The sequence below is a fragment of the Burkholderia gladioli genome (assembly GCF_000959725.1).
In the GTDB taxonomy this organism is placed as follows: Bacteria; Pseudomonadota; Gammaproteobacteria; order Burkholderiales; family Burkholderiaceae; genus Burkholderia; species Burkholderia gladioli.
In genome coordinates this window covers 1,128,543-1,576,505 of sequence record NZ_CP009323.1, presented here as the reverse complement: position 1 = coordinate 1,576,505, position 447,963 = coordinate 1,128,543, and the positions used below count along the sequence as shown (strand labels likewise).

424 protein-coding genes, 2 tRNA genes and 4 pseudogenes (1 of these 430 cut by a window edge) are annotated in these 447,963 nt (G+C 68.0%); 241 read left to right on the top strand and 189 right to left on the bottom strand.

Translation table 11 applies throughout. The annotated features are described in order from the left end of the window. Positions 1 to 225: 225 nt before the first annotated feature. Positions 226 to 456 carry a DUF3717 domain-containing protein gene (locus BM43_RS23995; protein WP_013696146.1) on the bottom strand — a complete coding sequence of 77 codons (231 nt, stop codon included), beginning with the start codon at positions 454 to 456 and terminating at the stop codon, positions 226 to 228. 110 nt (positions 457 to 566) lie between these two features. On the opposite strand from BM43_RS23995, the gene BM43_RS23990 reads away from it, so the two are divergent. Together BM43_RS23990 and BM43_RS23985 are read left to right on the top strand one after the other, a co-directional pair. Next, the gene (locus tag BM43_RS23990) at positions 567 to 1,259 is read left to right on the top strand and encodes a response regulator transcription factor (protein WP_012734156.1); all 693 of its coding nucleotides are present in this window, start codon (positions 567 to 569) and stop codon (positions 1,257 to 1,259) included. Positions 1,260 to 1,420: 161 nt separating this feature from the next. After that, positions 1,421 to 2,980, top strand: coding sequence for a sensor histidine kinase (locus BM43_RS23985; RefSeq protein WP_036048709.1), 1,560 nt, complete (start codon positions 1,421 to 1,423; stop codon positions 2,978 to 2,980). A 63-nt stretch (positions 2,981 to 3,043) separates the two neighbouring features. Here BM43_RS23985 and BM43_RS23980 read toward each other — a convergent pair whose 3' ends face one another. The 7 genes from BM43_RS23980 to mnmC all read right to left on the bottom strand — a co-directional run bounded on the left by BM43_RS23980 (position 3,044) and on the right by mnmC (position 12,304). Then, the gene (locus BM43_RS23980) at positions 3,044 to 3,619 is read right to left on the bottom strand and encodes an SET domain-containing protein (protein ID WP_013696144.1); all 576 of its coding nucleotides are present in this window, start codon (positions 3,617 to 3,619) and stop codon (positions 3,044 to 3,046) included. A gap of 305 nt (positions 3,620 to 3,924) precedes the next feature. Beyond that, a complete protein-coding gene (locus BM43_RS23975) occupies positions 3,925 to 5,037 on the bottom strand; it encodes an NADH:flavin oxidoreductase/NADH oxidase (RefSeq protein ID WP_036048711.1) in 1,113 nt (370 codons plus the stop codon). Between the two features lie 215 nt (positions 5,038 to 5,252). Further along, a complete protein-coding gene (locus tag BM43_RS23970) occupies positions 5,253 to 5,963 on the bottom strand; it encodes a glutamine amidotransferase (RefSeq protein WP_036048713.1) in 711 nt (236 codons plus the stop codon). A gap of 40 nt (positions 5,964 to 6,003) precedes the next feature. Further along, positions 6,004 to 6,645, bottom strand: coding sequence for a MarR family winged helix-turn-helix transcriptional regulator (locus tag BM43_RS23965; RefSeq protein WP_013696141.1), 642 nt, complete (start codon positions 6,643 to 6,645; stop codon positions 6,004 to 6,006). A 511-nt stretch (positions 6,646 to 7,156) separates the two neighbouring features. Next, positions 7,157 to 8,272 carry a YbdK family carboxylate-amine ligase gene (locus BM43_RS23960; RefSeq protein WP_017917940.1) on the bottom strand — a complete coding sequence of 372 codons (1,116 nt, stop codon included), beginning with the start codon at positions 8,270 to 8,272 and terminating at the stop codon, positions 7,157 to 7,159. A 67-nt stretch (positions 8,273 to 8,339) separates the two neighbouring features. Beyond that, positions 8,340 to 9,554: a cation:proton antiporter gene (locus BM43_RS23955; RefSeq protein ID WP_013696139.1), complete on the bottom strand. Its 1,215-nt coding sequence runs from the start codon at positions 9,552 to 9,554 to the stop codon at positions 8,340 to 8,342. 773 nt (positions 9,555 to 10,327) lie between these two features. Further along, entirely contained in the window at positions 10,328 to 12,304 is a 1,977-nt protein-coding gene (mnmC, locus tag BM43_RS23950; RefSeq protein WP_036048715.1) for a bifunctional tRNA (5-methylaminomethyl-2-thiouridine)(34)-methyltransferase MnmC2/FAD-dependent 5-carboxymethylaminomethyl-2-thiouridine(34) oxidoreductase MnmC1, read from the bottom strand. Positions 12,305 to 12,719: 415 nt separating this feature from the next. Between mnmC and BM43_RS23945 the strand changes: the two genes are divergently transcribed. Beyond that, entirely contained in the window at positions 12,720 to 12,998 is a 279-nt protein-coding gene (locus BM43_RS23945; protein ID WP_006401505.1) for an HU family DNA-binding protein, read from the top strand. A gap of 156 nt (positions 12,999 to 13,154) precedes the next feature. Here the strand turns inward: BM43_RS23945 and BM43_RS23940 are convergent, their stop codons facing one another. Continuing rightward, positions 13,155 to 14,447, bottom strand: a complete 1,293-nt coding sequence (locus tag BM43_RS23940; RefSeq protein WP_036048717.1) for a GTP-binding protein — start codon at positions 14,445 to 14,447, stop codon at positions 13,155 to 13,157. A gap of 310 nt (positions 14,448 to 14,757) precedes the next feature. Then, on the bottom strand, positions 14,758 to 15,213 hold the full coding sequence (locus tag BM43_RS23935; protein WP_013696135.1) for a lytic transglycosylase domain-containing protein: 456 nt from the start codon (positions 15,211 to 15,213) through the stop codon (positions 14,758 to 14,760). 390 nt (positions 15,214 to 15,603) lie between these two features. Here BM43_RS23935 and gspD point away from each other — a divergent pair, with 390 nt between their 5' ends. The 3 genes from gspD to gspF are packed head-to-tail and all read left to right on the top strand — an operon-like array spanning position 15,604 to position 20,667. Beyond that, positions 15,604 to 17,967: a type II secretion system secretin GspD gene (gene gspD / locus BM43_RS23930; RefSeq protein WP_036048718.1), complete on the top strand. Its 2,364-nt coding sequence runs from the start codon at positions 15,604 to 15,606 to the stop codon at positions 17,965 to 17,967. Continuing rightward, positions 17,964 to 19,445: a type II secretion system ATPase GspE gene (gene gspE / locus BM43_RS23925; RefSeq protein WP_013696133.1), complete on the top strand. Its 1,482-nt coding sequence runs from the start codon at positions 17,964 to 17,966 to the stop codon at positions 19,443 to 19,445. The genes gspD and gspE overlap by 4 nt, the downstream gene beginning before the upstream one ends. A 4-nt stretch (positions 19,446 to 19,449) precedes the next feature. After that, positions 19,450 to 20,667, top strand: a complete 1,218-nt coding sequence (gene gspF, locus BM43_RS23920) for a type II secretion system inner membrane protein GspF (protein WP_013696132.1) — start codon at positions 19,450 to 19,452, stop codon at positions 20,665 to 20,667. A gap of 81 nt (positions 20,668 to 20,748) precedes the next feature. Here the strand turns inward: gspF and BM43_RS23915 are convergent, their stop codons facing one another. Next, a complete protein-coding gene (locus tag BM43_RS23915) occupies positions 20,749 to 21,159 on the bottom strand; it encodes a general secretion pathway protein GspC (protein ID WP_013696131.1) in 411 nt (136 codons plus the stop codon). A gap of 149 nt (positions 21,160 to 21,308) precedes the next feature. Between BM43_RS23915 and gspG the strand changes: the two genes are divergently transcribed. Genes gspG through gspN form a run of 8 tightly spaced genes read left to right on the top strand, consistent with a single transcriptional unit; the run spans position 21,309 to position 27,301 of the window. Next, the gene (gene gspG / locus BM43_RS23910; protein ID WP_013696130.1) at positions 21,309 to 21,761 is read left to right on the top strand and encodes a type II secretion system major pseudopilin GspG; all 453 of its coding nucleotides are present in this window, start codon (positions 21,309 to 21,311) and stop codon (positions 21,759 to 21,761) included. A 57-nt stretch (positions 21,762 to 21,818) separates the two neighbouring features. Continuing rightward, the gene (locus BM43_RS23905; RefSeq protein ID WP_013696129.1) at positions 21,819 to 22,310 is read left to right on the top strand and encodes a GspH/FimT family pseudopilin; all 492 of its coding nucleotides are present in this window, start codon (positions 21,819 to 21,821) and stop codon (positions 22,308 to 22,310) included. Between the two features lie 2 nt (positions 22,311 to 22,312). Then, complete coding sequence (gene gspI / locus BM43_RS23900) at positions 22,313 to 22,735, top strand: type II secretion system minor pseudopilin GspI (protein WP_013696128.1); 423 nt, start codon at positions 22,313 to 22,315, stop codon at positions 22,733 to 22,735. Continuing rightward, positions 22,713 to 23,408, top strand: coding sequence for a PulJ/GspJ family protein (locus tag BM43_RS23895; RefSeq protein ID WP_036048720.1), 696 nt, complete (start codon positions 22,713 to 22,715; stop codon positions 23,406 to 23,408). The genes gspI and BM43_RS23895 overlap by 23 nt, the downstream gene beginning before the upstream one ends. Beyond that, entirely contained in the window at positions 23,405 to 24,562 is a 1,158-nt protein-coding gene (gspK, locus tag BM43_RS23890) for a type II secretion system minor pseudopilin GspK (RefSeq protein ID WP_036048722.1), read from the top strand. Before BM43_RS23895 ends, gspK begins: the two co-directional genes overlap by 4 nt. 24 nt (positions 24,563 to 24,586) lie before the next feature. Beyond that, positions 24,587 to 25,978 carry a type II secretion system protein GspL gene (gene gspL / locus BM43_RS23885; RefSeq protein WP_036048724.1) on the top strand — a complete coding sequence of 464 codons (1,392 nt, stop codon included), beginning with the start codon at positions 24,587 to 24,589 and terminating at the stop codon, positions 25,976 to 25,978. Then, complete coding sequence (gspM, locus tag BM43_RS23880; protein ID WP_013696124.1) at positions 25,975 to 26,484, top strand: type II secretion system protein GspM; 510 nt, start codon at positions 25,975 to 25,977, stop codon at positions 26,482 to 26,484. Before gspL ends, gspM begins: the two co-directional genes overlap by 4 nt. Before the next feature lie 46 nt (positions 26,485 to 26,530). Continuing rightward, positions 26,531 to 27,301, top strand: coding sequence for a type II secretion system protein N (gene gspN, locus BM43_RS23875; protein ID WP_036048726.1), 771 nt, complete (start codon positions 26,531 to 26,533; stop codon positions 27,299 to 27,301). Positions 27,302 to 27,389: 88 nt separating this feature from the next. Here gspN and BM43_RS23870 read toward each other — a convergent pair whose 3' ends face one another. The 3 genes from BM43_RS23870 to BM43_RS23860 form a co-directional block, all read right to left on the bottom strand. After that, on the bottom strand, positions 27,390 to 28,925 hold the full coding sequence (locus BM43_RS23870) for an efflux transporter outer membrane subunit (protein WP_036048727.1): 1,536 nt from the start codon (positions 28,923 to 28,925) through the stop codon (positions 27,390 to 27,392). A gap of 176 nt (positions 28,926 to 29,101) precedes the next feature. Next, positions 29,102 to 29,323, bottom strand: coding sequence for a hypothetical protein (locus BM43_RS23865; protein WP_226284807.1), 222 nt, complete (start codon positions 29,321 to 29,323; stop codon positions 29,102 to 29,104). A 247-nt stretch (positions 29,324 to 29,570) separates the two neighbouring features. Then, complete coding sequence (locus BM43_RS23860) at positions 29,571 to 29,822, bottom strand: hypothetical protein (protein ID WP_013696120.1); 252 nt, start codon at positions 29,820 to 29,822, stop codon at positions 29,571 to 29,573. A gap of 160 nt (positions 29,823 to 29,982) precedes the next feature. On the opposite strand from BM43_RS23860, the gene BM43_RS23855 reads away from it, so the two are divergent. Next, positions 29,983 to 30,444, top strand: coding sequence for a MarR family winged helix-turn-helix transcriptional regulator (locus tag BM43_RS23855; RefSeq protein ID WP_013696119.1), 462 nt, complete (start codon positions 29,983 to 29,985; stop codon positions 30,442 to 30,444). A 167-nt stretch (positions 30,445 to 30,611) separates the two neighbouring features. Here the strand turns inward: BM43_RS23855 and BM43_RS23850 are convergent, their stop codons facing one another. Continuing rightward, a complete protein-coding gene (locus BM43_RS23850) occupies positions 30,612 to 31,556 on the bottom strand; it encodes a LysR family transcriptional regulator (RefSeq protein ID WP_036048730.1) in 945 nt (314 codons plus the stop codon). A gap of 140 nt (positions 31,557 to 31,696) precedes the next feature. On the opposite strand from BM43_RS23850, the gene BM43_RS23845 reads away from it, so the two are divergent. From BM43_RS23845 to BM43_RS23790, 12 genes are all read left to right on the top strand, one after another. Beyond that, entirely contained in the window at positions 31,697 to 32,212 is a 516-nt protein-coding gene (locus BM43_RS23845) for a CidA/LrgA family protein (protein ID WP_036052918.1), read from the top strand. A 10-nt stretch (positions 32,213 to 32,222) separates the two neighbouring features. Next, positions 32,223 to 32,942 (top strand): LrgB family protein, encoded by a 720-nt coding sequence (locus BM43_RS23840; RefSeq protein ID WP_036048732.1) that lies wholly within the window; start codon positions 32,223 to 32,225, stop codon positions 32,940 to 32,942. A 324-nt stretch (positions 32,943 to 33,266) separates the two neighbouring features. Then, the gene (fliL, locus tag BM43_RS23835) at positions 33,267 to 33,761 is read left to right on the top strand and encodes a flagellar basal body-associated protein FliL (protein WP_036035189.1); all 495 of its coding nucleotides are present in this window, start codon (positions 33,267 to 33,269) and stop codon (positions 33,759 to 33,761) included. 17 nt (positions 33,762 to 33,778) lie between these two features. Continuing rightward, a complete protein-coding gene (gene fliM / locus BM43_RS23830) occupies positions 33,779 to 34,777 on the top strand; it encodes a flagellar motor switch protein FliM (RefSeq protein ID WP_025097292.1) in 999 nt (332 codons plus the stop codon). Continuing rightward, positions 34,770 to 35,207, top strand: a complete 438-nt coding sequence (gene fliN / locus BM43_RS23825; RefSeq protein ID WP_025097291.1) for a flagellar motor switch protein FliN — start codon at positions 34,770 to 34,772, stop codon at positions 35,205 to 35,207. The genes fliM and fliN overlap by 8 nt, the downstream gene beginning before the upstream one ends. Next, positions 35,204 to 35,812: a flagellar biosynthetic protein FliO gene (gene fliO, locus BM43_RS23820; protein ID WP_036035183.1), complete on the top strand. Its 609-nt coding sequence runs from the start codon at positions 35,204 to 35,206 to the stop codon at positions 35,810 to 35,812. Before fliN ends, fliO begins: the two co-directional genes overlap by 4 nt. A gap of 2 nt (positions 35,813 to 35,814) precedes the next feature. Continuing rightward, positions 35,815 to 36,654 (top strand): flagellar type III secretion system pore protein FliP, encoded by an 840-nt coding sequence (gene fliP / locus BM43_RS23815; protein ID WP_088555425.1) that lies wholly within the window; start codon positions 35,815 to 35,817, stop codon positions 36,652 to 36,654. Between the two features lie 10 nt (positions 36,655 to 36,664). Beyond that, entirely contained in the window at positions 36,665 to 36,937 is a 273-nt protein-coding gene (fliQ, locus tag BM43_RS23810; RefSeq protein WP_013696110.1) for a flagellar biosynthesis protein FliQ, read from the top strand. 55 nt (positions 36,938 to 36,992) lie between these two features. Then, positions 36,993 to 37,772 (top strand): flagellar biosynthetic protein FliR, encoded by a 780-nt coding sequence (gene fliR, locus BM43_RS23805; protein ID WP_036048734.1) that lies wholly within the window; start codon positions 36,993 to 36,995, stop codon positions 37,770 to 37,772. Between the two features lie 391 nt (positions 37,773 to 38,163). Continuing rightward, the gene (locus BM43_RS23800; RefSeq protein ID WP_088555424.1) at positions 38,164 to 40,176 is read left to right on the top strand and encodes a site-specific DNA-methyltransferase; all 2,013 of its coding nucleotides are present in this window, start codon (positions 38,164 to 38,166) and stop codon (positions 40,174 to 40,176) included. 44 nt (positions 40,177 to 40,220) lie between these two features. Then, on the top strand, positions 40,221 to 43,265 hold the full coding sequence (locus BM43_RS23795; protein WP_013696107.1) for a type III restriction-modification system endonuclease: 3,045 nt from the start codon (positions 40,221 to 40,223) through the stop codon (positions 43,263 to 43,265). Positions 43,266 to 43,467: 202 nt separating this feature from the next. After that, the gene (locus tag BM43_RS23790; RefSeq protein ID WP_036048735.1) at positions 43,468 to 44,571 is read left to right on the top strand and encodes a hypothetical protein; all 1,104 of its coding nucleotides are present in this window, start codon (positions 43,468 to 43,470) and stop codon (positions 44,569 to 44,571) included. A gap of 398 nt (positions 44,572 to 44,969) precedes the next feature. Here the strand turns inward: BM43_RS23790 and BM43_RS23785 are convergent, their stop codons facing one another. Then, positions 44,970 to 45,761 carry an anti-sigma factor gene (locus tag BM43_RS23785; RefSeq protein ID WP_036048737.1) on the bottom strand — a complete coding sequence of 264 codons (792 nt, stop codon included), beginning with the start codon at positions 45,759 to 45,761 and terminating at the stop codon, positions 44,970 to 44,972. Continuing rightward, a complete protein-coding gene (locus tag BM43_RS23780; protein WP_036052922.1) occupies positions 45,758 to 46,273 on the bottom strand; it encodes a sigma-70 family RNA polymerase sigma factor in 516 nt (171 codons plus the stop codon). Before BM43_RS23780 ends, BM43_RS23785 begins: the two co-directional genes overlap by 4 nt. A 192-nt stretch (positions 46,274 to 46,465) precedes the next feature. On the opposite strand from BM43_RS23780, the gene BM43_RS23775 reads away from it, so the two are divergent. Together BM43_RS23775 and BM43_RS23770 are read left to right on the top strand one after the other, a co-directional pair. Further along, entirely contained in the window at positions 46,466 to 47,554 is a 1,089-nt protein-coding gene (locus tag BM43_RS23775; RefSeq protein WP_036048738.1) for a catalase family peroxidase, read from the top strand. After that, entirely contained in the window at positions 47,551 to 48,081 is a 531-nt protein-coding gene (locus tag BM43_RS23770; protein WP_013696103.1) for a cytochrome b, read from the top strand. Before BM43_RS23775 ends, BM43_RS23770 begins: the two co-directional genes overlap by 4 nt. Positions 48,082 to 48,133: 52 nt before the next feature. Here the strand turns inward: BM43_RS23770 and BM43_RS23765 are convergent, their stop codons facing one another. Further along, on the bottom strand, positions 48,134 to 48,409 hold the full coding sequence (locus BM43_RS23765; protein ID WP_013696102.1) for a hypothetical protein: 276 nt from the start codon (positions 48,407 to 48,409) through the stop codon (positions 48,134 to 48,136). Positions 48,410 to 48,559: 150 nt separating this feature from the next. Next, positions 48,560 to 51,955 (bottom strand): ATP-binding protein, encoded by a 3,396-nt coding sequence (locus BM43_RS23760; RefSeq protein WP_036048740.1) that lies wholly within the window; start codon positions 51,953 to 51,955, stop codon positions 48,560 to 48,562. A gap of 151 nt (positions 51,956 to 52,106) precedes the next feature. Between BM43_RS23760 and BM43_RS23755 the strand changes: the two genes are divergently transcribed. The 3 genes from BM43_RS23755 (at position 52,107) to BM43_RS39350 (ending at position 54,777) form a co-directional block, all read left to right on the top strand. Then, positions 52,107 to 52,763, top strand: a complete 657-nt coding sequence (locus BM43_RS23755) for a response regulator (RefSeq protein WP_036048742.1) — start codon at positions 52,107 to 52,109, stop codon at positions 52,761 to 52,763. Between the two features lie 172 nt (positions 52,764 to 52,935). Further along, on the top strand, positions 52,936 to 53,598 hold the full coding sequence (locus BM43_RS23750) for a response regulator (RefSeq protein ID WP_029949405.1): 663 nt from the start codon (positions 52,936 to 52,938) through the stop codon (positions 53,596 to 53,598). A 361-nt stretch (positions 53,599 to 53,959) separates the two neighbouring features. Next, positions 53,960 to 54,777, top strand: a protein-coding gene (locus BM43_RS39350) for an IS5 family transposase (protein WP_088555423.1) whose coding sequence is annotated in 2 segments (ribosomal slippage) — positions 53,960 to 54,308 and positions 54,308 to 54,777 — 819 coding nt in all. Because the reading frame shifts where the segments join, the coding sequence is not laid out codon by codon here. Here the strand turns inward: BM43_RS39350 and BM43_RS39345 are convergent. The 5 genes from BM43_RS39345 to BM43_RS39325 all read right to left on the bottom strand — a co-directional run bounded on the left by BM43_RS39345 (position 54,716) and on the right by BM43_RS39325 (position 58,832). Next, positions 54,716 to 56,164, bottom strand: a complete 1,449-nt coding sequence (locus BM43_RS39345) for a T6SS phospholipase effector Tle1-like catalytic domain-containing protein (RefSeq protein ID WP_080752203.1) — start codon at positions 56,162 to 56,164, stop codon at positions 54,716 to 54,718. The genes BM43_RS39350 and BM43_RS39345 overlap by 62 nt on opposite strands. 19 nt (positions 56,165 to 56,183) lie before the next feature. Further along, entirely contained in the window at positions 56,184 to 56,663 is a 480-nt protein-coding gene (locus BM43_RS39340) for a DUF3304 domain-containing protein (RefSeq protein ID WP_080742317.1), read from the bottom strand. A gap of 436 nt (positions 56,664 to 57,099) precedes the next feature. Continuing rightward, complete coding sequence (locus BM43_RS39335; protein ID WP_080742316.1) at positions 57,100 to 57,585, bottom strand: DUF3304 domain-containing protein; 486 nt, start codon at positions 57,583 to 57,585, stop codon at positions 57,100 to 57,102. Further along, positions 57,582 to 58,067, bottom strand: a complete 486-nt coding sequence (locus BM43_RS39330; protein ID WP_080742315.1) for a DUF3304 domain-containing protein — start codon at positions 58,065 to 58,067, stop codon at positions 57,582 to 57,584. Before BM43_RS39330 ends, BM43_RS39335 begins: the two co-directional genes overlap by 4 nt. A 285-nt stretch (positions 58,068 to 58,352) precedes the next feature. Continuing rightward, positions 58,353 to 58,832, bottom strand: coding sequence for a DUF3304 domain-containing protein (locus BM43_RS39325; RefSeq protein ID WP_230676242.1), 480 nt, complete (start codon positions 58,830 to 58,832; stop codon positions 58,353 to 58,355). 434 nt (positions 58,833 to 59,266) lie between these two features. Between BM43_RS39325 and BM43_RS23740 the strand changes: the two genes are divergently transcribed. Further along, positions 59,267 to 61,054 (top strand): DUF262 domain-containing protein, encoded by a 1,788-nt coding sequence (locus tag BM43_RS23740; RefSeq protein ID WP_036048746.1) that lies wholly within the window; start codon positions 59,267 to 59,269, stop codon positions 61,052 to 61,054. Between the two features lie 250 nt (positions 61,055 to 61,304). Here BM43_RS23740 and gyrB read toward each other — a convergent pair whose 3' ends face one another. From gyrB to dnaA, 3 genes are all read right to left on the bottom strand, one after another. Next, positions 61,305 to 63,782 (bottom strand): DNA topoisomerase (ATP-hydrolyzing) subunit B, encoded by a 2,478-nt coding sequence (gene gyrB / locus BM43_RS23735; RefSeq protein ID WP_036048748.1) that lies wholly within the window; start codon positions 63,780 to 63,782, stop codon positions 61,305 to 61,307. Between the two features lie 225 nt (positions 63,783 to 64,007). Then, positions 64,008 to 65,114, bottom strand: coding sequence for a DNA polymerase III subunit beta (gene dnaN / locus BM43_RS23730; protein ID WP_013696089.1), 1,107 nt, complete (start codon positions 65,112 to 65,114; stop codon positions 64,008 to 64,010). 194 nt (positions 65,115 to 65,308) lie between these two features. Next, on the bottom strand, positions 65,309 to 66,892 hold the full coding sequence (dnaA, locus tag BM43_RS23725) for a chromosomal replication initiator protein DnaA (RefSeq protein WP_013696088.1): 1,584 nt from the start codon (positions 66,890 to 66,892) through the stop codon (positions 65,309 to 65,311). Positions 66,893 to 67,322: 430 nt separating this feature from the next. Between dnaA and rpmH the strand changes: the two genes are divergently transcribed. The 4 genes from rpmH (at position 67,323) to yidC (ending at position 69,956) form a co-directional block, all read left to right on the top strand. Continuing rightward, positions 67,323 to 67,457, top strand: a complete 135-nt coding sequence (gene rpmH / locus BM43_RS23720) for a 50S ribosomal protein L34 (RefSeq protein ID WP_004198824.1) — start codon at positions 67,323 to 67,325, stop codon at positions 67,455 to 67,457. Between the two features lie 16 nt (positions 67,458 to 67,473). Then, positions 67,474 to 67,941, top strand: a complete 468-nt coding sequence (gene rnpA, locus BM43_RS23715; protein ID WP_036048750.1) for a ribonuclease P protein component — start codon at positions 67,474 to 67,476, stop codon at positions 67,939 to 67,941. A 78-nt stretch (positions 67,942 to 68,019) separates the two neighbouring features. Then, a complete protein-coding gene (yidD, locus tag BM43_RS39310; RefSeq protein WP_013699794.1) occupies positions 68,020 to 68,286 on the top strand; it encodes a membrane protein insertion efficiency factor YidD in 267 nt (88 codons plus the stop codon). A gap of 8 nt (positions 68,287 to 68,294) precedes the next feature. Next, positions 68,295 to 69,956 (top strand): membrane protein insertase YidC, encoded by a 1,662-nt coding sequence (gene yidC / locus BM43_RS23710; RefSeq protein WP_013699793.1) that lies wholly within the window; start codon positions 68,295 to 68,297, stop codon positions 69,954 to 69,956. A 98-nt stretch (positions 69,957 to 70,054) separates the two neighbouring features. On the opposite strand, the gene BM43_RS23705 is transcribed toward yidC, so the two are convergent. Together BM43_RS23705 and BM43_RS23700 are read right to left on the bottom strand one after the other, a co-directional pair. Further along, a complete protein-coding gene (locus BM43_RS23705; protein WP_036048752.1) occupies positions 70,055 to 70,477 on the bottom strand; it encodes a transcriptional regulator in 423 nt (140 codons plus the stop codon). A 332-nt stretch (positions 70,478 to 70,809) separates the two neighbouring features. After that, positions 70,810 to 71,229: a transcriptional regulator gene (locus tag BM43_RS23700; RefSeq protein ID WP_036048754.1), complete on the bottom strand. Its 420-nt coding sequence runs from the start codon at positions 71,227 to 71,229 to the stop codon at positions 70,810 to 70,812. 340 nt (positions 71,230 to 71,569) lie between these two features. Here BM43_RS23700 and mnmE point away from each other — a divergent pair, with 340 nt between their 5' ends. The 12 genes from mnmE to BM43_RS23640 all read left to right on the top strand — a co-directional run bounded on the left by mnmE (position 71,570) and on the right by BM43_RS23640 (position 83,584). Beyond that, the gene (gene mnmE / locus BM43_RS23695) at positions 71,570 to 72,976 is read left to right on the top strand and encodes a tRNA uridine-5-carboxymethylaminomethyl(34) synthesis GTPase MnmE (RefSeq protein ID WP_036048756.1); all 1,407 of its coding nucleotides are present in this window, start codon (positions 71,570 to 71,572) and stop codon (positions 72,974 to 72,976) included. A gap of 217 nt (positions 72,977 to 73,193) precedes the next feature. Further along, positions 73,194 to 74,870 (top strand): RNA-binding domain-containing protein, encoded by a 1,677-nt coding sequence (locus BM43_RS23690; protein WP_036048758.1) that lies wholly within the window; start codon positions 73,194 to 73,196, stop codon positions 74,868 to 74,870. A gap of 164 nt (positions 74,871 to 75,034) precedes the next feature. After that, positions 75,035 to 75,304: a DUF3761 domain-containing protein gene (locus tag BM43_RS23685; RefSeq protein WP_036039201.1), complete on the top strand. Its 270-nt coding sequence runs from the start codon at positions 75,035 to 75,037 to the stop codon at positions 75,302 to 75,304. A 216-nt stretch (positions 75,305 to 75,520) separates the two neighbouring features. Next, entirely contained in the window at positions 75,521 to 76,135 is a 615-nt protein-coding gene (locus tag BM43_RS23680) for a sigma-70 family RNA polymerase sigma factor (protein ID WP_036039198.1), read from the top strand. After that, complete coding sequence (locus BM43_RS23675; protein ID WP_036048760.1) at positions 76,132 to 76,866, top strand: anti-sigma factor; 735 nt, start codon at positions 76,132 to 76,134, stop codon at positions 76,864 to 76,866. Before BM43_RS23680 ends, BM43_RS23675 begins: the two co-directional genes overlap by 4 nt. Positions 76,867 to 77,061: 195 nt before the next feature. Continuing rightward, a complete protein-coding gene (locus BM43_RS23670) occupies positions 77,062 to 77,880 on the top strand; it encodes a DUF1295 domain-containing protein (RefSeq protein ID WP_036048762.1) in 819 nt (272 codons plus the stop codon). Next, positions 77,877 to 78,977 carry an SAM-dependent methyltransferase gene (locus BM43_RS23665; protein ID WP_036048763.1) on the top strand — a complete coding sequence of 367 codons (1,101 nt, stop codon included), beginning with the start codon at positions 77,877 to 77,879 and terminating at the stop codon, positions 78,975 to 78,977. The genes BM43_RS23670 and BM43_RS23665 overlap by 4 nt, the downstream gene beginning before the upstream one ends. Next, the gene (locus BM43_RS23660) at positions 78,974 to 79,591 is read left to right on the top strand and encodes a lipocalin family protein (protein WP_013699784.1); all 618 of its coding nucleotides are present in this window, start codon (positions 78,974 to 78,976) and stop codon (positions 79,589 to 79,591) included. The genes BM43_RS23665 and BM43_RS23660 overlap by 4 nt, the downstream gene beginning before the upstream one ends. A gap of 97 nt (positions 79,592 to 79,688) precedes the next feature. Beyond that, on the top strand, positions 79,689 to 80,987 hold the full coding sequence (locus BM43_RS23655) for an NAD(P)/FAD-dependent oxidoreductase (protein ID WP_017918374.1): 1,299 nt from the start codon (positions 79,689 to 79,691) through the stop codon (positions 80,985 to 80,987). Next, a complete protein-coding gene (locus BM43_RS23650; protein WP_036048766.1) occupies positions 80,984 to 81,847 on the top strand; it encodes a DUF1365 domain-containing protein in 864 nt (287 codons plus the stop codon). Before BM43_RS23655 ends, BM43_RS23650 begins: the two co-directional genes overlap by 4 nt. Then, on the top strand, positions 81,844 to 83,058 hold the full coding sequence (locus BM43_RS23645) for an SAM-dependent methyltransferase (protein ID WP_036048768.1): 1,215 nt from the start codon (positions 81,844 to 81,846) through the stop codon (positions 83,056 to 83,058). The genes BM43_RS23650 and BM43_RS23645 overlap by 4 nt, the downstream gene beginning before the upstream one ends. Continuing rightward, positions 83,051 to 83,584 (top strand): chalcone isomerase family protein, encoded by a 534-nt coding sequence (locus BM43_RS23640; RefSeq protein ID WP_036052924.1) that lies wholly within the window; start codon positions 83,051 to 83,053, stop codon positions 83,582 to 83,584. Before BM43_RS23645 ends, BM43_RS23640 begins: the two co-directional genes overlap by 8 nt. A gap of 52 nt (positions 83,585 to 83,636) precedes the next feature. On the opposite strand, the gene BM43_RS23635 is transcribed toward BM43_RS23640, so the two are convergent. The 3 genes from BM43_RS23635 to BM43_RS23625 form a co-directional block, all read right to left on the bottom strand. Then, on the bottom strand, positions 83,637 to 84,455 hold the full coding sequence (locus tag BM43_RS23635) for an FkbM family methyltransferase (RefSeq protein WP_036048770.1): 819 nt from the start codon (positions 84,453 to 84,455) through the stop codon (positions 83,637 to 83,639). Between the two features lie 112 nt (positions 84,456 to 84,567). Next, a complete protein-coding gene (locus BM43_RS23630) occupies positions 84,568 to 85,875 on the bottom strand; it encodes an ATP-binding protein (RefSeq protein ID WP_036048772.1) in 1,308 nt (435 codons plus the stop codon). Then, on the bottom strand, positions 85,876 to 86,598 hold the full coding sequence (locus BM43_RS23625) for a response regulator (protein WP_036048774.1): 723 nt from the start codon (positions 86,596 to 86,598) through the stop codon (positions 85,876 to 85,878). 271 nt (positions 86,599 to 86,869) lie between these two features. Here BM43_RS23625 and BM43_RS23620 point away from each other — a divergent pair, with 271 nt between their 5' ends. The 4 genes from BM43_RS23620 (at position 86,870) to BM43_RS23605 (ending at position 89,260) form a co-directional block, all read left to right on the top strand. Continuing rightward, positions 86,870 to 87,616, top strand: a complete 747-nt coding sequence (locus BM43_RS23620) for a MipA/OmpV family protein (RefSeq protein WP_036048776.1) — start codon at positions 86,870 to 86,872, stop codon at positions 87,614 to 87,616. 160 nt (positions 87,617 to 87,776) lie between these two features. Continuing rightward, the gene (locus tag BM43_RS23615) at positions 87,777 to 88,463 is read left to right on the top strand and encodes a hypothetical protein (RefSeq protein ID WP_036048778.1); all 687 of its coding nucleotides are present in this window, start codon (positions 87,777 to 87,779) and stop codon (positions 88,461 to 88,463) included. Further along, entirely contained in the window at positions 88,460 to 88,864 is a 405-nt protein-coding gene (locus BM43_RS23610) for a DUF5615 family PIN-like protein (RefSeq protein WP_036048780.1), read from the top strand. The genes BM43_RS23615 and BM43_RS23610 overlap by 4 nt, the downstream gene beginning before the upstream one ends. Before the next feature lie 108 nt (positions 88,865 to 88,972). Further along, positions 88,973 to 89,260 (top strand): hypothetical protein, encoded by a 288-nt coding sequence (locus BM43_RS23605; RefSeq protein WP_036048782.1) that lies wholly within the window; start codon positions 88,973 to 88,975, stop codon positions 89,258 to 89,260. Positions 89,261 to 89,272: 12 nt separating this feature from the next. On the opposite strand, the gene BM43_RS23600 is transcribed toward BM43_RS23605, so the two are convergent. Next, a complete protein-coding gene (locus BM43_RS23600; protein WP_036048783.1) occupies positions 89,273 to 90,208 on the bottom strand; it encodes a LysR family transcriptional regulator in 936 nt (311 codons plus the stop codon). Positions 90,209 to 90,418: 210 nt separating this feature from the next. Between BM43_RS23600 and BM43_RS23595 the strand changes: the two genes are divergently transcribed. Next, the gene (locus BM43_RS23595) at positions 90,419 to 91,366 is read left to right on the top strand and encodes a cupin domain-containing protein (RefSeq protein WP_013699775.1); all 948 of its coding nucleotides are present in this window, start codon (positions 90,419 to 90,421) and stop codon (positions 91,364 to 91,366) included. A 111-nt stretch (positions 91,367 to 91,477) separates the two neighbouring features. Here BM43_RS23595 and BM43_RS23590 read toward each other — a convergent pair whose 3' ends face one another. Then, entirely contained in the window at positions 91,478 to 91,657 is a 180-nt protein-coding gene (locus tag BM43_RS23590; RefSeq protein ID WP_036048785.1) for a hypothetical protein, read from the bottom strand. 225 nt (positions 91,658 to 91,882) lie between these two features. Here BM43_RS23590 and BM43_RS23585 point away from each other — a divergent pair, with 225 nt between their 5' ends. Further along, positions 91,883 to 92,437 (top strand): YaeQ family protein, encoded by a 555-nt coding sequence (locus BM43_RS23585; protein ID WP_013699773.1) that lies wholly within the window; start codon positions 91,883 to 91,885, stop codon positions 92,435 to 92,437. Positions 92,438 to 92,514: 77 nt separating this feature from the next. Here BM43_RS23585 and BM43_RS23580 read toward each other — a convergent pair whose 3' ends face one another. After that, complete coding sequence (locus BM43_RS23580; protein ID WP_036048786.1) at positions 92,515 to 92,931, bottom strand: VOC family protein; 417 nt, start codon at positions 92,929 to 92,931, stop codon at positions 92,515 to 92,517. A 495-nt stretch (positions 92,932 to 93,426) separates the two neighbouring features. Here BM43_RS23580 and ada point away from each other — a divergent pair, with 495 nt between their 5' ends. The 4 genes from ada to BM43_RS40745 all read left to right on the top strand — a co-directional run bounded on the left by ada (position 93,427) and on the right by BM43_RS40745 (position 98,057). Next, positions 93,427 to 94,515 carry a bifunctional DNA-binding transcriptional regulator/O6-methylguanine-DNA methyltransferase Ada gene (gene ada, locus BM43_RS23575; RefSeq protein ID WP_162184494.1) on the top strand — a complete coding sequence of 363 codons (1,089 nt, stop codon included), beginning with the start codon at positions 93,427 to 93,429 and terminating at the stop codon, positions 94,513 to 94,515. After that, the gene (locus BM43_RS23570; RefSeq protein ID WP_036048787.1) at positions 94,512 to 95,477 is read left to right on the top strand and encodes a DNA-3-methyladenine glycosylase family protein; all 966 of its coding nucleotides are present in this window, start codon (positions 94,512 to 94,514) and stop codon (positions 95,475 to 95,477) included. Before ada ends, BM43_RS23570 begins: the two co-directional genes overlap by 4 nt. Positions 95,478 to 95,661: 184 nt before the next feature. Beyond that, entirely contained in the window at positions 95,662 to 97,275 is a 1,614-nt protein-coding gene (gene gshA / locus BM43_RS23565) for a glutamate--cysteine ligase (RefSeq protein ID WP_036048788.1), read from the top strand. 302 nt (positions 97,276 to 97,577) lie between these two features. Further along, positions 97,578 to 98,057, top strand: a complete 480-nt coding sequence (locus tag BM43_RS40745; RefSeq protein ID WP_144417693.1) for a hypothetical protein — start codon at positions 97,578 to 97,580, stop codon at positions 98,055 to 98,057. A gap of 130 nt (positions 98,058 to 98,187) precedes the next feature. On the opposite strand, the pseudogene BM43_RS23560 reads toward BM43_RS40745, so the two are convergent. The 8 genes and pseudogenes from BM43_RS23560 to BM43_RS23530 all read right to left on the bottom strand — a co-directional run. Next, positions 98,188 to 98,805, bottom strand: a pseudogene (locus BM43_RS23560) (type VI immunity family protein); the annotation flags it as partial. Between the two features lie 129 nt (positions 98,806 to 98,934). Beyond that, positions 98,935 to 99,099 (bottom strand): hypothetical protein, encoded by a 165-nt coding sequence (locus BM43_RS41390; RefSeq protein ID WP_155296540.1) that lies wholly within the window; start codon positions 99,097 to 99,099, stop codon positions 98,935 to 98,937. Positions 99,100 to 99,205: 106 nt separating this feature from the next. Next, positions 99,206 to 99,508: a hypothetical protein gene (locus tag BM43_RS23555; protein ID WP_144417692.1), complete on the bottom strand. Its 303-nt coding sequence runs from the start codon at positions 99,506 to 99,508 to the stop codon at positions 99,206 to 99,208. A gap of 376 nt (positions 99,509 to 99,884) precedes the next feature. Beyond that, on the bottom strand, positions 99,885 to 102,983 hold the full coding sequence (locus BM43_RS23550) for an HsdR family type I site-specific deoxyribonuclease (RefSeq protein ID WP_036048790.1): 3,099 nt from the start codon (positions 102,981 to 102,983) through the stop codon (positions 99,885 to 99,887). Next, the gene (locus tag BM43_RS23545; protein ID WP_036048791.1) at positions 102,980 to 104,197 is read right to left on the bottom strand and encodes an AAA family ATPase; all 1,218 of its coding nucleotides are present in this window, start codon (positions 104,195 to 104,197) and stop codon (positions 102,980 to 102,982) included. Before BM43_RS23545 ends, BM43_RS23550 begins: the two co-directional genes overlap by 4 nt. Position 104,198: 1 nt before the next feature. Continuing rightward, a complete protein-coding gene (locus tag BM43_RS37855) occupies positions 104,199 to 105,446 on the bottom strand; it encodes a restriction endonuclease subunit S (RefSeq protein WP_036048792.1) in 1,248 nt (415 codons plus the stop codon). Next, positions 105,443 to 106,999 (bottom strand): type I restriction-modification system subunit M, encoded by a 1,557-nt coding sequence (locus BM43_RS23535; protein WP_036048793.1) that lies wholly within the window; start codon positions 106,997 to 106,999, stop codon positions 105,443 to 105,445. The genes BM43_RS37855 and BM43_RS23535 overlap by 4 nt, the downstream gene beginning before the upstream one ends. A gap of 535 nt (positions 107,000 to 107,534) precedes the next feature. After that, positions 107,535 to 107,610 (bottom strand) — tRNA-Lys (locus tag BM43_RS23530). 190 nt (positions 107,611 to 107,800) lie between these two features. On the opposite strand from BM43_RS23530, the gene BM43_RS23525 reads away from it, so the two are divergent. Together BM43_RS23525 and BM43_RS23520 are read left to right on the top strand one after the other, a co-directional pair. Continuing rightward, positions 107,801 to 108,205 carry a PaaI family thioesterase gene (locus BM43_RS23525; RefSeq protein ID WP_013699758.1) on the top strand — a complete coding sequence of 135 codons (405 nt, stop codon included), beginning with the start codon at positions 107,801 to 107,803 and terminating at the stop codon, positions 108,203 to 108,205. 54 nt (positions 108,206 to 108,259) lie between these two features. Then, on the top strand, positions 108,260 to 109,138 hold the full coding sequence (locus BM43_RS23520; protein WP_036048794.1) for a patatin-like phospholipase family protein: 879 nt from the start codon (positions 108,260 to 108,262) through the stop codon (positions 109,136 to 109,138). A 72-nt stretch (positions 109,139 to 109,210) separates the two neighbouring features. Here BM43_RS23520 and BM43_RS23515 read toward each other — a convergent pair whose 3' ends face one another. Further along, positions 109,211 to 110,230: a D-2-hydroxyacid dehydrogenase family protein gene (locus BM43_RS23515; RefSeq protein WP_013699756.1), complete on the bottom strand. Its 1,020-nt coding sequence runs from the start codon at positions 110,228 to 110,230 to the stop codon at positions 109,211 to 109,213. Between the two features lie 398 nt (positions 110,231 to 110,628). On the opposite strand from BM43_RS23515, the gene BM43_RS23510 reads away from it, so the two are divergent. Further along, positions 110,629 to 111,681, top strand: a complete 1,053-nt coding sequence (locus tag BM43_RS23510) for a LysR family transcriptional regulator (RefSeq protein WP_025097238.1) — start codon at positions 110,629 to 110,631, stop codon at positions 111,679 to 111,681. Between the two features lie 124 nt (positions 111,682 to 111,805). Here BM43_RS23510 and BM43_RS23505 read toward each other — a convergent pair whose 3' ends face one another. The 3 genes from BM43_RS23505 to dprA all read right to left on the bottom strand — a co-directional run bounded on the left by BM43_RS23505 (position 111,806) and on the right by dprA (position 116,427). Next, entirely contained in the window at positions 111,806 to 114,454 is a 2,649-nt protein-coding gene (locus tag BM43_RS23505) for a DNA topoisomerase III (protein ID WP_036048796.1), read from the bottom strand. A 210-nt stretch (positions 114,455 to 114,664) separates the two neighbouring features. Further along, on the bottom strand, positions 114,665 to 115,045 hold the full coding sequence (locus BM43_RS23500; protein ID WP_013699753.1) for a thioredoxin family protein: 381 nt from the start codon (positions 115,043 to 115,045) through the stop codon (positions 114,665 to 114,667). Next, the gene (gene dprA, locus BM43_RS23495; protein ID WP_036052929.1) at positions 115,045 to 116,427 is read right to left on the bottom strand and encodes a DNA-processing protein DprA; all 1,383 of its coding nucleotides are present in this window, start codon (positions 116,425 to 116,427) and stop codon (positions 115,045 to 115,047) included. The genes BM43_RS23500 and dprA overlap by 1 nt, the downstream gene beginning before the upstream one ends. Positions 116,428 to 116,645: 218 nt before the next feature. Here dprA and def point away from each other — a divergent pair, with 218 nt between their 5' ends. From def to BM43_RS23415, 16 genes are all read left to right on the top strand, one after another. Beyond that, positions 116,646 to 117,149 carry a peptide deformylase gene (gene def, locus BM43_RS23490; protein ID WP_013699751.1) on the top strand — a complete coding sequence of 168 codons (504 nt, stop codon included), beginning with the start codon at positions 116,646 to 116,648 and terminating at the stop codon, positions 117,147 to 117,149. Between the two features lie 23 nt (positions 117,150 to 117,172). Continuing rightward, positions 117,173 to 118,156 carry a methionyl-tRNA formyltransferase gene (gene fmt, locus BM43_RS23485; protein ID WP_036048798.1) on the top strand — a complete coding sequence of 328 codons (984 nt, stop codon included), beginning with the start codon at positions 117,173 to 117,175 and terminating at the stop codon, positions 118,154 to 118,156. Positions 118,157 to 118,351: 195 nt separating this feature from the next. Further along, positions 118,352 to 118,999 (top strand): LysE family translocator, encoded by a 648-nt coding sequence (locus BM43_RS23480; RefSeq protein ID WP_036048800.1) that lies wholly within the window; start codon positions 118,352 to 118,354, stop codon positions 118,997 to 118,999. A 153-nt stretch (positions 119,000 to 119,152) separates the two neighbouring features. Then, on the top strand, positions 119,153 to 120,010 hold the full coding sequence (htpX, locus tag BM43_RS23475; protein WP_013699748.1) for a zinc metalloprotease HtpX: 858 nt from the start codon (positions 119,153 to 119,155) through the stop codon (positions 120,008 to 120,010). 295 nt (positions 120,011 to 120,305) lie between these two features. Beyond that, on the top strand, positions 120,306 to 120,581 hold the full coding sequence (locus tag BM43_RS23470; RefSeq protein WP_036048802.1) for a CopG family ribbon-helix-helix protein: 276 nt from the start codon (positions 120,306 to 120,308) through the stop codon (positions 120,579 to 120,581). Between the two features lie 41 nt (positions 120,582 to 120,622). Continuing rightward, the gene (locus BM43_RS23465; RefSeq protein WP_105850985.1) at positions 120,623 to 120,904 is read left to right on the top strand and encodes a type II toxin-antitoxin system RelE/ParE family toxin; all 282 of its coding nucleotides are present in this window, start codon (positions 120,623 to 120,625) and stop codon (positions 120,902 to 120,904) included. 307 nt (positions 120,905 to 121,211) lie between these two features. Next, positions 121,212 to 121,955: a MipA/OmpV family protein gene (locus BM43_RS23460; protein WP_036039224.1), complete on the top strand. Its 744-nt coding sequence runs from the start codon at positions 121,212 to 121,214 to the stop codon at positions 121,953 to 121,955. A gap of 165 nt (positions 121,956 to 122,120) precedes the next feature. Continuing rightward, the gene (rsmB, locus tag BM43_RS23455) at positions 122,121 to 123,551 is read left to right on the top strand and encodes a 16S rRNA (cytosine(967)-C(5))-methyltransferase RsmB (protein WP_036048804.1); all 1,431 of its coding nucleotides are present in this window, start codon (positions 122,121 to 122,123) and stop codon (positions 123,549 to 123,551) included. Further along, positions 123,548 to 124,138: a DUF4390 domain-containing protein gene (locus BM43_RS23450; RefSeq protein ID WP_013699743.1), complete on the top strand. Its 591-nt coding sequence runs from the start codon at positions 123,548 to 123,550 to the stop codon at positions 124,136 to 124,138. Before rsmB ends, BM43_RS23450 begins: the two co-directional genes overlap by 4 nt. Further along, on the top strand, positions 124,128 to 126,536 hold the full coding sequence (esaS, locus tag BM43_RS23445) for a sensor histidine kinase EsaS (RefSeq protein WP_036048806.1): 2,409 nt from the start codon (positions 124,128 to 124,130) through the stop codon (positions 126,534 to 126,536). The genes BM43_RS23450 and esaS overlap by 11 nt, the downstream gene beginning before the upstream one ends. Continuing rightward, positions 126,537 to 127,226 (top strand): response regulator transcription factor EsaR, encoded by a 690-nt coding sequence (gene esaR, locus BM43_RS23440; RefSeq protein ID WP_013699741.1) that lies wholly within the window; start codon positions 126,537 to 126,539, stop codon positions 127,224 to 127,226. Between the two features lie 70 nt (positions 127,227 to 127,296). Further along, a tRNA-Phe gene (locus BM43_RS23435) sits at positions 127,297 to 127,372 on the top strand. 348 nt (positions 127,373 to 127,720) lie between these two features. Further along, on the top strand, positions 127,721 to 128,455 hold the full coding sequence (queC, locus tag BM43_RS23430; RefSeq protein ID WP_013699740.1) for a 7-cyano-7-deazaguanine synthase QueC: 735 nt from the start codon (positions 127,721 to 127,723) through the stop codon (positions 128,453 to 128,455). 168 nt (positions 128,456 to 128,623) lie between these two features. Further along, entirely contained in the window at positions 128,624 to 129,256 is a 633-nt protein-coding gene (gene queE, locus BM43_RS23425) for a 7-carboxy-7-deazaguanine synthase (RefSeq protein ID WP_013699739.1), read from the top strand. Between the two features lie 19 nt (positions 129,257 to 129,275). Continuing rightward, positions 129,276 to 129,728 carry a 6-carboxytetrahydropterin synthase QueD gene (gene queD / locus BM43_RS23420; RefSeq protein WP_013699738.1) on the top strand — a complete coding sequence of 151 codons (453 nt, stop codon included), beginning with the start codon at positions 129,276 to 129,278 and terminating at the stop codon, positions 129,726 to 129,728. A 445-nt stretch (positions 129,729 to 130,173) separates the two neighbouring features. Then, positions 130,174 to 130,986, top strand: a complete 813-nt coding sequence (locus BM43_RS23415; protein WP_042286304.1) for a tetratricopeptide repeat protein — start codon at positions 130,174 to 130,176, stop codon at positions 130,984 to 130,986. Positions 130,987 to 131,041: 55 nt separating this feature from the next. Here the strand turns inward: BM43_RS23415 and rodA are convergent, their stop codons facing one another. The 5 genes and pseudogenes from rodA to BM43_RS23395 form a co-directional block, all read right to left on the bottom strand. Continuing rightward, positions 131,042 to 132,148: a rod shape-determining protein RodA gene (gene rodA, locus BM43_RS39305; RefSeq protein WP_236717797.1), complete on the bottom strand. Its 1,107-nt coding sequence runs from the start codon at positions 132,146 to 132,148 to the stop codon at positions 131,042 to 131,044. A gap of 53 nt (positions 132,149 to 132,201) precedes the next feature. Further along, positions 132,202 to 134,497: pseudogene (gene mrdA / locus BM43_RS23410) on the bottom strand (penicillin-binding protein 2). Positions 134,498 to 134,630: 133 nt separating this feature from the next. After that, positions 134,631 to 135,143: a rod shape-determining protein MreD gene (gene mreD / locus BM43_RS23405; protein ID WP_036048812.1), complete on the bottom strand. Its 513-nt coding sequence runs from the start codon at positions 135,141 to 135,143 to the stop codon at positions 134,631 to 134,633. Next, the gene (gene mreC, locus BM43_RS23400; RefSeq protein WP_036048814.1) at positions 135,140 to 136,240 is read right to left on the bottom strand and encodes a rod shape-determining protein MreC; all 1,101 of its coding nucleotides are present in this window, start codon (positions 136,238 to 136,240) and stop codon (positions 135,140 to 135,142) included. The genes mreD and mreC overlap by 4 nt, the downstream gene beginning before the upstream one ends. A 178-nt stretch (positions 136,241 to 136,418) precedes the next feature. Then, the gene (locus tag BM43_RS23395) at positions 136,419 to 137,462 is read right to left on the bottom strand and encodes a rod shape-determining protein (protein ID WP_004189550.1); all 1,044 of its coding nucleotides are present in this window, start codon (positions 137,460 to 137,462) and stop codon (positions 136,419 to 136,421) included. A 391-nt stretch (positions 137,463 to 137,853) separates the two neighbouring features. Here BM43_RS23395 and gatC point away from each other — a divergent pair, with 391 nt between their 5' ends. The 5 genes from gatC (at position 137,854) to BM43_RS23370 (ending at position 143,126) form a co-directional block, all read left to right on the top strand. After that, positions 137,854 to 138,153 carry an Asp-tRNA(Asn)/Glu-tRNA(Gln) amidotransferase subunit GatC gene (gatC, locus tag BM43_RS23390; RefSeq protein WP_013699732.1) on the top strand — a complete coding sequence of 100 codons (300 nt, stop codon included), beginning with the start codon at positions 137,854 to 137,856 and terminating at the stop codon, positions 138,151 to 138,153. 70 nt (positions 138,154 to 138,223) lie between these two features. Continuing rightward, a complete protein-coding gene (gatA, locus tag BM43_RS23385) occupies positions 138,224 to 139,714 on the top strand; it encodes an Asp-tRNA(Asn)/Glu-tRNA(Gln) amidotransferase subunit GatA (protein ID WP_036048818.1) in 1,491 nt (496 codons plus the stop codon). 3 nt (positions 139,715 to 139,717) lie between these two features. Beyond that, the gene (gene gatB / locus BM43_RS23380) at positions 139,718 to 141,193 is read left to right on the top strand and encodes an Asp-tRNA(Asn)/Glu-tRNA(Gln) amidotransferase subunit GatB (RefSeq protein WP_036048820.1); all 1,476 of its coding nucleotides are present in this window, start codon (positions 139,718 to 139,720) and stop codon (positions 141,191 to 141,193) included. Positions 141,194 to 141,446: 253 nt separating this feature from the next. Continuing rightward, positions 141,447 to 142,286, top strand: coding sequence for a PPK2 family polyphosphate kinase (locus BM43_RS23375; RefSeq protein WP_036048822.1), 840 nt, complete (start codon positions 141,447 to 141,449; stop codon positions 142,284 to 142,286). A gap of 66 nt (positions 142,287 to 142,352) precedes the next feature. Continuing rightward, on the top strand, positions 142,353 to 143,126 hold the full coding sequence (locus BM43_RS23370) for an exodeoxyribonuclease III (RefSeq protein WP_013699728.1): 774 nt from the start codon (positions 142,353 to 142,355) through the stop codon (positions 143,124 to 143,126). A 120-nt stretch (positions 143,127 to 143,246) separates the two neighbouring features. Here BM43_RS23370 and BM43_RS23365 read toward each other — a convergent pair whose 3' ends face one another. Then, positions 143,247 to 144,305 (bottom strand): NAD(P)-dependent alcohol dehydrogenase, encoded by a 1,059-nt coding sequence (locus BM43_RS23365; RefSeq protein WP_036048824.1) that lies wholly within the window; start codon positions 144,303 to 144,305, stop codon positions 143,247 to 143,249. A gap of 241 nt (positions 144,306 to 144,546) precedes the next feature. Here BM43_RS23365 and BM43_RS23360 point away from each other — a divergent pair, with 241 nt between their 5' ends. After that, a complete protein-coding gene (locus BM43_RS23360) occupies positions 144,547 to 145,497 on the top strand; it encodes an AraC family transcriptional regulator (protein WP_036039116.1) in 951 nt (316 codons plus the stop codon). 72 nt (positions 145,498 to 145,569) lie between these two features. Here BM43_RS23360 and BM43_RS23355 read toward each other — a convergent pair whose 3' ends face one another. The 7 genes from BM43_RS23355 to argB form a co-directional block, all read right to left on the bottom strand. Further along, a complete protein-coding gene (locus BM43_RS23355) occupies positions 145,570 to 146,535 on the bottom strand; it encodes a M48 family metallopeptidase (protein ID WP_036048826.1) in 966 nt (321 codons plus the stop codon). Then, positions 146,525 to 147,841 carry an AmpG family muropeptide MFS transporter gene (locus tag BM43_RS23350; RefSeq protein ID WP_017920011.1) on the bottom strand — a complete coding sequence of 439 codons (1,317 nt, stop codon included), beginning with the start codon at positions 147,839 to 147,841 and terminating at the stop codon, positions 146,525 to 146,527. Before BM43_RS23350 ends, BM43_RS23355 begins: the two co-directional genes overlap by 11 nt. 9 nt (positions 147,842 to 147,850) lie before the next feature. Next, on the bottom strand, positions 147,851 to 148,465 hold the full coding sequence (metW, locus tag BM43_RS23345; RefSeq protein ID WP_013699723.1) for a methionine biosynthesis protein MetW: 615 nt from the start codon (positions 148,463 to 148,465) through the stop codon (positions 147,851 to 147,853). Continuing rightward, positions 148,462 to 149,607, bottom strand: coding sequence for a homoserine O-succinyltransferase MetX (gene metX / locus BM43_RS23340; protein ID WP_013699722.1), 1,146 nt, complete (start codon positions 149,605 to 149,607; stop codon positions 148,462 to 148,464). The genes metW and metX overlap by 4 nt, the downstream gene beginning before the upstream one ends. 281 nt (positions 149,608 to 149,888) lie before the next feature. After that, positions 149,889 to 150,638: a nucleoid occlusion factor SlmA gene (gene slmA / locus BM43_RS23335; RefSeq protein WP_036048829.1), complete on the bottom strand. Its 750-nt coding sequence runs from the start codon at positions 150,636 to 150,638 to the stop codon at positions 149,889 to 149,891. Continuing rightward, entirely contained in the window at positions 150,605 to 151,360 is a 756-nt protein-coding gene (locus tag BM43_RS23330; protein WP_036048831.1) for a pyrimidine 5'-nucleotidase, read from the bottom strand. The genes slmA and BM43_RS23330 overlap by 34 nt, the downstream gene beginning before the upstream one ends. Positions 151,361 to 151,464: 104 nt before the next feature. Then, positions 151,465 to 152,364, bottom strand: a complete 900-nt coding sequence (argB, locus tag BM43_RS23325) for an acetylglutamate kinase (RefSeq protein ID WP_013699719.1) — start codon at positions 152,362 to 152,364, stop codon at positions 151,465 to 151,467. Positions 152,365 to 152,612: 248 nt separating this feature from the next. Here argB and BM43_RS39300 point away from each other — a divergent pair, with 248 nt between their 5' ends. The 3 genes from BM43_RS39300 to BM43_RS23315 all read left to right on the top strand — a co-directional run bounded on the left by BM43_RS39300 (position 152,613) and on the right by BM43_RS23315 (position 154,881). Further along, on the top strand, positions 152,613 to 152,984 hold the full coding sequence (locus BM43_RS39300) for a cysteine-rich CWC family protein (RefSeq protein ID WP_080742278.1): 372 nt from the start codon (positions 152,613 to 152,615) through the stop codon (positions 152,982 to 152,984). Positions 152,985 to 152,986: 2 nt separating this feature from the next. Continuing rightward, positions 152,987 to 154,273: an ATP-binding protein gene (locus BM43_RS23320; protein ID WP_036052934.1), complete on the top strand. Its 1,287-nt coding sequence runs from the start codon at positions 152,987 to 152,989 to the stop codon at positions 154,271 to 154,273. A 65-nt stretch (positions 154,274 to 154,338) separates the two neighbouring features. After that, the gene (locus BM43_RS23315; RefSeq protein WP_013699716.1) at positions 154,339 to 154,881 is read left to right on the top strand and encodes a response regulator transcription factor; all 543 of its coding nucleotides are present in this window, start codon (positions 154,339 to 154,341) and stop codon (positions 154,879 to 154,881) included. A gap of 95 nt (positions 154,882 to 154,976) precedes the next feature. Here the strand turns inward: BM43_RS23315 and hslU are convergent, their stop codons facing one another. The 8 genes from hslU to dapF all read right to left on the bottom strand — a co-directional run bounded on the left by hslU (position 154,977) and on the right by dapF (position 163,398). Then, entirely contained in the window at positions 154,977 to 156,320 is a 1,344-nt protein-coding gene (gene hslU, locus BM43_RS23310; RefSeq protein WP_036048833.1) for an ATP-dependent protease ATPase subunit HslU, read from the bottom strand. A gap of 10 nt (positions 156,321 to 156,330) precedes the next feature. Then, complete coding sequence (gene hslV, locus BM43_RS23305) at positions 156,331 to 156,867, bottom strand: ATP-dependent protease subunit HslV (protein WP_013699714.1); 537 nt, start codon at positions 156,865 to 156,867, stop codon at positions 156,331 to 156,333. Between the two features lie 301 nt (positions 156,868 to 157,168). Further along, entirely contained in the window at positions 157,169 to 157,585 is a 417-nt protein-coding gene (gene dksA / locus BM43_RS23300; RefSeq protein ID WP_013699713.1) for an RNA polymerase-binding protein DksA, read from the bottom strand. 666 nt (positions 157,586 to 158,251) lie between these two features. Beyond that, the gene (locus BM43_RS23295) at positions 158,252 to 159,334 is read right to left on the bottom strand and encodes a CobW family GTP-binding protein (RefSeq protein ID WP_036048835.1); all 1,083 of its coding nucleotides are present in this window, start codon (positions 159,332 to 159,334) and stop codon (positions 158,252 to 158,254) included. Positions 159,335 to 159,497: 163 nt separating this feature from the next. Continuing rightward, positions 159,498 to 160,751, bottom strand: a complete 1,254-nt coding sequence (locus tag BM43_RS23290; RefSeq protein WP_036048837.1) for a class I SAM-dependent rRNA methyltransferase — start codon at positions 160,749 to 160,751, stop codon at positions 159,498 to 159,500. A 59-nt stretch (positions 160,752 to 160,810) separates the two neighbouring features. Next, positions 160,811 to 161,731: a tyrosine recombinase XerC gene (xerC, locus tag BM43_RS23285; RefSeq protein ID WP_036048839.1), complete on the bottom strand. Its 921-nt coding sequence runs from the start codon at positions 161,729 to 161,731 to the stop codon at positions 160,811 to 160,813. 11 nt (positions 161,732 to 161,742) lie between these two features. Further along, positions 161,743 to 162,486 (bottom strand): DUF484 family protein, encoded by a 744-nt coding sequence (locus BM43_RS23280; RefSeq protein WP_036048841.1) that lies wholly within the window; start codon positions 162,484 to 162,486, stop codon positions 161,743 to 161,745. A gap of 45 nt (positions 162,487 to 162,531) precedes the next feature. Beyond that, positions 162,532 to 163,398 carry a diaminopimelate epimerase gene (gene dapF / locus BM43_RS23275; RefSeq protein ID WP_036048843.1) on the bottom strand — a complete coding sequence of 289 codons (867 nt, stop codon included), beginning with the start codon at positions 163,396 to 163,398 and terminating at the stop codon, positions 162,532 to 162,534. 371 nt (positions 163,399 to 163,769) lie between these two features. On the opposite strand from dapF, the gene BM43_RS23270 reads away from it, so the two are divergent. Both BM43_RS23270 and BM43_RS23265 read left to right on the top strand, forming a co-directional pair. Beyond that, positions 163,770 to 164,048: a type II toxin-antitoxin system RelE/ParE family toxin gene (locus BM43_RS23270; protein WP_013699707.1), complete on the top strand. Its 279-nt coding sequence runs from the start codon at positions 163,770 to 163,772 to the stop codon at positions 164,046 to 164,048. A 17-nt stretch (positions 164,049 to 164,065) separates the two neighbouring features. Next, entirely contained in the window at positions 164,066 to 164,362 is a 297-nt protein-coding gene (locus tag BM43_RS23265) for a HigA family addiction module antitoxin (protein WP_013699706.1), read from the top strand. Between the two features lie 128 nt (positions 164,363 to 164,490). Here BM43_RS23265 and BM43_RS23260 read toward each other — a convergent pair whose 3' ends face one another. After that, positions 164,491 to 165,375 (bottom strand): lipid A biosynthesis lauroyl acyltransferase, encoded by an 885-nt coding sequence (locus tag BM43_RS23260; protein WP_013699705.1) that lies wholly within the window; start codon positions 165,373 to 165,375, stop codon positions 164,491 to 164,493. Positions 165,376 to 165,654: 279 nt separating this feature from the next. Between BM43_RS23260 and metK the strand changes: the two genes are divergently transcribed. Further along, positions 165,655 to 166,839 (top strand): methionine adenosyltransferase, encoded by a 1,185-nt coding sequence (metK, locus tag BM43_RS23255; RefSeq protein ID WP_013699704.1) that lies wholly within the window; start codon positions 165,655 to 165,657, stop codon positions 166,837 to 166,839. A 213-nt stretch (positions 166,840 to 167,052) separates the two neighbouring features. Here metK and BM43_RS23250 read toward each other — a convergent pair whose 3' ends face one another. Beyond that, a complete protein-coding gene (locus tag BM43_RS23250) occupies positions 167,053 to 167,409 on the bottom strand; it encodes a hypothetical protein (protein ID WP_013699703.1) in 357 nt (118 codons plus the stop codon). 325 nt (positions 167,410 to 167,734) lie between these two features. On the opposite strand from BM43_RS23250, the gene BM43_RS23245 reads away from it, so the two are divergent. After that, positions 167,735 to 168,574 (top strand): phytanoyl-CoA dioxygenase family protein, encoded by an 840-nt coding sequence (locus BM43_RS23245; RefSeq protein ID WP_230676244.1) that lies wholly within the window; start codon positions 167,735 to 167,737, stop codon positions 168,572 to 168,574. A gap of 102 nt (positions 168,575 to 168,676) precedes the next feature. On the opposite strand, the gene BM43_RS23240 is transcribed toward BM43_RS23245, so the two are convergent. After that, the gene (locus tag BM43_RS23240; RefSeq protein ID WP_036048847.1) at positions 168,677 to 168,883 is read right to left on the bottom strand and encodes a DUF3185 family protein; all 207 of its coding nucleotides are present in this window, start codon (positions 168,881 to 168,883) and stop codon (positions 168,677 to 168,679) included. A 197-nt stretch (positions 168,884 to 169,080) separates the two neighbouring features. Between BM43_RS23240 and mgrA the strand changes: the two genes are divergently transcribed. Next, complete coding sequence (gene mgrA / locus BM43_RS23235; protein ID WP_013699700.1) at positions 169,081 to 170,124, top strand: L-glyceraldehyde 3-phosphate reductase; 1,044 nt, start codon at positions 169,081 to 169,083, stop codon at positions 170,122 to 170,124. A 91-nt stretch (positions 170,125 to 170,215) separates the two neighbouring features. Here mgrA and BM43_RS23230 read toward each other — a convergent pair whose 3' ends face one another. The 3 genes from BM43_RS23230 to BM43_RS23220 all read right to left on the bottom strand — a co-directional run bounded on the left by BM43_RS23230 (position 170,216) and on the right by BM43_RS23220 (position 173,117). Beyond that, positions 170,216 to 170,401: a hypothetical protein gene (locus tag BM43_RS23230; RefSeq protein WP_013699699.1), complete on the bottom strand. Its 186-nt coding sequence runs from the start codon at positions 170,399 to 170,401 to the stop codon at positions 170,216 to 170,218. A gap of 143 nt (positions 170,402 to 170,544) precedes the next feature. Next, entirely contained in the window at positions 170,545 to 171,474 is a 930-nt protein-coding gene (locus BM43_RS23225) for a DMT family transporter (RefSeq protein WP_036048849.1), read from the bottom strand. A 377-nt stretch (positions 171,475 to 171,851) separates the two neighbouring features. After that, the gene (locus BM43_RS23220; RefSeq protein WP_036048851.1) at positions 171,852 to 173,117 is read right to left on the bottom strand and encodes an MFS transporter; all 1,266 of its coding nucleotides are present in this window, start codon (positions 173,115 to 173,117) and stop codon (positions 171,852 to 171,854) included. 422 nt (positions 173,118 to 173,539) lie between these two features. Between BM43_RS23220 and BM43_RS23215 the strand changes: the two genes are divergently transcribed. Both BM43_RS23215 and BM43_RS23210 read left to right on the top strand, forming a co-directional pair. Then, the gene (locus BM43_RS23215; protein ID WP_017920817.1) at positions 173,540 to 173,752 is read left to right on the top strand and encodes a hypothetical protein; all 213 of its coding nucleotides are present in this window, start codon (positions 173,540 to 173,542) and stop codon (positions 173,750 to 173,752) included. 40 nt (positions 173,753 to 173,792) lie between these two features. Then, entirely contained in the window at positions 173,793 to 174,824 is a 1,032-nt protein-coding gene (locus BM43_RS23210) for a serine/threonine protein kinase (protein WP_036048853.1), read from the top strand. A gap of 70 nt (positions 174,825 to 174,894) precedes the next feature. On the opposite strand, the gene BM43_RS23205 is transcribed toward BM43_RS23210, so the two are convergent. Beyond that, the gene (locus BM43_RS23205) at positions 174,895 to 176,313 is read right to left on the bottom strand and encodes a coniferyl aldehyde dehydrogenase (protein ID WP_013699694.1); all 1,419 of its coding nucleotides are present in this window, start codon (positions 176,311 to 176,313) and stop codon (positions 174,895 to 174,897) included. A gap of 36 nt (positions 176,314 to 176,349) precedes the next feature. Then, positions 176,350 to 178,023, bottom strand: a complete 1,674-nt coding sequence (locus BM43_RS23200; protein WP_036052936.1) for an isovaleryl-CoA dehydrogenase — start codon at positions 178,021 to 178,023, stop codon at positions 176,350 to 176,352. Positions 178,024 to 178,243: 220 nt separating this feature from the next. On the opposite strand from BM43_RS23200, the gene BM43_RS23195 reads away from it, so the two are divergent. Beyond that, positions 178,244 to 179,935 carry a GMC family oxidoreductase gene (locus BM43_RS23195; RefSeq protein ID WP_036048855.1) on the top strand — a complete coding sequence of 564 codons (1,692 nt, stop codon included), beginning with the start codon at positions 178,244 to 178,246 and terminating at the stop codon, positions 179,933 to 179,935. A 33-nt stretch (positions 179,936 to 179,968) separates the two neighbouring features. Here the strand turns inward: BM43_RS23195 and BM43_RS23190 are convergent, their stop codons facing one another. From BM43_RS23190 to fliF, 6 genes are read right to left on the bottom strand one after another with little or no spacing between them, the layout of a single operon-like run. Then, positions 179,969 to 181,357 (bottom strand): flagellar hook-length control protein FliK, encoded by a 1,389-nt coding sequence (locus tag BM43_RS23190; RefSeq protein ID WP_036048857.1) that lies wholly within the window; start codon positions 181,355 to 181,357, stop codon positions 179,969 to 179,971. A gap of 18 nt (positions 181,358 to 181,375) precedes the next feature. After that, on the bottom strand, positions 181,376 to 181,837 hold the full coding sequence (gene fliJ / locus BM43_RS23185) for a flagellar export protein FliJ (RefSeq protein ID WP_013699690.1): 462 nt from the start codon (positions 181,835 to 181,837) through the stop codon (positions 181,376 to 181,378). 2 nt (positions 181,838 to 181,839) lie between these two features. Beyond that, positions 181,840 to 183,270, bottom strand: a complete 1,431-nt coding sequence (fliI, locus tag BM43_RS23180) for a flagellar protein export ATPase FliI (RefSeq protein WP_013699689.1) — start codon at positions 183,268 to 183,270, stop codon at positions 181,840 to 181,842. A 4-nt stretch (positions 183,271 to 183,274) separates the two neighbouring features. Continuing rightward, a complete protein-coding gene (gene fliH / locus BM43_RS23175; protein WP_013699688.1) occupies positions 183,275 to 183,958 on the bottom strand; it encodes a flagellar assembly protein FliH in 684 nt (227 codons plus the stop codon). Continuing rightward, positions 183,951 to 184,946, bottom strand: a complete 996-nt coding sequence (gene fliG / locus BM43_RS23170; protein ID WP_013699687.1) for a flagellar motor switch protein FliG — start codon at positions 184,944 to 184,946, stop codon at positions 183,951 to 183,953. The genes fliH and fliG overlap by 8 nt, the downstream gene beginning before the upstream one ends. Further along, positions 184,936 to 186,735: a flagellar basal-body MS-ring/collar protein FliF gene (fliF, locus tag BM43_RS23165; protein WP_036048859.1), complete on the bottom strand. Its 1,800-nt coding sequence runs from the start codon at positions 186,733 to 186,735 to the stop codon at positions 184,936 to 184,938. Before fliF ends, fliG begins: the two co-directional genes overlap by 11 nt. A gap of 289 nt (positions 186,736 to 187,024) precedes the next feature. On the opposite strand from fliF, the gene fliE reads away from it, so the two are divergent. The 5 genes from fliE (at position 187,025) to BM43_RS23140 (ending at position 190,154) form a co-directional block, all read left to right on the top strand. Continuing rightward, a complete protein-coding gene (fliE, locus tag BM43_RS23160; RefSeq protein WP_013699685.1) occupies positions 187,025 to 187,363 on the top strand; it encodes a flagellar hook-basal body complex protein FliE in 339 nt (112 codons plus the stop codon). 144 nt (positions 187,364 to 187,507) lie between these two features. Next, complete coding sequence (gene fliS / locus BM43_RS23155; RefSeq protein ID WP_013699684.1) at positions 187,508 to 187,945, top strand: flagellar export chaperone FliS; 438 nt, start codon at positions 187,508 to 187,510, stop codon at positions 187,943 to 187,945. After that, complete coding sequence (locus BM43_RS23150; protein WP_013699683.1) at positions 187,942 to 188,274, top strand: flagellar protein FliT; 333 nt, start codon at positions 187,942 to 187,944, stop codon at positions 188,272 to 188,274. Before fliS ends, BM43_RS23150 begins: the two co-directional genes overlap by 4 nt. A 72-nt stretch (positions 188,275 to 188,346) precedes the next feature. Beyond that, positions 188,347 to 189,798 (top strand): flagellar hook-length control protein FliK, encoded by a 1,452-nt coding sequence (fliK, locus tag BM43_RS23145; RefSeq protein WP_036048861.1) that lies wholly within the window; start codon positions 188,347 to 188,349, stop codon positions 189,796 to 189,798. Continuing rightward, positions 189,795 to 190,154, top strand: coding sequence for an EscU/YscU/HrcU family type III secretion system export apparatus switch protein (locus tag BM43_RS23140; RefSeq protein ID WP_036048863.1), 360 nt, complete (start codon positions 189,795 to 189,797; stop codon positions 190,152 to 190,154). Before fliK ends, BM43_RS23140 begins: the two co-directional genes overlap by 4 nt. A 123-nt stretch (positions 190,155 to 190,277) precedes the next feature. Here the strand turns inward: BM43_RS23140 and BM43_RS23135 are convergent, their stop codons facing one another. After that, positions 190,278 to 191,939 carry a rhomboid family intramembrane serine protease gene (locus BM43_RS23135; protein ID WP_036052938.1) on the bottom strand — a complete coding sequence of 554 codons (1,662 nt, stop codon included), beginning with the start codon at positions 191,937 to 191,939 and terminating at the stop codon, positions 190,278 to 190,280. Positions 191,940 to 192,404: 465 nt separating this feature from the next. Here BM43_RS23135 and BM43_RS23130 point away from each other — a divergent pair, with 465 nt between their 5' ends. Beyond that, entirely contained in the window at positions 192,405 to 193,142 is a 738-nt protein-coding gene (locus tag BM43_RS23130; RefSeq protein ID WP_025100300.1) for a PepSY-associated TM helix domain-containing protein, read from the top strand. A 138-nt stretch (positions 193,143 to 193,280) separates the two neighbouring features. On the opposite strand, the gene bcaP is transcribed toward BM43_RS23130, so the two are convergent. The 6 genes from bcaP to BM43_RS23100 all read right to left on the bottom strand — a co-directional run bounded on the left by bcaP (position 193,281) and on the right by BM43_RS23100 (position 199,194). Next, entirely contained in the window at positions 193,281 to 194,684 is a 1,404-nt protein-coding gene (bcaP, locus tag BM43_RS23125; RefSeq protein ID WP_013699678.1) for a branched-chain amino acid transporter BcaP, read from the bottom strand. A 236-nt stretch (positions 194,685 to 194,920) separates the two neighbouring features. Beyond that, positions 194,921 to 195,574, bottom strand: coding sequence for a response regulator transcription factor RqpR (gene rqpR, locus BM43_RS23120; protein WP_045577489.1), 654 nt, complete (start codon positions 195,572 to 195,574; stop codon positions 194,921 to 194,923). Positions 195,575 to 195,583: 9 nt separating this feature from the next. Beyond that, entirely contained in the window at positions 195,584 to 196,444 is an 861-nt protein-coding gene (locus tag BM43_RS23115; RefSeq protein WP_036048865.1) for a sensor histidine kinase, read from the bottom strand. A gap of 394 nt (positions 196,445 to 196,838) precedes the next feature. Further along, the gene (locus tag BM43_RS23110; RefSeq protein WP_013699675.1) at positions 196,839 to 197,609 is read right to left on the bottom strand and encodes a ferredoxin--NADP reductase; all 771 of its coding nucleotides are present in this window, start codon (positions 197,607 to 197,609) and stop codon (positions 196,839 to 196,841) included. Positions 197,610 to 197,844: 235 nt separating this feature from the next. Next, the gene (locus BM43_RS23105) at positions 197,845 to 198,651 is read right to left on the bottom strand and encodes an endonuclease/exonuclease/phosphatase family protein (protein ID WP_013699674.1); all 807 of its coding nucleotides are present in this window, start codon (positions 198,649 to 198,651) and stop codon (positions 197,845 to 197,847) included. A 3-nt stretch (positions 198,652 to 198,654) separates the two neighbouring features. Further along, a complete protein-coding gene (locus BM43_RS23100) occupies positions 198,655 to 199,194 on the bottom strand; it encodes a hypothetical protein (RefSeq protein ID WP_042287174.1) in 540 nt (179 codons plus the stop codon). A 509-nt stretch (positions 199,195 to 199,703) separates the two neighbouring features. Between BM43_RS23100 and BM43_RS23095 the strand changes: the two genes are divergently transcribed. The 9 genes from BM43_RS23095 (at position 199,704) to BM43_RS23055 (ending at position 210,047) form a co-directional block, all read left to right on the top strand. Then, on the top strand, positions 199,704 to 200,684 hold the full coding sequence (locus BM43_RS23095) for an AAA family ATPase (protein WP_036048867.1): 981 nt from the start codon (positions 199,704 to 199,706) through the stop codon (positions 200,682 to 200,684). A gap of 351 nt (positions 200,685 to 201,035) precedes the next feature. Continuing rightward, entirely contained in the window at positions 201,036 to 201,347 is a 312-nt protein-coding gene (locus tag BM43_RS23090) for a high-potential iron-sulfur protein (RefSeq protein ID WP_036048869.1), read from the top strand. Positions 201,348 to 201,482: 135 nt separating this feature from the next. Further along, positions 201,483 to 202,835 carry an MFS transporter gene (locus BM43_RS23085; protein WP_370449046.1) on the top strand — a complete coding sequence of 451 codons (1,353 nt, stop codon included), beginning with the start codon at positions 201,483 to 201,485 and terminating at the stop codon, positions 202,833 to 202,835. Positions 202,836 to 203,238: 403 nt separating this feature from the next. Beyond that, the gene (locus BM43_RS23080) at positions 203,239 to 204,855 is read left to right on the top strand and encodes an ABC transporter substrate-binding protein (protein WP_036048873.1); all 1,617 of its coding nucleotides are present in this window, start codon (positions 203,239 to 203,241) and stop codon (positions 204,853 to 204,855) included. 113 nt (positions 204,856 to 204,968) lie between these two features. Further along, positions 204,969 to 205,979 carry an ABC transporter permease subunit gene (locus BM43_RS23075; RefSeq protein WP_013699668.1) on the top strand — a complete coding sequence of 337 codons (1,011 nt, stop codon included), beginning with the start codon at positions 204,969 to 204,971 and terminating at the stop codon, positions 205,977 to 205,979. Positions 205,980 to 205,983: 4 nt separating this feature from the next. Beyond that, positions 205,984 to 206,895 carry an ABC transporter permease subunit gene (locus BM43_RS23070; protein WP_025101342.1) on the top strand — a complete coding sequence of 304 codons (912 nt, stop codon included), beginning with the start codon at positions 205,984 to 205,986 and terminating at the stop codon, positions 206,893 to 206,895. A gap of 2 nt (positions 206,896 to 206,897) precedes the next feature. Next, positions 206,898 to 207,893, top strand: coding sequence for an ABC transporter ATP-binding protein (locus BM43_RS23065; protein ID WP_036034753.1), 996 nt, complete (start codon positions 206,898 to 206,900; stop codon positions 207,891 to 207,893). Next, a complete protein-coding gene (locus tag BM43_RS23060) occupies positions 207,890 to 208,906 on the top strand; it encodes a peptide ABC transporter ATP-binding protein (RefSeq protein ID WP_036048875.1) in 1,017 nt (338 codons plus the stop codon). The genes BM43_RS23065 and BM43_RS23060 overlap by 4 nt, the downstream gene beginning before the upstream one ends. Further along, entirely contained in the window at positions 208,899 to 210,047 is a 1,149-nt protein-coding gene (locus BM43_RS23055; RefSeq protein WP_036048877.1) for a TraB/GumN family protein, read from the top strand. The genes BM43_RS23060 and BM43_RS23055 overlap by 8 nt, the downstream gene beginning before the upstream one ends. Before the next feature lie 526 nt (positions 210,048 to 210,573). Here BM43_RS23055 and pxpA read toward each other — a convergent pair. Genes pxpA through pxpB form a run of 3 tightly spaced genes read right to left on the bottom strand, consistent with a single transcriptional unit; the run spans position 210,574 to position 213,100 of the window. Continuing rightward, positions 210,574 to 211,326 carry a 5-oxoprolinase subunit PxpA gene (gene pxpA, locus BM43_RS23050; protein ID WP_036048879.1) on the bottom strand — a complete coding sequence of 251 codons (753 nt, stop codon included), beginning with the start codon at positions 211,324 to 211,326 and terminating at the stop codon, positions 210,574 to 210,576. A 32-nt stretch (positions 211,327 to 211,358) separates the two neighbouring features. Further along, positions 211,359 to 212,447, bottom strand: coding sequence for a 5-oxoprolinase subunit C family protein (locus tag BM43_RS23045; RefSeq protein ID WP_036048881.1), 1,089 nt, complete (start codon positions 212,445 to 212,447; stop codon positions 211,359 to 211,361). Continuing rightward, positions 212,444 to 213,100, bottom strand: coding sequence for a 5-oxoprolinase subunit PxpB (gene pxpB / locus BM43_RS23040; protein ID WP_036048883.1), 657 nt, complete (start codon positions 213,098 to 213,100; stop codon positions 212,444 to 212,446). Before pxpB ends, BM43_RS23045 begins: the two co-directional genes overlap by 4 nt. Before the next feature lie 133 nt (positions 213,101 to 213,233). On the opposite strand from pxpB, the gene BM43_RS23035 reads away from it, so the two are divergent. Beyond that, entirely contained in the window at positions 213,234 to 213,770 is a 537-nt protein-coding gene (locus BM43_RS23035) for a winged helix DNA-binding protein (protein ID WP_013699660.1), read from the top strand. Positions 213,771 to 213,803: 33 nt separating this feature from the next. Here the strand turns inward: BM43_RS23035 and BM43_RS23030 are convergent, their stop codons facing one another. Next, positions 213,804 to 214,406, bottom strand: a complete 603-nt coding sequence (locus tag BM43_RS23030; RefSeq protein WP_036052940.1) for a 5-formyltetrahydrofolate cyclo-ligase — start codon at positions 214,404 to 214,406, stop codon at positions 213,804 to 213,806. Between the two features lie 20 nt (positions 214,407 to 214,426). On the opposite strand from BM43_RS23030, the gene BM43_RS23025 reads away from it, so the two are divergent. From BM43_RS23025 to BM43_RS23005, 5 genes are all read left to right on the top strand, one after another. Further along, positions 214,427 to 216,379, top strand: coding sequence for a lytic transglycosylase domain-containing protein (locus BM43_RS23025; protein ID WP_036048885.1), 1,953 nt, complete (start codon positions 214,427 to 214,429; stop codon positions 216,377 to 216,379). A 172-nt stretch (positions 216,380 to 216,551) separates the two neighbouring features. Beyond that, positions 216,552 to 217,511 (top strand): complex I NDUFA9 subunit family protein, encoded by a 960-nt coding sequence (locus BM43_RS23020; protein ID WP_036048887.1) that lies wholly within the window; start codon positions 216,552 to 216,554, stop codon positions 217,509 to 217,511. A gap of 58 nt (positions 217,512 to 217,569) precedes the next feature. Then, positions 217,570 to 218,202 carry a glutathione S-transferase family protein gene (locus BM43_RS23015; protein ID WP_036052941.1) on the top strand — a complete coding sequence of 211 codons (633 nt, stop codon included), beginning with the start codon at positions 217,570 to 217,572 and terminating at the stop codon, positions 218,200 to 218,202. Positions 218,203 to 218,267: 65 nt separating this feature from the next. Next, on the top strand, positions 218,268 to 219,521 hold the full coding sequence (locus BM43_RS23010) for a multifunctional CCA addition/repair protein (protein WP_025101352.1): 1,254 nt from the start codon (positions 218,268 to 218,270) through the stop codon (positions 219,519 to 219,521). Next, entirely contained in the window at positions 219,518 to 219,991 is a 474-nt protein-coding gene (locus BM43_RS23005) for a GNAT family N-acetyltransferase (RefSeq protein ID WP_036048888.1), read from the top strand. Before BM43_RS23010 ends, BM43_RS23005 begins: the two co-directional genes overlap by 4 nt. Positions 219,992 to 220,081: 90 nt before the next feature. Here the strand turns inward: BM43_RS23005 and BM43_RS23000 are convergent, their stop codons facing one another. The 3 genes from BM43_RS23000 to flgA form a co-directional block, all read right to left on the bottom strand. Further along, positions 220,082 to 220,522, bottom strand: a complete 441-nt coding sequence (locus BM43_RS23000; RefSeq protein WP_013699655.1) for a flagella synthesis protein FlgN — start codon at positions 220,520 to 220,522, stop codon at positions 220,082 to 220,084. 67 nt (positions 220,523 to 220,589) lie between these two features. Beyond that, positions 220,590 to 220,916 (bottom strand): flagellar biosynthesis anti-sigma factor FlgM, encoded by a 327-nt coding sequence (gene flgM / locus BM43_RS22995; RefSeq protein ID WP_013699654.1) that lies wholly within the window; start codon positions 220,914 to 220,916, stop codon positions 220,590 to 220,592. A gap of 136 nt (positions 220,917 to 221,052) precedes the next feature. After that, entirely contained in the window at positions 221,053 to 222,678 is a 1,626-nt protein-coding gene (flgA, locus tag BM43_RS37640; RefSeq protein ID WP_052710576.1) for a flagellar basal body P-ring formation chaperone FlgA, read from the bottom strand. A gap of 216 nt (positions 222,679 to 222,894) precedes the next feature. On the opposite strand from flgA, the gene flgB reads away from it, so the two are divergent. The 13 genes from flgB to BM43_RS22925 all read left to right on the top strand — a co-directional run bounded on the left by flgB (position 222,895) and on the right by BM43_RS22925 (position 236,442). Then, a complete protein-coding gene (gene flgB, locus BM43_RS22985) occupies positions 222,895 to 223,383 on the top strand; it encodes a flagellar basal body rod protein FlgB (protein ID WP_013699652.1) in 489 nt (162 codons plus the stop codon). 97 nt (positions 223,384 to 223,480) lie between these two features. Further along, positions 223,481 to 223,906, top strand: a complete 426-nt coding sequence (gene flgC / locus BM43_RS22980) for a flagellar basal body rod protein FlgC (RefSeq protein WP_036048889.1) — start codon at positions 223,481 to 223,483, stop codon at positions 223,904 to 223,906. Between the two features lie 88 nt (positions 223,907 to 223,994). Beyond that, positions 223,995 to 224,774 carry a flagellar hook assembly protein FlgD gene (locus tag BM43_RS22975; RefSeq protein WP_036048890.1) on the top strand — a complete coding sequence of 260 codons (780 nt, stop codon included), beginning with the start codon at positions 223,995 to 223,997 and terminating at the stop codon, positions 224,772 to 224,774. A 34-nt stretch (positions 224,775 to 224,808) separates the two neighbouring features. Next, on the top strand, positions 224,809 to 226,053 hold the full coding sequence (flgE, locus tag BM43_RS22970; protein WP_036048892.1) for a flagellar hook protein FlgE: 1,245 nt from the start codon (positions 224,809 to 224,811) through the stop codon (positions 226,051 to 226,053). A gap of 30 nt (positions 226,054 to 226,083) precedes the next feature. Beyond that, on the top strand, positions 226,084 to 226,836 hold the full coding sequence (flgF, locus tag BM43_RS22965; protein ID WP_013699648.1) for a flagellar basal-body rod protein FlgF: 753 nt from the start codon (positions 226,084 to 226,086) through the stop codon (positions 226,834 to 226,836). Between the two features lie 26 nt (positions 226,837 to 226,862). Next, positions 226,863 to 227,651, top strand: coding sequence for a flagellar basal-body rod protein FlgG (gene flgG / locus BM43_RS22960; RefSeq protein WP_036048894.1), 789 nt, complete (start codon positions 226,863 to 226,865; stop codon positions 227,649 to 227,651). Positions 227,652 to 227,668: 17 nt separating this feature from the next. Further along, the gene (gene flgH / locus BM43_RS22955) at positions 227,669 to 228,367 is read left to right on the top strand and encodes a flagellar basal body L-ring protein FlgH (protein WP_036048896.1); all 699 of its coding nucleotides are present in this window, start codon (positions 227,669 to 227,671) and stop codon (positions 228,365 to 228,367) included. Between the two features lie 5 nt (positions 228,368 to 228,372). After that, positions 228,373 to 229,554, top strand: a complete 1,182-nt coding sequence (locus BM43_RS22950; protein WP_036048898.1) for a flagellar basal body P-ring protein FlgI — start codon at positions 228,373 to 228,375, stop codon at positions 229,552 to 229,554. Next, positions 229,554 to 230,531, top strand: coding sequence for a flagellar assembly peptidoglycan hydrolase FlgJ (flgJ, locus tag BM43_RS22945; RefSeq protein WP_036048900.1), 978 nt, complete (start codon positions 229,554 to 229,556; stop codon positions 230,529 to 230,531). Before BM43_RS22950 ends, flgJ begins: the two co-directional genes overlap by 1 nt. A gap of 254 nt (positions 230,532 to 230,785) precedes the next feature. Further along, positions 230,786 to 231,541, top strand: coding sequence for a flagellar brake protein (locus BM43_RS22940; protein ID WP_036048902.1), 756 nt, complete (start codon positions 230,786 to 230,788; stop codon positions 231,539 to 231,541). A 122-nt stretch (positions 231,542 to 231,663) separates the two neighbouring features. Beyond that, on the top strand, positions 231,664 to 233,649 hold the full coding sequence (flgK, locus tag BM43_RS22935; RefSeq protein WP_036048904.1) for a flagellar hook-associated protein FlgK: 1,986 nt from the start codon (positions 231,664 to 231,666) through the stop codon (positions 233,647 to 233,649). Between the two features lie 14 nt (positions 233,650 to 233,663). Further along, on the top strand, positions 233,664 to 234,893 hold the full coding sequence (gene flgL, locus BM43_RS22930; RefSeq protein ID WP_013699641.1) for a flagellar hook-associated protein FlgL: 1,230 nt from the start codon (positions 233,664 to 233,666) through the stop codon (positions 234,891 to 234,893). Between the two features lie 244 nt (positions 234,894 to 235,137). Next, positions 235,138 to 236,442, top strand: coding sequence for a solute carrier family 23 protein (locus tag BM43_RS22925; protein ID WP_036048906.1), 1,305 nt, complete (start codon positions 235,138 to 235,140; stop codon positions 236,440 to 236,442). Positions 236,443 to 236,470: 28 nt separating this feature from the next. On the opposite strand, the gene BM43_RS22920 is transcribed toward BM43_RS22925, so the two are convergent. Further along, a complete protein-coding gene (locus BM43_RS22920; protein ID WP_036048908.1) occupies positions 236,471 to 237,355 on the bottom strand; it encodes a transcriptional regulator GcvA in 885 nt (294 codons plus the stop codon). 106 nt (positions 237,356 to 237,461) lie between these two features. Between BM43_RS22920 and BM43_RS22915 the strand changes: the two genes are divergently transcribed. From BM43_RS22915 to gor, 5 genes are all read left to right on the top strand, one after another. Next, positions 237,462 to 238,052 carry a chromate transporter gene (locus BM43_RS22915; RefSeq protein ID WP_013699638.1) on the top strand — a complete coding sequence of 197 codons (591 nt, stop codon included), beginning with the start codon at positions 237,462 to 237,464 and terminating at the stop codon, positions 238,050 to 238,052. Continuing rightward, the gene (locus tag BM43_RS22910) at positions 238,049 to 238,576 is read left to right on the top strand and encodes a chromate transporter (protein WP_013699637.1); all 528 of its coding nucleotides are present in this window, start codon (positions 238,049 to 238,051) and stop codon (positions 238,574 to 238,576) included. The genes BM43_RS22915 and BM43_RS22910 overlap by 4 nt, the downstream gene beginning before the upstream one ends. 230 nt (positions 238,577 to 238,806) lie before the next feature. Then, the gene (locus tag BM43_RS22905; RefSeq protein ID WP_036048910.1) at positions 238,807 to 239,172 is read left to right on the top strand and encodes a glyoxalase superfamily protein; all 366 of its coding nucleotides are present in this window, start codon (positions 238,807 to 238,809) and stop codon (positions 239,170 to 239,172) included. 295 nt (positions 239,173 to 239,467) lie between these two features. Further along, entirely contained in the window at positions 239,468 to 240,598 is a 1,131-nt protein-coding gene (locus tag BM43_RS22900; protein ID WP_025099419.1) for a porin, read from the top strand. A 234-nt stretch (positions 240,599 to 240,832) separates the two neighbouring features. After that, positions 240,833 to 242,194, top strand: coding sequence for a glutathione-disulfide reductase (gene gor, locus BM43_RS22895; protein ID WP_036048912.1), 1,362 nt, complete (start codon positions 240,833 to 240,835; stop codon positions 242,192 to 242,194). A gap of 119 nt (positions 242,195 to 242,313) precedes the next feature. On the opposite strand, the gene BM43_RS22890 is transcribed toward gor, so the two are convergent. After that, on the bottom strand, positions 242,314 to 242,670 hold the full coding sequence (locus BM43_RS22890; protein ID WP_036048915.1) for a DUF4148 domain-containing protein: 357 nt from the start codon (positions 242,668 to 242,670) through the stop codon (positions 242,314 to 242,316). Further along, positions 242,667 to 242,975 carry a DUF4148 domain-containing protein gene (locus BM43_RS22885; protein ID WP_036048917.1) on the bottom strand — a complete coding sequence of 103 codons (309 nt, stop codon included), beginning with the start codon at positions 242,973 to 242,975 and terminating at the stop codon, positions 242,667 to 242,669. Before BM43_RS22885 ends, BM43_RS22890 begins: the two co-directional genes overlap by 4 nt. Before the next feature lie 285 nt (positions 242,976 to 243,260). Between BM43_RS22885 and BM43_RS22880 the strand changes: the two genes are divergently transcribed. From BM43_RS22880 to BM43_RS22865, 4 genes are all read left to right on the top strand, one after another. Further along, on the top strand, positions 243,261 to 243,506 hold the full coding sequence (locus tag BM43_RS22880; RefSeq protein WP_126242784.1) for a hypothetical protein: 246 nt from the start codon (positions 243,261 to 243,263) through the stop codon (positions 243,504 to 243,506). A 262-nt stretch (positions 243,507 to 243,768) separates the two neighbouring features. Beyond that, entirely contained in the window at positions 243,769 to 244,446 is a 678-nt protein-coding gene (locus tag BM43_RS22875) for a response regulator transcription factor (RefSeq protein ID WP_036052943.1), read from the top strand. A 100-nt stretch (positions 244,447 to 244,546) separates the two neighbouring features. Continuing rightward, positions 244,547 to 245,860, top strand: coding sequence for a sensor histidine kinase (locus tag BM43_RS22870; protein ID WP_042284926.1), 1,314 nt, complete (start codon positions 244,547 to 244,549; stop codon positions 245,858 to 245,860). A gap of 43 nt (positions 245,861 to 245,903) precedes the next feature. Then, positions 245,904 to 246,593 carry a response regulator transcription factor gene (locus BM43_RS22865; protein ID WP_025099412.1) on the top strand — a complete coding sequence of 230 codons (690 nt, stop codon included), beginning with the start codon at positions 245,904 to 245,906 and terminating at the stop codon, positions 246,591 to 246,593. Positions 246,594 to 246,692: 99 nt separating this feature from the next. On the opposite strand, the gene BM43_RS41760 is transcribed toward BM43_RS22865, so the two are convergent. Continuing rightward, a complete protein-coding gene (locus BM43_RS41760; RefSeq protein ID WP_013699628.1) occupies positions 246,693 to 246,848 on the bottom strand; it encodes a hypothetical protein in 156 nt (51 codons plus the stop codon). A gap of 93 nt (positions 246,849 to 246,941) precedes the next feature. After that, the gene (locus BM43_RS22860) at positions 246,942 to 247,235 is read right to left on the bottom strand and encodes a DUF4148 domain-containing protein (RefSeq protein WP_036034827.1); all 294 of its coding nucleotides are present in this window, start codon (positions 247,233 to 247,235) and stop codon (positions 246,942 to 246,944) included. A gap of 330 nt (positions 247,236 to 247,565) precedes the next feature. Here BM43_RS22860 and BM43_RS22855 point away from each other — a divergent pair, with 330 nt between their 5' ends. After that, positions 247,566 to 248,741: a porin gene (locus tag BM43_RS22855; RefSeq protein WP_036034830.1), complete on the top strand. Its 1,176-nt coding sequence runs from the start codon at positions 247,566 to 247,568 to the stop codon at positions 248,739 to 248,741. 238 nt (positions 248,742 to 248,979) lie between these two features. Here BM43_RS22855 and BM43_RS22850 read toward each other — a convergent pair whose 3' ends face one another. Further along, positions 248,980 to 249,744, bottom strand: a complete 765-nt coding sequence (locus BM43_RS22850) for an SDR family NAD(P)-dependent oxidoreductase (protein ID WP_088555506.1) — start codon at positions 249,742 to 249,744, stop codon at positions 248,980 to 248,982. 182 nt (positions 249,745 to 249,926) lie between these two features. Here BM43_RS22850 and BM43_RS22845 point away from each other — a divergent pair, with 182 nt between their 5' ends. Continuing rightward, entirely contained in the window at positions 249,927 to 250,844 is a 918-nt protein-coding gene (locus BM43_RS22845) for an AraC family transcriptional regulator (RefSeq protein WP_036048919.1), read from the top strand. 109 nt (positions 250,845 to 250,953) lie between these two features. On the opposite strand, the gene BM43_RS22840 is transcribed toward BM43_RS22845, so the two are convergent. From BM43_RS22840 to BM43_RS22815, 6 genes are all read right to left on the bottom strand, one after another. After that, on the bottom strand, positions 250,954 to 252,495 hold the full coding sequence (locus BM43_RS22840) for an efflux transporter outer membrane subunit (RefSeq protein ID WP_036048921.1): 1,542 nt from the start codon (positions 252,493 to 252,495) through the stop codon (positions 250,954 to 250,956). Beyond that, the gene (locus BM43_RS22835) at positions 252,488 to 253,693 is read right to left on the bottom strand and encodes an efflux RND transporter periplasmic adaptor subunit (protein ID WP_036048922.1); all 1,206 of its coding nucleotides are present in this window, start codon (positions 253,691 to 253,693) and stop codon (positions 252,488 to 252,490) included. Before BM43_RS22835 ends, BM43_RS22840 begins: the two co-directional genes overlap by 8 nt. Continuing rightward, positions 253,683 to 256,937, bottom strand: coding sequence for an efflux RND transporter permease subunit (locus tag BM43_RS22830; protein ID WP_036048924.1), 3,255 nt, complete (start codon positions 256,935 to 256,937; stop codon positions 253,683 to 253,685). Before BM43_RS22830 ends, BM43_RS22835 begins: the two co-directional genes overlap by 11 nt. Before the next feature lie 308 nt (positions 256,938 to 257,245). Next, complete coding sequence (locus tag BM43_RS22825) at positions 257,246 to 257,920, bottom strand: response regulator transcription factor (protein WP_013699620.1); 675 nt, start codon at positions 257,918 to 257,920, stop codon at positions 257,246 to 257,248. Between the two features lie 9 nt (positions 257,921 to 257,929). After that, positions 257,930 to 258,853, bottom strand: a complete 924-nt coding sequence (locus tag BM43_RS22820; protein WP_036048926.1) for a LysR family transcriptional regulator — start codon at positions 258,851 to 258,853, stop codon at positions 257,930 to 257,932. Between the two features lie 117 nt (positions 258,854 to 258,970). Next, positions 258,971 to 259,345, bottom strand: a complete 375-nt coding sequence (locus tag BM43_RS22815) for a hypothetical protein (RefSeq protein ID WP_013699618.1) — start codon at positions 259,343 to 259,345, stop codon at positions 258,971 to 258,973. A 342-nt stretch (positions 259,346 to 259,687) separates the two neighbouring features. On the opposite strand from BM43_RS22815, the gene argG reads away from it, so the two are divergent. Together argG and BM43_RS22805 are read left to right on the top strand one after the other, a co-directional pair. Further along, positions 259,688 to 261,031 carry an argininosuccinate synthase gene (gene argG, locus BM43_RS22810; RefSeq protein WP_017921466.1) on the top strand — a complete coding sequence of 448 codons (1,344 nt, stop codon included), beginning with the start codon at positions 259,688 to 259,690 and terminating at the stop codon, positions 261,029 to 261,031. Positions 261,032 to 261,230: 199 nt separating this feature from the next. After that, entirely contained in the window at positions 261,231 to 261,773 is a 543-nt protein-coding gene (locus BM43_RS22805; RefSeq protein WP_036048928.1) for a hypothetical protein, read from the top strand. Positions 261,774 to 261,874: 101 nt separating this feature from the next. Here the strand turns inward: BM43_RS22805 and BM43_RS22800 are convergent, their stop codons facing one another. Further along, positions 261,875 to 262,261 carry a lysozyme inhibitor LprI family protein gene (locus BM43_RS22800; protein WP_042284897.1) on the bottom strand — a complete coding sequence of 129 codons (387 nt, stop codon included), beginning with the start codon at positions 262,259 to 262,261 and terminating at the stop codon, positions 261,875 to 261,877. Positions 262,262 to 262,386: 125 nt separating this feature from the next. Here BM43_RS22800 and BM43_RS22795 point away from each other — a divergent pair, with 125 nt between their 5' ends. The 5 genes from BM43_RS22795 (at position 262,387) to BM43_RS22775 (ending at position 266,012) form a co-directional block, all read left to right on the top strand. Further along, the gene (locus BM43_RS22795; protein ID WP_036048930.1) at positions 262,387 to 262,887 is read left to right on the top strand and encodes a winged helix-turn-helix transcriptional regulator; all 501 of its coding nucleotides are present in this window, start codon (positions 262,387 to 262,389) and stop codon (positions 262,885 to 262,887) included. A gap of 330 nt (positions 262,888 to 263,217) precedes the next feature. Next, positions 263,218 to 264,405 carry a thiolase family protein gene (locus tag BM43_RS22790; RefSeq protein ID WP_025099398.1) on the top strand — a complete coding sequence of 396 codons (1,188 nt, stop codon included), beginning with the start codon at positions 263,218 to 263,220 and terminating at the stop codon, positions 264,403 to 264,405. A 157-nt stretch (positions 264,406 to 264,562) separates the two neighbouring features. Further along, a complete protein-coding gene (locus BM43_RS22785; RefSeq protein WP_013699612.1) occupies positions 264,563 to 264,997 on the top strand; it encodes a MarR family winged helix-turn-helix transcriptional regulator in 435 nt (144 codons plus the stop codon). Between the two features lie 150 nt (positions 264,998 to 265,147). Beyond that, a complete protein-coding gene (locus tag BM43_RS22780) occupies positions 265,148 to 265,588 on the top strand; it encodes a tautomerase family protein (RefSeq protein WP_036048932.1) in 441 nt (146 codons plus the stop codon). Positions 265,589 to 265,640: 52 nt separating this feature from the next. Beyond that, positions 265,641 to 266,012 carry a DUF779 domain-containing protein gene (locus BM43_RS22775; RefSeq protein WP_036048934.1) on the top strand — a complete coding sequence of 124 codons (372 nt, stop codon included), beginning with the start codon at positions 265,641 to 265,643 and terminating at the stop codon, positions 266,010 to 266,012. A gap of 33 nt (positions 266,013 to 266,045) precedes the next feature. Here the strand turns inward: BM43_RS22775 and BM43_RS22770 are convergent, their stop codons facing one another. Together BM43_RS22770 and BM43_RS22765 are read right to left on the bottom strand one after the other, a co-directional pair. Continuing rightward, complete coding sequence (locus BM43_RS22770; protein WP_063769145.1) at positions 266,046 to 267,143, bottom strand: threonine aldolase family protein; 1,098 nt, start codon at positions 267,141 to 267,143, stop codon at positions 266,046 to 266,048. A gap of 81 nt (positions 267,144 to 267,224) precedes the next feature. Continuing rightward, complete coding sequence (locus BM43_RS22765) at positions 267,225 to 268,058, bottom strand: AraC family transcriptional regulator (protein ID WP_025099394.1); 834 nt, start codon at positions 268,056 to 268,058, stop codon at positions 267,225 to 267,227. 239 nt (positions 268,059 to 268,297) lie between these two features. Between BM43_RS22765 and BM43_RS22760 the strand changes: the two genes are divergently transcribed. The 3 genes from BM43_RS22760 (at position 268,298) to BM43_RS22750 (ending at position 271,664) form a co-directional block, all read left to right on the top strand. Next, complete coding sequence (locus BM43_RS22760; protein WP_036048936.1) at positions 268,298 to 269,842, top strand: Rieske 2Fe-2S domain-containing protein; 1,545 nt, start codon at positions 268,298 to 268,300, stop codon at positions 269,840 to 269,842. Positions 269,843 to 269,903: 61 nt separating this feature from the next. Continuing rightward, positions 269,904 to 270,926 carry a PDR/VanB family oxidoreductase gene (locus BM43_RS22755; protein WP_042284901.1) on the top strand — a complete coding sequence of 341 codons (1,023 nt, stop codon included), beginning with the start codon at positions 269,904 to 269,906 and terminating at the stop codon, positions 270,924 to 270,926. A 57-nt stretch (positions 270,927 to 270,983) separates the two neighbouring features. Next, the gene (locus tag BM43_RS22750) at positions 270,984 to 271,664 is read left to right on the top strand and encodes a GntR family transcriptional regulator (protein WP_036048938.1); all 681 of its coding nucleotides are present in this window, start codon (positions 270,984 to 270,986) and stop codon (positions 271,662 to 271,664) included. Between the two features lie 31 nt (positions 271,665 to 271,695). On the opposite strand, the gene BM43_RS22745 is transcribed toward BM43_RS22750, so the two are convergent. Further along, positions 271,696 to 272,592: a LysR substrate-binding domain-containing protein gene (locus BM43_RS22745; protein WP_036048939.1), complete on the bottom strand. Its 897-nt coding sequence runs from the start codon at positions 272,590 to 272,592 to the stop codon at positions 271,696 to 271,698. A gap of 142 nt (positions 272,593 to 272,734) precedes the next feature. Here BM43_RS22745 and BM43_RS22740 point away from each other — a divergent pair, with 142 nt between their 5' ends. Together BM43_RS22740 and BM43_RS22735 are read left to right on the top strand one after the other, a co-directional pair. Further along, complete coding sequence (locus BM43_RS22740) at positions 272,735 to 273,577, top strand: class II aldolase/adducin family protein (RefSeq protein ID WP_025099389.1); 843 nt, start codon at positions 272,735 to 272,737, stop codon at positions 273,575 to 273,577. Between the two features lie 124 nt (positions 273,578 to 273,701). Further along, positions 273,702 to 275,009 (top strand): MFS transporter, encoded by a 1,308-nt coding sequence (locus BM43_RS22735; RefSeq protein WP_036048940.1) that lies wholly within the window; start codon positions 273,702 to 273,704, stop codon positions 275,007 to 275,009. 31 nt (positions 275,010 to 275,040) lie between these two features. On the opposite strand, the gene BM43_RS22730 is transcribed toward BM43_RS22735, so the two are convergent. Both BM43_RS22730 and BM43_RS22725 read right to left on the bottom strand, forming a co-directional pair. After that, positions 275,041 to 275,703 (bottom strand): GntR family transcriptional regulator, encoded by a 663-nt coding sequence (locus tag BM43_RS22730; protein WP_029950650.1) that lies wholly within the window; start codon positions 275,701 to 275,703, stop codon positions 275,041 to 275,043. A gap of 112 nt (positions 275,704 to 275,815) precedes the next feature. Beyond that, the gene (locus BM43_RS22725; RefSeq protein ID WP_036048941.1) at positions 275,816 to 276,370 is read right to left on the bottom strand and encodes a hypothetical protein; all 555 of its coding nucleotides are present in this window, start codon (positions 276,368 to 276,370) and stop codon (positions 275,816 to 275,818) included. Between the two features lie 280 nt (positions 276,371 to 276,650). Between BM43_RS22725 and BM43_RS22720 the strand changes: the two genes are divergently transcribed. From BM43_RS22720 to BM43_RS22700, 5 genes are all read left to right on the top strand, one after another. Then, positions 276,651 to 277,025, top strand: coding sequence for a c-type cytochrome (locus BM43_RS22720; RefSeq protein ID WP_080742070.1), 375 nt, complete (start codon positions 276,651 to 276,653; stop codon positions 277,023 to 277,025). A 171-nt stretch (positions 277,026 to 277,196) separates the two neighbouring features. Then, positions 277,197 to 277,595, top strand: a complete 399-nt coding sequence (locus BM43_RS22715) for a VOC family protein (RefSeq protein WP_025099385.1) — start codon at positions 277,197 to 277,199, stop codon at positions 277,593 to 277,595. Between the two features lie 118 nt (positions 277,596 to 277,713). Continuing rightward, on the top strand, positions 277,714 to 278,325 hold the full coding sequence (locus BM43_RS22710; RefSeq protein WP_036048942.1) for a twin-arginine translocation signal domain-containing protein: 612 nt from the start codon (positions 277,714 to 277,716) through the stop codon (positions 278,323 to 278,325). A gap of 17 nt (positions 278,326 to 278,342) precedes the next feature. After that, a complete protein-coding gene (locus BM43_RS22705) occupies positions 278,343 to 279,929 on the top strand; it encodes a GMC family oxidoreductase (RefSeq protein WP_036048943.1) in 1,587 nt (528 codons plus the stop codon). Between the two features lie 33 nt (positions 279,930 to 279,962). Continuing rightward, positions 279,963 to 280,298, top strand: coding sequence for a ribbon-helix-helix domain-containing protein (locus BM43_RS22700; protein ID WP_013699603.1), 336 nt, complete (start codon positions 279,963 to 279,965; stop codon positions 280,296 to 280,298). A gap of 63 nt (positions 280,299 to 280,361) precedes the next feature. Here BM43_RS22700 and BM43_RS22695 read toward each other — a convergent pair whose 3' ends face one another. The 5 genes from BM43_RS22695 to BM43_RS22675 form a co-directional block, all read right to left on the bottom strand. Beyond that, a complete protein-coding gene (locus tag BM43_RS22695) occupies positions 280,362 to 280,847 on the bottom strand; it encodes a GNAT family N-acetyltransferase (protein ID WP_042284906.1) in 486 nt (161 codons plus the stop codon). Between the two features lie 91 nt (positions 280,848 to 280,938). Further along, complete coding sequence (locus BM43_RS22690) at positions 280,939 to 282,075, bottom strand: amidohydrolase family protein (RefSeq protein ID WP_036048945.1); 1,137 nt, start codon at positions 282,073 to 282,075, stop codon at positions 280,939 to 280,941. A gap of 10 nt (positions 282,076 to 282,085) precedes the next feature. After that, positions 282,086 to 283,396, bottom strand: a complete 1,311-nt coding sequence (locus tag BM43_RS22685; protein ID WP_036048946.1) for an MFS transporter — start codon at positions 283,394 to 283,396, stop codon at positions 282,086 to 282,088. 82 nt (positions 283,397 to 283,478) lie between these two features. Beyond that, on the bottom strand, positions 283,479 to 284,750 hold the full coding sequence (locus tag BM43_RS22680) for a CaiB/BaiF CoA transferase family protein (RefSeq protein WP_036048947.1): 1,272 nt from the start codon (positions 284,748 to 284,750) through the stop codon (positions 283,479 to 283,481). Continuing rightward, positions 284,747 to 285,733 carry a hydroxymethylglutaryl-CoA lyase gene (locus BM43_RS22675; protein WP_036048948.1) on the bottom strand — a complete coding sequence of 329 codons (987 nt, stop codon included), beginning with the start codon at positions 285,731 to 285,733 and terminating at the stop codon, positions 284,747 to 284,749. The genes BM43_RS22680 and BM43_RS22675 overlap by 4 nt, the downstream gene beginning before the upstream one ends. 185 nt (positions 285,734 to 285,918) lie before the next feature. On the opposite strand from BM43_RS22675, the gene BM43_RS22670 reads away from it, so the two are divergent. Both BM43_RS22670 and BM43_RS22665 read left to right on the top strand, forming a co-directional pair. Next, on the top strand, positions 285,919 to 286,698 hold the full coding sequence (locus tag BM43_RS22670) for an IclR family transcriptional regulator (RefSeq protein ID WP_036048949.1): 780 nt from the start codon (positions 285,919 to 285,921) through the stop codon (positions 286,696 to 286,698). Further along, entirely contained in the window at positions 286,695 to 287,336 is a 642-nt protein-coding gene (locus tag BM43_RS22665) for a GNAT family N-acetyltransferase (RefSeq protein ID WP_133167851.1), read from the top strand. Before BM43_RS22670 ends, BM43_RS22665 begins: the two co-directional genes overlap by 4 nt. A gap of 88 nt (positions 287,337 to 287,424) precedes the next feature. Here BM43_RS22665 and BM43_RS22660 read toward each other — a convergent pair whose 3' ends face one another. The 7 genes from BM43_RS22660 to BM43_RS22630 all read right to left on the bottom strand — a co-directional run bounded on the left by BM43_RS22660 (position 287,425) and on the right by BM43_RS22630 (position 295,132). Further along, positions 287,425 to 288,261 (bottom strand): alpha/beta fold hydrolase, encoded by an 837-nt coding sequence (locus tag BM43_RS22660; protein ID WP_017919115.1) that lies wholly within the window; start codon positions 288,259 to 288,261, stop codon positions 287,425 to 287,427. Between the two features lie 387 nt (positions 288,262 to 288,648). Beyond that, entirely contained in the window at positions 288,649 to 289,071 is a 423-nt protein-coding gene (locus tag BM43_RS40735) for a hypothetical protein (RefSeq protein WP_144417691.1), read from the bottom strand. Between the two features lie 431 nt (positions 289,072 to 289,502). Next, positions 289,503 to 291,320 (bottom strand): glutamine--fructose-6-phosphate transaminase (isomerizing), encoded by a 1,818-nt coding sequence (gene glmS / locus BM43_RS22650; RefSeq protein ID WP_036048951.1) that lies wholly within the window; start codon positions 291,318 to 291,320, stop codon positions 289,503 to 289,505. Positions 291,321 to 291,421: 101 nt separating this feature from the next. After that, a complete protein-coding gene (gene glmU / locus BM43_RS22645; RefSeq protein ID WP_036048952.1) occupies positions 291,422 to 292,783 on the bottom strand; it encodes a bifunctional UDP-N-acetylglucosamine diphosphorylase/glucosamine-1-phosphate N-acetyltransferase GlmU in 1,362 nt (453 codons plus the stop codon). Between the two features lie 133 nt (positions 292,784 to 292,916). Then, on the bottom strand, positions 292,917 to 293,906 hold the full coding sequence (gene ttcA / locus BM43_RS22640) for a tRNA 2-thiocytidine(32) synthetase TtcA (RefSeq protein ID WP_036048953.1): 990 nt from the start codon (positions 293,904 to 293,906) through the stop codon (positions 292,917 to 292,919). Next, positions 293,903 to 294,307 (bottom strand): dihydroneopterin aldolase, encoded by a 405-nt coding sequence (locus BM43_RS22635; protein WP_013699587.1) that lies wholly within the window; start codon positions 294,305 to 294,307, stop codon positions 293,903 to 293,905. The genes ttcA and BM43_RS22635 overlap by 4 nt, the downstream gene beginning before the upstream one ends. Positions 294,308 to 294,367: 60 nt before the next feature. Next, the gene (locus BM43_RS22630) at positions 294,368 to 295,132 is read right to left on the bottom strand and encodes an SDR family NAD(P)-dependent oxidoreductase (protein WP_013699586.1); all 765 of its coding nucleotides are present in this window, start codon (positions 295,130 to 295,132) and stop codon (positions 294,368 to 294,370) included. 13 nt (positions 295,133 to 295,145) lie between these two features. On the opposite strand from BM43_RS22630, the gene BM43_RS22625 reads away from it, so the two are divergent. Beyond that, a complete protein-coding gene (locus BM43_RS22625; protein WP_036048954.1) occupies positions 295,146 to 296,351 on the top strand; it encodes a class I SAM-dependent methyltransferase in 1,206 nt (401 codons plus the stop codon). Positions 296,352 to 296,365: 14 nt separating this feature from the next. Further along, positions 296,366 to 296,560 (top strand): DUF2905 domain-containing protein, encoded by a 195-nt coding sequence (locus tag BM43_RS22620; RefSeq protein WP_013699584.1) that lies wholly within the window; start codon positions 296,366 to 296,368, stop codon positions 296,558 to 296,560. 63 nt (positions 296,561 to 296,623) lie between these two features. On the opposite strand, the gene BM43_RS22615 is transcribed toward BM43_RS22620, so the two are convergent. The 6 genes from BM43_RS22615 to BM43_RS22590 all read right to left on the bottom strand — a co-directional run bounded on the left by BM43_RS22615 (position 296,624) and on the right by BM43_RS22590 (position 303,837). Beyond that, positions 296,624 to 296,845 carry a hypothetical protein gene (locus tag BM43_RS22615; RefSeq protein WP_013699583.1) on the bottom strand — a complete coding sequence of 74 codons (222 nt, stop codon included), beginning with the start codon at positions 296,843 to 296,845 and terminating at the stop codon, positions 296,624 to 296,626. A gap of 345 nt (positions 296,846 to 297,190) precedes the next feature. Then, positions 297,191 to 298,102, bottom strand: a complete 912-nt coding sequence (locus tag BM43_RS22610) for a carbohydrate kinase family protein (protein ID WP_036048955.1) — start codon at positions 298,100 to 298,102, stop codon at positions 297,191 to 297,193. Continuing rightward, positions 298,099 to 299,385 carry an AGE family epimerase/isomerase gene (locus BM43_RS22605; protein ID WP_036048956.1) on the bottom strand — a complete coding sequence of 429 codons (1,287 nt, stop codon included), beginning with the start codon at positions 299,383 to 299,385 and terminating at the stop codon, positions 298,099 to 298,101. The genes BM43_RS22610 and BM43_RS22605 overlap by 4 nt, the downstream gene beginning before the upstream one ends. After that, positions 299,382 to 300,401, bottom strand: coding sequence for a LacI family DNA-binding transcriptional regulator (locus BM43_RS22600; protein ID WP_013699580.1), 1,020 nt, complete (start codon positions 300,399 to 300,401; stop codon positions 299,382 to 299,384). The genes BM43_RS22605 and BM43_RS22600 overlap by 4 nt, the downstream gene beginning before the upstream one ends. A 320-nt stretch (positions 300,402 to 300,721) precedes the next feature. Further along, the gene (locus BM43_RS22595) at positions 300,722 to 302,584 is read right to left on the bottom strand and encodes an EAL domain-containing protein (protein ID WP_017920908.1); all 1,863 of its coding nucleotides are present in this window, start codon (positions 302,582 to 302,584) and stop codon (positions 300,722 to 300,724) included. 227 nt (positions 302,585 to 302,811) lie between these two features. After that, a complete protein-coding gene (locus BM43_RS22590) occupies positions 302,812 to 303,837 on the bottom strand; it encodes a bile acid:sodium symporter family protein (protein ID WP_017920907.1) in 1,026 nt (341 codons plus the stop codon). 477 nt (positions 303,838 to 304,314) lie between these two features. Between BM43_RS22590 and BM43_RS22585 the strand changes: the two genes are divergently transcribed. The 3 genes from BM43_RS22585 to BM43_RS22575 all read left to right on the top strand — a co-directional run bounded on the left by BM43_RS22585 (position 304,315) and on the right by BM43_RS22575 (position 307,518). Beyond that, positions 304,315 to 304,821: a hypothetical protein gene (locus BM43_RS22585; RefSeq protein ID WP_042284912.1), complete on the top strand. Its 507-nt coding sequence runs from the start codon at positions 304,315 to 304,317 to the stop codon at positions 304,819 to 304,821. A 474-nt stretch (positions 304,822 to 305,295) separates the two neighbouring features. Beyond that, the gene (locus BM43_RS22580; RefSeq protein WP_036048958.1) at positions 305,296 to 306,372 is read left to right on the top strand and encodes a porin; all 1,077 of its coding nucleotides are present in this window, start codon (positions 305,296 to 305,298) and stop codon (positions 306,370 to 306,372) included. Positions 306,373 to 306,561: 189 nt separating this feature from the next. Beyond that, entirely contained in the window at positions 306,562 to 307,518 is a 957-nt protein-coding gene (locus BM43_RS22575; RefSeq protein WP_025098668.1) for a LysR family transcriptional regulator, read from the top strand. Positions 307,519 to 307,627: 109 nt separating this feature from the next. Here the strand turns inward: BM43_RS22575 and BM43_RS22570 are convergent, their stop codons facing one another. Next, positions 307,628 to 308,587 (bottom strand): NAD(P)H-dependent flavin oxidoreductase, encoded by a 960-nt coding sequence (locus BM43_RS22570; RefSeq protein WP_017920707.1) that lies wholly within the window; start codon positions 308,585 to 308,587, stop codon positions 307,628 to 307,630. Between the two features lie 275 nt (positions 308,588 to 308,862). Here BM43_RS22570 and BM43_RS22565 point away from each other — a divergent pair, with 275 nt between their 5' ends. After that, positions 308,863 to 309,762 (top strand): alpha/beta fold hydrolase, encoded by a 900-nt coding sequence (locus BM43_RS22565; RefSeq protein WP_013699573.1) that lies wholly within the window; start codon positions 308,863 to 308,865, stop codon positions 309,760 to 309,762. 289 nt (positions 309,763 to 310,051) lie between these two features. On the opposite strand, the gene BM43_RS22560 is transcribed toward BM43_RS22565, so the two are convergent. Further along, positions 310,052 to 310,951 (bottom strand): SDR family oxidoreductase, encoded by a 900-nt coding sequence (locus BM43_RS22560; RefSeq protein WP_036048959.1) that lies wholly within the window; start codon positions 310,949 to 310,951, stop codon positions 310,052 to 310,054. A gap of 53 nt (positions 310,952 to 311,004) precedes the next feature. Next, complete coding sequence (locus BM43_RS22555) at positions 311,005 to 311,745, bottom strand: SDR family oxidoreductase (protein WP_036048961.1); 741 nt, start codon at positions 311,743 to 311,745, stop codon at positions 311,005 to 311,007. Positions 311,746 to 311,905: 160 nt separating this feature from the next. Between BM43_RS22555 and BM43_RS22550 the strand changes: the two genes are divergently transcribed. Beyond that, positions 311,906 to 312,838 (top strand): LysR family transcriptional regulator, encoded by a 933-nt coding sequence (locus BM43_RS22550; protein ID WP_036048962.1) that lies wholly within the window; start codon positions 311,906 to 311,908, stop codon positions 312,836 to 312,838. Between the two features lie 118 nt (positions 312,839 to 312,956). Here the strand turns inward: BM43_RS22550 and BM43_RS22545 are convergent, their stop codons facing one another. The 4 genes from BM43_RS22545 to BM43_RS22530 form a co-directional block, all read right to left on the bottom strand. Then, the gene (locus BM43_RS22545; protein ID WP_036048963.1) at positions 312,957 to 313,181 is read right to left on the bottom strand and encodes a DUF1289 domain-containing protein; all 225 of its coding nucleotides are present in this window, start codon (positions 313,179 to 313,181) and stop codon (positions 312,957 to 312,959) included. Then, positions 313,178 to 313,684 (bottom strand): YbaK/EbsC family protein, encoded by a 507-nt coding sequence (locus tag BM43_RS22540; protein WP_036037702.1) that lies wholly within the window; start codon positions 313,682 to 313,684, stop codon positions 313,178 to 313,180. Before BM43_RS22540 ends, BM43_RS22545 begins: the two co-directional genes overlap by 4 nt. Before the next feature lie 37 nt (positions 313,685 to 313,721). Then, the gene (locus tag BM43_RS22535; RefSeq protein ID WP_036048964.1) at positions 313,722 to 314,648 is read right to left on the bottom strand and encodes a hydroxymethylglutaryl-CoA lyase; all 927 of its coding nucleotides are present in this window, start codon (positions 314,646 to 314,648) and stop codon (positions 313,722 to 313,724) included. Positions 314,649 to 314,748: 100 nt separating this feature from the next. After that, the gene (locus tag BM43_RS22530) at positions 314,749 to 315,705 is read right to left on the bottom strand and encodes a 2-hydroxyacid dehydrogenase (RefSeq protein ID WP_036048966.1); all 957 of its coding nucleotides are present in this window, start codon (positions 315,703 to 315,705) and stop codon (positions 314,749 to 314,751) included. Positions 315,706 to 315,986: 281 nt separating this feature from the next. On the opposite strand from BM43_RS22530, the gene BM43_RS22520 reads away from it, so the two are divergent. Then, a complete protein-coding gene (locus tag BM43_RS22520; protein WP_036048968.1) occupies positions 315,987 to 316,625 on the top strand; it encodes an RBBP9/YdeN family alpha/beta hydrolase in 639 nt (212 codons plus the stop codon). A 61-nt stretch (positions 316,626 to 316,686) separates the two neighbouring features. Here the strand turns inward: BM43_RS22520 and BM43_RS37850 are convergent, their stop codons facing one another. Both BM43_RS37850 and dapA read right to left on the bottom strand, forming a co-directional pair. Next, complete coding sequence (locus BM43_RS37850; protein WP_063769146.1) at positions 316,687 to 317,076, bottom strand: hypothetical protein; 390 nt, start codon at positions 317,074 to 317,076, stop codon at positions 316,687 to 316,689. A 101-nt stretch (positions 317,077 to 317,177) separates the two neighbouring features. Continuing rightward, complete coding sequence (dapA, locus tag BM43_RS22510) at positions 317,178 to 318,068, bottom strand: 4-hydroxy-tetrahydrodipicolinate synthase (protein ID WP_036048969.1); 891 nt, start codon at positions 318,066 to 318,068, stop codon at positions 317,178 to 317,180. A 462-nt stretch (positions 318,069 to 318,530) separates the two neighbouring features. On the opposite strand from dapA, the gene BM43_RS22505 reads away from it, so the two are divergent. Next, on the top strand, positions 318,531 to 319,550 hold the full coding sequence (locus BM43_RS22505; protein WP_036037706.1) for a sulfate ABC transporter substrate-binding protein: 1,020 nt from the start codon (positions 318,531 to 318,533) through the stop codon (positions 319,548 to 319,550). Between the two features lie 84 nt (positions 319,551 to 319,634). Here the strand turns inward: BM43_RS22505 and arsH are convergent, their stop codons facing one another. Genes arsH through BM43_RS22485 form a run of 4 tightly spaced genes read right to left on the bottom strand, consistent with a single transcriptional unit; the run spans position 319,635 to position 322,214 of the window. Further along, positions 319,635 to 320,360 carry an arsenical resistance protein ArsH gene (gene arsH / locus BM43_RS22500; protein WP_036048971.1) on the bottom strand — a complete coding sequence of 242 codons (726 nt, stop codon included), beginning with the start codon at positions 320,358 to 320,360 and terminating at the stop codon, positions 319,635 to 319,637. After that, the gene (arsC, locus tag BM43_RS22495) at positions 320,344 to 320,775 is read right to left on the bottom strand and encodes an arsenate reductase (glutaredoxin) (protein ID WP_036048973.1); all 432 of its coding nucleotides are present in this window, start codon (positions 320,773 to 320,775) and stop codon (positions 320,344 to 320,346) included. Before arsC ends, arsH begins: the two co-directional genes overlap by 17 nt. 18 nt (positions 320,776 to 320,793) lie before the next feature. After that, complete coding sequence (gene arsB / locus BM43_RS22490) at positions 320,794 to 321,861, bottom strand: ACR3 family arsenite efflux transporter (RefSeq protein WP_036048974.1); 1,068 nt, start codon at positions 321,859 to 321,861, stop codon at positions 320,794 to 320,796. Positions 321,862 to 321,872: 11 nt separating this feature from the next. Then, complete coding sequence (locus BM43_RS22485) at positions 321,873 to 322,214, bottom strand: ArsR/SmtB family transcription factor (protein WP_036037712.1); 342 nt, start codon at positions 322,212 to 322,214, stop codon at positions 321,873 to 321,875. A gap of 219 nt (positions 322,215 to 322,433) precedes the next feature. Here BM43_RS22485 and BM43_RS22480 point away from each other — a divergent pair, with 219 nt between their 5' ends. Further along, positions 322,434 to 326,012, top strand: a complete 3,579-nt coding sequence (locus tag BM43_RS22480) for an indolepyruvate ferredoxin oxidoreductase family protein (RefSeq protein ID WP_036048976.1) — start codon at positions 322,434 to 322,436, stop codon at positions 326,010 to 326,012. A 73-nt stretch (positions 326,013 to 326,085) separates the two neighbouring features. On the opposite strand, the gene BM43_RS22475 is transcribed toward BM43_RS22480, so the two are convergent. After that, a complete protein-coding gene (locus tag BM43_RS22475; protein ID WP_013699556.1) occupies positions 326,086 to 327,759 on the bottom strand; it encodes a Na+/H+ antiporter in 1,674 nt (557 codons plus the stop codon). A gap of 283 nt (positions 327,760 to 328,042) precedes the next feature. Between BM43_RS22475 and BM43_RS22470 the strand changes: the two genes are divergently transcribed. Then, the gene (locus tag BM43_RS22470; protein WP_370449036.1) at positions 328,043 to 329,344 is read left to right on the top strand and encodes a sensor domain-containing phosphodiesterase; all 1,302 of its coding nucleotides are present in this window, start codon (positions 328,043 to 328,045) and stop codon (positions 329,342 to 329,344) included. Positions 329,345 to 329,408: 64 nt separating this feature from the next. Then, on the top strand, positions 329,409 to 330,125 hold the full coding sequence (locus BM43_RS22465) for a copper homeostasis protein CutC (RefSeq protein WP_036048978.1): 717 nt from the start codon (positions 329,409 to 329,411) through the stop codon (positions 330,123 to 330,125). 88 nt (positions 330,126 to 330,213) lie between these two features. Here the strand turns inward: BM43_RS22465 and bioB are convergent, their stop codons facing one another. The 10 genes from bioB to aceK all read right to left on the bottom strand — a co-directional run bounded on the left by bioB (position 330,214) and on the right by aceK (position 341,665). Continuing rightward, entirely contained in the window at positions 330,214 to 331,305 is a 1,092-nt protein-coding gene (gene bioB, locus BM43_RS22460; protein WP_036048980.1) for a biotin synthase BioB, read from the bottom strand. A 40-nt stretch (positions 331,306 to 331,345) separates the two neighbouring features. Further along, positions 331,346 to 332,089 carry a dethiobiotin synthase gene (gene bioD, locus BM43_RS22455; RefSeq protein WP_036048982.1) on the bottom strand — a complete coding sequence of 248 codons (744 nt, stop codon included), beginning with the start codon at positions 332,087 to 332,089 and terminating at the stop codon, positions 331,346 to 331,348. Further along, positions 332,086 to 333,294 (bottom strand): 8-amino-7-oxononanoate synthase, encoded by a 1,209-nt coding sequence (gene bioF / locus BM43_RS22450; RefSeq protein WP_036048984.1) that lies wholly within the window; start codon positions 333,292 to 333,294, stop codon positions 332,086 to 332,088. The genes bioD and bioF overlap by 4 nt, the downstream gene beginning before the upstream one ends. Next, on the bottom strand, positions 333,291 to 334,634 hold the full coding sequence (bioA, locus tag BM43_RS22445) for an adenosylmethionine--8-amino-7-oxononanoate transaminase (protein ID WP_036048985.1): 1,344 nt from the start codon (positions 334,632 to 334,634) through the stop codon (positions 333,291 to 333,293). Before bioA ends, bioF begins: the two co-directional genes overlap by 4 nt. A gap of 570 nt (positions 334,635 to 335,204) precedes the next feature. Continuing rightward, a complete protein-coding gene (locus tag BM43_RS22440) occupies positions 335,205 to 336,497 on the bottom strand; it encodes a dienelactone hydrolase family protein (RefSeq protein WP_036048987.1) in 1,293 nt (430 codons plus the stop codon). A 106-nt stretch (positions 336,498 to 336,603) separates the two neighbouring features. Beyond that, the gene (locus BM43_RS22435) at positions 336,604 to 337,068 is read right to left on the bottom strand and encodes a YchJ family protein (protein WP_042284918.1); all 465 of its coding nucleotides are present in this window, start codon (positions 337,066 to 337,068) and stop codon (positions 336,604 to 336,606) included. 5 nt (positions 337,069 to 337,073) lie between these two features. After that, positions 337,074 to 337,751: an SDR family oxidoreductase gene (locus BM43_RS22430; RefSeq protein ID WP_013699539.1), complete on the bottom strand. Its 678-nt coding sequence runs from the start codon at positions 337,749 to 337,751 to the stop codon at positions 337,074 to 337,076. 81 nt (positions 337,752 to 337,832) lie between these two features. Continuing rightward, positions 337,833 to 339,026 (bottom strand): acetyl-CoA C-acetyltransferase, encoded by a 1,194-nt coding sequence (locus BM43_RS22425; protein ID WP_036048989.1) that lies wholly within the window; start codon positions 339,024 to 339,026, stop codon positions 337,833 to 337,835. Next, positions 339,013 to 339,786: a carbonate dehydratase gene (gene can / locus BM43_RS22420; protein WP_036048991.1), complete on the bottom strand. Its 774-nt coding sequence runs from the start codon at positions 339,784 to 339,786 to the stop codon at positions 339,013 to 339,015. The genes BM43_RS22425 and can overlap by 14 nt, the downstream gene beginning before the upstream one ends. Before the next feature lie 79 nt (positions 339,787 to 339,865). After that, positions 339,866 to 341,665 (bottom strand): bifunctional isocitrate dehydrogenase kinase/phosphatase, encoded by a 1,800-nt coding sequence (gene aceK / locus BM43_RS22415; RefSeq protein WP_036048993.1) that lies wholly within the window; start codon positions 341,663 to 341,665, stop codon positions 339,866 to 339,868. Between the two features lie 360 nt (positions 341,666 to 342,025). Between aceK and BM43_RS22410 the strand changes: the two genes are divergently transcribed. Then, positions 342,026 to 343,108 carry an MBL fold metallo-hydrolase gene (locus tag BM43_RS22410; protein WP_013699535.1) on the top strand — a complete coding sequence of 361 codons (1,083 nt, stop codon included), beginning with the start codon at positions 342,026 to 342,028 and terminating at the stop codon, positions 343,106 to 343,108. Positions 343,109 to 343,221: 113 nt separating this feature from the next. On the opposite strand, the gene BM43_RS22405 is transcribed toward BM43_RS22410, so the two are convergent. The 5 genes from BM43_RS22405 to argS form a co-directional block, all read right to left on the bottom strand. Next, positions 343,222 to 344,823, bottom strand: a complete 1,602-nt coding sequence (locus tag BM43_RS22405; protein WP_036048995.1) for an ABC transporter substrate-binding protein — start codon at positions 344,821 to 344,823, stop codon at positions 343,222 to 343,224. 294 nt (positions 344,824 to 345,117) lie between these two features. After that, positions 345,118 to 345,903 (bottom strand): SDR family oxidoreductase, encoded by a 786-nt coding sequence (locus tag BM43_RS22400; RefSeq protein ID WP_013699533.1) that lies wholly within the window; start codon positions 345,901 to 345,903, stop codon positions 345,118 to 345,120. A 22-nt stretch (positions 345,904 to 345,925) separates the two neighbouring features. Next, complete coding sequence (locus BM43_RS22395) at positions 345,926 to 346,567, bottom strand: thiol:disulfide interchange protein DsbA/DsbL (protein WP_013699532.1); 642 nt, start codon at positions 346,565 to 346,567, stop codon at positions 345,926 to 345,928. Positions 346,568 to 346,613: 46 nt separating this feature from the next. Then, positions 346,614 to 347,432, bottom strand: coding sequence for an SPOR domain-containing protein (locus tag BM43_RS22390; protein WP_036048998.1), 819 nt, complete (start codon positions 347,430 to 347,432; stop codon positions 346,614 to 346,616). A 92-nt stretch (positions 347,433 to 347,524) separates the two neighbouring features. Beyond that, positions 347,525 to 349,309 carry an arginine--tRNA ligase gene (gene argS, locus BM43_RS22385; RefSeq protein WP_013699530.1) on the bottom strand — a complete coding sequence of 595 codons (1,785 nt, stop codon included), beginning with the start codon at positions 349,307 to 349,309 and terminating at the stop codon, positions 347,525 to 347,527. A gap of 197 nt (positions 349,310 to 349,506) precedes the next feature. On the opposite strand from argS, the gene BM43_RS22380 reads away from it, so the two are divergent. Next, positions 349,507 to 349,830 carry a DUF1840 domain-containing protein gene (locus BM43_RS22380; protein WP_013699529.1) on the top strand — a complete coding sequence of 108 codons (324 nt, stop codon included), beginning with the start codon at positions 349,507 to 349,509 and terminating at the stop codon, positions 349,828 to 349,830. A 133-nt stretch (positions 349,831 to 349,963) separates the two neighbouring features. Here BM43_RS22380 and metH read toward each other — a convergent pair whose 3' ends face one another. The 5 genes from metH to BM43_RS22355 all read right to left on the bottom strand — a co-directional run bounded on the left by metH (position 349,964) and on the right by BM43_RS22355 (position 356,989). Then, positions 349,964 to 352,681: a methionine synthase gene (gene metH / locus BM43_RS22375; protein WP_013699528.1), complete on the bottom strand. Its 2,718-nt coding sequence runs from the start codon at positions 352,679 to 352,681 to the stop codon at positions 349,964 to 349,966. Between the two features lie 62 nt (positions 352,682 to 352,743). Beyond that, complete coding sequence (locus BM43_RS22370; protein WP_025101450.1) at positions 352,744 to 353,808, bottom strand: homocysteine S-methyltransferase family protein; 1,065 nt, start codon at positions 353,806 to 353,808, stop codon at positions 352,744 to 352,746. A gap of 219 nt (positions 353,809 to 354,027) precedes the next feature. Further along, the gene (locus tag BM43_RS22365) at positions 354,028 to 354,285 is read right to left on the bottom strand and encodes a BTH_I0359 family protein (protein ID WP_013699526.1); all 258 of its coding nucleotides are present in this window, start codon (positions 354,283 to 354,285) and stop codon (positions 354,028 to 354,030) included. 259 nt (positions 354,286 to 354,544) lie between these two features. Then, positions 354,545 to 355,852: a DUF3108 domain-containing protein gene (locus tag BM43_RS22360; RefSeq protein WP_036049001.1), complete on the bottom strand. Its 1,308-nt coding sequence runs from the start codon at positions 355,850 to 355,852 to the stop codon at positions 354,545 to 354,547. A 306-nt stretch (positions 355,853 to 356,158) separates the two neighbouring features. Continuing rightward, complete coding sequence (locus BM43_RS22355) at positions 356,159 to 356,989, bottom strand: IclR family transcriptional regulator (RefSeq protein ID WP_013699524.1); 831 nt, start codon at positions 356,987 to 356,989, stop codon at positions 356,159 to 356,161. Positions 356,990 to 357,161: 172 nt separating this feature from the next. Between BM43_RS22355 and BM43_RS22350 the strand changes: the two genes are divergently transcribed. From BM43_RS22350 to tssF, 14 genes are all read left to right on the top strand, one after another. Next, positions 357,162 to 358,154: a fumarylacetoacetate hydrolase family protein gene (locus tag BM43_RS22350; protein ID WP_036049003.1), complete on the top strand. Its 993-nt coding sequence runs from the start codon at positions 357,162 to 357,164 to the stop codon at positions 358,152 to 358,154. A 67-nt stretch (positions 358,155 to 358,221) separates the two neighbouring features. Then, the gene (locus BM43_RS22345; RefSeq protein WP_036049005.1) at positions 358,222 to 359,085 is read left to right on the top strand and encodes an enoyl-CoA hydratase/isomerase family protein; all 864 of its coding nucleotides are present in this window, start codon (positions 358,222 to 358,224) and stop codon (positions 359,083 to 359,085) included. Positions 359,086 to 359,284: 199 nt separating this feature from the next. Further along, positions 359,285 to 360,088 (top strand): PhaM family polyhydroxyalkanoate granule multifunctional regulatory protein, encoded by an 804-nt coding sequence (locus tag BM43_RS22340; protein ID WP_036049007.1) that lies wholly within the window; start codon positions 359,285 to 359,287, stop codon positions 360,086 to 360,088. A gap of 30 nt (positions 360,089 to 360,118) precedes the next feature. Further along, positions 360,119 to 361,465, top strand: a complete 1,347-nt coding sequence (locus tag BM43_RS22335) for a patatin-like phospholipase family protein (RefSeq protein ID WP_045577488.1) — start codon at positions 360,119 to 360,121, stop codon at positions 361,463 to 361,465. Positions 361,466 to 361,868: 403 nt separating this feature from the next. Beyond that, entirely contained in the window at positions 361,869 to 362,735 is an 867-nt protein-coding gene (locus tag BM43_RS22330; RefSeq protein ID WP_042287062.1) for a ferritin family protein, read from the top strand. 187 nt (positions 362,736 to 362,922) lie between these two features. After that, positions 362,923 to 363,399 carry a D-glycero-beta-D-manno-heptose 1-phosphate adenylyltransferase gene (rfaE2, locus tag BM43_RS22325; RefSeq protein ID WP_036049010.1) on the top strand — a complete coding sequence of 159 codons (477 nt, stop codon included), beginning with the start codon at positions 362,923 to 362,925 and terminating at the stop codon, positions 363,397 to 363,399. Between the two features lie 214 nt (positions 363,400 to 363,613). Continuing rightward, a complete protein-coding gene (locus tag BM43_RS22320; protein WP_036049011.1) occupies positions 363,614 to 366,085 on the top strand; it encodes a type VI secretion system Vgr family protein in 2,472 nt (823 codons plus the stop codon). Positions 366,086 to 366,096: 11 nt separating this feature from the next. Continuing rightward, a complete protein-coding gene (locus BM43_RS22315; RefSeq protein ID WP_226284840.1) occupies positions 366,097 to 366,849 on the top strand; it encodes a DUF4123 domain-containing protein in 753 nt (250 codons plus the stop codon). A 39-nt stretch (positions 366,850 to 366,888) separates the two neighbouring features. After that, the gene (locus tag BM43_RS22310) at positions 366,889 to 369,456 is read left to right on the top strand and encodes a T6SS effector BTH_I2691 family protein (RefSeq protein ID WP_036049012.1); all 2,568 of its coding nucleotides are present in this window, start codon (positions 366,889 to 366,891) and stop codon (positions 369,454 to 369,456) included. Positions 369,457 to 369,459: 3 nt separating this feature from the next. Further along, the gene (locus BM43_RS22305; RefSeq protein WP_036049013.1) at positions 369,460 to 370,545 is read left to right on the top strand and encodes a DUF6708 domain-containing protein; all 1,086 of its coding nucleotides are present in this window, start codon (positions 369,460 to 369,462) and stop codon (positions 370,543 to 370,545) included. Positions 370,546 to 370,554: 9 nt separating this feature from the next. After that, entirely contained in the window at positions 370,555 to 371,046 is a 492-nt protein-coding gene (locus BM43_RS40725; RefSeq protein ID WP_144417690.1) for a hypothetical protein, read from the top strand. Positions 371,047 to 371,115: 69 nt separating this feature from the next. After that, positions 371,116 to 371,376, top strand: a complete 261-nt coding sequence (locus BM43_RS22300; RefSeq protein WP_013699513.1) for a PAAR domain-containing protein — start codon at positions 371,116 to 371,118, stop codon at positions 371,374 to 371,376. Next, complete coding sequence (locus BM43_RS22295) at positions 371,369 to 372,526, top strand: AcrVA2 family anti-CRISPR protein (RefSeq protein ID WP_036049014.1); 1,158 nt, start codon at positions 371,369 to 371,371, stop codon at positions 372,524 to 372,526. The genes BM43_RS22300 and BM43_RS22295 overlap by 8 nt, the downstream gene beginning before the upstream one ends. Positions 372,527 to 372,530: 4 nt before the next feature. Next, positions 372,531 to 374,408, top strand: coding sequence for a type VI secretion system baseplate subunit TssF (tssF, locus tag BM43_RS22290; RefSeq protein WP_036049015.1), 1,878 nt, complete (start codon positions 372,531 to 372,533; stop codon positions 374,406 to 374,408). Positions 374,409 to 374,668: 260 nt separating this feature from the next. Here the strand turns inward: tssF and BM43_RS37845 are convergent, their stop codons facing one another. The 5 genes from BM43_RS37845 to BM43_RS22265 form a co-directional block, all read right to left on the bottom strand. Beyond that, entirely contained in the window at positions 374,669 to 375,169 is a 501-nt protein-coding gene (locus BM43_RS37845; protein WP_063769174.1) for a hypothetical protein, read from the bottom strand. 69 nt (positions 375,170 to 375,238) lie between these two features. After that, positions 375,239 to 376,042 (bottom strand): type III pantothenate kinase, encoded by an 804-nt coding sequence (locus tag BM43_RS22280; RefSeq protein WP_036036491.1) that lies wholly within the window; start codon positions 376,040 to 376,042, stop codon positions 375,239 to 375,241. After that, positions 376,039 to 376,953 (bottom strand): biotin--[acetyl-CoA-carboxylase] ligase, encoded by a 915-nt coding sequence (locus tag BM43_RS22275; protein ID WP_036049016.1) that lies wholly within the window; start codon positions 376,951 to 376,953, stop codon positions 376,039 to 376,041. The genes BM43_RS22280 and BM43_RS22275 overlap by 4 nt, the downstream gene beginning before the upstream one ends. Positions 376,954 to 377,278: 325 nt before the next feature. Next, a complete protein-coding gene (locus BM43_RS22270; RefSeq protein WP_370449034.1) occupies positions 377,279 to 378,151 on the bottom strand; it encodes a tetratricopeptide repeat protein in 873 nt (290 codons plus the stop codon). Between the two features lie 14 nt (positions 378,152 to 378,165). Then, the gene (locus tag BM43_RS22265; protein WP_036049019.1) at positions 378,166 to 380,253 is read right to left on the bottom strand and encodes a bifunctional 2',3'-cyclic-nucleotide 2'-phosphodiesterase/3'-nucleotidase; all 2,088 of its coding nucleotides are present in this window, start codon (positions 380,251 to 380,253) and stop codon (positions 378,166 to 378,168) included. Between the two features lie 302 nt (positions 380,254 to 380,555). Here BM43_RS22265 and BM43_RS22260 point away from each other — a divergent pair, with 302 nt between their 5' ends. The 10 genes from BM43_RS22260 (at position 380,556) to BM43_RS22215 (ending at position 390,040) form a co-directional block, all read left to right on the top strand. Continuing rightward, complete coding sequence (locus tag BM43_RS22260; RefSeq protein WP_036049021.1) at positions 380,556 to 381,743, top strand: MlaE family ABC transporter permease; 1,188 nt, start codon at positions 380,556 to 380,558, stop codon at positions 381,741 to 381,743. Between the two features lie 56 nt (positions 381,744 to 381,799). Further along, positions 381,800 to 382,663: an ABC transporter ATP-binding protein gene (locus BM43_RS22255; RefSeq protein WP_042287074.1), complete on the top strand. Its 864-nt coding sequence runs from the start codon at positions 381,800 to 381,802 to the stop codon at positions 382,661 to 382,663. Positions 382,664 to 382,678: 15 nt separating this feature from the next. Next, positions 382,679 to 383,626: an MlaD family protein gene (locus tag BM43_RS22250; RefSeq protein ID WP_036049024.1), complete on the top strand. Its 948-nt coding sequence runs from the start codon at positions 382,679 to 382,681 to the stop codon at positions 383,624 to 383,626. Between the two features lie 163 nt (positions 383,627 to 383,789). Further along, positions 383,790 to 384,419 (top strand): ABC-type transport auxiliary lipoprotein family protein, encoded by a 630-nt coding sequence (locus tag BM43_RS22245; RefSeq protein WP_036052971.1) that lies wholly within the window; start codon positions 383,790 to 383,792, stop codon positions 384,417 to 384,419. A 40-nt stretch (positions 384,420 to 384,459) separates the two neighbouring features. Continuing rightward, positions 384,460 to 385,674: a VanZ family protein gene (locus tag BM43_RS22240; RefSeq protein ID WP_036049027.1), complete on the top strand. Its 1,215-nt coding sequence runs from the start codon at positions 384,460 to 384,462 to the stop codon at positions 385,672 to 385,674. Positions 385,675 to 385,923: 249 nt separating this feature from the next. Beyond that, positions 385,924 to 386,244 (top strand): (2Fe-2S) ferredoxin domain-containing protein, encoded by a 321-nt coding sequence (locus BM43_RS22235; RefSeq protein ID WP_036049030.1) that lies wholly within the window; start codon positions 385,924 to 385,926, stop codon positions 386,242 to 386,244. Positions 386,245 to 386,281: 37 nt separating this feature from the next. After that, the gene (locus BM43_RS22230) at positions 386,282 to 386,914 is read left to right on the top strand and encodes an alpha/beta hydrolase (RefSeq protein ID WP_013699499.1); all 633 of its coding nucleotides are present in this window, start codon (positions 386,282 to 386,284) and stop codon (positions 386,912 to 386,914) included. 437 nt (positions 386,915 to 387,351) lie between these two features. Then, positions 387,352 to 388,656 (top strand): D-alanyl-D-alanine carboxypeptidase family protein, encoded by a 1,305-nt coding sequence (locus tag BM43_RS22225; RefSeq protein WP_036036479.1) that lies wholly within the window; start codon positions 387,352 to 387,354, stop codon positions 388,654 to 388,656. Between the two features lie 96 nt (positions 388,657 to 388,752). Then, complete coding sequence (locus BM43_RS22220; RefSeq protein WP_036049033.1) at positions 388,753 to 389,667, top strand: D-amino acid aminotransferase; 915 nt, start codon at positions 388,753 to 388,755, stop codon at positions 389,665 to 389,667. A 61-nt stretch (positions 389,668 to 389,728) separates the two neighbouring features. Next, complete coding sequence (locus BM43_RS22215; RefSeq protein WP_013699496.1) at positions 389,729 to 390,040, top strand: HP0495 family protein; 312 nt, start codon at positions 389,729 to 389,731, stop codon at positions 390,038 to 390,040. A gap of 33 nt (positions 390,041 to 390,073) precedes the next feature. Here the strand turns inward: BM43_RS22215 and BM43_RS22210 are convergent, their stop codons facing one another. Beyond that, positions 390,074 to 391,150 (bottom strand): transcriptional regulator GcvA, encoded by a 1,077-nt coding sequence (locus tag BM43_RS22210; RefSeq protein ID WP_036049035.1) that lies wholly within the window; start codon positions 391,148 to 391,150, stop codon positions 390,074 to 390,076. Between the two features lie 101 nt (positions 391,151 to 391,251). On the opposite strand from BM43_RS22210, the gene BM43_RS22205 reads away from it, so the two are divergent. From BM43_RS22205 to lipA, 3 genes are all read left to right on the top strand, one after another. Continuing rightward, positions 391,252 to 391,581 (top strand): DUF2917 domain-containing protein, encoded by a 330-nt coding sequence (locus tag BM43_RS22205; protein ID WP_036049037.1) that lies wholly within the window; start codon positions 391,252 to 391,254, stop codon positions 391,579 to 391,581. A 64-nt stretch (positions 391,582 to 391,645) separates the two neighbouring features. Next, positions 391,646 to 392,398 (top strand): lipoyl(octanoyl) transferase LipB, encoded by a 753-nt coding sequence (gene lipB, locus BM43_RS22200; protein ID WP_036049039.1) that lies wholly within the window; start codon positions 391,646 to 391,648, stop codon positions 392,396 to 392,398. Next, complete coding sequence (lipA, locus tag BM43_RS22195) at positions 392,391 to 393,383, top strand: lipoyl synthase (RefSeq protein ID WP_013699492.1); 993 nt, start codon at positions 392,391 to 392,393, stop codon at positions 393,381 to 393,383. The genes lipB and lipA overlap by 8 nt, the downstream gene beginning before the upstream one ends. 60 nt (positions 393,384 to 393,443) lie before the next feature. Here lipA and BM43_RS40720 read toward each other — a convergent pair whose 3' ends face one another. Further along, the gene (locus BM43_RS40720; RefSeq protein WP_144417689.1) at positions 393,444 to 393,701 is read right to left on the bottom strand and encodes a hypothetical protein; all 258 of its coding nucleotides are present in this window, start codon (positions 393,699 to 393,701) and stop codon (positions 393,444 to 393,446) included. Between BM43_RS40720 and tauA the strand changes: the two genes are divergently transcribed. The 3 genes from tauA to BM43_RS22180 are packed head-to-tail and all read left to right on the top strand — an operon-like array spanning position 393,700 to position 396,537. Continuing rightward, positions 393,700 to 394,725 (top strand): taurine ABC transporter substrate-binding protein, encoded by a 1,026-nt coding sequence (tauA, locus tag BM43_RS22190; RefSeq protein WP_036049041.1) that lies wholly within the window; start codon positions 393,700 to 393,702, stop codon positions 394,723 to 394,725. The genes BM43_RS40720 and tauA overlap by 2 nt on opposite strands. Before the next feature lie 22 nt (positions 394,726 to 394,747). Next, positions 394,748 to 395,551: a taurine ABC transporter ATP-binding protein gene (locus BM43_RS22185; protein WP_036049043.1), complete on the top strand. Its 804-nt coding sequence runs from the start codon at positions 394,748 to 394,750 to the stop codon at positions 395,549 to 395,551. After that, on the top strand, positions 395,548 to 396,537 hold the full coding sequence (locus BM43_RS22180; RefSeq protein WP_036049046.1) for an ABC transporter permease subunit: 990 nt from the start codon (positions 395,548 to 395,550) through the stop codon (positions 396,535 to 396,537). The genes BM43_RS22185 and BM43_RS22180 overlap by 4 nt, the downstream gene beginning before the upstream one ends. Positions 396,538 to 396,544: 7 nt before the next feature. On the opposite strand, the gene BM43_RS39295 is transcribed toward BM43_RS22180, so the two are convergent. The 3 genes from BM43_RS39295 to BM43_RS22165 all read right to left on the bottom strand — a co-directional run bounded on the left by BM43_RS39295 (position 396,545) and on the right by BM43_RS22165 (position 400,241). After that, positions 396,545 to 396,892 carry a helix-turn-helix domain-containing protein gene (locus BM43_RS39295; RefSeq protein WP_036049049.1) on the bottom strand — a complete coding sequence of 116 codons (348 nt, stop codon included), beginning with the start codon at positions 396,890 to 396,892 and terminating at the stop codon, positions 396,545 to 396,547. 163 nt (positions 396,893 to 397,055) lie between these two features. Continuing rightward, positions 397,056 to 399,032: a gamma-glutamyltransferase family protein gene (locus tag BM43_RS22170; protein ID WP_036049051.1), complete on the bottom strand. Its 1,977-nt coding sequence runs from the start codon at positions 399,030 to 399,032 to the stop codon at positions 397,056 to 397,058. Between the two features lie 303 nt (positions 399,033 to 399,335). Next, on the bottom strand, positions 399,336 to 400,241 hold the full coding sequence (locus BM43_RS22165; protein WP_017922003.1) for a LysR family transcriptional regulator: 906 nt from the start codon (positions 400,239 to 400,241) through the stop codon (positions 399,336 to 399,338). 150 nt (positions 400,242 to 400,391) lie between these two features. Here BM43_RS22165 and BM43_RS22160 point away from each other — a divergent pair, with 150 nt between their 5' ends. The 3 genes from BM43_RS22160 to BM43_RS22150 are packed head-to-tail and all read left to right on the top strand — an operon-like array spanning position 400,392 to position 404,930. Continuing rightward, positions 400,392 to 402,530: a 3-hydroxyacyl-CoA dehydrogenase NAD-binding domain-containing protein gene (locus BM43_RS22160; protein WP_036049054.1), complete on the top strand. Its 2,139-nt coding sequence runs from the start codon at positions 400,392 to 400,394 to the stop codon at positions 402,528 to 402,530. A gap of 50 nt (positions 402,531 to 402,580) precedes the next feature. Beyond that, positions 402,581 to 403,789 carry an acyl-CoA dehydrogenase family protein gene (locus BM43_RS22155; RefSeq protein WP_036049057.1) on the top strand — a complete coding sequence of 403 codons (1,209 nt, stop codon included), beginning with the start codon at positions 402,581 to 402,583 and terminating at the stop codon, positions 403,787 to 403,789. 16 nt (positions 403,790 to 403,805) lie between these two features. After that, a complete protein-coding gene (locus BM43_RS22150; protein ID WP_042285104.1) occupies positions 403,806 to 404,930 on the top strand; it encodes an acyl-CoA dehydrogenase family protein in 1,125 nt (374 codons plus the stop codon). 82 nt (positions 404,931 to 405,012) lie between these two features. Here the strand turns inward: BM43_RS22150 and BM43_RS40715 are convergent, their stop codons facing one another. Then, the gene (locus tag BM43_RS40715; protein WP_124083955.1) at positions 405,013 to 405,201 is read right to left on the bottom strand and encodes a hypothetical protein; all 189 of its coding nucleotides are present in this window, start codon (positions 405,199 to 405,201) and stop codon (positions 405,013 to 405,015) included. Positions 405,202 to 405,370: 169 nt separating this feature from the next. Here BM43_RS40715 and BM43_RS22145 point away from each other — a divergent pair, with 169 nt between their 5' ends. From BM43_RS22145 to BM43_RS22135, 3 genes are read left to right on the top strand one after another with little or no spacing between them, the layout of a single operon-like run. Then, positions 405,371 to 406,657 (top strand): dicarboxylate/amino acid:cation symporter, encoded by a 1,287-nt coding sequence (locus BM43_RS22145; RefSeq protein WP_036036300.1) that lies wholly within the window; start codon positions 405,371 to 405,373, stop codon positions 406,655 to 406,657. A 3-nt stretch (positions 406,658 to 406,660) separates the two neighbouring features. After that, the gene (locus BM43_RS22140; protein WP_036049063.1) at positions 406,661 to 408,700 is read left to right on the top strand and encodes a sensor histidine kinase; all 2,040 of its coding nucleotides are present in this window, start codon (positions 406,661 to 406,663) and stop codon (positions 408,698 to 408,700) included. A gap of 56 nt (positions 408,701 to 408,756) precedes the next feature. Then, positions 408,757 to 410,121: a sigma-54-dependent transcriptional regulator gene (locus tag BM43_RS22135; protein WP_036049065.1), complete on the top strand. Its 1,365-nt coding sequence runs from the start codon at positions 408,757 to 408,759 to the stop codon at positions 410,119 to 410,121. A gap of 120 nt (positions 410,122 to 410,241) precedes the next feature. On the opposite strand, the gene BM43_RS22130 is transcribed toward BM43_RS22135, so the two are convergent. Beyond that, complete coding sequence (locus tag BM43_RS22130) at positions 410,242 to 410,778, bottom strand: TlpA disulfide reductase family protein (RefSeq protein WP_025097055.1); 537 nt, start codon at positions 410,776 to 410,778, stop codon at positions 410,242 to 410,244. 256 nt (positions 410,779 to 411,034) lie between these two features. Between BM43_RS22130 and BM43_RS22125 the strand changes: the two genes are divergently transcribed. Beyond that, a complete protein-coding gene (locus BM43_RS22125) occupies positions 411,035 to 411,652 on the top strand; it encodes a hypothetical protein (RefSeq protein WP_042285101.1) in 618 nt (205 codons plus the stop codon). A 345-nt stretch (positions 411,653 to 411,997) separates the two neighbouring features. On the opposite strand, the pseudogene BM43_RS22120 reads toward BM43_RS22125, so the two are convergent. Both BM43_RS22120 and BM43_RS22115 read right to left on the bottom strand, forming a co-directional pair. Continuing rightward, a pseudogene (locus BM43_RS22120) lies at positions 411,998 to 412,873 on the bottom strand (YifB family Mg chelatase-like AAA ATPase); the annotation flags it as partial. 255 nt (positions 412,874 to 413,128) lie between these two features. Beyond that, complete coding sequence (locus tag BM43_RS22115; RefSeq protein WP_036049069.1) at positions 413,129 to 413,908, bottom strand: hypothetical protein; 780 nt, start codon at positions 413,906 to 413,908, stop codon at positions 413,129 to 413,131. 431 nt (positions 413,909 to 414,339) lie between these two features. Between BM43_RS22115 and BM43_RS22110 the strand changes: the two genes are divergently transcribed. The 7 genes from BM43_RS22110 (at position 414,340) to BM43_RS22070 (ending at position 418,799) form a co-directional block, all read left to right on the top strand. After that, positions 414,340 to 414,900, top strand: coding sequence for a recombinase family protein (locus BM43_RS22110; protein WP_036049072.1), 561 nt, complete (start codon positions 414,340 to 414,342; stop codon positions 414,898 to 414,900). 401 nt (positions 414,901 to 415,301) lie between these two features. Further along, entirely contained in the window at positions 415,302 to 415,670 is a 369-nt protein-coding gene (locus BM43_RS22100) for a hypothetical protein (RefSeq protein ID WP_059443139.1), read from the top strand. A 9-nt stretch (positions 415,671 to 415,679) separates the two neighbouring features. Then, the gene (locus BM43_RS22095) at positions 415,680 to 415,877 is read left to right on the top strand and encodes a hypothetical protein (RefSeq protein WP_036049079.1); all 198 of its coding nucleotides are present in this window, start codon (positions 415,680 to 415,682) and stop codon (positions 415,875 to 415,877) included. A 502-nt stretch (positions 415,878 to 416,379) separates the two neighbouring features. Further along, complete coding sequence (locus BM43_RS22085; protein ID WP_036049085.1) at positions 416,380 to 416,811, top strand: hypothetical protein; 432 nt, start codon at positions 416,380 to 416,382, stop codon at positions 416,809 to 416,811. A 298-nt stretch (positions 416,812 to 417,109) separates the two neighbouring features. Then, complete coding sequence (locus BM43_RS22080; protein WP_036049086.1) at positions 417,110 to 417,322, top strand: hypothetical protein; 213 nt, start codon at positions 417,110 to 417,112, stop codon at positions 417,320 to 417,322. A 240-nt stretch (positions 417,323 to 417,562) separates the two neighbouring features. Next, a complete protein-coding gene (locus BM43_RS22075; RefSeq protein WP_036049090.1) occupies positions 417,563 to 417,871 on the top strand; it encodes a hypothetical protein in 309 nt (102 codons plus the stop codon). A 28-nt stretch (positions 417,872 to 417,899) separates the two neighbouring features. Continuing rightward, the gene (locus BM43_RS22070) at positions 417,900 to 418,799 is read left to right on the top strand and encodes a hypothetical protein (protein ID WP_036049092.1); all 900 of its coding nucleotides are present in this window, start codon (positions 417,900 to 417,902) and stop codon (positions 418,797 to 418,799) included. Here BM43_RS22070 and BM43_RS39290 read toward each other — a convergent pair. The 3 genes and pseudogenes from BM43_RS39290 to BM43_RS22055 form a co-directional block, all read right to left on the bottom strand. Next, positions 418,792 to 420,321, bottom strand: coding sequence for a recombinase family protein (locus BM43_RS39290; RefSeq protein WP_042285097.1), 1,530 nt, complete (start codon positions 420,319 to 420,321; stop codon positions 418,792 to 418,794). The two genes, BM43_RS22070 and BM43_RS39290, sit on opposite strands and share 8 nt — an antisense overlap. Next, a pseudogene (locus BM43_RS22060) lies at positions 420,287 to 421,249 on the bottom strand (magnesium chelatase domain-containing protein); the annotation flags it as partial. The gene BM43_RS39290 and the pseudogene BM43_RS22060, both read right to left, overlap by 35 nt. A gap of 129 nt (positions 421,250 to 421,378) precedes the next feature. Further along, positions 421,379 to 421,636, bottom strand: coding sequence for an accessory factor UbiK family protein (locus tag BM43_RS22055; RefSeq protein WP_013699477.1), 258 nt, complete (start codon positions 421,634 to 421,636; stop codon positions 421,379 to 421,381). Between the two features lie 348 nt (positions 421,637 to 421,984). Between BM43_RS22055 and BM43_RS22050 the strand changes: the two genes are divergently transcribed. From BM43_RS22050 to ptsP, 7 genes are all read left to right on the top strand, one after another. Beyond that, on the top strand, positions 421,985 to 422,323 hold the full coding sequence (locus tag BM43_RS22050) for a P-II family nitrogen regulator (protein WP_042285094.1): 339 nt from the start codon (positions 421,985 to 421,987) through the stop codon (positions 422,321 to 422,323). 36 nt (positions 422,324 to 422,359) lie between these two features. After that, positions 422,360 to 423,856, top strand: coding sequence for an ammonium transporter (locus tag BM43_RS22045; protein ID WP_172535117.1), 1,497 nt, complete (start codon positions 422,360 to 422,362; stop codon positions 423,854 to 423,856). A gap of 334 nt (positions 423,857 to 424,190) precedes the next feature. Next, positions 424,191 to 425,480 (top strand): glutamate--cysteine ligase, encoded by a 1,290-nt coding sequence (gene gshA / locus BM43_RS22040; protein WP_013699475.1) that lies wholly within the window; start codon positions 424,191 to 424,193, stop codon positions 425,478 to 425,480. A 62-nt stretch (positions 425,481 to 425,542) separates the two neighbouring features. Continuing rightward, the gene (gene gshB / locus BM43_RS22035) at positions 425,543 to 426,499 is read left to right on the top strand and encodes a glutathione synthase (RefSeq protein ID WP_013699474.1); all 957 of its coding nucleotides are present in this window, start codon (positions 425,543 to 425,545) and stop codon (positions 426,497 to 426,499) included. Positions 426,500 to 426,673: 174 nt separating this feature from the next. Next, positions 426,674 to 427,144 (top strand): PTS sugar transporter subunit IIA, encoded by a 471-nt coding sequence (locus BM43_RS22030; RefSeq protein WP_013699473.1) that lies wholly within the window; start codon positions 426,674 to 426,676, stop codon positions 427,142 to 427,144. 81 nt (positions 427,145 to 427,225) lie between these two features. After that, positions 427,226 to 427,495, top strand: a complete 270-nt coding sequence (locus tag BM43_RS22025; RefSeq protein ID WP_013699472.1) for an HPr family phosphocarrier protein — start codon at positions 427,226 to 427,228, stop codon at positions 427,493 to 427,495. Positions 427,496 to 427,701: 206 nt separating this feature from the next. Further along, positions 427,702 to 429,474, top strand: a complete 1,773-nt coding sequence (ptsP, locus tag BM43_RS22020) for a phosphoenolpyruvate--protein phosphotransferase (protein ID WP_036049094.1) — start codon at positions 427,702 to 427,704, stop codon at positions 429,472 to 429,474. 98 nt (positions 429,475 to 429,572) lie between these two features. Here the strand turns inward: ptsP and BM43_RS22015 are convergent, their stop codons facing one another. From BM43_RS22015 to gpmA, 3 genes are all read right to left on the bottom strand, one after another. Beyond that, positions 429,573 to 430,325, bottom strand: coding sequence for a HesA/MoeB/ThiF family protein (locus tag BM43_RS22015; protein ID WP_013699470.1), 753 nt, complete (start codon positions 430,323 to 430,325; stop codon positions 429,573 to 429,575). Positions 430,326 to 430,469: 144 nt separating this feature from the next. Continuing rightward, positions 430,470 to 432,032: a S41 family peptidase gene (locus BM43_RS22010; RefSeq protein WP_013699469.1), complete on the bottom strand. Its 1,563-nt coding sequence runs from the start codon at positions 432,030 to 432,032 to the stop codon at positions 430,470 to 430,472. 412 nt (positions 432,033 to 432,444) lie between these two features. Continuing rightward, positions 432,445 to 433,191, bottom strand: coding sequence for a 2,3-diphosphoglycerate-dependent phosphoglycerate mutase (gene gpmA / locus BM43_RS22005; RefSeq protein ID WP_013699468.1), 747 nt, complete (start codon positions 433,189 to 433,191; stop codon positions 432,445 to 432,447). Between the two features lie 135 nt (positions 433,192 to 433,326). On the opposite strand from gpmA, the gene BM43_RS22000 reads away from it, so the two are divergent. The 5 genes from BM43_RS22000 (at position 433,327) to BM43_RS21980 (ending at position 436,398) form a co-directional block, all read left to right on the top strand. Then, positions 433,327 to 433,749 carry a rhodanese-like domain-containing protein gene (locus BM43_RS22000; protein ID WP_025097047.1) on the top strand — a complete coding sequence of 141 codons (423 nt, stop codon included), beginning with the start codon at positions 433,327 to 433,329 and terminating at the stop codon, positions 433,747 to 433,749. After that, entirely contained in the window at positions 433,746 to 434,006 is a 261-nt protein-coding gene (grxC, locus tag BM43_RS21995) for a glutaredoxin 3 (RefSeq protein WP_013699466.1), read from the top strand. The genes BM43_RS22000 and grxC overlap by 4 nt, the downstream gene beginning before the upstream one ends. A gap of 121 nt (positions 434,007 to 434,127) precedes the next feature. Continuing rightward, positions 434,128 to 434,610, top strand: coding sequence for a protein-export chaperone SecB (gene secB / locus BM43_RS21990; protein WP_013699465.1), 483 nt, complete (start codon positions 434,128 to 434,130; stop codon positions 434,608 to 434,610). 28 nt (positions 434,611 to 434,638) lie between these two features. After that, complete coding sequence (locus BM43_RS21985) at positions 434,639 to 435,637, top strand: NAD(P)H-dependent glycerol-3-phosphate dehydrogenase (protein ID WP_036049096.1); 999 nt, start codon at positions 434,639 to 434,641, stop codon at positions 435,635 to 435,637. A 239-nt stretch (positions 435,638 to 435,876) separates the two neighbouring features. Beyond that, positions 435,877 to 436,398 carry an O-acetyl-ADP-ribose deacetylase gene (locus tag BM43_RS21980; protein ID WP_017919473.1) on the top strand — a complete coding sequence of 174 codons (522 nt, stop codon included), beginning with the start codon at positions 435,877 to 435,879 and terminating at the stop codon, positions 436,396 to 436,398. A 46-nt stretch (positions 436,399 to 436,444) separates the two neighbouring features. Here BM43_RS21980 and trmL read toward each other — a convergent pair whose 3' ends face one another. Then, positions 436,445 to 436,915 (bottom strand): tRNA (uridine(34)/cytosine(34)/5-carboxymethylaminomethyluridine(34)-2'-O)-methyltransferase TrmL, encoded by a 471-nt coding sequence (gene trmL / locus BM43_RS21975; protein ID WP_025097044.1) that lies wholly within the window; start codon positions 436,913 to 436,915, stop codon positions 436,445 to 436,447. A gap of 188 nt (positions 436,916 to 437,103) precedes the next feature. Then, positions 437,104 to 437,886: a ComF family protein gene (locus tag BM43_RS21970; protein ID WP_036049098.1), complete on the bottom strand. Its 783-nt coding sequence runs from the start codon at positions 437,884 to 437,886 to the stop codon at positions 437,104 to 437,106. Between the two features lie 82 nt (positions 437,887 to 437,968). On the opposite strand from BM43_RS21970, the gene BM43_RS21965 reads away from it, so the two are divergent. The 8 genes from BM43_RS21965 (at position 437,969) to BM43_RS21930 (ending at position 444,962) form a co-directional block, all read left to right on the top strand. After that, positions 437,969 to 438,931: a methyltransferase domain-containing protein gene (locus tag BM43_RS21965; RefSeq protein ID WP_036036271.1), complete on the top strand. Its 963-nt coding sequence runs from the start codon at positions 437,969 to 437,971 to the stop codon at positions 438,929 to 438,931. A gap of 236 nt (positions 438,932 to 439,167) precedes the next feature. Beyond that, positions 439,168 to 439,644 carry a DUF2244 domain-containing protein gene (locus BM43_RS21960; protein ID WP_013699459.1) on the top strand — a complete coding sequence of 159 codons (477 nt, stop codon included), beginning with the start codon at positions 439,168 to 439,170 and terminating at the stop codon, positions 439,642 to 439,644. Positions 439,645 to 439,687: 43 nt separating this feature from the next. Then, complete coding sequence (gene coxB, locus BM43_RS21955) at positions 439,688 to 441,289, top strand: cytochrome c oxidase subunit II (protein WP_036049100.1); 1,602 nt, start codon at positions 439,688 to 439,690, stop codon at positions 441,287 to 441,289. 55 nt (positions 441,290 to 441,344) lie between these two features. Next, complete coding sequence (ctaD, locus tag BM43_RS21950; protein ID WP_013699457.1) at positions 441,345 to 442,952, top strand: cytochrome c oxidase subunit I; 1,608 nt, start codon at positions 441,345 to 441,347, stop codon at positions 442,950 to 442,952. A 69-nt stretch (positions 442,953 to 443,021) separates the two neighbouring features. Beyond that, positions 443,022 to 443,165, top strand: a complete 144-nt coding sequence (locus BM43_RS21945) for a cytochrome oxidase small assembly protein (protein ID WP_013699456.1) — start codon at positions 443,022 to 443,024, stop codon at positions 443,163 to 443,165. A gap of 37 nt (positions 443,166 to 443,202) precedes the next feature. Next, positions 443,203 to 443,787 carry a cytochrome c oxidase assembly protein gene (locus BM43_RS21940; protein ID WP_013699455.1) on the top strand — a complete coding sequence of 195 codons (585 nt, stop codon included), beginning with the start codon at positions 443,203 to 443,205 and terminating at the stop codon, positions 443,785 to 443,787. A gap of 29 nt (positions 443,788 to 443,816) precedes the next feature. Beyond that, positions 443,817 to 444,005 (top strand): DUF2970 domain-containing protein, encoded by a 189-nt coding sequence (locus tag BM43_RS21935; RefSeq protein WP_036049102.1) that lies wholly within the window; start codon positions 443,817 to 443,819, stop codon positions 444,003 to 444,005. 96 nt (positions 444,006 to 444,101) lie between these two features. Beyond that, positions 444,102 to 444,962, top strand: a complete 861-nt coding sequence (locus tag BM43_RS21930; protein WP_013699453.1) for a cytochrome c oxidase subunit 3 — start codon at positions 444,102 to 444,104, stop codon at positions 444,960 to 444,962. Positions 444,963 to 445,041: 79 nt separating this feature from the next. On the opposite strand, the gene BM43_RS21925 is transcribed toward BM43_RS21930, so the two are convergent. Next, positions 445,042 to 445,251, bottom strand: a complete 210-nt coding sequence (locus BM43_RS21925; RefSeq protein ID WP_013699452.1) for a twin transmembrane helix small protein — start codon at positions 445,249 to 445,251, stop codon at positions 445,042 to 445,044. Positions 445,252 to 445,338: 87 nt separating this feature from the next. On the opposite strand from BM43_RS21925, the gene BM43_RS21920 reads away from it, so the two are divergent. The 4 genes in view from BM43_RS21920 to cyoE are tightly spaced (at most 37 nt apart) and all read left to right on the top strand, a layout consistent with a single transcriptional unit that may run on beyond the window. Continuing rightward, a complete protein-coding gene (locus BM43_RS21920) occupies positions 445,339 to 446,067 on the top strand; it encodes an SURF1 family protein (protein ID WP_036036264.1) in 729 nt (242 codons plus the stop codon). Between the two features lie 35 nt (positions 446,068 to 446,102). After that, entirely contained in the window at positions 446,103 to 446,762 is a 660-nt protein-coding gene (locus tag BM43_RS21915) for an SCO family protein (protein WP_045577487.1), read from the top strand. A gap of 37 nt (positions 446,763 to 446,799) precedes the next feature. Then, the gene (locus BM43_RS21910; RefSeq protein WP_036049104.1) at positions 446,800 to 447,909 is read left to right on the top strand and encodes a COX15/CtaA family protein; all 1,110 of its coding nucleotides are present in this window, start codon (positions 446,800 to 446,802) and stop codon (positions 447,907 to 447,909) included. A gap of 12 nt (positions 447,910 to 447,921) precedes the next feature. After that, positions 447,922 to 447,963: the start of a heme o synthase gene (cyoE, locus tag BM43_RS21905; protein ID WP_013699448.1), read on the top strand. 861 nt of this gene lie beyond the right edge of the window; the window shows 42 of its 903 coding nt (coding positions 1–42); it begins with the start codon at positions 447,922 to 447,924; its stop codon lies beyond the right edge, outside the window.

The following is a 447,963-nucleotide window of genomic DNA, read 5'->3' as shown; positions in this document are numbered from 1 at the left end:
CCGACAAACCGCCGACGAAGTGCCGACGTAGGACCAACGCTCGCCTGACGAAACCGCCATCGCCGCAGGCCGCGCGAATCACGGCTGTCAGCGCGCGCCACGCCGCTGCCGCCGATTCTTCATGGCTTCGCCACAAAAGCACCGCGTAAAACAAAACGCGCGTCAACGGTTCACCGTCAACGCGCGTTCCTTTGAGAACGGAAAGCTGTGAAAAGGTGCGAGCCTTCAGCTTTCCAAGCCGTTCATAAGGCGCACGTAAGACTCCCAGGCACGACGCGCAATGGGGTCCAAACCTTCCAGTTTCAGTGCGCTTTGCCGCTGTACAATCAGCAACGCATACGGCTTGGAAAGCGCGCTCGCTTCTTCGCACAGTCTGAGTTCGTCGCCGCTGGACGGCGAACGGGCGCGCCAGAAATTGATCGCGGCTTCGAGTTCGTGGATCGAGATGTCGGACATATAGTTGGAATTTCGTTCGCTAGCCGCCTTGCCTGTCGTCGGCCACGCGACATGCTGTTGGAAACGGCGTCGTGCTGTCCCAGCCAACCCATTGTACTTGAGCGAATCTCATGCGACTCCTCCTCATCGAAGACGACCGCCCCATCGCACGCGGCATCCAGAGCAGCCTCGAACAAGCCGGCTTCACCGTCGACATGGTTCATGACGGCATTTTCGCCGAGCAGGCGCTCGCGCAGAATCGCCATGAACTGGTGATCCTCGACCTGGGCCTGCCCGGCATCGACGGCATGACCCTGCTGTCGCGCTTCCGTCAGACCAATCGCCATACGCCGGTGATCGTGCTGACCGCGCGCGACGAACTGAACGACCGCGTGCAGGGCCTCAATTCCGGCGCCGACGACTACATGCTCAAGCCCTTCGAACCGGCCGAGCTGGAAGCGCGGATCCGCGCCGTGATGCGCCGCAGCGGCCCGCATAGCGACATGCCGCGTCCGGAAGTCTCGCTCGGCGGCGTGCGCCTGTCGGGCGTCGATCGCCGCATCTTCAACGACGACAAGCCGCTCGAGCTGTCGCCGCGCGAATTCGCGGTGCTCGAGATGCTGCTGCTGCGCCACGGCCGCGTGGTCAGCAAGGCCCAGTTGCAGGATCACCTGACCCACTTCGGTGGCGATCTCGGCGATACCGCGATCGAAGTCTATGTGCACCGCGTGCGCAAGAAGCTCGAGCAATGCCGTGTCGAGATCGTCACGGTGCGCGGCTTCGGCTACCTGCTGCAGGAAATCCGCCAGCCGGCCAGCGTCTGAGGCCGCGCGCGCCGCGTGTCCGCCGGCCCTTCGCGGGCCGGTGGTGATGACACGGCAGCGCCGCCCCGACGCCAACGCGGCAGGCCTCGCGCCATGCCGCGTTTTCGTATCCCCGCCGCGCCCGGTTCATGCCGGGCGCTGCTTTTTGGATGGTTGACGCGATGTCCACTGAACCGGCCGCTTCCAGCCTGCGCCGCTCGCTGCTGCGCCGCCTCGCCGCCCCGCTGTCGATGCTCGCGCTGATGAGCGGACTGATCGCCTACTGGCTGGCCTGGCAGTACACGCAGCACGTGATCGACCGTTCGCTGGCCGATCTCGCCACCGCGATCTCCAAGCAGATCCAGATCGCCGGGCCCGACGCGCCGTTCACGGTGCCACCGCTGGCGCAGGCGATGTTCTCCGATCCCGCCGAGCAGCTGATCTACCGCATCAGCGACGGCGAGCACGAGCTGGCCGGCGACCCGCGGCTGCCGCTGCAGGGCACCAGCGTGCGCCGCATGCATTACGCCTATGTGTTCGAGTCCGACTACGAGGGGCAGGCCGTGCGCGTCGCGCAGGTGCGCGTGGAGCAGGCCGACAGCGGCAATCCGATGATCGTCGAGGTGGCCCAGCCGGTACGGCACCGCTACCAGATCGCCGCCGAATTCCTGGTGGCGATCATGATGCCGCTGCTGCTGCTGCTGCTGGCCGGCTGGGGCATCGTCTGGCGCGTGGTGAACCAGCAGCTCGGGCCGCTCACGCATCTGGCCGATTCGCTGAACCGGCAGACTCATACCTCGCTGGAGCCGGTCGACGAGACCGAGGTGCCGCTCGAGATCCGGCCCCTCACCAGCGCCATGAACGCGCTGCTCGGGCGCCTGAAGACCGCGCTCGACGCGCAGCGCAAGTTCATCGCCGATGCCGCGCACCAGTTGCGCACGCCGCTGACCGCGGTGAAGCTGCATGCCGAGCAGGCCGCCGTGGCGCGCGACCCCCAGCAGACCCTGAGCGCCGTGCACGAGCTGCGCGCCGCCGCCGATCGCGCGGTGCGGCTCTCGAATCAGTTGCTGTCGCTGGCGCGCGCCGAGCCGGGCGAGCAGGCGGCTCGCTTCGTGGAGGTCGACCTGGCGGCGCTGGCCTTCGAGACCGGCGCCGAATGGGTGCCGCGCGCGCTGGCCTGCCATGTCGACCTGGGCTTCCAGACCGACGACGAACACGCCGCCGGCAGCGGCCGCGCCGCCTCGGTCGGCGACGACGACAGCGAGGAGTTGCCGCCCGACGAGTTCGACCTGGCCAGCGTGCCGCCGCTGGTGGTGCGCGGCAACCCGGTGCTGCTGCGCGAGGTGATCGCGAACCTGCTCGACAACGCGCTGAAATACGTGCCGCTGGCGCGTCCGGAAGGCGCGCGCATCACGCTGAACGTCTCGCAGGTGACGCTCGGCAACGGTCGCGCCGCCGCCGAGATCGTGGTCGAAGACAATGGTTCGGGGGTGCCGGCCGGGCAGCAGGCCGACCTGTTCAAGCGCTTCTTCCGCGGCGACGCGCAGAGCGGCAATGGGGTGGAGACCGGCGCGGGGCTGGGTTTGGCGATCGTGCACGACATCATCGCGATGCACGACGGCGCGGTGTCCTATGCCGATGCGCCCGAGGGCGGTTCGCGCTTCATCGTGCGGATCCCGCTGGCCGCGAAGCCGGCCGATTCTGCGCCGAAGGCCGCCGAATCGGCGACGCAACACGCCTGAGCGTGTCGGCGCCCGGGCCGAGCCTGCATGACGGTGCCACCCGGGCGCCGCCATGCGCCGGCCTCACTTCTTCTTTTTGGTGCCTTTTTCGGCGCCCTTTTCCTTGCGCGAAGCCTTGTCGGCCTTGCCCGCCTTCTCGCCCTTCTCCGACCTGGCGTCCTTCTTCGCCTTCTTCTTTTTCTTCTTGTCCTCGTCGTTGACGGCCAGCAGCGTGCCGCGGCAGCTCGCGGTGCCGCAATGGCAGGCGTATTCGCGCTTGAGCTCCTTGGTCAGCTTGGCGTCGATCACCAGGCCGTAGTCGTAGAAAAGCTCCTCGCCGGCCGCGATATCGCGCAGTGCCTGGATATGCACCCGCCCGGCGGTTTCCTCGGCCTCGCAGTTCGGCTCGCAGGAATGGTTGATCCAGCGCGCGCTGTTGCCGTCGACCTTGCCGTCGATCACGCCGCCCTCTTCGAGCGCGAAATAGAAGGTGTGGTTGGGCTCGTTCGGATCGTGCGGATGGCGGCGCAGCGCCTCCTTCCAGGAGATCCGCTCGCCCTTGTACTCGACCACGCGCTCGCCCGCGCTGATCGGCGCGACCGCGAATACGCCCTTGCCGTGAACGCCGGAACGGCGCACCACGATCCTGCGTGAACTCATCGATGAATCCTTGTGAAGACGATGGAATGGCACGATACCGGCCGCCGGCGTGGCGCCGTCCGCCCGCCGCGCGCGAAAGCGCCAGCACGCGGGAGCATGCCCCGGCGACCAGCCGCCGTGAACGAGCCAACCGAATGCTACACGCTCGGCCTTGCTTCGTTCAACCAATCGGGCGAGGCGACGTGGGTTGGCGACGACGCGGGCGCGTCGTGCCGATCATGATGCAGCATCAAAAACATGGCGGCGCAGACGCGCGGGATCGCTTCCCTCGCATGCCGGCACCGCCTGCGCCGCCGCGGCCGCGCTCAGCGCTGGCCGAACGAGATGTCGCCGAACAGGTTCTTCTGGTCGCGCGGCTGCGAGCGCCAGTATTGCGGCGGCGCCGTCACCGTCGCGCCGAGCTCGGCGGCCGCATGCCACGGCCAGCGCGGATCGTAGAGCATCGCGCGAGCCAGCGCGACCGCGTCGGCATCGCCCTCGGCGACGATCTTCTCGGCTTGCGCCGGCTCGGTGATCAGGCCGACCGCGAAGGTGGTCAGCTCCACCGCGTGCCGCACCGCGCGCGCGAACGGCACCTGGTAGCCGGCCGACAACGGGATCTTCTGCAGCGGCGAGACGCCGCCCGAGGACACGTCGATCCAGTCGCAGCCGCGCGCCTTGAGCGCCTTCGCGAAGGCGATCGTCTCGTCCAGCGTCCAGCCGCCCTCGACCCAGTCGGTGGCCGAGACGCGCACGCCCACCGGCCGATCCGCGGGGAACGCGGCGCGCACGATCTCGAAGATCTCGAGCGGGAAGCGCATGCGGTTCTCGAGCGAGCCGCCGTATTCGTCGCCGCGCTGGTTGGCCAGCGGCGAGAGGAACTGGTGCAGCAGGTAGCCGTGCGCGGCATGCACTTCCAGCGCATCGATGCCGAGCCGCGCGGCGCGCCGGGCGGTGGCCTCGAAGGCGCGGCGCAGGCGATTCAGGCCGGCCGTGTCGAGCGCCAGCGGCGCCGTCTCGCCTTCCTTGTGCGGCACCGCCGAGGGCGCATGCGGCAGCCAGCCGCCGTCGGCTACTTCGATCAGCGAGCCGCCTTCCCAGGGCGCGCGGCTCGAGGCCTTGCGCCCGGCGTGACCGATCTGCATCGCCACGCGGATCGGCGAATGCTTGCGGATCGCCGCCAGCAGCGGCACGTAGGCGGCCTCGGTGGCGTCGTCCCACAAGCCGAGATCGCCCGGCGTGATGCGGCCGTCGAGCTCGACCGCGACGGCCTCGGTGCAGAGCATCGCGGCGCCCGACAGGGCGAGCTGGCCGAGATGGATGGTGTGCCAGGCGGTCGGCTCGCCGCGCTCGGCCGAGTACTGGCACATCGGCGACACGACGATACGGTTCGGCAGCGTGACATCACGCAGTTGGAGGGGAGAAAACAGGGCGCTCATCGGGTATGACTCGCTACAGGGGGACGGGAGCGGACGAGGTTAGCACGCGTGCCGCGCGGCTGCTGGCGCGTGCCCGGGCCGCGTCCGGCGGCACCGCCAAGGCGGGCGAAGGTGCCGGATGACGATGTGGATGCAAGTATCGGAGCCGCCAAGCAAAACGGCACGCCATGCGTGCCGTTTCGAGATCCACTGCCGGTTCCGGTTACCCGTGCCGCTCAGAGCCCCACCGAGGCGAGCCATTCGCCGAACATGCGCGCCGCGGCCGGTTCCAGCGCCGGCCCGTGCTGGGCCGTGGCCGCGCGCAATTGCCGGGCATCCACCCCGGGTGCCGAGCCGATCTCGCTGGCATGGCCGATCAGCCAGGCCTCGAAGCTCTCGGTGGCGACTTCCGGATGGCATTGCAGGCCCAGCACATGCTGGCCCCACGAGAACGCCTGGTGCGCGCAATCGGGCGTGGAGGCGAGATGGATCGCGCCGGGCGGCAGGTCGAAGGTATCGCCATGCCAGTGCAGCATCGAGGTCTCGCTGCCGGCCAGGTGCCGCAGCGGCGACGCGAGGCCCGCGTCGGTCAGCGTCAGCGGCGTCCAGCCGATTTCCTTGACCTTGCCCGGATAGACGCGCGCACCGAGCGCGCGAGCGATCAGCTGCGCGCCCAGGCAGATCCCGAGCGTCGGCAGGCCCGCTTCGATGCGCTTGCGGATCAACTCGATCAGCGGCGCCGTGGTCGGATAGAGATCATCGTCATAGGCGCTGATCGGGCCGCCCAGCACCACCAGCAGGGATGGGCCGCAGGCATCGAGCACCTCGACGCGCGAGGTGCCGACATCGACATACCGCACCCGCCTGCCCCGCTGGCCGAGCACGCGCTCGAAGCTGCCGAGGTCCTCGAAGTGCACGTGGCGGATTGCTACGACTTCTGCATTCATTCAACCGAACTCCGTCTGGCACGCCACGCGCGGCGCGTCATCACAACTGCGCGAACACCTTCCAGGTCTTCTTCTGCGTCAGCGCATCGGCTTCCTCGTGCACCGAGCAGTCGAGGCGCAGGTCGCTGTCGGCCATCGTCAGGTCGAGCAGCGAGCAGCGATACGACGGCTTCTTGGCAGCCTTGCCGGGCTGGAAGTGCTTGCAGGTGACGCACATGCGGTGCTGGGGCGCCTGGCCCGCCACCTGCAGTTCACGCAGCACCTTCAGCAGCGAGCGGTACAGGGCGCCCTGCTCGTCGCTGGCCAGCACGCCTACCGCCTTCGACAGGAACTCCGGCCACTGCAGCGCCTTCTTGGCCGCGGTGCGGCCGCGAGCGCTCAGGCGCACCGCCAGCGCGCGACCGTCGTCGAGCGCGCGGCGCTTTTCGACGAGACCCTTGCTTTCGAGCGTGCTGACCGCGTCGCTGGTGGTCGCCGCGGTGAGCTGGGTTTCACGGGCGATCTCACCGAGCCGCATCGGGCCCTTGCGTTGCAGCAGCAACACCAGGATTTCGCCCTGCGTCGGCGTGAGGCCAGCGCCTTCCGCCCAATCCCATGCCTCGCTCCGCATGGCCGTACTCAATCGCAACAGGCTGTGGGTCACACGACCCGCTGCCTCGTTCCCGTAAACGCCTTCGCTCATAGTCTTTTCGCTGTTGCCGGCCTCGGTTCCATCCGACGGCCTTTGTGGGGAGATCCGTGTCCGGTCCTGCGATCGAGCTGCAGTGCCCGGAACGGCGCAACCGATGCCCGTTCACCGTGGCTGGATTCGCCACGAACCGGCGCGCGAACGCGGCACTATCCGGTGCCGTCGATCGCAAAGCCGACATTCTAAGCGAGAGCGGAAAATCGCACAGCTAAGTTATCCAAATAAGTCTGTGGATAAAGCGAGGATAAGTGAATCAGCGCGCTGTGGTTTCGTGAATCAATCTCATATGAAATCGCCGCGACGCTTTCATTCGACAAACAACGCGCCGCCTCGGGCCTTGCGCGGGGCGCCCGGCGGCGGTCGCAGAGCCTTGACTTTGCTGGGAAAGTCCCGGTTATCCACAAGCTCGCCAGGCGAATTGTTTGCGACTACTACCTTTGTTCGGTCAGGACGGACAGTCGGTATCGCTTTGCGCCAGTACAGCCGATGGCGGAAATAGTCTTTTTCATTCGCGCCAGCGCAAGCACTGTTGTCGCACCGTCTCGTTGAGCGATTTTTCCTGCTTGAAAACGGTGCGCAGCCAGGAAGCGTCGTTCACGCGCGCCTTGGCCAGCGCGCCCACCTCGTCGAGCGCGGCGCGCGAGCCGAGCGCGGCCGCGTGCGGGGCGAGCTTGTCGAGCGTATCGAGAATGTCCTCGGCGATGGTGCGCCGCTCGCCCGTCTGCGGGTTCACGCAGGTGCCGTCCAGGCCGAAGCGGCAGGCCTCGAAGCGGTTGAAGGTATAGACCAGGTAATCGTCCTCGGACAGCGTGAGCGGCTTGTCGAGCAGCAGGTAGCGCGCCAGCGTCTGGATGTAGCAGGCGATCGCCGCCGCGCGGTCGACCGACAGCGGCGTATCCATCACGCGCACCTCGATCGTGCCGAAGCCGGGCTTGGGACGGATGTCCCAGTAGAAGTCCTTCATGCTGTTGACCACGCCCGTGTTGACCATCTTCGAGAAGTACTCCTCGAAGCCGTCCCAGGTCAGCGTATAGGGCGCGCGGCCCGACATCGGGAAGGCGAACACCGAATTGAGGCGGGCCGAATGAAAGCCGGTGTCCACATTCTGGACATAGGGCGAGGACGCCGACAGCGCGATGAAGTGCGGGATGTAGCGCGACATCGAATGCAGCAGGAACAGCGCGCTGTCCGCGTCGGGGCAGCCGATATGCACGTGCTGGCCGAACACCGTGAACTGCTTGGCCAGGTAGCCGTACAGCTCGGACAGGTACTGGAAGCGCGGCGCGTCGTAGATCTGCCGCTCGCTCCATTGCTGGAAGGTGTGGGTGCCGCCGCCGCACAGCCCGACGTTGAGATGGTCGGCCGCCTTGACCAGCACGTCGCGGATCGCATGCAGCTCGCTCAGGGCCTGCTCGTGCGAATGGCAGATGCCGGTCGACAGCTCGATCATGCTCTCGGTGATTTCGGGCGTGATGTTGCCCGGGTGCGGCTCGTTCTCGACCAGGCGCATCAGGTCGGAAGCCGCTTTGGTCAGATCGTAGTTGTGGGTGTTGACGATCTGGATTTCGAGTTCGACGCCGAAGGTGAACGGCTCGGAATTGTTGAAGGTTTCGAGTGCCATGGCGAATTCCGGATAACGGGTTGGGCACGGCCGCCGCCGTCTCGACGCTGGGCGGCGGCCGCGCCGGTCAGCTTTCGTCGCGTCGTTCGCCGACAGCCGACAGGCTGCGGTAGACGAACAGCGGACCGACCAGCTGCAGCAGAACGATCGAGCACATCACGACCGCGCGCAGGTGCGGGTCGAAATTCGGATAGGCCTGGTAGGTGTCGTCGACCAGCAGGTAGGCGAGCGCCGACATCGGCATCAGCGACAGCCCGAGCGCGACGCCCTGCTTGACGTTGATGCCGCTCTTCTTCGCGAAGGCGACCACCCCCACCAGCTTGGCGACCAGCCGCGTGAGGATCAGCACCACCGCCACCAGCCCGCCGGTGGCCAGGTCGTGCCAGGTGAACGAGGTCAGCGTCAGCACGAACAGGATCACGGTCAGCAGCCAGCCGGCGGTGCCGAAATGCTCGGGCCAGAGCTGCGGGCGCACCTCGAGGTTCTTCACGATGATGCCGGCCAGCAGCAGGGTCAGCACGGTCGAGAGCTTGAGCGCCTGGGCGACGGCGATGGCCAGCACCACCAGGCCGAACAGGGCGACGAAGGAATGCTCGTCGCGCATCGCCGGCGCGATGTGGCGGAACAGGTAGCGGCAGGCGCGCGCCAGCAGGTAGGCCAGGATCAGCGAACCGGCGATCAGGTAGATCGGCTGGAGGATGGTGGCGAACACGTTGCCGTATTCCTCCTGGTGCAGCCAGCTGGTCAGCAGCTTGGTGAGCACCACCGAATAGACGCTGTTGAGTGCCGTCAGCGTGAGCAGCCGTTGCGAGACCTGTCCTTCCGCGCGCAGCTCGGTCTTGAGCTGGATCGCCATCGCGGGCGAGGTGGCCACCGCGATGGCGGCCAGCACGATCGACACCATCGCCGGCACGCCGAGCACCAGCAGCACGGTCAGCACCAGGGCGAAGGTCAGCGTCGCCTCGGCCACGCTGGTGGCGATCAGCCAGGGGTTGCGGCGGATCCAGCGCAGGTCGAGCCGGTTGCCGAGCTCGAACAGCAGCAGGCCGAGCGCGACGTTGATCAACAGTCGCGCGCTGTCGCTGCTGCTCGCGTCGATCGCGCCGAAGCCGGCCGAGCCGGCGATCAGGCCGATCACCGCGTAACCGGTCACGCGCGGCAGGCGCCAGGCCCGGTAGCAGAGCTCGCCGCACAGGCCGGCGGCAAACAGCGCAATCCCGGCCCAGAACACCGCGTCGGGAACAAGCGGCCAATTCGGTAGAAACGAGAACGCCGACTTCATCGTGGTGACTTCTCCTATTCGAAGGCAACCGGCAGCGACGCGGGGTCGAGCATGTCGAACGAGTGGGCGCGCTGGCGGCTGATTGCCCCGTGATCGGTGTGTTCGCTGGTCTGGGCGTCAGGACACGGGGCTGCCCGATTCGCGGCGGGTGGACTTGCCGCTCGGGACATGGCCGATCTGATCGTCGGCCTGGGGTGTGAAGGAAACAGCGCGATCTCTCATCCTCAGATTCCGATCCGCAATAACTGTTCCGTGGGTGCCGCGCCGGTGGCATGCCGGTGCGGCGCGAAGGTGTCCGATTGTGCCACATCTATTTCGATCCGGATCGGATTTGTCCGGTGCCTGGCTGCCCGGCTGATGGCTCGGGGTTATATCCAAAGGTTTACCTGTATGTATACGTAGTAGAAGTTAACAAAGGCATGCCTTTTCTGTGGATAACTCCGGTAAACCTCACAGATTCATGGGCTTGGGAAAATCATAAGCACTCGCACAGTCTGTGCGTGCGCACAGGGATTCACAGAACAACTTTTGCTGTGCTGTGCGGCGAGGCCAAGTTACCCCGTTTACGTCCACTGTGCTTGCACAGACAACTCGCAGGCAATTCGCGCGCTTATCCACAGATTCGGGTGGATAACCTGCCATGGCCACTGTGTTGCCGTGAAAAAAATACTGTGGCTCGCGGCGAGCGAGCGCGGGCCTGCCTCGGCCGGCGCCGCTCGGAAAAGCATTGGATGTAATGGAAATGACGGGCGGACGAACGCCGCCTGGAGGAATCAGCCGACGCGGCCCTGGCGTAGCGCGCGCAGCAGGAAGCGCGCGGGATCGATCGCCTCGGCCAGTTCGCGCTCGATCGGCCAGGGTTCGCCCTCCAGTTGCGAGGCGATCAGCTCGGCGGCCAGCCAGGCCCAGACGAAGCCGCGCGAACCAAATCCGAAGGCGCCGTAGAGACCCGCCGCGCGCGGCAGGTCACGTGGCTGGGCGCCCGACAAGGCGCGAGCATGGGCGGCCGCGGCGGCTTCGTCGCCCAGCGCGCCCGCCAGCGGCAGGCGATCGCTGGCCACGCAGCGGAACGCGACTCGGCCTTTCAGCGAGGCAGGATCGGCGAGCATGTTGGAATCGACCTGGGCGTGAGGCAGCAGCGCGGCGAGCCGGACGAGGTTCTCTCGATGACCGGCTTCGCGCGGGATCGGATCGAGGTCGTCGGGCTCGTAGGTCGCGCCGGTCAGCGCGCTGCCGTCGGCGAACGGGATCAGGTAGCCGTCGCCGATCACGGGCAGCGCGACCTTGGGTGCGCTGCCTGCCGGCAGCATGCTCAGTTGGCCGCGCACCTGCTGTACCGGCGCATGTCGCAAGCCGGCCAGGCGCGGCGCGTCGGCCGCGTTCGCGACGATCGCCACCGCGGCCGAGGCCAGTGTCGCGCCGTTCGCGTCGAGCGCGAGCCAGCCGCCGCCCTCGCGCGGCACGAGGCGCGCGACCTCCACGTTCGCCAGCCGCGTGAGCCGCTCGCCCGCCGTCGCGCAGGCGGCCGCGGCCAGTTTCGTCGGATCGAGCGAGCCGCCTTGCGGGAAGAACCATCCACCTTGCGCGGTTTCGCTACCCAGTTGTTCGCCGGCCTGCTCGCGCGAGAGCAGCGAGGCCAGTTCATCGGGCATGCCCAGCGCATCGGCGGCGGCTTGCATGCGCACGAATTCCGGTTCGTCGCAGGCGAGTTGCAGCAGGCCTTCGCGACTACGCGAGAACGCATGTCCGGCCGCTTCGAACGCGCGCCATCGCGACAGCGCGTATTGATAACCGGCACGCGAGAGCCGCGCGCCGAAGTTGTCGTCGATCGCGACCAGCGGATGGAACACGCCGGCGCGATTGCCCGAGGCTTCGCTCGCGAGTTCGGCATGTCGATCGATCAGCGTGACTCGCCAGCCGCGCGCGGCGAGACGCTCGACCAACGCGCAACCTGCCAGGCCCGCGCCGATCACGATCGCGTCGCGCGTATCGGCGTCGAAGGCGCGTGGCGGTTCGTGTCGACGCAGCTTCCAGCGCGGCGCGAATTCGCCGACCAGCATCGCGCGCTTGCCCGCGAATCCCTCCACCTTGCGATACGAAAAGCCCGCGTTTTCCAGGGCTCGTTTCACATCGCCGGCGCTCGTGTAGGTGGCGAAGCTGGCGTGTTCGTCGGCCAGTTTCGCGAGCGCGCGGAACACCTCGACGGACCAGAGTTCGGCGTTGCGCGAGGGCGCGAAACCATCGAGATAAAACGCATCGGCACGCAGCACCAGCGAGGGCAGCATCTCGCGCGCATCGCCGAAGGCGAGCGTCAGTACCACCCGCCCTGCATCGAGTTCGACGCGATGCAGCCCCGGCGTGAGCATCGGCCAGGCATCGGCGAGTTCGTCGACGAGGCTCGCATCGATGGTTGTGCCCGCAACGATATGGCGAGCGGCCTTGCGCAGGTCCTCGCGCGAGAACGGATGTTTCTCGACCGAGACGAAATGTAGCCGCTCGCTGCGCGAAGGATCCGCGCGCCAGGCGGCCCAGGTCGCGAGGAAGTTGCAGCCGGTGCCGAAGCCGGTCTCGACGATGGTGAAGTGGCGACGCCCGCGCCAGCGTTCGGGCAGGCGGTTGCCGCGCAGGAACACGTGCTCGGCCTGGGCGAGCGCGCCGGCCGCGCTATGGTAGATATCGCCGTAGGCGGGGGAAACGAGCGTGCCGTCTTCGCGGAAGACGAGCGTGGCGGGAGCGAGTCGGTCGGTCATGCGAAACAATCGAAAGGGCCGGCGAAGGGCCCGGGCAAATGCGCTGCAACACCTGGCCGGAGCCGCCAAAGCCGCGCCCAGCCTGGCGTTGGCAAAAACCAACGTCGGCTCCGAAGGCTCGCTTGCGGCGCTTGACAACGCTGGTCGCCACGCGGCAAAAATGCGGGCAACGGCCTGAAGATCCGGCAAAATCCGGATGAAAATCTTTGAAACCCTTGTCGTTATTGGGTTTGCGCTGCGCTATCATAGCAAGCGCCGTACTGCGGAAGCGCCTCAGGGCTCACCCGCGGGTACCAGGCGCGGCGCGGTCCGGATGCGCCTGGTCGTCGCCGCGAACTGCGATGCTACGGCCTGCGCACGTATAATCGGCGCGTCCGCGCTGTTCGTGTCAACTTAACCTGAGAAAGGAACCTTAATGAACAAACAGGAACTGATCGACGCCGTCGCCGCACAGACGGGCGCCAGCAAGGCTCAAACCGGCGAAACGCTGGACACGCTCCTCGAGGTGATCAAGAAGGCCGTGTCGAAAGGCGACGCGGTTCAGTTGATCGGCTTCGGCAGCTTCGGCTCGGGTAAGCGTGCAGCACGTACCGGCCGCAACCCGAAGACGGGCGAAACCATCAAGATTCCGGCAGCCAAGACCGTCAAGTTCACGGCTGGCAAGGCATTCAAGGATGCAGTGAACAAGCGCTGAGTCCAGCGTTTGTGAACGGAAAAACCCGCCTCGCGGCGGGTTTTTTTTCGTCCCGAGGAAGCCTCGCGGGCGCTGGAATGACGTGTTTGCGCGACGCTTTTCCCCGATTTGACCAAGCTTGACCATCGACCGAGGCGGGCCTCGAAAGGGCCCGTTTCAGTGGCGATGGACGATTTCCTCGTCGTCGTGATCGTCGTGCTCGTCGAGGTCCCAGGACGGAAACGGATCGGGCAGCGCGCGCCAGGCTTCCATGCCGGCCGCGTATTCGGCATCGTCGAGCAGGCAGGCGTCGAATTTCGCGCGCCATTGCGCGGCGTCCAGGCCGATGCCGATCAGCACCAGTTCCTGGCGGCGGTCGCCGATACTGTCGTCGTCGGGCGCGCCATGCCAATCGGCGGCGATCTCCTCGAGCAGCGCCGGATCGTCATCGGGCCATTCGGCGCGGTCCTGCGCGGCCCACCAGAGCCCGGCCGGCCCGTGCCGGCAGACGCCGCCCGCCTGCGAGAGCGAGCCGCCGATATCGTTGCGCGTGGCCAGCCAGAAGAAGCCCTTGCTGCGCAGCACGCCCTGCCATTCGTCGTGCAGCAGGGTCCAGAAACGTTGCGGATGAAACGGTCGGCGCGCGCGATAGACGAAGTTGCCGATGCCGAACTCGCCGGCCGCGTGCGTGTGCCCGCAATCCTCGCCGCAATCTTCCCCGTGTTCGTGATCGTGCCGATGCTCGAGCGAGGCGAGCCAGCCCGGCGCGTTGGCGGCGGCCTCGAAATCGAACAGGCCGGTGTCGATCACCTCGCGCAGCGGCACCGCGCCGAAGCGGCTCACCAGTTGCCGCGCGCGCGGGTTGAGGCTGGCCAGGATCGTCAGCAGGCGCGCGAGTTCGTCCGCCGCGACGAGGTCAGCCTTGTTGATCACCAGCACGTCGCAGAACTCGATCTGCTCGATCAGCAGCTCGACCAACTGGCGATCGTCGTCGCCCTCGGCCAGGCCGCGGTCGGCCAGGCCCTCGTCGGAGCCGTAGTCGCGCAGGAAATTGAAGGCGTCGACCACGGTGACCATGGTGTCGAGCCGCGCGATATCGCCGAGCGTCTCGCCCTCGTCGTCGACGAAGCCGAAGGTTTCGGCGATCGGCATCGGCTCGGCCACGCCGGTCGATTCGACCAGGATCGCGTCGAAGCGCTGCTCGGCCGCGAGCCGGCGGATCTCGACCAGCAGGTCGTCGCGCAGCGTGCAGCAGATGCAGCCGTTGGACATCTCGACCAGCCGCTCTTCGACGTGCGAGAGGGTGGCGCGATCCTCGACCAGCGCGGCGTCGATATTGACCTCGGCCAGGTCGTTGACGATCACGGCCACGCGCAGGCCCTCGCGATTGGCGAGGACGTGGTTCAGCAGCGTGGTCTTGCCGGCGCCGAGAAAGCCGGACAGCACGGTGACGGGCAGGGGCTGGTTCATGGCGGTGCGTACCCTGGAAAGTGGCGGAAGCGGCGGCCGGCGCGGCGAAACGAGGCTCGCGCGCACGGCGGCGTGAAAGCCGCATTGTGCATCAAACGCGGCTGGGCCCGCCCGCGCCGGGCTGGGGCGTCGGCCGCGAGGCCTCAAACGTCGGCTCGCCATATCTAGATAGCAGGCGGCGGGAGCCTGGCCGGGAAGCCGCGGCAGGAAGTAGACGGGATTCGGTAAAACCGCGGCTGGGCCCGCTAAACAGGCAGGGATGCGCAAACCGCCGATCGGCGAGCCGGGCGCAAGCGCGCCTCGGCGTGTTTCAGCGCGGCTCGTTCTCGGCCGGCAGCAGGCGCCACTTGGACAGGATCGCCGCGATCTGGTGCGCGTACTTGTCCCGCAGCGGCGGTGTTTCGGAGTGGTAAGCGCCGATCGCCGCCCAGGTATTGCCGTACTTGTTCATCTTCTGGCGCAGGTGCCAGGCGGCGATATAGACGTTCTTGCACGGCTGCATCAGGGTGTCCTTGGTGATGCCGTACTGGGCCAGCCGCGACAGATGGATCGAGTTGATCTGCATGATCCCGTAATCGGTCGAACCGTTCGCATTACGGTTGATCGCATCGGGTGTGTTGTGGGATTCCTGCCACGCGATGGCACGCAGGATCAGGGGATTGACCTTCTGGTACTTGGCCGCCTCGTCATAGCAGTCGGCCCGCGCGGGGGCACTGAAACCCGCGGCGGCAAGCGACACGACAATAAGAAAACACCTAATTTGCATTAGGAAGCCTTCCGAATGGCAGCAAATACGGGAGTTCGGGGTGGGAAAACCCCCAACACGGAAATTGCGCGCCGCTAGCGCGCCGCCCGTATCATACCGGGGCCTCGCCGCCTTGTGCCACCGTCCGATGCGCGTGGTTCCCCGCTTCGGTCGCCCGGTTTTCCTTGGTTTTCATTCCGAAATCTTGCGAAATCTTGCGAACGAAATGGCGCCGCGATCGGGCCTGGCGGCTTTGTTGAAAAAAGTGAGAACGCTCTCGGTCCGATGTGATATTTCGGACACGAAAAGCTGCTAATGTCCGTTTTTTGCTAAGTGCAATCACGCTCTATCGTCGGATACGGCCTTACCCGGCATCGATTACCCACCCTCATGACAACCACTCGTTTTGCTATGCGGCGCGCTGCAAAAGCGCTCGTCGTCGCCGGAATCGTCGCCTCGCAGATCGGCCTCGCGCAGGCCCAGGTGACGCTCAATTTCGTCAATGCCGACATCGACCAGGTCGCCAAGGCCATCGGTGCGGCGACGGGCAAGACCATCATTGTCGATCCGCGCGTGAAGGGCCAGCTCAACCTGGTATCCGAGAAGTCGGTGCCCGAGGACCAGGCGCTCAAGACCCTGCAATCGGCGCTGCGCATGCAGGGTTTCTCGCTGCTGCAGGACCACGGCGTCCTGAAGGTGGTGCCCGAGGCCGACGCCAAGCTGCAGGGCGTGCCCACCTACGTGGGCAACACCCCGCGCGCCACCGGTGACCAGATCGTCACCCAGGTGTTCGAGCTGCACAACGAATCGGCCAACAACCTGCTGCCGGTGCTGCGTCCGCTGATCTCGCCGAACAACACCGTCACCGCCTACCCGGCCAACAACACGCTGGTGGTCACCGACTACGCCGACAACGTGCGTCGCATCGCGCAGATCATCGCCGGCGTCGACAACGCGGCCGGCACCCAGGTGGTGGTGGTGCCGCTCAAGAACGCCAACGCGATCGACATCGCCAGCCAGCTCGGCAAGCTGCTCGACCCGGGCTCGATAGGCAATACCGACGCGACGCTGAAGGTCAACGTATCGGCCGACCCGCGCACCAACTCGATCCTGCTGCGCGCCTCGAACGCCTCGCGCCTGGCCTCGGCGCGGCGCCTGCTGGCGCAGCTCGACGCGCCCAGCGCGGTGCCCGGCAACATGCACGTGGTGCGGCTGCGCAACGCCGACGCGGTGAAGCTGGCCAAGACGCTGCGCGGCATGCTCGGCAAGGGCGACAGCGGCGGCTCGGCTTCCTCGAACGACGCGAACTCGTTCAACCAGGGCGGCGGCTCCGGCGGCGGCAGCAACTTCTCGACCGGCACGGCCGGCACCGCGCCCCTGCCTTCCGGCTCGTCCTCGCTGTCCTCCTCGTCGGGCTCGGGCTCGAGCACCGGTTACGGCAGCGGCAGCGGCGGCAAGAGCGACGATTTCTCCAGCAACAAGAACGGCAACGACGACAACCAGCCCGGCGGCATGATCCAGGCCGATTCGGCCACCAACTCGCTGATCATCACCGCCTCGGACCCGGTCTACCGCAACCTGCGCGCCGTGATCGACCAGCTCGACGAGCGTCGCGCGCAGGTCTATATCGAGGCGCTGATCGTCGAGCTGAACTCGAGCACCTCGGCCAACCTGGGCATTCAGTGGCAGGTGGCGAACAACGCGCTGTACGCGGGCAGTTCGCTGGGCAGCGGCATCAACGGCGTCGGCAACACCATCACGAACCTGACCGCGACAGCGGCCACCACCTCGCTGCCGAATGGCGTCAATTCCGCGGCGGCCGCGGCCGCTACGCTGTCGCCGGGCCTGAACATCGGCTGGCTCAAGAACATGTTCGGCATCACGGGCCTGGGCGCCCTGCTGCAGGCATTCTCGGGCTCGAACGACGCCAACATCCTGTCCACGCCGAACCTGGTCACGCTCGACAACGAGGAAGCGCGGATCGTGGTCGGCCAGAACGTGCCGATCGCCACCGGTTCCTACGCGAACCTCACCAGCGGCAGCAACAGCAACGCCTTCAACACCTTCGATCGCCAGGACGTCGGCCTGACCCTGCACGTCAAGCCGCAGATCACCGAAGGCGGCATCCTGAAGCTGCAGATCTACACCGAGGATTCCTCGGTGGTGCCGAGCGCGACGAGCAGCGGCAGCAGTTCGAGCCAGGTCGGCGTGCCGACCTTCAACAAGCGCTCGATCCAGTCGACCGTGCTGTGCGACAACGGCGAGATCATCGTGCTCGGCGGCCTGATGCAGGACAATTACCAGGTCGGCAACAACAAGGTGCCGCTGCTCGGCGACATCCCCTGGATCGGCCAGCTGTTCCGCTCGGAAGCCAAGCAACGCTCGAAGACCAACCTGATGGTGTTCCTGCGCCCGGTGATCCTCAGCGACGAGGCCACCACCCAGGCCGTCACCGCGAATCGCTACGACTACATCCAGGGCGTGCAGGGCGCGTACAAGTCCGACAACAACCTGATCCGCGACAAGGACGACCCGGTCACGCCGCCGATGCCGCTCGGCCCGAGCCAGGGCGGGGCACCGGCCGCGAACCTGTTCGACCTGGATCGCATGACGCGCACCCCCGGTTATCCGGCCGCGCCCGGCCGCGCACCGACCAACGTGCCGGCTCCCGCGGTGGCCACGCCGACGGTGAACCCCGCGCCGATGCCCGCGCCCGCCGTCACCACGCCGGTGCCGACGCCTGGCCTGACCAGCCAGCCCGGAGCGCAGCCGTGAACGAGCCCGTGCGCGATGCAGCGACCAGCGAGGGGCCGTCGGCGATCGCTGCTCGCCTGCTGCCCTACGGCTTCGCCAAGGCCGGCCAGATCCTGGTCGCGCAGCAGGACGGCGAGGCGATCGAGGTCTGGATCAGCGATCGCACCACCGACGCCGCGCTGGCCGAGGTGGCACGCAACTTCGGCGCGTTGAGCGCTCGCCGGCTGCCGGCCGACGAGCTCGCGCAGGCCATCAACACCGCCTATGCGCGCCAGGACGGCAGCGCGGCGCAGGTGGTCGGCGAGGTGGAAGGCGAGGTCGACCTGTCGCGGCTGATGCAGGACATCCCGGAAGTCGAGGACCTGCTGGAATCGGAGGACGACGCGCCGATCATCCGCATGATCAACGCCCTGCTCACCCAGGCCGCGCGCGAGCAGGCTTCCGACATCCACATCGAGCCCTTCGAGAACGCCTCGGTGGTGCGCTTTCGCGTCGACGGCACGCTGCGCGACGTGGTGCGGCCCAAGAAGGCCCTGCACGGCGCGCTGATCTCGCGGATCAAGATCATGGCGCAGCTCGACATCGCCGAGAAACGCCTGCCGCAGGATGGCCGCATCACGCTGCGCGTGGGCGGCCGCCCGGTGGACGTGCGGGTCTCGACGCTGCCCACCGGCCACGGCGAGCGCGCGGTGCTGCGTCTGCTGGAAAAGGATGCGCAGCGCCTGAACCTCGAGGCGCTCGGCATGGGCCGCGACACGCTGGTGCAGTTTGACAAGCTGATCGGCCGCCCGCACGGCATCGTGCTGGTCACCGGCCCGACCGGCTCGGGCAAGACCACCACGCTCTACGCGGCGATGTCGCGGCTGGAGACGGCCACCACCAACATCATGACGGTCGAGGATCCGATCGAATACGACCTGTCCGGCATCGGCCAGACGCAGGTGAACGAGCGGATCGGCATGAGCTTCGCGCGCGCGCTGCGCTCGATCCTGCGCCAGGATCCGGACGTGATCATGATCGGTGAAATCCGCGATCTGGAAACCGCGCAGATCGCCGTGCAGGCCTCGCTGACGGGCCACCTGGTGCTGGCCACCCTGCACACCAACGACGCCGCCTCGGCCGTCACGCGCCTGACCGACATGGGCGTGGAGCCCTACCTGCTGGCTTCCTCGCTGCTCGGCGTGCTGGCGCAGCGGCTGGTGCGCCAGCTCTGCCCGCATTGCAAGGAACCGCGCGAGGAGGAAGGCCGCGTGATCTATCACCCGGTGGGCTGCGAGAAGTGCGGCCATTCGGGCTACACGGGCCGGCGCGGTGTCTATGAACTGCTGGTGATCGACGACGCGATCCGCTCGCTGGTCCACCGCAACGCGCCCGATTCGGAAATCCTCGCCTCGGGCCGCTCGAACGGCATGCGCACGCTGCGCGACGACGCCGAGCGCTGGCTCGCGCAGGGCAACACCTCGCTAGAGGAAGTGCTGCGCGTGACGGGAGGCGCGTAGCGCGATGCCGGCATTCCGTTTCGAAGCGATCGATTCCGGCGGCCGCCCCCAGAAGGGCGTGATCGAGGCCGACAGCGCGCGCGCCGCGCGCGGCCAGTTGCGCGGCCAGGGTCTCACGCCGCTGGTGGTCGAGCCGGCCGCGAGCCGCTCGCGCGGCCAGCGCAAGCAGCGCCTGTCGATCGGCCGCAAGCTCTCGCAGCGCGAGCAGGCTATCCTCACGCGCCAGCTCGCCAGCCTCTTGACCGCCGGGCTGCCGCTCGGCGAATCGCTGGCGGTGCTCACCGAGCAGGCCGAGCGCGACTACATTCGCGAGCTGATGGCGGCGATCCGCGCCGAGGTGCTGGGCGGCCATTCGCTGGCCAGCGCGCTGGCCGAGCATCCGCGCGACTTCCCCGAGATCTACCGCGCCCTGGTATCGGCCGGCGAGCACACCGGCAAGCTCGGCATCGTGCTGTCGCGCCTGGCCGACTACATCGAGCAGCGCAACGCGCTCAAGCAGAAGATCGTGCTCGCCTTCACCTATCCGGGCATCGTCACGCTGATCGCGTTCGGCATCGTCACCTTCCTGCTCAGCTACGTGGTGCCGCAGGTGGTGAACGTGTTCGCCAGCACCAAGCAGCAACTGCCCTTCCTGACCATCGTGATGATGGCGCTGTCGGACTTCGTGCGGCACTGGTGGTGGGCGATGCTGATCGGCGTGGTGGTGCTGGCCTGGATCGTCAAGACCACGCTCTCGCGCGCCGGCCCGCGGCTGGCCTTCGATCGCTGGCTGCTGGGCGCGCCGCTGGCCGGCAAGCTGGTGCGCGGCTACAACACGGTGCGCTTCGCCAGCACGCTGGCGATCCTGACCGCGGCCGGCGTGCCGATCCTGCGCGCGCTGCAGGCGGCCGGCGAGACGCTCTCGAACCGCGCCATGAGCGGCAATATCGACGACGCGATCGTGCGCGTGCGCGAGGGCACCTCGCTGTCGCGCGCGCTCAACCACGTGAAGACCTTCCCGCCGGTGCTGGTGCACCTGATCCGCTCGGGCGAGGCCACCGGCGACGTCACCACCATGCTCGACCGCGCCGCCGAGGGTGAGGCGCGCGAACTCGAGCGCCGCACCATGTTCATGACCAGCCTGCTCGAGCCGCTCCTGATCCTGGCGATGGGCGGTATCGTGCTGGTGATCGTGCTGGCCGTGATGCTGCCGATCATCGAGCTGAACAACATGGTGCAGTAAGGGATGCAAGGCGAAACGGGCCGCGATCGCGACCCGTTGCCGGAATGAACGTCGGCGATGAGCGTTATGGGAAGGAACGGCTCAGCGCACGTAGATGGCGGGGCCGGGCGTGTTGGCCGGCAGGAAGATCTCGGCATGCGCGCCGTTGCGGTCGATCACGATCGAGCGGGCGCGGACCTCGGCGAGCTTGGTGCCCTGGGAGATGTCGCCGCCCAGCGTGATGGTGCGGGCCGGATCGCCGCCGATGCCGACGATCGCGGCGGCGCCCTGGCGCAGCGCGAGGATGCCGAACAGGTGGATGTCCTCCACGGGGTTGTGCGTGAGCTGCCCGCCGAACAGCGCGGCAGCGTCCTCCGTGCGCAAGGGAGCGCGCGCGGCGGCGGCGGGTAGCGGGGCCTGATGCGCCGAGAGCGTGATGGCCCAGTAGGTGGCCGTCGCGCACAAGGCCGCGAAGAGGGCGAGGGATAGGATCCGGATCGAGAGCGCGTTCATGCGGGCTATTGTACGGATGAATATGAAATTTGCGTTGAGTGAAAGCCCGCAGCGGAGGCCGCCTTACAATGCGGCTTCGCTGCGCGGGCGACGTGCCCCGCGGGCGCCATTCAATGTTGACTACTGTTTTTGAAAGAGAGGTTTCACTCATGCAAACGTGGATCAATCGCCGCTCGCCGGCAGGCCGTCGCCAACGCGGCTTCACGCTGATCGAAATCATGGTCGTGATCGCGATCCTCGGCATCCTGGCCGCGCTGATCGTGCCGAAGATCATGAGCCGCCCGGACGAGGCACGGCGCGTGGCCGCCAAGCAGGATATCGGCACCATCATGCAGGCGCTCAAGCTCTACCGCCTCGACAACGGCCGCTATCCGACCCAGGAGCAGGGCCTGCAATCGCTGATCGCCAAGCCCACCACCGATCCGGTGCCGAACAACTGGAAGGACGGCGGCTACCTCGAGCGCCTGCCCAACGATCCCTGGGGCAACCCGTACAAGTACCTGAACCCGGGCGTGCACGGCGAGATCGACGTGTTCAGCTACGGCGCCGACGCCAAGGAAGGCGGCGAGAACAACGACGCCGACATCGGTTCCTGGCAGTAAGCCCGGCGCATCGGATCGCACCGCCCGTCCCTTCCCTCTTGGTCAGTTTCGTTTGACATGCGAACCACCGGCACGACCTCGCTGCGTTTCCCGCCCCGGCGGATGCGTGGCTTCACGTTGCTCGAGATGCTCGTCGTGCTCGTGATCGCGGGGATCCTCGTGTCGGCGGCCACGCTGACCATGCATCGCAATCCGCGCACCGACCTGCGCGAGGAAGCCCAGCGCGTGGCGCTGCTGCTCGAGAGCGCCGGCGACGAGGCGCAGGTGCGCGCGCGGCCGATCGCCTGGCAGCCCACCGACAACGGCTTCCGTTTCGACGTGCGCGGCGAGGACGGCTGGCGCCCGCTGCGCGACGACCTGTTCCGGCCGCGCAACTGGGACGGCGGTGTGACCGGCGCGACCATCGACTATCCCGGCTCCGACACCGAAGTGCATCGCATCGTGTTCGGCACCGAGCCGGTCGACACCCCGGTGCGCATCACGCTCTATTCCGCGGTCGGCAGCGCGACGATCGTCGGCACCGGCAACGGCCGCTACGAGGTGCGCTGACCATGTCCACCCCGTTCCGTCCATCGCGCGGGGCCCCGCCTTCGCCGCGGCGCCGCGCGCGCGGCTTCACCATGATCGAGGTGCTGGTCGCGCTGGCGATCATCGCGGTCGCGCTGGCCGCCTCGATCCGCGCGGTCGGCACGCTGGCCAGCAATTCCGGCGCGCTCAACGATCGCCTGCTGGCGAGCTGGAGCGCCGACAACGCGCTCGGCCAGCTGCGCCTCGCGCACGCCTGGCCCGAGGTCGGCGAGGAGGAGTTCGACTGCTCGCAGGGCAACCTCGCGCTGACCTGCACGCAGAAGGTGAAAACCACGCCGAACCCGGTGTTCCGTCGCGTCGAGATCTCGGTACGCAAGACAGGCGAGGCCAGCGTGCTCGCGCAGATGGTCACGGTGGTCGCCAATGAAACCAATCGCTCGCTCTGAGCGCCGCCGCCCGGGCGGCCCGCGCGCGTCACGCGATTCGCGCGGCTTCACGCTGATCGAGATGCTGATCGCGATCACCATCCTGGCCGTGCTCGCGCTGCTGTCCTGGCGCGGGCTCGACCAGGTGATCCGCGGGCGCAATCACGTCGAGGCGGTGATGGAGGACGAGCGCACCTTCGCGCAGATGTTCGACCAGATGCGCATCGACGCGCGCCGCGCCGTCAGCGACGACGAGGCCGGCCAGCCGCCGGTGCGCGTGGTCGGCAACACGCTGCAGATCGTGCGCCGCTTCGATACGCCGGGCGGCGCGCCGCGCATCCAGATCGTGCGCTACCTGATCAGCTCCGGGCGCGTGGTGCGTTACGCCTCGCCGCCGGTCTCCGACGCGCGCGTGCTGCGCAGCATGCTGGCCGACGGCGGCGTGGACGGCTGGAGCTCGGTGCCGCTGATGCGCGGCGTGGGCGCGATCACGGCGCGCGTCTACGTGCCGAAGGTCGGCTGGACCATCAACATGCCGACCGCCGACGACGCGCTCGCCAAGAACAACGACGCGCTCAAGCAGCCGATCGTCGGCAACGGGCCGCCCGAGCGCTCGGTCACGGGGCTCGAGGTCGGCATCGGCGCGACCTCGCTGCGCGTGCCGATCAAGCGCGTGTTCCTGGTCGGAGAATGACGATGCGCGCGCCCTTTTCCGTCTCCCCTTGCCTGTCTCGCGTCCGCCGGCGCCGCGTCGCGCGGGCGCCGGCCTCGCGCGCGCATTCGCGCGGCGTGGCGATCATCAGCGCGCTGCTGGTGGTGGCGCTCACCGCGATCCTGGTGTCGGGCATGCTGTGGCGCCAGGAGGTGCAGATCCGCCGCATCGAGAACCAGCGCCTCCTGATGCAGGCGCAATGGGTGGCGCGCGGCGCGCTCGACTGGACCCGCATGATCCTGCGCTCCGAGGGCGACACGGCCCCCGGCGTGACCTATCTCGGCGGCATCTGGGCGGTGCCGATCGCCAAGACCAGGCTGTCCGACTTCCTCGGCAAGATCGGCGTGACCGATGTCTCGGGCGACGACGACACCTACCTGTCCGGCGATATCGAGGATGCCCAATCGCGCTTCAACCTGCGCAACCTGGTGTCCTCGCCGGCGCCGGGCGTGCTGCAGATCAATGCCTCCTCGGTCGCCGTCTTCAAGCGCCTGCTGGTGTCGCTGTCGATCGACTCGACCCTGGCGGTGCGCGTCGCCAAACAGATCCGCGCCGGCCTGCGCTATTCGGCGACGCGCTTCCAGAACGCCAACCCGCCCGGCACCGGCAACGCGCCGGTGGTCGCGCCGCAGGGCGACAGCACGCTGAACTCCGGCAATCCCGACCCGGGCTTCGACAACGGCGACAGCACCGACGCCGGCGCGGGCGCCTCGCCGCTGATCCCGACCAGCGTCGACTCGCTGCTCGACGTCAACGGCGTGACGCCCGAGATCGTCGAGAAGCTGCGGCCCTTCGTGACGGTGCTGCCGTCCACCACGCCGGTCAACCTCAATACCGCGCGCGCCGAGGTGATCGCCGCGCTGCTGCCGGGGCTCTCGGTGTCCTCCGCGCAGACGCTGGTGGCGCGCCGCGAGAACGTGTTCTTCCGCAACGTCGGCGATGCGCAGCTCGCGCTGCAGGCCACCGGTGTGCCGAACACGCTGCTGGACCCGACCCAGATCGACGTGACGTCCAGTTATTTCATCGTTCACGGTCATATTGAGCACGGGCGCGCGGAAATCGACCGCACCTCGCTCGTGTATCGTGACCCCACCACGCACACCACGCGCGTGGTCCGGGTTTCCGATCAGCTATAACAACGCCATCCGGGAGAGGAGCTCTTGAGCACGTTGATTGTTGTTTTGCCGCCGCGCGAACCGGCCGTGCCGCTGGCCGAGTGGCAATGGCCCGAACTGTCGTTCGCGCTCGTCGACAAGAGCGGCCACACCCAGCGCGCCGGACGCAGCTCGCTGGCCACTCTGCCGCAAGCCGCCTCCACGGTGCTGGTGGTGGCCGCGCGCGACCTGCTGCTGCTGGCCGCCGCGGTGCCCGCCGTGAAGGGGCCGAAGCTGCGCCAGGCGCTGCCGAACATCGTCGAGGATTACGTGATCCAGGACGCGCAGGCCTGCCATATCGCCGTCGACCCGGTCGCGCTGCCCGACGGCCGGCGCGTGCTGGCGGTGATCGATCGCGAGTGGTTCCGCTTCGCCATCGAGGCCTTCACCACCGCCGGCCATCGCGCGATCCGCGCGGTGCCGGCGATGCGTTGCCTGCCGCAGCCGGCCGGCGCCACGCTCGCGCCCGCCGCCGAGGCGGCGCTGGCCGGCGAGGACGGCGCGGGCCTCAGCGAGGCCGCCGTGATCTCGCCCGAGGACACGCCGGAAGTGAGCGATGGCGAGGCGCCGCGCGCACCGATCGTCGCCGCCATCATGGCGCGCATCGAATCGATGCCGGTGGACGAGGCGCTGTCGATCGCGACCGCGCCGCGCGTGGAACTGGCGATCGCCCGCGGCGCGCTCGGCGAGGGCCTCACCGCGCCGGCCGCCTCGGCCGGCTCGACGCTGGCCGCGCTGACCGCGGGCGGCCCGTTCGAGCTGTACCAGCTCGGCGCGCCCGGTGCCGAGCCGCAACTCGCCTCGATCACGCCGCCCGCCGAGCCCGACGCGATTCCCGGCACCACGCCGCTGCCCTTCGACATGTTCGCCCGCCGCGCGCTCGAGACGCGCTTCAACCTCTGCCAGTTCGATTTCGAGATCGTGCCCTGGCGCTTCGACCGTGCCACGCTCACGCGCCTGAAGCTGCCGGCCGCGCTGGCGGTGATCACCCTGCTGGTGGCGGTGGTCGGCATCAACATTCACTGGTGGCGCCTGGCGCGCGAGCGCGACGCGATTTCGGCGCAGATTACCGAGACGCTGCTGACGGCCTTCCCCAAGACCACCACGGTGCTCGATCCGCCCGCCCAGATGACGCGCCAGATCGACCAACTGCGGGTGGCCGCCGGCGAGCTCTCGCCCAACGACTTCCTCGCGCTGGCCAGCGGCGTGGCCCGCTCGCTCGGGCCGCTGCCGGCCAACGGCATCGCCTCGCTCGACTATCACGACCGCCGGCTCGACGTCGGCTTCAAGCCCGCCATCAAGGTCGATCCCGACTTCGGCGCGCGCCTGGCGCGTAACGGCCTGTCGGGCGAGATCGACAGCAGCACGGGCAAATGGACCATCCGGAGCGGATCATGAAGGCGGAACTGACCGAAACCCTCACCCAGTTCTGGGACGAGCGCAATTCGCGCGAGAAGCTGCTGCTGGGCTGGGGCGGCGCCCTGCTGGTGGCGGTGGTGCTGTATTCGGTGCTGTGGTCGCCGGCCGCCGAGAACAGCGAGAAGATCGCCACCGCGCTGCCGGGCATGCGCCTGCAGCTCGCGCAGATGACCGAGCAGGCCAACGAGGCGCGCTCGCTGGCCGCCGCCGCGCAGGGCGTGGCGCCCACCGGCATCGCGCTGCGCGACGCGCTGACCAGCTCGCTGTCCGATCACGGCTTCGCGGCCGCGCAGGTGCAGGTGGTCGGCAACGGCGTGCAGATCCAGCTCAAGAACGCCGCCTTCCCGGCCTGGACGCAATGGGTGGACGACGTGCGCAAGCAGTTCAAGGTGCAGGTGGCCGAGGCGCACGCCACCGCGCTGAAGGAAGACGGTCAGGTCGACCTGACCGTGGTCATGCAACCCTCGAGCGCGAACAACAAATGAGCTTCAGCATGAAGATGGCTGCCGTCACGGCGGAGGCCGCACGCCGATGACGGTCTGGATGAGAGTTCGCGCGGCGCTGCCGTGGCTGGTGGTCGGCGCGCTGGCGAGCCTGGTGATGATCGTCGCGCTGCTGCCGGCGGCCTGGGTCACGCCGCAGTTCTCGCGCGCCACCGGCGGCCACGTCAACCTGGTCGATCCCGACGGCTCGCTCTGGCACGGCTCGGCCACCCTGCTGCTGGCGCCGGGCAGCGACCGCAGCGCCTCCACCCTGCTGCCGGGCCGCATCGAATGGCGTACCGCGTTCTGGCCGCTGTTCACCGGCCGCGTGCAGATGCGGATGCGCCAGACCCAGGCCATGCCGGACGCGATCACCATCAACGCCAGCCTGCGCGGCGCCACCGTCTCGGCGGGCGCGATGGCCGTGCCGGCCTCGCTGCTGGTGGGGCTCGGCACGCCGTTCAACACGCTCGACCTGCAGGGCGACGTGCGGATCGGCTGGAGCGACTGGCGGCTGTTCGGCCAGGACGTGTTCGGCCAGCTCACCATGACCATCAACGACGTCAGCTCGCGGATCTCGATCGTCAAGCCGCTCGGCTCCTATCGCGCGGTCTGGCAGGCGCAGGGCGCGAATTCGACGCTCGACCTGTCGACGCTCAAGGGGCCGCTGTTCCTGGAGGGGCACGGCACGTTCGCCGGCCATGCTTCGTCGTTCACCGGCACCGCCCGCGCCGACGACGCGCAACGCGAGAACCTGGCCGGCCTGTTGAACCTGCTCGGCCATCCGATCGGCCCGGGCACGGTGTCGCTGACCTTCTGACCGTCGATCGACGGGATCGCCCCGAATGCAAAAGCGCCGACGGTGTGATGCCGTCGGCGCTTTTTTCGTGTTGCCGCCGGTCCTTGCCTCAGCGCTGCGCGACCGGCGTGCCCGCGGCGGCCGAGGCGGCCGACGGCGAGGAGGCCGCGACGGGCGCTTCCACCGAGCCCGTCTCGCGGTCCATCTGCGAGACGTCCCAGCCGCCGCCCAGCGCCTTCACCAGGTTCACCGACGACACCATGCGATTGCCGTTCAGCACCACCAGTTGCTGCTCCGCGTTGAAGGCGGTGGTCTGCGCGGTCAGCACGCTCACGTAGTCGACGGTGCCGGCCTTGTACTGGTTGGTGACGATGTCGAGCGCGCGCTGGGCCGAATCGACAGCCTGCCGCTGCACCACGATTTCCTGCTCGAGGATGCGCAGCGAGGCGAGGTTGTCCTCCACGTCCTGGAACGCGCTGAGCACGGCCGCGCGGTACTCGGCCACGTTCTGGTCGTAGGTCGCGCGCGCGGCTTCGGTCTGCGCCGAGCGCAGCCCGGCATCGAACAGCGTGGCCGCTAGTTGCGGGCCGACGGTCCAGACCCGCGAGGGCAGCGAGAACAGTTGCGACCAGGCCGAGCTCTGCACGCCGCCGCTGGCCGACAGCGTGAGGGTCGGGAAGAAGGCGGCGATCGCCACGCCGATCTGCTCGTTGGCGGCGGCCGCGCGGCGCTCGGCGGCGGCCACGTCGGGGCGCCGCTCGAGGATCGCCGAGGGCACCACGGCCGGCGTGCGCGGCGGCTCGGCGGTGAGCGGCATCGGCGCCAGCGAGAAGCTCGAGGCCGGCACGCCGATCAGGGTGGCGATCGCGTGCTCGTACTGCGCGCGCGCGATGCCGTTGTTGATCGCCGAGGCCTGCGCCGATTGCAGCTGCGTCTGCGCCTGGATCACGTCCGAGCGCGCGGCCACGCCCTGCGCGTACTGGTTCTGGGTCAGCGTCAGCGAGCGCTGGAACGAGGCCACCGTGTCGTCGAGCAGCTTCTGCGCGGCGTCGGTCTCGCGCAGCTGGAAGTAGGTTTGCGCCAGGGTGCCCTGGGCGGACAGGCGCGCATTGGCGAGATCCGCGGCGGCGGCCTGCTCGCCGGCCTTCTGCGAGCTGACGCTGCGGCTCACCTTGCCCCACAGGTCGAGTTCCCAGGAGGCGTCGAGCCCGGCGTTGTAGGAAGTGCTGTTGGTGCGGCCGGTCTTGAAGCCCTGGACGGTGCCGCCCGGGCTGCCCGAGCGCGTGCCGCCGGCGCTCACGCCGACGGTCGGGAAGTACGCGGCGCGCGCCTCGGCCACCAGCGCGCGGGCCTGGCGATAGGCCGCCGCGAACTGCGCGACCGTCTGGTTCGCCGTGTTCAGCTTGCTCATCAGGTCGTCGAGCTGCGGATCCTGGTAGATGCCCCACCAGGGGCCGCGATCGCTGCGATCGTCGGGCTGCGCGACCTTCCAGCCTTCCGGCGCTTCCTTGTAGGAGGCCGGCACCGATACCTCGGGACGATGGTAGTCGGGACCGACCGCGCATCCGGCGACGAGCACCGCGACGGCCGTTGCCACCGCGACGCGCAGCGCGTGATGCGCACGCAAGGGAAGAACTGGCTGCATGACTGGATTCCTGTCTGGGCACGCCCGCATGCGGGGCGACGAACGATGCGGCCGACGGCGCGGCTGCGCGCGGCCTGGCCGAAATGGTAACTGACGAACGCGGGAAACACGATCGGATCAGCCGTAAGGTTAAGACGTGGCGGCGAGCCGATGTGTTACCGGCGCGGGTTGGCTGGTTACCGGCGATTACGGCGCCGAAAGCTGGCGAGCCGAACCAGCATCGCCGCAATCGCAAGGCTGGCGACCAGCATGGCGCCGATCAGGATGCCGCCTTCCCCGTGGATACCGAGCCTTGCCATGGCATCGAACAGCAGTTCGAAGGCGCGCCAGCCGGCGCCGCTCTGGAACCAGTCGTCCAGCGGCGAATTCGCCACGCCGAGGTAGATCGGGATCGTCAAGACGAGCGCCAGGAGCAGTTGGTGGAGGGCTTTCACTGGACGATGAGCCGGCCGGGATACTTCATTGCGGTTCCCGGGATTCGAGGACAGGCCACTCTATGCGTCTCTCACATCCCGAAAAACGATCTGGATCAGGAACGACGGGGAACCAGCCTGGAAGCAGGCGGGAAGATTCGGCATCACGAATGGACGCCTGAAGCGGATGAGGATGATGAGGGAAGCTCGGCGCCGTAGCGGGCCGGCAGCCTCAATGCGTGCAATGCGGCGGGTGCAGACGAAGCGCGAGCCGCCACGAGGACGGCTCGTCGGAGGTGGCGGCGGCATCCTTGGCGCGCTGGCGCCGCTGGTCGATCCAGGCGAAACCGAGTGCCGCCAGCGAGCCGCCCGGCAGAACCAGCATCGCCACCATCAACGCAAGCTTCCAGCCGCGCGGGGAGCGGGCCAAGAGGGGACGGGCGTAGCGGCGCAGGGCGCCGGCGATCTGGATCAGGTACGGCATGACGAACTTCCTCGGAGTAGCGGATCAGGCAAGGGTGGGCATGGTGCTCGCGGATGTCTGAATCGGGATTGATTGCCTGAAATAATATTGACCAAGCAAGCAATTTTCAAGATACTGGGCGCGGTTTTCTCCTGGAAACAACAGATTTCCCTTCCGCGCGATGGCTCCCCTCTACGACCCCGCCAACATCGAGCTCGAGACCAGCGTCGGCCATTACCTGTCGCGGGCGCGGCAGGCCTTCGTCGAGCGCATGGACCAGGCGCTGGCCCCGCTCGGGCTGACCGCGCAGCAGATCGGCGTGATGCTGCTGCTGGCGCGCGGCGAGGCCGGCACGCCGCTGGAGCTGTCGCGGCGGCTGTCCTACGACAGCGGATCGATGACGCGCATGCTCGACCGGCTGGAGAAGAAAGGCCTGCTGGAGCGGCGCCGCAGCGCCTCGGATCGGCGCGTGATCGAGCTCGGGCTGACCGGGCCGGGCCGCGCGGCGGCCGACGCGCTGCCGGGGTTGATGGCGGGCGAACTCAATGCGCAGTTGGCCGGTTTCTCGGCCGACGAGCTGCAGACCATGACGGCGCTGCTGCAGCGCTTCATCGCCAACGCGCCGCTGCCCGCCGGCACCTGAGACGCGAACGTCGCGCGCGTCGCCCGGTACTTCACGCCTTCCCGTGCCCCCTGAAAGGGGGCATTTCCGTTTCGGCACCCGGCGGATCGGATTCGCGCAAACCCTCGATATGCCTGTCGCGGCAGCAATCGACCCGACATCGACGCGATACCGATCGGTATCTCCCCTCAGCGCGACCCGCCCTCGCTCGGCCAGGCGCGCAGGCTGTCGAAGGCCAGGTCGTCGTCGGTATCGACCGGGCCTACCTCACGCGCCACCTCCAGCCAGGCCCGTGCCGCATGCGAGAGGTAGCCGCGCCGCTTCCAGGCCGCCGCGATCGACCAGTCGATCTCGGGCTCGACGATCGGCCGGCAACTGAAGCGCGCCGGATCGAGCCGGCGGCAATACGGCGCCGGCAGCAGCGCGATGCCCACTCCGGCATGGACCAGCGCGGCCATGAAGTCCCAGTGGCCGCTGCGGCTCACGATCGAGGGCGTGAAGCCGGCCTGCGCGCAGGCGTCGAGCACGGCCTGGTGCAGCGCCAGCGCCTCGGCGTAGAACACGAAGGGTTCCTCGGCCAGGTCGGCGAGCGGCACCGTGTCCTCCTGGTCCCAGCGCGAGCCGCGCCGCGCCACCAGCCAAAGCGGCGCGCGCACCATCCGCAGCACCTCGAACACGGCCGGATCGACCGGCTCCAGCACCCCGCCCAGCTCCAGCTCGCCCGAGGCGAGCGCGGCCTCGATCATTCGCGCGCCCTGCTCGAACAGCTTCAGCTCGATGTTCGGATAACGCTGCCGGAACGCGGCGATGGCCGGCGTGAAGGCGGCGCCGCCCAGCGGCGGGATGCCGATCGTGAGCTCGCCGCGACCGAGCTCGGCCAGGTCGTCGAGCTCGGCCTGCAGCTGGGCCTGCGCGGCCAGCACGTCCTGGCCGCGCTGGAACACGATCCGGCCCGCGTCGGTCAGCACCATCTGGCGGCTGTCGCGCAGCAGCAGCGGCGTGCCGATCTCGTCCTCGAGCGCCTTGACCATCTTGCTGATGGTCGGCTGGGTCACGAACATCTGTTCGGCGGCCGCCGTGAAGCTCTGCTGGCGGACCACCTCGACGAAATAACGCAGCGCGCGCAGCTCCATGCGGCCTCCGATATGAGCCAGGGATTCCCGGGATGATGAATTCCGATCGGGAATGGTTTCGATGGAAACAAGTCATTTTATTTATGACAAGGCCGATCCTATACTCGGCTCGTCCTGTCGATCAAGTCGTGCCGCGCATCATGTCCGAGCTCCCGTTGGCCCCGCCTTCCACCCCCTCCCCCGACACCGCGCAGCCCGTGGCGGCGGGCCTGCCGCCGGCGCTGGCGCGTGCCGCGCGCGTGGTGCTGCAGGCCACCGCCCTGGCGGCCTTGTGGACGATTGCCGACCAGTTGGTGCGCATCTGCCGGCTGCCGGTGCCGGCCGGCATCGTCGGGCTCGCCGTGCTGCTGGTCCTGCTGATGACGGGCCGGGTCCGCCCGGCCGCGGTGAGGGACGGCGCGAACTGGCTGCTCACCGACATGCTGCTGTTCTTCATCCCGGCCACCGTCGCCGCGGTCCAGTACGGCGGACTGTTTCGCGCCGAGGGCTGGCGGCTGGCCCTGGTGGTGGTGCTCGGCACGATGCTGGTGATGGGCGCGGTGGCGCTGGCGGTCGAGCGGGCGGCCCGCTTCGAGCGGCGCCTGGCGCTTTCGCGTGCCATGCGAGCCGGCTCGCGAGAGCGCAAGCCGATCATCCCGATCCGCGGCCAGGCCTGAGGACAGCGCCATGAACCTCGACCTCGCCCAGCTTTCGCCCGCGGCCAGCGGCGCGCTGTCCGCGCTCTGCCTGGCCGCCACCATCGCCCTTTACCTGGCGGCGAAACGCCTCTACGCGAAGCGCCCCAGCTTGCTGTTCTCGCCGCTGGTGATGGTGCCGGCGCTGCTGGTGGCGGCCATCGCGCTGAGCGGCATCCCCTATGCCGTCTACTTCCACGACACGCGCTGGCTGATGTGGCTGCTGGGCCCGGCCACCATCGCCTTCGCGGTGCCGATCCACGAATACCGGCACCTGATCCGCCGCCACTGGCTGTCGCTGTCGGTGGGCGTGACGGTCGGCATCGTGGCCGCCGTGGGCGGCTCGCTGCTGCTGGCCAGGCTGCTGCACCTGTCGCCCGAGCTGCAGCGCAGCCTCGCGGTGCGCTCGATCTCGACGCCCTTCGCGCTGGCCGTCTCGGACCGCCTGCATGCGCCGCGCGACCTCACCGCGCTGTTCGTGATCGCCACCGGCCTGTGCGGCATGCTGCTCGGCGAGCTGATGCTGGCGGTGCTGCCGCTGCGCTCGCGGCTGGCGCGCGGCGCGCTGTTCGGCGCGGCCGCGCATGCGGTCGGCACCGCCAAGGCGCGCGAGATCGGCGGCGAGGAAGGCGTGGTGTCGAGCCTGACGATGATGATCGCCGGCGTGGCGATGGTGCTGCTCGCGCCCCTGCTGGCGCACCTGCCCGTCTAGGGAGCGATCGCCTCGTCGGCGCCGGTCGACGGGCTGGCACCTGTCGCGCCGATTCCACATCGGCGGGAGACAATCATCACTTCGGCGTCGCGACTGCGTAATCGCGTGCGCCCGGCGGCGGCCCTCGCCACCGCCGCGAGCCCCGCCGGGCCTGCCTGGGGCACGCTCCCGGCCTCCCCGCTGCCGCCGCCCTTGCCGCGCGCCGCGTGCGTTCCCCGATTCGACAAACCAGCGAGATGGACGCAAATCCCCCCTCTGTTCTTCCCATCGCGCAACAGTCGGTCCGCTGACAATCAGGCTACGAGTCATCACGTAAGCAAGCTCATGGCCACCACGACCGCCTCCGCTTCACCCGAACGCCCGCCCACCGGCAAATTCAAGCGCATCGTGCTGTTCGCGCTGATCGGCCTGGTCATCGCCGCCGCGGGCGGCGCCGCCGCCTGGTACTTCCTGCTCAGGCACGAAGGCCCGGCCGCCGCGCATGCCGCACCGCAGTCGCTGGCCACCCCGGTGTTCTTCCCGCTCGAGTCGATGACGGTGAACCTGCAGTCCGACGACGGCCTGCACTACCTGCGCATCGGCCTGACCCTGAAGCTCACCGATCCGACCGCCCAGGACTACCTGACCCAGCACATGCCGGAGATCCGCAGCCGCATCCTGCTGGCGCTGTCGAACAAGCATCCGGAGGATCTCGCCACGCTCGACGGCAAGCGCGAGCTGGCCGACGAGCTGCGCACCCTGATCGAGCAGCCGACGCAGCCGGGCAATCGCAGCGCCCGCGTCGACGCGGTGCTGTTCACCGATTTCGTCGTCCAGTAAGCCGCCAAGGGAGCGCCATGGGCCACGAAGAATTCATGTCGCAGGAGGAGGTCGATGCCCTCCTCAAGGGCGTCACCGGCGAGATCGATTCGACCGACGAACCGGTCGATACCTCGGGTGTCCGCCCCTACAACCTCGCGACGCAGGAACGGATCGTCCGCGGCCGGATGCCCGGCCTGGAGATCATCAACGATCGCTTCGCGCGCCTGCTGCGCGTCGGCATCTTCAACTTCATGCGCCGCACCGCCGAGATCTCGGTCAGCCAGGTGAAGGTGCAGAAGTACAGCGAGTTCACCCGCAACCTGCCGATCCCGACCAACCTGAACCTGGTGCACGTCAAGCCGCTGCGCGGCACCTCGCTGTTCGTGTTCGACCCGAACCTGGTGTTCTTCGTGGTCGACAACCTGTTCGGCGGCGACGGGCGCTTCCATACCCGCGTCGAGGGCCGCGATTTCACGCAGACCGAGATGCGCATCATCAGCAAGCTGCTGCACATGGTGTTCGAGCATTACACGGTGGCCTGGAAGAGCGTGCGGCCGCTGCAGTTCGAACACGTGCGCTCGGAGATGCACACCCAGTTCGCCAACGTCGCCACGCCCAACGAGATCGTGATCGTCACGCAGTTCTCGATCGAGTTCGGCCCGACCGGCGGCACCCTGCACATCTGCATGCCCTACTCGATGATCGAGCCGATCCGCGACGTGCTGAGCTCGCCGATCCAGGGCGAGGCGCTCGAGGTCGACCGCCGCTGGGTGCGTGTGCTGTCGCAGCAGGTGCAGGCCGCCGAGGTCGAGCTGACGGCCGACCTGGCCGAGGTGCCGACCACTTTCGAGCGGATCCTCAACCTGCGGGTGGGCGACGTGCTGCCGCTCGACATCGGCGACGCGGTGACCGCCAAGGTGGACGGCGTACCGGTGATGGAATGCGGCTACGGGATTTTCAATGGGCAATACGCGCTGCGCGTGAACCGCATGATCGGCGCGAGCGATACGACGAAGGAAGGTGGATATGACTGAGCTGAACCCGACGCCCGACGGCAAGCAAGCGGGCGCCGACGCGGCGGACGAAGCCATGGACGACTGGGCTGCCGCGCTCGCCGAGCAGAACGAGCAGCCGATCGCCTCCGGCGCGACCGGTGCCGGCGTGTTCCAGCCGCTGTCGAAGGCGGCCTCGAACTCGACGCACAACGACATCGACATGATTCTCGACATCCCCGTCAAGATGACCGTCGAACTGGGCCGCACCAAGATCGCGATCCGCAACCTGCTGCAGCTCGCGCAGGGTTCGGTGGTCGAGCTCGACGGCCTGGCCGGCGAGCCGATGGACGTGCTGGTCAACGGCTGCCTGATCGCGCAGGGCGAAGTGGTGGTGGTGAACGACAAGTTCGGGATCCGCCTGACCGACATCATCACGCCGTCCGAACGGATCCGGAAGCTGAATCGATGAAGCGTTCCGCCGTTCGCGCCCTGCCCGAGCGGCGGGCCGGCTCGCCCGTCGCCGCGCGCCTGGCGGGAGCGGCCGCCACGCTCGCCGGTGCGGCGCTGCTGGCGCCGGCCCTGGCGCGCGCGGCCGACATGAACGCCGTCAACCATCCCGCCTCCTATGCCTCGGGCAGCGTGGTCGGCTCGGCCGTGCCCTCGCTGGGCGCCGGCGCGGTGCTGCAGACCATCCTCGGCCTCGCGGTGGTGATCGGCCTGGTGTTCGCCTGCGCCTGGCTCGCGCGGCGGCTCGGCTTCCAGCCCGCCCGGCGCGGCGGCACCCTGAAGGTGGTGGCCAGCGTCGCGGTGGGCGGCAAGGAGAGCGCGACGGTGGTCGAGGTCGGCGACACCTGGCTGGTGCTGGGCGTCGCGCCCGGCAATGTACGGCTGCTGCACACGCTGCCGGCCGGCACGCCCGGCGTGGTGGCCGGCGGCCCGGCGACGACGGCGACGGCAACGACCGCGCCCGAGCAGGACGCCGCCTTGTCCGGCACGTTCGGCGAGCGTTTTCGCAGCGCGCTGGGCGGCGAAGTCGCCAGGCGGCTGGGTGGGCGCTCCCGCAAGGATTCCTGAAGATGATGTCGTATCGATCGAGCGCGCGCGCCGCGCTTCGCCCCTTCTTTCGCCCCTTCGCGGCCGCGCGTCCGTCCCTGGCGGGCTTGCGCCGCGTGCTGCCCTGGCTGGCCGCGCTGCTGCCGCTGGCCGCTCTCGCGCTGCCCTCGCTGGCCCATGCGCAGGCGCAGGGCCTGCCCGCCTTCAATACCAGCCCCGGCCCGAACGGCGGCACGACCTACTCGCTGAGCGTGCAGACCATGCTGCTGCTCACGATGCTGTCGTTCCTGCCGGCCATCGTGCTGATGATGACCAGCTTCACGCGCATCATCATCGTGCTGTCGCTGCTGCGCCAGGCGCTGGGCACCACCACCACCCCGCCCAACCAGGTGCTGGTGGGCCTGGCGCTGTTCCTCACCCTGTTCGTGATGTCGCCGGTGCTGGACCGCGCCTACACCGACGGCTACCAGCCGTTCTCGGCCGGCACCCTGCCGATGGACCAGGCGGTGCAGCGGGGCCTGGCGCCCTTCAAGACCTTCATGCTCAAGCAGACGCGCGAGAGCGACCTCGCGCTGTTTGCGCGCATCGCCAAGGCGCCGCCGATGCAGGGCCCCGAGGACGTGCCGCTGCCGCTGCTGGTGCCGGCCTTCCTGACCAGCGAGCTGAAGACCGGCTTCCAGATCGGCTTCACGATCTTCATCCCGTTCCTGATCATCGACCTGGTGGTGGCGAGCGTGCTGATGTCGATGGGGATGATGATGGTCTCGCCGACCACCATCTCGCTGCCCTTCAAGCTGATGCTGTTCGTGCTGGTGGACGGCTGGCAACTGCTGATCGGCTCGCTCGCGCAGAGCTTTACCTGAGGACGATGCGATGACGCCCGAATCCGTCATGACGCTGGGCCACCAGGCGATGATGATAGGCCTGCTGCTGGCCGCGCCGCTGCTGCTGGTGGCGCTGGTGGTGGGCCTGGTGGTGAGCCTGTTCCAGGCCGCCACGCAGATCAACGAGTCGACCCTGTCGTTCATCCCCAAGCTGCTCGCGATCGTGGTGACGATGGTGATCGCCGGCCCCTGGATGCTGTCGACCATGCTCGACTACATGCGCGACATCCTGATGCACGTGGCCACGCTCGGCACCAGCTGAGCGCGTCCGCCGCCCTGCCCGCTCCCTTGGCCATTCCCGCTCCTTCCACGCGCCGATGTTCACCGTCACCTACGCGCAACTGAACGTCTGGCTGACCGCGTTCCTCTGGCCCTTCGTGCGGATCCTCGCGCTGGTGGCCACCGCGCCGCTGATCGGCCATGCCTCGGTGCCGGCGCGCGTGAAGATCGGCGTGTCGGCCCTGGTGTCGATCGCGGTGGCGCCCGCGCTCGGACCGCTGCCGCAGGCCACGGTGTTCTCGGCCGAGGGCATCTGGATCCTGGTCAACCAGTTCCTGATCGGCGCCGCGCTCGGCTTCACCATGCAGATCGTGTTCGCGGTGGTGGAGGCGGCCGGCGACTACATCGGCCTGCAGATGGGGCTCGGCTTCGCCAGCTTCTTCGATCCGCACAGCGGCAACACGCCGATGCTGGGCCGCGTGCTCAACGCCTTCGCGATGCTGGCCTTCATCGCCTTCGACGGCCACCTGCAGCTGATCGCCGCCCTGGTGCAGTCCTTCGATATCGTGCCGATCTCCGCGAACCTGCTGCGCGCAGCCGGCTGGCGCATCGTGGCCGGCGCCGGCATCAACGTGTTCTCGATGGGCCTCTTGCTGGCGCTGCCGGTGGTGGCCGCGCTGCTGATCTCGAACCTCGCGCTCGGCATCCTGAACCGCGCCGCGCCGCAGATCGGCATCTTCCAGGTCGGCTTCCCGGTGCTGATGCTGGTCGGGCTGCTGCTGGTGCAGCTGATGATCCCCAACCTGATGCCGTTCTTCTCGCACCTGTTCGACGACGGTTACGAGATGATGGGCCGCGTCGCGGCGGGCTTCCGTTAAAATTCGGCTCGCGTTGCGCGAACCGGCATCCCTGCCGGCCGTCCCGTTCCCCGTCTCGCCAGTTCCCGCGCCCCGGTTCGCCCGCGGCGCGCCGGGCCCGGCGCGGCGCCGGTGAGGCGAGGCGGCCGCCGTCCCGGCCTCGCGCCCCCGAACAGTCGTCCGGCCCCGCCCGGCTCGCCGTGCCCTCGCGCGGCGGCGGCCCGGGAGCCGGGCGCGTCCCGTGGTCCTCCGTTCCCCTCGCGACCCGCCACGTCCCTGCCCGCGCCGATGCGTCGACATGCCGATGCACCGATGCGCGGCCGGGCATGGCGGACGGCCTCGACGGCCCGCCGTGGCGGCGCCGGGGAACCTCGGCAGCGGCGCGCCACTCATGCTTTACATGGAAAACACGATGCGAAAGATCGAATCCGCCAGTCCCGAGGCCCGCTCCGCGGATCTCGCGGCGGACAACCTCGAACGGCTCCGGGCCCTGTTCCCGGAAGCGGTGACCGAAGGCCCGCAGGGCCTCGCGCTGAACCTCGAGGTGCTCAAGGCGCTGGTGGGCGAGCGCACCGTCGCCGAGGCCGACGAGAAATACGGCCTGGCCTGGCACGGCAAGCGCCGCGCGCGCCAGCTCGCGCTCACGCCCTCCACCGGCACGCTGCGCCCCTGCCGCGAGGAGAGCCTGAACTGGGACGGCACCCGCAACCTGATGATCGAGGGCGACAACCTCGAGGTGCTCAAGCTGCTGCACAAGAGCTACGCGGGCTCGGTCAAGCTGGTCTATATCGATCCGCCGTACAACACCGGCAAGGAGTTCGTCTATCCCGACAACTTCACCGACAGCCTGCGCCACTACCTTGCGCTGACGGGCCAGGCCGCGGGCGGGGTGAAGCTCAGCAGCCATACCGAGGCGAGCGGCCGGTTCCATACCGACTGGCTCAACATGATGTATCCGCGCCTGAAGCTGGCCTTCGACCTGCTGGCCCGCGACGGCCTGATCGCCATCCATATCGACGAGCACGAACTGCACGCGCTGGTGCTGGTGATGCGCGAGATCTTCGGCGAGGAGAACGAGCTGGGCGTGGCGGTGTGGGACAAGCGCAACCCGAAGGGCGACGCGCGGGGCATCGCCTACCAGCACGAATCGATCGTGCTGTTCGCGCGCGACGCCGAATGGCTGTTCGAGCATGCGCCGCTCAAGCGCCCCAAGCGCAACGCGCAGCGCATGCTGGACGCGGCCCACGACGCGATCGCCGACACCACCACCATCGCCGAGGCGACCCAGGCCTACCGCGCCTGGCTGCGCGCGCAGACCACGCTGTCGGGCGGCGAGGCGATGTACGACCGGCTCTCGCCCGAAGGCCGCGTCTACCGCCTGGTATCGATGGCCTGGCCGAACAAGAAGCGCGCCCCCGACGACTACTTCATCCCGCTCACGCACCCGGTGACGGGCAAGCCCTGCCCGGTGCCCGAGCGCGGCTGGCGCAACCCGCCCGCCACCATGCGCGAGCTGCTCGACAAGGGGCTGATCGAGTTCGGCGCGGATGAAAGCACCCAGCCGCAGCGGATCTATTTCCTCGACGAGAACCTGCACGAGAACGTGCCCTCGATCCTGCCCTTCGGCGGCTCGGACGATGCGCGCCTGAAGGCACTGGCGATTCCCTTCGACCTGCCCAAGCCGACCGATTTCGCGGCCTCGCTGGTGAGCTGGCTGACCGGCGACGACGACCTGATCGTCGACTGCTTCGCCGGCTCCGGCACCACCGCGCACGCGGTGATGGAGGCCAACGCGGCCGACGGCGCGCGCCGGCGCTTCGCGCTGGTGCAGCTGCCCGAGCCGCTCGATGCCGGCAACAAGGACCAGAAGGCCGCCGCCGAGTTCTGCGCGAAGCTCAAGCGTCCCGCCAACCTGGCCGAGATCACCAAGGAGCGGCTGCGGCGCGCGGCCGAGCGGATCCTCGGCGAGCATCCCGAGGCGGCGCTCGACCTGGGCTTCCGCGTGTTCCGGCTCGATTCCACCAACGTGGTGGAATGGGACCCGCGCGGCGCCAACGTGCAGCAGTCGCTGCTCGACGCGGTCGAGCACATCAAGGCCGGCCGCACCGACGCGGACCTGCTCGCCGAGCTGACCATCAAGCTCGGCCTCGATCTGTGCGCGCCGGTCGACACCCTGCCGGTGGCCGGCAAGCAGGTGCACGTGATCGACGGCGCGATCGTGGCCTGCTTCGCCGCGCGCATCGACCGCGGCGAGGCCGAGGTGCTGGCGCAGGGCATCGTCGGCGTGCTCGATGCGGTGGATGCGCCGCCCCAGCACGACGTGACCTGCGTGTTCCGCGACGGCGCCTTCGTCGACGACGTCGCCAAGGTCAATCTGTCCGCGATCCTCGAGCAGCACGGGATCCGCTCGGTGCGGAGCCTCTGATGACGCGCAACGTGTTCGACGCGCAGTCGGCCGGCGCGCCGATGATGGAACTGCATTTCGAGGCCGATCTCGACTACCAGCTCGAGGCGGTGGATGCCGTCTGCGACCTGTTTCGCGGGCAGGATGCGCATCGCGCGGCGTTCAGCGTCGAGGCGGCCGACGCCGCTGGACAGACCGGCGACGGCGACACCAGCATCGCGCGGCAGATGCCGATTGGCGTGGCCGAGAGCGCGCTGGCGGTCGGCAACCGGCTCGCGCTCGATACCGCGGCGCTGGCGCGCAACCTCGCCGAGGTGCAGGTGCGCGGCGGCCTGGCGCCCTCGGGGCCGCTGGTCTCGACCGACTTCACCGTCGAGATGGAGACCGGCACCGGCAAGACCTATGTCTACCTGCGCACCATCTTCGAGCTGCACCGGCGTTACGGCTTCACCAAGTTCGTGATCGTGGTGCCCTCGGTGGCGATCAAGGAGGGCGTGCACAAGACGCTCGACATCACGCGCTCGCATTTCCGCCGGCTCTACGACGGCGTGCCGTTCGACTACTTCCTGTACGACTCCGCCAAGCTCGGCCAGGTGCGCCGCTTCGCCTCCAGCGCGACGGTGCAGATCATGGTCGCGACGGTGGCCGCGATCAACCGCAAGGACGTCAACAACCTCTACAAGCCCAGCGAGAAGACCGGCGGCGAGAAGCCGATCGACCTGATCCGCGCCACCCGGCCGATCCTGATCGTCGACGAGCCGCAGAGCGTGGACGGCGGGCTGGAAGGCCGCGGCAAGGAGGCGCTCGACGCGATGGCGCCGCTCTGCACGCTGCGCTATTCGGCGACCCACGCGGACCTGTACCAGATGGTGTACCGGCTCGATGCGGTGGACGCCTACGAGCGGCGCCTGGTCAAGCAGATCGAGGTGGCCTCGGCCACCGTCGAGGACGCGCACAACAAGCCCTATGTGCGGCTGGTCTCGGTGAGCAACCGGCGCGGCACCATCGCCGCGCGCGTCGAGCTCGACGTGGCCACGCCCGCCGGCGTCGAGCGCCAGACCGTGACGGTCGGCGACGGCGACCTGCTCGAGCGCGTGACGCGCCGCGGCGTGTATGCCGACTACCGGATCGGCGAGATCGACACCACGCGCGGCAGCGAGTTCGTCGAGCTGCGCTATCCCGGCGGCGAGGCCTTCCTCGCGCTCGGCGACGCGCATGGCGACGTCGATCCGCTGGCGATCCAGCGCGAGATGATCCGCCGCACGATCCGCGAGCACCTGGACAAGGAGCTGCGCCTCAAGCCGCTCGGCGTGAAGGTGCTGTCGCTGTTCTTCGTCGACAGCGTCGATCGCTATCGCCGCTACGAGCCCGGTGGCGTGGCGCTGAAGGGCCCCTACGCGGAGATCTTCGAGGACGAGTACCGGCGCGCCGCGAAGCTGCCGATCTACCGCTCGCTGTTCGCCGGCTTCGATCCCGAGCTCGACGTGGCCGCCGCGCACGACGGCTACTTCTCGATCGACCGCAAGGGCGGCTGGACCGAGACCAGCGACAGCAATGCCAGCGGCCGCGAGAACGCCGAGCGCGCCTACAGCCTGATCATGCGCGAGAAGGAGCGGCTGCTGTCCTTCGCCACGCCGCTGCGCTTCATCTTCTCGCACTCGGCACTCAAGGAAGGCTGGGACAACCCGAACGTGTTCCAGATCTGCACGCTGCGCGATATCCGCAGCGAGCGCGAGCGGCGCCAGACCATCGGGCGCGGGCTGCGCCTGGCGGTCGACCAGCGCGGCGAGCGCGTGCGCGGCTTCGACGTCAACACGCTGACCGTGGTGGCCACCGAGAGCTACGAGCAGTTCGCCTCGAACCTGCAGAAGGAGATCGAGGCCGATACGGGGATCCGCTTCGGTATTGTCGACACGCACCAGTTCGCGGTGCTGCCGGTGATCGACGCGCAAGGCGCGAGCGCGCCGCTGGGCGTCGAGCGTTCGGCGGCCTTGTGGACGCATCTGCACGAGGGCGGCTTCATCGACGCGCAGGGCAAGGTGCTCGATGCGCTGAAGATCGTGCTCAAGGGCGGCGTGCTGCCCTTGCCCGAAGCCTTCGAGCCGCTGCGGCACCGGATCGTCGAGTTGCTGCGCAAGCTGTCCGGGCGCCTGGACGTGCGCAATGCCGACGACCGCCGGCTGCTGGTGCCGCGCCTGGACGCGAAGGGCCAGCCCGTCGTGTTCGGCGAGGCGTTCCGCGCGCTCTGGGCCCGCGTGCAGGCGCGCACCACCTATCGCGTCAGCTTCGACGACGCCGCGCTGGTGGAGGCCTGCGTGGCCGCGCTGCGGGCCGCGCCCGAGGTGCCGCGCGCGCGCCTGCAATGGCGCAAGGCCGACATCTCGATCGGCAAGGCCGGCGTGGAAGCTACCGAGACGGCCTCGGCCGGCACGGTGGTGCTCGACGAGGGTGAGATCGCCCTGCCCGACCTGCTCACCGAGCTGCAGGACCGCACCCAGCTGACGCGGCGCACGCTGGCCGCGGTACTGACCGGCAGCGGGCGGCTCGACGAATTCCGCATCAACCCGCAAGCCTTCATCGCGCTGGTGGCCGATGCGGTGAACCGCTGCAAGCGCGAGGCGCTGGTGGACGGCATCGCCTACAAGCGGATCGGCGACGGCGTGGTGTGGCCGCTGGCGCGCTTCGTCGACGAGCCGGTGACGGGGTATCGCAAGGATCTGCGCGAGGACGCGGGCAAGTCGATTACCACCGCGATCGTGGTCGAGTCGGCGGCCGAGCGTGCCTTCGTGGATGCGCTGGAGGCCAGCCCGGCGGTGACCTTGTACGCGAAGCTGCCGGCCTGGTTCCGGATTCCCACGCCGCTGGGCGACTACCGGCCCGATTGGCTGGTGCTGGTGGAGCGGGCTGGGGCGCCGGACCAGTGTTATGTGGTGGAGATGGACAGCCAGGCCGACGACACCGAGCCGCGCGGCCGCGAACGGCGCAAGGTCCGCTGCGGGGATGCGCATTTCAAGGCGATCGCGGGGGCCGAGGGGCCGGTGCACTTCGTGCGGGCGCGCACGGTGGATGATCTGCTGGGTGTGACGGGGCAGCGGTCGTTCGCGTTTTAGGGGGGCGCGGCGGCTGGCGGGATGGCCGGCGCCGCGCCTTCCCTCTATCGTCCGTCATCTCAGGGATACAGCCCCTATATTCAAGGATTCGGGCAGATTCGCATGCCCGTTTTCCGCTTCCGATTCATCGGGCTCAGGCGTTCACCATTCGGTTCACACTCGAAAACATCGTCATTTTGTTTTCGATGCGAGCCGCACCGCCATGAGCCGATTCGACCTGCCCACCACCTCCGTCTCCCCCTGGTCGGCCCCGACCACGCCGGCTACGCACACGGCCCATACGCCGCCGGCGCCGCATCCCGGGCAGGCCAGCAGCCAGGGCGGCAACGCCGCGCTCTCGGGCCTGCAATCACGCCGGCATGCACGGGCGCAAGCCGACGAGGCCAAGCTCTCGCCCATCCTCCAGCACGTCCTCGATCCTTCGGTGAACCCTTACGCTGCGCATCCCAGCGATTCGCACGTGATGCTGAACTTCGCCGCGCCCGTGGCCGAGCCGCCCTCGCGCACCGCCGCCAGGCAGTTTCAGCAGAAATTCCAGCAGGCGGCACTCGATGCGCCGGGCAGCGTGCGCGCCAGCCGTCACGACCTGGGGCTGTCCGAGCACCGGCTGACGATGATCGATATCGGTGGCGAGGGCCAGAAGACCGAGGATGGCGAGGAACTGATGCGCAGCGGCAATGCGCATGCGATCAACGTCAACGCGCAGACGGTAGGTTCGCCCGGCGAGTTCCACCTGCAGGCCGAGCCGGGCGGACAGCCGCAAAAGACCAGTCATTTCGAGATTCCGAACCTGGTGCGGCCGGCGAAATCCTGGCCCGGGCCCGGCGAGAAGGCCGAAGGCTTGTTGCCCTTCGCGGATGGTTTCTCCAGCATGACGATGACCGAGGGCGCGCCCGTATTCGGCTATCACGTCAACGAGATGTCACGTGTGACCTCGAAAAAGGGCTGGATGATGCTGGCCGTGGACGAGAGCTTCGAGGACAGGATTGGCGAATTGGCGCACAAGCACAACGGCGATGGGACCGTGTGGAGCTTCCCGCCGAAGGACGGCACCATGAACCGTTACGTGATTCCGCCGAAAGCGGCGCTGGAAGGGGGGGCCGCTGGCGACTACAAGGCGATGTGGAGCGAGGCGTCCGCGCATGACGCGTATGACGTGGCACAGACCATCGCCTTGCATCAGGCCGGTAGCCTATCGCTGGATGAGGCCAGGCAGGCCGCGCCGGGGCTCAAGGACGCGCATGGGGAGATCGATTTTTCGAGGCTGGCGGCTGGCAAGGCTTCGGTGAAGCATGACGAGCTGTGAGCCGGGGCTGATCCGGGCTTTGCGGGCTTGCACAGTATTCCGGACCCGTTGTCCACGCAGTTATCCACGCCCCTGCGTATCCCCACAGCTTTTGTCGGGGTCGTATACACAAATAGTAGTAGTTAACAAAAGGCGTCCATTGCTGTGGATAACCGCGTTTACGCCTTTTCGATCAGCGCTGTGCCGTCCGCATAACCGTGCCGGTGCGATGTGCACAGCTCCCGGCAACACAGAACAACTTGCCGCACAGCCTGTGCGTATCTGTGTTTTGCCCAATCTGTCCACAGACTATCCGCTGTGGTTCGCTGTGCCGCGAAGACGAGCGAAACCGCGTCAGCCAAGGCTGACGGCCGGTTTCAAAGGTGAGGAAAGTCGGTTTGAGGTGAGGCTGGGAAGAATCAGCCGCGCACCGTTTCGAGCGCCGTGGTGAGCGCCGCGCCATTCACGCCGTCGGTGGGCGCCACCAGCGCGTAGTTGTAGCCCTGCTGCGAGCCGTATTGCGCGAGCAGCGCGCCGTCGCGGCGCGTGCCGTTCTTCAGCAACTGGCGCTGGCCGCCGGGCGGGCGCACGTAGAAGCTGACCGCGTGACCCTGGTCGTCCTGGTAGAGCACCATCGCCGAAGGCCCGTCCTCGGTCGCGAACAGGCGCCCGCCCACCGGCGTGAAGCCGGCCCGGGCCAGGTCGGGCAGCCGGATCGTCGAGCCGACCGAGCGCTCCAGCCAGGCCTGCAGCTCCTCCGGCCGGTGCGTGGCCAGATCGAAGCGGGCGCTGCGGTTCACCACCACCATCCGGTAGGCGGCCAGCGCGTCGCCCATCGGCCGGATCGGCGTGGCGACCGCGGCCAGCGTCGCGTCCGGGCCGCCCTCGAGCTGCCAGCCACGCGCCATCCAGCCGCCGCCGCCGCCGATCGCCACGCTCAGCACCAGCGCGGCCGCGACCGCCAGGCGTCCACGCAGCCGCGCCTGGCGGCGATCGCGCAGCAGCGCGGGATCGAGCTCGCGGCTGGCCGGCGGCAGCGCCAGGCCGTCGATGGCGGCGCGCAGCGCCTGCGCGTCGCGGCGCCACTGGCGCACCTGCTCGGCGCGCTCGGGGTGGCTCGCCAGCCAGCGTTCGACCGCCGCGCGCTCGTTCGCGTCGAGCCGGCCGTCGACATAGGCGTGGAGATCGTGGTCGTCGGGCGGAATGTTCATTTCATCAATCGCAGCTTGGGGGCGGAGGTTTCGCCGTCGCCGAGCGCGCGCAGGGCGGCGCGGGCGCGCGACAGGCGCGACATCACGGTGCCGATCGGCACGTCGAGCAGCTCGGCCACCTCGCGGTAGCTGAAGCCCTCCACCGCGACCAGCAGCAGCAGGCTGCGCTGCTCGGCCGTCAGCTTGGCGAAGGCGTCGAGCATCGAGCGCGCCTCCACCTGGTCCTCGGCCGAGGGCCATTGCGGCTCGTCGTCCTCGCCCAGGCGCCCCAGCAGCCAGGCATAGCGCTTCGCGCTGCGGCGCGAGTCGAGGAACTGGCGGTACAGGATCGTGAACAGCCAGCTGCGCAGCGCGTGTTCGTCGCGGCGGTCCGCCCAGTGGATCAGCGCACGCTCCAGCGTGGTCTGCACCAGGTCGTCCGCCGCGTGGACGTCGCGGGTCAGCCATAGCGCGAAGCGCCGCAATCGCGGCAGCAGTTCGCGCAAGGAGTCGTCGAGATCGGCAGATGGCATGGTGGGCCGCCGGGTGGCGAGCATGGATACCGACGTGAGACGCCGGCCGCTCGACTTTATTCCATTTCCAAGTCGAAGGTGGCTGGCGTCAGCGGGATCCGGCAGGAGGAAATCCGCGAGGGCGATGGAATAAAATCGGGCGCCGTTCGTCTCATACCCGTCCCCAAACGATTTCAAGGTCAGGAGCAGTCCATGACGCATCCTCCCCCCAATTCCCCGCGCGGCGGCGGCGCCTGGCGCTGGGCGCTGATCGGCGGCACCGTGGTGGTGGCCGTCGCCGCGTTCGGCTACACCGGCGGCTGGCTCGCGCCGCACCGGCTCACGTCGGCGCGCATCGTCGACGCCCTGCAGGCCAACGGCGGCCTGCACGCGGGCTTCCGCCGCAATCACGCGAAGGGCATCTGCGTGACCGGCTACTTCGAGAGCAACGGCGACGGCGCGGCCTGGTCCAGCGCGCCCTTCTTCGGCGCCGCGACGCGCACGCCGGTGGTGGGCCGCTTCGCGGTGCCGGGCGGCAACCCCTACGCGCCCGATACCAGCGTGCCGATCCGCAGCCTCGCGCTGCGCCTGACCGCGCCCGACGGCGCGCAATGGCGCACCGGCATGAACGCGATGCCGGTGTTCCCGGTGGCCACGCCCGCCGCCTTCTACGCGCAGACCGTGGCCACCCGCCCCGATCCCGCCACCGGCAAGCCCGATCCGAAGAAGGTCGCGGCCTTCTTCGCGACGCATCCGGAGACGGCCGCGTTCCGTGCCTGGGTGAAGACGGCCAAGCCGAGCGCCAGCTTCGCCACCGAGAGCTACTACAGCATCAACGCCTTCTACTTCGTCGATCCGCAGGGCATGAAGCACGCGGTGCGCTGGCGCGTGGTGCCCGAGCAGACCGACGGCGGCGTGGCGAGCGGCCCGAACGTGCTGGACCCGGACCTCGAGGAACGGCTCGGCAAGGGCCCGCAGCGCTGGCACTGGCTGGTGACCTTCGCCAACCCCGACGATCCCGTCGACGACGCCACCCGGCAATGGCCGGCCGATCGCAAGACGATCGACATCGGCACCCTGGTGCTGGACCGCGCCGAGCAGCAGGACAGCGGCCCGTGCCGCGACATCAACTATGATCCGACGGTGCTGCCGACCGGCATCGAGGCCTCCGCCGATCCGCTGCTGGCGGCGCGCTCGGCCGCCTATGCCGATTCCTATCGCCGGCGCACCAGCGAGGAAGCCGAGGTGCCCGGTTATGCCCGGGGCGGCGCGCCCAATCAACCTGCCCCGGAGGCCCAATGATGAAGACCGGATTCAATCCGCTTGCGAGGCTGCTGCATTGGCTGATGGCCGCGATGATCCTCGCCATGCTGTTCATCGGGGTGGGAATGGTCAGCTCGGTTTCGGCGCGTCACGCGGTGCTGATCGCGATCCACAAGCCGCTCGGCATCGCCATCCTGGTGCTGGTGATCGTGCGGCTGGTGGTGCGCTTCAGCAAGCGTCCGCCGGCGTTGCCGGAGGACCTGCCGGGTTGGCAGCGCGCGGCCGCGCATCTGTCGCATTGGGTGCTGTATGCGCTGATGATCGCGATGCCGCTGATCGGCTGGGCGATGCTGTCGGCGGGCGGTTATCCCGTGATGCTCGGCGGCGGCGTGCAATTGCCGGCGCTGATGGGCGCCGATCCGATCGCCTTCGCCTGGCTGCGAAACGCGCATGAGCTGCTGGCCTTCGTGCTGTTCGCGACGGTGGTGCTGCACCTGGCGGCTGCACTGTTCCATGGCTTGATTCGCCGCGACGGCGTGTTCGGGAGCATGGCGCGCGGGCGTTGAGTTCAACCGCTCGATGGTGCAAGTGAAATTACGCCCGCTTTTGCGGGCGTAGTTATTTGGTCGGCGTCGCGACCAGCCGCGAAATCACGATGACGATCATCGCTGAAACGATCAATGAAATCGTGAGCAGGAACAGGATCAATACGTTGTCCTGCGATTCGCAATTGGTGGCGCCGGTCAGGCGAAACAGCCAGTCGAAGAAGCGGCGCACCGAGGCGTCGTCGTACACGGGCGCGAGCCGCGGCGAGTTGTAGAGCCAGCGGCTGGCCGCGAGCGACAGCGCGAGCGTCGCGAGAACCTGCGCGAGAGAGGTCAGCAAGCGCTTCATGGGCGAGCCTGCGATTGGACATGGGCGGAATGGCTAGTCGGTCTGACAGAGAGGTTCCGCGCCGCGTTCCGTTCGAATCGGCTCGATTTGTGCCGGATTGGTTCGTGGATGCGTGGTTGATTCCTGGAGAGAAAAAACCACGCGATTCATTCACGATTGCTTGCCGGTATTTGGCAATGCGAGCAAGGCGTCAAGCAACTCGGTGAGCGCCTGATGCGCGCCTTTCACACCTTCGTCCTGGATCCGATGTTCGAGGTCGGTGCATTGCCTGGCCAGTTCGCGCCGGCGGAACACGCCCAGCGCGCCCTTGAGCGAATGCAGCTCGGCGAGCAGCGCCGGCGCGTCGTTGCGCGAGGCGGCATCGCGCAGCACCTCGATCGACCTCGCGCAGGCATGGCCGAACGCCTCGACGAGCTCGGGCGACATCGGCTGCGCGCCGAGCGGCGCATCGTCGTGCGGGCCATCCTTCGGACTCGACGCGCCCTGCCCGCTGATTTCGCCCAGGACGCGCGCCAGCCCGCTCAGCGACAGCGGCTTGATGGCCACCTCGCGAATACCCAGCGCGGCGCAGCGGCGGCGCTCGTCGAGCGTCGCGTCGGCCGTCACCGCCACGATCGGCGTGCCGGGCCAGCGCTCGCGCACGATGCTGGCCAGCACGTAACCGTCCATGCGCGGCATGTTCAGGTCGGTCACTATCGCGTCGAAGCGCGTGTCCGAGAGCGCTGCCAGCGCCTCGATGCCGTCGGCCACGAGGCGCGCCTGGCAGCCCAGCAAGGCGAGCTGCTCGGCGAACAGCTTCTGGTTGACCTCGTTGTCCTCGGCGACCAGCACCTGCAGGCCGAGTTGCCGGGCGGGCGTGCTTGCCGCCGCGGCCGCCGCCGCGGGCGCGGGCGCGGTGCCGGTTGCCGGCATGAGATCCGGCGTGATCAGCGGCGTGCCCTTCACGACATGTTCGAGCGCCGCGCGCAGGCCGAGCGGCGAATGGCAGGACACCGTGAGCACGCGGCCGATCCGCATCGGCTGCAAGGGGCCGTCCGCGCTGCAGTTGATCACCGCCTCGCAATCCTCGACCAGGCGGTTCTCGCTGGCCGCCGACCAGTTGTCGCGCTCGCCGCAGATCACCAGCACACGGCCGCTCGCGTCGTCGATCCGGTCGGGATGGCGAGCTGTCTGGAGCGTGGCGCCCCAGGAGGCGATCAGGCTCGCGGTGCCCTCGTGCCGGTCGTCCTCGGCCGCGAGCAGGATCACGGGCGCGCCTTCCAGCGTGGCGGCGTCCTCAACCAGCGGCACGCCGGCCGGATCCTCGCGATCGAGCGGCACGCGCACGGTGAAGCGGCTGCCCTGCCCTGGCTCGCTTTGCACGTCGATCGTGCCGCCCATCTGCGTGACCAGCCGCTGGCACAGCGCGAGGCCCAGGCCGGTGCCGCCGAAGCGTCGCGAGATCGAGGAATCGGCCTGCATGAAGGCATTGAAGAGCGTCGAGAGATGGGCCGCCTCGATGCCGATGCCGGTATCGGCCACCTCGATCACCAGCATGCCGCCGCGCGCGCACGGCAGCCGCTCGACATCCAGCGAGAGCGTGACCTTGCCCTGCCCGGTGAACTTGATCGCGTTCGACAGCAGGTTGTTGACCACCTGCGCGAGCCGGCCCGGATCGCCGCGCATGGGCTGGTCGACCGCGGCGCGGAACTGGCCGACCAGGGCGATGCGCTTGAGATGCGCGGCCGGCGCGAACATCGCGAGCGAGCGCGTGATGGTGTCGACGAGGCGGAAATGCATGTGCTCGAGCCGCATCTCGCCGGCCTCGATCTTGGAGAAGTCGAGCACGTCCTGGATGATCGCGAGCAGGCCGTTCGAGGAGGCGCGGATGGTGTCGAGCCGGTCGCGCTGCAGGGGATTCAGCGCGGAATGGCCGAGCAGCTCCAGGTTGCCGAGGATGGCATTGAGCGGCGTGCGGATCTCGTGGCTCATCGCGGCCAGGAAGGCGGACTTCGCGGCATTCGCCTGGTCGGCGGCGAGCTTGGCGTGACGAAGCTGGTGTTGCAGCGCCTGGCTGGCCGTCATGTCGACGAAGGCCGTGACCAGTACGTCCTTGCCCAGGTAGCGGCCCAGCGCGAAGCGCGCCTGCAGGGCGAGGTCCTTGCCGTCGCGCGTGCGCAGCAAGACGTCTTCCTGGAATACTTCGTCATGCGAATCGTGTCTTGCCGAAGCGAAGCGCGCGTGAAGTCGCTTCAGCTCGTCGATCAGGCGCGGCATGCCGCCTTCCACCAGTTCGGCCAGCGCGACCAGCGAGGAGCCGCCATAGAGCAGCTCGCCGCTGCCGGTGGAGACCAGGCCGATGCCGACCGGCACCGTCTCGATCATGGTGCGGCTCAGGCGCTCGCTGTCGAACACCTGTTCCGAGCGCGCGTACATCGGCTGGAACACGCGGCGGTTGAGCTGGGACAGCAGCAACCAGACGAACGCAAAGCCGGCCAGGGCGATCGCCGTGGCCGTGAGCGCCTTGCTCGCGATCGCCCTGACGACGTCGCGCCAGGAATAGGTGTAGACGAGCGAGAAGCCGGTGTCGCCGAGCGGCGTGCCGAGCACGAAGCGGCCGTCGCCGCGATATTCGGCGAGACGTTCGCCGCTCGTGTGCCGGATGCGGCTCCATCGAGAGATTGCGTCGGCTGTTTGCGGTTCTGCATGCTTGCCCGCCGAGAGCGCGACGATACGGCCGTCGCTGCCGACGATCGCGAAGCTGCCGTCGTGGGCGCCATCGGCGATCGGCCAGAGCAGGTCGGCCGGATCGACCTCATTGACCAGCACGGCCTTGACCTGCCCGTGGAGCAGCACCGGCGAGGCCAGCTGCAGCACCTTGCGGCCGTTCGGCAGCGGATAGAGGCGAGGCACCCACCAGGCCTTGGGCGCGAGCGCCAGCAGGTGGCTGGGCGCGTCGAAGGCGAGGCTGCCGGCGCCCTCGGTCAGCTCGCGCACGAAGGTCGCGCGGCCGGCGTCGGTGGCGAGCTGTTCGGGGTGCTCGACGCTGGTGGCCGGCACGATCGCCACCACGGTGCGGCTCACGTTGAAGATGATCTGCGTGGGCGGGCGCGCCAGCACCCTGGCGGTGGCGGCGCTGGCACGGCCGATCTGCGTCGAGAACGAGAAGGCGCGTTGCAGGGTGGCGTCGCTGAGCGTGGCCTGCGGCGCGCCGGCGATCAGCATCTCGGTGGGCTCGGATGGGAAGGGCCGCCAGCGCAGCAGGTTGCCGTTGGCGCGGAACCGGGCGACCTGCTCGGGCGGCACCTCGCCTGCGTCGTTTGCGGCCATCTCGGCGCGCGCGAGGCCCCCCAGGAAGGCCTGCTCGACCGCGCCGAAGCGGCCGAGCACCAGGCGATAGGCGCCGGTGAAGGCCTGGCGCTGGTCCGCCAGGTGCGCGTCGACCAGGTAGACGAGCTCCGAGACCAGCGCGAATACCATCACCACGGCCGCAGCGCAGCGCCCGCCGACTACCAGCAGGCGGTGGTAGCGGCGCAGATCGTCGAGGGTCTTGCGGAGGATGGGCATGGCGGGTTCGTGGTGCGTTGCGGTACGGATTCGGGGCCGGGTGAGGTGCCGACAGTCGCGACGGTACACCAGCTTGGCGCCATGGTGGGCCGGTTACACTATCGCACTCCAAACAAATTACGAGCCGCCGGCTTGAAGGCCGTCATCCAAGATGAAGATCCGCGTGATCCTGTCGGACGATCACCCGACCGTGCTGTCCGGCGTGCGGCATGAGCTGGCGCGCGTGCCGACCGTTGAGATCGTGGGTTCGGCGCTGGGCGCCGATGAACTGCTTGCGCTGCTGGAGCGCAGCCACTGCGATGTGCTGATCACCGACTACGCGATGCCGGGCGGCGCGGCGGTCGACGGCTTGCCGCTGCTGCGGCAACTGCGCCGTGGCTGGCCGGCGATGAAGGTGGTGGTGCTGACCACCATCGATAATCCAGCGCTGCTCAAGGAAATCGCCAAGACGGGCGTGCAGGGGCTGCTCAGCAAGATCGACGAGGTGGACCATCTGATCGCGGCCACGCATGCGGTGTATGCCGGCGCGAATTACCAGTCGCCGAGCGTGCGCGAGAAGCTGGCGGTGCAGGCGTCCTCGGCGAGGGCGGTGGAGGCGATGACGACCAAGGAGGCCGAGGTGATTCGGCTTTACGTGTCGGGCCTGTCGATCAGCGAGATTGCCGCGCAGCTCAATCGCGCGAAACAGACGGTGAGCGCGCAGAAGGGCAGCGCGATGCGCAAGCTCGGTATCGAGCGCGACGCGGACCTGTTCCAGTACGCCTACGAGACAGGCCTGGTGGCTGCGGGACCGAAGGACGCAGGCTGACGAGTTCGTTGCGCGTCAGACAGATGGATTCGATGTTTCCCCGTTATTGCTCGCCAAAATAGGACTTTTCTCATGTTTCTCAGGAGAAAATTTGACGAGTCAGATGCCTGCGCCGATGGGCCGCCGCTACAGTCGATTGCCTATCGACACGCCTGCGCGGAGGGACCTCGTCATGTTTGCCAATACCACCTTCAATGTACTGATCGCGGATGATCATCCGCTCGTGGTGACCGGTGTGGAATCGGCGCTGCGCGATTTGCGTTCGCTGAGGATCGTCGGGACGGCGGGGAATTCCACGCAGATCGTCGAGCGGTTGGGGCGGGAGGCTTGTGATCTGTTGATCACGGATTTCGTGATGCCGGATGGGAGGTATAACGATGGGCTCACGATGCTGACTTACATCCGCTCGCATTTTCCGGATCTGCCGGTGATTGTGTTTACGGCGGTGGATGGGATTGCGTTGACGGGGGAGCTGACTCGGCTGGGGGTGAAGGCGATCGTCAACAAGGCGGATGATGTGGGGCATCTGATCTCGGCGATCTATGCGGTGCATGCGGGTAGTGAGTATCTGTCGCCTAGTGTGAGTCGGGCGAATCCCAGGCTCCGGGGGACGGCCAGGCGGGGTGGGTTGACGCGGAGTGAGCTGGAGGTGCTGAGGTTGTATGTGTCGGGGCTGTCGATCACGCAGATCGCCGATAAGCTCAGGAGGACGAAGCAGACCATCAGCGCGCAGAAGATCAAGGCCATGCATAAGCTGGGAGTGGAGAGGGATGCGGATCTTTATCTCTACATCTATCAGTCGAAAAGGGGGGATTCGGAGTTGTTTGGGATTTGAGGGGTTGATAGACAATCAATGCCGTCATCGGCGGGGCGGTAGGAAACCAGATTCGGTTTATGCGACAGCAGCGTCGCTCGGGCCGACAGGATCGTTTTGCGCAAGATAGCGCGTGTCATCGCAGTAAATCCCACGTTGCTCCCACAAGGCACACGGCCACGAGGTGAAGGCCGCGACCGACTCGTGAATGTATTCCGCGAATAATTGATCGACTGCAAGCGGTATCGCGCCTGCTTCATCCCATGCGGCGAGGATCCCTTTTTCGTAAGGCCTAAGAGACGGTTTCAAAAAGGGCCCGAGGGGCTGTTAACTTTCGCGGCGAGCTGTTAACCTCAGGCATCGGAACAACCGAGACGAGGAGATGGGCAAGCCAATCATCGACGACGAGTTGTGGACACTGATCGAGCCGTTACTGCCGCCATCCAAGCCACGGCGCAAGAAGAACCCGGGCCGCCTGCCGGTTTCGAATCGCGCCGCGCTGACCGGCATCTTGTTCGTTCTCAAGACCGGACTGCGCTGGCGCGATCTGCCTGCCGAGATGGGTTGCGGCTCGGGCGTGACATGTTGGCGACGGCTACGCGATTGGCAGGCTGCCGGTGTGTGGGACCGTTTGCACGAGCTGCTGCTCGCGAAGCTGCGCGCAGCAGACCAAATCGACTTCTCGCGAGCCGCTGTCGATTCATCATCGATTCGCGCAGTTGGGGCGGGCCAAAAACTGGGCCAAACCCAACCGATCGCGCGCGACCCGGTTCCAAGCACCACATCGTCACCGACGCCAACGGCACGCCGCTTGCCGCGATCCTGACCGGCGCGAACGTCAACGATGTCACGCAATTGCTGCCGCTGATTGACGCGATTGCGCCGATTCGCGGACTGCGAGGCCACCCGCTGCAAAGACCGCGTGTGGTCTACGCCGATCGAGGATACGACTCCGAGCGACATCGACGAGCGTTGCGCAATCGCGGTATTGAGCCGGTGATCGCCAGGCGCCGTACCGAACACGGCAGCGGCCTTGGCAAATATCGCTGGGTCGTTGAACGCACGCATGCTTGGCTGCATCACTTCCGTCGCCTCCGTATTCGTTTCGAGCGACGTGCGGACATTCACGGCGCGTTCCTCAAACTCGGTTGCTGCCTGATCTGCTGGAATACCCTTCGGCGCGTCGAGCAGCCTTTATGAAACCGTCTCTTAGCTCGCGCGGCTGCGGTGGATACGAGCGATTGCCGGCGTGTGGCTCGATCGGGTTGCGGAGGAATTCTATGTGCCTCTCGAGGCGGCGTTGCTCGCGTAATAACTGGCGGGCTTGTTGTTCGGGATCCTTGGGGACGTCGTAGACCCATTCGTTGGGCTGGCAGGTTGGGTGGTCTTCGTTGGTTCCTGCCGGGATGGATGCGCAGAATGCGGCGCCGACTTTTTCGTAGAGATGGCCGAGGACGCGTTCGTCTGCGTTTTGGCGGGAGAGGATGCTGCGCCAGCGGAAATTCAGGTAGCGGTGTGGGTGGATCAGGGATTCGAGATCGTCGCTGGAGGGGGCGGGGAGGGCGGAGAGGTAGTCGGTGTAGAGTTTGGTGATTCGGGCGTTGTCGTCCCACTGGAAATCGTCCCTCAATTGCGGGTCCATTTGGTCCAACGATTTCAAAGGCACGCCGGATCGCAACGCTTCAGCAAGCATATGGCGTAAAGGAATTAATGACAGGTCCTGAGCACGTCCTTGCTCGTCGGGGCCGTAGCCGCCACCTACGTCGGAATGCACACCGGGATATACGACTTCCTCACAGTTGGTCGGATAAGCTTTGTCGACTCGCACCGAGTCAAGTGGGAACGCTCGCCGCACCTCGTGCGCGGAAATGTAGTGAACGCAACGTTCCACTTCGGGCGGAATGGCCAATTCAGAGGCCCAATCGAGATGCAATGCGGGACCACCAACTGATGCGACGGTGTCGAAGATCCCCATGAAATTGATCCTTAGTGGCACACGTGTACCGCTTGGCGCTGACCAATACAGCTTGCCACCATCCTTCGCGCATTTTTGCTCGATGAGGCGGCGGACAAAAGCACGAGCTTCTGTCGCCCCACGCGAAAATCCAAAAATTGCCACGGTGATTTCGCGCATGTGCAGCCATGATCCTGGTCCCCATTCAATTTCGAGGCGTCGAGAGAATTCCCCAAGCGCAAATTTGATGCGCAGATCGCCACCGGCTCCGAGCCCGAGCCCTCTAATGCCACCTTCATCGTCTTTCAGGTGGTCGGTGTAGCCGGCGATCTTGATGAATTTAAAGGGTGTGCCAACGCCAGGAAGATATAGAGGCCTTGACTCCTCCTGCAAAGAATCCCTTGCTACTCGATAGAGCTTGACGACATTTGAATGCTTGTTCAGAGGTACGTCGCGGGCCATATTGTTGTTCGTGCCATCGAAGAAAAACGACAATGACGGGTAGAGTCGACACGCGATTTGATCAGCTTGAGTGGCCGGACATTGGTGAAGTATCCGTTTCGTCGCGCCGTCAATTGCTGCCTGATTAAGCGCGTCGTCGGTAATCGGTTGGTCGGCTTGTCGAACTGTCATAGATGGCCCGCGGGAATATTTATTTGGACAGGCATCCGACGCTGCTTGGCGAAAACGCTAGTGAAGCCGTATTGCGATCTCTAAGAATGACGCACAAGTAAGCGTCTGACTTATGCCAATCGGGATCTTGATGTGGACCACTTGCAGGGAAATTTGCCAGGATGCTATGTTTTTCGCTCGGCACCGTGATTGCCTTGGTTTTGGGGTCCTCTTCTCGCCCCCACTCCCACGTAACGGTGACTGGTTTGCTCCAGTCTTTCAATCCTGGGAAGCAGCACGCCGCCTTCGTTCCTCCTGCTTGAGCAGATACATCGCCAGCCCAATATTTATCGACAAAAATATTCACTGCATAGCGGCTTGTGTGGTTCGCTGGCACCATCGCGAGTGCTTGTCCGCTTCCAGCAAATGGATCGTCTGGCATTGCGCCAGCGCATGCGGCTAGCGTAAAACTTGAAAAGGCTATTGCAAATACCAAGCCCTGACGTTTTGCTAGGATCATTGAGTTTTTCGAATTGGGTGCATGCTTTGATGGATGAGGCGTTGATCGCACGTAGTTGGTAGATCCGCCGATGATCATGCCGTACTTTTAAAATAAGCTTCGAGAGCGATGCATGGAGTGCTGACAAGCTTACTGCATTTCGTTGCAAGCCCAACGCCCTTGATGCTTTTTGCCGCGTGTTCTAGTCAGTGGACCGATTGGTCTGGTTGATGAGCAGGCTGATCTGGTGGGGGCTCAAAATTGTTGGTGGTGGACCGCTCAGAATCGTCACCGCTTGGGGTGTAAGGCGTGACCGTGCTAAACGGTTGACAAGTTCTTGGGAGAGATCGCATCCATTCGATTGATCGGTTGCTGGCGTTCGTCGCCCCGTCAATGGCGGCGTGCTCGAGTTCGTCATCTGTCGTTGGTGTATCTGTTTGTCGTACAGACATCTTGGTTACTTGCTCATACAACCGGAGCGCGTTTGAGAAAATGCCAATGTAGCCGTGTCGCGGTCTCGCAAAATCACACATAGATAGGCATCCGATTTGTACGAATCCGGGTCTTGATGCGGGCCGCCTGTGGGAAAGTTCACCTGGACGCTGTGCTTTTCGTCCGGTGCCGTAACCGCCTTGGTTGCCGGGTCTTCTTCATAGCCCCACTCCCACGTCACGACAACCGGCTTGCTCCAGTCTTTCACGCTCGGGAAGCAGCATGTCGCGCCAGTGCCGCCTCCGTGGCGGTGCGCTCCTCCTGCCCAATATTTGTCGACGTAGATGCCTACCGTATAACGATCGGTGTGATTGACGGGCACCATCGCGAGTGTGCGACCGCCTGCTGCCGACGGATCGTCGGGCCCTGCATTGGAGGGCGCGCAGGCGGTGGGCACGACGGCTAAGAATCCGGCCGCGAGCGTTAGATCTCGGAATTTAGAAAGAGTCATTTGTCCATGCAATCTGAGGCACGCGGCGAGAACGCTAGTGCTGCAGTATTTCGGTCTCGAAGGATGACACACAGATAGGCATCCGAATTGTGCCAGTCGAGATCGTGGTGTGGGCCGCCAGCGGGAAAGTTGACCTGAACGTTATGCTTTTCACGAGGCATGGTCGTTGCCTTGGTTACCGGGTCTTCCTCTGTTCCCCATTCCCATGTGACGGTAACAGGCTTGCTCCAATCCTTCATTCCAGGGAAACAACACACCGATGCTGTGCCGCCTGATTGGGGGTACACGCCGCCGGCCCAATACTTATCGACATAGACGCCAACCGTATAGCGGTCGGTGTGATTAGCGGGAACCATGGCAAGCGCGGGGCCGCCATCAACGAACGGGTCCTCGGACGCGACGTCGAGCTTGGCACAGGCAGCTAAGGCGAAGATGGAAAATACTGCTGTAAGCGCCAGGCTTCGAAGGGGCGAGAAGCTCATCTTTGCGTTCCTGGCGATATGTGCTCTTGATGCGTTTGATGATGATGGTTTAAGTCGTAGGACATGCTAATGATGAAGGCCACCTTCAGCGAGGAAAGCGACTGCTCGTATGTGTTGTGCGGCACAAGCCTATAGCACTTCGCCAGTGCTTGAGCTTCAGTGATGCCTTTTGTCGCGCTATCGACGGTGAGCCCATGGAGGCTTTCGTGGATGGCTCGTTTGAGCTTATCGTCAGTGGCGGTTTTCAGCCTGTTAGCCCGACTGGGCTGCTTCTTGCAGGCGTTGTCACTTGCTCATACAACCCGATCCGGTTGGAGAAAATGCTAACTCGGCCGTGTTGAGGTCTCGCAGGATGACACACAGGTAGGCATCCGATTTATGCCAGTCGAGATCGCGGTGTGGGCCGCCAGCAGGAAAGTTGACCTGGACGCTATGTTTTTCACGAGGCATTGTGATTGCCTTGGTTGCTGGATCTTCCTCTGTTCCCCATACCCATGTAACGGTAACGGGCTTGCTCCAGTCCTTCATGCCGGGGAAGCCGCATGTCGACTTTGTGCCGCCAGCCTGAGGGTTCACTCCCCCGGCCCAATGCTTGTCAACATAGATGCCTACCGTGTAGCGGTTGGTGTGATTGGCCGGCACCATCGCGAGAGTTTGCTCACTTCCGGCACGTTGATCATCCATGACACTGGCGCATGCGGCTAGAGTAAAGCTCGAAAACACTGCTATAAATATCGGGCTCCGAAATTTGGCAAGGGTCATCATGTGCGTTCTAAGCGGCAGATGTCGTGATTAGGTTGGATGCTTATTGATTGTTGCCAAAGGACGCGACGCTGGTAATGCGGAACATTCAAGATAGGTATCGACGGCGGTGCGCGGAATGCTGCACAAGCTTACTGTATTTTTTTTCCAAATTAATACCGTCGATGCTCTTTGCCGCATGTTCGTTAGTTGGTGAACCGGTTCGTAAAACCGCAAGTGGCGTTGAGCGTGGCGGGCCGTTGTTGAGTCGGGCCTTGAGTGATAACCGCTCTCTTTGGAAAGGTACGGCATAATTCCATACAAAGGGAGCTTGCCAGGGCGACTGTCACTGTTCGCCTTGATGCACTCGACAAGGATCGTCTTACCAAAATCACAGCGCTGCGCGGCATGAGGATGTCTGCGCTCGTATCTACAGTCGTAATCGAGAGGCAGACCACATGAGTTTCCGTACCGCAGAGCCAGCGCTTAAGGATGTTCTCGACGGCATCGCTGCCGGCCAAATTCAGCTTCCCGATTTTCAGCGCGGCTGGGTCTGGGACGACAACCACATCCGCTCACTGATTGCGAGCCTTTCGCTGTCTTATCCCATCGGGGCGGTCATGTTCCTTGAAGCGGGGGGCGTGCCTTTTAAGCCGCGGCTGTTCGCGGGGGTGCATCTCCAGCCGGCACCCAAGCCCAAGACTTTGGTGCTCGATGGCCAGCAGCGCCTGACCTCCATGTATCTGTCGCTGCGCAGCGGCCAGCCGGTGCCGACGCGCACGGAGAAAGGTGCGGACATTTCTCGGCTTTACTTCCTCGACATGGCCAAGTGCCTGGATCCAGACGCTGACCGAGAGGAGGCCGTGATATCGGTTCCCGAGACTCAGCAGATCACCACGGATTTTGGCCGCAAGGTTGAATTGGATGTCAGTACGCCCGACCTTCAGTATGCCCAGCGCATATTCCCAGTCGCGCTGCTGTTCGACATTCAAGGCTTCATGATTTGGGAGAGCGGCTTCAGTGCGCATCACCAGTTCGATGCGGAGACGATGCAGTTCATGCAGAAGTTCCGCAACGAGATCTGGCTGCGCTTTCAACAGTTTAAAGTGCCGGCCATCGAGTTGACTCAAGACACCCCCCGCGAAGCCGTATGCCAGGTGTTTGAGAAAGTGAACACCGGCGGAGTGACGCTCACTGTATTCGAGCTGATGACGGCCACTTTTGCTGCCGACGAATTCAACCTGCGCGACGACTGGGATGCCCGTCGTGAGCGGTTGACTGCCAAGCACGACGTGCTGGAGGCGGTGGATGGCACGAGCTTTCTGACGGCTATCACCCTGCTGGCCAGCTACCGGCGACACCTGGCGCAGAAGACCGCGGTTAGCTGCAAGCGTGCTGACGTGCTAAAGCTGAATCTGGGTGATTTCAAGGCACTGGAAGCTGCGCTGGAGTTGGGCTTTAAGCGTGCCGCCGAACTGCTGGCCGAAGAGAAGATCTTTGACGAGCGCGGCTTGCCTTACGCCACGCAGTTGGTCCCCTTGGCCGCCATTTGCGCGCAGCTGGGCGACCGGACGACGCTGCATAGCGTCAAGCAGAGCCTGCTTCGCTGGTACTGGAGCGGCGTGCTGGGTGAGTTGTACGGGGGTGCCAACGAGACACGCTTCGCAATGGACATTCAAGATGTCGTTGCCTGGATTGACGGCGGTGCGGAACCGCGCACGGTACGCGACGCAAATTTTGCCCCCACCCGCCTGCTATCGTTACAGAGCCGTCTAGCGGCGGCCTACAAGGGCCTGGCCACTCTCTTGATGAAGCACGGTGGGCGCGATTTTGTCAGTGGTACGCCCATCGACCTGAATACCTACTTCAACAACGCCATCGACATTCACCACATCTTTCCGCGCGCTTGGTGCGAAAAGCAGAAGTTGCCCAAGGACAAGTGGAACAGTGTGGTCAACAAGGCACCGCTTGCCGCGGGCACTAATCGATTCATCAGCGGTGATGCGCCCAGCGTCTACCTGGGCCGTATTGAAAAGGCCAAGCAAGTGCCGCCGCACAGCTTGGACGAGTTCCTGGTTTCGCACGTCATTCCGGCGCCGGTTCTCCGGGCGGACGACTTTGACGCCTTCATCCGCCTGCGCGCCGGTGCATTACTGAATCTCATTGAGCAGGCCACGGGCAAGGCCGTGTCGGGGCGCGATAGCGAGGATACTGTCAAGGCATTTGGGGGCGCTTTGACGTCGTGACAGCCTGACATGGTTTCATCACCGTCTGGTATCTCTTTCAGAAAAGATAAAAGGGGTTGCGGGTAAATCACCTGTAACCCCTTTTGATATTCATGATAGGGAAGACGGGATCGAACTCCCGACCTTCGCATTGCGAATGCAATGTCAGAGTATTCGCGGCCAGGATAGCTGGCTTCCACAACCTAATTCAGCAGTCGTAGACCATCGCACTAGCCGTATATGATCTAGCACCCTGCATTAGGATCACCCCTCAAACATCAATATTCCCCGCCCGCAACGCATTACTCTCAATGAAAGCCCGACGCGGCTCCACCTCATCCCCCATCAGCGTCGTAAAGATCCCATCCGCAGCAATCGCATCCTCGATCTGCACACGCAACAAGCGCCGCACATTCGGATCCATGGTCGTCTCCCAAAGCTGCTCGGGGTTCATCTCCCCCAGCCCCTTATACCGCTGCTTGGAGACATTGCGCTCCGCATCGGCCATCAGCCACTGCATCGCTCCCTTGAAGTCCTTCACCGCTTGCGAACGCTCGCCACGCTTGATAAGCGCCCCTTCCCCGATCAAATCCTTGAACGTATCGGCGGTGCTAACCAGCTGCTTGTAATCGGCGGTGAGCAAGAATTCCTCATCGATCACCGAAACCCGCACATTCCCGTGATGAGGCCGCTCGATCCGCAGCGACCAATGCTCGCGAATCTCGTCATAAGTCGGAATCACGCGCACTTCATTCTTCATCGCGTCGCTTTCCAGCATCGCCGCCTGCAGCGCGCTTGCCGACTTCAGCGCCGCGTCCTCGCCGGCCAGATCAATCGCCACGCCATCCATCACGGCCTCGAGCGCCGCCGGGTCATACAGGCGCCCCAAGCGCCCCACCACCGCCCGCGACAGCAAATACGACCGAGCCAGCGCCCCGAGCGCCTCACCCGAGATCGCATCCGCGCCGCTACCCGGCTGCAGCTCCGAGCCCTGCAGCGCCAGCCGCAGCATATGCGCGTTCAGCTCGCTCTCGTCCTTCAGATACCGCTCGTCCTTCCCGGCCTTGATCTTGAACAGCGGCGGCTGCGCGATATACACATAGCCGCGCTCGATCATCTCCGGCATCTGGCGATAGAGGAACGTGAGCAGCAGCGTCCGGATGTGCGCGCCATCCACGTCCGCGTCGGTCATGATGATGATGCGGTGATAGCGCAGCTTCTCGAGGTTGTAGTCCTCCTTGCCGATCCCGCAACCCAGCGCCGTCACCAGCGTGACGATCTGCTCCGACGACAGCAGCTTGTCATACCGCGCCTTCTCGACGTTCAGCACCTTGCCGCGCAGCGGCAGGATCGCCTGGAACTTCCGATCCCGGCCCTGCTTGGCCGATCCGCCTGCCGAGTCACCCTCGACGATATAGATCTCGCACTTGGCCGGATCCTTCTCCTGGCAGTCCGCCAGCTTGCCCGGCAGGCCAACCCCATCCAGCACGCCCTTGCGTCGCGTCATCTCGCGCGCCTTGCGGGCCGCATCGCGCGCCCGGGCCGCTTCGACGATCTTGCTGCAGATGATCTTCGCGTCGTTCGGCGTCTCGAGCAGGAACTCCTCCAGCGCCTTCGCCACCACTTCCTCGACCGGCGCGCGCACTTCCGACGACACCAGCTTGTCCTTGGTCTGCGAGCTGAACTTCGGTTCCGGCACCTTCACCGACAGCACGCAGGAAAGCCCTTCGCGCATATCGTCGCCCGAGGTTTCCACCTTGGCCTTCTTGGCGATCTCGTTGTCGACGATGTACTTGTTGATCACGCGCGTCATCGCCGCGCGCAAGCCCGTGAGGTGGGTGCCGCCGTCCCGCTGCGGAATATTGTTGGTGAAACACAGCACGTTCTCGTTGTAGCTGTCGTTCCACTGCATGGCCACTTCCACGCCCACGCCATCCTTCTCGCCGATGATGTGGAAGATCGTGGGATGCAGCACGCTCTTGGTCTTGTTGATGTACTCGACGAAGCCCTTCACGCCGCCCACGAAGGCGAAATCGTCTTCCTTGCCCGAGCGCTGGTCGGTCAGGCGGATCCGCACGCCGTTATTCAGGAACGACAGTTCGCGAATCCGCTTGGCCAGGATGTCGTAGTGATACTCGACCGTGCCGAAGATGGTCGGATCGGCCATGAAGTGCACTTCGGTGCCGCGGTTCTCGGTGTCGCCGGTGACTGCCATCGGCGACACTTCCACGCCGTCGCGCGTTTCCAGCACGCGGTCCTGCGCCACGCCGCGATGGAACTCCATGAAGTGCTTCTTGCCGTTGCGCTTCACCACCAGGCGCAGCCAGCTCGACAGCGCGTTCACGCAGGACACGCCCACGCCGTGCAGGCCGCCCGACACCTTGTAGCTGTTCTGGTCGAACTTGCCGCCGGCGTGCAGCTCGGTCATCACGATTTCGGCGGCGCTGCGCTTGGGCTCGTGCTTGTCGTCCATCTTCACGTCGGTCGGGATGCCCCGGCCGTTGTCGGTGATGGAGATCGAGTTGTCGGCGTGGATCGTGACGTGGATGTCGTTGCAGTAACCCGCCAGGGCCTCGTCGATCGAGTTGTCGAGCACTTCGAATACGAGGTGGTGCAGACCAGTTCCATCCGATGTGTCGCCGATGTACATCCCGGGACGCTTGCGGACCGCTTCCAGACCTTCGAGGATCTGGATCGACGAGGCGCCATAGCTGCTGTTGTCGGGTTGCGAGTTGTGCTGTTCAGTCATGGATGTCTTCCGGTTCTGCTGGCCGCCTGAAGTGCTGCGGCCGGGTCCTGCCTGCGGGCAAACGGGGCTCGTCGAATGGTCGTTTCACGGTGCTGGCTCGCCGCTTCGGGTACGAAATGGGAGGGAAAACAGTCGCGAATCGGCTGGCCGGGTGCGAGCCCGTCTGTGCCATAAAAACGCCAAAGGGGCGTGGCGCCCCTTGGTGTGTCCGGTGTGTCGAATGCCTCAGATGCGCATCGGCATCACCACGTACTTGAATTCGTCGTTCTCGGGAACGGTGATCAGCGCGCTCGAGCTGGCGTCGCCCAGGCTCACCTCGATGTTGTCCACCTTGAGGTTCGCGAGCACGTCGAGCAGGTAGGTGACGTTGAAGCCGATGTCCACCGTGTCGCCCTGGTAGGCGATCTCGAGTTCTTCCTGCGCCTCTTCCTGGTCGGCATTGGTCGACATGATCTTCAACTGGCCCGGCGCGATGATGCAGCGCACGCCCTTGAACTTGTCGGAGGTCAGGATCGCGGCGCGCTGCAGCGAACGCTGCAGTTCCTCGCGGCCGATCGTGAAGGTGTTCTTGTGCGCCTTCGGGATCACGCGCTGGAAGTCGGGGAACTTGCCCTCCACCAGCTTCGACACCAGCTCGACCTGGCCGAAGGTGAACTTGGCCTGCGTCTGCGCGATGTCGATCTTGACCGTGTCGTCGATGTCCTCGAGCAGGCGTTGCAGCTCGAGAATCGTCTTGCGCGGCACGATCACTTCCTGGCGCGGGAAGGCGCCGCCCTCGATCTTCATCGAGGAATAGGCCAGGCGGTGGCCGTCGGTGGCCACGGCCATCAGCTGGTCGCCGTCCACCACCAGCAGCATGCCGTTCAGGTAGTAGCGGATGTCCTGCTGCGCCATCGCGAAGTACACCATGCCCAGCAACTGGCGGAACGCCTTCTGCGGCACCGCCAGGCTCGCGCCGAAATCCTTCGATTGCGCGACCGTCGGGAACTCGTCGGCGGCCAGCGTCTGCAGGGCGAAGCGGCTCTTGCCCGATTGCACGGTCAGGCGCTTGTCGGCCAGCGACAGCGTCACTTGCCCGTCAGGCATCGCGCGCAGGATGTCCAGCAGCTTGCGGGCAGCCACCGTGGTCGCGACCTGTTCGCCGCCCACGCCGAAATCGGCGCGCGTGGTGATCTGCAGCTCGAGGTCGGTCGACAGGAACGATACGTCGGAGCCCGTCTTCGTGATCAGCAGGTTCGCGAGGATCGGCAGCGTATGGCGGCGTTCGACGATACCGCTTACCGTTTGCAGCGGCCTGAGGAGGGTGTCTCGTTCGGTCTTGACCAGTTGCATAGAGTTCCTTCGTTGAATTAACGGCCTGCAAGCCACGCAAGCCCGCCCGGCGGGCCGCTGTCTACCCGCCGCCCGGGCGGTCACAAACCTGTATTGTGCCTCAAAACAGAACCGCCCCTTTTAAATTCACCCGGATCGGCGTATTCATCGCGCGCGCGTGCGAGTCCCGCCGGGATTCGCGATGCGCGCGGCATTCAACCCTTCAGCGTCTGTTCCAGCACGTGCAGCTCGTGGTTCAGCTGGGCATCCTTGCTGCGTTCGTCGGCGATCTTGCGCACCGCGTGCAGCACGGTGGTGTGGTCGCGCCCGCCGAACAGCTCGCCGATCTCGGGCAGGCTCTTCTGCGTCAGTTCCTTGGCCAGGTACATGGCGATCTGGCGCGGCCGCGCGATATTGGCGGGCCGCTTCTTCGAGTACATGTCGGCGACCTTGATGTTGTAGAAGTCGGCGACGGTCTTCTGGATGTTCTCGACCGAGATCTGCCGGTTCTGCACCGTCAGCAGGTCCTTCAGCGCTTCCTTGGTCAGCTCGATGGTGATCTCGCGGCCATGGAACTTCGAGTACGCGAGGATCTTGCGCAGCGCGCCTTCCAGCTCGCGCACGTTCGAGCGCAGGTGCTTGGCCACGAAGAAGGCCACGTCCTCGGACAGGTTCACGCCTTCCGATTGCGCCTTGCGCATCAGGATCGCCACGCGCATTTCCAGCTCGGGCGGCTCGATCGCCACCGTCAGGCCGGAGTCGAAGCGCGAGATCAGGCGGTCGTCGATGCCTGAGATTTCCTTCGGGTAGGTATCGCTGGTGATGATCACCTGCGCCTTGTTGGCGACCAGCGCCTCGAACGCGTAGAAGAACTCTTCCTGCGTGCGCGACTTGCCCGAGAAGAACTGGATGTCGTCGATCAGCAGCAGGTCCAGCGAGTGGTAATAACGCTTGAAATCGTCGAAGGCCTTGCGCTGGTAGGCCTTCACCACGTCCGAGACGTATTGCTCGGCGTGGATGTAGCGGATTCGCGCGCCGGCCTTGTCGAGCAGCAGCTGGTTGCCGATCGCGTGGATCAGGTGGGTCTTGCCCAGGCCCACGCCGCCGTAAAGGAATAGCGGGTTGTAGGACACACCCGGGTTGTCGGCCACCTGGATGGCCGCGGCGCGCGCCAGCTGGTTGGCCTTACCGGTGACGAAATTGTCGAAGGTCAGGACCGGGTTCAGCTTGGAGCGCTCGTAGGTCGAGTCGGCCGCGTCGCCGCCGGCCGGCGCGTTCGCGCCGGGTCGCCAGGTGCGGCGGCCGGCGGCGGCCTCGTGGGCGGTCAGGCTGGGCAGGTCGAGATCGGCGGCGTCGTCGGCGTTCAGCGCGGCGGCCTGGGCCGCGGCATGCGCGGCCGCCTGGGCGGCTTGCGCGGCGGCCACGGCCGGGTTCGGCGCGGCCTGCCGCACCGGAGCGGCGGCCGGCATGGCCGCCTCGGGTGCCGGCGCGGTGCCGGTGGCGGCCACCGACGGGCGCGGCGCGACCGAAGGCGCGGCGCTGCGCGCGCCGGCCTTCGGGTCGAGCACGAACTGCACGTCGATCGGCGCGTTCCAGAAATCGCGGGCCAGATCGGAGATCCGGCCCGAGAACTGGCTCTTCACCCAGTCGAGCTTGAAGCGGTTGGGGGCGGCAATGGACAAGGTGTGCGCGGAGGCGTCGAAGGCCACCGGCGCCAGCGGTTTTATCCACGTCACGTACTGTTGGGGCGTCAATTCACGCTCCAGCAGGGCGGAACAGTGTTGCCAGAATTCGTTCATTGAGTTGCTGTCGTTCTTGGGTTGCACAGCGGCACGAGGCCGCCCTTGTCGCGGATTGGCAACAAGGCCCGGTGCGGCCGAGCGAGCATGCTCCGGAGGCTGGTGCCACAAGGGTTTCGGGCACAGGACGGGCCGGAGCGGCGTGCGGGATTCCTGGAGATAAGGCGAGATTCTACCGCCAAAAGCGTGCGTCGCGGGAGTTATCCACAGGGGAGGGGCGATCGGGCGGGTGGGCACAGGATCGCGGGGGCGGACGCGGAAATGGGGCCGAGGCAGGGCCTAAAGTATTGACCGTCCACAGAAAAACGGTTTAAATAGCGGGTTCCGCGAAAACCAATCCTAGATTTTCGGCGATTGCGTTCGCCCGGTGGCCTGAAGGATCGGGCACGCGGTCCCTGATTACCGATATTCTCGTCAAAGTGAGAGCAACATGAAACGTACCTACCAACCTTCCGTCACGCGTCGCAAGCGTACCCATGGCTTCCGCGTCCGCATGAAGACGGCGGGTGGCCGCAAGGTCATCAACGCACGTCGCGCGAAGGGTCGCAAGCGCCTGGCCATCTAAGGGCGGGCGATACGCCGTGTGTGCCGTGCGCGGCGATGCGGGCAACGCAGTCGCAGGCCCCGGCATCGATCCGTTGCTGGTGGGCGCGACCTTCCCGAAAGCCGCGCGGCTTCTGAAAACGGATGAGTTCTCATCCGTTTTTCGTTTGCGGCCCTGGCGGCGCAGCGCGCACTTCGTGATCTACGGCAAGCCGACGGGCGGCGACGCGCGTCTGGGCCTGGTGATCGGCAAGAAGTATGCGCCGCGCGCGGTCACGCGCAACCTGGTGAAGCGCCTCGCCCGCGACGCGTTTCGCCGGCGGCGCGCCGAGTTCGCCGGCTGGGACCTGCTGCTGCGGCTGCATACGCGCTTCGACGCGAAGGCGATGCCGAGCGCGGCGTCCGCGCCGCTCGCCGCGTTGTGCGAGGGCGAGATCCGCGAGCTGCTGGACAAGGCGGCGCGCGAGGTCGTGCGCCGCGGGCCCGCGAAGCCCGCGGCGGACTGAGCTTTCCCCACGAGGTACGGGCCGGATGCATCCCGAGGATATGTCCGGCCACATGGCGGCGCGCAGGCGCCGACTGCTATGCAAACGGTTTTGATCGCGTTGCTGCGTTTCTACAAGGTTGCCGTGAGTCCTTTCCTCGGCAGCCGTTGCCGTTTTTACCCTTCCTGTTCGGATTACGCGCGCGAGGCAATCCAGTATCATGGCGCCGCGCGCGGCACCTACCTGGCCGCCAGGCGCCTGTGCCGCTGCCATCCTTTTTCCGCCGGCGGCATCGATCTGGTACCACCGGCCCGTTCCGGTCCTTGCGCCAGCCACGACGCTGAAGCGCCGTCCCATCGACTCTGAGACAACGCATGGATATCAAACGCACCGTCCTATGGGTGATCTTCTTCATGTCAGCGGTCATGCTGTACGACAACTGGCAGCGTGCCCATGGACGCCAGTCGATGTTCTTCCCGAACGTCACGCAGACCACCGGCGCCTCCTCGACCGATGCGAGCAGCGGCGCCTCGGCGGCCGGCGGCGCGCCGGCGGCCCTGCCGGCCGCCTCGACCACGGCACCCGACTCCACCGCGCCGATCGCCCAGGCGCAGTTGGTGAAGTTCTCGACCGACGTCTATGACGGCGAGATCGACACGCGCGGCGGCACGCTGGCGAAGCTGACGCTGAAGAAGGAAGGCGACGGCAAGCAGCCCGACCTGTTCGTCACGCTGTTCGACCACACCAAGGATCACACCTACCTGGCGCGCACCGGCGTGACGGGCGGCAACTTCCCGAACCACAACGACCTGTACACGCCGGCGGCGGGCAACCCCAGCGCGCTGGCGGCCGGCCAGGACAGCATGAAGCTGTCCTTCGAGTCGCAGGAGAAGGGCGGCGTGAAGGTGGTGAAGACCTATACCTTCACGCGCGGCAGCTACGTGATCGGCGTCGACACCAAGATCGACAACGTCGGCACGGCCCCGGTCACGCCGACCGTCTACATGGAAATCGTGCGCGACAGCACGCCGGTGGAAACGCCGCTGTTCTCGCACACCTTCCTCGGGCCGGCCGTCTACACCGACCAGAAGCACTTCCAGAAGATCACCTTCAGCGACATCGACAAGAACAAGGCGGAATACATCAGCTCGGCCGACAACGGCTGGGTGGCGATGGTCCAGCATTACTTCGCGTCGGCCTGGATTCCGCAGCAGGGCGTCAAGCGCGACATCTATGTCGAGAAGATCGACCCGTCGCTGTACCGCGTGGGCGTGAAGGAGCAGGTCAAGACCATCGAGCCGGGCCAGTCGGCCGACGTGTCGGCGCGCCTGTTCGCCGGCCCGGAAGAGGAGCGCGTGCTGGAAGGCATCGCACCGGGCCTCGACCTGGTGAAGGATTACGGCTGGGTGACGATCATCGCCAAGCCGCTGTTCTGGCTGCTGCAGAAGATCCACGGCTACGTGGGCAACTGGGGCTGGTCGATCGTGCTGCTCACGCTGCTGATCAAGGCCGTGTTCTTCCCGCTGTCGGCGGCGAGCTACAAGTCGATGGCGCGCATGAAGGAAATCACGCCGCGCATGCAGGCGCTGCGCGAGCGCTTCAAGAGCGATCCGCAGAAGATGAACGCGGCGCTGATGGAGCTCTACAAGACGGAGAAGGTCAACCCGTTCGGCGGCTGCCTGCCGGTGGTGATCCAGATCCCGGTGTTCATCTCGCTGTACTGGGTGCTGCTGGCCTCGGTGGAAATGCGCGGCGCGCCCTGGATTCTCTGGATCCACGATCTGTCGCAGCGCGATCCGTTCTTCATCCTGCCGGTGCTGATGGCCGGTTCGATGTTCCTGCAGACGCGCCTGAACCCGACGCCGCCGGACCCGGTCCAGGCCAAGATGATGATGTTCATGCCGATCGCGTTCTCGGTGATGTTCTTCTTCTTCCCGGCCGGCCTGGTGCTGTACTACGTGGTCAACAACGTGCTGTCGATCGCGCAGCAGTACTACATCACGCGCACCATCGGCAAGAAGAAGGCGGCCAGCTGATCGAGCTGGAAACTGCCTGTGCTGGATGCATGAAGAAAAACCGCCCGGTCTAGCCGGGCGGTTTTTTTATGCTTGGCGGAAACGGAAAGTTGCGCGGATCAGTGCTCGGAGGCGTCGCCGTAGAACTGTTCGATCAGCTCCTGCACCAGGTAGCGGTGATGCGGCGAAAGCGCCTCGATCTTGGTGGCCAGCTCGATCGTCTCCGGCGTGGGCGGGTATTTCTCGTCGCGCGGCAGCGGCTTCGGCGTGTTGCGCGCGGCTACCGAGGGCGGCGGCCCGTAATGCAGCCAGTGCGCGTCGACGCGCAGCCAGCCGGCCAGCGTCTCGAGCTTGTCGGTGGTCGGAATGGTGCGGCCGGTCAGCCATTTGTGCGCCGTCTGCGGCGAGACCGGGTGCTCGCCGTGGTGCCGCAGGTTGAAGTGCAGGGCGAGTTCGGTCGCGCCCGAGACTTTTTCCGGGCTGCGCATCAAGGCGAATTTCAGGCGTTCCGAAAACGCCGTTTTCTCATCTCGGGTCGGCATGCGCCAGATTGTGCAAGCGAGCCTTGGCTATAGCGACAACCGGTCGCGCCATATTTATCTCAAATGAGTGGCGATTTAGCTGTTTTCGGATGGGTAATGCGCGCAGTGCTATCTCTAAAATGCCATGCTGTTTGGGGATGCTCGGCATGTGAAGCGCTGCGGCACCAAGAGGCTGGCCCGAGACGATTTAGCGTGTTTAGGAGAATGTGCCGCATCGTGGATAGCTGTCTGAGGGGCTTTGTCCCGAATGCAACTAACGGCCGAATCCGCGCGGTCCGGGCGAAGTGGGTGAATCCTGTTGATCGCGACAGTGCGCCGCGTCGATGCGAAGCTCAGCGCCCCGTCGCGCCGCCGTAGAACTGCTCGATCAGTTCCTGTACCAGGTAACGGTGATGGGATGAGAGCGCTTCGATCTTGCTGGCCAGTTCGATCGTCTCGACGGTGGGCGGGTAACGTTCGTCACGCGGCAGGGGATTGGGCGTGCCCGCCGAATTGCTCGGCGGCGGGCCGTAGTGGAGCCAGTGCAGGTCGACCCGCAGCCATTCGGTGAGCGTGACGAGTTTGTCGACGGTGGGAATGGTGCGGCCCGTCAGCCATTTGTGGGCAGTTTGTGCCGATACCGGTTGCGCGCCGCGATAACGCAGATTGAAATGCAGCGCCAGTTCCGTGGCTCCCGAGGGCTTCTCCGGACTGCGCTGTAGCGCGAATTTGAGGCGTTCCGAAAACGCCAGTTTTTCGTCAAGGCTAGGCATGCGCCGATTGTGCAATCGGGGTTCGCGTCCGATAACAACCGGCTGCGAAAGATTTATCTCATTGAGCGCTGAGAGGTACTGGCCGAAAGGCCAGTCGATACCCGGTATTATCTCGTAAATAGGCGGTGGGAGCGGATTTCGTAACCTCGATGCGTGAGACGGCGAATCTCAGTATTAGCGCAATCGAGCTAAAAGAGGATGCCTGCCTGCCACTCACATCCAACGGCTTCATGTCCCCGCCGCGAGCCCGTGGCGCCTGGGCGGCCACGCTACAATGCGGCGTTCCGGCGGCGACCTCATGACGCTGGTCCGAACCTCCTTTCCTGATCCCGATATCCCGATGCCAGCTACCGATTCCGATCCGATCGTCGCCATTGCAACTGCTTCCGGCCGCGGCGGGATCGGCGTGGTGCGCGTGTCGTTCGGTCGCGCCGGCGCCGCGGCGGCCGAAGCGCTGATGCGCGCCGTGTGCGGCCAGGTGCTGGCGCCGCGCCACGCGAGCTACGTGCCCTTTCTCGACGCAGCCGGGGCGGCGCTCGATCGCGGCATCGCGCTGTACTTCACCGCGCCGAATTCCTACACGGGCGAACACGTGCTCGAACTGCAGGGCCACGGCGGCCCGATCGTGCTGCAGCTGGTGCTGCAACGCTGCCTCGACGCCGGGCGCGAGCACGCCTTGCGGCTCGCCGAGCCCGGCGAGTTCACGCGTCGCGCCTTCCTCAACGACAAGCTCGACCTGGCGCAGGCCGAGGCCGTGGCCGACCTGATCGAGGCGAGCACCGAGGCGGCGGTGCGTTCGGCCGGCCGCTCGCTCGACGGCGTGTTCTCGCGCGACATCCACGCACTGGTCGAGGACGTGATCGGCCTGCGGATGCTGGTGGAGGCGACGCTCGACTTTCCCGAGGAGGAGATCGACTTCCTGGAGGCGGCCGATGCGCGCGGCAAGCTCGCGCGGATCCGCGAGCGGCTCGCGCAGGTGCTCGGCGACGCGCGGCAGGGCGCCTTGCTGCGCGAGGGCATGTCGGTGGTGCTGGCCGGGCAGCCGAACGTCGGCAAGTCCTCGCTGCTCAACGCGCTGGCCGGCGCCGAGCTGGCTATCGTCACGCCGATCGCCGGCACCACGCGCGACAAGGTCGCGCAGACCATCCAGGTCGAGGGCATTCCGCTGCACATCATCGATACCGCCGGCCTGCGCGAGACCGAGGACGAGGTCGAGAAGATCGGCATCGCGCGCACCTGGGGCGAGATCGAGCGCGCCGACGTGGTGCTGCACCTGCTCGACGCGCAGACGGGCCTCGGCGCCGAGGACCGCGCGATCGCCGAGCGTTTCCCGGCCGGCGTGCCGGTGGTGCGTGTGTTCAACAAGACGGACCTGAGCGGCGAGGCGGCCTCGGTGACGCACCCGGGCAGCGGCGCGGCGGGCGAGGTCGATCTCACCGAGCTGCGCTTGTCGGCCAAGCAGGGCGACGGGATCGACCTGCTGCGCGCCGAGCTGCTGCGCATCGCCGGCTGGCAGGCGGGCGCCGAAAGCGTGTATCTCGCGCGCGAGCGGCACCTGGTGGCGTTGCGCGCGGCGCGGGAGCATCTGGCCCAGGCGGCGGATCATGCGGATCAGAATGCGCAGGCGCTCGATCTGTTTGCCGAGGAGCTGAGGCTGGCGCAGGAGCAGTTGAATTCGATCACCGGGGAATTCACCTCGGATGATCTGCTGGGGGTTATTTTTAGTCGGTTTTGCATCGGGAAGTAAGCCGGCGCGGTGGGCCGGCCAGAGTTGCGTGGATGCTCGCGAGCTGTTCAGGTGCGCTTTCAGGAGGCCTGTCCACCACGACTGATAAATTGACCGCCTGAATTCGAATGAGTAGGTTCACAAAAGAGTAAGGACACAGCAATTGAACCGGTGCTGAAGCAAGGGGAGTCACGGTCGAAGGCTTGATCGAAGTGATGGAGGCAGCAGAGGAGAGAGGATGACGCAACCAGACTTGAGCCAGCGGCTGAGCAGCCTGATCGCCACTTGGGAGAACGAAGTGGCTGAATTCAAGCAGGCTGACAACAACTACAGTACTGACGAGATAGGCAAGTACTTCTCTGCCCTGGCAAACGAAGCCAACCTTCGCCACACCGATGGCGGCTGGCTGGTGTTCGGTGTGAGCAACAAGACTCGCCGCGTGGTGGGCACGGACTATCGCCCTCAATCCGAGCGTCTGCAATCGCTGAAGATGCAGATTGCCGAAAATGCGGAACCTCGCATTACCTTCCGCGAAATCCATGAATTGGCGCACGCCGATGGCCGTGTGCTGATGTTGGAGATCCCTGCAGCACCGCAGGGCATTCCGATTGCCTGGAAAGGCCACTACTACGCTCGTGCCGGCGAAAGCCTGACTTCGCTGGGGCTGGACAAGCTGGATGACATCCGCCGCCAAACCCAAGGGCAAGACTGGACGGCACAGGTAGTGGCTGGCGCTACGCTGGATGATCTGGATGAGGCGGCTGTACACAAAGCGCGTGAGTCTTTCGCGCAGAAGTATGCCAACCGTTTCCAATCTGGTGAGGTCGAAGGCTGGTCGGTTCCAACCTTTCTTGATCGCGCTCGCGTCACGCGAAACGGCCAAATAACCCGTACCGCGCTGCTATTGCTCGGCAAGGTTGAATCGACCTTCCACCTCTCTCCCTATCCAGCGCAACTGACCTGGAAGCTGGAAGGCCAGGAGCGGGCCTATGAGCACTTCGGACCACCGTTCCTGTTAAGCACGACACGACTCTATCAGCGTATTCGCAACATTCAGCTTCGGTTGCTGCCGCAAGACGAGTTGTTGCCGATTGAAGTCTCCAAGTACGATCAGAAGATCGTGTTGGAAGCCCTGCACAATTGCCTTGCCCACCAGGATTACACCCGCAATGGGCGAGTGGTGGTGACGGAATTGCCTGACAGATTGGTGTTCGAGAATGAAGGTAGTTTCTTCGAGGGACAGCCAGACGAGTACATCCAGGGCGACAAGACACCACGCCGGTACCGGAACCCGGCTTTGGCCCAGGCAATGGTCGAATTGAACATGATCGACACCATGGGTTATGGCATCCACTCCATCTATGCGGGGCAGGCGCGGCGATACTTCCCGCTACCGGACTATGACCTGAGTGACATCGGCGCAGTCAAACTGACGATTTACGGTGGCGTTGCCGACCCAGCCTACAGTCGTTTGCTGATCCAGAATACTGATCTACCGTTGGCGGATATCCTTGCGCTGGATCGCGTTCAGAAAAAGTTGCCCATCCCGGACGAAGCCGCTGCTCGTTTGCGACGTAGCAAACTGATTGAAGGGCGTAAGCCCAACTTTCACGTCTCGGCAGCCGTGGCGGAGGCAACAGCAAACAAAGCCGACTACATCCGCACCCGTGCGCAGGACGACGCTTTCTACGCCAAGTTACTGACCGACTACCTAGAGAAGTTTGGCCAGGCCAACCGTGCTGAAATCAACAAACTACTGATGGACAAACTGAGCGATGCCCTGGATGACAAGCAAAAATACAACAAGGTCAGTGGCCTGTTGACCCGGTTGCGCCGCCATGGAGTGATCACCAACACTGGCTCAGACACGGCGCCTTGTTGGCGGCTGACAGAGAGAATTGCAAAGAAAAATTAGAGAGTTGCAGAGAGAAGTTCATTTTAATCATATATAAATCAATGAGTTATCTCTGTTTGAGGATCCGCGGGTTGAGGTTTTTGCAGAGAGAAATGAGAGGTGTGTCGCGGCCCACCCGACCCAGCACCAACCACCACCGGCCAAAGCCGCCGCGGGGGACCACGATGAAACGATTCCTGCTTGCCGCGCTGCTCGGCGTGCTTGTCGCGCCCGCCTTCGCCTACCAGCCCCAGCCGGCCCCGGACGAATCCCAGCTCCAGGAGCACGGCCACTACACGAACCGCGACGGCGAGCAGGTCCATTCACCCGCGCACTCACGCAACGGCGAAGTCCCGGCCGGCGCCACCGCACGCTGCCGCGACGGCACCTACAGCTTCAGCCGGCACCGCTCCGGCACCTGCTCGCGCCATGGCGGCGTGGCGCAGTGGCAGTAACCGTCGCGCTAGCAGCATCGCCCGCCCGCCCGATTTCCAATCGCCTGCATCCACCGCGGCGCCTGATCCGTATCGAGGAAGACCCAGGACAACGCCCGCCCGCCGACGATGGAATCTTCGCGACACCCGACGCTGAACGAATCGCTGTCATGGCGATGCGCGATGGTATATTGCGACAGACCATCCCGCCGGGGTGGCGCTCGCCCTTCCTTGCGAATGAAAGAACCGTCCGGTGACGCTACGCGCCCCGACCTGGCCGACCGCCCGAGCGCGGCGGCCGGACAGGCTCCGTCCTCTCCCGAACTCGACAAGCTGCTCGAACAGGTCGCGCAAGGCGACCAGGCCGCCTTCTCCGCGCTGTATCGCGCGGCGGCGCCGCGCGTGTTCGGCGTGATCCTGCGCATGGTCCGCGACAAGGGCGAGGCCGAGGACATCCTCCAGGACGCGTTCATGACGGCGTGGCGACGGGCCGACAGCTTCGATGCCACGCGCGGCGGCGCGCTGACCTGGCTCGTGACGCTCGCGCGCAACCGCGCCATCGACCGGATCCGGCAGCATCGCGAGGTGCCGCTCGGCGACGACGAACCCTGGGCGGACCTGGCCGACGAAGCGCCCACGCCGGCCGCCGATGCCGAGGCGAGCCAGGAGCGGGCGCGCCTGGAGCGCTGCCTGCAGCAGCTCGAGGCCATGCAGCGGGGCGTGGTGCGCGAGGCCTTCTACACCGGCGCGTCCTACAGCGAGCTGGCCGAGCGGCGGCAGGTGCCGCTCGGGACCATGAAAAGCTGGATCCGGCGCAGCCTGATCCAACTCAAGAGCTGCCTCGAGCGATGACCACGCCTCCCGAACTCGACCCCGACCTGCGCTGCGCGGAATACGTGCTCGGCGTGCTCGACGCCGACGAGCGCCGGGCGCTGGAAGCCAGCGTCGAGCGCGATCCGCGCCTGCGCGACACGCTGCTGCGCTGGGAACGGCGGCTCGCGCCGCTGGCCGAGGCGGTGCCGGCCGTGGCACCGCCCGCGCGCATCTGGCAGCGCATCCAGCGCGATCTCGGCTGGCTGGATGCGCCCTCGGCGCCGCGCGCCGCGCCGGCTCGCGTGGGCTGGTGGAACAACCTGGTGCTGTGGCGCTGGGTCGGGATCGGCGCCAGCGTTGCCGTGGTCGCGCTGCTCGCGGTGGACCTGGGCACGCTGGAGAAGCCGGCCACGCCGGTCGCCTCGGCGCCGTCCTACCTGGTCGCGACCATCGCCCGCGAGGACGGCACGGCGCACTGGACCGCCACCGTCGACCTGCAGCGCGCGCAGATGATCGTCACGCCGGCGGTCAAGCCGAGCATCGCCGCCGATCGCTCGACCGAGCTCTGGTTGATCGCTCCAGGCGCGAAGCCGGTCGCGCTCGGTGTGTTCCCGTCCGATGCGCCGGCCACCATGTCGCTGCCGCCGCAGATCGTGGCGCAGCTCAAGACCCAGGCGGTGCTCGCCGTCTCGGTGGAGCCGACGGGCGGCTCGCCCACCGGCCAGCCTACCGGCCCGGTGATCGCCACCGGTCAGGTTCATACCGCCTGAAGCCGCGCGGGGCGGCGCCGGCAGCCCGAGCCGCCGGCCCGCCTACCCTCAGCCGGCCTTTCCTCCAGCGCGCCCGCCCCCCGCCGCATCACGGCCCGATGCGGCTATCCGTGCATTCGTCACATTTCCTGCATCCGTTGCGCCCGCCGCTCCGTATCCGCTTCAAGCCGCCATGAAGCCTGCTCCGGAGCCTGCATGTCGTTTATCGCCGCTTTCGCCCTTGTCCTGCTTGCCCTGATCGCCGTCTTCACGGCGGCCTGGGCCGTTCAGCTGCGCACCCGCAATGCGGGGATGATCGACCCGGTCTGGGCGCTGTCGCTGGGCGGCGTCGCCGTGCTCGTCGCCGTCGTGGCGCCGGGCGATGCGCTCAACCGCCTGTTCGTCGCCGTCTGCGGCGGCGCGTGGGGAGGGCGGCTCGGCTGGCATCTCTGGCGCCGCAATCACGGCCAGCCGGAGGACTACCGCTATCGCGCGCTGCGCGAGCGCTGGGGCGCATCGGCGGCATGGCGGATGCTGGCCTTCTTCCTGCTCCAGGCGGTGGTGTCGATCCTGCTCGCGATCGCCTTCTTCGTGCCGGCTTATCAAGCCGATCCGCCTTCGCGGTTCGCGATGGCGATCGCGCTGGCGATCTGGATCGCCTCGGTGGCGGGCGAAGCCGCCGCCGACCGTCAACTGCGACGCTTCGTGGCCCGGCCCGATCGACGTGGCCAGGTGTGTGACGCCGGCTGGTGGCGCTACTCGCGCCATCCCAACTATTTCTTCGAATGCCTGCACTGGTGCGCCTATGCCGCCTGGGCGCTGGGACGGCCCTGGGGCTGGGCCACGCTGGCGCCGCCGCTGCTGATGGCCTGGCTGCTGCTCAAGGTGTCGGGCATTCCGCTGCTGGAAGAGCACCTGGTGCACAGCCGCGCCGGTTATCGCGAATACCGCCGCCGCACCAGCGCGCTGATCCCCTGGCCGCCGCGCCGGCCTTCCGCTCCATCTTCCACCGATCCAGGAGAGCCTCGACCATGAGCGCCGTCACCACCGACTCGTCCGCCGTCCCGCGCGCCGAAGCGCCGGACGGTTTCGCCCTGCGCTGCGCCGAGCGCGGCTGGCTGCCCGACGCGGCGATCCGGCTCGGCATGCGCGCGCTGCTGCGCCAGCGCCTGCGCGACGAGCACGCCGGCGACAGCGCCCGCCAGGCGGAAGCCTTCGAGGCCATGCTGGCCGAGCTGCGCGCCAGCCCGATCGCGATCGAGACGCAGGCGGCCAACGCGCAGCACTACGAGCTGCCGGGCGCCTTCTTCGCGGCGCATCTGGGGCCGTGCCTGAAGTACTCGTGCTGCCATTACCCGACGGGCAGCGAAACGCTCGCCGAAGCCGAGCAGGCGATGCTCGCGCTCTATGCCGAGCGCGCCGGCCTGGCCGACGGCCAGCGCATCCTCGACCTCGGCTGCGGCTGGGGTTCGCTCTCGCTGTGGCTGGCTCGGCGTTATCCGCGCGCCCAGATCGTCGGCCTGTCCAATTCGCATGGGCAGCGCGCCTTCATCGAGCAGCGCGCGGCCGAGTTGGGACTGACGAACCTGCGGATCGTGACCGGCAACGTGGTCGACCACGAATTCGACGCCGGCACCGAGCGCTTCGACCGTGTGCTGTCGATCGAGATGTTCGAGCACATGAAGCACTACGGCCTGCTGCTGGCGAAGATCGCCGGCTGGCTGCGCGACGACGGCCGGTTGTTCGTGCACCTGTTCGCGCATCGCTCGCTCGCCTATCACTTCACCGTTCGCGACGGCAGCGACTGGATGTCCCGTTATTTCTTCACGGGCGGCACCATGCCTTCGGCCAACCTGCTGCTGCGCTTCCAGGACGATCTGCGCGTGACGCGCCAATGGTGGCTGGACGGCACGCATTACGCGCGCACCGCCGAGCACTGGCTGAGCTCGCTCGACGCCGCGCACGAGCGCGTCATGCCGGTGCTGGTGGAGGCCTACGGCGCGCAGGCGCCCGTCTGGTTCCAGCGCTGGCGGATGTTCTACATGGCGGTGGCCGAGCTGTTCGGCTATCGCGCCGGGCAGGAATGGGGCGTCGCGCATTACCTGTTCGACAAGCGGACGGCACGATCATGAGGCCCGCACGCTCGACGTGGCGCGCCGTCGTGCTGCGCGGCCTGCTGCTGGCGGCGGTGCTCGGCCTGGGCGGATGCTCGGGCGGCCCGCCGAACCCGAACCCGCGCGCGGCGCAGCCGCTGGTCACGGTGCCGGTCGACCTGCCGCGCTACATGGGACGCTGGTACGTGATCGCCAACATTCCCTACTTCGCCGAGCGCGATGTCGTCGCCAGCCGCGCCGAGTGGACGCTGCGGCAGGACGGCCGGATCGACGACGTGTTCGTCGGCCGGCGCGGCGGTTTCGACAAGCCGGAAAGCCGCTACCAGTTCCTCGACACGGTGGTGCCCGGCAGCGGCGGCGGCGCGTGGCGGGTGCGGCTGTTCTGGCCGATCCACGTCTCCCAGCTGACGCTCTACGTCGATCCCGACTACCGCTACACGCTGATCGGCTATCCCGGCAAGTCGCTCGGCTGGATCTTCTCGCGCGAGCCGGAGATGGACGAGGCCACCTATCGCTCCCTGCTCGCGCGCTTCGATGCGATGGGCTACGACACCAGCCGCTTCCGCCGCGTGCCGCAACTGCCTGCCCAGCTCGGCCAGCCCGGCTTTGCCTCGCCGCCGGCGGATAAATAGGACGCGAGATGGCGCCGCTCCGCATCCGTCGCGGCGCCTGATCCGTATCAACGGGAAACCGCCGAACGCGCCTCAATCCAACCGGAGCCCGACGTCCATGTCCCATCCCGTTCCCGCCATGCCGCCGGGCCGCCGCATCGCCGTGATCGGCGCCGGGATCGCCGGCCTGGCCAGCGCCTACCTGCTGGCGCGCCAGCATCGGGTGACGCTGTTCGAGGCCGCCGACTACCTGGGCGGCCATGCTCATACCGTGGATGTCGAACTCGACGGCGAGCGGCATCCCGTCGATACCGGCTTCCTGGTGTTCAACGATCGCACCTACCCGAATCTCGTCGCCCTGTTCGACGAGCTCGGCGTGCGCGCCCATGGCAGCGACATGTCCTTCTCGGTGTCGGTGGACGAAGGCCGGCTCGAATGGGCGGGCACCAACCTCAACACCGTGTTCGCGCAGCGGCGCAACCTGTTCTCGCCAAGCTTCCTCGGCATGCTGCGCGACATCCTGCGCTTCAACGCCTCGGCCGAGCGTCATCTCGAGTCCGCCCAGCGGCAGCGCTTCTCGGTCGGCGAGCTGCTGGCCGACGGCGGCTACGGCGCGCCGTTCCGTCAGCACTACCTGCTGCCGATGGCGGCCGCGATCTGGTCGAGCGCGGCCAGCGACGTCCTGCGCTTTCCCGCCGCCACCTTCCTGCGCTTCTGCCTGAACCACGCCCTGCTCCAGGTCAATCACCGGCCGCCCTGGAAAACCGTGGCGGGCGGCTCCCGCCAGTACGTCGAGCGCATCGCGGCGACGCTGCCCGACGTGCGCCTGAACGCGCGCGTGCGGGTGGTGCGGCGTCATCGCGGCGGGGCCACCGTCTGGACCGACGGGGCGGGCGCCGAGCATTTCGACGCCGTGGTGCTGGCCTGCCACGCGCCGACCAGCCTGCGCCTGCTGGCCGACGCCAGCGACGAGGAACGCGCGGTGCTGGGCGCGATCCGCTACCAGCGCAACCTCGCGCTGCTGCACACCGATCCCGCGCTGCTGCCGCGCCGGCGTCGCGTCTGGTCGGCCTGGAACTACCTGAGCCGTCGCCAGGGCGAGGACGCGCAGCCGGTGTGCGTCAGCTACCTGCTCAACCAACTGCAGCCGCTGCCGTTCCACACGCCGGTGGTGGTGACGCTCAATCCGGTGGCGGAACCGGCACCGCATACGCTGCTCGGCCGCTACCACTACGAACATCCGCTGCTCGATCTGGCCGCCGTCGATGCCCAGCAGCGCCTGCCCGAGCTGCAGGGGCGGCGCGGCACCTGGTTCGCGGGCGCCTGGGCGGGCTACGGCTTTCACGAGGACGGGCTCAGGTCGGCGCTGCGCGTGGCAAGCGATTTCGGCGTCGCGCCGGCCTGGGCGCGGCCATGAAACCGGCCATGAAGCCGGCCGACGACAGCCTGCGGCTGCTGGTCGGGCAGGTGACGCACGAACGCCTGCGGCCCGCGCATCACGCGTTTCGCTACCGGTTGCTGCAGGTGGCCTGCCGTCTCGACCGCTTCGCGCGCCCTTCGTCGTTCTGGTTCGGCATCGATCGCTGGCGCCCGCTCGGCCTGGCCGCGCGCGACTACGGCCCCTGCGACGGCAGCCCGCTCGAACCGTGGATGCGCGCGCGCCTGGCCGAGGCCGGCATCCCGGCCGACGGGGAGATCTGGCTCCAGACGATGCCGCGCCTGTTCGGTTATGCCTTCAATCCGGTGAGCTTCTGGTACTGCCACGATCGCGAGGGACGCCTGCGCGCGCTGTACGCGGATGTGCGCAACACCTTCGGCGCGCGGCACGGCTACCTGCTCAGCGCGCCGGCGCATGCGCCGATCGACGGCGAGACGGTGCTCGACTGCCGCAAGACCTTCCACGTCTCGCCGTTCTGCACGGTGAGCGGCGGCTATCGCTTTCGCGTGCTGCGCGACCGGGACCGCTGGACCGTCGCGATCGATCATCACGACGAGGCGGGCCTGCTGCTGCGCACCGCGATCGCGATGCGCGAACGGCGCGAGCCCGGCGCGTGGTGGCGCTTCGCGCGCCGGCCATTCGACATGATCGGCACGCTCTGGCGCATCCATTGGCAGGCGCTGCAACTGGCACGCAAGCGCGTGCCCTTCCACGGCAGCCGGCCGCCGCAGCCGCAGTCGCCCGAGCCGGCGGCATCCGATCCTTCCGTATTCGATTCTTCCGTATCCGGCCACCACCGCGCGTCGCCGGCGAATTCCCGTCACGAGGCCCGTCCATGAACCTGCTGCATGTCCGCTCCCATTCCGAAACCGCGCAACCGCTCAGCGCGAAATGGTTCCTCGCGCTGCTGCGCCGGATGCGGCATGGCCATCTCACCCTGGTCACGCCGGAAGGCGCGCAACTGGTGTTCGGCGATCCGCACCAGGCGCCCGCCGCGACCCTGCAGATCCACGACTGGCGCGCCTGCCGCCGGATCCTGCGCAGCGGCGACATCGGCCTGGCCGACGCCTATCGCGCCGGATGGGTCGAGGTGCCCGACCTGGTGGCCCTGGTCCGGCTCGCGCTGCGCAACCAGGATGCCGTCGCGCCGACCATCGACGGCGGGCGGCTCGCGCGCCTCTGGTACGCGCTGCGTCATCGGCTGCGCGCGAACTCGCGCGCCGGCAGCCGCCGCAATATCCACGCGCACTACGACATCGGCAATGCCTTCTATGCGCAGTGGCTCGATCCGAGCTGGACCTATTCCAGCGCCTGCTTCGACGGCGATCCGGCCCGCTCGCTGGAGGCTGCCCAGGCCGCCAAGTACCAGCGCATCGTCGATACGCTCGGCCTTCGCGCCGGGATGCGCGTGCTGGAGATCGGCTGCGGCTGGGGCGGTTTCGCCGAACATGCGGCCCGGCTCGGCATCCGCGTCGACGCGCTGACGATCTCGCAGGAGCAGTACACGTTCGCGGTGCAGCGGATGGCCCGCAACGGGCTCGCCGACCACGCGCACGTGCACTTGTGCGATTACCGCGACGCGGTCGGGCAATACGATGCGATCGTCTCGATCGAGATGTTCGAGGCGGTTGGGCAGGCTTTCTGGCCCGGCTATTTCGCCACGCTGCAGCGCTGCCTGAAGCCGGGCGCGCGGGCGCTGGTCCAGTCGATCACGATCGACGACGCGCGTTTCGACGCCTATCGCGCCTCCAGCGACTTCATTCGCGAGACGATCTTTCCGGGCGGCATGCTGCCCAGCCCCGAGCGTTTCGTGGCGGCCGCGCGCGACGCCGCGCTCGCCGCGACGCCGGTGTTCGCCTTCGGCCAGGATTACGCGCGCACGCTGCACGTCTGGCGGGACGCCTTCGAGGCGCGTCTGGACGCGATTCGCGAGCAGGGCTTCGACGAGCTGTTTATCCGCACCTGGCGTCTCTATCTGAGTTATTGCGAAGCCGCCTTCCTCGAAGCGCGCACGGACGTGGTCCACTTCCTGGTTGCGCGCGATGCCTAGCGTCGCGTGGGCCTGGCGCGGATGGTGCCTCGCGGCGCTGTTGCTCGCGCGCGGCGCGCAGGCGGGCTGCGTCGACGAACTGGCTCAGGCGCGGCTGATCGGTGCGGGGGATTTCTGCGTGCTCGGCATCTGCCTCTATGACGCGCGCCTCTATGCGAGTCGGGCGCCGGTCGACTTGGATGCGCCGTTCGCGCTGGAGCTGAGCTACCGCCGGCATTTCTCGCGCAAGCAACTGGTCGGCGCCGGCATGCACGAACTCGACCGGCTGGCCGGCGGCGCGCTGACGGACGAGGTGCGCAGCGCCTGGCAGGCGGACATGGTGCGTGCATTCGATGATGTCGTGCCCGGCGATAGTCTCTGTGGTGTCTATCTGCCCGGCCAGGGCGCGCGTTTCTATCGCAACGGCCAGCCTGGTGTGGCGGTGGACGACCCGGTGTTCGCGAAAGCCTTCTTCTCGATCTGGCTGGACCCGCGAACCCGAGCGACGGCGTTGCGCCGGAAGCTGCTCGGTGACGTCGCCCCGTGATTTCGCGCGCCGACTCCGCGCGCGTCCTGAGCCGGCTCCTTCCAGCGCCGGCTCAAACGACCGGCTTCTGCGAGAACACGAACATCGGGCTCGTGTGGTGGTGCAGCTCGCCGGGTTCGGCATCGACATCGGCGAAGTCGAGCTGGTAGTCGGTCTTGCGCAGGAACACGCGATGGCCGTGAGGATGCGTCTGTTGCAGGTGCTCGCGGAAGCCATGGCGCAGGTCGCCATACAGCTCGGCGATGATGGTATGAGGCGGGCGATGGGCCAGCGTTTCCCGGGCGCCCATCAGCGCGTCCACTTCCGCGCCCTCGATGTCGAGCTTCCAGACATCGAAGCTGCCGTGCTCGGCACGCAGCGCGTCGATCGTGGTGGTCGCCACGGAAAGCGTCTGGTGCGTGTCGCCGAAGATCGAGGGGAACAGGGCAAGCACCTCGTCCTTCAGGCTCGAGCCCTGGTTATGGGTCAACGACACGGTGATCGTCGCCTGGCCTTGCGCGGCCGAGATCGCCTGCTCGATCGGCACCACGCGATCCGTCGCCAGGCTCGCGAGCCGCGCATACAGTTCCGGGATCGGCTCGGCCGCGATCACGCGGCGCGCGCCGGCCTCGAGCATCTCGAGTGCCGTGACGCCGATGTTCGCGCCGGCATCGAGCACCTGGTCGCCCGCGCGGACGAAGCGGCGGAACAGCGCCCGGTCGACGTCGCCTTGCGGATAGCGGATATCCAGCAGCAGCGATGCGGCGTAGTGGCGTTCATGCCGATTCGACAGGTCGACGGTGATCGGAATCGACCCGATCTCGAAGCTCGCCTTGCCGTGTTCCCGGATGAGGGATTCGATTTCCGTGTACAGCAGCTCTCGCGTCAGCATGGCGCTTTTCCGTGCATGTTGGAGGGAAAGCGAATTATGCCCGACGGCAATTGCGGGTCGAGTGGAATGTGGCGGCGTCCGGCAGCATGCCGGCGAAGCTCGACGGCACGCCCTATCGCCCTCCCGCCGGGAGCTGTCCCGGCAGCGTGATCACGAAGCGCGCCCCGCCCAGCGGCGAATCCTCGAGCCGCACCTCCCCGCCATGCGCCAGCGCGATGCGCTGCACGATCGCCAGCCCCAGCCCGAAGCCGCCGGTGCGCCGGTCGCGACTCGCGTCGAGGCGCTGGAACGGCTCGAACACGCACGCGCGGTCGACCACCGGAATGCCGGGCCCGTCGTCGTCGACGCTCAGCACCAGCGCGCCGGCGGCGTCGCCGGTCGCCGCCAGCAGGACCATCCTGTCGGCATAACGCGCGCCGTTGCGGATCAGGTTCAGCAGCGCCCGCGCGACCAGCTTCGGATCGCAGGTGTGGCTGGCCGGCGCGCCGCGCGTCGACACGTCGAGTTCGATCCCGCGATCGGCGACGTCGAAGGCCACGCTGCCGGCGACGCTGCCGATCAGCGCGTCGACCGCCACCTCCATCGCGGCGAGCTGACTCGCGCCCTGCTCGAGCCGGCCGATCGTCAGTAGCTCGGTGACGAGCTCGTCGAGCTCGCGCACGTCGTGCCGCAGCGCCTCGCGGCGCTCACGCATGCGCTGCGTCTCATCCGGCGCGGCCAGCAGCTCGAGCCCGAATTCGAGCCGCGCCAGCGGCGTCTTCAGCTCGTGCGAGATGGCCTGCATCATCTCGCGCTGCTGCTTGATCGAGGCCTCGATGCGCTCGGCCATGTCGTTGAATTGCCGCGACAGCTCGTAGATGTTCGACTTGCGCGGCAGCAGCACGCGCGTGGACAGCCGCCCCGCGCCGAACGCGCGCGCGGCGGCCTGCAGCCGGCGCAGGTCGCGCCAGTGGAAGTGGATCCACGACATCACCGCCAGCAGCGTGGCGAAGGCGAGCAGCAGGTAGGCGTAGATGCGGATGTCGAGATCGAAGGTTTCGGCGGGATGCGAATGGAGCACGCTGCCGTCGGCCAGCGGCATGTAGTAATCCTTGCTGTCGTAGCCGATCGCGATCCGGCCGGCTTCGAGATCGCGCAGCGGCGTGCCGCGCAGCCGCGAGCGCGCCTCCTGCATCGTCAGGAAGCCGAAGCCTTCCTTGCCGTGCCGCGCCAGCTCCCGCAGCGCGAGCTGGCGCTGGGCGCCGGGATGGCGTTCCAGGTAGTCGTTGAGCACGAAGGCGTAGGTGCTCAGCGATTCGCGCTCGGCATCGGCGACGCGCTGGTAGAAGAAGATGCGGTCGAACGAGAGCTGAATGAGCGTGATCGACAGCGCGACGCAGACGATCACGATGAGGTAGAGCTTGATCAGCGGGCGCAGCATTCACTCGTCCCAGGCGGAAGGGCTGAACAGGTAGCCGCGGCCCCAGATCGTCTTGATCCGGTGCGGCTCGGCGGATACGGCATCCTCGAAGCGGCGGCGCAGCTTCGAGATGCCGGAATCGACCGAGCGGTCGAGGCCGTCGAACTCGATGCCGCGCAACTGCCTGAGGATGTCGTCGCGACTCAGCACGGTGCCGGCCGCGCGGGCCAGCACCAGCAGCAGGTTGAACTCGGCGGTCTTCAGCTCGACCGGCTCGCCGCGCCAGGTGACACTGCGATTGGGCGGCGAGATCCTCAGTTCTCCGAACACCAGCAGCTCGGGCGCGGCCGGCGCCGCGCCGGCGGGCTGGGCCCGGCGCAGCAGCGCGCGGGCGCGCGCCACCAGCACGCGCGGCTCGATCGGCTTGGTCACGTAGTCGTCGGCGCCCATCTCCAGGCCGGCGACCTGGTCGTAGACGTCGGTGCGCGCGGTCAGGATCAGCACCGGCATGTCGGCGAAGGCGCGAATGCGGCGGCAGACTTCCATGCCGTCCAGGTTGGGCAGCATCAGGTCGAGTATCACCAGCGCCGGCTGGTGCTCGCGCACTGCCGCCACGGCCAGGTCGCCGCGGCGAACCACCGTCACCACGAATTCATAGCCGTCGAGATATTCGCTCACCAGCTGGGCGAGGCGGTCGTCGTCCTCGATCAGCAGCACGCGATGCTTGAGTGGTTCGTCTGTCATGGTCATCCCGGAATGCCCGCGGCCTGCCCGGCATGGCGGCGGCAAGAAGGCGGCAGGAGCGCGGCAGGCCGATTCTATCCGCGTCAGTCGCGGCAAAAGCCGCGAAAGCACAATCGCGGACACTTGAACACAATTGATCACAGAATCCCCGCAGATTCGGGACAGTCTCGGCGCACGGCGGCTCCTAGACTGCGCTCTCCCTCACCTCGATCGAACCATCGTGCGCCTCCCACTTCGCCGCCTCGGCCAGCTCAGCCGCCTTCGTCGCTATGTGCCGCTCGCCGGCCTGGCCCTCGCCACCGCCGCCCATGCGGACAACGACTACACGGTCTCGCTCGGCGCCGCCGTCGCGCCGCGTTATCCGGGCAGCAAGCAGTACCGGGCCGTACCGGCGCCGTCGTTCGCGGCGAAGTTCGGCAATGGTTTTTTCATCGACAGCAGCAATGGCGCCGGTTATCGGCTCGACCTGCCGCATGGCGTGTTCGTCTCGGCGGCCGTCAACTACGATCCGGGCCGCGACGACGAGAACCGCGTCGATCTGCCGGGCTCGGATTACCTGAAGGGAATGGGCCGGATCCCCGGCTCGGTGCTGGTGGGCGTGCGCGCGGGGGTGACGCTGTTCGGCGACGCGGAGCTGAGCGTCGCGCTCGATACGCCGGTGACGCATACCTCGCACGGCGTGTCGGGGCATCTGGACCTCGCGGTGCCGCTGCTGAAGACTGCACACCACACGATCATGGTGACCAGCAGCGTGCATGCCGGCACGGGGCGTTATGGGCAGACCTTTTATGGCGTCACCGATGCCCAGGCCGCGGCGAGCCGCTTCCGGCCTTATTCGGTCGGCGGCGGAATCGACAGCGCATCGGCGACGGTCGCCTGGAACTGGAGCGTGTCGCAGCACTGGTCGGTGCTGGCGACGGGCGGGGTGACTCGCCTGCTCGGGCGCTTCGGCGACAGCCCGATCGTGCAGGCCAGGAGCAATTATTTCGGCATGGCGGGGGTGAGTTATCGGTTTTGAGTTGGCACGGGATATCGCGTCCGCGACACGGTGGCGCTGGGCGGGTAAATGGTGGCCTTATCGAGCGGACTTGTCGAAAGTTGTCAGCGGGATTCTGTAGAATCGAGTGGTTTTCGAGCACGCGAAGTGTTCGACCGGTCAACTTTCCAGGGAGGTGCGAATGAAGCTGACGGGCGTCGGTCTCTACACCTACCCTGAAGCCGCCTTGCTCACGCAAATTCCGCTCCGTGAGTTGCGCCGCTGGCTGGCTGGTTATTCCTATCGCGATCCGCGCAAGGAGCTGCCTGTCGAGGTTCCACCGCTGTGGGCTACGGAATTCGATCAGCAGATGGACGGGATCGGCTTTCACGACTTGCTGGAAGTTCGGTTCGTGCGGGCGTTTCGACAACACGGCGTCAGTCTGCAGACGATCCGCGTCGCCAGCCAACGTGCCCGCGAACTGTTCGCCACTGACTATCCCTTCACCTCCCGGCAGTTTCGCACCGACGGCCGCACGATATTCGCCTCGGCGATGGAGGAAACCGGCGAAACCGAGTTGCTCGACCTGGTGCGCAAGCAATACGCTTTTCGGCGGATCATCGAGCCCTCGCTGTACAGCGGCATCGAGTTCGGCGCGGACCAGGTGGCGGCTCGCTGGTATCCCACGCCTCGCAGCAAGGCAGTCGTGCTCGACCCGGCGATTGCGTTCGGAAAACCCGTCGTGACCGATGGGGCCGTGAGGACATCGATCCTGCACGATGCCTTCATCGCCGAGGGCGATCGGCACATGGTGGCGAGGCTCTACGAGGTTCCGGTGGCATCGGTGGACGCGGCCATCGCGTTCGAAGAAAGCCTGATCGCCGCATGAACTTCTTTGTCGACAACAACTTGCCGCCTGCCCTGGCCAGAGCGCTGCATGCCTTGTCGGAAAACTCAGGGCATCGCGTCGTGCATTTGAAGGACCTGTTTCCGCCGAATACGCCCGATTCGGACTGGATCGCCGCGCTGGCAAGGGAAGGCGGGTGGTCGGTGGTCACCCACGACAAGCTGAACAAGGGGCTGGAGCGCGAAGCCCTGCGTCGTGCCGGCTTGATCGTGTTCTTCCTCGACCGAGGATGGTCGAGCCACAAATTCTGGGACAAGGCGTACTCCCTTGTGCGCTGGTGGCCGCGCATCGTCGAGCAAGCCGAAGGCATGGCCGGTGGCGCCGCTTTCAAGGTGCCCTACGCGTTCGCTGGCAAGGGACGGTTCGGGCAGGTGATCCTCTAGCCCGTACAGTTTCTCGTTTCGCATCCCCGAAATCCGCTTCGCCATCTCCCGATATGCCCGCCGTGGGAATGCTACGGTGACCCTTCACCTTTTCACCGGGAAACGAGCATGTCGCCACGTTCACGGTTTTCGCTCGCCTGCTGCGCCTTGGCCTTCACCGGGGTGATCGCCGCGATGCCGGCCGCGGCCCAATCGCGTCTTGACGGCGCTCGCCCCGACGCGTCGCGCTACCTGCGCGTCAACGACCACGACGACTACCTGCGCGCCCAGCGCCACTACCAGGACGAGCTGCGCAACCAGCGCCTGCTCTACGAGCATCAGCGCGAACAGCGGATCCGCGACGAACGCGTGCGCCAGGAGCGCGCTTACGAGCAGCACCAGCCTGCTGGTTATTGATTCGCCACGTCGTCAGCTTTCCCAGTCGACCAGCCGCGCATATCGATCGGCATAAAAATCGATGAACGCGCGCACCTTCGACGACACCGTCTTCTTCGGCGGATAAACCGCCCAGATCGCCGACGCGGTTCGCGCCGTCTGCACGTCCCAATCGGCCAGCAGATGCACCAGCCGGCCGTCGCGCAAGGCATGGCCCAGCGCCCAGACCGGCAGCAGGGCGATGCCGCAGCCGGCGATCGCGAGCTGCCGCAGCGCGTCGGTATCGTCGGCGCGCAGTCGGCCGCGCAGTTGCACCGGGATCGACTCGTCGACCTGCTCTTCGCCGCGCGGCGCGCGTGCCGCGAACCACCAGCGATCGTCCGGCATCAGCGGGAAGCGCAGCACCTCGTGCCCGGCGAGCGCCGCCGGCGAGTCCGGCGCGCCGTGCTGTTCCAGGTAGCCCGGGCTCGCGCAGACGATGCGTCGATGCATGGCCAGCCGCCGCGCGATCAGCTGCGAATCGGGCAGCACGCCGATCCGGATCGCGAGGTCGATGCCGTTGTCGATCAGGTTGACGGTCTCGTCGCTGAGCACCGCGTCGATATCGATGCCGGGATAGCGCGCGGTGAATTCGGGCAGGTGCGGGATCACGTGGCGCAGGCCGAAGGCGCGCGGCATGGTCACGCGCAGCAGCCCGCGCGGCGAGGCGTTCAAGGAGGACGTCGCCTCGCGCGCCTCGTCGAGCGCGGCCAGCACGGCCTGCGCATGCTCGCGAAACACGCGGCCGCCTTCGGTCAGCACCAGCCCGCGCGTGGAGCGGTTGAACAGCGCGATGCCGAGGTCGCGCTCGAGCTCGCTCACGTAGCGCGATACGGTCGAGGTCTTCACGGCGATGCGGTCGGCGGCCTTGCTGAAGCTGCCCGATTCGGCGGCATGCAGGAAGGCGCGGATCGCGGAGAAATAGTCCATGGCGGATGACGGGCCGCGTCGGCTGGCGCGCGCCTGGTTGGGGTCGCATGCAGTGTAGGGCAAAGCCAGGGACCGGGTTGTCCCTTTTGCGCAAAGCTCATTTCCCGGCGGCGCGGTTCCGTCCCGGCCGGGCGCGCCTCTATAGTCGCTCCAACGTCGACGGCCGTGATCCTGCGCGCCGGACGCTTCCCGCCATGAAGGAGCCGCATCATGCTCGACAAGACCCCCGCCCCCACGCTGCAACTCGACGACGAACGCGCGATGCGCGACGCCGAGTATTTCGAATACACCTCGTCGGCGAACCCGATCGGCGCGAAGCTGATTTCGCGCGTGCCGTATCGCAGCTTCCCCGCCTCGCTCTACGACAGCGGCCCGACGCGCATCGTGCCGCTGGATCTGTCGGCCGAACTCGGCTGCGACTACCCGGCGACGGGTCCGGACCTGATGGCGAACTTCGTGCGCATCGTCGCGGGCGAGCAACTCAGCGTCGACCCGAACGCGACCTCGCTGGTGTTCTACGTGCTCGAGGGCGCCGGCTCGGTGGCGCAGCGCGACAGCGCGTTCCGCTTCGCGCAGGGCGATTTCTTCTCGCTGCCCGGCGGCGCGCCGGCAACGCTGAGCGCCGATTCCACCGCGCGCCTGTACTACGTGAACGACGCGCCGCTGCTCGACTATCTCGGCACGCGCGTCGCGAACCCGCGCTTCGAGCCGACGCTGTACCCGGCCGCGCGCGCGAAGGAGGAACTGGACAAGGTGGCGTCGGCACCGGGCGCCGCGCTGCGCAACCGCGTGAGCGTGTTGCTCGGCAACCGCCATTTCCCGCAGACGCGCACGGTCACGCATTCGATGTGGGCGATGTTCGGCGTGATCGCGGCCAACAGCGTGCAGAAGCCGCATCGCCACCAGTCGATCGCGCTCGACTTCATCCCCGCCTGTCGCCCGGGCGTGTACACGCTGGTGGGCACCGAGCTGGACGAGGCCGGCAACATCGTCGATCCGGTGCGCGTCGACTGGACGCCGGGCATGGCTTTCGTCACGCCGCCGGGCTACTGGCATGCGCACTTCAACGAGTCGAACGACGTGGCCTATGTGATTCCGCTGCAGGACGCGGGCTTGCAGACCTACCTGCGCGCGCTCGATATCCGCTTCGCGCGCTGAACGAAGCGCGCCGGGCGCCAGGGCATCGTGCCTTGGCGCCCGGCGGCGGCGAGAGAAGAAGGGAGGAAGCGACGCGTGTTGCTGTTTAGCGGCTGTGCCGTTGGCGCGGGATCAATGCCCGCGTCGCCAATGTTTCCAGGGATGGCGCCAGTCGATATGGCCGGCATGCACGGGCCGCATCTCGCGCGGATGGCGCCGGCGATGTTCCTGCCATAGCTCGTCGGAGAACAGGGCCGCGACGATCACGAGCGGCAGCACCAGAAAAATGCCCAGGATCACTTGCTCGACCACGATGGCCTCCGTGCGGCTGGCGGGCGGGACGGCACCCTTGCTTTCATTCTAGGCATTGCGCGCGGCGGGCGTTTTGGATTTTCTTGTATGACCAGGCGATCTTCATAGCGTCCCGTCCAGGCTGATGCCGCACCGTTTTTGAAACGGGGCCACGGCGAGGGCCTCGCGCATTCGGTATCATCCACGCCCCGACCGAACTTTTCGCCGCACGCGGCAAGACCCCCGATGGCGCTCAAATCGACGATCTACAAGGCCGAACTGCAAATTGCCGACATGGATCGGCATTACTACGGCGATCATTCGCTGACGGTGGCCCGCCACCCGTCCGAAACGGACGAGCGGATGATGGTGCGCATCGTCGCCTTCGCGCTGTTCGCGCACGAACGGCTGGAGTTCTGCAAGGGGCTGTCCGATACCGACGAGCCCGACCTCTGGCTCAAGGACCTGACCGGCGCGATCGAGGCCTGGATCGACATCGGCCAGCCCGACGAGCGCCGCATCGCCAAGGCCAGCGGTCGCTCGGGCGAGGTGGACGTGATCGCCTACGGTGGCCGCACCTCGGACATCTGGTGGCAGGGCGTGCGCGGCAAGGTCGAGCGGCTGCGCAACGTGCGCGTGCTGTCGCTGCTGGAGGGCACGGCCGAGGCGCTCGGCGCGCTGGCCGAACGCACCATGCGCCTGCAATGCACGATCCAGGACGGCACGGTGTGGATCTCGAGCGCGACGCACGATCCGATCGCGGTCGAATGGACCGTGCTCAAGCCGCGCGGCGAGGGCTGACGCGCGATTCGGGGCCGGGTTCTTCGCGCCTCGCTTTGCTTCCGGCTCGCGTCGGTGCTTCAAGAGCCTCGCCTCGTTCAGCCGGCCGTGGCGCGCGGCGGTCCTTTCAGCTCCACCATGTTGCCTTCCGGGTCGAACAGATAGATCGACTGCCCGTAGCCGTCCGCGCCATAGCGCTCGGCGGGCTCGCCCGGCCGGGCGCCATGCGCCGCGAGATGCGCGCGCAGCGCCTCGGCGTCGAAGGGCTCGACGCGCAGGCACAGATGATCCATGTTGCGGCCGGCGCCGGGCACGCCGCTGTCCGCGCGGTCGATCGGCGCGTTCTCGATCAGCAGGTCGATCAGCGAATGGCCGGCGCGCAACTGCACCAGCCCGAGATCGGGCTGTTCCTTCTCGATATGGCAGCCGATCACCTCGCAGTAGAAGCGCGCCATCGCCTTCATGTCGGCCACGCGCAGCACCACGTGGTCGATGCCGAGTATCGGGGGTTTCATCGTGGGGAATCTCCTGTCGAATGACTCGTCGAGTCTAGACGATCGCCGGGAAGGGCGTGACAGACAGGGGAAGCGGGGCTGCGGGCGTGGCCAGACGCGGGCAGAATCGTCGAAGCGATGGCTCGCCTGGATGGCGTCGCTAAGAAATTCAGGACGAAAAAAAGCCCGCTCAAGGGGAGCGGGCTTAATCCATATCAGGAGGAGACATGGAGGAGACAGGTCCAACTATACACAGCGGGATGGTGCGGCGCAATAATCCAACTGCAAAAAATCGTCAGAGAGTCGTTCTGTCGCACCCTTTTGGCCCGATCGCGCGCTGCGGCAAAGGCTGGCGGATTTGGGTGTAGTTTTCGCTTAATTGCGGATGCGGGGATGCGGCCTCCCCAGGGCGATGGCGCCCCCTTTAGTTCACCCGAATATCAGAGCAAGATTCCGGCAGGCAGCGGGTGGCTCGCCACGTAGAGTTGAACCCGTTCTCACTGTCACTGCGAGGCGATCATGCCCACCCCGTACTCGACCGACGAAGCCCGCTGGGAAGCCCTCGTCGCGCGCGACGCCGATGCCGACGGCGCTTTTTTCTATGCCGTGAAGACCACCGGCGTGTTCTGCCGCCCGACCTGCGCCTCGCGCATGCCGCGCCGCGAGAACGTCAGTTTCTTCGACGATCCGGCCGCCGCGCGTGCCGCCGGCTTTCGCGCCTGCAAGCGCTGCCAGCCCGAGCGCGAGCCGCGCGAGGTCGAGATCGTGCGGCGCGCCTGCGCGGTGCTCGACGCGAGCGATCGCGCCACGCTGGCCGAGTTGAGCGCGGCCGTGCATGTCAGCCCTTTCCACCTGCAGCGTCTGTTCAAGCGCGTGGTCGGCGTGTCGCCGCGCCAGTACCAGGCCGCGCGCCGCGGTGCTGCCTTGCGCGATGCGCTGGAAGGCGGCGCGCCGGTCACGCGAGCGGCCGTCGATGCCGGTTATCAGTCCTCGTCGCGCGTCTACGAGGCCGTGCCGCGCGAGCTCGGGATGGCGCCCTCGGCATTCCGGCGCAAGGGCGCGGGGCTGCGCATCGAGTACGCGACCGCGTCGACGCCGCTGGGCCAGGTGCTGGTCGCCGCGACCGAGCGCGGCATCTGCAAGATTGCGTTTGGCGATGCTGTAGCGTCGCTCGTCGCCGACCTGGGCGATACCTTCGCGAATGCCGAATGCGTGGCCGCGCCCGAGCGGCTCGCGCCCTTCCTCGCCGAGATCGATGCCTATCTGCGCGGTTCGAGCGAACGCATCGCCTTGCCGCTCGACATCAGCGCGACGGCGTTCCAGCAACGCGTGTGGGAAGCCCTGCAGAAGATCCCCTACGGCGAGACGCGCAGCTACGCGCAGATCGCCGAGGCGGTCGGTTCGCCGCGCGCGGTGCGTGCCGTCGCCAGCGCCTGTGCCTCGAATCCCGTGGCGCTGGCGATCCCCTGCCATCGCGTGATCCACAAGGACGGCACGGCGACGGGCTATCGCTGGGGCACGGCGCGCAAGCTCGCGCTGCTCGCGGCCGAGGCGCGGCACGCGGCGGGCGAGCCGGCCGCGCTGTCGCTCGACGACGCTGCATGAGCGAGGTGCTGGCAAGCACGGCCAGCGCGCCGGACGAAGCGGCGCGCGTCGAGATCGACCTGCCGTTGCGCCCGCCCTACGACTGGCCGCGCCTGCTGCGCTTCTTGGCCGGCCGCGCGATTCCCGGCGTCGAAACCGTCAGCGACGGCGCCTACCTGCGCGCCATCGAATATCGCGGTGCGCATGGCGTGCTGACGGTGCGGCGTCATGCGCGTCGCCGCTGCCTGGTCGCGACCGTCGAGGGCGCGGTCGCGCAACGGGCCGACGCGGCGCTGGTCGCGCGGCTCTCCACCATGTTCGACTGCGGCGCCGAGCCCTCGGCGATCGCCCGGGACCTGTCGCGCGATCCCTGGCTCGCGCCGCTGTTGGCCGCGGCGCCGGGCCTGCGCGTGCCGGGCGCCTGGTCGGCCTTCGAGCTGGCCTTGCGCGCGATCGTCGGCCAGCAGGTCAGCGTCAAGGCCGCCACCACCATCATCGGACGATTGGTCCAGCGCGCCGGCGAGCCGCTCGCGGCGCCCCCGCATCCCGCTGTCGGCTGGTGGTTTCCCGAACCGGCCGCGCTGGCGGCCTGTGATCTGACCGGGATCGGCATGCCGGGCAAGCGGATTGCCGCGCTGCAAGGTGTGGCGGCGGCGGTGGCCGCGGGCGAGGTGCCGGTCGACGCGGTGGACGCGGCCGGCGTGCCGCTCGACCTGGCCGCGCTGCGGCAGGCCTGGCTGGCGCTGCCGGGGATCGGCCCGTGGACCGTCGAATACATCGCGATGCGCGCCTGGCGCGACGCCGACGCCTGGCCGGCTTCGGACCTGGTGCTGATGCAGTCGATCGCCGCGCGCGACCCCGCGCTCGAGCGTCTGTCGAGCCAGCGCGCGCGCAGCGACGCATGGCGCCCGTGGCGCGCCTATGCGGCGATGCATCTGTGGAATGAAATCGCCGACCGGGCCGGCGGCGCGCGCGGCGGCTGAGGGTTGTCGACGGGCGTGGAGCCGGGCGCTGGTGCATCGCGCAAAGCCCCGCCCAGACTGGCTTTGACGCGATTCCGGGGCGGCTCAAGCGAGCCTTACGGCGAGATGTTAAAGTGCCCGCTACCGTCAATCCCGGCGGGCGGTGTGCGTGGCAGCAAACCGCCATGCCTGCTTCCTGGCATCCATGTCGAACAAGATGATTTCCAGCCACACCGACTTGCTGCAGCAACGCCTCGACGTGCTGGCCTCCGGGCCCTCGCGCGAGCGTCTGGTTGACGGCCTGCGCGGCATCGAAAAGGAAAGCCTGCGCGTGACGCGCGACGGCATGATCGCGATGACGCCGCATCCGCGCGCGCTGGGTTCCGCGCTCACCCATCCCTCGCTGACCACCGATTATTCCGAGGCGCTGATCGAGCTGATCACGCCGGCCGAGCGCGATGTCGCGCTCACGCTCGAGCGGCTCGACGCGCTGCATCGGGAGGTGTATGCCGCGCTCGGCGAGGAGATGCTGTGGAACGAGTCGATGCCCGGCAAGCTGCCGGCCGACGACGAGATCCCGATCGCCGATTACGGCAGCTCGAACATCGGCCGCCTGAAGACCATCTACCGGCGCGGCCTGGCCTATCGCTACGGCCGCACCATGCAGTGCATCGCCGGGATCCACTACAACTACTCGCTGCACGAGGACATCTGGCTGCGCCTGCGCGAGCACGCGCAATCGGCGGCTAGCGAGGTCGATTTCCAGTCCGAACGGTATCTCGCGCAGATCCGCAATTTCCGTCGCACCAGCTGGCTGCTGATGTATCTGTTCGGTGCTTCGCCGGCGCTCGACAAGGCCTTCCTGCGCGGGCGCGACAGCACGCTGGAGAGCTTCGACGCCACCACGCTGTATCGGCCTTACGCGACCAGCCTGCGCATGAGCGATCTCGGGTATTCGAACACCACGGCGCAGGCTGCGTTGGTGGCGGACTACAACTCGCTGGATGCCTACCTCGATGCGCTGTCGAAGGCGGTCAGCGAGCCTTATCCGGCCTACGAGGCGATCGGCACGCATCGCGACGGCGAGTGGATCCAGCTCAATACCAACGTGCTGCAGATCGAGAACGAGTTCTACTCGACGATCCGCCCGAAGCGCGTGACCTATTCCGGCGAGCGGCCGTTGCATGCGCTGGCCTCGCGCGGCGTGCAGTACATCGAGGTGCGCTGCCTCGATATCGATCCGTTCGAGCCGACGGGGATCGCGCTGGACACGGCGCGCTTCATGGATGCGTATCTGCTTGTGTGTGCGCTGGATGACAGCGCGAAGCTCGAATGCGATGCGTATCGCGAAGCCAATGCGAACTTCGGCCGCGTGACGATGGAAGGGCGCAAGCCGGGGCTGGAACTGGTGCGCGACGGCGCGGTGGTCTCGATGCGCGACTGGGCCGAGGAAGTGTTCGTGAAGATCGAGGCGGCGGCGCGCGTGCTTGATGAGATTCGTGGTGATGATGTGCATGCGCGCGCGGTGGCGGCGCAGCGCGTCAAGCTCGATGATCCGGAGTCGACGCCTTCGGCGCGGGTGCTGCGCGAGATGCGGGAGCGGGGGGAGTCGTTTCTGGACTTCGCGCGGCGGCAGAGCGAGGCGCATGCGGCTTACTTCCGTGCGCGGCCGCTTGAGGCGGGGGCGGCGGATGAGGCGAAGCGGCTCGCGGAGAAGTCGCTGGCCGAGCAGGCGGAACTCGAAGGCAAGGATGGTGGGTCCTTCGATGCGTTCGTGGCGGCTTATCGGGCTTATACGTTGAATCGGTTCAGCGTGTGAGGTCCGGGCAGGGCTGCGATTGGATTTGCTGGCTGTTGTTTGTCGAAGGACAGACTTTGCTGAATCCATGACGGCTCGGAAGTCCATCGTGCTTTATAGTCCGCGGTGCTACCGAAACAACGGCGGCCCGAGCTTGGCGGCTCTGGTAGTGCAATACCTCACGTGGGCGTGCGCCTGACATGGCACGCCTATCGTTTCAATGTGCGGGTCTCGGCGGAAATGGTGCCGTGTCCGATCTGCCGACCCGCCACGGCGCCCGCTTTTACTCCTGTTGCGGGCGCTCTGATCGAGGGAAGCACGCAATGAGCAAACACAAGCACGCCAAGCCTGTTCATCCACGACAGCGCAATTTTCCGAACGACTACACTCGCGAAGATCTGATCGCACAACTGGTTGCGATGGGCGCTGAATGCTATCGTCAGGCCGAGCAGATTGAGGCGCTTATGCAGCGCATATATGAGCTGGAAGCGGAAGGCTCATTGCTGCGGGTGGGCGGCGAGCATGGGGCCGACGGCGGGATGGATGTGAATGGATATCGCCGCTGTGCCTCGGATTTTCTAGGTCGGCTTGATTCGATTGGGCTGGCTGAGCAAGGTGGATATTCCAGCATGGCCGGACAAGATGATGGCTTCGAATCTGAACCCGGGCGTGACTTCAGTGTGGGTCCCGACATGGAATCGGCGGGGACCTGTGTGAGTAATTCAGCGCCGGCTCCAGGGCGTCGCCCGCTAATCGCGTCAGCACCGCGACCTGTCTTTCGCGTATTTGACGTGAGCATGTGACGAGGGCCTCGAGCGCGATTCGGTGTAACGCTCTAATCGTCGGATGTTTGAATCAGCCGGCTTAGTGTTATGAATTCGCGCTTTGGTTGCACGACTCATCTCAAGACCTTTTCCATCATCAGCATCGCGATCACGATGGCGTGACGTCGTATCCGAAACGATTCGACGTCGTAGCAACTTCGGGAAGGCCCATCGCCGTGCGCAGGCGGTGCAGATTTGCGGCAACCGTCGCTTTTCCTTCCGTGACTGTTTGGCTTGCATGAAGGGCAGGCCATTGTGCTATTACCTGATCGTCTGGCAGGTCGAAGCGTTTCAACCACGCTTCGGTGGCTATCGTCGTGTTCAGCAACGGCGCGGTGCTGTCGAGCGTGCCGCGTTGGAGTATGTCCATGTCCTCGGCAATGATCGACCGTAACGCCGCGTTGAGCAGGACGTAGGCAGGCGGCGGCAGCGGTGGTTTGCCAGGGCCATCCGAAATGCCGGCTTGCGGCGCGGCGCCGGCTTGGATGATCAACCCATCGGCAGCCAGCGGCTGACGAACGAACCAATCGGGAGGCAAAGTCCATGAAGCCGGTCCTCCTGCGGCGCGCACGAGGTTCTTGTCCAAGGCGACGATCCAGTCCACGGTTTTGATCTTGCCGGCCAATCTCACCGTGCTGTAGCCCATCGGATCGCCGACGTCGATTCCTGGGCCGTATCGGCGAGCATAAGCATATTCGGTTGCCTCTTGCTCCATGGGGGGAAGGTTGGGTTTGCGTAGTCATGGGGAAACAGCCTGGAAAAAGGCGTAGAAACGCCCTGATGACCGCAAGGGGGCATCAGGGGACGTAATCGGGGAAGGGGGCCGAAATGGCCAGAAAAGAGAGGAAAGCGAGGGTCAGCGCTGGTAGCTGAAATACAGACCGAACGTGACTTCCTTCGGGAGTGCAGTCTGCTTGATGTTCTCGATCACGGAAGACGTGCCGCAGGTCGCAAGGCTGGTGCTGATCGGCTTGGGGGAAAGGGCGGGGAAGGGATGCTTGGTACTGGATGATCGGCTCATGGATACCTTGTTGATGTGATACCCCTCGTTTGGCAAGAGGGGCAAAGGCTTCGTAAAAGCCTTACAAAAAGAATGTATCCGTGAAGATCGCTTCGATACGGGATGCCTACCTCCGCTTAAAGAGCTGCGTCGATGTACGCGATTTGCTGTCGCGCGCTGCCTCATACACCTTCACGGCCATGGCGGCGAGAGTCGTCGCAGAGGCGGCGATGGCTTTACCCATGAGTCTGGAGTCTGTCCGTGTAAGCGGGTCTGGCGTGGTGAATTCGAAGCAGTCTGGATGGATCTTGAGGCCGCCGTGGCGGAACGGAACGTACCGAAATGCCCGCGTGATCTCTGATGCGTGCTCGCGCAGGTTGATCATGTTCCTTGCTTGTGCGTCTACGAGGTGGTATTGATGTGTATTCATTCGTTATCCTGAATATATAAATCATAAAAACAAGGAAGCCATGTGGGGCATGGCTTCCGGGGCGCTATTTTTATGTTTGATAACGGGCACGACGAGCGTGCCGCCTTGGCATTCGGATCCAGCGGGTGACCTTCGCAATGCATGTTGCGTTGCGAGAAGCGACTTCATTGGCACGCGCGGAACATCGGGCAAGTATCGCCCCACAACCGCCTTTCGACCCAATGCGAGGGTTATGGCCGGTTGCAGCTAGAACGGCCATTCGCGCGGCCTTCCTGCTGGTAAGTTGTCGGCCAAAGCGGCTGTTGAAAGAAGGCCCCTTTTCAGCCGCAATCTAGTCTGCCCGGTCCTTTCGATGGAACCCTTTGCCTCACTTCCTTTAAACTTGTCCACCCACGCCTTTAAATTTCTCGACAAATGCAGCGATTTTCTGGAACACGCTTTGCTTTTTTGTGAGATATTGCGGATTAAGTGGACTCATCTTAGGCAGAATGGCACTGAGTTCAGTACCATTGTCACTGGCGTATTCCCGTTTTAGCGAGTTGGTGATATAGCGCCTGGTCGCCTCGGCATTCAGGCTTTCGTCGCTGATTAGCTCTTGTGCCTCACGCTGCTGTTCCGCTTGGGCAAAGGTGAAGAAGGCGTCAATCACACTGGCCTTGTCGCCAATCTGGTCCAGATCGGTCTGATTGATGAAGTCCACCAACAGGCTCTCTTTGGCGCGGTTGCCCAGGCTGGCACGAATAACCCGGCGTACTTCATCAACCAGGTCTGATTTGCTTTTAGTTTTCTTGTTGTGCTCAAAAATCAGCTCCAGAATGTAATCCAAGTTGATTTCCTGCGACTTGAGCAGATCTACCTCAAAGACCACGTCATCCCAGTCGATGATGGATTTTTCCTTCTCGCCGGAAGCTTTTTCTCTACGCAGCCATTCGCGCACGTCGTTATAGGTCGAACGGTAATCCTGGATTGTCCGCTCAGCGGGGAGAGTGATGGCTTGCAGTGCGGCCAGATCGTCATCGCTCAAATAGTGCTTGGTCTTGAAGGCCTCAACCGCCGCAGGGTCGTCCAAATCGACACCTTGCAAGGCCTTCAGGCTGGCGAACTCGTCATAGTTCTGCAGCACGTTCTCCACGCGCAAATACTCGCCAAACAGCTTGGCGAAAGCCTTTTTGTCAGCTTCCTTTTCAATGGCGGCAGGGTCGGGAAAGCGTGCTTCCAGCTCCTTCACCACGTCTACAAAGCCACGCCGCGCTTCACCAGTGGCCGCATCGGTGTAGCCCTCCATGTATTCCTTGTAGCTCTTCTCCAGCACCACGTTCTTGGTGTTCTTGTCGCCAAACAGGGTGATGGCGTCGATGGTCGCCTGCTCCAGATCCCGGAAGGTGACGATGTTGCCGAAGGTTTTGGTGGCGTCAAAAATGCGGTTGGTGCGCGAGTAGGCCTGCATCAGACCGTGGTAGCGCAGGTTTTTGTCGACAAACAAGGTGTTCAGCGTGGGGGCATCAAAGCCTGTCAGAAACATGCCGACCACAATCAGCAAATCGATTTCCTTAGCTTTGACTTGCTTGGCCAGATCACGGTAATAGTTCTGGAAGCCATTGCTGTCCACGCTGAAGTTGGTTTTGAACAGCGCGTTGTAGTCCGCGATGGCCGCACTCAAGAACTCCTTGGCACTGCTGTTCATGGCGGAGACATCGAAGCTTTCGTCTTGAATATCGCCTACGGCGTCCTGCTCCTCATTGGCCGCAAACGAGAAGATGGTAGCGACTTTCAGCGGTTTGTCGCTACTCTTCTGTAGTTCCCTGAAACACTCGTAGTACAGCTTGGCAGCGTCCACGCTGCTTACCGCGAACATGGCAATAAAACCTTTATTTCCCGCTTGCAGGCGGTGAGTTTTCTGCCGGAAGTTGTTCAGAATGTACTGGGTGATCTCGCGAATTCGGTCAGGGTGCAACAAGGCCTGTTTGTTTTCTGCGGCGCTAAGCTTTCTCTCGTCTTTTTCGGTTTCGATGGCTTTGAACTGAGGGCGGACATCGTTGTAATCCACCTTGAACTTCAGCACCTTCTCGTCACGAATCGCATCGGTGATCACATACGAATGCAGTTCACGGCCAAACACGCTAGCCGTGGTTTCGGCGCCCAGCGCGTTCTCGGGAAAGATCGGCGTGCCGGTAAAGCCAAACTGATAGAACTTCTTGAACTTCTTCTTCAGGTTCTTCTGTGCTTCACCAAACTGGCTGCGATGACACTCGTCAAAAATGAAGACCACCTGCTTGCCGTAGATGGACAAGTCGGTTTCGCTCTTCATCAGGTTGTTGAGCTTCTGGATGGTGGTGACGACGATCTTGTTGTCGTCCTTGTCCAGGTTACGCTTCAGGCCAGCAGTGCTGTCCGACCCATTCACACTGTCCGGTGAAAAGCGCTGGTATTCCTTCATGGTCTGGTAGTCCAGATCCTTGCGGTCTACCACGAAGAACACCTTGTCGACGAAGTCCAACTCAGTGGCGAGACGCGCCGTCTTGAAACTGGTCAGGGTCTTGCCCGAGCCGGTGGTGTGCCAGATGAAGCCACCGCTTTCCGTACTGCTCCAGTTCTTTGCCTGATACGCGCTATTAATCTTCCACAGAATGCGCTCCGTGGCGGCAATCTGGTACGGGCGCATCACCAGCAACGTGTTGCTGACATCGAATACCGAATGATGCAGCAGCACATTGAGCAGGGTGTGCTTCTGGAAGAAGGTGGCAGTAAAGTCTTTCAGGTCTTTGATCAGACTGTTATCCGCCTTCGCCCAATTCATGGTGAAGTCGAAGCTGTTCTTGTTGCGCTGCGTGGTGTTGGCAAAGTAACGGCTATCGGTGCCGTTGGAAATCACGAACAGCTGCAGATACTTGAATAAGGAATGCTCACTATTGAAGCTTTCCTTGCTGTAGCGATGCACCTGGTTAAAAGCTTCACGAATCGCCACGCCGCGCTTTTTCAGCTCCACTTGCACCAGTGGCAAGCCATTGACCAGAATCGTCACGTCATAGCGATTGGCGTGCGTGCCGGTCTGCTCAAACTGCTTGATCACCTGCACTTTGTTGCGGGCGATGTTTTTCTTGTCCAGCAGGTAGATGTTCTGGATGCGGCCATCGTTAAAGACAAAATCGTGAATGTAATCATCGTGAATCTTGCGGGTTTTCTCGACGATGCCATCACTGGGCTTGTCCAGCCAGGTCTCGACAAAGCGCAGCCACTCGCCATCCGCAAACAGCACGTTGTTGAGCGTTTGCAGCTGCACGCGCACGTTGGCTAGCAAGGCATCCGGCGCGTTCAGGCCGGGCAGGTATTCATAGCCCTGATTGACCAGATCCTGAATGAACTCGCGCTCCAGATCACCTTCGCTCTGGTAGCTTTCTGCGACCGTCCATTCCTGGCTATATTTATCCAGAACGATAAAATTTTTCGATTCGGCGATGGGGTGGTATTCGATCATGTGGTTTTTTCCTGCCAAAATTGATGGCGCTCGACAACGTGCTTGACCAATTTTTCCAGAACCTGCTTCTCTTCTGGCTTCAGTGGTGACACTTCTTCGGCAGCGTGCTTCGAATGACTTGAGAAGTTCACAATTCGCTTTGCATACGGATTAGGTAAGCCATCGTCTGTTTCCGGCAGAAGGTGTTCCCACCTTTTATACCCAAGAAATGTTGCCGTCTTTTCGAGAACATTCCGGAGCAGGTTGAAGTGATATTTTTCGATCTGCCCACTTTTTATGGCTTCGTCAAGCTGCGATATCAGGTGCAGGTGATATGCAAAAGGAGAATCGTTTGGCTGCTCTGATAGATGAAGACTGCCATCACCATTTTTCTCCAATCGTGACTTGCTGAACCATTTTGATTTCCAGCTGTAGCGCTCGGTTTTTTCATCGCTACCAAACTCGTTGCAAAGCACATTGAAGAAAAGTGGGTTGTGCGTCGTGATAATAAACTTGACACTAGAGTCGTTTGATTTGGCCAGTTGCGCCAAGTCCACGGCCAATTGAATCAGGTGATTGTCATCCAGAGAGCTAACCGGATCATCAATGAACACATATTCCAGCTGGTTGAATTGATCGGTTTCTCGATCACCAGGCTCTGCAACATTGAGAACGCCGATCACTTGTTCAAGCAGCGCGTAAAAAATGCTCCAGATAAAATTGCTTTCTTCGCCCTTGGAGATTTTCAGGCTTCCCGAATGCGTTGTATCGCCACGCTCCATCGTGAAGGTAACTTCCGAGAAGGCTTTGATGGTGATCTGTTTATCGCCTTCGCCTTTTTCTGTACGCCCGGCATTAAAGTGTGGCGTCAGCTTATCGTTGGTGTAACGCTGAAAGGTCGTGATGATGTTCTGGTCCTGGCCCTGATCCTTCAGCACCCAATCTGTAAAGGTATTGGGCTGAATTTTCAGCTTGGGCTCAGCGTCACCCGCCAAGTCGTTGTCCCAATAGAACAAGTCTTCGGTGAAGGCGTTGTAATACAGGATTTTGTTGCGCGACAACCCAGGTTGCCCCGCCTCAGCGTCGCCTTCAATGCCATCAGCTTTGGGAGCGATTAGCTGCTTGAACTCCCGCGACAGACGCGTTTTGCCCGTGCCATTAAAAGCGTAGAGCAGCTGCACCTTCTTGTTGGTGTCTTTCAGCTGCTGGGCGATTTCCGTTAGCGTCTTGCTCATGTCAGGCTGCTACCTCTTCCGGTTTTGGAAAGCTGAACAGCAGATCACGGTAATACTCGTATTGCTTTCGGCGAAGCTCAATTTCGCGGGGCAAGCCTTCGGTGATAGAGTTGGTTAGGGCGTCGAATTTGTCCAGGATTGCCACTACGCGCGCCTGCTCCACCAACGACCTCTCGGGATCATTTGGGTATGGAACAGGAATTCTAGTTTTTCTAATATTGTCGTTATATAGTCTATCTATCGTCCCACCCTCTGAAACAAACCATTTTACAATCTTGTAGTAGTGCCATAGATACCTGTTGGTGACGATGCTTTCATCGTTATCCAACCAAACAATATTACTATCCTGAAAATATGCGGGCTCACCGTCATAGACCACGGCACGCCCAATGGTTCCTGATGCAGAAATTAGGACGTCACCTTTTTTAGGGAAGGAATATCTGCTTTTATAAGACTCATAAATCCCCCGGGAAATAAACGCATCGGCTTGTTTTCCAAATGTACCAATCTTATAGAAAGGCACATCGCCTTCTGATTGGGTTTCATTTTTTAGAATGCGCTTACACATCTTCACATCGCCAATATCCCCCAACGTCTTCCATTCCACTGCCCCTTCTTCAAAACTCAACAACTGATCGCGGTAGTGGTTGTATTGTTTTTTACGGACAGTCAGCTCGGCAGTCAGCTCGGCAGTCAGCTCGGTAAATGCGTCCAGAATGCGGACAATTTCGGCTTGGATTTTTAATGACTCTTCCCGGCTTTCCTGGCGGGGAATGGGTATTTTGAATTCCCTTACCTTTGCATCAGAAATTGCAGGGTACGCCGAGCCACTTTGATTCTCCTCGACGTATATTTTGAATTCCGTCGAGGCGATCCAATACAAAATCCATTTTGGCAAGACGTCGGTTTTCTTGGCGCGCAAAACACAGTAGCCGGTACTGGCGACTTCGCCGTCGTACTTTTCATCGATCAAGCAATATCTCTGTTGAGCTGGACGAGTTGTTGCAAAAATCACATCGTCCTTTTCAACAAGCTTCTGAGCTCTGCTTGGCGCATTATTTGATGCTATCTCTGGTGTTTCAGTTATTGCTTTTGTTTCAATGCTTACAGAGGTCAAGTCGATATAACGATAGGTGCGGTTTGCATCTCGCCACTTAATATTGCTTGTGGGTAACGTCACCTCCCCCAGCGCCTTCCATTCCACCGCAGCGCCGTCCAGCAGCTTTTCCAAAAAGTTCATGCTGCTCATGCCTCCAGCTCCTCGCCTTCAATCTCCGCGACGATGGCATCAATCTCCGACCGCAGTTTGTCGATCCTGGCGACGGTTGTTTTCAGCTCGGCATTGAGCTGGGCGATGTCGACGACTTCGCGGTTGTCCTTGGCTTCGATGTAACTGCTGACCGACAGGTTGTAATCGTTGGCGGCGATCGCATCAAAGCTCACTGATTTGGCGAAGTGATCAACATCCTTCTTGCTATCGAACGCCTGCATGATCTGTTCGATGTGCTTACCCGTGAGCACGTTGTTATTGGTTTCTTTTTTGAACAGGCCGCTCGCATCAATGAACTGGGTGGTGGTATCGGTTTTGTGTTTGGACAGCACCAGAATGTTGACGGCGATGGTGGTGCCAAAAAACAGGTTGGGCGCGAGCGAGATCACTGTTTCGACATAGTTGTTATCCACCAGATACTTGCGGATTTTCTGCTCGGCACCGCCGCGATAAAAAATACCAGGGAAGCAGACAATGGCGGCGCGGCCCTTGCCGGAAAGGTAGCTGAGTGCATGCAACACAAACGCAAAGTCGGCCTTGGATTTGGGCGCGAGCACGCCGGCCGGGGCAAAGCGTTCATCGTTGATCAGCGTGGGGTCGTCAGAGCCGATCCACTTCACAGAATACGGCGGGTTGGAGACGATGGCATCAAAGGGTTTGTCGTCGCCAAAGTGCGGGTCGATCAGGGTGTTGCCCAGCTGGACGTTAAACTTGTCGTAGTTGATGTTGTGCAAGAACATGTTCATCCGCGCCAGGTTGTAGGTGGTGTGGTTGATCTCTTGCCCAAAGAAACCTTCTTCAATGACGTGCGCATCGAAGTGCTTCTTGGCTTGTAACAGCAGCGACCCGGAGCCGCAGGCTGGGTCGTAAATTTTGTTAACGCTGGTTTGCTTGTGCATGGCCAGCTGTGCAATCAGCTTGGACACATGCTGCGGTGTGAAGAACTCGCCGCCGGATTTACCGGCGTTTGCGGCGTAGTTAGAAATAAGAAACTCATAGGCATCGCCGAACAGGTCAATATGAGCGCTGTCAAAATGACCGAAATCTAGCCCGGCTACGCCTTTGAGCACTGCCGCCAGACGAGCGTTTTTGTCTTTGACCGTATTGCCGAGGCGGTTGCTGGTGGTGTCGAAGTCGGCAAACAGGCCTTTGATGTCGTGCTCGGATGGATAGCCGTTAGCGGAGGCTTCAATCGCGGCAAAGATTGCAGCTAGGTCGGTATTCAGGCTCTCGTTGGTATTGGCGCTGGCAGCTACTGTGGCAAACAGCTGGCTGGGGTAGATGAAATAGCCCTTGGTTTTGATGGCATCATCTTTGATGTCCGGGGTGATGACACTATCGGGCAGCTCGGCATAGTGAACACTGTCATCGCCACCTTCGATATAGCTGGCAAAGTTCTCACTGATAAAGCGATAGAACAGGGTGCCCAAGACATACTGTTTGAAATCCCAGCCATCGACTGCGCCTCGAACATCGTTGGCGATTTGCCAGATTTGGCGTTGCAGTGCTGCGCGTTGTTGGGTACTGGTCATTGTTGTTCCTGTTCCGATACGGGTTTCGCGGTCATCTCGTTGCAGCCGGAAGTGAGCTCAATCGGGTGAGTGTGCGTGGCTGTACGGTCATGGCGCACCGAGTGCAGAATTCTACGTCCCCCCGCCATCAAACGTAGAAGCCGAGCAGGCGTCGTTGAGCAAGAAAGCATTAAATAATGACGCCATATCGCGTCGTGGCGTCACGGGATCATCACGGATTCGATCCTGCCTGATGCCGAGAAACGAACGGACTGGCTATCGTGCGCATGGCTGGGTATGTTGCCTTCCCAGGGCGTGTCGGCGTAAGGGCTGACCCAGGCCTTGTGCGTATGAATGCTGGTGCTGGCGTTCTGCGACGAGGTGGGCGCGTTGGGCGGAGCGGGCAGGCGGAAATGTTGCGCGCGGCGGATGGTGCCGGGGTCGACGGGTGTGTGCCGACGCGAGGGTGATGACAGTTGACCGGAAATACTCCGGAAGGCGGCGGGAAGAAAGCAAAAAGCCCGGCTAGCTTTCGCTAACCGGGCTTCAAAATGCTTGGTGGGGCGTGAGTGACTCGAACACTCGACCTACGGATTAAGAGTCCGCTGCTCTACCAACTGAGCTAACGCCCCCAACAGAAAAAAGATTATGCACGAGCTTCCGCCTCGTGTCTAGTCCTTTCTCGCTTTTTTCTCCAAAAAGTTCTCCACCCCATCCCGAGGCCTTCCTCGGCGCACGAAACGTCGAGCCCCCGACGCTCCCGGTATCATGACGCCCACATCCGCCGCGCGGCATTCGCGCGGCCCTGCCGAGGATTCCACGATGGACGAGAACGCGGTTCGCGAGCTGCTCGATCGACTGCTCGCGCCTTGGGTGCGCTCGCTAGGGCTGGTGCCGGTGGCCGTATCGGACGAGGCGGTGACGCTGCGCCTGCCGTTCTCGGGCGAGCTGCGGCATTCGGGAGGTGTGATCTGCGGCCAGGTGTTCATGGCCGCGGCCGACACGGCGATGCTCGCCGCGATCTCGGTGAAGCTCGGCGAATTCCGGCCGATGACCACCGTCGCGCTGAACACCAGCTTCATGCGCGCGGTCCGCTGCGGCGACCTGCTGGTCACGGCGCGCGTGCTGCGCATGGGCCGCAACCTCGTGTTCGGCGAGATCGAGGTGCTCGACGACGAAGGGCGGATGGCGGTGCATGCCACCTCCACCTACGCGCTCGTCAACTGAGCCGCGGCAACGGCAATCCAGCCAGACAAACAAAGAGAGAAAGAGAGTCAGTCCATGTTCGACCAGGTCGTATTCGCCGGCGGCGGCAACCGCTGCTGGTGGCAGGCGGGTTTCTGGGACGTCGCGCAACCGGCGCTCGGCATCCGTCCGCGCGTGATCGCCGGCATCTCGGCCGGCGCGGCCACGGCCTGCATGCTCTATACGAGCGATTCGCAATGGGTGATGCGCTATTACCTGGACGCCCTGCGCGGCAACACCAGGAACGCCTACTGGGGCAACCTGCTGCGCGGCAAGCCGGTGTTCCCGCATTACCGGATCTACCGGCAGGCGCTGGTCGATATCTACGGCGAGCGCTTCACCCAGCTGGCCGGCGCGCCGGAAATCCGCATCGGCGTGTCGCACGTGCCGCGCTGGCTCGGCGCGCGCAGCGCGGTGGCGGCGGGCCTGATCGCCTACAACATCGAGAAATACATCCGCAAGACGCTGCATCCCACGCTCGGCCAGTCGCTCGGCTTTCGCCCGGAGTTCGTGCGCGCCCAGGATTGCGCCCATGTCGACGAGCTGGCCGACCTGATCCTGCAGTCCTCGTGCACGCCGCCGTTCACGCCTGTGCTGCGTCGCGCGGGGCGGCCGGTGCTGGATGGCGGGATGGTCGACAACGTGCCGGTCGGCGCGCTCGACGCCACGCCGGGCAGGGTGCTGGTGATGGTGACGCGGCGCTATCCGCGTCCGCAGCGCTTCACGGTCGCGCACGGCGAGCAGACGCGTCTCTACGTGCAGCCCTCGGCCAAGGTGCCGATCTCGAGCTGGGACTACACGAGCCCCGGCCAGATGCAGCACGCCTACGATCTCGGCCGCCGCGACGGCGAGGAATTCGTGGCCGCGATGGGAACGGAAGCTGCGCGGGCGCGGCGCGAAAGCGTCGCGTTCTGAGGCTTCGGTAGACAGAAAGATAGAGACGGGCGGCGGCGCGCAAGGCGCCGCCATGCCTTTGCCCGGCGCCGCTCAGGCGCGCCGGCTGCGCCCGCCGACCAGCGCGTCGGGGTTCGCCACGCTCGACATGTCGCCCGAATCGAAGGCGAGGATATTGCGGAACGCGGCGCCGAAATACAGCTCGTAGCTCTCGCGCTCCACATAGCCGATATGCGGCGTGCAGATCACGTTTTCCATGCGCAGCAGGCTGTAGCCCTGCAGGATCGGCTCGCTTTCGAACACGTCGATGGCGACCATGCCCGGCCGGTTGTAGGCGAGCGCATTGACCAGCGCGCTGTCCTCTAGCAGTTCGGCGCGGCTGGTGTTCACCAGCAGCGAGGTCGGCTTCATGCGCATCAGGTCGTCCTGCTTGACGATGCCGCGTGTCTCGTCGTTCAGGCGCAGATGCAGGGTGAGGATATCGGCTTCCTCGAAGAAGGCTTCGCGACTGGCCGCCGTGTCGTGGCCGTCGGCGCGCGCGCGCTCGATCGAATGCTCGCGGCCCCACACCAGCACCTTCATGCCGAAGGCCTTGCCGTAGCCGGCCACCATCTGGCCGATCTTGCCGTAGCCCCAGATGCCGAGCGTCTGGCCGCGCAGCACCTGGCCGAGGCCGAAGTTGGGCGGCATCGCCGAGGTCTTCAGGCCCGATTGTTGCCAGGCGCCCTGCTTGAGGTTGGCGACATACTGCGGGATGCGGCGCTGGGCGGCCATGATCAGCGCCCAGGTCAGCTCGGCCGGCGCCACCGGCGAGCCGGTGCCCTCCAGCACGGCGATGCCGCGCTCGGTACAGGCGGCCATGTCGATATGGCTGGAGGCCTTGCCGGTCTGGCTGATCATGCGCAGATGCGGAAGTTTTGCCAGCAGTTGCGAGGTGATATGCGTGCGTTCGCGAATCAGGACCAGGGCCTCGACTTCGGCGAGGCGGCTCGCGAGCTGGCCGAGCCCGCGCACGGTATTGTTGAAGACCTTAACCTCGTGGTCGGCGAGCAACTCGAAACAGGTGAGCTTGCGGACGGCGTCCTGATAGTCGTCGAGGATGGCTATTTTCATGAAGGGTTCGGAAGCGGCACGAAAAACGGAAAGCACCGGGCGGCAAGGCGCGCCGGCGGCCCGCACGGCGGGGCCGCCATGATCTTATGACGGCGGCGGCGCGGGTGTATCGCTTTTTAACAGCTTGTTACGGGCGCCGCGGCGCCATCTTGTCGATCGCTGATCGTACGCAATGCCGGCCACCGTTGAGCTGGCGTAGAGAATGGGCGTATTCGGAGCCTATTGTTTCTGTGATCAGAATAATTAGATGAATCCTGGCTCAAGCCCGGGCTGGGGCGAACATTTTTTGTGTATTTCCCACACTCTGACGGCAACTCTGCACCAAATCCGCTGTCGTAGGAGAATTACGCATTTGCTACACAATTTTGAAGCTGTAATGCACAGCGGCAGGAGTGGTTATGGATCATTTGCAGTCGATGCGAGTGTTCGTCAAGGTGGCGGATCTGGGCAGCTTCGCGCGAGCGGCCAGTGCGATGGATATCTCGAACGCCGTGGCCACGCGCCATGTCGCGGACCTCGAAGGTCGGCTCGGCACGCGCCTGCTGAACCGGACCACGCGCAGCCTTTCCCTGACCGAATCCGGTCAGGTCTATCTGGAACGTGCCCGCCAGATCCTCGACGAGCTCGAGGACGTCGAGCAGATGGTGGTGGCGCGCAATCATGAGCCGGTCGGCACGTTGCGCATCGTCGCGCCGGTCGTGTTCGGCCTGCACAACCTCGCGCCGGTGCTGCAGACCTACACCCAGCGCTATCCCAAGGTGATTCCCGACCTGACCCTCGTTGACCGCCAGGTCGACCTGGTCGAGGAAGGCTTCGACGTCGGTGTGGTGATCGCGCGGCAGATGCGCAGCGCCAGCATCGTCACGCGCCGCCTGACCACCGGCTGCATGACGGTCTGCGCGACGCCCGCCTACCTGGAGCAGCATGGCGTGCCGACCCATCCCGAGCATTTGATGGAGCACCCCTCGCTGAGCCTGCCCTCCGAATACTGGGGCGACGAGCGTGTGTTCACGGGGCCGGACGGCGAAGTGCGGGTGCGGCCGACCAATGTGATCGTCGCCAACAATACCGAGATGCTGCGCCAGTTCGCGCTGCTCGGCATGGGCATCGCGATGCTGCCGAGCTACCTGATCGGCGGCGACACGGCGCGCGGCAAGCTGGTGCGCCTGCTGCCCGACTACCGCCTGCCGCAAGTCGAGATCAACGTTGCGTACCCGAGCCGTCGCCACCTGCCGGCCAAGGTCCGCACCTTCATCGATCACCTGGTCGAGCACTTCAGCCATTCGCCGGAAACGGCGCTCGGCGAGCAGTGGGCCGGCAGCGGCCTGCAGCCGCCGTCGCAGTCGGACTTGGCCGCCGCGCCGCAAGGCAGCTCGCGCCCGGCCGGCCCGTCGATGCCGGCGCCGCTGCCGAAGAATCGCCAGCGCGTGACCGCGCCGACGCCGCTCTAAGCCGTAGGCGCCGAACACAAAAAAGCGCGCTGTCCGTGAGGACAGCGCGCTTTTTGCGTCTTGCGGATCGCTTCGCCCGGGACGGCGCGGGGCAGCCCACGAAGGGCCGCCCCGCGCTACCTCGTCACGAACCGGTCTTGCGAGCCGGTGCCTTCTTGGCCGCACCCGTTTTCTTGGCGGCCGGCGCCTTCTTCGCGGCGGCCGTCTTCTTGGCCGGCACCGCGGCTTCGGCCGCATCCGAACCGGCGCCGTCCTCGTTGGCGGCCGCGGCGGTCTTCTTCGCCGCGGTCTTCTTGGCGGCGGCGCCCGGCTTCGGCTCCTTCTTCTCGAACTCGAAGCCGATCTTGCCGTCGGGCTGCTTGACCAGGAAGGCCTTGAAGTTGCGGCCGGTGCGCGAGGACTTGAAGTTCGGCAGCAGGTCGGTGCGGCCGTCCGACAGCAGCTTGGCCATCTGCTCGCGAGCGATCTCCTGCTGCAGGATCACCTTGCCGGAGCGGAAGTCGCAGGTCTTCGGGTTGGCCACCGAGTTCTCGCAGACATAGCTCATGCCGTGCTCGAACACGCGAGCGCCGCACTTCGGGCAGGCGCCCACCGGCTCCTGCGCGGAGAAGTCGGGCGCCTCGCCATCCTCGCCGCCCTGGTCCTGGCCGAAATCGAACTCGAGCTTGTAGTTCTTGGTCTCGTCGTCGAAGGACAGCTTGAGGATCGCCGAGAACGGCCGGCCCATCTTGCTGCGGAAGCCCGACAGCGGGCCGATTTCCTTCTTTTGCAGCAGTTCCTCGACCTCGGGGATCTCGAACTGGCGGCTGCCCGGGATCTTGGAGATCGAGAACTCGCACTTGGTGCAGGCGAAGCGCCGGTAGTTCTCCTTCACCTGGCCGCCGCAATTCGGGCACGGCGTCTGGAGCGTCGCGTAGTCGCCCGGGATCGTGTCCGAATCGTATTCCTTGGCGCGTTTGACGATGGTCTGCGTCATCCGCGCGATTTCCTGCATGAAGGTATCGCGAGGCAGGTTGCCGCGTTCCATCTGCGAGAGCTTGTATTCCCATTCGCCGGTCAGCTCGGGCGCGGTCAGCTCCTTCACGCCGAGGCCGCGCAGCAGGGTGGTGAGCTGGAACGCCTTGGCGGTCGGGATCAGCTCGCGGCCTTCGCGGATCAGGTATTTCTCGCCGAGCAGGCCTTCGATGATGGCCGCGCGCGTGGCCGGCGTGCCGAGCCCCTTGGCGGCCATCGCCTCGCGCAGCTCGTCGTCCTCGACCAGCTTGCCGGCGCCTTCCATCGCCGAGAGCAGGGTGGCTTCCGAATAGCGCGCGGGCGGCTTGGTCACCAGCTGGTGCGCGGCGACCTTGTCGGTCTTGACCTTCTCGTCCTTCTGCACCGGCACCAGGTTGGCGTCGGCGCCCTCGGCGTCGCGGCCATAGACCTGCAGCCAGCCCGGCTCGACCAGCACCTTGCCCTCGGTCTTGAAGTGATGGCCGGCCACCTCGGTGATGCGGGTGGTGACCTTGTACTCGGCCGCCGGGAAGAACACCGCCAGGAAGCGCTTGACCACCAGGTCGTAGAGCTTCTGCTCCGGCTCGGACAGGGCCTTGGGCGCCTGCAGGGTCGGGATGATGGCGAAGTGGTCGCTGATCTTGGCGTTGTCGAAGATCCGCTTGTTCGGCTTGACCCAGCCCTTGTCGAGCACCTGCTTGGCGTGCGGCAGGTAGTTGTTGCTCTCCTTGAGCATCTCCAGGGTCTGCTTGACGGTGCCGAGGTAGTCCTCGGGCAGCGCGCGCGCGTCGGTACGCGGGTAGGTCAGCACCTTGTGCTTTTCATACAGCGCCTGGGCCAGGCCCAGCGTGTTCTTGGCGGAGAAGCCGAAACGGCTGTTCGCCTCGCGCTGCAGGCTGGTCAGGTCGTAGAGCAGCGGCGAGAGCTGGGTCGAGGGCTTGGATTCCTCGCTGACCACGCCGATCTGGCCGCGGCAGGCCGCCACGATGGTTTCGGCCGCCGGCAGCGCCCACAGGCGCGAATCGCGCTTCTCGGGATCGTGCTCGTCGCGCTTGAATTTCGGGTCGTACCAGCGGCCTTCGTAGAAGCCGCCGGCGCAGACGAACTCGGCGCGCACTTCCCAGTAGTCGCGCGGCACGAAGCGCCGGATCTTCTCCTCGCGCTCCACCACGATCGATAGCGTCGGCGTCTGCACGCGCCCGACGGTGGTCAGGAAGAAGCCCCCGCCCTTGCTGTTGAAGGCGGTCATCGCGCGCGTGCCGTTGATGCCGACCAGCCAGTCGGCTTCCGAGCGGCAGCGGGCGGCGTCGGCCAGCGGCTGCATGTCGGCGTCGCTGCGCAGCTTGGCGAAACCGTCGCGGATCGCGGCCGGCGTCATCGACTGGAGCCAGAGGCGCTGGACCGGCTGCTTGGCCTTCGCATGCTGCGCGATCAGGCGGAAGATCAGCTCGCCCTCGCGTCCCGCGTCACAGGCGTTGATGAGGCGGTCGATGTCCTTGCGCTTGATCAGCTTGGTCAGCACCTTGAGCCGCGATTCGCTTTTTGCGATCGGGTTGAGGTCGAAATGCGGGGGGATGACGGGCAGATGCGCGAAACTCCATTTGCCGCGCTTGACCTCGTATTCCTCGGGCGCGGCGATTTCGAGCAGGTGGCCGACCGCGGACGACAGGACGAAGTCGTCGCTTTCGAAGTATTCGTCATGCTTGGTAAAGCCGCCCAGGGCGCGCGCGATATCGTTCGCGACAGAAGGCTTTTCCGCAATGATCAGTGCTTTGGACATGACTCGAGTGGGTTGGATAGACCGGATGGCCGTCTGACGGCCCTTTTACGTCGGCTTTATAGCACACGGCGCCGGGTCGTCACCCGGCTCGTGTAAAAAGCGGCCCATCATAAGTGGGGGCCGAAGCGTCGGCAAGCCTGCCGAAGCGCCGTGTGGCGCGGGCCTCGGCGGGGTGCGAGCGATCGGCGTGCAGATGCATCGACTTCGGGGTCAGACGGCAACGTCGAGCAGGTTGCGCAGTTTCGGCGCGTGGGTCACCCCGGGAATCGCGCTCAGATCGCTCAGCATCCGCTCGACGATGCCCGCGTGCGGCAGCACGGTGCCGAAGAAGCGCACGGCGTGGGCGTCCTCGATCAGGATGGTCGGGAAGTTCTCGACGTCGAAATCGTCGAGGCGGTCGGCATGGGTCTCGATGTCGATCCACACGAAGCAGGCCTCGGGATGGGCGGCGGCGAGCCGCTCGAAGGTGTCGTCGTAGTCGCGGCAGGTGCCGCACCATTCGGCGCACAGGCAGGCGACGAGCAGCGCGTTGGGGTCACGGAGGCGCTCGGCGATCCGATCGGCGTCGGTGTCGAGGTTCAGCGCGGGCATCACGGTTCCTTGCTGGATGGCGGTGGCGCGGGTTGCGCCGTATCGCCGGAATGTAGCACGGCATGCGTGGGGGGCGTGGCGGGTGCGTCGAGCCGCTGGTAGCGGTCGCCGGGCAGGCTCGCCACGCGGCCGGCCAGTTCCAGCCGTAGCAGCAGGTGCGGCAGCGCGTCGGCGGCGATGCCGGCGCGCGCGGCCAGCAGATCGACCGGCACTGGGCCGTGGCCGAGCGCGTCGAGCAGCGCCAGCGCCTCGGGCGGTAAGGGGGCGCCTTGCCGGGCGGTACCGCTGGCCGGCGTGAGGTGATCGGCGCCGCCGTCGAAGTGGCGTGGCGATGCGTCGTCGTCGGTGCCTTCCAGATCCGGGCAGTCTCGCGAATGGGCTGGATCGCGGGTGGCGCAATCGTGAGCTTCGGCATGGCGGCTGCGCTTCGCGGCGGAGCGAGTGCCTGCCGCTTCGGCTTCGCGGGCCATCGCATCGTCGTCGACCGCCGCGATGCCGAGCTCCACCAGCACGTCGGCCGGCGTCTCGACCAGCTTCGCGCCATCGCGGATCAGGGCATGGCAGCCCCGCGAGAGCGGGGCATGGATCGAACCGGGGATCGCGAACACGTCGCGGCCCAGCTCGTTGGCCAGGCGCGCGGTGATCAGCGAGCCCGAGCGCGGCGCCGCCTCGACCACCAGCACGCCCTCGCAGAGCGCCGCGATCAGGCGATTGCGCTGCGGGAAGTTGGCCGCGCGCGCCGGCGTGCCGAGCGGCCATTCGGACAGCAGCGCGCCGTGCGCCGCGATCTGCCGGGCGAGTTGCCGATGCGCGGCAGGGTAGACGCGATCGAGCCCCGTGCCGACCACCGCGACGGTGCCGGCCGCGCCCTCCAGCGCGCCGCGATGCGCGGCCGCGTCGATGCCGCGCGCGAGCCCCGACACCACCACCAGCCCCGCGTCGGCGAAGCGGCGCGCGAAATAGGCGGCATCGGCGCGGCCCTGCGGCGTGGCGAGCCGGCTGCCGACCATCGCCACCGCGCGCGCTTGCAGCCAGGCGGGATCGCCTCTTACATATAGCAGCGGCGGCGGATCGTAGAGCATCGCGATGCGCGGCGGGTAGGCGGGATCGTGGCGCGTGAGCAGGCGGGCGTGCGGCGTGGCGAGCCAGTCGAGCACGGCATCGGCGGCCGCCTCGCAGCCCGCGCCGCGCGGCCCCAGCACGATACGCGCGACGGCCGGGCCAACCAGCGCCGCGAGCCGCGCGTGATCGGCGCCGAACAGCGCCTCGATCGAATCGAAGGCGCGCAGCAGCGCCTCGCAGGCCGCGGCCGGCAGGCCCGGCACCGAGGCCAGATGCAACCAGGCAAGCAGCGTCTCGCGCGCGGGCACGGCCGCGCTCATCGGCCCCGCCCGGCCCACGGCCTGCGACGCGCAAGCCGCCATGCTAGAATTTTCGCCATTCGAAATAAAACGAACGATCGCGCGCACCGGCCCGCCGCGTTGGGCTGCGCGCTGGATATCGCGCGATTGCAGCCTCATCTTCCGGCTATCGCGACGGCGCGGCCAGTCGGCCGAATGGCCGGTCCGCCCGCCCCAACCGCTTTCCGAATCGAAACATCATGGCGCTTCTGAACATCCTGCATTACCCCGACAAACGGCTGCACAAGGTGGCCAAGCCCGTCGACGTGGTCGACGATCGCATCCGCAAGCTGGTCGACGACATGGCCGAGACCATGTACGCCGCGCCCGGCATCGGCCTGGCCGCCACCCAGGTGGACGTGCACGAGCGCGTGATCGTGATCGACACCTCCGAGGACAAGAACGCGCTGCAGGTCTTCATCAATCCCGAGATCGTCTGGTCCAGCGACGGCAAGCAGGTCTACGAGGAAGGTTGCCTGTCGGTGCCGGGCGTCTACGACGAGGTCGAGCGGCCCGATCACGTGCGCGTGCGCGCGCTGGGCCGCGACGGCCAGCCCTTCGAGCTCGAGTGCGAGGGGCTGCTGGCGGTCTGCATCCAGCACGAGATGGATCACCTGATGGGCCGCGTGTTCGTCCAGTACCTCTCGCCGCTCAAGCAGAACCGCATCAAGAGCAAGATGAAGAAACTCGAACGCGCGATGTGACGCGCGTGACGGACCGATCCTCCATGAGCCATTCGTTGCGCGTCATCTTCGCCGGCACGCCGGAATTCGCCGCGGCCGCGCTGGCCGCGATCCATCAGGCCGGCTTCCCGGTGCCGCTGGTGCTGACCCAGCCCGACCGACCCGCCGGGCGCGGCATGAAGCTGCAGGCCAGCGCGGTCAAGCAATACGCGCTCGAACACGGCCTGCCGGTCGCGCAGCCGCCCTCGCTGCGCCGCAACGGCAAGTTCCCGGCCGAGGCGGCCACCGCGCTCGACACGCTGAACGCCACGCCGCACGACGTGATGGTGGTGGCCGCCTACGGGCTGCTGCTGCCGCAGGAAGTGCTCGACATCCCGCGCCACGGCTGCATCAACATCCATGCCTCGCTGCTGCCGCGCTGGCGCGGTGCCGCGCCGATCCACCGCTCGATCGAGGCCGGCGACGCGGAGACCGGCGTCACGCTGATGCAGATGGATGCGGGGCTCGATACCGGCGCGATGATCTCGGAGGCGCGCGTGGCGATCGCCGGGGATGACACCACCGCGTCGCTGCACGACAAGCTCGCGACGCTCGGCTCGCAGCTGATCGTCGAGGCGCTGGTGAAGCTCGAGCGCGAGGGCAAGCTCGACGCCACGCCGCAGCCGGCCGAGGGCATCACCTATGCCGAGAAGATCGGCAAGCACGAGGCCGCGCTCGACTGGCGCGAGCCGGCCGAGGTGCTGGCGCGGCGCATCCGCGCCTTCGATCCGTTCCCGGGCGGCGCGGGCATGCTCGACGGCAGCGTGCTGAAGCTGTGGGCCGCCGAGGCGGTGGCCGCGCGCGGCGCGGCCGAGCCCGGCACCATCGTCGAAGCTGGCGCCGAGGGCGTGCTGATCGCCTGCGGCAGCGGTACGCTGCGCGTCACGCAGTTGCAGAAACCGGGCGGCAAGCGGCTGCCCGCGCGCGAGTTCCTGGCCGGCGCGCCGCTCGCGGCCGGCCAGCGTTTCGCCTTGCCCGAGCCGGCCTGAGCGGCGGGCGGGGCCGAAGCCGGCGGCGATCGCGCGGCGCTTCGGGCGGCGTGCGATCCGCTCCGGTGCCGCCTCGCCGCGCGGCGTCGCGAGCGCCATGAATCCCGCAGCCGAGGGCGCCCCCCGAACGCTGCCGCCCGCGCGGCGAGACGCGTAGAATGCCTGCTGTCCCCGCCGCGGTTTCGAAGGTCCCCCATGCTTGGCATCACCCATTTCGGTTTCTTCGTGCTGGCCGTGTTCCTGCTGAACATCACGCCCGGCCCCGACACCGCCTATATCGTCGGCCGCAGCGTCGCGCAGGGCCGCAGCGCCGGCATCGTCTCGGCGTTCGGGATCGCGGCCGGCTGCGGCGTCCACACGCTGGCCTGCGCGTTCGGCCTGACCGCGCTGATCGCCGCCTCGCCGCTGGCCTTCACGGCCGTCAAGTACGCCGGCGCCGCCTACCTGATCTACCTCGGCGTGAAGCTGGTGCTGTCGCGGCCCGCCGCGACGCCGGCGTCTTCCGAAGCACCGGCTGCCGCCGGTCCGGCGCGCCCCCTGCGCCAGCTGTTCGTGCAGGGCGTCACCACCAACGTGCTGAACCCGAAGGTGGTGCTGTTCTTCATCTCGTTCTTCCCGCAATTCGTGGCGGCCGACAGCGCGCACAAGACCCTCGCGTTCCTCGCGCTGGGCGGCGTGTTCGTGTTGCAGGGCCTGATCTGGAGCCTGGTGGTGGCCTGGGTGGCCGGCACCGTCACGCGGCGCTTCGCCGGCAACGGCGCGCTGAAGACCTGGCTCGACCGCCTGGTCGGCAGCGCCTTCGTCGGCCTCGGCCTGCGGCTGGCCGCGGCGACCCAGCGCTGAGGCGGTGTCGATACGCGTTCTGTCACTCACGCGTTTCGTCATTTCGAGATATTGAATTTTTCCGACACGCCCTTATCTAACGATTCGCTTACAATCGCTTGTCGGCACGACTGGGATGCCGCCGAGTGTGGTTACGGTCTCAAGGAGTGGACTATGTTCAATTGGGTCAAGACGGCGATGCTGATGGCCGCGATCACGGCCCTGTTCATCGTGATCGGCGGGATGATCGGCGGCTCGCGCGGCATGATGATCGCGCTGCTGTTCGCGCTCGCCATGAATTTCTTCTCGTACTGGTACTCGGACAAGATGGTGCTGCGCATGTACAACGCGCAGGAAGTCGACGAGAGCACCGCGCCGCAGTTCTATCGCATGGTGCGCGAGCTGGCCACGCGCGCGAACCTGCCGATGCCGCGCGTCTACCTGATCGACGAGGCCGCGCCGAACGCGTTCGCCACCGGGCGCGACCCCGAGCATGCGGCGGTGGCTGCCACCACCGGCATCCTGCGCGTGCTGTCCGAGCGCGAGATGCGCGGGGTAATGGCGCACGAGCTGGCCCACGTCAAGCATCGCGACATCCTGATCTCGACCATCTCGGCCACCATGGCCGGCGCGATCTCGGCGCTCGCGAACTTCGCGATGTTCTTCGGCGGGCGCGACGAGAACGGCCGCCCGAGCAACCCGATCGCCGGCATCGCGGTGGCGCTGCTCGCGCCGATCGCCGGCGCGCTGATCCAGATGGCGATCTCGCGCGCCCGCGAATTCGAGGCCGACCGCGGCGGCGCGCAGATCTCGGGCGATCCGCAGGCGCTCGCCACCGCGCTCGACAAGATCCATCGCTATGCCGCCGGCATCCCCTTCGCGACGGCCGAGGCGCACCCGGCCACCGCGCAGATGATGATCATGAATCCGCTGGCGGGTGGTGGGCTGCAGAACCTGTTCAGCACTCACCCGGCCACCGAGGAGCGCATCGCGCGCCTGATGGAGATGGCGCGCACGGGGCGCTTCGAGTGATTTTCGAGGTCGGGATGCCGTCGGTATCCTGATCGTCGCCATGACTGCGGGATATCGATCCCGCCTATCGCTCAAGACGCGCGAACGGTAGGCGGGGCTAGGGATCAGCGACGGTCAAACGATCGATGCAGGAACAGACCTCGGCGCGCAATGCGTCGAAAGCAGGATTTCGGTCAACGACAAAAACCATCGCCGATCCACGCGCTGCCGTTCGAGCAGCAATCAATTGGGCCTCTCGAGGGTGTCTATTGTTTTACAATAGGGCCTTCGGAAACGCAGATGACGGAGGCCCGGCATGGCTGAAGCGTTGAAAACGGTAACGGCACAATTGCCCGTCAACCTCGTGGAGCGGATGGACGCCATGGCGGCACGGCTGGACCGCTCGAAGCAATGGATCGTCCGCAAGGCGGTGGTTGCCTACCTCGCCCGTGCGGAACGCGAACGCGCCATGATCCAGGAAGGGTTGGACGACGTCGACGCGGCGAGATTGGTGTCGATGGAGGCGATGGAGCGCTGGGCGGATTCGCTCGGGACCGACCACGAACTACCGCTGCCGAAGGTTGGCGAGTGAGGCAAGTTCCCGTCGTTTTCACGAGCAAGGCGGCGTCCGACATGCTCGCGATCTTCGAGTTCGAGAAAAAGATCAATGGAGTACTGAAAGCACGGGAGATTGTGAAGGCGCTCACCGCCGAAGGAAAATCGCTCGGCGTCGCGTTGCGTCACCGCATCGGCGAGGAACTCGACGGATGGGAAGGTCCTCCGGCGCGCGAGATCCACAAGGACGTTTGTTTGCACGGCGATTACGAGATTCACTACGAAATCGTCCCGGCCTACGAACCGATTCCGACCGGTATCGCGATCCTCCGCGTGTGGGACACTCGGCAGGACCGATAGGACACGGGGCTGACAGCCCCGTTTTTTATGCTCGCGGATTTTGCGTGACGGCGGCCATCGTCATGGCATCGCCTTATTCACCCGATCCTCAAGCCACGCCGAGGCATGACGCCTGCGTTGCGCTGCCTGGCCGGCTTGCCCGCGCCCGCTTCTCTCAGCCACGCGACACATCCCGACACTTCCCCACAGTCCCACACAAATCCGCATTATTTCGAGACAGACGCGCATCGCCACGCTCCCTAGACTGCGGCGGCTTCTTCACCAATCGGGGAACCCCGCCGTGCGCCTACGTCTGCTCCATCGCTGCCTGCCCTTGCTGGGCCTCGCCTGCTTCTCCGCCGCCCACGCGGAAAACGTCTACCTGTTCTCGCTGGGCGGCGGCGTGAGCTCGCGCTACCTGGGCAGCCGCGACTACCGGCCCATCCTTGCACCGATGATCTCGGCCCGCTTCGACAACGGCTTCTTCCTCGGCATGGACGGCGCCGGCTACCGCCGCGATTTCTCGAATGGCCTGTTCGTCTCCGCGGCGCTCTCCTACGACGACGGCCGCGCCGACGAGAACCGCTTCGACCGCAACGGCTCCGACTACCTCAAGGGCATGGGCAATATCCCCGGTTCGCTGCTGCTGTCGCTGAAGGCCGGCGCGCGCGTGTTCGGCGTGTCCACCGTGAGCGTCACGCTCGACCAGCCGCTCACCCACACCACGCGCGGCGTGAGCGGCCATCTCGACCTCGAGGTGCCGGTGTTCCAGACCGCGGCCGACAGCGTCAGCGTGACCAGCAGCCTGCACGCCGGCAGCGGCCGCTACAACCAGACCTTCTTCGGCGTCAGTGCCGCGCAGGCGGCGAGCAGCCGCTTCGCGGCCTACTCGACCAAGGGCGGTTTCGATCGCGCGACCGTCTCGGCGGCCTGGACCCACTCGCTCTCGCAGCGCTGGTCGATCACCACCACCGGCGGCCTCACGCGCCTGTTCGGCTCCTCGAGCAACAGCCCGATCGTGCAGAGCAAGAACAGTTGGTTCGGCATGAGCGCGGTGACCTACCGCTACTGATCGCCCCGGGAGCCGGCCGCGCGCCGGCTGGCCGACGCGTGGCGGGTGGCACGAGACGCATCCCCTGGCGGGAGCGCGCGGGCGGCGCGCTACAATGCGTCGTTTGATGCCGTGCTCGTCCGGAGCGCGGCCCGCGCCAAGCCGGCCCGCCAGCTCCCGTATCCGATGACCCAGCCCCGTTCCGCCCGTCCTTCCCGTTCGTCACGCCCCAGCCCGTCCAGCCAGCGGCCTTCCGCGCCGCGCCTGTCGGCGCTGCACCTGCCGCCCGATTCGCTCGGCTACGCGCTGGACGGCGCCGCGCGCGCGATCACGGCGGTCTCGCAAGGCTCGGCGCTGCCCGCCGCGCTGGCGGCGGTGCAGGCCGCCCAGCCGGCCGCCGCGCAGCCGCTCTCGCGCGGCGCGATCCAGGACATCGCCTACCGTGCCATGCGCCGGCTCGGCACCGCCGAATGGCTGGTCGGCGCGCTGGTCAGCAAGGCCCCGCCCGAGCACGTGCGCGCGCTGCTGGCCTGCGCGCTGGCGCTGCTGCTCGACGAGCAAGCCGAGGCGGCCTATACGCCGTTCACGGTGGTCGACCAGGCGGTCACGGCGGTCGGCGCGCGGCGCGAGTTCGCCTTCGCGAAGGGGCTCGTCAACGCGGTGCTGCGCCGTTTCCTGCGCGAGCGCGAGACGTTCGCCGCGCAATGGCAGGCCGATCGCGGCGCGCGCTGGAACTATCGCGGCTGGTGGATCGACGCGGTCGAGCGCGCCTGGCCCGAACACTGGCAATCGATCCTCGCGGCCGCCGAGCGGCCCGGCCCGCTGACGCTGCGCGTGAACGCGCGGCATACCGATGTCGACGCCTATCTGGCCACGCTGCGCGAACACGGCATCGAGGCCGACGCGGTCGGCCGCCACGCGGTGCGGCTGGCTTCGCCGCTGCCGGTGGACCGGATTCCCGGCTTCGCCGACGGCGTGGTCTCGGTGCAGGACGCGGGCGCGCAACTGGCCGCCGAGTGGCTGGGCGCGCGCGACGGAATGCGCGTGCTCGACGCCTGCGCGGCGCCGGGCGGCAAGACCGGGCATTTGCTCGAACTGGCCGATGTCGAGGTGGTGGCACTGGAGAGCGACGCGACGCGCGCCGAGCGCATCGGAGAGAACCTGGCGCGCCTGAAGCTGTCCGCCGAGGTGCGCGTGGGCGATGCCGGCGCACCCGAAGCCTGGCACGACGGCCGCGCTTTCGACCGGATCCTGGCCGACGTGCCCTGCTCGGCTTCGGGCATCGTGCGGCGCCATCCCGACATCCGCTGGCTGCGCCGCGAGGCCGACATCGCGGCGCTGGTAGCCGAGCAGCGCCGCATCCTGCTGGCGCTGTGGCCGCTGCTGAAGCCGGGCGGCGAATTGCTCTACGTGACCTGCTCGATCTTCCCCGAGGAAGGCGAGCAACAGGCGCGCTGGTTTGAAGACGCGGTTCAAGATGCGGTACGATTGGACGCGCCCGGGCAACTGCTGCCGCGGGCCGCCGCGAGTCGGCTGCCTGGCGATGCCGGTCACGACGAGGCCGCGCGGCAGGCCGACCACGACGGATTCTTCTACGCGCGCTTTCAGAAACGGTGACGATCTCACGCCTCCTTCCACTTCGTTTCGCGGCCGCGCTGCTGGTCGCGATCACGCTGTGCCTCGCCGTCGTCGCGCCGGCCCATGCCGATCCGATCAACGTGCAGCGCGCCTCGCTGCAGTCGGACGGTAGCGGCTGGGCGCTCGACGCGCGCTTCGAGTTCGAGCTGAACGCCAACCTCGAGGACGCCGTCAACAAGGGCATCCCGCTCTACTTCACCACCGACTTCGAGCTGAGCCGCGCGCGCTGGTACTGGTTCGACGAGCAGCCGGTGTCGGTCTCGCAGACCATCCGCCTGTCGTTCCAGCCGCTCACGCGCGAGTATCGCGTCTCCACGGGCGGCCTGCAGCTCGGCTTCCCGACCCTCAAGGACGCGCTCGCGGTGGTCCAGCACGTGACCTCCTGGCATGTGATCGACCGCGCCCAGGTGATTCCCGGCGAGACCTACACGGCCTCGGTGCGCATGCAGCTCGACACCGCGCTGATGCCCAAGCCGTTCCAGGTCGACGCGGTCAACAACCGCGACTGGACCCTGGTCTCGGAGTGGAAGCGCTTCACCTTCACGGTGGCCGATCGTGCGAAATAGCCTGCGCCGCTTCTTCGGCAAGAGCCTGCTGGTGCGCGTGATCGTCTCGACGGTCGCGGTCACCGCCTTGCTGCTGCTGGTGCTGCTCGCGGCGGCCAGCGCCAACACCGAATTCTTCGACCGCTACTATTCCTGGCTCTATACCGCCAATATCCTGGTCGCGCTGGTGTTCCTGCTGGTGGTGATGGGCCTGGTCGGCATGATCGTGGTGCGGCTGCGCAAGGGCAAGTTCGGCACGCGCCTGCTGGCCAAGCTGGCGGTGTTCTTCGCCCTGGTCGGGGTGGTGCCGGGCGGCATCATCTACATCGTGTCCTACCAGTTCGTGTCGCGCAGCATCGAATCCTGGTTCGACGTCAACGTCGAGACCGCGCTGACGGCCGGCCTCAACCTCGGGCGCGACACGCTCGACGCCTCGCTGTCGGACCTGCGCAGCAAGGCGCGGCTGATGTCCGAGCAGCTCGCCAGCGCCGACACCAACACCAACGGCACCACGCTCACCCTGCTGCGCCTGCGCGACCAGTTCGGCGTGCAGGACGCCACCATCGTCGAGCCGGGCCACGGCAATTCGGGCGCGGCGCCCGACCTGCATATCGTGGCGCAGGCCTCGGGCAATTTCGCGGCGCTGATCCCCGACGACATGCCGACCCCGCTGATGCTGGGCCAGGCGCGCGAGCACGGCGGCTACGCGGCGATCGAGGGCGAGGTGGACGGCGATCCGCGCGCGCGCGGATCGAAGGGCGCGCTGCGGCTGCGCGTGGTGCAGCGCATCCCCGATTCCTCCACGGCCCTGCTGCAGCCGGCCGAGCGCTACCTGCAGCTGACCCAGCCGGTGTCGCCCACCCTGGCGCGCAATGCCGACGCGGTGCAGCGCGCCTATCGCGAGTACCAGGAGAAGTCGCTGGGCCGCAGCGGGCTGCGCAAGATGTACATCGGCACGCTCACGCTCGCGCTGTTCCTGGCCACCTTCATCGCGATGATGATCGCGCTGGCGCTCGGCAACCAGCTGGCGCGGCCGCTGTTCCTGCTGGCGCAGGGCACCAAGGAAGTGGCCGAGGGCGACTACACGCCCAAGCGCGAGCTGAAGACGCGCGACGAGCTCGGCTTCCTGACCCAGTCCTTCAACGCCATGACGCGCCAGCTTTCCGAGGCGCGCCTGGCGGTGGAGCGCAACCGCGTCGCGCTCGAATATTCGAAGGCCTATCTCGAAAGCATCCTCGCCAACCTGACCGCCGGTGTGTTCGTGCTCGACCGGCAGTTCCGCCTGAGCATCGCCAACCGCGGCGCCGAGCGCATCTTCCGCCAGCCGTTCCAGTCGCAGACCGGCACCGTGCTCGACCAGATCGCGGCGGTGGCCGAATTCGGCGCGATGGTGCGCAAGGCCTTCGCCGATCGCGAGGCGGCCGGCCAGGGCGGCGCCGAGGATCGCGGCCACTGGCAGCAGCAGTTCGCGGTGGTGGTGCCCGGCGAAACCGATCCGCTCACGCTGCTGGTACGCGGCACGCGTCTTGCGTCCGCGCTGGCCAGCGAGGCCGCCGATCCGCAGACTTCCGGCTACGTGGTGGTGTTCGACGACATCTCCGACGTGATCTCCGCGCAGCGCTCGGTGGCCTGGGGCGAGGTGGCGCGACGTCTCGCGCACGAGATCAAGAATCCGCTCACGCCGATCCAGCTCTCGGCCGAGCGCCTGCAGATGAAGCTGGCCGACAAGCTCGCGCCGAACGACGCCGAGGTGCTCAAGCGCGGCGCGACCACCATCGTCAACCAGGTCGCGGCGATGAAGCGCATGGTCGACGATTTCCGCGACTACGCGCGCACGCCGCCGGCCGTGCTCGGTAACCTGCAGTTGAACGAACTCGTCAGCGAGGTGCTGACGCTGTACGGTGTGGGCGAGGGCAAGAACATGATCGTGGTCGAGCAGGGCCCGCTGCCGGTGATCCGCGGCGACGCCACGCAATTGCGCCAGGTGATCCACAACCTGCTGCAGAACGCGCAGGATTCGGTGGCCGAAGTCGCGCAACCACGTGTGTGGCTCGAAACGAGGGCAGTAGAATATGGCGACCCCGATGCGGACGGGACCAAGCGCATCGCGGTGCGCTTGACCGTTTCCGACAACGGTCCCGGTTTCCCGGCGCGCATCCTCACGCGCGCCTTCGAGCCTTACGTCACGACGAAGGCCAAGGGCACCGGGCTGGGGCTCGCGACGGTGAAGAAGATCGTCGACGAACACGGTGCGCGGATCGATCTGCGCAACCGCATGCAGGGTGAAGTCGTCGAGGGTGCGCAGGTCTCCATCCTCTTCCTGCAACTCGCCGACGACACGACGGGCTCCGAGGGCGGAGCGAACAGCGGAACGGCACCCGCCAAGACAAAAGCAACAGTGCAGACAAGGGCAGCGTAAATGGCAACCATCCTGGTGGTAGATGATGAAATGGGCATCCGGGAATTGCTCTCGGAAATCCTCGCCGACGAAGGACATGTCGTCGAAGTGGCGGAAAACGCGCAGGCCGCGCGCGAGTATCGCCAGCGTCAGGCGCCCGATCTCGTGCTGCTCGACATCTGGATGCCCGATACCGACGGCGTCACGTTGTTGAAGGAGTGGGCGAGCCACGGGCAACTCACCATGCCGGTGATCATGATGTCCGGGCACGCGACGATCGACACCGCCGTCGAGGCGACCAAGATCGGCGCGCTCGACTTCCTCGAGAAGCCGATCGCGCTGCAGAAGCTGCTCAAGTCGGTCGAGCACGGCCTCGCGCGCGGCGCCGCGCCGGTGCCGCAGCATCCGGCCGCCAAGCCGGCGGCAGGGCCGACGGCGGTGGCCTCGGCGGCCGCGCTGCCGGTCCTGGGCGAGGACGCGCCGACCGCGCCGGGGCTGGTGGGCCAGACCGCGGCGATCCCGTTCGACATTCCCTTGCGCGAGGCGCGCGACGCCTTCGAGCGCGCCTACTTCGAGTACCACCTGGCGCGCGAGAACGGCAGCATGACGCGCGTGGCGGAAAAGACGGGCCTGGAGCGCACCCACCTTTATCGCAAGCTCAAGCAGCTCGGCGTCGAGCTCGGCAAGAAGCCGACCGAGGGCGGGATCTGAGCTTTTGCGGAATTTTTAAAAAGGGGCTTGCCAGGTTGATGGGGCCTGGCTATACTCTCACTTCTTCGTTGGCCCGGTAGCTCAGTTGGTAGAGCAGCGGATTGAAAATCCGCGTGTCGTTGGTTCGATTCCGACCCAGGCCACCACATTCGAAAAGGTCCAAAAGCTTCACGGCTTTTGGACCTTTTCCCTTTTGAAGGCCGGGGATTCGCGCGCTACATGCCGCCGCCCGATTCCCGGTATGCGGCGCTGCATATGGCCGCGCCCGGGCGAAATACCGGGCCGCATGATAAAATCCCTGCCGACTCAAAGACTTGAAGGACTTGAGGACGCTGGTTTTCCGCGCCGCAAGTCCTTTTTTGTTTGACGCTCTGCCGCCGCACGCCGCGGACGCGGCGCCGCGCGCCCGGTAGCGCCCACGCGGGCGCCCCCGCCACGCATCGGCGGCGTCCCCGGGCATCGCGCGCCGCGAGCCCCCTGATACGGAGTACACGGTGATTCGGACAGACGCTAAAGGCGGCGCGCTCGTGCTGTTTTCCGGCGGCCAGGATTCGGCGACCTGCGTCGCCTGGGCGCTCGAGCATTATTCGACGGTCGAGACGCTCGGCTTCGATTACGGCCAGCGCCATCGCGTCGAGCTCGAATGCCGCGAGGGCGTGCGCGAGGCGCTGCGCACGCGCTTTCCGCAATGGACCAACCGGCTCGGCGACGATCACATGATCGACCTGTCGGTGCTCGGCGCGATCAGCGACACCGCCATGACGCGCGCCATCGAGATCGAGACCAGCGCCAACGGGCTGCCCAACACCTTCGTGCCGGGCCGCAACCTGCTGTTCATGACGATCGCGGCGGCCCTGGCCTATCGGCGCGGGCTGAAGGTGCTGGTCGGCGGCATGTGCGAGACCGATTTCTCGGGCTATCCCGATTGCCGCGACGACACCATGAAGGCGCTGCAGGTGGCGCTCAATCTCGGCATGGACACGCGCATGGTGCTCGAGACGCCGCTGATGTGGCTCGACAAGGCCGATACCTGGCGCCTCGCCGAGCAACTGGGCGGCGCCGAGCTGGTCGAGCTGGTGCGCGTCGAGACCCACACCTGCTACGTCGGCGAGCGCGCCGAACTGCACGACTGGGGCTTCGGCTGCGGCGCCTGCCCGGCCTGCAAGCTGCGCAAGCGCGGCTACGAGGCGTATCGCAGCGGCGAGCAGGTCACCGAGATGCCGGCCTGAACGGCAGGGCGGCAGGGTACGCAAGCAGGGCGAATCAGGAAGCAGGCAAGACCAACGAAGCAGCACGATGTGATGCGCGAACGCTCGCGCATCGCCCGGAATCACTGGCATCAGGCGCCGCATGAGGCGCGGGAAAGGAACGGACGGCTCGCGCCGCCGGCTCAGCGAATGACGTACACGGTCAAGGAAATCTTCTACACGTTGCAGGGCGAGGGCGCCAACGCCGGTCGCCCGGCCGTGTTCTGCCGGTTCGCCGGCTGCAATCTGTGGACCGGCCGCGAGGCCGATCGCGAAACGGCCGTGTGCCGCTTCTGCGATACCGATTTTGTCGGCACCGACGGCGAGAACGGCGGCAAGTTCAAGACCCCGGAGCAGCTCGCCGCGATGGTCGCCTCGCTGTGGCCCGAGGGCGAGGCCAATCGGTTCGTGGTCTGCACCGGCGGCGAGCCGATGCTGCAGCTGGACCAGCCGCTGGTCGACGCGCTGCACGCGCAGGGCTTCGAGATCGCCATCGAGACCAACGGCTCGCTGCCGGTGCTCGAGACGATCGACTGGATCTGCGTGAGCCCGAAGGCCGATGCGCCGCTGGTGGTCACCAAGGGGCACGAGCTGAAGGTGGTGGTCCCCCAGGACAACCAGCGCCTGGCCGACTACGCCAGGCTCGACTTCGACTACTTCCTGGTGCAGCCGATGGACGGCCCCTCGCGCGACATCAACACGAAGCTCGCGATCGACTGGTGCAAGCGCCATCCGCAATGGCGGCTGTCGATGCAGACCCACAAATACCTGAACATTCCCTGAGCCGCGCGCTTCATTCATCGTGCTGATTACCCGAAAACTCGAATTCGATGCGGGCCACCGCATCCCCGACCACCGAAGCCAGTGCCGCAACCTGCATGGCCATCGCTACGTGCTCGAAATCACGCTGCGCGGCGACCTGGTCGACACCGAGGGCGCGCCCGACCGCGGCATGGTGATGGATTTCGCCGACGTGAAGTCGCTCGCCATGGAGCACCTGGTCGGCAAGTGGGACCACGCCTTCCTGGTCTATGCGCGCGACGAGGTGGTGCGCTCCTTCCTCGAGAAGATGGCCGACCACAAGACGGTGGTGCTCGATCGCATCCCGACCGTCGAGAATCTCGCGGCGGTGGCCTTCGATATCCTCGCCGACGTCTACGACGCCCACTACGGCGTGAACCTGCGTCTCGAGCGCGTGCGCCTGTACGAGACGCCGAACTGCTGGGCCGACGTCGAGCGCGATCCGGCGCGCTGAGCCGGGCTCGGCACGTCGTCCGGCGCGCCAGCTTCCCCGCCGCCGCATCCTTGTCTGCACGGGCCGCATCCGCCGGCCCGTTTTTGTTCCCTCTGGTCTGGCCGCCCCGCGTCGCATCACCCGCCCGTCCCGCCGTTCGCCTTGCCGCACCGCGCTTCGCGCCGCCCGCGGCCGGCTCCGGCAGCACAATTCTGATCACGGTAAGATCGTCGCGCGCGCGATGCGGGCGAGCCTGCCCGGCTTGCCGGCAGCGCGCGCAGCCACCCGCTCGGGAGCTCGCGTCGGCCTCGCGCCGCGCGTGCCTTCCCCGCTACAAGAATCGACTCCGCCACACGCGTGACGGGGCAACCGCTGCGCGTGCGCGCGACCAGCAGGAGGACAGGAGATGAACGGTTTTCGGATGCGAACGGCGGGCGCCGCGTTCGCGCTAGGCCTGGCGAGCATGATGCTGGCGGCCAGCCAGCCGGCCCGGGCGGCGGATGCGGCAGCATCTAGCGCATCGAGCGCGCCGGCTGCCGCGAGCGCCTCGGGCGCGTCGGGCACATCGTCGACGCGCCGCGCGGTGCCGCACGGCAAGCTGCGCCGGCCGGCCCCGGCTTCGAAGGCGACCGCCGACGCGGTGGCCGACTACAACGCCGGCGACTACGCCTCGGCGCTGGCCGGTTTCGGCCGCTCGGCGCGCCGCGGCGATCGGCTCGCGCAGTTCGACTACGCGATGATGCTGCTCAAGGGCGAAGGCGGCCCGGCCAACCAGGCCGACGGCCTGCACTGGCTGAACCAGGCGGCCGATGCCGGCATGACGCAAGCGCAGTACGTGCTCGGCACCATGTACGACGACGGCCAGTTCGTGGCGCGCGACCCGGCCGTCGCGCATGGCTGGTTCCTGAAGGCGGCGCAGCAGGGCCACATGGAAGCGCAGCTCGCGCTGGCCAACCAGTTCCTCGACGGCCGCGGCACGCCGCGCGACAACCACCAGGCCTTCGAGTGGTATCGCAAGGCCGCCGACGCGGGCGAGCCGACCGCGCAATACGTGACGGCCTCGTTCTACGAGCGCGGCGGCGACGGCGTCGCGGTCGACCTCAACCTCGCGCGCGTCTATTACGCGGCGGCGGCCGTGCATGGCGACGAGGTGGCCGCGCTCAAGTACCAGGAAGTCAGCACCGCGCTGCGCAAGCAGGTCGCGGCCGCCTCCGCGGCTTCGGCTGCCTCGGCCGCCTCCGTCCCCGCTGTCGAGGCACCGCAAGCGGCCTCGCAATGACAAAGCGGCGCCGCAGCGCCGCTTGATCGAAGCAGAGTCGTGGCGGCCGCGGCCGCTACGATTTCATCAGCCGCTTCTGCCGCCCGACGCTCATGATCAGCCCGGTGGCGACGCCCAGCGTGATCAGCGCGGTGCCGCCGTAGCTCATGAAGGGCAGCGGCACGCCGACCACCGGCAGCACGCCGCTGACCATGCCCACGTTGACGAAGGCATAGGTGAAGAAGCCCAGCGACAGCGAGCCGGCCAAGAGGCGCCCGAACAGCGTCGAACCCTGCGCGGCGATATAGAGCCCGCGCGCGATCAGCACCATGTAGAGCGTGAGCAGCACCAGCCCGCCCACCAGCCCGAATTCCTCGGAATAGACCGCGAAGATGAAGTCGGTGTGCTTCTCGGGGATGAACTCGAGGTGGGCCTGGGTGCCCTTCAGGTAGCCCTTGCCGACCGGGCCGCCCGAGCCGATCGCGATCACCGCCTGGATGGTGTGGAAGCCCTTGCCGAGCGGGTCCGAGGTCGGGTCGAGCAGGGTGCAGACGCGGTGCTTCTGGTAGTCGTGCATCAACGGCCAGACCACCTGCGGCTGGCAGATCTTGTCCTCGAAGGTAGCGATCGCGGCCACCGCGATCACGCCGGCCATCAGCACCGGCACGATCAGCTTGAACGACAGCCCCGCCAGGTAGATCACGAACAGGCCCGCCGCGAACACCAGCATCGCGGTGCCCAGGTCGGGCTGCTTGGCGATCAGGCCGACCGGCACCAGCAGGATCGCGAAGGCCACCAGGTAGTCGTACCAGCGGATATTGCCCTCGCGCCGCTGGTAGTACCAGGCCAGCATCAGCGGGGTGGCGATCTTGAGGATCTCCGAGGGCTGGATCACCACGCCGACGTTGAGCCAGCGCTTGGCCCCCTTCTTGGTCATCCCGAACAGCGCCACCGCCACCAGCAGCGCGACGCCGAAGGTATAGAGCGGCACCGCGAAGCGCATCAGCGTCTGCGGCGGGATGTTCGCGATGATCCACATCAGCACGAAGGTCAGCATGATGTTGCGCAGCTGGTCCTCGACCCGGCCCGGCATGTCGATGGTCGCGCTGTAGAGCGTGACGATCCCGACGCAGAGCAGCAGGAACACGATCAGCGCGAGCGGGCGGTCGAAGCCCGCGAACATCTGCTTTGCCTTGTCGAGCCAGGCGCGCTTGTCGAATTGCATGCCTATCTCCGTCATTCGTCGGTGCCGGCCGCGGCGGGCCGGCGGGTGCCGCGCTGCCCGTCGCGCGCGGCCGCCGGGGCGGGCGGCGCGGCCGGGTCGTTGGCGGGGGCGCGGTGCGGCTTGCGCGGCAGGCGCCGCATCTGGGCCGCGCTCGCGGCGCTGGCGGGTTCGGGCGAGGCGCCGTCGGCGGTTTCGCCGGTGCTGGAGGCGCCGGGCTGCCCGGGGCGGCCGCGCCGGAGCCGGCGGGGCCGAGGCGGCCTGCGCGCCGCTGGCCGCGGGCGGCACCGGCTGCGGGAGCGCCGTGAAGCCTGCCGCGATCTCCACCGGCCGCGTGGTGTCGCCCACCACCGGCGCGCTGACCGGCTCGGTCGCCGAGGCGGCGGCGGCCACCGCGGCGGCCTCGCTGCCCGGGTTCTGGCGATCGACCAGGTAGAAGTCCAGCACCTTGCGCGCGATCGGGCCGGCCGACTGCGCGCCCCAGCCGCCGTTCTCGACGATCAGCGCGAGCGCGATCTTCGGGTGGTCGGCCGGCGCGTAGGCGGTGAACAGCGCGTGGTCGCGCAGGTGCTCGGCCAGCAGGTGGCCGTGGTAGTTGGCGCCCTGCAGCGAGAACACCTGGGCCGTGCCGGTCTTGCCGGCCGCCGTGTAGGCCGCGCCGCGGAAGATCTTGTAGGCGGTGCCGGACGGGTTCTCGATCACGTTTTCCAGGCCGCGCTTGACCACGTCGATGTCGGCCTGCTTGAGCGGGATCACCTCGCTTTCCTTGGGCACCGTCAGGTGCCGCTCGCGGGTGATCGGGTTCTCGATCTCCTTGACCAGGTGGGGCTTCATCACCACGCCGTTGTCGGCCAGCGTGGCCATCGCGTGCGCCAGCTGCAGGATCGTGAAGGAGTTGTAGCCCTGGCCGATCCCCAGGCTGATGGTCTCGCCGTCGTACCACTTCTGCAGCGCCGGCTTGCGGAAGGTCTTCTTCTTCCACTCCGGCGAGGGCAGCACGCCGCGCGCCTCGCCCTGGATGTCGATGCCGGTGATCTGGCCGAAGCCGAACGGCTTCATGAAGTTGGCGATGTTGGTCACGCCCAGGTCGCGCGCCAGCATGTAGAAATAGGTGTCGTTCGACACCATGATGGCGCGGTTCATGTCCACCCAGCCCTGGCCCGAGCGCACGTCGTTGCGGAAGGTGTGGCCGCCGAAGGTGAAGTAGCCGGGATCCTGGAAGCCCCAGCCCGGCGTGCGCTTGCCCAGCTCCAGGCCGGCCAGCGCCATGAAGGGCTTGTAGGTCGAGCCGGGCGGGTAGGTGCCGTGCAGCGGGCGGTTCAGCAGCGGCTTGTCGGGCGAGTTGTTGAGCTCGTCCCAGGTCTGCTGGTCGATGCCGTCCACGAAGGAGTTGGGATCGAAGCTCGGCGAGGACACGAAGGCCAGCACGTCGCCGGTGGCCGGCTCGATCGCCACCAGCGCGCCGCGCTTGCCGGCGAAGGCCTGCTCGGCCACCTGCTGCAGGCCGATGTCGAGCGACAGCACCAGGTTGTTGCCGGGCGTGGCCTGGGTGCGCGAGAGCGTGCGCACCGGGCGCCCGCCGGCGGTCACCTCGACTTCCTCGAAGCCGGTGATGCCGTGCAGGTCGGTCTCGTAGCTCTGCTCGACGCCGATCTTGCCGATGTAGTCGGTGCCCTTGTAGTTGTTGGCGTCGCGACGCGGATCGTAATGCTCGGGATCGCTGTCGTTCTCGTCGCTCATCGCGTCGATCTTGTCCTGGTCGCGCTTCGAGATCCGGCCGATGTAGCCGATCACGTGCGCGGCCGTGGGGCCCAGCGGGTACTGGCGGAACAGCCGCGCGCGCACCTCGACGCCGGGGAAGCGCCAGCGCTGCGCGGTGAAGCGCGCGACTTCCTCGTCGGTCAGGCGGGTGCGGATCGGCAGGCTCTCGAAGTTCTTCGAGTCCTCCTGCAGCTTCTTGAAGCGGCGCCGGTCGCGCGCGTCGATCGGCACCACCTCGGAGAGCGCGTTGATGGTGTTGTCGAGCGTGTCGGTCAGCTTCGAGGGCGTGATCTCGAGCGTGTAGGCCGAGTAGTTGCGCGCCAGCACCACGCCGTTGCGGTCGGTGATGATGCCGCGGTTCGGCACGATCGGCGCCACCGAGATGCGGTTCTCGTCGGCCTGCAGCGCGTACTTGCCGTGCTGCCAGACCTGCAGGTAGAAGAAGCGCGTGGCCAGCAGCCCGAAGCAGACGAACACGAACACGCCCGCCGCCGCGACGCGCAGGCGGAACTTCGAGAGCTGCTGCTGGGTGTCCTTGAATTCGGTCATGCGGAATCGGGGAAAAGCGGGGGCAGGACGGCGGCCGACGCCCGGGCCGGCATCGCGGCCGGCAGGGCAACGGCGGCGAGCGGCGCCGGGGAGGATGGAAGCGGGGCGCTCGACATGAGGCGGCCGGGGCGGCTCAGATCGGCCGCGTGTCGTCCGGATCGACCGGGCGGCGTTGCGGCATCAACAGCAGGAGGCTGGCGACCGGCCACAGCACGGCCTCCACGAAGCCGTCGACCATATAGCTCCAGCCGGGGAAGGCGGCGCCCATGATCAGGCGGATCACGAACGGCACCAGCTGGGCCAGCACCAGCAGCGGCGCGACATAGAACATCTGCACGCCGAGCGAGAGCCACAGCACGCGGCGGTGGATCGTGATCGCGCCGTAGGACAGCAGCGTGTAGGCCAGCGCGTGCTCGCCGAGCAGGCCGGCGTCGTGCACGTCCATCAGGATGCCGAGCAGGAAGGCCACGCCCATGCCGACCTTGCGCGGCTGGTGGATGTTCCAGAACAGCAGCACCAGGGCCACGAAGTCGGGCACGCCGGGCAGCCGGCCCCAGGGCATCAGGTTCAGCAGGAAGGCGACCGCCAGGCTGAAGACGATGAAGGTCGGGTTGACCGGCTGCAGGATGTATTGCGGGCGGCTCATGGCTGCGTTCCCCGGGACGGCGCGGCGGCCGGGGCCTGCTGGGTGGCTTGCGGGGCGGGCTGCGTGGTGGCCGCCGGCTTCGCGGCGGGCGCGGGGCGGCCGTTCTTCGCTGCCGGCGCGGCCTGGGCCGGCGCCGGCGCGGTGGCGGCCGGCTTCTCGCCGGCGGCGGCGGGCGCCGCGCCCTTGCCCTTGTCGGCGGCCTTCGCGCCCTTCTTGCCCTTGGCGTTCTTGTCCGCGTCCGGGTCGACCGGGCGCGGCGGCACGTCGTTCTGGTAGTGCAGCACCAGCATCTCGCGCGCGCCGCGCACCGCCGCCACCGGCATGCAGACCACGTGCGCGAAGGCGGTGTCGGCCAGCTTGTCGATCCGCACCACCTTGGCCACCGGCAGGCCCGGCGGGTAGGTGCCGTCCAGGCCGCTGGTCACCAGCTCGTCGCCCACCATCAGGTCGGCGCTGGTCGGCACGAAGCGCAGGTCCAGCGAATCGCCCTTCGGGGTGCCGTAGATCACGCTGCGCAGCCCGGTGCGCAGCACCTGCACGGGAATCGCCAGGTCGCGATCGGTGATCAGGGTGATCTCGGACTGCAGCGGGAACACGCGCGTGACCTGGCCGACCACGCCGTCCTCGGTCACCACCGGCGCGCCGTTCTGGATGTCGTCGTGCGAGCCGTGGCCGATCACCACCTTCTGCGAGAACGGATCGCTGGTGTCGTACTGGATCTCGACCGGGGTGGACTGGGCGGCGATCCGCGCGCGCAGGCCCAGCACGGCGCGCAGGTGCGCGTTGTCGGACATCAGCTGGCCGGCCTGGTTGGCCTGCAGCGACAGCGCCAGATTGCGCTCGCGCAGCTGCTGGTTGTCGTGGCGCAGCGAGGCATTGGTGGCGGCGAGGTCGGCGGCGCCCATGAACAGGTCGCGCGGCACCAGCGCGGCCCGTTGCAGCGGGAACAGCGCGGTGCCCAGGATGCCCCGGACGATTTCGAGCGTACTGAAGCGCGCATCCGAGACGAGGAGCGCGATCGCCAGCGCGACGAAGAAGATCAGCCGCGCGAGCGCGGAAGGACCTTGCTTGAAGAGGGGCGGCGGACTGTATTCCATGGTCGGCGCCGGGCGCTTGATCGGTTAAATGATCCTCAGACGCGAAAAACGCGCGGCGGTTCGGCTGATCTTGCCAAGCCGGCGCGTCGCGCGTGCGTCGTCGGTGACTGCTGCCGGGGGCGGGCGCCCGCCGGCATGGGCCGCGCGCGTCGCCCGACGACGCGGCCCGGGCCCGGATTTATTCGTACGAGAAGATGCTGCCGAGCTTGTCCATGCGCTCGAGCGCCATGCCGGAGCCGCGCACCACGCAGGTCAGCGGATCCTCGGCGACCAGCACCGGCAGGCCGGTTTCCTCGGCCAGCAGGCGGTCCAGGTCGCGCAGCAGCGCGCCGCCGCCGGTCAGCATCATGCCGCGCTCGGCGATGTCGGCGCCCAGTTCCGGCGGGGTCTGTTCGAGGGCGATTTTCACCGACGAGACGATCTGGTTCAGCGGATCGGTCAGCGCCTCGAGGATTTCGTTGCTGGAGATCGTGAAGCTGCGCGGAATGCCTTCCGACAGGTTGCGGCCCTTCACTTCCATCTCCTTGACCTCGGAGCCGGGGAAGGCGGAGCCGATTTCCTTCTTGATCGCCTCGGCGGTCTGCTCGCCGATCAGCATGCCGTAGTTGCGGCGGATGTAGTTGACGATCGCCTCGTCGAACTTGTCGCCGCCCACGCGCACCGAACCCTTGTAGACGATGCCGCCCAGCGAGATCACGCCCACCTCGGTGGTGCCGCCGCCGATGTCCACCACCATCGAGCCGGTGGCTTCCGAGACCGGCAGGCCCGCGCCGATCGCGGCCGCCATCGGCTCCTCGATCAGGTAGACCTGCGAGGCGCCGGCGCCGTGCGCGGCTTCCTTGATGGCGCGGCGCTCGACCTGGGTCGAGCCGCAGGGCACGCAGATGATGATGCGCGGCGAGGGCGAGAACATCCGCGACTCGTGCGCCGTCTTGATGAACTGCTTGATCATCTGCTCGGTGACGGTGAAGTCGGCGATCACGCCGTCTTTCATCGGACGGATCGCCTCGATGTTGCCCGGCACCTTGCCGAGCATCTGCTTGGCTTCCTTGCCGACCGCCTGGATCGTCTTCTTGCCGTTGGGGCCGCCTTCCTGGCGGATCGACACGACGGACGGCTCATCGAGGACGATGCCCTTGCCGCGCATGTAGATGAGGGTGTTTGCGGTGCCGAGATCGATCGCGAGATCGTTGGAGAAGTAGCTGCGCAAAAAACCGAACATTCAGAATCCTGTCTCGCTCTGGGCCGACCCCGGGCCGTGTTGGCGCGCTGGGGTGGCGGCGGAAAAAATAACAGCCTCGGATCGGGCGGGAGCGGCCGCCTCGGGAACGCGAAGCTGCGTGTGAAAGCTACCGGGGCCGTCGCGCGAGCCGCGCGGCAGGCGGGGCTGATGACAGCCGGCTTGCAGCTAACGGTAAGCCGTGCGGGAGGGACGGTCCGGGGCTGGGTCGAACGCGTAATGATACCTTATAATTTCCGGGTATTTGAACCCAAACGGACCGTCAATTCACCGCTTCGTCCCCGCTTTTTGAGGGTTCGAACGAGTCCTCCAACCCCCTGTCGCGGCGCGGCTTCCGGTGCGCCGCACCAGCCCAGTTTTTCCGGTGAAACGCATGGCTTTGACCCTGAACGATGTGAAACGCATCGCGCACCTCGCGCGGCTCGAGATAGCCGACGCCGAGGCCGAGCACACGCTCGCCCAGCTCAACGACTTCTTCGGCCTGGTCGAGCAGATGCGCGCCGTCGACACGACCGGCATCGCGCCGCTCGCGCACCCGATCGAGCAGATCCAGGACGTGGCGCAGCGCCTGCGCGAGGACGTCGTGACCGAGCACGTGAATCGCGACGAGAACCAGCGCCCGGCGCCCGCCGTCCAGGAAGGCCTGTTCCTGGTGCCGAAGGTGATCGAATAACAAGGCCGGCCCGCCCGGCCCGGGATCGCGGCTCGCCGCGCTCGCTCAAGAATCCAGGAATCCTCCAGCAATGCATGCCAACAGCCTGACCGAACTGCGCGCCGCGCTCGACGCCGGCCAAACCTCGGCCGTCGAGCTCGCGCAGCTCTACCTGCAACGCATCGACGCGGCGCGCGAGCTCAACGCGTTCGTCCACGTCGATCCCGATCTCACCCTGGCCCAGGCGCGCGCCGCCGACGCCGCGCGCGCGGCCGGCACCGCCGGCCCGCTGGCCGGCCTGCCGATCGCCCACAAGGACGTGTTCGTCACGCGCGGCTGGCGCTCCACGGCCGGCTCGAAGATGCTGGCGAACTACACCAGCCCGTTCGACGCCACCGTGGTCGAGCGGCTCGCCGCGGCCGGCATGGTGACGCTCGGCAAGACCAACATGGACGAGTTCGCGATGGGCTCGTCCAACGAGAACTCGGCCTTCGGCGCCGTCAAGAACCCCTGGGACACCCTGGCCGTGCCGGGCGGCAGCTCGGGCGGCAGCGCCGCGGCGGTGGCCGCGCGTCTGGCGCCGGCCGCCACCGGCACCGACACCGGCGGCTCGATCCGCCAACCGGCCTCGTTCGCCGGCGTGACCGGCATCAAGCCGACCTACGGGCGCGTGTCGCGCTACGGCATGATCGCCTTCGCCTCCTCGCTGGACCAGGGCGGCCCGATGGCCCAGAGCGCGGCCGACTGCGCGCTGCTGCTCGACGCGATGGCCGGCTTCGACGCGCGCGACTCCACCAGCCTGGAGCGCGACGACGAGCAGTTCGGCCGCCATCTCGGCCAGGCCTGGACGCCCGAGGCGTCGGCCGGCCGGCCGCTCGAGGGCCTGCGCATCGGCCTGCCGAACGAGTATTTCGGCGAAGGCCTGGCGGCGGACGTGCGCGCGGCGATCGACGCGGCGCTCAAGCAGTACGAGGCGCTCGGCGCCACCCTGGTGCCGGTCTCGCTGCCCAAGACGGAACTCTCGATCCCGGTCTATTACGTGATCGCGCCGGCCGAGGCCTCCTCGAACCTGTCGCGCTTCGACGGCGTGCGCTACGGCCATCGCGCCGCCCAGTACGGCGATCTGCTCGACATGTACAAGAAGTCGCGCGCCGAGGGCTTCGGGCCCGAGGTCAAGCGCCGGATCCTGGTGGGCACCTACGTGCTTTCGCACGGCTACTACGACGCCTACTACCTGCAGGCGCAGAAGATCCGCCGCATCATCGCGCAGGATTTCCAGAACGCCTTCGAGCAGTGCGACGTGATCATGGGCCCGGCCTCGCCGAGCGTGGCCTGGGACCTCGGCGCCAAGGGCGACGATCCGGTCCAGATGTACCTGGCCGATATCTACACGCTGTCGGTGAGCCTGGCGGGCCTGCCCGGCATGAGCGTGCCCTGCGGCTTCGGCGCCGGCGCCAATGCGCGCCGCCCGGTCGGCCTGCAGATCATCGGCAACTATTTCAACGAAGCCCGGATGCTGCAGGTGGCCGACGCGTTCCAGCGCGTGACCGATTGGCACAAGCAAGTTCCGGCGGGGGTGTAAGACATGGCTCAGCAGTGGGAAGTCGTTATCGGTCTGGAGACGCACGCGCAATTGTCGACGGCGTCGAAGATCTTCTCGGGCGCCTCGACGCAGTTCGGCGCCGAACCCAACACCCAGGCCTGCGCGGTCGATCTCGCCCTGCCCGGCGTGCTGCCGGTGCTCAACCGCGGCGCGGTGGAGCGGGCGATCCGGCTGGGCCTCGCGCTCGGCTCGACGGTGGCGCAGCGCAGCATCTTCGCGCGCAAGAATTACTTCTACCCGGATCTTCCCAAGGGCTACCAGATCAGCCAGTACGAGATCCCGGTGGTGCAGGGCGGCCAGCTCACGATCCAGGTGCCGGCCAACGAGAAGGCGGGCAAGGACGCCTACTCGAAGACCATCAACCTGACGCGCGCCCACCTGGAAGAGGATGCCGGCAAGTCGCTGCACGAGGACTTCGCGGGCATGACGGGCATCGACCTGAACCGCGCCGGCACGCCGCTGCTCGAGATCGTCACCGAGCCCGAGATGCGCAGCGCCGCCGAGGCGGTGGCCTATGCCAAGGCGCTGCACGCGCTGGTGATGTGGCTCGGCATCTGCGACGGCAACATGCAGGAAGGCTCGTTCCGCTGCGATGCGAACGTCTCGGTGCGCCCGCTGGGGCAGGAGAAGTTCGGCACGCGCGCCGAGATCAAGAACCTGAACTCGTTCCGCTTCCTGGAGGACGCCATCAACTACGAGGTGCGTCGCCAGATCGAATTGATCGAGGACGGCGGCACGGTGGTGCAGGAAACCCGCCTCTACGATCCGGACAAGCGCGAGACGCGCTCGATGCGCAGCAAGGAAGACGCGCAGGATTACCGCTATTTCCCGGATCCGGACCTGATGCCGGTGGTGATCGACCCGAAGTGGGTCGAGCGCGTGCGCGGCGAGATGCCGGAGCTGCCGGCCGCGATGCAGCAGCGTTTCGTCGAGCAGTACGGCGTGACGCCCTATGACGCGGTGGTGCTGACCGCCAGCAAGGCGATGGCGGCCTACTTCGAGGCGGTGGTGGGCAAGGCCGGCGTGGCCAATGCCAAGGTGGCCGCGAACTGGCTGATGGGCGACGTGTCGTCGCTGCTGAACCGCGAGGGCATCGAGATCGACGCCAGCCCCGTGTCGGCCGCCCAGCTCGCGCTGGTACTGCAGCGCATCGCCGACGGCACCATCTCGAACAAGATCGCCAAGGAAATCTTCCAGGCGATCTGGGACGAGAAGGCCGGCGACGAAGCCGCCGCCGATCGCATCATCGAGGCCAAGGGGCTCAAGCAGATCTCCGACAGCGGCGCGCTGGAGGCGATCATCGACGAGGTGCTGGCGGCCAACGCCAAGTCGGTCGAGGAGTTCCGCGCCGGCAAGGAGAAGGCCTTCAACGCGCTGGTCGGCCAGGCGATGAAGGCGACCAAGGGCAAGGCGAACCCGGCCCAGGTCAACGAGCTGCTGAAGAAGAAGCTGGGCTGAGGCGGGGGCGGGCCACGGGCTGCGGCATCGTTCGCCGCCGGATCGCCGGGCGCGGGATCGACCGCGGCGAGGTTGCCGGTTGCCGGATCGCCCGCCGCAGGGTCGCCTGCCGCTTCAACGGGCCGCTGCCGGGCCGGGTGTCCGCGGCGGCTCGTTGCGTTATGCTCGTTGGTTCGTGTCGCGGCAGCGGCCATGCCGGCAGCGTCCGGCCCGCCGCGCCCGCGACATCCCGAACCCGTTCCAGGAGGCAGTGATGGCGAAGCCAGTGTCGCTCGACGATTTCCTCGTGCCGTTCCACACCGACGAGAAGGCCGCGGCCGCGTTCCAGCTCGATCGGTTCGAGCCCGGCGCCAAGCCGTTCTCGGCGGGCTCGAAGGATACCGACCGGGCGCGCCTGTCCGAGCTGTCGATGAAGATCGACGCGCTGCAGGACATGCTGCACACGCAGCCGCGCAAGCGCCTCCTGCTGGTGCTGCAGGGCATGGACACCAGCGGCAAGGACGGCACCGTGCGCGCGGTGTTCCACGAGGTCGACCCGCTCGGCCTGCGGGTGGTGCCGTTCAAGGCGCCCACCTCGGTCGAGCTGGCGCACGACTTCCTCTGGCGCGTCCACGCGCAGGCGCCGGCCGCCGGCGAGCTGACCATCTTCAACCGCAGCCACTACGAGGACGTGCTGGTGCCGCGCGTGCTGGAGAGCATCGACAAGGCCGAATGCGAGCGCCGCTTCCGGCAGATCCGCCAGTTCGAGGAGATGCTGCACGAATCGGGCACCACCATCGTCAAGTGCTTCCTGCACATCTCCAAGGATGAGCAGCGCGAGCGCCTGCAGTCGCGCATCGACGATCCGAACAAGCACTGGAAGTTCGACGTCTCCGATCTCGAGGCGCGCAAGTACTGGGACGCCTACCAGATCGCCTATCGCGACGCGCTGGCCGCCACCTCGGCGCCGCATGCGCCGTGGTACGTGATCCCGGCCGATTCCAAGACGCATCGCAACGTGATGGTCGCCGAGCTGCTGCTGCGCGAGCTGACCGCCATGAAGCTGGCCTATCCGCCCGCCAAACCCGAACTGGAGGGCGTGAAGGTCGAGTGAGCCGCCGCCCGGATCACGCGTTGCGCCCCAACCCACGAACCGAACAACACTGAACGGAAACACATCATGCTGCGTGTCATCACGGCGAACCTGAACGGCATCCGCTCGGCCGCGAAGAAGGGCTTCTTCGACTGGCTCGGCGACCAGAAGGCCGACTGCGTCTGCGTCCAGGAAATCAAGGTGTCGGCCGACGACCTGCCGCCCGAGTTCGCGGCGCCGCACGGCTTCACCGGCCATTTCCACCATGCCGAGAAGAAGGGCTACAGCGGCGCGGGCCTCTACACGCGGCGCGAGCCCGACGACCTGATCATCGGCTACGGCAGCAGCGAGTTCGACAGCGAGGGGCGGTATGTCGAGGCGCGCTACGGCAAGCTGTCGGTGATCTCGGTCTACGTGCCCTCGGGCTCGAGCGGCGAGGAGCGCCAGCAGGCCAAGTTCCGCTTCATGGCCGAGTTCATGCCGCACCTGGCCGAGCTGAAGGCGAAGAAGCGCGAGGTGATCCTCTGCGGCGACGTCAACATCGTCCACAAGGAAATCGACATCCGCAACTGGAAGAGCAACCAGAAGAACTCGGGCTGCCTGCCCGAGGAGCGCGCCTGGCTGACCCAGCTGTTCGACGAGGTCGGCTACGTCGACGTGTTCCGCACGCTCGACCCGCGCCCGGATCAATATACCTGGTGGAGCAACCGCGGCCAGGCCTACGCGAAGAACGTGGGGTGGCGGATCGACTACCAGATCGCCACGCCGGGCGTGGCCGGCACCGCCAAGCAGACCTCGATCTTCCGCGATATCAAGTTCAGCGACCACGCGCCGTTGACGGTCGACTACGACTACAAGTAAGCGCGAGGCCGCTCGATGAAACGGCGCCGCCGGGATGCCTCCCGGCGGCGCCGTTCTGCTTTCGCGGCGAGGCTGGCGCGCTGCCAGGCGGCAGCGCTTCACCTCATGATTTGCCCGACCTCAGGCCGCCTGCTTCAGCGAGGCGATGTCGATCACGAAGCGGTACTTCACGTCGCTCTTGAGCATGCGCTCGTAGGCGTCGTTGATGTCCTGGATCTTGATCATCTCGATGTCCGAGGCGATGCCGTGCTCGGCGCAGAAATCGAGCATCTCCTGCGTCTCGGCGATGCCGCCGATCAGCGAGCCGGCCAGGCGGCGACGCTTGAGGATCAGGTTGAACACCTGCGGCGACGGATGATCGTGCTCGGGCGCGCCCACCAGCGTCATGGTGCCGTCGCGCTTGAGCAGGTTCAGGAACGGGTTGAGGTCGTGCTGCGCGGCCACCGTGTTGACGATCAGGTCGAAGGAGTTGAGATGCGCGTTCATCTGCGCCTCGTCCTTCGAGATCACCACTTCGTGCGCGCCCAGGCGCTTGCCGTCCTCGATCTTCGAGGGCGAGGTGGTGAACAGCACCACGTGCGCGCCCATCGCGCGGGCCAGCTTCACGCCCATGTGGCCGAGGCCGCCCAGGCCGACGATGCCGACCTTCTTGCCGGGGCCGGCGCCCCACTGGCGCAGCGGCGAGTAGGTGGTGATGCCGGCGCACAGCAGCGGCGCGGCGGCGGCCGGGTCGAGCTTGTCCGACACGCTCAGCACGAAGGCCTCGTCGACCACCACCTGCGAGGAGTAGCCGCCGTAGGTGATCTCGCCCGTCACGCGGTCCTGGCCGTTGTAGGTGCCGACGAAGCCGTTCTCGCAGTATTGCTCGAGGCCGTCCGCGCAGCTCGGGCAGGTGCGGCAGGAATCGACCAGGCAGCCGACGCCGACCATGTCGCCGGTCTTGAAGCGCGTCACTTCGGGGCCAACCGCCGTCACGCGGCCGACGATCTCGTGGCCCGGCACCACCGGGTAGACCGAGTTGCGCCACTCGTTGCGCGCCTGGTGCAGATCGGAGTGGCAGACGCCGCAGTAGAGGATCTCGATCTGGACGTCGAGATCGCGCAGCGCGCGTCGCTGGATTTCGAGGGGGGCGAGCGGCGCAGTCGCGCTCTGCGCCGCGTAGGCGTAAGTCGTGCTCATTGAGGAGGCTCCTTACCATGGGAATCGAAACGATTCGCGCGGCCGCTGAAACCGACGACCCGGAGGATCCGGGAGGCCGCGGCGAAACGGGTACCCATGGTAGGGACGGGGCTGGGGCCCCGATATACCTGAAGGTCTTGAAGCTTTGCCTATTCCTCTTGAATTGTGCATATGCAACACGCGGGGGCCTGCCGCGGTGCTAGATTGCAAGCCTGATCCTATTACGGCCATGGGACGCGCAATGAGCTTCGAACCCCTGATACCGGATGGCGACCTGCGCGTGCAGCAGCGCATCATCGAGCTGCTCGGCCAGCTCGCCCCGAACGACGGCTACACCGATGCCGCGCTGGAAGGCGTGCGCTTCATGCGCGTGAACACCTCCACGCCGCGCTGCCCGGTGCTCTACGAGCCCAGCATCGTGATCGTCTGCCAGGGCCGCAAGATCGGTTATGTCGGCGATCGCACCTTCGTCTACGACGAGCGCCAGTACCTGGTGATGTCGGTGCCGCTGCCCTTCGAGTGCGAGACCTTCACCGCGGAACACGGTCCGTTCCTGGCGATCTCGGTGCGCATCGATCTCGGCGTGATCGCCGAGCTGGCGATGCTGCTGGAGGAAACCCACGGCGCGGCCGTCAGCGAGCCCGACAGCATCTGCTCGACGCCGCTCGGCGCGCCGCTGGCCGACGCGGTGCTGCGCCTGCTGGAGGTGCTGCAATCGCCGCACGACACGCGCGTGCTGGGCCCTTCGATCATGCGCGAGATCGGCTATCGCGTGCTGACCGGCGAGCAGGGCGACGGGATCCGCGCGGCGCTGGCCCAGCAGCATCACTTCGGCCGCATCGCCAAGGCGCTGCGCCGTATTCACATGCATCTCGAGGGCGAGCATTCGGTCGACATGCTGGCGGCCGAGGCCGGCATGAGCGCGGCCGTGTTCCACGCGCATTTCCGCCGCGTGACCGGCACCTCGCCGATGCAGTACGTGAAGGCCACGCGCCTGCATCACGCGCGGCTGCTGCTGGTGCAGCACGGTGTGAGCGCGGGCCTGGCGGCCGCGCGCGTCGGTTACGCGAGCGCCTCGCAGTTCAGCCGCGAATTCAAGCGCATGTTCGGCCGCAGCCCCGGCGACGAGGTGCGCTGGGTGCAGGCCTCGCGCGGCCTGGTGGCGAGCGACGAGACCGTCGAGGTCGAATGAGAAGGGCGCGCCGCGCGGCGCGCCCGATGCGCATCATCATCGAGGTCGGTGAATCGACGCTCCCGGGCGGCTTCAGCGCAGTCGCGTCTTGCGCTGCACCGCGCTGATGCCCGCATAAGGCGGCAGCGTCTCGACGCGCTTGCCGATCGCCTTCGCATACACCGGCATCCAGTCGCCCAGCCGCTTGAGCAGGTCCTGCCGGCGGCGCTTGTCGTAAGGGTGGGCGTAGATGAAGCCGTGCGCGCGGTCGCCGCGCGTGGCGGCGGCGAGCTTGTCCCACAGCGTGATGGCCGCGCGCGGATCGAAGCCGGCGCGCGCCGCGATGTCGCCGCCGATCACGTCGGCCTCGGTCTCGTCGGTCGGCCCATAGCGCAGCGCGGCGAGCCGCTGGGCAATGTCGGGCAGCGCCGGCAGCGGCTCGGTCAGGCCGTACAGCGAGGAGATTGGATTGGCGCCGAGCGTGGCGGCCACCCGCATGTCGCCGAGCCCCTCGCGCGCGTGCTCGCGCAGCGCATGCGCCATCTCGTGGGCGAGCAGCACCCCCCATTCGTTGTCGTTGAGCCTGAGCCGGTCGAGCAGCCCGCTGTCGACCAGCAGCTTGCCGCCCGGCAGGCCGACGATGCGCGTGCCGCGCGAGCGCACCACGTTGAGCTCCCAGTGCCAGCCCTTGACGCGATCGTTCCATTTCACCGCATAGGGCGCGAGCCGGTCGACGAAGCCGCGCAGCCGTCGCACGCGCGCGTTGTCGGCGGGCAGCAGCGTGTTCGATTGCGCGGCGGCCTGCACCATCTGGCGGTATTGCGCGGTGGTGATCTGTTCCAGGACCGGCGAGGGGATCAGGTTGCGGAACGCGAAGGCATTGCCGTATTGCACGCCGGGCTGGGCCGGCGCGTAGCCGGCGGCATGCTGGGGCGCGGCGGTGGGCGCTGCCGACGGTGCCGCGGCGGCCGCCTCGCTTGCCGCCAGCACCGGCGCGGCACAGGCCAGCAGCAAGCCGGCGGCGGCCGTGCCGAGGACTTTCGCGAACTCAGCCGGCACGAGCCGCCTCGTCCTGCGCGCGGCCGCTGCCCCAGGGCGCGACCTTGAACAGCAGCAGCATGCCCGGGATGCCGAGCGCGGCGCAGACCAGGAAGTAGTCGAACCAGCCGATCCTCGCCACGATGAAGCCGCTGGAGGCCGAGGCCAGCGTGCGCGGCACCGAGGCCAGGCTGGTGAACAGCGCGAACTGGGTGGCGGTGTAGCGCGGGTCCGTGGTGCTGGCGATATAGGCCGTGAAGGCCGCCAGCGTGAGCCCGGTGGAGAAGGTCTCGAAGCCGTACACGCCCGCCATCAGCACCGGGTCGGGGCCGGCCTCGGCCAGCCAGGCGAAACCGAGCGTGGAGGCGATCTGTATCAGGCCGAAGATCCACAGTCCGCGCGCGATGCCGATCTTGACCAGCCAGATGCCGCCGAGGATGCCGCCGGCCAGGCTGGCCCAGAACGCGGTGGTCTTGGCCAGCACGCCGATCTGGGTCTTGTTGAAGCCGATGTCGAGGAAGAACGAGGTGGACAGCGTGGTGGCCATCACGTCGCCGAGCTTGTAGACGAAGATGAAGCCGAGCACCAGCAGCGCGTTGCGCCAGCCGCCGCGCGCGAGGAATTCGCGGAACGGCAGGATCACCGCGTCGCGCAAATTCTTGGGCGGCGCGCCGTGCATCTCGGGCTCGCGCACCAGCAGCGTCATCGCGATGCCGGGCAGCATGAAGGCGGCCGTCACCATGAACACGAGGGTCCAGGGCAGGTGGTCGGAGAGGATCAGCGACAGCGAACCCGGCACCAGCGCGGCGATCTTGTAGGCGTTCACGTGCACCGCGTTGCCGAGCCCCTGCTCGGTGTCGCGCAGCAGCTCGCGCCGGTAGGCGTCGATCACGATGTCGGAGCTCGCGCCGAACAGGGCGACCAGGGTGGTCAGTGCCGCCACGGTCCAGATCGAGTCGCGCGGCGAGACGAAGCCCAGGGTGGCGATCGCCGCGGCCACCAGCAACTGGGTGACGAACATCCAGCCGCGCCGGCGGCCCGGGCGCCAGCCCGGCAGGCGCGGCACGTAGCGGTCCATCAGCGGCGCCCAGAGGAATTTCCACGTATAGGGAAACTGGATCAGCGCGAACAGGCCGATTTCCTTCAGGTTGACCCCTTCCGAACGCAGCCAGGCCTGCACCAGGTAGACCAGCGTGAACAACGGCAATCCCGAGGTGAAGCCGAGGAACACGCAGATCAGCATGCGCGTGTTCAGGAAGGCTCGCCAGCCGGGATGTGCGTCGTGCGCGGCCAGCGCGGGTGCGTCGTGCTGCTCGGGAGAGGTCATGAAGGGTCGTCAGGGATGGCTTCGCTTGACGCGATAGACAGCAAGACTACCACGCCAGTTCGCGCCCCAACGGACCGGCTGGCCGCCGTGCAGCACGGCCCGATCGAGGATCTCGATGCCCACCTCGGGCGCCAGCGCCTCGAAATCCTTGATGGTCAGCACCCGCACGTTGGGGGTGTTGTGCCACTGGTAGGGCAGCGATTTCGACACCGGCATGCGCCCGCGCAGCACCGACAGACGGTGCGCCCAGTAGCCGAAGTTCGGGAACGAGACGATGCACTCGCGGCCCACGCGCACCGTCTCGCGCAGGATCGCCGCGGTCTGGTGGATGGTCTGCAGGGTCTGCGAGAGGATCGCGAAATCGAAGCTCTGGTCCTCGAACAGGCGCATCCCGTCCTCGAGGTTCTGCTGGATCACGTTGACGCCGTTCTTCACGCAGCCGAGCACGCCCGCGTCGTTGATCTCGATGCCGTAGCCGGTCACCTCGAGCTCCTCGGCCAGCAGCGCGAGCAGCGAGCCGTCGGCGCAGCCGAGGTCGAGCACGGTCGAGCGCGGCTCGACCCAGCGCGCGATGGCGCGGAAGTCCGGCCGCGCGGACAGCATCGTCAGGGCCTGCTGGTTCATGCTCCCACCTCCACGGCGATACGTTCGTAATAGGCGCGCACCACGTTGTGGTAGCGCGCGTCGTCGAGCAGGAACGCGTCGTGGCCGTGCGGCGCGTCGATCTCGGCGTAGCTGACCTGGCGGCGGTTGTCGAGCAGGGCCTTGACCAGCTCGCGCGAGCGCGCCGGCGCGAAGCGCCAGTCGGTCATGAAGCTGGCCACCAGGTACTTGGCTTTCGTCTTCGCGAGCGCGGCGGTGAGGTTGCCGTCGTAGGCCTTGGCCGGATCGAAGTAGTCGAGCGCGCGCGTGATCAGCAGGTAGGTGTTGGCGTCGAAGTACTCGGCGAACTTGTCGCCCTGGTAGCGCAGGTAGGACTCCACCTCGAACTCGACGTCGAAATTGAAGTTGTAGGCGTCGAGCGCGCCGTCGGCGCGGCGCAGCGCGCGGCCGAATTTCTCGGCCATGTCGTCGTCGGACAGGTAGGTGATGTGGCCGATCATGCGCGCCACGCGCAGGCCGCGGCGCGGGATCACCTGGTGCGCGTAGTAGTTGCCGCCGTGGAAGTCGGGATCGGACAGGATCGCCGAGCGCGCCACCTCGTTGAAGGCGATGTTCTGCGCCGAGAGCTTGGGCGTGGAGGCGATCACCATGCAGTGCGCCACGCGATCCGGGTACATCAGGCTCCAGGCCAGCGCCTGCATGCCGCCCAGGCTGCCGCCCATCACCGCGGCGAAGCGCTCGATGCCGAACGCGTCGGCCACGCGCGCCTGCGCGTTGACCCAGTCCTCCACCGTCACCACCGGGAAGCGCGCGCCATAGGGCGTGCCGGTGGCCGGGTCCAGGCTCATCGGGCCGGTCGAGCCGAAGCAGGAGCCCAGGTTGTTCACGCCGATCACGAAGAAGCGGTTGGTGTCGAGCGGCTTGCCCGGGCCCACCATGTTGTCCCACCAGCCGGTGCTGCGCGGGTCGTCCGCGTAGATGCCGGCCACGTGATGCGAGGCGTTGAGTGCGTGACAGACCAGCACCGCGTTCGAGCGCGCGGCGTTCAGCTCGCCGTAGGTCTCGACGACGAGCTGGTAGTTGCCGAGCACGCTGCCGCTTTGCAGCCGCAGCGGTTCGGCGAAATGCATGGTCTGAGGAGCGACGATGCCGATCGATTCCATTCGTTCCGCCTTGTTGACTGGGCGGCTAAACGGTGTCGGCGATGCGCGGAGTCGAAGTTGCGCGGCTGACGACCTCTTTAGCCGCATTTGTAGTGAACCCGCGGTGTTCCGGTGGGTTCGCGCGCCCGCAATCGAGTCAGCAAATCGGCGCGTTCTTCGGGTGTCGTCGCGCCCAGGGCGGCGACGAGCCGGGCAAAGTATAGCGGAAATCGGCGCGGCGGTTGCGCGCGGGCAGGGCAGGGCAGGGCAGGGCGGGGCGGGGTGGCCTCCCGCCCGCCGCCTCAGCGCAGGATCAGCTGCAGCTGGATGTCGGCCTGCTCGGCGGGCGACTTCGTGAAGCCGCTGCGCGCGTAGCGATGCCAGCGGCCCAGCACGTGGGTGACCAGCAGGTTGGCGCGCAGGGCCGGGTCGTAGCCGGCCGGCTGGAGCGGCGTGCCGGCCTCGCCGGCGGCGCCTGCCGCGCCCGTCGGGCTGCGGGTCGGCTGCTCGCCGTCGCCGTCGTCCCTGGCCGCCAGCGCGAGGCGCAGGCACTGCCGCACCGAGGCCTCGACGCGCTCGAGCATGCGGTCCACGCGCTCGCCGAGCCGCTCGTGCTCGCCTACCAGCGCCTCGCCGGTCAGCACCCGCGTCATGCCGGGGTTGCGGGCCGCGAAGTTCAGCAGCATCAGCCCGATCGCGCGCGCCTGCAGCACGCCGTCGGGCTCCTTTTCGAGGATCTGGTTGATCAGGCCGAAGATGGTGGTCTCGATGAACTCGATCAGGCCTTCGAACATCTGCGCCTTGCTGGCGAAATGCCGGTACAGCGCCGCCTCCGAGATCTCCAGCCGGGCCGCCAGCGCCGCGGTGGTGATCTTCTCGCGCTTGGGCGCCTCCAGCATCGCCGCCAGGGTCTGCAGGATCAGCACCCGGCGTTCGCCCGGCTTGGGCCGCGTGCGGCCGCGCGGCGCGGCGGCCCCGGTGGTGCCCGGGCTGCCGTCGGCGGTGGTCTCGTCGTCGTTCAAGGCCGCGTGGCGCGGTTCAGTCGGCTGCATTTCTGTCGCCCCGATCGTGTGCTCAGTCGCAGCGATTGTAGCGAAGCAATACGACGATCGACATAGTGCGGCCGTCCCGCGCGCGGCTGATGGTCGGGCAGGTGCCCGGTGATCCAGATGGTGCGGATGCCCAGGCGCTTGTAGCGCTTCAGGTGCGAGCGCGTGTCCTCCACCAGGATCGCGTCGGCCAGTGCCACCCGCGCGTCGCGCATCGCGCGGCGCAGCATGGTGGCGTCGGGCTTGGCGCGCCAGGCGCGGCGGTCGCGCATCTGCTCGATCGCGATCACGCGCTCGAAGTGCCGCTCGATGCCGAGCTCGGCCAGCACCGCGCGCGCATAGACCTCGGGCGCGTTGGTCAGGATCAGCTTGCGCCCGGGCAGCGCGGCCAGGCGGCGCGCCAGCCCGCGCTCGGCGCGCAGCATCGAGGGCAGGTCCTCGAAGGTGTGGACCACCTTCAGGAAATCGTGCGGATCGACCGGGTGATGGCGCGCCAAGCCCAGCAGGGCGGCGCCGTAGCGCTGCGTGTAGTAGGTGCGCAGATGGTCGGCACGGGCCCGGTCGACCTGCAGCGTGTCGATGATGTACTGCGTCATCGCCGTGTTGATCGCCGGGAAGACCGCGTGCGAGGCGTGGTGGAGCGTGTTGTCGAGATCGAACAGCCAGACCGGGCGGCCGGCCAGGGGGCGCCGGCGGCGGGGGCGGCGCGCGAGGCGCGCGTCCATGTCTGCGCCGGGGCCGCTGGCGGCCGGCGCGGCAGGCCGGGAGTCCGCCGGCCCGCTGGCGGCGCGCGGGGCCGTGGAGCCCGCGCGGCGGGGAACGCGCCCGCTCAATGCGAGCGGATCATCGTGCCGAACGGCTGCTCGGTGAGGATCTCGAGCAGCACCGAGTGCTCGATGCGGCCGTCGACGATGTGCACCGACTTCACGCCGCTCTTGGCCGCGTCCAGCGCCGAGGAGATCTTCGGCAGCATGCCGCCCGAGATCGTGCCGTCCTCGAACAGCGCGTCGATCTCGCGCGCCGAGAGGTCGGTCAGCAGGTTGCCTTCCTTGTCCATCACGCCGGGGATGTTCGTCATCATGACGAGCTTCTCGGCGTTCAGCACGGTGGCCAGCTTGCCGGCCACCAGGTCGGCGTTGATGTTGTACGACAGGCCGTCCTCGCCGAAGCCGATCGGCGAGATCACCGGGATGAAGGCGTCGTCCTGCAGCGCCTTGACCACCGCCGGGTTGATCGCCTCGACCTCGCCCACCTGGCCGATGTCGATGTACTGACCCGGATTGTCGCGATCCGGCATCATCAGCTTGCGCGCGTGGATCAGGCCGCCGTCCTTGCCCGTGAGGCCCACCGCTTGGCCGCCGAAATGATTGATCAGGGTGACGATGTCCTGCTGCACCTCGCCGCCGAGCACCCACTCCACCACTTCCATGGTTTCCTCGTCAGTGACGCGCATGCCCTGGATGAAGGTGCCCTGCTTGCCGATCTTTTTGAGGGCGGTGTCGATCTGCGGGCCGCCGCCGTGGACGATCACCGGGTTGATGCCGACCAGCTTCAGCAGGATCACGTCGCGCGCGAAGCCCTGCTTGAGGCGCTCTTCCGTCATCGCGTTGCCGCCGTATTTGATCACCACGGTCTTGCCGTGATAGCGACGGATGTACGGCAGCGCTTCCGCGAGGATTTCGGCTTTCAGCGTGGGAGCGATCTGCGAGAGGTCGATGGGATCGGACATGGCTCGGACTCGGGTTCGGGGCGGTTGAAACGTGAAGCGGGACGGCGAAACACGGCGAATTGTACACAACTGGCGCAGTGCAGCATGCGGTTTTTGGGCATTCTCGGCGATTCGGGGGAAGCTTGCGCCAGCCCGGTTTCGACGCGGTTTTTATGCGACAAAAGGGCGCGATCGGCAGGGCGCCGCTGAGGCAATCGCGGGCCGGCGCGCTATGCTTGTCGGATTGTTCCCCAGCCATCCGCGCGACGATGCCACGACCCGCCGCAACCGCCGTTTCAGCCAGCCGCAGCGCGCGGCGCGCCTGCTCGGGCGTCTGCCCGAACTGCGCCGCCGCGTTCGACTGCGGCGCGCCGCAGGCGGGTTCGGCGGCTGGCGCTTCGGCCGGTGCCGAGCCGTTCGTCTGCTGGTGCGCGGCGCTGCCGCCGCTGCGGCCTGCGGCCGATGCGACGGCGGGGTCGGCCCAGGCGGCTCAGTCGCCCCAGGCGAGCGGCGCCTGCCTCTGTCCCGAATGCCTGGCCGCCGCGCTCGCCGAGCAGGCCGCCCGCGCCGCCGGCATTCCCGCCGCGCCGCTCGAAGGGAAGCCGGCCGCTCCCGCCCCACGGAGTAAACTGCGCCGATGATGATGCAACGAATCACCACCACCGGCCGCGTCAACCTCGGCAACCTGTTCTGGCTGCGCACGCTCGCGATCATCGGCCAGCTCGTCACGATCGCGGTCGCCCAGGTGTTCTTCGGCGCCAACCTGCCGCTGCCCGCCATGCTCAGCGTGATCGCGCTGGAGGTGGTGTTCAACGCGCTGACCTGGCTGCGCGTGCTGCGCGCCCGCCCCGAAACCAACTTCGAGCTGATGGGCCAGCTGTGGGTCGACATCGGCGCGCTCTCGGCCCTGCTGTTCCTCTCGGGCGGCACCACCAATCCCTTCGTCTCGCTCTACCTGCCCTCGCTGGCGATCGCGGCCGCGGTGCTGCCGTGGCACCTGATGGTCTGGCTGGCGGCCTTCTCGGTGGCCTGCTATTTCGCGCTCGGCTTCAATTCGGTGCCGCTCAACCTCGACAATCCCGCCAACCTGTTCGACTACTACCGCGCCGGCCAGGGCGTGAACTTCCTGGTCTCGGTCGGCCTGATCGCCTGGTTCGTGGCGCGCATGTCGAATGCGCTGCGCCAGCGCGACGCCGCGCTCGGCGAGGCGCAGCAGCGCCTGCTGCGCGACGAGCGGGCGGTCGCGCTGGGCGTGCAGGCTGCCACCGTGGCGCACGAGATGGGCACCCCGCTGTCGACCATCGCGATGCTGACCGAGGAGCTGCGCGACGCGGCGCGAGACGATCCGGGCCTGGCGCGCTACGACGCCGATCTCAAGGTGCTCGACGAGCAGATGACGCAATGCACCTCGGCGCTGGCGCGGCTGCGCAGCCGCGCCTCGGGGCCGGCCGCGCGCGAGAGCCTGGCCACCTGGCTCGACACCTTCGGCCGTCACTGGCGGCTGCGCCATCCGCATGTCGAGTTCGAGCAGATCGGCGCGGGGCCGGCCGGCCTGGAGCTCGAGGATACCGTCGCGGTCGGCCAGATCCTCACCATCCTGCTCGACAACGCGGCACGCGCGAGCCGCGATCGCGTGACCCTGCAGGCGCGGCTCGCGCGGCAGGGCGAGCGCGACACGATCGTGTTCGAGGTGGTCGACAACGGCCCCGGCATCCCGCCCGCGCTGCGCGAATCGCTCGGCACCGCGCCGGTCGACAGCACCCAGGGCGGCCATGGCGTCGGCCTCTACCTGGCCTTCAGCGCGGCTTCGCGGCTGGGCGGCACGATCGAGCTGGCCGACGCCGCGCCGCGCGGCACGCGCGCCCTGCTGCGGCTGCCCGTGACGCGCCAGGCCGCGAGCGCGGACCCATCGGCGGGGCTGATCGCCTGAGCGGCCCGCCCATGCCGCCTCGCCCCGCCACCGCTTAACCATACGCTGACCCGAAGGAGAAAACGATGAGCGACAACCACTTCCTCGTCATCGACGACAACGAGGTATTTGCCGGCACGCTGGCGCGAGGCCTCGAGCGTCGCGGCTATCTCGTCCAGCAGGCGCATACGCGCGATGCGGCGCTGAAGCTCGCGAGCGCGTCGAAATTCGAGTTCATCACGGTCGACCTGCATCTCGGCGAGGATTCGGGGCTGTCGCTGATCGCGCCGCTCTGCGACCTGCAGCCCGATGCGCGGATCCTGGTGCTGACCGGCTACGCGAGCATCGCCACCGCCGTGCAGGCGGTCAAGGACGGCGCCGACAACTACCTGTCCAAGCCCGCCAACGTGGAATCGATCCTCGCCGCCCTGCAGACCAACGCCAGCGAGGTGCAGGCCGAGGACGCGCTGGAGAACCCGGTGGTGCTGTCGGTCGACCGGCTCGAATGGGAGCACATCCAGCGCGTGCTGGCCGAGAACAACAACAACATCTCGGCGACGGCGCGCGCGCTGAACATGCATCGGCGCACGCTGCAGCGCAAGCTGGCCAAGCGGCCGGTGCGGCAGTAAGCGGCCGGCGCCGGCGGTAGCGCCGGCGCGGCGCATGAAAAAAGGGCGCCCCGCTCGACGCGGGTCCGCCCTTTTTTTCATTCCTGCGGCGTTTTTTACAGCACGTAGCGCGACAGGTCCTCATCCTTCGAGACCTCGCCGAGCGCGCGGTCGACATAGGCCGCGTCGATCGTCACCGCCTCGCCGGCGTGATTGCCGGCCGCGAACGAGACGTCCTCGAGCAGCTTCTCGATCACGGTATAGAGGCGGCGCGCGCCGATGTTCTCGGTCTTCTCGTTGACCGAGAAGGCGATCTCGGCGAGGCGCCGGATGCCGTCATCGGCGAACTCGAGCTGCACGTCCTCGGTGGCGAGCAGGGCCTGGTACTGCTTGACCAGGCTCGCGTCGGTGGCCACCAGGATCGACTCGAAATCCTTCACCGACAGCGAATCGAGTTCGACGCGGATCGGGAAGCGCCCCTGCAGCTCGGGGATCAGGTCGCTCGGCTTGGACAGGTGGAAGGCGCCGCTGGCGATGAAAAGGATGTGGTCGGTCTTGATCATCCCGTACTTGGTGTTGACCGTGGTGCCCTCGACCAGCGGCAGCAGATCGCGCTGCACGCCCTGCCGCGACACTTCCCCGCCGCCACCCTCGTTGTTGCGCGAGGCGATCTTGTCGATCTCGTCGAGGAACACGATGCCGTTCTGCTCGACGTTCTGCACCGCGCGCGTCTTCACTTCCTCGTCGTTGAGCAGCTTGGCGGCTTCCTCGTCGCTTAGCAGCTTCAGCGCTTCCTTGATCTTGACCTTGCGGCGCGTCTTCTTGCCGCCGCCGATGTTCGAGAACATCGAGCGGATCTGCTCGGTCATCTCTTCCATGCCCGGCGGCGCCATGATGTCCATGCCGACCTGCGGCTGCTCGATGTCGAGCTCGACCTCCTTGTCGTCGAGCGCGCCCTCGCGCAGGCGCTTGCGGAAGGTCTGGCGCGTGGCGTTGTTGTCGTCGTTGGCGGTCTCGCTGTTCGAGCCGAAGCCCACCGCGCGCGGCTGCGGCAGCAGGATGTCGAGGATCCGGTCCTCGGCCTGGTCCTGCGCCTTCGAGCGCACCTTGCGCATTTCCGATTCGCGGGTCTGCTTGACGGCGATCTCGATCAGGTCGCGCACGATGCTGTCGACGTCGCGCCCCACGTAGCCGACCTCGGTGAACTTGGTGGCCTCGATCTTGATGAAGGGCGCGTCGGCCAGCTTGGCCAGGCGCCGCGCGATCTCGGTCTTACCGACGCCGGTCGGTCCGATCATCAGGATGTTCTTGGGGGTGATTTCCTGGCGCAGCGGCTCGGCCACCTGCTGGCGGCGCCAGCGATTGCGCAGCGCGACGGCCACCGCCTTCTTCGCCTTTTGCTGGCCGATGATGTGCTTGTCGAGTTCCGAGACGATCTCGGCAGGGGTCATGGTGCTCATGTCGGCGTCCTTACTCGATCGTTTCGATGATGTGGCTGTGGTTCGTGTAGATGCACATGTCGCCGGCGATGGTGAGCGCCTTCTTGACGATCTCGCCCGGCGACAGCTCGGTGTTCTCGGCCAGCGCGCGCGCGGCCGCCTGCGCGTAGGAGCCGCCCGAGCCGATCGCGCAGATCCCGCCTTCCGGGTCGAGCACGTCGCCGTTGCCGGTGATCACCAGGGTGGTGGTCTTGTCGGCCGTGATCAGCATCGCCTCCAGGCGGCGCAGCATGCGATCGGTGCGCCAGTCCTTGGCGAGTTCGACGGCGGCGCGCGTCAGGTTGCCCTGGTGTTTCTCGAGCTTGGCCTCGAAACGGTCGAGGAGCGAGAAGGCGTCGGCCGTGCCGCCGGCGAAGCCGACCAGCACCTGGTTGTTGTAGATGCGGCGCACCTTGCGCGCGCCGCCCTTCATGACGATATTGCCGAGCGTGACCTGGCCGTCGCCGCCGAGCGCGACCTGCTCGCCGCGGCGCACGGAGACGATCGTCGTGCCGTGATATTGCTCCATCTGCGTTCCTTCAGAGAATCCGGGGAGGACGCGGGGGTGCGGGGCACCGCCGCCCTGGCGACGCGCGGCGCGGCCACCGGGGCGCACCACGCGTATTGCAGACATGTTAGGGCAGCCGAGGCGATATCAAGAGCGGAAATGCCCGAAGCGGCGCGGGCGCGGGCGCCGGCGGCCGGGGCCGCGGGCAGGCGCAACGCAGGCCGGGCAAGGAAGGCGGCCCGAAAAACAAAAAGCGCGCGGCAAGCCGCGCGCTCTGTCGAAGCAGCGTGAGGTGGCGCGGGAAGCGGCCGCGCCGGGCGGATCAGTCGCCGAACAGCTTCTGGCGCAGCTCGCGGCGCTCCTGGGCTTCCAGCGAGAGGGTGGCCGTCGGACGCGCGATCAGGCGCGGAATGCCGATCGGTTCGCCGGTTTCCTCGCACCAGCCGTAATCGCCGGAATCGATGCGCGCGAGCGACTGCTGGACCTTCTTGAGCAGCTTGCGCTCGCGGTCGCGCGTGCGCAGCTCGAGTGCGTGTTCCTCTTCGATCGTCGCGCGATCGGCAGGATCCGGCACGATCACCGTTTCACGCAGGTTCTCGGTCGTCTGGCCCGCATTGCGGAGGATTTCCGCCTGCAACTGTTCGAGCCGATTTTTGAAGAACGCGAGCTGATCGTCATTCATGTAATCCTTCTCGCTCATCTTCAGGATTTCGGCTTCGGTCAAGAGTTTGTTCGTCATCTGCTTGCTTCTTCAATGTGCGGCAAATCGCGAGATATTGCCCGCACTTTGGGATTACCCGCAACGGCCTTTGTCATGGTTTGCCAATCATTTGCCGTTGTCGGGGCCGAAAGCCTCCGGTACCGTTAGCCCGGTACCCCTGGTCCGGCCCGCTCGCGCCGTGACGCGATCCGCGGTGCTTCCCGCGCCCGGCCCGAAGCCGGCTTGCGGGGGCGATGCCGGTATTGCCCGGCGAGTCATGCAAGAACCGGGCCTGTTACTGCCGCCATCCAGTGGGCACGTATTGTAACTGAATCGCTTCGCCGCTCAGCATCAGGGGATTCCACCGCCGTGCCGCCCCGATATCCTAAAAATATAACCTGCAAAGCGCGAAAAAGCGATGACGGGATCAAATCGCGTGCCCGCCCAGCCGGTGCGGCGCCAACCGAAGGATGCGCGAGGCGGAAACAGGGGCGGCGAAGGGATGGCGGCAGGCTGGCCGGCGAGCGGGAGGGTGGCCTGGAATCGGCCAGGGATCAGCCGCGAAAGCGGGCGGCGCCGATGCGCCAAACGGTCGGCGCGAGCGCGGCGCGGGCGACCTGCGCGGGTGACCAGGTTACGCGGCGCGAAGCCGCCGCGGCACGGGCCGGACCCGCCGCGCGCGGCGGCCGGCCCGGCCCGTCGCGATCAGGCGAGGCAGGCGTCGAGGCCGTCGGTGATCAGGTCCTGCGGCAGGTCGATGCCGATGAAGACCATCTTGTTGGTCTTCTTCTCGATCGGCATCCACTTGCCGGCCAGGTCGCTGCCCATCATCTGGTGCACGCCCTGGAACACCACCTTGCGGTCCACGCCCTTCATGTAGAGCACGCCCTTGTAGCGCAGCAGGCGCTCGCCGTAGATCTGCAGGATGCCGCCGAGGAAGTCCTCGAGCTTGGTCGGGTCGAAGGGGCGGTCGTTGCGATAGACGAAGGACTTGATCTTGTCGTCGTGGTGGGCGTGGTGATGGTGGTGGCCGTGACCATGCTCGTGGTCGTGCTCGCAATGGCCGTGGTCGTGATCGCAGTGCGCATGGTCGCCGTGGTCATGGCCGTGTCCATGGGCGTGGTCGTGCTCGTCCTCGACCAGGAAATCCGGATCGATCTCGAGCTTGGCGTTCAGGTTGAAGCCGCGCAGGTCGAAGATTTCCTTGATGTCGGCCTGGCCGAAGTCGACCTGGCGGATCGCCGCCTTCGGGTTCATGTGCATCAGGCGGTGCTTGAGCGAGGCCAGCGCCGCCTCGTCGACCAGGTCGGCCTTGGTGATGAACAGGCGATCGGCGAAACCGACCTGGCGCTGCACCACCTCGTGCTCGTCGAGCTGGGCGTTGGCGTGCTTGGCGTCGACCAGGGTGATGATCGCGTCGAGCAGGAAATCGTCGGCGATCTGGCTGTCGATGAAGAAGGTCTGCGCCACCGGGCCCGGGTTCGCCAGGCCGGTGGTCTCGATCACCACGCGGTCGAAATCGAGCTTGCCCTCGCGCTTGCGCGCGGCCAGGTCCTCCAGCGCGCGGGCCAGGTCGCCGCGGATCGTGCAGCAGATGCAGCCGTTGCTCATTTGGATGATCTGCTCGTTGCTGTCCTGCACGAGGATCTCGTTGTCGATGTTCTCTTCGCCGAACTCGTTCTCGATCACGGCGATCTTCATGCCGTGCTGTTCGTTCAGGATGCGCTTGAGCAGGGTGGTCTTGCCGCTGCCGAGGAAGCCGGTGAGGATGGTGACTGGGGTGGCCATGTCGATCGCCTTGGTTCGTGAAACGGGGTCAAAACTGCCGGAATCTGGGTGCGCACCGGCCTGCCGGCGCGCACGCGGAACCACCTATTGAAACATAGTTGTCAAGCGCCCGCGCCCCGGCCGTTCGGCCGGGGCGCGTCGCGGCAATCCCAGATCGGGGCGCTCAGGCGATTTGCAACAGCAGGCCCTTCAGGTATTCGCCTTCCGGGAAGGCCGTCAGCAGCGGGTGGTCGACGCCCGCGCCGAGCCGCTTGAGGATCCGCGCGTCGACGCGCGCGTCGGCCGCCGCGCCGGCCACGATCTTCTGGAACAGCTCCATGTCGATCGCGCCCGAGCACGAATAGGTAAACAGCAGGCCGCCCGGGCGCAGCAGGCGGAAGCCGCTCAGGTTGATGTCCTTGTAGGCGCGCGCGGCGCGATCGACGTGCTCGCGGGCCGGCGCGAACTTGGGCGGATCGAGCACCACCAGGTCGAAGCGCTCGCCCTCGTCGGCCAGGCGCCGCAGGGTCTTGAACGCATCGGCGTCGAGCCAGCTGGCGCGGGCTGGGTCCAGGCCGTTGGCGGCCACGTTGCGTTGCGCGAGCGCCAGCGCGTCGCCCGAGGAGTCGATCGACACCACGCGGCGGGCGCCGCCGGCCAGCGCGGCCAGCGAGAAGCCGCCGGTGTAGCAGAAGCAGTTCAGCACTTCGCGCTCGCGCGCGAGCTGGCCGACCAGGGCGCGATTGTCGCGCTGGTCGACGTAGAAGCCGGTCTTGTGGCCGTTGGGCACGTCGACGTGGTAGCGCACGCCGTTCTCCCGGGCGATCAGCGTCGGCGGCGGCGCGTCGCCGGCCAGCACGCCGGTGACCTGCTCCAGGCCTTCCTTCTGGCGGATCGACACGTCCGAGCGCTCGTAGACGTTCGGGCAGCCGGTGGCCGCCGCGAGCGCCGCGACGATCGCCTCCTTCCAGGCCTCCACGCCGGCCGCCATGAACTGGCAGACCAACTGGCCGCGGCGCTCGGCCGAGGGCGGGGTGGCCGCGGGCGACTGGCCGACGGGCAGCTCGGCCGGCAGGCCGTCGGCCACGTAGTAGTCGACGATCAGGCCCGGCAGGCCGTCGGCCTCGCCGAACACCAGCCGCACCGCCTCGGTGTCGCTCACCATCGCCTGGCGATGGGCCACCGCGCGCTGCACGCGGCGCTTGAAGAAGGCGTGGTCGATCGGTTCGGCCTCGTCGAAGCTCCAGACGCGCACGCGGATCTGCGATTCCGGGCTGAACGCGCCGCGCGCCAGGAAGCGGCCGTCGTGCGAGCGCACCAGCACGGTGGCGCCGGCGGCGGGCTTGCCGTCGACGCGCTCGATCGCATTGGCATAGACCCAGGGATGGCGGCGCAGCAGGGATTTGTCTTTCGACGGCTTGAGCGTAACGGTATGCATGTCGGTATCGAATCGGGCCGCGTGGGGCACGCGGCGGGGCAAGGAGGGCGCGGCGCGCGTCAGTCGCGCTTTTTCGCGCGCGGATGCGCGCTGTCGTAGATGCGCGCGAGATGCTGGAAGTCGAGCGAGGTATAGACCTGGGTGGCCGAGATGCTGGCGTGGCCGAGCAGCTCCTGCACCGCGCGCAGGTCGCCGCTGGACTGCAGCACGTGGGTGGCGAACGAATGGCGCAGCACGTGCGGATGGACGTTGGCGGGGATGCCGGCCACCAGGGCGGCGCGCTTGACGCGCTCGCGCACCACGCCGGGCGACATGCGCTTGCCGCGCACCGAGAGGAACAGCGGATGCGGATCGGCGCGCACCCAGCCCGCGCGTACCGCGAGCCAGGCGTCGAGCGCCTCGAGCGCCTTGCGCCCGACCGGCACCTTGCGTTCCTTGCCGCCCTTGCCGAGCACGCTGACCTCGGCCTGCTCGCGGTCCAGCCAGCTCGCCGAGCGGTAGCCGTCGGCCTGCGTGTAGTGCACGTCGAGGCCGACCAGCTCGGCCAGGCGCAGGCCGGAGGAATAGAACAGCTCGAGGATCGCATGGTCGCGCAGGCCCTCGGGCGTATCGGGGAACGGCGACTCCATCAGCGTGTTGGCGTCGTCCACCGACAGCGCCTTGGGCAAGGTCTTCGCCCGCTTGGGCGCGCGCACCGTGGCCACCGGGTTGGCCGGCATCTCCACGCGCAGCGCGTACCAACGGTAGAAGGCACGCCAGGCCGACAGCCGGTGCGCGATCGAGCGCGCCGACAGGCCGCCCGCATGCGCGCGCGCCACCGCGCCGCGCATGTCGGCCGCGCCCAGGCTCGCCAGCGGGCGGCCGTCGGCGAACGCGAGCAGCGCGTCGAGTTCGTGCGCGTAGCCGCGCAGCGTGTGTTCCGAGAGCTGCCTGACGTGCTGCAGGTACGACAGGTAGGCAGCGATCGGATCGTCGGTCATGGCGCGCTCGTTCAGTGCGGCAGCAGGCGCGTGAGCGCGGCGCTGGCCAGCGCGCCGATGCGCGTCAGGAAATCGGTGCCCATGCCGTCGTGGAAGCGGCGCGGATCGGGCGAGCCGAGCACCAGCAGGCCGAAGGTGGGGGCGCCTTCCCCGGCTTCGGGGGCGCGCAGCGCGATCAGCGCGATCGATTCGGCCGCGCCCGAGGGCCGGGCGCCGGCCTCGGCCGCCTCGGCCGCCTCGGCGCCGTCTGCCAGGGCCGCGGCCGGCTGCGCCTCGACCGGCGCCAGCCATTGCGCCGCCTCGAAGCCCGAGTTCGCGCCGCAATAGGGCGTGGCCAGGCTGTTGGCGAACAGCCGTACTTCCTCGCCGACGTTGCGCGCGAATTCGGCCTGCGCGTAGGTATCGGCGACGTCCCAGATCCGCAGCGCCGTCTGCGGCACGTCGAACACCTCGGCCAGCCCGCCCGCGATCGCGCGCGGCAGCGCATGCGCGTCGCGCTCGGCGATCACGCGCGAGATCCAGTGGTTGAACTTGGTCGACAGGCCGTCGTTCTCGTGGCCGTAGCGCAGCAGCTCGGCGAGCCGCCGCTCGAGCAGCTTGTTCTTGTCGCGCAGCATCTCCATCTGCCGTTCCTGCAGGGAGATCGCGGCCTTGCCGTGCGGGTTCGCGAGCTTGACCGAGGCGAGCAGCTCCGCGTGGCGCGCGAAGAATTCGGGGTTGGCCAGCAGGTAGTCGGCGACGTCGCGTTCGTTCATAAGGCGTCAGGGTTCCGGTGCGCTTGGGGTTCGGGGGCGTGGCGGTCAGTCGGCCAGTTCGATGGCGCCGTCGAACACGGTGACGGCGGGGCCTGCCATGTAGAGCGGCGCGGCCTGGTCGCGCGCGCCGTCCCAGTGGATCGTCAGGGTGCCGCCGTGGGTCTGGACGGCCACCGGCGAATCGAGCAGGCCACGCCGGATCCCGGCCGCGACCGCGGCGCAGGCGCCGGTGCCGCAGGCGAGCGTCTCGCCGGCGCCGCGCTCGTAGACGCGCAGCTTCACCTCCCGGCGCGAGACGATCTGCAGGAAGCCGGCATTGACGCGCTGCGGGAAGCGCGCGTGGCGTTCGATCACCGGGCCGTCTTCCAGCACCGCGAAGGCCTCGGCGTCGTCGACCAACTGCACCGCGTGCGGATTGCCCATCGAGACCACCGAGATCCAGCGCGTCGCGCCGTTGACCTCGAGCGGGTAGACGGTATCGGCGCCGTCGTGGCGGCCCTCGAGCCCGGCCGCGTTGAACGGCACGCGGGCCGGCTCGAACACGGGCGAGCCCATGTCGACCACCACCTCGCCGTTGTCCTGCATGCTCAGCGTGATCACACCGTGCTTGACCTGCACGCGCACCGTGGTCTTGTCCGTCAGGCCCTTGTCGCGCACGAACTTCACGAAGCAGCGCGCGCCGTTGCCGCAATGCTCGACCTCGCCGCCGTCGCAATTGAAGATCCGGTACTTGAAATCGACGCCGTCGAGGCTCGGCCGCTCGACCAGCAGCAGTTGGTCGGCGCCGATGCCGAAATGGCGATCGGCGAGTGCGCGCACGCGCTCGGGCGTGAGGCCGAGATCGCCGGCGGTGCCGTCGAGCACGACGAAGTCGTTGCCGGCGCCTTGCATCTTGGTGAACGGAAGTTTCACGGTGTTCCAGGTTTGCCTGTCGAAACGGGACTGGGTGGGCCTGGGCGGCCCCGCCGCGCGGTTCGCGAACCCGCGCGCCAGCCTGAGCGTGAATGATACATGGAGTGCCGGTCGGCAATGGGGGGCGGGGTGGGCGCGAGGGACGGCGCGGCCTTTTCGCGGCGACGCCTGGCCGGATGGCCAGCGCGCAGGGGGCGAGCGATTACGAGATGGCTGGACACGCACAATGGCCGCTTTTGGCCGTTGACTCGGGACCATGGCGTTGCGTATAGTGTGACTGCTCGCTGCACGCGAGGCCTGGACAGATTCCTTCGTTTCCCGATGAATGGCCGCCGGCGATGGCGCCGGCACGGACATAGATCGGGAGGTCCATGATCAAGTCGTGGCGTCACAAGGGTCTCGAAGCGTTTTTCCTTTACGGCAGCAAGGCAGGTATTCGGCCCGACCATGCGTCGCGGCTTCGGCGTCAGTTGATGCGCCTCGATATCGCCTGTTGCGCGCGGGACATGAATCTCGCCGGGTGGCGGCTGCATGCGCTCGGCGGCGAGCTGGGCGGGTATTTCTCAGTCAGGGTCAGCGGCAACTGGCGGCTGATCTTCGCATTCGACGGCGAGGACGCGATCCTCGTCGACTACCTGGACTATCACTGACCGACAGGGTTCGCGACATGACGCGCATTTCCAATCCACCGCATCCCGGCGAAACGCTGCGCGAAGACGTGCTGCCCGCGCTCGGCCTGACCGTCACCGAGGCCGCGGCCCAACTGGGCGTGACGCGGGCTGCGCTGTCGCGCGTGCTCAACGGCCGGGCCGCGATCTCGCCGGAGATGGCCTTGCGCATCGAGGGCTGGCTCGGCATCGAGAACGGCGGCCGGGCCGATCTCTGGCTCGCCGAGCAACTCGCCTACGATCTGGCGCAGGCTCGCGCCAAAGGCATGCCCAAGGTGATTCGGGCTCGCGCCTGAACCCTGGCCCGCAGCGCGGGGCAACCAACCCCAAACGACGAAGGCCGGGATTGCCCATCCCGGCCTTCTTGCCTTGCCTAGCCGATTCGTTCGACCAGCGCGAGGTCGTGCCCCGTCGCGCGCGACGCTCAATAGAACCCCGGCTCGCCCGGCGGCCGCGTCTTGAAGCGCTTGTGCACCCAGTAGTACTGCTCCGGCAGCAGCGGGATCTGCTCCTCCAGGAAGGCGTTCATGCGGCGCGCGTCGAGATCGTCGTCGCCGGTCGGATAGTGATCCCAGGGCTTGAACACGCGCAGGCGATACCCCTTGTAGTTCGGCAGCACCTCGCCGATGAAGGGCACCACCTGCGCGCGCCCGGTCTTGGCCAGCCGGCCCACGGCCGTCAGCGTGCAGGTAGGAATCCCGAAGAAGGGCACGAAGGTGGAATTGCGCACGCCGTAGTCCATGTCGGCGCCGAGCATCACCGGCTTGCGGTCGCGCAGCCAGCGCAGCACGATGCGCGCGCTGTCGGCGCGGCTCGCCATCTCGGCGTCGAAGCGGCCGCGCGCGCGCTTGGCCTCGGCTTCCAGCAGCGGGTTCGAGAATGGTTGGTACAACGAACCGCAGGTGCGTTGCAGCGAGCGGTTCAGCCAGATCGAGCCGGCCTCGATGCCGACGAAATGCAGGCCCAGGAACAGCGTGGGCGGCAGGTCCGGATCGGTCAGGTCGATCGCGCTGTCCACCTCGATCAGCCTGGCGAGCTTCTTCTCCGAGCCGAACCATTGCACGCTGCGCTCGACGTAGCTGCGAATCGCATGACGAAAGTGCCGGCCGGCGATTTCCTCGCGCCGCGCCTCGCTCCACTCGGGAAAGCAGAGTTTCAGATTCGTATGTACGATGCGTTTTCTCCGGCTCGGGATGCGATAGAGCAGCCAGCCGAGACCATCGCCGAAGCGGGCCGTCACGCCATATGGAAGCAGCGCGAACAGCTTGAGCAGCAGCAATGCGAATTGCGTTCCCAGGCGCGCTAGCATGCGCGGCCCCGCGCTGCCGCGGCGGCGCGAAAGGCCGGCGAATAAAGAAATGAATTCAGAATGAGGATCGGCGGAAACACCACGGCGCTCTTGTGTGACAAAGGGAGAAAGCCGATATAATACGGGCTTCGCCGAGTTAACTGACAACTTGCGGGGCGAAGCCGGACGGGTCTACCAGGCTCATCCGGACCAAGGAATCCGCTAAAGCGTCGCCACTTCAACAAGCAACCGAAGCTGGCTACGTGAATGCAACCGTAACCACCAAGGAGCTTGAACAAAGTGGCAAACGACTTCTTCTTCACGTCCGAATCCGTTTCCGAAGGCCATCCGGACAAGGTCGCCGACCAAATCTCCGACGCGATCCTCGACGCCATCCTCGCGCAAGACAAATACTCCCGCGTTGCCGCCGAAACGCTGTGCAACACGGGTCTGGTCGTGCTCGCGGGTGAAATCACCACCACCGCGAACATCGACTACATCCAGATCGCGCGCGATACGATCCGTCGCATTGGTTACGACAACACCGACTTCGGCATCGACTACAAGGGCTGCGCGGTGCTGGTCGCCTACGACAAGCAATCGCCGGACATCGCGCAGGGCGTGGACCGCGCGCACGACAACAACCTCGACCAGGGCGCGGGCGACCAGGGCCTGATGTTCGGTTACGCGTGCGATGAAACGCCGGAACTGATGCCGCTGCCGATCTACCTGTCGCACCGCCTGGTCGAGCGCCAGGCCAACCTGCGCCGCGACGGCCGCCTGCCCTGGCTGCGCCCGGATGCGAAGTCGCAGGTCACGGTCCGCTATGTCGACGGCAAGCCGCACGCGATCGACACCGTGGTGCTGTCGACGCAGCACGCGCCGGACATCGACCTGCCGCAACTGCGCGAAGCCGTGATCGAGGAGATCATCAAGCCGACGCTGCCGGCCGAGCTGATCAAGGGCGACATCAAGTTCCTGGTCAATCCGACCGGCCGTTTCGTGATCGGTGGCCCGCAAGGCGATTGCGGCCTGACCGGCCGCAAGATCATCGTCGACACCTACGGCGGTGCCGCCCCGCACGGCGGCGGCGCGTTCTCGGGCAAGGATCCGTCCAAGGTCGACCGTTCGGCCGCCTACGCGGGCCGCTACGTCGCCAAGAACATCGTCGCCGCAGGCCTGGCCTCGCGCGCGCTGATCCAGGTTTCCTACGCGATCGGCGTGGCGGAACCGACCTCGGTGATGGTCAACACCTTCGGCACCGGCAAGGTGTCGGACGACACGATCACCAAGCTGGTCCGCGAGCACTTCGACCTGCGTCCGAAGGGCATCGTGCAGATGCTGGACCTGCTGCGCCCGATCTACGAGAAGACCGCCGCCTACGGCCACTTCGGCCGCGCCGAGCCGGAATTCACCTGGGAAGCGACCGACAAGGCGCTCGCGCTGGCCGAAGCGGCCGGCGTCGAACCGGCTGTCGCGGTCTGAGCGCTGCGCTGCGCCGTCCCTGACGGCAGATGAAAAAACCCCGGCCTGGCCGGGGTTTTTTATTGCCCGTCGCGAGTACGGACGAGGGCGCGCATGAGGTGCGCGGGCAACGGGGCGGGAACACGCCCACCGCCGCCAAGACGATCGGTATGAGGAATGCCGCGCAGGCGGCGTGCCCGGCGGCGGCCCGGGCCGTTGGCCCGGAACCGTGCTTCAGCGTGCGCCGAACGCGAACCAGCCGGCGCTGGCCGACAGGCGGCGCGGGCGATTCACGCGCCGGCGCGGGCCGTTGGCGCGGCGCAGCGTGAGCAGGCGCAGCGAGGAGGGCTTGCGCAGCAGCGCGGGCAAGCCGAGGCGGCGCGCGCTCGCGTGGGCGCGCATGGTGGCCAGGAACGCATGCAGCCAGCTGCGCAGGCCGCCCAGGCGCGGCGCGGCCGGCGTGATCGCGCGGTTCGCCAGCGCGCGCGTGCGGGCGTGATGGTGGCGCAGCGCACGGACGATCCGGCGGGGTTCGAGCGGGGCGAGACGCTTGGCGGCGCGGTTCAGGCGGGAGGTGAGACTGAAGGACATGTCGGTGTGACTTGGCTCGTAAAAGTGCCGGATCGGCTGCGCGCAGTCGCGCGACCGGCTTCCGACACCTGAGTGAATGGGCCCCAGGCAAGGTGCCGCTGCATGGTAGCGGATGCCAAAATAGGCCGCGCCGGTCGAAATGACAGGCGCCGCCAGCCTACCGGCGATCCGTGACGTCCAGAAGTCGAGACAACCCTGATTCCGGCCCAAGGACGGCGCGGCACGCGCATCGCCGGTTAGTCGCCCGGGCCACGCGACAGTTCCGCGCTCCGGCGCCCCGCCATGCTGCCGCGCAAGCCGGCCCGACATATCCCTGTCGCCGACAATGCAGGGTTCCGGATCAATCCCCGCCGTCTTACAATCAACGATTCATAAAAACGACATCGAGCCACCCATGTCCTCACCGCAGTCCGAGATGATTCGCGCGCAAATCGCCGACTTGCGCGAGCACGGTTACGTGATCGCCCGGGGGCTGGTCGCGCCCGAGACCTGCGCGGCGCTGAAGGCCGTCGCCGAGCGGCAGCTGCGGGAGGCCGCCGAGCCGCTCGAGTTCGAGGCCGACCTGCGCTACCCGGGCGCTCCCGAATCGAGGGACGCGCCGGGCGGGCGTACCGTGCGGCGCCTGCTCGACGCCCACTCGCGCGCGCCCGAGTTCGCCGAGCGCGCCACCGCCCCCGAGATCGCCGCCTGGATGCAGGCCTACTTCGGCGAGGCGGCGCTGCTCTCGCGCGTGCACCACAACTGCATGATGACCAAGCACCCGATGTACGGCAGCCTGACCGGCTGGCATCGCGATTTCCGCTACTGGGCCTTCGAGCGCGCCGACCTGGTTTCGGTATGGCTCGCGGTGGGCGCCGAGACGAACACCAACGGCGCGCTGTGGCTGGTGCCGGGTTCGCACACGGCCGAGTTCGGCGCCGAGGCCTTCGACGAGGCGAAGTTCTTCCGCGGCGACCTGCCGGCCAATCGCGCGTTGATCGATCGCGCGGTCTGCCCCGAGCTGAGCCCCGGCGACGTGGTGTTCTTCCACTGCAACACGCTGCATTCGGCCGGGCAGAATCGCAGCGACCAGGTGAAGTTCTCGCTGGTCTACACCTATCACGCCGAAAGCAATCGCCCGCTGCCGGGCTCGCGCTCGGCCTCGAAGCCCGACGTTCGGCTCTGAGGCGCGAGCCGGCGACAGGCGCCATGCGAAAAACGGGCGGCCGATCCAGGATCGGTCGCCCGTTTTTCGTTTCGACGCGCGACAGGCGCGTACCCATCCTCCTCAGCGCCTGCCGCCCGGCATCGCCAGGCCGATCAGCCCGGCCAGCATCGCCACCGTGCCGCCTGCGATCAGCAGGATCGTCTTGGTGGCGGGCGAGCCGATGAACAGTCGCGACAGGCTGTCGTTGAACGAATGGAAGGACTGGCCGCCGAAATACAGCAGCACGATGCCGCCGACGATCAGCGCGACCGAGATCGCTCGGGTCATGGTTTTCCTCGCTGTAACGAATCATCAGGACGCCGCAGTGTAGGTTAGCGGCGCGATCGCGTCCATGCCGTCGCGACGAGGCTGCGCGAACGCGTCGGGCCCGCTACCATGGGCGGCTCGCGTTTCCCGTCCGCCCGGCCGCGCGCTCCACGCCCCGCGCCGGGCGGCCTTCTTCGACTCGACAAGGGGATTCCTCGATGGCCTACGAAGCAGCATCCGAACGCTATGCCGACATGCCGTACCGCACCTGCGGCAAGTCGGGCCTCAAACTGCCGGCCTTGTCGCTCGGCCTCTGGCACAACTTCGGCGATACCACGCCGCTCTCCACGCAGCGCGAGATCCTGCGCACCGCCTTCGATCTCGGCATCACCCACTTCGATCTCGCCAACAACTACGGGCCGCCCTACGGCAGCGCCGAGATCAACTTCGGCCGCCTGCTGAAGGAGGATTTCCGCCCCTATCGCGACGAGCTGCTGATCTCGACCAAGGCCGGCTGGGACATGTGGCCGGGCCCCTACGGCAGCGGCGGCGGCTCGCGCAAGTACGTGCTGGCGAGCCTCGACCAGAGCCTCGCGCGCATGGGCCTCGACTATGTCGACATCTTCTATTCGCATCGCTTCGACGCGCATACGCCGCTGGAGGAAACCGCCAGCGCGCTGGCCACGGCGGTGAAGCAGGGCAAGGCGCTGTACGTGGGCGTGTCCTCGTACTCGGCCGCCAAGACGCGCGAGATCGCCAGGTTGCTGGCCGAGGAGCGCGTGCCGCTGCTGATCCACCAGCCCGCCTACAACCTGCTGAACCGCTGGCCCGAGCGCGAGCTGTTCGACGCGCTCGACGAGACCGGCGCCGGCAGCATCGCCTTCACGCCGCTCGCGCAGGGCCTGCTGACCTCGAAATACCTGAACGGCATTCCCGACGATGCGCGCGTCAACAAGCCGGGCGGCGGCTCGCTGAAGGCCGAGCACCTGAGCGCGCAGAATATCGAGCACGTGCGCAAGCTCAACGAGATCGCCGCGCGCCGCGGCCAGAGCCTGGCGCAGATGGCGCTGGCCTGGGTGCTGCGCGGCAATCGCGTGACCTCGGCGCTGATCGGCGCGAGCCGGGCCGAGCAGGTGCGCGAGAACGTCGGTGCCTTGAAGCGGCTCGACTTCACGGCCGAGGAATTGGCCGAGATCGATCGTTACGCGACCGAAGGCGGGATCAATCTGTGGGAAAAACCGTCCACCGACCAGGAGATCTGATCGGGGCTCGCGCCATTGCGGCGCAATAAAGGCCGGAGGCGACGCGCGCCGGGCGCGCGTCGTCGATTCGTCGAGCGTTCAGCCGGTGCCGCTAGATCAGCGCCGGCAATCCCTCGACCAGCAGCAACGCGACGCCGACCCCGAGCGCGGCACCCAGCACGCGCAGCACGTTGTGCCGGATGTTGTGCGTGCCGCACGGCACCGCGCCGAGGAACAGCGCACCGGCCAGCGCCATCGGAATCAGAAGGATGAAATCGCCGATCGTGAAGTAGCCCATGTCCGTCTCCCGTCTCGATCTGTCATCCGCGCGTGATTCGCGCGCGGTTGATTCGAGTATAGGTAAGGAAACGCCGAATTTCGCCTTCCGGATTGTTGCGAATCCGAAGAAACATCTCCCGGCAACGATCGGCGCCCAGGGTTTCATGTTTCGCTTTCCGAAGTATTTCCACGAGCTTTCATTTGCCGCAGCGCACGATCGGGCGCATGCCGGAACACCAGCGCCAGGCCGCCGAGGATCGCGGCCATGCCGAGCATCTCGAGCCGGCCCGGCAGGTGGCCGAAGCCGATCGCATCCATCAGCGTGGTGACCACCGGCACCAGGTAGAACAGGCTCGTCACGTTGACGGCGTCGCCGTCGCGCATCAGCCGGTAGAACAGCATCTGCCCCGCCACCGAGATCACCAGACCCAGCCACAGCACCGCGATCAGCAGCGCGGGGCTGGCGTCGAAGCGCAGCGCCGCGCCGAGCGATCCGCCCGGCGCGAGCGGCAGGCAGGCCAGGCTCATCGCCAGGCCGATCGCGGTCTGCATCGCCAGGCCATCGGCCGGCGCCACGCCGCTGCGTTTCTGCAGCAGCGCGCCGGCGGTGATCGCCAGCAGCGCGGCCAGCGCGATCGCCGCGCCGCCCGCCGTCACGCCGCCGCCGTCCAGGCCGTGCCAGACCACCAGCGCGAGCCCGGTCAGCGCGAGCAGCAGGCCCGCCAGGCGCGGCACCGACCAGCGGCGCTCGACCAGCGCCAGGGTGAGGATCGGCTGCGCGCCGAGCAAGGTGGCCAGCATGCCCGGCGTGATGCCGTGTTCGAGCGCGAGCAGGTAGGCGATCGAATACAGGCCCATCAGCAAGCCGATCAGCGCCGTGACGCGCCGCCCGCCGGCCGGCGGCAGCCAGCGGCGGCGCGCCAGGCCGATCGCGGCCAGCGCCAGCGAGGCGAGCGCGAAACGCGCGATCAGGAAGGCCAGCGCGCAAGCGTGGCGCACGCCGAGTTCGGCGAAGATCGCGCCGCTGCTCCACAGCAGCACGAAGGAGGAAGTGGTGAAACGCGCGACGAGCGCGCCTTGTGCGAATCGCATGATGTGTCCTGTCGATCGGAACCGGAAACGGCCGCGCGCGACGCCGCCGCGCGAATGACGCGCAGGCAGGACGAACGGGACCGATGGGAAAGCTGCGGCGCGGTTCAGCCGCGCCGTGCCGCGCGATGCGGCGGCGGCGCGCCGATGCGCGGCGGATCGACAGGAGGTGGCGGTGCCGCTTGCGCGCGCCCGTGCCGCCGCGCGCAAGGCGGCAGGCAATCGGTGAGCTGGGCGGGCAAGGCAGGCCGCATGGTTCGATGAAGGAAAAAGACGGATGACACGCCACGTTAGCGCATCGGGGCCGGGCTCGGCAAGTGGCGAATCCGAGTAGGCCTCGCGCCGTGCCCGCTACACGAGCGGCGCCGCCGCGATCGTCGTCAGGCGGCGCCGGCGCGCTCGCGCGAGCGCAACCAGCTCGCGGCGACCAGGCCCACCGCCAGCAGCGCGCCCACCAGCGCGGCCACGCCGCCCCAGCCCGAGGCGCTCCAGGCGTGGCCGCCGAGCGAGCCGATCACGCTCGAGCCGAGGTAGTAGGACAGCAGGTAGAGCGCCGCGGCCTGCCCCTTGCCCTGGCTGGCGAGCCGGCCGACCCAGCCGCTCGCCACCGAGTGGCCGGCGAAGAAGCCGAAGGTCATGCAGGCGATGCCGGCCGCGATCGCCGCGACCGGGGCAAGCAGGGTCAGCGCCACGCCCAGGCCCATCATCACGATGCCGACGATCAGCACGCGCCCGCGTCCGATCGAGTCGGCCATGCGGCCGGACCACGGCGAGGCGAACACGCCGACCAGGTAGACCACGAAGATCGCGCCGATGGTAGCCTGGTTCATCGCGTAGGGCGGCGCCAGCAATCGATAGCCGATGTAGTTGTAGAGCGTGACGAAGCTGCCCATCAGCACGAAGGCCATCAGGAACAGCACGGGCAGCTCGCGGCGGCCGCGCAGGTGCCGCGCCAGCGCGCTGCGATGATGCGCCAAGCCCAGCCCGCGGCGCGGCGTGAAATGCCGCGAGGGCGGCAGCAGCGCGCGGAACGCCAGCATCGCGGCGAGCCCGAGCACGCCGATCCCCGCCACCGCGATGCGCCAGCCGAACAGCTCGGCCAGCACGCCGGTGATCACGCGCCCGGCCATCCCGCCGATCGCGGTGCCGCCCACGTAGAGCCCCATCGCCAGGCCCAGCCCATCCGGATGCACCTCCTCGGCCAGGTAGGCCATCGCCACGGCCGGCACGCCGCCCAGCGCGATGCCGGTCAGCGCGCGCAGCACCAGCAGCGCGTGCCAATGCGGCACGAAGGCGGCGGCCAGCGTGAACAGCGAGGACAGCGTCAGCGAGAGCGTCATCAGGCGATGCCGGCTGAGCCCTTCGGAGACGAAGCCGGCCACGAAGATGGCCAGCGCCAGCGCGGCGGTGGCGAACGACAGCGAGAGGCTGCTCTGCGCCGGGCTCACCCCGAAGGCGTCCGAGAATTCGGGCAGCAGCGGCTGCACGTAGTAGAGCAGCGAGAAGGTCGCGTAGCCGGCGAACAGCAGCGCGATGCTCGCGTGCCAGTAGCCGCGCGAACCGCGCTCGAGATAGGGGGCGGTCGGGGCGGGCTGCGCCGGGCGGCTGTTTGCGGCCGATTCCGGCGATCCGGGTGAAGCGCTCACGCTAGGGGTCTCCCTGCAACGGACAAACCGCAACGATACGCCGCTTGCCCGAAACGCGTCGGTTGCCGCCGACTCGCGCGAGCCGCGGCGGCCGGCGCGCGCGGCGGGTTTGCCGTTGCTGTCGCGCGGGCGCGTCAGCCGATGCGAACGTCATGCGAAGTGCATGTTTTTGTGTTCTGCTGGAGCGTCACGGCGCTCGGGTTATGATTGCCGTGCGCCGGCAGCGTTTTCCGGCGCGGCCGAAGCGTCCCCCTAATGGGGGGCGACCCGGCGAATCGCGGCGCTGGCCGCGATTTTGTTTTCATGCGACGCGATTCCATCGAAGTGCGAATCGGTTAACAATGGAAACGCGTCCCGCCCCCGGGCGGCGCATTCCAGTATTCGCGGCCGGCGATCCGGTCGGTTTTGAGTGGGGAAACATCATGCATGTCGGTTCGATTGTCTGCACTACGCATATCGCCGTACCGAAGGGCGCCCGCGGCATCGTCCAGCGCATCCTCGGTGACATGGCGATGGTGACCTGGTACGCGGGCGTGCCGGGCGATTCGAAGGAACTGAACACCGAGCCCTTCTTTCTCGAGGACCTGATCGACACCGGAGAATCCGTGCTGCCCGCGGGCGCCGCGATTCACTGAGAACTCGTCAAGCGGCGCGGCGCGCGGCACAATGCGGGCCATGCACGACGACCATTCCGAACCCACCCCGGCCGGCGACAGCGCCGGCCTTCCTTTTGCGGGCCTCACGCCCGAGCGCGTGCTCGACGCGCTCGACAGCGTGCTGATCCCCGCCGGCCTGCGCACCGACGGGCGCCTGCTCGCGCTCAACAGCTACGAGAACCGCGTCTACCAGGCCGGCATCGAGGACGGCCAGCCGATCGTCGCCAAGTTCTACCGGCCGCGACGCTGGTCCGACGCGGCCATCCTCGAGGAACACGGCTTCGTCGCCGAGCTGGCCGCGCGCGAGATTCCCGCCGTGCCGGCGCGCGCCTTCGAGGGCCGCACGCTGCACGAATTCGAGGGTTTCCGTTTCTCGGTGTTCGAACGGCGCGGCGGCCGCGCGCCCGATCTCGACCGGCGCGACACGCTCGAATGGCTGGGCCGCTTCATCGGCCGGATCCACGCGGTGGGCGCCACCCAGGCCTATGCCGAGCGGCCGGTGCTCGATATCCGCAGCTTCGGCTACGACTCGCGCGACTACCTGCTGTCCAACGAGATCATCCCCGTCGATTTGCGCGAGGCCTACCGGACTGTGCTGGCGCTGGCGCTGGAAGGGGTCGAGGCGGCCTTCGAGCGTGCCGGCGAGACGCGCCTGCTGCGCGCGCACGGCGACTGCCATCCGAGCAACGTGCTGTGGACCGACGCCGGCCCGCATTTCGTCGACTTCGACGACAGCCGCATGGCGCCCGCGATCCAGGATCTCTGGCTGCTGCTGCCGGGCGACCGCGCCGGCGCGTCCAGCGCGCTGGCCGACCTGCTGGCCGGCTACGAGGATTTCTGCGAATTCGATCCGCACGAGCTGCACCTGGTCGAGGCGCTGCGCACGCTGCGGCTGATCCATTATTCGGCGTGGCTGGCGCGCCGCTGGGACGACCCGGCCTTTCCGGCCGCCTTCCCCTGGTTCAACACCCATCGCTACTGGGAAGAGCGCGTGCTCGAACTGCGCGAGCAGGTCGGCGCGATGCAGGAAGGGCCGCTCTGGCCCGTCTGATCCGGTCTCGACGCCGGGAGCCGGCCGTTGCATGCGCAACGAGCGCGATCCCTCCCGGCGATCCCTTTGCTCAGAACCTCAGCATCAGCTTGATCAGGGCCCCGAAGCGCTTGCCGTAGGGCGGCGCGAGCAGGTTTCGCGCGTTGAAGCGCGCCTGCGTGAGCACCGGCTTCATCTTCGAGAAGGTCACGAAGCCGTCGTAGCCGTGATAGGCGCCCATCCCGCTCGCGCCGACCCCGCCGAACGGCAGCGAGCCGCAGGCGATATGCATCAGCGTCTCGTTGATCGAGACCCCGCCCGAGATGGTGTCGCGCATCACGCGATCGATGTTGGCGCGCGATTCCTCGAACAGGTAGAGCGCGAGCGGGCGCGGGCGCGCGTTCACGTAGGCGATCGCCTGCTCGAGCGTGTCGTAGGGCACGATCGGCAGCAGCGGCCCGAAGATCTCCTCCTGCATCAGCGCGGACTGGTCGGGCGCGCGCGTGATCGCCACCGGCGCGAAGCGGCGCAGCGCCGGATCGCAGGGCGCCTCGGTCAGCGGATGCAGGGTGGCGCCGCCGTCCTGCGCCTCGGCCGCGAGCCGGTCGAGCCGCGCGAAGTGGCGCTCGGAGATGATCGAGGTGTAGTCGGCGTTGTGCGCGAAATCGGGGTAGAGCCGCGCCACGCGAGCGCGGGCCCGCTCGATGAAGGCCTCCTCCTTGCCGCGCGGCACCAGCACGTAGTCGGGCGCGATGCAGGTCTGGCCCGCGTTGAGCGTCTTGCCGGCGACGATCGCGTCGACCGCGTTGTCGAAGCGCGCGCCGGGCCCGACGATGGCCGGCGACTTGCCGCCCAGCTCGAGCGTGACCGGCGTCAGGTGCTCGGCGGCCGCGCGCATCACGTGGCGGCCCACCTGGGTCGAGCCGGTGAACAGCAGGTGGTCGAAGGGCAGCTTGCTGAACGCCGCGCCGATCTCCGCATCGCCGTTGACCACGGCCACGTGATCGCGCGAGTAGGTCTTCGCGATCAGGACTTCGAACAGTTCCGAGGTGCGCGGCGTCAGTTCCGACATCTTGACGATGGCGCGGTTGCCGGCGCTCAGCGCGCAGATCAGCGGGCCCGCGGCCAGCAGCACCGGGTAGTTCCAGGGCACCACGATGCCCACCACGCCGAGCGGCTGCGGGATCACGGTGGCGCGCGCCGGCTTCAACCACTTGTTCATCGGCTTGCGGCGCGGCCGCATCCAGCGCTTGCCGTGGCGCAGCGCCTCGTCGATCTCCTCCTTGGCCATCCAGATCTCGGAGAGCAGCACCTCCTGCTTGGCGCGATGGCCGAAGTCGGCATTGATCGCCTCGGCCAGCGCGTCGGCATTGTCGATCAGCATCGCCCGCAGCGCGCGCAAATGGCCCGCGCGCGTGTCCCAGGAGGGATAGGGCGCGCGCAGGTAGGCGGCGCGCTGGTCGTGCAGCAGCGCGTCGAGCGTGGCGAGTCCGGGCAGGTCGTTCTTCATCGTCTGCTCCTTGGCAGGCAGGCTGGCGGCCGAACGTCAGGCCGGGAACGCGCGCGAGAGAAGCGCGCCGTGGTCGAAGGCGGGCAGCGTGCCGTAGACGCGTCCCGTGTCGTGGCTCGCGGCGCCCAGGCGCGTCGCGATGAAGGCATCGGCCATCGCGACCGGTGCGTGGCGGATCAGCAGCGAGGCCTGCGCGATCAGCGCGATGCGTTGCGCGATGCGGCGCGCCGAGGCTTCGCGTTCCTCGGCCGGCAGCGCGAAGGCATCGAGCAACTGGTCGATCGCGCGCAGCAGCTCGGGATGCCCGGCGGCGGCCTCGCGCCAGGCGGCGACCAGGGCCGCGGCCGATTCGGGCTCGCGCTCGACGGCGCGCAGCACGTCCAGGCACATCACGTTGCCCGAGCCTTCCCAGATCGAGTTGACCGGCGCCTCGCGATAGAAGCGCGCCATCGGCCCGGTCTCGACGTAGCCGTTGCCGCCCCACACTTCCATGGCCTCGCCGGTGAATTCGAGCGCACGCTTGCAGACCCAGAACTTGGCGGCCGGCGTGACGATGCGGCGCCAGCCGCGCGCCTCGGCCGAGCTGCCGTCGTCGTGCTCGACCGCGTCGGCCAGGCGCATGAACAGCATGGTGGCCGCCTCCGATTCGATCGCGAGGTCCGCCAGCACGTTGCGCATCAGCGGCTGCTCGGCCAGCAGTCGGCCGAAGGCGCTGCGGTGCCGCGCGTGATGGATCGCCTGCACCAGCGCGGCCCGCATCAGCGCGGCGCTGCCGATCACGCAGTCGAGCCGCGTCATGTTCGCCATCTCGATGATGGTCGGCACGCCGCGGCCTTCCTCGCCGACCATCACGCCGTAGGCATCGAGGAATTCCACCTCGCTGCTCGCATTCGAGCGGTTGCCGAGCTTGTCCTTGAGGCGCTGCACCTGCACCGCGTTCTTGCTGCCGTCGGGCGAGAAGCGCGGCACGTAGAAGCAGGAAATGCCGGCGTGCTCGTCGGTGCGCGCCAGCACCAGGTGCGCATCGCATTGCGGCGCGGAGAAGAACCACTTGTGGCCGACCAGGCGATAGGGCTGGCCGCGCCCGCCCGCGCCGAGCGGCCAGGCGCGCGTTTCGTTGCTGCGCACGTCCGAGCCGCCCTGCTTCTCGGTCATGCCCATGCCGATCATCATCGAGCGCTTACCCGCCAGCGGGATGTCGCGCGGGTCGTGCTCGCGCGTATAGAGCCGCTCGCGCAGCGTCTCGAATAGGGCCGGTTCCTTTTTGAGCACGGGGATGCTCGCGAAGGTCATGGTCAGCGGGCACAGCGAGCCCGATTCGAGCTGGGCGTGCAGGAAGTAGCCGGCGCAGCGCGCGGCCATCGCGCCGGCGCGCGGCTCGGCGAAGGGCAGCGCATGCAGGCCCTCGCCGCGCAACAGGGCCAGCAACTGGTGCCAGCTCGGGTGGAATTCGAGCGCGTCGATGCGCTCGCCGCGCGCGCTGTGGGTCGACAGCTCGGGCGTATGACGATTGGCGAGTTCGGCCAGTGCCAGCGTGTCGGCGGTGGTGAGCGCCGCGCCGTGCCGCGAGAGCGCCGTTTGATGCCAGCCCGCGCCGTGCCGCTCGACGGCGGCCGCGAGCGCGAGGTCGGTTTCAAACGCGTTGTAGTCGGTGAGCGGCGGGGCCTGATTGGTGACGCGATGCGTCGCCGCCGGAACGTGCTGATCCATGCCTGTGTCTCCCATTTCGCGGCCGGCGACGGCTTGGCGTCGCTCGCTGCCGCGCGAGGCGAATCCGGCCATCTTAAGGCCGGACGGCGGCCCCGTTTAGAGGAATCGCTCTTGATTCGATGCGCCGCGGCGCGCGCCGCGTTCCTACAATGCGCGAACATTACAAGTGCTGGATGCGCATCGGCACGGGTCGCTGACCATGACATGAAGGAGACATGACATGCAGTACGACTATCTGATCGTCGGCGGCGGATCGGGCGGCGCGAGCCTCGCGGCGCGCCTGGCCGACGCCTGTCCCGACGCCAGCATCGCCCTGATCGAGGCCGGCGGCAGCAACCAGCGCAACCTGCTGGTCAACATGCCGGTCGGCATCGCCGCGCTGGTGCCGTACAGGATCGGCACCAACTACGGCTATGAGACGGTGCCGCAGGCCGGGCTGGGCGGGCGGCGCGGTTACCAGCCGCGCGGGCGCGGGCTGGGCGGCTCGAGCGCGATCAACGCGATGATCTACACACGCGGCCATCCGCTCGACTACGACGAATGGGAAACGCTGGGCTGCCACGGCTGGGGCTGGCGCGACGTGCTGCCGTATTTCCGGCGCGCCGAGGGCAACCAGCGCGGCGCGAACGAGTGGCATGGCGCCGACGGCCCGCTGACGGTATCCGACCTGCGATTCCGGAATCCCTTCGCACAACGATTCATCGATGCCGCACACGCGGCCGGATATCCGCTCAACGACGACTTCAACGGCGCCGAGCAGGAAGGTGTCGGCTTCTACCAGGTCACGCATCGCGACGGCGCGCGCTGCAGCGTGGCGCGCGCTTATCTCTACGACCAGCCACGCGCCAATCTCGACATCATCACCGACGCGACCGTGCTGCGCATCGGCTTCGAGGGCCGCCGCGCGAACGGCGTGACGCTGGCGCGACGCGGCGGCAAGCTCGAGACGATCGGCGCGCGCGCCGAGGTGATCGTCGCGGCCGGCGCGTTCAACTCGCCGCAACTGCTGATGTGCTCGGGGATCGGCCCGGCCGAGCAACTGCGCCGCCACGGCATCGAGGTGCTGCACGACGCGCCCGAGGTCGGCCGCAACCTGATCGACCATATCGACTTCATCATCAACAAGCGCGTCGATTCCTCGGAGCTGGTGGGCATCTGCCTGCGCGGCCTGGCCAAGATGACGCCGCAACTGCTGCGCTGGTTCTCGAAGCGCGACGGCATGATGTCGAGCAACGTGGCCGAGGCGGGCGGCTTCCTCAAGAGCGAGCCGGGGCTCGATCGCCCCGACCTGCAGCTGCATTTCTGCACCGCGCTGGTCGACGATCACAACCGCCACATGCACTGGGGCTTCGGTTACTCGCTGCACGTCTGCGCGCTGCGCCCCAAGAGCCGCGGCACGGTCGAGCTGGCGAGCGGCGATGCGCGCGAGGCGCCGCTGATCGACCCGCGCTTCTTCAGCGACGAGCGCGACCTGGACCTGCTGATGACGGGGGCCAAGGCGATGCGGCGGATCCTCGCCGCCGAGCCGCTGGCCTCGCAAGGCGGGCGCGAGCTCTACACCGATCCTTCGGACGACGATGCAAGGCTGCGCGCCACCATCGTCGAGCGCGCCGACACCATCTACCACCCGGTCGGCACCTGCCGGATGGGCAGCGATGCGCGCGCGGTGGTCGATACGCAGTTGCGCGTGCGTGGCGTGGAAGGTTTGCGGGTGGTCGACGCCTCGGTGATGCCGACCCTGATCGGCGGCAACACCAACGCGCCTTCGGTGATGATCGGCGAGCGCGCCGCGGAGTTCATCGCGGCCGCGCGCCGGAGCGGCTCGGCGCCGCTCGGGGTGGTGTCGACGACGATCGCCGGAACGATGCAGGCGCAGGCGCCGGCCGCGGTTCGCGCCGCCGCCGGCAACTGAGCGCCCGAGCGAGAGGAAACCGGGCGGAGGCGCTTACGCGAAGGTATCGACCATCCCGACGCGCTGCTGCGTCGCGACGCTGGACGTCGGGCCTGCGGGTCCGGCGAGCGCGTCGCCGCCCGACGACGCGCCGTACGCGGCGCCCGCGCGTCGCGTCCCGGCTGCGCCCGAGGATTGCTGTTGCGCGTTCTGCTGCGCGAATCCGCCGCCGCCGTCGCTGACGTTGGCGCTGCCCAGGCTCAGGCCGCCCGATTCCATCGCCTCGCGCAGCTTCGGCAGCGCGGCCTCGACCGCCTCGCGCACCTGCGGATGCTGCGAGACGAACAGCGCGTGGGCGTGATTGTCGGCCACGCGCAGTACCACCTGCAGCGGGCCGAGGTCGGGCGGGTTCAGCGACAGCTCGGCGGTCTGCTGATGCGCGTTCGAGAGGAACACCACCTTCTGGCTGAAGGCGTCGCCCCATTCCTGCGAGCCGACGAGCGGTGCCAGGATGGCCTCGGCGGCGGCCGCGCCGGCGGTGGTCGCGGTGCCGGCCTGGGCGAGCGGCGAGCCCTGCTGCGCGGCCGCGGCCAGCGTGGCCTGCAGCGCGCTCTGGTCCGGCTGCGCGACGGCGGCCGCGTCGCCATGCTGACCGGTGCCGGCCGAAGCGGTGGCGGCGCTCATCGCGCTCGAGAATTCCGAGGACGAGATCGCGGCATTCGGATTGCGCTCGGCGGCGCCATGCGCGATCGCGCTGCCGGCGGCCGCGCCGGCACTGGCCAGGTGCGCGCCGGCCTCGCCGCCGGCCGAGCCTGCGCGGCCCGAGGGAATCGCCGCGGCGCCCACGCCGCCGTTGGTGAGGCGGTCGAGCGCGGCATGCAGCGCGTCGCTGACCGAATTGCCGGTGCCCGCGCCGGCGGCCGCCGCGTTCGCCGCGGCATTGGCGGCAAGTTGCGCGGCGGCATCGGCCTTCGCATCGGCCGCGCCGGTATTGGCGGTGCCGTTCGCATTGGCGGCGGCCAGCGCTCGCGCGGCCGCGTCGGCGGCCCCGTCGCCGCTGCCGCCGGCCGCGTCCTGGCGCGCCTGCAACTGCGCCTGCACGGCGGCAGCCGCAGCCAGCGCGGCGGCGTCGGCCGGCGTGGCCGCGGTTTGCGCATCCTGGCCGTCGTCCGCATCGTCGCTGCCGTCCGCGTGCTTGTGTCCGCCGTGATGCCCGCGCACCTTGCCGTCGCCCGAGGACGGATCGGTGGCGGCCGTCGTCGTCGCCGCCGCCGGTTTCGGCTGGGGCTGGGGCTGCTGGTTCGCCACGCTCTGCTGCAGGGTCTGCGAGAACGGCGTCGACGAGGACGCGCCGGCGGCATCGTTCGACCGCGAGCCGGAGCCGGCCTGGTTGGCGGCGGTGGCGGCGTCGAGCAGCGATGCGGTCAGGGAGAGGGCGGGCATGGCGGTGTCTCGATCGGGTTACTTGGAGGGATGCGCCGGGTCGGCGCGCATGCGCAGCACCTTCGCCGCATGTTCGTCGGCGTCGCGCTGCTCGCGTTTCGCGGCACGTTGCTGATCCTGCGCGAGGCCGCGTTTCTGCAGGATTTCGTAGGAACCCAGGGTGCGCTTGCGCGCCTGCCATTCTGGGCGGGCCGCGTCCACGCGCGCCTCGGCGGCGGCCACGATGCGCCGCTGCTGGCCGATCGCCGCGTCCAGCGTGTCGATGAAGGACTGGAAGTTGCGCATGCTGCCGGCCGGCATGCCGGCCTGGGCGTCCAGCGCGAAACGCGCGTGGTATTCGTCGCGGTAGCGCAGCAGCGCGTCGAGCTGGTCCTGCGCCGAGCCGCGCTCGCGCTGCGCGTGGCCGAGCGCCCGGGTGGCGTTGTCGAGGTCTTCCTGCGCGCGATCGAGCAGGATCTGCAGCGGGAACGTCGCGGCCATGCTCAGCCTCCTTCGTATTGGAACAGCGCGTCGAGCCCGGCCAGGCAGGACTCGAACGGCGCGCATTCGCGAAAGCCCTGCTGCAGGAAGGCCTCGATGCGCGGGTAGAGCGCGATGGCGCGGTCGAGCTGGGCATCGCGCCCGGCCGCGTAGGCGCCCACCGCGATCAGGTCGCGATTGCGCTGGTAGCGCGAGAGCATCTGCTTGAAGCGGCGCACGCGATCGAGATGGCGCTCGTCGATCAGCGAGGTCATGGCGCGGCTGATCGACTGCTCGATGTCGATCGCGGGATAGTGGCCGGCCTCGGCCAACTGGCGCGACAACACGATATGGCCGTCCAGGATCGCGCGCGCCGAATCGGCGATCGGGTCCTGCTGGTCGTCGCCCTCGGTCAGCACCGTGTAGAAGGCGGTGATCGAGCCGCCGCCTTCCGGGCCGTTGCCGGTGCGCTCCACCAGTGCCGGCAGCTTGGCGAACACCGAGGGCGGATAACCCTTGGTGGCCGGCGGTTCGCCGATCGCCAGCGCGATCTCGCGCTGCGCCATCGCGTAGCGCGTGAGCGAATCCATCAGCAGCAGCACGTGCTTGCCCTGGTCGCGGAAGTATTCGGCCAGCGAGGTCGCGTAGGCGGCGCCCTGCATGCGCAGCAGCGGCGACACGTCGGCCGGCGCGGCCACCACCACCGAGCGCGCCAGGCCGTCCTCGCCGAGGATCTGCTCGATGAATTCCTTCACTTCGCGGCCGCGCTCGCCGATCAGGCCGATCACGATCACCTCGGCGCTGGTGTAGCGCGCCATGGTGCCGAGCAGCACCGACTTGCCCACGCCCGAACCGGCGAACAGGCCCATGCGCTGGCCGCGCCCCACCGTCAGCAGCGCGTTGATGGCGCGCACGCCGACATCGAGCACGTGATGGATCGGCTCGCGCTCCAGCGGGTTGATGGTCGGCGCCGACAGCGGCGCGTCGAGTTCCGAGGCGAGCGGGCCGAGCCGGTCGAGCGGGCGGCCCGAGGCGTCCACCACGCGGCCCAGCATCTGCCAGCCGACCGGCAGGCGCTTGGCGCCGGCCAGCGGATCGGCGATCGGCGCGCGTTCCAGCGGCCAGACGCGCGCGCCGGGCAGCACCCCGGCCACCTCGGTGGTCGGCATCAGGAACAGGCGTTCGCCGGCGAAGCCGACCACCTCGGCCTCGGCCACCGGCAGGGTGCTGCCGGGCGGCAGTTCGATGGTGCATTCGGCGCCCACCGACAGGCGCAGCCCGGTGGCTTCCAGCACCAGGCCGGCGGCGCGCGTGAGGCGCCCGCAGGGGCGCAGCGGCAGCGCGCGGGCGCTGCGTTCGCGCAGCGCGCCGAGCTGCTCCAGCCAGTGCGCCAGATGCGGGTTCGACACGGCGGGCGCCGCGTCGTCGAGCAGGAGGTCGGGCGCGCGGCTCATGGTTTCACCACTCGCTCGAACGGCCGAGCGCGGCGGCCACGCGCTCCCAGCGCGTGGGCAGGGTCGCGTCGATCTCGCCCGAGGCGGCCTGGGCGCGGCAGCCGCCGCGCTCGATGGCCGGGTCGGTGCGCACGCTCCAGCCCAGCGCGTCGAGTTCTTCCTGCAGGTAGGCCTCCACCACCGGCAGGTCGGCGGGGCTCACCACCAGTTGCGGCGCGCCGGAGAGGGCCGGCTCGGCGGCCAGCGCCTCGCGCGCGGCGGCCAGCACGGTGCCGGGGTCCAGCTGCACGTGCTGGCGCACCACCTGCTGGGCGATGTCGAGCGCGAGCTGGGCGAGCTGGTCGGCCAGCGTGTCGCGCGCGCCGTGCAGCGCCTCGTCGAAGCCGCGCGCCAGCGCCGCGAAGTGCCCGGCCTCGACGCGCATCTCGGCGCGCCCGGCCTCGAGCCCCTCGGCGTAGCCGCTGTCGTGGCCGGCGCGGTAGCCCAGCGCGTGGCCCTCGGCCTGGCCGCTGGCCATGCCTTCGGCATGGGCGGCATCGCGCACCCGCTGCAGTTCGGCGGCCAGCGCGGCGGCCGCCGCCTCGCCGTCGTCCCCGACGGGCGGCGCGGGCGGCTTCGGATCGAACGAGGCCATCTCCCACCGCTGGTAGGCGGTCATCGAGGCCGCGCCGCGAGCACGCTCAGACATAGGCGTCTTCCGCCTTGCCGCCGATCACCACCTGGCCGTTCTCGGCCAGGGTGCGCACGATCTGCAGGATCTTGCGCTGCTGCTGCTCGACCTCGGAGACGCGCACCGGGCCGCGCGCGTCGAGATCCTCGGCGAGCAGCTCGGCCGCGCGTTGCGACATGTTGGCCAGGAACTTCTGGCGCAGCGGCGGCGGCGCGCCCTTGAGCGCGACGATCAGCGTTTCCGACTCGACTTCCTTGAGGATCAGCTGGATCGCGCGGTCCTCCAGGTCCAGCAGGTTCTCGAACACGAACATCTCGTCGATGATCTTCTGCGCCAGGTCCGGATCGTAGGCCTTGACGTTGGCGAGCACGGCTTCCTCGTGCGAGCTGGTCATGAAGTTCAAGATCTCGGCGGCGGTGCGGATGCCGCCCATCGGGCTGCGCTTGAGGTTGTCGCTGCCCGACAGCAGGCCGGTCAGCACCTCGTCGAGCTCGCGCAGCGCGGCCGGCTGGATGCCGTCGAGCGTGGCGATGCGCAGCAGCACGTCGTTGCGCAGCCGCTCGGTGAAGCAGGAGGCGATCTCGGAGGCCTGGTCGCGGTCGAGGTGCACCAGGATGGTGGCGATGATCTGCGGGTGCTCGTTCTTGATCAGTTCGGCCACCGCGCCCGAGTCCATCCACTTCAGGCCCTCGATGCCGCTGGTGTCGCTGCCCTGCAGGATGCGGTCGATGATCGCGCCGGCGCGGTCCTCGCCGAGCGCCTTGGTCAGCACCGAGCGGATGTACTCGCCGGAATCGAGCGACAGCGCAGAATGCTTCTCGGCCTCCTGCACGAATTCCTTGAGCACGTCGTCGAGCTGCTCGCGCGTGACGTTCTTCAGCGCGGCCATGGTCAGGCCGATCTTCTGGACCTCGCGCGGGCCCAGGAACTTGAACACCTGCGCCGCCTCTTCCTCGCCGATCGACATCAGCAGCAGCGCGCTTTTCATCAGGCCTTCAGCGCTCATCGGTCACCCAGTTCTTCACGACGGTCGCGACGATCTTCGGATCCTGCCGGGCGATCATCTTCGCGTAGTCGAGGTTGCGTTCGTAACGTTGCTTGTCCGCCTCGAACGAGAGCAGCGCGGCCTCGGGCGACGCCTCCGCGCCGAGGCTCGACTCGAGCGCCGGCAGGCCGTCGAGCGCGGGCTCGTCCGGGCCCGGCAGCGCGCCGGCGCTGGCCGCGGCCGGCTCGGGCGGCGGGAACGCGCGGCGCATCGCCGGGCGCACGAACATGAAGTACAGCGCGGCGGCGGCCACGCCGATGCCGAGCCACTTGGCGATGTCCTTGGCCATCGCGATCATGTCCGGCGTGCGCCACCAGGGCACGTCGGCCAGCGGATCGGCCAGCTCGGTGAACTGGCTGTTGACCACGTTGACCGAGTCGCCGCGCTTGGCGTCGAAGCCCATCGCGTCCTTCACCAGTTGCTCGACCTGCCTCAGCTTGTCGGCGCTGAGCGGCTGCATCGTCACGTGGCCCTTGGCGTCGGCCACCGGCAGGTTGTTGACCACCACCGCCACCGACAGGCGCTTGATGCCGCCGGTGGCCTGTTCGACGTGGCTGACCGTCTTGTTGAGCTCGTAGTTGGTGGTCGAATCCTTGCGGTCGCTGATCGGCGTGGGCGGCGTGCCGGCCGCGCCGCTGGCGCCGGTGATCGGCGCCGAGGCCGGCTGCGGCGGCGTGTTCGACAGCGCGCCGGGCACCCCGCCCGCGCCGCTTTGCGACATCTCGGTCGAGCTCGAGGTCTGCTGGCTGCGGATCGCGGCCTGCTGCTGGGTGCCGTTGGGCGAAAAGCTTTCCGAGGTCTGCTCGGCGCGCGAGAAATCGACGTCGGCGCTGACCTGGGCGCGCGTGTTGCCGGCGCCGAACATCGGCGCGAGGATCGCGTCGATGCGCTTCTGGGTGTTGCGCTCGACCTGCTGGACGTACTTGAGCTGGTTCGCGTCGAGGCCGGCGGCCGATTGCTGCTGCGACAGCAGGTTGCCGTCCTGGTCGACGATGGTGACGTTCTTGGCCGGCATGTCGGGCACGCCCGAGGCGACCATGCGCGTGATCGCCAGCACCTGGCCGTCGTCCAGCACGCGGCCCGGGTACAGGTCGACGAACACCGAGGCGCTGGGCGCCTCGCGCTCGCGCACGAACACCGAGGGCTTGGGGATCGCCAGGTGCACGCGCGCGGCGCGCACCGCGTTGATCGAGGCGATGGTGCGCTCCAGCTCGCCTTCCAGCGCGCGCTGGTAGTTGACCTGTTCTGCGAACTGGCTGATCCCGAACTTCTGGTTGTCCATCAGCTCGAAGCCGACCGAGCCGCCCTTGGGCAGCCCCATCGAGGCCAGTTTCAGGCGCGTCTCGTGCACCAGGCTGGCGGGCACCAGGATCGCGCCGCCGGCATCGGTGAACTGGTAGGGAATATTGGATTGCTGCAGGGCAGCAATGATGGCGCCGCCGTCGCGATCCGACAGGTTGCTGTAGAGCACCTTGTAGTCGGGGGCGCGGCTCCAGAGCACCAGCGCGACGATCGCCGCGATCGCCAGCGCGGTGACGATCACGAACGGCAGCTTGGGGTTGGTGCGCATGCGCGACAGGTTCGGGAAGCCGGACAGCCGCTCGGCGAAGCCGCCCAGCCCGAAATCCGCGCCGGCCGCGCCCGCGCCGGCGCCAGGCAGCGCACCGGCGGCCATGGCCGCGTTGGGCGGCGTGCCGGCGACGGCGTTGCGCGCGTCGGGATTGATCAGCGAGTTGGCCTGCGAATCCATGCTTCGGGTTTCTCCACAGCGGGCTGCCGCTCGGCCGAGCGGACGGACAATGACACGATGCGATTATTCCGGCGCGCGGGCGGCTCCGATCTCGGGAACAGAGCCGAGTTTTCCCCGTACTTCGCCCGCTTTGGGCGCCGCCGCGCTTGCTATCCTTGCTCGCAATCCGGCATCGCGTCGTCGCGCCGCGCTTTTTGCGGCGGCCTTCGGCGCGGATTCGGGGCTGGATCGGGCTGGGCCCGCCGGGGCCCCTTGCCGGTTTCCCATCCGTATCTTTTGTGGAGACCCCATGACCGCGCCCGTCAACGGAATCGCTTCGGCGCTGCAACAGATGCAGGCGATGGCCGCCCAGGCGAGCGGCGCGAGCGCCGCGGCCACGGCCGCCGGCAACGGCGCCGCCACCGCCAGCGGCTTCGCGGGGGCCCTGAAGGCCTCGCTGGACCGGATCAGCGACACCCAGATGAAGGCGGCCGGCGAGGCCAAGGCCTTCGAGCTGGGCGCGCCGAACGTGTCCCTCAACGACGTGATGATCGATTCGCAGAAGGCCAACATCGGCCTGCAGTTCGGTCTGCAGGTCCGAAACAAGCTCGTCAGCGCGTACAACGACATCATGCAGATGTCGGTCTGACCCCGTCGGCGCACCCCCTCGCGCCGACTTCGCGCTAAAGCTTTCCCCGTCATTACCGATAACGCCGGTATTACACAGCGTTACGCATGCCGTTTCGACGGGCGTCGCGCCACACGTCACGATCGCATCAACAGGAGGGCCGTCATGTTTTCCCCAGGACACGCTGGAGCCAGTGCCTACGCGCGCGTCGGCGTCGAGACAGGGGTGATGGGCGCGTCCCCGCATCGCCTGATCGCGATGCTCTACGAGGGCGCCCGCAAGGCGATCGCCCACGCCCGCCTGCACCTGAACACCGGCAATGTCGCGGCGCGCGGCGAGGCGATCGGCAAGGCCATGCAGATCGTCGAGAGCGGCCTGCAGGCCTCGCTCAACGTCGAGGCGGGCGGCGAGATCGCCGAGCGCCTGAACGCGCTCTATGCCTATATCCTGCGCCGGCTGCTGGAGGCCAACGTGAGCGCCAGCGAGGCCATGCTGGCCGAGGTCGACGGCCTGCTGGCCACGCTCGAGGAAGCCTGGATCGGGATTGCCCCGGAAGTGGCCCGCATGATGGCGGGGCAGGCGCAGCCGGAAGCCGTACGATGAGTCGCGAGGCAGCTTATCTCGCCCGCTACGAGGCGATCGCGGAAGTGTCCGGCCGAATGCTGGCTGCCGCGCGCGGTGCCGACTGGCTGGCGGTCGACGGGCTGCAGGCGGAATACCAGACGCTGGTCGACGGCCTCAAGGCGGCCGAGGAAGGGGTGATGCTCGACCCGAGCGAGCGCGGCCACAAGTACGCGCTGATCCGCCGGATCCTGGCCGACGACGCCGCCATCCGCGATCTCGCCAGCCCCGAGGTGGCGCGGCTGTCCGCGCTGTTCGACGCGGGCCGCTCGACGCGCATGCTCAAGGACATCTACCAGGCGCGGCGCTAGCCGCGGCGGGGCGGTCACACCACCAGACGCAGACAGACACGGACGCCGGCTCGGGCCGCGCGGGGACTCACCATGACCGGGATCGACGCGGTTACCGCCGCCATGCTCGCCAGCCGCATCGACAACCTGCTCGAGGGCGGCGTGTCGGCCGGGGCGCCGGCCACCCAGGTCGGCATCCCGACCGGGGCGGCGCGCGGCGCGCCGCCGACCAACCTGCCGCTGCCGGCGCCGAGCCCGCCCGCGCCCTCGGCGCAGACCGCGCTGTCGAGCGTGGCGCTGACGCTCGACGCGATCTCGCGCCATGGCGGCGATGCCACGCCGGTGGTGGTCGGCAAGCTGCCCCTGCTGGAGGCGCCGCCCGCGCTGGTCGAGCTGCTGGCGGGCGATGGCGCGCCGGCTGCCGGCGCTGCCGCCCAGGCAGGCGGCGGTGCCGCGACGGCCGCCAATGCCGCCGGCGCGAACGCCGCGCCGGGTGCCGCCGCGACGGCGAATGCCGCCGGCGCCACCGGCACGGCCGACGGCGCCCAGGCTGCCGCGCCGCTCACGCCGTCGATCGCCCAGGCGGCGATCGCCGCGCTGGCCGCCGCGCTGGCGCGCTCGGTGGCCGACAGCGGCCTGTTCTACGAATCCCATCTCGCGCAGTGGCTGGCCGGCCAGCGCGGCATGGCCGAGCTCGCGCGCGAACCCCAGAACCAGTTGACCCAGGCGGCTGCACGCGAGGGCGGTGCATCGCCGGGCGGTGCAGCGCCTCGCGGCGCGGCTGCCGACGGTGGTGGCGCGACGCCCGCGGGCGCCGGCGGCGGGGCCGCGCCGGATGCGCCGTCTGCCCGCTCACCGGCGGCAGGCCAGTTCGGCGCGAGCGGCGCGCTCGCCTATGCCTCGCAGGCGGCCGAGGAGGGCGCGAGCCGCCTGCTGGCCGCCACCACCAGCCAGCCGGGCGCGGCCCTGGGCGGCGATGCCAATGGCGCCAACGGCTCGGCGGCGATGGCCACCGTCAACCCGGCCACGCTGCCGCTGGTGCGCCAGCAGCTCGACCTGCTCGCGACCCAGCAATTTCGCTGGAGCGGCGAGGCCTGGCCCGGCGCGCGGCTCGACTGGAGCGTCGAGCCCGACGCGGGCGGCACGCAGCCCGGCGAGGCGCCGCTGGCCTGGCGCACGCGGCTGATGCTGTCGCTGCCGACGCTGGGCGCGGTCGATGCGGAACTGGTGCTGACCGGCACTCAGCTGGTGGCGCGGCTACGCGCCAACGATGCCGGCGCGGCGCGCCTCAGCGCCCACGGCGAGGCCCTGCGCCAGCGCCTGCTGGCTTCGGGGCTGGAGCTCGGCGGCCTGACGATCCGCGCCGTCGACAGCGTGCCCGATCCCTTCGACAGCGCCGCCTCGCGCGCGGCCGCGGCGGCCTACGAGCAGGGCCAGGCGCACGCGCAGGCCGGCGCGGCACGCCCTGCCGCGAAGCAGCACGATCTCGGCGATTTCGACGATATCGACGAATTCGGCTTCCTCGACGACGGGCTCTGGCGATGAGCGGCGACAAGCGCAAGCGCGCGGCCGCGCTGGTCTACGACCCGAAGGGCGGCGATGCCGCGCCGCGGGTGGTCGCCAAGGGTTACGGACTGGTTGCAGAGATGATCGTGGCGCGCGCCCGCGAGGCGGGCCTGTACGTGCATACCGCGCCGGAGATGGTGTCGCTGCTGATGCAGGTCGATCTCGACGATCGGATTCCGCCGGCGCTCTACCAGGCGGTGGCCGAGCTGCTGGCCTGGCTCTATGCGCTGGAGCGCGCCGAGCCGCGCGAGGCCGAGGGCGCGGCGGCGGCCGGTTCCGGCGACAAGCCCGAGCCGGGCGGCGAGTTTCCGGCGCTGCCGCAGCCGCGTCGCTGAGGGCGGATGAGACGAGGGCGGGCTTGCCGGGTTGATCGGCCTCGCGGAATCACCCACTGCGAGCGGGCCGCTGAGGCGGGATGAAGCGAGGCGTGGGCTTCCGTCGCGACGCGGCCCCGTTCGCTACGAACGTGCCGCCGCGACGCTGCCCGGCACCGGCGCGAGCGCCGGCCCGCGGCGATGCGTGAAGCGGCTGGTATTGCGCAGCGCCAGCTCCTCCTGGCGCAGGTCCTTGGCGCGCGCGTGCTGGTCGAGCAGCAGCGCGCGGTAGCTCTCCAGCATCGCCTCGCCCTCCTCGCGCGGACGCACCAGCACCAGCGCATAGCTGGTCGCCATGCGGCGCGCGTTGTCGAGCATGCCGAGGCTGGTGTCGCGCAGTGCGCGGTAGGGCGAGCCGTCCGGCAGCGGCAGGCTCGACAGCACCGCGTAGAGGTTGCTCCAGCGCGGCACGATATCGGTCATCACCTGGTTCGACACCGCCAGCCGCTCGGCCTCGGTGCCCAGCGGCTCGCGCTGCAGCGTCGCCAGCGCGTTGCCGATCTCGGCCGAGGCGCCCGTCATCGCCATGTATTCGCGGGCGAAACGCAGCTCCTGCTGGCGTCCGTGGCCGGGATGGGTGAGCGGGTAGGCCAGCGCGATCACCAGCAGCGCGCCGATCCCGGCCGCGGTGGTCACGTTCGCGCCGGCGGTGGCCTCGCGCGCGGCCGGGTCGAGCGGCGGCGCCAGCGCCAGGCCCACCGCGAAGCCGGCCGCGAGGCCGCCGAGGTGGGCGGCGTTGTCGATCGCCGGATGCAGGAAGCCGTTGTAGAGGCAGTAGGCGACGAAGCCGAGCGCCAGCGAGCGCTGGTGGTCGTGCACCAGCGCCGGCAGCTCGCGGCGCCGGCGCAGCAGGCAGGCCAGCAGCGCGCCGAACACGCCGAGGATCGCGCCCGAGGCGCCGGCCGCGCATTGCATCGGGTCCCACAGCACGCTGGTCATGCTGGCGATCACGCCCGCGAACAGGTACAGCGAGAGGAAGCGGAAGCTGCCGTAGAGCCGTTCCGCGAGCGGCCCGAAACGCGCCAGCACCAGCAGGTTGACGGCCAGATGCAGCGCCCCGAAGTGCTCGAAGCTGCTGGTCAGCAGGCGCCACCAGTCGCCGTCCAGCGTGTCGGGGCCGTAGTTCGCGCCCCAGCGGATCATCGCCGGTATGTCGGGCTGCAGCGGCGAGACGCCGTTGAGCACCATCGCCGCGAACAGCAGCAGGTTCGCCGCCACCAAACCCCAGGTGGCCCAGGCGAGCGGCCGGGACTGCACCAGGTCGCCGAAGCGCGCGTGCGCGTCGAGTTCGGCGGCGAAGGTGGAGGTGACCTGCATCGGCAGGCGATCGGCGATGCTCGCGGCGGCGGCCGCGTCGGCGGCCTGCAGCGCGATGCCGAGCACGCCGTCGGGGGTGTGGAGATCGAAGAAGATGCGCTTGCCGGCGCTGCTGGCATCGAAGATCTGCGCGCGCGGGATCGCCAGGTGGAAGGGTTGGGCGCCGATCCAGCCGCCGGTGCTGCCGTCCAGCGACAGCGTGCCGGTGGCCGCGCCGAAGCTCAGCGTGCCGCTGCCGGGAAAGCCGCCGTGGCGCGCGCGGCGGCGCGGATCGGCGGCGCGCGTCTGCACGGAAAAGCGGATGCGGAAGCTGTCGACGTCGCCCGGCGCGGCTGCGGGCAGGCTGGCTGGCGCCGCCGCCGCGCCGAGCGCGGCCGTGACGGCGGGCGCGAGCGGTGGACCACCCGGCGCGGATGCGATGTCGTTCATGAAGAGCTGGCCCCGTTTCTTGTCGTCTTTGTGGTCCGGACGCCTGGTATGCCGCATGGCTTGCGTGGCGGCGGCGCGTCTCGGTGAATCCCCGTCGAAGGCGCGGCACGTCCGGATGATGTCGGGATTCTAGCGCCGCCGGCATCAACGCGCGCGTTCGCGATGCATCGGATAACGAATTTCCTGGCCGCGACATGGCCCTGTCACGACAAACCATGACGATGCCGCCCCGACAGGACGGAAACGCCCGTCTTTCGGGGCCGGTACGGCGGCTTCGGAACGCGAGCGAGGCGGGCGCCGCGCGGCTGGTTCGGACCCCGACGCATTGTTTCGGGGCCCGGCACGCAGGCGGCGATTGAGTCCCGCCGGGCTTTATGTAATGATAGCGATTCTCATTTAAAGATAGAGGGCGGCCGAGCGACCAGCGTCGCGGGCCGCCCTTGTCGTATTGGCATTGGAGTGAGCGTGAACGCGCCCGAATCGATCGAACCGAAGCTGTCTTCCGGCGTGGCGACGCGCTATGCGGGGGCGGCGGCCGGCCCGGCCCGCCCGCTGGCCGAGGCCGAGCTGGCCGCGCGGCGCCAGCGCTCGCGGCGCGCGACCTTCATCAAGTGGCTGCGCAAGGTGCATGGCTGGGTGGGGCTGTGGGGCGCGGTGCTGGGCCTGATGTTCGGCGTGACCGGTTTCGTGATGAACCATCGCGCGCCGCCGCTGAAGATCTCGCCGGGCGCGCCGCGCGTGAGCGAGGTGCAGATGCCCCTGCCCGTGCCGGCGCCCAAGTCGCCCGCCAGGCTCGAGGCCTGGCTGATCAAGGAGCTGAAGTTCGATGCCGGTCGCACGCGGATCCGCAAGGAAGCGGCGCAGCCGGTGGAATGGGGCGATCGCAGCGTGATGCAGCCCGAGCACTGGCAGATCACGCTGTTCAAGCCGGGCGCGAACGTGGTGGCCGACTACTGGGTCGGCAGCCAGGCCATCTCCCTCAAGCGCAGCGACAACTCGCTGATGACCACCCTCACCAACCTGCATCGCGGCGTGGGCATGAACATCTTCTGGGTGCTGCTGATGGACACCATCGCCGGCTCGATGATCCTGCTCTCGCTGACCGGCGTGCTGCTGTGGACCGAGCTCAACAAGCGCCGCACCATCGGCGTGGTGCTGGTGGCCGGCTCGATCACGGCGGCGTTGCTGGCGGGATTGAGCTGAAGAGCGGCAGCTTCGCGGCGAGATTCGCGGCGGCGGCGCATCGGGCCGCATCAAGCAAAAAGGCTCGTCGACGACGAGCCTTTTTCGTGGGCGCCGCGCCCGCGCGAGCGGGCGGCGGGCCTGGCCGGGAGGCGAGGCTCAGTGCTGCGCGCCGCCCTGGGCGATCTTCGCGTTGCGACGCGAGTAGACGAAGTAGATCACCAGGCCGATCACCAGCCAGATGCCGAAGGCCTTCCAGGTCACCGCGCTGAGGTTCAGCATCAGGAACACGCAGGCGGCCACGGCCAGCACCGGCACCACCGGCACGCCGGGGCAGCGGAACGCGCGCGGCAGGTCCGGGCGCGTGCGGCGCAGCACGATCACCGCGATCGAGACCATCGAGAAGGCCGCCAGCGTGCCGATGTTGATCAGCTCGGCCAGCACGTTGAGCGGGATCAGCGCGGCGATCAGCGCGCACAGCAGGCCGATGATCCAGGTCGCCAGGAACGGCGTCTGGAAGCGCGGATGCACGCGCGAGAGCACGGCCGGCAGCAGGCCGTCGCGCGACATCGCGTAGGTGATGCGGGTCTGGCCGTAGGTCATCACCAGGATCACGGTCAGCATGCCGAGCACGGCGCCCAGGTCGATGAAGCCGGCCACCCAGTTCTGGCCCGCCACCTGCAGCGCGTAGGAGATCGGGTGCGTGATGCCGGCGTATTGCGAGGACGGCACGATGCCGGTGGCCACCGCGGCGACCGTCACGTACAGCACCGCGCACACGCCCAGCGAGGCGATGATGCCGATCGGCAGGTCGCGCTTGGGATTCTTCACTTCCTCGGCGGCCGAGGACACCGCGTCGAAGCCGATGAAGGCGAAGAACATCACCGCCGCCGCGCCGAACACGCCCGACCAGCCATGCGGCATGAACGGCGTCCAGTTGGCGGGCGTCACGTGGAACACGCCCACCGCGATCACCAGCAGCACCACCGCCACCTTGATGAACACCATCAGGTTGTTGACGCGCGTCGATTCGCGGATGCCCACCGAGAGCAGGGTGGTGATCGCCATCATCACCACGAAGGCGGGCAGGTCGAAGTAGGTGGTCACGCCGGGCACCGAGTTGGGCGCGGCGGTGAGCACGGTGGGCAGCACCACGCCGAAACCCTTGAGCAGGGACTGCGCGTAGCCCGACCAGCCGACCGACACGGCCGAGGCGGCCAGGCTGTATTCGAGCATCAGGTCCCAGCCGATGATCCAGGCCACCAGCTCGCCGAGCGTGGCATACGAATAGGTGTAGATCGAGCCGGCCACCGGGATGGTGGAGGCGAATTCGGCGTAGGCGAGCGCGGACAGCCCGCATGCGATCGCCGCCACGATGAACGAGACCATCAGCGCCGGCCCGGCCTGGACCGCGCCCGTGCCGGTCAGCACGAAGATCCCCGTGCCGATGATGGCGCCGATGCCGAGGAAGGTGAGGTCGACGGCGCCGAGCGCCTTCTTGAGGCCGGCGCGCTGGGCGCCGGCGATCATCTGGTCGACGTTTTTCTTGCGAAGAAGTGACATGCGGATTGAATGACGTGAGTCGCGGCCGACGGCTGCGGATTATGGTTATGGTCGGTGGAACCCCGGCATTCTAGCCGATCCGTTTCGGTTGCCCTATCCGGGTTGCACCTACATTCGTCTAATGAAAACAGGGGTTTGCGCGCGATGCGCGGGCGCGTCGGGAAGGGCGGGGATCGGCGGCGCAGTAGCCTGGGACGGCCGGCAGGATGACGGGATGGCGGGCCGCGGCGGCGGGTTCAGGCGCCGGCCGGGGGGGGCGGCGCCATCTCGAGCAGGCGGTTGCTCATCGCGTAGAAGGTCAGCTCGGCGTTGTTCGACAGCTTCATCTTCTCGAGCAGGCGCGTGCGGTAGACGCTGACCGTCTTGACCGACAGCGAGAGGGTGACGGCGATGTCGGTGAGCCGCTTGCCCGAGGCCAGCATGCAGAGCGTCTGGTATTCGCGGTCGGACAGCTTCTCGTGCGGCAGCGGCTCGTTCTCGAACGAGACGTATTCGGCCAGCGCCTCGGCCAGCGCCGGGCTCACGTACTTGCGGCCGGCCGCCACCTGCTGGATCGCCGAGATCATCTGCGCGGCATTGACCGTCTTCGACAGGTAGCCGGCCTTCAGCGCGCGCACCGCGTACTGGTCCTCGCGGTACATCGAGAACATCAGCACCGGGGTGGACGGCAGCTTGCGCTTGAGGCGCTTGAGCACCTCCACGCCGTTGATGTCGGGCAGCGAGATGTCGAGCAGGATCACGTCGAAGCTGCCCTTGTCGGCGGCCGCGAGCGCCTCGGCGCCCGATTCGGCCTCGGCCACCTCGTCCGCCACGCGGCGGTCGAGCAGCAGTTGCCGGATTCCCTGGCGGACGATCGCGTGATCGTCCACGAGCAACAGATTCAGCGCCATCGCGTCTCCTCAGCAGCCCGAAGCATGTGCCGATGCGCGCGGCGCGGCCAGCAGCGCATCCCAGGCGAAGCGCGCGCGCAGCACGGTGCCGCCGCCCTCGCGCGGCTGGTGCGCGAGCGTGCCGCCGAACGCGGCGCAGCGCGCGCGCATGTGGCCCAGCCCGCGGCCGCCCGGGGCCTCGGCGTCGCGATCGGCGCCGGCTGCCGCGAAACCGCGGCCGTCGTCGGCGACGAGCAGTTCCAGATGCGTCGTGCCGGCCTCGAGCCGCACGTCGGCGGCCTGGGCGCGTGCATGCCGGGCGATGTTGGCGAGCGCTTCCTGGGCCACGCGGAACACCGCCAGGGCGCTGTCGCCGGCCAGTTGCGCGAGCCGCGCGTCGGCCGCGCAGACCACGCTGGTGCGCAGCCGGGTGCGCGCGCCGAATGCGCCGACCCAGCCCGACAGGGTGCCGACCAGGCCGGCATCGAGCGCGGGCGCGGCTTCGTCGAGCGCGCGGCGGTACGAATCGAAGGCGGCGTCGAGCGCCTGCTGGGCCAGCGCGAGCGCGCGCCGGCAGCCTTCGGGCGCCTGCTCGGGCAGCCAGGTGTCGAGATTGGCGAAGGCGAAGCGCAGGCCGGTGAGGTCGGCGCCGAGGCCGTCGTGCAGCTCGCGGGCGAGCCGGCGGCGGGCGGTTTCGTCGGCGGCGGCGAGCTCGGCCGCGAGTTCGGCCGAAAAGGCGGCCAGCCGGGCATCCGGGGCAGGAGCAACGGGCGACGGCGAGCTGGCGGCTGCGGCGGGAATCACGGCGAGGGCAATGGCGGAGCGTGCCGGGGCGGGGCCCGGCTCGGGCAGGGCGCTCGCTGAGGCGGCTGCGATACGCGGCATGTCCATGACGTTCCTTCCGGCGAGAACAAGTTCGATCGGCTACGACCTCGGTGGAGGCCCGACCGGGTAACAAAAGTTACATTCAGTAATATGTGCTTTGACCCTTGGCAAATATGTCAAGAAGTGTCAAGACGCCGCGAATCATAACTCAGAATAAATGGGAAAGGCGCGCTGGGCGGGGATCGCTCCGGGTAAACAGATCAAAATCCTGACGCCCGTGTCGGAAATATCCGACAGGCAAGCTCGTCAGATTCGACAGATTTTTGTTCGCTTGACCGTAGGACGAATCGCAAGGGTTTGTAACTGACCGCCGAAAATGTAACTAAACCATATGACGCGCGCATAAAAAAACCGGAGCGCGAGGCTCCGGTTCTTGCCGAGGGCGCGAGGCCGTCGGGGATCAGTCGACGAAGGCGCGCTCGATCACGTAGTGGCCCGGCGCGCTGTTCTTGCCTTCCACCAGGCCGGCCTGCTTGAGCAGCTCGGTGGTGTCCTTGAGCATGGCGGTGCTGCCGCACAGCATCACGCGGTCGTTCTCGGGCGAGAACGGCGGCACCTCGAGGTCGGTGAACAGCTTGCCGGTGGCGATCAGGTCGGTGATGCGGCCCTCGTTGTCGAAGGCTTCGCGCGTCACGGTCGGGTAATAGACCAGCTTTTCCTTGATGATGTCGCCCAGGTACTCATGGCCCGGCAGGTCGTGCTTGATGAAGTCCATGTAGGCCAGCTCGCCCTTCAGGCGGCAGGTATGGGTCAGCACGATCTTGTCGAAGCGGTCGTAGATGTCCGGGTCGCGGATGATCGACATGAAGGGCGCCAGGCCCGTGCCGGTCGACAGCAGCCACAGCGTCTTGCCGGGCAGCAGGTTGTCGGCGACCAGGGTGCCGGTGGGCTTCTTGCCGATCAGGACCGGGTCGCCCACCTTCAGGTGCTGCAGGCGCGAGGTGAGCGGACCGTCCTGCACCTTGATGCTGAAGAACTCGAGGTGTTCCTCGTAGTTCGGGCTGACGATCGAGTAGGCGCGCGCGAGCGGCTTGCCCTCGACCTCGAGGCCGACCATGGTGAATTCACCATTGTTGAAGCGCAGGCCCTGGTCGCGGGTGCAGGTGAAGCTGAACAGCGTATCGGTCCAGTGGTGGACGGACAGGACGGTAGCGGTATCGAATTTGCTCATGGAATACGGATACGAGACGGAAACCGAGGGCACCGGCCCGATCCGCAGACCGGCCGATGGCGGGCGCGTCACTCTCGAAAAGTGCACGCCTACCCGTTAACAGACGTTTGGAGAACCCCGTATTTTACCCTGCCTGGGCGCCGCGCGCGCTTGACCCCGGTGGGCGCGCGGAAATCCGCTCCGGGAAACGGGGCGGGAGCTTTCGGATTCCTGCCGATTGCCGAAGCGCGGCGCTTCAGTCCAGGCGCAGCCGCGCGATATAGGGCAGGTGGTCGGACAGCCAGGCGGTGTCGTCGGTCGGCGCCTGCCACTCCAGCGGGGTCAGGCCGCGCACGAACATCTTGTCGAGCGCCAGCGCCGGCGAGAAGGCCGGGAAGGTGCGTCCCGATTCGCCGAGCAGGGTGGCGACCTCGGACAGGCCGATCTCGCCGAACAGCGGCACCGAATCGTTGCGCCAGTCGTTGAAGTCGCCGGCCAGCACCAGCGGGCCGTCCTGGGCGTGATGCTCGATCCAGTGCGCGATCCAGGTCATCTGTCGCAGCCGCGCGGCGCGGGTGAGCGCCAGGTGGGCGCAGAGCAGGGTGATCGGCGCGGCGCCGGCCAGGGTGGCGCGCGCCACCAGCAGGCCGCGCCGCTCGAAGCGATGCGCGGAGATGTCCCAGCGCCCGCCCAGGTCGAGCGGATGCGGAGAGAGGATCGCGTTGCCGTGCCGCCAGGACGGCTTGAACACGTTGGGGCCGAGCGCGATCTGCCAATCCAGCGCGCGGGCGATCTCGGTGGCCTGGCAATGCCAGATGTCGTCGACCGGATCCTCCATCGGCGCGCCGAAGCCCGAGGCCAGCATCGGCCGCGGCATGCGCTTGGCCATCGCCTCCTGCAGGAAGTAGATGTCGGCATGGGTCGATTCGACCCAGCGGCGCATCGCGTTCCAGGCGGTGAAGCCGAGCGGCGAGCGGCCCTTGTGCAGGTTCCAGCTGACTGCGGTGATCTCGTTCGGGGCCGCCTGCGGGGCGGCGAACGGCAGGGCCTGGGGCGCGTGCATGTATCAGCCCTGCACCACGTGGGCGCGGACCTGGTAGAGCAGGCGCGCCTTCTTGTCGGCCGGCGCCCAGTCGGTCCAGCTCTCGGCATGGACCGCCAGGCCCGGGTGGCTCGCCGAGATCTGGCGCGGCGCGAGCGAGCAGCCGTCGCCGTCGTCCAGGGTTTCCTGCGCGTCGATCTGCAGCGTGACCGTGTCGCCCTCGACATAGAGCGGCGCGACCGTCACGGTGCGCGAGCGCTGCGGCTTGACCGCCGCCACGATCGAGGCTTCCTTGCCGGCGCAGGCCGCGCCCAGCGTGACGGGATAGTCGTGCGTATCGGTGCGCGACTGGCCGACCGTGGTGGTCTGGTGGAAGGTGTCGACGGTCTGGCCGTCGTGCAGCACGCGGATCTCCCAGTCGATCGACTGCGGCGCGGCCGGCGTCGAGGCCTGCGCCCGCGCGGCGAGCGGCGCCAGGGCCGAGGCCAGGCAGGCGGCCAGCAGCGCGCCGCGCAGGGCGGCACGCAGCGTCAGCGGCATCAGTGGCATCAACGGGTTCGACATACGGGCGGGAGCGGCCGGCCGGCGGCGCGGCAACGGGATCGCGGCCGAGCCCGGAAGGCCGGCAGCGATATTGAACGCGAAGGAACGAAGCATCGAGGAGATCGGGAAGGCGGCGCTGCCGAAAGCGTGTCTGACCGGGCGCGCGCGATTCGGGTTCCGGCCGCGCGGCGGGCGCGCGGGACGCGCGAGGCGCGGGTGGGCAAGCGGATCGGGCAGCGAAAGCTCGGTCATCGGCGATTCCTGTCGGGGCAGCAGGGGCCGGCGGCGCGGCGCGCGGCGCAAGGCGGCGGCCGGCACGCGACGGTGAATCGTCGATGATACGCGCGCTTGCCGCGCCGTGCAGCGCGCGCCGCGATCAGCAGCAGAGCACGAGGAGTGCTGGCTTGCACGCCACTTTTGTCTGTCCAACACTGGCGGCGTGGGGTCTGATGCCGCGCGGCGCTGCTAGTGTCGGCGCCGGCGCGGCGGCGAGCCCGGGGCGACCGGGCGTGGCAAGCGAGAGGTGTGTGATGACGACGGCGATGGTGAAGCAGGAACTGGCGGTGGCCTCGTTCAGCCGCGTGTACGATCTCGACCGGGTCGAGACCGCGCTGAACGATCTCAACGAAGGGGCCAGCGAGGCCCTGCGCGCGACCTACGAGAAGATGCTGAAGACGGGCAACCTGCGCTTTTGCGTGAAGCCCACGCGCATGCCGGCCTTCGACGCGCTGGCCGAGGCGCTGCCGAATTTCGCGGGGCCGCTGGAGGACCTGCGCAAGCAGATCGCGCTGTGCCTGGAGACCGAGGACCGGCTCGAGCTGATGCCGATCCTGCTGCTGGGCGCGCCCGGCATCGGCAAGACCCACTTCGCCAAGGCGCTGGCGCAGATGCTCGGCACCGCCTACCACTACGTGCCGATGAGTTCGCTGACCGCCGGCTGGGTGCTGTCGGGGGCCTCCTCGCAATGGAAGAACGCCAAGCCGGGCAAGGTATTCGACGCGCTGGTGCACGGCAGCTACTCGAACCCGGTGATCGCCATCGACGAGATCGACAAGGCCGGCAACGACGCCCAGTACGACCCGCTCGGCGCGCTCTACGCGCTGCTCGAGCACGACACCGCGAGCGCCTTCGTCGACGAGTTCGCCGAGGTGCCGATCGATGCCGGCAACGTGATCTGGATCGCGACGGCCAACGACGCGTCCTCGATCCCCGAGCCGATCCTCAACCGCATGAACGTCTACGAGATCCCCTCGCCCGACGAGGCCGGCGCGCGGCGCATCGCGCAGACCATCTATGCCGAGATCCGCGGCGCACACGCCTGGGGCCGGCGCTTTCCCGAGATGCTCGGCGAGTCCGCGCTGGGCGCGCTGGCGGCGGTGCCGCCGCGCACCATGCGCCGCGCGCTGCTGCATGCGTTCGGCGCGGCGCGGCTCGACGGGCGCGACGCGGTGGAGGCGCGCGACATCCGCGCCGACGAGGGCATGCCGAGGCGGCGGCCGATCGGCTTCTGAGCGCGAAGGCCGCGTTCGGCATCGACGAGGCGGCGGGAGCGAAGGGCGAGGTTCGGCCGGCGGCTTCCGTTCCGCTTCGCGGTTCCTCTTTGCCGCGCCGTTGCGCGACTTTCTGTCGCACAACGCCGGGCCTCGAGCGCGCGCCGGCGTCGCGAGCCTGTCGCATCGGCATCGCATGATGGCCGGCGAGTCGCGCGCAGGCGTTGCGCGCGCCTCGCCGCCCGCCCTCGGCTTCAGCGATTCCTTATCTCCGGGATTCGGCAGCGCAGATCCGCGGCGGCGGCGTTATGCTTCGCCGGTGCCGCCGTCAGAGCGGCCATTCCCCATGAAGAGAAGCTGGAGCACGTCCCCATGAAAACGTCCCGTCGCAGTTTCCTGATCACCAGTGTCGGCGCGGTATCGGCGCTCGCGCTGTCCTCGCGCGAGGCCTTCGCCGCGCCGATGCTGGCCGAGACCGATCCGACCGCGGTTGCGCTCGGCTACAAGGCCGACGCCACCAAGGTCGACAAGAGCAAGTTCCCGAAATACGCGGCCGGGCAGGATTGCGCGGCCTGCTCGATGTACCAGGGCAAGAAGGGGTCGACTTCCGCCGCCTGCGTCGCCTTCCCCGGCAAGGACGTGGCCGCCAAGGGCTGGTGCAGCGCCTTTAGCAAGATGGCCTGAGCGCCGGGCGCCGCGCGCGCCCCTGGCCTCGAAGCAGAAACCCGGCAGGCAGCCCGCCCGCCGGGTTTTTTTGTGCCGCTTGTAATCGGCTTCGTCGCTCCCCTACACTCGCTGCACCACAACCGCGCCACGCCCATGCGGCGCATGGCGCATACCCCAGGCGGGAGAGGGCGACGCATGAGCTCGGCAAGCGAAAGGCAGCAGGCGACCCAACCGGCCGTGAATGGCCCCGGCCCCGGACGCAGCGCGGTGATCGCCGCCGTGATCGGCAACGCGCTCGAGTGGTACGACTTCACGGTGTTCAGCTTCATGGTGGTGGTGATCGCCGAGCTGTTCTTCCCGAGTTCCAGCGAATACGCCTCGCTGCTGCTGACCACCGCCACCTTCGGCGTGGCCTTCTTCATGCGGCCGATCGGCGGCATCGTGCTCGGCCTCTACGCCGATCGCGCGGGGCGCAAGGCCGCGCTGTCGCTGGTGATCCTGCTGATGACGGCCGGCATCTTCCTGATCGCGGCCGCGCCCACCTACGCGGCGATCGGCATCGGCGCGCCGCTCTTGATCGTGTTCGGCCGGCTGCTGCAGGGTTTCTCGGCCGGCGGCGAATTCGGCAGCGCCACCGCGATGCTGATCGAGGCGGCGCCGCGCGGCCGGCGCGGCTTCTACGGCAGCTGGCAGATGTCGAGCCAGTCGGCCGCGCTGCTGGTGGGCGCGCTGGTCGGCACCCTGGTCACGCACGGCCTGTCGAGCGAGGCGCTGCATGCCTGGGGCTGGCGCGTGCCGTTCCTGCTGGGCCTGCTGATCGGCCCGATCGGCTATTACCTGCGTCGCCACCTGGCCGACTCGGAAGTGTTCCTGGCCAGCAAGGCCAGCGCGCGCCGCGTCACGCTCGGCGAGGTGTTCGCGCAGCACGGTCGCGAGGTGCTCTGCGGGCTGGGCTCGGTGATCGCGCTGACCGTCACGATCTACGTGCTGATCAGCTACCTGCCGACCTTCGCGGTCAAGCAGCTCAAGCTGCCCTATGCCGAATCGTTCTACGCGGTGATCGTCGGCGGCTTGCTGCTGACGGTGCTCACGCCGCTGGCCGGCGCCTGGTCGGACCGGATCGGGCGCAAGACGCTTTCGCTGTGGTCGCTGGTCGCCACCCTGGCGCTGATCTACCCGCTGTTCCTCTGGCTCGACGCCGCGCCCAGCGTGGGCCGGCTGGTGCTGGTGCAGGGGCTGCTGGCGATCACCCTGTCGGGCTACTACGGGCCGTTCGGCGCGATGATCGCCGAGCTGTTCCCGGCCCAGGTCCGCTCCACCGGGCTGTCGCTTGCTTACAACGTCGCGGTGATGCTGTTCGGCGGATTCGGGCAGTTCATCGTCACCTGGCTGATCAAGGCGACAGGTACGCCGCTTGCGCCGACCTATTACGTGATGGCCGGGCTCGCGCTGTCGGTGATCGCGGTGGCCTGCATGCCGCGCCGCGCGCCGGGCTCGGGGGACTGAGGCGCGGGCCGCGCGACGGCCGGCGCGGCCGTGGCCGGGCGCCGGCGGATTCACGCCCGAGCCCGCGCCAGGCCCGCGCCGGGCCCATGCGGGGCCGGCTCGGCCGGCGATCGGGCGCGATCGCGGCGCGTGCCGCCGCCCCCCGCCGTGCCGGTTCGATCCGCGTCGCGGGCGCGGCGTATCCGTCACCGCTTGTTTAGCGATCCGGCGAAACAGCGCCGAACAGCGCCGCTTCCGGCGCTTCATCGCGCCGCGCCCGCCGCGGCGGGCCGCCAAGCACGCCGGAAATCGCCGCGCAAGCCTGGGCCGGCGCTTGATCCGGCCGGCTTGTTCCGGGCGTGAAAGCTCAAGTAAGATCGGCCGCACGCCGGCGCCAGCCGGCACGAGACCTGGAGATATCACAATGAAATCAGATCGTCTGTTGCGCGCCGCGATGGCGGGCGTCGCAGCGGCAGCGCTGGGCATCACGAGTGCCGCGCACGCGCAGATCCCGAACAAGACGCTCGTCTATTGCTCGGAAGGCAGCCCGGCCGGCTTCGATTCGGCCCAGTACACCACGGGTGTCGATTTCTCGGCAGCGACCTTTACCGTCTACAACCGCCTGGTCGAGTTCGTGCGCGGCGGCACCAAGGTCGAACCGGGCCTCGCGGAATCGTGGGACGTCTCGCCGGACGGCAAGACCTACACCTTCCACCTGCGTCATGGCGTGAAGTTCCAGACCACCGACTACTTCAAGCCGACGCGCGAATTCAATGCCGACGACGTGGTGTTCACCTTCGAGCGCATGCTCGACACCAACCAGCCGTTCCGCAAGGCCTACCCGGTGAGCTTCCCGTACTTCACCGACATGGGCCTGGACAAGCTGATCACCAAGATCGAGAAGGTCGATCCGTACACGGTGCGCTTCACGCTGTCCGAGCCGAACGCGCCGTTCATCCAGAACATGGCGATGGAATTCGCCTCGATCCTGTCGGCCGAGTACGCCGACCAGCTGCTCAAGGCCGGCAAGGCGCCCGACATCAACCAGAAGCCGATCGGCACCGGCCCCTTCGTGTTCCGCAGCTATACCAAGGACGCCACGATCCGCTTCGACGGCAACCCGGATTACTGGAAGAAGGGTGACGTGAAGATCTCGAAGCTGATCTTCTCGATCACGCCGGACGCCGGCGTGCGCGTGCAGAAGATCAAGCGCAACGAGTGCCAGGTGATGAGCTATCCGCGCCCGGCCGACATCGCCACGCTCAAGGCCGACGCGAACCTCGACATGCCCTCGCAGCCGGGCTTCAACCTCGGCTACCTGGCCTACAACGTGCAGCACAAGCCGCTCGACAACCTGGCGGTGCGCCAGGCGCTCGACATGGCGATCAACAAGAAGGCGATCATCGAGTCGGTCTACCAGGGGGCCGGCCAGGCCGCCGACGCGCCGATGCCGCCGACCCAGTGGTCGTTCGACAAGAACCTGAAGATGCCGGCCTACGACACCGCCAAGGCCAAGGCGCTGCTGGCCAAGGCCGGCTTCCCGAACGGCTTCGAGATCACGCTGTGGGCGATGCCGGTGCAGCGCGCCTACAACCCGAACGCGAAGCTGATGGCCGAGATGATCCAGGCCGACTGGGCCAAGATCGGCGTGAAGGCGAACATCGTCAGCTACGAATGGGGCGAGTACATCAAGCGCGCCCACTCGGGCGAGCAGGACGCCATGCTGATCGGCTGGACCGGCGACAACGGCGATCCGGACAACTGGCTCGGCACCCTGCTCGGCTGCACCGCGATGAACGGCAACAACTTCTCGCGCTGGTGCGACAAGTCCTTCGAGGCGCTGATCCAGAAGGGCCGCGTGACCAGCGGCCAGGAGGCGCGCACCAAGATCTACATGCAGGCGCAGCAGATCTTCGCGCAGCAGGTGCCGTATTCGCCGATCGCGAACTCGACGGTCTACCAGCCGACCACCAAGAACGTGGTCGACCAGCGCATCGAGCCGCTCGGCTACATCCGCTTCGACGGCGTCGGCGTGAAGTAAGCAGCGCCCGGCATCGCGACGTTGGACCGACTGCACGATAATTGACCCGGCGACGGGGGGCCTGCCCCCCGTCGCCGGTCGCATTTCATCCCCACGATTTTCCGAGACCCGCCATGTTGCGATTTGTGTTGCGCCGCATCGGCATGGTGATCCCGACCTTCATCGGCATCACCATCCTTGCGTTCGCGCTGATCCACCTGATACCGGGCGATCCCATCGAAGTGATGATGGGCGAGCGCGGTGTCGACCCGGCGATGCACGCCGAGGCGATGCACCGGCTCGGCCTCGACCAGCCCCTGCCGGCCCAGTATCTCCACTATCTCGGCCGGGCGCTGCATGGCGACCTGGGCCTGTCGATCATCACCAATACCAGCGTGATGGGCGAGTTCATGGCGCGCTTTCCCGCCACCGTCGAGCTGTCGATCTGCGCGCTGCTGTTCGCGCTGCTGGTGGGCCTGCCCGCCGGCGTGTTCGCCGCGCTGCGGCGCGGCACGGTGGTCGACCACGGCGTGATGGGCACCGCCCTGACCGGCTATTCGATGCCGATCTTCTGGTGGGGCCTGATCCTCATCATGGTGTTCTCCTCGACCCTGGGCTGGACGCCGGTGTCGGGCCGCATCGCGGTCGAATACGACATCCCGCACGTGACCGGCTTCATGCTGATCGACGCGCTGCTCGCGCCCGACGAGGGCTCGTTCCGCTCGGCGGTGAGCCACCTGATCCTGCCCTCGATCGTGCTGGGCACCATCCCGCTGGCGGTGATCGCGCGCATGACGCGCTCCTCGATGCTCGAGGTGCTGCGCGAGGACTACATCCGCACCGCGCGTGCCAAGGGCCTGTCGCCGGCGCGCGTGGTGGTGGTGCATGCGCTGCGCAACGCGCTGATCCCGGTGGTCACCGTGATCGGGCTGCAGATCGGCACCCTGCTGGCCGGCGCGGTGCTCACCGAGACGCTGTTCTCGTGGCCGGGCGTGGGCAAGTGGCTGATCGACGCGATCAGCCGCCGCGACTACCCGGTGGTGCAGGGCGGCATCCTGCTGATCGCCACCCTGGTGATCATCGTCAATCTCGTCGTCGATCTGCTCTACGGCGTGCTCAACCCCCGCATCCGCCATACGAGGTGATTCGATGAGCGAACTCCCCGACGCGCTGCCGTCGGTCGCCGCCGGCGGCCGCCTCCTCGCGCTGCAAGAATTCTGGCATCACTTCGCCCGCAACCGCGGCGCGGTGGGCGCCGGCCTGATCGTGCTGCTGCTGGTGCTGGTGGCGATCTTCGCACCGCTGATCGCGCCGCACAGCCCGATCGAGCAATACCGCGACTTCGTCAAGATCCCGCCCGCCTGGCTCGACGGCGGCAACTGGCGCTTCGTGCTCGGCACCGACGAGGCCGGCCGCGACATCCTCTCGCGCCTGATGTACGGCGCGCGCCTGTCGTTCTGGATCGGCCTGGTGTCGGTGGTGCTGGCGCTGATCCCCGGCGTGGTGCTGGGCCTGGTGGCGGCGTTCTTCCAGCGCTGGGCCGACACGCCCGTGATGCGCGTGATGGACGTGCTGCTGGCGCTGCCCTCGCTGCTGCTGGCGGTGGCGGTGGTGGCCATCATCGGCCCGGGCCTGACCAACACCATGTTCGCGATCGCGATCGTGGCGCTGCCCGGCTACGTGCGCCTCACGCGCGCCTCGGCGCTCGGCGAGCTGCAGAAGGAATACGTCACGGCCTCGCGCGTGGCCGGCGCCGGCACGCTGCGCCTGATGTTCTCGCAGGTGCTGCCGAACTGCACCGCGCCGCTGATCGTGCAGGCCACCCTGGGCTTCTCCTCGGCGATCCTCGACGCGGCCGCGCTCGGTTTCCTGGGCCTCGGCGTGCAGCCGCCCGCGGCCGAGTGGGGCGCGATGCTGGCCTCGGCGCGCGACTACATCGACAACGCCTGGTGGATCGTCACCATGCCGGGCCTGGCGATCCTGATCTCGGTGCTGGCCATCAACCTGCTCGGCGATGGCCTGCGCGACGCGCTCGACCCGAAACTGAAACGGATGGCCTGAACATGAACGATCTATTGACCATCCGCAATCTGGCCGTCAACTTCAACGGCCTGCCCGCGGTGGACCGCATCAACCTGTCGGTCGCGCCCGGCGAGGTGGTGGGCGTGGTGGGCGAATCGGGCTCGGGCAAGAGCGTGACCATGATGGCCCTGATGGGCCTGGTCGACGCGCCCGGCATCGTCACCGCCGACGAGGTCAGCTTCGACGGCATCGACCTGCTCAAGGCCAGCCCGCGCCAGCGCCGGCGCATCATCGGCAAGGACATCGCGATGGTGTTCCAGGACGCGCTGTCGAGCCTGAACCCAAGCTACACGGTCGGCTACCAGATCCGCGAGGTGCTGAAGCTGCACGAGGGGCTGCGCGGCGATGCGTTGAAGAGGCGCGCGCTCGAGCTGCTCGACCAGGTCGGCATTCCCGACGCGAAGAACCGCATCGACACCTTCCCGCACCAGATGTCGGGCGGCATGAACCAGCGCGTGATGATCGCCATGGCGGTGGCCTGCAATCCCAAGCTGCTGATCGCCGACGAGCCGACCACCGCGCTCGACGTGACCATCCAGGCCCAGATCATGGACCTGCTGGTGTCGCTGCAGAAGGAGCGCGGCATGGCCCTGGTGCTGATCTCGCACGACCTGGCGGTGGTCTCCGAGGTGGCCCAGCGGGTGGCCGTGATGTACGCCGGCGAGGTCATCGAGACCAACCGCGTGCCCGACATCTTCGCCGCGCCGCATCACCCGTATACTGAGGCGCTGCTCGCGGCGATCCCCGAGCACAACGCCGGCGCCGAACGGCTGGCCGCGCTGCCCGGCATGGTGCCGGGGCGCGACGACCGCCCCTCGGGCTGCCTGTTCGCGCCGCGCTGCAAGTACGTGGTCGAGGCCTGCCACGCGGCGCGCCCGGCGCTGGCCGAGCTGGTGCCCGGCGATGCCGCGATGCGCGCGCGCTGTATCAAGCCCCTGAATCTCCAAGCGATCGATCCGTCGGGAGGCGCACGATGAATGCAGTCCACGCTGAACCGCGCGCCGTCGGCCGCGATGACGCGGTGCTCGTCGCCGACGGGCTCGCGAAACACTATTCGGTGCGCCGCGGCATGTTCGGCCAGGCCACCGTCAAGGCCCTCAACGGCGTGTCCTTCACGCTCGCGCGCGGCCGCACGCTGGCGGTGGTGGGCGAGTCGGGCTGCGGCAAGTCCACCCTGGCGCGCCAGCTCACCATGATCGAGACGCCCACCGCCGGCCATCTGCGCATCGACGGCGAGGACGTGGCGGGCGCCAGCGGCGAGACCATCGCCGCGCTGCGCCGGCGCGTGCAGATGGTGTTCCAGAACCCGTTCGCCTCGCTCAACCCGCGCAAGACCGTCGAGCAGACGCTGGGCGAGCCGCTCGCGATCAACACGAAACTGGCGGCGGGCGAGCGCGCCGGGCGCATCGCGCAGATCATGCGCACCGTCGGCCTGCGGCCCGAGCACGCCAAGCGCTATCCGCACATGTTCTCGGGCGGCCAGCGCCAGCGCGTGGCGATCGCGCGGGCGATGATCCTCGATCCGCAGATCGTGGTGGCCGACGAACCCGTCTCGGCGCTCGACGTCTCGATCCAGGCGCAGATCCTGAACCTGTTCATGGACCTGCAGCAGCAGTTCGGCACCAGCTACGTGTTCATCTCGCACAACCTGTCGGTGGTCGAGCACGTGGCCGACGACGTGATGGTGATGTACTTCGGCGCGGTGGCCGAGCTCGGCGACAAGGCCACGCTCTACGCGCGGCCGCGCCATCCCTACACGCGCGCGCTGATGTCGGCCACGCCGGCGATCTTCGAGTCGGACCGGCGCATTCAGATCAAGCTGGAAGGCGAGCTGCCCTCGCCGCTCAAGCCGCCCTCGGGCTGCGCGTTCCACCAGCGCTGCCCGTACGCGATCGAGCGGTGCCGCGCCGAGGTGCCCGCGCTGAGGGAGGTCGATGGGCGGCAGGTAGCCTGCCATCGTGCCGAGGAGGTCGGTGACGGGAATGCCTGAAGCCAGGGCGGCGGGGGCGCGTGGCGCGGGACAGGCCGCGCGCCGTTCGCAGGCGGGTGGCGCGCGCGGCGCGCGGATGCGGCGGCGTGCCTCGCATCGGCGCGCACGGGCGGTGGCCGGCGCGATGCTGGCCGGCGCCTGCCTGCTGGCCGGGCTGGCCTGGCCGGCCGGCGAGGCGCTGGCGCAGGGCGGCGCCGTGCACGCGCCGCTCAACGGCGCGCGCATGCCGCCCAGCCTGTCGCTGCCCGGTTTCCATTCGCCGCCGCCCGATCCGACCGTCTCCAGCGGCGCGGTGCGCGCCCAGCCGGCGCGCATGCCCTTCTACGTGGCCAGCAAGGGCAAGACCACCATTTACCTGCTCGGCACCCTGCATGTCGGCGATCCGGCCGACTATCCGCCCGCCCAGCCGTTCCGCCGGCCCATCCTGGCTGCGCTGGCCGCCTCGCCGGTGCTCGCGCTGGAGCTGTCGCCGGACGACCTGCTCGAGTCCGCCGACGATGTCTCGAAATACGGCAGTTGCCGTTACCCCTGCCTGCCGAAGCTGTTGCCCGAGCCGCTGTGGCAGCGCCTCGCCGGCCGGCTGCGCGGCAATCCTGCGGCACTCGACGGGATCCGCCGGATGCGGCCCTGGCTGGCCGCGCTGGTGGTGGAGACCTACGACTCGCTGTCGGCCGGGCTGCAGACCGAATACGGCACCGAGGCGCAGCTGCAGAACGTGTTCCTGAAGAAGAAGGGCGCGCGCGTGGTCGGTCTGGAGACGCTGGCCGAGCAGATGCGCGCCTTCACCGGGCTGACGCTGGCCGAGCAGCGGGAGATGCTGGCCCAGGACATCACCCAGACGCCGGCGCAGAACGCCGACGACATCAAGGCCCTGCACCGGCTGTGGCGCATCGGCGACGCCGACGCGGTATCGGCCTGGGCCAACGCCAAGACCGAGCGGCTCGCGCATTCGCGGCCGCTGGCCGCGGCGATCGACAACAAGATCGTCTACGAGCGCAACCGCCGCTTCACCGCGCGCGCGATCGCGCTGGCGGGCCCGAACCGGCCGCTGTTCGTGGCGATCGGCGCGTTACATCTGGGCGGCCCCAAAGGTGTGATCGAATTGTTAAAGCGGCAAGGATTTCGCGTCGACGCCGGTTGATGATGGGGAAAACCCACACTTTTACCGATTTTCGCGGTTTAACGATTGACATGAAACATTGTCAAAACTATTCTCCAATCCACAACGGGATTGACACCGGAAAGTACAAAACACTACGGGGTAGTAGCACTATAAGAAGCGCGAGGAAGGCTTTGCCGGCACGTGTTTGACGTGCCGGCAAAGGCCACCGGCAGTACGCCAGGCCAACGACTAAGAAATACGAGGCACGCTTCGAGCGTGGTTGAAATTGGGCGTTCCGCCGCCCGGCCGGCCGTGGTCAGAGCCGGCGGGCGGCGGACGTGTTTTAAGCCAATTTCCAAGTCGGTAAATCATGCCGACATTATCGAATGTCACGATTTTGAATGGCGTCATTCAAATGGCATTTGAATTCGCTATTCGACGCGATTTAAAAAAGCAAAGCGCCCGAGGGCGCTTTTTTCATTGGTGACTATGATTCTCGCAGTGACGTTTGCCGCGAGCCTGTCGCACCGGCAGGCGGTACCGGCGCGCCGCGGTCGTGCGCCATTCAGGCATGCGCCGCGCCCGGCGCCGTCAGCGTCACGCCCGCGTGCTCCAGCGCATTGCGGATACGCCGCGCGAAGGCTAGCGCATGCGGGCCGTCGCCGTGCAGGCAGACCGTCTGCGCATTGAGCGGCACCCACTCGCCGGTCACCGCCCGCACGCGCCGCCCGCGCACCATCTCCAGCGTGCGCGCCAGCATCTCGTCCTCGTCCTCCACCATCGCGCCGGCCTCGCTGCGCGGCACCAGCGAGCCGTCGGCGCGGTAGCCGCGATCGGCGAACACCTCCTCCACGGCGGCCAGGCCCAGGCGCCGCGCGGCGCCCACGAAGCCGCTGCCGGCCAGGCCGAACACGGCCACCGACGGGTCGAAGTCGTGGATCGCCGCCACCACCGCGTCGGCGATGCGCGGGTCGCGCGCGGCCTGGTTGTAGAGCGCGCCATGCGGCTTGACGTGGGCGATGCGCCCGCCCTCGGCTTGTGCGATCGCAGATAGCGCACCCAGTTGATAGAGGACGCCGGCGTAGATCTCGCTCGCCGGCAGGTCCATCTCCTTGCGCCCGAAGTTCTCCGGGTCGTGGAAGCTCGGGTGCGCGCCGATCGAGACATTCTTCTCGACCGACCAGCGCACGCAGTCGCGCATCGCCTGCGCGCCGCCCGCGTGCCAGCCGCACGCGATATTCGCCGACGTGACGAGGTCCAGGAGCGCCTCGTCGGAGCCGCAGCCCTCGCCGAGATCGGCATTCAGATCGATTTCCATGATGTTCTCGTCATGAGGGGTGAGGGGAGCCGTCAGGCGGCCCGGGTGCCGGCCGCCAGCGCCCGGCGCTGCCGCTGGTGCGCCTCGTCGCGCAGCGCGATCGCCACGTCGATCTGGCGCAGGTAGGCGCGCTCGGCCGCGAGCGCCTCGCGCGCGGCCTCGGCGGTGGTCGGCACGAAGCGGATCGGCAGGTTCAGGCGCGCCTGGGCGAGCTTCCAGAGATCGGCGCGGATCACCGTGCCGATCTGCGGATAACCGCCGGTGGTCTGGGCGTCGTGCATCAGCACGATCGGCTGGCCGTTCGGCGGAACCTGGATGGTGCCCGGCAGCACCGCGTGCGAGAGCAGTTCCTCGCGCGCCTCGCGCAGCAGGGCCGGCCCCGCCAGGCGGTAGCCCATCCGGTTGCTGTTGGGCGTGACGCGCCATTCCTCGTTCCACAGCGCCTGCTGCGAGGCGCTCGCGAAGCCGCCGTATTGCGGGCCGGCCAGCACCCGCACCAGGGTGGGCCAGGATGCATGCGTATGCGGGCGGCGCGGCAGCGCCTCGCTCGGCATCAGCGAGGCGCACCAGGCCGGCGCCTTGACGCCGAATTCCTGCGCCTCGGGCGCGAGACAGGCGGGTGTGGCGGCACCGGGCTGGCCGACCGGCAGGCGGTCGCCGTCGCGCAGCGCGCGCCCGCCCAGGCCGCCGAAGCGCGAGCCCAGGTCGGTGCTGCGCGAGCCGAGCACCGGCAGCACGTCGATGCCGCCCGCCACGCACAGATAACCGCGCATGCCGTGCTGTGCGACCTGCAGCGCGAGGGTCTGCCCGGCCGCCACCGGCAGGCTCCACCAGGCATGCACGCGCCGGCCGTCGAGCATGGCGCCGAAGCCGGTGCCGGTGATCGCGATGCGCGTGGCGCGCGGGAAGCGGAAGCTGGCGGGGCCGAGCGTGATCTCGATGGCGGCCGCCGCGGGGCGGTTGCCGACCAGCCGGTTGCCGACCTCGAGCGCCAGCGTGTCGAGCGCGCCGCCCAGCGCCACGCCCAGGTGACGAAAACCGCGCCGGCCGGTGTCCTGCACCGTCGACAGCGGCCCGGCGCGCAGCACCTCGATGCCGGCGGAAGCGGAGCCCTGGCTCATGATGCCTGCACCTCCCGCACCGTGAAGCGTACGCGGTCGCCCGGCTGCAGCAGGGTGGGCGGCGTCTGCGCGGGATCGAACAGGGGCAGGGCGGTGCGGCCGATCAGTTGCCAGCCGCCGGGTGCGCTGGCCGGGTAGATGCCGGTCTGCGCGCCGCCGATGCCGACCGAGCCGGCCGCCACCTCCAGGCGCGGCGCGGTGCGACGCGGCGTGTGCAGGGCCGCCTCGAGGCCGCCGAGATAGGCGAAGCCGGGCTGGAAACCGAGGAAGAACACGATGTAGCTGCCGGCCGCGTGGCGTTCGACCACCTCGCGCGCGGCCAGTCCGGTATGCGCGGCGACCGCCGCGAGATCGGGGCCGGCCTCGCCGCCGTAGATCACCGGGATCTCGACCTCGCGGCCCGGCGCGGCATCGGGATCGGCCTCGCGCCAGGCGGCCTCGAGCCGCGGCAGCAGCGCCGCCGCCGAGGTCTCGAACGGATCGAACACCACCGTGAGATTGTTCATGCCCGGCACCACGTCGAGCACCTGCGGCCAGCCGCGCGCGAGCGCCGCGACCGCCCAGATCCGGCGCTGGCAGTCCAGCGTGGCGGGCGGCGGCGCTTCGCAGACGAGAGCGGTATCGCCTAGCGGGTAGAGACGGGGAGCGGTCATGGGCGGCTCACGGGCATCGATTGCTGCGGATGATACATCATCAATAATTTATCGATAAATTATCGATAAGGAGGGCGTGTTACGGCGGTAATCGCGCGCATCTGGCGTACACTGCGGCCATTCCCCGCCCTCGATGGTTCCCGCCGTGCCAGACAAAGCGCCCCGCTCGCCCGCCCAGATCGTTTCGTCCGAACATCTCGTCTCCGAGACCAGCGTCGAGCTGTCCGAACTCGAATACGGGCTGATCATGGCGAGCAATGCGTTCAATCGCTGGATGGTCCGCTGCATGGACGCGGCCGGCGCCAAGGACATGACCGCGATCGAGGTCTCGCTGCTGCACCACGTGGGCCATCGCGACCGCAAGAAGAAGCTCGCCGACATCTGTTTCGTCCTGAATATCGAGGATACGCACGTTGCCACCTACGCGCTGAAGAAGCTCGCCGCGCGCGGCTACGTGTGCGGCGAGAAGTCGGGCAAGGAGGTGCTGTTCTCGGTGACGCCGGCCGGGCGCGCGCTCTGCGAGCAGTACCGCGAGGTGCGCGAGCGCTGCCTGATCGAGACGCTCAAGGAGAGCGGGCTGACCAACCGGCAGATCGGCGAGGCCGCGCAACTGCTGCGCAATGCCTCGGGGCTCTACGACACGGCCGCGCGCGCGGCCGCTTCGCTGTAGGCGGGCAAGAAGGAAGGGAGAATGGCGGGCGGCTCAGCCGGCCGCGCCCGAGCGATAGGCGTGGCGCTCGGTGAGGATCCAGTCGAGCGGGCGGTCGTGCGATTCGCGCGGCAGCGCGTCGAGCGCCGACACTTCGTAGGCCACGCCGATCGTCACCGGCAGCGCCTCGTTCGGCCAGGCCGCCAGCGTGCGGTCGTAGTAACCGCCGCCGTAGCCGAGCCGGAAGCCCTGCTTGTCGAAGCCGACGCAGGGGATCAGCAGCAGGTCCGGCACCAGCGCCTCACCCTCGGCCGGCTCGGGGATGCGGTGATGGCCGGTGCGCATCGGCGCGTCCGGGGTCCAGCGCCGAAACGACAGCGGCGTATGGGGCTCGGCGATCACCGGCAGCGCGGCGCGGCGGCGATGGTCGTCGGCGAGCCATTCGGCGACCGTGGCGCGTGCGTCGAATTCGCCCGGCAGCGGCCAGTAGAAGCCCACCGTGAGCAGCGGATGCTTGCCGAGCAGATCGAGGATCCGGCGCGCCAGCGCGGCATTCGCGGCCGCCTCGCCGCTCGCCGCGCGACGCAGCGGCGCGAGCGTTTCGCGCAGCGCCTGCTTGCGATTGGCGACGGGGGGGCGTGCTATGCTTTCGCTCACTTCGTGCTCCATGAAAAACGATGTCAACCAGCCTCGTCCGAGTATATCGCGCGGCCGCCATGACGCTGTCGGCGGTCGTACTGGCCGCGGGCGCCGCCGCGTGTGCCGCTCAACCCGTCGACGACGTCACGTCGAACGACGATCAGGTCTTCGTCCAGCTACGCGAGGCCGCGCGCGCCAACAACCCGGCCCGCGCCGCGCAGCTCGCCGCGATGATCCCGAATTATCCGGCGCCGTCCTATCTCGAGTATTTCCAGATCAAGCCGCAGTTGTTCGACAGCTCGGGCAAGGCTCGCATCGACGCGCCCGACGCGCCGGTGCTGTCCTTCCTGCAGCGCTACGACGGCCAGGCGATCGCCGACCGCATGCGCAACGACTACCTGCTGGTGCTGGGCGCGCGTCATGACTGGCGCGGCTTCGACGAGCAGTACAAGCGCTTCGTGCTCGACGACGACACCCAGGTGAAGTGCTACTCGCTCGAGTCGCGCGCCTCGCGCGGCGAGAACGTCGCCGACATGGCGCGCCACCTGCTGGTCGAGCCGAAGAACTACGGCGATGCCTGCGTCGACCTGATCTCGGCGCTGGCGGTCAACCAGCAGTTCTCGTCCGACGACGTCTGGACCCAGGCGCGCCTGGCCTTCGAGCAGAACTACACCACCACCGCCGGCAAGATCGTCGACGTGCTCGGCCCGCGCCCGGCCGGCTTCGACCAGGCCGCCGGCGCACCGCCGCTGTTCCTCGCGCGCGGCGTCGGCAGCGATGCCGTCTCGCGCCAGCTGGCGCTGATCGCGATCACGCGCATGGCGCGCAACGATCCCGACCAGGCGGCCGGCATGATGGGCACGCTCACCCAGCTCTCCAAGTCGGAGCAGGCGATCGCCTGGGGCGAGATCGGCATGCAGGCGGCGCTCAAGCGCTCGCCGATGGCGCTGCAGTACTACAAGCAGTCCGGCGGCGCGCCCCTGTCGGTGCCCGGCTACGAATGGCGCGTGCGCGCCGCGCTGCTGGCCGGCGACTGGCCCTCGGTGCGCTGGGCCATCGACCAGATGCCCGACGAGCTGCGCGCCCAGCCGGCCTGGCTCTACTGGCATGGCCGCGCGCTGAAGCAGGCCGGCGATGCCGGCGGTGCGAACCGCGACTTCGAGCAGGTGGCGGGCCGTTTCGACTTCTACGGCCAACTGTCTGCCGAGGAACTGGGCCAGAAGACCGTGATCCCGCCGCGCACCACCGTCAGCGACGCCGAGGTCGACGCGATGAGCCAGGTGCCAGGCTTCGCGCTGGCGCGCCGGTTCTACGCGCTGAACCTGCGCCTGGAAGGCAATCGCGAATGGAACTGGCCGCTGCGCGGCATGACCGATCGCCAACTGCTGGCCGCGGCCGAATACGCCAAGCGCATCGACATGCTCGACCGCACCGTCAACACGGCCGATCGCACCACCGCGATGCACGACTTCACGCTGCGCTATCCCTCGCCGTATCGGCCGATCGTGGAGCGCTACGCGGCCACCAGCGGGCTCGATATCGAGTGGGCCTATGGCCTGATCCGACAGGAATCGCGCTTCATCACCAGCGCGCGTTCCTCGGCGGGCGCCGGCGGCCTGATGCAGCTGATGCCGGCCACCGCGCAACTGGTGGCCAAGAAGCTCGGCATGGGCGGTCTCTCGCGCGCGCAGATGCACGACATCGACACCAATATCCAGCTCGGCACCTGGTACCTGTCCGACATCTACCAGAAGTTCGACGATTCGGCGGTGCTGGCCACGGCCGGCTACAACGCCGGGCCGGGACGCCCGCGCCAGTGGCGGCAGGTGCTGACCCAGCCGGTCGAGGGCGCGATCTTCGCCGAGACCATCCCCTTCAACGAGACGCGCGACTACGTGAAGAACGTGCTGTCGAACACCACCTATTACGCGGCGCTGTTCGAGGGCAAGCCGCAGTCGCTGAAGGCGCGGCTCGGTTTCGTCTCGCCCTGAGCCGGGAGCCGGGGCCGGCCCGGGCCACCTGCCGGGTCGAGCCGGGCCTTACCTTTCGCGCGGGCCGCGGCGGGATCGCGGCCCGCGATTTGTTTCCCGCGCGCGGTCGAGGCAGGGCAGGCAGCAGCCCGATCGTCGCGGCGCGCAGTCGACAGCTGACGGAGGCTCGCCCATGGATCGCCCGCCCCTCGCCCTGATCGGCGGTACCGGCTTCATCGGTGCCCGCCTGGTCGCGAACCTGGTTCGCGACGGCCGCCCGGTGCGGATCGCCGCGCGGCGCCGCGAGCATGCCCGCCATCTCGCCACGCTGCCGGTCGAGATCGTCGAGCTGGACAGCTTCGATACCCGCAGCCTGGCGCGCTTCGTGGCCGGCGCGCAGGTGGCCGTCAACCTGGTCGGCGTCCTGCACGGCGGCCACGGCAAGCCTTACGGCGAAGGTTTCCGGCAGGCCCACGTGGCGCTGCCGGCGGCGCTGGCGGCGGCCTGCGCCGAGGCCGGCGTCCCGCAACTGGTGCAGGTCAGCGCGCTCGGTGCCGATTCGCGCGGGCCCAGCATGTACCAGCGTTCCAAGGGCGACGGCGAGGCCGCGCTGCATGCGGCGGCGGCCGCTTCCGGCGGCGCGCTGGCGGTCACGGTGCTGCGGCCCTCGGTGGTGTTCGGCCCCGGCGACGCGTTCCTGAGCACCTTCGCGCGGCTGCAGCGCAGCTTGCCGGTGCTGCCGCTGGCGATGCCCGACGCGCAATTCCAGCCGATCTACGTCGGCGACGTCGCGCAGGCGCTGAGCCGCGTCAGCGGGCTGCGCGAGGCGTATGGCAAGACCTACGAGCTGGGCGGCCCGAAGGTCTACACGCTCGAGCAACTGGTGCGCTACTGCGGCGTACTGGTCGGGCACGAGGCACGCATCCTGCGCCTGCCCGACGCGCTGGCGCGGTGGCAGGCGCGCCTGTTCGAGTGCCTGCCCGGCGAGCCGGTGATGACGCGCGACAACCTCGATTCGATGCGCGTGCCCAACCTGGCGAGCGGGCCGCTCGCGCCCGAGCTGGGGATCCGGCCGGCCAGCATCGAGAGCGTGGCGCCGTCCTACCTCGGCGCCGGCGGCACGCGCCACGATGCCTGGCGCGCGCGTCGCTGAGCGCGGCAGGGCATCGCCCCCGATTCACTTATTTTTGATGAAGCAGCAAGGTTCGAGCATGCAATTGATCATTGGCGACAAGAGCTATTCCTCGTGGTCGATGCGGCCCTGGGTGCTGATGCGGCACTTCGGGATCCCCTTCGACGAGACGCTGATCGAGCTGCGCACGCCCGAGACGAGCGCGCGGATCCGCGCGGTATCGCCCTCGGGCAAGGTGCCCTGCCTGATCGACGACGACGGCCTGGCGATCTGGGATTCGCTGGCGATCGCCGAGACCCTGGCCGAGCGTCATCCGGCGCTGGCCATGTGGCCGGCCGAGCCGGCCGCGCGGGCCCGCGCGCGCAGCGTGTCGGCCGAGATGCATGCCGGCTTCGTCGCGCTGCGCGCCGAGATGCCGCTCGATATCCGCGCCACCCTGCCGGGCCGCGAGGCCTCGCCGGCGGCGCTGGCCGACGTGGCGCGCATCGACGCGCTGTGGCGCGACTGCCTCGCTGCCTCGGGCGGGCCGTTCCTGTTCGGTGCCTTCGGCATCGCCGACGCGATGTACGCGCCGGTGGTGATGCGCTTCGTCACCTATGCGCCGCCGCTATCCGAGGTCGCGGCGGCTTATGTGGCGCGCATGCTCGCGGTGCCGGCGGTGGCGGCCTGGGCCGACGAGGCGCGTCACGAGACGCGCGTGTTCGATCACTGAGCGACGATGGACCAGGGAATGCGGCGGCGGCCCGGCGCCGCGCGCCGCGGCAAGGAGGTGAGGTCATGAAGATCTACGCAGTCGGCGGCGCGATTCGCGACGAACTGCTCGGCGTGCCGGTCCAGGATCGCGACTACGTGGTGGTCGGCGCGACGCCCGAGCAGTTGGCGGCCCAGGGCTATCGCCCGGTCGGCAAGGATTTCCCGGTGTTCCTGCATCCGCGCACCCACGAGGAATACGCGCTGGCGCGCACCGAGCGCAAGACCGCGGCCGGTTATCACGGCTTCCAGTTCTATTTCGCGCCCGACGTCACGCTCGAGGAGGACCTGGCGCGCCGCGACCTGAGCATCAACGCGATGGCGCGCGAGTTGAGCCCCGACGGCAGCCTGGTCGGCCCGGTGGTGGATCCGTTCGACGGCCGCGCCGACCTGGCCGCGAAGCGCTTTCGCCACGTCGGCCCGGCCTTCGTCGAGGATCCGGTGCGGATCCTGCGGATCGCGCGCTTCGCGGCCCGTTTCGCCGATTTCACGGTCGCGCCCGAGACGCTCGCGCTGATGCGCGAGATGGTGACGGCCGGCGAGGTCGACGCGCTGGTGCCCGAGCGGGTCTGGCAGGAGCTCTCGCGCGGGCTGATGGAGGCGAAACCCTCGCGGATGTTCGAGGTGCTGCGCGAATGCGGGGCGCTGGCGCGCATCCTGCCCGAGGTCGACGCGCTGTTCGGCGTGCCGCAGCGCGCCGACTACCACCCCGAGGTGGATACCGGCGTGCACGTGATGATGGTGGTCGACTACGCGGCGCGGCACGGCTACACGCTGCCGGTGCGCTTCGCCGCGCTGACCCACGATCTCGGCAAGGCCACCACGCCCGAGCACGTGCTGCCGCGCCATATCGGCCATGAAGGCCGCAGCGTCGATCTGCTCAAGCCCTTGAGCGAGCGCCTGCGCGTGCCGAACGAATGCCGCGACCTGGCCCTGCTGGTGGCGCGCGAGCACGGCAACCTGCACCAGGTGATGAAGATGGGCGCGGCCGCGCTGGTGCGCTTCCTGGAACGCGCCGACGCGCTGCGCAAGCCCGGCCGCTTCGCCGAGATGCTGCAGGCCTGCGAATCGGATGCGCGCGGGCGGCTCGGGCTGGAGGCGCAGCCCTATCCGCAGGCCGAGCGCCTGCGGCGCGCGCTGCTGGCCGCGCGCTCGGTGGATGCCGGCCAGGTGGCGGCCGGGCTGCGCGGCAATCCGGAAGGAATCCGCGAGGCGGTGCATCGGGCGCGGATCGCGGCGGTGGCGGCCGAGCTCTCGATCGACGCCGACGCGGGCGAATGAGCGGCGCGCCGGCGGTGGCGATCCGCGCGGCGCGGCCGGCCGATGCGCCGGCCGTCTCGGCGCTGCTGCGCCAGCTCGGTTACGAGGCCGGGCCGGCCCAGGTCCAGGGCCGGCTCGAGGCGCTGGCCGGCAGCGCGGCCGACACGGTGCTGGTGGCGGCGGTCGGCAGCGAGATCGCCGGCTGCATCAGCCTGCACGCCCTGCCGCTGTTTCATGCCGAGGGGCGACTGGGCCGCATCACGAGCCTGGTGGTCGACCAGGGCCGGCGCTCGCGCGGCATCGGTGGCGCGCTGATGGCCGCCGCCGCGGCCTGGTTCGAGGCCGCCGGCTGCGTGAAGACCGAGGTGACGAGCGGCGACCACCGCGCCGATGCGCATCGCTTTTATGCGCGCCATGGTTACGCGCGGGATGGGCAGCGGCTGTCGCGGCGCGGCCCATTCGACCTGGTCGCGACTGAGCCGCGCGCCTGACCGGCGCACTTCATCGAGATTCAAGCGGGGAAAAAACGAAACCGTCACCCGCGGCCGATGCCGCGCGTGACGGTTCTGGGGGAAGCGATCTCAGCGCGCCGCGCCCGACACGCGCCCGTCCGGGCCGTACAGGCCGGCGCGCGCCGGCTGGGCGCGCAGCACCTGCAGGGTGCGCTCGTTGTAGTCCATGCGGATGCGGATCAGCATGCCGTTGTTGAGGTTGGCGTGGCGCACGCGCTCGGTGGCCTCGCGCAGCAGCTTCCAGCGGCTCGCGACGCTCGGGTCGCGCTCCGAGGCGGCGTCGATGCCGACGCGGCCGGCCGGGTAGCCGAGCGCGGCGAGCTGCACGTCGCGCTGCTTCTCGAGCGTGGCCAGGCGCTCGACCAGCTGGGTCTTGCGCTCGATGATGTCGGGCAGCGTATCGGCCGGCGAGGCCGCCGTCAGCGCCTGTTGCTCGTAGGCGAGCAGGGAGGCGAAGGCTTCCACCGTCGCGTGCTCGTCGTTGATCGTCGCCAGCAGTGCTTCTTTCATTGCGTCTCGCTCAAAACGCCGGCGCGCGGACCATCCGCGTGCCGATTGCGGTCGCCCCCCGCCGCCCTCAGCCGAGCTTGACCGGCGTCTGCACCAGCTCGCGAGCCGTCTGCAGGATGCCGTCCGCGATCTTGCCGGTGTCGATCGAGAGCGAGCCGTTGCGGATCGCATCGCGGATCGACGCCACCTTCGCGGTGTCGATATCGGCCGAGCCCGACGAGGCCAGCGATTGCAGGTTCGTCGACACGGAGGACAGGTTCACGTTCGCATCGCCGCCGGTGGCGGGCGCGGCGTCGGCCACCGGCGCCGCGGGGGCGGCGGCCTGGCTGCGCGACGAAGCGGCGTCGGAGGACGCCGGGCGGACGTTCGTGGCGGGGGTGGAATCGATTTTCACGATGGGCTTCCTGAACGATTTGAGCGAGATAACGGCAGGACGGAGCCGAACTTTAGCGCTCGATCTTCAGTAAATGCTTTCAGAAACAAAAGTTTGCACTCTTTTGCAGTCTTACTGGCCGCGCTGGCGGCGCCCATCATAACGGAATCTCGACCGTTCCCGAATCCTTCACCACCGCCGTGACGATCTGGCCCGCCGCGAGGCGCACCCGCACCTGCTGGCCCGGCCCCGCGTTGTTCATCACGCTGCCTTCCGACGAAATCGTGAAACCCTTGCCGGCCGCCACCACGCGCACGGTCTGGCCGATCGTCACCGACGAGGCGCTGCGCAGCATGTCCTGGCGCAGCGGCAGGCCGGCCGCCACGCGCACCAGCGAGGTGCCGCCGACTGCCTGGCCGGGGTCGGTGATGATCGCCAGCGGCAGCTGGGTCAGGTCGCCGTCGTGGGCGACCAGGTCGGCGGCCGTCAGCACCTCGCCGGGCGACAGCGCGCGAGCCGCCACGTAATAGGTGCCCTGCACCGAGATCTTCGACTGCAGGTAGAGCGTCCAGGGTTTCGCGCCGGCGCAGCGCACGCCCACCGTGGTGCGGCCCCAGAGCCGCGCGCCGGTTGGCAGGAAGGGCTCGAGCCCGGTGCAGGCGGCCAGCCCGCGCGGGAAGGCCGGCGCCACCGTGACGATCGCCTTGCCCGGCAGGCCGGCGGTCTGCTGGCGCAGGAAGGCCAGCGCGGCCTGGCGGATCGCTTCCGGATCCTGCTGGCCCTCGGGTACCGGCGGCGCGGCCTGGGCCTGGGCGGGCGCGGCGCCGGTTGCGGCGGCAGCGGTGTCGCCGGCGGGCGGCAGGGCGGCGCGCGTCGAGACGCGCAGGATGCCGGCTACCGGCTGGCGCAGGGTGGCCACCGCGGCCGGCCCGGCCGGATGCGGCGGCGCCACGTCCTGGGCGACCACCGGCGCGACCTGCTGGGCGCGCGCGGCGGGCGACGGGGCGAAGGCGGCGCGCAGCGAGGCGCCGGCCTGGGCGGGCACGGCAGCCGCGCCGCCGGGCGCGCGATAGACGGCGGATCGATAAGCGGCAGGCGCCGCGGCGGCCGGGCCGGCCGGCGCCGCCTGCGCGGCGCGGCGGGCGGCGGCGATGCCGGCCGCGTAACCGGCGGCGTAGTCGGCGGCATAGGTCGCCGCGTCCTGGGACGGTTGCGCGGCGCCGGGACGAGCGGGGCTGTTGGCGGGCTGGGCGCCGGGGTTCGCGCGACGGCTCGGATACAGCGGCGGCTCGGGCCGGTTCGCGTCGGGATCGGCCGAGGCGGCCGCGCGCATCGCGGCCTCGCCGCCCGACAGGACCTCGACGGCCCGCGTGCCGACCATGCCGCCCGGATTCGGATTCTGGTTCGCGCCGGCCGCCATGGCGGGCCGCGGCGCGGTGCCGGGCGCGCTGCCGGTCAGCACGATGTCGTTGGCCGAGGTGGCGCCGTTCGCGACGGCGCTGCCGCCGCCGTAGGCGCCGCGCAGCTCGGCGGCGCTGTAGCTGTTGAGACTGGTCGAGCCACGCGGGGCGGGGGTGTTGACGCCATGCGCGTTCGCGTTGGCGAGCGCCGTCTCGGCCGATTCGCCGCGCCCGGGGATCACGATCATGCCGTCGGCGCCGGCGCTCTGCGCCAGTGCCGCGGCCGGCAGCAGCGCGGCCAGGGCCAGCGCCAGCAGCGCGCGGCGGCCGAGCGCACGCGCCGCCTTGCCGGATCCGCTCACCGGGCCTGCGTCCGTCGCCATCGCCGCCTCCTCGAAAAACCGTTGGTACGGCATCGCATTCTAGGGAGGCGCCACCCCGGACAAACGATGAATAGAGGGGGGCTTTGCCGGTTATTCGTCCGATTGCCGCTTGCCTTGCGCGCCTACGATGGCTGTCATCGAAAAGCGTCCCTGCGCCCGCCGCCTTCCTCGCGCGGGTCCGGGGCGCGGCACCGCTTTGAGCTGGAGGACCGCACGATGCTGGACAAACTCGACGCCGAATTCGCATTCGGCCGCCAGGCGCTCGACGTTCGCGCGTACCGGCAGGAACTGCTGTCGTCGAACATCGCCAATGCCGACACGCCGGGCTACCAGGCCCGCGACGTCGACTTCGGCGCGACGCTCGGCCGTGCCCTCAAGCAGCAGGCCGGCCAGGCCACCACCGACAACGCCACCCGCCTGCCGCTGGCGCAGCCGGCCGGCGTGACCAGCGGCATGACCCTGGTGTCGACCGCGCCCGGCCACATGAGCGGCGACACGCGCCTGGCGGCCACCGGCGGGCCGGTCGAGGACTATGGCCGCGCCGCCTACCGGATCCCGAGCCAGCCCTCGCTGGACGGCAACACGGTCGACCTCGATGCCGAGCGCGTGCAGTTCGCCGACAACACGGTCCACTTCGAGACCGGCATGACGCTGGTGAGCGGCCAGATCAAGGCGATGCTGGCCGCGATCCAGTCGGGCAGCTGAGCCGGCCGCCCGAGCCGAGCCCGATGTCATCGTCCCGTCATCCGCCGCGCCGCTGCGCCGAGCACGACGCAAACCCAGCCGTACCCGAGGAGCCCACATGCCTTCGCTGATGAACATCTTCGACGTCGCCGGATCGGCGATGTCCGCCGAATCCCAGCGCCTGAACGTCACGGCGTCGAACCTGGCCAACGCGGACAGCGTGACGGGCCCGGACGGCAAGCCCTACCGCGCCAAGCAGGTGGTGTTCGAGACCCAGCCGATCGGCAACGCGCGCACCCGCTCGGGGCAGGGCGTGGGCGGGGTGCAGGTCAAGCAGGTGATCGACGATCCCTCGCCGATGAAGACCAACTACGACCCGTCTAACCCGGCGGCCGACGCGAACGGCTACGTGACCATGCCGAACGTCGATCCGGTGCAGGAGATGGTCAACATGATCTCGGCCTCGCGCTCGTACCAGGCCAACGTCGAGACCCTGAACACCGCCAAACAGCTGATGCTCAAGACGCTGACGATCGGCTCCTGAAGCCGGGCGCCGCCCTCGACACCGACCGCAAGACTTCCCAACCCGAACCAGCGTATCCGCGAGCGACCTCGCGAAAGGCAACCCGGAGATGAGCTCCTCCAGCACGATCGGCGGCAACGGCACCACGGTGAACAACACGCCGACCGACACCATGAACGCCAACAGCAGCAACACGTCGGCGGCGGACCTGCAGCAGACCTTCCTGACCCTGCTCGTCACGCAGTTGCAGAACCAGGATCCGACCAGCCCGGTCGACAGCTCGCAGATGACCTCGCAGCTCGCGCAGATCAACACCGTGAGCGGCATCGCCCAGCTCAACTCGTCGCTGACCTCGCTGTCCTCGCAGATCACGGCGGGCCAGCAGACCCAGGCGGCGATGCTGGTCGGCTCGAACGTGCTGGCCCCGGGCAATACGCTGAGCCTTTCCGGCGGCGCGACCACCGCGTTCGGCGTGCAGCTCAGCACGGCCGCCTCGAACCTGACCATCACCGTCACCAACTCGGCCGGCCAGGTGGTCAACACCATCAACGAGGGCGCGCAGCAGGCCGGCACGGTGCCGTTCACCTGGACGCCGACCGACAGCACCGGCGCCAAGCTGCCGGATGGCAACTACACCATCAAGGCGACCTACACCGATTCCAGCGGCAACACCGCCAGCGCCACCACCATGACGGTCGCGCAGGTGCAGGGCGTGATCCGCCAGGCCGACGGCACGCCGGGCCTGGCGCTGTCCAACGGCACCACGGTCGGCCTGTCGGCGATCGGCGCGATCTTCCCGTCGGCCTCGGCCTCGAACGGCTCGGGCTCCGGTTCGGGTTCCGGCTCGGGCTCGGATTCGTCGAACAACAACTCGAATTCCTCTTCCTGACTATTGACCCGGCCACGCGCCGACGGAGACCAACATGGGTTACCAACAGGGCTTGAGCGGTTTGCAGGGCGCGTCGAACGACCTCGACGTGATCGGCAACAACATCGCGAACGCGAACACCACCGGCTTCAAGGCCGCCACCGCGCAGTTCACGGACATGTACGCGAACTCGGTGTCGTCCGCGGTCGCCAACGGCATCGGCATCGGCACCCAGCTCGCGGCGGTCGCGCAGGTGTTCCAGCAGGGCGGTTTCACCACCACCCAGAACCCGCTGAACATGGCGATCAACGGCAACGGCTTCTTCCAGGTGACCAACAACGGCGTGACCACCTACACGCGTGACGGTACCTTCAACGCCGACAAGAACGGCAACATCGTCAACGCGGCCGGCGCGCAGCTGATGGGCTATGCCGTGAACGCCAACGGCGTGATCAACACCGGCGCGCTGGTGCCGCTCACCGCGCCGCAGGGCAACATCGCGCCGAAGGCGACCAGCTCGATCACCGGCCAGTTCAACCTGAGCACCTCGGACACGTCGCAGTCGAGCACCGCGGCCTTCAATCCGAACGACCCGACCACCTACACGCTGCACCAGTCGGTGCCGGCCTTCGATTCGCTGGGCAACAGCGAGAACGTCGACCTCTACTTCGTGAAGTCGACCACCACCGGCAGCTGGGAAGTGTGGGCCGGCGCCAACGGCGCGGCGCCGCAGGACATGGGCACCGCCAAGTTCGACAGCTCGGGCAAGCTGATCGGCACGGTGGGCACCGACGGCAACCCGACCGCGGTGACCAACACCTTCGCGCTGGCGGTCAACAACACCAACGGCGCCACCGCCCAGACCATCAACATCAACCTGAGCGGCTCGACCCAGTTCGGCGCGTCCAAGAGCGGCGTGGCGAACCTGAACGCGGACGGCTACCCGACCGGCACGCTGAACTCGTATTCGGTCGGCGCGGACGGCACCATCCAGGGCATCTACTCGAACAACCAGACCCTGACGCTGGGCCAGGTGGTGGTGGTCAACTTCAACAACCCGCAAGGGCTGACCAGCATCGGTGGCAACCAGTACATCCAGACCAGCGCCTCGGGCGTGCCCCAGGTCGGCGTGCCGGGCAGCACCAACCACGGCACCCTGAAGGGCAGCACCACGGAAGCCTCGACCACCGACCTGACCGGCGAGCTGGTGAACCTGATCACGGCGCAGCGCGACTACCAGGCCAATGCGCAGACCATCAAGACGCAGCAGGCCGTCGACCAGACGCTGATCAACCTCTAAGGCGCGGCGCGCGAGAACTGACGGATCACCATGGACCGACTGATCTATACGGCGATGACGGGCGCGGGCCAGGCCCTCGAGCAGCAGAGCGTGATCGCGAACAATCTCGCGAACGCCTCGACCACCGGTTTTCGCGCGCAACTCGCGACCTACCGGGCCGTGCCGATGAACTTCGGCGAGGCCAGCAACCCGACCACCACCCGCACCTTCGTGCTCGACTCGACGCCGGGCGCCGACTACACGCCGGGGCCGATCACCCGCACCGGCAATCCGCTCGACGTGGCGGTGCAGGGCCCGGGCTGGCTGTCGGTGCTCGCGCCGGACGGCAGCGAGGCCTACACGCGCGCCGGCAACCTGCACGTGGACGAGAACGGCCAGTTGGTGAACGCCTCGAACCTGCCGGTGGTGGGCGGCGGCGGCCCGATCGCGATCCCGCCCAATGCCAAGGTGACGATCGGCCCGGACGGCACGGTCTCGGTGCTGGCCGCGGGCGACCCGCCCTCGGCGATCGCCATGATCGACCAGCTCAAGCTGGTCAATCCCGATCCGTCCACCATCACGCGCGGCGACGACGGCCTGTTCCGCACCACCGACGGCAACCCGGCCGATGCCGACCCGAACGTGACGGTGGCGGCCGAGTCGCTCGAGGGCAGCAATGTGAATCCGGTCGCCGCGATGGTGTCGATGCTGGACAACGCACGCGCGTTCCAGCTCCACACCAAGCTGATCTCGACCGCCGACCAGAACGAACAGACGGCCAACCAGATCCTCAGCTTCAGCTGAGCGGCGCGCCCCCCAGGAGAACTACCGTGAATCGATCCCTCTACATCGCCGCCACCGGCATGAATGCGCAGCAGGCGCAGATGGACGTGATCTCGAACAACCTCGCCAACGTGAGCACCAACGGCTTCAAGGGCTCGCGCGCGGTGTTCGAGGATCTGCTGTACCAGACCGTGCGCCAGCCCGGCGCGAACTCGACCCAGCAGACCGAGCTGCCCTCGGGCCTGCAACTGGGTACCGGCGTGCAGCAGGTGGCCACCGAGCGACTCTACACGCAGGGCGCGCTGACCCAGACCGGCAACTCGCTGGACGTGGCGGTCAACGGTTCGGGTTTCTTCCAGGTACTGATGCCGGACGGCACCACCGCCTATACGCGCGACGGCTCGTTCCAGAAGAACAACCAGGGCCAACTCGTCACCTCGAGCGGTTACCAGGTGCTGCCGGCCATCACCGTCCCGACCAACGCGACATCGCTGACGATCGGCGACGACGGCGTGGTCACGGTGGTCCAGCCGGGTTCGGGCAACGCGGTACAAATCGGCGCGATGCAGGTCGCTACCTTCGTCAACCCGGAAGGCCTGCAGGCGCTCGGCCAGAACCTGTTCGCCGAAACCACCTCGTCTGGCGTGCCCAACGTCACCACGCCGGGCCTGAACGGCGCCGGTAAGCTGAACCAGGGTTACGTGGAGGCCTCGAACGTGAACGTGGTGCAGGAGCTGGTCAACATGATCCAGACCCAGCGCGCGTACGAGATCAACAGCAAGGCCGTGACCACCTCCGACCAGATGCTGCAGACCGTCACGCAGATGAAGAGCTAAGGGCAGGGCAGGTCGTCATGAAGCAGGTTCGTCCTTTCCGGGTGGTGCCCGGGCTTGTCTCCCGGGCCGCGGCGCTGGCGCTGGCGGCGGCATTCGCCGGCTGCGCGCAGATCCCGCACCAGCCGATCACCCAGCAGCCGATGACGGCGGTGCCGCCGGTGCCGCCGCAGATGCAGGCGCCGGGCTCGATCTACAACCCGGGCTACGCGGGCCGGCCGCTGTTCGAGGACCAGCGTCCGCGCAACATCGGCGACATCCTGACGATCATGATCGCGGAGAACGTCAACGCCACCAAGACGTCCGGTGCGAACGCGAACCGCGGCGGCTCGACCGATTTCAACGTGCCGACCGCCGGCTTCCTCGGCGGCCTGTTCAACAAGGCGAACCTGTCGGCCAGCGGCAGCAACAAGTTCACCGCCACCGGCGGGGCGACCGCCGCCAACACCTTCAGCGGCACCATCACGGTGACCGTCACCAACGTGCTGCCCAACGGCAACCTGATGGTGAGCGGCGAGAAACAGATGCTGATCAACCAGGGCAACGAGTTCGTGCGCTTCTCGGGCGTGGTCAATCCCAACTCGATCTCCGGCGCCAACTCGGTCTACTCGACCCAGGTGGCCGACGCGCGCATCGAGTACTCGGCCAAGGGCTACATCAACGAGGCCGAGACCATGGGCTGGCTGCAACGCTTCTTCCTCAACGTCGCGCCGTGGTGAGCCGCATGAACCACGCCTCGATCCCGCGCCGCCCGTTTGCGCGCCCGTTCGCCCGCCTGTTCCGGCTCGCGCTGGCGCTGCTGCTGGCCGCCGCGCTGCCGGCCGCGCCGGCGCACGCCGAGCGCCTGAAGGACCTGGCCCAGCTGCAGGGCGTGCGCGACAACCCGCTGATCGGCTATGGCCTGGTGGTCGGCCTGGACGGCACGGGCGACCAGACCACCCAGACGCCCTTCACCACCCAGACGCTCGCGAACATGCTCGCGAACCTGGGCATCTCGATCAACAACGGCACCTCGACGGGCGGCACCGCGTCGCTGTCGAACCTGCAGCTCAAGAACGTCGCGGCGGTGATGGTGACCTCGACCCTGCCGCCCTTCGCGCGGCCGGGCGAGGCGATCGACGTGACGGTGTCCTCGCTGGGCAACGCCAAGAGCCTGCGCGGCGGCACCCTGCTGCTCACGCCGCTCAAGGGCGCCGACGGCCAGGTCTATGCGCTGGCCCAGGGCAACATGGCGGTGGGCGGCGCCGGCGCGAGCGCCAACGGCAGCCGCGTGCAGGTCAACCAGCTGGCGGCGGGGCGCATCGCCGGCGGCGCGATCGTCGAGCGCTCGGTGCCCAACGCGCTGGCGCAGATGAACGGCACGCTGCAGCTGCAGTTGAACGACATGGACTACGGCACCGCCGAGCGCATCGTCACCGCGGTGAACGCCAGCTTCGGGCCCGGCATCGCCACCGCGCTCGACGGGCGCACCATCCAGCTCACCGCGCCGGCCGATCCGGCCCAGCAGGTCGCCTTCATGGCCCGCCTGCAGAACCTCGAGGTGAACCCGGACCGCGCCGCGGCCAAGGTGATCCTCAACGCGCGCACCGGCTCGATCGTGATGAACCAGATGGTGACGCTGCAGAGCTGCGCGGTCGCGCACGGCAACCTGTCGGTGGTGGTCAACACCCAGCCGGTGGTCTCGCAGCCGGGCGCCTTCTCCAACGGCCAGACCGTGGTGGCGCAGCAGTCGCAGATCCAGCTCAAGCAGGACAACGGCGCGATGCGCCTGGTGACCGCCGGCGCGAATCTCGCCGACGTGGTGAAGGCACTCAATTCCCTCGGCGCCACACCGGCCGACCTGATGTCGATCCTGCAGGCGATGAAGGCCGCGGGCGCGCTGCGGGCCGACCTGGAGATCATCTGATGGCCAATTTCCCGAACGCCAACGACCTGACCCAGCGCTTCGCGCTGGACGTGCAGGGTTTCGATTCGCTGCGCCGGCAGGCCAACGCCTCGCCCGCGGCCGGCATGAAGCAGGTCGCCACCCAGTTCGACGCGATGTTCTCGCAGATGATGCTGAAGAGCATGCGCGATGCCACGCCCCAGGACGGCGTGTTCGACTCGAACACCTCGAAGCTCTACACCTCGATGCTGGACCAGCAGCTCTCGCAGCAGATGGCCTCGCGCGGGATCGGCGTGGCCGACGCGCTGATGAAGCAGATGATGCGCGCCGCGCACATCACGGACACCGGCGGCGCCGGCGGCAATGCCGCGGGCGGCCTGGGCGGCGCGCTGGGGGCGATGGGCGGCGACGAGGGCGGCATGGCCGCCACCAACGCGCTGGCGCAGGCGCTGGCCAACGCGCGCGGCAACGGCCGGCTCGGCGGCGCGGGCGCCTATACCGGCGCGAGTTCGCTGACGCCGCCCGTCAAGGGCAACGGCACCTCGCCCGACCAGGACGCCTTCGTCGGCAAGGTGGCCGACGCCGCGCAGGCGGCCAGCTCGGCCACCGGCATCCCGGCGCGTTTCATCGTCGGCCAGGCCGCGCTCGAATCGGGCTGGGGCAAGCGCGAGATCCGCGGCCGCGACGGCAGCAGCAGCTACAACGTGTTCGGCATCAAGGCCACCAAGAACTGGACCGGGCGCACCGTGTCGGCGGTCACCACCGAGTACGTGGGCGGCCAGCCGCGCCGCGTGGTGGCGCAGTTCCGCGCCTACGATTCCTACGAGCACGCGATGACCGACTACGCCAGCATGCTCAAGAACAATCCGCGCTACGCCGGCGTGGTGAACGCCTCGACCACCCCGGAGAAGTTCGCCACCGGCATGCAGCGCGCCGGCTACGCGACCGATCCGCATTACGCGAAGAAGCTCATCTCGATCCTCCGCCAGATCGTCTGAACCCGCGCCGGGCCTGGCTTGCGACGCGTGCCGGGCGGCCCGGCCGGGTTCCCTCCTACCCATTTCCGGGTAGCCGGCGTTTCGAATTTACGATTCGCCAAAGATCTTAGGATGTTTTCGATCTACACTCTTGCGCTGACGCTGCGGGCCGGCAGGGCTCGCGCGCCAAGAGACCAGCGGCCGCGCAAGCCGCGGGCAGGCCACCGCGTCCGGGCAAGCCGGGCGCCAAGCAGACGACATCCGGCAAGCCAACAATGAAGACCGAAGCAGCACTGACCGAAACGTCGGCGGATGACGATTCCGTCCCCGATTACGGCCGTCGCAACCCGCTCGAAATCGGCGTGCAGTTGCGCAATCTCCTGAACCGGGGGGATTTCCTCACGGTCCGTTACCCGGGCGGGCAGATCGTCACGCGGGTGCTCGACGTCCAGGTCGGCTCGGGAACGTTTACCTTCGACTGGGGCGCGGTGGAGGCGCACAACGCGCAACTGCTCGGCGCCTCGCACGGCGCCTTCGAGGCCCTGCCCGACGGCGTGCGCGTCGAATTCACCATCGGCACCCCGAGCGAGATCAGCTACGAGGGCCGCCCGGCCTTCCAGGCCAAGTTTCCCGAAGTGCTCTATTTCGTGCAGCGCCGCGAGTATTTCCGCGTCGACGCGCCGGTGCTGGAGCCTTACGTGGCGCGCGGCACCCTGCCCGAGGGCGAGGGTTTCGTGTTCGAGATCGACAACCTCTCGCTGGGCGGCATCGGCCTGCGCACCGTGGACGAACGCGCCGCCGCGCTCGAGCCCGGCGTGACCCTGCCCGAGGTCGAGCTGAACCTGGCCGGCCACGGCAAGCTCGCGCTCGACCTGCAACTGGTCTCGCAGCGCATCACCGATTCGCCCAACGGCGCGCGCCGCTACCAGCTCGGCTTCCGTTTCGTGTCGCTGCCGGGCGCCGCCGAGAACACCTTGCAGCGCCTGATCACGCAGCTCGAAGTGAAGCGCCGCCAGCTCGCGCGCGCGTAATTTCCGGTCATCGTCGGCGGCTCCCGGCGCCGCGGTTTTTCTCGCGCGCGGCCTCAATTTCCGCCGCGCGCGGCCGTTATACCGGGTGTCCCTTTCCCGGAGGCCGTTCGCGGCCGGCACTCATGTCCAGCAATCTCCTGAACCTCGGACTCAGCGGCATCAACGCCGCGCTCTGGGGTATCAACACGACCGGCCAGAACATCTCCAACCAGGCGACCCCGGGCTACTCGGTCGAGCGCCCGATCTTCGCCGAATCGGACGGCCAGTACACGCCGAACGGCTTCAGCCCGAGCGGCGTGACCACCGTCACGGTGCAGCGCCAGTTCAGCCAGTACCTGTCGGACCAGCTCAATTCGGCCAACACCACCGCCAGCGCGCTGAGCTCGTACTCGGCCCTGGTCGCGACGCTGAACAACTACGTCGGCAATCCGTCGGCCGGGATCGGCGCGGCGATCTCCAGCTACTTCTCGGGCCTGCAGACGGTCGCCAACAACGCCGGCAACCAGAGCACCCAGCAGACCGCGCTGGCCGCCGGCCAGACGCTGGCCACCCAGATCAACGCGGCAGGCGCGCAGTTCGACGCGCTGCGCACCCAGGTCAACCAGCAGCTGCAGAGCTCGGTCACCAGCGTCAACGCGCTGACCGCGCAGATCGCCCAGCTCAACCAGCAGATCTCGGCGGCCGGCTCGCAGGGCCAGCCGCCCAACCAGTTGCTCGACCAGCGCGACCAGGCGGTCGCCAGCCTGTCGCAGTACGTGGGCGTGCAGGTCACCCAGGTCAACGGCAACTACAACGTCTCGATCGGCAACGGCCAGCCGCTGGTGGTGGGCAACAACAGCTACCAACTGTCGACCGCGCCCTCGGCGGCGGACCCGAGCGAGCTGTCGTTGACGGTGCAGGGCACCGTCAACGGCGCGGCCACCACCACCGTGGTGCCCGACAGCAGCGTGACCGGCGGCTCGATCGGCGGCGCGCTGCAGTTCCGCACCCAGACGCTCGATCCGGCCGAGGCGCAGCTCGGCGCGATCGCGGTCAGCTTCGCGGCCCAGACCAATGCGCAGAACGCGCTGGGCGTGGACCTGAACGGCAAGGTGGGCGGCAACCTGTTCAACCTGCCGACGCCGACCACCATCACCAATGCCAACAACACCGGCAACGCCACGCTCACGGCGGCCTTCGACAATGCCCAGCAGCCGCCGACCAGCGATTTCACGCTGTCCTACGACGGCACCACCTACACGCTGACCAACAAGACCACCGGCACCGTGGCGGGCACCGCAAACTCGCTGCCGGCCACGCTCGGCGGCCTGAAGCTGTCGGCCACCGGCACCATGCAGCCGGGCGATTCGTTCACCATCGAGCCGACCCGCGGCGCGCTGAACAGCTTCGGCGTGGTGAGCGGCGCGACCATCGCCTCCGGTGCGCCGGTGTTCGCGCAGAAGACCGCCACCAACACGGGCACCGGCGCGATCACCGCGGGCAGCGTCACGACCGGCTACCAGATTCCCTCGTCGACCACCACGCTGACCTACAACGCGGCCTCGAAGTCGCTGACGGGGTTCCAGGCCGGCACCACGGTGACCATCGGCACCACCCCGCCCACCACCGTGGCGATCACCGACGCGAACACCCAGGTGCCCTACGACGCCAGCAAGGGCGCCACGCTGACCATCACCAGCACGGTCCAGCCGCCGACCGACACCAACCTGATGAACAACGTGACGGTGTCGGTCTCGGGCGCGCCCGCGGACGGCGACACCTTCACCATCCAGGGCGGCAGCAGCGGCACCAACGACGGCCGCAACGCCCAGCTGCTGTCGGCGCTGGCCACCTCGAAGGCCTTCGACGGCGGCAGCACCACGCTGAGCGCGGCCTACAGCTCCTACGTCAACAACGTCGGCAACGCCGCGGCGAGCCTGTCGGCCAGGAGCTCGGTGCAGGCCGGCGTGGTCAGCCAGATCACCACCCAGCAGCAATCGGTGTCGGGCGTGAACCAGAACGAGGAAGCCGTGAACCTGATGCAGTACCAGCAGATGTACCAGGCCAACGCGAAGGTGATCCAGACCGCCTCCACGCTGTTCAGCACGCTGCTCGGCATCTTCAACTGACGGAATCGATCATCATGCGCATCGCCACCTCGCAGTTCTATACGCAGAACATCGAGCTGATGAACAACCAGGAGTCGCAGATCTCCACCCTGTACCAGCAGGTGGCGAGCGGCAACCTGCTGCAGACGCCGGCCGACAATCCGCTGGGCGCCGCGCAGGCGGTGCAGCTGTCGGCCACCTCGGCCACGCTCTCGCAATACTCGGCGAACCAGAACACCGCGCTCTCCGCGCTGGGCCTGGAGGATTCGACGCTCTCGAGCGTGACCGGCACGCTGAACTCGATCGTCTCGCGCCTGAGCAGCGCGATCAACGGCACCATGTCGGACAGCGACCGCGCGGCGCTCGCCTCGCAGCTGCAGGGCCAGCGCGACACGCTGCTGAGCCTGGCCAACACCACCGACGGCGCCGGCAACTACATCTTCGCGGGTTTCCAGGGCTCGTCGCAGCCGTTCACCAATTCGCCGGCCGGCGGCGTGACCTTCTCGGGCGACACCGGCCAGCGCAACGTGCAGATCTCCGACACGCTGAGCGTGGCGCAGGGCGACAGCGGCGTGAACGTGTTCCTCTCGGTGCCCTCGACCGGCAGCCTGCCGGTGCCGACCGGCGCCGCGGGCAACACCGGCACCGGCACCATCGGCGCGGTGACGGCCGGCAAGCCGGGCGACCCGACCAACAACCACGCCTACACGATCACCTTCGGCGGCACCTCGACGGCACCCACCTACACGGTGACCGACAACTCCACCACGCCGCCGACCACCGGCGCCGCGCAGGCCTACCAGGCCGGCAGCGCGATCCAGGTCGGCAGCCAGAGCCTGGTGATCTCGGGTTCGCCGAATGCCGGCGACAGCTTCTCGCTGACGCCCGCGCCGGCCGCCGGGGCCGACATCTTCGGCGCGCTCGACGCGGCGATCGCCGCGCTCAAGGCGCCGGTGGGCAGCGACGGCGCCGCCACCGCGAGCTTCGTGAACTCGATGTCGACCGCGCTGACCAAGGTCAACAACTCGCTGGCCAACATCACCACCGTGCAGGCCTCGGTGGGCGGCCGCGAAACCGAGGTCAAGGCGATGCAGACCATCACCTCGAGCAATGCGCTGGTGGCCACCAACTCGCTGTCCGACCTCCAGCAGGCCGACATGCCGACCGCGATCACGCAGCTGCTGCAGGTGCAGAACGCGCTGACGGCCGCGCAGAAGGCCTTCTCGCAGGTGCAGAACCTCTCGCTGTTCCAGTATCTGAACTGAGTCACGCGGCGCCGGCCGGGCCCGATCCGGCTCGGCCGGCGCCGCGCGGTGTCCCCGCCGTCCCTCCCGTTTCCGCCGCGCTCCGCCTCCAGCCAGGCTTCAACCCTCAGCGCGCATCATCCCTGTGTCATCCCTTCTTGTCAGCGGCGTTCGCGCTTCGTACACTCGCGCCTGATTCGCCCCGGCGGCGCCGCGCGCGCCGGCCGTTCCCGACAAGCCCCCCCTTCCGACAGGAGAGCCCGCGATGGCCGATTCCTATTTCCCGCGCTGGCGCGTGGCCGAGCGCGGCGCCGATCGCGTGGTCGCGCCCGACGAGCGGCTGCCCTGGCCGCAGATGGTGGCGATGGGCGTGCAGCACGTGGTGGCGATGTTCGGCTCGACCGTGCTCGCGCCGCTGCTGATGGGCTTCGATCCGAACCTCTGCATCTTCATGTCGGGCATCGGCACCCTGCTGTTCTTCGTGCTGGTGGGCGGGCGCGTGCCGAGCTACCTCGGCTCGAGCTTCGCCTTCATCGGCCTGGTGATCGCCGTGACCGGCTACGGCGGCAGCGGCATGAATGCCAACATCCCGCTCGCGCTGGGCGGCATCATCGCCTGCGGGCTGGCCTATGGCGTGATCGGCTTGATCGTCTCGGCGATCGGCACGCGCTGGATCGAGACCCTGATGCCGCCGGTGGTGACCGGCGCGATCGTCGCCGTGATCGGCCTCAATCTCGCGCCGATCGCCGTCAAGGGCGTGAGCGCCAGCACCTTCGACAGCGTGATGGCGCTGCTCACCGTGCTGTGCGTGGGCGGCGTGGCGGTGTTCGCGCGCGGCATGATGCAGCGCCTGCTGATCCTGATCGGCCTGCTGATCGCCTACGCGATCTACGCGGTGGTCGCCAACGGGCTCGGCCTGGGCAAGCCGATCGACTTCTCGATCGTCGGCCACGCAGCCTGGTTCGGCGTGCCGCATTTCACGGCGCCGGTGTTCGACCCGCACGCGATGCTGCTGCTCGCGCCGGTGGCGGTGATCCTGGTGGCCGAGAACCTCGGCCATATCAAGGCGGTCAGCGCGATGACGGGCCACAACCTCGACCGCTACGTCGGCCGCGCCTTCATCGGCGACGCGCTGGCCACCATCGTGTCGGGCAGCGCCGGCGGCACCGGCGTGACCACCTATGCCGAGAACATCGGCGTGATGGCGGTCACCCGCATCTACTCGACCCTGGTGTTCGCGGTGGCGGCGCTGATCGCGATCGTGCTGGGCTTCTCGCCGAAGTTCGGCGCGCTGATCAGCACCATCCCGGGCCCGGTGCTGGGCGGCGTGTCGATCGTGGTGTTCGGCCTGATCGCCGTGACCGGCGCGCGGATCTGGGTGGTGAACCGGGTCGACTTCTCCGACAACCGCAACCTGATCGTGGCGGCCGTCACCCTGGTGCTCGGCGCCGGCGATTTCTCGCTGAAGCTGGGCGGCTTCGCGCTGGGCGGGATCGGCACCGCCACCTTCGGCGCGATCCTGCTGCACGCGCTGCTGCGCCGCGAGAAGGAGCCGGGCCCGGTGGTGTGAACGGCGGCGCGGGCCGGCCGGCCGCGCTTCAGGCTTCGGCGCGGCGGGCCTGCGCGTCGAGCCAGGCGCAGAACTTCAATACCGGCGGCGAGGCCTCGCGCGCCGCGATCCACCAGTAGCGCCGCGTGGCGATGCGCGGGCCCGCCAGCGGCGCGACCAGCCGGCCGCTGGCCAGCTCCTCGTCGAGCAGGGGCAGCGGGCCGAGCGCCACGCCCAGCCCGTCCACCGCGGCCTGCAGGGCCAGGTAGAAGTGATCGAAGGACTGCCGCTTGCGCGCGCGCAGCGGCGTGCCGGCCGCCGCGAACCAGTCGCGCCAGGCCGAGGGCCGCGTATCCGAATGCAGCAGCACATGGCGCGCGAGATCCTCGGCCGAGGCGATCGGCATCTGCCGCAGGAGCTTCGGACTGCACACGGGCAGCACCGTCTCGTCGAGGAAGTGGCCGCTCGCGCGGTTCGGCCAGCGCCCCGGGCCGCTGCGTATCGCCACGTCGAACTGGCCGTCGAGCGTGTCGAGCGGCGCGTCCGAGGTCGACAGCTTCAGCTCCACGTTGGGCATCTCGCGCTGAAAGCGCGACAGCCGCGGCAGCAGCCACTTCATCGCGATGGTCGCCTGGGCGTTGATGCGCAGCACATGGGCGGGCCCGGCCTCGCGCAACTGCTCGCTGGCCTGCGCGATGCGATCGAAGGCCTCGGAGAGGGTCGCCAGGTAGCGGCGGCCCTCCTCGGTGAGCCGCACGCGCCGGCCGTGGCGATGGAACACCGGCCGGCCGAGCCAGGCCTCGAGCGCGGCCACCTGGCGGCTGATCGCACCGTGAGTCACATGCAGCTCGTCGCCGGCGGCGCTGAAGCTCTCGTGGCGGGCAGCGGCCTCGAAGGCCCGCAGGGCCGGAAAAGGGGGGAGTAGACGCGTCATGCTTGTGAGTGTAGATCACAAGGCACGAGCCGAGAAATCGTTTTGCCGGGGCCTCGATCGGGCGTACTCTCGCCGCATCGATGGCACTCTCCCCAGGATTCCCCGCATGTCTTCCCCCCTCACACAGGACCGTCCGGCGCCGCCGCGCGAGGTCGGCGTCGCCGAGCTGTTCCTCGGCTTTCTCGGGCTCGGGCTGGTCTCGTTCGGCGGCGCGCTGCCCTTCGTGCGGCGCGCCGTGGTCGAGCAGCGCGGCTGGCTCACGCCCGAGGAATTCACCGACCTGCTCGGGCTCTGCCAGTTCCTGCCCGGCGGCAACGTGATCAACCTGTCGGTGGCGGTCGGGATGCGCTTTCGCGGCGTGCCCGGCGCGCTGGCGGGCCTGCTCGGCCTGATCGCCGGACCCACCCTGGTGGTGGTCGCGCTCGGCGTGATCTACGCCAGGACCCAGGGCGACCCGCGCGTGCAGCACCTGTTCGGCGGGTTGGCGGCCGCGGCGGCGGGGCTGCTGATCGCGATGGCGCTGAAGGTCGCGCGGCCCTTGCGGCAGGTGCCGGCGGCCGCCGTCGTGGCGGCCCTGGCCTTCGTGGCGATCGCGCTGCTGCGGCTGCCTCTGTTGACCACCATGCTGGTGCTCACGCCGATCAGCATCTGGCTGGCCGCGCGCGGGCGCATGCAGGCCGCGGGAGACGCGCGATGAGTCACACGCTGGGCGCGCTGGCCCTGATCTTCTCGCAGCTCTCGCTGCTGGCCTTCGGCGGCGGCAATACCATCCTTCCCGAGATGCAGCGGCAGGTGGTCGAGATCCACCAGTGGATGCCGGCCACCGAGTTCACCGCGCTGTTCGCGCTGGCGCAGGCCGCGCCGGGGCCGAACATGATGATCGTGTCGCTGGTGGGCTGGCATGTGGCGGGCTGGCCGGGGCTGCTGGTGGCCTCGCTGGCCAAGTTCGGGCCGTCCTCGGCGGTCACCATGCTGGCGCTGCACGCCTGGGAACGCTTTCGCGACCGGCCGTGGCGGCGCTACGTGCAGCAGGGCATGATGCCGGTCACCGCGGGCCTGGTGGCGGCCAGCGCGATGCTGATCTCGCAGGCCTCGAACCATGCGGCGCTGCAATGGGGAATCACTGCGGCCTGCGCGGTGCTGGCCTGGCGCACGCGCCTGCATCCGCTCTGGCTGCTCGGCGGCGGCGCGCTGATCGGGCTGGCCAGCGCCTGGTTCTGAGCGGGATGTCGAGCCTGGCACCGAGCCTGGTATCGAGCCAGCCGCCGAGCCGCGCGCCCCAAGCGCCGGCGGCGATGCCGATCGGCTGCCCGATTCGGTGCCGGTTCGCTATCGATCCGCCGCCGGTGCGCCGCGCGATCCGCGCTAAGATGCAGGCCCGGCGTCGAGCGGGCCTTGCTTCGGTCTCCGATGCATTGCCCGCCACGCGCATCCCTCTCCAAGAGGCCAGCATGAAACTGAGTCCGGCGATCCCGATCCTGCGCATCTTCTCCGAGGCCAAGGCCCGCGAGTTCTACCTCGACTTCCTCGGCTTCGACCTGCTCTGGGAGCATCGTTTCGAGCTCGGCCTGCCGCTCTACGCGGCGCTCAAGCGCGGCGAGCTCGAGCTGCACCTGAGCGAGCATCACGGCGATGCCACGCCGGGTTCGACGGTATTCGTGCCGATGGAGGGAATCGATGCGCTGCACGCCGAGCTGATCGGCAAGCAATACGGCTATGCGCGCCCGGGCATCGAGCAGCAGGACTGGGGCCGCGAACTGACGGTGGCCGATCCCTTCGGCAACCGGCTGCGCTTCGCCGAACTGAAGCGCGACTGAGCGGCCCTCGATCGGCGGCGATTCATGGCGGCGCCCCGAGCTGCCGCGCGCCGCATGCTGCATTGCCGCAACCCTGACGCGCCTCGCGGCCCGCCGCAATCGGGCCCTGCCCCAGTGCGTTGCGCGCGGGCGACAGCCGCGCGCGGCGCGGCGCGATTCTTTTTTGTTCCTTACAGCCCCCGTCTTATGATGCGGCCCACGCCGTCCGCGCCAGAAGCGTGCGACGCGCATCCGGCCGCGCGCCGTCGCGCCCGGACCATAACGACACCGTCAACGATAAAGAAAAGGATCGCTCATGAAGCAGACCAGGATCGCGGGATTGGTTGGGGGCATGATGCTCGCGTTCGCCGGCACGCAGGCGTACGCGCAGAGTTCGGTCACGCTGTGGGGCGTCGCGGACGTCAGCCTGCGCTACCTGACCAACTCGAACGCGAACAACGACAATCGCTTCTACATGACGAACGGCGCGATCACCAACAGCCGTTTCGCGCTGAAAGGCGTCGAGGATCTCGGCGGCGGCCTGAAGGCGATCTTCAACCTCGAAAGCGGCATCAACCTGCAGGACGGCTCGATGGCGGGCGGCTCGCGCCTGTTCAACCGCGCGGCCTACGTGGGCCTGCAGAGCCAGTACGGCACCGTCACGCTGGGCCGCCAGAAGACCCTGCTGTTCGACCTGCTGGCCGATACCTATGACCCGCTGACGGTGGGCAACTACTTCGAAAACGCCTGGCTGCCGGTGGCGCTCGGCGCGGGCCTCTATGCCGACAACGCCGTCAAGTACAACGGCAAGTTCGGCGGCCTGTCGGTCGGCGCGATGTACTCGTTCGGCACCGATTCGACCTCGACCGGCGCGAACGGCTTCTCGGGCCAGCTGCCGGGCCACGTCGGCGCCGGCAACATGTACGGCTTCACGCTCGGCTACGCCTTCGGCCCGCTGAACGTGGCCGCCGGCATGCAGCAGAACAGCGACAACTCGAACCGCAAGCAGACCATCTACCACGTGGGCGCGGTCTACGCGTTCAGCACGGTCAAGCTCTACGCCGGCTACCTGCGCTCGAAGGACGACACCGGCTTCGTCGATTCGACGCTGGCCCAGCAAGCCATCGTGCCGGGCATCAGCTCGCTCAAGGGCACCGGCCGGATCGACGACGGCCCGTATGCCGGCGTGGCCTGGCAGGCGAGCCCGACCATCACGCTGACCGGCGCGTTCTACTACGACCACTCGCGCAACGCGACGATCTCGAGCGGCGTGCTCGGCAGCGGCAATCGCTACGCGATCGTCGGCCTGGCCGAATACGCGCTGTCCAAGCGCACCGAGATCTACGGCACGGTCGACTTCAACAAGGCGACCGGCGCCTCGGTGGTCGAACTGCCGGGCCGCAACAACCAGACCGGCGTCTCGATCGGCCTGCGCAACATCTTCTGAGCGGCGCGCCGGCTGATTGCCGGCGCCGCTTCCACCGCCCCGGTCGCGATTCACGTCGCGACCGGGGCGATGTCGTTTACGGGCGCCGAGATCGGCCGCCGAAAGCGGCGCCGAAGCCCGCCAGCAGAAAACCGGCGGCCTCGCCAGCCGGGCTCCGGCCGGCGCCGCGTCCTGTCTCACGCGTTTCCCGAAAACTTGCTATCGTGCCGATTCCAAATCTGCCGGAGCATTTCGATGGACTACGACTATGACCTCTTCGTGATCGGCGCGGGCTCCGGCGGCGTGCGGCTCGCCCGCATCTCGGCCTCGCTCGGCGCCCGGGTGGGCATCGCCGAGGTGGAGCAGATCGGCGGCACCTGCGTGCTGCGCGGCTGCATCCCGAAGAAGCTGCTGGTCTATGCATCGCATTTCCCCGACGACGTCGAGGATGCCGCCGGCTACGGCTGGCAGTTCGGCGAGGGCGAATTCTCCTGGCCGACCCTGATCGCCGCCAAGGATCGCGAGATCAACCGGCTCTCCACCATCTACATCAAGCTGCTGAACGATGCCGGCGTGAGCATGCACGAGGGGCGCGCCACCATCGTCGACGCGCATACCGTCGAGGTCGGCGGCAAGCGCTACAGCACGCGCCACATCGGCGTGGCGACCGGCTCCTGGCCGACCCTGCCGGAGATTCCCGGCATCGAGCACGCGATCACCTCGCGCGAGGCGCTCGACCTGCCCGAGCTGCCCAGGCGCGTGGCGGTGGTCGGCGGCGGCTACATCGCGGTGGAGTTCGCCGGCATCTTCAACGGGCTGCGCTCGAAGGTCGATCTCTACTATCGCGGCGAGGAAATCCTGCGCCACTTCGACGACGACCTGCGCCGCGTGCTGCACGAGGAGATCAGCAAGCACGGCGTGGCGATCCATACGCAGGCGCAGGTGCGCGCCATCACGCGCAATGCCGACGGCTCGCTCACGCTCGACGTCGACGGCACGCCGCAAGGCCCCTACGACGCGGTGCTGTATGCCACCGGCCGCCATCCGAACACGGCCGGGCTGGGCCTGGAGAACGCCGGCGTCGAGCTGGAGAAGGGCGGCGCGGTGCGCGTCGATGCCTACTCGGCCACCAACGTGCCCTCGATCCACGCGATCGGCGACGTCACCTCGCGTCCGCAGCTCACGCCGGTGGCCACGCGCGACGGCGCGCTGCTGGCGGCCAACCTGTTCGGCGAGCAGCGCATCGAGGCCGATCACCGCGCGATTCCCTCGGCCGTGTTCAGCCAGCCGGAGCTGGCCACGGTCGGCCTGAGCGAGGCCGAGGCGCGCGCCGAGTACGGCGCGCTCGACATCTACAAGACCTCGTTCCGCGCGCTCAAGCACACGCTGACGGGCCGCGACGAGAAGATCTTCATGAAGCTGGTGGTGGTGCGCGACACGCAGCGCGTGGTCGGCGCGCACATGATCGGGCGCGACGCCGCCGAGACCATCCAGGGCATCGCGATCGCGGTGCGCATGGGCGCCACCAAGGCGCAGTTCGACGCGACCATCGGCATCCACCCGAGCGCGGCCGAGGAGTTCGTCACGCTGCGCACCCGCTCGCCCGATCCGGCCTGAGCGCGGGCAGGCCACGAGGCGCGTGCCGCGGCATGCGCCTTGTGGCGAATTCGCAACCTGGACCCTGCGTCCAATGTTTTGCACGACGAACTACCTGGCGCGGGCGAAGCCGCCAGGGTTCAAGGTGACGCGCCGGGCTCGTCGCCTTGCGCCGCGGCCAACGGCATGCCGGGCAGCCGCCCCGTGCAGTCGCGCCGGTATTCGCGCATCAAGCGCCGATGCGCGGCGCGCGCCGCATCGGGAAAGTCCTTGCCGTTGACCGCCTCGGACGAGTACCCCGCTGCTTCCAGCTCGGCGAGTTCGCCGATCACCTGCCGGTGCGTGAGCGCCCGGCCATCTTCCACGAACGGATAGTCGCGGCACTGCCGCGCGCTGAGCGGCATTGCCCGCGCGGCGGCCATCGTGGCGCCGAGCATCAGGCCGGCCGCGAGCAGCGTGCCGACCAGCCCGCGCCCGATGCGCGCCGCGCGTCTCACGATGCCGCGCCGTGCTTGACGCAGTCGCGCTGGTACTTCTGCATCAGCTTTTCCTGGGCGCTGTCGATGTCATCCGGGTAGTTGCTGTCGTCGCCGGCCGAGGGCTGGTAGCCGACCGATTCCAGCTCCGAGAGCTCGTTGACGATCTGCGCATGCGTGACCGGCCCCTTCATCTTCACGAACGGATAGTCGCCGCATTGCTGCGGCGTGAGCGGCGCGGCGTGGGCGGCTTGGGCGGCGATACCCACGGCCATCAGGCCGGCGCAGAGCAGGGCGTGTTTCAGGGTCGATGCGCGGTTTTTCATGATGTCGTTCCTCGAGACGGGTTGGGCGCCGGCAAGCTGCCGGCCGGGTCATCCGATCCGGCGCGCAATGCGTCGTGATCACGGAACGCAGGCTAGTGGAGGGCGCTTGTCGAAACGGTGGAGCGCACATGAAACTTCCTTCATCCACGGCGGCGCGGCCTCGCTGAAATTTCTTTCACCTGCGTGCCAGCGTTCGTTCAGGTGCGGCGGCGTATGGTGCGGGACATGGCGGCGCGCATTGATCGGTGCACGCTGGCTCCGGACCCAGGACAGGAGGAGATTGGCGTGAACGGACGAACCATCGGATCGATAGGATTGGCCGCCGTCGCGCTCTGCGTGGCGAGCCTGGCCGAGGCGAAGGTGCAGGGCAGCGGCGGGCCGATCGCCGACGTGGTGCTCGATCACGCGAGGGTCGAGCGCCAATATCGCGCGATCGAGGACGCGCGCCGTCGCGCCGGGGTCGAGATGCGGCGCAACGTCGCACAAGTGCCGGGCGGCGCGACCGTGCCGGCGCTCGATCGGCCCACCTGAGGCGGCTCGCGCCCGGCCTCGATCATGCCTGGCGGGAAGCGCCCGCGCACCGCACCGCGACGGGCGCGGCGGCGATACCCGCGCGCCGGATGAAGAATGTTTAATGAACCCGATACCCGGGCGACACGCGCGCGCGTGTAGCCTGCGTTGATGGCTGTCGATGCGCGACGGCCGCTCAACGCCCGGGCCGGATATGGCAACATTCCTCTCCTCTCATCACGAATCGCCGGTGCCGCCCTTGTTCGCGGCCGGCGGGACGACAATGTTTCGAGTCCTGACCATCGAAGACGATGAAATCACCGCGAATGAAATCGTCGGCGAACTGAAAGATCGCGGCTTCGCGGTGGAATGGGTGGCCAACGGCCGAGACGGCATGGCGCGCGCGCTGACCGACGAATACGACGTGATCACGCTGGACCGCATGCTGCCCGGCGTGGACGGCCTGACCATCGTCACCACCATGCGCAGCATCGGCGTGCGCACGCCGGTGCTGATGCTCAGCGCGCTGGGCGATGTGGACGAACGCGTGCGCGGCCTGCGCGCCGGCGGCGACGACTATCTCACCAAGCCCTTCGACCCGGAAGAGATGGCCGCGCGCCTGGAGGTGCTGCTGCGCCGCAGCCGCAGCGCGCCCGCGCAATCGGAGACCTCGCTCACGGTGGGCCCGCTCGCGCTCGACCTGATCGCCCGCAAGGCCAGCCGCGACGGCGTGGAGATCGCGCTGCTGCCCACCGAGTACCGCGTGCTCGAATACATGATGCGCAACGCCGGGCAGACCATCACGCGCACCATGCTGTTCGAGGCGGTCTGGGGCTACCACTTCGATCCCGGCACCAACCTGATCGACGTCCACATGGGACGCCTGCGCAAGAAGATCGACCCGCCCGAGCTCGCGCCGATGATCCGCACCGTGCGCGGTGCCGGCTACATCCTGTCCTGAGCCGCCCATCGTGACCGAACAAGCAAGCCGGAGCGCCGGCGGGGCCGGCACGCCGCGCTGGTATTCCAGCACGTTCCGGCTGGTGACCGTCTACGCGGTGATGTTCTCGCTGTCGGTGATGCTGCTGCTCGGCGTGATCGCCACGCAGATCACGCACGACATGAAGAGCGAAACCGACGTGGTGATCGACTGGCAGATGATCTACTTCGATTCGATGGCGGATACCAACCTGCCCGGCGCGATCCATCGCCGCCTCGAGCACGAGCGCATGCACACCAATTACTACGGCCTGTTCGCGCCGGACGGCCGCCATGTGGCGGGCGACGTGCTCGAGTTTCCGGCCGGGCTGGAGACCGACCGCACCGGCCAGACGCTCTCGCATACGCTGAAGATCGCCGGCGACGAGGTGGCGCCGGTGGTGCGCGCGATGGCCGAGACGCGGCCCAACGGCTATCGGCTGGTGCTGGCGCGCGACCTCACCCACATCCTGCGGATCCGCGAGGCCATCATCAACGCGCTGGTGGTGGGCGGCGTGCTCTGCTTCGGCGCGGGCCTGCTCGGCGGGCTGATCCTCAGCGTGCGGCAGATGCGGCGCATCAAGGCGATCCGCCAGGTCACCCAGCGCATCGCGCGCGGCGATCTGGCCCAGCGCTTGCCGGTGGGCGGGCGCGACGAGATCGACATGCTCTCGCACCTGGTCAACCACATGCTGGCCGAGGTCGAGCGGCTGATGCACGAGGTCAAGGGCGTGTGCGACGGCATCGCGCACGACCTGCGCACGCCGCTGGCGCACGTGCATACGCTGCTCGCGCACGCGGCCGAGCGCGCCGGCACCCAGGACGACGCGGCGATGGCGAGCCTGGTCTCGCGCGCGCGCAACGAGACCGATGCGCTGCTCGGGCGTTTTCGCGCCATGCTGCGGATCGCCGAGATCGGCACGCTGCAGCGGCGCGGCGGTTTCGCCGAGGTCGACCTGCAGGCGCTGGTGATCGATATCGGCGAATTGTTCGAGCCGCTGGCCGAGAGCCGCGATATCCGCTTCGAGGTTCGCACCGAACGCGTCGACGCTGTGCACGGCGATCGCGCGCTGCTGTTCGAGGCGCTCACCAACCTGCTCGACAACGCGCTCAAGTATTCGGCCTCGGGCGGCACGGTGCGGCTCGAGCTGCGCCAGCGCCTGCAGGGGCCGCAGATCGACGTCAGCGACGACGGCCCCGGCATCGCCCCCGACGAGCGCGAGGCCGTGCTGCAGCACCGCTACCGCAGCCGCCGCACCGGGCACCTGGCCGGCTCGGGGCTGGGCCTGAGCATCGTCTCGACGGTGGTCAACGTGCATGACTTCACGCTGCGCATCGGCAGCGCCGAGCCCGGCACGCGCGTCACGATCGAATGCTGGTCGAGGTCGCTGGTATGAGGATCGCTCGTGTTGCTGCCTGCCACCGGGGGGCCTGCTGAGCATGCGTGTCCTGCTCGTCACGTCGCCGCATCCGGAAGCGTCCTGGCTGCACAAGGCCTTGCAGGAGAGCGGCCACAGCCTGCAGCGCGCCGACGAGTTGCGCGACGGCCTGTTCCTGGCCTCGCAGGAAGCCTTCGACGCGATCGTGGTGACCGCCTTCGAGCCCGGCGCCGACGCCGCGCTGATCGGCATGCTGCCGCGCTTCGTGGCCGACGGCGGCGGCGCTGCGCTGGTGGTGCTGCTCGGCCATGCCTCGGCGAGCGAACGGATCCGCGCGCTGCGCGCCGGTGCCGACGCCTGCTTCGGCGCGCCTTATTCCTTCATCGAGCTGCATGAGCGCCTGCAGGCCCTGCAGCGCCTGGCCGGGCCGCGCGAGGCGGAAGGCCCGCATGCGCCCGCCGCGTCCTCGAGCTTCGAGACGCTGTCGCGCGAGCTCAAGGACGGCAAGCTGCGGCTGGCGGTGACGCGCCGCGAGTTCCTGCTGCTCGAATGCCTGATGCGCCATCCGAACGCGCCGGTGCCGCGCGACCAGTTGATCCGTTATGTGTGGCAGGACAAGGAGGATGTCGATCCGTCGAGCGTCAACCTGGTGGTGTCGCGGTTGCGTCGCAAGCTCGCGCGGCACCTGCCCGACGTCAGGATCGATACGGTGAGCCGCTACGGCTACCAGGTGAGTCTGCCGGATGCCTGAGCGCGCGGCGCGGCCGCTTCACGAAGCGGCGACATCATGCATGGACACGAGGGGCGCACTGCCGACGGCAGCGCGCCCCTCGCGCATTGACGGATCGAATCACGAACCGAAGAAAGGCACGCAGAAATCGGGCGGGCCGACGCAGTCGCCGGGGCCATTGGGCCGCGCGGCGGCGCAGCCGGACAACAGGGCGCCGGCGGCGACGGCGAGCAGCGCGAGACGGGTGGAGCGCAGCAGGAGGGGACGAAGCTTCATGATTGGCGAGCGAGTCAGGTAGGGAGCGGCGTCGCTGCGGACGGCGCGGGCGGCGTGAGCGGGACGCCGGGGCCGGCCGCAAGGCGGCACACATCAGTGCGCGTAGAGCGTGGAGTTCAGGTACTGGAGCTGGCCGTCCTGCTCGGCCTGCACGAGCTCCTGGTAGACCTCGGCGCGCGTCTTCTCGTGCACCGGCTGGCCATAGGGCGCGACCCACTGGCCATTGGCGGCGGCCCACTGGCTGTTGGCCGCCGCGCCCGGCACGCCGTCCTTGGTGGCGGCCGGCGTCATCCGCATCGGCTGGGCGGTGGTCTGCGCGAAGGCGGGAATCGAAAGCGCGGCGAAGGCGGCGAGCAGGGTCGTCGCGACTAGCTTGGTGGTGTTCATCTTCGTTGTCCTCATGATCAATGACTGGTTTCATCCCCGTCGCGGCATCTCGACGTGACGCATCGGGTTGAGGACAAGCATAGAGGGGGGGCGATAGCGGATCGGCATACGCAGGGTGAAAAGAAATTCATGCAGCGCCCCGGGGGCTGTCGGCATCGACATGAAGCCGGCATATCGCGTGGATGAAAAAGGTTTCATTTTTCAGGCCGTTTTCATAACGGCGCTGTCACGCCCGCTGCCTAAATTGGGCGCCATCGCATCGCGGACGGATCGGCTTTTCCACACGCAGCCTGCGGTGCGAGAAGACCGACCCACTCTAGCGAAACCATCATGAAGAAATATCTGGCAATCCCGGCGGCGCTCGCATGCCTGCTTTCGACCGCCGCGCATGCGCAGAGCAGCGTCACGCTGTACGGCACGATCGACGCGGGCCTGGACTACATCAGCAACCAGAAATCCTCGGGCGGCGCGGGCCCGACCTACGGCGTGCAGAGCGGCAACGTCAGCACCTCGCGCTGGGGCCTGCGCGGCAACGAGGACCTGGGCGGCGGGCTGGCTGCCGTGTTCACCCTCGAGAACGGCTTCAACGTGGCCAACGGCAAGTTCGGCAACGGCGGCGACGAGTTCGGCCGCCAGGCCTGGGTCGGTCTCGCGAGCCGGCAATGGGGCACCGTCACGCTGGGCCGCCAGTACGACTTCCTGGTCGACTTCGTGGCGCCGCTGTCGGCCACCGGCTCGGGCTTCGGCGGCAACATCGCCGACCATCCCTACGACAACGACAACCTCGCCAACGACACGCGGATGAACAATTCCGTGAAGTTCCGCAGCGCCAACTACGGCGGCTTCACGTTCGGCGGCGCCTACGCCTTCAGCAACGCGGGCGGCCAGTTCAGCAACAACAACGCCTACAGCCTTGGCGCGCAATACGCGAACGGCCCGGTCAACCTGGCCGTGGCCTACCTGCAGTCGAACCAGCCGGGCGGCGTGAACACGCCGCAGAACACCGGCGGCGCGCTGAGCAGCTCGGACGGCGATTCGATGCTGGTGGGCGGCCGCTGGCGCACCTTCGGCGCCGGCGCGCGTTACGCGTTCGACAAGGCCACGGTGGGCTTCGTCTACACGCGCACGATCCTGAACGACCCGCGCGAGCTCTCGCAGGGCGGCTCGTACGGCAACGTGAACGGCCAGTTGCTGACCTTCAGCAACTACGAGCTGAACGCGCGCTACTTCCTGACGCCGGCGCTCTCGCTGGGCGGCTCCTACACCTTCACGCAGGGCCGCTTCGACAACGCCGGCCGCAGCATCGCGCCGAAGTGGAACCAGTTCATGCTGCAGGCCGACTACGCACTGTCGCGCCGTACCGACCTCTACCTGGAAGGCGTGTACCAGCGCGTGACGGGCGCCGACGGCGTGGCCGTGCTGGGCAATGCGGGGATCTTCAACCTCGCCGCCTCGGGCAACGATCGCCAGGCCGTGGTGGCGGCCGGCATTCGTCACAAGTTCTGACCGGTCCTCGCCGGTTGAAGCCGGCCGGGCCGCGCGGCCTGGCCCGGCGCGAGGATCGATCGATTCGCGCGCTTGGGTGGCGGCGCATCCGGTGAGCGACCGGGTGCGCCGGTAGTGCGGTTCCCGCCGCCGTCCCGGCATCGGTTGCAGCGATGCCCGGGACGGTTTGGGCGGTGATCTTCGGCCCCGTGACGCGGATGCGTCGCGGGGTTTTTTTATGGCCGGCGCGTCGCGATGCTCAGGCGCCCACCTTCACGCTCATGCCGCCGTCGGCCATCACCACCGAACCGACCATGAAGCTGGCGCGCTCGCAAGCCAGGAACAGCACCACCTCGGCGATTTCCTCCGGCGCCGCGGCCCGCCCGATCGGCGCGCTCGCGCCATGCGCCGCCAGGGCGGCGACGCCGTCGCCGTCGGCCGCCACGGTGTTGAGGATGTTGGTGAGCACGTCGCCGGAACCCACCGCGTTGACGCGGATGCCGTGCTCGATCGCTTCCAGGGCGAGGGTGCGCGTCAACTGCGCCAGCGCGCCCTTGGACGCCGTGTAGGCGGCGATGGTGGGGAAGGCGAAGTAGGACGCATAGGACGCCACGTTGACGATCGCCCCGCGCGCCTGCGGGATCATGGCCTTCATGGCCTCGCGCGAATGCAGGAAGGCGGCGGTGGCGTTGACGGCCATGATCCGCTCCCAATCCGCGCGCGACATGTCGACCACCCGCTTGTTGATGATGATGCCCGCGTTGTTCACCAGCAGGTCGAGGCGGGAGAACCGCTCCAGGGCCAGGGCCACCGCCCTCTCCGCGCTGCCGTCCACGCTGATGTCGGCCACCAGCGGCACGACGCCGGGGCCGGCCATGGCCTCGACGGCGGGGTCGATATCCTCGGCGATCACGCGTGCGCCGCGTGCCGCCAGCAGTTCGGTGATGGCGCGCCCGATGCCGCTGGCCGCGCCGGTGACGATCGCGACCTTGCCGGCGAATTCATTGATGTCCTGCATGTCCATCTCCTCGAAAATGTGGAGGGGCGAGCGAACCGGAAATCGGTTCGACGCCGTGCAGTCCAATGTATCGGCGGCATCCCGGGCCGGCCATGGCAGCCGCTCTCGCAGTCTTGCCCATAACTATCAAACGGGCGTGCCGCTCGCGGGCATCGGCTATAGTCGTCGTCGAATCCATCGGAGGAACCATGCCGGGCAGGCAAGCGCGCATCATCGAGCTGATCGGGCGGCTGGCGCCGAACGAGGGGTATACGGCGTCGCTGCTGCCGGGAGTCAGCTTCATGCGTTCGAACCGTTCGCTGGGGCGCACGCCGGTGCTGTACGAGCCGAGCATCGTGCTGGTCTGCCAGGGTTGCAAGCGCGGCTTCCTGGGCGACGAGGTGTTTCTCTACGATGCGAATCACTATCTGGTGCTCTCGGTGCCCCTGCCGTTCTCCACCGAAACCGAGGCCAGTCCCGAGGCGCCGCTGCTCGCGGTCACGCTGCGTCTCGACCCGGGGCTCACCGCGGAGCTGATGCTGGCGGTCGACGTGCCGGGCCGCAAGCCGCCCGCGATGCCGCGCGGCATCTATTCCACGCCGTTGAACCAGCGGCTCTCGGCGACCCTGCTCCGGCTGCTCGAGGCGCTGGGCTCGCCGCTCGAGGCGCGGGTCGTCGCGCCGCTTGCGCTGCGGGAGATCTGTTTCCTGGTGCTGACCGGCGAGCAGGGCGACGCGATGCGCGCCTCGCTCGCGTCCACCGGCCATTTCTCGCAGATCGCGCGGGCGCTGCGCCGCATCCATGCCGATTACGGCCAGCCGATCGACGTGGAATCCCTCTGTCGCGAGAGCGGCATGAGCGTGCCGAGCTTTCATCGGCACTTCAAGGCGGTCACCCACACCACGCCGATCCAGTACCTCAAGTCGACCCGGCTTCACCAGGCGCGGCTGCTGATGATCCGAAGGGGTCTCACGGCAGCCGCGGCCTCGGCCTCGGTCGGTTATGAAAGTCCCTCGCAGTTCAGCCGCGAATTCAAGCGCATGTTCGGTCGTTCGCCGACGCAGGAAGTCGAGCAGATGAGGGCGGCCTTTGCCTGGTCCGAATCGATGTTCGACGGCGGCATCTGACGGCGGCGGACGCGCCGGCGCGATGCGGGCCGCGCCGGGCAAAAAAACGGCACCCGCCTCGCGACGGGTGCCTGAAAACGCGACACGCACCACACATGTCGCAGGAGATCTAGCTGGTCGAGCGCGTCGTCGCCAGGTTCGGCCGCGTGGTCGAAACCGGCATCGCGGCCGGTACCGGCGCGGCCGGCCTGGTTGCGGGCGCCGCGTTCGCCTTGTCGTTCGTCGCGGCCATCGTCGCCGCCCGATCCACCGACCACCCGCCGCCCAGCGCCGCGATCAAGCCCACCGCCGCCAGTTGCCGGCGCGTATCCAGTTCCAGCATGGTGATCTTCGTGTTCAGCTCGGTGGTCTGCGCCGTCACCACGTCGAGGTAGCTGACCACGCCGTCGCGGTAGCGCGACATCGACAGCTGCAAGGTGCGCTCGGCCGCGTCGAGCGCCTCCTGCTCGCGGTCGGCCTCGTCGCCGAGGTGATGGGTGAGCGCGAGGTTGTCCTCCACCTGCTGGCAGGCGGCCAGCACCACCGCGCGATACTGCGCGCCGTTCTCGGCCAGCTTGGCGTGGGCCTGGTCGGTGATCGCCTGGCGGCGGCCGCCGTCGAACAGCGTCAGCGCCAGGCTCGGCCCGATCGACCAGATCTCGTTGGGCGCGCTGAGCCAGTGGCCGAGCCCCGAGCTCTGGTAGCCGCCGATCAGCCCGAGCGTGATGTCGGGGAAGAAGGCCGCGCGCGCCACGCCGATCCGCGCGTTGGCGGCCGCCATGCGCCGCTCGGCGGCCGCCACGTCGGGGCGGCGCTGCAGCAGCGTGGCGGGGATGCCGGCCGGGATCGCGGGCAGGTAGGCCACCGTCAGGTCCGGCGCCAGCGAGAACGCGGAGGCCGGCACGCCGACCAGGGTGGCGATCGCATGCTCGTAGAGCGCGCGGCGCGCGCGCACGTCCTCGGCCGAGGCGCGCGCCGAATCGAGCTGCGTTTGTGCGCGCGAGACGTCGAGGTCGGAGGCGATGCCGCCCGCGTGCCGGCTCAGCGTCAGCTTCAGCGCGCGCTGGTAGGTGTCGATCGTGTCGGCCAGCAGCTTCTGCTGCTGGTCCAGCCCGCGCAGCTTGAAGTAAGCCGTGGCCAGGCTCGCCTGCAGGCTCAGGCGCACCGAGGCCAGGTCGTCGGCGGCGGCCTGCGCGTCGGCGCGGCCCGCGGCCACCTCGTTGCGTACCTTGCCCCACAGGTCGAGGTCGTAGTCGAAGCCGGCATCCAGCGTGTTGGCGCCGTAGATGTCGGGCTGGGTCGCGCCGCGCAGCGGACGCGTGGCCGAGGCGCGGTTGCTGGAGATCTGGGCGCCCAGGCCGAGGGTCGGAAACAATCCGGAGCGGGCCTGATCGAACAGCGCGCTGGCCTCGTCGTGGCGCGCCACGGCGGCGGCCACGTCGGGGTTGGCCGCCGCCACCTGGATCTCCAGTTTGTCGAGCGCCGGATCGCGGAACGCCTTCCACCAGCCGTCGCGCTCGATGCGGTCGGCCGGCTGCGCGGTCTGCCAGCCGCCGGCTTCCTTGAAGGTGGTCGGCAACGCGGTTCGCGGCGCGTGATAGATGGGCGCGAACGAGCAGGCGGAAAGAAAGGCGACGCCGGCCAGCATCGCGCAGAGCCGACGTTTACCCATTGGCCTGCTCCGCGTTGCCCGCCGTCGAGGCGACCGTGCCGGCCGGCGGCGCGAGCCGCACCGGGTCGCCGTTGGACAGCGAGTCGGGCGGGTTGTCGATCACGCGATCGTCGGGCGCGAGGCCGGTGGCGATCTGCACGTGGGTGCCGAAGTCGGTGCCGATCGTCACCGGCTTGAGCACCGCGCGATTGTCCTTGCCGACCACCGCCACCTGCAGGCCCGCCTGGCGGAAGATCAGCGAGCTGGCGGGAATCGTCAGCGCGTGGCTGCTGCCGGCGGGTAGAGCGAAATGCACCTCGGTGTATTCGCCGGGGATCAGCTTGCCGTCCTGGTTGTCCACCATCAGCTGCACCAGCAGGGTGCCGGTGGCGCCGGCGATCGAATCGTCGGTGTCGACCAGTTTCGCGTGGAAGGTCTCGCCGGGGTGCTCGGGCACGGTGAGCGTGGCATTCATGCCGGGATGGATCGCGGCGGCCTCGTTCTGCGGCACGCTCACGTAGACGCGCAACTGGTGCACGTCGGATACCGCGAACAGCTCGGGCCCGGTGCCCTGGCCGGCCGAGATCAGCTGGCCGATGTCGGTCTTGCGCGCGGTGACCACGCCGTCGAAGGGCGCGACGATGCGCTTGAAGGCTTCCAGCGCCTCCAGGCGCCGCACGTTGGCCTGGTTGGCCGCCACGATCGCCTGCTTGGCGGCCAGGTCGCTGGTCTTCTCGTCGGTTTCCTGCTGCGAGACCGAATCCTGCGCCAGCATGCGGGTCCAGCGCGCGGCGGTGGAGGCGGCCAGCTTCTCGTTGGCCAGCGAGCTCTGCAGGTCGGCGCGCGCCTGCTGCAACTGCTGGTCGAGCTCGGGCGTGTCGATCAGGCCGAGCAACTGGCCGGACTTCACGTGCGCGCCGATATCGGCGTACCAGGCATGCAGGTAGCCCGACACCTGCGCGTGGATCGGCGCGTTCTCGAATGCCGACAGGTGGCCCGGCAGCACCAGGGACGCGCCGTCGGCGCCGCTCGAGGGCGTGTAGGCCACCACGGTCGGCACCGCCTGCGCGGCGGACCAGCCGGTCAGTTCCTGTTTCGCGTGGACCCGCCCGGCGATGCCGGTGGCCACGATGCCGAGCGCGACCAGCGCGGCGAGCGCGGCGACCAGCTTGAGGTTGGGCAGCCGTTTCGGCGACTTGATTTCGATCTCAGTGGACATGGGAAGCTCCGGACGCGGAAGAGGAGGAAGCGCGGGTGCCGTCGTGCTGGTGCGCGTCGCGCCGATGCACGAGGCTGAACACGACGGGGACGAAGAACAGCGTGGCCAGCGTGGCGCAGGCCAGGCCGCCGATCACGGCGCGGCCGAGCGGGGCATTCTGCTCGCCGCCGTCGCCCAGGCCGAGCGCCATCGGCGCCATGCCGATGATCATCGCCAGGGCCGTCATCAGCACCGGGCGGAAGCGCGTGAAGCCGGCCTCGAGCGCGGCGGCCAGCGCGTTGCCGGTTTCGGCCAGGCGTTCGCGCGCGAAGCTGACCACCAGGATCGAGTTGGCGGTGGCCACGCCCATGCAGAGGATCGCGCCGGTCAGCGCCGGCACCGACAATGGCGTGTGGGTGGTGAACAGCATCCAGACGATGCCGGCCAGCGCCGCCGGCAGCGCCGAGACGATCACGAAGGCATCGGCCCAGGAGTGGAAGTTCACCACGATCAGCAGGTAGATCAGCGCGATCGCGCCCGCGAGGCCCAGCAGCAGGCCGGCGAAGGCGCCGTTCATGGTCTGCACCTGGCCGCGCAGCGTGACGGTCGAGCCCTTGGGCAGGTCGTGGGCGGTGGCTTTCACGATGCCGTCGATGTCGGTGGCGATCGCGCCGAGGTCGCGGCCCTGGGTGGTGGCGTAGATGTCGAACAGCGGCTCGATGTTGTAGTGCGAGACCACCGCGTCGCCGACGCCGCGCGTGATGGTGGCCAGCCCGCCGAGCAGTTGCGAGTCGCCGCTGGCGCCCGTCACCGGCAGGTTCTGCAGCGCCGAGAGGGTGGTCATGCGGTATTGCGGGGTCTGCGCCACGATCGGGTAGGACACGCCGTTCCTCGGGTTGAGCCAGTAGGTCGGGTCCACCTGGCTGGTGCCGGCCAGGGTGGCGACCACCGAGTTGGTGACGTCCTGCTCGGTGATGCCGAGCTGGTCGGCGCGCGTGCGGTCGACCGCCACCGTGAACTGCGGATAGGTGGTGGCCTGCTGGATGCGCGTGTCGGCGATGCCGGGGATCAGGCGCATCCGGCGGTACAGCTCGCGCGCGTACTTCAGGTTGGCGGCCTGGTTCGGGCCGGCCACCTGCAGGTCGACCGGGGCCGGCGCGCCGAAGTTGAGGATCTGGCTGACGATGTCGGCCGGCAGGAACGAGAAGCTGGTGCCGGGATAGGCGCGCGGCAGCAGCTCGCGCAGCTTGCGCACGTAGCCGGCGGTGGGCGCGTGATCCTCGGACAGCGAGATCAGGATGTCGCCGTCCTGCGGCCCGATCGTGCCGCTGTTGTTGTAGGTCAGGTTGATGCCGCTCTTGGGCAGGCCGATGTTGTCGATCACCTCGCGCAGCTGCGCAGGCGGGATCACGCCGCGGATGGTGTTCTCGATGCGGTCGAACTCGGCGGCGGTCTCCTCCACGCGGGTGCCGACCGGCGCGCGCACGTGCAGCGAGATCTCGCCCGAATCGATGGTCGGGAAGAAGTTGCGGCCGAGCCAGGGCGCCAGCAGGAAGGAGGCGGCCACCACGCACAGGAAGCCGGTCACGAAGGGCTTGCGGCGCGTCAGCGCCAGCCCCAGCAGGATCCGGTACGAAGCGCGCACCGCCTCGAAGCGGCGCTCGAAGGCGCGCTGGAAGCGCACCAGCGGATTGCGCGAGGGCGGCACGTCGTGCGCGCCGGCGTGGCCCGCGTGCGAGTCCATGATCGCGGCCATCTCGCCCGAGGCGTGGCCGGCCGAGGCATGCGGCTTGAGCAGGTATTGCGCGAGCATCGGCACGAAGGTGCGCGACAGCACGAACGAGGAGATCATCGCGAAGATCACCGCCTTGGCCATCGGCACGAACAGGAAGCGCGAGATGCCGTCGAGCATCAGCATCGGCACGAACACGATGCAGATGCACATCAGCGAGACCAGCGCCGGCATCACGATCTGCCGCGCGCCGTCGATGATCGCGCTGCGCGTGTCCTTGCCCTGCTCGAGGTGCCAGTTGACGTTCTCGATGGTCACCGTGGCGTCGTCCACCAGGATCCCGACCGCCAGCGCCAGGCCGCCGAGCGTCATCACGTTGAGGGTCTCGCCGGTGGCGGCCAGCAGCGCGATCGCCGAGAGCACGGCCAGCGGGATCGAGGCGGCGATGATCAGCGTCGAGCGCCAGGAGCCGAGGAACAGCAGGATCATCAGCGAGGTGAGCGCCGCGGCGATCACACCCTCGCGCGCCACGCCGCTCACGGCGCCCTTCACGAAGGTCGACTGGTCGCCCATGGTGACCAGCTTCAGGCCCGGCGGCAGGGTCTGCTCGATCAGCGGCAGCTTGGCCTTCACGCCCGAGATGATGTCGAGCGTGGAGGCCGAGCCGTTCTTCAGGATGCTCATCAGCACCGCGCGATGGCCGTCCACGCGCACGATGTTGGTCTGCGGCGGGAAGCCGTCGCGCACGTGGGCCACGTCGCGGATGTAAATGGTGGTGCCGCCCACCGACTTGATCGGCAGGTCGTTCAACGCATCGAGCGCGAGCGGGCTGTTGTTGAGCTTGATGTTGTACTCGAAGCGGCCGATCTTCTGCGTGCCGGCCGGGATGATCTGGTTCTGCTGCGCCAGCGCGTGCGCCACGTCCTGCGCCGACAGCCCCTTCGATTGCAGCGCCTGCGGGTCGAGGTCGATCTGCACCTCGCGGGTCTTGCCGCCATAGGGCGTCGGGATCGCCACGCCGGGCACCGACAGCAGTTGCGGGCGGATGAAGTTCTCCGCGTAGTCCTCCAGCTTCTGCTCGTCCAGCGTGCTGCTGGTCAGCGCGATCTGCAGCACCGGCACGGTCGAGGCGTTGTAGTTGAGGATCTGCGGCGGCGTGGTGCCCGGCGGCATCTGCTTGAGCACGGTCTGCGAGATCGAGGTGACCTGCGCGGTGGCGGTTCGGATGTCCACCGTCGGCTGGAAGAAGATCTTGACGATGCCGAAGCTGCGGAACGACTGCGACTCGATGTGCTGCACGTCGTTGACGGTGGTGCCGAGCGTACGTTCGTAGTACGTGACGATGCGTCCCGACATGTCGTCCGGCTGCAGGCCGGCGTAATTCCAGATCACGCTGATCACCGGAATGCGGATGTCCGGGAAGATGTCGGTGGGCGTGCGTAGCGCCGCGAGCGGGCCTGCCAACAGGATCAGCAGCGCCAGCACGATGAACGTGTAGGGCCGGACCAAGGCGAGCCGGACGATTTTCAGCATGTGATGCTGCTCCGTAGAAAGCGTCGTTCGGGTGAGGGGCTGGCGCGGCCGCTTGGGGAAAACGCGGACACGCGCCGACGACAGCATTCTGGGGAGCACGCCCTAACAGCCTGCCGCTAAAAACATGAAAGAAGTTTCATGGCCCGGCGCGATCGCGGCGAGGGCGGCGCGCTTGCGTGCCGGGCCTGCGCCGTGATGCGTGACATGCCGATGAAGCGACGATGAATGCTTGCGCGCGCAACCAGAACGACGATGCCCCGCATGGGCGGGGCATCGTGATGCCGGCGGCGAGGATCGCGCCGTGGCGCTCAGCCGAGCATGTAGCCGGCGCCGCGGATGGTGCGGATCAGGGGGCTCTCGCCCGAGCGATTGATCTTGCGGCGCAGCCGGCCGACGTGCACGTCGATCAGGTTGGTGCCGGGATCGAAGCGGCAGCCCCACACGCCCTCGAAGATCATGGTGCGCGTGAGCACGCGCCCGGCGTGGCGCATCATGAATTCGAGCACGCGGAACTCGGTGGGCAGCAGGTCCAGCTCGCGCGCGCCGAGCATCGCCGTGCGCCGCACCAGGTCCAGCTCGATGCCGTTGGCGCGCAGCACCGTCTCGGCATGCGCGTTGCGCGGGCGGCGGCGCATCAGCACCTCCAGGCGCGCTACCATCTCGTCGAGCGAGAAAGGCTTGACCAGGTAGTCGTCGCCGCCGGCGCGCAGCCCGGCGATGCGCTGGTCGACCTCGGACATCGCGCTCATCACCAGCACCGGCGTGTCGAGGCCGACGCCGCGCATGGTGGAGAGGATCGCCAGGCCATCCAGGTCGGGCAGCATGCGGTCGAGCGTGACGGCGTCGTAGTCGCCCGCCATCACCTTGGCGATGCCCTCGCGGCCGGTGCGCGCGACGTCGACGCTATGGCCCTGCGCGTGGAGCTGGCGCGCGATGCTGTCGGCGATCAGGACATCGTCCTCGATCGTCAGGATCTTCGACATGGAGCGGTATCAGGCGACGGCGCGCAAGGTGGCGGCGCGATCCGCGCCGCGATAGCGTCCCACCGCGAAATCGATGAAGCTGCGGACCTTCATCGACAGATAGTTGCGGCCCGGGTAGAGGATCGAGATGCTGCGCGGGCCGCCGTTGGCCGCGTGGCCGTCGAGCAGGGCGACCAGGTCGCCGCGCGCCAGGTCGCCCGCCACCAGCGGCTCGGGCAGCAGGGCGATGCCCATGTGGCTGAGCGCGGCCACCCTCACCATCGCGCTGCCGCTGGAGGCCAGCGCCTGGCCGGTGTAGACGCGGCACACGCCGTCGCGGTCGGCGAATTCCCAGGTGCGCGCGGTGCCGTCGGACACCGTCAGCAGGCTGTGCTCGTTGAGCGTGCCCGGGTCAGCCGGCGTGCCGTGGCGCGCGAGATAGGCGGGCGAGGCCACCAGCACCTCGCGCACCGTGGTCAGCGCGCGCGACACCAGGGTGGCGCTGACCAGCCGGCGGTCGTCGGAGAAGCAGACGTCGTAGCCGCCTTCCACCATGTCGATATGGGTGTCGAAGGTGGTCACGTCGAAACCCACGCGCGGATGCTGCAGCCGGTAGGCGGCCAGCAGCTCGCCCAGGCCGCCGGCGGCGAAGCTCATCGAGGCGGCCACCCGCAGCGTGCCGCGCGGGTCCCGCGTGGCGCGCACCAGGTTCGATTCGATCTCGTCGAGTTTCTCGATGATGGTGCGGCAGCCGTCGAGGTATTCGCGGCCCGCCTCGGTCAGCGACAGGCTGCGCGTGGTGCGGTTCAGCAGGCGCATGTTCAGGTGCGCCTCCAGCATGCCGACGCTGCGCGTGACGGCCGCGGCCGACATGCCGAGCTGGCGCGCCGCGAGGTTGAAGCTTTCTAGATCGACTACACGCGTGAAGACACGCATCGCCTGGAGCTGGTTCATGGTTGTGTGAACAACGATTGCGATGCATCCATGATCGGCGCGCGGCGTTAACAACTCGCCGCCCGGAACATGAAGGTTTTTTCAGAATCGCGCGCCGCGCACGGGGCGCGGCGCGCCTCAGTTCGGCAGGCCGGCGGCCTCGCGCTGCTCCTCCAGGTGGCGGCCCAGCGATTCGTGCAGCCGCTCCAGGCTGCGCGGCGGCAGCGCGAAGCCGCTCCAGCCCAGGCCGGTATGGCGCAGGAACAGCACCGCGCCGCCGTACAGCGCGTGCTGTTCGGTGTACCAGCAGGGATCCATCTCCACCACGTACTGCTCCGAGCGCGAGGGCGTCTCCGGCACGGCCGGCTGCATCGAGGCGCGCAGCAGGCTCAGGTACTGGATCACCGCGTCGACGTCGGCCGGATCGAGAATCACCGAGGCTCGATCGATCGAGACCAGCACGGCTTGCTTTCCGTATTCGTTGATCATTTCGATACTCATCGGGCGTGTCATCTCCGGCTCCTGTCCAGGTCACGATGCGTCGATTATCGGACCGCGCCCCCAGGCCATTTCTGAAACAACCGTATCGTCGGATGAAATTTTGTTTAAGGACCGGCGGGCGCCGAGCGGCCGGCCGGCGTCGATCCGCTGACGGCGGGCTTCCTCGTCCCAAATTGGGATGGCGAGCTGCCTCTTCGGCCCGGATCCGCGCCGGGCGGGCGCCTGGCGGCGATTCTCCCGGTATCCCGGGCGGCATTCGGGCCGGCGACAAGACTTGCCTCATAATCAGGCACCGCCGATACTTACGGGTTACGCGCTCCTCCTTTCGATCACGATTTAATCGGTTTCCCCGTCATGACCACGATTCTTGAAAGTCTCCCGACCGGCCAGAAGGTCGGCATCGCCTTCTCCGGCGGTCTCGATACCAGCGCCGCGCTGCACTGGATGCGGATCAAGGGCGCCGTGCCTTACGCCTACACCGCGAACCTCGGCCAGCCCGACGAGGCCGACTACGACGCGATCCCGCAACGCGCCCGCGAATACGGCGCCGAGAACGCCCGCCTGATCGATTGCCGCGCGCAACTGGTGGCCGAGGGGATCGCCGCCCTGCAATCGGGCGCCTTCCATATCTCGACGGCCGGCGTCACGTATTTCAATACGACCCCGATTGGCCGCGCCGTGACCGGCACCATGCTGGTGGCCGCCATGAAGGAAGACGGCGTCAACATCTGGGGCGACGGCAGCACCTACAAGGGCAACGACATCGAGCGCTTCTACCGCTACGGCCTGCTGGTCAACCCGGACCTGAAGATCTACAAGCCCTGGCTGGACCAGCAGTTCATCGACGAGCTGGGCGGCCGCGCCGAGATGTCGGAGTTCATGAACAAGGCCGGCTTCGGCTACAAGATGTCGGCCGAGAAGGCCTATTCGACCGATTCGAACCTGCTGGGCGCCACCCACGAGGCCAAGGACCTGGAAAGCCTGGAATCGGGCATCAAGATCGTCAACCCGATCATGGGCGTGGCGTTCTGGCGCGACGACGTGAAGATCGCCGCCGAGGAAGTGACGGTGCGCTTCGAGGAAGGCCGCCCGGTCGCGCTGAACGGCGTGGAATACGCCGACCAGGTCGAGCTGCTGCTGGAAGCCAACCGCATCGGCGGCCGCCACGGCCTGGGCATGAGCGACCAGATCGAGAACCGCATCATCGAGGCCAAGAGCCGCGGCATCTACGAAGCCCCGGGCCTGGCGCTGCTCTACATCGCCTACGAGCGCCTGGTCACCGGCATCCACAACGAGGACACCATCGAGCAGTACCGCGAGAGCGGCCGCCGCCTCGGTCGCCTGCTGTACCAGGGCCGCTGGTTCGATCCGCAGGCCATCATGCTGCGCGAGACGGCCCAGCGCTGGGTGGCGCGCGCGATCACCGGCGAGGTGAAGATCGAGCTGCGTCGCGGCAACGATTATTCGATCCTCAGCACGATCTCGCCGAACCTGACCTACGCGCCGGAGCGCCTGTCGATGGAGAAGGTCGCCTCGACCTTCTCGCCGCGCGACCGGATCGGCCAGCTGACGATGCGCAACCTCGACATCACCGATACGCGCGACAAGCTGCGCGTGTACTCGCAGGTCGGGCTGCTGACGCCGGGCGAGGCGTCGGCCCTGCCGCAGATCAAGCAGGACGAGAAGGCCGGCAAGTAAGCTGGCGAATTAGCTGGCAAATTGGCTGGCGACGGGCGCGGCGGCCGGTGCATCGGCCGCCGCGCCTCGCGGTACCCGGGCCCCGCGGCGCGCGCACCAGAGGCGTGTGTCGCGGGGCTTCGCGCAGGGGCATGCGCGTGTCGAGCAAGACCTTGCATCGGCTGTCCGAATCCAAGCAGAACGAAAGAGAGAGGCCACCATGTTCACCATGATTCCCGAGATGTCCTTCGGCCGCCGCCTGTCGCTGTGGTGGTCCTGCATCTGGCGCCAGACGCTGGCCACGCTGCCGATCTGGCTGGTCGCCGGCGGCTTCGTGCTCTATTCCATCGTGCGCGCCGAGCATGGCGAGGCGAACTGGCTGTCGTCGCTGGTCAACTCGATGGGCGCGCTGGTGCTCGTCGGCGGGGGCGTCCTGCTGGTGGTGAGCCTGCTGTGCATCCCGATCATCGGCTACATGACGCGACGCGCCTTCGCCAGGCACCAGCTCAGCGTGCCGCCCGACTACAGCTTCGGCCAGGCGGCGATGCTCGGTCTCACCACCTGGGGCTGGACCATCGTGGTGTCGATGGCGGTCAACGTGCTGTCCTACCTGCTGCAGGCCGTGGTCGGCAAGGCGTCGGTGGTGATGGCCGTGGGACAGTTGGTGTTCCTGGTGCTGAACATGATCGGCGCGATCTATATCGTGCTGCCGCGCCAGGCCTGGCGGCTGCGCCGGCAGGCGGGCGAGCCCGAGGCGCGGTGAGCGCCGGGCGGCGCGCCGCCCCGATCGTTTTTCCTGCGGCCTCGCCCTTGCGGCGAGGCCGCCTGCGTTTGCACGAGCAGCCGGCGGGCGGCCGCGCCTGCTCAGAACGGCCCGCGGCTCTGCAATTGCCGATACTGCTGCTTGAGCGCGTCGATCCGCTCGCGATAGGCGGTGGCCAGGCAGGACTGCGAAGCGCCGCAACGCGCGCGGCGCTTGAGCCACTGCTGCTGCGCCTCGCCCATGTCGCCGCGGGTGCCCATCGCCACCAGCCCCATCAGCATCTCGTAGCGCACCGACATCTCCACATCCTGCTCGCTGAGCGCGCGCGAGGCGCAGATCGCGCGCTCGTCGGCCTGCCTGGCTTGCTTGCAATCGAAGCTGGCGGCCTGGGCGGCCAGGGGCAGGGCGATCAACAGCGGCATCAGCGCGAGGCCGGCCGCGCGCAGCGTGCCGGGGCGAAGGCGGGCAAGGCAAGAGAGATAGGGCATGTCGGCTCCGATCGGTTCGGGGAGCCATCGATGATACCCGTGCCGCCGAGGCAGCTTGTCGGTGGCGCGGGCGGGCGGATCTTCTATACTTTCCGCACGAACCAGGGCGGGAAGCAGGAACAGCGATGAAACGGAAGAGCTTGGCCGGAATGGATTGCGCGGTGGCGCTGGCGCTGGAGCAGGTCGGCGAATGGTGGAGCCTGCTGATCCTGCGCGACGCGATGCAGGGCTCGACGCGCTTCGAGCAGTTTCGCGAGAGCCTCGAGATCTCGCCCACCATGCTGTCCAAGCGCCTGTCCGATCTGGTGGAGGGCGGCCTGCTCGAGCGCGTGCGCAGCACGCCCGAATCGAGCCGCGACGAGTATCGCGTGACGGCCAAGGGGCGCGGGCTCGCGCCGGTGCTGATCACCTTGTTCGCCTGGGGGCGCCGCCACGTCAAGGGCCATCCCTGGGGCGTCGATTTCGTCGATCGCGAAACCGGCAAGGCCGTCGATCCGGTGCTGATCGACCGTCATACCGGCAAGGTGCTGAGCCGCGAGACGCATGCCTTCGTGCCGGGACGCCATGCGTCCGAGACCACGCTCAAGCGCCTGAAGACGCTCGCCGAACTCGACGAGGCGAACTGAGCGGCGCAGCCGCCTCCGCATGGCGCAGCCACCTCCGCATTAGCCAGCTTCCTGGCGTTCACCGCCCCGTTTCCCGCCCTGCCAGGCGACCCGGCCCGGCGCTTGGCTTTCCTGTTCCTTCCGGCGCGGCATCTCTTTCGTGCCGCCGTCCTGCCCCCGCCCGATTGCCCGAGCCCGGCCGCGCCAGCCGGGTCCGTCCCCGTTCGCCACCCGTCTCTCGGCTCACCACGGCAGCGATACAGGGAAATCACTACAATAACGATACTGAATGTGGTGTTCCCTGAAACCGAGTCAGCCGGCGCCGCCGGCCCAAGCAGGAGGCATGCAATCGTGACCCTCAACCGTGAAATCATCCTGGCCGCGCCGCTGCGCACCGCCATCGGCACCTTCAACGGCACCCTCAAGGACATTCCCGCCACCGATCTCGGCGCCCACGTGATCAAGGCGGTGCTGGCGCAGACCGGCGTCGATCCTTCGAAACTGGGCAGCGTGGTGCTCGGCAACGTGGTGCAGGCCGGCAATCGCATGAACCCGGCGCGCCAGGCCTCGGTCAACGGCGGCGTGCCGGTGGCGGTGCCGGCGCTGACGGTCAACCGCGTCTGCGGCTCGGGCGCCCAGGCGATCGTCTCGGCCGCGCAGGAGGTGCTGCTGGGCACCGCCGAGGCCGCGATCGCCGGCGGCATGGAGAACATGGACCGCGCGCCCTATCTGCTGGCCGGCGCGCGCCGCGGCTACCGGATGGGCGACGCGACCATGCAGGACAGCGTGCTGCTCGACGGCCTGCTCGACGCCTTCTCGGGCGAGCATTCGGGCTGGCATACCGAGGACCTGGTCGCCGAGCACCACGTGACGCGCGAGGACCAGGACCGCTGGGCGGCGCGCTCGCAGCAGCGTTTCGCCGAGGCGCAGCGCGCAGGCCATTTCGCGGCCGAGATCGTGCCGCTGGACGTCAAGGCCGGCAAGCAGCAGATCGAATTCGTGCAGGACGAGCACAACCGCCCGGATACCACCCAGGAGAAGCTCGCCCAGCTTCGCCCGGCCTTCCGCAAGGACGGCACCATCACGGCCGGCAACGCGCCGGGCCTGAACACCGGCGCCGCGGCGATGCTGGTGGCCGATCGCGCCTTCGCCGAGAAGCAGGGCATCGAGCCGCTCGCCCGGCTGGTGGCCTGGGGCGTGGCCGGCGTCGAGCCGGGCCAGTTCGGCTACGGGCCGGTGCCGGCGGTGCGCCAGGCGCTGTCGCGCGCGGGCTGGAGCATCGGCGACATCGAGGCGATCGAGATCAACGAGGCCTTCGCGGCGGTGCCGATCGTGGCGCTGCGCGCGCTGGGCCTGGCCGAGGACATCGTCAACAGCGAGGGCGGCGCGGTGGCTCATGGACACCCGATCGGCGCGACTGGCGCGATCCTCGCCACGCGGCTGATCCACGCGATGCGCCGGCGCGGCCAGCGGCGCGGCGTGGTCACGCTCTGCATCGGCGGCGGGCAGGGCATCGCGCTGGCGCTCGAGACGCTGTAAGGCGCCGGGCCGGCGCATGGTGAAGCGGCGGGGCCCGGTACCGGCCCCGCCTTTTGGTGGGCCGCCGCGCCGGCTGCGCTGCCCGTTTTTGACACGCGTTTTCTTCGCGTGTAGTGTCGGCCGCAATCACATCACTCGATTGCCGCGCCCGCCGACCATGTTCACCGACTGCTACTGCACGCAATTCCGGCGCTCGGCCAATGCGCTGACCAGCGTCTACGACGACGCGCTGCGTCCCGCCGGCCTCAAGATCACGCAATTCTCCCTGCTGCGCGCGCTGGAGCGGCTCGGTGCGGCCACCTACACCGAGATCGCCGCCGAGGCCGCGCTCGACAAGACCACCATCTCCCGCAACCTGAAGATCCTGATCGAGGCCGGCTGGGTCGATACCTCGGCCGACGAGGACGCGCGCTTCAAGGTTGCCCGGCTCAGCAAGCGCGGCATCGCCAAGCTGCGCGGCGCCGAGCCTTACTGGCGCGAGGCGCAGGACAAGGTCGAGGACGAGGTGCGCAAGTTCATGAAGGGCCCCGCCAACAAGCGCCTGCTGCAGGCGCTCGAATCCCTGCAGCAGGCCGCCAGCGACGCGAAGTAGGCGCGCGCGAGGATGGCGGGTTAACCCCGCCTGTCTGTCCGGCGCGGCGGACCGTAACATGAGATGTAGCTACAACCAATCGGCATCGATCTGATCATATGGCTAGAAAGATGCAGCTACATCCATCTATCGGGAAATCGGGAGTACGTCATGCCAACCTATGTCGTATCGGCGGCGGCAGGCCGCCTCGACGCGCAGCAGAAGGCGCGGATCGCGGCCGGCATCACCGAGGCGCACAGCCGGGCCACCGGCGCGCAGGGCTTTTTCGCGCAGGTGATCTTCGTGCCGATCGCCGAGGGCGATCACTTCCTCGGCGGCCGTCCCTTGAAGTCGGACCAGATCCACGTGAACGGGCAGATCCGTGCGGGCCGCAACGCCGAGCAGAAGCGGCGCCTGCTCGACGCGATCGTCGAGCTCGTGACGCGCGCCGCGCAGGCCGAGCCGCGCGCCGTCTGGGTGTACATTGCCGATGTGCCGCCTTCGCAGATGGTCGAGTACGGCAGGGTACTGCCCGAGCCCGGCGAGGAGGCGAACTGGCTGCAGGCCATGCCCGACGAGGATCGCGCCTATCTCGTCGGCATCGGCCAGTGAACCCGCATCGGAGCCGCCTCTCGCGGCGCCGTGTCCACCGGAGGAGATCGCCATGTCCGAACTGCCGCAACGCGTCGTTGCCACCGACGCGGCCCGCAAGCTGATCCAGACGCTCAGCGAGAAGCACGGCAAGCTGATGTTCCACCAGTCGGGCGGCTGCTGCGACGGCAGCGCGCCGATGTGCCTTCAGGATGGCGAACTGATCATAGGCGGCTCCGACGTCTGCCTCGGGTCGATCGAGGGCATGTCCTTCTACATGAGCGACAGCCAGTACGAATCCTGGAAGCACACGCAACTGATCGTCGACGTGATTCCCGGCAACGGCGGCATGTTCTCGCTGGAGCAACCGACCGGCATGCGCTTCCTGACGCGTTCGCGGCTGTTCAGCGACGAGGAATTGCAGCAGCTCGGGATGCGCCGCTGAAGCGGACGGCGGCTCGATCGATTCCCCTTCTTCTCAGTACCCTGCGCCACCCGCCTGCACGGCTCGGCCGCCCATCGTGCCGGCGCTGCCCGCGTGGGCCTCGGCCACCGAGGCGATGATGCCGATCGCTTCCTGGATCTGCCGGCGGGTGATGTTCAGGTAGGGAATCGCGCGCACGCCGTCGGTGCCGGACGGCAGCACATGCAGACCGCGCGCATGCAGTTCGTCGACGAAGCGCCCGGCCGGCAGCGAGCTGACGCCGAAGCGCACGATATTGGTTTCCACCGTGGCGGGATCGAGCGCGATGCCGGGCAGGCTGGCGATGCCTTCGGCCAGCAGCCGCGCATGTTCGTGATCCTCGCCCAGCCGCTCGCGATGATGGCGCAGCGCATGCAGCGCGCCGGCCGCGATCATGCCGGCCTGCCGGAAGCCTCCGCCGATCTGCTGCTTGAAGCGGCGCGCCCGCGCGATGAACTCGCGCGAGCCGGCCAGCGCCGAACCGACCGGCGCGCCCAATCCCTTCGAGAAACACACGCTGACCGAATCGAAGTGCCTCGCGTATTCGCTTTCCGCAATGCCGGTGGCGGCCGTCGCGTGCCAGAGCCGGGCGCCGTCCAGGTGCAGCGCGAGGCCGCGCGAGCGCGCCAGCTCGCAGACGGCCTTCAGCGAGTCGAGCGGCCAGACCTTGCCGCCGCCGAGGTTGTGCGTGTTCTCCAGGCACAGCAGCTTCGGCGGCGCCGGAATGGTGGCCGGGAAGAAGCGATGCGACACGCCGAGCACGTTTGCCACGTCCTCCGGCGTGAAGATGCCGCGTTGGCCGGGCAGCAGGCGCGGCAGCACGCCCGAGATCGCGGCCGGGGCGCCGCCTTCGAGGATGTAGACATGCGCCTGCTGGTCGAACAGCACCGCGTCGCCGGGCTCGGTATGCGCGCGGATGCCGACCTGGTTGGTCATGGTGCCGGTCACCATGTAGACGGCATCCTCCTTGCCGAGCAATTCGGCGACTTCGCGCTCCAGCGCCTTGACGCTCGGGTCGTCGCCATAGACGTCGTCGCCCACCTCGGCCGAGGCGATCGCCTCGCGCATGGCGGACGTGGGGCGGCTGCAGGTATCGCTGCGCAGATCGATCATGGTGGACCTCCTCGGGCCGATGGTTCGAAAGGCGCAGCATGGCCGGCGCGATGCCGGCCGCTTTGGACAATCTTGCGGATTTCAGCGGCGAGCGAGGCCGGGCGGCACGCCGAAGAAGCGGCGGAATTCTCGGCTCAGGTGGCCCTGGTCGCAATAGCCGACCTCGATCGCCACCTGCCGCAACGGCAGGCCGCGCAGCAGCAGGTGACGCGCGCGCTCGACGCGGCGCTGCACCAGCCAGGCATGCGGCGCCACGCCGATCGCCTTGCGGAATTCGCGCAGCAGGTGATATGGGCTCATGCCGGCGGCCCCGGCCAGCGTGTCGAGCGTGGGGTTCTCGGCCAGGTGGGCATCGAGGTAGTCGCGGGCGCGCTTCACGGCGCCGGGCAGGGCCGCCGCGGGCGGCGTCGGCGCCAGGCTGGCGTGCCGGCCGATCAGCTGGAACACGGCGGCGTTCAGGCGTGAGGTCTTTTCCAGCCGGCTCGCGTCGGACGATTCGGAGCAGCGATGCGCTTCGAGGAACAGGCGCAGCGTAGGCGCGTCGTCGATCACCAGCTCGGGGAAATGCAGTTCGCCGCGAAAGCCTTCGTCGGCCCGCCGCAGCAGCTCGAGCAGGGCCTGGCTCGGGATATAGGCCATGCGGTAGTCCCAGCCATCCTCGCCGGCCGGCCGCCCTTCGTGAAGCTGCCCCGGATTGATCACGCACAGCCTGCCGGCCGGCATGATCGCGCGCCGGCCGCGTCCATCGAGGAAGGCCTGCGCGCCGCGCTCGATCACGCCGATCGCGAACGCGTCGTGCGCGTGGCGCGGGAAGCGGTGGGTGCGGTAGCTGGCGCTGAGCAGTTCCGCGTCGGCGAAACCGGGCTCGCGCCAGAGCCTGGCCTGGTTGGGGCGGTTGCCGTTCGGGGAGGGCATGGCGGATTCCGGGGCCTGCTGCGATCGCGATTCAAGGATTGTAGGTACATCCAATCCGCCGTCAAGACCGGCCCGGGCCACCGGGATCCGTCGCTTTTCATCCGCCTTTCACAAGCTGCGATTCGACCTGCTCCGTGTTTACCCATAGAGACATCGCGGATTCGGAATACTACGCTCTGTATACAGAGTTCAGAATTCAAACAGCGGCAAGTCCCGTCAATCACTGGAGGAAGCAAGTCATGAGCGTCAAGTCGGACAAACTGGACGAGCAGCGCAGCGCGGGCGGCGCGGCGCCGGTCGCGAAGAAACTGATTCCCTACGGCGGCTACTACACCAACAAGGTGCCCGAGCACGATCCGGAGTTGACCGAAACCGGCCCCGGCACGCCGATGGGCGAATTCATGCGGCGCTTCTGGCATCCCGTCTGCATGTCGATCGAGCTGACCGACACGCCGCGCTTCCTGAAGATCCTCAACGAGGAACTGGTGGCCTTCCGCGACGGCAGCGGCCGGGTCGGCGTGCTGCATGCGCATTGCGTGCACCGCGGCGCCTCGCTCGAATACGGCGCGATCCAGGAGCACGGCATCATGTGCTGCTATCACGGCATGGTGTTCGACGTCGACGGCAGTTGCCTGCACGTGCCCTTCCCGAAGGGCGAGGAGAAGGAGGCCGAGAAGTTCGCCTGCTCGATCCGGCAGGGCGCCTACAAGGCGATCGAGCGCCACGGGCTGGTGTTCGCCTACATGGGGCCGCCCGAGGAGGAGCCGCCGTTCCCGGAATGGGAGGGTGATTTCACGGTGCTGGAGGGCGACGAGCTGGTGCCCTACAGCAACTTCCAGCACTGCAACTGGCTGCAGGTGCAGGACAACGCCGCCGACAACTACCACCCCACCGCGCTGCACGCGGGCAAGAACGTGGTGGGCGGCCATTACCAGGGCACCACCTTCGACGAGGTGGGGGCCGCCTCGATGGAGGTCGCGCCCGACATGAACTTCGTGCCGGTGCAGGGCGGCCGCAGCCTGGCCTGCGCCGGCGCGCGCCGCGTCGACCGTGACAAGCTGTTCGTGCGGGTCCAGCACCAGGTGCTGCCGAACCTGAGCCTGCACGCCTACACGTCCGAGGACGGCTCGCGCAAGAAGCTGTTCAGCCGCTTCCACATCATCCGCTGGACCGTGCCGGTCGACGACGAGAACAGCAAGATGATCGGCTGGCGCGTGATGGGCCCCGGCATCGACACGCGCGGCGTCGGCAACAAGGAATTGGTGGGCTACGAGTCGATCGACTTCCTGGAAGGCCAGGTGGCGCTGCGCCGGCCCGAGCGCTTCGGCAACTACAAGCTCGAGGACCTGCCGCCGATCCCGTCCAACCACCGGGAGCGCCCCAACTACAAGCAGGCGCAATACGCGCCCGGCGACTACGAGGCCATCATCAGCCAGCGCCCGATCGCCGTGCATGCGCTCGAACATCCGACCCGCTTCGACGCCGGGCTCTACCAGTTCCGCAAGCTGCTGCGCGACGCCGTGCGCGGCACCAATCCCGCCGCCTCGGCGCGGGGTTTCGCCGAGTGGCTGCGCGAGATGGCCGGCGCGCCGAACAGCTATTGCTCGGGCAACGTGTTCGAGATCGCCGAGGGCGAGACCGTCGAGGAGGAAGTGAGGCGCCGGCGCCAGGTGCTGAAGTCGGTGATCGAGATCCTGACGCAGAGCGAGAGCATGACGGGCCAGGCTCGCGCCGAATTCGTCCGCGGCCGCTTCGACGAGCTCGAAGGCTCGCTCAAGCGCTGAGGCCGGGACGCATCGCGAACGGCAAGGCACGGGCCGGCCGTTCGCTCCTCGAGGACATCACATGGAAATCGCAGAAACCGAACGCGTCGTGACGGACGCCGGAGAAGCCGCGAGCGATGCGGCGGCCGGCGGCACGATGGTGCTGCGCGTCGGGCAGATCCGCTACGAAGGCCGCGGCATCAATTCGTACGAACTGAGGCACCCCACCGGCGAGGCGCTGCCGCCCTTCGAGGCCGGCGCGCATATCGACATCCACCTGAAGCCGGCCCTGATTCGCCAGTATTCGCTGTGCAACGCGCCGGGCGAGCGGCACCGCTACCTGATCGCGGTGCTCAAGGACGAGAGCGGGCGCGGCGGCTCGCGTGCCGTGCACGAGCAATTGCGCGCCGGCGACCTCGTCACGGTCAGCCGCCCGCGCAATCATTTCGCGCTGGCGGGCGGGGCGCGCAAGGTGCTGCTGCTGGCCGGCGGCATCGGCGTGACGCCGCTCAAGGCGATGGCGCATGAACTGGAAAGCCGCGGCATCGACTTTGCGCTGCATTACTGCGCGCGCAGCCGCGAGGCCGCCGCCTTCGGCGCCGAGCTCGAAGCGATGCGGCGTGCCGGCCGGCTGCACTATCACTTCGACGACGGCCCCGACGGCCAGCGGATCGACCTGCCGCGCCTGCTCGCCGAGCCGGAGCCGGGCACCCAGCTCTATTACTGCGGGCCGGCCGGTTTCATGGCCGCCTGCGCCGAGGCCGCCGCGCACTGGCCGAAGGGCAGCGTGCACTTCGAGCACTTCAAGGCGCCCGAGCTGCCGAAGCGCGAGGCTGCCGGCGCCGGCGAATGCGAGGTACGCATCGCCAGCACCGGGCAGGTGATCCTGCTGCGGCCCGGGCAAAGCCTGGCCGACGCGCTCGGCGAGGCCGGCGTGGCCGTGCCCACCTCGTGCTGCGCGGGCCTTTGCGCGACCTGCAAGCTGCGCTACCTGGAGGGCGAGGTCGAGCACAACGACTTCATCCTCGGCGAGGACGAGCGCCGCGAATACCTGACGGCCTGCGTCTCGCGCCCGATCGGCACGCATCTGGTGCTCGACCTCTGAACGCCCGTCGTTCCCTCGCCGGCTCGTCGTCGGCGGTCGCTCGGCAAGGAGGCACACATGGCATCGAAGCTGCTGAGGATTCCGACGCGAACCGACTACGTGGACGCCGTCTACCAGGCGCTGGCCGACGCGATCTGCGACGGCACGCTGGCGCCGGGCACGCGCATCACGCAGGAGGAGATCGCCGAGCGCCTGGCGGTGTCGCGCTCGCCGGTGCTGCAGGCGCTGCGCCTCCTGAAGAAGGACGGGCTGGTGCAGGACGCGCCGGGACGCGGCGTGCTGATCGCGCCGCTCGACGCGGGCTGGCTCAGCCATCTCTACGAGATCCGCGGCACGCTCGATTCGCTCGCGGCGAGGCTGGCCACGCGGCGCGGGGCGCGGCTCGACGCGGGGCTGCTCGCGCGCGGGCGGCTGGCTTCCTCGCAAGGCGAGATGGGCGCCATGATCGACGCGGACATGGCCTTTCATTTCGGCGTCTACGCGGCTTCGGGCAATCCGCTGATCGGGGAGACGGCGCGCGTGCATTGGGTGCATCTGCGCCGCGTGATGGGGGCGATGCTGCAGGTATCCGGCCAGCGCGCCTCGATCTGGGACGAGCACGCGGCGATCGCCGAGGCGATCGAGGCCGGCGAGGCCGAACGCGCGGCGCAGTTGTCGGAGCTGCATACGCATCGCGCGCATGCGCATCTGGTGGCGGAGTTGCGGGCGGTGCTGGAAGTGGAGGGCGCGGCGCCATGAGCGGATGAAGAGGCGATCGCGCGACGCTGGCTCAGGACGTGGCGAGGCGCGCCGCGTCGAGCAGCCAGTCGACGAAGCGACGGACCTTGTCGGTATCGCGCTCGTCCTCGCGGTAGGAGAGGAAGTGCGTGGCGCGATGGAGCGGCACGAAGCTGTCCTCGCCGAGCACCACGAGATCGCCGCGCGACAGTTCGCGTTCGGCCAGGCGGGTGGTTTCGAGCGCGACGCCCAGCCCGTCGACGGCCGCCGACAAGGCCAGCGCGGCGCGATCGAAGGAGGGGCGGGCGCGGCTCGGCAGCACCAGCCCGTTGCCGGCGAACCAGTCGGCCCAGCCGATGCGGCTCAGTTGCGAATCGATCAGCGTCAGGCGCCGGATCAGCTCGCGCGGCTCCGCGCCCGGCGCGAGCAGGGAGGGCGAGCACATCGGCGCGATGCGTTCCTCGCCCATGGCCAGCGTGACGAGCTCGGGCGCTTCGATCGCCCGGCCATAGGAGATGGCCACGTCGATCTCGCGATCGCGCCGCAGGTCGATCGGCTCGGCGCCCGAGGACAGGCGGATCGTGATGTCGGGATGGTCGCGCATGAACTGCGGCAGGCGCGGGCCGAGCCACTTGGCCGCGAAGCTCGGCGCGCTGTGCAGTGCCAGCACCTGCGCGGCGGGCGCGAGGCTGACCTCGTCGCAGGCGGCCTCGATCACGTCGAACACGCGCGCAAGATTGTGCTGCAGGCGCGCGCCCTCGGGCGTGGTCTCGACCGCGCGGTGGCGGCGCGTCAGCAGCCGGCGGCCGACGTGCTCCTCGAGCTCGCGCACCTGGTGGCTGATCGCCGACTGCGTGAGGTGCAGCTCCTCGGCGGCACGCGTGAAGCTCTTGAGCCGCGCGGTCGCTTCGAAGGCTCTAAGCAGTACGAAGTTCGGGATCCTTCTCATGCACGCCTCCAGGTATGAACGGGATTCATGTTTGTATGAACAGCCATCGTTTGTCAACGCATCGAGCGGCGCGGAGCATGAAGGGATCGGACCCGGTCCGTGCCGTTTTTTTTCAATCAAGGTCTTTGAAGGAGGCAGTCCCATGTCCACGGTCGCAGAACGTCCCGCCGAATCGATCCTGAAGCCCGGCAAGGTGTCGATCTACCAGCCCGAGCAGGAGGGCTTGATCTTCCCCGAGCTGCCCGAGTTCGATTCGCTCGACGCGCATCGCCGCCATCTGAAGGAGCGCCTGGTGGCCGCCTGCCGCGCCTTCGCGCTGCAGGGTTTCGACTACGGTTTCGCCGGCCACCTGACGGTGCGCGATCCCGAGCATCCGGGCCTTTACTGGACCAACCCGATGGCCGTGCATTTCTCGCAGGTGAAGCTCTCGAACCTGATCTGCGCCGATCATCGCGGCACCGTGGTGGAGGGCGAGTACGCGATCAATCGCGCCGGCTTCGTGCTGCACGCCGCGGTGCACGAGCAGCATCCCGACATCGTCGCGATGTGCCACGCGCATACCGTTCATGGCACCGCCTTCGCCTCGCTCGGCAAGCCGCTCGCGCCGATCTCGCAGGACGCCGCCGCGTTCTACGAGGACCACGTGGTGATCGGCGACGAGGCCGGCAAGGTGGCGGTGGAGGTGAAGGGCGGCAACAAGGTCGCCAATGCCTTCGCCGGCGTGAAGGCGGCGATCCACCAGAACCACGGCCTGCTCACCGCGAGCCGCCACAGCATCGACTCGGCCGCGTTCTGGTTCATCGCGCTGGAGCGCTGCTGCCAGCAGCAACTGATGATCGAGGCCACCGGCATCGTGCCGCGCGAGGTCACGCCGGAGCGCGCGCGCTACAGCCGCGAGCACGTCGGCAGCGACTACATCGGCTGGCTGCATTTCCAGACCATCTGGAACGACCTGCTCGCCACCCAGCACGACATGTTCGACTGACGCGCGCGAGTCGTCCCGATTGCCGAGGCGGCCGCACGCCGCTTCGGCCGAGCACCGGGCGGCGCAGACAGACCCGCAAAGGGCGCGCCGCCGCGGCAACCGCAAGGCCCCTCAGGAGACAAGCATGAATTCCCCCAGCCAGGCCGCCTTCCTCGAAGGCGGCGAGTCCTCGGCGTTCGCGAAAGCCACGCTGCGGCTCGTGCCGTTCCTGTTTCTCTGCTACCTCGCCGCCTATCTCGACCGCATCAACGTCGCCTTCGCCAAGCTGCAGATGCTCGGCGATCTCGGTTTCAACGAGGCCATCTACGGCTTCGGCGCGAGCGTGTTCTTCATCGGCTACCTGCTGTTCGAGGTGCCGAGCAACCTGTTGCTGCTGAGGGTCGGCCCGCGCCGCTGGATCGCGCGGATCATGGTGACCTGGGGCTTCCTGTCGGCGGGCATGATGTTCGTGCACACGCCGATGCAGTTCTACGTGATGCGCTTCCTGCTCGGCGTGGCCGAGGCCGGCTTCTTCCCGGCCATCGTGCTCTACCTGACCTACTGGTTCCCGTCCTCGCGGCGCTCCAAGGTCACCGCGCTGTTCATGACGGGCATCCCCATGTCGGGCGTGATCGGCGGGCCGCTGTCGGGCTGGCTGATGACCCAGCTCGGCGGCGCGCACGGCCTGGCCGGCTGGCAGTGGCTGTTCCTGCTGGAGGGGCTGCCCACCATCGTGCTCGGCGTGATCGCCTTCTTCTTCCTCGACGACCGGATCCAGGACGCGCGCTGGCTCGACGACGGCCAGAAGGCCGCGATCGAGCGCAAGCTGCGCGAGGAGGCGCCCAGGAGCGCGCTGCATTCGGTGATGGACGGCCTGCTGAACCGCAAGATCCTGCTGGTCAGCGGCATCTACTTCTTCTACACCATGGGCCTGTACGGCGTGAGCTTCTGGCTGCCGACCCTGATCAAGGCCAGCGGCGTGTCGGATCCGCTCGACGTCGGGCTGCTCACGGCGGTGCCCTACGCGGCAGGCGCGGTGGCGATGATCGTGGTGAGCCAGAGCTCCGACCGCCATGGCGAGCGGCGCTGGCATCTGATCGTGCCGGGGCTGGCGGGTGCGATCGGGCTGGCGATCAGCGTGCTGTTCGCGAATTCCACCGTGCTGGCCATGATCGGCCTGACGATCGGCACGATGGGCGTGATGACCACCATCTCGCAGTTCTGGGTGCTGCCGCCGGCCTTCCTGGGCGGTGCCGCGGCCGCGGCGGGCCTGGCGCTGGCCAATTCGGTGGGGAGTATCTCGGGGGTGGTCAGCCCGTCGCTGATTGGCGTGATCAAGAACGCGACAGGCTCGGCGGGGGCGGGGGTGCTGGTGTTGTCGGTCAGTTTGCTCGTCGGCGGCGCGCTGGTGCTGCTGGTGCCGCCGAGCCTGGTGAATTCGCCGAGGCGCTGAAGCGCGGGCGCGTGGCAGCAGCCGCGCGCGATCAGGCCACCGCTTCGCTCATGTGGCGCACCAGGTTCTCGCGCGCGAATTCGGTGTGCTGCACGCTGAGCCGCGCGGCCAGTTCCTCGTCGCCGGCCGCGATCGCCTCGGCGATCGCGGCGTGCTCGTCCCACACCGTCTTGCGCTGGCCCACCACCTGGTGCACGGCGCCCATCACGCGGCGCAGCAGCATCCAGTGCAGGCGCGCGTTGTCGACGATCAGCGGATTGCCCGAGGCCGCGTAGATGGCGCTGTGGAAGGCCATGTCGGCCTCGATCATGGCCTTGATGTCGTTGCCCTTCGAGAGCTTGCGGCCGTTGGCGATCAGCGACTTGTCGAGCTTGACCTGCTTGCGCGCGGCCAGGCGCGCGGCCAGGCTGTCGAGCGCGCCGCGCAGCTCGTAGAGATGGCCGATGCGCTCGGCGTCGAGCGGCGCGACCTGCAGGCCGCGGCCCGGCGCATCCTCCACCAGCCCGTCCTTCTTGAGCAGCCGGAACGCCTGCAGCACCGGCGAGCGCGACACGGCCAGCTGCTCGGCGATCTCCTCCTGGACGATACGCGTACCCGGCGCGATCGAGCCTTCGCTGATCGCGTCGAGCAGGACGCGATAGACCTCGTCGACGTAGTCGGTACGCGCCTGGATTTTCACGAGTTTGGCTGGCATGGTCACGGCATCGGTGGATACAGAATACCGTAGCTTACCAGCATGGCCGGGCCATGCGTCGCGCATGCCGCGCGACGCCGCAGGGAGGAAAGGGGGGGTGGCGGAAAGGGGCTTATTGCCTGGCGCGGCGGGGAGAGAGGCGGCCGAACCAGGTGGAAAGGCCGGCTTCGGGCGTGCCCGCATGCAGGCGATCGGAAGGCGTCGCGTCGCTGCCGAAGGCGAGGCGCAGCGCATCGGGATGGCGCGGCGCCTCGTCGGCCGGTGTTTCCTGCACGAACACGATGGCGGCCGAGGCTCGATAGCGCTGCGCCCGGGCCACCGCGCGCGCCATGTCCTCGCGCAGGCGCGCCGGCTCGCAGGCGCGCGCGTCGCGCACCACGATCGACAATAGGCCCGGGGCCGCGCGTAGCAGCAGCCACGCGGATTCGATCTCGCCCAATTCGTCGCGATCGAGGCACCGGCAGTCCAGCGTCTCGCCATCGACCGGCATGCCGTGCCGCGCGAGCAACTCGCGCGCCGCTTCGGGCAGCACCCCTTGCATCCAGCCATCGAGCGGGGCGGCGGGACGCGCGGCCCGCGGGAAGGAAAAACCGGTTTCGCCGAGCAGGAACGAGGCCTCGTGTTGGTGGCGGGGGGATCGGCCAAACAGAAACTCCGGCATCTTCATCGCGCTGCCTTCCTGGGGACTGTCTCGACGGTTGGGGAGGTGGTTCGATTATTCGTCTACGGAATGCCGAACTCTGTATCCAGAATCTTAGAAGGAGACTACCCTGCCGGACATCGGGGCAAACACGCAGCCTCGCTGCTGCGCAGCAAGGTCCGGCGCGTGCGACACGTTCATGCGGGAAACCCCTAGGCAGGATTTAGCCATGTATTACCAGCCCCGCGGCCGCGCTCGCTACGCTGGCGTTCATGCATGGCCCATCCCCACGAGAACAGGACAAAGCATGATTCGAATTCGTCGCAGCGCGGCTTCAGGTATTTCGTGTGCATCGTCTCGACGGCTCGCGCCGGCCCTGCTGGCGCTCGCCTGCCTGGGCGCGGCCGGCGGCGCGCAGGCGGTAGGCAATCCCGCCCAGGGCCAGGCCCGGTTCGGCGCCTGCGTGGCCTGCCACGGCGCGAACGGCAGCCTGCCCACCTCGCCCGCCTTCCCGAAGATCGGCGGCCAGAACGCGGCCTACCTGGCCGCCGCCCTGCGCGCCTACAAGAGCGGCCAGCGCAACGGCGGCACCGCCCAGATGATGCAGTCGATGGCGCAGGGCCTGTCCGACCAGGACATCGACGACCTCGCCGCCTACATCGTCACGCTCGGGCCGAAGTGAGGCGCGCGTGACGGCCCGCCCTTCCATTCACGCCAAGGAGCCAGACATGGCAAGACGCCACCCCATCATCGCCGGCCGATGCGCCGCGGCAACGGCACCGACTTCACGCGCGCGCCGGCGCGCTTCCACGCCTTACCCGGCATGTGCATCGCGCCTCCAGGAGAGCACCGCATGGCCAAGCTGATCCACACCATGGTGCGCGTGCGCGAGCTCGATCGTTCGCTCGCGTTCTACGAGGCGGCCTTCGGGCTGCTGCCCTCGCACCGGCTCGACTTCGACGATTTCTCGCTGGTCTACCTGCGCAATGCCGAGGCCGAGGCCGAACTCGAGCTCACCTGGAACAAGGGCCGCGAGCCGGCCTACACGCATGGCGACGGCTACGGCCATGTCGCCTTCGTGGTGGACGACGCGGCCGCCGAGCGCGCGCGGCTGATCTCGCTCGGCATGCAGCCGAAGGATCTCAAGGAGTTCCGCGACGGCCGGGGCGAACTGATCGCCCGCTTCTTCTTCATCGAGGATCCGGACGGCTACAAGATCGAGGTACTGGAACGACACGGCCACTACCGCTGATCGGCAAGCGGCCCGCATCACCGCATCACCGCATCACCGCATCACCGCATCACCGCATCACCGCATCAGAACAAGACCAACAACAAGCAACACCGTGCCCGCAATCAAGGAGACGCACATGAAAGGCAAAACCATCGGCATCGCCCGCCAGGGGCCGGCCGAAGCGGAAGGCCCGCGGCGTATCGCGCTCACGCGCCGCGAGCTGCTCAAGGGAAGCGGCGTGCTGATCGGCACGCTGGCGCTGTCCTCGTCGCTGGCGGCGCTGGCGCCGAGCCGGGTCTGGGCCCTGGAGCTGCAAGGCCTGGACATGCACCAGGGCGCGGTGCTGCTGGCGCTGACGCGACAGATCTACCCGCATCCGTCGCTCGACGATGCCGTCTACGCGCTGGTGGTGAAGGATCTCGACGCCAAGGCGCGCAAGGATGCCGCCACGCGTCGGCAACTCGCCGATGGCGTCAGGCAACTCGACGCGAAGGCGGCCGACGGCGACTGGAGCAAACAGGAAGGCGCCGCGCAGGCCAAGGACACCGCCGCGCTCGCCGGCACGCCGTTCTTCGAGACGGTGCGCAGCACGGCGGTGGTCTCGCTCTACAGCAACGGCCTGGCCTACAAGCACTTCGGCTACGGCGCCGCCGAGGGCGACGGGGGCTACCTGTTCAAGGGCTTCGACGACCTGAGCTGGCTGCCCGATCCCGCGCCGCAGGACAGCGGTCCCGTTCCGGCAGCCTGACCCCTGGGAGAACCGACATGGCAACGCAACAAGCTGGCAAGCGCTTTTCGCATGACGACGGCAACGTGGTGGTGATCATCGGCTCCGGCGCGGGCGGCGGCACGCTCGCCAACGAGCTGGCGCAGCAGGGTATCGACGTGGTGGTGCTGGAGGCCGGCTCGCTGAACACCCAGGCCGATTTCAAGACCGAGGAATGGGACGCCTTCCACCTGCTGTCCTGGCTCGACCCGCGCACCACCTCGGGCTCCTGGCGCGTGGCGCGTGACTTTCCCACGCTGCCGGCATGGATCTGCAAGACGGTGGGCGGCACCACCACGCACTGGGCCGGCGCGAGCCTGCGGATCCAGCCACACGAGTTCAAGGCGCGTACTCACTACGGCGCGATCGAGGGCGCCTCGCTGCTCGACTGGCCGGTCACGCGCGAGGAACTCGATCCCTACTACGACCGCGCCGAGAAGAAGATGGGCGTGACCCGCACCAACGGCTGGCCGGGCCTGCCCGGCAACAACAACTTCAAGGTGATGCACGCCGGCGCTAGCAAGCTCGGCTATCGCGAGTGCAATACCGGCCACATGGCGATCAACAGCACCAATCGCGACGATCGCAGCCACTGCTATCAGCGCGGCTTCTGCTTCCAGGGCTGCCGCTTCGGGGCGAAGTGGTCGACGCTCTATACCGAGATCCCGAAGGCGCAGGCCACCGGCCACATGGAGCTGCGGCCGAACTCGCATGTGGCGCGCATCGAACACGACGCGCACGGCAAGGCGAGCGCCGTGCTCTACTACGACGCCAAGGGCCGCCTGCAGCGCCAGAAGGCGCGCGTGGTGGCGGTGGCCGGCAACTCGATCGAGACGCCGCGGCTGCTGCTGGCCTCGGCCTCGAGCCGCTACCCGGACGGGCTCGCCAATTCCTCGGGGCAGGTGGGGCGCAACTACATGCGCCATACCACCGGCTCGGTCTACGCGGTGTTCGACAAGAAGGTGGAGATGTACAAGGGCACCACCATGGCCGGCATCATCGAGGACGAGGCGCGGTTCGATACCAAGCGCGGCTTCGCCGGCGGCTATCACATGGAGACCATCTCGCTGGGCCTGCCCTTCTATGCCGCCTTCCTGAACCCGGGCGCCTGGGGCAGCGATTTCACCCAGGCCATGGATGCCTATCCCTACACGGCCGGCATGTGGATCGTCGGCGAGGACATGCCGCGCGCCTCGAACCGCATCACGCTCAATCACGCGGTGAAGGACCAATACGGCCTGCCGGTGGCGAACGTGCATTTCGACGACCACCCCAACGACGAGGCGATGCGCGAGCACGGTTTCCGGCAGGGCAGCGCCGTCTACGAGGCGGCGGGCGCGAAGACGGTCTATCGTGTGCCACCCTATCCTTCGACGCATAATCTCGGCACGGCCCGCATGAGCGCGCGCGCGGAAGACGGGGTCTGCAACGGTTTCGGGCAGACCCACGACATCGCCAACCTGTTCATCTCGGACGGCAGCCAGTTCACCACCGGCGCGGCGGAGAATCCGACCCTGACCATCGTCACGCTGGCGATCCGCCAGGCCGACCATATCGCCGGGCGCATCAAGCGGCGCGAGCTGTGAGCGGCGCGGGCCCATCCCAAGGAGACTGTTCGCATGTGCAGTGTCTACATCAACGCGGATCCCATCCTCTACGAATCGCGCACGCGCGCGATCCGGATACACGGGGTGGTCACCACGGTGCGCCTGGAGAACCTGTTCTGGGACGTGCTGCAGGAGATCGCCAATCGCGAGGACATGACCACCAGCCAGTTCGCCGCCAAGCTGCATGACGAGCTGGTGGCGCTGCGCGGCGAGGAGCCGCTCAACTTCGCCTCGTTCCTGCGCGTGTGCTGCATGCGCTACCTGTCGGTGAGCAGCGCGCGCAACCAGGCGGCCGGCGACGCGCCGCCCGGCGCGGCCCGGCTGAAGGTGGTGGAGGCCGGGCGATAGGGGCAGCGCCCCATGACAGGCGCGCGGGCGCTCGATGCACGGCGCGCCCGCCGCCGCGCGCGCTCAAAGCGCGTGGCGATACACCAGGAAGCCCGACTTGCTGGCGAGCTGGTCGTAAAGCTTCATCGCCGTCTGGTTGGTTTCGTGCGTCTGCCAGTAGACGCGTTCGGCGCCGTCCTGCCTCGCCTCGCGATAGACGGCCTCGATCAGCGCGCGCCCGATGCCCTTGCCGCGCGCCGAGGCCAGCGTATAGAGATCCTGCAGGTAGCAGATCGGGCCGGCCAGCGTGGTGTGGCGGTGATAGAGGAAGTGGACCAGCCCGACGATCTCGCTCGCCGATTCCGCCACCATCGCGTGCATCGGCTCGTAGCCGTCGAAGAAGCGGCGCCAGGTCAGCTCGGTGATGTCCCTGGGCAGCGCCGTCTCGCCCACGCGGCCGTAGAACGCGTTGTAGCCGTTCCAGAGCGGCAGCCAGGCGTTGAAGTCGGCGGGGGTGACGTAACGGACGACGAGCGTGTCTTTCACGGCAAGGGCTCCTGGGTTCGGCATATTGCATGAAGGGATTGCCGGCCAGTATAGGAGCGCGCGTGGCGCTTGTTGAGCGCCACGCGGTGCCGGAATCATGGAGCCACGAAGCGGCTCAGCCCAGTCGATAGACCTTCGCCGCGGTGCCGCGGAACAGCGCCGCGCGCTCGTCGGCCCCGGCATCCGCGGTCAGCCGCTTGAAGGCATTCCAGCCGTTGCTGAACGGATAGGAGCCCTTGTCGACCGGGAAGTTGCTCTCGAACATGCAGCGCTCGGCGCCGAACATCTCGATGCAGGCGAGCATCCAGGGCTTCCAGGCCGCGGCCAGCTCGATCGACGAGGGCGGGCGCTCCCCCTTCTCGAAGTCGAAGCCGTTGATGCGCATGCCCAGGCCGCCCACCTTCACGTGCACGTTCGGCAGGCGCGCCAGCTCGCGCATCGAGCGCGACCACTGCTCGAACACATCCTGTCGATGCGCCGCGTAGCTGGCGATCCGCACCACGCCGCCGCAATGGTTGATGATGATCGGTAGCTCAGGATGCGCCTTGGCCAGCTCGAACAATTCCGGCAGTTGCGGGAAGAACAGCCAGGCATCGTAGGACAGCCCCAGCGGCGCCAGTTGCGCGATGCCTTCCTGGTAACGGCGGTCGAGCAGCAAGCCGCGCGGCGCGCCGGTCAGCGGATTGGCCAGCGTGGTATCGGCATCCCAGGTCACCAGGTGGCGGATGCCGCGCAGGCGGCCGTCGCCGGCGGCCAGCTCTGCCTCCAGCACCTCGCGCACGGCCGCTCCCTGCCGCAGGTCCGCGTAGCCGACCATGCCCTTGGCCACCTGCGGTTTGCCGTGCTGCAGCGGCGCGGTCACGCCCGCCACGTATTCGATCTCGCCGACCGGGCGCAACGCTTCCGGGCCCGATTGGCGATAGCGCGTGAGCGCCTGCATGTAGACGGAAGCCGTGATGTCGTGGCCCGATCGCGCGTCGGCCAGGTATTCGTCGAGCAGGTAGGTCCAGCCGGGGCGCTCGTAGAAGTGATGATGCGCGTCGATGATCGGCAGCCCGGGTTCGAGCGCCGCCTCGGTGCCCGAGGCCAGCCAGTCGGCCCGCACCGGGAGGTAGTTGCTGGAGGGATTCATCGGGGGCGGGTTCTCCTTGGCGAAACCCGGCCGCGACGCGAGCGCGGGCAGCAGGGTGGAGGCGGCGGCCGCGCCCAGCAGGCGACGGCGGCGCGCGGAAAAGCGAGGGGGATGGCTCATGGTCACGATCTCAGGATTCGCGGTGGAAGGCGTGGAGCGACAGCGTCAGCAGGGTCGTGATGCCGAGCACGATGGCCAGGCCGATCATGCCGGACGAGAAGGTGCCGAAGCCGTCCTTCAGATAACCGACCAGGTAGGGGCCGGCGAAGCCGCCCAGCGCGCCGATCGAGTTGATCAGCGCGAAGCCGCCCGCGGCCGCCTGGCCCGACAGGAAGCGCGCCGGCAGCGTGTAGAAGATGGTGCGTCCGGCGATGGTGCCGATCAGGGCCAGCGTGATGCCCGTCATCGCCGGCAGCAGGTGCTGGAAGCAGGTGGACACGCCGAGCGCGATCGCGCCGATCAGCAGCCCCACCGCGAGGTGGGTGATGTGGCCGCCGCGCCGGTCCACGTGCCGGGCCCACGCGAGCAGGGCAATGGTGGCGAAGAAGTAGGGGATCGCCGAGATCCAGCCGGTCGCGGCCAGGCCGATGCCGTGCGCCTTGAGCATCTGCGGCAGCCAGATGCCGATGCCGTAGGAGCCCATCGTGAAGCCGAACGAGATCAGCGCCAGCACGTACATGCGCGGGTCGCGCAGCGCGGCGCGGAAGTCCTTGCGTTTGCCGCTCGCGCCCTGTTCGCGATCGAAGGCGGCCTGCAGCGCCTGCCGCTCGTCGGGCGAGAGCCAGCTCGCGTCGGCCGGCTTGTCGGCCAGCAGCCGCAGCACCAGGAAGCCGAGCAGGCAGGCCGGCAGGCCTTCCACGATGAACATCCACTTCCAGCCCGCGATGCCGAGCCTGCCGTCCATCTGCAGCAGCCAGGTGGACAGCGGGCCGCCCACCAGCGAGGACAGCGGCGTGGACACCGTGAACCAGGCCAGCACGCGGGTGCGGTAGTGCGCCGGGAACCAGACCGCGAGGAAGAACACCACGCCGGGGAAGAAACCCGCCTCGCCGATGCCGAGCAGCAGCCGGATCAGGTAGAAGCTGTTTGGCCCGGTGGCCAGCGCGGTGGCCGCCGCGAAGAAGCCCCAGCTGATCATGATGCGGGCCAGCCAGCGCCGCGCGCCGAAGCGGTAGAGCGCGAGATTGCTCGGCACCTCGCACACGCAATAGCCGGCGAACATGATGCCCGCGCCCCAGCCGAACTGCGTGGCCGTGAGGCCCAGGTCGCGGTTCATGGTCAGCGCCGCGAAGCCGACCCCGGTGCGATCGAGGTAGTTGAAGAAATAGGCGAGCGAGAGCAGCGGAATGAACCGCCACGCCGCCTTCCTCACCGCCTGCTGCTCGAGCGAGGCGTTCGCCGGGGTGAGGGTGCGTGTCATGTCCCGCGAGATCGAAACCATGGCGTCTCCAGTATCGTTTGGACGGCCGGAAGCGCGCATGCGATCGCGCTTCGGCCGCTTTCTCGTGTGATGCGTATCGGTGTCAGGCGCTGGCCAGTTCGTTATCCGAAGCGGCGGGCGCGTCGCCGAGGTGTGGCTCGGTGCAGCGCACCACGCCGGCCTGGTTCAGTTGCCGGATCTCCTCCGGGCGGTAGCCGATCTGTTGCAGCAGCGCCTGCGTGTGCTGGCCTAGCGCCGGCGGCGCCGCGCGCAGGCGCAGGCGCTCGCCGTCCAGCGTCAGCGGCAGCAGGGCCGTGCGCGTGGCGACCGGCTGACCGGCGCCGCTGGCATCGGCCGGCAGCGTGACCTCGGCCAGGCCACCGGTGGCGAGCAGATGCGGATCGTCGAACAGCTCGTGCGGCCGGGTGATCGGCGCATAGGGCAGGCCGATGCGCTCGAAGATCGAGCTGATCTCGGCCGCCTCGAGCGCTTCCATGTGGCTGCGCAGTCGCGGCAGCAGCCAGTCGCGCGCCTGCACGCGCTGGTTGTTGGTGGCGATGCTTGCGTCGGCCTTCAGGTCGGCGAAGCCGAACGCGTCGCAGAACAGTTGCCATTGCGTGTCCGATACCACCGCGAGGAAGATCTGTTCGCCGTCCTTGACGGTGAACACGTCGTAGACGGCCCAGGCCGAGATGCGGTTCGGCATCGGCGCCGCGGCCTTGCCCGTCACGGCGAACTGCATCATGTGCTGGGCCACCAGGAACACGTTGTTCTCGAACAGCGCGCTTTGCACCTCCTGGCCGCGGCCGGTTCGCTCGCGCTGCGCCAGCGCCGCCATCGCGCCGATCGCGCCGAACATGCCGCCCATGATGTCGTTGACGCTGGTGCCGGCGCGCAGCGGGCGCCCGTCGGGGCCGGTCATGTAGGCCAGGCCGCCCATCATCTGCACCACCTCGTCGAGCGCGGTGCGATGTTCGTAGGGGCCGGGCAGGAAACCCTTGTGCGAGACGTAGACCAGGCGCGGGTTGAGCTTCGAGAGATGGGCGTAGCCCAGCCCCAGTTTCTCCATGGTGCCGCTCTTGAAGTTCTCACTGAACACATCTGCACTGCCAAGCAATCGATGCACGATTTCCTGGCCGCGCGGGTCCTTCACGTCCACCGCGAGGCTCTTCTTGTTGCGGTTGAAGGTGCCGAAGAAGCCGGCGCCGGAGCCGCGCAGCGCGCGCGTGCTGTCGCCGGCGATCGGCTCGATCTTGACGACTTCGGCGCCGAGGTCGCCCAGCACCATGCCGCAGGTCGGGCCCATCACCATGTGGGTCATCTCGACCACGCGCAGGCCCTCGTAGGGCAGCGACCGCTCGGGCTGCTGGCTCATTGCGACACTCCCAGCAGGCAGGCTTCGGGTTGCGGCGCGCTCGGGGCGCGGCCGTCGGCATAGGCGAAGCCCTTGGGCAGGCCCGCGTCCGGCAGATGGCCGTAGAGCGCCTCGCCGGGCAGTGCCTCGGCGAGGATCGCGCGGGCCGCCACCAGCGCGTCGACGTCGATGCCGGTGTCGTAGCCCATCGCTTCCAGCAGGAACACCAGGTCCTCGGTGACGATGTTGCCGGTGGCGCCGGGCGCGTAAGGGCAGCCGCCCAGGCCCGCCTGGCTCGCGTCGATGGTGGTCACGCCCGCGTCGAGCGCGGCCACCACGTTGGCCAGGCCCTGCCCGCGCGTGTTGTGGAAATGGGCACCGCCGGCCTTGCTGCCGACTTCTGCCTGCAGGCGCCTGAACATGCGGCGGACCTGGGCGGGATTCGCGTAGCCGCTGGTGTCGGACAGGCCGATCTCGTCGACGCCTGCCTCGGCCATCGCCAGGCACATGCGCAGGGTCTGGTCGTCGCTGACGGTGCCCGCGAGGGTGCAGCCGAAGGCGACCGAGACGCCCGCCTCGATCGTGATGCCGGGGAAGCGCGCGTCGCGCAAGGCGACGATCTGGCGGACTTCGTCGATCAACTGCGCGGTGGTCTTGCGGATGTTCGCCATCGCGTGCTCGTCGGTCACCGAGACCGGCAGCGTGAGCTTGTGCACGCCCGCCTCGAAGGCGTGCTGCGAGCCGCGCAGGTTGGGCGCGAGCACGGCCACGTGCAGGCCCGGGATCGACAGCGCATGCGCGACCACCTCCTGGATATCAGCCATCTGCGGCAGAAGGCGCGGCGGTACGAAGGAGCCCACCTCGATCTCCTTGAGGCCGGCCGCGGCCAGTGCGGAAATCCAGCGCAGCTTGGCCTCGGTCGGCATGACGCGCTTGATGCTCTGCAGGCCGTCGCGAGGGCCGACCTCGCTGACCAGCACGCGGTTTGGGGACGATGTCGTCATGGTGCGGCTCCTTGATTGCGTTCTGTCTGATAGATCAATGTTCTATCAGGTGGAACTATAGGAGCGCGAGCGTACTGTTTTAAGCCGTGTTAACCCGCAATTTCGCGAAAATCCTGGATCTTGTGTTCTATCAGGCAGAACGATAGAGTGTGCGACGTATCAATCTCGAAAGGATCGGGCGGGTGATGGAAGACGAAGCAGGCTCCGCGCAGGAGGCGGTGGATGCGAATTCGAGCGGCGTGGCCGTGCTCGATCGCGCGTTCGCGATTTTCGAGGCGTTCGGCCCGGGCGACGATCGCCTGACGCTGGCCGAGCTGTCGCGCCGCACGGCGCTCTACAAGAGCACGATCCTGCGGTTGCTGGCGGCGCTCGAGCATGGCGGCTTCATTCGCCGGCTGCCCGACGGGCAGTACGCGATCGGGCCGGCGCCGTTGCGGCTGGCGGCGCTGTACCAGCGATCGTTCGCGGTCGGACCGGTGATCGAGCCGATCCTGCAGCACTTGAGCCAGGACCTGGCCGAGACGGCCTCGTTCTACGTGCGGCAGGACGACAAGCGCCTGGTGCTGTATCGCGTCGAGCCGGCGCGTTCGGTGCGCGTGGCGGTGCGCGTGGGCGAGGAGTTTCCGATCGACAAGGGCGCGTCGGGGAAGGTGCTGCGGGCCTTCACGGAGCACCAGCCGAAGCTGGCCGAGGTTCGCGAGCAGCTTTGGGCGGTGTCGCGCGGCGAGCGGGATCCGGAAACGGCTTCGGTGTCGGCGCCGGTGTTCGGGTCCAGCGGCGAGCTGGTGGGCGCGCTGACGATGTCGGGACCGAAGGGGCGCTTCGATCTGCCGCCGATCCTGGCCGAGGCGGTGAGGGCCTTGCTGGCGGGCGCGAAGCGGGCCACGGTGGCCTTGGGCGGAGATGGCGGCAGGTTCGAGGCGAGCCTGGCGGCGGCGGGGGCGGCGGGGTTTCGGGTGGGGTGAGCCGGAGCGCGCCGAAAGGGAACAAGATCGACGGTGGCACTTTCAGTCCCGGCTATCTCGAAGGAGACGCGATGAATCAGCTTCAAACACGCCATGCCGAACTCTCGGATATTCCCTCGATCGAGGCGCTGATCGAGTATTCCGTCACCGAGCTGATGATGCGCGAGTATTCCGACGAGCAGCGCAGGCTCTCGATCGGCGCGCTGTTCGGCGTGGACCGGAAACTGATCGAGGATCGGACCTACTTCGTGGTCGAGTCGGACGGCGTGATTGCCGGTTGCGGCGGCTGGAGTTTTCGGCGCAAGGCCTTCGGCGGCGAAGCCGTCGCGAATCGGGAAGCGGGTTGTCTCGACCCGGCCACCGAGGCGGCGCATATTCGGGCGTTTTATGTGCATCCGCAATTCGCCCGGTTGGGCATCGCCACGCTGCTGATGAAGACGAGCGAAACGGCGGCGCGGGAGCGTGGCTTCACGCGGCTGCAACTGACGGCGACGCTGACTGGGCAGCACTTCTATGCGAAATACGGTTTCCAGGCGCGCGAGCGGCTCGACTTCCTGTTGCCGGGGGATGTCAGGTTTCCGCTGGTCGAGATGGAGTTTGTCTGCGCGGAAGCGGAGCGTGGCGGCGAGCCTGCCTGATTGATGCGATCGAGCCAGGCTGCGGAAAATCAATTCGTATCGAGAAAAGCGAGTCACGCGTTCGCGGACTCGCTTTTCCATTACCGCGTCACGACTGGATGAAGGCGAGCAGGTCGGCGTTGAGCACGTCGGCATTGACCGTCAGCATGCCGTGCGAGAAGCCGGGGTAGGTTTTCAGCGTGCCGTTCTTCAGCAGCTTGATGGACTTCAGCGCGGCGTCGGCGATCGGCACGATCTGGTCGTCCTCGCCGTGCAGGACCAGGGTCGGCACGGAAATCGCCTTGAGGTCCTCGGTCTGGTCGGTTTCCGAGAAGGCCTTGATGCCCTCGTAATGCGCCTTCGCGCTGCCGATCATGCCTTGGCGCCACCAGTTCTGGATCACGCCCTGATGAACCGTCGCGCCCGGGCGATTGAAGCCATAGAACGGGCCGCTCGGCACGTCGAGGAAGAACTGCGCGCGGTTGTCGGCCAGCGCCTTGCGGAAGCCGTCGAACACTTCGATGGGCAGGCCTTCGGGGTTGGCATCGGTCTTCAGCATGAGCGGCGGCACCGCGCTGACCAGCACCGCCTTCGCGACGCGCCCGGCCGGCTCGCCATGCTTGGCGACATAGCGGGCGACTTCACCGCCGCCGGTCGAGTGGCCGATGTGGACGGCGTTCTTCAGGTCGAGCGCCTCGACCACGGCGAAGGCGTCGGCCGCGTAATGGTCCATGTCGTGCCCGTCCGATACCTGCGATGAGCGGCCATGCCCGCGACGATCGTGAGCGATCACGCGATAGCCCTTCTGCACGAAGAACAGCAACTGCGCGTCCCAGTCGTCCGAGGACAGGGGCCAGCCATGGTGGAAGACGATGGGTTGCGCGTCCTTGGGGCCCCAGTCTTTGTAGAAAATCTCGACCTGATCTTTGGTGGTGACGAATGGCATGGTAATCCTCACTCTGAGAAAGATTTGGAGCAGGGGCCGGGCCGAGCGGGGCTCGGCGCGGGGTTGGTGGTGCTGCGGGTGGAACGGGGCGACGGTGCCTGGCTGGGCTGCGTGAGAGCTGGGGTTGGTCACGGAGCGCGTGGGGCTGCGTTACGCGTGCTTCGATGGCCAGCGAATCTGGTCCCGGTGCAGCAGAAGCCAGCATGCCCGCTTACGGTTTCGCGTTTGTGTCCGTCGTCACCCGGATAGAACAGTACACGCTTACGCGCTTTGTTTGCAGGGTTGGTTTGTGCTGAAGGGGCTGCGGGCGGATGGCGTTTGGGACGGCTCGTGCGGGGGCACCAATTTGGTGAAAATTGCGAAGAGAGCGTTGGTTGGTGATGTCTGTCAGGAGCGCACTGGACTGCCCATGTTTCCGCCGCACCATGTCATCGAACTGTTGCTGCTGCTCCAGGGCGCGTCGCTTGATTTCCTCTCTATCGTCCCCGCCTTGCACCGGCGTTCGCGAACGTGCATACGCACCCGCATCCACGTTCGACATGGGCGGCGCGTTTGCATGGTCTCGATGAACCTTTGCCGTTGCTCCTGAAGCTGGCGCTGAGCCTGAGGGCGCTGCGCGATATCGAGCGCATTGCGTTTCTTCGTGATGTCATCGATCCCCGCCTGCAGCACCTGTGCACGATGCGTATCGTGAGCGGCGATAGCCTGCTTCAGGTCTTGCCTGGCCTTTTGCTCCGCCAGGTCATATTGCAGGAACCGTGGATCGCGGCTGGATGAGCAAATGTGGCGGACAAAGAACGGCTGGCCCATCCCATGCTCAGCGTGAGTGCATTTTCGTTAGCTTATAGGCTATCAATCTACATTAATCTGCTAGCCTTTGGGCTATCAAAATATGTCTCTTGCTGCTGTAGGCTATCGTTCGGCCATAACTCGGAAGCTAGTGACGGCGCCCTGTGCAGAAACTCGGAATCCGCGCGAGAACGATGCCCGGGGGAGAGGCGGTGCTGCGAGGAGGGAGGCAGCAAACCGCAGGAAAAGCGAAACGGGCGGGCCAAGGCCGAAGCCCCAGTCCGCCCGTTTCGAGAAATTCATTCGCTGACACCTTTTCCGGGATTTCCCCGTCAAAAGCAGGCACTTTCAGGTTTTCGGATTAGAAGTGCTTATGCCGAAAAATCAACCGCTTGGAAGCGTGTAACGACTTCTAATCCGAATTGCCAAGTCAACCAGCCCTGATTACCCCCTCACTCCACCGTCACCGACTTCGCCAGATTCCGCGGCTTATCCACATCCGTTCCCCGCGCACAGGCCGTGTGATAAGCCAGCAACTGCAACGGCACCACATGCAGAATCGGCGACAAGGGCCCGTAATGCTCCGGCATCCGGATCACATGCAGCCCGTCGTCATTGACGATATGCGTATCCGCATCGGCGAACACATAAAGCTCGCCCCCTCGCGCCCGCACTTCCTGCATGTTCGACTTCAGCTTCTCCAGCAGCGTGTCATTCGGCGCCACCGTCACCACCGGCATCGCCTCCGTCACCAGCGCCAACGGCCCGTGCTTCAACTCCCCGGCCGGATACGCTTCCGCGTGGATATACGAAATCTCCTTCAGCTTCAGCGCGCCTTCCAGCGCGATCGGGTAATGCAGCCCGCGCCCGAGGAACAGCGCATTCTCCTTGCGCGAGAACTCCTCCGACCACGCGATGATCTGCGGCTCCAGCGCCAGCACGCTGTTGAGCGCCGCCGGCAGGTGCCGCAGTTGGCGGATGTAGTCGGCCTCGCGCGTCGCATCCACATGCCCGCGCACCTTGCCCAGCGTCGCGGCCAGCAGGAACAGCGCCACCAGCTGCGTGGTGAAGGCCTTGGTCGACGCCACCCCGATCTCGGTGCCGGCGCGCGTCAGGAACTGCAGCGCGGTCTGGCGCACCATCGCGCTGGTGGCGACGTTGCACACCGCCAGCGTGTGCTTGTGGCCCAGCGTCTGCGCATGCTTGAGCGCGGCCAGCGTGTCGGCGGTCTCGCCCGATTGCGAGATCACCACCACCAGCGCGCGCGGGTTCGGCACCGAGTCGCGATAGCGATACTCGCTGGCGATCTCCACCTGGGTGGGGATCTTCGCGATCGATTCGAGCCAGTACTTCGCCGTCATGCCCGAGTAGTAGCTCGTGCCGCAGGCGAGGATCAGCAGGCTGTCGATCTCCTTGAAGGTGGCCGCGGCATCGTCGCCGAACAGCGAGGGCTCGAAGGCTTCCACCGGCGGGATGGTGTCGCCGATCGCGCGCGGCTGCTCGAAGATTTCCTTCTGCATGAAGTGGCGATACGGGCCCAGCTCGACCGCGCCGCCGTAGGCGCTCACCACGCGGATCTCGCGCTCGGCGCGCGCGCCGTTGCGGTCGACGATCTTCACGCCGTCCAGCGACAGCTCGCAGACGTCGCCTTCCTCGAGGAAGGTGTAGCGATCGGTGCTGCCGGCCAGCGCGAGCGCGTCGGAGGCGAGGAAGTTCTCGCCCTCGCCGAAGCCCACCACCAGCGGCGAACCCTGGCGCGCGCCCACCACCGTGTTCGGCTGGTCCTTGTGGATCACCGCGATCGCGTAGGCGCCGTGCAGTTGCGCGACGGCCTCGCGCACGGCGGCGAACAGGTCGCCGCGATAGAGGCTGTGCACCAGGTGGGCGATCACCTCGGTATCGGTCTGCGTGACGAACTCGTAACCCTTGGCGCGCAGCCCTTCGCGCAGCGCCTCGTAGTTCTCGATGATGCCGTTGTGCACCAGGGCCACCGCGTCCGACGAGAAGATCGGGTGCGCGTTGTGGGTGACCGGCGCGCCGTGCGTGGCCCAGCGCGTATGCGAGATGCCGGTCACGCCCTCGAGCTGCGTCTCGCGCACCTGGGCGTCGAGGTCGGCCACGCGGGCCACGCTGCGCGCGCGCTTGGGCGCGCCGTTCTCGAGCACGGCCACGCCGCACGAGTCGTAACCGCGGTATTCCAGCCGGCGCAGACCTTCGATCAGCACCGGAACGATGTTACGTTGCGCAACTGCGCCGACAATGCCGCACATGGCGATCGATCCTCCGAAATGAGGAAGGCGCAACCCGTGTGCGCCTTCGAAACTGTTCTAACCCGTTGGGGCCGCTGCAGCCGCTGCAACGGCCCGCTTCCTCAGCCCTTCTTCTTGGTCGGGCGCACGTAGCCGGATTTCTCCGTCTGCGTCTTGTCGTTGAGCACCAGCTGGCCGTCGGTCACGTCCTTCCAGACGGTGGTGCCGGCCGCGATCGTCACGCCCTTGCCCACCCGCACCGGCGCGACCAGCTGCGTATCGGAGCCGACGAACACGTCGTCCTCGATCACGGTGCGGAACTTGTTCGCGCCGTCGTAGTTGCAGGTGATGGTGCCGGCGCCGATGTTCACGCGCGCGCCGATGTCGGCGTCGCCGATATAGGTGAGATGGTTGGCCTTCGAGCCGTGGCCGAGCACCGCGTTCTTGACCTCGACGAAGTTGCCGACATGGGCTTCGTCGCCGAGCGAGGCGCCGGGGCGCAGCCGCGCATAGGGGCCCACCACGGCCTGCGCGCCGACCTGCGCGCCGTCCAGGTGCGAGAACGCGTCGATGCGCGCGCCCTCGCCCACGCGGGCGTTGCGGATCACGCAGTTCGCGCCGATCGTCACGCCGTCGGCCAGCACCACCTCGCCCTCGAACACGCAGTTCACGTCGATCGAGACGTCGCGGCCGCAGGCGAGCGAGCCGCGGATGTCGATGCGCGCCGGATCGGCCAGCGTCACGCCGCCGACCAGCAGGGCCTCGGCCTGGTTGCGCTGGTGGATCCGCTCGAGCTCGGCGAGCTGCGCCTTGCTGTTCACGCCGAGCGTTTCCCATTCCTCGTCGGGCTGGGTGGTGACCACCTCGAAACCGGCCTCGATGGCCTGCTCGACCACGTCGGTCAGGTAGTACTCGCCCTGGGCGTTGTCGTTGCCGAGCGCGCCGAGCCACATCGCCAGTTGCGCGGTGGGCGTGACGACGATGCCGGTGTTGATCTCGGCGATCTTGAGCTGCTCGTGCGAGGCGTCCTTCTGCTCGACGATGCGCGTCACGCTGCCGGCGGCATCGCGCACGATGCGGCCGTAGCCGCTCGGGTCGTCGAGCGTGACGGTCAGGATCCCGTAGCGGGCGTCGGTGGCGGCCTCGGTCAGGCGCTTGAGCGTGCTCGCGCGCGTGAGCGGCACGTCGCCGTACAGCACCAGGGTCGGTTGGGCGGGGTCGAGCAAGGGCAGTGCCTGGCGGACCGCGTGGCCGGTGCCGAGCTGCTGTTCCTGCAGCGCGAACTGCACGTCGGGCGCGGCCACCGCGGCCTGCACCGCCTCGGCGCCATGGCCGACCACCACCACCAGGCGCGAGGGCGCGAGCGAGCGGGCGGTATCGATGACGTGGGAGAGGAGCGGCTTGCCGGCCAGGGGATGGAGCACTTTCGGCAGCGCGGAACGCATGCGCTTGCCGGTGCCTGCCGCCAAAATCACGATATTCATGGCGCCAGCGTGTCGGGAGAGTTCGGAGTTGCGGATTCTAGCACGCAGGGGTGCCGTCGAGAGGGGCCCCGACGCCCCGATTTTCCGTGGGAAGGCCCGCCGGGCGGGCCTCCCACGAACTTGTGAGCGCTTGTTACAGGTCGTCGAACTGGACGATCGAGATCGCTTGCCCTTCGCCCTTGCCGGCACCTGCATCGGTGCCGCAAGGGTCTTCGTCGAAGGCGATGTCGCCGGCCGGATCGGCCACGCCGGTGGCGCGCAGGTCCTTGAACGGGAACAGCGCGGTGTCCATCAGGTGCGAGGGCACCACCGCCGAGAGCGCGTTGAACATGTTGTCGACCCGGCCCGGGAAGCGCTTGTCCCAGTCGCGGATCAGCGCCTTCATCTCGGCGCGCTTCAGGTTCGGCTGGCTGCCGCAGAGGTTGCAGGGGATGATCGGGAATTCGCGCAGCTCGGCGTACTTCTCGAGGTCCGTTTCCTTCACGTAGGCGAGCGGGCGGATCACCACGTTGCGGCCGTCGTCGGACTGCAGCTTGGGCGGCATGCCCTTGAGCTTGCCGCCGTAGAACATGTTGAGCAGCAGGGTCTGCACGATGTCGTCGCGATGGTGGCCGAGCGCGATCTTGGTCGCGCCGAGCTCGCCCGCCACGCGGTAGAGGATGCCGCGGCGCAGCCGCGAGCACAGCGAACAGGTGGTCTTGCCCTCGGGCACCAGCCGCTTGACGATGCTGTAGGTGTCCTGGTTCTCGATATGGAAGGGCACGCCCACCTGCCGCAGGTACTCGGGCAGCACGTGCTCGGGGAAGCCCGGCTGCTTCTGGTCGAGGTTGACGGCGACGATCTCGAAGTCGATCGGCGCGCGCTCGCGCAGGCGCAGCAGCACGTCGAGCATCGCGTAGCTGTCCTTGCCGCCCGACAGGCAGACCATCACCTTGTCGCCCTGCTCGATCATGTTGTAGTCGCCGATCGCCTGGCCGACCTGACGCACGATGCGCTTGAACAGCTTGTTGTTCTCGTAGGCTTCCTTCTGCTCGCGGCGCGTCAGCGCGCGGCGGCCGGCTTCCACCTCGGCCTCGACGGCCTCCACGGCTTCGTGTTGTGCGGGGGTATGGGGCGCATTCATGCTCGCTCCTCGTCCTTGATGCGAAAGACCTCGACGCCCACTGCGTCGCAATCGGGGTAGGCGTCCGGTTTCTCGGTGGAGACGCGCACCGCGCGCACCGCCTGGTGCGCGAGCAGGCGCGCGGCGATCGAGTCGACCAGCGTTTCCTGCAGGTGGATATGGCCGCTCGCGATGCAATGCGCGACGGCCTGCTTCATCAGATCGTAGTCGATCACCTCGCGCAGCTTGTCCTTGAGCGGAGTGGTCAGGGCGAGCGGCACGAACACGTCGATGTTGATCACGACACGCTGTTCGCCACGCTTCTCGTGCTCGAACGCGCCGATACGCATGGAGACCTCGTGGTCACGCAGGTAAAGCCTGCGGCAGTCGGCGAGCCTGGGGTGCAGGAGGGCGGAAAACATGGTCGTTCCAGTCAAATAGGCGTGCTAACACGCGAAATGGCGCGCTCGGCGCGCCGGTCCTCAGGCTTGGCCGGCCGCGGGCGGGGCGAGATGCTCGCCGCCGTCCACGCTCAGCGTGGCGCCCGTCACGCCCGGCGCATCGGCCAGGTAGCAGGCGGCCGCCGCCAGTTCGTCGGCATGCGGGGCGCGCCCGCGCACCAGCGCCGCGACCCGCACCTTCGGCGCCAGCGCCAGCGCCTGGGCGGCCGTCGCGCGATGCAGCGCGGCCTGCGCCAGTGCATGCGAGAGCCGCTCGGGCGCGGGATGGTACAGCGCGTCGTCGAGCAGGTGGATCAGCACCGCGCGTTGCGTCTCGTCCTCGCGCGCGGCCTCGGGCGTCGCCTCGGCCAGCGTGCGGCCCAGCACCACCGGCGCGGCCACGTGGCGGGCCACCGAGGCCAGCAGCGAGGCGTAGCCGGCGCTGGTGGCGTCGTCGGCCGGGGCCGGATCGCCGTGGCAGACCACGCAGCCGGGCCGGCCCAGCGCCGCGCTGCAGGCCGGCACCAGGGCGGCGGCGCCTCGCTCGCTCGACAGATCGGCCACCAGCACGGCGGCGCGGCGGCCCAGCGCCTCGACCTCGGCGGCCAGCGCCTGGGCGGCCGGGCGGGCCGCCTCGTGGTCGACGGCCAGCGCCACCTGCCAGCCGCGGCGGGCGAAGGCGAGCGCCAGCGCGCGGCCGATCTCGCCTGGGCCGTCGGCGCGGGCGGCGCCCGTGATCAGCGCGACGCGCGCGCCGTGGTCCGGGCGGATGGTGCTGCCGACAGGCCTTGCGGCGGAATCGCTCATTTACAATGCCGGGATGAACCCGAAAGCTCACGAACCCGCTAGTTTACCCGTTCCCGGCCCGGACGCGCTCGCGCAGTCGGAAACGCTGTCCGCCTCGTTGCGTGCCGAGATCGCGGCCTCGGGCGGGTGGGTGCCGTTTTCGCGCTTCATGGAACGCGCGCTCTACGCGCCGGGCCTGGGCTACTACAGCGGCGGCGCGCGCAAGTTCGGCCGGCGCGGCGACGACGGCAGCGATTTCGTCACGGCCCCCGAGCTCTCGCCGCTGTTCGCGCAGACCCTGGCGCGGCCGCTGGCCGAGGCGCTCGAGGCGAGCGGCACGCGGCGCCTGATGGAATTCGGCGCCGGCACCGGCAAGCTGGCGGCGGGGCTGCTGGCGGCGCTCGACGCGCTGGGCGCGGCACCCGAGCGCTACGAGATCGTCGAGCTGTCGGGCGAGCTGCGCGAGCGCCAGCGTGCCACGCTGGCGGCCGAGCTGCCGGCGCCGCTGGCGAGTCGCGTGCATTGGCTCGACGCGCTGCCGGAGCGCTTCGAGGGCGTGGTGGTCGGCAACGAGGTGCTCGACGCGATGCCGGTGCGGCTGGTGCTGCGCGGCGAGACGGGCTGGCGCGAGCGCGGCGTGGCGGTCGACGCGGCGCGCGCCTTCGTGTTCGAGGATCGTCCCCTGCCGGAGGAGCCCGCCGGCGTATCGGCGTTGGCGGCGCTCGACGCGCTCGAACTGCCGGAAGGCTATCTGACCGAAATCCACGAAGCCGCGCGCGCCTTCACGGGCACCGTCTGCCGCATGCTCGCGCGCGGCGCGGCCTTCTTCATCGACTACGGCTTCCCGGCCGGCGAGTACTACCACCCGCAACGCGCCGAGGGCACCCTGATGTGCCACTACCGGCATCGCGCGCATGGCGACCCCTTCGTCTGGCCGGGGCTGCAGGACATCACCGCGCACGTCGAGTTCTCCGGCATCCACGAGGCGGCCGTGGCGGCCGGCGCCGAGCTGCTCGGCTATACCTCGCAAGGGCGCTTCCTGCTCAATGCCGGCATCACCGAGGTGCTGGCCGAGATCGACCCGGCCGACGGCGCGCGCTTCCTGCCGGCCGCCAACGCGGTGCAGAAGCTGATCGCGGAATCGGAAATGGGGGAGCTGTTCAAGGTGATCGCGTTCGGGCGCGGCATCGACGGTGGCCTCGCGGCCTTCGCGCGCGGCGAACGCTCGCACGCGCTCTAGGAGACCAGACGCTCATGTTCCGCTGGCTGCTGGTGTCCTTCGTGGCGGTGATGGTGCTGGCGCGTAGCTGGCCCTGGCTGTCCAAGCTCGGCGTCGGGCGCCTGCCCGGCGACGTGACGATCCGGATCGGCTCGCGCGCCTATCCGTTCCCCTTCATGTCGACGCTGGTGCTGATGGCGATCATCTCGGTGATCGCGAAGCTCTGGTGACGTGATGCGTCGATCGAACCCGCGCCGCGCGCCGTCGCGGCGCGCGGCCCATCCTCCCTTCGATCAATGCGATAGCTCGCCGACGATGCGCCTGACCAGCGCTTCCGCGTCGTCGAGCGCCTCGCGCTCGCTCGCGCGGACGCTGTCCGCCTCGTACTCGGTGTTGTCGGGTGAGTCGCCGTCCGAGCGGGACAGGATCACGTAGCCGCGGAAGCGGCCCCCTTCCGCCGCGCGCGTATAGGCGTTCGCCGTATAGCCGCGGGACGTCATGCGGATGCCGTTCATGCAGGTCTCCCGGAAAGTGGGACGCTTCATCCTAGCATCGCGCGCGCGGCGTTGCCGAACCGCGGGATTGGGGGGGCGAACGTGCTGGCGACGACTTGCCGGGCGGACTTGGGCGATCGGTGAAAGTGCCTGCCAGGCAAGGGATCCGGGGCGGCGGGACGAGCTTTGGAAAGGGCCGGAAGACAGGCGGGCGTGGCGCTGTGAACGCGGCGGCGCGGGCCGGAAAGATGCCCAGGAAGCCGGGAAAACGGAAAGCCGGCGAAACCGGCGAAACCGGGAGCGGCGACGAGCGGGGCCGGAACCTCACGGTTCCGGCCGTTCCCGCGATCAGGCAGGTGAGCCGGTTCAGCCGGCCAGCAGCGCGTTCACTTCCTCGAGCGTCGGCGCATGCGCGCCGGTATGGCGGCAGGCGGCGGCGCCGGAGGCCAGCGCGAAGGCCAGGTGCTCGGGCCAGGCGCGCTGCGGCTCGGTCATCAGGCTGACCAGCAGGCCGCCGATCGATGCGTCGCCCGCGCCCACCGTGTCGGCCACCTCGACGCGCGGCGGCCGCGCCTCGAACGTCGCGTCGCCGGCATACAGCGTGGCCGCATCCGAGCCGCGCGTGACCAGCAGCGTGGCGGCCGGATTCAGCGCCCGCAACTCGGCGATCGCCTCGGCCTCGCCGCCGGCGAACAGGTGGCGCAGGTCCTCGTCCGACACCTTCACCAGGTCGGCGAGCTTCACCATCTTCTCCAGCGTCGGGCGATAGGCCGCCGTCATCAGGTTGCGGTAGTTCGGGTCGAAGCTGATCTTCACGCCGCGCTCGCGCAGGCTGGCGGCCAGCGCGACCAGGGTGGCGGCCAGCGGCTCGCGTACCAGGCTGATGCAGCCGAAGTGCGCCCACTGCAGCGGCGCTTCCCAGCCGGCGGGCAGCGCGGCCGGATCGAAGGCCAGGTCCGCGCTGTTCTCGCCGATGAAGAAGTAGGAGGGCGGCTGCGTCTCGTGGACGATGGCCAGCAGCGGCGGGCGATCGACGCGCTGCAGGAAGCGCATGTCGAGGCCGGCCGCCTCGCTCTCGCGCCACAGCACCTCGGAGAAGCAGTCCTGGCCGAGCGCGCCGACCGCGGCGCTGGGCACGCCCAGGCGCGCCACCGCGCGCGCCACGTTCCAGCCGGCGCCGCCGGGCACCGAGGTCCATTGCGCGGCGCCGTGGCGGACCATGTCGGTCAGGATGTCGCCGGCCGACACGAAATGCGGGAAGTTGGCGCTGCTGGTCATGCGTGTTCCTTGCGATGCGGGACCGCCTGGCCGAGCGTGCCGTCGGCGCCGGGCAGCGCGTTGAGCACTTCGTAGCAGGCACCCATGGTGTGGTAGTCGGTCTTGCCGGCGGGGCTCTTCTCGTCGCTGTACTTGCGGTTGTCGCAGGTCAGGATGCGATACCAGGCGCCGTAGCGATGGTCGACGAAGTGCTGCCAGCTATAGCGCCAGATCTCGTCGTAGCAGTCCCAGAAGCGCTCGCTGCCGGTGCGCGCGCCGAGCAGGGCGGCGGCCGCGAAGGTCTCGGCCTGCACCCAGAAATACTTGTCGTGGTCGCACACCGTGTAGTCGGGGCCGAAGCCGTAGACCAGGCCGCCGTGCTCGCTGTCCCAGGCATGCGCGAAGGCGGCGTCGAACAGCTCGATCGCGCGCGGCAGCAGCCAGTCGAGCGGGCGGTGCCGCTCCAGGATCAGCAGCAGCTTGGCCCATTCGGTCTGGTGACCGGGCTGGAAGCCCCAGGGGCGGAAGATGTTGGTGCTGTCTTCCTTGTTGTATTCCCAGTCGATCGACCAGTCGGCGTGGTAGTGCTCCCACACCAGGTTCTGCGACAGCGCCGCCTGGCGCCGCGTGATGTTGGTCGCCACCAGCTCGGCGCGGTCGAGGTAGCGTAGCTCGCCGGTGGCCTCGTAGGCGGCCAGCAGCGCCTCGGTGGTATGCATGTTGGCGTTCTGGCCGCGATAGCCCGAGACCTGCCAGTCGGCGGTCGCGTCGTCCTTGTACAGGCCGCCCTCGGCATCCCAGAAATGCTTTTCCATCAACGCGAAGGTGTGCTCGACCAGCTCGCGCCCTTCCTCGACGCCGGCCATCGCCGCATGCGCGCCGGCCAGCAGCACGAAAGCCAGGCCGTAGCAGTGGCGGGTGCCGTCGCGGGTGGCCAGCTTGCGGCCGTCGCGCCATTCCAGCTCCCAGTCGTAGCCCTCGAGCACCGGGTCCCAATGCGCCTCGCGCAGGAAGCGCAGGCCGTGGCGCACGTAGTCGAGATGCCGGGCATCGCCGAACTGGCGATAGGCCATCGCGTAGTTGAAGACGAAGCGGCAACTGCTGACCAGATGGCGCGTGTCGCGCTCGTAGATCGAACCGTCGTCGCGGAAGAAATGGAAGAAGCCGCCCGTCGGATCGTAGACCGTCGGCGCGTAGAAGTGCAGCGTGTGCCGCACGTGGGAAAGCAGGAAATCGGCGTCGCGAAAGTTCGCGACGGGCGGCGCCGGCAGGTCCGGCGCGGTCGGCGAGGCAGGGTTCGTCATGATGCGATTACCGGGGTGAGGGGGCGCGGCGCGAGCGCCGCCACGGAACTGCTCGCGCGCTCGATCAACCGCACGGGCAGGCGAATTTCGGTCTGGTCGGGCGCGTCGGCCAGCAGCAACTCGATGCCGCGGCGGCCCAGCGCTTCCTTGTCGACGGCCAGGGTGGTCAGCGGCGGTGCCGCGTGGGCCGCGCCGAGGATGTCGTCGAAGCCGACGAAGGCCACGTCCTCGGGCACTCGCAGCCCGCGCGCCAGGCACACGCGCATCGCCGCCAGCGCGGCCGCGTCGTTGAAGGCGAACACCGCGTCGGGGCGCGGGCCGCCCGCGTCGAGCATGCGCTCCATCGCGCGCGCGGCGCCGGTATCGGGGTCGAGGCCGGCGTCGATGGTCACTTCCAGCGAGGGATCGAACAGCAGCCCCGCCTCGAAGAAGGCACGGCGAAAGCCGAGCGCGCGCTGCGCGATGCTGTGGTGCGCCAGCGACCCGCCGATGAAGGCGATGCGCTTGCGGCCGCTCTCGAACAGGTGCCGCATCGCCTGCGAGGCGCCGGCGATGTTGTCGATGTTCACCGAGCGCAGCCCCGGCGCCCACATGTCGATCAGCACCAGCGGGCGGCCGGTGGCGGCCAGCGCGTCGATCGTCTCGGGCTCCATGAAGCCGGCCACCGCGATCGCGTCGGGCGCGTGCGGGCGCATCTGGCGCAGCACGTCGTCGGTCGGGCCCACCGTCAGCAGCGCCGGCACGATGCCGCGGTCGCGGCAGGCCTCCTCGACGCCGTGCAGCACGTGCGAGAAGAACGGCGTGGCGGCGAAGTTGTTGTGCTGGCGGTGCAGCAGGAAGGTGAGGCGGCGGATGCGCGGGCGCAGTTGCGCCGGGTCGTAGCCGAGCTGCGCGGCGACCGCGACGATGCGCTCGCGGGTGGCTTCGGACAGGCCGGGCTGGTTCTTCAGCGCGCGCGAGACGGTGCCGATCGATACGTTTGCCGCCTGGGCGACATCGCGAATGGTGGTACCCATGCTGGTCGAGCCTGAGTGTTTAGGGTGTTGCGGATTGTATAGTAAAAACTTTCGAGGAAAACCGGCGGCGCGGGCAAGGGAACGTCGGGAAATACCCGTAATTTCGGGGTAACTCCTGATTCATGCGGATCGATTTGTTTATTTTGTTCGCTAAACAGATTGGAATGAGCTGAACGCGCTCGTCGGCTCGTCGGCGCGTCGGCGTCGCGCAAGGCGGGCGAGTGGAAGGGGTAAGGCATGGAGCGCCCGTCCGCGCAGTGCGGCGAGCGGGCCGCGAGAAGACGCGGCGCCAGCGCTCTCGACGTGGAGCGGCGGCGTGTTTAGTCGTTCGCGCGCGGCGCGGCGGCGGCGCCGTCCGGCACGTCGGGCGCGTTCGATTGCTCGCCGTGGGCGCGCAGCCAGGCGCGGCCCTCGTCGACGTCGATCAGGTACAGGTGCCCCGGCTGCTGCTTGGCGCGCCGCTTGGCAAGCGCCGCCACCGAGGCGATCTCGTCGCTGCGGTAGCGGCGCGTGCCCGGCACGCGCACGCAGCCGATCGCCATCGTCACGAAGCCGAAGAAGGCCGGGTTGCCGCGTCGGTCCTCGCCGCGGATGCCGCCCGCGAGCCGGTCCGCATGCGCGTAGAAGCGCTGCGCGCCCTCGTCGAAGCGATCGATCGCGCGTTGCGCGCGCGAGCGCCAGTCGTCGCTCTGGAACAGCACCAGGAAATCGTCGCCGCCCACGTGGCCGAGAAAGTCGCGCATCGGGTCGCAGACGTCGGCCAGCACCGCGGCGGCGAACTTCAGCACCTCGTCGCCCTGCCAGTAGCCGTATTGGTCGTTGAAGGGCTTGAACTGGTTCAGGTCGACGTAGCAGGCGTGGAAGGCCGCGTCGTTGCCGACCAGGCGCGCGATGTGCGAGCTGATCGGGATGTTGCCGGGCAGGAAGGTCAGCGGGTTGGCGTAGCGGGCCGCCTCCACGCGCACCTCGGTGACCGCGCGCACCAGGCTCTCGCCGGTGCCCAGCCCGGCGTAGCGGCCATGGTCGGTGATGATGAAGCCTTCGGTGAGATAGCGCTGGTCGTGGTTCGCCAGCAGCGCGGTGAGTTGCTCGACGGTGGTGGCGTTGTCGACGATCAGCGGCGTGTCGTTGGCCAGTTGCAGGCAGGCGCGCTTGCCGAACACCTCGCGGTGATAGGGCAGGGCATAACGATCCATGAAGCCGCGCCGGTTGATCAGCGCGATCGGCCGCTCGCCCTCGACCACCGCCACCGCGTGCAGGTCGGGCCGTCGCTGGAACAGCTCGAGCACCTGGTTGTTGGTGGCGTGGCTGGGCAGCGCGGGTGCCGGCACCCGCATCTTGTCGGTCACCGTCGCATTGGGGCGCGTGATGGTGGCGGTGCGCGTCACGCCGGGAAACACCGCGATATGCGGCGCGCGCAGCGCGTCGTGGGCCGGCGCCGCGGTGCGCGGGGCCGGCACCGTCGCCGGGCGGCCGAGGAAGAAACCCTGGCCGCAGTCGATGCCGAGGTCGCGCACCACGATCAGGTCGGCCGCGCATTCGATGCCCTCGGCGATCAGCCGGCCGCCGGTGGCCAGCGCGAAATGCTGCATCGCCTTGACCGCCTCGAACTTGCGCGGGTCGCTGGCGATGCCGTCGATGAAGAAGCGGTCGATCTTGACGATGTCGGGGCGCAGTCGCACCCAGGCGCTCATGCTGGCATTGGCGGTGCCGTAGTCGTCGAGCGCGAAGGCGATGCCCGAGCCGCGCAGCTCGGCCAGTGCCGCGGGCAGGCCGGGCAGGTCGCTGGCCGGATGCTGCTCGGTCAGCTCGACCACGATGCGGCTGGCCGGCAGCGCCGCGAGCACGCGCTCGCGTTGCCGCGCCAGTTGCACGATGGCGTGCGCGCTGAAGTTCACGAATAGCTGGCCGTCGGCGCCCGAGGCGGCGAAGGCCTTCACGCAGGTGGCGGCGGCGGCCAGTTCCAGGTCGAGCGAGCAGCCTTCGCGGGCGGCCTGCGCGAACAGCGGGCCCGGCATCTCGACGGCCGAGCCGGCCGGGCCGCGCACCAGCCCCTCGTACCCGATGATCGCGCCGCCCGCGATTGCCACGATCGGCTGGAATTGCGCGCTCAGCGCGCCGGCGGCGAGCAGATCGGCGACGCGCACGAGCGCTGCGGCGGCGACGGGAACGGGCGGAGACATGTAGTGCGAGCGGGCGACGGAACGGCCAATGTAACCACCGGCCGCCGCGTCACGGCAGTGAATTTTTTGTGACGGTCACGAAGCGCCGGGCTGCCGGCCGCCGGCTTCAATACGATCGACGCGCGGGCATCGAATTCTTCATAGTCATTTTATTTTTAGTCATATTTTGACTATGAAGAACAGTGAATCGTGGCAGCGTTGCGTGCCGCTTGGCGCGGCCCGCCGCGTCAGCGCTTGCCGGCGTTCAGGGCGGGCTTGCCCTGCGCGTCGCGGGCATCGTCCAGGCTGAGATCGCGGGCGCCCCAGCGCTGCGCGAGCGCGGCGCAGACCATCAGCTGGATCTGGTGGAACAGCATCAGCGGCAGCACGATCGCGCCCACCGCGTGCGCGGCGAAGATCACCTTGGCCATCGGGATGCCGGAGGCGAGGCTCTTCTTCGAGCCGCAGAAGATGATGGTGATGCAGTCCGCGCGATTGAAGCCGAGCCGCTTGCCCACCAGGGCCGTCACGCCCAGCGCCAGCGCCAGCAGCACCACGCAGACCACCAGCAGGCCGCCCAGCGCGAGCGGCGGGATCTGGTGCCAGAGGCCCTGGTTGACGGCCTCGCTGAAGGCCACGTAGACCACCAGCAGGATCGAGCCCTGGTCGACGAACTTCAGCACGCCGCGGTTGCGCTCGATCCACTTGCCGATCAGCGGGCGCAGCAACTGGCCGGCCAGGAAGGGCACCAGCAACTGCATCACGATGCTGCCCACCGTGCTCCAGCCCGAGGCGCCCGAGCTGGCGCTCGCGCTCAGCATCACGCCCACCAGGGCCGGCGTGATGAAGATGCCCAGCAGGCTCGAGGCCGAGGCCGCGCAGACCGCGGCCGGCACGTTGCCCTTGGCGATCGAGGTGAAGGCGATCGAGGACTGCACGGTGGACGGCAGGGTGCAGAGGAACAGCACGCCGGTATAGAGCGCCGGCGTGACCAGCGGCGTGAGCAGCGGCTTGAGCGCCAGGCCCAGCAGCGGAAACAGCGCGAAGGTGCTCAGCAGTACCACGATGTGCAGGCGCCAGTGGGTGGCGCCGGCGATCACGGCCTCGCGCGAGAGTTTCGCGCCGTGCAGGAAGAACAGCAGGCCGATCGCGATATCGGTGGCCCAGTTGGCGCCCACGGCGAACTCGCCGCGCGCGGGCAGCAGGCTGGCCAGCACCACGGTGCCGACCAGGGCCAGCGTGAAATTGTCGGGAAGGAAACGGGGTCGGGCCATCGGAATCTCGGGCTTGCGGGTCGGGAGGCGGGAAGGCGGCGACAGCGGAACACGGCCGGCCGCTGCGAGTCAGCGCGTATTGTCCAGTCAAGCGCATTCAAGAGGCAAATTCATTTCACGCATCGATTGATGAAAGCTTTGTATGGAACGTCAGCCTGGGCGATGTGCTTTTTCCGCTACGTCCCCGTTTCCCAGCACAAAATCAGCGACGAAAAACCATCGCTAAACATCGCCGAAAGCGGCTTCAAATTCGTTTAAAAACTTACGGAAAATCCTGAAAAACCCTGGAGTAACACGGTGTTACATCGGTGCCGACGGTCTAACACTTTTCGGCTCGACATCAAATGGCCGCGCCCATAAATTACTGCTGAAAGCTCGCGTCCCGAATCGGGGTCGACAAGGCGACCCCCGGGCGATCGGCGAGCGGCAAACCGGGTGATCAAAGTGGAACGGGCAAAACGGACAATCGGACGATGCATGGTGGGCGCGGCTGCTGCGCTGCTGGCCTCGCTCGCGTTCGCCCATCCGCCGCACGGCGGCGGCTTCGGCGGCCGTCCCGGCCCCGGTTCCGGCTGGCACGGCGAGGCGCGCGCGGCGCAGCCGCGCTTCGGCGGAGTCAATCGCGGCATGAACGGCGGCGGCATGAACGGCGGCGGCCCGCGCTGGGGCTTGCGGCCGATGTCGACGCCGACCTACGGCACGCCTTACAGCGGCCATCCGCAATATGCCGGCACGCCGCAATACGGCGGCGGCCAATACGGCCGTTATCCCGGCAACAGCCCGTATCGCTCGATCAGCGCGAACTCGGGCGGCATGCAACGCCCGGGCCAGTCGGACGGCGCGGTGCGCAGCGGCTCGATCCGCGCCGACGTGGCGCGCTACAACGAGGAACGCGGCGGTGGCCGCCCGCAACCGCAACCGCGCATGCAGGACAACGGCGGCGGGCGCAGTACCTTCTTCTCCTCGTTCTACCGCAACAACTGATTCCCTTTCGCTGCTTCGGCGCCGCCGGCTTCACCGCCCGCGGCGCCGTTCGTCTATCCAGCGCATGAACGACGCGCGCGCCTCGCGACATCACCCGTTCCAGGTATCCCGCAACGCTTCCCCTCGCGCCCTGTGACGCGGATTCGCCACAGTCCCCGCCTTTTTATCCCGGCCCGCTTTTATCGCCACGACGCTTGCGCTATCTTTCGCGCCTCGCCGGCGTGCCGGCTCGCTCGGGGGGGCGGGCCGGCGCCAGTACCGGCGCCGTGCCCGGCGCGCGGCGGCAAGCCATGCCGCGCGCCGGCCGGGCCCCGGGCCCGCGGCTCGCGAATCACGGCGCCGCTATACCGAACATAAGTGCTCCCAATTTTGACCAGCTTATCGGTCCATGAAGATGGACGGGTCCCACTCGTGCGCGCGCAGCCCGAACAACCACAAGCGCGTCGATTCCCAACGAATTGATTCGGAGATCTCATGAAGTCTTTTGCTCGCCGGGCCAGCTCCGGTGCTTTCGCCTGCGCCGCGTTCGCGGCCTGCGCCTTCGCCACGACGCCCGTTCACGCGCAATCGAGCCTGCAGCTCTACGGCCAGGTCGACGCCTGGATCGGCGCGCAGAAATTCCCCGGCAACCAGACCGCGGTCGGCGTGCAGGGCGGCGGCATGTCGACCTCGTACTGGGGCTTGCGCGGCACCGAGGACCTGGGCGGCGGCTACCGCGCGCTGTTCACGGTGGAGGACTTCTTCCGTCCGCAAAGCGGCAAGTTCGGCCGCTTCGACGGCGACACCTTCTTCGCGCGCAATTCCTATGTCGGGCTCGAGACGCCCTACGGCACGGTGCTGGCGGGGCGCCTGACCACGCACCTGTTCATCTCGACGATCCTGTTCAATCCGCTGATCGACTCGTATGAATTCTCGCCGATGGTCTATCACGTGTTCCTCGGCCTGGGCACCTTCCCCACCTACACGACGGACCAGGGCGTGGTGGGCGATTCGGGCTGGAACAACGCGGTGTCGTATACCACGCCCGATTTCAACGGCTTCAGCGCCAGCGCGATGTACGCGCTCGGCAACCAGTCGGGCGGCAACGGCGCGAAGAAGTGGAGCGGCCAGATGCAGTATTTCCACGGTCCGCTGGCCGCCACCGCCGTCTATCAATACGTGAACTTCAACAACGATCCGGGCGATCTCGGCAGCCTGGTGGCCGGCATGAAGAGCCAGGGCGTGGCGCAGTTCGGCATCAGCTACGACCTGCGTTTCCTGAAGCTCTACGGCCAGTACATGTACACGAGGAACGACGCGCAAAGCGGCAGCTGGCACATCAACACCGCCCAGGGCGGCATGTCGGTGCCGCTCGGCGCGGGCAGCGCGATGGCCTCCTACGCCTATTCGCGCGATGCCGGCGGCCTCGACCAGACGCATCAGACCTGGGCGCTCGGCTACGACTATCCGCTGTCCAAGCGCACCGATCTCTACGTCGCCTACATGTACGATCACCTGTCGAACCAATCGAGCGGCTACACGGCAGGCGGCGGCATGCGCGTGAAATTCTGATCGCATGTCATATGAGCGTACGCAACAGGCATCTTGAAATGCATGTTGTTTACCGGCTGATCCGCGCCGAATATCGGTGAAAAACCGACGTTTTGCCTTTGTTGACGTTTTGGTTTCACAGCCTTTGTTACAGTTCTTTGCAATTGTGCAATCGACTGATCAACTGAAACTGAAACGCGAGCGTTTGGCATGGATACCCTCGTCAGCATGAATGTGTTCCGCTATGTCGTCGAAGTCGGCAGCTTCGTCGGCGCGGCGGAGCGCATGCAGATGTCCGCGGCGATGGCGAGCAAGCATGTGATGCACCTCGAGCAGACGCTCGGCGCGCGGCTGCTGCATCGGACCACGCGTCGGGTCGCGCCCACCGAGGCGGGACGCGAATACTACGAGCGCCTGGTGCAGGCGCTGACCGAACTCGACGAGGCGGGCCAGGCCGTCGGCGCGGCCAGCATCGTGCCGCAGGGCCGCCTGCGGGTCACCTCGCTGTCGGCCTTCGGGCTGCGGCACGTGATGAACGCCGTCACCGACTACGCGGCGCGCTACGCCGACGTGACCGTCGAGATCACGCTGTCGGATCGCGTGGTCGAGCTGATCGACGAGGGTTACGACGTGGCGGTGCGCGCCGCGCCGTTCGGGCTGAAGTCCTCCTCGCTGGTGGCGCGCCAGATCGCGACCGCGCATATCCTGCTGGTCGCCTCGCCCGCCTATCTCGAGGAACACGGCACGCCGGCCACGCTGGCCGATCTCGAGCAGCACAACTACCTGCGCCGCGACGCGGGCTCGAGCTCGATCGACGCGCAGGCCTTCGATTCGCGCGTGACGCTGTCGGGCAACCTGATCGTCAACCATCTGGAGGCGCTGCGCGTGGCCGTGCTGAGCGGCAGCGGCATCGCCATGCTCGGCACCGAGGTGGTGGGCGACGACATCGAGGCCGGCCGCCTGGTGCCGCTGCTGCTCGACCTGATGCCGCCGCGCGAGCTGCCGATCTATGCCGTCTACGCGAGCCGCCGCCACGTCTCGGCCAAGGTGCGCTCGTTCGTCGATTTCCTCGCCGACCGCTTCTCCGGCCAGGCGCTGTGTCCCTCGATCGACGCCTGGGTGAAGGAGGCGGCCGCACCGAAGGTGAAGCGCCTCGCGATGCGCTGAAGCGCGTTTGCGCTCGACCATGAAAAACGCCGACCTCGCGTCGGCGTTTTCATTTTGATGCCTGCAGGGCCGCGCCGCGCGATGCGGCGCGCCCGCGATGCTCGCACGCTCAGGCGCGGATCCCGAGCCGCGCGCGCGCCTCGTCGTATTCGCGCGTGAGGCGCGCCACCAGCTCGGCCACGCTCGGCACGTCGTCCATCAGGCCCACGCCCTGGCCCGCGCCCCAGATGTCCTTCCAGGCCTTGGCCTTGTCGGAGCCGAAGTTCATCTTCGACTTGTCGGCCTCGGGCAGCGCGTCCGGGTCGAGCCCCGCGTTGACGATGCTCTCGCGGATGTAGTTGCCGTGCACGCCGGTAAACAGGTTGGTGTAGATGATGTCGGCCGATTTCGCGTCGACGATCGCCTGCTTGTAGCTCTCCACCGCGTGCGCCTCGCGGGTGGCGATGAAGCGCGTGCCCATGTAGGCCAGGTCGGCGCCCATCGCCTGCGCGGCCAGGATCGAGCCGCCGTTGGCGATCGAGCCCGACAGCACGATCGGCCCGTCGAAACGCTTGCGCACCTCGCCCACCAGCGCGAACGGCGAGGTGGTGCCGGCATGGCCGCCGGCGCCGGCCGCCACCAGGATCAGGCCGTCCACGCCGGCCTCCAGGGCCTTCTCGGCATGGCGCAGGTTGATCACGTCGTGCAGCACGATGCCGCCGTAGCTGTGCACCGCCTGCACGATCTCGGGCGCCGGCGCGCGCAGGCTGGTGATGAAGATCGGCACCTTGTGCTCGACGCACACGCGCACGTCGTGCTCGAGCCGCACGTTCGACTGGTGGACGATCTGGTTCACCGCGATCGGGCCGATCACCGCCTCCGGGTGCCGCTCGCGATGCGCGGCCAGCTCGTCCTCGATCTGCGTGAGCCAACTGTCGAGCAGCTCGGCCGGGCGCGCGTTGAGCGCCGGGAACGAGCCGACGATGCCCGCCTTGCACTGCGCGAGCACCAGCTCGGGGTAACTGACGATGAACATCGGCGAGGCGATGACGGGCAGCGACAGGCGCTGAAGGACGGCGGGCAAGGCCATGGCGAAGTCTCCTGGATCTGTCTGGGCCCGCGCGAGGCGCGGGCGGCCACATGAGTGTAGCGAGGCGGCGCGCCGCGCGCGTCGCGGACCGGCCGGGACGGCGCGGGCCGGTCGTCGCATATTAATACGAACGGTCGTGCGATTGTAGAACCACGAGCCGAACGTTCGTATCGAATGAATCCTCGCTTCTAGGGTTTGCGCCCCGTCACCGCTTGGCGGCGCGGGGCCGGCTCCTACAATGGCGGCTACAACTATTCCACCAGTGAGACATCGCCATGTCGCTAGACGAGTTCGTGCCGTTCTCCGTGACGACAGCGCAGGACGTCGAGATCTTCGGCGTCAAGGGAGGCGCGGGACCGCCGCTGCTGCTGCTGCACGGCCATCCCCAGACCCACCGCATCTGGCATCGCGTGGCAGGCGCCTTGGCGCGGCACTTCAGCGTGATCGCCACCGACCTGCGCGGCTACGGCGCCTCGGCCAAGCCGCCGGGCGAGCCCGATCACGCCAATTATTCGAAACGCGCGATGGCCGCCGACCAGTTGGCCGTGATGCGCCACTTCGGCCACGAGCGCTTCTGCGTCTGCGCGCACGATCGCGGCGCGCGCGTCGCGCATCGGCTGGCGCTCGATCACGGCGACGCGGTCGAGCGCATGATGCTGCTCGACATCGCGCCCACCCTGGCGATGTACGAGAAGACCGACCGCGCCTTCGCCACCGCCTACTTCCACTGGTTCTTCCTGATCCAGCCGGCGCCGCTGCCCGAGACGCTGATCGGCGCGAATCCCGACGTGTATGTCGAGCGCGTGATGGGCGGCCGCTCGGCGGGCCTCGCGCCGTTCGCGCCCGAGGCGCTCGAGGCCTATCGCCATGCGCTGCGCCAGCCCGGCGCGGTGCACGCCATGTGCGAGGACTACCGCGCCTCGGCCACCATCGATCTCGAGCATGACCGCGCCGACCTCGAGCGCGGCACCAAGCTGGCCTGCCCGCTGCGCGTGCTGTGGGGCGCCGAGGGCGTGGTGGCGCGCTGCTTCGATCCGCTGGAGGAATGGCGGGCGGTGGCGCGCGACGTCAGCGGCCGCGCGCTCGACTGCGGGCACTATATTCCGGAGGAGGCGCCCGAGGCGCTGCTCGACGAGATCCTGTCGTTCTTCGAGGCGGGGGAGATGGCGGCCTGAGGCGGCTCGCGAGATGTCGTTTTCGTGACGCGCCGGCCGTTTCGAAAAGCCGGGCGGGCGATGGGCAAACGGGGTTTCCCGCGCGGATTTCGATCTGTAGGGAAACTCCCGATGCGATGCAAAATGCGCGCTCGTATGATGCGCTTAACGTTGATCACGTCAACGGGATTCCACTCTGAGCGCCGTTCAACACTCTTGGTTGAACGGCTTTTTTTTGTTCGCGATTTTGTCCGCGATGCGCGGCGGCGCGGGACATCCCCGCGCGCCACGCATCGCCGGCGCCGCGTCCTCACGCACGCGCCTGCGGCACCAGCAGGTCGCCCATCCCGACCCGATGCAGCATCTCGTTGCGCAGCCGGTCGATCACCGCGAAGCCGACGTTCGCGCCGTCCTCGCTCGGGTCGATATGCACGCGGAACGGGCGCTTGCCGAAGGGCAGGTCGACCACCTCGGCCATCGCGCGGGCGACCAGGCCCGCGTCGGCGTCGGCCGGCACGATCGCGGCGAAGGCCTGCTGGATCTTCTCGCCGTAGCCGGCATAGGGGCCGGCCTCGTATTCGGCCTCGACCGCCTTGTCGGCCGGCACCCCCGAATGCGCGAAGTGGTTGGTGCCGGCGGTGAAGGCGCCCGGCACGATGATCGAGGTCTCGATGCCCCAGCGGCTCAGCTCGCGCGCATAGAGCACCGCCACCGTGTCCATCGCGGCCTTGGCGGCGAAGTAGGGCGACAGGTAGGGCGGCGTGCCGCCCGTCACGCTGCTGCTCGACACCCACATCACCAGGCCCTCGCGCTGGCGGCGCAGATGCGGCAGCACCGCCCGGTTCACGCGCTGCGTGCTCAGCACGTTGACGTCGTACAGGTGCGCGTACTGCTCCGGCGTGAAGGCCTCGGCGGGGCCGAAGGCCATGTGGCCGGCGTTGTGCACGATCACGTCGATGCGGCCCGTCTCGGCGATCACCTGCTCGACGGCGCGATCCACCGATTCCTGCGACTGCACGTCGAGCTCGACGCTGCGCAGGTCGACGCCGTGCCGTTTCGCATGCTCGGCGAGGCTGGCCACCTGCGGCGCGTTGCGCCCGGCGATGTCGCGCATCGAGGCATAGACGGTGTGGCCCGAGGCGGCCATCGCCTCGGCGGCGAGGCGCCCGAAACCGCTCGAGGCGCCGGTGATGAGGATGGTCTTGTTCATGATGATGTCCTGTACGTGCGAGAGGGGTCGTCGTCGATGGAAGGCGCGGGGGCTCAGATGATCCCGCCGTTGACGCGGATGGTCTGGCCGTTGATCCAGGCGCCGTCCCGGCCGGTCAGCATGGCCACCGCGTTGGCGATGTCCTCCGGCGTGCCCAGGCGTTCGAGGGGAGCCGCCGCGGCGATCCGGTCCACCAGCTCCTGCGGCTTGCCGTCGAGGAACAGCTGGGTGGCGGTCGGCCCCGGCGCGACGGTGTTGACGGTGATGTTGCGCCCGCGCAGCTCCTTGACCAGCACGTGGGTCATCGCCTCGACGCCGGCCTTGCTGGCCGCGTAGACGCCGTAGTTCGGCTGGTACAGGCCGACCACGCTCGACGACAGGTTGACGATCCGCCCGCCGTCGCGCAGCCGGCGCGCGGCCTCGCGCAGCGTGTTGAAGGCACCCTTGAGGTTGATCGCGATGGTCTGGTCGAACAGCGCGTCGTCGGCGTCGGCGAAGCTGGCGAGCTTCATGATCCCGGCGTTGTTGACCACGATGTCGACGCCGCCGAAGGCGGTCTCGGCGGCCTGGAACATCTGCGCGACGGCCGCCGCGTTGCTGACGTCGGCCTGCGCGGTGACGGCGTGGCCGCCGGCCTGGGTGATCTTCTGCACCAGCGCCTCGGCGGCCGAGACGTTGCCCTGGTAGTTGACGAGCACGGTGACGCCGTCGCGGGCGAGGCGTTCGGCGATGGCCGCGCCGATGCCGCGCGAGGCGCCCGTCACGATGGCCACTTTGCGGTTCGATTCACTCATGATCCTTCTCCTGGTTGGGTTTGCGCCGTGTCTGGCGTTGAGTGAATGATGGACGTCGGCGCCGCGTTGATCATCCGGTTAGAATCGCTCGCACCATTCCATCAACACGAACAATCGATCGGCGCGATCGACCTATCGAACCGGACAAGCGGGGACAGATTTGGACAGCATCGATGCCATGCGGCTCTTCGTGCGAATCGTCGAGCGGCGCAGCTTCACGGCCGCCGCCAACGACACCGACATCCCGCGTTCGACGGCGACCCAGGTGATTCGCCAGATGGAGGACCGGCTCGGCGTGCGGCTGCTGCAGCGGACCACGCGCACCGTCACGCCCACGCTGGACGGCGAAGCCTATTACCGCAGCTGCATGTCGATCCTCGACGACCTGCACGAGGCCGAGGCCGCGCTCGGCGGCAAGCAGCCGCGCGGCATGCTGAGGGTTGACGTGCAGGGCACGCTGGCGCGCCACTTCCTGCTGCCGGCGCTGCCGGAATTCTTCAGGCGTTTCCCCGAGCTGCAGATCACGATGAGCGAGAGCGACCGCTTCATCAACCTGGTCGAGGAGGGCGTGGATTGCGTGCTGCGCTACGGCGTCGTGCAGGACACCGAACTGGTGGCGCGCAAGGTCGCCACGCTGGAGCGGCTGACGGTGGCCGCGCCGGCTTACCTGGAGGCGCATGGGCGGCCCGACAGCATCGAGGCGCTGGAGACCGGCACGCATCGGATGGTGGGGATCCGCACCTTGTCGACCGGGCGCATCACGCCGCTGGAGTTCGTCAGCGAGGGCGATCTGCGGCACGTTGTGCTGCCCGACACGCTGTCGGTGACGGGTCCCGAGAGCTATCGCGACAGCACCCTGCTCGGGCTCGGCATCGCGCAGATGCCGCGCTTCCATATCGAGGCCGATCTCGCCAGCGGCCGCCTCGTCACCCTGCTGGAGAGCACGCCGCCGCCGTCGATGCCGGTCTGGCTGCTCTATCCGCATCGGCGGCAGTTGTCGCCGCGCGTGCGTGCCTTCCTCGACTGGGCCGCGAACGAATTCACGCGCCGCCAGCGCGATGCGGCGGCGCTCGACGGCGATCCGGGGATGTGAAGGGGAGCGGGGCGCCGTGTGACGGGCGCCCCCGCGAACCCGGGCGGGTCCGCTCGACATTCAGGTGGAATTCAAACGCGGTTCGCACGCGATGCCAGCCGGCGAACCCAGGCGGCGTTCAGCCCTGCGCCTCGGCCGGCGGCGCCTCGAATCCGCTCGCCGCGATGCGCGCCAGGATCGCACGCCTGCCCGCGTCGTCCAGATCGCGCCAGGCGGCGATCTCCTCCAGCGTGCGCCCGCAGCCCGCGCACCAGCCGGTGTCGGGCTCGATCCGGCAGATCGCGGTGCAGGGCGAGGCGACGCCGGCCGCCGCCGTGCCCGTCGCCCCGGCAGGCAGGCTCACGCGGCGCCGCGTTGCGCGACGTCGACCACCGGCGCGCGCGTGAGCGACACCAGCTCCTCCGGCGACAGCTCGAACACCGCATGCGGATGGCCGGCCGCGGCCCACAGGCTGTCGAAGGCCAGCAGGTCCTTGTCGATCAGCGTGACCGGCTCGACCAGATGGCCGATCGGGCAGACGCCGCCGATCGCGTAGCCGGTGTGGTCGCGCACGAACTTGGCGTCGGCGCGGCCGATCTCGCCCACGTGCGCGGCCACCTTGCGCTCGTCGACGCGGTTCGCGCCGCTGGCGATCACCAGCACCGGCGCGCCGTCGCTGGCGCGGCGAAACAGGATCGACTTGGCGATCTGCGCGACTTGGCAGCCCAGGCCGGCGGCGGCTTCGGCCGAGGTGCGGCCGGTCTCGTCGAGGATCACCACGCCGTGTTCGTGGCCGCGCTCGCGCAGCAGCAGCGCGACGCGGCGCGCGGAATCGGGAAGCTGGTCGATCGGAGTCGGGGTAGGCATGTCGGTTCAGCGTGCAGGAAGGGAATGGAGCCCGCGCTCAGGCACAGGCGGCTTGCGCGTCGCGGCGCTTGACGAGCAGGGCGCGGCCCGCGCGCGAGGCGTTCTCGCGGCCGATCGCGCGCGAGATGAAATCGCCCGCCTCGACCACCTCGCCCAGGTCGATGCCGGTCTCGATGCCGAGCCCCTGCATCAGGTACAGCACGTCCTCGGTGGCGACGTTGCCGGTCGCGCCCTTGGCATAGGGGCAGCCGCCGAGCCCCGCCACCGAGGCGTGGAAGATCTCGATGCCTTCGAGCAGGGCCGCGTGGATGTTGGCCAGCGCCTGCCCGTAGGTGTCGTGGAAGTGGCCCGACAGGCGCTCGCGCGGGAACACCCGCGCCACCTCGGCCATCAGCGCGCGCGTCCGAGCGGCGGTGCCTACGCCGATGGTGTCGGCGATGTCGATCTCGTCGCAGCCGAGCGCGGCGAAGCGCTCCACCACGTCGATCACCGCCGCCACCGGCACCTCGCCCTGGTAGGGGCAGCCCAGCGAGCAGGAGATGCTGCCGCGCAGCCGCACGCCGGCATCCTTGGCGGCGCGCGCTACCGGCTCGAAGCGCGCGATGCTCTCGGCGATGCTGCAGTTGATGTTCTTCTGCGAGAAGGCCTCGCTGGCCGCGCCGAAGATCACCACCTCGTCGGCACGCGCGGCCAGCGCGTTCTCCAGGCCCTTCAGGTTGGGCGTGAGCACCGAGTAGATCGTGCCGGGGCGGCGCGCGATGCCGGCCATCAGCTCGGCGCCGTCGGCCATCTGCGGCACCCATTTCGGCGAGACGAAGGACGCCGCCTCGACGTTGCGGAAGCCGGCCTTCGAGAGCCGGTCGACCAGGGCGACCTTGGTCTCGGTCGGCACGAAGCTCTTTTCGTTCTGCAGGCCGTCGCGCGGTCCGACCTCGACGATCTTCACGGCTGCGGGGTAGGTCATGGCTGTCTCCATCGTTCGTCGGCGCGGGGGTAGGCGCCTTGTTGCGGGGTGGTGGCGGTGGCGCACCAGGGGATCGTGATGCGGGGCGCTCGGCGGGCCCTCAGTAGCCGCGCGCCAGGTCGACGATGCCGCCGACCGGCTCGCCGCGCTCGAAGGCGCGGATCTTCGCGGCGATCTGCGCGAGCGCGCTGTCGCGTTCGGTATCGGCCGAGATGTGCGGCGTGATGCTGATGCGCGGATGGCTCCAGAACGGATGGCCGGCCGGCAGCGGTTCCTCGCGCAGCACGTCGAGCAGGGCCGCCTCGATGCGGCCGGCGGCGAGCGCCTCCAGCAGGTCGGCCTCGACCAGGTGCGCGCCGCGCGCCACGTTGATCAGGTAGGCATGCGGGGCGAGGCGCCGGAAGGTCTCGGCGTTGAGCACGCCCTCGGTATCGGGCGTGCTCGGCAGCAGGTTGACCAGCAGCTTGAGGCCGTCGGCGAAGGCCTCGAAGCCGGCATCGCCGGCGCGCGGCGTGCCGTGGAAGCAGGCGATGCCCTCGATCGACTTCGCGCTTCGGCTGAAGCCGCGCACCGTCAGGCCCAGCCCGGCCAGCGCGCGCGCCACCGGGGTGCCCAGCGCGCCGAGCCCGAGCACGCCGACCGCGAAGTCGCGGCGCGCATGCGCGTCGAGCCGCTGCCAGCGATGCTCGCGCTGCAGCGCGGCGTAGTCGTCGAAGCGGCGCAGGTAGCGCAGCGCGCCATAGGCGATGTACTCGATCATCTGCTGCGCCATGCCGCTGTCCTCGAGCCGCACCAGCGGCACGCCGGCCGGCAGCGTGCCGGGGCGCTCGCGCTCCAGGGCCAGCAGCGCGTCGACGCCGGCGCCGAGATTGAACACCGCCTTCAGGCCCTCGCGCGGCGCCAGCATCTCGGCGGGCGGGCGCCACACCAGCGCGTAGTCGGCGCGCGCCGTGTCGCCGGGCTGCCAGGCGCGCAGCGTCGCTTCGGGCAGCCGCGCGCGCAGCTCGCGCTGCCATTCGTCGAAATCACCGTTGATGTAGTGGAACAGGATCTGCATGATCGTCGTCGGGCTTGCGCGCGCGCCGATGCGGCGGGCGCGCGAAACGGTAAGGGGCTGCTTTCTGGCTGGCGCCGGGATCGTCCCGGTCTTGTGTCGCGCGCACATGTGGCCGGGAATCGACATCGGAATCCGGCCCCGTCGCGCGGAAACGGCCATTCTACGGCGTCGTGCGATCTGGCGCCGCAGCGTCGAAATTGCTAAGCAGGAAAAATTGGTTCGCCGGGCCCGGCACGCGGCCGACAATCGATCCGGGTTCGACCGCTAGCGAGGGAGATGCGATGTCCAACTGCAGCAAATCGGCGTGGCCGCCGCGTGTCGTGACCGTGCCCGGCCTGCATGGCAGCGAGGGCGCCCACTGGCAGTCCTGGCTGGAGCGTCAGTTCGCGCGCACGCTGCGTATCGAGCAGGACGATTGGGAGGCACCGCATCTGGCGCGCTGGGCCAATGCGGTGCGCGACACGCTGGCGCGCGAACGCGGCCCCTTCGTGCTGGCCGCGCACAGCTTCGGCTGCCTGGCCGCGGCCCACGCGCTGCTGCGCGGCGACCTGGCCGCGGACGTGGCCGGCGTGCTGTTCGTGGCACCCGCCAGCCCGGCCAAGTTCGCCTTCGCCGGCAGCTTCGAGGCGCGGCGCCTGCCGGTGCCCTCGATCCTGATCGGCAGCGAGACCGATCCCTGGATGGCGCTGGCCGACGCGCGCGAGCTGGCGCGCCATCTGGGCAGCGCCTTCGTCAATCTCGGCGACGCGGGCCATATCAATACCGCGTCGGGCTTCGGGCCCTGGCCGCGCGCCAAGTATTTCATCGATACGCTGGTCCATTGCGCGGCGCCTCAGCGCTTTCGCGACGACGAGGAAGGCGAGCGGCTCGAGCGTCGCGCGCCGAGCCTGCCGCAGCGCGCGCCGGCCTTCGCGATCTGAGCGGCGCTCGCGCCGCCCGTCACACGCCGATTCCGCCGATTCCCGAAGCGCCTCGCGCGCTTCAGCCGCGCGAGCGCGTATTGCCCGCGCCCGAATCGGGCAAGCGGCTGGGCGGGATGCCCGAGGGCGGGCCGGCGTCGCCGTTTGCATCGCCGTTCGGCGCGCCGCCGGGCGGCACCGCCGAGCCTGGGTTGCCGGGGCCGCCGGGCGGCGGTTCGGCCTCCGAGGCGCCCGTCGCGGGCGGGTAGTGGACCACCGGCGGCGCCAGCGGCGGTTGCCCCGAGGCCGGCACCGGCGCGGAGGCGGCGCCGCCGTTGAACGCGCTGGCCTCGCCGCCGCTCGCCGAGGGCGACGAGGCCGCATCGGCGGGCGGGGCCGGGTGCGAATCGTCGCTGCAGGCGGCCAGCATCAGCGTGATCGACAGGACGGACAGGGCAGCCGCTCGGAACATCTCGGATCTCCTTGGCGCGGGCGGTTGAGGGCGGGCCATAGTATCGCCCGCCGGTGCGACGCGCGCGTGAAGCCCGGCGCGAGCGTGCCGCGCCGCCTGGCTCAGGCCGTCGACGCCGCCTCGGTCCGCTGAACCGTCTCGATCACGCGCCGCATCCTCTCCACCAGCGCCTCGCCGGCCGGCACGAAGGGCAGCCGCAAGGCGTTCGCGCACCAGCCCTCGTCGGCCAGCGCGGCCTTCACCGGCGCCGGGTTCGGTTCCTCGAACAGCACCTGCACCAGCGGCTGCAGCGCCACCGCGAGCCGCCGCGCCTCGGCCAGCTCGCCGGCCAGGATCCGCTCGCGCACCCGTACGTGCAGGGCCGGGAACAGGTGCGCCGAGCTCGCGATCGCGCCGTGCGCGCCCACGCAATGCGCCGCGAAGTTCTGGTTGTCGTCGCCGGAGAACACGCGCAGCGGCGTCTCGTGCACGAGCCGCATCATCCGGTCGATCGAGCCGCCGCATTCCTTGATGCCGGCGATCCGCGCGTCCTCGGCCAGTGCCTTCAAGGTATCGAGCTCGACGTTCACCCCGGTGCGATACGGGATGTTGTAGACCAGCAGCGGCAGGTCGGCGGCTTGCGCGAGCGCCTCGAAGTGGCGGCGGATGCCGTCCTGGGTCGGCCTTACATAGGTGGGCGGCGTGACCAGCAGGCCGTCGGGCGCGAGCGCGGCCAGCTCGCGCGCGCGTTGCACCGCGCCGCGCGTCGCGCTGCGCGAGAGCCCCAGCACGATCGGCGCGGCCGGCACGGCGGCGCGCAGCGTGGCGAACACGGCGGCCTGTTCGTCGGCGTCGAGCAGGGCGCCCTCGCCGGTGGTCGCGCAGGCGACGAAGCCGGCGATGCCGGCCTGGCCGTAATGCCGGGCGAGCCGCGCGAGCGCGTCGTGATCGACGGCCTCGCCCGCGAAGGGCGTGACGATCGGCAGCCAGATACCGGAAAAATCGATGGACATGCAAAACCTCGGTCGGGAACGTGGTGATGGAGGGAACGTTCCGCCGGCGGGCGCCGGACCGGGGAGTGGCAGGGTCGAGCGACCCAGGTGGATTCCCGTCCGGCTTCACGCCTGACGGGACGCGACTCCCCGTCAGTCGAGAAGTCGTTTTTTCAGTTTCAGCACGGCTGCGCGCGCGAGCACGGCGGCCGACCCGGACGAGGCGGCGCGAAGCTGGCAGGGCGACAGGAGCGAAATCGCGAAGGGCGACATGGCGGGACCGTGAGGAAACGAGCGGCCATCTTAGCATCGCGCCGCGCCCGGCGGCCAGCCCCGCGCGGCGGCCGGCACGTCGTCAAATGACTTTTGGTTGTGACCTAAGGACGATTGAATCTTAGGGCCGCGCGATGCGCCTCGCTACAATCGCCGATCAGGTTTACCAATGGCTGACAGGCCGACCAGACCAACCACACAGGGGTTTCGATGAACCAGAAGCAAGGGATCGGCCGCTGGCTGATCGCGGGCGCGGCGGCGGCGATCGTCGCGGCGGCGCCGGCCGCGCACGCGGACACCGCGTTGCTGAACGTGTCCTACGACGTGACGCGCGAGCTCTACAAGGATATCGACGCCGGTTTCGCCGCCGCCTGGAAGCAGAAGACCGGCGAGACCGTCTCGATCCGCCAGTCGCACGGCGCCTCCAGCGCGCAGGCGCTGTCGGTGCTGCAAGGCCTGCAGGCCGACGTGGTCACCATGAACCAGCCCAACGACATCGACCTGCTCGCCGAGCGCGGCCAGTTGCTGCCCAAGGACTGGCGCAAGCGCCTGCCCGACAACAGCTCGCCGTACTCGACCACCATGGTGTTCCTGGTGCGCCACGGCAACCCCAAGCAGATCCGCGACTGGAGCGACCTGGCCAAGCCCGGCGTGCAGGTGGTGATCGCCAACCCGAAGACCTCGGGCAACGGCCGCTACGCCTACCTGGCCGCCTGGGGCTACCAGAAGCTCAAGGGCGCCAGCGACGAGCAGGCGCTCGAGTTCGAGAAGGCGATCTTCCGCAACGTGCCGGTGCTCGACGCGGGCGGTCGCGGCGCCACCACCACCTTCACGCAGCGCGAGATCGGCGACGTGCTGGTGACCTTCGAGAACGAGGTCGCGCTGATGGACAGCGGCAGCTCGGGCCAGCAGTTCGACGCGGTCTATCCGTCCAGCAGCATCCTGGCCGAGCCGCCCGTGGCGCTGGTCGACAAGGTGGTCGACAAGAAGGGCACGCGCAAGGTGGCGCAGGCCTATCTCGACTACCTGTATTCGCCGGCCGGGCAGGAGATCATCGCGCAGCACCACCTGCGCCCGCGCGATCCGGCCGTGCTCAAGCAGCACGCGGCCGAGTTCAAGCCGCTCAAGACCTTCAGCGTCGAGCAGGTGTTCGGCAGCTGGGACCAGGTGCAGAAGACGCATTTCGCCGACGGCGGTACCTTCGACCGGATCGTGGTCGACCGGAAGTAAGCGCAGCGCTCGCGACTGGCGCGCGAAGGAAAAGCGGGAACGCGAAGGCGTTCCCGCTTTTTCGTTGGCAGACCGGAATATCGTTCAGAGGCTGGCCTGGTTCATGCGCTTGGACAGCGCCTCGGCCTGCTCGCGCCGTTCGCTGTAGCGATCCACCAGATAGCTGCCGGCGCCGCGCGTGAGCAGGGTGAACTTCATCAGTTCCTCCATCACGTCGACCACCCGATCGAAATAGGGCGACGGCTTCATCCGGCCGTCCTCGTCGAACTCCTGGTAGGCCTTGGCCACCGAGGACTGGTTCGGGATCGTCAGCATGCGCATCCAGCGGCCGAGCACGCGCATCTGGTTGAGCGCATTGAACGACTGGGAGCCGCCGCTGACCTGCATCAGCGCCAGCGTCTTGCCCTGGGTCGGGCGGATCGCGCCGCTCGCGAGGGGGATCCAGTCGATCTGCGATTTCATGATGCCGGTCATCGCGCCGTGACGCTCGGGCGAGCACCACACCATGCCTTCCGACCATTGCGCGAGCTCGCGCAGCTCGGCCACCTTCGGATGCGTTTCCGGCGCGTCGTCGGGCAGCGGCAGGCCATGCGGATCGTAGAGCCTCACCTCGCCGCCCATCGCGCTCAGCAGGCGCGCTGCTTCCTGCGCGAGCAGGCGGCTGTAGGAGCGTTCGCGCAACGAGCCGTGCAGCAGCAGGAAACGCGGCGCGTGATCGGGCGCGGGTTTGCCGAGCAGCTCGGCGAGCGCCGGCACACGAAACGCGGCGGCGTCCAATTGCGGCAGCAGGGTATCAAGCGGGGCGGACACGTCGGCCCTCCGCGTCGATCACCACTTCGCCGTCCTCCTTCGCGAACGGTCCTCGCGGGCCCGCCGGCAACAGCTCGAGCACCGTCTCGGAAGGACGGCAGAGCCGCGTGCCGCGCGGCGTGACCACGATCGGCCGGTTGATCAGGATCGGATGCGCGAGCATGAAGTCGATCAACTGCTCGTCGCGCCAGGCCGGATCGTCGAGCCCGAGCGCCTCGTGGGGCGTGTCCTTGCGGCGGAGCAATTCGCGAGGGGCGATGCCCATCGCCGCGATCAACCCGAGCAGCGTGTCGCGATCGGGCGGCGTGAGCAGGTAGTGGACGATACGCGGCTCGATGCCGGCGTGGCGGATCATCGCGAGCGTGTTGCGCGAGGTCCCGCAATCGGGGTTGTGATAGATGGTGACCTCGCTCATGAGGCTCTCCTTGGGAAGTCAGGCGCGCTCGTACCAGGCGCGCGAGCGGTTGACGACGCGCACCACCAGCAGCATCACCGGCACCTCGATCAGCACGCCCACCACGGTGGCGAGCGCGGCGCCCGATTGCAGGCCGAACAGGCCGATGGCGGTGGCGACCGCCAGTTCGAAGAAATTGGAGGCGCCGATCAGCGCCGAGGGGCCGGCGATCTCGTGCCGCTCGCCGAGCGCGCGGTTCAGCCAGTAGGCGAGGCCCGCGTTGAACAGCACCTGCACCAGGATCGGCACGGCGAGCAGCGCGATCACCAGCGGCTGGCGCAGGATCGCCTCGCCCTGGAAGCCGAACAGCAGCACCAGGGTGGCCAGCAGGGCGGCGATCGACCAGGGCCCCAGCGCGGCCAGGGCCGCCTCGAAGCGCGCCGGGCCGCGCGCCAGCAGCCGCTTCCTGGCGAACTGGGCCAGCAGCACCGGCAGCACGATGTAGAGCAGCACCGAGGCGCCCAGCGTCGCCCAGGGCACCGCGATCGCGCTCGCGCCGAGCAGCAGGCCCACCAGCGGCGCGAAGGCGAACACCATGATCGCGTCGTTGAGCGCGACCTGGGACAGCGTGAACAGCGGGTCGCCGCCGGTCAGCCGGCTCCACACGAACACCATCGCGGTGCAGGGCGCGGCGGCCAGCAGGATCAGGCCGGCCAGGTAGCTGTCGAGCTGCCCGGCGGGCAGCCAGGCGGCGAAGCACTGCCGCAGGAACAGCCAGCCCAGCAGGGCCATCGAGAACGGCTTGACCAGCCAGTTGACCGCCAGCGTGACGCCGATGCCGCGCGCGTGGCGCCGCAGCCCCGACAAGGCGCCGAAATCGACCTTGATCAGCATCGGCACGATCATCACCCAGATCAGCAGGCCGACCGGCAGGTTGACGTGGGCCAGCTCCATGCCGCCGACGGCCCCGAACAGCCCGGGCAGCAGGCGGCCGAGCGCGATGCCGGCCAGGATGCAGAGCACGACCCAGAGGCTCAGGTAGCGTTCGAAGCGGCCGATGGCGGGCGCGGCGGTGTGGCCGCGCCCCGTGACGGGTGAGCTGGACATGGCGGGCGGGATCAGCAGGAAGGGGGAGAGGGCGGGCAGCAGGCGGGCGCCTCGGTCGCCGCGCAGGCCTGGCCGGCGCAGCAGTTCTCGGTCAGGAAGCCCATCAGCGCGTTCATCTGCGCATAGTTGGCCGCGTAGATCATGAAGCGGCCGCGCTGCTCGACCGTCACCAGTTCGGCGTGCGTCAGCTCCTTCATGTGGAACGACAGCGAGGAGGGCGCGATGCCCAGTTGCTCGGCGATCTGCCCGGCGGCCATGCCGACGGGGCCGGCCTCGACGAGCAGACGAAAAATGCCCAGGCGGGATGCCTGGGCGAGTGCCCCGAGGGCGCGGACGGCTTGGTTCGTTTCCATGTTTCGATAATAGTTGAAATATAAAAACGAAGCGAGGGAGATTTGCGGTCGATCAAGATGCGCGAGATTTCTCTCGAAATTCGTGAAATTGGCGAGGGAACTTGCTCGATTCAAGAAATCCCGAGCAGGATCAGAAAAACAATTCTTCTAATGGCGGCGAAAAATAGTGCCAACTGATAGCGACAGACAGCCGCAGCCCAATCCCCGGAGACAAGCCTCATGACCGCCCGACCGCCGCTGGACGGCACCCCCGCCCTCGCCGACTACCGCCTCACCGACAATCTCACCGCCACGCGCGGCCGCGTGTTCCTGACCGGCACCCAGGCGCTGGTGCGCCTGATGCTGATGCAGCGCGAGCGCGACGCCGCGCACGCGATCGACTCGGCCGGTTTCGTCAGCGGCTACCGCGGCTCGCCGCTGGGCATGGTCGACCAGCAGATGTGGAAGGCGAAGAAGCTGCTCGACGCGGCCCGCGTGCGCTTCCTGCCCGCCATCAACGAGGAGCTGGGCGGCACGGCGGTGCTCGGCACGCAGCGCGTCGAGGCCGACCCGGAGCGCACCGTCGAGGGCGTGTTCGCGATGTGGTACGGCAAGGGCCCCGGCGTCGATCGCGCCGGCGACGCGCTCAAGCACGGCAACGCCTATGGCGCCTCCCCGCATGGCGGCGTGCTGGTGGTGGCCGGCGACGACCACGGCTGCGTCTCGTCCTCGATGCCGCACCAGAGCGATTTCTCGATGATCGGCTGGCAGATGCCGGTGGTGAACCCTTCCAACATCGCCGACATGCTGGAGTTCGGTCTCTACGGCTGGGCGCTGTCGCGTTTCTCGGGCGCCTGGGTCGGCTTCAAGGCGATCTCGGAGACGGTGGAATCGGGCTCGACCGTCGACCTCGACGCGCTCGTCACCGACTGGCCCGAGCCACCCGCCTTCGCCGCGCCGGCCGGCGGCCTGCACAATCGCTGGCCCGACCTGCCGAGCCTGTCGATCGAGGCGCGGCTGGCGGCCAAGCTCGACGCGGTGCGCCACTTCGCCAAGCACAACAGCATCGACCGCTGGGTGGCGCCCAGCCCGCGCGCGAGCGTGGGCATCGTGACCTGCGGCAAGGCCCATCTCGACCTGATGGAAGCGCTGCGGCGGCTCGACCTGACGGTGGCCGACCTCGACGCGGCCGGCGTGCGCATCTACAAGGTCGGCCTGTCCTTTCCGCTCGAGACCACGCGGCTGGAGCGCTTCGTCGAGGGGCTCGAGGAAGTGCTGGTGATCGAGGAGAAGGGCCCGGTGATCGAGCAGCAGATCAAGGACCATCTCTACAACCGCGTCGAGGGCGCGCGTCCGCGCGTGCTCGGCAAGCACGACGCGCAGGGCGCGCCGCTGCTCTCGGCGCTCGGCGAACTGCGGCCCTCGCGCGTGCTGCCGGTGTTCGCCGACTGGCTGGCGCGGCATCGCCCGGCGCTGGACCGCCGCGAGCGCGTGGTCGAGCTGATCGCGCCGGACATCCTCTCCAACGAGGCCGACGCGGTGAAGCGCACGCCCTACTTCTGCTCGGGCTGCCCGCACAACACCTCGACCAAGGTGCCTGAAGGCTCGATCGCGCAGGCGGGAATCGGCTGCCACTTCATGGCCTCGTGGATGGAGCGCGACACCACCGGGCTGATCCAGATGGGCGGCGAGGGCGTCGACTGGGCCGCGCACGCGATGTTCACCAACACGCGCCACGTGTTCCAGAACCTCGGCGACGGCACCTACTTTCATTCAGGCATCCTGGCGATCCGCCAGGCGGTGGCCGCGCGCGCCACGCTCACCTACAAGATCCTCTACAACGACGCGGTGGCGATGACGGGCGGCCAGCCCGTCGACGGCAGCCTGTCGGTGCCGCAGATCGCGCGGCAGGTGGAGGCCGAGGGCGTGTCGCGCTTCGTGGTGGTATCCGACGAGCCGGAAAAGTACGACGGCCATCGCGACCAGTTCCCGCGCGGCACCACCTTCCATCACCGCGACGAGCTCGATGCCGTGCAGCGCGAGCTGCGCGACACCGACGGCGTGACGGTGCTGATCTACGACCAGACCTGCGCGGCCGAGAAGCGGCGCCGCCGCAAGAAGGGCGAGTGTCCCGACCCGGCGCGGCGCGCCTTCATCAACGAGGCTGTCTGCGAGGGTTGCGGCGATTGCGGCGTGCAGTCGAACTGCCTGTCGGTGGAGCCGGTGGAGACGCCGCTGGGCCGCAAGCGCCGCATCGACCAATCCTCCTGCAACAAGGACTATTCCTGCGTGAACGGCTTCTGCCCGAGCTTCGTGACGGTGGAGGGCGCGGCGCTGAAGAAGGCGGCCGGCATCGCCTTCGACGAGGCCGCGCTGGCCGCGAGCGTCGAGGCGCTGCCGCTGCCGGCCGCGCGGCTCGACGCGGCGCCCTACGACATGCTGGTGACGGGCGTGGGCGGCACCGGCGTGGTGACGGTCGGCGCGCTGATCAGCATGGCCGCGCACCTGGAAGGCAAGAGCGCCTCGGTGCTCGACTTCATGGGCTTCGCGCAGAAGGGCGGCTCGGTGCTGTCCTACGTGCGGATCGCCGCGCGCGACGAATGGCTGAACCAGGTGCGCATCGACACGCAACAGGCCGACGTGCTGCTGGCTTGCGACATGGTGGTGGGCGCCAGCGCCGAGGCGCTGCAGACGGTGCGCCATGCGCGCACGCGGATCGTGGTCAACACGCACCGGATTCCGAACGCCGCCTTCGTGCGCGATCCCGACGCGAGCCTGCATGCCGAGGCGCTGCTCGACAAGATGCGCCACGCGGCCGGCGAGGACTTCGTGAGCGACTGCGATGCCCAGGCGCTGGTCGCCAGGTTCCTCGGCGACAGCATCGGCGCGAACATCCTGATGCTCGGTTTCGCCTGGCAGCTGGGGCGTGTGCCGGTCTCGCTGGACGCGCTGATGCGCGCGATCGAGCTGAACGGCGTGGCGGTGGCCGCCAACCGGCTGGCCTTCGCGATCGGGCGCATGGCCGCCGCCGATCCGGCCGGGCTCGACGCGTTGTGGAACGCGCGGCATCCGCTGCCGCAGGTGGTGGCGCCGCGCACGCTCGACGAGCTGGTCGAGGATCGCGCCGGGCGGCTCGATGCCTATGGCGGGCGCCGCTACGTCGAGCGTTACCGCGCGCTGGTCGGCGCCGCGCGCGCCACCGGCGACGAGCGCGTGGCCGAGGCGGTGGCGACCACCTTTTATCGCCTGCTGGCCGTGAAGGACGAATACGAGGTGGCGCGGCTCTATAGCGATGGCAGCTTCCGCGCGGCGCTGGCAGCGCAGTTCGAGGGCACCGCCGGCAGCGACTACCGCCTGCGCTTCCACATGGCGCCGCCCACCACGGCCAGGAGCCGCGACGGCGCGCGGCCGAGGAAGCAAAGTTTCGGCGGCTGGATGTGGCCCGTGCTCGGCATGCTCGCGCGCTTTCGCGCGCTGCGCGGCAGCCTGCTCGATCCGTTCGGGCGCACCGAGGAGCGGCGCATGGAGCGCGCGCTGGCCGACGATTACGAAGTGACGATGACGCGCGCCTTCGCGGCGCTGCAGTCGCGCTCGGCCGAGGTGGCCGAGGCGGTGGCCGCGCTGGCGGCGCTACCTGCCCGCGTGCGCGGTTACGGGCCGGTGAAGCTGGCCAGCGTGGCGGCCATGAAGCGCGCCGAGCGGCCGCTGGCGCTCGCGGCCGGCGTCGAGGCGAGCACCAGCGCGGCGGTCGCGCATGCCATCGAGTCGATCAAGGGCGGCGGCGCGCTGCGCGGCATCCCGGTGGTGGTGGCGAAGTGAACGGTGCGGCGGCCGGCGTGAGCCGTCGCCGCCGCACCTGCCCGCCGCTCGGTCGATCGTCGGGCCCGTGCCCTCAGACCAGCCCTTTCTTGCGCGTCGACAGCGCCGTCTCCGACAGGTCGACCTCGCGCATCAGCTTGCCGAGCGTTTCGTCGTTGATCTTCTGCTCGGCGCGCATCCGGTACAGCGCCGCGCGTTCGGCGCGCACCGCCGCGATCTTCATTTGCAGCTCCATCTTCTCGGCCTGCTTGGCCTCGGCGCGCAGCGTGGCCGCGTCGTCGGCATCGTCGAGGCTCACCAGGCGGCGCCGGTAGAGATCCATCACGCGCGCGGTCAGGTCGGCGCAGCGTGCCGCGTCGGCTTCGTCGAGCGTTTCCGTGAGCGTGTCATGGGTCGCGTCGATCGCGCGGATCGCGGCCTGGGCGGCGGCCGCGCGTGCCGCGCGTTCCTCGTGCGCATGCGGGTTCGGCGTGGTGCGCAGGCCGCGCAGCAGCAGCGGCAGGCCGAATACGGCCACCAGCAGCGAGCCGAGGATCACGCCCGAGGCGATGAAGATCGCCGTGTCGCGCCCGGCCAGCGGCGTGCCGTCGCCGAGCGCCACCGGCAGCGACAGCACGCCGGCCAGCGTGATGGCGCCGCGCACGCCGCCCACCGTCATCAGCGCCACGGTGCGAAAGCCCGCCCAGGAGCCCGTCATGCCGCGCCGCGCGGCGCGCTTGCTGGCGAACCAGCGCAGCAGCCAGACCCAGGCGAAGCGGATCAGGTAGAGCGCGGCCATCATCGCCAGCACGTAGCCGATCATGGCCGCCACCAGCGCATCGCTCTCGTGATGCGCCGACAGCAGCGCGCGGCCGATGATCTGCGGCATCTGCAGGCCCAGCATGATGAACACCATGCCGTTGAACACGAACTCGATCATCGACCAGGTGCTCTCGGCGCGTACGCGCGCGGCCACCGTGCTGCTGCGCGAGAAGCTGGTGTAGTTCATCATCATCCCGGCCGCCACGGCCGAGAGGATGCCTGACAGTTCGAAGTGCTCGGCGATCAGGTAGGAGGCGAACGGGATCAGCAGGGTCATCACGATGCCCGGCGCCGGGTCGCCTTCCTGGGCCGCGTTCAGGAAGCGCGTCGACAGCGTGCTGAACAGCCAGGCCAGCAGCGCGCCCACCGCCAGCCCGCCCGAGGCGACGATCACGAAATTGAGCGAGGCCTCGCGCAGCGAGAACACGCCAGTGAGCGCCGCGGCGATCGCGAACTTCAGCGCGACCAGGCCCGAGGCGTCGTTCATCAGCGCCTCGCCTTCGAGGATGTGGGTCAGTTGCGCGGGAATCCGGCCCTTGCCGGCGATGCCCGACAGCGCCACCGCGTCGGTCGGCGAGAGCACCGCGGCCAGCGCGAAGGCGACCGGCAGCGGCAGGCCCGGGATCAGCCAGTGCGCGAAATAACCCACGCCGACCACGGTGATGAACACCAGCCCGAAGGCCAGCATCAGGATCGCGCGCCGCTGCAGGTAGAGCTCGCGCTTGGGGATCCGCCAGCCGTCGGCGAACAGCAGCGGCGGGATGAACAGCAGCATGAAGATCTCGGGATCGAAACTCACGTGCAGGCCGAGCCTGGGCCAGGCGAGCAGGGAGCCGATCGCGATCTGCACCAGCGGCAGGGGCGGGCGCCAGGGCAGCAGCCGGATCGCGATGCCGGACAGCGCGACGGCGAGCAACAGGATGAGGACGGTGAAGACGATTTCCATCGATACGGGGGGCTCTCTTGACGGTGGCGGACCGGGCGAGTGTAGCGCGCACGGGCGAAGGGCGTCGTGCCGTCTCGCACCAAATCGGTGCGAGGCAGGCACCGCGACCCGGCAAGAAGCCGCGACCAGCAAGCTTTTTCGCCGATCCACGCAGTGAGCACGAAGCTTGCTTGTAGCTGACTGATAACACGATGGAATGAAACGAGGGTGCAATGATGATCGGATCGATTACGCGTCGCGCGCCGTGTCCGGCGCCGGCATTCGGGAGGGTCGCCACATGATGATGACGACCATGCAGCAGGAGCGTGCGGCGCCGTCGGCGACGCACGGCGCGGGTTCGCCTTATCGCTTCGAGCGCGAGGTCACCTCGGGTTTCGAGCGGGTCGCCTCCAGCCACCGCGAGCTGGCGCTCTCCAGCGTGTTCCAGCCGATCTTCAGCCTCTCGCACCAGCGCGCGATCGGCTACGAGGGCCTGCTGCGCGCGCACGACGCGCTGGATCGGCCGGTCTCGCCGCTCGACGTGTTCGGCGAGGCGGCGCGCCACGGCGAGGCGATGCAGGTCGACCGGCTGGCCCAGGCCCTGCACCTGGAGAATTTCTCGCTGCTCGGCGCCGAGCGCGAATGGCTGTTCCTCAACGTGCATCCCGGCGTGCTGACCGACCCGTTCCAGGCCGCGGCGCTGCTGGCCAACCTCAAGCGGCTCGACATCTCGCCGCGCCGCGTGGTGCTGGAGGTGCTGGAGCAGCGCGCCGACGACCTCGACCGCCTGGCCGACGCGGTGCACGATTTCCGCGAGCACGGCTTCCTGATCGCGCTCGACGATTTCGGCGCCGGGCACTCGAACATCGAGCGGATCTGGCAGCTCAATCCCGACATCGTCAAGCTCGACCGCATCATGCTCTCGCACGCCCAGCATCGCAGCGGGCAGCTGGCGATCCTGCACGGGCTGGTCACCCTGCTGCACGAGGCCGGCAAGCTGGTGCTGATCGAGGGCATCGAGACCGAGCACGACGCGCAGGTGGCGCTGGCCTGCGAGGCCGATTTCGTGCAGGGCTATTTCTTCGGGCGGCCGGCGCCGGGGCTGTCCGACGGCGTGACGGCCTCGGCCTGCATCGGCGAGCTGACCGAGCGCTACCGCCTGCAGACCGAGGCGCGCGAGCGGCGCGACGCGCAGCGCATCGCGCCCTACCTGCGTGCCTTCGAGCGCGCGGCCGAGCGGCTCGCGGCCGGCGAATCGATGGACGAGGTGTGCTGGAACTTCCTCGCGCTCGACGACGCGGCGCGCTGCTTCCTGCTCGACGGCCAGGGGCGGCAGGCCGGCAGCAACGTGGTGCTGCGCGCCGATCGCGCCCAGCACGAGACGCGCTTCCTGCCGCTGGTGGAGGCGCAGGGCGCGAACTGGCTTCGGCGCCCGTATTTCCGCGCGGCGATCGCCGAACCGCAGCGCGTGCACGTGACCAAGCCCTACCTGTCGATCAACGAGGCGCTGCCCTGCGTGACGCTGTCGATCGCGATCCGGGTCGGCGATGCGCTGCGCGTGCTGTGCGGGGATATCGACTGGCGGGAGGGGGAGTGGGTGGTGTGAGCGGTGCGAGCCGGGTGCGCGCGGGTATGGCTACAATGATCGCCCCAGCATCCGGAGCCGCCCCATGCCCGTTCCGTCCATCCTCCTCGAAGTCATCGCCACCACGCTGTCCGACGCGCAGACCGCCGCGCGCGCCGGCGCCGATCGCATCGAACTCGTCACCGGGCTGGCCGAAGGCGGCCTGACGCCGAGCATCGGCCTGATCGAGGCGGTGGCGCGGGCCGTGCCGATTCCCGTCAACGTGATCGTGCGTCCGCATAGCCGCGGCTTTGTCTACACCGCCGAGGAACTCGCGATCCTCGAACGCGACACGCAGGCGGCCGTCGCCGCCGGCGCCTCGGGCATCGTGTTCGGCGCGCTGAACGCCCATGGCGACATCGATGCCGCCGCGCTGGCGCGCATCGTCGAGGCCGCCGGCGGCAAGCCGATCACCTTCCATCGCGCCTTCGACGTCTCGCGCGATCTCAACGCCGCCTTCGAGACGCTGCTGAAGACGCCGGCCGTCACCTCCGTGCTGACCTCGGGCGGCCATCCTTCCGCGCTCGACGGCCGCGATACGATCGCGCGCTTGGCGCGCCGTGCCTCTGGCCAAGGCTGTGAAGTGCTGGCCGGCGCCGGCCTCACGGTCGATTCGATCGGCGATTTCGTGCGCGCCACGGGCGTGCGCGCGGTCCACCTCGGCACCGGCGTGCGCGAGCGCGGCGAGTCCTGGGGCCCGGTCGACGCGCGCCTGGTCGCGAAGGTCCGCGCCATCCTCGACGCGGCCGGCGCGGCTCGCTGAGCGGTCCTCACGACTTCCCCGCAAGCCCGAAAACAAAATCGGCGCGCCCAAGCGCGGCGCGCCGATCTCATTCAAGCCAGCCCGAAGCTCAGTTCGCCACCGGCCCCGGCGCATGCGCGCACTTCACCGGCTCGGCCGCGGCTTCCGCCGGCATCTGCTGCGCCGACTCGGCACGCATTCCCAGCCGCGCCAGCAGCTCGCGATCCTTCTGCGCCTGCGGATTGCTGGTGGTCAGCAGCTGGTCGCCGTAGAACATCGAGTTCGCGCCGGCCAGGAAGCACAGCGTCTGCATCGAGTCGTCGAGCTGCTCGCGCCCGGCCGACAGCCGCACCATCGCCTTGGGCATGGTGATGCGCGCCACCGCGATGGTGCGCACGAACTCGAACGGGTCGAGCGGCGCGGTGCCTTCCAGCGGCGTGCCCTTGATCGCCACCAGGTTGTTGATCGGCACCGATTCCGGATACGGGTTCATGTTGGCCAACTGGGTGATCAGCCCGGCGCGCTCGCGACGCGATTCGCCCATGCCGATGATGCCGCCGCAGCAGACGTTGATGCCCGCGTCGCGCACGCGGTCGAGCGTGTCGAGCCGGTCCTGGTAGGTGCGCGTCGAGATCACCTGCCCGTAGAACTCCGGCGAGGTGTCGAGGTTGTGGTTGTAGTAGTCGAGACCGGCTTCCGAGAGCGCTTGCGCCTGCTCGTCCTCCAGCATGCCCAGCGTCATGCAGGTCTCCAGGCCCATCTCCTTCACGCCGCGGATCATCTCGGTGAGCGGCTCGATATGGCGCTCCTTCGGGCTGCGCCAGGCGGCGCCCATGCAGAAGCGCGTCGCGCCGTTGGCCTTGGCCGCGCGCGCGGCGTCGAGCACCGCGCTCACGTCCATCAGCTTGCTGGCCTTCAGCTCGGTCTCGTGATGCGAGGACTGCGAGCAGTAGCCGCAATCCTCCTCGCAGCCGCCGGTCTTGATCGACAGCAGGGTGGAGAGCTGGATCGCGTTCGCGTCGAAGTGCTCGCGATGCACCTGCTGGGCGCGGAACAGCAGGTCGTTGAAGGGCAGTTCGTAGAGCTTGACGACGTCGGCGACGCGCCAGCGCGGCGATACCGGCGCGGCCACGGGAACGGCTGCGGGCGCGGCTGCGGGTGCGATGCGCGCGTCGGTGCTCACGGTTTGGGCTTGGGTCATGGTCGGGTCCTCGGTAGGGGCGGGGATCAGCGGTTGTCGGTCAGGGCCGCGCGGCGTTCGCGCCGCGAAGCGCCGCCAGCAGCCGTTCGATGTCGAGTGCCGCCGCGGCTTGCTCTGCCCGCGGCGGCGTCATGTGGGGAATCTCGCCGATCAGCGGCGCATCGTGCTCGCGCGCGAGCCATTGCGCGACGGTGGCGATGTTCTGGTCGGCGTAGAGCATGGCCGGGTCGACGCGGTTGGCCACCCAGCCGGCGATGCGCAGCCCGCGCGCGGCGATCGCGTCGGCGGTGAGCAGCGCGTGGTTGATGCAGCCGAGCCGCACGCCGACCACCAGCACCACCGGCAGCTTCAGCGCCACCGCCAGGTCGGCAGTGTCGAGCCGGTCGTCGAGCGGCACGCGAAAGCCACCCACGCCCTCGACCACCACCACCTCGGCGGCCTGGCAGGCTTGCGCGTGCGCGGCCAGGATGGTGCCGATCTCGAGCTTCAGGCCTTCTTGCGCGGCCACGATATGCGGCGCGGCCGGCGCCTTCATCATGAAGGGCGTGCGGATCGCGGGCGGCAGCGCGACGTTGGCGGCCGCGTCGAGCTGGTCGGCATCCTCGTTGTGCAGCACGCCATCCCGTTCCTCGGCGCCGGCCGCGATCGGCTTCATCGCGGCGGCGCGCAGGCCGTGCCGCGCGAAGCCGTGCAGCAGCGCGGCCGACACGAAGGTCTTGCCGATCTCGGTATCAGTGCCGGTGACGAAGCAGGACAGCGTGGAGGCGGTGGAGGACGCGCTCATGCCGCCGCCTCCGCCGCGCCGGCGGCGCTCAGCGCGGCCTCGAGCCGGGCCAGGTCCGCGAAGTCGTGCGCGGCCGACAGCGACACGCGCAGCCGCGAGGTGCCGGCCGGCACGGTGGGCGGGCGGATCGCCGGCACCCACAGGCCGTGCTGGTCCATCGCCCGCATCGCGGCCAGGGTCGCGTCGTTCTCGCCGATCACCAGCGGCTGCACGGCGGTGCGCGAGTCGATCGGTTGCCAGCGCGTATTGCGCAGGATCTCGCGGGTGCGCTCGATCAGCGCGGCCAGGTGGGCGCGCCGCGCCTCGCCGTCCTCGCCGCCGATCAGCGCGAGGCTGGCCGACACGGCGTGCGCCACCGAGGGCGGCGCGGCGGTGGTGAAGATGTAGCTTCGCGCGCGCTGGATCATCCATTCGATCACGGTCTCGTGCGCGATCACGAAGGCGCCGGCCACGCCGGCGGCCTTGCCGAGCGTGCCGACGTAGATCAGGTGCTCGGAGCGCAGGCCGTAGGCGGCCGGCGCGCCGCGCCCTTGCGGGCCGAGCACGCCGAAGCCGTGCGCGTCGTCGATCACCAGCCACGCGCCATGCGCCTCGGCCAGTGCCACCAGCCGCTGCAGCGGGGCGATGGTGCCGTCCATGCTGAACACCGTGTCTGACACGATCAGCTTGGTCTCGGCCGTCGAGGCGGCGAGCTGCGCGGCCAGCGCGTCCATGTCGCCGTGCGGATAGACGCTGATCTCGGCGCGCGACAGGCGCGTGCCGTCGATCAGCGAGGCATGGTTGAGCGAGTCGGAGAAGATCTCGGCGCCGCGGCCGGTCAGCGCCGTCAGCGCGGCCAGGTTGGCCATGTAGCCGGTGCTGAAGTAGAGCGCGCGCGGCGCGGCGCAGAAGCCGCCGGAGAATTCCGCCAGCTCGTCCTCGAGCCTCGCGTGCGCGCGCGAATGGCCGCCCAGCAGGTGCGAGCCGCCGCTGCCGGAGCCGTAGCGGCGCGCGCCCTCGGCGAAGGCCTCGACCAGCGCCGGATGCGCGGCCAGGCCCAGGTAGTCGTTGCTGGCGAAGCTGACGATCTCGCGGCCGTCCACCGTCATGCGCGCGCCGCAGGCGCTGTCGGCGGTGCGGCGCACGCGGCGCAGCCCTTGCGCGTCGATCTCGGCCAGGCCGCGTTCGAGCGCGGCAAGCAGGCTCGGCGGGTTCGGCGTGCTCATGCGCGCACCTCCGCCAGCGTGGCGTCGAGCGTGGCGCGCGTTTGCGCGGCCAGCCAGTCGATCTCGCCGTCGTCGAGCACGTAGGGCGGCATCAGGTAGACGCTGCTGCCGATCGGGCGCAGCAGCAGTTCGTGCCTGAGCGCCTGCTCGAAGAAGCGGCGCGAGAAACCGCGCGCCTGCTCGGCATCCAGCGCGACGTCGAAGGCCAGGATGGTGCCGCGCTGGCGCAGGTGGCGCACCTCGTCGCGCTCGGCGAGCGGCGCGAGCGCCGCGCGCAGGCGCGCCGACTTGCGCGCATTGGCCGCCAGCACGTCGTCGCTGTCGAACAGATCGAGCGTGGCGAGCGCGGCGCGGCAGGCCAGCGGATTGCCCGTGTAGGAATGCGAATGCAGGAAGCCGCGCGCGGTGTCGTCGTCGTAGAAGGCCTGGTAGATCGCGTCGCGCGATAGCACCAGCGAGAGCGGCAGGTAGCCGCCGCTGATGCCCTTGCTCAGGCACAGGAAGTCGGGCCACACGCCGGCCTGCTCGCAGGCGAAGAAGGTGCCGGTGCGTCCGCAGCCCACCGCGATCTCGTCGGCGATCAGGTGCACCTGGTAGCGGTCGCAAAGCGCGCGCAGCCCGCTCACGTAGGACGCGTCGTGCATCGCCATGCCGGCCGCGCACTGCACCAGCGGCTCGACGATCAGCGCGGCGATCGCGCCGGCGCGCTCGGCGAACAGCGTTTCGACCGCGGCCAGCGCGCGCGCGGCCACCTCGGCCGCGCTCTCGCCGGGCGCGGCCTGTCGCGCGTCGGGCGAGGCCACCACGTGGGCGTGGCGGATCAGCGGGTCGTAGGCGTCCTTGAACAGCGCGACGTCGGTCACGCCGAGCGCGCCGATGGTCTCGCCGTGATAGCCGTTCGCCACGCAGACGAATTCGCGCTTCTCGCCGCGGCCGGCGTTGCGCCAGGCGTGGAAGCTCATCTTCAGGGCGATCTCGACGGCCGAGGCGCCGTCCGAGGCGAAGAAGGCGTGGCCGAGCGTGTGCCGCGTGAGCGCGGCGAGGCGCTCGGCCAACTCGATGGCGGGCTCGTGCGTGCAGCCGGCCAGCATGGCGTGCTCCAGCGTGTCGAGCTGGTCCTTCAGCGCGGCATTGATGCGCGGGTTGGCATGGCCGAACAGGTTCACCCACCAGGAGCTGATCGCGTCCAGGTAGCGCGCGCCGTCGCGCTCGTACAGCCAGGGGCCGGCGCCGCGCGCCACCGGCACGAGCGGCATGCGCTCGTGGTGCTTCATCTGCGTACAGGGGTGCCAGACTGCGCGCAGGCTGCGCGCAACCCAGTCGTCGGGTTGTGTGCTCAAAACGGCTCCGGAACGGGACGCGGCGCGGCGGGATTCGGACGAGATTCGGGTGGAACCGCGGCAGCGGCCCCGCGCCGGTCCATCGAGGCGGCGGCCGGCGGGCGACGTGCGCCCCGCGCCGGCTACCGACGCGCCTGCGTGCAAAACCAAAACGGGCCAGAGATTAGCGCGATTCCGGGCCTCGCGCAGCATCGGTTACAAACGCACGGAGCCTTGCTGGGCATGGAGTTGCGCGAGGTTTGGGGGTGCTCGCGACGGTTCGGGCGCGATGCCCGGGATAGCGTGCAGATGACGACGGCAAAGTGGCGCCACCCGACGGACGGAAATCGAGGGGAAGCGGCGCGGGAGGCGCGCGGTGAAAAAGGTAGGGATCGATGCGGCTATCGCGCGTAAGGCGCCCGGCAGCGTCGGCGATCAGGCGAAGTGTCGTCGACGGACGCGACGGGGGGCGAGGTCGGCGCAAGGTGGACGCGAAGCGGAAACGGTGACGCAGATGGCAAAACGGCGAGGCCCGGTGGGTCTCGCCGCGTGCGCGATGGATGACAGGAAGGCGGTGCTACGAAGCGCCGCTCAGCGGCTGGCCAGCGCGTGGGTGGCGCCGTCGGCCGGCGCGATCGCGGCGGTGGCCGTGCCTTCGTTGGCATGCCAGACCACGTGGTTGTCGACGGCATAAAGCCGGCAGGCGCCGGTGCCCTGCTTGCGGCAGTTCTCGAGCGCGAGCGCCATCGGGTCGTCGCCGCCCTCGGCCCAGGACCAGGCGCCTTCGGCCGACACCGCGAAGGCGCGGCTCGGATGCTGGTTCAGGAAGTGGCGGTAGCCTTCGCGGCCGGCGGCGTCGAGGTAGGGCACCGCGTCGACGGCGTCGATCGAGGCGTAACCCGAGGCGGAAGGCATGTGCGGGCAGGCCACGGCATAGAGCACCGTGGTCGGCATGTGCAGCTCGCTGAGGAAGGCGTTGACCGAGGGCCACCAGATCGGCACGCCGTCGCGGTCGACGATCAGCCGGTGCGCGTCGTCCTTGTAGCTGCCGTAGTCGACGAACAGGGTGCTCGCGCCGTGCGAGACATAGGCCTCGCGCAGCCGCTCGACCAGGGCCGGCGACCAGACCGAATCGTTGTCGCCGTACATCCACAGCGAGGGCACCTGGGTCTTTTCGCCGTAGGTGTCGAAGGCGCTCACCAGGTTCTTCTGCCAGCCGTCGCAGAGATCCTGGCGCAGGCCGCCGGAGAAGTTGATGATGCCCTTCACGCCCTTGGCCGCGACCGTGCCGTAGGCCAGCGAGACCAGCCCGCCGTGCGAGGTGCCGGCCACCACGATGCGGTTGGCGTCCACGTAGGGCTGCTTCGCCATGTAGTCGACCGTGGCGGACACGTCGCGCGCCTGCGCCATGCCGTTGCGCTCGACGTCGCAGCCTTCCTGCACGTAGGTGCCGCCCGAGCCCGCGAAACCCTCGCGGTTCGGCGCCACCACCGCGTAACCGCGGCGCACGAACTCGCGCGCGAAGGCGACCGGCCGGCTGCGCGGCTGGTCGTGCAGGTCGCCGGGGTTCTTGCCGTGGTTGAACACCACCAGCGGGAACGGCCCGGGGCCGTTGGGCTTGAAGACGGTGGCCTCGAGCATCACGGAACCGTCGCGATCGGCGGGGATCCGGATGATCTGCTCGTTCATGTCGGCCGTGATCTGCGGCAGCCCCGGTTCGTTGTAGTCGAACCGTTCGGCGCCGGCCAGCGAGGCCGTGGAGGAAGTCGGGGCGGGCGACGCGATCGCGTCGGGGGAGGCCGCGGCAGCGGACAAGGTGCCGGCCTGGGCGGCCGACAGCAGAGACGCCGCCATCCAAGCTGCTAACACCTTGCGAAACACCATGTCGATTCCCGCGACCCATTTCGTTTGAAACCGGGTCCATCCTAGCCCGACAAATTCAGCTTGTGCAATGCGGGAATAACCCTTCCTCCGCCGCGGTGGCGTTGACTCAGCGTTCGCTTACATTGCCGTCGATATAGCGCCAGATTCCGTGCTCGTCGCGCGAGAAGCGGCTGGTCTCGTGCAGCCGGTGCGCGCGAGATCCGTCCTTGTAGCGCGCCACGAACTCCACCACGGCGTGGGCGGCATCCTGCTCGGCGAAGCGCTTGATGTCGAGGCCGAGCCAGCGCGGGCCGTCGCCGGCCTCGAGATCGGCCGGGCAGGTGGCCGGATCCCAGGTGGCGCGAAGGTAGGCCGTCTCGCCGAGCACGTAGGCGGTGTAGCGCGAACGCATCAGTTGCCAGGCGCTCGGCGCCGGCGTGCCGCCGTCGATCAGCGTGCCGCAGCAGGCCGCGTAGGCCGGCGCGCGCTCGGGCCGCCGGCCCGGTTGCGCGCCGCCGCAGGGGCACAGTGCCGGCCGCCCGGCGGCTGTGGACGAAGTGGGGCGGGAAGCCTCGCTGGAACGTTCGTTCATCGCGCTCACCAATCCAGCTCGGCGCCGTCGTACTGGAAGAAGCGGCCGTTGGCGGCGGCGCGGTCGGCCGCGGCCCTGGCCAGCACGCGGCGCATGCCGGTCACGCTGGTTTCGGCGTCGAGCGCGGCGTCGCCGCCGCCCATGTCGGTGCGCACCCAGCCGGGATGCAGCGACAGGCAGGTGGCCTCGCGCGTCTGCAGTGCGGCCACGCGCACCACGTTGTTGAGGGCGGCCTTGCTGGCGCGGTACAGCCAGCCGGTGGTGCCGCTGATGCCGCCGGTGCTGCCCATCCGGCTCGACACGAAGGCCAGCACGCCCCGTGCGTCCTCGACCATCGGCAGCAGGATCGGCAGCAGCTGCATCGGGCCGAGCACGTTGGTGTGCATCACGGCGTCGAAGTCGGCCGCGTCGATGGTCTCCACGCCCTGGGTGCGCGGGCCGTAGACGCCCGACACCACCACCGCCGCGTCGAGCCGCTCGCCGTCGAGCTTCCAGCCGAAGCCGGCGAGCTGGGTGGAATCGGTCACGTCGAGCGCGTGGGCGGTCGCGCCGAGCGCGCGCAGCGCGTCGAGCGAGGCCGGGTCGCGCGCGGTGGCCAGCACGTTCCAGCCGTCGCGCCGGTACTGGCGCACGAATTCCCTGCCGAGGCCGCGCGAGGCGCCGACGATCAGGACGGTTTTCATCGAATCGTTCTCCTTGCTTGAAGCGGGCGGCGCGGCGCGCGGGCGGCTGCAATGGCGCCGCCCGCGCGCCGCGCCGTGGGCTCAGATCAGCTCGATGGCCATCGCGGTGGCCTCGCCGCCGCCGATGCAGAGGCTGGCCACGCCGCGCTTGCCGCCGCGCGCGCGCAGCGCGCCGAGCAGGGTGACCAGGATGCGCGCGCCGGAGGCGCCGATCGGGTGGCCCAGCGCGCAGGCGCCGCCGTTGACGTTGACGCGCTCGTGCGGCAGCCCGTGTTCCTTCATGGCGGCCATCGCCACCACCGCGAAGGCCTCGTTGATCTCGAACAGGTCGATGTCGGAAGGCCGCCAGCCGGTGCGCTCGAACAGGCGCTGCAGGGCGCCCACCGGCGCGGTGGCGAAGCGCGCCGGGGCCTGCGCGAAGGTGCTGTGGCCGACCACCCGCGCCAGCGGCGCGGCGCCCAGGCGCTCGGCGGTGGAGGCGCGCATCATCACCAGCGCGGCGGCGCCGTCGGAGATCGACGAGGCATTGGCCGCCGTCACCGTGCCGTTCGGGCCGAACGCGGGCTTCAGCGTGGGGATCTTGTCGGGGTTGGCGCTGAACGGCTGCTCGTCGCGCGCCACCACGGTTTCGCCCTTCCTGCCGGCGATCGTCAACGGCGCGATCTCCCAGCCGAACGAGCCGTCCTCGTTGGCGCGTTTCGCGCGCGCCAGCGACTCGATCGCGTAGGCATCCTGCGCTTCGCGCGTGAAGCCGTATTCGGCCGCGCACTCGTCGGCGAAGCTGCCCATCAGGCGGCCCTTGTCGTAGGCGTCCTCCAGGCCGTCCAGGAACATGTGGTCGAGCACCTGGCCGTGGCCCATGCGCATCCCGCCGCGCGCCTTGGGCAGCAGGTAGGGCGCATTGGTCATGCTCTCCATGCCGCCGGCCACGATCACCTGGGCGGAGCCGGCCAGCAGCATGTCGTGCGCGAACATCGCCGCGCGCATGCCGGAGCCGCACATCTTGTTGACCGTGGTGCAGCCGGTGGCCTGCGGCAGCTGCGCGCCGAGCGCGGCCTGGCGCGCCGGCGCCTGGCCCTGGCCGGCCGGCAGCACGCAGCCCATCACCACCTCGTCGACCTGCTCGGCGGCCAGGCCCGAGCGCGCCAGCGCCGCGGCGATCGCCGCGCTGCCGAGCTGCGGCGCGCCCTGCGTGGCGAAGGCGCCCTGGAAGCTCGCGATGGCCGTGCGGGCCGCCGCGGCGATCACTACCGGATCATGTTCAGCATTGGTCATGTTTCGTCTCCTTGAGTGTTTTCGCGACCTGTTCCGCGACGTCGGCCAACTGCGCCGCGTCGGCCGCCACCATGTCGTTGTCGTCGCTCGAGCTGGCGCGCCCGGCCGAGAGCGTCTCGACGCAGCGCTGGTGGACGCTGGCCAGCTCGTCGGCGGCCGACACGGCCATGCCGAGGTTGCGCATGCGGCCGTCGTGCACGCCGTAGACCAGGCCGTGCACGGTGAGCGGCTGGCCGCGCGTCCAGGCATCGTTGACGATGGTGGTGCGGCACACGTTGACCACCTGCTCGATCGCGTTCAGCTCGATCAGGCGGCGGTAGCGCGCCTCGCCCACCGGCCACTGGTCGAGCAGCCCGGCGTGCTTGTCGCGCACGTCCTGCACGTGGTGCAGCCAGTTGTCGGCCAGCCCGACGCGGCGGTTGGTGAGCGCGGCGTTCACGCCCGAGCAGCCGTAGTGGCCGACCACCATGATGTGCTTGACCTTCAGGATGTCGACCGCGAACTGCAGCACCGACAGGCAGTTGAGGTCGGTGTGCACCACTACGTTGGCGATGTTGCGGTGGACGAACACCTCGCCCGGCGGCAGGCCGATGATCTGGTTGGCGGGCACGCGCGAATCGGAGCAGCCGATCCACAGGTATTCGGGTGCCTGCTGGTCCTTCAGGCGTTCGAAGAATTGCGGGTCGTCGGCGAGCTTGCGCTTGACCCAGGCGTCGTTGTTCTCGAACAGGTGGGCGAGCGGGTGATCGTTGGTATTCATCGCGAGGTCCGTTTGGTCTGTTGCGTACTATGGATCGGTTGAAGTCGTGAAACCGGGATTCAGTGGTTCGGTCCCGCGCTCAGGCGGCGCGCTGCGCGTCGGCGGGCCGCGCGTAGCGCGCCGGGTAGCGCGCGCGAAAGCGCAGGGACGGGTCGTACGGGAAAAAGTCGGGCAGCTCGCCGCGCAGCACGCGCGCCTGGCTGTCCTGCCAGAGCGCGGGCTCGAAGAAATCCGGGTGCTGCGCGAGGAAGGCCTCGCGCACGCGCGGATCGCCGAGCAGGAAGGGCCCGTAGGTTTCGGGAAAGATGTCGCGCGGGCCGACCGGGTACCAGGGCTCGTCCGACATTTCATCCTCCTCGTTGCGCGGCGGCGGCACGCGGCGCACCTGGCAGTCGGTCAGGTACTCGATCTCGTCGTAGTCGTAGAACACCACGCGGCCGTGGCGCGTCACGCCGAAATTCTTGTAGAGCATGTCGCCGGGGAAGATGTTGGCCTGGATCAGCTCCTTGACCGCGTTGCCGTATTCCTTCACGCCGTGCGCGATCTCGGCGTCGCTGCCGTGCTGCAGGTACAGGTTCAGCGGCGTCATGCGGCGCTCGATGTACAGATGCCGGATCACCACGCTGTCGCCCTCGTATTCGAGCAGCGAGGGCGCTTCCTTCTCCAGCTCGCGCAGCAGCGTCTCGTCGAGCCGTGCCAGCGGCAGCGCGACGCTCGAGTATTCGAGCGTGTCGGCCATGCGGCCGAGCCGGTCGTGGCGCTTGACCAGCTGGTACTTCTCCATGATGCGTTCGCGCGTGGTGTCCTTGGGCGGCGGGAAGCGGTCCTTGATCGCCTTGAACACATAGGGGAACGAAGGCAGCGTGAACACCAGCATCACCATGCCCTTGATGCCGGGCGCGATCACGAAGCGGTCGCTCGAATGCGAGAGATGGTGCAGCAGGTCGCGATAGAACAGGTTCTTGCCCTGCTTCTGCAGGCCCAGCGAGGTGTAGATCTCGGCCTTCGGCTTGCCCGGCATCAGGGTGCCGAGGAACTCGACATAGGCCGAGGGCACGTCCATGTCGACCAGGAAGTAGGAATGCGAGAAGCCGAAGATCACCTGCAGCTGCTCGCGGCGCAGCAGCACCGTGTCGAGCGCGAGCGTGCCGGCGCCGGTATGGCGCAGCGGCACCGCGAAGGGCAGGGTGCGCTCGCCGTTGACGATGCGCCCGACGATCCAGGCGCCCTTGTTGCGGAAGAACAGCGAGGACAGCACGTGGATCTGGAAGTTGAAGGCCTCGTCGAAGGCCCCGAACTCGTCGTCGATCGCCTGCAGCAGGCAGGCCGTGTCGCGCGAGAGATCCTCGAAGGGCACGCCGAGCTGGAAGTTCGTGACGATCCGCTCGAGCGTGGCGGGCAGCCCGTCGCGCGCCGGGTAGTAGGCGCGGTAGGTGGGCTTGGCGGCCGGCGCGGCGTTTTCCAGGTACTCGGTCGAGATCGCCGGGCGCACGAAGATGAAGTCGTTGTGGAAATACGAGCGGTGCAGGATCTTGCAGCACACCGAATTGAAGAAGGTCTCCGCGCACTCGGGCTGCAGGTGCGAAGTCAGGAGCCCGATGTAATGGAGCTTGATCTGCTGCCAGACCTCGTCGTCGAGGCCGGCCGCGTCGTATTCGTCTTCCAGGCAGACCACGCATTCGCGCACGCGCTCGTCGTAGGAGGTGATGCGCTCGCGCCCGAGCCGCTGCAGGTCGTGCCAGTCGGCCGCCTCGAACCGCGCCTTCGCCTCGATGGCCGCGTCCCGGAAGGTCCGGTAATGGCGATCGAAATGCTCCAGCATGGCCTGGGCGAGATCGAAGCCGATTTGCGACGACAGCAGTTTGGGGAAGTGGTGCATGGTCCGTCCGGGCTCGTGGCGGGGGCGAGGCGCTATTTTACCGCCGCGCCGCGCCGAAACCGCGCCCTCGCGAGCGGGTTGCCGAGCCTCGCCCCGGGGCCGGATCGCCGACGTTCGGCGACATAGGGCGACGAATCAGGCATCTGCCGGCAAGCGGCGCGGTTCGGGCGTGAACGTGACACGAACTTTTTTCGTGCGCCGCGCGGCGCCGCGGTGCGTCATGCGGCGCGACGGCCGCCACGGCGCGATGGGGCGGGATCGCGCCCGGCGCGGCGCGCCGACGATGTTGCGGCGCACGCGCTAGAATCGCAGAGCCCCCCACGCCGCGCCAGGCGGCCCATGAAGAACCGACGAGACGCCATGAACGCATTGGAACACCAACTCGACTACCCGTTCGCCGACACCCTGCCCGCCGCGGGCGAGTTCCTGGAGGTCGCGCCGGGCGTGCGCTGGCTGCGCATGCCGCTGCCGTTCTCGCTCGACCACATCAACCTGTGGCTGCTGCGCGACGAGATCGACGGGCAGGCGGGCTGGACCGTGATCGACTGCGGGATTTCGTCGGACGAGATCCGCCGCCACTGGGAGCAGGTATTCGACACGCACCTCGATGGCCTGCCGGTGCTGCGCGTGCTGGTCACGCATTGCCATCCCGACCACCTCGGGTTGGCGAACTGGATCTGCGAGGGCGGCGAGCGCCGGCGCTGGCAGGTGCGGCTGTGGATGACGCTCGGCGAATTCATGTTCGGCCAGGTGATGGCGGCCGGCAACGGCTCGAACGCGGGCGGCGCCGCCGCGGCCGAGCACTTCGCGCGCCACGGCCTCACCGACCAGGCCAAGCTCGACAAGCTGCGCAACCGCAACAGCTACTACTCGGACCTGGTGCCCGCCGTGCCGGCGCGCTACCGGCGCCTGCGCGAGGGCGACACGGTCACCATCGGCGCACGCCGCTGGCAGGTGGTGACGGGCTTCGGCCATTCTCCCGAGCATTGCGCGCTGCACTGCGCCGACGAGGCGCTGCTGATCTCGGGCGACATGGTGCTGCCGCGTATCTCGACCAATGTCTCGGTGTTCGACCTCGAGCCGGAGGCGAACCCGCTCCAGCTCTATCTCGACTCGCTCGGCCGCTACGAGCCGATGGCCGCCGACACGCTGGTGCTGCCCTCGCACGGCAAGCCGTTCCGCGGCGTGCGCACCCGCATCGGGCAGTTGCGCGAGCATCATGCGGCGCGGCTCGACGAGGTGCGCCAGCTCTGCGCCGAGCGGCCGGCCAGCGCCGCCGACGTGGTGCCGATCATGTTCCGCCGCCGCGAGCTGGACGTGCATCAGCTGACCTTCGCGCTGGGCGAGGCGATCGCGCATCTGCACTTGCTCTGGCACGCGGGGGAATTGCGGCGCGAGGTGGATGAGGCGGGTGTGTTCCGCTTCCGGCCGGCGCGGGGCTGAACGCGGGGCTGAAAGGCAGGCGGCCCGGCGCATCGCGCGCGCGGGCCGGGTCGAGACAGCGGGCAAGCGAGGCGGAGGAATCCGTCGCTCGCCCGCGACAGCTGAAGGCCGGCTTACTGCACCGCGACGGTATCGAAGTGCTGGCGCCCGAACGGGCTGACGTGATAACCGCTCACGTTCGGCCGCGTGATCGCCGAGGCGGTCGGGTAGCCGAGCGGGATCCACAGCGCCTGGTCGTGGATGATCTTCTGCGCGGCTTCATAGGCCTTGGTGCGCTTGGCCTGGTCCGGCGTTTCCTTGCCGTCGGCGATCAGCTTGTCGAGCTGCGGATCGCAGTAGCGCGCGAAGTTGATGCCCGACTTCACCGCATTGCAACTGAACAGCGGCGACAGGTAGTTGTCCGGATCGCCGTTGTCGCCGGCCCAGCCCATGAACAGCATGTCATGCTGGCCGAGCTTGGCCTGCTTGATCAGCTCGCCCCACTCGATCACCTTGACCTCGGCCTTCACGCCGATCTTGGCGAAATCGGCCTGCAGCAGTTCCGCGCCGGCCTTCGGGTTCGGGTTCAGCACGCTGCCCGTCGGGCGCACCCAGATGGTGGTCGAGAAACCGTTCGGGAAGCCCGCCTGGGCCAGCAACTGCTTGGCCTTGGCCGGATCGTAGGGATAGGCCGCGATCGACTTCGCGTAGCTCCAGGTGTTGGGCGGATACGGGTTCACGGCCGGCGTCGCGGTATTGTCGAACACCACCTTCAGGTAGGTCGCGCGATCGAAGGCGAGGTTCAGCGCCTCGCGCACCTTCGGGTTGTCGAGCGGCTTGTGCTCGGTGTTGAGCGCGACGAAGGCGGTCATGAAGGCCGGCGTCTCGACCACCTTCAGCGCCTTGTCGGCCTTGGCGGCGGCCACGTCCTGCGGCTTGGGCGACAGCGCGATCTGGCATTCGCCGGCCTTGACCTTCTGCGCGCGCACCGAGGCATCGGGCGTGATCGCGTAGATCAGGCGGTCGACCTTGGGCTTGCTGCCCCAGTAGCTCGGATTCACCTCGTAGCGGATCAGCGCGTCCTTGGTGTAGCTCTTCAGCACGAAGGGGCCGGTGCCCACCGGCTTGGCGTTGAGGTCCTGCTGGCGGCCCGCCTTGAGGAGCTGGTCCGCGTATTCGGCCGAGTAGATCGAGGCGAAGCCCATCGTCAGGATCGGCACGAAGGTCGCGTTCGGCTCGTTCAGTTCGAACTTCACGGTCTGCTCGTCCACCTTCGAGACCGACTTCACCAGCTTCACCAGGCCCATCGACTGCGCGTGCGGGAAGCCGCTCGCGCCGGCCACCTTGTGCCAGGGATTGTCGTCGTCGAGCATGCGGCTGAAGGTGAACACGACGTCGTCGGCGTTCAGGGCGCGCGTCGGCTTGAAGTCCTCGGTGGTCTGGAAGGCCACGTTCGGGCGCAGGTGGAAGGTCACGGTGCGGCCGTCGGCGCTGACGTCCCACTTGTCGGCCAGCGAGGGCACCACCTTCTTGCTCGCCTCGTCGTAGGACACCAGCGTGTTGAAGATCACGTCGGCCGAGGCGTTGGTGGTGACGAGCGAGTTGTACTGCACCACGTCGAAGCCGTCCGGGCTCGCTTCGGTACAGACCGTGAGCGGCTTGGCCTGGGCGATGAGGGGGGCGGCGGCGAGCGGGGCCGCAATCAGCGCGGCGGCGGCGAACGTCGTGAAACGCATGAGATCTCCCACGTGGCAGTGTCTGTTATCGGCGTGCCGGGCGGCGACGGCCATGCAGCTCCCGGGCATCGGTCGACTAGCATACCGTCAAAGCGCGCCGGGCGTGAGCGCGTATCAGAAAGGCGTCGGCCATGGCGGCGCGGCGCCTGCCGGGGCGGAGACGGGCGTCGCGAAGGCGCCCGGATCGACGTGGCGCCGGCGTCGTCGGGAGCTTGCGAGGGGTGATCGGCCGGGCTCCGGGCTTCGGCCATGGAGCGGGCGTCGTCGCGAAGTCGCGCGCGAGCCGGCCGGGCCTCAGCCCTCGGGCTTGGGGTCCGGCGCGCGGGGCTTGCGCGGCGCCTTCTCGAACAGGCGGTCGTAGAGCCAGCGCGGCGCGACGTGCAGGATCTTCGCGACCAGGCCCATCTGCCAGGGAATCACGCGGAACGCGTCCTGCGCCGCGATGGCGCGCAGCGCGCGCTCGGCGAAGCGCTCCGCGTCCATCAGGAAGGGCATCGGATAGGGATTGTGCTCGGTCATCGGCGTGCGGATGTAGCCGGGCGCGATGGTGACCACGCCGACCCGCGAGGGCCGCAGCTCGACGCGCAGCGCCTCCAGGTACTTGATCGCCGCCGACTTCGAGGCGCTGTAGGCGCCCGAGCCGGGCAGGCCGCGCACGCCGGCCACGCTCGCCACGCCGACCAGGGTGCCGCGCCGCGCGGCCTTCATGGCCGCCACGAAGGGCTCGAAGCTGGCCACCATGCCGTAGTAGTTGACGTCCATGATCTCGCGGAAGGCCGCCAGGTCGCCCTCGCCGGTGATCGCCCCCTTGCTGATGCCGGCATTGGCGATCACCACGTCGGGCCAGCCGTGCGCGGCCACGAAGGCGTCGGCCGCGGCCTGCAGGGCGGCGGCGTCGCGCACGTCGGCGGGATGGATCGAGATGGGGAGATCGGGATGGCGCCGCGCGAATTCGGCGAGGCTGTCGCCGCGGCGGGCCACCAGGCCGAGCGTGGCGCCCTGGCGGGCATAGGCCTCGGCGAGCGCGAGGCCCAGGCCGCTCGAGGCGCCGGTGATGAAGACCTTCGGGGGAGCGGTCATGCCGGCGCCTCGGGCGTGGGGATTACAGCTTCTTGTCCTTGACCTGCTGGACGATCCAGTCGAGCACCGGCGGCGTGCCTGCCTCGCTGCCCGTGTAGGACGGACCCGACTTGTACTTGCCCTGGATCACGATGGTCGGCACGCCCTGGATGTCGTAGGTCTTGGCCAGTTCGCCCGACTGCTTGACCTGCCCCTGCACCGTGAACGAGTTGTAGGTGGCCAGGTACTTCTGCTTGTCGATGCCCTGCGTGGCCAGGAAGTCGGCCTGCGCCTGCGGCGTGAGCAGGTAGTTCTTCTGCTTGTGGATCGCGTTGAACACGGCCGGCGTGTCCTTCTCGGCCACGCCGAGCGCGTTGAGCGTGTAGTACATCGCCGAGTGCGGGAGGAAGTCGTCGCGGAAGGCGACCGGCACGCGCTTGAAGACAATGTTGTCGCCCTGCTTCTTGACCCAGGCCTCGAGCGTCGGCTCGAACTCGTAGCAGTGCGGGCAGCCGTACCAGAAGAACTCGATCACCTCGACCTTGCCGGCCGGCGCCGAGATCGGCTGCGGCGACTTCATCACCTCGTAGTCCTTGCCGGCCACCGGCGCGGCCGAGGCGGACTGCGCCACGATGCCGGCCGCCAGGCTCAGGGACAGGAACAGCGTGCTGAACAGTTTTTTCATGTTGGGATTTCGAACGGTTGCATGGGACCGGATCGGGCCGGCCGGCTTACTGTTTCGTGAAGCGGATCACCGCGGTGTCGACACCGGCATCGGACAGCCGCTGGCGCGCGGAGTTCATGTCGTCGAACTTGTTGAACGGGCCGACGCGCACGCGATAGTACGTGACGCCGCTGACATCGCGCTTGGAGACCTTCGACTCGAAGCCCTGGAAGCCCAGGCGCGCGCGCTGCTGCTCGGCGTCGGCCTCGGTCTTGTAGGCGCCCACCTGCAGGAAGTAGCCGCTGTTGGCGTCGGCCGCGCCCGCGCCCGAGCCCGGCTTGGCCGGCGCGTTGCCCGCCTGGGCCGAGGAGGTCGGCTTGGCGGCCTGCTGGGCCGGCTTCGGCTGCGAGGAAGGCGTGGCGGCGGTGGCTTGCGGCTTCTTCGCAGGCGGCGTGTTGTCGGCGGGCTTGGGCGCCACGGCGATGCCGTTGTCGTCCGAGGACGGCTGCGGATTGCTGTTCTGCGAGCCGTTCGAACCCGGCACCTCGACGATCTGCGGCTCGGGCAGCAGCGGCGGCTGGGTCTGGTTGGCGGCCTGGCCCGGCGCGGTATTGGGCGGAGCCGGCTGCGCGGCCTGCGGCACCGGCTGGCCCGGCGTCTTGCCCTGCAGCGCGCGGTTCGGATCGAACTGCTGCGGCTGGCTGGCGCCGCTCGCGCCGTTGTCGGCCGGCGGGGCGACCTTCGAGACGAACGGCGAGGGTGCGCGCGTGATGTAGAGCGCGACCACCACGGCGATCGCGAGGCCGACGATCAGGCCCAGCACGATGCCAAGAAAGGTTCCTCCGGCTTGTTTCGACGGTTTCGACGTGCGGCGCGGTTGTGCCATTGCTTGAGTCACCTGCTAAAAGAGTCGTGAAACGGGATTCGTGGCACGGTCGCGCGCGGCGGCGCGACCGTCTGGAGCCCGGCCCGGCGGCTTTACATCTTGCTCGGCGAGGACACGCCGAGCACCGCGAGACCGTTCGCGAGCACCTGGCGCGTCGCGGCCAGCAGCGCGATGCGCGCGGTGCGTTGCGCCTCGTCGTCGACGAGCACGCGCTCCGCATTGTAGAACGAGTGAAACTCGCCCGCGAGGTCGCGCAGGTAGAAGGCCACCGCGTGCGGCGCGAGTTCGCCGGCCGCGTGCGTGAGCATCTCGGGGTATTCGGCGAGCTTCTGCAACAGCGAGGCGGCCGGCTTGCTGTCGAGCGGGGAGAGGTCCGCGCCCGGCAGGATCGCCTCGTCGGCGCCGTGGCGCGACTTCCACTCGTTGAGCACCGAGCAGATCCGCGCATGCGCGTACTGCACGTAGTAGACCGGATTCTCGTCGTTCTGCTTCAGCGCGAGATCGATATCGAACACGAATTCCGTGTCGGCCTTGCGTGAAATCAGGAAGAAACGCACCGCGTCGCGCCCGCGCGTGATGATGGCCTCGTCGAGCTGCTCGGGCGAGACTTCCGCGTCCGGCGTGGCGCCGCCCGACCATTCGATCAGGTCGCGCACCGTCACGTAGCTGCCGGCGCGCTTGGAGAGCTTCACCTCCTGGCCGTCGCGCATCACCGTCACCATCTTGTGCAGCACGTAGTCGGGATAGCCCTTCGGGATGCCGATGTGCAGGCCCTGCAGGCCGGCGCGCACGCGCGCGATGGTGCCGTGGTGGTCCGAGCCCTGGATGTTGATGACCTTGGTGAAGCCGCGCTGCCACTTGGCCACGTGGTAGGCGACGTCGGGCACGAAGTAGGTGTAGGTGCCGTCGGTCTTGCGCATCACGCGGTCCTTGTCGTCGCCCTCGTCGGTGGTGCGCAGCCACAGCGCGCCTTCCTGCTCGTAGGTCATGCCGGCGTCGACCAGGGCCTGCACCGTGCTCTCGACGCGGCCTTCCTGGTACAGCGAGGATTCCAGGTAGTACTGGTCGAAACGCACGCCGAAGGCCTTCAGGTCGATGTCCTGCTCGCGGCGCAGGTAGGCGACCGCGAACTTGCGGATCGCCTCGATGTCCTCGATGTCGCCCTTGCCGGTGACGGGCTCGCCGTCGCTGGCCGAGACCGTGGCGCCGGCCAGGTAGTCGCGCGCGATGTCGGCGATGTACTCGCCGTTGTAGGCGGCCTCGGGCCAGTCGGCGTCGCCGGGCTTGAGGCCGCGCGCGCGCGCCTGGGTCGACAGCGCCAGGTTGCCGATCTGCACGCCGGCGTCGTTGTAGTAGAACTCGCGGTGCACCGCGTAGCCCTGGCTGGCCAGCACGTTGGCCAGCACGTCGCCGAGCGCGGCCTGGCGGCCGTGGCCGACGTGCAGCGGGCCGGTCGGGTTGGCCGAGACGAATTCGAGCAGCACGCGGCGCCCGGCCTCGTGCGCGGAGCGGCCGAAGGCCTCGCGCTCGGCGAACACCGCGCCGATCACGGCCTGCTTGGCGGCCGCGGTCAGGCGCAGGTTGATGAAGCCGGGGCCGGCGATCTCGGCGGCCTCGACCAGCCCCGCCGCCGACGGATGGGCCGTCACGGCCGCCACGATCTTCTCGGCCAGCTGGCGCGGGTTGGTGCCGAGCGGCTTGGCCAGCTGCATCGCGACGTTGCAGGCGACGTCGCCGTGGGCGGCCGCCTTGGGGCGCTCCAGGGTGATCGTCGGCGCGACGAAACCGGCCTCGGATTCGCCCTTCAGGGCCTGGACGACCTGCTTCACGCTGTCGGCGAGCAGGGTTTCGAGTATGTGTTTTTGAGCGGGCAGCATGCTGTCGGGAATGGTGGTTGCCGGCAGCCCGGGCGGGCGGCTCCGGCGGCGCGCCGGGGCGCGCGTTTCAGGAATCGCTGAATTTTAACAGGTGCTAAACTGCCGCTCAGACGCAAAGCGTCGGCGCGACCCCAACTCAAGCGCGCCAGCCGGCCCCGGCGCCGGTACGCACAACAAGCTGAAAGGAAATTGCGATCATGATTACGTTCAAGAGCAAGGCGGCACAGGACCTCGACGTGCTGAAGGATTTCGCGGTGTATGTGCTGGGCATCGTCGGCAAGCCGCTGGGCGAGCGCGGCGTCATCACCCACGACGAGCTGGACGGCGCGATCGCCCGGCTCGAGGCGGTGACCGACCAGGCGCGCCGCGCCAGTGCCGAGCACGGCGGCCACTTCCACGAGGAAGAAGCCGACCACGCCCACCACGAGGTCGCGCCGAGCGTGGCGCAGCGCGTGGCCCCCTTCCTCGGCATGCTGCGCGCGGCCAAGGAACAGAACGCCGACGTTCACTGGGGGTTCTGAGCCCCGGCGGTGGCCTCGCCGCCCAGCAAAAAGCCCGCTTCGAGAAGCGGGCTTTTTTGTGCCTTGGCGGGGCGTGACGGGCGCGAGGCCCGTCGATTCCTCACAGGATTGCGGCGGTTGCCCGCCGCCAACTTCAGAGCAGCGGCGCCAGCGCGCGGCGGGCGTCCGCGTCCGACAGCGACATGCGCGCCGCGAAATCGGCCACCTGGTCCTCGCCGATCTTGCCGACCGAGAAGTAGGTGCTGTCGGGATGCGCCAGGTAGAAGCCCGAGACGCTCGCGGCCGGCAGCATCGCCAGCGATTCGGTCACGCTCATGCCGATCTCCTCGGCGCGCAGCACGTCGAACATGGCGCGCTTGACGAGGTGGTCCGGGCAGGCCGGGTAACCCGGCGCCGGGCGGATGCCGCGATACTTCTCGGCGATCAGCGCCTCGTTGTCGAGCGTCTCGCCGGCCGCGTAGCCCCACAGTTCGCGTCGCACGCGCGCGTGCATCGCTTCGGCGAAGGCTTCCGCGAAGCGGTCGGCCAGGGCCTTGAGCATGATCGCGCTGTAGTCGTCGTGGTCGGCCTCGAACTGCTTTTCCTTGGCGTCCACGCCCAGGCCCGCAGTGACCGCGAACAGGCCGATGTAGTCGGCCACGCCCGAATCCTTGGGCGCGATGAAGTCGGCCAGCGAGCGGTTCGGCCGCATCACGCCGTCCACCACCGGGCGCTCGCTCTGCTGGCGCAGGTTGCTCCAGCGCATCGCCACCTCGGTGCGCGTGTCGTCGGTGTAGATCTCGATGTCGTCGTCGCCCACGGTGTTGGCGGGCAGCAGCGAGATCACGCCGTTGGCGCTCAGCCAGCGGCCCTGGATCAGGCGCGAGAGCATCGATTTCGCGTCCGAGAACACGCGCCGCGCCGACTCGCCGACGATCTCGTCGTTGAGGATCGCCGGATAGGGGCCGGCCAGGTCCCAGGTCTGGAAGAACGGGCCCCAGTCGATGTACTGGGCCAGCTCGGTCAGGTCGTAGTTCTTGAACACGCGGCGGCCGATGAACTTCGGCTTGACCGGCTGGTAGGCGCGCCAGTCGATCGGCGTCTTGTTGGCGCGCGCGGCGGCCAGCGTGACCATCGGCGTCTTCTTCTTGTTGGCGTGCTGGTCGCGGATCCGGTCGTATTCGCTCTTCAGGTCGTCGAGGTAGCGCGTGGCGCCCTCGTCCGAGAGCAGGCTGGAGGCGACCGACACCGAGCGCGAGGCGTCCGGCACGTAGACTACCGGGCCTTCGTAGTTCGGCGCGATCTTCACGGCGGTGTGCACGCGCGAGGTGGTCGCGCCGCCGATCAGCAGCGGGATCTTCTTGACGCGGAAATAGTCGTCGCGCTGCATTTCCGCGGCGACGTAGGCCATCTCCTCCAGGCTCGGCGTGATCAGGCCCGAGAGGCCGATGATGTCGGCGCCCTCGACCTTCGCCTTGGCGAGGATCTCGTTGCAGGGCACCATCACGCCCATGTTGACGACCTCGAAGTTGTTGCACTGGAGCACCACCGACACGATGTTCTTGCCGATGTCGTGCACGTCGCCCTTGACGGTGGCGATCACGATCTTGCCCTTGGCGCGCACGTCGCCGCCGGCCTCGGCCAGGCGCCGCTTCTCCTCCTCGATGAAGGGGATCAGGTGGGCCACCGCCTGCTTCATCACGCGCGCCGACTTCACCACCTGCGGCAGGAACATCTTGCCCTGGCCGAACAGGTCGCCGACGATGTTCATGCCGTCCATCAGCGGGCCTTCGATCACGTTGATCGGGCGCCCGCCCGCGGCGTCGATCGCCGCGCGCGCTTCCTCGGTGTCCTCGACGATGAAGTTGGTGATGCCGTGCACCAGTGCGTGGGCCAGGCGCTTCTCGACCGGCTGGTTGCGCCATTCGAGGTTCTCTTCCTTCTTGGCCGCGCCGGTCTTGAACTTGTCGGCCACTTCCAGCAGCCGGTCGGTGGAATCCTCGCGGCGGTTCAGGATCACGTCCTCGACGCGCTCGCGCAGCTCGGGGTCCAGGTCGGCATACACGCCGAGCTGGCCGGCGTTGACGATGCCCATGTCCATGCCGGCCTGGATCGCGTGATACAGGAACACGGTGTGGATCGCCTCGCGCACCGGGTCGTTGCCGCGGAACGAGAAGGACACGTTCGACACGCCGCCGCTGATCTTCGCGTGCGGCAGGTTCTGCTTGATCCAGCGGGTCGCCTCGATGAAGTCGACCGCGTAGTTGTTGTGCTCCTCGATGCCGGTGGCCACCGCGAAGATGTTCGGATCGAAGATGATGTCCTCGGGCGGGAAATCGCATTGCTCGACCAGGAACTTGTAGGAGCGCGTGCAGATCTCGATCTTGCGCTCGAAGGTATCGGCCTGGCCCTTCTCGTCGAAGGCCATCACCACCGCGGCCGCGCCGTAGCGGCGGATCAGCCGCGCGTGATGGCGGAACGGCTCCTCGCCTTCCTTGAGCGAGATCGAGTTGACGATCGCCTTGCCCTGCACGCACTTGAGGCCCGCCTCGATCACTTCCCACTTCGACGAGTCGATCATGATCGGCACGCGCGCGATGTCGGGCTCCGAGGCGATCAGGTTCAGGAAGCGAACCATGGCCGCCTTCGAATCGAGCATCGCCTCGTCCATGTTGATGTCGATGACCTGCGCGCCGTTCTCGACCTGCTGGCGGGCCACGGCCAGCGCCTCGTCGTACTGGCCGTTCAGGATCATTCGCGCGAAGGCCTTCGAGCCTGTCACGTTGGTGCGTTCGCCGACGTTGATGAACAGGGTGCCTTCGGTGACGTTGAACGGCTCGAGGCCGGACAGGCGCATGGTGTGATCGGTCATGGCGGGGCGGATGCGTATCGGTTTGGGGGGCGGCGCGACGGATGCGGCGGGCGGCTCGGGCTTCAGGCGGCTTCGCTGTACTGCGAGGGCCAGCGGCGCGGCTTGACCTCGGCCAGCGCGCGGGCGATCTCGGCGATGTGCGCGGGCGTGGTGCCGCAGCAGCCGCCGGCCAGGTTCACCAGGCCGGCCTGGGCGAATTCCTTGAGCAGGCTCGAGGTCACGTCGGGGGTCTCGTCGAAGCCGGTTTCGGCCATCGGGTTCGGCAGGCCCGCGTTCGGGTAGCAGGACACGTAGGTATCGCAGAGCTTGGCCAGCTCGGCGATGTACGGGCGCATCAGCGCCGCGCCGAGCGCGCAGTTCAGGCCGAAGGTGAGCGGCCGGGCGTGGCGCAGCGAGTTCCAGAAGGCCTCGACGGTCTGGCCCGAGAGGATCCGGCCCGAGGCGTCGGTGACGGTGCCGGAGATCATGATCGGCAGGTTCTCGCCGGTGTCCTCGAACAACTGGTCGAGCGCGAACAGCGCGGCCTTGGCGTTGAGCGTGTCGAAGATGGTCTCGACCAGGAACAGGTCGACGCCGCCGTCGAGCAGGGCCTTGGCCTGCTGGTAGTAGGCGTCGCGCAGCTCGTCGTAGGTGACGTTGCGCGCGCCGGGATCGTTCACGTCGGGCGAGATGCTGGCCGTCTTCGGGGTCGGCCCGATCGCGCCGGCCACGAAGCGCGGCTTGTCCGGCGTCGAGTACTTGAGCGCCGATTCGCGCGCCAGACGCGCCGACTCGACGTTCATCTCGACCACCAGGTGCTCCATCTCGTAGTCGGCCTGGGCGATGGTGGTGGCGCCGAAGGTGTTGGTCTCGACGATGTCGGCGCCGGCCGCGAAGTACTGGTCGTGGATCTCGCGGATGGTGGCCGGCTGCGTGATCGACAGCAGCTCGTTGTTGCCCTTGATGTCGCGTCCGAAGTCGGCGAAGCGCTCGCCGCGATAGGCGGCCTCGTCGAACTTGTACTGCTGGATCATGGTGCCCATCGCGCCGTCGAGGATCAGGATCCGGCGCGCCAGCAGCGCGGGCAGGTCGGCGCCGCGCGTGTAGGACGCGGCGGGGGCGGAGCGGGCGGGCAGGGAGGTCGGCATGGCGGACGGACGGCGGATCGGGGAAAACGCCATTGTAGCGGGTGCCGGCATGCCGCGCCGGGGCTTCCCGGCGCGCGCGCGATTTGTCATTGAAAACCCCCGCACGGCAGGCCGGGCGGGGGTTCGATCAGGAAATGCCGAGGAGGAAGCGGGCCGGCGCCGGGCCGGCCTGCGAGCCGTCGCGCACCATCCTGGGGCGGGCGGCGCGCGACGGGCGGATCAGTGCAGGACCACCGGTTGCGTCATCAGACTGTCGAATTGACCGAGGAATTCGTCCACCTCGTCCAGCGAGGGCTCGTCCTCGATCAGTTGCTTGACGTGCTCGCGGAAGCGCTCGGCCAGTTCGCCATCGATGAAGATCTCGCGCTGCGCATTCTTGTCCACGATTTCGTAGCCACCGGAATTCATTGCGTGATGGCCGACCTGCGGGGCGAACTCGACGACGCAGTAGTTGGGGCTGTTGTAGATCATTTGCATGGCGGCACTCCTCTTTGCTGTGGCTGTCAGGCCGAATGCTCCAAAGGTGGGGCGGGCCTGGCCGGTTTCAAGGGGTTGGCGCTGCACGCCCACGTGGATCAGGGCGCATCGGTTAGAGACCGATATCGATGAAACGTTTCCGATTTTCCTCCGGTGCACGGGCAGGGTTGTCAAACATTGTCAACACTGTGACGCAAGTTTACCGGCTTGTGTGCAGCCCCTGGTGACAGCAGGGAAACATTCGCGAAATCGGTCGAAATTACCGTGCTGGCGAGGCCGCTTGTGGTGCCGATGCGACGGGGCTCGCGGCTTCGGCCGCCGAGGCGGCCGGCATGCCGTCCGACGATACCGGCGCGGAAGCCGCGCCCGCGCCGCTCGCGCCGGCTGCCGGGGCAGAGGTCGAGGCAGGGGCAGGGGCGGCGGGCGCGATGCTTGCGTGCGCATCCATCGCGGCCGATTCGTCATACCCGATCCCGCGGCTCGGCGCGCCGCGCCCCTGCCACAGCAATTCGATCTCCGAACCATTCGGCTCGGTCTGCACCAGGCGCACCGGCAGCCAGTCCAGCGAGGGCGCGAGCCAGATGTCGATGCGCCGCGTGTCGCCCTCGCGGCGCGGCAGGCGGCGGAAGTGGCGGGTTTCCAGCGAGCTGGTGGCGGTGCGGATCGTCTCGTCGCCGATCGTGACGATCGGCCAGGTCTCGCCGCTGTTGTTGTCGATGATGCGGAATTCGCGCGCGACGCCGGGGCGATAGACATCGGGCGCGCCGTGCACCAGGCCCGACAACTGCATCAGCAGGCTGAAGCGGTCCTGCATGCCGTCGGTCAGCGGCAGCGAGTTCGGCGTCCTGGTGAACACCACCTGTTTCGTCTGCCGATTGAAGATCGCGATGTCGGCGGGCTTGCGGCCGCGCTGCTCGGTGTAGCGGTCGGGCGCGATGCCGTAGGCGTCGATGCGGCCCAGGCTCTCGTAGACGAAGGGACCGACGAAGGGCACCGGGATCTCGATCAGCAGGCGGTAGCGATCGCCCTCGGTGGTCCAGTGGATGGTCGCGGTGCCGTTCAGGTTGCCGTTGAAGTAGGCGCCGTAGCGCAGGTCGCCCGAGGGCGGCGCGATGAACTTCACGCCGCTGGCGGCGGCCGAGGCGGGCACGGCCGCGCTGGCCGTCGCGCTCGCGGAGGCGGCACCCTGGCCCGTGCCGGCCCCGGCTGCCTGCCCGTCGCCCGGCGGCGCGGTGGCCGGCGCCGAGGGCGCGGCGCTGGTCAGCACCGGCGCCTGGTTGCGCGGCGCGGCCGGAGCGGGTTTGGCGGCCGGCCTGGGCACGGGCTTCGGCGCGGGTTTCGGTGCCGGCGCGGCGGGCGCGGGCGCGCGCTCGATCGGCTGCGGCTCGAGCAGTTCGACCTGCACCGGCGTGTCGTCGCGCGCATCGGGATTGGCCGGCGCGCGATATCCCGCGAACCACAGGCCGGCGATCAGGTGCAACACCAGCACCAGCGCGAGCGTCAGCCCCGCGCGCAGCCAGCGGCGCGGCGAGAGGCGGGACGATTCGGGCGGCAGGGGCGAGGGCATCGAGCGACGGTGGTCCGGTGTGTTCAGGGCGTTCGGGGGCGATGGGCTAAATCATGGGCTGGCGATGCCGGTGGCGAGTTCGGCGCGAGGCGGCACGTTCCGGCTCCTCGGCCGCCGGGTCCCGGGCACGCGGGCCGGGGAAGGCGAGAAGCAGCAAGCCGCGTTCCGGCCATGAGGCTCGCGCTTCGCGTGGAAGCACGCCGGTTCGCATCCGGCCCGCCGGCGCGACAAGCTCGGCGGCACCGCCCAGCCCGTCCGACCCGATCGCGCGCCGAACGTTCGCGCGCGGCGTTCGGGGCTCCGGTTTCAGGCCTCGCGCGGATCGGCACTGTAGCCGATTTCGTAGGACAGCTTGCGTGCCACGGCGCGCAGCGCGAGGTCGATCTCGCCGCCCCAGGACACGTCGAAGCTGCCCTCGTGACCCAGCGCGATCAGCCCCAGCGAGAGTTCGCCGAGCGCATCGAACACCGGCATGCAGAAGGCGTGGATGCTCGGCAGCAGCATGCCCTCGACGCGCGCCGCCTGGTGCTCGCGCACCTCGGCGAGCCGCGCCTCCACCTCGGCCGGCGTGCGCGGGCCGTCGCGCGGCGGCCCGCGACGTGCGTCGGCCAGCTCGCGCTCGAGCATCGCGGCGGTCTTGCCGCGCGGCAGGTAGGCGGCGAACAGCAGGCCGGTGGCCGAGCCGAGCAGGGGCATCACGTCGCCGAGCTTGAGCGAGGCCTTGGCGGGATGGCTCGATTCCATCCAGTGCACCACGGTCGGCCCCTGGTTGCCCCACACGGCGATGCCGAGCGTGAGGTCGAGCTCGTCGCGCAGCGCCGACAGCGCGAGCCGCGCGAGCTTCACGCCGTCGACGCGGGCCAGCCGGGCCAGGCCCATCTGCAGCGCGAAGCCGCCCAGTTCGTAGCGGCCCGAGACGGGGTCCTGCGCCACCACGCCGAGCCGCTGGAAGCTGACCAGGTAGCGGTGCGCCTTGGCCGGGCTCATCTGCGCGCGCTGGGCGAGATCGCGCAGCATCATCGCGCGCGGCTCGGCGGTGAGCACCTCCAGCAGGCGGAAGCCGACCTCGATCGACTGGATGCCGGAGCGGACCTTTTCCTCGGCGTTGTCGTCGGCGAGATCGTCGGTGTTGACCATGGATGGAATGCGATAGGAAGGTGGCGGGCGAGGCGGCGCGGTTCGCCGCGAGGCAGGCGCGGCGATGGAGCGGCTCGCGCGGCGCGGGTGCTCGGGCGGCACGGGCTTCGCCGCGCGGATTCACCATCGTAAAATAGTTTCCCTCCATCGTCACTACACGGACTTCCCCTCCATGAAACTTGCTTCGCTGAAGGACGGCACGCGCGACGGCCAACTGATCGTGGTGTCGCGCGACCTGCAGACGGCCGCGATCGCCGAGACGGTCGCGCCGACGCTGCAGCGCGCGCTCGACGACTGGGCATTCCACGCACCGCAGCTTCGCGAGCTCTACGATGCGCTCAACCACGGCCGCGCGCGCCGCGCGTTCGCCTTCTCGGCGGCCGACTGCATGGCGCCGCTGCCGCGCGCCTACCAATGGGCGGACGGCTCGGCCTACCTCAACCACGTCGAGCTGGTGCGCCGCGCGCGCGGCGCCGAGATGCCGCCCGAGTTCCTCAGCGATCCGCTGATGTACCAGGGCGGCAGCGACGATTTCCTCGGCCCGCAGGACGACATCGTCTGCGCCTCGGAGGACTGGGGCATCGATTTCGAGGCCGAGGTGGCGGTGGTGACCGGCGACGTGCCGATGGGCGCGAGCGCCGACGAGGCGCTGCGCGCCGTGCGGCTGGTGATGCTGGTCAACGACGTGTCGCTGCGCAACCTGATCCCGGCCGAGCTCTCGAAGGGCTTCGGCTTCTTCCAGAGCAAGCCCGCAACAGCCTTCTCGCCGCTGGCGGTGACGCCCGACGAGCTCGGCGAGCACTGGCGCGGCGGGCGCCTGGAGCGGCCGCTGCTGGTGAGCTGGAACGGCAAGCGGGTGGGCCAGGCCGAGGCCGGCGTCGACATGAATTTCCATTTCGGCCAGTTGATCGCGCACGCGGCGAAGACGCGCAACCTGCGCGCCGGCGCCATCGTCGGCTCGGGCACGGTGTCGAACCGCGATGCCAGGCGCGGCTACAGCTGCATTGCCGAGAAGCGCTGCCTGGAGACCATCGAGCACGGCGCGCCGCGCACCGAGTTCATGCGCTACGGCGATCGCGTCAGGATCGAGATGCTCGACGCGGCCGGCAAGTCGATCTTCGGCGCGATCGAGCAGGCGGTGTCGCCGCTCGACGGGCAGGCCTGAACGCGCGCGGCGGGCCGCCCGCCTGCCGGTTTGCCCCGATCATCACGAGAAGAACCAGGAGACAGACATGAGTGAGCGTGAATCCGCCGGGCTGGAAGCCTATGCCGGCTACCAGTCGCTGCGCCTCGCGCGCCATCCGCACGGCATCCTCGAGATCGTGATGAGCGGCGCGGGCGCCAACCGCAGCAACCTGGCCACCGCCGACGCGCGCATGCATCGCGAGCTGGCCGAGATCTGGCGCGACCTCGACCGCGATCCCGAGGTGCGCGTGGCGCTGATCCGCGGCGAGGGCAAGGGTTTCTCGGCCGGCGGCGATCTCGGCCTGGTCGAGCAGATGGCCGACGATTTCGAGGTGCGCACGCGGGTCTGGCACGAGGCGCGCGACCTGGTCTACAACCTCGTCAACTGCGGCAAGCCGGTGGTCTCGGCGATGCACGGGCCGGCGGTCGGCGCGGGGCTGGTGGCGGGCTTGCTGGCCGACGTCTCGATCGCCGCCAACACGGCGCGCATCATCGACGGCCATACGCGGCTCGGGGTGGCCGCCGGCGATCACGCGGCGATCGTCTGGCCGCTCTTGTGCGGCATGGCCAAGGCCAAGTACCACCTGCTGCTGTGCGAGCCGGTCAGCGGCGAGGAGGCCGAGCGCATCGGGCTGGTCTCGCTGGCGGTGGACGAGGCCGAGCTGCTGCCGAAGGCCTTCGAGCTGGCCGAGCGGCTCGCGCGCGGCTCGCAAAGCGCGATCCGCTGGACCAAGTACGCGCTCAACAACTGGCTGCGCCTGGCCGGGCCGAGCTTCGATACCTCGCTGGCGCTCGAATTCATGGGCTTCTCCGGGCCGGACGTGCGCGAAGGGATCAGTTCGCTGCGCGAGCGGCGCGCGCCCGATTTTTTCGACGGCCGCACGGGCAGCGGCGGGGCTGGCGGCGCCTGAGCGCGGGGCGGGTGGGGCGGCCCTGCGGCTTGTCGCTCACCGCTCGCTCCCATCCTCCGGGCTGCCCGCCCCCGCGGCTCCCCCGCGCCACGCCGGCGCGCATCGCGATCGTTCGCGCCTCGGCCATGCGCGCTATGATCGGATCACGCGCGCTGGCGCATCGCGCCTTCCCACCGACCCCGTCACCAAGGATTGCCGCATGACCGATACTCCCGGCTCCAACCCGTTCTCCGGCTTCACCGGCTTCACGCCCTCCGACATGCTCGACCGGATGTGGGACATGATGCGGCTCTCGCCGTTCGGCGCCGGGATCGGGGCGGCGGCACCGAGCGGCCTGCCGCCGTCGCTGTCGGCGATGTCCGACATGATGTCGCCGCTGTCGAGCGTCGAGGAGCTCGACAAGCGCATCACCGACCTGCGTGCCGTCGAGCAATGGCTCAAGCTCAACCTCGGCATGCTGCAGTCGGCGATCCAGGCACTCGAGGTGCAGCGCGCCACGCTGGCGACGCTGCGTGCCTTCGGCGCGCTGGCCAAGGAATCGATGTCGGCCGCCGAGGCCGCCATGGCCAAGGACACGGCGGCGCCGGCGGGGCCGTCCGCCTCGCGCGCCGCGTCCGAGCCGCCGCCGCAAGCCTTCGGCGGGGCCGCCCCGGCCGGCGCCGGCAAGCCGGACGCCGAAACGCCGCCCGGCGCGATGCCCGGCGGCGAGGCCTTCGATCCGGCCGGCTGGTGGAACCTGCTGCAGTCGCAGTTCAATCAGCTCGCCAGTTTCGCGATGACCCAGCCCGGCGCCGCCGGCGCTGCCCCGGCGGCCGCGAAGCCGGCCGGCGGTGGCGCGCGAGGCCCCGAGCCCGCGGCTTCCGGCGCCGCGCCGCGCGAACGCAAGCCGGCCACGCGCCGCGCCGCGCCGCCCAAGCCGCGTGCGGCGGCGCCCGAGGCGCCGGACGATGCGCACGACGCAGCGCCGCCGGCCGCGAAATCCTCGCGCAAGCGGAGCCCGTGATGCGCCCCGCCCACACCGACTGAGGCCCGCATGCGGCTCGCGCTCGTTCTGATGGGAGGCGGCGCGCGCGCCGCCTATCAGGCCGGCGTGCTGTCCGCGCTGGCCGAGATCGCGCGCGAGGTCGAGCCGACCCGCCGCGAGCTGCCCTTCGCGATCGTCTGCGGCTCCTCGGCCGGCGCCATCAACGCCGCCGCGATTGCCAGCCACGCCGACGACTTCCCGCACGGCGCCGCGCGCCTGCTCTCGTTCTGGGAGCACCTGCGCGCCGAGATGATCTACCGCACCGACTGGCTCGGCGTGGCCGCCGCGGGCGCGCGCTGGCTGGCCGCGATGAGCCTTGGATGGGCCGCGCGCCGTTCGCCGCGCGCGCTGCTCGACAACGCGCCGCTGGCCCACCTGCTGCGGCGCGAGCTGAACTTCCACCGGGTCGGCCAGATGCTCGGCGCGCGCAAGCTGCACGCGCTGTCGATCACCGCGCTCAGCTACACCAGCGGCCGCCACCTGACCTTCTACGAGGGCAGCGAGCCGATCCACGCCTGGCGGCGCGCCCAGCGCACGGCGCGGATGGTCGACCTGTCGGCCGCGCACCTGCTGGCCTCCTCGGCGATCCCCTTCGTGTTCCCGGCGGTGCCGCTGGTGATCGACGGGCGCATCGAGTATTTCGGCGACGGCTCGATCCGCCAGATCGCGCCGCTGTCGCCGGCGATCCATTTCGGCGGCGACCGGATCGTGGTGATCGGCGCGGCCGCCGCGCGTCCCGAGGTGCCGGCGGCGAACGGGCACGCGAGCGCCTATCCGTCGCTGGCGCAGATCGGCCAGCAGGTGCTGGCCAGCGTGTTCCTCGATTCGATCGGCACCGACATCGAGCACATCGAGCACGTCAACCGCGTGGTCGAGCACCTGCCGCGCCAGGTCGAGCCCGAGAGCGGCTGGCGCCATGTCGACGTGCTGGCGATCGCGCCTTCCGAGCGCATCGAGCTGATCGTCGCCAAGCACCTGCGGCGGCTGCCGGCCACGGTGCGCGCGCTGCTCGGCGCGATGGGCGGCAACCAGCCGGCCGGCGCCTCGTTCGCGAGCTACCTGCTGTTCGAGGCGGAGTTCACGCGCGAGCTGATCGCGCTCGGCCATGCCGACGCGATGCGGCAGCGCGAGACGCTGGCTGAATGGATCGCCTCGGCCAGCCCCGGCGGCGGCTCGCCGCCGCGCGTGCCGCCGCCGGTGTCGCCGGTGGTGCGGCCGGTGACGGCGCCCGGGGGCGCGGCAAGCGAGCTGTCGAAGCCCGCGCCTGCGTCCGCCGCCGCGCGCTCGGCGCCGCCGCCGGCCGAGCCTGCCGAACCGGGTATCGGTTCGATATCCGAACCGAATCGCCCCGATTGAGGCACCTCGGCTGGGCGGCCAAAACCGCGACGGTTCGCCGCACCAGTGTCGCGGATCCGTCACAGCTGCGTGCTATCATCGCCGACGCCGAATTCATCCAAGCGGGTGCTGGCGGCGCGATCCGTCCCTGACGCTCGCGCGCACGGCCCCGACAACGACAGCCGGCCTCGAGCCGGCCCCTCTCAGGTGCGTGCGAGGCTCGGTCTGTTTCGGGCGTCGCGCGTTTTGCCCCCACAAGCGCTTGCGCGGCAGCAATCGCGTCGCGGTGCCGAGTGCATCCGGTGCGCGGTTTAGCGCGTAAAATTACCGATTCGTCAGGTGAGCGCCTCGATTGTGGGGGCTCGACGCAACAGTCACGTTTAGCAGTCGCATTGCGCAGAACAGGGGTGGGACCATGAACACCATGCTTTATCCGGAACTCTACAAATCGCTCGAAGCCGTCCGCTGGGACATGGAGAAGGACATCCCTTGGGACAAGTTCGATGCCTCGCTGCTGACCGACGAGCAGGCGAAGACGATCAAGATGAACGCGATCACCGAGTGGTCGGCGCTGCCCGCGACGGAAATGTTCCTGCGCGACAACCACCACGACAGCGACTTCTCCGCCTTCATGAGCGTCTGGTTCTTCGAGGAGCAGAAGCATTCGCTGGTGCTGATGGAGTACCTGCGCCGCTTCAAGCCCGAGATGATGCCGACCGAGGACGAGCTGCACGCGGTGCGCTTCGAGTTCGACCCGGCGCCGCCGCTGGAAACCCTGATGCTGCACTTCTGCGGCGAGATCCGCCTGAACCACTGGTACCGCCGCGCCGCCGAGTGGCACACGGAACCCGTCATCAAGCACATCTACGAAACCATCTCGCGCGACGAGGCACGCCATGGCGGCGCCTACCTGCGCTACATGAAGAAGGCGCTGGTGAACTGCGGCGACGTCGCGCGCTCGGCCTTCGCCAAGATCGGCGTGCTGATGGCCTCGGCGCGTCGCACCGAGAAGCCGCTGCACCCCACCAACCTGCACGTGAACCAGTCGCTGTTCCCGCGCGATACCGTGCAGTCGCGCCTGCCCGATCCGGAATGGCTCGAGCGCTGGCTCGACGAGCAGATCCGTTTCGACGGCGAGTGGGAGAAGAAGGTGGTCGACCGGATCCTGCACAACCTGTCGATCCTGTTCGAGCGCACCTTCGCCACCGCGCAGGAGCTGAACCGCTACCGCAAGGAAGTCACGGGTCGCCTGCAGACGCCCGAGAGCGGCGCCGCCACGCAACCCGCCTGAGGCGGCAGCCGCTTCATCCATCGATTCGCCAGCCATTCGCCAGTCGATCTGCAGCACACCAAGCCCGCCGAAGTTCGCGCGGGCTTTTTTATTGGGCGGCGCGTAGCATGGCCGATCGAGCCGATCGAGCAGATGCGCCGGCTCGCCCGATTTCCGTTTCCCTTCTTCTCCAGCCGGACCGAAACCGATGCCCGCCGCTTTCGAACGTAAATTCACCACCCGCGAGGCGCTCGCCGCCCTGCGTCCGACGCTGAGCTCGCCCGTCGTGTTCACCAACGGCGTGTTCGACATCCTGCATCGCGGCCACGTCACCTACCTGGCCGACGCGAAGGCGCTCGGCGCCTGCCTGATCGTCGGCGTCAACAGCGACGCCTCGGTGCGCATGCTGGGCAAGGGCGACGATCGGCCGATCAATCGCCAGGAAGACCGCATGGCGCTGCTCGCCGCGCTCGAATGCGTCGACTGGGTGGTGGGCTTCGAGGAACAGACGCCGATCGACCTGATCGCCGCCGTGCGGCCCGACGTGCTGGTGAAGGGCGGCGACTACGACATGGATGCGCTGCCGGAATCGGCCCTGGTGCGCGGCTGGGGCGGCAAGGCGCTGGCGATTCCGTTCGAGTTCGAGCGCTCGACCACGGCGCTGCTGAAGAAGGTGCGCGGTTAAGTTGCCGTAAAATTCGATGGCGTCTCGATTGCGTCCTATTTAAAGGGGTTTTGCTGCGATTGATGGTCCGTGGGCGTTCGAGGGGCTTTGTGGTATACCTCTGAGGTTATCGCGGCGCGTCGGGACGAGCACGATCGAATCCCGCGTTGCTGGCGCATCCAGGGCGTACGGGCCGCCCAACTGCTTTTCGCGCCCGGATCAGGGGATAAGAACAATGCAGAACACGGCACAAGCCTTGAGAGACCTTGCGCTGGGGCCGCAGCACAACCGGCAAGTGCAAATCAGCTTTCCGGACGGCAACGCGCCTGACCCAATCCTGCTGCCTAACGCATTCGAGGCGGTTGAAGCGCTATCCAAGGATTTCACCTACAAGATCGACCTCCTGTCGGACAAAGACAAGCTTGCGCCGAAGGACTTTATCGGTAAACGGGTCACGATCAGTTTGGCGCGCGGCGATGGGAGCAGCCGATATTTCAACGGTCATATCTTTGCGTTCCGGCACGTTCGCACGGATGGCGGCTGGGTCTTCTATGAGGCGCATGTCGGTCCTTGGCTGCGCTACCTGAAGTACAGCCAGCACAATCGCCTGTTCCTCGACCAGAACCTGCACGACCAGACTGCGACGGTTTTCCAGGACTACGGTGTGTTGCCCGATTGGGCGTGGCAGGTCGGCGAAGACGATCCGCGCATGACGATGGCCTGTCAGTTCGATGAAGACGATCACAATTATCTTCATCGGCGCTGGGAACACGCGGGCTATTTGTACTGGTATGAGCACACGGCCAAGTCTCACAAGCTGACCGTTTCCGATCCGACGCGTCCTGCACCCGCCATCGACGGCAAGGGGCACGAAATCCGATTCCACAATGGCATGGGCGCGGAGGAGTCGGACAGCATTCTGACCTGGTCCCCGTTCCAGCAGACCACGTCGACGCACGCGGAACTGTCCCGTTTCGACTTCAAGACCCCGACGCCGACCCATGTTCAAACAAGCCTGTCGAGTCCGGAAGCTGCCCTGCCGCAGCTTGAATGGAACGAGTACGCTGGCGCGTACGGTTATCGGAACATGGAGCATGGCTATCAGGTCGTCAATCGTCGAATGGAGGAAATAGAAGCGACGATCAAACGCTTCGATGCGAAGGGCAACAATCGTTTTGTGCAGCCAGGGCGCTGGTTCCGACTGACGGACCGTTATGGTTCGGCGCTGAGCCGCGATCAGAGCGACGACGAATATCTGATCGTCTCGGTTCGACATGTGGCGACCAACAACTATCTGCAGGACACGGGGGCGCTGGCGGAATACCGCAATGAGTTCACGTGCGTCCCCAAGGCAACTCCGTGGCGGCCCGGACGAGGCTTCAACAGCGTCGACACGAAGATTCTCGCGCCGCAGACAGCGACCGTCGTCGGCCAGTCGGGTACAAGCATTCACACCGATGAACACGGCCGCGTCCTGATTCAATTCCACTGGGATCGCGACGGCAAGTATTCGACATGGGTGCGGGTCGCCAGCGGCTGGGCCGGAGGCGGCCAAGGAATGGCCGCGCTGCCCCGCATCGGCTCCGAAGTCATCGTGCAGTGGCTCGACGGCAATCCGGACCATCCCATCATTACGGGCCGCGTGATGAACGCGCGCAACGTGCCGTCGTGGAAGCTGCCGGACGAGAATGCGCTGATGGGCATTCGCAGCCGGGAACTGAACGGTGCAGACGGTAACGCGTCGTCAGGTCGCAGCAATCACCTGATTTTCGATGACACGGCAAACGCCATTCAGGCGCAGCTCCGATCTGACCATGCGGCGAGCCAGCTCTCGCTCGGCAAGATCACGCGCATTGAGGACTGGCAGGGGCGCAAGGATGCCCGAGGCGAAGGCTTCGAGCTGCGTACCGATGAGGTCGGTGCGATCCGCAGCGGCAAGGGCATGGTGATCAGCACGGAGGTACGTCCTGCCGCGCAAGGGCATCTCTCCGACGTTAGCGAACCGACATCGCGCCTGACCAAAGCGCAAACCTTACACGCGCAATCAGCCAAGCTGGCGCAGCACTATCAAGCCCAGGAAAGCGGTGCGGACCAAACCCCGATTGCTGACGCACTGAAATCGCAGGTGGACGGCATTCAGGGTGGGGGGGCGACGGGCACGAGTGGTCAAGACGACTTCCCTGAACTCAATGAAGCGCATCTATTGTTGGCTGGAGCGGCCGGCATTGCCGTCACGACGCCTGCGACCGCGCACGTCACGGGCGGCCAGCACGTAGCCGTGACGGCTGGCGAAAGCATGTCGGTCGCGACGGGGAAATCGTTCTTCGCCAGCGTATCGGACAAGTTCTCGCTATTCGTGCACAAAATGGGCATGAAGCTGATCGCGGCGAGCGGCAAGGTGCAGGTGCACGCGGAAAACGATGAGCTGGAACTGCTGGCGAAGAAGGTGTTGTCGATCATCAGCACGACGGACTGGATCAACATCACCGCGAAGCAGGGCATTCGCTTGACGGCCGGCAACAGCCAGTTAGAGGTCAGTGCGAAAGGCATCGTGGGCTATACGCCCGGCGAGAACAAGATTCATGCGGGCAGCCACGATACGGTGGGCCCGCAGAGCGTGCCAGCGCAGTTCCCTGGATCGGATCTGTGCTCGCAGTTGGCTGGCGGTGCTGCGGAAACCGGCCAGGCATCGATCGCAGTCGCCTGATGGATGACGGAATGAAAACGCTCACGCCTGCGATGCAGGCTGCCCCTGATCATCAGGAAGTGGTGACGACGGGCTTCCTGCTGGTGGAACCTGCGACACTCGCTCACGTGCCTGATCTAGCCTCGCTCGACATGCGAGCCTGCACCCCGCGCGTGCTGGCACATCGTGAAGAACTGATGCCACGGTTGATCGACCTTGCCGCCCTTGATCTGGAGGGGCAACGGATTGCGACCAAACGGTGGCAAGAGGAACCGGAGGTCGACCGCCCGCCCGCAATTTGCGCGTGGATCGACAGCGCTGCGGATATCGATACGCTCGCCGAACATGTCGCACGGTATCTGGTCGGTCCCGGCGAGGGCGGGCGGCCAGTGTTCTGGCGGTACTACGATCCGCGTGTCTTGAGCCTTACCCTGGCAGTCTTCGATCCGAGTCAGCGGCTGGCCCTCTTGGGACCCGTCCGAGAATGGTGCTTCGCTTGGGCCGGCCATCGCTGGCGTAGCGCCGGCCTGGGTGCCGACTTTGTGCCGCTGGACGATCAAGCGTCAGGCTGGCCGCGCCCTGACCAGTGGCCGCGCATCAACCGCAGCGAGATTGCCGACCGGATTCGCCGGCGGCTGCCGACGCTGTCGGTCGAACAGGCAGCGCAGTCGCCGGCGGCGCTCGATCAGATCTTGTGCTCGTTGGACGGCCAGGACGCGATGAACATGGATGCGCTCGTCGACGATGCAGTTCAACGTATGCGGCACGCTTTCCTGACCGAATGAAGCTGTCACTTCATACCGTGAAATTCCGAGGATCAACCCATGCCGACCACTAAAGGCTGTCCGCTTTGCGATCGCCAGTCGCTGCTGATCTATCCCGTCCGATACGCGATCGCGTGCCCGCGAGGCGCTTCCAAAGCGCCGGCCCTATCTGGCAATTTTCGGATCGACGGACGTGCCCCTCAGACCGTTGCGACCGCGAAGTACACATTGCGCGCATTGCGCCCTGGCTATCTTTACACCTACGACGAGAAGCGGAAGAAACTGGCCGCTTATATGGTTCTTGACGACGGGATCATGTGGAGTTTTCCCCCCGACGTGACGCCGCCGCCGGGCGACGCGGAAAGCGCGCTGACCCAAGGCTGCGCGATGGCCGGAGACTTGGCTTTCGAATCGCTCGGCCGTTGTGTGAGCGTCGAACACACGCCCGGAAGTGACGAAGCGACCAACCTCTGGATTGGCTGGTCGAACGTGCGATGGACCAAGGACCTCGTGTACAACAAAATCAACGACGCGGCTTGGCGCAAGCAGCATATGCAGTGCGTCAACGTTCCCGCGATGCTGGCCGGGAGCGCAACCGACACAGGCGAATTTCAAGCCACTCAGAGCAAGATCGCGCATTTCGCGATGGACGCTCAGGCAATGGCGGCTGCGTTTGGCTTTAGCAACCGCGCGCCCAAGGACGAGATTCGCCTGCGTCAGCGAAACGTCGCCAAACGAATCGGCGACGCGATGGCTGAATCTCCGAACAAGAAAGGGTTTGTGGTCGCGGTCAATGACCCTGTCGGTCTCACTAACGATCTCGCGGAACTGACGGTTCCCAACCTGAACAACGGTTTCGACGAACAGATGTTTTGGAAGTGGACATCTGCGCAATTGCTCGAACGTGCTGAAGCGGGAATTCGAGCGAATGCGAAAGCCATTACCGGGCTGACCTATGGAACCTCGAAAACCATCGCGGACGCCAATGCCGCCAATATGAAGGTCGGCGCGCAAGGCGTGCCGGATGCGATTGGTTTTTTCCACGTGATGCGCTCTTGGATTAAGACGGGCAGCCTTGAGCAGGCGATGAAGGAGGAAGACCAAAAGACCGAGAACGTTCCGGCAACGCAGGAAGCGGCGGCGAACGAGGCGTGGGAGGAGGCAACGTTCAAGGTCGGTCCCGATGGGAAGCGAACCAGCGTGCTCGATGAAGAGGCATTGAAACGCTTCCCGCAGGAGTATCAGCAAGCGCTTGCAGCCTTCAATCCAAAGTGGCAGCCGCTGGTGCAAGCGCATGCGGATTGGCTCAAGTCGCAATTGCTCGCCGAATGGATGGCGGGTGTTCACGATTCGCAGGATCTCCGGAGCGGCTACGCGTACAGTGAGTCGTGCGCGCAGACCATAGGCGCCGCTGTCGGTACTGAGGCTTGCAAGACGGTGCTAGATGGCTGGCTGAACGGTCGAGCTTCAGATATCCGTAATCTGTACGTGCGCGCTCTGATGTTCAATCAGGACACGCTAATGAAAGCGGCGGATGCACAGGTGCACGGTTCTGATATTCAGTATGAGAACTTCCTGAACCTCTATAAGGAAGCGTTCAAGAAGATCGAAAAACTTGGTAACGCGGCCAACCTGCGTGATCGGCTTATCGTGACGACCGCCAATCAGATCGTCAGCGTACTTACGAAGACCACGCGGGGCGCCGCACTGGGCTTCGTGACCATTCGTTTGGCGATACAGTCCGGTGTTCGACTCAAACCGTCGCAAGTCACTAAGCTTGCCATTCGCGACTGGGCTTTGCAGCAGGCTCGGGAATTGGGCGTCAAACTGGATGGCGACCGGACTGAACAGCGCGCGTCCGCGACTCAAGTCGGGAAGCAGGTGCTGAAGACGGCACCACCCAGTGATCCAAATATCGTCGCCTACGAGATGGACGTCGATGCTCTGGTCAAGGATGGGAAGTTGGAGGCCAGTGCCATCAAGGCCGTCAAGGTTCCGGGTGTGGATGCTGCCAAGAAGTGGCTTGGCTCGGCCCAGGAGTTCAATCTCGGCGTTGTGACGGTGATTTTCCAGATGGCGACGCTTACGTTCGCGGCAAAGGATTGGGCGGGCAGTGATCAGTTCAGCCAAGGCGAAACCGGTCTGAAGGCGGTCGGGGCTGTCGTTTCGATCGTCGGGACCGTCATCGAAACCGCGTCGGAAACCGTGGCGAAAGCACCGGCTCATCCGCTGTCGGCGTTCATCATGAAGCAGTGGGCCGGTGCTAGCGAATGGGCCGAGGTCGGGGCGAAGGTCGGTCGTGGTCTTGGCGCGATCGCTGGGATCGTGTTGGCGGGGTATGACATTTTCAAGAACATGCCTGAAGCGTGGAGTAATGGGGAAAAGAATCTTTCCAGGCTTTATTTTGTCAGTGGGGTCCTTGGGGCGTATGTGGCTGCAGCAGCATTCTTTAGCCTTCCCCTATTCTGGCCGGCTCTTATCTTGTCAATTCTGGTAGGTATCGCGATCGCCTTTATCAAGGCGTCTGCCCTGAAGGACTGGGTATCACGCTGCAAGTTTAGTAAAGGGGAGCACTACGATTCGCTTGAGGCGGAACTCAAGGCGTTTAACTCTGCGGCAGGAGGCTGATACATGGATGAACGCGTCATGAAGAAATGCATTGGTGAGCCCGTGCCAGAGTGGGATTTGGCGCATCGCTTGCCAATCAACCAGTCTGTCGGCCCAACTGTTCAGGATTTCGGTTCGACATTTAGCATCAACTCGACCTTCATGGATGTGATCGAGCCGTCTTTCCTTGAAAAACAGTGGTTCGTCACCGGTGTCGTGTTCGCTTTTCTATGCATAGGGATTGGGCCATATATCTACGTTTTTACCCATGCGAATGGAGCATCAGGCGATTTCATAATGAATTGCCTGGCGGTTGGAGCTATGGCCCTGTTTGGAACCATGGTCTGGAAACTCGGGCGCGGACTGTTCTTTGGTTTGCGCTATCGCCCGATCCGCTTTCATCGTGACGCTCGCAAGCTTTTTGCGATGCGTACTCGTCGGTTCATCGGCAAGTCCGGCGAGGGTGACGTCGTTTGGGAAGCACCGTGGACAGAAGATTCGATCTTTTGTTTACATCGCGAGGACACGTCCTTCGGCACGATCTTCCACATTCGGCACTATACGGTCGACGATCACGGCAATGTCACTCGTGTGTTCTCGATCGGCCGGGAGTGGACCGGCAGGCGGCAGGTTGAAATGGCGCTAGCGCAGTGGAACTACTGGTGTGCGTACATGAACAACGGCCCGAGCGGTTTGCCTAAACCGATGCTGTTCCACACGCAGAACGAGACGCCGCGCGAGTCGTTCCTGTTTTCTCTGTACAGCTTCGGCATGCGTGCGCCGGTCTTCATTCGGCTGCTGATGATGCCGTTGATTCTGATTTTTACCGTCATGCGAATCATTGCAAATGCGACTTGCCGCGATCCCGTCTGGCCTGCCGCGATCGAGCAAATCTCCGTGATTGCGCCCGACGACCTCTACGCGGAACCCCGCTCGGGGACACCTGTCGGATGGGGCGACACGGTTCTGGCCCAGCAGCGCGGCGAGTATCCGAATGATCCCAAAGCACGCGTCGAAGACTGGGCGGGTGAACCCGATGGCAGGCTGTATGCGGCAGCTTGGCTGGAGAATCCGGGTGCCAACATGAGGCACGCGGCTGCACGTAGCTAACGCTTATTGATGAAGAGGGTTTCCGGCATGCTTGCAAAGCACCTCGTAGTTGCACTAACCACGGCACATGTATTGTTCGTCGGAGGCATGTCAAGTGCCTATGCAAAATACGATGCTGCGGAAAAAGCGGTCGAGGCAGCATTGGGCAATGACCACGATATCGAATTTTCCGATTTATACGAAAGTACTCCTGATTTGCATGGGATAAGTCCAACGCCGAACTACAAACGAACGTTCGTCTGCGGATACGTCAGCTATAAAAAGCCGGATGGCAAACCGGTACGGGTGCGCTTCATTTATGCAGCCCGTTCGGATGACCCGTCACTTTCCGACTATGGTCCGCTCAACCTGGAGAGGCCCGAGTTAAACGACGGAATTCGTGATGAGCGCAATCGAGGCAGGTATGCGACCGCGTTCGAATTCTCGGGGTGGAATCGAGTGTGCGCTAATGCTCAGCATCCGAAGACTTTTAGCGGAGTCGCTCCGAAGAGCGATGGTTGACTTGCATACAGATGCGGCCAGATCGCGTCGAGTCCACAACATGACATGCAGGCGATGCGGGAAGGGGAGATGAAAGACGAACACGGACGCGGCGTGATCCGCCTGCACGACAAGACGACCCACGGCGGCGACGTGATCACCGCGAGCGACGATTTGACAGCGCTGGGCGTGCCGGTTGCGCTGAAGGATCACCTGACATGGTGCCCAAAGTGTGGCGGGCAGTTCAGGATCATTCCGCAAGAGAGTACCCGCAACCATCACGGCACGCCGGTCGCCTTCCACGACGATCCGACGGAATGCGGGGCCCGACTGATTTCGTCGCTTGAATAAAGGTAGTTGGCATGAGCAGTTCGGTGGCCAGGAGGAGAAAGTAACTTTGAAGGATGTGTCTTCACGCGCCCCCGTCTTGATATCCGAGACCCGGTTTCAAGCGCTGCGTGCCGATATTCGTCAGCGGCTCATGACCGCACTGATGTGCTCGGCCACTGCCGTTACCGATCCGAAGCTCGCTCGCTTGCCTGGGCCGGTTCGCTATCGGATCACGGGCGCGTTTGCCGCGTGGGACGCTCTGCGGGCAGCAACAGACCGCGTGGCGTCGCCGACGCTAACCGACATGCTGCGCTCTCACGGCATCCTGCGTTTGACGCGCTATCTCGATCGCTTTACGAGGGATCTTTTGCCGCACGGAGCGAATGGCCGCTCGGCCGACGCACTTGCCGGGATCGCTCAATACAGCGGCGTGTGGCTCGCCTTCGAAGTGCGTAAAGGTACGTTTTACGAACCAACCCCACCGCTGCACCGTCTGCTCGACTCCGCCTATATCGCGGAGGATGTGCCGATTGGCATGCTCAAAATGCCGACCGATACGCTATGCATCATTCCCGAACCTACGCGCTGGAAGCAAGCCGGCGATATTGAAGCGATTGTGATCTTCAGGAATGAGCGGTCGATCGGCGTTGCCACATGGTTAATGGCCGGCGGTCCTAACGACGGCGTGGCGATGGATTCGATTACGCTGCCGCTGGAGGACCCCGACAAGACGATTCGTGAATTGGTGGACGAGTTGTTTCAGCGGCCTGCAGCCGACGGCATGCCTGATTCGCCTGACGCTCAGCAGTTCTGGCGTGACGCTCTGGACTATGCGATCAAGATGTTGTTGTACCTCAATGCACGCGATGCGCAGGTCGTTCAAGAGCGCGCTTATTCGAACGCGCCACGACACTTTCCTGGGCTTGGCAAGCGAAAGCGCGCGGAACGGCTCGCGGAAATTGAACAGCTCTACGACCGACATGTCGTCGGCCCTGCGATTCTCGATGCCGAAGCGGCCGGATCAGTCCCATCGGACGGTACGCATCGCGAAGTCAGCGGCCACTGGCGGCGGCCGCACTTCCGGATGCAGCCGTGCGGCCCACACGCGGCATTGCGCAAACTTATCTTCGTCGGTCCGGCGCTTGTGCGCCCCGACCGACTCGGACTGTAGCTGAATGGATGATTTGCTGCCGCATTACGAATACGAACTCGGGTTGTTCGCTCGGGCATTGGGCGATTTCGCGATCCGCTATCCGAAGGTCGCCGCCCGGCTCGGCATCCAGAGTGGTCGGACCGACGATCCGCATACGACGCGTCTGATACAAACTTTTTCGTTTCTTGCGGCGCACCTCGATTCGAAGCTGGCCGACGATGATCCCGAGTTCACCGAGGCGCTGCTCGAGGTTGTCTACCCGCACTATCTGCGAACCGTGCCATCGTGCGCGATTGCTCGATTCGAACCACGGGCGATCGTCGGTCAACTGACGGAGCCGTTCGTCGTGCCACGCGGCGTCGCATTGAATTCGCGCACAGCCCCAGTGCGATTCCAGTCGATCTATGACGTGACCATTTCGCCGTTGCAAATCCGCGCCGCGCGCTATGCATCGACGACGCTGGCGCCGTCGGCCGTGAGATTACCGGCCGACGCGACAGGGGTGTTGTCGATCAGCTTCGCGTCGGCCGCTGGTCCGTTCACTGCGGCCGTTCCGGACGGCCTTATACGTCTTTACCTTGCTGGCGAACGGCCGTTCGTCTCGTCGCTGCTGGACGCGTTGCTGTTGCGCGCGGTCGCCGCGTACGTTGAAGTTGATCAATGTGGGCGCTGGCAAGCACTATCGAAAGTGCCGTTCGAGCCGGTCGGCTTTTCCGATAACGAGCGCTTGCTGCCCGACAGCCGAACCATCAGCCGGACCGCAACCGCCTACCGCTACTTGCTGGAATACTTCGCGTTTCCCGAGTTGTTCGATTTCGTCGATCTCGACATGGGTCGCGTGCGGCGAGCAGCACGCGACCCCGACGCTCGTGAGCTGACCTTGCATGTCGTATTGCGCGATACACCCGCCGATTCGGTCGCGGCGCAGGCGCTTGCATCGCTTGACTCGTCGGCGTTCAAGTTGTTCTGCACGCCCGTCGTGAATCTGTTTTCTCAACCGGCCCAGCCCATTTTCTTGAAGGGGCAGGATGCCTATCCGGTTCAGCCCATGCGACTGATGAAACATTCGTCGCTGGGTGTGTATTCGGTCGACGCGGTCTATCTGGGTGGGTTGTCAACGAAAAACGACAAAGACGAGGGCGTGCCGCTCGATAGTGACCACTCCAGAATTCTGGTGCGACCGTATCAGGCACTGAATCACGATCCACGCCCGGAGTCGACCACAGTGTATTGGGTCGCGTTTCGTGATCGCGACGCGGGGTCATCCGACCGTCAAACCATGATGTTGTCGCTCGTCGGACCGGACGGACAGTCGGCCCGGCCGAAGCTGCCGCAAATCGATGTGTTGACTACGGTGACGAATCGCGATTTGCCAGCGCGCTTGCCAATCGGCGACTCGGCGGGCGATTTGCTGCTCGAAAGCAAGTCGCTGGATTGCCCGATCCAGTTGATGACTCGACCGACGTTGACGGCCGAACTGCCGCGCGGCCACGGTGCGATGTGGCGCGTATTGTCGACGTTGTCGCCGCATCCGCTAGACCTGGTGCGCGACGGGGTATCGGGCCTGAAGGCATTCCTGCGGCTCCACGCCGTGCGCACGACGTCGCTCGCGCAGGGCTGCATCGATGCGATCACCGACCTGGACTACAAGGAGGCGATCAAATGGATGCCGTTGGATAGGCAGTTCCCGTCGTTCGTGCGCGGCATCGAAATCATGCTGTCGTTCGACGAGACCGCATCGCGGGAAGTGAGTCTGGTCGTGTTTACGAAATTGCTTGAACGGTTCTTCGCGCCTTATGCGCCGATGAACAGCTATGTTCAACTGGTTGTCCGTTCGGCGCAGACCGGCCAAGAGCTGACGCGAGGCGCGGCCACCTCAGGCGCGCAACCGCTGATCTAATCGCGAGCCGGTTTGATCAATATTCAGATAAATGTGCGTAAGTCAAAACAGCTTGCCCCTGCTTGCTGCATCTCACGGCAGTCGAGGGGGCGGACAAAATCTTGGACTACCTGGCGGTAGGCCGTGTACTGGTGCGAAGACCGCATTCGAGCAGTTCGGCTGTATCTGAAGTTGAGCAAGCGCATCAGGGCGCGGCGGACTGACCTGAAAACCGGCGCCTACCTCGGGATCGAGGTCGGCGCCTTATCACCGAGGCGCGTTCAGGCGCGCAGCTTGTGATGCGGCTTGAGCGGCCGCGAGGCAGCCGCGCGGCGGCGCTTGCCCTCGGCCAGGGCGGCTGGCGCAACCGCCAGCGTGGCGGCGGCGAGCGGGGCGAGATGCTCGAGTCGCGCCAGATGCGCGGGCGAGGTCGATGCCGATGGCGCGGAAGTCGCGGACGGCGCCGCCGGCACGGCGGGTGCCGAACCGGGCGCGGAGCCGGGCGTCGGGGCCGATGCCGCGCCGTCGCCGGAAGCCGCATCGGCCGACGAGGCCGCGAGCGGCTGCGACTCGATCGGCGGCGAGCTGATCGGGCCGCCCACCACCGGCTGCTCGGCGGCCTGGGCGACGGCTGTGGTGTGCAGCGCCTGCGGCCTTACCTGCTGCGTCAGGTGCCAGGGTTCGCGCGCCCCGGCGGCCGGCGGCGGTCCGAACAGCCCCTGGATCGCGGCCAGCGCGACCAGGTTCGCCACCAGCAGTATCGCGATGAGCCAACGTAGCATCGTCGAACCTCTCCCTCGAAAGTCAGTCGTCCGCGCGCCCGGCGATGGCCGGCACGCCCCATTCCATCCTCAATCCCGCGCCGCGTCCTGCGCGATGCGTGCCAGCCCCGACAGCACCAGCGTGTCGTGCCGCGTATAGGGCACCGTCAGCACCTGCGCGACGGCATCGGCTGCACCGCCCGACAATACCAGCCGCACCGGCCGCGTGTCCTCGGCCGAGCGCTCGCGCCAGGCGCGCTCGACCAGCCCGGCCTGCGCCTGCAGGCAGCCGGCCGACAGCGAATGCGCGGTATCGGTGGCGAACGGGATGCGCCCCGCGGTCTGGTCGAGTTCGTCGACCAGGCGCCGCGCCGTGTCGGTGGTGAGCGTCGGCAACTGCGCCGTGTGCGTACCGAGCGAGCGCATCATCAGCGCCCAGCCCGGCGCGATCAGCCCGCCGACGAAGCGGCCGTCGGCCTCCAGCGATTCGAGCGTGGTGGCGGTGCCGAAGGTGGCGATCAGCAGGGCTTCGCCGGGGAAGGCGGCGCGCGCGCCGATCAGCCCGCACCAGCGATCGCTGCCGAGTTGCGAGGGCTGCCCGTAACCGTTGCTGACGCCGCATTGTGCCGCGCGCGCGGTGACGATGCGGCGCGGCAGGCCCGGCCAGCGCGCCTCGACCAGGGCCTCGATGCGCGCGGCGACGTCCGCGCCGGCCACGTTCGAGATCCAGGCGCCGCGCGGCGCGGGCCGGCCCGGCCAGGCGGGTATCGCGGCGGCCGCGTGGTCCGCGCCGTGATCGAAGGCGGCGCTCTCGACCAGTTGGCCGCCGGCATCGGCCAGCGCCCACTTGATGCGGCTGTTGCCCGCGTCGACGAGCAGCGCGAGCTCGTTCATCGAACCTCGCCGCCTGCGGCGGCGCCCGGGCGCAGCGAGACGTCGCCGGCCGCGATCGCGCGCGGGCCCTCGGCGGTATCGAGCAGCAACTGCCCCTGTTCGTCGATGCCGGTGGCGATGCCGCGCGCGAGTTCCCGGCCCTGTTCGAGCAGCACCACCTCGCGGCCCGCGTAGGCGTGCAGCGCGGCCCAGCGCGGGCGGAACGGCGCCAGGCCGGCCGCCGCGAAATGCTCCAGCGCGGTGGCCAGCGGATCGAGCACGGCGGCCAGCGTGTCGGTGAGGTTCGCCGCCGGGCAGGTCGAGGACAGCGCGGCGGGCGGCAGGGCGCCGGCCAGCGCCGCGTCGCGCGCGCGCAGCGCGTCGACCTCGGCGGCCACCGCCTCGGCGCCGCGCACGTTGATGCCGAAGCCGATCACGATCGCGGTGGCCTGCGGGGTGTTCCAGACGGTCTCGACCAGGATCCCGCCGAGCTTGCCGAGCGGCTGCTCGTCGTCGCTCAGCAGCAGGTCGTTCGGCCATTTGAGGCGCACCTGCTGGCCGCGCAGCGGCAGCTTGCCGAGCCCCTCGGCCAGCGCCACGCCGACCGCCAGGCTCAGGCCCGCGAGCGCGTCGACCGGGCGCGGCAGCACGCAGCCGACCGAGCAGAGCAGCGCGTTGCCGGGCAGCGCGAACCAGGGCCGGCCCTGGCGGCCGCGGCCGGCGGTCTGCTCGTAGGCGACGCGCACGATCGGCTTGGGCAGCGCGTCGCGCGTGCGCGGCAGGGTCTTCAAGTGCGCGGCGAGGTCGGCATTGGTCGAGCCGGTGGCCTCGACGATGTCGAGCGGCCAGGGCTCGGGCGCCGAGGCGGGAAGCGAGTGCGCGCGGGCCGGGTCGATCCGCGCGTCGTCGGGAAGGGGCGGGGAGGCTGTCATGGCGGCTATTGTACGAGAGCCGGCGCGCCGGGGGCCGCTCGTCGCGCGGGCGCGTGCAAGCCTGGAGGAGCGGGTGCCGCGCTCGCGGCGGCACGTGGTTCGAGCCCCTCGTTGCTTGGCCGCCGCGATCGTCGCCGAGCCCGGTTGCGGTCGGCGTCGCGCAGGCGAGCGCCGGGCCTTGACGACGAACCGGTCAGTTCCTCGCCGTGCCTTGCCGTGTCGTGCCGTGCCGTGTCGCGGTCTGCTTCGCGCAAGCCGGCGCGCGGGCGGGCAGCCGTCGCGCCGCTCGCGCCTGCCCGCGTCGCCGCCCGGCCCCGGCTCGGCCTCAGGGCGCGCTGGCGGGATGCTTCAGCGCATGCGCGGCTTCCAGCCATTGCGCGTGATAGGCATCCTCGTCGCGCTTCACGCCCAGCTCGCCGCTGCGATAGGCCATCGCCAGCGCCTGCACGGCTTCCGGCAGCTCGTGCTCGGCGGCGCTGCGATAGAGCGCCAGCGCGCGTGCCTCGTCGCGCGGCACGCCGTCGCCGTCGCGATAGGCGTTGGCCAGCATGAACTGCGCGGCCGGCAACTCCTGCCGGGCGGCGCGCGTGAACCAGCGCGCCGCTTCGGCCGGATCGGCGCTCACGCCGTAGCCGCTGCGATAGATCAGCCCGACGTAGTAGGCGGCGGCCGCGTCGCCGGCCTCGGCGGCGGGCCGCAGCAGGGCCAGCGCGCGGCGGTAGTCGCGCGCCACGCCGCCGCTGCCGAAGAAGCGCGCGCGGCCCAGCGCGAGGCGCGCCTCGCGCACGCTCAGCGCGGTGGCGCCGGCATGCGCGGCCGGATCGGCTTCGGCGGCCGTCTCCAGCCAGCCGAGCCCCTCGTCGCGCAGGCCGCTGTCGCGCGAGTCGAGCAGGGCGCCGCCGAGCGCGACCTGCGCATCGCCGCGCCCGTCGCGCGCGAGTTCGCGCAACTGCTGCATCGCGTGCGGCTCGCCGGCCTGGGCCACCATCGCGCGCCATTGCTCGATCTGGACCCGGTCGGCGCGGGCGGCGCCGCCACCCCAGCCGGCCGCCGCCACGCCGGCGGCGAGCAGCGCGGCCACCGCCAGCATGCCGGCGGCCGGCAGGTTGGCGCGGGCCAGGCGCGCCAGCCCGCGCGCCGGGGCCGAGATCGACGCGGAGACGGTTGCCGAAGCACCGGCGGACAAGCTGTCGAACATGCGCATCGCGGGCCTCACTGGGTCAGGTCGATTTCATAGGTGGCGAGGCCCTTGCCGCTGCCGTCGTCGGCGCTCACCTGGGTGATGCCGGCCAGGCCCGCCGCGGCGGCCTCGGCCAGCAGGTTCGGCGCCGAGGCGAAGCGCACGTGCGCCGCCGAGCTGGCGAGCCGGGTGAAGCGCCAGCTGCGCGCCGCGCCGTCGGTGGCGCGGGTGAGCTTGCCGCGCTTCTTGATGTAGGCGATCAGCACGTCGCGGTTGGCGTCGGGCGAGGCGAAGATCGTCTTGCTGCCGTCCAGGCCCGGGAAGTTGCCGCCGCCGCTGGCGCGGTAGTTGTTGGTGGCGACGATGAACTGCGCGTTCGCGTCGAGTGCCGCGCCCTTGTACAGCAGGTTGCGGATCCGGCTGCCCACCGGCTGCGTGACGTCGATCTCGTAGCTCAGTTCCGGCGAGGTGAACATGTCGAAGTTGTAGCCGGGGAAGCTGCTGACCAGCTGCTGCACGGTGGCGGCGTTCGGATCGATGGTGTTGAAGCGCTTGGCGGCCGTCTCGAGCCAGGCCTTCAGGTCGCCGCCGCTGATCTTCACCGCGTAGACGGTGTTCGGGTACAGGTAGAGGTCGGCCGCGTTGTTGATCGCCAGGCCGCCCGGCGCCACGTCGGTGAAGTCGGTGCCGCCGCCGAAGCCGCTCTTGAACGGCGCGCTGACCGACAGCACCGGCAGCGAGGCGTATTGCGGCAGGTTCGCCTGCACGTAGCTCGCCACGTAGTCGGCCTGCGCCTCGTTGACGATCTGGATCGCGCCCGGGTCGCCCACGTCGGCGAAGTAGCTGCTCATGCGGTAGTCGGTGCTGCCCACCGGCGTCTTCACGTAGTCGATGGTGGCCTGGTGCTCGGCCGCGATCGCCGCCGACACGCTCGGGTCGGCCGCCACGTAGCTCTTGTCGGCGTTCTGGATCGAGCGCGCCTCGACCGTGGTCCGCGACTTGTCGACGTTCCAGCGCTTGCCGTCCCAGGCCAGGCCCAGCTTGATCACGCCGAGGTGCTTGCCCCAGTAGTTGGCCATCACGGTGGGCACGCCGTTGACGGTGCCCTTGACCTTGTCGACGCCCGGCAGGTTGAACTGGCCGACCGTGCTGTTCGCGTCCGGGAACACCTGATGCGAGTGGCCGATCAGCATCGCGTCGATGCCGGGCACCTGGGCCAGCCACCAGCTGCCGTTCTCCATGGTCGGCGAGTAGGCGGAATTGTCGAGGCCGCCGTGCGAGATCGCCACCACCAGGTCGGCGCCCTTGGCGCGCATCTCGGGGATGTACTTCTCGGCGGCTTCCTTGAGGCCGGTGGTGTAGACCTTGCCGTCCAGCCAGCGCTTGTCCCAGCTCATGATCGCCGGCGGCGTGAAGCCGATGATGCCGACCTTGACCGGCGCGCTCACGGTGCTGCCGTCGGGCGCGGTGGCGCTCACCACCCTGGTGATGATCGTGTAGGGCTGGAACAGCGGCTGCCTGGTCCTGGCGCTGATCACGTTGGACAGCACCTGCGGGAAGTTCGGCCCTGCGCATTGGCGCTGCTGTGCCGGATCGGGCAGCCCGTCGATGTCGAAACGATTGCCGGTGACCTGCGAGAGATAGGGCAGGCCGTAGTTGAATTCGTGGTTGCCGATCGCGCCGCCGTCGAACTTCGCGGCGTTCATCACCTTGTAGATCGCCAGCGTCTGGTCGCAGGAAACCGGCTTGACCAGCGCCTGGTAGTCGGACAGCGCGGTGCCCTGGATGGTGTCGCCGTCGTCGAGCAGCAGGTTGTTCGGATATTGCTTGCGGGCCGCCGCGATCAGCGTGGCGACGCGCTCGAAGCCGATCGAATTGTCGGCCGCCAGCTTGAAGTAGTCGTAGGACAGCACGTTGGTGTGGAGGTCGGTGGTTTCCAGCAGCGCGAGCGTGGCGCGCGTGCCGGCCGGCGCCTGGGCCTCGGTGGACGGCGCGCCGGCGGCCGGCGGCGCGTCATCGTCGTTGCCGCAGGCCGACAGGCCGGCGGCGGTAAGAACGGCGGCGGCCGCGAGCATGGCCGCGCGTGCCGCGGAAACGCACAACGGCGAGGGGAAGCGCATCGGAATGTCCTTGTCGTTTGTTATGGCGGGCGAGAAACCACGGCGATGGCGCCGTCGGCCGGAACCGTCTGCAAGTATCGAAAGCGAACATGACGGTGAAATGAAAGTAGCTCGACCGGCATTTGGAAGATTGGCTCGAAATGCCGGGCGGGGCGTGGACTTGCCGGCCCGCGCGCGGGGCCGCCGGGCGCGCCGCGAGGCGGTGGCGCCTTGCGGGTTTGCGCCGAGCACAGCTTGGGCGCGCAGGCAGATGGGGTTCGATACAATGGCCGCTGTCTCAATCTCGCGAAAATTCGGCTCCCTTGGACTTCCAGACACCTCCGGGCCTGTCGGTGGATACCGGCGGCGACGGCAAGATCGTGCGCCTGTCCGGGCAATGGACGGCGCTGGCGCTGGCGCGCGACCGCGGCGTGGTGGTGCGGCGCGTCCACAAGCTCGCGCGCGGCCCGGCGCGCGCCGGCGGCCGGATGACGGCGCTGGGCGCCGGTTCCGCCGCCGCGCAGGGCGGCCCGGTCAGCCGCTGGGACCTGTCGGCGATCGACCGGCTCGATCACGTCGGCGGGCAGGCGCTATGGCGTGTCTGGGGCCACCGGCTGCCCGAGGGCCTGACGCTGACCGACAACCAGCGCACCATCTTCGAGCGGATCCAGCGTCTCGACGAGGCGCGCGAGGAACCGGAGCCGGTGATCCGCCACGATCCGGTCACGCGGCTCGGGCTGGCCCTGATGCAGTTCGGCGAGCACCTGTTCGGCGGCATCGCCATGTTCGGGCGCGTGATCCTCGACCTCGGCTCGATCGCCCGACGCCCCAAGACCATGCCCTGGACCGAGATCTCGGCCAACGTCTACAACGCCGGCGCCAAGGCGCTGCCGATCACGGCCCTGGTGGCCTTCCTGATCGGCATCGTGCTGAGCTACCTGTCGGCCCAGCAGTTGCAGCAGTTCGGCGCCAACCGCTATATCGTCAACATCCTCGGGCTGTCGGTGATCCGCGAGCTGGGGCCGGTGCTGGCGGCGATCCTGGTGGCCGGACGCTCGGGCTCGGCGATCACCGCCCAGATCGGCGTGATGCGCGTCACCGAGGAGCTCGACGCGATGCGCGTGATGGGCATCCCGCACGGGCTGCGCATCGTGCTGCCGCGGGTGCTCGCGCTCGGCGTGGCGATGCCGCTGCTGGTGATGTGGACCAATATCGTCGCGCTCTCGGGCGGGGCGCTGGCCGCCAAGCTGGCACTGGGCATCGACGTCAACTTCTTCATCCGCTCGCTGCCGGGCGTGGTGCCGATCGCCAACCTGTGGATCGGGCTCGGCAAGGGCGTGGTGTTCGGCATGCTGATCGCCCTGGTCGGCTGCCATTTCGGATTCCGCATCAAGGCCAATTCGCAGAGTTTGGGCGAGGGCACCACCACCTCGGTGGTCACCTCGATCACGGTGGTGATCCTGGCCGACGCGGTGTTCGCGATCCTGTTCCAGAACGTGGGGCTCGGATGATGGACGAGAATCGGAACGCGCCGGTGCAGACGGGCGGTGGCACTGCCGCCGCCGCGATGCGCGCGGCCGGCGCCGGGGGCGAGGCGAACCCGGCCGGCTACGTGATCGAAGTGCGCGACATGACCAAGCGCTACGGGCGCAACGTGATCCACGAGCATCTCGACTTCGACGTGCGCCAGGGCGAGATCATCTCGATCGTGGGCGGCTCGGGCTCGGGCAAGACCACCCTGGTGCGCCAGATCCTGGGCCTGGAGCAGCCCAGCTCGGGCACCGTGCGCGTGTTCGGCGAGGATCTCGCCACCCTCGACGACGATTCGGCGCGCGTGATGCGCAGCCGCTCCGGCATGCTGTTCCAGCATGGCGCGCTGTTCTCCTCGCTGACCGTGTTCGACAACATCGCCCAGCCGCTGCGCGAGCTCGGGCGTGTGCCCGAGGACCTGCTGCACGAGATCGTGATGCTCAAGCTGGAGATGGTCGGGCTGCCCTGCAAGCACGCCTCGAAGATGCCCTCGGCGCTGTCCGGCGGGATGGTCAAGCGGGTCGGCATCGCCCGCGCGATCGCGCTGGAGCCCGAGCTGCTGTTCCTCGACGAGCCCACCGCCGGGCTCGACCCGCGCGCCTCGGACGAATTCGTCGACCTGATCGCCACCCTGCATCGCACCCTGGGCCTGACGGTGGTGATGATCACCCACGATCTCGACACCATGGTGGCGCTCTCCACGCGGGTGGCGGTGATCGCCGATCGCAAGGTGCTGGTGGCCGCGCCCGTCGAGGAGGCGGCCAGCGTCGACCATCCCTTCATCAAGGAATACTTCCTCGGCCTGCGCGGGCGCCGCGCGCTGCAGGCGCTGCCGCCCGAGCGGCGCGCGAAATTGCCGAAGGCGGCACTCGAGCCGGCGCTGTCCAGCGTCGAGCTGTAAAGCAAGGAATCGCGAATGGAAAACAAGTCACATGCGTTCTGGGCGGGGCTGTTCGCCATCGGCCTGCTGCTCGCGATCATCGCGGCGGTGTTCTGGTTCAACGTCGATCGCACGGTACGGATCCCTTACGACCTGGTGGCGCGCACCAACGTGACGGGCCTGTTCCCCGACGCGGCGGTGCGCTATCGCGGCCTGGACGTCGGCAAGGTCGCCACCATCCACTTCGACCGCGCCCACCCGGGCGAGATCTCGATCCGCATCCTGGTCGACAAGGATGCGCCGATCACGCGCTCGACCTACGGCAGCCTGGGCTTCCAGGGCGTGACCGGGATCGCCTTCGTGCAGCTCGACGATACCGGCCGCGATCCCTCGCCGCTGCCCACCTCGATGAAGGAGGTGGCGCAGATCCCGCTGCACCCGAGCCTGTTCGACCAGCTCCAGCAGCGCGGCGACGTGCTGCTCAAGCAGATGGAAGTGGCGGCTTCCAGCGTCAACGCGATGCTCTCGCCCGAGATGCGCGAGCAGTTGAGGGCCACCGCGGCCAGCGTGCAGCAGGCCGCCGACGGCGTGAGCACGCTCACCAGGTCGCTCGAGCCGGTCACCGCGCAACTGCCCGAAACCACCCGCCGCGTGAACCAGGCGCTGGCCTCGGCCGACGCGATGCTGGCGCCGCACGGGCCGCTCGCCGCCAACCTGGACCGCGCCGGCAAGGCCGCCGAACAGGCGGGAACTGCGCTCACGCAGATGGATCAGACGCTCTCCGAGCTGAACGCGAGCGTACGCTACGAGACGCTGCCGCGGATCAATTCGCTGAGCTCGAACCTCGGCGATACCTCGCGGACCGTGCGCGACGTGGCCGGCGAGATCAGCCGCAACCCGCGCAGCCTGCTGTTCGGCACCAGCGCCGGCCTGCCGGGCCCGGGCGAATCGGGTTTCGCCTGGCCGCGGGCGGGGTCGCGCTGAGCGCGGGCGGGCAAGGTGCCTGCCGCTCGCGCCCGATTGACTGATAACTGACAGATACCGGCCGGCCCGTGCCCCGCGGCGCGGGCCGGCGATCGACCCGATGCCGGTCGGCCCCCGGGCCGCGGCCACCGCCAACGAGTTCACGACCATGCAGGAATCCGCGATGTCACGCTTGTCCTCCCTCTCCGCCCGCCGGGCCGCCGCGCTGGGCGCGATGCTGCTGTTCACGCTGCTCGCCGGCTGCGCGGGCGACGCGGCCCGGATGTCGAACATCCGCTACGACCTCGGGCCGCTCGATACCTCGTCGCTGGCGCTCGCGCCGGCTTCGGGCTCGGTGATCAAGGTGCTCGACGTGCGCGCGCCCGATGCCTTCGATACCGACAAGTTCGCCTACCGGCTCGCCTATGCCGACGCGCAGCGCATCGCCACCTATCGCGATAGCCGCTGGACCGCGCCGCCCGCGCAACTGCTGACGCAGCGCCTGCGCGCGGCGCTCTCGGCGCGCGGCACGGTGCTGGAAGGCGGCGACGCGGTGCGCGCGAGCGTGCTGCATGTCGAGCTCAACACCTTCGAGCAGGTGTTCGACGGCCAGGCGCAGAGCCACGGCGAGGTGGCGGTGCGTGCCACGCTCACGCGCGAGGGCACGGTGCTCGGCCAGCGCAGCTTCGTGGCGCGCGCGCCGGCCAGCACCGCCGACGCGGCCGGCGGCGCGAGCGCGCTGGCCGCCGCGAGCAACGAGCTGGTGGCGCAGATCGTCGCCTGGCTCGCGGTGCAGAACACCGCGGCGCAATGAGCGGCGCGGTGCCGGGCGGGCCGGGCACGGAGCCGCCCAGATGAACCCGGAGGCGCCGCCGCCGCCGCGCGGACCGTCGCTGCTGGCGCGGCGGCTTTTCGGCGCGTACGCGGCGCTGATCGTCTACGCCTCGCTGTATCCCTTCCTCGGATGGCGCTCGCTCGGCGTCGGCCCCTTCGACTACCTGTTCGCGCCGATGCCGCGCTACTGGACGATGTTCGACGTCGTCACCAACGTGCTCGGCTACCTGCCGCTCGGGCTGTGCGCGGTGGGCGCGCTGCATCCGCGCGTGAAGGGCGCGGCCGCGGTGCTGGTCGCCACGCTGGCCGGCACGCTGCTGTCGGGCGCCATGGAGGCGCTGCAGACCTACCTGCCGACGCGCGTGGCCTCCAATCTCGACCTCGGCGCGAATGCCTTCGGCGCCTTCCTGGGCGGCCTGCTGGCCGCGCCGCTCGCGCCCGCGCTGATCGAGCGCGGCGCGCTGCGGCGGCTGCGCGACGCCTGGTTCGATCGCGAGGCCGCCACGCCGCTGCTGCTCTCGGCGCTCTGGCCGTTCGCGGTGCTGTTTCCCTCGCCCTTCCTGTTCGGCATCGGCCGCTGGCCGAGCGAGCTGTGGGACCGCGCCGATACCTCGATGCAGGACGCGCTGCTGGCCTGGATGCCGGCCGGCTGGCGCATCGACGCCTGGCCCGACGCGCTCGACGCGCATCTCTCCGATCCCGCCTGGGAGGCGCTGCTGGCGGGGCTGGGCCTGTTCGCGGCGCTCGCGCTGGCCTCGCTGACGATGCGCGCGCAGGCGCCGCGCGCGCGGCTGGCGATCGCCTTCGTGGTGGTCGCGCTGCTGCTGAAGGCCGGCGCCACCTTCCTGCAACTGCGCAGCGGCCTGTCGTTCGACTGGGCGACCCCGGGCGCCTGCGCGGGCGTCGCGCTGGGCCTGGCCGCCGCGCTGGTCGCGCTGCGGCTGCGCGCGGTATGGCGCGCCACCGCGGCGGCGCTGGCGCTGGCCGTCTCGCTGGCGCTGGTCAACCTGCTGCCGGTCAATCCGTTCTTCGACTACGCGCTGTCGGGCTGGAGCCAGGGGCGCTACCTGCATTTCAACGGCATCGCGCGCTGGCTGGCCTGGAGCTGGCCCTACGCGGCCCTGGTCTGGCTCGCCTGGCATGCCGAGCATGGCTGGCTCGGGCGGCGCGCCAGGCATCGCGCGGGCGCCGCCGCGCGCGACCGGCACGACCGGCACGACGACCGGCGCCGCTGAGACCGGCTGATCGCCAGCCTTGCCAGGCGGGCCGGAGCGTGATGCCGGGACGTGAGGCATTGGTCGCGTCACGCCGGCGGTCGTGAACGCGCCGAGCCGCCCCGGCGCGCCGAACCACGCGCCGCAAGCCCCGCGCGGCAGGCCAGCGGGCCGCGCGCTCGCTCGCTATAATCGGACCTCCCGACATCCTCCCCAATCCAGCTGGCGGCGCGCGGCACAGACCAGGCGCACGCAGGCGGTCCCCACATCATGAACGGCAGCTACTACCAGCATCACGTGTTCTTCTGTCTGAACCAGCGCGACCCGGGCGCGGATCGCCCGAGCTGCGCCAATTGCGATGCGCAATCGATGCAGGAATACGCCAAGAAGCGCGTCAAGGAGCTGGGCCTGGCGGGCGCCGGCAAGGTCCGCATCAACAAGGCGGGCTGCCTGGACCGCTGCGAGGAAGGCCCGGTGATGGTGGTCTACCCGGAAGGCACCTGGTACACCTATGTCGACAAGCAGGACATCGACGAGATCGTCGAATCGCACCTGCGCGACGGCCGGGTGGTCGAGCGCCTGAAGATCTGAGCGCGCCGCGCGCCAAACGAAGGAAACCGCAAGCCGCATGAACGCCCAAACGCAGAAGTCCCTGATCGACGGCCCGGTCGGCCGCATCGAGATCGCCGTCGACCTGCCGCCCGACGGCACCGCCACGCGTGGCATCGCGCTGGTCGCGCATCCGCATCCGCTGTTCGGCGGCACCATGGACAACAAGGTCGCGCAGACGCTGGCGCGCATCTTCACCCAGCTCGGCTACATCGTCACGCGCTCGAACTTCCGCGGCGTCGGCGCCACCGAGGGCACGCACGACAACGGCCACGGCGAGACCGACGACCTGCTGGCGGTGCTGGCCCACATGCGCGCCCAGCCCGGCCAGGCCGAGCTGCCGCTGGTGCTGGCGGGTTTCTCGTTCGGCACCTTCGTGCTCTCGCAGGTCGGCAAGCAGATGCGCGAGCGCGGCGAGGCGATCGAGCGGATGGTGTTCGTCGGCACCGCGGCGAGCCGCTGGGCGGTGGCCGAGGTGCCCGAGGACACCATCGTGATCCACGGCGAAACCGACGATACCGTGCCGATCGGCTCGGTCTACGACTGGGCGCGGCCGCAGGAGCTGCCGGTGATCGTGATCCCGGGCGCCGAGCATTTCTTCCACCGCAAGCTGCATATCCTCAAGCGCGTGATCGTCGACGCCTGGCGCTGAGCCGGGCGCGTCGGCCGGGCCGCGATCCGGTCGCGCTGCGGCGGGGCCCCTGCCGTCATCTCGTCGCGCTCCCGCCGTGCTTCCCTTTGCGCGTGCCTGACGCCGGACTTGCGGATCGATTGCGGGCGACGGCGGCGCGCGCCGTGCGTCTACCATCTGTCCGCCGCACGCGACAGAAACCGCCGCCGTGGCTTGGAGCCCGGCCGGCGCCCGTATAATGGCCGGGTTTGCCCGCTACGCACGGCAGCTTCGACGCCGGCGGCGGCTCGTGAATCCGCGCGTTTTCCGCGTGCCGCGAACCGATGCCGCCGCCGCCTGTCCAACTCCGCGCGTCGCGCCAGGCTCCGCCCAGGTGCCGCGGCCGGACCGCTCGCCGTCCCGGTTCCCCGATCTTGCGCCCCGTGCGCAGCACTTTCTGCCATCAGCCTGAATCGATCATGCGTTTGTCCTCCGTAGGCCTCAAGTCTCTCGCTTCCTCCACCGCCTTCGCCACCGTCGCGCGCAACGTCGCGCTCGGCGTGGTGGTGCCCGCCGCGCTCGTGACGACGGTTGCCGTCGCGCAGGCCAAGCCCGCCAAGAAGGCGGCAGCGGCTGCCGCCGCGGCCGCGGCGCCGACCGGCGCGCCGGCCACCTACATGCCGGGCGCGGTGCCGCCGCCGGGCGTCAACGCGCGCTCCTGGGTGCTGGTCGACGCGAGCAGCAACCAGGTGCTGGCTTCCGGCAACGCGGACGAGCGCGTCGAGCCGGCCTCGCTGACCAAGCTGATGACGGCCTACCTGGTGTTCGAGGCGCTCTCCACCAAGAAGATCTCGATGGAGCAGATCGTCACGCCGAGCGAGGCGGTGCGCCGCGTCGGCACCGACGAGTCGCGCATGTTCATCGAGGCCAACAAGCCGGTCTCGGTGCACGACCTGGTGTACGGCATGATCATCCAGTCGGGCAACGACGCGGCGATCGCGCTGGCCGAGCTGGTGGGCGGCAGCGAATCGCAGTTCGTCAACATGATGAACGCCGAGGCGCAGAAGCTCGGCATGTCGGGCACCCACTTCGCCGACGTGAACGGCATGCCCGACCCGCAGCACTACACCACGGCGGGCGACCTGGCCAAGCTGTCGGCGCGCCTGATCCGCGACTTCCCCGACTACTACAACATCTTCTCGGTCAAGGAATTCAGCTACAACAACATCCGCCAGCCGAACCGCAACCGGCTGCTGTGGATCGACCCGACCGTCGACGGCCTGAAGACCGGCCACACCCAGGCCGCCGGCTACTGCCTGATCGCCTCGGCCAAGCGTCCGCTGCCGGGCGCCGACGGCGGCACGCGCCGCCTGGTCTCGGTGATGATGGGCGAGACCAAGGAAAGCGACCGCGTGCAGGACAGCATGAAGATGCTGAACTACGGCTACAGCGCCTTCGATGCGGTGCGCCTCTACAAGGGCGGCCAGGCCGTCGAGACGCCGCGCGTCTACAAGGGTCGGGCCAATTCCGTGCAGGTCGGCGTGCAGAAGGACCAGTTCGTCACACTGCCCAAGGGCGTGGGCGACAAGCTCAAGCCGCAGGTCACGCTGAACACGCCGCTGATCGCGCCGCTGGCCGAAGGCCAGCAGGTCGGCACGGTGCAGTTCGTGGCCGACGGCAAGACCGTTGCGCAATTCCCGGTGGTGGCGCTGCAGGCGGTGCCGGAAGCGGGCCTGCTCGGCCGGATCTGGGATTCGATCCTGCTGATGTTCAGCAAGAAGTAAGCTTCGACGTGCCCGGCACGACGCCGGCGCGCCGCAAGCGGTAAGCTGTCGGCGCGGGCGCTGTCCCGCGCCTTCATCTTTTCCTCCTTGATCGCCATGAGCCAAGCAGATTTCGATCCGGTCGTCTATCTGAGCGTGTCCTCGCAGGAGCAACGGGTGCCGCTGTCCGAGGCGCGCGTGCCGGTGCTCGATCGCGGTTTCATCTTCGGCGACGGCGTCTACGAGGTGGTGCCGCTGTACGCGGTGGAAGGCGGCGGGCGCAAGCCGTTCCGGCTACCGCAGCACCTGGCGCGGCTGGACCGCAGCCTGAAGAAGCTGGGCATCCCCAACCCGCGCGACGATGCCGGCTGGCGAGCGCTGCTCGACGAGCTGCTGGAAGCGAACGCGGCCGGGCTCGGCGACGGCCGGCATGCCAAGGCCTACCTGCAGATCACGCGCGGCGTCGCCAGGCGCGGCCACGCGTTTCCGGCCGAGGTCACGCCCACCGTGTTCATGATGGTCAGCCCGATGGAGCTGCCCGGCAACGAGATGCGCACCACCGGCGTGCGCTGCGTGACGGCCGAGGATCGCCGCTGGCTGCATGCCGACATCAAGTCCACCTCGCTGCTGGGCAACGTGCTGATGGCCCAGCATGCGGCCGAGCGCGAAGCCTTCGAGACCATCCAACTGCGCGACGGCAACCTCACCGAGGGTTCCTCCTCGAACGTCTGGGTGGTGAAGAACGGCGAGCTGCTCGCGCCGCCGCGCAGCAACAAGATCCTCGAGGGGATCCGCTACGCGCTGCTCGAGGAACTGGCCGAGGCCTGCGGGATCCCCTTCGTGGCGCGCGAGATCAACGAGGCCGAGCTGCGCGCGGCCGACGAGATCCTGCTCAGCTCGGCGACCAAGGAAGTGCTGCCGGTCACCTCGCTCGACCAGTTGCCGGTGCAGGATGGACGCCCCGGCCCGGTCTACATCGCGCTCTACGAGGCCTACCAGCGCGCCAAGGCGAGCGAGCTGGCGGCGGCCTGAGCCTGCCGGTGGGGCCTGGCGGCACCCACTGGCTTTTCATCGATTCCTTCTGGAGAAGCTTATGACCACCGACCCGTCCAAGACAGTCGAACTGACTGGCGCGATCGATACCAGGAAGGAGACGCTGCTCGAATTCCCCTGCGACTTCCCGATCAAGATCATGGGGAAGGCGCATCCCGAGTTCAAGGACACCATCTTCAAGGTGGTGGCCGTGCACGACAACGAGATCGACCTCGAGAAGATCGAGGAGCGCTCCTCCAGCGGCGGCAACTACACGGGCCTGACCATCACCGTGCGCGCCACCAGCCAGCAGCAGCTCGACGATATCTATCGCTCGCTGACCGGCCATCCGATGGTGAAGGTCGTCCTCTAGGCGCGAGCGCGCCGCGGGCCGGCCTGGCCGGCCTCATTCCTCCCGCTTCGGCGCGGCCGCCATGGCCGCGCCGGGCAGCCCGGGCGCGTCGGCCGTGCCGGCTCCCGCGAGGCCTGCCTGCGCCGGCATCCCGCCCGGCGGCTTTCCCCCGATCGTTTCCCCCTCCCCGTTTCGCGCGGCCCGCCGGGCCAGGCGCTCGGCATCGATGCGCAGCCATTCCCGTTCGAAATGCGCCAGTTCCGCCAGCAGCCAGGTGCGGAAGGCCTGCACGCGCGGCGCGGCCAGCCGCGAGGGCAGGCAGACGAAATAGCAGTGCCAGGGGCTCGGCCCGTCGATGTCGAACAGGCGCACGATGCGCCCCGCGTCGAGTTCGGCCGCGGCCAGCGAGCGGCGCACCAGGGCGATGCCCTGGCCGTCGATGGCGGCCTGCACCAGTTGCGAGGAATCCTGGAACAGCAGGCCGCGCTTGGGTTCGCTGAGCGTTTCCAGGCCCGCCGCGTCGAACCAGGGGCGCCAGAGCTCGTCGTCGGAGCGCAGCAGCGGGTAGCGGGCCAGGTCGGCCGGCTCCCTGGGCAGCACGCCGCCGTTCAGGCTCGGCGCGCAGGCCGGGAAGAACATCTCGTCGAACAGCTTCTCCACGTGCAGGCCCGGGTAGTGGCCGTTGCCGAAGCGGATCGCGATGTCGACGTCGTCGCGCGAGAAATCGGTCAGCGAGTTGGTGGACTGCAGTTCGAGGTCGATGTCGGGATGGCGGTCGATGAAGGAGCCGATGCGCGGCGTGATCCAGCGCGCCGCGAAGGACTGCAGCGAGGACACCACCAGGCGGTTGCCGCGGTCGGCGGCGCGCACGTCCTGGGTGGCGTCGAGCAGGATGGTCAGCGCGGCGCGCACCTGGCGCGCGTAGCGCTCGCCCGATTCGGTCAGCGACAGGCGCTTGCCGCGCCGCACGAACAGCGGCACCCCGAGCTCCTCCTCGAGCGCGCGTACCTGGTGGCTGATCGCGCCGTGGGTGACGAACAGCTCGTCGGCCGCGCGCGAGAAGCTCTCGTGGCGGGCGGCGGCCTCGAAGGCGCGCAGGGCATTCAGCGGGGGGAGTTTGCGCAGGTCCACTTGCTAATTTTTCTCACAAGAACGTGAAAACGTATCGTTTTACGTAAACCCTTGATGTGCCTACGATTGTAGCCATTCCCCCGCTGTTTCCGGAGCGCATCATGAGAGAAATATCGTCAAGCGTCACCTTCGAGATCCAACCCGGCGAAACCGTGCCGATGAAGGTCGTGCACAGCACGCGGCTCAGCATCCAGGGCGCGACGGTATGGGCCACGCGCAGCGAGGATGTCGACGACTACTTCCTGGCGCCGGGCGCGAACCTGCGGTTGCGCCGCGGCGAGCGGCTGTGGCTGGCCGTGGAAGGGCCGGAGGCGGCCCGCGTGTCGTTCAGCGTCGGTGCGCCGGCGCCCGGCGAGATCGCCCACACGGCGCTCACGCGCCTGGGCAACTGGCTCTCGGCGCGCCTGCACGACGGCTGGCGCACGGTCTGAGCGATGGTCCCGCCGACACGCGCCCGCCCGGCGGCGCGTGCCGGTTTTCGGTAAACTAGCGTCCATGTCAGCGCCGGCCCCCATCGACTTGTCCCCGATTTCCACCGATCCCGCCGCGACGGCCGCCCCCGAGGCGGCTGCCGCGGCGCCGTTCGTGGTGCGCTGGCTCGGCTCGGCGCCCTACGAGCCGACCTTCGAGGCGATGCGCGCCTTCACCGATTCACGCACGCCCGAGACGGCCGACGAGATCTGGCTGGTCGAACATCCCCCCGTCTACACGCTCGGCCTGGCCGGCGACCCGGCGCACCTGCTGGTGGCCGACAGCGGCGTGCCGCTGGTCAAGGTGGACCGGGGTGGGCAGATCACCTATCACGGCCCGGGCCAGATCGTCGCCTACCTGCTGGTCGAGCTGCGCCGCCGCAAGCTGACGGTGCGCGGCATGGTCGAGCGGATCGAGCAGGCCGTGATCGACACCCTCGCGGCGTATAATCTCGCGTCGGTCCGCAAGGCGGGCGCGCCCGGCATCTATGTGGAATCAGGGCCGCATGCGGGCGCGAAGATCGCCGCCCTCGGCCTGAAGATACGCAACGGATGCAGCTATCACGGGTTGAGCCTGAACGTCCGGATGGACCTCGGCCCGTTTCTCGCGATCAATCCGTGCGGCTACGCGGGACTCGAGACGGTCGACATGGCGAGCGTGGGCGTGCTCGCCGACTGGCGCGACGTGGCCGACACGCTCGTGCGCCGTCTGACCGCCAACCTCGACGGCGCCACCGTCGCCGCATTGCCGCAGGCACTGGAACACACGAATGACTGACGTAACCGCAACCCCCGCATCGGCCGCCGCGGCCGAACCCGCCGTCTACGATCCGAGCGCGAAGCAGAAGGCCCAGGCCAAGACGGCGCGCATCCCGATCAAGATCGTGCCGATCGAGAAGCTCAAGAAGCCCGAGTGGATCCGCGTGAAGGCGGCCACCGGCAGCTCGCGCTTCAACGAGATCAAGACCATCCTGCGCGAGCACAACCTGCACACGGTGTGCGAGGAAGCGAGCTGCCCGAACATCGGCGAGTGTTTCGGCAAGGGCACGGCGACCTTCATGATCATGGGCGACAAGTGCACGCGGCGCTGCCCGTTCTGCGACGTCGGCCACGGCCGCCCCGATCCGCTCGATCCTGACGAACCGGTCAACCTGGCCAAGACGATCGGCGCGCTGCGCCTGAAGTACGTGGTGATCACCAGCGTCGACCGCGACGACCTGCGCGACGGCGGTGCCGGCCACTTCGTCGAGTGCATCCGCCATGTGCGCGAGCATTCGCCGGAAACGCGCATCGAGATCCTCACGCCGGACTTCCGCGGCCGCCTGGACCGCGCGCTGGGCATCCTCAATGCCGCGCCGCCCGACGTCATGAACCACAACCTCGAAACCGTGCCGCGCCTCTACAAGGAAGCGCGCCCGGGCTCGGACTACGCGCATTCGCTGAAGCTGCTGAAGGACTTCAAGGCGCTGCATCCGGACGTCGCCACCAAGTCGGGCCTGATGGTCGGCCTGGGCGAGACGCCCGAGGAAATCCTGCAGGTGATGCGCGACCTGCGCGAGCACGACGTCGACATGCTGACCATCGGCCAGTACCTGCAGCCTTCCGAGCATCACCTGCCGGTGCGCGAGTACGTGCATCCCGACGTCTTCAAGATGTACGAGGAAGAGGCCTACAAGATGGGCTTCACGCATGCGGCGGTGGGCGCGATGGTGCGTTCGAGCTATCACGCCGACCTGCAGGCGCACGGCGCCGGCGTGGTCTGAGCCGGCTGCTTCCGGGTTCGGCTGCCTCCAGCCCTGCCTGCCAGGCCGCTTCGGCGGCCGTCATGAAAAACCCGCCGCGAGGCGGGTTTTTTGTTGGCGGCGCGGCCTGTCGCGGGCTGCGGCCGCCCGCCTGCGCCGGCGGCCTTCGCGCTCGCGCCGCGCGGCGCGCCCGATCGTCGGCCGTATCCGGTCGAACGCGAAAAGCATAGCGCCAGCAGCGTCAATTGCATCGCAGAAATGATTGGAACGGCGCCGCCGCGCAATCTCTATAGTCGGGCGTTTTCGTGCCACCGCATCCGACTCGTAGAGGTGATTCATGCCGCGTTTCCGTTCCGTCCTGACCGCCGCGCTGGCCGGCGCCGTCGCCACGCTTAGCCTTGCCGCCGCGCCCGCGCGCGCCGCCGACAAGGAGGTGGTGATCGCCTACCAGGACATGGTGGTGCCCTGGCGCTACGCGCAGGCCACCGGCGAGGTGGAGAAGGCGACCGGCTACAAGGTGACGTTCCGCAAGCTCGGCAGCGGCGCCGACGTGATCCGCGCGCTGGCCTCGGGCTCGGTGCAGGTCGGCGAGGCCGGCTCGGCGCCGGTTGCCGCGGGCCTCTCGCAGGGTGTCGATCTCTCGCTGTTCTGGATTCTCGACAACATCAACGACGCCGAGGCGCTGGTGGCCCGCGACGGCTCGGGCGTGACCAGCGTGGCGGGCCTCAAGGGCCACAAGCTCGGCGTGCCCTTCGTCTCGACCTCGCACTTCCACGCGCTGGTCGCGCTGCAGCAGGCCGGCGTCGATCCGAACCAGGTGAAGATCGTCAACCTGCGGCCGCCCGAGGTGGCGGCGGCCTGGGCGCGCGGCGACATCGACGCGACCTACATCTGGGACCCGGTACTCGCCAAGGTCAAGCAGAACGGCAAGGTGCTGATCACCTCGGGCCAGGTCGCCAAGGCCAGCGGCAAGGCCACCTTCGACGGCTTCGTGGCGACCCGCGCCTTCGCGCGCGACAACCCCGAGTTCCTGAGGCGCTTCGTCAAGGTGCTGGCGGCGGCCGATGCCGACTACCGCGCGCATCCCGCCGCCTGGGGCAAGGGTTCGGCGCAGGCCGCGGCGGTTGCCAAGGAGTCCGGAGCGAATCCCGACGAGGTGCCGGCCAGCCTCGCGCTCTATGCCTTCCCCTCGCCGGCCGAGCAGGCTTCGGCCACCTGGCTGGGCGGCGGCGCGCAATCGGGCGCCGCGAAGTCGCTGGCGGCCACCGCGGCCTTCCTGAAGGCGCAGGGCACCATCCAGACGGTGCTGCCCGACTACTCGGTCGGCGTCGATCCGCAATTCGTGAAGGCCGCCGCGCATTGAGCGACGGCCGGGAGGCATCAGCATGAGCACGCTCGATATCCGGCGGCTGTCGGTCGCCTATCCGGGAGAGCGCGGGCGTGAAGGCACGCGCGCGCTCGACGAGGTCGACCTGTCGATCGGGGCCGGCGAATTCGTGGTCGCGGTCGGCGCCTCGGGCTGCGGCAAGACCAGCCTGCTGAACTGCATCGCCGGCTTCGTCGAACCCAGCGCCGGCGAGGTGCTGCTCGACGGCGAGCCCGTCACCGGCCCCGGCGCCGATCGCGGCGTGGTGTTCCAGAAATACGCGCTGCTGCCCTGGCTCGACGTGCTCGGCAACGTGGCGCTGGGGCTGCGCTTCCAGCGCGTCGCGAAGGCCGAGCGCGAGGCGCGCGCGCGCCGGATGCTGGCCCTGGTCGGGCTCGAGCGATACGCGCATGCGCGCGTCTACGAGCTGTCGGGCGGCATGCAGCAGCGAGTGGGCATCGCGCGGGCGCTGGCGGGCGATCCGCGCGTGCTGCTGATGGACGAGCCGATGGGCGCGCTCGACGCGATGACGCGCGAGACCATGCAGGAGCTGGTGCTCGATCTGTGGGCCCGCACCGGCAAGACCGTGTTCTTCATCACGCACGACGTCGAGGAGGCGCTGTTCCTCGGCACGCGGGTGGTGGTGATGACGCCGGGGCCGGGGCGCATCGCCGAATCGCATGAACTGCCCTTCGCGCGGCAGTACGTGCGCACGCGCGATGCGCGCGCGGTGAAGTCCTCGCCCGAGTTCATCGCCTGGCGCGAGCGGCTGATCGGCCGCCTGCATGGGCGCGATACCGATACCGCCAGGGAGGCCGCATGAGCACGACCGACGACGTTCGCGCACGCACGGTGACCTGGCAGACCGGGACGATCGTGAGCGCGGGCGGCGAGGCAGCCGCGCGCGGGTCTCGTGCGACGCTCGCGGCGGCTGGCGCGCGTGCGCCGGCCGGTGCGGGTGCCGGCGATGGCGCGCACGCGGGTGCACCGCACGCGGCCTCGCGTCGGCGGGCCGCGCATCGCGGCGCGCGGCGCCCCGGCGAGGGGCCGACCGCCGCGCTGAGCGCGGCCTCGGTGGCGGGCCTGGCGCTGCTCTGGTGGGCCGCGACGCACTTCGGCTGGGTGCCGCCGCTGTTCCTGCCGTCGCCGGCCACGGTCTGGCGCGCCTTCGTCGACGCCTGGCACGGCAATATCCAGGGCGGCGTGCCGCTGGCCGAGCATCTCGGCTGGAGCGCGCTGCGCGTGTTCGGCGCGTTCGCGCTGGCGGCCCTGTTCGGCATCCCGGCCGGCATCCTGATGGGCGTGAGCCGCGTCGCGCGCGGCCTGCTCGATCCGCCGCTGGAGTTCTACCGGCCGCTGCCGCCGCTGGCCTACCTGCCGCTGGTGGTGATCTGGTTCGGCATCGACGAGACTGCCAAGATCGTGGTGATCTTCCTGGCCTGCTTCGCGCCGATCGCGATGGCCGCGCGCGCCGGCGTGCGCAGCGCCACCGGCGAGCAGATCGCCGCGGCCTGGTCGCTCGGCGCCAGCCCGGCGCAGTTGGTGCGCCATGTGGTGCTGCCCGCTGCGCTGCCCGAGATCCTGACCGGGCTGCGGATCGCGATCGGCTTCGGCTGGACCACCCTGGTGGCCGCCGAGATGGTGGCCGCCACCGCCGGGCTCGGGCAGATGGTGCTGAACGCCTCGAGCTTCCTGCGTACCGACGTGGTGGTGATGGGGATCGTGCTGATCGGCGCGATCGCCTGGGGTTTCGACCTGGCGATGCGCGCGCTGGAGCGGCGTTTGGTGCCGTGGAAGGGGCGGGGTTAGGGCGGGTCTATTGGGTGATCTTGTCGAACACGAGGGGAGGGAGCTTGCGGCGGGGACGGGGCGGGCGCTGCTGCCCGTGACTCGTTCGTCCTGGCTGAAACGCAATGCGCAGGCTGAAGGTCTTGCCGATCGCGTTGAGCGTGTCGAGCGTTGGATTGGCCTTGCCGCGTTCGATCCGGGCGATCAGCGGCTTGCTGAGCTCGACCAGACGTGCGAACTCGGCTTGGTTCACGCCGATCGCCTCGCGTATCCATCGCGTTGCCTCGCCGACATCCGGTCGATTCCGCTCGATGCGTTCCGGTAATGCGTGGCGCAAGGCGCGCAGTTCCTCGGCGGATTTCTTGGCGGAGCGCATCGGCTGTTCCATGCAAGGGATTGGATGCCGGCTATTGCACCAGGACCGTGGGCGATCCGCCATGCGATACGACAAGCGTTTTGGCATCCTTGACGATGCCAAAGATGCGCTTTCAAGCCGTTCCGGGATACTTCGAGATCTCATTTCCAATTTCATCCGGAAGCTAATCCCCCGCAGCCGCTCCCTCACGCCGCGGATCGGCGGTACCCAGCCACAGCGACTGCCCGTCGAGCGCGACGCGCTGCAGCCCGACCAGGTCCGAGGTGATCGGGACGAGCCGCACCTCGTGCCCGCGCCGCCTCAAGCCCTCGACCAGCGTATCCGACACACGTCCCGCTTCCAGCTCGGTCGGCCCGTTGCGCGAGCCGAAGTTCGGCAGGGCGATCGCCTGCGCCACCGTCAGGCCCCAGTCGGTGACGCCGGCCAGCGTCTTGGCGACCGGCATCGCGTCGGCGCCGCCGAGCACCAGCGCCACGCGCCGCGTGCCGCGCTCGAAGGCGATCTCGGGCGTGAGCGAGGAACGCGGCCGCTTGCCGCCGTCCAGGCGGTTCGCGATCGGCCGACCGTGATCGCGCGGCGTGCGCGAGAAGCCCGTCAGCGCATCGTTGAGCAGGAAGCCGCGCACCATCAGCCGCGAGCCGAACGGGTCGCCCAGGCTGGAGGCCATCGCCACCACCGCGCCGTCGTGATCGACCACCGCCAGTTCGCTGGCGGCGGGCGGCGGCGCCAGCGCATCGGGATCGTCGCCGAACGAGGTGGCCAGCGTCGAGTCGGCCGGCACGCCGGCTTCGGCATGACCGAGGCTGGTGTCGCCGATCCGTTGCAGGCGCTGCGCCAGGTAGGTCGGCGCGACCAGCCGTTGCCAGTCGCCGGCCGGCGCCGGTACACGCTCGGGATCGGCCGGGTAGCGCGCGCGGTCCGCATAGGCCAGCCGGCCCGCCTCGCTGAACAGATGCGCGGCCTGCGGCGTCGGCTCCAGGCCGCCGACGTCGTTGCGCACCAGCTTTTGCCCGCCCAGCTTCTGCCAGTCCGGCAGCCCGTCGAACAGGCCGAACATCTGCGCGATCGCCAGGCCGCCCGAGGCCGGCGGCGGCATTCCGCACAAGGTCCACTTGCGATAGTCGCCGCAGAACGGCGTGCGCGGCAGCGCGCGGTAGCGGCCGAGATCCTGCTGCGTGAGCAAGCCCGGATTGGCCGACTGGCCGACCTTGGCGGCGATCTCGCGGGCGATCGCGCCGCTGTAGAACGGGTTCGCGCCGCCGGCCGCGAGCTGGCGCAGCGTGGCCGCATAGGCGGGGTTGCGCAGCAGCGTGCCGGCGGTCTTGGGCCGCCCGTCCTGCTCGTAGAAATAGGCGCGCGCGGCCGGATCGGCGCGCAGGTAGGGATCGGCCGCGATCAGCGCGGCCAGCCGCGGGCTGATCGGGAAACCCTGGTCGGCGAGCTTGATGGCGGGCTGGAACAGGCGTTTCCAGGGCAGCTTGCCGTGCGCTCGATGCGCCAGCTCGAGCATGCGCAGGGTGCCTGGCACGCCCACCGGCCGGCCGCCGGCCACGGTCTGCGCGGGGCCGAGCAGCTTGCCGTCGCGGTCCAGGAACAGGCGCTCGGTGGCGGCGGCCGGCGCGGTTTCGAGGCCGTCGTAGGCATCGGTGGTCTTGTCGTCGGCATAGAGCAGCAGCGCGCCGCCGCCGAGGCCCGAGGATTGCGGCTCGGTCAGCGTCAGCACCAGCTGCGCGGCGATCGCGGCATCCACCGCGCTGCCGCCGGCCTTGAGGATCTCGGCGCCGGCCTGCGCGGCGAGCGGGTTCGCGGCGACGATCATCGAGCGCGCCGAGGACCAGCCCGGCTTGTCGCTCCAGCCGCTGGCGGGCTCGGCGACGCGGCCGCCGAAGGCCGTTTGCGGCAGGCGCTGCGCGGCGCCGCTGGCCGCCGTGGTGCCGAGCGTGGCCGACGAGGACGCCGAAGCCGCTGCCGCGCCGGCTGCCGCGTTGCTCGCGCCTGGCCCGTTCGCGCCGCCGCAGGCCGCGAGCGCGAGGCCGAGCCCGGCGGCGGCCAGCGCGGCCAGCCGTCGAGCGGGATTCGCGGCGGGGAACGTCGCCTGGCGACGGGAGGGTGACGGGCGCGGGCTGGGCCGGTCGGTCATCGTGTACCTCGGGGCATGCGGCGGGGTGGAGCGGCAGCTGTCTCGGGGCTGCCGCGCGGCGGTTGCCCGCGTCGGCCGGTCGGGCCTGGCGCGGGCCGGCTATTGTGACCGCGCGCGCGGCTCGCTGTCATCGGCGAATCCCTCCAATTTTTCGGGTCGCGCGAGCGGCCGTGGCTGCCGGGCGCTTCGGTCGGCCAGGCGCGCGGGGTGAGGCGCGAGCCGCCCGGCCGGAGCGTCAGGCGGCTTGGCGCGCGGGGCCGCTCGCCCGCTCCGGGCTGGAGCGGGACGTGCCTTCCCGGCGGCTCAATCGACCAGCCGCCCAGACAGGCGCGCCTGCTCCAGGATGAAGTCGATGAAGGTGGCGGTGGCGCGCGTGTGATGGCGGTTCGGCATGTAGAGCATCGCCATGCGCGTGCCGAAGATGCTGAGCCGGTAGGCATCGAGCGTGGTGACCACCGCGCCGCGCCGCAGGTCGTCCTGGATCACGTAATCCGGCACGATGCCCACGCCGAGCCCGGCCAGCACCGCCTGGCGCAGGAACAGGAAGTTCTCGGAGATCAGGGTGGGCGCGAGCAGCACCTCGTGGCGGTCGCCGTCGAGGTAGGCGGCGATGCGCAGTTGCCGGCCGACCACCGTGGCGGTGATCAGCGGCGCATCGGCCAGCGCGTCGAGCGTGGCCGGCATGCCGTGCCGCGCGGCGAACTCGGGCGAGGCGCAGGCGACGTAGCGCACCGCGCCCATGTCGCGCGCCACCAGGTTCTGCGGCGGCTCGGACATCACGCGCACCGCGATGTCGACCTCGTCGCGCAGCAGGTCCTCGACGCGATTCTCGAACACCACGTCGAGCACGATGCCGGGATAGTCGCGCTTGAAGGCCAGCAGCCAGTCGGACATCACGATCTGCCCATAACCGCTCGGCACCGACAAGCGCACGCGGCCCTGCAGGGCCTGGCCGAGCGTGGCGACGGTTTCCTGCGCGGCCAGCAGTTCGTGCTGGATGCGCCGGCCGTGCTCGACCAGGCGCAGCGCCACCTCGGTGGGCTCGATGCGGCGCGTGGTGCGCCGCACCAGTTGCAGCCCCACCGACTTCTCCAGTTGATTGAGCCGGTAGCTGACATTGGCGCGGCTCATCTTGAGCCGGCGCGCGGCATTGCTGAGATTGCCGGCATCGAGGATCTCGACCAGCAGGGTCAGCGCATTGAGGTCCATTCCGGCATCCATCGCTTGATTGTCAAAAGAACTTTGACAGCTTGTAAAAGGATCTGGAAATTGTCAATCCGGCTCGATCAATCGAGAATCGTGAATCCGCGAGGCGAGCCGCAACGCGCCCGCGCGCCCGATTCCATCCCAGGAGACACGATGAGCGCCCCGAATCCCTCCGCTGCCGCCGCTGCCGGCACCGTCACGCGCGAACGCCGCGACAAGGTGCTGGTGGTCACGGTCGACCATGCTCCCGTCAATGCGCTGTCCACCGACGTCCGGCGCGGCTTGCTGGAGGCGATCGAGGCCGCCGCCGGCGACGCGGCGGTGGAGGCGGTGCTGATCGTCGGCGCGGGCCGCAACTTCATCGCCGGCGCCGACATCCGCGAATTCGGCAAGCCGCCGCAGCCGCCCGCGCTGCCCGAGGTCTGCCGCCGCATCGAGGACAGCGCCAAGCCGGTGGTGGTCGCGCTGCACGGCGCGACGCTGGGCGGCGGCCTGGAGGTGGCGCTCGCCGCCCATTACCGCCTCGCCCTGCCGGGCGCCACGCTGGGGCTGCCCGAGGTGCTGCTGGGCCTGCTGCCCGGCGCCGGCGGCACGCAGCGGGCACCGCGCCTGATCGGTGCGGCCGCGGCGCTCGACCTGATGCTGAGCGGCCGCCATGTCGGCGCTGAGGTCGCGCGCGAGCTGGGCCTGGTCGATCGCGTGGCGGCCAGTGACGACACGCTGGCCGAGGGCCTGGCCTATGCGCAGGAACTGCTGGCGAAGCGCGCGCCGGTGCGCCGCACGCGCGACGCGCAGGGCCTGGCCGATCGCGCCGCCGCGCAGGCCGCCATCGACGCCGCGCGCGCCGAGGTGGCCAAGCGCTCTCGCGGGCTGTTCTCGCCGCAGCGCATCGTCGAGGCGGTCGAGGCCGCGCTCGCGCTGCCCTTCGACGAGGGCATGAAGCGCGAGCGCGAACTGTTCGTCGAATGCCTGGACAGCCCGCAGCGCGCCGGCCTGATCCACGCCTTCTTCGCCGAGCGCGAGGCGGCCCGGGTGCCCGGGGCGAGCGGGGCGAAACCGCGCGAGATCGCGCGCGTGGGCGTGATCGGCGGCGGCACGATGGGCGCCGGCATCGCGGTGGCGGTGCTCGACGCGGGCCTGCCCGTGATCCTGGTCGAGCGCGACGATACCGCGCTCGCGCAGGGCCGCGCGCGCATCGCCAAGGTGTATGACGCGCTGGTCGCCAAGGGCCGCCTGTCGGATGCGGCGCGCGACGAGCGCATGGCGCGGCTGGCCGGCAGCACCGTCTACGACGCGCTGGCCGAGGTCGACCTGGTGATCGAGGCGGTGTTCGAGGACCTGGCCGTCAAGCAGGCCGTGTTCGAGGAACTGGCGCAGGTCGCCAAGCCGGGGGCGGTGCTCGCCACCAACACCTCCTATCTCGACATCGACGCGATCGCCGCCAGCGCGGGCGAGCGCGCCGCCGACGTGATCGGCCTGCACTTCTTCTCGCCGGCCAACCTGATGAAGCTGCTCGAGATCGTGGTGCCGGCGCAGGTCGCGCCCGAGGTGGTGGCCACCGCCTTCGCGTTCGCCAAGCGGCTGCGCAAGGTGGCGGTGCGCGCGGGCGTCTGCGACGGTTTCATCGGCAACCGGCTGCTCGCGGTCTACCGCGCCGCCGCTGATTACCTGATGGAGGATGGCGCCTCGCCCTACCAGATCGACCGCGCGATCCGCGGTTTCGGCTTCCCGATGGGCCCGTACCAGGTGATCGACCTGGCCGGCGGCGACATCGGCTGGGCCACCCGCAAGCGCCGCGCGGCCACGCGCGATCCGGCGCTGCGCTACGTGGCGATCGCCGATCGCCTCTGCGAGCGCGGCTGGTTCGGGCAGAAGACCCAGCGCGGCTTCTATCGCTACCCGGAAGGCGCGCGCGTGGGCGAGCCCGATGCCGAGGTGGAGGCGATCATCGCCGCCGAGCGCGCGGCCAAGGGCATCGCGCCGCGCGAGTTCAGCGACGAGGCGATCGTGCGCCGCTACCTGGCCGCGATGATCAACGAGGCCGCCAAGGTGCTGGAGGAGGGCATCGCCCTGCGTCCGCTCGATATCGACGTGGTGCTGGTGCACGGCTACGGCTTCCCGCGCCATCGCGGCGGCCCGCTCCACTACGCGGACACGCTGGGCCTCGCCGAGGTGCTGGGCGAGATCCGCCGCTACGCCGAGGAGGACCCGGTGTTCTGGCGCCCGGCGCCGCTGCTGGTCGAGCTGGCCGGGCGCGGCGCGAGCTTCGCGAGCCTGAATCCGGCGCGCTGAGCGCGACGCCTCATCCCGTCAACCCTTTCGTCTCGACCGGAGCCGATACGATGAACCTCGATTTCACTCCCGAAGAAGAAGCGTTCCGCGCCGAGGTGCAGCGCTTCCTCGCCGAGCAGTTGCCGCCCGAGCTGTCGCGCAAGGTCAGGGGCGGCCTGCACCTCACGCGCGAGGACATGCAGCGCTGGCACGCGATCCTGCACGCCAGGGGCTGGCTGGCGAGCCACTGGCCGAAGGAGCATGGCGGCCCGGGCTGGAGCGTGGCGCAGAAATTCCTGTTCGACAACGAATGCGCGATCGCCGGCGCGCCGCGCATCGTGCCGTTCGGCGTGAACATGCTCGGGCCGGTGCTGATCAAGTACGGCAGCGAGGCGCAGAAGCGCCACTGGCTGCCGCGCATCCTCGACGGCTCGGACTGGTGGTGCCAGGGTTACTCGGAGCCGGGCGCCGGCTCCGACCTGGCCTCGGTGCGCACCAGCGCCGTGCGCGACGGCGATCACTACGTGGTCAACGGCCAGAAGACCTGGACCACGCTCGGCCACTACGCGAACATGATCTTCTGCCTGGTGCGCACCGCCACCGACGTGCGCAAGCAGGAGGGCATCAGTTTCCTGCTGATCGACATGAACACGCCGGGCGTCGAGGTGCGGCCGATCGTGCTGCTCGACGGCGAGCACGAGGTCAACGAGGTGTTCTTCACCGACGTGCGCGTGCCGGTGGAGAACCTGGTGGGCGAGGAGAACCGCGGCTGGACCTACGCGAAGTACCTGCTGACCTACGAGCGCACCAACATCGCCGGGATCGGCTTCTCGGTGGCCGCGCTGGAGCGGCTGCGCGCGGTGGCCGGGCGGCTCCTGAAGAACGGCCGGCCGCTGGCCGAGGACCCGCTGTTCGCCGCGCGCCTGGCGCGCGTCGAGATCGAGCTGGAGAACATGAAGACCACCAACCTGCGCGTGCTGGCGGCGGTGGCGGGCGGCGGCGCGCCGGGCGCGGAAAGCTCGATGCTGAAGATCCGCGGCACCGAGATCCGCCAGGAGATCTCCTCGCTGATGCGGCGCGCGATGGGCCCCTATGCGATGCCCTTCGTCGACGAGGCCTTCAAGGCGGATCGCGAGGGCAGGCACGAGGAAGAGCCGATCGGCCCGGCCGAGGCGGCCAGCGCGGCCGCGCAGTATTTCAACAACCGCAAGCTGTCGATCTACGGCGGCTCGAACGAGATCCAGAAGAACATCGTCGCCAAGACGATCGTTGGTCTGTGACGCAGACGGAGGCCCCATGGATTTCAAGCTGAGCGACGATCGCCGGATGCTGTCCGATTCGCTGAACCGCTTCATCGACGAACGTTATGGTTTTCCGGTGCGCGAGCGCATCGCGCGCTCCGAGGCGGGTTACGACGCCGAGCTGTGGCGCCGCTTCGCCGAGCTGGGCGTGATCGGCGCGCTGTTCGAGGAAGCCGATGGCGGTTTCGGCGGCGCCGGGTTCGATCTCGCCGTGGTGTTCGAGAGCCTCGGGCGCGGCCTGGTGGTCGAGCCTTTCCTCGGCGCGCTGATGGCCGGCCGCGCGATCGCGGCGGGCGGTGACGCGACGCAGCGCGAGCGGCTGGCCGCGCTGATCGAGGGCGGCACCACGGCCGCCTTCGCGCATGCCGAGCCGGGCAGCCACTACGAGCCGCACCGGGTGCGCACGCGTGCGGTGGCGGCGGGCGAAGGCTGGAAGCTGGACGGCGCGAAGGCGGTGGTCGAGCACGGCGCGCAGGCGGGCTTCTTCGTGGTGTCGGCGCGGCTCGCCGGCGAGGACGACGCGGCCGACGGCCTGGCCCTGTTCGTGGTGCCGCGCGAGACGCCCGGCCTGACGCTGCGCGACTACGCGCGCATCGACGGCGGCCGCGCGGCCGAGCTGCGCCTCGACGGCGTGCAACTGAAAGCGGGCGCGCGGCTGGCCGGCGACGGCGCCGAGCTGCTCGAGCGCGTCACCGGCTTCGGCCTGTTGGCCCTGGCCGCCGAGGCGATCGGCGCGATGGAGGTGGTGAAGACGCAGACCATCGACTACCTGCGCACGCGCAAGCAGTTCGGCCTGCCGATCGGCAGCTTCCAGGCGCTGCAGCATCGCGTCGCCGACCTGCTGCTGGAGATCGAGCAGGCGCGCTCGGCGGTGATCAACGCGGCGGCCGCGCTGGAGGCGCCGCGCGCCCAGCGCGAGCGGGCCTTGTCTGCCGCCAAGTACACGATCGGGCGCATCGGCACGCGCGTGGCCGAGGAGGCGATCCAGCTGCATGGCGGAATCGGCATGACCTGGGAGCTGCCGCTCTCGCACTACGCGAAACGGCTGGTGATGATCGACCATCAGCTCGGCGACGAGGATCACCACCTGGCGCGTTATATCGCGCTGGGGCGCGGCTGAGGCGAAGGTGTCGGTGCGGGTGCGGCTGGCGGGCCGCCCCGGCGCCCCCGCTCCGCTCGTGTCGCGTAAACGGCCCGACACATTATTTCCCAATCGTCCGGAATACCGGACGCACCGCTTTCCGGATTTCCGGAAAATCGGATTGCGTGCGCCGCGCCAATTTCCATAAAACGATAAGAATCAATGGCTTGCCCGCTGTCGCCAAGCTGGCATCGAGCTTGCGTATATCTGTCGCAAGGCCGATCCCCCGGCCGGACAACGACAGCAGCAAGGAGACAACCGATGACGCCCCACCAGTATCCTTCCCCCCGGATGGTCTGAGGCCGTCGCTTGTTGCGGCACGGCAGCCGCGCGGGCGAATGGCTTCCCCCTGACATTCGTCCGCGCGCGTGACGCCGGTTCTCTAGGCTCACTTCACCCCTCTGGAAACTGGACTCATCGTGAAGAAGAAACCTTTCTATAAAGTGCTCTATGTGCAGGTGATCTTCGCCATCATCGTCGGCGTGATCCTCGGCCACTACTATCCGTCCCTCGCGGTCGACATGAAGCCCCTCGGCGACGGCTTCATCAAGCTGATCAAGATGGTGATCGGCCCGATCATCTTCTGCACGGTGGTGACCGGCATCGCCGGCATGGAAGACATGAAGAAGGTCGGCCGGGTCGGCGGCAAGGCGCTGCTGTACTTCGAGATCGTCTCGACCTTCGCGCTGGTGCTGGGCCTGGCGGCCACCCACCTGCTGCGTCCGGGCGCCGGCTTCAACATCGATCCGGCCACGCTGAACGGCAAGGAAGTGGCCTCCTACGCGGCCAAGGCGCACGGCCAGTCGACCGTCGACTTCCTGATGCACATCATCCCGAACACCATGTTCGATGCCTTCGCCCAGGGCGAGATCCTGCAGATCCTGCTGATCGCGCTGCTGTTCGGCAGCGTGCTGGCGCACCTCGGCGAGCGCGGCAAGGTGGTGACCGACTTCATCGAGGGCACCAGCCGCGTGCTGTTCGGGATCGTCCACATCATCACCAAGCTGGCCCCGATCGGCGCGTTCGGCGCGATGGCCTTCACCATCGGCAAGTACGGCGTCGGCTCGCTGATCCCGCTGCTCAAGCTGATCGGCACCTTCTACCTGACCTCGGCGGTGTTCGTGGTGGTGGTGCTCGGCGCGATCGCGCGCTTCACCGGCTTCTCGGTGATCCGCTTCGTCGGCTACATCAAGGAAGAGATGCTGATCGTGCTGGGCACCAGCTCCTCGGAAGCGGCCCTGCCGCAGCTGATGGAGAAGCTCGAGAAGGCCGGCTGCTCGCGTTCGGTGGTGGGCCTGGTGGTGCCGACCGGTTACTCGTTCAACCTCGACGGCACCAACATCTACATGACGATGGCCGTGCTGTTCATCGCCCAGGCGACCAACATCGAACTGACCTGGATGCAGCAGCTCACGCTGCTGGCGGTCGCGATGCTGACTTCGAAGGGCGCCAGCGGCGTGACCGGCGCGGGCTTCATCACGCTGGCCGCGACGCTGGCCGTGGTGCCGACCATCCCGCTGACGGGCATGGTGCTGATCCTCGGCATCGACCGCTTCATGAGCGAATGCCGCGCGCTGACCAACATCGTCGGCAACGGCGTGGCCACCATCGTGGTGTCGGCCTGGGAGAAGGAACTGGACCGCAACAAGCTGCGCGCCGCGCTCAACGGCGAACTGGCGGCCAGCGATACCACCGCGAAGGCGTAACAGGTGAAGCAGGAAGCAGCGGCGCGCGAGAAGCCGCCGCTGCGCGGCGGGGCCGGCACCGGCGGCGCGAGAGCGTTCGAGCGGGCCGGCCCCGCATCGATTGGCGCGGGCGGCTATGCCACAATAGGCGATTCCCATTTTCCGGAAACCGCGAACGTGAAGCGCCGCCTGCTCGTTCTGCTCGTGCTCGTCGCGCTGCTGGCCGCCGCCTGCGCGCTGACCTGGACGATCACCTGGCAGCGCGGCATCGACGAGCTGCGCCGCAACGCGGGCGTGCGCGTCGATCGCACCACCAGCGCGCTCAAGAGCACGCTGGACCGCTACGAATCGCTGCCCTACCTGCTGGGCGGCCATCCCTTCGTGCAGGACGTGCTGGCCAACGTCGACACGCCGGGCTACGTGGAGCGGGCCAACCGCTACCTCGAGGACCTGAACCGGCACGCGCACGCCACCACCACCTACATCATCGGTGCCGACGGGCGCTGCGTGGCGGCCAGCAACTGGCGCGACCCCGACAGCTTCGTCGGCATGGAATACCGCTTCCGGCCTTACTTCATCGACGCCATCAAGGGCGGGGTGGGCCGCTTCTTCGGGATCGGCACGGTCTCGCACGATCCCGGCTACTACATCTCGCAGCCGGTGCGGCGCGAGGGGCGCATCGTCGGCGTGGCGGTGGTCAAGCTCAACCTCGAATGGTTCCAGGGCGCCGACGCCTCCGAGCCGCTGGTGGTGGCCGACGATCACGGCGTGATCTTCCTGTCCTCGGTGCCGGCCTGGAAATACCACACGCTCAAGCCGCTCACCGGCAGCGTCGCCGATTCGATCTACGCCACGCGCCAGTACGCGCAGCAGCCGGTCACGCCGGTGCCGATCCGGGTCGAGCGCGTGCTCGGCCCGGGCGCCGAGATCGTGCGGATCGGCGCCGGCATGCGCGCGCCGCGCTACCTGGCCACCCAACGCCGGCTCGGCGAACCCGACTGGCAACTGGTCACGCTCGCGCCGATCGAGCCGGTCGACACCGACGCGCGCAACGCCACCGTGGTGACCGGCTTCGGCGTGGTCTCGATCTTCCTGCTGGCCTTCTACTGGCGCATGCGCCGCGCGCGCGTCAAGGAGATGATCCGCGGCCGCGCGCTGCTGCAGAACGCCTACGCGGAGCTGAACCAGCGCGTGGCCGAGCGCACCGCCGATCTCTCGCAGGCCAACGAGCAGTTGCAGAAGGAGGTCGGCGACCGGATCCGCGCCGAGCTGGAGCTGCGCGCCGCCCATGACGAGCTGGTGCAGGCCAGCAAGCTGGCCGCGCTCGGCCAGATGGCGGCCGGCATCACCCACGAGCTGAACCAGCCGCTGGCGGCGCTGCGCAGCTTCTCCGACAACACGCGGGTGCTGCTCGAACGCGGCGAGCAGGCCGCCGCGCGCGACAACCTGGAGGCGATCGCCTCGCTGACCGAGCGCATGGGCAAGATCACCAACCAGCTCAAGCTGTTCGTGGGCCGCGCGCGGCCGCGCAACGAGCGTGCCCAGGTGGCGCGCGCGCTGCGCAACGTCGTCTCGCTGCTGCGCGAGCGGCTGCAGGCGGTGAACCTGGAAGTCGAGCTCGACGATGCGCTGCATCCGGGCCAGGGCCCGGTGCCGCTCGATGCCTCGCTCGAATACGCCGACCTGGTGGCGATCTGCGAGGACCTGCGCCTCGAGCAGATCCTGATCAACCTGCTCGGCAACGCGCTCGACGCGGTGGCCGGGGTGGCGGCGCCGCGCATCCTGGTGAGCATCGAGGCGAATCCCGGCACGATCGTGATCACGGTGGCCGACAACGGACCGGGCGTGCCGCCCGAGCTGCTGCCGCGCCTGTTCGAGCCGTTCTTCACCACCAAGGAGATGGGGCGCGGGCTCGGCCTGGGTCTCGCGATCTCCTCCTCGATCGCCAGCGACGCGGGCGGCTCACTGCAGGCGCGCAATGCGCCCGAGGGCGGCGCGGTGTTCGTCTTGACGCTGCGCCGCGCCCGCACGCATCATCCGCAGAGTTTCGCGACCGGCCGCTGACCATCCCTTGACTATCCGCGCCGGTCGCGGCATCGAACCATATTGGGTGAAACAGGATGGCGAACCGCCTGCAGGTTATCTATATCGAAGACGACGAACTGGTGCGCCGCGCCGCCGTGCAGAGCCTGCAGCTCGCCGGCTTCGAGGTGGCCGGCTTCGGCTCGGCCGAGGCCGCCGAGAAGGCGATCCTCGGCGAGCGCGTCGGCGCGGTGGTGTCCGACATCCGCCTGCCCGGCGCCAGCGGCCTGGAGCTGCTGGCGCAGTGCCGCGAGCGCGCCGCCGAGGTGCCGGTGATCCTGGTCACCGGCCATGGCGACATCACCATGGCGGTGCAGGCGATGCGCGACGGCGCTTACGACTTCATCGAGAAGCCCTTCGCCACCGAGCGCCTGATCGAGACCGTGCGCCGCGCCATCGAGCGGCGCGAGCTGGTGCTGGAGAACCTCGCGCTGCGTCGCGAGCTGGCGGTGCAGGGCGTGGTGGCGCCGCGCATCATCGGCCGCAGCCCGGCGATCGAGCAGGTGCGCCGGCTGATCGCCAACGTCGCGCCGACCGACGCCTCGGTGCTGATCAACGGCGACACCGGCGCCGGCAAGGAACTGATCGCGCGCAGCCTGCACGAGATGTCGCCGCGCCGCGACAAGCCCTTCATCGCCGTCAACTGCGGGGCGCTGCCCGAGCCGATGTTCGAGTCCGAGATGTTCGGCTACGAGCCCGGCGCCTTCACCGGCGCGGCCAAGCGGCGGGTCGGCAAGCTCGAATACGCCTCGGGCGGCACGCTGTTCCTCGACGAGATCGAGAGCATGCCGCTCGCGCTGCAGGTGAAGCTGCTGCGCGTGCTGCAGGACGGCGTGCTGGAGCGGCTCGGCTCGAACCAGCCGATTCGCGTCAACTGCCGCGTGGTGGCCGCCGCCAAGGGCGACATGAGCGAGCACGTGGCGGCCGGCACCTTCCGCCAGGATCTGCTCTATCGCCTGAACGTGGTGACTATCGCGCTGCCGCCGCTGGCCGAGCGCCGCGAGGACATCGTGCCGCTGTTCGAGCACTTCATGCTCGATGCGGCGGTGCGCTACAACCGCCCGGCGCCGCACCTGACCGACCGGCAGCGCGAGAGCCTGATGCAGCGCGACTGGCCCGGCAACGTGCGCGAGCTGCGCAACGCCGCCGACCGTTTCGTGCTGGGCGTGACCGAGGGCGTGGTGGAGCCGGCCGGCGGCGCCGAGGCGCGCGAGGCGGCCGGCGCGGAGCAGTCGCTGAAGGAGCGCGTCGAGCAGTTCGAGCGCGCGGTGATCGCCGACACGCTCACGCTCACGGGCGGCGCGGTGGCCGCCACGGCCGACCGGCTGCATGTCGGCAAAGCCACGCTCTACGAGAAGATCAAGCGCTACGGGCTATCGACCAAGGGCGAGAACGAGCGCTGAGCGGGGCGCTCGAGGCGGCTCGCGAGCTTGCCGTCATCGGCTCGGGAAATCGGCCCCGGAAACACAAGGCCGGCGGCGCCTGGAGGCGCGGCCGGCCTTGTCTCGTTCGGGAGGCAGCGTTCAGGCGTTGCTGCCGAGCGCCTTCTGCAGCAGTTGGTCGAGCTCGGCGAACTGCGGCTCGCCGACATAGCGCTTGAGGATCTTGCCGTCCTTGTCGACCACGAAGGTGGTGGGCGTGAGCTGGACGTTGCCGAACTGCTTGGCGATCGAGCCGTCGTCGAAGGCGACCTTGAACGGCAACTGGCGCGTCTGCGTGTAGTTTGCCACGTACATCGGCGAATCATAGTTCATCGCCACGGCGACGAATTCGAGCCCCTGGCCCTTGAAGCGGTTGTAGGTCTGGACCATCTGCGGCATTTCCTTCATGCAGGTCTCGCAGCTGGTCGCCCAGAAATTGACCAGGTAGACCTTGCCCTTCAGGTCCGAGCTGGTGGAGACCTTCTGGCCCGAGAGCAGGGTGAAGGTGGCGTCGGGCACGCTTGACTTGCCGTTCAGCGCGAAATAACCGGCGACGGCGATCGCCACCGCGACGGCGGCGAGCACGACATAGCGCAGCGGGCTGGCGCGGCGGCTGGAGGAAGCGGGGGCTGGGCTCATCGAGGACACCTCGGCGGATCGGGCGAATCCCGCGCGGCATGCACGGGCGGCGACCATTGTAGCGTCAAATCGTGACGCTCATCGGGCAGCGCTCGCGATGCCCGGCATCAGCGCCGGCGGTGCTTCGGGCCCGATTTTCGGCTCGATTTTCGGCCTCGCCGCGCGAGGGCGCCGGGGGCGGCTTATGTTGCCTATTCGGGCGCGCGCCGGGAGGCTCCGCGACGATAATGGCGGCTCGTTCCGTTCCCCGTTCGCCATGCTCCTTTTCGGAATCCGCATCCTGTCGACCGCGCCCCGAGGCCGCGCCGCGGGCGCTCGCCGCCTCGCCCTGTCGATCGCCGCCGCGCTGGCCCTCGGCATCGCGGCCGGCTGCACGCCGGCGCTCGACTGGCGGACCCTGCACAGCGAGGCCGGCTACAGCATCGACCTGCCGGCCAAGCCGACGCTCGACGCGCGCCCGGTCGAGATCGGCGGCGCCAGCATGGACATGCGCATGCAGGCGGCGCATGTCGAGGGCGCGGTGTTCGCGGTCGGCACGGTGATCTTGCCCGACGCGCGGCCGGCCACGCAGCGCGCGGTGCTCGATGCGCTGCGCGCCGGGCTGTCGCGCAACCTGCGCGCGCAGGCGGCCGAGCGCGAGGTGGCGGTGCCGCTCGCGTCCGGCGGCAGCACGCCCGGCATCGAGCTGCGGCTCAGCGGCGAGCCGGCCGGTGCATCGGGCCATGCGGGCGCATCGGGCGCGGCCGCCGGCAAGACCGTGGTGGCCCGGCTCGTCGCACGCGGCGCGCATGTCTACCAGGCCGTGGCGATCGCCGATGCGCCGCTGCCGCCCGAGGCGCTCGACCAGTTCCTCGGTTCCTTCAAGCTCGATTGAGGCACGCGTTCGCGGCGCGCGACCGAAGGGTGCGTCGCACTGCCGCAATGTGTGGACGAAGTGAAGGCCCGGTCGAGGAAAACCGCGCTAGTGGTCGGATTTCACAAGGCTTTTCGGCTATCCACAGCGGATGTGGATAACTTTGTTGACAAACCCCCGAATCGTGCCCCGAGAGCGGCATCGCGCCGCTTTCAAACCAGTTTCATTGATATTCGGCGAGGAAAAAACACTTGACGATTCAGTAGCTTGCGATCGTTCTTCCAGGTACGCGCGATGCGTCGCCGCGCGAGTGATCGATACCGGTAAATGTGTATAAGTCAAGTCTTGACAGCGAGGCATTTCGGCTCAAACCAGCTCGATCGCGCGCCGATAACGGATCGCCTCGCCGATCTGCGCGGCGTCCGGCTGCGCATCGCCGGCAAGATCGGCGATCGTGCGCGCAACTTTCAGCACCCGGTAATAGGCTCGCGCCGACCAGTGGAAGCGCTCGCCGGCCTCGCGCAGCAGGCGCTCTCCCTCGGCGCCGGGGCGGCAGAAGCGATCGGTCTCGCGTCCGCCCAGCATCTGGTTGGTGCAGCCCTGGCGCGCCAGTTGTCGATCGCGCGCGGCGGCCACGCGTCGCGCGACCGTCGCGCTGGCCTCGGCCGGGCGCGTGCCGCGCTCGGCCAACTCGGCGGGCGACAGCGCGGGCAGGGCGACCTGCAGGTCGATGCGATCCACCAGCGGTCCCGACAGCTTGCGCAGATAGCGCGTGGCCACCTCGGGCGTGCAGCGGCAGCGGCCCGAGGGGTCACCGCGCCAGCCGCAGGGACAGGGGTTCATCGCCGCGACCAGCTGGCAGGCTGCGGGGAAGTCGGCCTGCAGGCCGACCCGCGAGATCGTGATGCGGCCGGCTTCGAGCGGCTCGCGCAGCATCTCCAGCACGTGGCGATCGAATTCGGGAAGCTCGTCGAGGAACAGCACGCCTAGATGGGCCAGCGTGATCTCGCCCGGCTGCGGGGGATTGCGGCCGCCGACCAGGGCCGCCGCGCTCGAGGAGTGATGCGGCGTGCGAAACGGCCGGCGCCGCCATGAAGCGGGCGAGAAACCCACGCGGCTGGCCGACAGCAGGGCCGCCGAAACCAGGGCCTCCTCGTCGGTCATGGGCGGCAGCAGCCCCGGCAAGCGCGCGGCCAGCATCGACTTGCCGGCGCCGGGCGGGCCGATCATCAGCATGTTGTTTTCACAAGACCCCAAGGGAATTTCTTGGGAGTCACCTAGAATGATTCAAAAGGGGATGCCCGTGAAACCTTTATCGGCCCTTGTTGGGTTAGGCCTGTACTGCCTTCTTCTGAAGGTGATGCCCTTCGTTGTGATGGCCGTGTCGGGGTTACTGGTAGCGGCGTTTCTTGGGCTTATCTTGTGGGGCGTGCTTACAGACACCCCTAGCGGCCCCACACGGGCGAACTGGCAGAGCCGAGATGTCGATGGCCGTGATTAGCCCACTGCTTCGGACAACGCGCGAACTTCCATTGCCCGTTCTACCAACTCCATCAATCGGTCACATTCGCGTTTGACCACCAAATAGTCATGGATAATGCGAACCTGTTTATCTCCGTCAATATAACGTTCGGAATCGTCCGCTACCTTGTGCGTTTCCTCGATGCGATCTTCTAGGATGATTCCAAGCAATCTGAGGCGAGCCGCCCAGAGGCCGAGAGAATCTCCTAGGTTAATGGGGTGCGGACTTTCAAAAGCTCCAGTCATATATTCGGTCCATGAAACTTGCTCCTCAATTTGGTAGACATTTTCATGCGCGCGCGCGAAGCGAAGCGGTTTTCCAATGGGTTTGCTCCTAGCCTCTCGCAGATATTCTACGAAGCTCTCAAAATCGGCATCCGTGAGATTTTCTGCTGCCTGAAATAAGCGCTCTTCTGATTCGTCTGCTGTCCGGTCTTCTTGAACAATTTCCGCGACTAACAAGCCGATGACGCGCGGCCCGATTTCTTTGGACGCAGATAGGCAGACATGGCGGTAGGCATCCCAGATTGCTGAGGTCGCGGTGTCGCGCTTACCGATTTTCTCCAGGAGGTCATCTAGCGATGCCGATTGGAACTTGGAATCTGCTTGCTTCGCTACTTCGTACAGGAACGCTTCATAGAATTTATCGGCGCGGTACTGTGACCAGCGCTCGATGACCTTCTTCTTAACGAATTCCTGGGCTTGTTTCATTGCCATGTTCTTGGCCATGCCCATTATTACCAGACTCATAGACATTCAAGTCTCCTAGGGAAAGGTTTTGGGCGAAAAATGTGAAAGCCCACCTCGAAATTTCCGGTTCCGATTATCCCCCCTAGGCCCTCCTCGCGCGCATGAAATGCGTGACGTGTGGGCGCGCCTGAAACGCGTAACGTGTGGGCGCGCCTGAAACGCGTAACGTGTGCGCGGCCCACTAGACACGCGCGCGGCTCAATCTAGCGGTGTGACATTGCGAGCCGGTGGCGATGGATATCGTCTGGTGGCCAGAGGGGATCGCTTGGGGAGGTGCGGGTCAACCCGGCATAGCTTCTGTCAGGCTGGGGTGTAGTCAAACCTGACTGTCAGGCATCCTTCGACAATGCGTCAGGATAGGGTTAAATTTCGAATTACTTGACACATGGCAAGAAGGGTCATAGATTCTACTCTGACACTTTCCTCTGGGGACCGACATGAACGGCAAGCGAGTAGGCTACATCCGGGTGAGCAGCCTCGACCAAAACACCGAGCGCCAGTTAGACGGCGTGACGTTGGATCGGACGTTCACAGACAAGGCCAGCGGCAAGGACACCAACAGGCCCCAGCTAGAGGAAGCCCTCCGGTTTCTCCGAGAGGGCGACACCTTTATCGTCCACAGCATGGATCGCTTGGCCCGGAATACAGAGGACCTACTCCGCATGGTGCGGGAGTTGACTGCCAAGCATGTGAGTGTGGAGTTCGTGAAAGAGCGGCTCACCTTCAGCGGCCAGAGCGATGACCCTATGGCAACCTTGATGATGACCATGCTTGGCGGCTTCGCCCAGTTCGAGCGGGCATTGATCCGGGAGCGACAGCGCGAGGGCATCGCGATTGCCAAGGAGAAGGGAGTCTACAAGGGACGCAAGAAGGCACTAAGCCCCGAGCAGGTTTCCGAGCTTCGCCAGCGGGCGTCCGACGGGGAACCGAAGGCGACCATTGCCCGAGACCTTGGTATTAGCCGGGAGACGCTCTACCAGTACCTCAAGGCCGCTTGAGTTTGACTACCCGACGATAAGGCTAGCAGCCTCCAGCTATCGATGTCCGACACTAGGATACGGCAGGCGAGGCTTGCGGCAGGGCATGCCCATCCAGGGGCGGGGATGTCGTCCCCTCACACTAGGAATACCGGAGCGATGAACCCTAGGGTTTCCCTGGAGAGAATGTCGAGGTGACACAATAGGGCCAGAAGCGTCCGCTCACCTCGCCCATACATTCCAACCAGCGACAAGGCCACTGGCCTCGATAGCGGACAACAGGATAGACGGAGCCCACCCCCAGGGGCTTCTTCCAGTGCCCCCATTGAGAGCAGCTTTGAGGGCATCCCTTGAGCGCCTACCGGTAGCTTCATTCCCTGCCGGTGGGCCGCTCACCCAGTATTCCACATTACGAAACGCGGATGTGGGATTACCTGTTCGTTTCCCCTGTCTCTTCACCCATGTGGCCTCTTCAGTGCCCCATGAGGTTCCCCTTTAAAAATTTCGAATTCGTCTTCAACGAAGGAACAACTATGTCCGCGCCATCGAAGCTTTACTCCCGCCGCATTCCGGGCGACTCATCGGACGGCCTCCGGGTTCGCATTGAGAGCCGCTTGGCTGACAAACTGCGTGCCGCACAGGCCCGCCCCGAGATGCTCATCAAGGATGCCTATCAACCCTCTCGGAGCCTGATCGTTCGTCGTGCGCTGTACCTCTACCTGGACAGCCTCACACACATGGACGCCGCCTCGATTGAGCGTGAAGCCCTTGAACTCCACAAGCTCGCCTAAGGAACAGCCATGAGCAAACAGCACACCGAACATGCCCGCCAAGGGCAAACCTTCGTCGGCCTCCCGGCTGACCGCACGGCTCCCGTTGAGAGCGTGACCGTGAATGGTGAGACAGCTACGTTTGTCTCCACCCCGAACGGGATCGAGCTTGATGTGGCGACCAACCAAGATGACGTGATCGTCGTTACCTTCACGACTCAATACTGATCGACCACTATGCAAATGACAACGACAGAGGCGCACCAGAACGCCTCCCTGAGAGTGACCCCGAAGGCACCCAAGAAAGAACGCCACGGGGCCAAGCTCGACCGCTTACGCCGTTACCTTCGAGGCGGTCACTACCTCATCGATCGCACCCAGCCCCTGACGCTCCAGAATCTCAAGACGCAGACCTTGATCGCTGAGGAGGTCGGTCTCCGTAGTTCCGCCGACGTGAGCTTACTGGTGCGCCGTGAGTTCCCCGAGGTGGCCACAGTGCTGTCCGAACGAGACGCGGCGGAATACCACCCGGCACCGAAGAAAGACCGCTTGCTCCGTTACATTGCCTCAGGTGGGCACCTTAGGGACCCTCTTGGGGAACTGACGGCTAGCAATTTGCGAACGCAGCGAGAGATTGCCGATGAACTGGGTATGACCCAGATGCTGGTCAGTTACCACATTCGACAGCACGCGCCCGCAGTTGCGGCAGTAATGGCGAGCCGGAGATGGTATGACGCAGCAGACCGAGCCTGACGCAGCTATCACCTACACCGTCAATAAACGAATGCCGTTCCAGCGCTTCAACTGGACAGACCATGGGTCTCGTATGGCGCGCCTCAAGCCGCTGGAGCGGGGCTGGTTCGACATCATCCGCACGGAGCTATGGACAGTAGAAGGCGTGATGATGGATGAATCCACCCTTCGCAAGCGCCTGAGAATCCCTGGCAAGACCATCCCGAAGCTCGACATCCTCATCGATCTTGGCCTCCTTCAACGTGAAGGGGAAATGATCTTTGATCCCGTGCAGCGCTTCGAGTGGAATCGAGCAGTGAGTGTTTCTGAGGCGAACCGGGACAATGGCAGGAAGGGCGGAAGACCCTCGAAAGCCACGACTGGCAAGGAATCTGAGTACATTCCAGAGGCCCCTTCGGTGGACTTCTAGGAAACCGACCGGTTTTCTTTCGCTTTTGCTTCGCTTAGCGACCGGAAAGCTATTCAGATTCAATATCCAGATTCGAACATTCCAGATTCGACAGACAGAGGATGTTCTCTTTCGACGTGACCATGATGATGTTCTACATCCTTGGTCTCCCCGCGTAAGCGGCCTTTGGTCTCAACCCTCAGGGACCCTTAAGGGGTCCGCAAATCGGCCCCCACAGCCGCCTCACCCTGTTCCGTTTACCTGCCCTTGGCGAGCCTCTATGAAGCCGCCAGGGAGTCCCTATGCGAGCCCTGTGCATATGTCCATTACCGAGACTCGCCGGAAGATCGAAATCCTTCGAGAGATGCGGGAGAACTATGCGGCCGAGCTGATCGACCCATACCGCGCCGCCCTTCTCAGGGAGACCAATCACCGGCTCAAGCAGCAAGAAAAGAATCTCCGATCACTGGAGGAGTTCGCTTCGTTCACCGCCTATCTCGATCAAGAGGTCCCCACTGATGCCCCGCACTGATGCTGTAGCCGATATCCCCCTCCAGGAAATCACCAACAAGGAAATTCGCAGGACTGCGCGCCGTGAACGGCCTCAAGAGGACCTCCATGAGCGCCTCGATAAATTCCTGGAGTTTCCGACCAACACGTTTCATCTCAAGTCTCTCATCTCTGGCTTGGTCGGCTACGAGCTTCGAGCCCGCCTAGCATCCCTACCACTCCCTGAGGAGGGATGTGTAATCGAGCCCGAGCACGCTCCCGAATGACCGAAGACACCATTGTCCAGGTGGATGGTATGACCGCCAGTGTTCGAGCCTTCATTCAGATGGGGAAGGTTATCCAGGCTGATGACGGTCGATACCTGACTACAGGGAAACACCCCAGCGAACCCTACGAGCTATTCCCTGAGGCCCTCGATGCGGGCTATCGAGCACCGGACCCGTACAGCCCCCTCGGGCTCCGTATGCGCGGCTTCCGTGTTCTTGAGGGTGAGACCTTCGATGACAACCGCGTGGAGGTCGGTGGGGCCTTCTATCGCATCTCCGAGGCCCGTAAGCACGGCCTCATCTAATCAATCTACTTTCTCAAGGAAAACAATCATGGGCGACTTCGCCAGCTATTCCACTTACGTTCCGACCGACGACAGCGTTACGCTGAACACGGGACCGAAAGCTACCCTTGTCGGTGGTGTGACCTCGATCGTTCTCAGCGGCAATGAGTCCGTGGCGAGCGACAGCAGCTATGGTTCGGTCTCAGCAAGTGACCTATCCGCGTTCGATGGTAACGACTGGCGCAGCACGGCACGGGACCGTATGGGTCTGCCGACTAACAACATCACGGCCGATAGCGTGGTCAATCTGGCTGGGATGAATGGCAGGGTAGGGGATTTCGTGAAAGCGGGTGTCCTGCGTGAGACGCCGGATGGTTTCGTTCTGGCCTCCGAGGGTGCCCCTGATGTGACCCAGGAGGGAGCCGAAGAGGCCAACCCGGACGCAGCATCGATGCCTGAAGAAGTCGCTCAGGGTGTCGATAAGGCTGTTGAGCCGTTCGATGATTCGACGCTGGATGCTGGTCTTGCCATCGGCATCGCGGCTGCAACCGGCGATATGACCGTGGAGGATATCGTGTCTGGTGTCGCCCAACGATCGGGCATGGAGCCGTCCGATGCGGCCCAGCGGGTGCAATTCGTGATCGATGCCTATCAGACCCAGGCCGATGACTACCTCACTCGCAATGGCCTGGGAGCTGAGGAACTGCCCGCGTTCTATGCCTGGGCGAAGCAGAGTGGCAACAAAGCGGCCCTAACCGCTGCGATCCAGCAGCAGGCATACGGCCGGGACATGAGCGGCTATAAGCCCCTCATTACCAGCTTCATGCAAAGCGTAGCGCCGACCCTCAGCGCTCTGGATGCGAACGGCTACGAGCGAAAGGGCAACCTCGTTCTGATCGATGGGAAGTGGATGGATGTGAAGGCAGCAGCCCGAGCGGGCCTCATCTGACCTCACGAGGCATCGAGTAGATCACCTCAGTCTCTCCTCCGTGTTTCCACTGAAACAGCAGCTTTCCACTGTCGTAATCGACAGTCACGGAGGAGAGCAGCACGCGAAGAGCAGCATTAGCCTTTGCCCTATCGAGTGGGGCGGCCTCCAATGCTTGCCGAAGCTCCTCGACCCTCTTTGCCAGAAGGGGGCCATTAGCTGCCATTAGCTGATCCGCGAGGCCATCACGCTCCGTCCGGAGTGCCTCCAAGGATACTTCCAGGTCCTTGATACGCTCGGCAATAGCGGTAGATGGAGTGACAGCAAGGGCACGAAGCAGGTTTTCAATCTCGTCCTGCGTAGCTTCAATCCGGACCTCTGCCGCATCTAGGTCTGAATCCAGGCCATCCCGCCCACTCGGCACCGTGCCGGTGACATAGCTAGCATTGGAGATAACCGCCGTTTCTACGCTATCCAGCGGGACCGTATGATACTGACAGCCAGCGCCGGCCTTTGCCTTGGTGCATACGAGCTTCGGTTTGCCGCTCTTCGGTCCCGCGCCTTTCATTACGCGCGTCATTGTGCTCCCACAAATTGGGCATCGAGCGAGACCAGCAATTAAGTTCGATATGACCGCGCCGCGATGCTTGGGTGCTGGTCCAGCATTGCCATTGAGTTGTGATTGAGCCTTGGTGAATAGGTCCTCAGATATCACTAAAGGGAAGTATCCAGGGACTTTTTCGAGCGGCAAACGGATTTTCTTTCCACCCTCATGCACGATCCGGTGCGGGGTGAAAATGCCGATGACGGCATCATTGACCAAAATTTTCCGGATGTATGTCCGGTGCCAATGCCGCGCGCGCCCGAAGCATGGAATACCTTCCCGGTTGAATGTCTCTGCGATAAGGGCATACCCAATGCCAGCAGCGTACATATCAAAGATGCGTTGCACGATCGCTGCGCGCTCCGGGACTAGCTCTAGCTTTCCGCTGGCCTCATTGAGGGACACCCAAGCGGGCGTTATGGCGGTAAGGGGCCTATCCTCAACCCTCTGTCGTTTCCCTTCCCAGGCAGCGCTTAGGCGGCGGCTCTTCGTAGCGGATTCCTCGTTCGCGCGCATGAACAGGACAATGGCGATGAGGAGCGAGGTAGGATCATCGTCAAGATTCGCAGAGGTGTACTCCCGGCCGTCATTGAGGGTCACGACAGTGATACCCTCCTCTACGATGTCTTCCAACACCCGAACAGCTTTCCGGGGTGACAGACGCGAAAGTCGGTCCAGCGCCTCGACAAGCAGATAGGACCCTCGCGGGACAAGCCCAGCTCGGACGGCCTCTAGGAATTCCGCTAGGCGTCCCGCTTCAGCATTTGTGCCCCGAAATGCGGACACACCCAGGTCCTCAAAGGTGAGGTCTTGATCGAGTGCTAGGCCCTTCCTTGTCGCGTACTCCAGTGCCATCGTCGTTTGACGGCGATAGGAATCCCCCTTGAGTTGCTCAGGGGTGGAGAAGCGTAGGTAGGAGTAGGCGCGCGGCTTGGACATGGCGATGAGCGGCTGTAATCGGGTCCGTTGAGAATACTATCAGCAGGTGATGGCCGCCCGCGGCGGCGATTTCCAGCGCGCGCTTGGCGCCTTGCTGGCCGACCACCTCGGACAGGTCGGGAGCATTGGCTGCGGGCGTTGAATCGGGCGATGGCGCGGCGATCGGTGACAGCCGGGCCTCGTCGGCACCGGCCAGGTGCGCGCAGAGCGCGGGCAGGTCGGGCGCGCCGTAGACAGTGACGCCCGGCACCAGCGCGGCTTCCGCCGCGCTGTCCAGCGGCAGGTACAGCTCGGGTCCCCTGGATGGAGGAGGCAGGCCGCGCGGCGCGCGACGGCGGCGGGCGCTGGCGTTGCCGGTCGGCGCGGCGCCCTGGCCGGCTTCGGCGTTGCCGTCGTTGCGTCCACCCGTGCCGCCGCCCTCGTCTGCATCGATGCTTTCGCCAGCATCCATGTCCTCGTCGGCGCCGACGTCCTCACCCGCCCCGACATTGTTCGCTGCCGCCGCCTCGCGCCGCCGGCCTTCCGCCAGTTCCCCGCGTGCCGTCCCGCAAGCCATCGCGAAGGCGCCGCGCATCGGCCTGAGCGCGCCCGTCAGCGACAGCTCGCCGGCGAATTCGCGGCCGGCCAGCACGCCGGGCGGCAACTGCCCGTTGGCGGCCAGGATGCCGAGGGCGATCGGCAGGTCGAAGCGTCCCGATTCCTTGGGCAGGTCGGCCGGGGCCAGATTGACGGTGATGCGGCGCACCGGGAAGTCGAAGCCGCAGTTCTGCAGGGCCGCGCGCACGCGCTCGCGGCTCTCGCGCACTTCCAGGTCGGGCAGGCCGACGATCGAGAACGAGGGCAGGCCATTGGCCAGGTGGACTTCGACGGTGACTTCCGGCGCACGGCCGGCAGCGGGCGCGCGCGAGCGCACGACGGCAAGCGACATGGGGCACTCCTGGAGGCGGCCGAGGGAGGCTCGGGCTGCCGTTCGGGGATTCCGTTGAGCGGGTGCGCGCTTGCCGGCGTGGCGCGGGCGGGTGCTGCGGGGAGTCGCGGCCGGGGCCGCGACGGGGGATCAGAGGCCCGAGGGGCGCTCGTTGAGCTTGCGTTCGAGATCGGCGACGCGGCGCTCGAGCTCCTCGAGGCGCGCGCGGGTGCGGGCCAGCACCTGGGTCTGGGTGTCGAATTCCTCGCGCGTCACCAGGTCGAGCTTCGAGAAGCCCTGGGTGAGCATGGCCTTGACGTTGCGTTCGACATCCTTGGCCGGCGAATTCTTCAGCAGATCGCTGACGCGCGACTGCAGATCGTTGAAAACGTCGCTGGGTTGTTTCATGGTGTTCCCCTTCTCTGCACAAAAAATGTGCAAATTCCGTTGCGTTCGTGCCGACAAGGCGCGCATGAGCGGATTTGGTGCGCGTCGCCGGCCCGTTTCCGGGCATCGCGCGCCCCGTTGCGGCGCGCCGGATGCCCCGGACGTGCGTGCACTCTAACAACCTTCCATTACGCACGCCAGCGAAGTGCCGCCGCGCTGGCCGTTCGGCCGGGTATTCCGGGCCGCCGGGCGGCCCGCGCGATGGTTCGGACCGCGACATGGCACGCGAGTTGCTGAGTGTGTCCCGCTACCCACGGAACGCGGTGAGTCGGACCACCGCCCGGACCACCAGAAAAGCGAGAGGACTTCATGAAACTGATTACCGCAATCATCAAGCCGTTCAAGCTCGATGAGACGCGCGAGGCGCTCTCGGCGCTCGGCGTCTCGGGCATCACGGTGACGGAGGTGAAGGGCTTCGGCCGCCAGAAGGGCCATACCGAGCTCTATCGCGGCGCCGAATACGTCGTCGGTTTCCTGCCGAAGATGAAGATCGAGGCCGCCGTGTCCGACGACCTGGTCGACCAGGCGGTCGAGGCGATCGAGCGGGCGGCCCGCACGGGGAAGATCGGCGACGGCAAGATCTTCGTCACGCCGATCGAACAGGTTATCCGGATTCGCACCGGGGAGACGGGCGCCGACGCCCTGTAAGTCAATAAAACGACAAGCGACAAGAGGAAACCCAAGATGCGCAAATTTTTGATGTCATTGCTGATGGCCGGCTCGCTGGTGGCGACCGGGATCGGCGCCGCGATGGCCGACGACGCCTCGTCCGCCCCCGCCGCAGCCTCGGCTGCCGTGGCCTCCGATACCACGGCCAGCGCGCCGGCGGCCGCCAGCGCGGCACCTGCTCCGGCCGCCGCTTCCGCGGCCACCGACGCGAGCGCCGCCGCCGCCCCGGCTTCGGGTGCCTCGGCCGCCGCCGCGCCCGCCGCACCGACCGCGCCCGTCTCGGTCGATTCCTCGAAGATCAACTCGGGCGATACCGCCTGGATGCTGACCTCCACCGCGCTCGTGCTGTTCATGACGATCCCGGGCCTGGCGCTGTTCTACGGCGGCATGGTGCGCAAGAAGAACGTGCTGGCCACGGTGATGCAGAGCTTCGCGATCACCGCGCTGATCACGGTGCTCTGGACGGTGGTCGGCTACAGCCTCGCGTTCACGCCGGGCAGCGGCTTCATCGGCGGCTTCTCGCGGGTGCTGCTCTCGGGCATGGCCTACGTGAAGGGCGATACGGCCACCACGCTGACCGTCAGCCACCTGGCCACGACCATCCCGGAATCGGTCTACTGCGTGTTCCAGATGACCTTCGCGATCATCACGCCGGCCCTGATCTGCGGCGCCTTCGCTGACCGCATGAAGTTCTCGGCGATGCTGGTGTTCATGACGATCTGGTCGCTGGTGGTCTACGTGCCGATCGCGCACATGGTCTGGGAGCCGACCGGCTGGCTGGCTTCGGACGGCGTGCTCGACTTCGCGGGCGGCACCGTGGTGCACATCAACGCCGGTATCGCCGGCCTGGTCGCGGCCCTGGTGCTGGGCAAGCGCGTCGGCTACGGCCGCGAGGCGATGGCCCCGCACAACCTGGTGCTGACGCTGATCGGTGCCTCGATGCTGTGGGTGGGCTGGTTCGGCTTCAACGCGGGTTCCGCGGTGGCCGCCGACGGCCGTGCCGGCTTCGCCATGCTGACCACCCAGATCGCCACGGCCTGCGCGGCGCTGGGCTGGATGTTCGCGGAGTGGATCGCCAAGGGCAAGCCCTCGGTGCTGGGCATCGTCTCCGGCGCGGTCGCCGGCCTGGTGGCGATCACCCCGGCAGCCGGCTTCGTCGGCGTGGGCGGCGCACTGGTGATCGGCATCGCCGCCGGCGTGGTCTGCTTCTGGTCGGCCACCTGGCTCAAGATCAAGCTCGGCTACGACGACTCGCTCGACGCATTCGGCGTGCACGGCGTCGGCGGTATCCTCGGCGCCCTGCTGACCGGCGTGTTCGCGGTCAAGGACATCGGCGGCTTCGACGGCAGCCTGCTGGTGCAGGCCAAGGGCGTGGCGATCACGCTGCTGTACAGCGGCATCGTGACCTTCATCATCCTGAAGGTGATCGACATGGTGATGGGCCTGCGCGTCACGGAAGAAGAGGAGCGCGAAGGCCTGGACGTGATCCTGCACGGCGAACACGTCGAGTAATGATCGGATGGAAGGCCCCGAGGACCTCAGGTCCCGGGGCCCGGGCGGCGGCGCCGGACGGTGCGCCGCCCGATCGAAAGAATGAGCGCAGCGACTTCGGCCCGCCTTCCCGGCGGGTTTTTTTTCGACCGGGTGTTTTGAAGGGACGGCGCCGGCCCTATCTGCCGGTCATGTCCCTGTCGTGAATCGCGCGATCCCGTGCCGGGATAACCCTTTCGGCTATCGGGTCAATAGCGAGAAAAAGATACGGTGTTTCCTTGCGAAGCCGGGAACAATCCCCAAATGGGCAGGGTAATTGCTCTACAATCTTTTTTCTCCTGTTCGCGAGTGATTCATGGTTCCCCACCTCGTTACGGCGTTAAACGGTCCGCTGCTCGAGCTGGAGCGGAAAATCCTCGACGCGACGCCGGCGATCGAACGCTGGTTCCGCCTCGAGTGGCAGGAACACACGCCGCCGTTCTATTGTTCGGTCGACCTGCGTAACGCCGGCTTCAAGCTCGCGCCTGTCGATGCCAATCTGTTTCCCGGCAGTTTCAACAATCTGCCGCCGGAAGTGCTGCCGCTCGCCGTGCAGGCGGCGATGGCCGCGATTGAAAAAATTTGCCCGGATGCGAAAGGATTGCTCGTCATCCCGGAGCTGCCCACGCGCAATGCCTTCTATCTCGAGAACGTCGCGCGGCTGGCCACCATCATGCGCCAGGCCGGGCTCAACGTGCGTTTCGGCTCGCTCGACCCGAGCGTGACCGATGTCACGCCGATCACGCTCGCCGATGGCCAGAAGATCGTGCTCGAGCCGCTCGAGCGCTCGCAGCGCCGCCTGGGCCTGAAGAACTTCGATCCCTGCTCGATCCTGCTCAACAACGACCTGTCGGGCGGGATTCCGGACGTGCTGGAGAACCTGCACGAGCAGTACCTGCTGCCGCCGCTGCACGCGGGCTGGGCGGTGCGTCGCAAGTCGACCCACTTCGCCTGCTACGACGACGTGGCCAAGAAGTTCGCGAAGATGGTCGGCGTCGATCCCTGGATGGTGAATCCCTATTTCGCCCACGTGGGCGGCATCGACTGGCAGGCCGGCAACGGCGGCGAGGCGCTGGCCGACGCGATCGACGCGGTGCTCAAGAAGATCGCGCGCAAGTATCGCGAATACGGCATCAGCGAGAAGCCCTACGTGGTGGTGAAGGCCGACGCGGGCACCGCGGGCCGCGGCGTGATGACCGTGCACGATGCTTCCGAGATCGGCGGCATGACCAAGCTCGAGCGCGCCCAGATGTCCGAGACCAAGGCCGGGCTGCCGGTCAGCGACGTGATCGTGCAGGAAGGCGTGTATACCTTCGAGCGGATCGGCGACGACGTGGCCGAGCCGGTGGTGTACATGATCGACCGCTACGTGGTGGGCGGCTTCTACCGCACCCACTCGGCGCGCGAACGCGACCAGAACCTCAACGCGCCGGGCATGCACTACGTGCCGCTCGGCTTCGAGCACACCGCCCTGCCGGACGCGCACGCCAAGCCGGGCGCCGCGCCGCCGAACCGCTTCTACATGTATGGCGTGGTCGGCCGGCTCGGCCTGCTCGCCTCCTCGATCGAGCTCGAGAAGACCGATCCCGAGGCGATCCAGGTCTGAGCGGGCCCGCCCGCGCGAGATCAAGACAGCACGACACTCAGCCAGCCATCACCAGGACCCGCATGGACATTCTCTTTATCGCCGACCCGCTCGATCGTTTCCGGATCTACAAGGATTCGACCTACGCGATGATGGCCGAGGCGGCGCGGCGCGGGCACACGATCCATGCCTGCGAGCCGCAGCAGCTGGCCTGGACCGGCAGCTCGGTGGAGGCCGACGTGCGGCGCGTGACGATCGTCGGCGACACGGCGGACCTCCATCGCGACACCTGGTTCGAGGCCGGCGCGGCCGAGTCGCGCGCGCTGACGTCCTTCGGCGCGGTGCTGATGCGCAAGGATCCGCCCTTCGACATGGAGTACGTGACCTCCACCTGGCTGCTGGAGATGGCCGAGCGCGCCGGGGCGAGGATCGTCAATCGCCCGCAGGCGATCCGCGATCATTCGGAGAAGCTCGCGATCGGCGAATTCCCGCAGTTCGTGGCGCCGACCCTGGTCACGCGCGACGTGGCGCGGCTGCGTGCCTTCCACGCCGAACACGGCGACGTGATCGTCAAGCCGCTCGACGGCATGGGCGGGATGGGCGTGTTCCGCGTCAAGGCCGACGGCATGAACCTGGGTTCGATCGTCGAGATGCTCGGTGAGGACGGCCGCCGCTCGCTGATGATCCAGAAGTTCATTCCCGAGATCAAGGCGGGCGACAAGCGCATCCTGCTGATCGGCGGCGAGCCGGTGCCGTATTCGCTGGCGCGGATCCCGCAAGGCAACGAGGTGCGCGGCAACCTGGCCGCCGGCGGCGTGGGCGTGGCCCAGCCGCTCACCGAGCGCGATCGCGAGATCGCCGCCGCGCTCGGGCCGGTGCTGGCCGCGCGCGGCCTGCTGCTGGTCGGGCTCGACGCGATCGGCGACTGGCTCACCGAGGTCAACGTGACCAGCCCGACCTGCTTCCGCGAGATCATGGAGCAGACCGGCTTCGACGTGGCGGCGATGTTCGTCGACGCGCTGGAGCGCGCGGTCGGCTGATTGAAGCTTTGCACCGGCGGCGGCCGCGCAGGTCCCCCGCCGCCGGATCGGCAGCGCGGCCGGCCCACGATGTGGACTGGCCCCGAAACCGGCCTGCTACAATGCCCGTTCGCCCGGTAGGTTTATTCCTGGCATCCGGTCCGGCGGTCGGGCCGACATTGTTGCAAGGTTGACATGGCAGGCATCCTGATCATTGCTCATGCTCCGCTGGCCACCGCGTTGCGGGAGTGCATCTCCCACATCTACGGCGGCCTGCCGGCGCGCATCGGCGCCATCGACGTACTCGCGGATAACGATCCGGCCCAGGTGATGGCTTACGCCCACTCGGAGATCGCGCGGCTGCGCGAGGAAAACGGCGTGCTCGTGCTGACCGACATGTACGGCGCCACGCCGGCCAATATCGCCGGCCAGCTCGCCAAGCTCGACGGTGTGCGCGTGCTGGCCGGCGTCAACCTGCCGATGCTGGTGCGCTCGGTCTGCTATCGCACCACCCCGATCGACACGCTGGTCGAGAAGGCGCTGGCCGGTTCGACCAAGGGCATCCACGAGGTCGCGGCCGGCACGCCGCCGCCGCGCCCGGGCCTCGGCTGCGGCGAGTGCGCGCCGATTCCGCCCGAGCCCAAGCCGCAGACCGAAACGCATTGAGCGGCCGCTCGCCCGGCGCGAGCGGCCGTCCTTCTTCCGCCGGCGCGGGGGCGCCGGTTGTCCCTACCTGAACGGAACACCATGCTTCAGCAAGAAACGACCATCGTCAATAAATTGGGGCTGCATGCTCGCGCGTCCGCCAAGCTGACCCAGCTCGCCGGCAACTTCCAGTCGGAAGTCTGGATGACCCGCAACGGCCGGCGCATCAACGCCAAGAGCATCATGGGCGTGATGATGCTGGCGGCCGGCATCGGCAGCACGGTGACCATCGAGACCGAGGGCGCCGACGAGAAGGAAGCGATGGATGCCTTGCTCGCGCTGATCGCCGACAAGTTCGGCGAAGGCCAGTAAGCCTTTACATCACGGTCCCGTCTTGCCCCGAATGCCGCGTGAAGAAGTTCACGCGGCATTCGCGTTTATTCAGACAACAGATCATTGCCCGCCGATGCTGCGACGCATGCTGTCACGCGGGGTTCGCGGAATTTATAATCGCGAATCGGGGTCATAGGCGCAGCGCGGCGGCGGGCTGCGCATGATCGGACTGACAGGAGGTGCGCGTGTCCTTCACGCTGCAGGGAATTCCCGTTTCGAGAGGTATCGCGATCGGTCGCGCGTATCTGATCGCGCCGGCGGCGCTCGACGTCGCCCATTACCTCGTCGAGGCGCAGCAGCTCGAGGCCGAGATCGAGCGGCTGCGCGCCGCGCTGCTGGCCGTGCGCGGCGAGCTCGACGCGCTGCGCGCCGATCTCACCGAGGACACGCCGAGCGAGGTGGCGGCCTTCATCGACGTGCATTCGATGATCCTCAACGACGCGATGCTGGTGCAGGAAACCGTCGACCTGATCCGGGTGCGCCGCTACAACGCCGAGTGGGCGCTGACCGAGCAGCTCGACGTGATCAGCGGCCATTTCGACGACATCGAGGACGAGTACCTGCGCGAGCGCAAGGCCGACATCGAGCAGGTGGTCGAGCGCGTGCTGAAGGCGCTGGCCGGCGCGCCCTCGGCCTCGCAGGCGCTGGGCGGCGCGGCCGGCGGCAAGGACGACATGATCGTGGTCGCGCACGACATCGCGCCGGCCGACATGATGCAGTTCAAGAACCAGGCCTTCCGCGCCTTCGTCACCGACCTGGGCGGGCGCACCTCGCATACCGCGATCGTGGCGCGCAGCCTCGGCATCCCGGCTTCGGTCGGGGTGCAGCACGCCAGCGCGCTGATCCGCCAGAACGACCTGATCATCGTCGACGGCGACCGGGGCATCGTGATCGTCGATCCCGCGCCGATCGTACTCGAGGAGTATTCGTACCGGCAGTCGGAGATGGCGCTCGAGCAGCGCAAGCTGCAGCGCCTGAAGTTCTCGCCGACCCAGACCCTGTGCGGCACCCAGATCGACCTGATGGCCAATATCGAGCTGCCGGACGACGCCAAGACGGCGGTCGAGGCGGGCGCGGTGGGCGTTGGCCTGTTCCGCACCGAGTTCCTGTTCATGAACGACGCGAACGCGCTGGCCGAGGAGGAGGAGCAGTTCCGCGCCTACCGGCGCGCGGTCGAGCTGATGAACGGCAAGCCGGTGACGATCCGCACCATCGACGTGGGCGCCGACAAGCCGCTCGAGGCGCTCGAGGAGGGTTACGAGACCGCGCCGAACCCGGCGCTGGGCCTGCGTGCGATCCGCTGGAGCCTGTCCGAACCGCAGATGTTCCTCACCCAGCTGCGCGCGATCCTGCGCGCCTCGGCGGTGGGGCCGGTCAAGATCCTGGTGCCGATGCTCGCGCACGCGCAGGAGATCGACCAGACCCTGGACCTGATCCGCGAGGCCAAGCGCCAGCTCGACGATGCGGGCCTCGCCTACGATCCGAACGTGCGCGTGGGCGCGATGATCGAGATCCCGGCGGCCGCGATCGCGCTGCCGCTGTTCCTCAAGCGCGTCGATTTCCTCTCGATCGGCACCAACGACCTGATCCAGTACACGCTGGCGATCGATCGCGCCGACAATGCCGTCGCGCATCTCTACGATCCGCTGCATCCGGCCGTGTTGCACCTGATCGCCTACACGCTGCGCGAGGCGAAGCGCGCCGGCGTGCCGGCGTCGGTATGCGGGGAGATGGCGGGCGATCCGGCGATGACGCGCCTGCTGCTCGGCATGGGGCTCACCGAGTTCTCGATGCACCCGAGCCAGCTGCTGGTGGTCAAGCAGGAGATCCTGCGCGCGCACCTGAAGGCGATCGAGAAGCCGACCGCCGACGTGCTCGCCTCCTACGAGCCCGAGGACGTGCAGCTCGCGCTCAAGCAGCTCGCGGCGGCCGAGCCGAAGGCGGATTTGGCGGCCTGAGCAGCCTCTGGCGGGAGGAAACGAAAAAGGCGGTGCATCCGGTTCGGATGCACCGCCTTTTTCATGGCACGAGGGAAACGGGAGCTTGGGCCCGCGCTTCAGTGGCGGCCGCCGCAGACCGGGCAATCGGCCTGCCGCGCGATGCGCATGGTGTTCCATTCCATGCGCAGCGAATCGAGCATCATCAGCCGCCCGACCAGCGGCTCGCCGAAGCCGCCCACCAGGCGCAGCGCCTCGGCCGCCTGCATCGCGCCGATGATGCCGACCGTCGGCGCGAACACGCCCATGGTCGAGCAGGCCACTTCCTCGAAGGGCTGGTCCTCGGGGAACACGCAGGCGTAGCAGGGCGAGGCCGGATCGCGGAAATCGAAGCTGCTGATCTGGCCGTCGAAGCGCAGCGCCGCGCCCGAGACGAGCGGCACGCCGTGCGCGGCGCAGGCGCGGTTGATCGCGTGACGCGTCGCGAAGTTGTCGCTGCAGTCGAGCACCACGTCGGCGCGCTGCACGGCGGCGTCGAGCCAGGCCGCATCGGCGCGCTCGGCCACGGCATGCACGACCACCTCGGGATTGAGGCGCGCGAGCGCGTCGCGGCCCGATTCCACCTTGCGGCGGCCGACCGATTCGGTGACGTGCAGGATCTGGCGCTGCAGGTTGGTGAGGTCGACCGTGTCGGCGTCGACCAGGGTGATCGCGCCGATGCCCGAGGACGCCAGGTACATCGCCGCCGGCGAGCCGAGGCCGCCCGCGCCGATCACCAGTGCATGCGCGTCGAGGAAGCGCTGCTGCGCCTCGATGCCGATCTCGTCGACCAGGATGTGGCGGGAGTAGCGGAGCAGTTGTTCGTCGTTCATCGCGGGGAAGGGGAGAAGCCTGGGGTTGCGTGCCGATATTCTAGGCGCGTTCTCCGCGGGCCTTGGTTGCCGAAGCCCGCGCCAAAAGAGAAACGGGCCACCGCGGCACTGCCGCGATGGCCCGTGTCGGGCGCGGGCTACCGCTTAGTTCGGCGCCGAGGCCGGCTTGGCCGAGGAGGCCTTGGCCGGCGCGGTGGCGGCCTTCGGCGCGGAGGCCGAGGGCGCGGCCGCGCCCGCCGTCAGCGGCTTGGAGGTGCTTTCCGCGAGCAGCGACTTCGATTCCTGCACCGGCTTGCCTTCCAGCTTGTTCAGGGCCTGCTGCAGCATGAAGTCGTCGGCGCTGCCGAATTCCACCGGCTTGCGGTTGCGATCCTTCTCGCGCTGCTCCGGCGTCTTCTTGTCGTTCTGCTCCTCGAGGATGCGCAGCTGGTCGAGGCGGCGCTGTTCGCGGGCCTCCAGCTCCTTCTTCTCGTTCGGATCCTGGGTGTTCGCGAGGTGGTTGGTGTAGTCCACTTCGCGCGTCACCAGCACGTCGTCGGGATCGCCGTCCGCGAACTGGTCGACCGGGATATCCGGCACGATGCCCTTGTTCTGGATCGAGCGGCCGCTCGGCGTGTAGTAGTAGGCCGTGGTCAGGCGCAGTGCCGTGTCGGCGGTGAGCGGGCGCACCGTCTGCACCGAGCCCTTGCCGAAGGTGGTCTTGCCCATGATCAGCGCGCGGTGCGAATCCTGCAGCGCGCCGGCCACGATTTCCGAGGCCGAGGCCGAGTAGGCATTGGTCAGCACGATCATCGGCACGGTCTTGAAGATGCCCGGCAGGCCCTTCAGCGGATCGGAATCGAAGGTCGGCAGACGGTAGTTGTCGTAGTCGTCGCGATAGACCTGCTTGGAATCGGGGATCTGGCCGTTGGTCGAGACCACCACCGAGTTCGGCGGCAGGAACGCGCCGGCCACGCCGACCGCGCTCTGCAGCAGGCCGCCGCCGTTGTTGCGCAGGTCGACCACCAGGCCCTTCAGGTTCGGCTGCTGGCGCGCGATGTCCTGCAGGCGCGCGGCAAGGTCGGGGGTGGTGCGTTCCTGGAAGCTGGTGATCCGGATATAGGCGTAACCCGGGTCGAGCATCTTCATCTTCACGCTCTGCACCTTGATGATCGCGCGCGTGACGGTGACCGGGAAGGTGCGGTCGTCGGTCTTGCGGAAGATCGTCAGGGTGACCTTGGTGCCCGGGTCGCCGCGCATCTGCTTGACGGCCTTGTCGAGCGTCATGCCGCGCACCGGCTTGTCGTTGATGCGGGTGATCAGGTCGCCGGGACGGATGCCGGCGCGGAACGCGGGCGTGTCCTCGATCGGCGAGATCACCTTCACCAGGCCGTCTTCCTGCGAGATCTCGATGCCCAGGCCCGCGAAGCGGCCCTTGGTCTGTTCCTGCAGTTCCTCGTAGTCGGTCTTGTCGAGGTAGGACGAGTGCGGATCGAGGCTCGACACCATGCCCTTGATCGCGGCCGTCAACAGCTTCTTGTCGTCGACGGGTTCGACGTATTCGCGCTTGATCTGGCCGAACACCTCGGCGAACAGCCGCAATTGGTCGAGCGGCAGCGGCGTCGTGATCGTGGCTTGCTGGGCCGACGCCGAAATCTGCAGCGTCGCGAATACACCGGTGGCAAGGCCCGCGGCAACGAGGCCGATATTCTTCAATTTCATTCGCATAGGATCGTGTGCGTCGGAAAGCGCGTGTGGCTATGGCGTGAAGGTGGGAGGACGGTCAAGTATATCTCCGTTCGTCCCGATGCTCCGCCGTGGCGGGTGAAAGCGGCGACGAAGCGGGTTCGACAGCGGCGGCGCGGCCGGGTTCGCCCGATCTCGCGCGATGATGCCCGGCGCGGGCTTGCCGAGGCGGGAGCGGCGGCCGGCTGGCGCCAAACTGACGCGCGGCTGGCGGTGGCGCCGGCCGCGACGAGCCGAACCCGGCGCTTCGTCCGCCGGACGTAGGCGTCTCGCGACCGAGGGTGCCGCGTGGGCGCGGTGGCAAGCAAGAGCCGTTCGTGGCGGAGGATGGCAAGGGCCGCTGCCGCGCCGGTCCAGTCTCGAGGCCCGGGCCGGCACGACATGAGCGCCGTGCTTACTTGGCCTTGCCCTGCTGCGCGACGGCGGCCTGGGCCTTGGCGATCGCCTCCTGGTCGCCCAGGTAGTAATGGCGGATCGGCTTCAGGTTCTCGTCGAGTTCGTAGACGAGCGGCACGCCGTTGGGGATGTTCAGGCCGACGATGTCCTCGTCCGAGATGCCGTCCAGGTACTTGATCAGCGCGCGCAGCGAGTTGCCGTGCGCGGCGATCAGTACCTGCTTGCCGGCCTTGACGGCGGGCGCGATCGACTCGTTCCACAGCGGCAGCACGCGCGCCACGGTGTCCTTCAGGCATTCGGTGAGCGGCAGCTGCTCGCGCGGCACCTTGGCGTAGCGCGGGTCGTCGAAGGGCGCGCGCTCGTCGCTCGGCTCCAGCGCCGGCGGCGGCGTGTCGTAGCTGCGGCGCCACACCAGCACCTGCTCGTCGCCGAACTTGGCGGCCGTCTCGGCCTTGTTGAGGCCCGACAGCGCGCCGTAGTGGCGCTCGTTGAGGCGCCAGGAGTGCACCACCGGCAGGTACATCTGGTCCATCTGGTCCTGCACGTGCCAGAGCGTGCGGATCGCGCGCTTGAGCACCGAGGTGTAGGCGATGTCGAACGCGTAGCCGGCTTCCTTGAGCAGGACGCCGGCCTGGCGGGCCTCGTTGTTGCCTTGCTCGGTCAGGTCGACGTCGACCCAGCCGGTGAAGCGGTTTTCCTTGTTCCAGGTCGATTCGCCGTGGCGGATGAGAACGAGCTTGTACATGAGTGCTTGCTGGTCGGTAGTAAGGAAGCGGGCCGCAAAAGGCGGGTCCGTAGCCGGGTCGCCATCGCGTCAGACGGATATTTTATAATGGCGGGATTGTCCTTTTCGATTTCTCTTTTTAGCGGCGGATCCTCCGTGACGTTCTTTACCGATTACACCAACCTTGCGCTCATCGCGATCCTGCTCGTTTCCGGCGGCCTGCTGGTGGTTCCCGCGCTGCGGCGCGGGGGCGGCGGCCTGTCCAGCGCCGAGGCGACCCAACTGATCAACCGGCGCAATGCGATCGTGATCGACCTGCGGCCCTCGGCCGAGTATGCCGCCGGGCACCTGCCCTCGGCGCGCTCGGTCGAGTACGCCGAGCTGGCTTCCCGGCTCGGCCAGGTCGCCAAGAACAAGAGTGCCCCGGTGCTGCTGGTCTGCCAGAACGGCCAGCAATCGAACAAGGCGGCCAAGGCCGTGCGCGAAGCCGGTTACGGCGAGGTCCATGTGCTGCAAGGCGGTGTCGCCGAGTGGCAGAAGGCCGGCATGCCGGTCGTCAAACAAGGAGTGGCGAAGTGAATAAAGTAGTCATGTACAGCACCCAGGTCTGCCCCTACTGCATGATGGCCGAGCGCCTGCTCAAGCAGCGCGGCGTCGAGCAGATCGAGAAGGTGCTGATCGACAAGGAGCCGACGCGCCGCGCGGAGATGATGGAACGTACCGGTCGTCGCACGGTTCCGCAGATCTACATCGGCGAGACCCACGTCGGGGGCTACGACGACCTGTCCAAGCTCGACCGCGAAGGTGGCCTGCTGCCGCTTCTGGAAGCAGCCTGATTCCGGCAGAATGACGCCTCTCCCGGGCGCCGGGACGGGGCTGCGTGCCGTGCGGGCACGACAAGACAACCGGGTGGCCGGAGGAAACCGGCCGCCGCCACATCAATTTTAGGGAGCCAACATGTCCGACGTCGAAAACCAGCCGTTCTTCAACATCCAGCGCATCTACCTGAAGGATCTGTCGCTCGAGCAGCCGAATTCGCCGGCGATCTTCCTCGAACAGGACATGCCGTCGGTTGAAGTGGAAGTCGACGTGAAGGCCGAACGCCTGGCCGAAAGTGTTTATGAAGTGGTCGTCTCGGGTACCGTCACCGCCAAGGTCAAGGACAAGGTCGCGTTCCTGATCGAAGCCAAGCAAGCGGGCATCTTCGACATCCGCAACATCCCGGAAGAGCAGCTCGATCCGCTGGTCGGCATCGCCTGCCCGACCATCCTGTTCCCGTACCTGCGCTCGAACATCGCCGATGCGATCACGCGCGCCGGCTTCCCGCCGATCCACCTCGCGGAAATCAACTTCCAGGCGCTCTACGAGCAACGCCTCGCGCAGATCCAGCAGCAGGCCGGTGCCGCCAACGGCGCGCCGAACGGCACCACGCTGAACTGAGCACGCGTCCCACGAACCGGTGCTGGGTATGAAAGTCGCTGTTCTCGGCGCCGGTGCATGGGGCACCGCGCTCGCCGCGCATCTGGCCGCGCGGCACGATACGCTGTTGTGGGCGCGCGATCGCGCGCTCCTCTCCGGGCTCGATGCCCATCATGAAAATTCCCGTTATCTGCCCGGCGTGCCGCTGCCCGCTGCGCTGCGCTGCGAGCCCGAGCTCGCGGCGGCGCTCGCGCATGGCGCGGCCGACGACGCGCTGTGCGTGATCGGCGCGCCGGTGGCCGGGCTGCGCGCGATGTGCGCGGCGATGCGCGATGCCGGCTGCGTGCCGGCGCACCTGGTATGGGTCTGCAAGGGCTTCGAGCCCGATACCGAGCTGATGCCGCACCAGATGATCGCCGAGGCGCTGCCGGGGCATGCCAGCCATGGCGTGCTGTCGGGGCCGAGCTTCGCGCGGGAGGTGGCTCAGGGGCTGCCGGTGGCGCTGACCGTGGCGAGCGGCTCGGCGGCCTGCCGCGATCGCACGCTGCAGGCCTTCCACCATGGCGCGATGCGCATCTATACCGGCGACGACGTGGTCGGCGTCGAGGTGGGCGGGGCGGTCAAGAACGTGCTGGCGATCGCCACCGGCATCGCCGACGGGCTCGGCCTCGGTCTCAATGCGCGCGCCGCGCTGATCACGCGCGGGCTGGCCGAGATGTCGCGATTGGGCGTGGCGCTCGGCGGCCGCGCCGAAACCTTCACGGGCCTCACCGGGCTCGGCGACCTGATCCTCACCGCCACCGGCGACCTGTCGCGCAACCGCAAGGTCGGCCAGCAACTGGCGCAGGGCCTGTCGCTCGAGGAGATTCTCCAGGCGCTCGGCCATGTCGCCGAAGGCGTGCGCTGCGCGCGCGCGGTGCTGGGCCTCGCGCAGGCTCAGGCGATCGACATGCCGATCACCGAGGCGGTCTGCCGTGTGCTGTTCGACGGCGTGGCGCCGCGCGACGCCGTGAGCGGGCTGCTGCGCCGCGACGCCAAGGCCGAATGAGCGTGTTGGCTTGGGCGGGCGAGGGTGTTGCGTGCCTGTCACCCGAGTCGGTGCCGGATTCCTCTCGTTTTCCTGAATATCCTCCGATCGTCTCGCTTCGTCGCTCAATTTCGCCGATGCGAGGCATTTGAGTTCGTCGCGAAGTGCCGGCCGGGCTCCCCTCGGCTGGCGCCCCGCCCGCATCGCGTCTACGCTTGCGCTTATCCCGACTATCCGGCGCCTGCCCGGCGGAGGCCAGCATGCTCATGATCGGTGCCACCCGTGTCGACGCGCGCGTGGTCGACATCACCACGCTCGCGCTCGATGCGATCGTCAATGCGGCGAACGAGTCCCTGCTCGGCGGCGGCGGCGTGGACGGCGCGATCCATCGCGCTGCGGGCCCCGAACTGCTGGCCGAATGCCGGAGCCTGGGCGGCTGCGCGACCGGCGACGCCAAGCTCACCGGTGCCTACCATCTGCCGGCGCGGCACGTGATCCATACGGTCGGGCCGGTCTGGCAAGGCGGCATGTCCGGCGAGGCCGAGCAGCTCGCCTCCTGCTACCGGCGCTCGCTCGAGGTGGCGGCCGCGGCGGGCTGCGCCTCGCTCGCGTTCCCGGCGATCAGCTGCGGCGTGTATCGCTTTCCACCCGAGATCGCGGTCCAGATCGCGGTGAGCACCGTGGTGTCGATGCTGCCGGGCGCCGGTTTCACGCGCATCGTGTTCGCCTGCTTCGACGAGGCCATGCTCGGGCACTACAAGACCGAACTCGCCCGGCTCTGAGGCCGGGCGATCATTTGGGATTGCTTGCCATCGATGCGGCAGCGCATCATGCGCCGCCCTCGAAGCCGGCCTGGCGCCAGGCCTCGAACACCACCACCGCCACCGTATTCGACAGGTTGAGGCTGCGATTGCCGGGCCGCATCGGCAGCCGCACGCGCTGCTCGTTCGGAAAGCGCTCCAGCATGGACTCGCTCAGGCCGCGCGTCTCGGCGCCGAACACGAACCAGTCGCCGGGCGTGAAGGCGTGATCGTGGAAGCGCCCCGAGCCGCGCGTGGTGAAGGCGAACAGGCGTGCAGTGTCCGGCTGCTCCTGGGCGAGGAAGGCATCCCAGTCGCGATGCACCTGCATCTGCGCGTATTCGTGATAGTCGAGCCCGGCGCGGCGCAGCTTCGCGTCGTCGAGCGGGAAGCCGAGCGGCTCGATCAGGTGCAGCCGCGCGCCGGTATTGGCGCACAGACGGATCACGTTGCCGGTGTTCGGCGGGATTTCGGGTTCGACGAGTACGACGTTGAACATATGCGTTTCCAGTTGCTTGAAATGTTTCCTCGACTGCATGCAGTCGTGCCGGCGGTGTCTCGACGGCACTCCATACATCGTCCCTGCATGACGCGGCGGCGACGCGTCACCGTATCGTCACCTCGATGCACGCTTTGGCGAAGCCGATACGCCGGCAACGATCTCGCGCAGATCGCTTGCCGTCCAGCCTAATCGCGCGGCGTGCGCAGCGCGACGAAATTCGTCACGCGTCGCGCGCCGGCCTGTTTGAGCAAGGCGGCCAGCGCGGCGAGCGTGGCGCCCGAGGTCATCACGTCGTCGACCAGCCCCAGGTGCAGCCCGCGCACTTCGCCGCTCAGGGCGAAGGCGTGCTCGACGTTGGCGCGCCGCGCGGCCAGGTCGAGCCGCGACTGCGGCGCGGTATCCACGCTGCGCGCCAGCCGCCGCGCGTCTGCCGGCACCGCGAGGGCGCGCGCGAACGGCCGCGCGATCGCCCAGGCCTGGTTGTAGCCGCGCTCGATCAGGCGTCGCCGCGCGAGCGGCACCGGCAGCACCAGGTCCACGCGGGCCGAGCCGGACGGCAAGTCGGCCGCGGCACGCGCAAGCCGTTCGCCGAACAGCCTGCCGACGGCCAGCCGCGCGCCGAACTTCAGGTCCAGCGCCAGCGTGTCGAGCGGCGGCCGGTAGTCGCCCAGCGCGAGCGTCGCATCGAACGGCGGCGGTGCCGCGCGACAGCGTTCACAGCGATAGCCGAGGCGGGCTTCCTGGCCGGCGCGATCCGCCGCGAGCGGCAAAGCGCATTGCAGGCAGCGCAGCCGCGATTCGTTCCAATATGCGATGTCGCAGGCCTCGCAAATCAAGTTGCGTGACGAATTGCCGCATAACAGGCAGAGATTCGGCAACGCAGCGACGAGCAGCCGTTCGCAGGCCCGGCGTATTGTCGCGAAACGGCCGCGCGACGTGCTGCACGGCAATATTCCAGGCTTCCGCATGGAGCTTCTCCGTCAGGGCCGCCCGCGCTGAAGCCCGCGAGGCGAGCGAGTATACTTCGGGCACTTCGCCAGTTTGCCCGACATGTCCTCCGTTTCCGCCCCTTCCGGCCGTCCGGCCAATGATCCCCGGCACCTGCGGCGGATCTTCGACCGCCGTGCCGCCGCGTTCGACGCGGTGTCGTTCCTGCCGCGCGAGATCGCGCAGCGCATGGGCGAGCGTCTCGACTACATCAAGGTGGCGCCCTCGGGCGTGCTCGATGCCGGTTGCGGCATCGGCGACGATCTCCCGCTGCTGCGCGCGCGTTTTCCCGAGGCGCCGGTCTACGGCATCGATCTATCCGCCGCGATGCTCGCGCGCGCCGCCACGCAAGAGGCGGCCGACACCAGTTGGCGGCGCTTCCTGCCGGCCACGCTGTCGAAGGCGCTGGGCCAGCGCGGCCCGCGCCTGGCGCAGGCCGATTTCGCGGCCCTGCCGTTCGCCGGCGCGGCCTTCGACTTCCTCTGGTCGAATCTCGCGCTGCACTGGCATGCACGCCCCGACCTGGTGTTTCCCGAATGGCAACGCGTGCTGCGCGTGGGCGGGCTGCTGATGTTCAGCACGCTGGGGCCCGACACGATGCGCGAATTGCGTGCCGCCTATGCCGAAGCCGAGGCTGTTACCGATTGCGCGCCGCGCGCGCATGTGATCGACTTCGTGGACATGCACGATCTCGGCGACATGCTGGTCGAAAGCGGCTTCGAAATCCCGGTGATGGACCAGGAAGTGCTGACCATCACCTACAAGTCGCCCGAATCACTGTTGGCCGACGTGCGCCGCTGGGGCGCCTATCCGTTCCCGCGCGAAGGCGGCGAGAGGCTGCCGGCGCGCACGCTGCGTGCCCTGAAGGACGCGCTCGAGGCCCGTCGCCGCGACGACGGCACGATCGCGCTGACGTTCGAAGTGATCTACGGGCACGCCTGGAAGGCCGTGCCGCGCACCACCGCCGATGGCCATGGCATCGTGCGGATCGAGGATATCGGGCGAGGTCGTCCCAAGAATCCTTGACGCGGTAAAGAGGGGTTTCGTTATGCTTGAAATTAGCACTGGAAAACGACTCAGAAAAACCTTATAAAATGGCTGGAACGCTTGCCCAGCTTGGGTTTGCGGGCAATAGGCGCTTGCTTGTGGATGCGGTTTTTCACGCCTATAATGCGTCAGTTTGCCGTCCTGCAAGCGTCCCACAATACAGGGCGGCAGAGGCCGATGCGGGCCAGCTTCGATGCCGATCGCGAGAGGCAGCGATGGATGGAACGATGGGTTTCACGGACACCGAAACAGTTCTGATGGACTGGCTCATCAAGCGTAATTGTTCGGTGTCTCCGCGCCAGTTCGTCGCGTGCTACGCGTCGCTGGCCGCTTTCTCGCTTGCGATCGCCGTGCTGCTGTCGTGGCGCGGTGCCTGGCTCGTGCTGCCGTTCACCGGCGTCGAGCTGCTGGCAGTCGGCGTTGCATTCGCCATGTATGCGCGTCACGCAGTCGATTACGAACGTATCAGGCTGTTTCCTCATCGGCTGCTGATCGAGCGGATGAGTGCGGAGCGCATGACGCGCCTCGAGTTCAATCCGCGCTGGGTGCGGGTCGAGGCGGGGCTCACGCCGCGCGATCCGGTGCGGATCGTGTCGCGCGGGCAGAGCGTCGTGGTCGGGCAGCATCTCGCGCAGCATCGGCGAGCCCAGTTCGCTCGCGAGTTGCGTCTGTGGTTGATGCGTTGCGGCTGATCGAGGCGGCCGCCGCGAGCTGCCGGCGGCGGGGAGGGTAGGAATGACAATTTTGGGTAAGGAAGCCATGAAAACAATCAAGCGCGCCCTCACTGGTTTGCTGGCAGTCTGCGGACTCATCGCGTCCGGTGCGGCACTGGCCGTCGGCGACAGCCCAGGCGGCCCCCGCGTCAACGAGATCAACCTCCAGCCCCCCGTCACGAAGATCGCGCAGGAACTGTACGACCTGCACACCATGATGCTGATCCTCTGCACGGTGATCTTCGTCGGCGTGTTCGGCGTGATGTTCTATTCGGTTTTCGCCCACCGCAAGTCGCGCGGCCACAAGGCCGCCAATTTCCACGAGAGCACCACGGTCGAGATCATCTGGACCATCGTGCCGTTCGTGATCGTGGTGCTGATGGCCCTGCCGGCCACCAAGTCGGTGGTGGCGATGAAGGACACCACCAATGCCGACCTGACCGTGAAGGTCACCGGCTACCAGTGGAAATGGGGCTACGACTACGTGAAGGGGCCGGGCGAGGGCATCAGCTTCGTCTCGACGCTGACCACCCCGCGCAGCGAGGTGAACGGCCAGCAGCCGATCAGCGACACCTACCTGCAGGAAGTCGACAACCCGCTGGTGGTACCGGTCGATAAAAAGGTTCGCATCATCACCACCGCCAACGACGTGGTGCATTCCTGGTACGTGCCGGCCTTCGGCGTGAAGCAGGACGCGATCCCGGGCTTCGTTCGCGATACCTGGTTCAAGGCCGAGAAGGTCGGTACCTATCGCGGCTTCTGCACCGAGCTGTGCGGCAAGGAGCACGCCTACATGCCGGTGGTGGTGAAGGTGGTGTCGGCCGAGGACTACGACAAGTGGGTCAAGGACGAGAAGGCCAAGGCGGCCGCCACCGTGCTCGATCCGAACAAGGTCTGGACCAGCGCCGAGCTGATCGCGCACGGCGAGGAGGTCTACAAGGCCAATTGCGCAGCCTGCCACCAGCCCAACGGCAAGGGCCTGGGCGCGTTCCCGGCGCTCGACGGCAGCAAGATCGCCAACGGCCCGATCGCCGAGCACGTCAGCATCGTGCTGCACGGCAAGGGCGCGATGCCGAGCTGGGCCTCGCTGTCCGACGTCGACCTCGCCTCGGTGATCACCTTCGAACGCAATTCCTGGGGCAACCATACCGGCGACGTGCTGCAACCCAGGCAGGTCACCGACGCGCGCAACGGCAAGATGCCCGAAGGCGGCGGCACGCAGGCCGCGGCCGCGCCGGCGGCAGGCGCATCGGCCGCCGAGGCATCGGCGCCGGCTGCCGCCGCCTCGGATGCCGGGGCCCAGGCCGCCGCGCTGCCGGCCACCATCTACTTCGATACCAACAAGAGCGACCTGCCGGGCGATGCCAAGGCGGCGATCGATGCGGCGGCGCAGTACGCCAGCGCGCATCCGGACGCCAAGCTCGCGCTGTCCGGCTACACCGACAAGACCGGTTCGGCCTCGGCCAATGCCGAACTCGCCAAGCATCGCGCGCAGGCCGTGCGCGACGCGCTGAAGGCCGCTGGCGTGGCCGAGGATCGCATCGTGCTGAAGAAGCCGCAGACGATCACCGGCGGCGCCGACGCGAAGGAAGCACGCCGCGTCGAAATCGGGCCGGCTGCCTGACGGATCGTTCGTCGTCTGGGTCGACGTCAATCGGAATACGGATCAGGAGACATCCATGTCTAGCATTGGACACGACGTAACCGCGGGACACGCGCACGACGATCACGCGCACGAGCTTCCGCATGGCTGGCGACGCTGGCTGTTCGCGACGAATCACAAGGACATTGGCACGCTGTACCTGCTGTTCTCGTTCGTCATGTTCCTATCGGGCGGCGTGATGGCGCTCGGCATCCGCGCCGAGCTGTTCGAGCCGGGCCTGCAGATCATGCGTCCCGAGTTCTTCAACCAGCTCACCACCATGCACGGGCTGATCATGGTGTTCGGCGCGATCATGCCGGCCTTCGTGGGCTTCGCGAACTGGATGGTGCCGCTGCAGATCGGCGCCTCGGACATGGCCTTCGCGCGCATGAACAACTTCAGCTTCTGGCTGCTGCCGGTGGCGGCGGTGCTGCTGGTGGGCTCGTTCTTCGCGCCGGGCGGCGCGACCGCGGCAGGCTGGACGCTGTACGCGCCGCTGTCCACGCAGATGGGCCCGGGCATGGACTTCGCGATCTTCGCGGTCCACCTGATGGGCGCCTCGTCGATCATGGGCGGCATCAACATCGTGGTGACCATCCTCAACATGCGCGCGCCCGGCATGACGCTGATGAAGATGCCGATGTTCGCCTGGACCTGGCTGATCACGGCCTACCTGCTGATCGCCGTGATGCCGGTGCTGGCCGGCGCGATCACCATGGTGCTGTTCGATCGCCACTTCGGCACCTCGTTCTTCAACGCGGCCGGCGGCGGCGACCCGGTGATGTACCAGCACATCTTCTGGTTCTTCGGGCATCCCGAGGTCTACATCATGATCCTGCCGGCCTTCGGGATCGTCTCGCAGGTGATCCCGGCCTTCTCGCGCAAGCCGCTGTTCGGCTACAGCTCGATGGTCTACGCCACCGCCTCGATCGCCATCCTCTCGTTCATGGTCTGGGCGCACCACATGTTCGCCACCGGCATGCCGGTCACCGGGCAGCTGTTCTTCATGTACGCCACCATGCTGATCGCGGTGCCGACCGGCGTGAAGGTGTTCAACTGGGTGGCCACCATGTGGCGCGGCTCGCTGAGCTTCGAGACCCCGATGCTGTTCGCGATCGGCTTCCTGTTCGTGTTCACGTTCGGCGGCCTGACGGGCCTGATGCTGGCGATGGCGCCGCTCGACATCCAGTACCACGGCACCTACTTCGTGGTGGCGCACTTCCACTACGTGCTGGTGGCGGGCTCGCTGTTCGGGCTGTTCTCGGGCTGGTACTACTGGTCGCCGAAATGGACCGGCTGGATGTACAACGAGATGCGCGGCAAGATCCACTTCTGGGCGTCGATGATCTTCTTCAACGTCACCTTCTTCCCGATGCACTTCGTCGGCCTGGCCGGCATGCCGCGTCGTTATGCCGACTACCCGGCGCAGTTCACCGACTTCAACCAGATCGCCACGATCGGCGCGTTCGGCTTCGGCCTGGCCCAGGTCTACTTCCTGTTCGCGGTCGCGCTGCCCGCCTATCGCGGCGGCGGCGAACTCGAGAAGGCGGCCGACAAGCCCTGGGACGGCGCGATCGGCCTGGAGTGGACGGTCCCGAGCCCGGCGCCGTTCCATACCTTCGAGAACCCGCCGACGGTCGACTGACGCAGCACACGCGCTGGTCGCCCGGCCCGGGCGGCGGCGCCCAACCCAGCGCCCGAGGCGCCCGAGCCGATGAACCGCAACCGTAGCCCGGCAGCACGCACCCCCGCGCAGATCCGCGCGGGCAACCGGCGTCTCGGCCTGATCCTGCTGGCCGTGGTCGCCGCCTTCTTCACCATCGCCGTCGTCAACCAGTGGATCGCTTCGACCTCATGACGCCGACGTAATCGCCTGACGGAGAGGATTCCTCACCATGTCGAAACCGCTTGCCGATGCCGACAGCCTGTTCAACCGCGCGATGCTGCTCAAGCTCGTGGTGGTGGCGGCCCTGATGTTCGGATTCGGTTTCGCCCTGGTGCCGATCTATCGCGCGATCTGCCAGGTCACCGGCATCAACAACCTGGTGCAGCGCGACGTCAGCGCGCGCGAGGCGCGCAATACGCAGGTCGACATGAGCCGCACCATCTCGGTCGAGCTCGACGCCAATGCGCGCGGCCCGCTCGGCTTCAGGCCCGAGCAGCGCAGCCTCGACGTGCATCCCGGCGAGGTGATGACGGTGGTCTACGACGTCACCAACGGCCAGGGCCGCCCGGTGGTGGCGCAGGCGATCCCGAGCTATGCGCCGAGGCAGGCGACCGAGTATTTCAAGAAGATCGAGTGTTTTTGTTTCACGCAGCAGACGCTGAAGGCGAACGAGTCGCGACGGATGCCGGTGGTGTTCGTGATCGACCCGGCGCTGCCGAAGGACGTGAAGACCATCACCTTGTCCTACACGTTCTTCGAACTGAATACGCCGGCCTCGGTGGCGGCGGGCGCGCCGGCCAAGCCGGGCGTGTGAGCGGCGCGGTCACGAGGGCGGGAGACGTCATGGCGCAAGGTTCGATCGGCAAGACCCTGAAGGCGGTGATGTGGTCGTTCTTCGGCGTGCGCAAGCGCAGCGACCTCGAGGCGGACGCGCAGTCGCTCAATCCGCTGCACGTGCTGCTGGCGGCCTTGATCGCGGCGGCGCTGTTCATCGGCGTGCTGCTGCTGGTGGTGCATGCGGTGGTCGACTAGCTTGGCGGGTGCAGGCGTGAGGTGGGGACATGAGACAGGGACGCGAGGCGGTCCGGAGCATTCCGGAAACAACAGGACTGAAATGGAGAATCAAGCATGAGCGGTCATAACGAAATCCCGTACTACTTCGTACCGCATCCGTCACGGCATCCGATCAGCGCGGCGCTCGGCCTGCTCGTCATGCTCGGTTCGGTGGCGCTCTGGATCAACGGCCACGGCTGGGCGCCGATCACCGTGGTGCTCGGCCTGCTGTGGGTGCTGTTCGTGCTCTACCACTGGTTCGGCGACGCGATCTCCGAATCGGAAGGCGGCATGTACGGCCAGCGCGTCGACAAGTCGTATCGCTGGAGCATGAGCTGGTTCATCTTCTCCGAGGTGATGTTCTTCGGCGCCTTCTTCGGGGCGCTGTTCTATGCCCGCGAGATCGCCATGCACCAGCTCGGCAGCCTCGACTACCGGCTGATCTGGCCGGACTTCAGCGCGGTCTGGCCCAACGAGGGGCCGGCGGCGCTGGCCGGGCACTTCCGCACCATGGGCCCGTGGCCGGTGCCGACCATCAACACCGCGCTGCTGCTGAGCTCGGGCGCGACGCTGACGGTCTCGCACCACGCGCTGCGCGAGGATCACCGCCGCAAGGCGATCGCCTGGCTGGCGGCCACCATCGTGCTCGGTGTGTCCTTCCTGTTCCTGCAGGGCTTCGAGTATTTCCACGCCTATCACGAGCTGAACCTGACGCTGGCCTCGGGCGTCTACGGCTCGACCTTCTTCCTGCTGACGGGCTTCCACGGTTTCCACGTGTTCCTCGGCGGCACCATGCTGACGGTGGTGCTGGTGCGGATGCTGCGCGGGCACTTCAAGCCCGATCACCATTTCGCCTTCGAGGGCGCCGCCTGGTACTGGCACTTCGTCGACGTGGTGTGGCTGGGGCTTTACGTGGTGGTGTACTGGCTGTCCTAAGCGGGGGCGGGCAGGGCCGCGGCCGGCATGAACATGCCGGCCCGCTGCAGGAGCGGGATGGAGAACGCGGGAGGTCGCCTCAGCGGCCGAGCGGGATGCCGGTCGAATGGATCCAGCCCATCCAGTTCGCGAACAGGATGAACAGGAACAGGGAGATCGACAGGCCGACACGCGTGGCGAGCGACCAGACCATCCGTTTCGTCTGACCCCGGTCGTGCATCATGAAATAGAGGGCCGAGGCGAGGCTCGCGAGGATCAGCGCAAAGGCGATGGGAACGAGGATGTGCATGGAACTGGTCGTTGAGCGGCGTGGCGTCGATGACCCGGGGATTATCTCACTTCGCTCGCGCGCGCGGGATCGTTCCGGAGTCCGAACATGAAGCTGCGCTGGCTGCCCGCGCTGCTGATCCTCGCCGTGATCGCGCTGACCGTGCGGCTCGGCTTCTGGCAGCGCGATCGCGCGCATCAGAAGGAGGCGCTGGAGGCGAACGTGCTGCGCTACGAGCATGCGACCCCGTTCGTGGCGGGCTCGGCGCCGGTGGTCCTGAAGGCGGTCGAGTTCCGTCGCGTGCGGGCCAGCGGCCGTTTTCTGCCCGACCAGGCTGTGTTCCTCGACAATCGCCCCTATCGCGACCAGCCCGGTTTCTACGTGGTGATGCCGATGCGGCTCGCCGACGGCGGCACGGTGCTGGTCAATCGCGGCTGGCTGCCGCGCAACAGTTCGGATCGCACGGCGATCGCGCCGTTCACGACGCCGGGCGGCGAGGTGAGCATCGAGGGCATTGCGCGCGCCGATGCCTCGCGCGCCTTCGAACTCGGCAGCGGCGGTTCGGCCGCGCATCAGCGGATTCGCCAGAACCTGGAGGTGGCCGCGTATGCGCGCGAAACCGGGCTGCCGCTGCAGCCCTACGTGATCCAGCAGACCAGCGACAGCGGCGACGGTCTGGTGCGCGACTGGCCGCAACCGACGCAGGACGTCGGCCGCAACTACGGCTACATGGTGCAGTGGTGGGCGATGGCCGCCGCCGCTGCCGGTTTCGGGCTTTACGCGGCACGCCGCGCGGCCAGGAAACCGTCGCGTGAAGCTTCCTCGGGCCCGGCCTGAGGTGCGCGAACGCCGGCCGCTCCGCCATGATTGATATGAAGAGGAACCCCGTGTCGACCCAGTCATCCCGTCCCGCGCCGGCCCAGTCAGGGCGCGGCACATCGTCGCAGAAAGGCTCCTGGCAACGTGGCCGCTGGGTGGTGCTCGCGCTGTTCCTGATCTGCGCGGCGCCGGTCATCGCGTCCTATTTCACCTACTACGTGATCAAGCCCCGTGGCGGCTCCACGAACTATGGCGCGCTGATCGATCCGCAAAGGCCGATCCCGCCGACGCTGACCGGCACCGACGAAAGCGGCCGCGAGGTGGCGCTCGCCTCGCTGCGCGGGGTCTGGCTGCTGGTGATGGAAAACGGCAGTTTGTGCGATGATGCGTGCGCCCGGAAACTGTACTTCATGCGGCAGGTACGCGCGACGCAGGGCGGCGAGCGGCAGCGGATCACCATGGTCTGGCTGCGCAGCGATGCCGGCAGCGTCGACGCGAAGCTCCTCGCCGCCTATCCGGACACGCGGCGCTTCATCGTCGATCCCGCCGCGGTCGAGGCCTGGCTGCCGGCCGACAAGGGCACGCAGGCACCGGATCACATCTATCTGGTCGACCCGAGCGGCAACCTGATGATGCGTTTCCCGAAGGACCCCGACCCCAGCAAGATCAAGAACGACATGACGAAGCTGCTCAAGTGGTCGAGCATCGGCTGAGGCCGGTCGGCGGCCGCGGCTCAACGAGAATTCCGGGATGTACCTACTGCAACTGGGCCTGATCGGCCTGACCATCGCGCTGCTGCCTTTGTCCTACGTGTGGGTGAAGGCCGACGACGACAAGTTCCGCAAGCTCGTCTGGATGACGACCTTCTTCACGCTCGACCTCGTGATGTTCGGCGGCTTCACGCGCCTGACCGATTCCGGGCTCGGCTGTCCCGACTGGCCCGGCTGCTACGGCACCTCCTCGCCCTTCGTCGCGCACGCGGCGATCTCGGCCGCGCACCTGGCGATGCCGTCGGGCCCGGTCAGCATGGGCAAGGCCTGGATCGAGATGATCCACCGCTACTTCGCGATGGCGATCGGCGTGCTGATCATCGCTCAGGTGCTGATCGCCTGGGTGGCGCGCGCGCGGCGCCGGCCGCTGTCGGTGTCGCCGTGGTGGCCCACCGGCCTGCTGCTGCTGATCCTGGTGCAGGGCGCGTTCGGCGCCTGGACCGTCACCATGAAGCTGCAGCCGGTGATCGTCACCATTCATCTGCTGCTCGGGCTCAGCCTGCTGGGCGCGCTCGGCTGGCTGGCCGCGCGCATGACGCCGCTGCCCGCCCACGAGCCCGAGGCGGGGCGCCATCGCGCCGCCGCGCTGGCCGCCTTGCTGCTGCTGGTGGTGCAGATCGCGCTGGGCGGCTGGGTCAGCACCAACTACGCGGTGCTCGCCTGCACCGATTTCCCGACCTGCAACGGCCAATGGGTGCCGCCGATGGATTTCGCGCGCGGCTTCCACCTGTGGCGCGCGCTGGGCATGTCGGCCGACGGCGAGGTGATCACCCAGGACGCGCTGGTGGCGATCCACTGGACCCACCGGACCTTCGCCTTCGTGGTGATCGCCTACCTGGTGGCCTTCGCCTGGCGCATGCGCCGCTATGCCTCGCTACGGCGGCCCGCCGACGGCGTGCTGCTGGTGGTGGTGGTCCAGTTCGTCACCGGCCTGACCAATATCGTCCTGCAGTGGCCGCTGCCGGTCGCGGTGGCGCATAACGGCGGCGCCGCGATCCTGCTGCTGTTGCTGGTCATGTTAAACTTTCGAATCCTTTCAAGTCGTCCCGGCCGCGCCGCGCTCCCCGCACGCGATATCGCGCCCGCCTGACGCCCCACGCACATGGAATCCACGCTTTCCCAGTCCCCCGGCAGCCGCCTGTCG

Coding starts and splice junctions, on each gene's coding strand:
- BM43_RS23995 (WP_013696146.1), bottom strand. CDS start 456: ATGTCCGACATCTCGATCCACGAACTCGAAGCCGCGATCAATTTCTGG.
- BM43_RS23990 (WP_012734156.1), top strand. CDS start 567: ATGCGACTCCTCCTCATCGAAGACGACCGCCCCATCGCACGCGGCATC.
- BM43_RS23985 (WP_036048709.1), top strand. CDS start 1,421: ATGTCCACTGAACCGGCCGCTTCCAGCCTGCGCCGCTCGCTGCTGCGC.
- BM43_RS23980 (WP_013696144.1), bottom strand. CDS start 3,619: ATGAGTTCACGCAGGATCGTGGTGCGCCGTTCCGGCGTTCACGGCAAG.
- BM43_RS23975 (WP_036048711.1), bottom strand. CDS start 5,037: ATGAGCGCCCTGTTTTCTCCCCTCCAACTGCGTGATGTCACGCTGCCG.
- BM43_RS23970 (WP_036048713.1), bottom strand. CDS start 5,963: ATGAATGCAGAAGTCGTAGCAATCCGCCACGTGCACTTCGAGGACCTC.
- BM43_RS23965 (WP_013696141.1), bottom strand. CDS start 6,645: ATGAGCGAAGGCGTTTACGGGAACGAGGCAGCGGGTCGTGTGACCCAC.
- BM43_RS23960 (WP_017917940.1), bottom strand. CDS start 8,272: ATGGCACTCGAAACCTTCAACAATTCCGAGCCGTTCACCTTCGGCGTC.
- BM43_RS23955 (WP_013696139.1), bottom strand. CDS start 9,554: ATGAAGTCGGCGTTCTCGTTTCTACCGAATTGGCCGCTTGTTCCCGAC.
- mnmC (WP_036048715.1), bottom strand. CDS start 12,304: ATGACCGACCGACTCGCTCCCGCCACGCTCGTCTTCCGCGAAGACGGC.
- BM43_RS23945 (WP_006401505.1), top strand. CDS start 12,720: ATGAACAAACAGGAACTGATCGACGCCGTCGCCGCACAGACGGGCGCC.
- BM43_RS23940 (WP_036048717.1), bottom strand. CDS start 14,447: ATGAACCAGCCCCTGCCCGTCACCGTGCTGTCCGGCTTTCTCGGCGCC.
- BM43_RS23935 (WP_013696135.1), bottom strand. CDS start 15,213: ATGCAAATTAGGTGTTTTCTTATTGTCGTGTCGCTTGCCGCCGCGGGT.
- gspD (WP_036048718.1), top strand. CDS start 15,604: ATGCGGCGCGCTGCAAAAGCGCTCGTCGTCGCCGGAATCGTCGCCTCG.
- gspF (WP_013696132.1), top strand. CDS start 19,450: ATGCCGGCATTCCGTTTCGAAGCGATCGATTCCGGCGGCCGCCCCCAG.
- BM43_RS23915 (WP_013696131.1), bottom strand. CDS start 21,159: ATGAACGCGCTCTCGATCCGGATCCTATCCCTCGCCCTCTTCGCGGCC.
- gspG (WP_013696130.1), top strand. CDS start 21,309: ATGCAAACGTGGATCAATCGCCGCTCGCCGGCAGGCCGTCGCCAACGC.
- BM43_RS23905 (WP_013696129.1), top strand. CDS start 21,819: ATGCGAACCACCGGCACGACCTCGCTGCGTTTCCCGCCCCGGCGGATG.
- gspI (WP_013696128.1), top strand. CDS start 22,313: ATGTCCACCCCGTTCCGTCCATCGCGCGGGGCCCCGCCTTCGCCGCGG.
- BM43_RS23895 (WP_036048720.1), top strand. CDS start 22,713: ATGAAACCAATCGCTCGCTCTGAGCGCCGCCGCCCGGGCGGCCCGCGC.
- gspK (WP_036048722.1), top strand. CDS start 23,405: ATGACGATGCGCGCGCCCTTTTCCGTCTCCCCTTGCCTGTCTCGCGTC.
- gspM (WP_013696124.1), top strand. CDS start 25,975: ATGAAGGCGGAACTGACCGAAACCCTCACCCAGTTCTGGGACGAGCGC.
- gspN (WP_036048726.1), top strand. CDS start 26,531: ATGACGGTCTGGATGAGAGTTCGCGCGGCGCTGCCGTGGCTGGTGGTC.
- BM43_RS23870 (WP_036048727.1), bottom strand. CDS start 28,925: ATGCAGCCAGTTCTTCCCTTGCGTGCGCATCACGCGCTGCGCGTCGCG.
- BM43_RS23860 (WP_013696120.1), bottom strand. CDS start 29,822: ATGCCGTACCTGATCCAGATCGCCGGCGCCCTGCGCCGCTACGCCCGT.
- BM43_RS23855 (WP_013696119.1), top strand. CDS start 29,983: ATGGCTCCCCTCTACGACCCCGCCAACATCGAGCTCGAGACCAGCGTC.
- BM43_RS23850 (WP_036048730.1), bottom strand. CDS start 31,556: ATGGAGCTGCGCGCGCTGCGTTATTTCGTCGAGGTGGTCCGCCAGCAG.
- BM43_RS23845 (WP_036052918.1), top strand. CDS start 31,697: ATGTCCGAGCTCCCGTTGGCCCCGCCTTCCACCCCCTCCCCCGACACC.
- BM43_RS23840 (WP_036048732.1), top strand. CDS start 32,223: ATGAACCTCGACCTCGCCCAGCTTTCGCCCGCGGCCAGCGGCGCGCTG.
- fliL (WP_036035189.1), top strand. CDS start 33,267: ATGGCCACCACGACCGCCTCCGCTTCACCCGAACGCCCGCCCACCGGC.
- fliM (WP_025097292.1), top strand. CDS start 33,779: ATGGGCCACGAAGAATTCATGTCGCAGGAGGAGGTCGATGCCCTCCTC.
- fliN (WP_025097291.1), top strand. CDS start 34,770: ATGACTGAGCTGAACCCGACGCCCGACGGCAAGCAAGCGGGCGCCGAC.
- fliO (WP_036035183.1), top strand. CDS start 35,204: ATGAAGCGTTCCGCCGTTCGCGCCCTGCCCGAGCGGCGGGCCGGCTCG.
- fliP (WP_088555425.1), top strand. CDS start 35,815: ATGATGTCGTATCGATCGAGCGCGCGCGCCGCGCTTCGCCCCTTCTTT.
- fliQ (WP_013696110.1), top strand. CDS start 36,665: ATGACGCCCGAATCCGTCATGACGCTGGGCCACCAGGCGATGATGATA.
- fliR (WP_036048734.1), top strand. CDS start 36,993: ATGTTCACCGTCACCTACGCGCAACTGAACGTCTGGCTGACCGCGTTC.
- BM43_RS23800 (WP_088555424.1), top strand. CDS start 38,164: ATGCGAAAGATCGAATCCGCCAGTCCCGAGGCCCGCTCCGCGGATCTC.
- BM43_RS23795 (WP_013696107.1), top strand. CDS start 40,221: ATGGAACTGCATTTCGAGGCCGATCTCGACTACCAGCTCGAGGCGGTG.
- BM43_RS23790 (WP_036048735.1), top strand. CDS start 43,468: ATGAGCCGATTCGACCTGCCCACCACCTCCGTCTCCCCCTGGTCGGCC.
- BM43_RS23785 (WP_036048737.1), bottom strand. CDS start 45,761: ATGAACATTCCGCCCGACGACCACGATCTCCACGCCTATGTCGACGGC.
- BM43_RS23780 (WP_036052922.1), bottom strand. CDS start 46,273: ATGCCATCTGCCGATCTCGACGACTCCTTGCGCGAACTGCTGCCGCGA.
- BM43_RS23775 (WP_036048738.1), top strand. CDS start 46,466: ATGACGCATCCTCCCCCCAATTCCCCGCGCGGCGGCGGCGCCTGGCGC.
- BM43_RS23770 (WP_013696103.1), top strand. CDS start 47,551: ATGATGAAGACCGGATTCAATCCGCTTGCGAGGCTGCTGCATTGGCTG.
- BM43_RS23765 (WP_013696102.1), bottom strand. CDS start 48,409: ATGAAGCGCTTGCTGACCTCTCTCGCGCAGGTTCTCGCGACGCTCGCG.
- BM43_RS23760 (WP_036048740.1), bottom strand. CDS start 51,955: ATGCCCATCCTCCGCAAGACCCTCGACGATCTGCGCCGCTACCACCGC.
- BM43_RS23755 (WP_036048742.1), top strand. CDS start 52,107: ATGAAGATCCGCGTGATCCTGTCGGACGATCACCCGACCGTGCTGTCC.
- BM43_RS23750 (WP_029949405.1), top strand. CDS start 52,936: ATGTTTGCCAATACCACCTTCAATGTACTGATCGCGGATGATCATCCG.
- BM43_RS39345 (WP_080752203.1), bottom strand. CDS start 56,164: ATGACAGTTCGACAAGCCGACCAACCGATTACCGACGACGCGCTTAAT.
- BM43_RS39340 (WP_080742317.1), bottom strand. CDS start 56,663: ATGATCCTAGCAAAACGTCAGGGCTTGGTATTTGCAATAGCCTTTTCA.
- BM43_RS39335 (WP_080742316.1), bottom strand. CDS start 57,585: ATGACTCTTTCTAAATTCCGAGATCTAACGCTCGCGGCCGGATTCTTA.
- BM43_RS39330 (WP_080742315.1), bottom strand. CDS start 58,067: ATGAGCTTCTCGCCCCTTCGAAGCCTGGCGCTTACAGCAGTATTTTCC.
- BM43_RS39325 (WP_230676242.1), bottom strand. CDS start 58,832: ATGATGACCCTTGCCAAATTTCGGAGCCCGATATTTATAGCAGTGTTT.
- BM43_RS23740 (WP_036048746.1), top strand. CDS start 59,267: ATGAGTTTCCGTACCGCAGAGCCAGCGCTTAAGGATGTTCTCGACGGC.
- gyrB (WP_036048748.1), bottom strand. CDS start 63,782: ATGACTGAACAGCACAACTCGCAACCCGACAACAGCAGCTATGGCGCC.
- dnaN (WP_013696089.1), bottom strand. CDS start 65,114: ATGCAACTGGTCAAGACCGAACGAGACACCCTCCTCAGGCCGCTGCAA.
- dnaA (WP_013696088.1), bottom strand. CDS start 66,892: ATGAACGAATTCTGGCAACACTGTTCCGCCCTGCTGGAGCGTGAATTG.
- rpmH (WP_004198824.1), top strand. CDS start 67,323: ATGAAACGTACCTACCAACCTTCCGTCACGCGTCGCAAGCGTACCCAT.
- yidD (WP_013699794.1), top strand. CDS start 68,020: ATGCAAACGGTTTTGATCGCGTTGCTGCGTTTCTACAAGGTTGCCGTG.
- yidC (WP_013699793.1), top strand. CDS start 68,295: ATGGATATCAAACGCACCGTCCTATGGGTGATCTTCTTCATGTCAGCG.
- BM43_RS23705 (WP_036048752.1), bottom strand. CDS start 70,477: ATGCCGACCCGAGATGAGAAAACGGCGTTTTCGGAACGCCTGAAATTC.
- BM43_RS23700 (WP_036048754.1), bottom strand. CDS start 71,229: ATGCCTAGCCTTGACGAAAAACTGGCGTTTTCGGAACGCCTCAAATTC.
- mnmE (WP_036048756.1), top strand. CDS start 71,570: ATGCCAGCTACCGATTCCGATCCGATCGTCGCCATTGCAACTGCTTCC.
- BM43_RS23690 (WP_036048758.1), top strand. CDS start 73,194: ATGACGCAACCAGACTTGAGCCAGCGGCTGAGCAGCCTGATCGCCACT.
- BM43_RS23685 (WP_036039201.1), top strand. CDS start 75,035: ATGAAACGATTCCTGCTTGCCGCGCTGCTCGGCGTGCTTGTCGCGCCC.
- BM43_RS23680 (WP_036039198.1), top strand. CDS start 75,521: ATGAAAGAACCGTCCGGTGACGCTACGCGCCCCGACCTGGCCGACCGC.
- BM43_RS23675 (WP_036048760.1), top strand. CDS start 76,132: ATGACCACGCCTCCCGAACTCGACCCCGACCTGCGCTGCGCGGAATAC.
- BM43_RS23670 (WP_036048762.1), top strand. CDS start 77,062: ATGTCGTTTATCGCCGCTTTCGCCCTTGTCCTGCTTGCCCTGATCGCC.
- BM43_RS23665 (WP_036048763.1), top strand. CDS start 77,877: ATGAGCGCCGTCACCACCGACTCGTCCGCCGTCCCGCGCGCCGAAGCG.
- BM43_RS23660 (WP_013699784.1), top strand. CDS start 78,974: ATGAGGCCCGCACGCTCGACGTGGCGCGCCGTCGTGCTGCGCGGCCTG.
- BM43_RS23655 (WP_017918374.1), top strand. CDS start 79,689: ATGTCCCATCCCGTTCCCGCCATGCCGCCGGGCCGCCGCATCGCCGTG.
- BM43_RS23650 (WP_036048766.1), top strand. CDS start 80,984: ATGAAACCGGCCATGAAGCCGGCCGACGACAGCCTGCGGCTGCTGGTC.
- BM43_RS23645 (WP_036048768.1), top strand. CDS start 81,844: ATGAACCTGCTGCATGTCCGCTCCCATTCCGAAACCGCGCAACCGCTC.
- BM43_RS23640 (WP_036052924.1), top strand. CDS start 83,051: ATGCCTAGCGTCGCGTGGGCCTGGCGCGGATGGTGCCTCGCGGCGCTG.
- BM43_RS23635 (WP_036048770.1), bottom strand. CDS start 84,455: ATGCTGACGCGAGAGCTGCTGTACACGGAAATCGAATCCCTCATCCGG.
- BM43_RS23630 (WP_036048772.1), bottom strand. CDS start 85,875: ATGCTGCGCCCGCTGATCAAGCTCTACCTCATCGTGATCGTCTGCGTC.
- BM43_RS23625 (WP_036048774.1), bottom strand. CDS start 86,598: ATGACAGACGAACCACTCAAGCATCGCGTGCTGCTGATCGAGGACGAC.
- BM43_RS23615 (WP_036048778.1), top strand. CDS start 87,777: ATGAAGCTGACGGGCGTCGGTCTCTACACCTACCCTGAAGCCGCCTTG.
- BM43_RS23610 (WP_036048780.1), top strand. CDS start 88,460: ATGAACTTCTTTGTCGACAACAACTTGCCGCCTGCCCTGGCCAGAGCG.
- BM43_RS23605 (WP_036048782.1), top strand. CDS start 88,973: ATGTCGCCACGTTCACGGTTTTCGCTCGCCTGCTGCGCCTTGGCCTTC.
- BM43_RS23600 (WP_036048783.1), bottom strand. CDS start 90,208: ATGGACTATTTCTCCGCGATCCGCGCCTTCCTGCATGCCGCCGAATCG.
- BM43_RS23595 (WP_013699775.1), top strand. CDS start 90,419: ATGCTCGACAAGACCCCCGCCCCCACGCTGCAACTCGACGACGAACGC.
- BM43_RS23585 (WP_013699773.1), top strand. CDS start 91,883: ATGGCGCTCAAATCGACGATCTACAAGGCCGAACTGCAAATTGCCGAC.
- BM43_RS23580 (WP_036048786.1), bottom strand. CDS start 92,931: ATGAAACCCCCGATACTCGGCATCGACCACGTGGTGCTGCGCGTGGCC.
- BM43_RS23570 (WP_036048787.1), top strand. CDS start 94,512: ATGAGCGAGGTGCTGGCAAGCACGGCCAGCGCGCCGGACGAAGCGGCG.
- gshA (WP_036048788.1), top strand. CDS start 95,662: ATGTCGAACAAGATGATTTCCAGCCACACCGACTTGCTGCAGCAACGC.
- BM43_RS40745 (WP_144417693.1), top strand. CDS start 97,578: ATGAGCAAACACAAGCACGCCAAGCCTGTTCATCCACGACAGCGCAAT.
- BM43_RS41390 (WP_155296540.1), bottom strand. CDS start 99,099: ATGAGCCGATCATCCAGTACCAAGCATCCCTTCCCCGCCCTTTCCCCC.
- BM43_RS23555 (WP_144417692.1), bottom strand. CDS start 99,508: ATGAATACACATCAATACCACCTCGTAGACGCACAAGCAAGGAACATG.
- BM43_RS23550 (WP_036048790.1), bottom strand. CDS start 102,983: ATGATCGAATACCACCCCATCGCCGAATCGAAAAATTTTATCGTTCTG.
- BM43_RS23545 (WP_036048791.1), bottom strand. CDS start 104,197: ATGAGCAAGACGCTAACGGAAATCGCCCAGCAGCTGAAAGACACCAAC.
- BM43_RS37855 (WP_036048792.1), bottom strand. CDS start 105,446: ATGAGCAGCATGAACTTTTTGGAAAAGCTGCTGGACGGCGCTGCGGTG.
- BM43_RS23535 (WP_036048793.1), bottom strand. CDS start 106,999: ATGACCAGTACCCAACAACGCGCAGCACTGCAACGCCAAATCTGGCAA.
- BM43_RS23525 (WP_013699758.1), top strand. CDS start 107,801: ATGGACGAGAACGCGGTTCGCGAGCTGCTCGATCGACTGCTCGCGCCT.
- BM43_RS23520 (WP_036048794.1), top strand. CDS start 108,260: ATGTTCGACCAGGTCGTATTCGCCGGCGGCGGCAACCGCTGCTGGTGG.
- BM43_RS23515 (WP_013699756.1), bottom strand. CDS start 110,230: ATGAAAATAGCCATCCTCGACGACTATCAGGACGCCGTCCGCAAGCTC.
- BM43_RS23510 (WP_025097238.1), top strand. CDS start 110,629: ATGGATCATTTGCAGTCGATGCGAGTGTTCGTCAAGGTGGCGGATCTG.
- BM43_RS23505 (WP_036048796.1), bottom strand. CDS start 114,454: ATGTCCAAAGCACTGATCATTGCGGAAAAGCCTTCTGTCGCGAACGAT.
- BM43_RS23500 (WP_013699753.1), bottom strand. CDS start 115,045: ATGCCCGCGCTGAACCTCGACACCGACGCCGATCGGATCGCCGAGCGC.
- dprA (WP_036052929.1), bottom strand. CDS start 116,427: ATGAGCGCGGCCGTGCCCGCGCGCGAGACGCTGCTTGCCTGGTTGCAT.
- def (WP_013699751.1), top strand. CDS start 116,646: ATGGCGCTTCTGAACATCCTGCATTACCCCGACAAACGGCTGCACAAG.
- fmt (WP_036048798.1), top strand. CDS start 117,173: ATGAGCCATTCGTTGCGCGTCATCTTCGCCGGCACGCCGGAATTCGCC.
- BM43_RS23480 (WP_036048800.1), top strand. CDS start 118,352: ATGCTTGGCATCACCCATTTCGGTTTCTTCGTGCTGGCCGTGTTCCTG.
- htpX (WP_013699748.1), top strand. CDS start 119,153: ATGTTCAATTGGGTCAAGACGGCGATGCTGATGGCCGCGATCACGGCC.
- BM43_RS23470 (WP_036048802.1), top strand. CDS start 120,306: ATGGCTGAAGCGTTGAAAACGGTAACGGCACAATTGCCCGTCAACCTC.
- BM43_RS23465 (WP_105850985.1), top strand. CDS start 120,623: ATGCTCGCGATCTTCGAGTTCGAGAAAAAGATCAATGGAGTACTGAAA.
- rsmB (WP_036048804.1), top strand. CDS start 122,121: ATGACCCAGCCCCGTTCCGCCCGTCCTTCCCGTTCGTCACGCCCCAGC.
- esaR (WP_013699741.1), top strand. CDS start 126,537: ATGGCAACCATCCTGGTGGTAGATGATGAAATGGGCATCCGGGAATTG.
- queE (WP_013699739.1), top strand. CDS start 128,624: ATGACGTACACGGTCAAGGAAATCTTCTACACGTTGCAGGGCGAGGGC.
- BM43_RS23415 (WP_042286304.1), top strand. CDS start 130,174: ATGCTGGCGGCCAGCCAGCCGGCCCGGGCGGCGGATGCGGCAGCATCT.
- rodA (WP_236717797.1), bottom strand. CDS start 132,148: ATGTTCGCGGGCTTCGACCGCCCGCTCGCGCTGATCGTGTTCCTGCTG.
- mreD (WP_036048812.1), bottom strand. CDS start 135,143: ATGAGCCGCCCGCAATACATCCTGCAGCCGGTCAACCCGACCTTCATC.
- mreC (WP_036048814.1), bottom strand. CDS start 136,240: ATGGAATACAGTCCGCCGCCCCTCTTCAAGCAAGGTCCTTCCGCGCTC.
- BM43_RS23395 (WP_004189550.1), bottom strand. CDS start 137,462: ATGTTCGGTTTTTTGCGCAGCTACTTCTCCAACGATCTCGCGATCGAT.
- gatC (WP_013699732.1), top strand. CDS start 137,854: ATGGCTTTGACCCTGAACGATGTGAAACGCATCGCGCACCTCGCGCGG.
- gatA (WP_036048818.1), top strand. CDS start 138,224: ATGCATGCCAACAGCCTGACCGAACTGCGCGCCGCGCTCGACGCCGGC.
- gatB (WP_036048820.1), top strand. CDS start 139,718: ATGGCTCAGCAGTGGGAAGTCGTTATCGGTCTGGAGACGCACGCGCAA.
- BM43_RS23375 (WP_036048822.1), top strand. CDS start 141,447: ATGGCGAAGCCAGTGTCGCTCGACGATTTCCTCGTGCCGTTCCACACC.
- BM43_RS23370 (WP_013699728.1), top strand. CDS start 142,353: ATGCTGCGTGTCATCACGGCGAACCTGAACGGCATCCGCTCGGCCGCG.
- BM43_RS23365 (WP_036048824.1), bottom strand. CDS start 144,305: ATGAGCACGACTTACGCCTACGCGGCGCAGAGCGCGACTGCGCCGCTC.
- BM43_RS23360 (WP_036039116.1), top strand. CDS start 144,547: ATGAGCTTCGAACCCCTGATACCGGATGGCGACCTGCGCGTGCAGCAG.
- BM43_RS23350 (WP_017920011.1), bottom strand. CDS start 147,841: ATGACCTCTCCCGAGCAGCACGACGCACCCGCGCTGGCCGCGCACGAC.
- metW (WP_013699723.1), bottom strand. CDS start 148,465: ATGAACCAGCAGGCCCTGACGATGCTGTCCGCGCGGCCGGACTTCCGC.
- metX (WP_013699722.1), bottom strand. CDS start 149,607: ATGGAATCGATCGGCATCGTCGCTCCTCAGACCATGCATTTCGCCGAA.
- slmA (WP_036048829.1), bottom strand. CDS start 150,638: ATGCAGCCGACTGAACCGCGCCACGCGGCCTTGAACGACGACGAGACC.
- BM43_RS23330 (WP_036048831.1), bottom strand. CDS start 151,360: ATGGACGCGCGCCTCGCGCGCCGCCCCCGCCGCCGGCGCCCCCTGGCC.
- argB (WP_013699719.1), bottom strand. CDS start 152,364: ATGTCCGATCCCATCGACCTCTCGCAGATCGCTCCCACGCTGAAAGCC.
- BM43_RS39300 (WP_080742278.1), top strand. CDS start 152,613: ATGCCACGACCCGCCGCAACCGCCGTTTCAGCCAGCCGCAGCGCGCGG.
- BM43_RS23320 (WP_036052934.1), top strand. CDS start 152,987: ATGCAACGAATCACCACCACCGGCCGCGTCAACCTCGGCAACCTGTTC.
- BM43_RS23315 (WP_013699716.1), top strand. CDS start 154,339: ATGAGCGACAACCACTTCCTCGTCATCGACGACAACGAGGTATTTGCC.
- hslU (WP_036048833.1), bottom strand. CDS start 156,320: ATGAGCACCATGACCCCTGCCGAGATCGTCTCGGAACTCGACAAGCAC.
- hslV (WP_013699714.1), bottom strand. CDS start 156,867: ATGGAGCAATATCACGGCACGACGATCGTCTCCGTGCGCCGCGGCGAG.
- dksA (WP_013699713.1), bottom strand. CDS start 157,585: ATGACGAACAAACTCTTGACCGAAGCCGAAATCCTGAAGATGAGCGAG.
- BM43_RS23295 (WP_036048835.1), bottom strand. CDS start 159,334: ATGGCCACCCCAGTCACCATCCTCACCGGCTTCCTCGGCAGCGGCAAG.
- BM43_RS23290 (WP_036048837.1), bottom strand. CDS start 160,751: ATGCATACCGTTACGCTCAAGCCGTCGAAAGACAAATCCCTGCTGCGC.
- xerC (WP_036048839.1), bottom strand. CDS start 161,731: ATGACCGACGATCCGATCGCTGCCTACCTGTCGTACCTGCAGCACGTC.
- BM43_RS23280 (WP_036048841.1), bottom strand. CDS start 162,486: ATGAACGAACGCGACGTCGCCGACTACCTGCTGGCCAACCCCGAATTC.
- BM43_RS23270 (WP_013699707.1), top strand. CDS start 163,770: ATGATCAAGTCGTGGCGTCACAAGGGTCTCGAAGCGTTTTTCCTTTAC.
- BM43_RS23265 (WP_013699706.1), top strand. CDS start 164,066: ATGACGCGCATTTCCAATCCACCGCATCCCGGCGAAACGCTGCGCGAA.
- BM43_RS23260 (WP_013699705.1), bottom strand. CDS start 165,375: ATGCTAGCGCGCCTGGGAACGCAATTCGCATTGCTGCTGCTCAAGCTG.
- BM43_RS23250 (WP_013699703.1), bottom strand. CDS start 167,409: ATGTCCTTCAGTCTCACCTCCCGCCTGAACCGCGCCGCCAAGCGTCTC.
- BM43_RS23245 (WP_230676244.1), top strand. CDS start 167,735: ATGCAGGGTTCCGGATCAATCCCCGCCGTCTTACAATCAACGATTCAT.
- BM43_RS23240 (WP_036048847.1), bottom strand. CDS start 168,883: ATGACCCGAGCGATCTCGGTCGCGCTGATCGTCGGCGGCATCGTGCTG.
- mgrA (WP_013699700.1), top strand. CDS start 169,081: ATGGCCTACGAAGCAGCATCCGAACGCTATGCCGACATGCCGTACCGC.
- BM43_RS23230 (WP_013699699.1), bottom strand. CDS start 170,401: ATGGGCTACTTCACGATCGGCGATTTCATCCTTCTGATTCCGATGGCG.
- BM43_RS23225 (WP_036048849.1), bottom strand. CDS start 171,474: ATGCGATTCGCACAAGGCGCGCTCGTCGCGCGTTTCACCACTTCCTCC.
- BM43_RS23215 (WP_017920817.1), top strand. CDS start 173,540: ATGCATGTCGGTTCGATTGTCTGCACTACGCATATCGCCGTACCGAAG.
- BM43_RS23210 (WP_036048853.1), top strand. CDS start 173,793: ATGCACGACGACCATTCCGAACCCACCCCGGCCGGCGACAGCGCCGGC.
- BM43_RS23205 (WP_013699694.1), bottom strand. CDS start 176,313: ATGAAGAACGACCTGCCCGGACTCGCCACGCTCGACGCGCTGCTGCAC.
- BM43_RS23200 (WP_036052936.1), bottom strand. CDS start 178,023: ATGGATCAGCACGTTCCGGCGGCGACGCATCGCGTCACCAATCAGGCC.
- BM43_RS23195 (WP_036048855.1), top strand. CDS start 178,244: ATGCAGTACGACTATCTGATCGTCGGCGGCGGATCGGGCGGCGCGAGC.
- BM43_RS23190 (WP_036048857.1), bottom strand. CDS start 181,357: ATGCCCGCCCTCTCCCTGACCGCATCGCTGCTCGACGCCGCCACCGCC.
- fliJ (WP_013699690.1), bottom strand. CDS start 181,837: ATGGCCGCGACGTTCCCGCTGCAGATCCTGCTCGATCGCGCGCAGGAA.
- fliI (WP_013699689.1), bottom strand. CDS start 183,270: ATGAGCCGCGCGCCCGACCTCCTGCTCGACGACGCGGCGCCCGCCGTG.
- fliH (WP_013699688.1), bottom strand. CDS start 183,958: ATGTCTGAGCGTGCTCGCGGCGCGGCCTCGATGACCGCCTACCAGCGG.
- fliG (WP_013699687.1), bottom strand. CDS start 184,946: ATGAGCGCTGAAGGCCTGATGAAAAGCGCGCTGCTGCTGATGTCGATC.
- fliF (WP_036048859.1), bottom strand. CDS start 186,735: ATGGATTCGCAGGCCAACTCGCTGATCAATCCCGACGCGCGCAACGCC.
- fliE (WP_013699685.1), top strand. CDS start 187,025: ATGACCGCGCCCGTCAACGGAATCGCTTCGGCGCTGCAACAGATGCAG.
- fliS (WP_013699684.1), top strand. CDS start 187,508: ATGTTTTCCCCAGGACACGCTGGAGCCAGTGCCTACGCGCGCGTCGGC.
- BM43_RS23150 (WP_013699683.1), top strand. CDS start 187,942: ATGAGTCGCGAGGCAGCTTATCTCGCCCGCTACGAGGCGATCGCGGAA.
- fliK (WP_036048861.1), top strand. CDS start 188,347: ATGACCGGGATCGACGCGGTTACCGCCGCCATGCTCGCCAGCCGCATC.
- BM43_RS23140 (WP_036048863.1), top strand. CDS start 189,795: ATGAGCGGCGACAAGCGCAAGCGCGCGGCCGCGCTGGTCTACGACCCG.
- BM43_RS23135 (WP_036052938.1), bottom strand. CDS start 191,939: ATGAACGACATCGCATCCGCGCCGGGTGGTCCACCGCTCGCGCCCGCC.
- bcaP (WP_013699678.1), bottom strand. CDS start 194,684: ATGTCACTTCTTCGCAAGAAAAACGTCGACCAGATGATCGCCGGCGCC.
- rqpR (WP_045577489.1), bottom strand. CDS start 195,574: ATGGCGCTGAATCTGTTGCTCGTGGACGATCACGCGATCGTCCGCCAG.
- BM43_RS23115 (WP_036048865.1), bottom strand. CDS start 196,444: ATGGACATGCCGCGTATCGCAGCCGCCTCAGCGAGCGCCCTGCCCGAG.
- BM43_RS23110 (WP_013699675.1), bottom strand. CDS start 197,609: ATGAGCAAATTCGATACCGCTACCGTCCTGTCCGTCCACCACTGGACC.
- BM43_RS23105 (WP_013699674.1), bottom strand. CDS start 198,651: ATGCACGCGCCCCAGGCCCTGCCGTTCGCCGCCCCGCAGGCGGCCCCG.
- BM43_RS23100 (WP_042287174.1), bottom strand. CDS start 199,194: ATGTCGAACCCGTTGATGCCACTGATGCCGCTGACGCTGCGTGCCGCC.
- BM43_RS23095 (WP_036048867.1), top strand. CDS start 199,704: ATGACGACGGCGATGGTGAAGCAGGAACTGGCGGTGGCCTCGTTCAGC.
- BM43_RS23090 (WP_036048869.1), top strand. CDS start 201,036: ATGAAAACGTCCCGTCGCAGTTTCCTGATCACCAGTGTCGGCGCGGTA.
- BM43_RS23085 (WP_370449046.1), top strand. CDS start 201,483: ATGCGGCGCATGGCGCATACCCCAGGCGGGAGAGGGCGACGCATGAGC.
- BM43_RS23080 (WP_036048873.1), top strand. CDS start 203,239: ATGAAATCAGATCGTCTGTTGCGCGCCGCGATGGCGGGCGTCGCAGCG.
- BM43_RS23075 (WP_013699668.1), top strand. CDS start 204,969: ATGTTGCGATTTGTGTTGCGCCGCATCGGCATGGTGATCCCGACCTTC.
- BM43_RS23070 (WP_025101342.1), top strand. CDS start 205,984: ATGAGCGAACTCCCCGACGCGCTGCCGTCGGTCGCCGCCGGCGGCCGC.
- BM43_RS23065 (WP_036034753.1), top strand. CDS start 206,898: ATGAACGATCTATTGACCATCCGCAATCTGGCCGTCAACTTCAACGGC.
- BM43_RS23060 (WP_036048875.1), top strand. CDS start 207,890: ATGAATGCAGTCCACGCTGAACCGCGCGCCGTCGGCCGCGATGACGCG.
- BM43_RS23055 (WP_036048877.1), top strand. CDS start 208,899: ATGCCTGAAGCCAGGGCGGCGGGGGCGCGTGGCGCGGGACAGGCCGCG.
- pxpA (WP_036048879.1), bottom strand. CDS start 211,326: ATGGAAATCGATCTGAATGCCGATCTCGGCGAGGGCTGCGGCTCCGAC.
- BM43_RS23045 (WP_036048881.1), bottom strand. CDS start 212,447: ATGAGCCAGGGCTCCGCTTCCGCCGGCATCGAGGTGCTGCGCGCCGGG.
- pxpB (WP_036048883.1), bottom strand. CDS start 213,100: ATGACCGCTCCCCGTCTCTACCCGCTAGGCGATACCGCTCTCGTCTGC.
- BM43_RS23035 (WP_013699660.1), top strand. CDS start 213,234: ATGGTTCCCGCCGTGCCAGACAAAGCGCCCCGCTCGCCCGCCCAGATC.
- BM43_RS23025 (WP_036048885.1), top strand. CDS start 214,427: ATGTCAACCAGCCTCGTCCGAGTATATCGCGCGGCCGCCATGACGCTG.
- BM43_RS23020 (WP_036048887.1), top strand. CDS start 216,552: ATGGATCGCCCGCCCCTCGCCCTGATCGGCGGTACCGGCTTCATCGGT.
- BM43_RS23015 (WP_036052941.1), top strand. CDS start 217,570: ATGCAATTGATCATTGGCGACAAGAGCTATTCCTCGTGGTCGATGCGG.
- BM43_RS23010 (WP_025101352.1), top strand. CDS start 218,268: ATGAAGATCTACGCAGTCGGCGGCGCGATTCGCGACGAACTGCTCGGC.
- BM43_RS23005 (WP_036048888.1), top strand. CDS start 219,518: ATGAGCGGCGCGCCGGCGGTGGCGATCCGCGCGGCGCGGCCGGCCGAT.
- BM43_RS23000 (WP_013699655.1), bottom strand. CDS start 220,522: ATGAAAGAAGCACTGCTGGCGACGATCAACGACGAGCACGCGACGGTG.
- flgA (WP_052710576.1), bottom strand. CDS start 222,678: ATGGCGACGGACGCAGGCCCGGTGAGCGGATCCGGCAAGGCGGCGCGT.
- flgB (WP_013699652.1), top strand. CDS start 222,895: ATGCTGGACAAACTCGACGCCGAATTCGCATTCGGCCGCCAGGCGCTC.
- flgC (WP_036048889.1), top strand. CDS start 223,481: ATGCCTTCGCTGATGAACATCTTCGACGTCGCCGGATCGGCGATGTCC.
- BM43_RS22975 (WP_036048890.1), top strand. CDS start 223,995: ATGAGCTCCTCCAGCACGATCGGCGGCAACGGCACCACGGTGAACAAC.
- flgE (WP_036048892.1), top strand. CDS start 224,809: ATGGGTTACCAACAGGGCTTGAGCGGTTTGCAGGGCGCGTCGAACGAC.
- flgF (WP_013699648.1), top strand. CDS start 226,084: ATGGACCGACTGATCTATACGGCGATGACGGGCGCGGGCCAGGCCCTC.
- flgH (WP_036048896.1), top strand. CDS start 227,669: ATGAAGCAGGTTCGTCCTTTCCGGGTGGTGCCCGGGCTTGTCTCCCGG.
- BM43_RS22950 (WP_036048898.1), top strand. CDS start 228,373: ATGAACCACGCCTCGATCCCGCGCCGCCCGTTTGCGCGCCCGTTCGCC.
- flgJ (WP_036048900.1), top strand. CDS start 229,554: ATGGCCAATTTCCCGAACGCCAACGACCTGACCCAGCGCTTCGCGCTG.
- BM43_RS22940 (WP_036048902.1), top strand. CDS start 230,786: ATGAAGACCGAAGCAGCACTGACCGAAACGTCGGCGGATGACGATTCC.
- flgK (WP_036048904.1), top strand. CDS start 231,664: ATGTCCAGCAATCTCCTGAACCTCGGACTCAGCGGCATCAACGCCGCG.
- flgL (WP_013699641.1), top strand. CDS start 233,664: ATGCGCATCGCCACCTCGCAGTTCTATACGCAGAACATCGAGCTGATG.
- BM43_RS22925 (WP_036048906.1), top strand. CDS start 235,138: ATGGCCGATTCCTATTTCCCGCGCTGGCGCGTGGCCGAGCGCGGCGCC.
- BM43_RS22920 (WP_036048908.1), bottom strand. CDS start 237,355: ATGACGCGTCTACTCCCCCCTTTTCCGGCCCTGCGGGCCTTCGAGGCC.
- BM43_RS22915 (WP_013699638.1), top strand. CDS start 237,462: ATGTCTTCCCCCCTCACACAGGACCGTCCGGCGCCGCCGCGCGAGGTC.
- BM43_RS22910 (WP_013699637.1), top strand. CDS start 238,049: ATGAGTCACACGCTGGGCGCGCTGGCCCTGATCTTCTCGCAGCTCTCG.
- BM43_RS22905 (WP_036048910.1), top strand. CDS start 238,807: ATGAAACTGAGTCCGGCGATCCCGATCCTGCGCATCTTCTCCGAGGCC.
- BM43_RS22900 (WP_025099419.1), top strand. CDS start 239,468: ATGAAGCAGACCAGGATCGCGGGATTGGTTGGGGGCATGATGCTCGCG.
- gor (WP_036048912.1), top strand. CDS start 240,833: ATGGACTACGACTATGACCTCTTCGTGATCGGCGCGGGCTCCGGCGGC.
- BM43_RS22885 (WP_036048917.1), bottom strand. CDS start 242,975: ATGAAAAACCGCGCATCGACCCTGAAACACGCCCTGCTCTGCGCCGGC.
- BM43_RS22875 (WP_036052943.1), top strand. CDS start 243,769: ATGTTTCGAGTCCTGACCATCGAAGACGATGAAATCACCGCGAATGAA.
- BM43_RS22870 (WP_042284926.1), top strand. CDS start 244,547: ATGTTCTCGCTGTCGGTGATGCTGCTGCTCGGCGTGATCGCCACGCAG.
- BM43_RS22865 (WP_025099412.1), top strand. CDS start 245,904: ATGCGTGTCCTGCTCGTCACGTCGCCGCATCCGGAAGCGTCCTGGCTG.
- BM43_RS41760 (WP_013699628.1), bottom strand. CDS start 246,848: ATGAAGCTTCGTCCCCTCCTGCTGCGCTCCACCCGTCTCGCGCTGCTC.
- BM43_RS22860 (WP_036034827.1), bottom strand. CDS start 247,235: ATGAACACCACCAAGCTAGTCGCGACGACCCTGCTCGCCGCCTTCGCC.
- BM43_RS22855 (WP_036034830.1), top strand. CDS start 247,566: ATGAAGAAATATCTGGCAATCCCGGCGGCGCTCGCATGCCTGCTTTCG.
- BM43_RS22850 (WP_088555506.1), bottom strand. CDS start 249,744: ATGGACATGCAGGACATCAATGAATTCGCCGGCAAGGTCGCGATCGTC.
- BM43_RS22845 (WP_036048919.1), top strand. CDS start 249,927: ATGCCGGGCAGGCAAGCGCGCATCATCGAGCTGATCGGGCGGCTGGCG.
- BM43_RS22840 (WP_036048921.1), bottom strand. CDS start 252,495: ATGGGTAAACGTCGGCTCTGCGCGATGCTGGCCGGCGTCGCCTTTCTT.
- BM43_RS22835 (WP_036048922.1), bottom strand. CDS start 253,693: ATGTCCACTGAGATCGAAATCAAGTCGCCGAAACGGCTGCCCAACCTC.
- BM43_RS22830 (WP_036048924.1), bottom strand. CDS start 256,937: ATGCTGAAAATCGTCCGGCTCGCCTTGGTCCGGCCCTACACGTTCATC.
- BM43_RS22825 (WP_013699620.1), bottom strand. CDS start 257,920: ATGTCGAAGATCCTGACGATCGAGGACGATGTCCTGATCGCCGACAGC.
- BM43_RS22820 (WP_036048926.1), bottom strand. CDS start 258,853: ATGAACCAGCTCCAGGCGATGCGTGTCTTCACGCGTGTAGTCGATCTA.
- BM43_RS22815 (WP_013699618.1), bottom strand. CDS start 259,345: ATGACACGCCCGATGAGTATCGAAATGATCAACGAATACGGAAAGCAA.
- argG (WP_017921466.1), top strand. CDS start 259,688: ATGACCACGATTCTTGAAAGTCTCCCGACCGGCCAGAAGGTCGGCATC.
- BM43_RS22805 (WP_036048928.1), top strand. CDS start 261,231: ATGTTCACCATGATTCCCGAGATGTCCTTCGGCCGCCGCCTGTCGCTG.
- BM43_RS22800 (WP_042284897.1), bottom strand. CDS start 262,261: ATGCCCTATCTCTCTTGCCTTGCCCGCCTTCGCCCCGGCACGCTGCGC.
- BM43_RS22795 (WP_036048930.1), top strand. CDS start 262,387: ATGAAACGGAAGAGCTTGGCCGGAATGGATTGCGCGGTGGCGCTGGCG.
- BM43_RS22785 (WP_013699612.1), top strand. CDS start 264,563: ATGTTCACCGACTGCTACTGCACGCAATTCCGGCGCTCGGCCAATGCG.
- BM43_RS22780 (WP_036048932.1), top strand. CDS start 265,148: ATGCCAACCTATGTCGTATCGGCGGCGGCAGGCCGCCTCGACGCGCAG.
- BM43_RS22775 (WP_036048934.1), top strand. CDS start 265,641: ATGTCCGAACTGCCGCAACGCGTCGTTGCCACCGACGCGGCCCGCAAG.
- BM43_RS22770 (WP_063769145.1), bottom strand. CDS start 267,143: ATGATCGATCTGCGCAGCGATACCTGCAGCCGCCCCACGTCCGCCATG.
- BM43_RS22765 (WP_025099394.1), bottom strand. CDS start 268,058: ATGCCCTCCCCGAACGGCAACCGCCCCAACCAGGCCAGGCTCTGGCGC.
- BM43_RS22760 (WP_036048936.1), top strand. CDS start 268,298: ATGAGCGTCAAGTCGGACAAACTGGACGAGCAGCGCAGCGCGGGCGGC.
- BM43_RS22755 (WP_042284901.1), top strand. CDS start 269,904: ATGGAAATCGCAGAAACCGAACGCGTCGTGACGGACGCCGGAGAAGCC.
- BM43_RS22750 (WP_036048938.1), top strand. CDS start 270,984: ATGGCATCGAAGCTGCTGAGGATTCCGACGCGAACCGACTACGTGGAC.
- BM43_RS22745 (WP_036048939.1), bottom strand. CDS start 272,592: ATGAGAAGGATCCCGAACTTCGTACTGCTTAGAGCCTTCGAAGCGACC.
- BM43_RS22740 (WP_025099389.1), top strand. CDS start 272,735: ATGTCCACGGTCGCAGAACGTCCCGCCGAATCGATCCTGAAGCCCGGC.
- BM43_RS22735 (WP_036048940.1), top strand. CDS start 273,702: ATGAATTCCCCCAGCCAGGCCGCCTTCCTCGAAGGCGGCGAGTCCTCG.
- BM43_RS22730 (WP_029950650.1), bottom strand. CDS start 275,703: ATGCCAGCCAAACTCGTGAAAATCCAGGCGCGTACCGACTACGTCGAC.
- BM43_RS22725 (WP_036048941.1), bottom strand. CDS start 276,370: ATGAAGATGCCGGAGTTTCTGTTTGGCCGATCCCCCCGCCACCAACAC.
- BM43_RS22720 (WP_080742070.1), top strand. CDS start 276,651: ATGATTCGAATTCGTCGCAGCGCGGCTTCAGGTATTTCGTGTGCATCG.
- BM43_RS22715 (WP_025099385.1), top strand. CDS start 277,197: ATGGCCAAGCTGATCCACACCATGGTGCGCGTGCGCGAGCTCGATCGT.
- BM43_RS22710 (WP_036048942.1), top strand. CDS start 277,714: ATGAAAGGCAAAACCATCGGCATCGCCCGCCAGGGGCCGGCCGAAGCG.
- BM43_RS22705 (WP_036048943.1), top strand. CDS start 278,343: ATGGCAACGCAACAAGCTGGCAAGCGCTTTTCGCATGACGACGGCAAC.
- BM43_RS22700 (WP_013699603.1), top strand. CDS start 279,963: ATGTGCAGTGTCTACATCAACGCGGATCCCATCCTCTACGAATCGCGC.
- BM43_RS22695 (WP_042284906.1), bottom strand. CDS start 280,847: ATGCCGAACCCAGGAGCCCTTGCCGTGAAAGACACGCTCGTCGTCCGT.
- BM43_RS22690 (WP_036048945.1), bottom strand. CDS start 282,075: ATGAGCCATCCCCCTCGCTTTTCCGCGCGCCGCCGTCGCCTGCTGGGC.
- BM43_RS22685 (WP_036048946.1), bottom strand. CDS start 283,396: ATGGTTTCGATCTCGCGGGACATGACACGCACCCTCACCCCGGCGAAC.
- BM43_RS22680 (WP_036048947.1), bottom strand. CDS start 284,750: ATGAGCCAGCAGCCCGAGCGGTCGCTGCCCTACGAGGGCCTGCGCGTG.
- BM43_RS22675 (WP_036048948.1), bottom strand. CDS start 285,733: ATGACGACATCGTCCCCAAACCGCGTGCTGGTCAGCGAGGTCGGCCCT.
- BM43_RS22670 (WP_036048949.1), top strand. CDS start 285,919: ATGGAAGACGAAGCAGGCTCCGCGCAGGAGGCGGTGGATGCGAATTCG.
- BM43_RS22660 (WP_017919115.1), bottom strand. CDS start 288,261: ATGCCATTCGTCACCACCAAAGATCAGGTCGAGATTTTCTACAAAGAC.
- BM43_RS40735 (WP_144417691.1), bottom strand. CDS start 289,071: ATGGGCCAGCCGTTCTTTGTCCGCCACATTTGCTCATCCAGCCGCGAT.
- glmS (WP_036048951.1), bottom strand. CDS start 291,320: ATGTGCGGCATTGTCGGCGCAGTTGCGCAACGTAACATCGTTCCGGTG.
- glmU (WP_036048952.1), bottom strand. CDS start 292,783: ATGAATATCGTGATTTTGGCGGCAGGCACCGGCAAGCGCATGCGTTCC.
- ttcA (WP_036048953.1), bottom strand. CDS start 293,906: ATGAATGCGCCCCATACCCCCGCACAACACGAAGCCGTGGAGGCCGTC.
- BM43_RS22635 (WP_013699587.1), bottom strand. CDS start 294,307: ATGTTTTCCGCCCTCCTGCACCCCAGGCTCGCCGACTGCCGCAGGCTT.
- BM43_RS22630 (WP_013699586.1), bottom strand. CDS start 295,132: ATGAGCGATTCCGCCGCAAGGCCTGTCGGCAGCACCATCCGCCCGGAC.
- BM43_RS22625 (WP_036048954.1), top strand. CDS start 295,146: ATGAACCCGAAAGCTCACGAACCCGCTAGTTTACCCGTTCCCGGCCCG.
- BM43_RS22620 (WP_013699584.1), top strand. CDS start 296,366: ATGTTCCGCTGGCTGCTGGTGTCCTTCGTGGCGGTGATGGTGCTGGCG.
- BM43_RS22615 (WP_013699583.1), bottom strand. CDS start 296,845: ATGAACGGCATCCGCATGACGTCCCGCGGCTATACGGCGAACGCCTAT.
- BM43_RS22610 (WP_036048955.1), bottom strand. CDS start 298,102: ATGACCAGCAGCGCCAACTTCCCGCATTTCGTGTCGGCCGGCGACATC.
- BM43_RS22605 (WP_036048956.1), bottom strand. CDS start 299,385: ATGACGAACCCTGCCTCGCCGACCGCGCCGGACCTGCCGGCGCCGCCC.
- BM43_RS22600 (WP_013699580.1), bottom strand. CDS start 300,401: ATGGGTACCACCATTCGCGATGTCGCCCAGGCGGCAAACGTATCGATC.
- BM43_RS22595 (WP_017920908.1), bottom strand. CDS start 302,584: ATGTCTCCGCCCGTTCCCGTCGCCGCCGCAGCGCTCGTGCGCGTCGCC.
- BM43_RS22590 (WP_017920907.1), bottom strand. CDS start 303,837: ATGGCCCGACCCCGTTTCCTTCCCGACAATTTCACGCTGGCCCTGGTC.
- BM43_RS22585 (WP_042284912.1), top strand. CDS start 304,315: ATGGTGGGCGCGGCTGCTGCGCTGCTGGCCTCGCTCGCGTTCGCCCAT.
- BM43_RS22580 (WP_036048958.1), top strand. CDS start 305,296: ATGAAGTCTTTTGCTCGCCGGGCCAGCTCCGGTGCTTTCGCCTGCGCC.
- BM43_RS22575 (WP_025098668.1), top strand. CDS start 306,562: ATGGATACCCTCGTCAGCATGAATGTGTTCCGCTATGTCGTCGAAGTC.
- BM43_RS22570 (WP_017920707.1), bottom strand. CDS start 308,587: ATGGCCTTGCCCGCCGTCCTTCAGCGCCTGTCGCTGCCCGTCATCGCC.
- BM43_RS22565 (WP_013699573.1), top strand. CDS start 308,863: ATGTCGCTAGACGAGTTCGTGCCGTTCTCCGTGACGACAGCGCAGGAC.
- BM43_RS22560 (WP_036048959.1), bottom strand. CDS start 310,951: ATGAACAAGACCATCCTCATCACCGGCGCCTCGAGCGGTTTCGGGCGC.
- BM43_RS22555 (WP_036048961.1), bottom strand. CDS start 311,745: ATGAGTGAATCGAACCGCAAAGTGGCCATCGTGACGGGCGCCTCGCGC.
- BM43_RS22540 (WP_036037702.1), bottom strand. CDS start 313,684: ATGCCTACCCCGACTCCGATCGACCAGCTTCCCGATTCCGCGCGCCGC.
- BM43_RS22535 (WP_036048964.1), bottom strand. CDS start 314,648: ATGACCTACCCCGCAGCCGTGAAGATCGTCGAGGTCGGACCGCGCGAC.
- BM43_RS22530 (WP_036048966.1), bottom strand. CDS start 315,705: ATGCAGATCCTGTTCCACTACATCAACGGTGATTTCGACGAATGGCAG.
- BM43_RS22520 (WP_036048968.1), top strand. CDS start 315,987: ATGTCCAACTGCAGCAAATCGGCGTGGCCGCCGCGTGTCGTGACCGTG.
- BM43_RS37850 (WP_063769146.1), bottom strand. CDS start 317,076: ATGTTCCGAGCGGCTGCCCTGTCCGTCCTGTCGATCACGCTGATGCTG.
- dapA (WP_036048969.1), bottom strand. CDS start 318,068: ATGTCCATCGATTTTTCCGGTATCTGGCTGCCGATCGTCACGCCCTTC.
- BM43_RS22505 (WP_036037706.1), top strand. CDS start 318,531: ATGAACCAGAAGCAAGGGATCGGCCGCTGGCTGATCGCGGGCGCGGCG.
- arsC (WP_036048973.1), bottom strand. CDS start 320,775: ATGAGCGAGGTCACCATCTATCACAACCCCGATTGCGGGACCTCGCGC.
- arsB (WP_036048974.1), bottom strand. CDS start 321,861: ATGTCCAGCTCACCCGTCACGGGGCGCGGCCACACCGCCGCGCCCGCC.
- BM43_RS22485 (WP_036037712.1), bottom strand. CDS start 322,214: ATGGAAACGAACCAAGCCGTCCGCGCCCTCGGGGCACTCGCCCAGGCA.
- BM43_RS22480 (WP_036048976.1), top strand. CDS start 322,434: ATGACCGCCCGACCGCCGCTGGACGGCACCCCCGCCCTCGCCGACTAC.
- BM43_RS22475 (WP_013699556.1), bottom strand. CDS start 327,759: ATGGAAATCGTCTTCACCGTCCTCATCCTGTTGCTCGCCGTCGCGCTG.
- BM43_RS22470 (WP_370449036.1), top strand. CDS start 328,043: ATGACGACCATGCAGCAGGAGCGTGCGGCGCCGTCGGCGACGCACGGC.
- BM43_RS22465 (WP_036048978.1), top strand. CDS start 329,409: ATGCCCGTTCCGTCCATCCTCCTCGAAGTCATCGCCACCACGCTGTCC.
- bioB (WP_036048980.1), bottom strand. CDS start 331,305: ATGACCCAAGCCCAAACCGTGAGCACCGACGCGCGCATCGCACCCGCA.
- bioD (WP_036048982.1), bottom strand. CDS start 332,089: ATGAGCGCGTCCTCCACCGCCTCCACGCTGTCCTGCTTCGTCACCGGC.
- bioF (WP_036048984.1), bottom strand. CDS start 333,294: ATGAGCACGCCGAACCCGCCGAGCCTGCTTGCCGCGCTCGAACGCGGC.
- BM43_RS22440 (WP_036048987.1), bottom strand. CDS start 336,497: ATGGTGTTTCGCAAGGTGTTAGCAGCTTGGATGGCGGCGTCTCTGCTG.
- BM43_RS22435 (WP_042284918.1), bottom strand. CDS start 337,068: ATGAACGAACGTTCCAGCGAGGCTTCCCGCCCCACTTCGTCCACAGCC.
- BM43_RS22430 (WP_013699539.1), bottom strand. CDS start 337,751: ATGAAAACCGTCCTGATCGTCGGCGCCTCGCGCGGCCTCGGCAGGGAA.
- BM43_RS22425 (WP_036048989.1), bottom strand. CDS start 339,026: ATGACCAATGCTGAACATGATCCGGTAGTGATCGCCGCGGCGGCCCGC.
- can (WP_036048991.1), bottom strand. CDS start 339,786: ATGAATACCAACGATCACCCGCTCGCCCACCTGTTCGAGAACAACGAC.
- aceK (WP_036048993.1), bottom strand. CDS start 341,665: ATGCACCACTTCCCCAAACTGCTGTCGTCGCAAATCGGCTTCGATCTC.
- BM43_RS22410 (WP_013699535.1), top strand. CDS start 342,026: ATGAACGCATTGGAACACCAACTCGACTACCCGTTCGCCGACACCCTG.
- BM43_RS22405 (WP_036048995.1), bottom strand. CDS start 344,823: ATGCGTTTCACGACGTTCGCCGCCGCCGCGCTGATTGCGGCCCCGCTC.
- BM43_RS22400 (WP_013699533.1), bottom strand. CDS start 345,903: ATGACCGCTCCCCCGAAGGTCTTCATCACCGGCGCCTCGAGCGGCCTG.
- BM43_RS22395 (WP_013699532.1), bottom strand. CDS start 346,567: ATGAAAAAACTGTTCAGCACGCTGTTCCTGTCCCTGAGCCTGGCGGCC.
- BM43_RS22390 (WP_036048998.1), bottom strand. CDS start 347,432: ATGGCACAACCGCGCCGCACGTCGAAACCGTCGAAACAAGCCGGAGGA.
- argS (WP_013699530.1), bottom strand. CDS start 349,309: ATGCTGCCCGCTCAAAAACACATACTCGAAACCCTGCTCGCCGACAGC.
- BM43_RS22380 (WP_013699529.1), top strand. CDS start 349,507: ATGATTACGTTCAAGAGCAAGGCGGCACAGGACCTCGACGTGCTGAAG.
- metH (WP_013699528.1), bottom strand. CDS start 352,681: ATGACCGATCACACCATGCGCCTGTCCGGCCTCGAGCCGTTCAACGTC.
- BM43_RS22370 (WP_025101450.1), bottom strand. CDS start 353,808: ATGCCGACCTCCCTGCCCGCCCGCTCCGCCCCCGCCGCGTCCTACACG.
- BM43_RS22365 (WP_013699526.1), bottom strand. CDS start 354,285: ATGCAAATGATCTACAACAGCCCCAACTACTGCGTCGTCGAGTTCGCC.
- BM43_RS22360 (WP_036049001.1), bottom strand. CDS start 355,852: ATGCCCTCGCCCCTGCCGCCCGAATCGTCCCGCCTCTCGCCGCGCCGC.
- BM43_RS22355 (WP_013699524.1), bottom strand. CDS start 356,989: ATGGTCAACACCGACGATCTCGCCGACGACAACGCCGAGGAAAAGGTC.
- BM43_RS22350 (WP_036049003.1), top strand. CDS start 357,162: ATGAAACTTGCTTCGCTGAAGGACGGCACGCGCGACGGCCAACTGATC.
- BM43_RS22345 (WP_036049005.1), top strand. CDS start 358,222: ATGAGTGAGCGTGAATCCGCCGGGCTGGAAGCCTATGCCGGCTACCAG.
- BM43_RS22340 (WP_036049007.1), top strand. CDS start 359,285: ATGACCGATACTCCCGGCTCCAACCCGTTCTCCGGCTTCACCGGCTTC.
- BM43_RS22335 (WP_045577488.1), top strand. CDS start 360,119: ATGCGGCTCGCGCTCGTTCTGATGGGAGGCGGCGCGCGCGCCGCCTAT.
- BM43_RS22330 (WP_042287062.1), top strand. CDS start 361,869: ATGCTTTATCCGGAACTCTACAAATCGCTCGAAGCCGTCCGCTGGGAC.
- rfaE2 (WP_036049010.1), top strand. CDS start 362,923: ATGCCCGCCGCTTTCGAACGTAAATTCACCACCCGCGAGGCGCTCGCC.
- BM43_RS22320 (WP_036049011.1), top strand. CDS start 363,614: ATGCAGAACACGGCACAAGCCTTGAGAGACCTTGCGCTGGGGCCGCAG.
- BM43_RS22315 (WP_226284840.1), top strand. CDS start 366,097: ATGAAAACGCTCACGCCTGCGATGCAGGCTGCCCCTGATCATCAGGAA.
- BM43_RS22310 (WP_036049012.1), top strand. CDS start 366,889: ATGCCGACCACTAAAGGCTGTCCGCTTTGCGATCGCCAGTCGCTGCTG.
- BM43_RS22305 (WP_036049013.1), top strand. CDS start 369,460: ATGGATGAACGCGTCATGAAGAAATGCATTGGTGAGCCCGTGCCAGAG.
- BM43_RS40725 (WP_144417690.1), top strand. CDS start 370,555: ATGAAGAGGGTTTCCGGCATGCTTGCAAAGCACCTCGTAGTTGCACTA.
- BM43_RS22300 (WP_013699513.1), top strand. CDS start 371,116: ATGAAAGACGAACACGGACGCGGCGTGATCCGCCTGCACGACAAGACG.
- tssF (WP_036049015.1), top strand. CDS start 372,531: ATGGATGATTTGCTGCCGCATTACGAATACGAACTCGGGTTGTTCGCT.
- BM43_RS37845 (WP_063769174.1), bottom strand. CDS start 375,169: ATGCTACGTTGGCTCATCGCGATACTGCTGGTGGCGAACCTGGTCGCG.
- BM43_RS22280 (WP_036036491.1), bottom strand. CDS start 376,042: ATGAACGAGCTCGCGCTGCTCGTCGACGCGGGCAACAGCCGCATCAAG.
- BM43_RS22275 (WP_036049016.1), bottom strand. CDS start 376,953: ATGACAGCCTCCCCGCCCCTTCCCGACGACGCGCGGATCGACCCGGCC.
- BM43_RS22270 (WP_370449034.1), bottom strand. CDS start 378,151: ATGTTCGACAGCTTGTCCGCCGGTGCTTCGGCAACCGTCTCCGCGTCG.
- BM43_RS22265 (WP_036049019.1), bottom strand. CDS start 380,253: ATGCGCTTCCCCTCGCCGTTGTGCGTTTCCGCGGCACGCGCGGCCATG.
- BM43_RS22255 (WP_042287074.1), top strand. CDS start 381,800: ATGCGCGCGGCCGGCGCCGGGGGCGAGGCGAACCCGGCCGGCTACGTG.
- BM43_RS22250 (WP_036049024.1), top strand. CDS start 382,679: ATGGAAAACAAGTCACATGCGTTCTGGGCGGGGCTGTTCGCCATCGGC.
- BM43_RS22245 (WP_036052971.1), top strand. CDS start 383,790: ATGTCACGCTTGTCCTCCCTCTCCGCCCGCCGGGCCGCCGCGCTGGGC.
- BM43_RS22240 (WP_036049027.1), top strand. CDS start 384,460: ATGAACCCGGAGGCGCCGCCGCCGCCGCGCGGACCGTCGCTGCTGGCG.
- BM43_RS22235 (WP_036049030.1), top strand. CDS start 385,924: ATGAACGGCAGCTACTACCAGCATCACGTGTTCTTCTGTCTGAACCAG.
- BM43_RS22230 (WP_013699499.1), top strand. CDS start 386,282: ATGAACGCCCAAACGCAGAAGTCCCTGATCGACGGCCCGGTCGGCCGC.
- BM43_RS22225 (WP_036036479.1), top strand. CDS start 387,352: ATGCGTTTGTCCTCCGTAGGCCTCAAGTCTCTCGCTTCCTCCACCGCC.
- BM43_RS22220 (WP_036049033.1), top strand. CDS start 388,753: ATGAGCCAAGCAGATTTCGATCCGGTCGTCTATCTGAGCGTGTCCTCG.
- BM43_RS22215 (WP_013699496.1), top strand. CDS start 389,729: ATGACCACCGACCCGTCCAAGACAGTCGAACTGACTGGCGCGATCGAT.
- BM43_RS22205 (WP_036049037.1), top strand. CDS start 391,252: ATGAGAGAAATATCGTCAAGCGTCACCTTCGAGATCCAACCCGGCGAA.
- lipB (WP_036049039.1), top strand. CDS start 391,646: ATGTCAGCGCCGGCCCCCATCGACTTGTCCCCGATTTCCACCGATCCC.
- lipA (WP_013699492.1), top strand. CDS start 392,391: ATGACTGACGTAACCGCAACCCCCGCATCGGCCGCCGCGGCCGAACCC.
- tauA (WP_036049041.1), top strand. CDS start 393,700: ATGCCGCGTTTCCGTTCCGTCCTGACCGCCGCGCTGGCCGGCGCCGTC.
- BM43_RS40720 (WP_144417689.1), bottom strand. CDS start 393,701: ATGAATCACCTCTACGAGTCGGATGCGGTGGCACGAAAACGCCCGACT.
- BM43_RS22185 (WP_036049043.1), top strand. CDS start 394,748: ATGAGCACGCTCGATATCCGGCGGCTGTCGGTCGCCTATCCGGGAGAG.
- BM43_RS22180 (WP_036049046.1), top strand. CDS start 395,548: ATGAGCACGACCGACGACGTTCGCGCACGCACGGTGACCTGGCAGACC.
- BM43_RS39295 (WP_036049049.1), bottom strand. CDS start 396,892: ATGCGCTCCGCCAAGAAATCCGCCGAGGAACTGCGCGCCTTGCGCCAC.
- BM43_RS22170 (WP_036049051.1), bottom strand. CDS start 399,032: ATGACCGACCGGCCCAGCCCGCGCCCGTCACCCTCCCGTCGCCAGGCG.
- BM43_RS22165 (WP_017922003.1), bottom strand. CDS start 400,241: ATGGACCTCAATGCGCTGACCCTGCTGGTCGAGATCCTCGATGCCGGC.
- BM43_RS22160 (WP_036049054.1), top strand. CDS start 400,392: ATGAGCGCCCCGAATCCCTCCGCTGCCGCCGCTGCCGGCACCGTCACG.
- BM43_RS22155 (WP_036049057.1), top strand. CDS start 402,581: ATGAACCTCGATTTCACTCCCGAAGAAGAAGCGTTCCGCGCCGAGGTG.
- BM43_RS22150 (WP_042285104.1), top strand. CDS start 403,806: ATGGATTTCAAGCTGAGCGACGATCGCCGGATGCTGTCCGATTCGCTG.
- BM43_RS22135 (WP_036049065.1), top strand. CDS start 408,757: ATGGCGAACCGCCTGCAGGTTATCTATATCGAAGACGACGAACTGGTG.
- BM43_RS22130 (WP_025097055.1), bottom strand. CDS start 410,778: ATGAGCCCAGCCCCCGCTTCCTCCAGCCGCCGCGCCAGCCCGCTGCGC.
- BM43_RS22125 (WP_042285101.1), top strand. CDS start 411,035: ATGCTCCTTTTCGGAATCCGCATCCTGTCGACCGCGCCCCGAGGCCGC.
- BM43_RS22115 (WP_036049069.1), bottom strand. CDS start 413,908: ATGTCTATGAGTCTGGTAATAATGGGCATGGCCAAGAACATGGCAATG.
- BM43_RS22110 (WP_036049072.1), top strand. CDS start 414,340: ATGAACGGCAAGCGAGTAGGCTACATCCGGGTGAGCAGCCTCGACCAA.
- BM43_RS22100 (WP_059443139.1), top strand. CDS start 415,302: ATGTGGGATTACCTGTTCGTTTCCCCTGTCTCTTCACCCATGTGGCCT.
- BM43_RS22095 (WP_036049079.1), top strand. CDS start 415,680: ATGAGCAAACAGCACACCGAACATGCCCGCCAAGGGCAAACCTTCGTC.
- BM43_RS22085 (WP_036049085.1), top strand. CDS start 416,380: ATGACGCAGCAGACCGAGCCTGACGCAGCTATCACCTACACCGTCAAT.
- BM43_RS22080 (WP_036049086.1), top strand. CDS start 417,110: ATGTCCATTACCGAGACTCGCCGGAAGATCGAAATCCTTCGAGAGATG.
- BM43_RS22075 (WP_036049090.1), top strand. CDS start 417,563: ATGACCGAAGACACCATTGTCCAGGTGGATGGTATGACCGCCAGTGTT.
- BM43_RS22070 (WP_036049092.1), top strand. CDS start 417,900: ATGGGCGACTTCGCCAGCTATTCCACTTACGTTCCGACCGACGACAGC.
- BM43_RS39290 (WP_042285097.1), bottom strand. CDS start 420,321: ATGTCCAAGCCGCGCGCCTACTCCTACCTACGCTTCTCCACCCCTGAG.
- BM43_RS22055 (WP_013699477.1), bottom strand. CDS start 421,636: ATGAAACAACCCAGCGACGTTTTCAACGATCTGCAGTCGCGCGTCAGC.
- BM43_RS22050 (WP_042285094.1), top strand. CDS start 421,985: ATGAAACTGATTACCGCAATCATCAAGCCGTTCAAGCTCGATGAGACG.
- BM43_RS22045 (WP_172535117.1), top strand. CDS start 422,360: ATGCGCAAATTTTTGATGTCATTGCTGATGGCCGGCTCGCTGGTGGCG.
- gshA (WP_013699475.1), top strand. CDS start 424,191: ATGGTTCCCCACCTCGTTACGGCGTTAAACGGTCCGCTGCTCGAGCTG.
- gshB (WP_013699474.1), top strand. CDS start 425,543: ATGGACATTCTCTTTATCGCCGACCCGCTCGATCGTTTCCGGATCTAC.
- BM43_RS22030 (WP_013699473.1), top strand. CDS start 426,674: ATGGCAGGCATCCTGATCATTGCTCATGCTCCGCTGGCCACCGCGTTG.
- BM43_RS22025 (WP_013699472.1), top strand. CDS start 427,226: ATGCTTCAGCAAGAAACGACCATCGTCAATAAATTGGGGCTGCATGCT.
- BM43_RS22015 (WP_013699470.1), bottom strand. CDS start 430,325: ATGAACGACGAACAACTGCTCCGCTACTCCCGCCACATCCTGGTCGAC.
- BM43_RS22010 (WP_013699469.1), bottom strand. CDS start 432,032: ATGCGAATGAAATTGAAGAATATCGGCCTCGTTGCCGCGGGCCTTGCC.
- gpmA (WP_013699468.1), bottom strand. CDS start 433,191: ATGTACAAGCTCGTTCTCATCCGCCACGGCGAATCGACCTGGAACAAG.
- secB (WP_013699465.1), top strand. CDS start 434,128: ATGTCCGACGTCGAAAACCAGCCGTTCTTCAACATCCAGCGCATCTAC.
- BM43_RS21985 (WP_036049096.1), top strand. CDS start 434,639: ATGAAAGTCGCTGTTCTCGGCGCCGGTGCATGGGGCACCGCGCTCGCC.
- BM43_RS21980 (WP_017919473.1), top strand. CDS start 435,877: ATGCTCATGATCGGTGCCACCCGTGTCGACGCGCGCGTGGTCGACATC.
- trmL (WP_025097044.1), bottom strand. CDS start 436,915: ATGTTCAACGTCGTACTCGTCGAACCCGAAATCCCGCCGAACACCGGC.
- BM43_RS21970 (WP_036049098.1), bottom strand. CDS start 437,886: ATGCGGAAGCCTGGAATATTGCCGTGCAGCACGTCGCGCGGCCGTTTC.
- BM43_RS21965 (WP_036036271.1), top strand. CDS start 437,969: ATGTCCTCCGTTTCCGCCCCTTCCGGCCGTCCGGCCAATGATCCCCGG.
- BM43_RS21960 (WP_013699459.1), top strand. CDS start 439,168: ATGGATGGAACGATGGGTTTCACGGACACCGAAACAGTTCTGATGGAC.
- coxB (WP_036049100.1), top strand. CDS start 439,688: ATGACAATTTTGGGTAAGGAAGCCATGAAAACAATCAAGCGCGCCCTC.
- ctaD (WP_013699457.1), top strand. CDS start 441,345: ATGTCTAGCATTGGACACGACGTAACCGCGGGACACGCGCACGACGAT.
- BM43_RS21945 (WP_013699456.1), top strand. CDS start 443,022: ATGAACCGCAACCGTAGCCCGGCAGCACGCACCCCCGCGCAGATCCGC.
- BM43_RS21940 (WP_013699455.1), top strand. CDS start 443,203: ATGTCGAAACCGCTTGCCGATGCCGACAGCCTGTTCAACCGCGCGATG.
- BM43_RS21935 (WP_036049102.1), top strand. CDS start 443,817: ATGGCGCAAGGTTCGATCGGCAAGACCCTGAAGGCGGTGATGTGGTCG.
- BM43_RS21930 (WP_013699453.1), top strand. CDS start 444,102: ATGAGCGGTCATAACGAAATCCCGTACTACTTCGTACCGCATCCGTCA.
- BM43_RS21925 (WP_013699452.1), bottom strand. CDS start 445,251: ATGCACATCCTCGTTCCCATCGCCTTTGCGCTGATCCTCGCGAGCCTC.
- BM43_RS21920 (WP_036036264.1), top strand. CDS start 445,339: ATGAAGCTGCGCTGGCTGCCCGCGCTGCTGATCCTCGCCGTGATCGCG.
- BM43_RS21915 (WP_045577487.1), top strand. CDS start 446,103: ATGAAGAGGAACCCCGTGTCGACCCAGTCATCCCGTCCCGCGCCGGCC.
- BM43_RS21910 (WP_036049104.1), top strand. CDS start 446,800: ATGTACCTACTGCAACTGGGCCTGATCGGCCTGACCATCGCGCTGCTG.